Source organism: Nocardia sp. FBN12 (assembly GCF_050320175.1).
Lineage (GTDB): Bacteria > Actinomycetota > Actinomycetes > Mycobacteriales > Mycobacteriaceae > Nocardia.
This window is the reverse complement of the sequence record NZ_CP190048.1, coordinates 6097654-6559026: the sequence shown is the minus strand read 5'-3', so window position 1 is coordinate 6559026 and position 461373 is coordinate 6097654. Positions and strand designations below refer to the sequence as shown.

General features: G+C 67.3%; 423 protein-coding genes, 8 tRNA genes, 1 other RNA gene and 1 riboswitch (2 of these 433 cut by a window edge). Of the genes, 199 read left to right on the top strand and 233 right to left on the bottom strand.

What is annotated here, in order from left to right; genetic code table 11:
• Window positions 1-841 carry the 5' portion of a 3-oxoacyl-ACP reductase gene (locus ACQHI0_RS30940; protein WP_427905265.1) on the bottom strand. The gene continues 62 nt to the left of window position 1, outside the view, so the window shows 841 of its 903 coding nt (coding positions 1-841); it begins with the start codon at window positions 839-841; its stop codon lies off the left edge, out of view.
• A gap of 43 nt (window positions 842-884) precedes the next feature.
• Window positions 885-1073: a ferredoxin gene (locus ACQHI0_RS30935; RefSeq protein WP_266297314.1), complete on the bottom strand. Its 189-nt coding sequence runs from the start codon at window positions 1071-1073 to the stop codon at window positions 885-887.
• Between the two features lie 186 nt (window positions 1074-1259).
• Here ACQHI0_RS30935 and ACQHI0_RS30930 point away from each other — a divergent pair, with 186 nt between their 5' ends.
• The 5 genes from ACQHI0_RS30930 to ACQHI0_RS30910 all read left to right on the top strand — a co-directional run bounded on the left by ACQHI0_RS30930 (window position 1260) and on the right by ACQHI0_RS30910 (window position 5534).
• Entirely contained in the window at window positions 1260-2453 is a 1194-nt protein-coding gene (locus ACQHI0_RS30930; protein ID WP_427905264.1) for an acyl-CoA dehydrogenase family protein, read from the top strand.
• A gap of 21 nt (window positions 2454-2474) precedes the next feature.
• A complete protein-coding gene (locus ACQHI0_RS30925; RefSeq protein WP_427905263.1) occupies window positions 2475-3572 on the top strand; it encodes an acyl-CoA dehydrogenase family protein in 1098 nt (365 codons plus the stop codon).
• Window positions 3573-3626: 54 nt separating this feature from the next.
• Entirely contained in the window at window positions 3627-3866 is a 240-nt protein-coding gene (locus ACQHI0_RS30920; RefSeq protein WP_427905262.1) for a type II toxin-antitoxin system Phd/YefM family antitoxin, read from the top strand.
• A complete protein-coding gene (locus ACQHI0_RS30915; RefSeq protein ID WP_427905261.1) occupies window positions 3863-4252 on the top strand; it encodes a type II toxin-antitoxin system death-on-curing family toxin in 390 nt (129 codons plus the stop codon). Before ACQHI0_RS30920 ends, ACQHI0_RS30915 begins: the two co-directional genes overlap by 4 nt.
• A gap of 103 nt (window positions 4253-4355) precedes the next feature.
• Window positions 4356-5534, top strand: a complete 1179-nt coding sequence (locus tag ACQHI0_RS30910; RefSeq protein ID WP_427905260.1) for an FAD-dependent monooxygenase — start codon at window positions 4356-4358, stop codon at window positions 5532-5534.
• Between the two features lie 88 nt (window positions 5535-5622).
• Here ACQHI0_RS30910 and ACQHI0_RS30905 read toward each other — a convergent pair whose 3' ends face one another.
• The gene (locus ACQHI0_RS30905) at window positions 5623-7266 is read right to left on the bottom strand and encodes an acyl-CoA synthetase (RefSeq protein ID WP_427905259.1); all 1644 of its coding nucleotides are present in this window, start codon (window positions 7264-7266) and stop codon (window positions 5623-5625) included.
• 60 nt (window positions 7267-7326) lie between these two features.
• Between ACQHI0_RS30905 and ACQHI0_RS30900 the strand changes: the two genes are divergently transcribed.
• Window positions 7327-8109, top strand: a complete 783-nt coding sequence (locus ACQHI0_RS30900; protein ID WP_427905258.1) for a crotonase/enoyl-CoA hydratase family protein — start codon at window positions 7327-7329, stop codon at window positions 8107-8109.
• Window positions 8110-8506: 397 nt separating this feature from the next.
• Here the strand turns inward: ACQHI0_RS30900 and ACQHI0_RS30895 are convergent, their stop codons facing one another.
• Window positions 8507-8923 carry a VOC family protein gene (locus ACQHI0_RS30895; protein WP_427905257.1) on the bottom strand — a complete coding sequence of 139 codons (417 nt, stop codon included), beginning with the start codon at window positions 8921-8923 and terminating at the stop codon, window positions 8507-8509.
• A 148-nt stretch (window positions 8924-9071) separates the two neighbouring features.
• Between ACQHI0_RS30895 and ACQHI0_RS30890 the strand changes: the two genes are divergently transcribed.
• Window positions 9072-10070 carry a sigma-70 family RNA polymerase sigma factor gene (locus ACQHI0_RS30890; protein WP_427905256.1) on the top strand — a complete coding sequence of 333 codons (999 nt, stop codon included), beginning with the start codon at window positions 9072-9074 and terminating at the stop codon, window positions 10068-10070.
• A gap of 13 nt (window positions 10071-10083) precedes the next feature.
• Here ACQHI0_RS30890 and ACQHI0_RS30885 read toward each other — a convergent pair whose 3' ends face one another.
• Both ACQHI0_RS30885 and ACQHI0_RS30880 read right to left on the bottom strand, forming a co-directional pair.
• The gene (locus ACQHI0_RS30885) at window positions 10084-11613 is read right to left on the bottom strand and encodes an acyl-CoA synthetase (protein ID WP_427905255.1); all 1530 of its coding nucleotides are present in this window, start codon (window positions 11611-11613) and stop codon (window positions 10084-10086) included.
• A gap of 21 nt (window positions 11614-11634) precedes the next feature.
• Window positions 11635-12672, bottom strand: a complete 1038-nt coding sequence (locus tag ACQHI0_RS30880; protein WP_427905254.1) for an LLM class F420-dependent oxidoreductase — start codon at window positions 12670-12672, stop codon at window positions 11635-11637.
• 60 nt (window positions 12673-12732) lie between these two features.
• Between ACQHI0_RS30880 and ACQHI0_RS30875 the strand changes: the two genes are divergently transcribed.
• Genes ACQHI0_RS30875 through ACQHI0_RS30855 form a run of 5 tightly spaced genes read left to right on the top strand, consistent with a single transcriptional unit; the run spans window position 12733 to window position 17197 of the window.
• The gene (locus tag ACQHI0_RS30875; RefSeq protein WP_427905253.1) at window positions 12733-13704 is read left to right on the top strand and encodes a Zn-ribbon domain-containing OB-fold protein; all 972 of its coding nucleotides are present in this window, start codon (window positions 12733-12735) and stop codon (window positions 13702-13704) included.
• 10 nt (window positions 13705-13714) lie between these two features.
• On the top strand, window positions 13715-14734 hold the full coding sequence (locus ACQHI0_RS30870) for a thiolase domain-containing protein (protein ID WP_427905252.1): 1020 nt from the start codon (window positions 13715-13717) through the stop codon (window positions 14732-14734).
• Window positions 14731-15900, top strand: a complete 1170-nt coding sequence (locus ACQHI0_RS30865) for a thiolase domain-containing protein (RefSeq protein ID WP_427905251.1) — start codon at window positions 14731-14733, stop codon at window positions 15898-15900. Before ACQHI0_RS30870 ends, ACQHI0_RS30865 begins: the two co-directional genes overlap by 4 nt.
• Window positions 15897-16787 (top strand): TIGR03619 family F420-dependent LLM class oxidoreductase, encoded by an 891-nt coding sequence (locus tag ACQHI0_RS30860; RefSeq protein WP_427905250.1) that lies wholly within the window; start codon window positions 15897-15899, stop codon window positions 16785-16787. Before ACQHI0_RS30865 ends, ACQHI0_RS30860 begins: the two co-directional genes overlap by 4 nt.
• Complete coding sequence (locus ACQHI0_RS30855) at window positions 16784-17197, top strand: nuclear transport factor 2 family protein (protein ID WP_427905249.1); 414 nt, start codon at window positions 16784-16786, stop codon at window positions 17195-17197. Before ACQHI0_RS30860 ends, ACQHI0_RS30855 begins: the two co-directional genes overlap by 4 nt.
• 61 nt (window positions 17198-17258) lie before the next feature.
• On the opposite strand, the gene ACQHI0_RS30850 is transcribed toward ACQHI0_RS30855, so the two are convergent.
• Window positions 17259-18554 carry a cytochrome P450 gene (locus ACQHI0_RS30850; RefSeq protein WP_427905248.1) on the bottom strand — a complete coding sequence of 432 codons (1296 nt, stop codon included), beginning with the start codon at window positions 18552-18554 and terminating at the stop codon, window positions 17259-17261.
• Window positions 18555-18686: 132 nt separating this feature from the next.
• On the opposite strand from ACQHI0_RS30850, the gene ACQHI0_RS30845 reads away from it, so the two are divergent.
• A complete protein-coding gene (locus tag ACQHI0_RS30845) occupies window positions 18687-19850 on the top strand; it encodes a steroid 3-ketoacyl-CoA thiolase (protein WP_427905247.1) in 1164 nt (387 codons plus the stop codon).
• A gap of 365 nt (window positions 19851-20215) precedes the next feature.
• Window positions 20216-20632: a helix-turn-helix domain-containing protein gene (locus ACQHI0_RS30840; protein WP_033244044.1), complete on the top strand. Its 417-nt coding sequence runs from the start codon at window positions 20216-20218 to the stop codon at window positions 20630-20632.
• Between the two features lie 128 nt (window positions 20633-20760).
• Here ACQHI0_RS30840 and ACQHI0_RS30835 read toward each other — a convergent pair whose 3' ends face one another.
• From ACQHI0_RS30835 to ACQHI0_RS30815, 5 genes are all read right to left on the bottom strand, one after another.
• Entirely contained in the window at window positions 20761-21795 is a 1035-nt protein-coding gene (locus ACQHI0_RS30835; protein WP_427905246.1) for a hypothetical protein, read from the bottom strand.
• Window positions 21792-22307 carry an ImmA/IrrE family metallo-endopeptidase gene (locus ACQHI0_RS30830; RefSeq protein ID WP_378631659.1) on the bottom strand — a complete coding sequence of 172 codons (516 nt, stop codon included), beginning with the start codon at window positions 22305-22307 and terminating at the stop codon, window positions 21792-21794. Before ACQHI0_RS30830 ends, ACQHI0_RS30835 begins: the two co-directional genes overlap by 4 nt.
• An 11-nt stretch (window positions 22308-22318) precedes the next feature.
• On the bottom strand, window positions 22319-23578 hold the full coding sequence (locus tag ACQHI0_RS30825; protein WP_427905245.1) for a hypothetical protein: 1260 nt from the start codon (window positions 23576-23578) through the stop codon (window positions 22319-22321).
• 202 nt (window positions 23579-23780) lie between these two features.
• Window positions 23781-24692 (bottom strand): SDR family oxidoreductase, encoded by a 912-nt coding sequence (locus ACQHI0_RS30820; protein ID WP_427905244.1) that lies wholly within the window; start codon window positions 24690-24692, stop codon window positions 23781-23783.
• Window positions 24693-24754: 62 nt separating this feature from the next.
• A complete protein-coding gene (locus tag ACQHI0_RS30815; protein ID WP_427905243.1) occupies window positions 24755-25531 on the bottom strand; it encodes an SDR family oxidoreductase in 777 nt (258 codons plus the stop codon).
• Between the two features lie 70 nt (window positions 25532-25601).
• Between ACQHI0_RS30815 and ACQHI0_RS30810 the strand changes: the two genes are divergently transcribed.
• The 4 genes from ACQHI0_RS30810 to ACQHI0_RS30795 are packed head-to-tail and all read left to right on the top strand — an operon-like array spanning window position 25602 to window position 29099.
• Entirely contained in the window at window positions 25602-26366 is a 765-nt protein-coding gene (locus tag ACQHI0_RS30810) for an enoyl-CoA hydratase family protein (protein WP_427905242.1), read from the top strand.
• The gene (locus ACQHI0_RS30805) at window positions 26363-27253 is read left to right on the top strand and encodes a CoA transferase subunit A (RefSeq protein WP_427909360.1); all 891 of its coding nucleotides are present in this window, start codon (window positions 26363-26365) and stop codon (window positions 27251-27253) included. The genes ACQHI0_RS30810 and ACQHI0_RS30805 overlap by 4 nt, the downstream gene beginning before the upstream one ends.
• The gene (locus ACQHI0_RS30800; protein ID WP_427905241.1) at window positions 27250-28017 is read left to right on the top strand and encodes a CoA-transferase subunit beta; all 768 of its coding nucleotides are present in this window, start codon (window positions 27250-27252) and stop codon (window positions 28015-28017) included. Before ACQHI0_RS30805 ends, ACQHI0_RS30800 begins: the two co-directional genes overlap by 4 nt.
• Entirely contained in the window at window positions 28014-29099 is a 1086-nt protein-coding gene (locus ACQHI0_RS30795; RefSeq protein WP_427905240.1) for an NAD(P)H-dependent flavin oxidoreductase, read from the top strand. Before ACQHI0_RS30800 ends, ACQHI0_RS30795 begins: the two co-directional genes overlap by 4 nt.
• Window positions 29100-29259: 160 nt before the next feature.
• Here ACQHI0_RS30795 and ACQHI0_RS30790 read toward each other — a convergent pair whose 3' ends face one another.
• Window positions 29260-31221, bottom strand: coding sequence for a molybdopterin-containing oxidoreductase family protein (locus ACQHI0_RS30790; protein ID WP_427905239.1), 1962 nt, complete (start codon window positions 31219-31221; stop codon window positions 29260-29262).
• A gap of 215 nt (window positions 31222-31436) precedes the next feature.
• Here ACQHI0_RS30790 and ACQHI0_RS30785 point away from each other — a divergent pair, with 215 nt between their 5' ends.
• On the top strand, window positions 31437-31772 hold the full coding sequence (locus ACQHI0_RS30785; protein ID WP_427905238.1) for a hypothetical protein: 336 nt from the start codon (window positions 31437-31439) through the stop codon (window positions 31770-31772).
• Between the two features lie 66 nt (window positions 31773-31838).
• Here the strand turns inward: ACQHI0_RS30785 and ACQHI0_RS30780 are convergent, their stop codons facing one another.
• From ACQHI0_RS30780 to ACQHI0_RS30765, 4 genes are read right to left on the bottom strand one after another with little or no spacing between them, the layout of a single operon-like run.
• A complete protein-coding gene (locus ACQHI0_RS30780) occupies window positions 31839-32999 on the bottom strand; it encodes an acetyl-CoA C-acetyltransferase (RefSeq protein WP_427909359.1) in 1161 nt (386 codons plus the stop codon).
• A 46-nt stretch (window positions 33000-33045) separates the two neighbouring features.
• Window positions 33046-33666 (bottom strand): TetR/AcrR family transcriptional regulator, encoded by a 621-nt coding sequence (locus ACQHI0_RS30775; protein WP_427905237.1) that lies wholly within the window; start codon window positions 33664-33666, stop codon window positions 33046-33048.
• A 46-nt stretch (window positions 33667-33712) separates the two neighbouring features.
• On the bottom strand, window positions 33713-34534 hold the full coding sequence (locus ACQHI0_RS30770) for an SDR family oxidoreductase (protein WP_427905236.1): 822 nt from the start codon (window positions 34532-34534) through the stop codon (window positions 33713-33715).
• Entirely contained in the window at window positions 34531-35718 is a 1188-nt protein-coding gene (locus tag ACQHI0_RS30765; protein WP_427905235.1) for an acyl-CoA dehydrogenase family protein, read from the bottom strand. Before ACQHI0_RS30765 ends, ACQHI0_RS30770 begins: the two co-directional genes overlap by 4 nt.
• A 79-nt stretch (window positions 35719-35797) precedes the next feature.
• On the opposite strand from ACQHI0_RS30765, the gene ACQHI0_RS30760 reads away from it, so the two are divergent.
• The 9 genes from ACQHI0_RS30760 to ACQHI0_RS30720 all read left to right on the top strand — a co-directional run bounded on the left by ACQHI0_RS30760 (window position 35798) and on the right by ACQHI0_RS30720 (window position 44430).
• A complete protein-coding gene (locus ACQHI0_RS30760) occupies window positions 35798-37372 on the top strand; it encodes a FadD3 family acyl-CoA ligase (RefSeq protein WP_427905234.1) in 1575 nt (524 codons plus the stop codon).
• A complete protein-coding gene (locus tag ACQHI0_RS30755) occupies window positions 37369-38241 on the top strand; it encodes an enoyl-CoA hydratase (RefSeq protein ID WP_427905233.1) in 873 nt (290 codons plus the stop codon). The genes ACQHI0_RS30760 and ACQHI0_RS30755 overlap by 4 nt, the downstream gene beginning before the upstream one ends.
• Entirely contained in the window at window positions 38242-39384 is a 1143-nt protein-coding gene (locus tag ACQHI0_RS30750) for an acyl-CoA dehydrogenase family protein (RefSeq protein WP_427905232.1), read from the top strand.
• On the top strand, window positions 39381-39569 hold the full coding sequence (locus ACQHI0_RS30745) for a hypothetical protein (RefSeq protein ID WP_427905231.1): 189 nt from the start codon (window positions 39381-39383) through the stop codon (window positions 39567-39569). The genes ACQHI0_RS30750 and ACQHI0_RS30745 overlap by 4 nt, the downstream gene beginning before the upstream one ends.
• Window positions 39566-40582: an acyl-CoA dehydrogenase family protein gene (locus tag ACQHI0_RS30740; protein ID WP_427905230.1), complete on the top strand. Its 1017-nt coding sequence runs from the start codon at window positions 39566-39568 to the stop codon at window positions 40580-40582. Before ACQHI0_RS30745 ends, ACQHI0_RS30740 begins: the two co-directional genes overlap by 4 nt.
• A 126-nt stretch (window positions 40583-40708) precedes the next feature.
• Window positions 40709-41758 carry an acyl-CoA dehydrogenase family protein gene (locus tag ACQHI0_RS30735; protein ID WP_427905229.1) on the top strand — a complete coding sequence of 350 codons (1050 nt, stop codon included), beginning with the start codon at window positions 40709-40711 and terminating at the stop codon, window positions 41756-41758.
• Between the two features lie 128 nt (window positions 41759-41886).
• Complete coding sequence (locus tag ACQHI0_RS30730) at window positions 41887-42339, top strand: MarR family winged helix-turn-helix transcriptional regulator (protein ID WP_427905228.1); 453 nt, start codon at window positions 41887-41889, stop codon at window positions 42337-42339.
• A gap of 17 nt (window positions 42340-42356) precedes the next feature.
• Complete coding sequence (locus ACQHI0_RS30725; RefSeq protein ID WP_427905227.1) at window positions 42357-43580, top strand: MFS transporter; 1224 nt, start codon at window positions 42357-42359, stop codon at window positions 43578-43580.
• 106 nt (window positions 43581-43686) lie between these two features.
• A complete protein-coding gene (locus ACQHI0_RS30720) occupies window positions 43687-44430 on the top strand; it encodes a DUF427 domain-containing protein (RefSeq protein ID WP_427905226.1) in 744 nt (247 codons plus the stop codon).
• On the opposite strand, the gene ACQHI0_RS30715 is transcribed toward ACQHI0_RS30720, so the two are convergent.
• Both ACQHI0_RS30715 and ACQHI0_RS30710 read right to left on the bottom strand, forming a co-directional pair.
• On the bottom strand, window positions 44431-44853 hold the full coding sequence (locus ACQHI0_RS30715) for a hypothetical protein (RefSeq protein ID WP_427905225.1): 423 nt from the start codon (window positions 44851-44853) through the stop codon (window positions 44431-44433). It lies immediately after the preceding gene.
• Between the two features lies 1 nt (window position 44854).
• Complete coding sequence (locus ACQHI0_RS30710; protein WP_427905224.1) at window positions 44855-46030, bottom strand: Rieske 2Fe-2S domain-containing protein; 1176 nt, start codon at window positions 46028-46030, stop codon at window positions 44855-44857.
• A 207-nt stretch (window positions 46031-46237) separates the two neighbouring features.
• Between ACQHI0_RS30710 and hsaA the strand changes: the two genes are divergently transcribed.
• Genes hsaA through hsaB form a run of 4 tightly spaced genes read left to right on the top strand, consistent with a single transcriptional unit; the run spans window position 46238 to window position 49773 of the window.
• Window positions 46238-47401 (top strand): 3-hydroxy-9,10-secoandrosta-1,3,5(10)-triene-9,17-dione monooxygenase oxygenase subunit, encoded by a 1164-nt coding sequence (hsaA, locus tag ACQHI0_RS30705; RefSeq protein WP_427905223.1) that lies wholly within the window; start codon window positions 46238-46240, stop codon window positions 47399-47401.
• 3 nt (window positions 47402-47404) lie between these two features.
• Window positions 47405-48274 (top strand): 4,5:9,10-diseco-3-hydroxy-5,9,17-trioxoandrosta-1(10),2-diene-4-oate hydrolase, encoded by an 870-nt coding sequence (gene hsaD / locus ACQHI0_RS30700; RefSeq protein ID WP_427905222.1) that lies wholly within the window; start codon window positions 47405-47407, stop codon window positions 48272-48274.
• Window positions 48275-49180, top strand: a complete 906-nt coding sequence (gene hsaC, locus ACQHI0_RS30695; protein WP_427905221.1) for an iron-dependent extradiol dioxygenase HsaC — start codon at window positions 48275-48277, stop codon at window positions 49178-49180.
• A 17-nt stretch (window positions 49181-49197) separates the two neighbouring features.
• The gene (gene hsaB / locus ACQHI0_RS30690; protein WP_427905220.1) at window positions 49198-49773 is read left to right on the top strand and encodes a 3-hydroxy-9,10-secoandrosta-1,3,5(10)-triene-9,17-dione monooxygenase reductase subunit; all 576 of its coding nucleotides are present in this window, start codon (window positions 49198-49200) and stop codon (window positions 49771-49773) included.
• 107 nt (window positions 49774-49880) lie between these two features.
• On the opposite strand, the gene ACQHI0_RS30685 is transcribed toward hsaB, so the two are convergent.
• Window positions 49881-51077: a saccharopine dehydrogenase family protein gene (locus ACQHI0_RS30685; protein WP_427905219.1), complete on the bottom strand. Its 1197-nt coding sequence runs from the start codon at window positions 51075-51077 to the stop codon at window positions 49881-49883.
• 31 nt (window positions 51078-51108) lie between these two features.
• Between ACQHI0_RS30685 and ACQHI0_RS30680 the strand changes: the two genes are divergently transcribed.
• Window positions 51109-51705 (top strand): TetR/AcrR family transcriptional regulator, encoded by a 597-nt coding sequence (locus ACQHI0_RS30680; protein WP_427905218.1) that lies wholly within the window; start codon window positions 51109-51111, stop codon window positions 51703-51705.
• Window positions 51706-51753: 48 nt separating this feature from the next.
• The gene (locus ACQHI0_RS30675; RefSeq protein WP_427905217.1) at window positions 51754-52116 is read left to right on the top strand and encodes a YdeI/OmpD-associated family protein; all 363 of its coding nucleotides are present in this window, start codon (window positions 51754-51756) and stop codon (window positions 52114-52116) included.
• Between the two features lie 83 nt (window positions 52117-52199).
• Here the strand turns inward: ACQHI0_RS30675 and ACQHI0_RS30670 are convergent, their stop codons facing one another.
• Together ACQHI0_RS30670 and kstD are read right to left on the bottom strand one after the other, a co-directional pair.
• Complete coding sequence (locus tag ACQHI0_RS30670; RefSeq protein ID WP_427905216.1) at window positions 52200-53060, bottom strand: MaoC/PaaZ C-terminal domain-containing protein; 861 nt, start codon at window positions 53058-53060, stop codon at window positions 52200-52202.
• 179 nt (window positions 53061-53239) lie between these two features.
• Window positions 53240-54934 carry a 3-oxosteroid 1-dehydrogenase gene (gene kstD / locus ACQHI0_RS30665; RefSeq protein ID WP_427905215.1) on the bottom strand — a complete coding sequence of 565 codons (1695 nt, stop codon included), beginning with the start codon at window positions 54932-54934 and terminating at the stop codon, window positions 53240-53242.
• A gap of 224 nt (window positions 54935-55158) precedes the next feature.
• Here kstD and ACQHI0_RS30660 point away from each other — a divergent pair, with 224 nt between their 5' ends.
• Genes ACQHI0_RS30660 through dmpG form a run of 3 tightly spaced genes read left to right on the top strand, consistent with a single transcriptional unit; the run spans window position 55159 to window position 57937 of the window.
• Complete coding sequence (locus ACQHI0_RS30660) at window positions 55159-55944, top strand: 2-keto-4-pentenoate hydratase (protein ID WP_427905214.1); 786 nt, start codon at window positions 55159-55161, stop codon at window positions 55942-55944.
• 19 nt (window positions 55945-55963) lie between these two features.
• On the top strand, window positions 55964-56869 hold the full coding sequence (locus ACQHI0_RS30655) for an acetaldehyde dehydrogenase (acetylating) (RefSeq protein ID WP_427905213.1): 906 nt from the start codon (window positions 55964-55966) through the stop codon (window positions 56867-56869).
• Between the two features lie 12 nt (window positions 56870-56881).
• Window positions 56882-57937 carry a 4-hydroxy-2-oxovalerate aldolase gene (dmpG, locus tag ACQHI0_RS30650; RefSeq protein ID WP_427905212.1) on the top strand — a complete coding sequence of 352 codons (1056 nt, stop codon included), beginning with the start codon at window positions 56882-56884 and terminating at the stop codon, window positions 57935-57937.
• Between the two features lie 70 nt (window positions 57938-58007).
• Here the strand turns inward: dmpG and ACQHI0_RS30645 are convergent, their stop codons facing one another.
• On the bottom strand, window positions 58008-58766 hold the full coding sequence (locus tag ACQHI0_RS30645; protein ID WP_427905211.1) for an SDR family oxidoreductase: 759 nt from the start codon (window positions 58764-58766) through the stop codon (window positions 58008-58010).
• 71 nt (window positions 58767-58837) lie between these two features.
• On the opposite strand from ACQHI0_RS30645, the gene ACQHI0_RS30640 reads away from it, so the two are divergent.
• Together ACQHI0_RS30640 and ACQHI0_RS30635 are read left to right on the top strand one after the other, a co-directional pair.
• Window positions 58838-59185: a winged helix-turn-helix transcriptional regulator gene (locus ACQHI0_RS30640; RefSeq protein ID WP_427905210.1), complete on the top strand. Its 348-nt coding sequence runs from the start codon at window positions 58838-58840 to the stop codon at window positions 59183-59185.
• 62 nt (window positions 59186-59247) lie between these two features.
• On the top strand, window positions 59248-60075 hold the full coding sequence (locus ACQHI0_RS30635) for a GNAT family N-acetyltransferase (protein WP_427909358.1): 828 nt from the start codon (window positions 59248-59250) through the stop codon (window positions 60073-60075).
• A gap of 8 nt (window positions 60076-60083) precedes the next feature.
• Here the strand turns inward: ACQHI0_RS30635 and ACQHI0_RS30630 are convergent, their stop codons facing one another.
• The 6 genes from ACQHI0_RS30630 to zapE all read right to left on the bottom strand — a co-directional run bounded on the left by ACQHI0_RS30630 (window position 60084) and on the right by zapE (window position 65442).
• Window positions 60084-60533 (bottom strand): hypothetical protein, encoded by a 450-nt coding sequence (locus ACQHI0_RS30630; protein WP_427905209.1) that lies wholly within the window; start codon window positions 60531-60533, stop codon window positions 60084-60086.
• Window positions 60530-61804 (bottom strand): DUF58 domain-containing protein, encoded by a 1275-nt coding sequence (locus tag ACQHI0_RS30625; RefSeq protein WP_427905208.1) that lies wholly within the window; start codon window positions 61802-61804, stop codon window positions 60530-60532. The genes ACQHI0_RS30630 and ACQHI0_RS30625 overlap by 4 nt, the downstream gene beginning before the upstream one ends.
• Window positions 61801-62763, bottom strand: a complete 963-nt coding sequence (locus tag ACQHI0_RS30620) for an AAA family ATPase (protein WP_427905207.1) — start codon at window positions 62761-62763, stop codon at window positions 61801-61803. The genes ACQHI0_RS30625 and ACQHI0_RS30620 overlap by 4 nt, the downstream gene beginning before the upstream one ends.
• 17 nt (window positions 62764-62780) lie before the next feature.
• Window positions 62781-63275 carry a hypothetical protein gene (locus ACQHI0_RS30615; RefSeq protein ID WP_427905206.1) on the bottom strand — a complete coding sequence of 165 codons (495 nt, stop codon included), beginning with the start codon at window positions 63273-63275 and terminating at the stop codon, window positions 62781-62783.
• A gap of 70 nt (window positions 63276-63345) precedes the next feature.
• Entirely contained in the window at window positions 63346-64275 is a 930-nt protein-coding gene (locus ACQHI0_RS30610; protein WP_427905205.1) for a DUF4129 domain-containing protein, read from the bottom strand.
• A gap of 138 nt (window positions 64276-64413) precedes the next feature.
• Window positions 64414-65442, bottom strand: a complete 1029-nt coding sequence (zapE, locus tag ACQHI0_RS30605) for a cell division protein ZapE (RefSeq protein ID WP_427905204.1) — start codon at window positions 65440-65442, stop codon at window positions 64414-64416.
• A 66-nt stretch (window positions 65443-65508) separates the two neighbouring features.
• Here zapE and ACQHI0_RS30600 point away from each other — a divergent pair, with 66 nt between their 5' ends.
• Window positions 65509-66111: a TetR/AcrR family transcriptional regulator gene (locus tag ACQHI0_RS30600; RefSeq protein ID WP_427905203.1), complete on the top strand. Its 603-nt coding sequence runs from the start codon at window positions 65509-65511 to the stop codon at window positions 66109-66111.
• Here ACQHI0_RS30600 and ACQHI0_RS30595 read toward each other — a convergent pair.
• The 7 genes from ACQHI0_RS30595 to ACQHI0_RS30565 all read right to left on the bottom strand — a co-directional run bounded on the left by ACQHI0_RS30595 (window position 66084) and on the right by ACQHI0_RS30565 (window position 73585).
• Window positions 66084-66521: an NUDIX hydrolase gene (locus tag ACQHI0_RS30595; RefSeq protein WP_427905202.1), complete on the bottom strand. Its 438-nt coding sequence runs from the start codon at window positions 66519-66521 to the stop codon at window positions 66084-66086. The two genes, ACQHI0_RS30600 and ACQHI0_RS30595, sit on opposite strands and share 28 nt — an antisense overlap.
• A gap of 95 nt (window positions 66522-66616) precedes the next feature.
• A complete protein-coding gene (locus ACQHI0_RS30590; RefSeq protein WP_427905201.1) occupies window positions 66617-67816 on the bottom strand; it encodes a lipid-transfer protein in 1200 nt (399 codons plus the stop codon).
• On the bottom strand, window positions 67813-68235 hold the full coding sequence (locus tag ACQHI0_RS30585; RefSeq protein WP_427905200.1) for a MaoC family dehydratase: 423 nt from the start codon (window positions 68233-68235) through the stop codon (window positions 67813-67815). The genes ACQHI0_RS30590 and ACQHI0_RS30585 overlap by 4 nt, the downstream gene beginning before the upstream one ends.
• Before the next feature lie 20 nt (window positions 68236-68255).
• Window positions 68256-69215: a bifunctional MaoC family dehydratase N-terminal/OB-fold nucleic acid binding domain-containing protein gene (locus ACQHI0_RS30580; RefSeq protein ID WP_427905199.1), complete on the bottom strand. Its 960-nt coding sequence runs from the start codon at window positions 69213-69215 to the stop codon at window positions 68256-68258.
• A gap of 14 nt (window positions 69216-69229) precedes the next feature.
• Entirely contained in the window at window positions 69230-70393 is a 1164-nt protein-coding gene (locus ACQHI0_RS30575; protein ID WP_427905198.1) for an acyl-CoA dehydrogenase family protein, read from the bottom strand.
• The gene (locus ACQHI0_RS30570; protein ID WP_427905197.1) at window positions 70378-71457 is read right to left on the bottom strand and encodes an acyl-CoA dehydrogenase family protein; all 1080 of its coding nucleotides are present in this window, start codon (window positions 71455-71457) and stop codon (window positions 70378-70380) included. The genes ACQHI0_RS30575 and ACQHI0_RS30570 overlap by 16 nt, the downstream gene beginning before the upstream one ends.
• Window positions 71458-71461: 4 nt before the next feature.
• Window positions 71462-73585, bottom strand: a complete 2124-nt coding sequence (locus ACQHI0_RS30565) for an acyl-CoA dehydrogenase (RefSeq protein WP_427905196.1) — start codon at window positions 73583-73585, stop codon at window positions 71462-71464.
• 148 nt (window positions 73586-73733) lie between these two features.
• Here ACQHI0_RS30565 and kstR point away from each other — a divergent pair, with 148 nt between their 5' ends.
• From kstR to ACQHI0_RS30530, 7 genes are all read left to right on the top strand, one after another.
• Window positions 73734-74351, top strand: coding sequence for a cholesterol catabolism transcriptional regulator KstR (kstR, locus tag ACQHI0_RS30560; RefSeq protein WP_379220016.1), 618 nt, complete (start codon window positions 73734-73736; stop codon window positions 74349-74351).
• A gap of 344 nt (window positions 74352-74695) precedes the next feature.
• Window positions 74696-77266: a trehalose-phosphatase gene (gene otsB / locus ACQHI0_RS30555; protein ID WP_427905195.1), complete on the top strand. Its 2571-nt coding sequence runs from the start codon at window positions 74696-74698 to the stop codon at window positions 77264-77266.
• Between the two features lie 134 nt (window positions 77267-77400).
• Complete coding sequence (locus ACQHI0_RS30550; protein WP_427905194.1) at window positions 77401-78285, top strand: metal ABC transporter solute-binding protein, Zn/Mn family; 885 nt, start codon at window positions 77401-77403, stop codon at window positions 78283-78285.
• 8 nt (window positions 78286-78293) lie between these two features.
• Window positions 78294-79142, top strand: coding sequence for a metal ABC transporter ATP-binding protein (locus ACQHI0_RS30545; RefSeq protein WP_427905193.1), 849 nt, complete (start codon window positions 78294-78296; stop codon window positions 79140-79142).
• Complete coding sequence (locus tag ACQHI0_RS30540) at window positions 79142-80008, top strand: metal ABC transporter permease (protein WP_427905192.1); 867 nt, start codon at window positions 79142-79144, stop codon at window positions 80006-80008. The genes ACQHI0_RS30545 and ACQHI0_RS30540 overlap by 1 nt, the downstream gene beginning before the upstream one ends.
• A 22-nt stretch (window positions 80009-80030) precedes the next feature.
• Window positions 80031-81206 carry an acyl-CoA dehydrogenase family protein gene (locus ACQHI0_RS30535; protein ID WP_427905191.1) on the top strand — a complete coding sequence of 392 codons (1176 nt, stop codon included), beginning with the start codon at window positions 80031-80033 and terminating at the stop codon, window positions 81204-81206.
• A gap of 14 nt (window positions 81207-81220) precedes the next feature.
• A complete protein-coding gene (locus tag ACQHI0_RS30530) occupies window positions 81221-82012 on the top strand; it encodes an enoyl-CoA hydratase/isomerase family protein (protein ID WP_427905190.1) in 792 nt (263 codons plus the stop codon).
• A 2-nt stretch (window positions 82013-82014) separates the two neighbouring features.
• Here ACQHI0_RS30530 and ACQHI0_RS30525 read toward each other — a convergent pair whose 3' ends face one another.
• From ACQHI0_RS30525 to carD, 6 genes are all read right to left on the bottom strand, one after another.
• Window positions 82015-82293 carry a DUF4190 domain-containing protein gene (locus ACQHI0_RS30525; RefSeq protein ID WP_427905189.1) on the bottom strand — a complete coding sequence of 93 codons (279 nt, stop codon included), beginning with the start codon at window positions 82291-82293 and terminating at the stop codon, window positions 82015-82017.
• A 718-nt stretch (window positions 82294-83011) separates the two neighbouring features.
• Window positions 83012-84001, bottom strand: coding sequence for a 23S rRNA (guanosine(2251)-2'-O)-methyltransferase RlmB (gene rlmB / locus ACQHI0_RS30520; RefSeq protein WP_427905188.1), 990 nt, complete (start codon window positions 83999-84001; stop codon window positions 83012-83014).
• A 91-nt stretch (window positions 84002-84092) separates the two neighbouring features.
• Window positions 84093-85478 carry a cysteine--tRNA ligase gene (gene cysS, locus ACQHI0_RS30515; protein ID WP_427905187.1) on the bottom strand — a complete coding sequence of 462 codons (1386 nt, stop codon included), beginning with the start codon at window positions 85476-85478 and terminating at the stop codon, window positions 84093-84095.
• A 133-nt stretch (window positions 85479-85611) separates the two neighbouring features.
• On the bottom strand, window positions 85612-86079 hold the full coding sequence (gene ispF, locus ACQHI0_RS30510) for a 2-C-methyl-D-erythritol 2,4-cyclodiphosphate synthase (RefSeq protein ID WP_427905186.1): 468 nt from the start codon (window positions 86077-86079) through the stop codon (window positions 85612-85614).
• A complete protein-coding gene (gene ispD / locus ACQHI0_RS30505; protein WP_427905185.1) occupies window positions 86076-86801 on the bottom strand; it encodes a 2-C-methyl-D-erythritol 4-phosphate cytidylyltransferase in 726 nt (241 codons plus the stop codon). Before ispD ends, ispF begins: the two co-directional genes overlap by 4 nt.
• 13 nt (window positions 86802-86814) lie before the next feature.
• Window positions 86815-87303, bottom strand: a complete 489-nt coding sequence (gene carD, locus ACQHI0_RS30500; RefSeq protein ID WP_019044685.1) for an RNA polymerase-binding transcription factor CarD — start codon at window positions 87301-87303, stop codon at window positions 86815-86817.
• Window positions 87304-87656: 353 nt separating this feature from the next.
• Between carD and ACQHI0_RS30495 the strand changes: the two genes are divergently transcribed.
• On the top strand, window positions 87657-88364 hold the full coding sequence (locus ACQHI0_RS30495; protein ID WP_427905184.1) for a hypothetical protein: 708 nt from the start codon (window positions 87657-87659) through the stop codon (window positions 88362-88364).
• Between the two features lie 79 nt (window positions 88365-88443).
• Entirely contained in the window at window positions 88444-89844 is a 1401-nt protein-coding gene (gene radA / locus ACQHI0_RS30490) for a DNA repair protein RadA (protein ID WP_427905183.1), read from the top strand.
• 154 nt (window positions 89845-89998) lie between these two features.
• On the opposite strand, the gene ACQHI0_RS30485 is transcribed toward radA, so the two are convergent.
• The gene (locus tag ACQHI0_RS30485) at window positions 89999-90664 is read right to left on the bottom strand and encodes a hypothetical protein (RefSeq protein WP_427905182.1); all 666 of its coding nucleotides are present in this window, start codon (window positions 90662-90664) and stop codon (window positions 89999-90001) included.
• 80 nt (window positions 90665-90744) lie between these two features.
• Entirely contained in the window at window positions 90745-91368 is a 624-nt protein-coding gene (locus ACQHI0_RS30480) for a carbonic anhydrase (RefSeq protein WP_427905181.1), read from the bottom strand.
• 90 nt (window positions 91369-91458) lie between these two features.
• Between ACQHI0_RS30480 and ACQHI0_RS30475 the strand changes: the two genes are divergently transcribed.
• Window positions 91459-92337 carry an A/G-specific adenine glycosylase gene (locus ACQHI0_RS30475; protein ID WP_427905180.1) on the top strand — a complete coding sequence of 293 codons (879 nt, stop codon included), beginning with the start codon at window positions 91459-91461 and terminating at the stop codon, window positions 92335-92337.
• Window positions 92338-92458: 121 nt separating this feature from the next.
• Here ACQHI0_RS30475 and ACQHI0_RS30470 read toward each other — a convergent pair whose 3' ends face one another.
• The gene (locus tag ACQHI0_RS30470) at window positions 92459-93202 is read right to left on the bottom strand and encodes an alpha/beta fold hydrolase (RefSeq protein WP_427905179.1); all 744 of its coding nucleotides are present in this window, start codon (window positions 93200-93202) and stop codon (window positions 92459-92461) included.
• Window positions 93203-93396: 194 nt separating this feature from the next.
• Between ACQHI0_RS30470 and ACQHI0_RS30465 the strand changes: the two genes are divergently transcribed.
• From ACQHI0_RS30465 to ACQHI0_RS30450, 4 genes are all read left to right on the top strand, one after another.
• Entirely contained in the window at window positions 93397-93720 is a 324-nt protein-coding gene (locus tag ACQHI0_RS30465) for an antibiotic biosynthesis monooxygenase family protein (RefSeq protein ID WP_101464713.1), read from the top strand.
• A 227-nt stretch (window positions 93721-93947) separates the two neighbouring features.
• Window positions 93948-94148, top strand: coding sequence for a CbtB domain-containing protein (locus ACQHI0_RS30460; protein WP_019044677.1), 201 nt, complete (start codon window positions 93948-93950; stop codon window positions 94146-94148).
• Window positions 94139-94912 (top strand): CbtA family protein, encoded by a 774-nt coding sequence (locus ACQHI0_RS30455; protein ID WP_427905178.1) that lies wholly within the window; start codon window positions 94139-94141, stop codon window positions 94910-94912. Before ACQHI0_RS30460 ends, ACQHI0_RS30455 begins: the two co-directional genes overlap by 10 nt.
• Window positions 94913-94949: 37 nt before the next feature.
• Complete coding sequence (locus ACQHI0_RS30450; RefSeq protein WP_427905177.1) at window positions 94950-95402, top strand: hypothetical protein; 453 nt, start codon at window positions 94950-94952, stop codon at window positions 95400-95402.
• 97 nt (window positions 95403-95499) lie between these two features.
• Here the strand turns inward: ACQHI0_RS30450 and ACQHI0_RS30445 are convergent, their stop codons facing one another.
• The 4 genes from ACQHI0_RS30445 to ACQHI0_RS30430 form a co-directional block, all read right to left on the bottom strand.
• Complete coding sequence (locus ACQHI0_RS30445) at window positions 95500-95937, bottom strand: OsmC family peroxiredoxin (RefSeq protein WP_427905176.1); 438 nt, start codon at window positions 95935-95937, stop codon at window positions 95500-95502.
• A gap of 49 nt (window positions 95938-95986) precedes the next feature.
• A complete protein-coding gene (locus ACQHI0_RS30440; protein WP_427905175.1) occupies window positions 95987-96433 on the bottom strand; it encodes an SRPBCC family protein in 447 nt (148 codons plus the stop codon).
• A 97-nt stretch (window positions 96434-96530) separates the two neighbouring features.
• Entirely contained in the window at window positions 96531-96851 is a 321-nt protein-coding gene (locus ACQHI0_RS30435; RefSeq protein WP_427905174.1) for a DMT family transporter, read from the bottom strand.
• Window positions 96848-97501 carry an FMN-dependent NADH-azoreductase gene (locus ACQHI0_RS30430; RefSeq protein ID WP_427905173.1) on the bottom strand — a complete coding sequence of 218 codons (654 nt, stop codon included), beginning with the start codon at window positions 97499-97501 and terminating at the stop codon, window positions 96848-96850. The genes ACQHI0_RS30435 and ACQHI0_RS30430 overlap by 4 nt, the downstream gene beginning before the upstream one ends.
• Before the next feature lie 101 nt (window positions 97502-97602).
• On the opposite strand from ACQHI0_RS30430, the gene ACQHI0_RS30425 reads away from it, so the two are divergent.
• The gene (locus tag ACQHI0_RS30425; RefSeq protein WP_427905172.1) at window positions 97603-98226 is read left to right on the top strand and encodes a TetR/AcrR family transcriptional regulator; all 624 of its coding nucleotides are present in this window, start codon (window positions 97603-97605) and stop codon (window positions 98224-98226) included.
• Window positions 98227-98290: 64 nt separating this feature from the next.
• On the opposite strand, the gene ACQHI0_RS30420 is transcribed toward ACQHI0_RS30425, so the two are convergent.
• Together ACQHI0_RS30420 and ACQHI0_RS30415 are read right to left on the bottom strand one after the other, a co-directional pair.
• Window positions 98291-99151 (bottom strand): ABC transporter permease, encoded by an 861-nt coding sequence (locus ACQHI0_RS30420; protein ID WP_427905171.1) that lies wholly within the window; start codon window positions 99149-99151, stop codon window positions 98291-98293.
• Window positions 99148-100047, bottom strand: a complete 900-nt coding sequence (locus tag ACQHI0_RS30415) for an ABC transporter ATP-binding protein (RefSeq protein WP_427905170.1) — start codon at window positions 100045-100047, stop codon at window positions 99148-99150. Before ACQHI0_RS30415 ends, ACQHI0_RS30420 begins: the two co-directional genes overlap by 4 nt.
• Here ACQHI0_RS30415 and ACQHI0_RS30410 point away from each other — a divergent pair.
• The 3 genes from ACQHI0_RS30410 to ACQHI0_RS30400 are packed head-to-tail and all read left to right on the top strand — an operon-like array spanning window position 100046 to window position 102169.
• Window positions 100046-100183: a hypothetical protein gene (locus tag ACQHI0_RS30410; protein WP_427905169.1), complete on the top strand. Its 138-nt coding sequence runs from the start codon at window positions 100046-100048 to the stop codon at window positions 100181-100183. The two genes, ACQHI0_RS30415 and ACQHI0_RS30410, sit on opposite strands and share 2 nt — an antisense overlap.
• 10 nt (window positions 100184-100193) lie before the next feature.
• Complete coding sequence (locus tag ACQHI0_RS30405; RefSeq protein ID WP_427905168.1) at window positions 100194-101468, top strand: sensor histidine kinase; 1275 nt, start codon at window positions 100194-100196, stop codon at window positions 101466-101468.
• The gene (locus ACQHI0_RS30400) at window positions 101465-102169 is read left to right on the top strand and encodes a response regulator (protein ID WP_427905167.1); all 705 of its coding nucleotides are present in this window, start codon (window positions 101465-101467) and stop codon (window positions 102167-102169) included. Before ACQHI0_RS30405 ends, ACQHI0_RS30400 begins: the two co-directional genes overlap by 4 nt.
• Before the next feature lie 4 nt (window positions 102170-102173).
• Here ACQHI0_RS30400 and ACQHI0_RS30395 read toward each other — a convergent pair whose 3' ends face one another.
• Window positions 102174-102821, bottom strand: coding sequence for a vWA domain-containing protein (locus ACQHI0_RS30395; RefSeq protein ID WP_427905166.1), 648 nt, complete (start codon window positions 102819-102821; stop codon window positions 102174-102176).
• A gap of 125 nt (window positions 102822-102946) precedes the next feature.
• On the opposite strand from ACQHI0_RS30395, the gene ACQHI0_RS30390 reads away from it, so the two are divergent.
• Genes ACQHI0_RS30390 through ACQHI0_RS30380 form a run of 3 tightly spaced genes read left to right on the top strand, consistent with a single transcriptional unit; the run spans window position 102947 to window position 103915 of the window.
• Window positions 102947-103405 (top strand): DUF1877 family protein, encoded by a 459-nt coding sequence (locus tag ACQHI0_RS30390; protein WP_427905165.1) that lies wholly within the window; start codon window positions 102947-102949, stop codon window positions 103403-103405.
• Between the two features lie 37 nt (window positions 103406-103442).
• Window positions 103443-103655, top strand: a complete 213-nt coding sequence (locus ACQHI0_RS30385) for a hypothetical protein (protein ID WP_427905164.1) — start codon at window positions 103443-103445, stop codon at window positions 103653-103655.
• The gene (locus tag ACQHI0_RS30380; RefSeq protein WP_427905163.1) at window positions 103652-103915 is read left to right on the top strand and encodes a hypothetical protein; all 264 of its coding nucleotides are present in this window, start codon (window positions 103652-103654) and stop codon (window positions 103913-103915) included. The genes ACQHI0_RS30385 and ACQHI0_RS30380 overlap by 4 nt, the downstream gene beginning before the upstream one ends.
• Window positions 103916-103983: 68 nt before the next feature.
• Here the strand turns inward: ACQHI0_RS30380 and ACQHI0_RS30375 are convergent, their stop codons facing one another.
• From ACQHI0_RS30375 to ftsH, 19 genes are all read right to left on the bottom strand, one after another.
• Window positions 103984-106551 carry an ATP-dependent Clp protease ATP-binding subunit gene (locus ACQHI0_RS30375; RefSeq protein ID WP_427909357.1) on the bottom strand — a complete coding sequence of 856 codons (2568 nt, stop codon included), beginning with the start codon at window positions 106549-106551 and terminating at the stop codon, window positions 103984-103986.
• A gap of 275 nt (window positions 106552-106826) precedes the next feature.
• Entirely contained in the window at window positions 106827-107759 is a 933-nt protein-coding gene (locus tag ACQHI0_RS30370; RefSeq protein WP_427905162.1) for an esterase/lipase family protein, read from the bottom strand.
• A 63-nt stretch (window positions 107760-107822) separates the two neighbouring features.
• Window positions 107823-108380: a DUF1772 domain-containing protein gene (locus ACQHI0_RS30365; protein WP_427905161.1), complete on the bottom strand. Its 558-nt coding sequence runs from the start codon at window positions 108378-108380 to the stop codon at window positions 107823-107825.
• Between the two features lie 124 nt (window positions 108381-108504).
• Complete coding sequence (locus ACQHI0_RS30360) at window positions 108505-109116, bottom strand: FHA domain-containing protein (protein WP_427905160.1); 612 nt, start codon at window positions 109114-109116, stop codon at window positions 108505-108507.
• A gap of 274 nt (window positions 109117-109390) precedes the next feature.
• On the bottom strand, window positions 109391-109753 hold the full coding sequence (locus ACQHI0_RS30355) for a histone-like nucleoid-structuring protein Lsr2 (RefSeq protein ID WP_266297504.1): 363 nt from the start codon (window positions 109751-109753) through the stop codon (window positions 109391-109393).
• Between the two features lie 115 nt (window positions 109754-109868).
• Window positions 109869-111335 carry a lysine--tRNA ligase gene (gene lysS / locus ACQHI0_RS30350; RefSeq protein ID WP_427909356.1) on the bottom strand — a complete coding sequence of 489 codons (1467 nt, stop codon included), beginning with the start codon at window positions 111333-111335 and terminating at the stop codon, window positions 109869-109871.
• Between the two features lie 285 nt (window positions 111336-111620).
• Window positions 111621-112052 (bottom strand): rhodanese-like domain-containing protein, encoded by a 432-nt coding sequence (locus tag ACQHI0_RS30345; protein ID WP_427905159.1) that lies wholly within the window; start codon window positions 112050-112052, stop codon window positions 111621-111623.
• Entirely contained in the window at window positions 112052-112648 is a 597-nt protein-coding gene (locus tag ACQHI0_RS30340; protein ID WP_427905158.1) for a cysteine dioxygenase, read from the bottom strand. The genes ACQHI0_RS30345 and ACQHI0_RS30340 overlap by 1 nt, the downstream gene beginning before the upstream one ends.
• A 128-nt stretch (window positions 112649-112776) precedes the next feature.
• Window positions 112777-113559 carry a type III pantothenate kinase gene (locus ACQHI0_RS30335; protein WP_427905157.1) on the bottom strand — a complete coding sequence of 261 codons (783 nt, stop codon included), beginning with the start codon at window positions 113557-113559 and terminating at the stop codon, window positions 112777-112779.
• Between the two features lie 21 nt (window positions 113560-113580).
• On the bottom strand, window positions 113581-114000 hold the full coding sequence (panD, locus tag ACQHI0_RS30330; protein WP_056819033.1) for an aspartate 1-decarboxylase: 420 nt from the start codon (window positions 113998-114000) through the stop codon (window positions 113581-113583).
• Between the two features lie 12 nt (window positions 114001-114012).
• A complete protein-coding gene (gene panC / locus ACQHI0_RS30325) occupies window positions 114013-114969 on the bottom strand; it encodes a pantoate--beta-alanine ligase (RefSeq protein WP_427905156.1) in 957 nt (318 codons plus the stop codon).
• Window positions 114969-115919: a Rossmann-like and DUF2520 domain-containing protein gene (locus ACQHI0_RS30320; RefSeq protein ID WP_427905155.1), complete on the bottom strand. Its 951-nt coding sequence runs from the start codon at window positions 115917-115919 to the stop codon at window positions 114969-114971. Before ACQHI0_RS30320 ends, panC begins: the two co-directional genes overlap by 1 nt.
• Before the next feature lie 141 nt (window positions 115920-116060).
• Window positions 116061-117134, bottom strand: coding sequence for a DUF6779 domain-containing protein (locus tag ACQHI0_RS30315; protein WP_427905154.1), 1074 nt, complete (start codon window positions 117132-117134; stop codon window positions 116061-116063).
• A gap of 68 nt (window positions 117135-117202) precedes the next feature.
• Window positions 117203-117676, bottom strand: a complete 474-nt coding sequence (locus tag ACQHI0_RS30310) for a DUF3180 domain-containing protein (RefSeq protein WP_410874437.1) — start codon at window positions 117674-117676, stop codon at window positions 117203-117205.
• Window positions 117670-118209: a 2-amino-4-hydroxy-6-hydroxymethyldihydropteridine diphosphokinase gene (gene folK, locus ACQHI0_RS30305; protein ID WP_427905153.1), complete on the bottom strand. Its 540-nt coding sequence runs from the start codon at window positions 118207-118209 to the stop codon at window positions 117670-117672. Before folK ends, ACQHI0_RS30310 begins: the two co-directional genes overlap by 7 nt.
• Window positions 118206-118628, bottom strand: a complete 423-nt coding sequence (gene folB / locus ACQHI0_RS30300) for a dihydroneopterin aldolase (RefSeq protein WP_427905152.1) — start codon at window positions 118626-118628, stop codon at window positions 118206-118208. The genes folK and folB overlap by 4 nt, the downstream gene beginning before the upstream one ends.
• A 130-nt stretch (window positions 118629-118758) precedes the next feature.
• A complete protein-coding gene (folP, locus tag ACQHI0_RS30295) occupies window positions 118759-119643 on the bottom strand; it encodes a dihydropteroate synthase (RefSeq protein ID WP_427905151.1) in 885 nt (294 codons plus the stop codon).
• Window positions 119640-120254 (bottom strand): GTP cyclohydrolase I FolE, encoded by a 615-nt coding sequence (gene folE, locus ACQHI0_RS30290; protein ID WP_427909355.1) that lies wholly within the window; start codon window positions 120252-120254, stop codon window positions 119640-119642. The genes folP and folE overlap by 4 nt, the downstream gene beginning before the upstream one ends.
• Window positions 120255-120539: 285 nt before the next feature.
• On the bottom strand, window positions 120540-122915 hold the full coding sequence (gene ftsH / locus ACQHI0_RS30285) for an ATP-dependent zinc metalloprotease FtsH (RefSeq protein ID WP_427905150.1): 2376 nt from the start codon (window positions 122913-122915) through the stop codon (window positions 120540-120542).
• A 224-nt stretch (window positions 122916-123139) separates the two neighbouring features.
• On the opposite strand from ftsH, the gene ACQHI0_RS30280 reads away from it, so the two are divergent.
• On the top strand, window positions 123140-124126 hold the full coding sequence (locus ACQHI0_RS30280; RefSeq protein WP_427905149.1) for a hypothetical protein: 987 nt from the start codon (window positions 123140-123142) through the stop codon (window positions 124124-124126).
• 25 nt (window positions 124127-124151) lie between these two features.
• Here ACQHI0_RS30280 and ACQHI0_RS30275 read toward each other — a convergent pair whose 3' ends face one another.
• Entirely contained in the window at window positions 124152-125009 is an 858-nt protein-coding gene (locus ACQHI0_RS30275) for a DUF1266 domain-containing protein (protein WP_427905148.1), read from the bottom strand.
• Between the two features lie 125 nt (window positions 125010-125134).
• Here ACQHI0_RS30275 and ACQHI0_RS30270 point away from each other — a divergent pair, with 125 nt between their 5' ends.
• The 3 genes from ACQHI0_RS30270 to ACQHI0_RS30260 all read left to right on the top strand — a co-directional run bounded on the left by ACQHI0_RS30270 (window position 125135) and on the right by ACQHI0_RS30260 (window position 128356).
• Complete coding sequence (locus ACQHI0_RS30270) at window positions 125135-125407, top strand: DUF2277 domain-containing protein (RefSeq protein ID WP_427905147.1); 273 nt, start codon at window positions 125135-125137, stop codon at window positions 125405-125407.
• 119 nt (window positions 125408-125526) lie between these two features.
• Window positions 125527-127071 (top strand): aldehyde dehydrogenase family protein, encoded by a 1545-nt coding sequence (locus ACQHI0_RS30265; RefSeq protein ID WP_427905146.1) that lies wholly within the window; start codon window positions 125527-125529, stop codon window positions 127069-127071.
• Window positions 127072-127459: 388 nt separating this feature from the next.
• The gene (locus ACQHI0_RS30260; RefSeq protein WP_379333041.1) at window positions 127460-128356 is read left to right on the top strand and encodes a LysR family transcriptional regulator; all 897 of its coding nucleotides are present in this window, start codon (window positions 127460-127462) and stop codon (window positions 128354-128356) included.
• A gap of 62 nt (window positions 128357-128418) precedes the next feature.
• Here the strand turns inward: ACQHI0_RS30260 and ACQHI0_RS30255 are convergent, their stop codons facing one another.
• The gene (locus tag ACQHI0_RS30255; protein WP_427909354.1) at window positions 128419-129768 is read right to left on the bottom strand and encodes an amidase; all 1350 of its coding nucleotides are present in this window, start codon (window positions 129766-129768) and stop codon (window positions 128419-128421) included.
• A gap of 223 nt (window positions 129769-129991) precedes the next feature.
• On the opposite strand from ACQHI0_RS30255, the gene ACQHI0_RS30250 reads away from it, so the two are divergent.
• Together ACQHI0_RS30250 and ACQHI0_RS30245 are read left to right on the top strand one after the other, a co-directional pair.
• Entirely contained in the window at window positions 129992-132397 is a 2406-nt protein-coding gene (locus ACQHI0_RS30250; RefSeq protein WP_427905145.1) for a protein kinase domain-containing protein, read from the top strand.
• Window positions 132398-132448: 51 nt separating this feature from the next.
• Window positions 132449-134368, top strand: coding sequence for a serine/threonine-protein kinase (locus ACQHI0_RS30245; protein WP_427905144.1), 1920 nt, complete (start codon window positions 132449-132451; stop codon window positions 134366-134368).
• On the opposite strand, the gene hpt is transcribed toward ACQHI0_RS30245, so the two are convergent.
• The 4 genes from hpt to dacB are packed head-to-tail and all read right to left on the bottom strand — an operon-like array spanning window position 134359 to window position 138488.
• Window positions 134359-134910: a hypoxanthine phosphoribosyltransferase gene (gene hpt / locus ACQHI0_RS30240; protein WP_101464749.1), complete on the bottom strand. Its 552-nt coding sequence runs from the start codon at window positions 134908-134910 to the stop codon at window positions 134359-134361. The two genes, ACQHI0_RS30245 and hpt, sit on opposite strands and share 10 nt — an antisense overlap.
• Before the next feature lie 24 nt (window positions 134911-134934).
• On the bottom strand, window positions 134935-135954 hold the full coding sequence (gene tilS, locus ACQHI0_RS30235; RefSeq protein WP_427905143.1) for a tRNA lysidine(34) synthetase TilS: 1020 nt from the start codon (window positions 135952-135954) through the stop codon (window positions 134935-134937).
• Window positions 135955-137016: a zinc-dependent metalloprotease gene (locus ACQHI0_RS30230; protein WP_427905142.1), complete on the bottom strand. Its 1062-nt coding sequence runs from the start codon at window positions 137014-137016 to the stop codon at window positions 135955-135957.
• A 14-nt stretch (window positions 137017-137030) separates the two neighbouring features.
• On the bottom strand, window positions 137031-138488 hold the full coding sequence (gene dacB / locus ACQHI0_RS30225) for a D-alanyl-D-alanine carboxypeptidase/D-alanyl-D-alanine endopeptidase (RefSeq protein ID WP_427905141.1): 1458 nt from the start codon (window positions 138486-138488) through the stop codon (window positions 137031-137033).
• Between the two features lie 164 nt (window positions 138489-138652).
• Here dacB and ACQHI0_RS30220 point away from each other — a divergent pair, with 164 nt between their 5' ends.
• A complete protein-coding gene (locus tag ACQHI0_RS30220) occupies window positions 138653-139141 on the top strand; it encodes an inorganic diphosphatase (RefSeq protein ID WP_266297542.1) in 489 nt (162 codons plus the stop codon).
• 56 nt (window positions 139142-139197) lie between these two features.
• Here ACQHI0_RS30220 and ACQHI0_RS30215 read toward each other — a convergent pair whose 3' ends face one another.
• Window positions 139198-139425 carry a hypothetical protein gene (locus ACQHI0_RS30215; RefSeq protein ID WP_378918509.1) on the bottom strand — a complete coding sequence of 76 codons (228 nt, stop codon included), beginning with the start codon at window positions 139423-139425 and terminating at the stop codon, window positions 139198-139200.
• A gap of 200 nt (window positions 139426-139625) precedes the next feature.
• Between ACQHI0_RS30215 and ACQHI0_RS30210 the strand changes: the two genes are divergently transcribed.
• On the top strand, window positions 139626-140813 hold the full coding sequence (locus ACQHI0_RS30210; RefSeq protein ID WP_427905140.1) for a serine hydrolase domain-containing protein: 1188 nt from the start codon (window positions 139626-139628) through the stop codon (window positions 140811-140813).
• Window positions 140814-140827: 14 nt separating this feature from the next.
• Here ACQHI0_RS30210 and ACQHI0_RS30205 read toward each other — a convergent pair whose 3' ends face one another.
• The 5 genes from ACQHI0_RS30205 to ACQHI0_RS30185 all read right to left on the bottom strand — a co-directional run bounded on the left by ACQHI0_RS30205 (window position 140828) and on the right by ACQHI0_RS30185 (window position 145914).
• On the bottom strand, window positions 140828-141490 hold the full coding sequence (locus ACQHI0_RS30205) for a response regulator (protein WP_427905139.1): 663 nt from the start codon (window positions 141488-141490) through the stop codon (window positions 140828-140830).
• Window positions 141478-142728, bottom strand: a complete 1251-nt coding sequence (locus ACQHI0_RS30200; protein ID WP_427905138.1) for a sensor histidine kinase — start codon at window positions 142726-142728, stop codon at window positions 141478-141480. The genes ACQHI0_RS30205 and ACQHI0_RS30200 overlap by 13 nt, the downstream gene beginning before the upstream one ends.
• 7 nt (window positions 142729-142735) lie before the next feature.
• On the bottom strand, window positions 142736-144511 hold the full coding sequence (locus ACQHI0_RS30195) for a DHA2 family efflux MFS transporter permease subunit (RefSeq protein WP_427905137.1): 1776 nt from the start codon (window positions 144509-144511) through the stop codon (window positions 142736-142738).
• Window positions 144508-145005: a MarR family winged helix-turn-helix transcriptional regulator gene (locus ACQHI0_RS30190; RefSeq protein WP_427905136.1), complete on the bottom strand. Its 498-nt coding sequence runs from the start codon at window positions 145003-145005 to the stop codon at window positions 144508-144510. The genes ACQHI0_RS30195 and ACQHI0_RS30190 overlap by 4 nt, the downstream gene beginning before the upstream one ends.
• Before the next feature lie 87 nt (window positions 145006-145092).
• The gene (locus tag ACQHI0_RS30185) at window positions 145093-145914 is read right to left on the bottom strand and encodes a crotonase/enoyl-CoA hydratase family protein (RefSeq protein ID WP_427905135.1); all 822 of its coding nucleotides are present in this window, start codon (window positions 145912-145914) and stop codon (window positions 145093-145095) included.
• A 378-nt stretch (window positions 145915-146292) separates the two neighbouring features.
• Between ACQHI0_RS30185 and ACQHI0_RS30180 the strand changes: the two genes are divergently transcribed.
• Window positions 146293-146769, top strand: coding sequence for a YbaK/EbsC family protein (locus tag ACQHI0_RS30180; protein ID WP_427905134.1), 477 nt, complete (start codon window positions 146293-146295; stop codon window positions 146767-146769).
• 2 nt (window positions 146770-146771) lie between these two features.
• Here the strand turns inward: ACQHI0_RS30180 and ACQHI0_RS30175 are convergent, their stop codons facing one another.
• Window positions 146772-147914, bottom strand: coding sequence for a Fic family protein (locus tag ACQHI0_RS30175; RefSeq protein WP_427905133.1), 1143 nt, complete (start codon window positions 147912-147914; stop codon window positions 146772-146774).
• A 196-nt stretch (window positions 147915-148110) separates the two neighbouring features.
• On the opposite strand from ACQHI0_RS30175, the gene ACQHI0_RS30170 reads away from it, so the two are divergent.
• Both ACQHI0_RS30170 and ACQHI0_RS30165 read left to right on the top strand, forming a co-directional pair.
• Entirely contained in the window at window positions 148111-148578 is a 468-nt protein-coding gene (locus ACQHI0_RS30170; protein ID WP_427909353.1) for a flavin reductase family protein, read from the top strand.
• A gap of 16 nt (window positions 148579-148594) precedes the next feature.
• Window positions 148595-148900: a hypothetical protein gene (locus tag ACQHI0_RS30165; RefSeq protein WP_427905132.1), complete on the top strand. Its 306-nt coding sequence runs from the start codon at window positions 148595-148597 to the stop codon at window positions 148898-148900.
• 37 nt (window positions 148901-148937) lie between these two features.
• On the opposite strand, the gene ACQHI0_RS30160 is transcribed toward ACQHI0_RS30165, so the two are convergent.
• Together ACQHI0_RS30160 and ACQHI0_RS30155 are read right to left on the bottom strand one after the other, a co-directional pair.
• A complete protein-coding gene (locus ACQHI0_RS30160; RefSeq protein ID WP_427905131.1) occupies window positions 148938-149255 on the bottom strand; it encodes an excalibur calcium-binding domain-containing protein in 318 nt (105 codons plus the stop codon).
• A gap of 472 nt (window positions 149256-149727) precedes the next feature.
• Window positions 149728-151044, bottom strand: coding sequence for an aminotransferase class V-fold PLP-dependent enzyme (locus ACQHI0_RS30155; protein ID WP_427905130.1), 1317 nt, complete (start codon window positions 151042-151044; stop codon window positions 149728-149730).
• Window positions 151045-151085: 41 nt separating this feature from the next.
• Window positions 151086-151200, bottom strand: a riboswitch (SAM riboswitch).
• Between the two features lie 318 nt (window positions 151201-151518).
• Between ACQHI0_RS30155 and ACQHI0_RS30150 the strand changes: the two genes are divergently transcribed.
• The 6 genes from ACQHI0_RS30150 (at window position 151519) to ACQHI0_RS30125 (ending at window position 162214) form a co-directional block, all read left to right on the top strand.
• Window positions 151519-152649 carry an AAA family ATPase gene (locus tag ACQHI0_RS30150; RefSeq protein ID WP_427905129.1) on the top strand — a complete coding sequence of 377 codons (1131 nt, stop codon included), beginning with the start codon at window positions 151519-151521 and terminating at the stop codon, window positions 152647-152649.
• 23 nt (window positions 152650-152672) lie between these two features.
• Window positions 152673-154868, top strand: a complete 2196-nt coding sequence (locus ACQHI0_RS30145) for a S8 family peptidase (RefSeq protein ID WP_427905128.1) — start codon at window positions 152673-152675, stop codon at window positions 154866-154868.
• Window positions 154861-156246 carry a hypothetical protein gene (locus ACQHI0_RS30140; protein ID WP_427905127.1) on the top strand — a complete coding sequence of 462 codons (1386 nt, stop codon included), beginning with the start codon at window positions 154861-154863 and terminating at the stop codon, window positions 156244-156246. The genes ACQHI0_RS30145 and ACQHI0_RS30140 overlap by 8 nt, the downstream gene beginning before the upstream one ends.
• A gap of 110 nt (window positions 156247-156356) precedes the next feature.
• Window positions 156357-156791 (top strand): MarR family winged helix-turn-helix transcriptional regulator, encoded by a 435-nt coding sequence (locus ACQHI0_RS30135; RefSeq protein WP_427905126.1) that lies wholly within the window; start codon window positions 156357-156359, stop codon window positions 156789-156791.
• A 156-nt stretch (window positions 156792-156947) separates the two neighbouring features.
• A complete protein-coding gene (locus ACQHI0_RS30130; RefSeq protein ID WP_427905125.1) occupies window positions 156948-160859 on the top strand; it encodes a Pls/PosA family non-ribosomal peptide synthetase in 3912 nt (1303 codons plus the stop codon).
• Entirely contained in the window at window positions 160859-162214 is a 1356-nt protein-coding gene (locus ACQHI0_RS30125; RefSeq protein ID WP_427905124.1) for a M1 family metallopeptidase, read from the top strand. The genes ACQHI0_RS30130 and ACQHI0_RS30125 overlap by 1 nt, the downstream gene beginning before the upstream one ends.
• Here the strand turns inward: ACQHI0_RS30125 and ACQHI0_RS30120 are convergent.
• A complete protein-coding gene (locus ACQHI0_RS30120) occupies window positions 162199-162384 on the bottom strand; it encodes a hypothetical protein (RefSeq protein ID WP_427905123.1) in 186 nt (61 codons plus the stop codon). The two genes, ACQHI0_RS30125 and ACQHI0_RS30120, sit on opposite strands and share 16 nt — an antisense overlap.
• 38 nt (window positions 162385-162422) lie before the next feature.
• Window positions 162423-162899: a DUF2752 domain-containing protein gene (locus ACQHI0_RS30115; RefSeq protein ID WP_427905122.1), complete on the bottom strand. Its 477-nt coding sequence runs from the start codon at window positions 162897-162899 to the stop codon at window positions 162423-162425.
• A gap of 227 nt (window positions 162900-163126) precedes the next feature.
• On the opposite strand from ACQHI0_RS30115, the gene ACQHI0_RS30110 reads away from it, so the two are divergent.
• A complete protein-coding gene (locus tag ACQHI0_RS30110) occupies window positions 163127-164215 on the top strand; it encodes an alpha/beta fold hydrolase (RefSeq protein WP_427905121.1) in 1089 nt (362 codons plus the stop codon).
• A 116-nt stretch (window positions 164216-164331) separates the two neighbouring features.
• Here ACQHI0_RS30110 and ACQHI0_RS30105 read toward each other — a convergent pair whose 3' ends face one another.
• From ACQHI0_RS30105 to ACQHI0_RS30070, 8 genes are all read right to left on the bottom strand, one after another.
• The gene (locus ACQHI0_RS30105; protein ID WP_427905120.1) at window positions 164332-165684 is read right to left on the bottom strand and encodes an alpha/beta hydrolase family protein; all 1353 of its coding nucleotides are present in this window, start codon (window positions 165682-165684) and stop codon (window positions 164332-164334) included.
• 4 nt (window positions 165685-165688) lie between these two features.
• Entirely contained in the window at window positions 165689-166270 is a 582-nt protein-coding gene (locus tag ACQHI0_RS30100) for an ArsR/SmtB family transcription factor (RefSeq protein ID WP_427905119.1), read from the bottom strand.
• 322 nt (window positions 166271-166592) lie between these two features.
• On the bottom strand, window positions 166593-167243 hold the full coding sequence (locus ACQHI0_RS30095) for an HIT family protein (protein WP_427905118.1): 651 nt from the start codon (window positions 167241-167243) through the stop codon (window positions 166593-166595).
• A gap of 142 nt (window positions 167244-167385) precedes the next feature.
• Window positions 167386-167461 (bottom strand) — tRNA-Thr (locus tag ACQHI0_RS30090).
• A 110-nt stretch (window positions 167462-167571) separates the two neighbouring features.
• Complete coding sequence (locus tag ACQHI0_RS30085; protein ID WP_427905117.1) at window positions 167572-167883, bottom strand: hypothetical protein; 312 nt, start codon at window positions 167881-167883, stop codon at window positions 167572-167574.
• Between the two features lie 180 nt (window positions 167884-168063).
• Window positions 168064-169263 carry a DNA polymerase III subunit delta' gene (locus tag ACQHI0_RS30080; protein WP_427905116.1) on the bottom strand — a complete coding sequence of 400 codons (1200 nt, stop codon included), beginning with the start codon at window positions 169261-169263 and terminating at the stop codon, window positions 168064-168066.
• A gap of 65 nt (window positions 169264-169328) precedes the next feature.
• The gene (gene topA, locus ACQHI0_RS30075; protein ID WP_427905115.1) at window positions 169329-172253 is read right to left on the bottom strand and encodes a type I DNA topoisomerase; all 2925 of its coding nucleotides are present in this window, start codon (window positions 172251-172253) and stop codon (window positions 169329-169331) included.
• A gap of 237 nt (window positions 172254-172490) precedes the next feature.
• Entirely contained in the window at window positions 172491-172697 is a 207-nt protein-coding gene (locus ACQHI0_RS30070; protein ID WP_019044597.1) for a cold-shock protein, read from the bottom strand.
• Window positions 172698-173132: 435 nt separating this feature from the next.
• Here ACQHI0_RS30070 and ACQHI0_RS30065 point away from each other — a divergent pair, with 435 nt between their 5' ends.
• Window positions 173133-175523 carry a DEAD/DEAH box helicase gene (locus ACQHI0_RS30065; protein WP_427905114.1) on the top strand — a complete coding sequence of 797 codons (2391 nt, stop codon included), beginning with the start codon at window positions 173133-173135 and terminating at the stop codon, window positions 175521-175523.
• Between the two features lie 289 nt (window positions 175524-175812).
• Here the strand turns inward: ACQHI0_RS30065 and ACQHI0_RS30060 are convergent, their stop codons facing one another.
• The 7 genes from ACQHI0_RS30060 to ssd form a co-directional block, all read right to left on the bottom strand.
• Window positions 175813-176211, bottom strand: coding sequence for an Rv3654c family TadE-like protein (locus ACQHI0_RS30060; protein ID WP_427905113.1), 399 nt, complete (start codon window positions 176209-176211; stop codon window positions 175813-175815).
• Window positions 176208-176522 (bottom strand): TadE family type IV pilus minor pilin, encoded by a 315-nt coding sequence (locus ACQHI0_RS30055; protein ID WP_427905112.1) that lies wholly within the window; start codon window positions 176520-176522, stop codon window positions 176208-176210. Before ACQHI0_RS30055 ends, ACQHI0_RS30060 begins: the two co-directional genes overlap by 4 nt.
• A 41-nt stretch (window positions 176523-176563) precedes the next feature.
• A complete protein-coding gene (locus ACQHI0_RS30050; protein WP_427905111.1) occupies window positions 176564-176773 on the bottom strand; it encodes a DUF4244 domain-containing protein in 210 nt (69 codons plus the stop codon).
• Between the two features lie 72 nt (window positions 176774-176845).
• Window positions 176846-177466 carry a type II secretion system F family protein gene (locus ACQHI0_RS30045; protein ID WP_427905110.1) on the bottom strand — a complete coding sequence of 207 codons (621 nt, stop codon included), beginning with the start codon at window positions 177464-177466 and terminating at the stop codon, window positions 176846-176848.
• Window positions 177467-177634: 168 nt separating this feature from the next.
• Entirely contained in the window at window positions 177635-178213 is a 579-nt protein-coding gene (locus ACQHI0_RS30040) for a type II secretion system F family protein (RefSeq protein WP_427905109.1), read from the bottom strand.
• A gap of 427 nt (window positions 178214-178640) precedes the next feature.
• Window positions 178641-179822, bottom strand: coding sequence for a TadA family conjugal transfer-associated ATPase (locus tag ACQHI0_RS30035; RefSeq protein WP_427905108.1), 1182 nt, complete (start codon window positions 179820-179822; stop codon window positions 178641-178643).
• Complete coding sequence (ssd, locus tag ACQHI0_RS30030; RefSeq protein ID WP_427905107.1) at window positions 179819-181162, bottom strand: septum site-determining protein Ssd; 1344 nt, start codon at window positions 181160-181162, stop codon at window positions 179819-179821. The genes ACQHI0_RS30035 and ssd overlap by 4 nt, the downstream gene beginning before the upstream one ends.
• Window positions 181163-181576: 414 nt before the next feature.
• Here ssd and ACQHI0_RS30025 point away from each other — a divergent pair, with 414 nt between their 5' ends.
• A complete protein-coding gene (locus ACQHI0_RS30025; RefSeq protein ID WP_427909352.1) occupies window positions 181577-182371 on the top strand; it encodes an HAD-IB family hydrolase in 795 nt (264 codons plus the stop codon).
• A 424-nt stretch (window positions 182372-182795) separates the two neighbouring features.
• Here ACQHI0_RS30025 and ACQHI0_RS30020 read toward each other — a convergent pair whose 3' ends face one another.
• From ACQHI0_RS30020 to ACQHI0_RS29995, 6 genes are all read right to left on the bottom strand, one after another.
• Entirely contained in the window at window positions 182796-183542 is a 747-nt protein-coding gene (locus ACQHI0_RS30020) for an oxidoreductase (protein ID WP_427905106.1), read from the bottom strand.
• Between the two features lie 9 nt (window positions 183543-183551).
• On the bottom strand, window positions 183552-183743 hold the full coding sequence (locus ACQHI0_RS30015) for a hypothetical protein (RefSeq protein WP_427905105.1): 192 nt from the start codon (window positions 183741-183743) through the stop codon (window positions 183552-183554).
• A gap of 837 nt (window positions 183744-184580) precedes the next feature.
• Window positions 184581-186269 (bottom strand): dipeptide ABC transporter ATP-binding protein, encoded by a 1689-nt coding sequence (locus ACQHI0_RS30010; RefSeq protein ID WP_427905104.1) that lies wholly within the window; start codon window positions 186267-186269, stop codon window positions 184581-184583.
• Entirely contained in the window at window positions 186266-187195 is a 930-nt protein-coding gene (locus tag ACQHI0_RS30005) for an ABC transporter permease (protein WP_427905103.1), read from the bottom strand. Before ACQHI0_RS30005 ends, ACQHI0_RS30010 begins: the two co-directional genes overlap by 4 nt.
• A complete protein-coding gene (locus tag ACQHI0_RS30000; RefSeq protein ID WP_427905102.1) occupies window positions 187188-188114 on the bottom strand; it encodes an ABC transporter permease in 927 nt (308 codons plus the stop codon). Before ACQHI0_RS30000 ends, ACQHI0_RS30005 begins: the two co-directional genes overlap by 8 nt.
• 63 nt (window positions 188115-188177) lie before the next feature.
• Window positions 188178-189776, bottom strand: coding sequence for a peptide ABC transporter substrate-binding protein (locus ACQHI0_RS29995; RefSeq protein ID WP_427905101.1), 1599 nt, complete (start codon window positions 189774-189776; stop codon window positions 188178-188180).
• 387 nt (window positions 189777-190163) lie between these two features.
• On the opposite strand from ACQHI0_RS29995, the gene acs reads away from it, so the two are divergent.
• The 4 genes from acs to ACQHI0_RS29975 all read left to right on the top strand — a co-directional run bounded on the left by acs (window position 190164) and on the right by ACQHI0_RS29975 (window position 195020).
• The gene (acs, locus tag ACQHI0_RS29990; RefSeq protein WP_427905100.1) at window positions 190164-192116 is read left to right on the top strand and encodes an acetate--CoA ligase; all 1953 of its coding nucleotides are present in this window, start codon (window positions 190164-190166) and stop codon (window positions 192114-192116) included.
• A 147-nt stretch (window positions 192117-192263) separates the two neighbouring features.
• The gene (nhaA, locus tag ACQHI0_RS29985) at window positions 192264-193493 is read left to right on the top strand and encodes a Na+/H+ antiporter NhaA (RefSeq protein ID WP_427905099.1); all 1230 of its coding nucleotides are present in this window, start codon (window positions 192264-192266) and stop codon (window positions 193491-193493) included.
• The gene (locus ACQHI0_RS29980; protein ID WP_427905098.1) at window positions 193490-193978 is read left to right on the top strand and encodes a phage holin family protein; all 489 of its coding nucleotides are present in this window, start codon (window positions 193490-193492) and stop codon (window positions 193976-193978) included. Before nhaA ends, ACQHI0_RS29980 begins: the two co-directional genes overlap by 4 nt.
• A 55-nt stretch (window positions 193979-194033) precedes the next feature.
• Window positions 194034-195020 carry an alpha/beta fold hydrolase gene (locus tag ACQHI0_RS29975; protein WP_427905097.1) on the top strand — a complete coding sequence of 329 codons (987 nt, stop codon included), beginning with the start codon at window positions 194034-194036 and terminating at the stop codon, window positions 195018-195020.
• Between the two features lie 73 nt (window positions 195021-195093).
• On the opposite strand, the gene ACQHI0_RS29970 is transcribed toward ACQHI0_RS29975, so the two are convergent.
• The 4 genes from ACQHI0_RS29970 to nth all read right to left on the bottom strand — a co-directional run bounded on the left by ACQHI0_RS29970 (window position 195094) and on the right by nth (window position 198481).
• Entirely contained in the window at window positions 195094-196287 is a 1194-nt protein-coding gene (locus ACQHI0_RS29970; RefSeq protein ID WP_427905096.1) for a MarP family serine protease, read from the bottom strand.
• A 64-nt stretch (window positions 196288-196351) separates the two neighbouring features.
• Window positions 196352-197080, bottom strand: a complete 729-nt coding sequence (locus ACQHI0_RS29965; RefSeq protein ID WP_427905095.1) for an NUDIX hydrolase — start codon at window positions 197078-197080, stop codon at window positions 196352-196354.
• A 40-nt stretch (window positions 197081-197120) separates the two neighbouring features.
• Window positions 197121-197804, bottom strand: a complete 684-nt coding sequence (locus ACQHI0_RS29960) for a TlpA family protein disulfide reductase (RefSeq protein ID WP_427905094.1) — start codon at window positions 197802-197804, stop codon at window positions 197121-197123.
• Window positions 197801-198481, bottom strand: coding sequence for an endonuclease III (nth, locus tag ACQHI0_RS29955; protein WP_427909351.1), 681 nt, complete (start codon window positions 198479-198481; stop codon window positions 197801-197803). Before nth ends, ACQHI0_RS29960 begins: the two co-directional genes overlap by 4 nt.
• Window positions 198482-198726: 245 nt before the next feature.
• Here nth and ACQHI0_RS29950 point away from each other — a divergent pair, with 245 nt between their 5' ends.
• The gene (locus tag ACQHI0_RS29950; protein ID WP_056821920.1) at window positions 198727-198969 is read left to right on the top strand and encodes a hypothetical protein; all 243 of its coding nucleotides are present in this window, start codon (window positions 198727-198729) and stop codon (window positions 198967-198969) included.
• Window positions 198970-199114: 145 nt separating this feature from the next.
• On the top strand, window positions 199115-199789 hold the full coding sequence (locus ACQHI0_RS29945; RefSeq protein WP_040703546.1) for a Crp/Fnr family transcriptional regulator: 675 nt from the start codon (window positions 199115-199117) through the stop codon (window positions 199787-199789).
• Between the two features lie 171 nt (window positions 199790-199960).
• On the opposite strand, the gene ACQHI0_RS29940 is transcribed toward ACQHI0_RS29945, so the two are convergent.
• From ACQHI0_RS29940 to ACQHI0_RS29930, 3 genes are read right to left on the bottom strand one after another with little or no spacing between them, the layout of a single operon-like run.
• Window positions 199961-200755, bottom strand: a complete 795-nt coding sequence (locus ACQHI0_RS29940; protein ID WP_427905093.1) for an MBL fold metallo-hydrolase — start codon at window positions 200753-200755, stop codon at window positions 199961-199963.
• Between the two features lie 9 nt (window positions 200756-200764).
• Window positions 200765-201226: a RidA family protein gene (locus tag ACQHI0_RS29935; protein WP_266297638.1), complete on the bottom strand. Its 462-nt coding sequence runs from the start codon at window positions 201224-201226 to the stop codon at window positions 200765-200767.
• A gap of 2 nt (window positions 201227-201228) precedes the next feature.
• The gene (locus ACQHI0_RS29930; RefSeq protein ID WP_266297640.1) at window positions 201229-201390 is read right to left on the bottom strand and encodes a DUF4177 domain-containing protein; all 162 of its coding nucleotides are present in this window, start codon (window positions 201388-201390) and stop codon (window positions 201229-201231) included.
• Window positions 201391-201449: 59 nt separating this feature from the next.
• Here ACQHI0_RS29930 and ACQHI0_RS29925 point away from each other — a divergent pair, with 59 nt between their 5' ends.
• Window positions 201450-202487 carry an ArsA family ATPase gene (locus ACQHI0_RS29925; protein ID WP_427905092.1) on the top strand — a complete coding sequence of 346 codons (1038 nt, stop codon included), beginning with the start codon at window positions 201450-201452 and terminating at the stop codon, window positions 202485-202487.
• Window positions 202484-203617: an ArsA family ATPase gene (locus ACQHI0_RS29920; RefSeq protein WP_427905091.1), complete on the top strand. Its 1134-nt coding sequence runs from the start codon at window positions 202484-202486 to the stop codon at window positions 203615-203617. Before ACQHI0_RS29925 ends, ACQHI0_RS29920 begins: the two co-directional genes overlap by 4 nt.
• A gap of 114 nt (window positions 203618-203731) precedes the next feature.
• Here the strand turns inward: ACQHI0_RS29920 and ACQHI0_RS29915 are convergent, their stop codons facing one another.
• Window positions 203732-204055, bottom strand: a complete 324-nt coding sequence (locus ACQHI0_RS29915; protein WP_056821932.1) for a WhiB family transcriptional regulator — start codon at window positions 204053-204055, stop codon at window positions 203732-203734.
• A gap of 373 nt (window positions 204056-204428) precedes the next feature.
• On the opposite strand from ACQHI0_RS29915, the gene ACQHI0_RS29910 reads away from it, so the two are divergent.
• Window positions 204429-206807, top strand: coding sequence for a penicillin-binding protein (locus ACQHI0_RS29910; RefSeq protein ID WP_427905090.1), 2379 nt, complete (start codon window positions 204429-204431; stop codon window positions 206805-206807).
• 50 nt (window positions 206808-206857) lie between these two features.
• Here the strand turns inward: ACQHI0_RS29910 and ACQHI0_RS29905 are convergent, their stop codons facing one another.
• Window positions 206858-207322, bottom strand: a complete 465-nt coding sequence (locus tag ACQHI0_RS29905) for a GatB/YqeY domain-containing protein (RefSeq protein ID WP_427905089.1) — start codon at window positions 207320-207322, stop codon at window positions 206858-206860.
• A gap of 145 nt (window positions 207323-207467) precedes the next feature.
• Here ACQHI0_RS29905 and ACQHI0_RS29900 point away from each other — a divergent pair, with 145 nt between their 5' ends.
• The 5 genes from ACQHI0_RS29900 to atzF all read left to right on the top strand — a co-directional run bounded on the left by ACQHI0_RS29900 (window position 207468) and on the right by atzF (window position 213024).
• On the top strand, window positions 207468-208430 hold the full coding sequence (locus ACQHI0_RS29900) for a metallophosphoesterase (protein WP_101464816.1): 963 nt from the start codon (window positions 207468-207470) through the stop codon (window positions 208428-208430).
• A 49-nt stretch (window positions 208431-208479) separates the two neighbouring features.
• Complete coding sequence (locus tag ACQHI0_RS29895) at window positions 208480-210048, top strand: hypothetical protein (RefSeq protein ID WP_427905088.1); 1569 nt, start codon at window positions 208480-208482, stop codon at window positions 210046-210048.
• Between the two features lie 67 nt (window positions 210049-210115).
• A tRNA-Pro gene (locus ACQHI0_RS29890) sits at window positions 210116-210189 on the top strand.
• Between the two features lie 422 nt (window positions 210190-210611).
• Complete coding sequence (locus ACQHI0_RS29885) at window positions 210612-211316, top strand: GntR family transcriptional regulator (protein WP_427905087.1); 705 nt, start codon at window positions 210612-210614, stop codon at window positions 211314-211316.
• Between the two features lie 10 nt (window positions 211317-211326).
• Window positions 211327-213024 carry an allophanate hydrolase gene (atzF, locus tag ACQHI0_RS29880; RefSeq protein WP_427905086.1) on the top strand — a complete coding sequence of 566 codons (1698 nt, stop codon included), beginning with the start codon at window positions 211327-211329 and terminating at the stop codon, window positions 213022-213024.
• Here atzF and ACQHI0_RS29875 read toward each other — a convergent pair.
• Window positions 212981-213649, bottom strand: coding sequence for an arsenate reductase ArsC (locus ACQHI0_RS29875; protein WP_427905085.1), 669 nt, complete (start codon window positions 213647-213649; stop codon window positions 212981-212983). The two genes, atzF and ACQHI0_RS29875, sit on opposite strands and share 44 nt — an antisense overlap.
• A gap of 724 nt (window positions 213650-214373) precedes the next feature.
• On the opposite strand from ACQHI0_RS29875, the gene ACQHI0_RS29870 reads away from it, so the two are divergent.
• Window positions 214374-215621: an APC family permease gene (locus ACQHI0_RS29870; protein WP_427905084.1), complete on the top strand. Its 1248-nt coding sequence runs from the start codon at window positions 214374-214376 to the stop codon at window positions 215619-215621.
• Window positions 215622-215697: 76 nt separating this feature from the next.
• The gene (locus tag ACQHI0_RS29865; protein ID WP_427905083.1) at window positions 215698-217050 is read left to right on the top strand and encodes a serine hydrolase domain-containing protein; all 1353 of its coding nucleotides are present in this window, start codon (window positions 215698-215700) and stop codon (window positions 217048-217050) included.
• A gap of 51 nt (window positions 217051-217101) precedes the next feature.
• Here ACQHI0_RS29865 and ACQHI0_RS29860 read toward each other — a convergent pair whose 3' ends face one another.
• The 3 genes from ACQHI0_RS29860 to ACQHI0_RS29850 form a co-directional block, all read right to left on the bottom strand.
• Window positions 217102-218136, bottom strand: a complete 1035-nt coding sequence (locus ACQHI0_RS29860) for an aspartate-semialdehyde dehydrogenase (protein ID WP_427905082.1) — start codon at window positions 218134-218136, stop codon at window positions 217102-217104.
• Between the two features lie 3 nt (window positions 218137-218139).
• Window positions 218140-219405 (bottom strand): aspartate kinase, encoded by a 1266-nt coding sequence (locus ACQHI0_RS29855; protein ID WP_427905081.1) that lies wholly within the window; start codon window positions 219403-219405, stop codon window positions 218140-218142.
• Between the two features lie 135 nt (window positions 219406-219540).
• Window positions 219541-220113, bottom strand: coding sequence for a dihydrofolate reductase family protein (locus tag ACQHI0_RS29850; protein WP_427905080.1), 573 nt, complete (start codon window positions 220111-220113; stop codon window positions 219541-219543).
• 71 nt (window positions 220114-220184) lie between these two features.
• On the opposite strand from ACQHI0_RS29850, the gene ACQHI0_RS29845 reads away from it, so the two are divergent.
• The 3 genes from ACQHI0_RS29845 to ACQHI0_RS29835 all read left to right on the top strand — a co-directional run bounded on the left by ACQHI0_RS29845 (window position 220185) and on the right by ACQHI0_RS29835 (window position 222583).
• Window positions 220185-220757 (top strand): TetR/AcrR family transcriptional regulator, encoded by a 573-nt coding sequence (locus tag ACQHI0_RS29845; RefSeq protein WP_427905079.1) that lies wholly within the window; start codon window positions 220185-220187, stop codon window positions 220755-220757.
• A 98-nt stretch (window positions 220758-220855) separates the two neighbouring features.
• Window positions 220856-221314, top strand: coding sequence for an SRPBCC family protein (locus ACQHI0_RS29840; protein ID WP_427905078.1), 459 nt, complete (start codon window positions 220856-220858; stop codon window positions 221312-221314).
• 66 nt (window positions 221315-221380) lie between these two features.
• Window positions 221381-222583 carry a low temperature requirement protein A gene (locus tag ACQHI0_RS29835; RefSeq protein ID WP_427905077.1) on the top strand — a complete coding sequence of 401 codons (1203 nt, stop codon included), beginning with the start codon at window positions 221381-221383 and terminating at the stop codon, window positions 222581-222583.
• Here ACQHI0_RS29835 and ACQHI0_RS29830 read toward each other — a convergent pair.
• From ACQHI0_RS29830 to ACQHI0_RS29820, 3 genes are all read right to left on the bottom strand, one after another.
• Complete coding sequence (locus ACQHI0_RS29830) at window positions 222570-223403, bottom strand: ion transporter (protein WP_427905076.1); 834 nt, start codon at window positions 223401-223403, stop codon at window positions 222570-222572. The two genes, ACQHI0_RS29835 and ACQHI0_RS29830, sit on opposite strands and share 14 nt — an antisense overlap.
• 230 nt (window positions 223404-223633) lie before the next feature.
• Window positions 223634-225244 carry a GMC oxidoreductase gene (locus ACQHI0_RS29825; RefSeq protein ID WP_427905075.1) on the bottom strand — a complete coding sequence of 537 codons (1611 nt, stop codon included), beginning with the start codon at window positions 225242-225244 and terminating at the stop codon, window positions 223634-223636.
• A gap of 120 nt (window positions 225245-225364) precedes the next feature.
• Window positions 225365-226132, bottom strand: coding sequence for a sulfite exporter TauE/SafE family protein (locus ACQHI0_RS29820; protein ID WP_427905074.1), 768 nt, complete (start codon window positions 226130-226132; stop codon window positions 225365-225367).
• Window positions 226133-226420: 288 nt separating this feature from the next.
• Between ACQHI0_RS29820 and leuA the strand changes: the two genes are divergently transcribed.
• Entirely contained in the window at window positions 226421-228217 is a 1797-nt protein-coding gene (gene leuA, locus ACQHI0_RS29815) for a 2-isopropylmalate synthase (protein WP_427905073.1), read from the top strand.
• Window positions 228218-229334: 1117 nt separating this feature from the next.
• On the top strand, window positions 229335-230837 hold the full coding sequence (locus ACQHI0_RS29810; protein ID WP_427909350.1) for an AAA family ATPase: 1503 nt from the start codon (window positions 229335-229337) through the stop codon (window positions 230835-230837).
• Window positions 230838-230889: 52 nt separating this feature from the next.
• Here ACQHI0_RS29810 and ACQHI0_RS29805 read toward each other — a convergent pair whose 3' ends face one another.
• On the bottom strand, window positions 230890-231792 hold the full coding sequence (locus tag ACQHI0_RS29805) for a LysR family transcriptional regulator (protein WP_427905072.1): 903 nt from the start codon (window positions 231790-231792) through the stop codon (window positions 230890-230892).
• A 71-nt stretch (window positions 231793-231863) separates the two neighbouring features.
• Between ACQHI0_RS29805 and ACQHI0_RS29800 the strand changes: the two genes are divergently transcribed.
• The 4 genes from ACQHI0_RS29800 (at window position 231864) to ACQHI0_RS29785 (ending at window position 236875) form a co-directional block, all read left to right on the top strand.
• A complete protein-coding gene (locus ACQHI0_RS29800; protein WP_427905071.1) occupies window positions 231864-232790 on the top strand; it encodes an EamA family transporter in 927 nt (308 codons plus the stop codon).
• A gap of 188 nt (window positions 232791-232978) precedes the next feature.
• On the top strand, window positions 232979-234733 hold the full coding sequence (locus ACQHI0_RS29795; RefSeq protein WP_427905070.1) for a hydroxysqualene dehydroxylase: 1755 nt from the start codon (window positions 232979-232981) through the stop codon (window positions 234731-234733).
• 119 nt (window positions 234734-234852) lie between these two features.
• Window positions 234853-236088 (top strand): MurT ligase domain-containing protein, encoded by a 1236-nt coding sequence (locus ACQHI0_RS29790; RefSeq protein ID WP_427905069.1) that lies wholly within the window; start codon window positions 234853-234855, stop codon window positions 236086-236088.
• Between the two features lie 70 nt (window positions 236089-236158).
• The gene (locus tag ACQHI0_RS29785; protein ID WP_427905068.1) at window positions 236159-236875 is read left to right on the top strand and encodes a type 1 glutamine amidotransferase; all 717 of its coding nucleotides are present in this window, start codon (window positions 236159-236161) and stop codon (window positions 236873-236875) included.
• A gap of 1 nt (window position 236876) precedes the next feature.
• Here ACQHI0_RS29785 and ACQHI0_RS29780 read toward each other — a convergent pair whose 3' ends face one another.
• The 7 genes from ACQHI0_RS29780 to ACQHI0_RS29750 form a co-directional block, all read right to left on the bottom strand.
• Complete coding sequence (locus tag ACQHI0_RS29780; RefSeq protein WP_427905067.1) at window positions 236877-237251, bottom strand: type II toxin-antitoxin system VapC family toxin; 375 nt, start codon at window positions 237249-237251, stop codon at window positions 236877-236879.
• Complete coding sequence (locus ACQHI0_RS29775) at window positions 237248-237499, bottom strand: type II toxin-antitoxin system Phd/YefM family antitoxin (RefSeq protein ID WP_427905066.1); 252 nt, start codon at window positions 237497-237499, stop codon at window positions 237248-237250. The genes ACQHI0_RS29780 and ACQHI0_RS29775 overlap by 4 nt, the downstream gene beginning before the upstream one ends.
• 129 nt (window positions 237500-237628) lie before the next feature.
• On the bottom strand, window positions 237629-238510 hold the full coding sequence (locus tag ACQHI0_RS29770; protein ID WP_427905065.1) for a bile acid:sodium symporter family protein: 882 nt from the start codon (window positions 238508-238510) through the stop codon (window positions 237629-237631).
• 118 nt (window positions 238511-238628) lie between these two features.
• Window positions 238629-239693 carry a zinc-binding metallopeptidase family protein gene (locus ACQHI0_RS29765; RefSeq protein WP_427905064.1) on the bottom strand — a complete coding sequence of 355 codons (1065 nt, stop codon included), beginning with the start codon at window positions 239691-239693 and terminating at the stop codon, window positions 238629-238631.
• Window positions 239694-239696: 3 nt separating this feature from the next.
• A complete protein-coding gene (locus tag ACQHI0_RS29760; protein ID WP_427905063.1) occupies window positions 239697-240593 on the bottom strand; it encodes a transglutaminase family protein in 897 nt (298 codons plus the stop codon).
• Window positions 240590-243910 carry a circularly permuted type 2 ATP-grasp protein gene (locus tag ACQHI0_RS29755; protein WP_427905062.1) on the bottom strand — a complete coding sequence of 1107 codons (3321 nt, stop codon included), beginning with the start codon at window positions 243908-243910 and terminating at the stop codon, window positions 240590-240592. Before ACQHI0_RS29755 ends, ACQHI0_RS29760 begins: the two co-directional genes overlap by 4 nt.
• A gap of 212 nt (window positions 243911-244122) precedes the next feature.
• Window positions 244123-248229 carry a transglutaminase family protein gene (locus tag ACQHI0_RS29750; RefSeq protein ID WP_427905061.1) on the bottom strand — a complete coding sequence of 1369 codons (4107 nt, stop codon included), beginning with the start codon at window positions 248227-248229 and terminating at the stop codon, window positions 244123-244125.
• Window positions 248230-248380: 151 nt separating this feature from the next.
• Here ACQHI0_RS29750 and ACQHI0_RS29745 point away from each other — a divergent pair, with 151 nt between their 5' ends.
• A complete protein-coding gene (locus ACQHI0_RS29745; RefSeq protein ID WP_427905060.1) occupies window positions 248381-249022 on the top strand; it encodes a hypothetical protein in 642 nt (213 codons plus the stop codon).
• Between the two features lie 44 nt (window positions 249023-249066).
• Here ACQHI0_RS29745 and recR read toward each other — a convergent pair whose 3' ends face one another.
• Both recR and ACQHI0_RS29735 read right to left on the bottom strand, forming a co-directional pair.
• Window positions 249067-249675 (bottom strand): recombination mediator RecR, encoded by a 609-nt coding sequence (recR, locus tag ACQHI0_RS29740; RefSeq protein WP_067454499.1) that lies wholly within the window; start codon window positions 249673-249675, stop codon window positions 249067-249069.
• Window positions 249675-249992, bottom strand: coding sequence for a YbaB/EbfC family nucleoid-associated protein (locus ACQHI0_RS29735; protein ID WP_427909349.1), 318 nt, complete (start codon window positions 249990-249992; stop codon window positions 249675-249677). The genes recR and ACQHI0_RS29735 overlap by 1 nt, the downstream gene beginning before the upstream one ends.
• Window positions 249993-250294: 302 nt before the next feature.
• Between ACQHI0_RS29735 and ACQHI0_RS29730 the strand changes: the two genes are divergently transcribed.
• The 3 genes from ACQHI0_RS29730 to ACQHI0_RS29720 are packed head-to-tail and all read left to right on the top strand — an operon-like array spanning window position 250295 to window position 252093.
• Window positions 250295-250870 carry a hypothetical protein gene (locus tag ACQHI0_RS29730; protein ID WP_427905059.1) on the top strand — a complete coding sequence of 192 codons (576 nt, stop codon included), beginning with the start codon at window positions 250295-250297 and terminating at the stop codon, window positions 250868-250870.
• A 45-nt stretch (window positions 250871-250915) separates the two neighbouring features.
• Entirely contained in the window at window positions 250916-251743 is an 828-nt protein-coding gene (locus ACQHI0_RS29725; RefSeq protein ID WP_427905058.1) for a MerR family transcriptional regulator, read from the top strand.
• Window positions 251743-252093 carry a VOC family protein gene (locus tag ACQHI0_RS29720; protein WP_427905057.1) on the top strand — a complete coding sequence of 117 codons (351 nt, stop codon included), beginning with the start codon at window positions 251743-251745 and terminating at the stop codon, window positions 252091-252093. The genes ACQHI0_RS29725 and ACQHI0_RS29720 overlap by 1 nt, the downstream gene beginning before the upstream one ends.
• A gap of 18 nt (window positions 252094-252111) precedes the next feature.
• Here the strand turns inward: ACQHI0_RS29720 and ACQHI0_RS29715 are convergent, their stop codons facing one another.
• Window positions 252112-252546 (bottom strand): SRPBCC family protein, encoded by a 435-nt coding sequence (locus tag ACQHI0_RS29715; protein ID WP_427905056.1) that lies wholly within the window; start codon window positions 252544-252546, stop codon window positions 252112-252114.
• Between the two features lie 168 nt (window positions 252547-252714).
• On the opposite strand from ACQHI0_RS29715, the gene ACQHI0_RS29710 reads away from it, so the two are divergent.
• Together ACQHI0_RS29710 and ACQHI0_RS29705 are read left to right on the top strand one after the other, a co-directional pair.
• A complete protein-coding gene (locus tag ACQHI0_RS29710) occupies window positions 252715-254157 on the top strand; it encodes an FAD-binding oxidoreductase (RefSeq protein WP_427905055.1) in 1443 nt (480 codons plus the stop codon).
• Window positions 254154-255470 carry a class I SAM-dependent methyltransferase gene (locus ACQHI0_RS29705; protein ID WP_427905054.1) on the top strand — a complete coding sequence of 439 codons (1317 nt, stop codon included), beginning with the start codon at window positions 254154-254156 and terminating at the stop codon, window positions 255468-255470. Before ACQHI0_RS29710 ends, ACQHI0_RS29705 begins: the two co-directional genes overlap by 4 nt.
• 10 nt (window positions 255471-255480) lie before the next feature.
• Here the strand turns inward: ACQHI0_RS29705 and ACQHI0_RS29700 are convergent, their stop codons facing one another.
• Window positions 255481-259020: a protein kinase domain-containing protein gene (locus ACQHI0_RS29700; RefSeq protein ID WP_427905053.1), complete on the bottom strand. Its 3540-nt coding sequence runs from the start codon at window positions 259018-259020 to the stop codon at window positions 255481-255483.
• A gap of 146 nt (window positions 259021-259166) precedes the next feature.
• Window positions 259167-260249 carry an esterase-like activity of phytase family protein gene (locus ACQHI0_RS29695; RefSeq protein ID WP_427905052.1) on the bottom strand — a complete coding sequence of 361 codons (1083 nt, stop codon included), beginning with the start codon at window positions 260247-260249 and terminating at the stop codon, window positions 259167-259169.
• A 171-nt stretch (window positions 260250-260420) separates the two neighbouring features.
• On the opposite strand from ACQHI0_RS29695, the gene ACQHI0_RS29690 reads away from it, so the two are divergent.
• Window positions 260421-261158, top strand: a complete 738-nt coding sequence (locus tag ACQHI0_RS29690) for a hypothetical protein (RefSeq protein ID WP_427905051.1) — start codon at window positions 260421-260423, stop codon at window positions 261156-261158.
• An 86-nt stretch (window positions 261159-261244) separates the two neighbouring features.
• On the opposite strand, the gene ACQHI0_RS29685 is transcribed toward ACQHI0_RS29690, so the two are convergent.
• The 3 genes from ACQHI0_RS29685 to ACQHI0_RS29675 form a co-directional block, all read right to left on the bottom strand.
• The gene (locus ACQHI0_RS29685) at window positions 261245-263401 is read right to left on the bottom strand and encodes a 3-hydroxyacyl-CoA dehydrogenase NAD-binding domain-containing protein (RefSeq protein WP_427905050.1); all 2157 of its coding nucleotides are present in this window, start codon (window positions 263399-263401) and stop codon (window positions 261245-261247) included.
• Window positions 263402-263440: 39 nt separating this feature from the next.
• Window positions 263441-264655: an acetyl-CoA C-acetyltransferase gene (locus tag ACQHI0_RS29680; protein ID WP_427905049.1), complete on the bottom strand. Its 1215-nt coding sequence runs from the start codon at window positions 264653-264655 to the stop codon at window positions 263441-263443.
• 189 nt (window positions 264656-264844) lie between these two features.
• Window positions 264845-267412 (bottom strand): DNA polymerase III subunit gamma and tau, encoded by a 2568-nt coding sequence (locus ACQHI0_RS29675; RefSeq protein WP_427905048.1) that lies wholly within the window; start codon window positions 267410-267412, stop codon window positions 264845-264847.
• A 445-nt stretch (window positions 267413-267857) separates the two neighbouring features.
• Between ACQHI0_RS29675 and ACQHI0_RS29670 the strand changes: the two genes are divergently transcribed.
• Both ACQHI0_RS29670 and ACQHI0_RS29665 read left to right on the top strand, forming a co-directional pair.
• A complete protein-coding gene (locus ACQHI0_RS29670; protein ID WP_427905047.1) occupies window positions 267858-268682 on the top strand; it encodes a hypothetical protein in 825 nt (274 codons plus the stop codon).
• A 66-nt stretch (window positions 268683-268748) separates the two neighbouring features.
• Window positions 268749-270026, top strand: a complete 1278-nt coding sequence (locus ACQHI0_RS29665) for an ammonium transporter (RefSeq protein WP_427905046.1) — start codon at window positions 268749-268751, stop codon at window positions 270024-270026.
• Here the strand turns inward: ACQHI0_RS29665 and ACQHI0_RS29660 are convergent.
• On the bottom strand, window positions 270023-271075 hold the full coding sequence (locus ACQHI0_RS29660) for a neutral zinc metallopeptidase (RefSeq protein ID WP_427905045.1): 1053 nt from the start codon (window positions 271073-271075) through the stop codon (window positions 270023-270025). The two genes, ACQHI0_RS29665 and ACQHI0_RS29660, sit on opposite strands and share 4 nt — an antisense overlap.
• A 232-nt stretch (window positions 271076-271307) precedes the next feature.
• A complete protein-coding gene (locus ACQHI0_RS29655) occupies window positions 271308-272219 on the bottom strand; it encodes a neutral zinc metallopeptidase (protein WP_427905044.1) in 912 nt (303 codons plus the stop codon).
• Between the two features lie 296 nt (window positions 272220-272515).
• Between ACQHI0_RS29655 and ACQHI0_RS29650 the strand changes: the two genes are divergently transcribed.
• On the top strand, window positions 272516-274138 hold the full coding sequence (locus ACQHI0_RS29650) for a DUF2207 family protein (protein WP_427905043.1): 1623 nt from the start codon (window positions 272516-272518) through the stop codon (window positions 274136-274138).
• Between the two features lie 423 nt (window positions 274139-274561).
• Here ACQHI0_RS29650 and ACQHI0_RS29645 read toward each other — a convergent pair whose 3' ends face one another.
• The 3 genes from ACQHI0_RS29645 to ACQHI0_RS29635 all read right to left on the bottom strand — a co-directional run bounded on the left by ACQHI0_RS29645 (window position 274562) and on the right by ACQHI0_RS29635 (window position 277580).
• Window positions 274562-275839: an ROK family protein gene (locus tag ACQHI0_RS29645; RefSeq protein ID WP_427905042.1), complete on the bottom strand. Its 1278-nt coding sequence runs from the start codon at window positions 275837-275839 to the stop codon at window positions 274562-274564.
• Window positions 275840-276183: 344 nt separating this feature from the next.
• Window positions 276184-276897, bottom strand: a complete 714-nt coding sequence (locus ACQHI0_RS29640) for a hypothetical protein (protein ID WP_427905041.1) — start codon at window positions 276895-276897, stop codon at window positions 276184-276186.
• Between the two features lie 104 nt (window positions 276898-277001).
• On the bottom strand, window positions 277002-277580 hold the full coding sequence (locus ACQHI0_RS29635; protein ID WP_427905040.1) for an HhH-GPD-type base excision DNA repair protein: 579 nt from the start codon (window positions 277578-277580) through the stop codon (window positions 277002-277004).
• Window positions 277581-277620: 40 nt separating this feature from the next.
• Between ACQHI0_RS29635 and ACQHI0_RS29630 the strand changes: the two genes are divergently transcribed.
• On the top strand, window positions 277621-278463 hold the full coding sequence (locus tag ACQHI0_RS29630; protein WP_427905039.1) for a methyltransferase domain-containing protein: 843 nt from the start codon (window positions 277621-277623) through the stop codon (window positions 278461-278463).
• A gap of 39 nt (window positions 278464-278502) precedes the next feature.
• Here the strand turns inward: ACQHI0_RS29630 and ACQHI0_RS29625 are convergent, their stop codons facing one another.
• The 3 genes from ACQHI0_RS29625 to ACQHI0_RS29615 all read right to left on the bottom strand — a co-directional run bounded on the left by ACQHI0_RS29625 (window position 278503) and on the right by ACQHI0_RS29615 (window position 280638).
• Window positions 278503-279795 carry an aminotransferase class I/II-fold pyridoxal phosphate-dependent enzyme gene (locus tag ACQHI0_RS29625; RefSeq protein WP_427905038.1) on the bottom strand — a complete coding sequence of 431 codons (1293 nt, stop codon included), beginning with the start codon at window positions 279793-279795 and terminating at the stop codon, window positions 278503-278505.
• A gap of 167 nt (window positions 279796-279962) precedes the next feature.
• An RNA gene (ffs, locus tag ACQHI0_RS29620) (signal recognition particle sRNA small type) lies at window positions 279963-280057 on the bottom strand.
• 23 nt (window positions 280058-280080) lie between these two features.
• Window positions 280081-280638, bottom strand: coding sequence for a TetR/AcrR family transcriptional regulator (locus ACQHI0_RS29615; RefSeq protein WP_427905037.1), 558 nt, complete (start codon window positions 280636-280638; stop codon window positions 280081-280083).
• A 164-nt stretch (window positions 280639-280802) separates the two neighbouring features.
• Here ACQHI0_RS29615 and ACQHI0_RS29610 point away from each other — a divergent pair, with 164 nt between their 5' ends.
• From ACQHI0_RS29610 to ACQHI0_RS29600, 3 genes are all read left to right on the top strand, one after another.
• Window positions 280803-281795: a hypothetical protein gene (locus ACQHI0_RS29610; protein ID WP_427905036.1), complete on the top strand. Its 993-nt coding sequence runs from the start codon at window positions 280803-280805 to the stop codon at window positions 281793-281795.
• Between the two features lie 67 nt (window positions 281796-281862).
• Window positions 281863-281947: transfer RNA gene (locus ACQHI0_RS29605), tRNA-Ser, on the top strand.
• Window positions 281948-282207: 260 nt separating this feature from the next.
• Window positions 282208-282636 carry a DUF5994 family protein gene (locus ACQHI0_RS29600; RefSeq protein ID WP_427905035.1) on the top strand — a complete coding sequence of 143 codons (429 nt, stop codon included), beginning with the start codon at window positions 282208-282210 and terminating at the stop codon, window positions 282634-282636.
• Window positions 282637-282645: 9 nt separating this feature from the next.
• On the opposite strand, the gene ACQHI0_RS29595 is transcribed toward ACQHI0_RS29600, so the two are convergent.
• Window positions 282646-284094, bottom strand: a complete 1449-nt coding sequence (locus ACQHI0_RS29595) for a threonine/serine ThrE exporter family protein (protein WP_427905034.1) — start codon at window positions 284092-284094, stop codon at window positions 282646-282648.
• 115 nt (window positions 284095-284209) lie between these two features.
• The gene (locus ACQHI0_RS29590) at window positions 284210-284341 is read right to left on the bottom strand and encodes a hypothetical protein (protein ID WP_427905033.1); all 132 of its coding nucleotides are present in this window, start codon (window positions 284339-284341) and stop codon (window positions 284210-284212) included.
• Window positions 284342-284470: 129 nt separating this feature from the next.
• On the opposite strand from ACQHI0_RS29590, the gene ACQHI0_RS29585 reads away from it, so the two are divergent.
• Both ACQHI0_RS29585 and ACQHI0_RS29580 read left to right on the top strand, forming a co-directional pair.
• Complete coding sequence (locus ACQHI0_RS29585; RefSeq protein WP_427905032.1) at window positions 284471-285115, top strand: helix-turn-helix domain-containing protein; 645 nt, start codon at window positions 284471-284473, stop codon at window positions 285113-285115.
• A 267-nt stretch (window positions 285116-285382) separates the two neighbouring features.
• The gene (locus tag ACQHI0_RS29580) at window positions 285383-285865 is read left to right on the top strand and encodes a helix-turn-helix domain-containing protein (protein WP_427905031.1); all 483 of its coding nucleotides are present in this window, start codon (window positions 285383-285385) and stop codon (window positions 285863-285865) included.
• Window positions 285866-285906: 41 nt separating this feature from the next.
• Here the strand turns inward: ACQHI0_RS29580 and ACQHI0_RS29575 are convergent, their stop codons facing one another.
• Window positions 285907-287331: a wax ester/triacylglycerol synthase domain-containing protein gene (locus ACQHI0_RS29575; protein ID WP_427905030.1), complete on the bottom strand. Its 1425-nt coding sequence runs from the start codon at window positions 287329-287331 to the stop codon at window positions 285907-285909.
• 94 nt (window positions 287332-287425) lie between these two features.
• Window positions 287426-287635, bottom strand: a complete 210-nt coding sequence (locus ACQHI0_RS29570) for a DUF397 domain-containing protein (protein ID WP_378638552.1) — start codon at window positions 287633-287635, stop codon at window positions 287426-287428.
• 420 nt (window positions 287636-288055) lie between these two features.
• On the opposite strand from ACQHI0_RS29570, the gene ACQHI0_RS29565 reads away from it, so the two are divergent.
• The 3 genes from ACQHI0_RS29565 to ACQHI0_RS29555 are packed head-to-tail and all read left to right on the top strand — an operon-like array spanning window position 288056 to window position 290275.
• Window positions 288056-288541, top strand: a complete 486-nt coding sequence (locus ACQHI0_RS29565; RefSeq protein WP_427905029.1) for a DUF309 domain-containing protein — start codon at window positions 288056-288058, stop codon at window positions 288539-288541.
• A gap of 9 nt (window positions 288542-288550) precedes the next feature.
• Window positions 288551-289528, top strand: coding sequence for a tRNA glutamyl-Q(34) synthetase GluQRS (gluQRS, locus tag ACQHI0_RS29560; protein ID WP_427905028.1), 978 nt, complete (start codon window positions 288551-288553; stop codon window positions 289526-289528).
• Between the two features lie 45 nt (window positions 289529-289573).
• Window positions 289574-290275, top strand: coding sequence for an RDD family protein (locus ACQHI0_RS29555; protein WP_427905027.1), 702 nt, complete (start codon window positions 289574-289576; stop codon window positions 290273-290275).
• A 68-nt stretch (window positions 290276-290343) separates the two neighbouring features.
• Here ACQHI0_RS29555 and ACQHI0_RS29550 read toward each other — a convergent pair whose 3' ends face one another.
• Window positions 290344-290928: a DUF4190 domain-containing protein gene (locus ACQHI0_RS29550; RefSeq protein ID WP_427905026.1), complete on the bottom strand. Its 585-nt coding sequence runs from the start codon at window positions 290926-290928 to the stop codon at window positions 290344-290346.
• 62 nt (window positions 290929-290990) lie between these two features.
• Between ACQHI0_RS29550 and ACQHI0_RS29545 the strand changes: the two genes are divergently transcribed.
• Window positions 290991-291764, top strand: coding sequence for a queuosine precursor transporter (locus tag ACQHI0_RS29545; RefSeq protein WP_427905025.1), 774 nt, complete (start codon window positions 290991-290993; stop codon window positions 291762-291764).
• A gap of 37 nt (window positions 291765-291801) precedes the next feature.
• Here the strand turns inward: ACQHI0_RS29545 and tgt are convergent, their stop codons facing one another.
• The 5 genes from tgt to ACQHI0_RS29520 all read right to left on the bottom strand — a co-directional run bounded on the left by tgt (window position 291802) and on the right by ACQHI0_RS29520 (window position 297904).
• On the bottom strand, window positions 291802-293055 hold the full coding sequence (tgt, locus tag ACQHI0_RS29540; protein WP_427905024.1) for a tRNA guanosine(34) transglycosylase Tgt: 1254 nt from the start codon (window positions 293053-293055) through the stop codon (window positions 291802-291804).
• Window positions 293056-293104: 49 nt separating this feature from the next.
• A complete protein-coding gene (locus tag ACQHI0_RS29535) occupies window positions 293105-295009 on the bottom strand; it encodes an ABC transporter ATP-binding protein (RefSeq protein ID WP_427905023.1) in 1905 nt (634 codons plus the stop codon).
• Window positions 295006-296739, bottom strand: coding sequence for an ABC transporter ATP-binding protein (locus tag ACQHI0_RS29530; protein ID WP_427905022.1), 1734 nt, complete (start codon window positions 296737-296739; stop codon window positions 295006-295008). The genes ACQHI0_RS29535 and ACQHI0_RS29530 overlap by 4 nt, the downstream gene beginning before the upstream one ends.
• A gap of 85 nt (window positions 296740-296824) precedes the next feature.
• Entirely contained in the window at window positions 296825-297301 is a 477-nt protein-coding gene (locus ACQHI0_RS29525; RefSeq protein WP_427905021.1) for an RrF2 family transcriptional regulator, read from the bottom strand.
• Window positions 297302-297310: 9 nt separating this feature from the next.
• On the bottom strand, window positions 297311-297904 hold the full coding sequence (locus tag ACQHI0_RS29520; protein ID WP_427905020.1) for a TetR/AcrR family transcriptional regulator: 594 nt from the start codon (window positions 297902-297904) through the stop codon (window positions 297311-297313).
• A gap of 200 nt (window positions 297905-298104) precedes the next feature.
• Here ACQHI0_RS29520 and ACQHI0_RS29515 point away from each other — a divergent pair, with 200 nt between their 5' ends.
• Together ACQHI0_RS29515 and ACQHI0_RS29510 are read left to right on the top strand one after the other, a co-directional pair.
• Window positions 298105-300399, top strand: coding sequence for an MMPL family transporter (locus ACQHI0_RS29515; protein ID WP_427905019.1), 2295 nt, complete (start codon window positions 298105-298107; stop codon window positions 300397-300399).
• Window positions 300400-300574: 175 nt separating this feature from the next.
• Complete coding sequence (locus ACQHI0_RS29510; protein ID WP_427905018.1) at window positions 300575-302869, top strand: MMPL family transporter; 2295 nt, start codon at window positions 300575-300577, stop codon at window positions 302867-302869.
• Window positions 302870-302909: 40 nt separating this feature from the next.
• Here the strand turns inward: ACQHI0_RS29510 and ACQHI0_RS29505 are convergent, their stop codons facing one another.
• Window positions 302910-303101 (bottom strand): hypothetical protein, encoded by a 192-nt coding sequence (locus ACQHI0_RS29505; protein WP_427905017.1) that lies wholly within the window; start codon window positions 303099-303101, stop codon window positions 302910-302912.
• A 360-nt stretch (window positions 303102-303461) separates the two neighbouring features.
• Here ACQHI0_RS29505 and ACQHI0_RS29500 point away from each other — a divergent pair, with 360 nt between their 5' ends.
• Window positions 303462-304430, top strand: a complete 969-nt coding sequence (locus ACQHI0_RS29500; RefSeq protein WP_427905016.1) for a helix-turn-helix domain-containing protein — start codon at window positions 303462-303464, stop codon at window positions 304428-304430.
• A 16-nt stretch (window positions 304431-304446) separates the two neighbouring features.
• On the opposite strand, the gene ACQHI0_RS29495 is transcribed toward ACQHI0_RS29500, so the two are convergent.
• From ACQHI0_RS29495 to ACQHI0_RS29485, 3 genes are all read right to left on the bottom strand, one after another.
• Window positions 304447-304537, bottom strand: a tRNA-Ser gene (locus tag ACQHI0_RS29495).
• Between the two features lie 46 nt (window positions 304538-304583).
• Window positions 304584-305018: a nucleoside deaminase gene (locus tag ACQHI0_RS29490; RefSeq protein ID WP_427909348.1), complete on the bottom strand. Its 435-nt coding sequence runs from the start codon at window positions 305016-305018 to the stop codon at window positions 304584-304586.
• 26 nt (window positions 305019-305044) lie between these two features.
• Window positions 305045-305584 (bottom strand): tRNA adenosine deaminase-associated protein, encoded by a 540-nt coding sequence (locus ACQHI0_RS29485; RefSeq protein WP_427905015.1) that lies wholly within the window; start codon window positions 305582-305584, stop codon window positions 305045-305047.
• Between the two features lie 58 nt (window positions 305585-305642).
• Between ACQHI0_RS29485 and ACQHI0_RS29480 the strand changes: the two genes are divergently transcribed.
• Window positions 305643-306590, top strand: a complete 948-nt coding sequence (locus tag ACQHI0_RS29480; protein ID WP_427905014.1) for a prephenate dehydrogenase — start codon at window positions 305643-305645, stop codon at window positions 306588-306590.
• A 128-nt stretch (window positions 306591-306718) separates the two neighbouring features.
• Here the strand turns inward: ACQHI0_RS29480 and ACQHI0_RS29475 are convergent, their stop codons facing one another.
• The 3 genes from ACQHI0_RS29475 to ACQHI0_RS29465 are packed head-to-tail and all read right to left on the bottom strand — an operon-like array spanning window position 306719 to window position 311071.
• On the bottom strand, window positions 306719-307336 hold the full coding sequence (locus tag ACQHI0_RS29475; RefSeq protein WP_427905013.1) for a putative glycolipid-binding domain-containing protein: 618 nt from the start codon (window positions 307334-307336) through the stop codon (window positions 306719-306721).
• Window positions 307337-307385: 49 nt separating this feature from the next.
• Complete coding sequence (locus ACQHI0_RS29470; RefSeq protein WP_427905012.1) at window positions 307386-309245, bottom strand: ABC transporter ATP-binding protein; 1860 nt, start codon at window positions 309243-309245, stop codon at window positions 307386-307388.
• Window positions 309242-311071 (bottom strand): ABC transporter ATP-binding protein, encoded by a 1830-nt coding sequence (locus ACQHI0_RS29465; RefSeq protein WP_427905011.1) that lies wholly within the window; start codon window positions 311069-311071, stop codon window positions 309242-309244. The genes ACQHI0_RS29470 and ACQHI0_RS29465 overlap by 4 nt, the downstream gene beginning before the upstream one ends.
• A 390-nt stretch (window positions 311072-311461) precedes the next feature.
• Between ACQHI0_RS29465 and ACQHI0_RS29460 the strand changes: the two genes are divergently transcribed.
• Both ACQHI0_RS29460 and ACQHI0_RS29455 read left to right on the top strand, forming a co-directional pair.
• The gene (locus ACQHI0_RS29460) at window positions 311462-312595 is read left to right on the top strand and encodes a DNA cytosine methyltransferase (protein ID WP_427909347.1); all 1134 of its coding nucleotides are present in this window, start codon (window positions 311462-311464) and stop codon (window positions 312593-312595) included.
• On the top strand, window positions 312592-313020 hold the full coding sequence (locus tag ACQHI0_RS29455; RefSeq protein ID WP_427905010.1) for a very short patch repair endonuclease: 429 nt from the start codon (window positions 312592-312594) through the stop codon (window positions 313018-313020). Before ACQHI0_RS29460 ends, ACQHI0_RS29455 begins: the two co-directional genes overlap by 4 nt.
• Window positions 313021-313048: 28 nt before the next feature.
• Here the strand turns inward: ACQHI0_RS29455 and ACQHI0_RS29450 are convergent, their stop codons facing one another.
• Window positions 313049-313177, bottom strand: a complete 129-nt coding sequence (locus tag ACQHI0_RS29450) for a hypothetical protein (RefSeq protein ID WP_427905009.1) — start codon at window positions 313175-313177, stop codon at window positions 313049-313051.
• Window positions 313178-313326: 149 nt separating this feature from the next.
• Between ACQHI0_RS29450 and ACQHI0_RS29445 the strand changes: the two genes are divergently transcribed.
• Window positions 313327-314001 carry a DUF998 domain-containing protein gene (locus ACQHI0_RS29445; protein WP_427905008.1) on the top strand — a complete coding sequence of 225 codons (675 nt, stop codon included), beginning with the start codon at window positions 313327-313329 and terminating at the stop codon, window positions 313999-314001.
• Here ACQHI0_RS29445 and ACQHI0_RS29440 read toward each other — a convergent pair.
• Complete coding sequence (locus ACQHI0_RS29440) at window positions 313994-315571, bottom strand: esterase-like activity of phytase family protein (protein ID WP_427905007.1); 1578 nt, start codon at window positions 315569-315571, stop codon at window positions 313994-313996. The genes ACQHI0_RS29445 and ACQHI0_RS29440 overlap by 8 nt on opposite strands.
• An 85-nt stretch (window positions 315572-315656) precedes the next feature.
• Here ACQHI0_RS29440 and ACQHI0_RS29435 point away from each other — a divergent pair, with 85 nt between their 5' ends.
• Both ACQHI0_RS29435 and ACQHI0_RS29430 read left to right on the top strand, forming a co-directional pair.
• The gene (locus ACQHI0_RS29435) at window positions 315657-316052 is read left to right on the top strand and encodes a Rid family hydrolase (protein WP_427905006.1); all 396 of its coding nucleotides are present in this window, start codon (window positions 315657-315659) and stop codon (window positions 316050-316052) included.
• Window positions 316053-316196: 144 nt separating this feature from the next.
• Window positions 316197-316922, top strand: coding sequence for a maleylpyruvate isomerase family mycothiol-dependent enzyme (locus ACQHI0_RS29430; RefSeq protein ID WP_427905005.1), 726 nt, complete (start codon window positions 316197-316199; stop codon window positions 316920-316922).
• A gap of 53 nt (window positions 316923-316975) precedes the next feature.
• Here ACQHI0_RS29430 and ACQHI0_RS29425 read toward each other — a convergent pair whose 3' ends face one another.
• A complete protein-coding gene (locus ACQHI0_RS29425) occupies window positions 316976-318154 on the bottom strand; it encodes a nitrate ABC transporter substrate-binding protein (RefSeq protein WP_427905004.1) in 1179 nt (392 codons plus the stop codon).
• A gap of 145 nt (window positions 318155-318299) precedes the next feature.
• On the opposite strand from ACQHI0_RS29425, the gene ACQHI0_RS29420 reads away from it, so the two are divergent.
• Window positions 318300-319349 carry an isopenicillin N synthase family dioxygenase gene (locus ACQHI0_RS29420; RefSeq protein ID WP_427905003.1) on the top strand — a complete coding sequence of 350 codons (1050 nt, stop codon included), beginning with the start codon at window positions 318300-318302 and terminating at the stop codon, window positions 319347-319349.
• Window positions 319350-319405: 56 nt separating this feature from the next.
• On the opposite strand, the gene ACQHI0_RS29415 is transcribed toward ACQHI0_RS29420, so the two are convergent.
• From ACQHI0_RS29415 to ACQHI0_RS29405, 3 genes are all read right to left on the bottom strand, one after another.
• Window positions 319406-319478, bottom strand: a tRNA-Arg gene (locus ACQHI0_RS29415).
• Window positions 319479-319517: 39 nt separating this feature from the next.
• Window positions 319518-319607, bottom strand: a tRNA-Ser gene (locus tag ACQHI0_RS29410).
• A gap of 93 nt (window positions 319608-319700) precedes the next feature.
• Complete coding sequence (locus ACQHI0_RS29405) at window positions 319701-320417, bottom strand: dienelactone hydrolase family protein (RefSeq protein WP_427905002.1); 717 nt, start codon at window positions 320415-320417, stop codon at window positions 319701-319703.
• A gap of 89 nt (window positions 320418-320506) precedes the next feature.
• Here ACQHI0_RS29405 and hisC point away from each other — a divergent pair, with 89 nt between their 5' ends.
• The 4 genes from hisC (at window position 320507) to ACQHI0_RS29385 (ending at window position 324460) form a co-directional block, all read left to right on the top strand.
• On the top strand, window positions 320507-321583 hold the full coding sequence (gene hisC, locus ACQHI0_RS29400) for a histidinol-phosphate transaminase (protein WP_427905001.1): 1077 nt from the start codon (window positions 320507-320509) through the stop codon (window positions 321581-321583).
• 327 nt (window positions 321584-321910) lie between these two features.
• Window positions 321911-322975 (top strand): nitric oxide synthase oxygenase, encoded by a 1065-nt coding sequence (locus tag ACQHI0_RS29395; RefSeq protein WP_427909346.1) that lies wholly within the window; start codon window positions 321911-321913, stop codon window positions 322973-322975.
• A gap of 173 nt (window positions 322976-323148) precedes the next feature.
• The gene (locus ACQHI0_RS29390; RefSeq protein WP_427905000.1) at window positions 323149-323934 is read left to right on the top strand and encodes a DUF2382 domain-containing protein; all 786 of its coding nucleotides are present in this window, start codon (window positions 323149-323151) and stop codon (window positions 323932-323934) included.
• Window positions 323935-324091: 157 nt separating this feature from the next.
• Complete coding sequence (locus ACQHI0_RS29385; RefSeq protein ID WP_427904999.1) at window positions 324092-324460, top strand: nuclear transport factor 2 family protein; 369 nt, start codon at window positions 324092-324094, stop codon at window positions 324458-324460.
• Here ACQHI0_RS29385 and ACQHI0_RS29380 read toward each other — a convergent pair whose 3' ends face one another.
• Window positions 324461-325315, bottom strand: a complete 855-nt coding sequence (locus ACQHI0_RS29380) for an NAD(P)H-binding protein (protein ID WP_427904998.1) — start codon at window positions 325313-325315, stop codon at window positions 324461-324463.
• 62 nt (window positions 325316-325377) lie between these two features.
• Between ACQHI0_RS29380 and ACQHI0_RS29375 the strand changes: the two genes are divergently transcribed.
• Complete coding sequence (locus ACQHI0_RS29375) at window positions 325378-325779, top strand: winged helix-turn-helix transcriptional regulator (protein ID WP_427904997.1); 402 nt, start codon at window positions 325378-325380, stop codon at window positions 325777-325779.
• A gap of 384 nt (window positions 325780-326163) precedes the next feature.
• Entirely contained in the window at window positions 326164-326319 is a 156-nt protein-coding gene (locus tag ACQHI0_RS29370; RefSeq protein WP_427904996.1) for a hypothetical protein, read from the top strand.
• Between the two features lie 170 nt (window positions 326320-326489).
• Here the strand turns inward: ACQHI0_RS29370 and ACQHI0_RS29365 are convergent, their stop codons facing one another.
• Window positions 326490-326765, bottom strand: coding sequence for a DUF6301 family protein (locus ACQHI0_RS29365; RefSeq protein WP_427904995.1), 276 nt, complete (start codon window positions 326763-326765; stop codon window positions 326490-326492).
• Between the two features lie 126 nt (window positions 326766-326891).
• A tRNA-Ser gene (locus tag ACQHI0_RS29360) sits at window positions 326892-326976 on the bottom strand.
• Window positions 326977-327129: 153 nt separating this feature from the next.
• Here ACQHI0_RS29360 and ACQHI0_RS29355 point away from each other — a divergent pair.
• Window positions 327130-328113 carry an NAD(P)H-quinone oxidoreductase gene (locus ACQHI0_RS29355; protein WP_427904994.1) on the top strand — a complete coding sequence of 328 codons (984 nt, stop codon included), beginning with the start codon at window positions 327130-327132 and terminating at the stop codon, window positions 328111-328113.
• 12 nt (window positions 328114-328125) lie between these two features.
• On the opposite strand, the gene ACQHI0_RS29350 is transcribed toward ACQHI0_RS29355, so the two are convergent.
• Entirely contained in the window at window positions 328126-329328 is a 1203-nt protein-coding gene (locus ACQHI0_RS29350) for a cysteine desulfurase-like protein (RefSeq protein ID WP_358185869.1), read from the bottom strand.
• A gap of 86 nt (window positions 329329-329414) precedes the next feature.
• Here ACQHI0_RS29350 and ACQHI0_RS29345 point away from each other — a divergent pair, with 86 nt between their 5' ends.
• The 6 genes from ACQHI0_RS29345 (at window position 329415) to rsgA (ending at window position 335127) form a co-directional block, all read left to right on the top strand.
• Window positions 329415-329978 carry a bacterial proteasome activator family protein gene (locus ACQHI0_RS29345; protein ID WP_427904993.1) on the top strand — a complete coding sequence of 188 codons (564 nt, stop codon included), beginning with the start codon at window positions 329415-329417 and terminating at the stop codon, window positions 329976-329978.
• 303 nt (window positions 329979-330281) lie between these two features.
• Entirely contained in the window at window positions 330282-331109 is an 828-nt protein-coding gene (locus tag ACQHI0_RS29340; protein WP_427909345.1) for an ABC transporter permease, read from the top strand.
• A 12-nt stretch (window positions 331110-331121) separates the two neighbouring features.
• Window positions 331122-331964 carry an ABC transporter ATP-binding protein gene (locus ACQHI0_RS29335; RefSeq protein WP_427904992.1) on the top strand — a complete coding sequence of 281 codons (843 nt, stop codon included), beginning with the start codon at window positions 331122-331124 and terminating at the stop codon, window positions 331962-331964.
• 310 nt (window positions 331965-332274) lie between these two features.
• Window positions 332275-333183 (top strand): galactofuranosyltransferase GlfT1, encoded by a 909-nt coding sequence (locus ACQHI0_RS29330; RefSeq protein ID WP_067456035.1) that lies wholly within the window; start codon window positions 332275-332277, stop codon window positions 333181-333183.
• A gap of 64 nt (window positions 333184-333247) precedes the next feature.
• A complete protein-coding gene (locus ACQHI0_RS29325; protein ID WP_427904991.1) occupies window positions 333248-333784 on the top strand; it encodes a hypothetical protein in 537 nt (178 codons plus the stop codon).
• A gap of 311 nt (window positions 333785-334095) precedes the next feature.
• Window positions 334096-335127 (top strand): ribosome small subunit-dependent GTPase A, encoded by a 1032-nt coding sequence (gene rsgA / locus ACQHI0_RS29320; protein ID WP_427904990.1) that lies wholly within the window; start codon window positions 334096-334098, stop codon window positions 335125-335127.
• 77 nt (window positions 335128-335204) lie between these two features.
• On the opposite strand, the gene ACQHI0_RS29315 is transcribed toward rsgA, so the two are convergent.
• Both ACQHI0_RS29315 and ACQHI0_RS29310 read right to left on the bottom strand, forming a co-directional pair.
• Window positions 335205-337103, bottom strand: coding sequence for a glycosyltransferase (locus ACQHI0_RS29315; protein ID WP_427904989.1), 1899 nt, complete (start codon window positions 337101-337103; stop codon window positions 335205-335207).
• A gap of 106 nt (window positions 337104-337209) precedes the next feature.
• Window positions 337210-337758: a GtrA family protein gene (locus tag ACQHI0_RS29310; protein ID WP_427904988.1), complete on the bottom strand. Its 549-nt coding sequence runs from the start codon at window positions 337756-337758 to the stop codon at window positions 337210-337212.
• A gap of 205 nt (window positions 337759-337963) precedes the next feature.
• Here ACQHI0_RS29310 and ACQHI0_RS29305 point away from each other — a divergent pair, with 205 nt between their 5' ends.
• Window positions 337964-338932 (top strand): glycosyltransferase family 2 protein, encoded by a 969-nt coding sequence (locus ACQHI0_RS29305; protein WP_427904987.1) that lies wholly within the window; start codon window positions 337964-337966, stop codon window positions 338930-338932.
• Entirely contained in the window at window positions 338929-340440 is a 1512-nt protein-coding gene (locus ACQHI0_RS29300; RefSeq protein WP_427904986.1) for a DUF2142 domain-containing protein, read from the top strand. Before ACQHI0_RS29305 ends, ACQHI0_RS29300 begins: the two co-directional genes overlap by 4 nt.
• 21 nt (window positions 340441-340461) lie before the next feature.
• Here the strand turns inward: ACQHI0_RS29300 and rfbB are convergent, their stop codons facing one another.
• On the bottom strand, window positions 340462-341463 hold the full coding sequence (rfbB, locus tag ACQHI0_RS29295) for a dTDP-glucose 4,6-dehydratase (protein WP_427904985.1): 1002 nt from the start codon (window positions 341461-341463) through the stop codon (window positions 340462-340464).
• A 325-nt stretch (window positions 341464-341788) separates the two neighbouring features.
• On the opposite strand from rfbB, the gene ACQHI0_RS29290 reads away from it, so the two are divergent.
• The gene (locus tag ACQHI0_RS29290; protein WP_427904984.1) at window positions 341789-342487 is read left to right on the top strand and encodes a hypothetical protein; all 699 of its coding nucleotides are present in this window, start codon (window positions 341789-341791) and stop codon (window positions 342485-342487) included.
• Window positions 342488-342657: 170 nt separating this feature from the next.
• Here ACQHI0_RS29290 and ACQHI0_RS29285 read toward each other — a convergent pair whose 3' ends face one another.
• Window positions 342658-343701 (bottom strand): alpha/beta hydrolase, encoded by a 1044-nt coding sequence (locus tag ACQHI0_RS29285; RefSeq protein WP_427904983.1) that lies wholly within the window; start codon window positions 343699-343701, stop codon window positions 342658-342660.
• Window positions 343702-343945: 244 nt separating this feature from the next.
• On the opposite strand from ACQHI0_RS29285, the gene rfbA reads away from it, so the two are divergent.
• Both rfbA and ACQHI0_RS29275 read left to right on the top strand, forming a co-directional pair.
• A complete protein-coding gene (gene rfbA, locus ACQHI0_RS29280) occupies window positions 343946-344818 on the top strand; it encodes a glucose-1-phosphate thymidylyltransferase RfbA (protein WP_427904982.1) in 873 nt (290 codons plus the stop codon).
• A gap of 6 nt (window positions 344819-344824) precedes the next feature.
• Entirely contained in the window at window positions 344825-345376 is a 552-nt protein-coding gene (locus ACQHI0_RS29275; protein ID WP_427904981.1) for a dTDP-4-dehydrorhamnose 3,5-epimerase family protein, read from the top strand.
• Window positions 345377-345436: 60 nt separating this feature from the next.
• On the opposite strand, the gene ACQHI0_RS29270 is transcribed toward ACQHI0_RS29275, so the two are convergent.
• Window positions 345437-346912: an MFS transporter gene (locus ACQHI0_RS29270; protein ID WP_427904980.1), complete on the bottom strand. Its 1476-nt coding sequence runs from the start codon at window positions 346910-346912 to the stop codon at window positions 345437-345439.
• A 147-nt stretch (window positions 346913-347059) separates the two neighbouring features.
• On the opposite strand from ACQHI0_RS29270, the gene ACQHI0_RS29265 reads away from it, so the two are divergent.
• Window positions 347060-347479: a MarR family winged helix-turn-helix transcriptional regulator gene (locus ACQHI0_RS29265; RefSeq protein ID WP_427904979.1), complete on the top strand. Its 420-nt coding sequence runs from the start codon at window positions 347060-347062 to the stop codon at window positions 347477-347479.
• Here the strand turns inward: ACQHI0_RS29265 and ACQHI0_RS29260 are convergent.
• Window positions 347463-348308 carry a helix-turn-helix domain-containing protein gene (locus ACQHI0_RS29260; RefSeq protein WP_427904978.1) on the bottom strand — a complete coding sequence of 282 codons (846 nt, stop codon included), beginning with the start codon at window positions 348306-348308 and terminating at the stop codon, window positions 347463-347465. The two genes, ACQHI0_RS29265 and ACQHI0_RS29260, sit on opposite strands and share 17 nt — an antisense overlap.
• Window positions 348309-348431: 123 nt before the next feature.
• The gene (locus ACQHI0_RS29255) at window positions 348432-349007 is read right to left on the bottom strand and encodes a DUF4282 domain-containing protein (RefSeq protein WP_427904977.1); all 576 of its coding nucleotides are present in this window, start codon (window positions 349005-349007) and stop codon (window positions 348432-348434) included.
• 246 nt (window positions 349008-349253) lie between these two features.
• Here ACQHI0_RS29255 and ACQHI0_RS29250 point away from each other — a divergent pair, with 246 nt between their 5' ends.
• From ACQHI0_RS29250 to ACQHI0_RS29240, 3 genes are all read left to right on the top strand, one after another.
• Window positions 349254-349742: a hypothetical protein gene (locus ACQHI0_RS29250; RefSeq protein WP_427904976.1), complete on the top strand. Its 489-nt coding sequence runs from the start codon at window positions 349254-349256 to the stop codon at window positions 349740-349742.
• A gap of 106 nt (window positions 349743-349848) precedes the next feature.
• Window positions 349849-352008 (top strand): molybdopterin-dependent oxidoreductase, encoded by a 2160-nt coding sequence (locus tag ACQHI0_RS29245; protein WP_427904975.1) that lies wholly within the window; start codon window positions 349849-349851, stop codon window positions 352006-352008.
• A 169-nt stretch (window positions 352009-352177) separates the two neighbouring features.
• Complete coding sequence (locus tag ACQHI0_RS29240; RefSeq protein WP_427904974.1) at window positions 352178-352804, top strand: pyridoxamine 5'-phosphate oxidase family protein; 627 nt, start codon at window positions 352178-352180, stop codon at window positions 352802-352804.
• A gap of 1 nt (window position 352805) precedes the next feature.
• On the opposite strand, the gene ACQHI0_RS29235 is transcribed toward ACQHI0_RS29240, so the two are convergent.
• Window positions 352806-353261 carry a GtrA family protein gene (locus ACQHI0_RS29235; RefSeq protein ID WP_427904973.1) on the bottom strand — a complete coding sequence of 152 codons (456 nt, stop codon included), beginning with the start codon at window positions 353259-353261 and terminating at the stop codon, window positions 352806-352808.
• Window positions 353262-353329: 68 nt separating this feature from the next.
• On the opposite strand from ACQHI0_RS29235, the gene ACQHI0_RS29230 reads away from it, so the two are divergent.
• From ACQHI0_RS29230 to ACQHI0_RS29220, 3 genes are all read left to right on the top strand, one after another.
• Window positions 353330-354745, top strand: a complete 1416-nt coding sequence (locus ACQHI0_RS29230) for an FAD-binding protein (RefSeq protein WP_427909344.1) — start codon at window positions 353330-353332, stop codon at window positions 354743-354745.
• Complete coding sequence (locus ACQHI0_RS29225; protein WP_427904972.1) at window positions 354742-355521, top strand: decaprenylphospho-beta-D-erythro-pentofuranosid-2-ulose 2-reductase; 780 nt, start codon at window positions 354742-354744, stop codon at window positions 355519-355521. Before ACQHI0_RS29230 ends, ACQHI0_RS29225 begins: the two co-directional genes overlap by 4 nt.
• Before the next feature lie 115 nt (window positions 355522-355636).
• On the top strand, window positions 355637-357646 hold the full coding sequence (locus ACQHI0_RS29220; protein ID WP_427904971.1) for an arabinofuranosyltransferase: 2010 nt from the start codon (window positions 355637-355639) through the stop codon (window positions 357644-357646).
• Window positions 357647-357661: 15 nt separating this feature from the next.
• Here the strand turns inward: ACQHI0_RS29220 and ACQHI0_RS29215 are convergent, their stop codons facing one another.
• Window positions 357662-358096, bottom strand: coding sequence for a PIN domain-containing protein (locus ACQHI0_RS29215; RefSeq protein ID WP_427904970.1), 435 nt, complete (start codon window positions 358094-358096; stop codon window positions 357662-357664).
• On the bottom strand, window positions 358096-358347 hold the full coding sequence (locus ACQHI0_RS29210) for an AbrB/MazE/SpoVT family DNA-binding domain-containing protein (RefSeq protein ID WP_427904969.1): 252 nt from the start codon (window positions 358345-358347) through the stop codon (window positions 358096-358098). The genes ACQHI0_RS29215 and ACQHI0_RS29210 overlap by 1 nt, the downstream gene beginning before the upstream one ends.
• 348 nt (window positions 358348-358695) lie before the next feature.
• On the opposite strand from ACQHI0_RS29210, the gene ACQHI0_RS29205 reads away from it, so the two are divergent.
• The 4 genes from ACQHI0_RS29205 to ACQHI0_RS29190 all read left to right on the top strand — a co-directional run bounded on the left by ACQHI0_RS29205 (window position 358696) and on the right by ACQHI0_RS29190 (window position 363615).
• Entirely contained in the window at window positions 358696-359229 is a 534-nt protein-coding gene (locus tag ACQHI0_RS29205; protein ID WP_427904968.1) for a hypothetical protein, read from the top strand.
• A gap of 191 nt (window positions 359230-359420) precedes the next feature.
• On the top strand, window positions 359421-359933 hold the full coding sequence (locus ACQHI0_RS29200) for a hypothetical protein (RefSeq protein WP_427904967.1): 513 nt from the start codon (window positions 359421-359423) through the stop codon (window positions 359931-359933).
• A gap of 40 nt (window positions 359934-359973) precedes the next feature.
• Complete coding sequence (locus ACQHI0_RS29195) at window positions 359974-363291, top strand: arabinosyltransferase domain-containing protein (RefSeq protein ID WP_427904966.1); 3318 nt, start codon at window positions 359974-359976, stop codon at window positions 363289-363291.
• Window positions 363292-363453: 162 nt separating this feature from the next.
• On the top strand, window positions 363454-363615 hold the full coding sequence (locus tag ACQHI0_RS29190; protein ID WP_427904965.1) for a hypothetical protein: 162 nt from the start codon (window positions 363454-363456) through the stop codon (window positions 363613-363615).
• A gap of 203 nt (window positions 363616-363818) precedes the next feature.
• Here ACQHI0_RS29190 and ACQHI0_RS29185 read toward each other — a convergent pair whose 3' ends face one another.
• On the bottom strand, window positions 363819-367151 hold the full coding sequence (locus tag ACQHI0_RS29185; protein ID WP_427904964.1) for an arabinosyltransferase domain-containing protein: 3333 nt from the start codon (window positions 367149-367151) through the stop codon (window positions 363819-363821).
• Between the two features lie 254 nt (window positions 367152-367405).
• On the opposite strand from ACQHI0_RS29185, the gene ACQHI0_RS29180 reads away from it, so the two are divergent.
• Together ACQHI0_RS29180 and ACQHI0_RS29175 are read left to right on the top strand one after the other, a co-directional pair.
• On the top strand, window positions 367406-367918 hold the full coding sequence (locus ACQHI0_RS29180) for a hypothetical protein (protein WP_427904963.1): 513 nt from the start codon (window positions 367406-367408) through the stop codon (window positions 367916-367918).
• A gap of 89 nt (window positions 367919-368007) precedes the next feature.
• Window positions 368008-368505, top strand: coding sequence for a peptidylprolyl isomerase (locus ACQHI0_RS29175; protein ID WP_427904962.1), 498 nt, complete (start codon window positions 368008-368010; stop codon window positions 368503-368505).
• 54 nt (window positions 368506-368559) lie between these two features.
• Here the strand turns inward: ACQHI0_RS29175 and ACQHI0_RS29170 are convergent, their stop codons facing one another.
• Complete coding sequence (locus ACQHI0_RS29170) at window positions 368560-369828, bottom strand: ATP-binding protein (protein ID WP_427904961.1); 1269 nt, start codon at window positions 369826-369828, stop codon at window positions 368560-368562.
• Between the two features lie 286 nt (window positions 369829-370114).
• A complete protein-coding gene (locus ACQHI0_RS29165; RefSeq protein WP_427904960.1) occupies window positions 370115-370987 on the bottom strand; it encodes a hypothetical protein in 873 nt (290 codons plus the stop codon).
• 379 nt (window positions 370988-371366) lie between these two features.
• Between ACQHI0_RS29165 and ACQHI0_RS29160 the strand changes: the two genes are divergently transcribed.
• Complete coding sequence (locus ACQHI0_RS29160) at window positions 371367-371861, top strand: hypothetical protein (RefSeq protein WP_427904959.1); 495 nt, start codon at window positions 371367-371369, stop codon at window positions 371859-371861.
• 295 nt (window positions 371862-372156) lie between these two features.
• Here ACQHI0_RS29160 and ACQHI0_RS29155 read toward each other — a convergent pair whose 3' ends face one another.
• The 21 genes from ACQHI0_RS29155 to ACQHI0_RS29055 all read right to left on the bottom strand — a co-directional run bounded on the left by ACQHI0_RS29155 (window position 372157) and on the right by ACQHI0_RS29055 (window position 401088).
• Window positions 372157-372729 carry a Uma2 family endonuclease gene (locus ACQHI0_RS29155; RefSeq protein ID WP_427904958.1) on the bottom strand — a complete coding sequence of 191 codons (573 nt, stop codon included), beginning with the start codon at window positions 372727-372729 and terminating at the stop codon, window positions 372157-372159.
• A gap of 124 nt (window positions 372730-372853) precedes the next feature.
• Window positions 372854-374398, bottom strand: a complete 1545-nt coding sequence (locus ACQHI0_RS29150) for an acyl-CoA carboxylase subunit beta (RefSeq protein WP_427904957.1) — start codon at window positions 374396-374398, stop codon at window positions 372854-372856.
• A 4-nt stretch (window positions 374399-374402) separates the two neighbouring features.
• Window positions 374403-379652 (bottom strand): polyketide synthase Pks13, encoded by a 5250-nt coding sequence (gene pks13 / locus ACQHI0_RS29145; RefSeq protein ID WP_427904956.1) that lies wholly within the window; start codon window positions 379650-379652, stop codon window positions 374403-374405.
• Window positions 379653-379748: 96 nt separating this feature from the next.
• The gene (gene fadD32 / locus ACQHI0_RS29140) at window positions 379749-381659 is read right to left on the bottom strand and encodes a long-chain-fatty-acid--AMP ligase FadD32 (protein WP_427904955.1); all 1911 of its coding nucleotides are present in this window, start codon (window positions 381657-381659) and stop codon (window positions 379749-379751) included.
• Window positions 381660-381840: 181 nt separating this feature from the next.
• Complete coding sequence (locus ACQHI0_RS29135) at window positions 381841-382860, bottom strand: LLM class F420-dependent oxidoreductase (protein WP_427904954.1); 1020 nt, start codon at window positions 382858-382860, stop codon at window positions 381841-381843.
• Between the two features lie 140 nt (window positions 382861-383000).
• Entirely contained in the window at window positions 383001-383993 is a 993-nt protein-coding gene (locus tag ACQHI0_RS29130) for a cutinase family protein (RefSeq protein WP_427909343.1), read from the bottom strand.
• Window positions 383987-384484, bottom strand: a complete 498-nt coding sequence (locus ACQHI0_RS29125; protein WP_427904953.1) for a DUF732 domain-containing protein — start codon at window positions 384482-384484, stop codon at window positions 383987-383989. Before ACQHI0_RS29125 ends, ACQHI0_RS29130 begins: the two co-directional genes overlap by 7 nt.
• A 110-nt stretch (window positions 384485-384594) precedes the next feature.
• Window positions 384595-386427 (bottom strand): alpha/beta hydrolase-fold protein, encoded by a 1833-nt coding sequence (locus tag ACQHI0_RS29120; protein ID WP_427904952.1) that lies wholly within the window; start codon window positions 386425-386427, stop codon window positions 384595-384597.
• A 164-nt stretch (window positions 386428-386591) separates the two neighbouring features.
• Window positions 386592-387596: an alpha/beta hydrolase gene (locus tag ACQHI0_RS29115; protein ID WP_427904951.1), complete on the bottom strand. Its 1005-nt coding sequence runs from the start codon at window positions 387594-387596 to the stop codon at window positions 386592-386594.
• Window positions 387597-387990: 394 nt separating this feature from the next.
• The gene (locus ACQHI0_RS29110) at window positions 387991-389052 is read right to left on the bottom strand and encodes an alpha/beta hydrolase (RefSeq protein ID WP_427904950.1); all 1062 of its coding nucleotides are present in this window, start codon (window positions 389050-389052) and stop codon (window positions 387991-387993) included.
• 303 nt (window positions 389053-389355) lie between these two features.
• Window positions 389356-390426: an alpha/beta hydrolase gene (locus ACQHI0_RS29105; protein WP_427904949.1), complete on the bottom strand. Its 1071-nt coding sequence runs from the start codon at window positions 390424-390426 to the stop codon at window positions 389356-389358.
• Window positions 390427-390647: 221 nt separating this feature from the next.
• A complete protein-coding gene (zomB, locus tag ACQHI0_RS29100) occupies window positions 390648-392543 on the bottom strand; it encodes a flagellar motor control protein ZomB (protein WP_427909342.1) in 1896 nt (631 codons plus the stop codon).
• A 4-nt stretch (window positions 392544-392547) separates the two neighbouring features.
• Complete coding sequence (locus ACQHI0_RS29095) at window positions 392548-393480, bottom strand: decaprenyl-phosphate phosphoribosyltransferase (protein WP_427904948.1); 933 nt, start codon at window positions 393478-393480, stop codon at window positions 392548-392550.
• A gap of 26 nt (window positions 393481-393506) precedes the next feature.
• Window positions 393507-394067, bottom strand: a complete 561-nt coding sequence (locus ACQHI0_RS29090; protein ID WP_427909341.1) for a phosphatase PAP2 family protein — start codon at window positions 394065-394067, stop codon at window positions 393507-393509.
• A gap of 26 nt (window positions 394068-394093) precedes the next feature.
• Complete coding sequence (locus ACQHI0_RS29085) at window positions 394094-396016, bottom strand: glycosyltransferase (protein WP_427904947.1); 1923 nt, start codon at window positions 396014-396016, stop codon at window positions 394094-394096.
• Window positions 396013-397251: a UDP-galactopyranose mutase gene (glf, locus tag ACQHI0_RS29080; protein ID WP_427904946.1), complete on the bottom strand. Its 1239-nt coding sequence runs from the start codon at window positions 397249-397251 to the stop codon at window positions 396013-396015. The genes ACQHI0_RS29085 and glf overlap by 4 nt, the downstream gene beginning before the upstream one ends.
• A gap of 178 nt (window positions 397252-397429) precedes the next feature.
• Window positions 397430-398068 (bottom strand): hypothetical protein, encoded by a 639-nt coding sequence (locus ACQHI0_RS29075; protein ID WP_427904945.1) that lies wholly within the window; start codon window positions 398066-398068, stop codon window positions 397430-397432.
• An 85-nt stretch (window positions 398069-398153) separates the two neighbouring features.
• Window positions 398154-398699 carry a hypothetical protein gene (locus tag ACQHI0_RS29070; protein ID WP_427904944.1) on the bottom strand — a complete coding sequence of 182 codons (546 nt, stop codon included), beginning with the start codon at window positions 398697-398699 and terminating at the stop codon, window positions 398154-398156.
• Window positions 398700-398768: 69 nt separating this feature from the next.
• Window positions 398769-399173 (bottom strand): hypothetical protein, encoded by a 405-nt coding sequence (locus ACQHI0_RS29065; protein WP_427904943.1) that lies wholly within the window; start codon window positions 399171-399173, stop codon window positions 398769-398771.
• A 164-nt stretch (window positions 399174-399337) separates the two neighbouring features.
• Window positions 399338-400096, bottom strand: coding sequence for a MerR family transcriptional regulator (locus tag ACQHI0_RS29060; RefSeq protein ID WP_427904942.1), 759 nt, complete (start codon window positions 400094-400096; stop codon window positions 399338-399340).
• A 56-nt stretch (window positions 400097-400152) separates the two neighbouring features.
• Window positions 400153-401088, bottom strand: coding sequence for an EamA family transporter (locus tag ACQHI0_RS29055; RefSeq protein ID WP_427904941.1), 936 nt, complete (start codon window positions 401086-401088; stop codon window positions 400153-400155).
• Window positions 401089-401191: 103 nt separating this feature from the next.
• Here ACQHI0_RS29055 and ACQHI0_RS29050 point away from each other — a divergent pair, with 103 nt between their 5' ends.
• Complete coding sequence (locus ACQHI0_RS29050; RefSeq protein WP_427904940.1) at window positions 401192-401692, top strand: MarR family winged helix-turn-helix transcriptional regulator; 501 nt, start codon at window positions 401192-401194, stop codon at window positions 401690-401692.
• Window positions 401693-401730: 38 nt separating this feature from the next.
• On the opposite strand, the gene ACQHI0_RS29045 is transcribed toward ACQHI0_RS29050, so the two are convergent.
• Window positions 401731-403257, bottom strand: coding sequence for a SpoIID/LytB domain-containing protein (locus ACQHI0_RS29045; protein ID WP_427904939.1), 1527 nt, complete (start codon window positions 403255-403257; stop codon window positions 401731-401733).
• Window positions 403258-403473: 216 nt separating this feature from the next.
• Here ACQHI0_RS29045 and ACQHI0_RS29040 point away from each other — a divergent pair, with 216 nt between their 5' ends.
• Complete coding sequence (locus ACQHI0_RS29040; RefSeq protein ID WP_427904938.1) at window positions 403474-406005, top strand: N-acetylmuramoyl-L-alanine amidase; 2532 nt, start codon at window positions 403474-403476, stop codon at window positions 406003-406005.
• A 74-nt stretch (window positions 406006-406079) separates the two neighbouring features.
• Here ACQHI0_RS29040 and ACQHI0_RS29035 read toward each other — a convergent pair whose 3' ends face one another.
• Window positions 406080-406907 (bottom strand): HAD family hydrolase, encoded by an 828-nt coding sequence (locus ACQHI0_RS29035; RefSeq protein WP_427904937.1) that lies wholly within the window; start codon window positions 406905-406907, stop codon window positions 406080-406082.
• An 86-nt stretch (window positions 406908-406993) separates the two neighbouring features.
• Here ACQHI0_RS29035 and ACQHI0_RS29030 point away from each other — a divergent pair, with 86 nt between their 5' ends.
• The 6 genes from ACQHI0_RS29030 to ACQHI0_RS29005 are packed head-to-tail and all read left to right on the top strand — an operon-like array spanning window position 406994 to window position 414829.
• Window positions 406994-407971, top strand: a complete 978-nt coding sequence (locus ACQHI0_RS29030) for an ABC transporter permease (protein ID WP_427904936.1) — start codon at window positions 406994-406996, stop codon at window positions 407969-407971.
• Window positions 407968-408936 (top strand): ABC transporter permease, encoded by a 969-nt coding sequence (locus ACQHI0_RS29025; RefSeq protein WP_427904935.1) that lies wholly within the window; start codon window positions 407968-407970, stop codon window positions 408934-408936. The genes ACQHI0_RS29030 and ACQHI0_RS29025 overlap by 4 nt, the downstream gene beginning before the upstream one ends.
• On the top strand, window positions 408933-410777 hold the full coding sequence (locus ACQHI0_RS29020) for a dipeptide ABC transporter ATP-binding protein (protein ID WP_427904934.1): 1845 nt from the start codon (window positions 408933-408935) through the stop codon (window positions 410775-410777). The genes ACQHI0_RS29025 and ACQHI0_RS29020 overlap by 4 nt, the downstream gene beginning before the upstream one ends.
• Window positions 410778-410811: 34 nt before the next feature.
• Window positions 410812-412488: an ABC transporter family substrate-binding protein gene (locus ACQHI0_RS29015; RefSeq protein WP_427909340.1), complete on the top strand. Its 1677-nt coding sequence runs from the start codon at window positions 410812-410814 to the stop codon at window positions 412486-412488.
• Window positions 412489-412520: 32 nt separating this feature from the next.
• Window positions 412521-414191 carry an ABC transporter family substrate-binding protein gene (locus tag ACQHI0_RS29010; protein WP_427904933.1) on the top strand — a complete coding sequence of 557 codons (1671 nt, stop codon included), beginning with the start codon at window positions 412521-412523 and terminating at the stop codon, window positions 414189-414191.
• Complete coding sequence (locus ACQHI0_RS29005; RefSeq protein WP_427904932.1) at window positions 414188-414829, top strand: hypothetical protein; 642 nt, start codon at window positions 414188-414190, stop codon at window positions 414827-414829. The genes ACQHI0_RS29010 and ACQHI0_RS29005 overlap by 4 nt, the downstream gene beginning before the upstream one ends.
• Before the next feature lie 75 nt (window positions 414830-414904).
• Here ACQHI0_RS29005 and ACQHI0_RS29000 read toward each other — a convergent pair whose 3' ends face one another.
• Both ACQHI0_RS29000 and ACQHI0_RS28995 read right to left on the bottom strand, forming a co-directional pair.
• A complete protein-coding gene (locus ACQHI0_RS29000) occupies window positions 414905-415744 on the bottom strand; it encodes a hypothetical protein (RefSeq protein ID WP_427904931.1) in 840 nt (279 codons plus the stop codon).
• Window positions 415710-416816, bottom strand: a complete 1107-nt coding sequence (locus ACQHI0_RS28995; protein WP_427904930.1) for a type IV toxin-antitoxin system AbiEi family antitoxin — start codon at window positions 416814-416816, stop codon at window positions 415710-415712. The genes ACQHI0_RS29000 and ACQHI0_RS28995 overlap by 35 nt, the downstream gene beginning before the upstream one ends.
• A 35-nt stretch (window positions 416817-416851) precedes the next feature.
• Here ACQHI0_RS28995 and ACQHI0_RS28990 point away from each other — a divergent pair, with 35 nt between their 5' ends.
• The 6 genes from ACQHI0_RS28990 to ACQHI0_RS28965 all read left to right on the top strand — a co-directional run bounded on the left by ACQHI0_RS28990 (window position 416852) and on the right by ACQHI0_RS28965 (window position 423364).
• Window positions 416852-417589: a FadR/GntR family transcriptional regulator gene (locus ACQHI0_RS28990; protein WP_427904929.1), complete on the top strand. Its 738-nt coding sequence runs from the start codon at window positions 416852-416854 to the stop codon at window positions 417587-417589.
• An 18-nt stretch (window positions 417590-417607) separates the two neighbouring features.
• On the top strand, window positions 417608-418291 hold the full coding sequence (locus ACQHI0_RS28985) for a sterol desaturase family protein (RefSeq protein ID WP_427904928.1): 684 nt from the start codon (window positions 417608-417610) through the stop codon (window positions 418289-418291).
• A 126-nt stretch (window positions 418292-418417) separates the two neighbouring features.
• Window positions 418418-419833 carry an MFS transporter gene (locus tag ACQHI0_RS28980; RefSeq protein WP_427904927.1) on the top strand — a complete coding sequence of 472 codons (1416 nt, stop codon included), beginning with the start codon at window positions 418418-418420 and terminating at the stop codon, window positions 419831-419833.
• Window positions 419834-419887: 54 nt separating this feature from the next.
• Window positions 419888-420091 carry a heavy-metal-associated domain-containing protein gene (locus ACQHI0_RS28975; protein ID WP_427904926.1) on the top strand — a complete coding sequence of 68 codons (204 nt, stop codon included), beginning with the start codon at window positions 419888-419890 and terminating at the stop codon, window positions 420089-420091.
• Window positions 420092-420106: 15 nt separating this feature from the next.
• A complete protein-coding gene (locus ACQHI0_RS28970) occupies window positions 420107-421045 on the top strand; it encodes a hypothetical protein (protein ID WP_427904925.1) in 939 nt (312 codons plus the stop codon).
• A 63-nt stretch (window positions 421046-421108) separates the two neighbouring features.
• Window positions 421109-423364, top strand: coding sequence for a heavy metal translocating P-type ATPase (locus ACQHI0_RS28965; protein ID WP_427904924.1), 2256 nt, complete (start codon window positions 421109-421111; stop codon window positions 423362-423364).
• Between the two features lie 70 nt (window positions 423365-423434).
• Here ACQHI0_RS28965 and ACQHI0_RS28960 read toward each other — a convergent pair whose 3' ends face one another.
• Window positions 423435-424040, bottom strand: coding sequence for a DUF6636 domain-containing protein (locus ACQHI0_RS28960; RefSeq protein WP_427904923.1), 606 nt, complete (start codon window positions 424038-424040; stop codon window positions 423435-423437).
• A gap of 108 nt (window positions 424041-424148) precedes the next feature.
• Between ACQHI0_RS28960 and ACQHI0_RS28955 the strand changes: the two genes are divergently transcribed.
• Window positions 424149-424805 carry a histone deacetylase gene (locus ACQHI0_RS28955; RefSeq protein WP_427904922.1) on the top strand — a complete coding sequence of 219 codons (657 nt, stop codon included), beginning with the start codon at window positions 424149-424151 and terminating at the stop codon, window positions 424803-424805.
• A gap of 54 nt (window positions 424806-424859) precedes the next feature.
• A complete protein-coding gene (locus ACQHI0_RS28950) occupies window positions 424860-426290 on the top strand; it encodes a lipase maturation factor family protein (protein ID WP_427904921.1) in 1431 nt (476 codons plus the stop codon).
• Window positions 426291-426324: 34 nt separating this feature from the next.
• Here the strand turns inward: ACQHI0_RS28950 and ACQHI0_RS28945 are convergent.
• Window positions 426325-426396, bottom strand: a tRNA-Gly gene (locus ACQHI0_RS28945).
• Between the two features lie 228 nt (window positions 426397-426624).
• Between ACQHI0_RS28945 and ACQHI0_RS28940 the strand changes: the two genes are divergently transcribed.
• Window positions 426625-427047 (top strand): hypothetical protein, encoded by a 423-nt coding sequence (locus ACQHI0_RS28940; protein WP_427904920.1) that lies wholly within the window; start codon window positions 426625-426627, stop codon window positions 427045-427047.
• Between the two features lie 70 nt (window positions 427048-427117).
• Here ACQHI0_RS28940 and ACQHI0_RS28935 read toward each other — a convergent pair whose 3' ends face one another.
• Complete coding sequence (locus ACQHI0_RS28935; protein ID WP_427904919.1) at window positions 427118-427987, bottom strand: NAD(P)H-binding protein; 870 nt, start codon at window positions 427985-427987, stop codon at window positions 427118-427120.
• A gap of 85 nt (window positions 427988-428072) precedes the next feature.
• Here ACQHI0_RS28935 and ACQHI0_RS28930 point away from each other — a divergent pair, with 85 nt between their 5' ends.
• Entirely contained in the window at window positions 428073-428864 is a 792-nt protein-coding gene (locus ACQHI0_RS28930) for a helix-turn-helix domain-containing protein (protein WP_427904918.1), read from the top strand.
• 1 nt (window position 428865) lies between these two features.
• On the opposite strand, the gene ACQHI0_RS28925 is transcribed toward ACQHI0_RS28930, so the two are convergent.
• Window positions 428866-429627 carry a lysophospholipid acyltransferase family protein gene (locus tag ACQHI0_RS28925; RefSeq protein WP_427909339.1) on the bottom strand — a complete coding sequence of 254 codons (762 nt, stop codon included), beginning with the start codon at window positions 429625-429627 and terminating at the stop codon, window positions 428866-428868.
• Window positions 429628-429826: 199 nt separating this feature from the next.
• Here ACQHI0_RS28925 and ACQHI0_RS28920 point away from each other — a divergent pair, with 199 nt between their 5' ends.
• Window positions 429827-430717 carry a hypothetical protein gene (locus ACQHI0_RS28920; protein WP_427904917.1) on the top strand — a complete coding sequence of 297 codons (891 nt, stop codon included), beginning with the start codon at window positions 429827-429829 and terminating at the stop codon, window positions 430715-430717.
• Window positions 430718-430819: 102 nt separating this feature from the next.
• Window positions 430820-432355 carry a Rieske 2Fe-2S domain-containing protein gene (locus ACQHI0_RS28915; protein ID WP_427904916.1) on the top strand — a complete coding sequence of 512 codons (1536 nt, stop codon included), beginning with the start codon at window positions 430820-430822 and terminating at the stop codon, window positions 432353-432355.
• Between the two features lie 63 nt (window positions 432356-432418).
• Here the strand turns inward: ACQHI0_RS28915 and ACQHI0_RS28910 are convergent, their stop codons facing one another.
• From ACQHI0_RS28910 to serS, 9 genes are all read right to left on the bottom strand, one after another.
• Window positions 432419-433468 (bottom strand): Gfo/Idh/MocA family protein, encoded by a 1050-nt coding sequence (locus ACQHI0_RS28910; RefSeq protein ID WP_427904915.1) that lies wholly within the window; start codon window positions 433466-433468, stop codon window positions 432419-432421.
• A gap of 96 nt (window positions 433469-433564) precedes the next feature.
• Window positions 433565-434512, bottom strand: coding sequence for a DMT family transporter (locus tag ACQHI0_RS28905; protein ID WP_427904914.1), 948 nt, complete (start codon window positions 434510-434512; stop codon window positions 433565-433567).
• A 49-nt stretch (window positions 434513-434561) separates the two neighbouring features.
• Window positions 434562-436460, bottom strand: coding sequence for a protein kinase domain-containing protein (locus ACQHI0_RS28900; protein ID WP_427904913.1), 1899 nt, complete (start codon window positions 436458-436460; stop codon window positions 434562-434564).
• On the bottom strand, window positions 436457-438322 hold the full coding sequence (locus tag ACQHI0_RS28895) for a serine/threonine-protein kinase (protein ID WP_427904912.1): 1866 nt from the start codon (window positions 438320-438322) through the stop codon (window positions 436457-436459). Before ACQHI0_RS28895 ends, ACQHI0_RS28900 begins: the two co-directional genes overlap by 4 nt.
• Window positions 438323-438327: 5 nt before the next feature.
• Window positions 438328-439509, bottom strand: a complete 1182-nt coding sequence (locus tag ACQHI0_RS28890) for a DUF7373 family lipoprotein (RefSeq protein ID WP_427904911.1) — start codon at window positions 439507-439509, stop codon at window positions 438328-438330.
• An 83-nt stretch (window positions 439510-439592) separates the two neighbouring features.
• Window positions 439593-441482, bottom strand: coding sequence for a serine/threonine-protein kinase (locus ACQHI0_RS28885; protein WP_427904910.1), 1890 nt, complete (start codon window positions 441480-441482; stop codon window positions 439593-439595).
• 82 nt (window positions 441483-441564) lie between these two features.
• On the bottom strand, window positions 441565-442869 hold the full coding sequence (locus ACQHI0_RS28880; RefSeq protein ID WP_427904909.1) for an MFS transporter: 1305 nt from the start codon (window positions 442867-442869) through the stop codon (window positions 441565-441567).
• A gap of 97 nt (window positions 442870-442966) precedes the next feature.
• Window positions 442967-444799, bottom strand: coding sequence for a putative bifunctional diguanylate cyclase/phosphodiesterase (locus ACQHI0_RS28875; protein WP_427904908.1), 1833 nt, complete (start codon window positions 444797-444799; stop codon window positions 442967-442969).
• Window positions 444800-444872: 73 nt separating this feature from the next.
• Window positions 444873-446129 carry a serine--tRNA ligase gene (serS, locus tag ACQHI0_RS28870; RefSeq protein ID WP_427904907.1) on the bottom strand — a complete coding sequence of 419 codons (1257 nt, stop codon included), beginning with the start codon at window positions 446127-446129 and terminating at the stop codon, window positions 444873-444875.
• A gap of 80 nt (window positions 446130-446209) precedes the next feature.
• Here serS and ACQHI0_RS28865 point away from each other — a divergent pair, with 80 nt between their 5' ends.
• The 6 genes from ACQHI0_RS28865 (at window position 446210) to ACQHI0_RS28840 (ending at window position 451776) form a co-directional block, all read left to right on the top strand.
• A complete protein-coding gene (locus tag ACQHI0_RS28865) occupies window positions 446210-447892 on the top strand; it encodes an aldehyde dehydrogenase family protein (protein WP_427904906.1) in 1683 nt (560 codons plus the stop codon).
• 36 nt (window positions 447893-447928) lie between these two features.
• Window positions 447929-449011: a septum formation family protein gene (locus ACQHI0_RS28860; RefSeq protein ID WP_427904905.1), complete on the top strand. Its 1083-nt coding sequence runs from the start codon at window positions 447929-447931 to the stop codon at window positions 449009-449011.
• A 14-nt stretch (window positions 449012-449025) separates the two neighbouring features.
• The gene (locus tag ACQHI0_RS28855; RefSeq protein WP_427909338.1) at window positions 449026-449364 is read left to right on the top strand and encodes a metallopeptidase family protein; all 339 of its coding nucleotides are present in this window, start codon (window positions 449026-449028) and stop codon (window positions 449362-449364) included.
• Window positions 449365-449473: 109 nt separating this feature from the next.
• Window positions 449474-449785 carry a PE family protein gene (locus ACQHI0_RS28850; RefSeq protein WP_427904904.1) on the top strand — a complete coding sequence of 104 codons (312 nt, stop codon included), beginning with the start codon at window positions 449474-449476 and terminating at the stop codon, window positions 449783-449785.
• Window positions 449786-449830: 45 nt separating this feature from the next.
• Complete coding sequence (locus ACQHI0_RS28845; RefSeq protein WP_427904903.1) at window positions 449831-450946, top strand: PPE family protein; 1116 nt, start codon at window positions 449831-449833, stop codon at window positions 450944-450946.
• Complete coding sequence (locus ACQHI0_RS28840; protein WP_427904902.1) at window positions 450943-451776, top strand: ESX secretion-associated protein EspG; 834 nt, start codon at window positions 450943-450945, stop codon at window positions 451774-451776. The genes ACQHI0_RS28845 and ACQHI0_RS28840 overlap by 4 nt, the downstream gene beginning before the upstream one ends.
• Before the next feature lie 74 nt (window positions 451777-451850).
• Here the strand turns inward: ACQHI0_RS28840 and ACQHI0_RS28835 are convergent, their stop codons facing one another.
• The 3 genes from ACQHI0_RS28835 to ACQHI0_RS28825 all read right to left on the bottom strand — a co-directional run bounded on the left by ACQHI0_RS28835 (window position 451851) and on the right by ACQHI0_RS28825 (window position 454001).
• The gene (locus ACQHI0_RS28835; RefSeq protein ID WP_427904901.1) at window positions 451851-452519 is read right to left on the bottom strand and encodes a histidine phosphatase family protein; all 669 of its coding nucleotides are present in this window, start codon (window positions 452517-452519) and stop codon (window positions 451851-451853) included.
• On the bottom strand, window positions 452516-453430 hold the full coding sequence (pheA, locus tag ACQHI0_RS28830) for a prephenate dehydratase (protein WP_427904900.1): 915 nt from the start codon (window positions 453428-453430) through the stop codon (window positions 452516-452518). The genes ACQHI0_RS28835 and pheA overlap by 4 nt, the downstream gene beginning before the upstream one ends.
• A 145-nt stretch (window positions 453431-453575) precedes the next feature.
• The gene (locus ACQHI0_RS28825; RefSeq protein ID WP_427904899.1) at window positions 453576-454001 is read right to left on the bottom strand and encodes a hypothetical protein; all 426 of its coding nucleotides are present in this window, start codon (window positions 453999-454001) and stop codon (window positions 453576-453578) included.
• A 101-nt stretch (window positions 454002-454102) separates the two neighbouring features.
• Between ACQHI0_RS28825 and ACQHI0_RS28820 the strand changes: the two genes are divergently transcribed.
• The 5 genes from ACQHI0_RS28820 (at window position 454103) to ACQHI0_RS28800 (ending at window position 458647) form a co-directional block, all read left to right on the top strand.
• Entirely contained in the window at window positions 454103-454864 is a 762-nt protein-coding gene (locus ACQHI0_RS28820) for a DUF2470 domain-containing protein (protein ID WP_266294944.1), read from the top strand.
• Between the two features lie 190 nt (window positions 454865-455054).
• On the top strand, window positions 455055-455831 hold the full coding sequence (locus tag ACQHI0_RS28815; protein ID WP_427904898.1) for a CPBP family intramembrane glutamic endopeptidase: 777 nt from the start codon (window positions 455055-455057) through the stop codon (window positions 455829-455831).
• A 224-nt stretch (window positions 455832-456055) separates the two neighbouring features.
• A complete protein-coding gene (locus tag ACQHI0_RS28810; RefSeq protein ID WP_427909337.1) occupies window positions 456056-457474 on the top strand; it encodes an LCP family protein in 1419 nt (472 codons plus the stop codon).
• A 10-nt stretch (window positions 457475-457484) separates the two neighbouring features.
• Entirely contained in the window at window positions 457485-458015 is a 531-nt protein-coding gene (locus tag ACQHI0_RS28805) for a ferritin (RefSeq protein ID WP_427904897.1), read from the top strand.
• 83 nt (window positions 458016-458098) lie between these two features.
• The gene (locus ACQHI0_RS28800; protein ID WP_427904896.1) at window positions 458099-458647 is read left to right on the top strand and encodes a ferritin; all 549 of its coding nucleotides are present in this window, start codon (window positions 458099-458101) and stop codon (window positions 458645-458647) included.
• A 239-nt stretch (window positions 458648-458886) separates the two neighbouring features.
• On the opposite strand, the gene ACQHI0_RS28795 is transcribed toward ACQHI0_RS28800, so the two are convergent.
• The 3 genes from ACQHI0_RS28795 to ACQHI0_RS28785 form a co-directional block, all read right to left on the bottom strand.
• Window positions 458887-459807 carry a DUF5926 family protein gene (locus ACQHI0_RS28795; protein ID WP_427904895.1) on the bottom strand — a complete coding sequence of 307 codons (921 nt, stop codon included), beginning with the start codon at window positions 459805-459807 and terminating at the stop codon, window positions 458887-458889.
• 63 nt (window positions 459808-459870) lie between these two features.
• On the bottom strand, window positions 459871-460638 hold the full coding sequence (locus ACQHI0_RS28790) for a glycerophosphodiester phosphodiesterase (protein WP_427904894.1): 768 nt from the start codon (window positions 460636-460638) through the stop codon (window positions 459871-459873).
• Window positions 460635-461373, bottom strand: partial view of a DUF4328 domain-containing protein gene (locus ACQHI0_RS28785; RefSeq protein WP_427904893.1) — the 3' portion only. 302 nt of this gene lie beyond the right edge of the window; 739 of the gene's 1041 nt are visible here — the last part of the coding sequence; the start codon falls outside the window, past its right edge — the gene reads right to left on this strand; the stop codon is at window positions 460635-460637. Before ACQHI0_RS28785 ends, ACQHI0_RS28790 begins: the two co-directional genes overlap by 4 nt.

Sequence of the window (461373 nt, the reverse complement as noted above, 5' to 3'; positions counted from 1 at the left end):
AGCTGCCGAGCGTGGCGGCGAGGTCGGCCTCGGACCATTCGGCACCCGCGGCATCGAAGCGCTGCTCGACCGTCGGCGCCGCCATCAGCGCCACCATCGGGCCGTAGACGACGAAAACCTGACCGTTCACCGCGTCCGCGGCGGGCGAGGCGAGGTAGGCGACCAGCTTGGCGACGTGCTCGGGTGCCAGCGGGTCGACCGCTCCCGCTGGCGCGTCCGCGAAGACCGCCTCGGTCATCGCGGTCCTGGCCCGGGGGCAGATCGCGTTGGCGCGCACGCCGTACCTGGACAGCACGCGCGACGCGGTCAGCGTGAGGGCGGTGATGCCCGCCTTGGCCGCACCGTAGTTCGCCTGGCCCTCCGGTCCGAGCAGACCCGCCTCCGAGGAGGTGTTGACCAGCCGGCCGTAGACCGGCGCGCCCGCCGCCTTCGACGCCGCGCGCCAGTAGGCGGCCGCGTTGCGGGTGAGCAGGAAGTGCCCACGCAGGTGGACCGCGATCACCGCGTCCCAGTCCTCGTCGGACATGTTGAACAGCATGCGGTCGCGGGTGATGCCCGCGTTGTTGACGACGATGTCGAGCCCGCCGAGCGATTCCTGCGCGGTCGAGACGAGCGCGTCGGCGGTCGAGCGCTCGGCGATGGAGCCGCCGACGAATTCCGCCTTGCCACCGAGTTCGCGGATCGCGGCGATGGTCTCGGCCGCCGCGTCCTCGGTCAGGTCATTGACGACCACCGCCGCACCGGCCGACGCCAGCGCGAGAGCTTCGGCCCTGCCGAGCCCGGCGCCCGCACCGGTCACGATCGCGACCCGGCCCTCCAATGAAATCTGCGTCACACTCATTCGGCCGACTCTAGAACGTGTTCCACCATCCGACAAGAGGCGATCACGCCAACCTCAGCGCGGCCTTGGGGCATTGCGCCACAGCTTCCTCGGCATCGGCGAGGCGATCGGGCGCGACATCGCCCTCGGCGGCGGTCAACATGTCGTCGTCGTCAAGTTCGAACATGTCAGGGGCAATTCCGACACAGACGCCGTTCGCTTCACACCGGTCGAAATCGACGATGATCTTCATGAGAACTTCCTTCCACACGGTCTTCGCGACACTAACCCAGACAGCCCGGACCGCGGAGCGGAACAGGCGACTGATCACCATCAATACTGGAACATGTTCCAGTTCGTATGCAATGATCGGTTTCGGCGGGGCTCACCCCCTGCGCCCCGCCACCCGCCCTTTCAGCTCGACACCGAGGTAGGAAGCATGCGCGTCGCGTATACGCCGCAGCAGGAAGAATTGCGCGCCGAGCTGCGCGAATATTTCGCGAAGCTGATGACGCCCGAGCGGCGCGCGGCACTGAGCCTGCAGACCGGCGAGTACGGCGAAGGCGATGTCTACCGCGAGGTCGTGCGTCAGATGGGCCGCGACGGCTGGCTCACGCTGAGCTGGCCCAAGGAGTACGGCGGCCAGGACCGCACCACGATGGATCAGCTGATCTTCGTCGAGGAAGCGGCCATCGCGGGCGCGCCGGTCCCGTTCCTGACGCTCAACTCCGTGGCCCCGACAATCATGCAGTACGGCACCGAGGAGCAGAAGAAGTTCTTCCTGCCCAAGATCGCCTCCGGTGAGCTGCACTTCGCCATCGGCTACTCCGAGCCGGGCGCGGGCACCGACCTGGCCTCGCTGCGGACCACCGCGGTGCGCGACGGCGACGACTTCGTGATCAACGGCCAGAAGATGTGGACCAGCCTCATCGCCTACGCCGACTACATCTGGTTGGCCGTGCGCACCGACCCGACGGCCAAGAAGCACAAGGGCATCACGATGCTCATCGTGCCGACCGACGCCGAGGGATTCTCCTGGACACCGGTACACACGATGGCCGGGCCCGACACCAGCGCCACCTACTACCAGGACGTTCGGGTACCGGCTTCCTCGGTGGTCGGTCCGGAGAACGGTGGCTGGTCGCTGATCACCAACCAGCTCAACCACGAGCGCGTCGCCCTCACCTCGGCGGGTCCGCTGTCGCTGGCGGTCGCGCAGACCGTGGCGTGGGCACGCGAGACCGTCGCTTCCGACGGCAAGCGGGTGATCGACCAGGAATGGGCCCGGCTCAATCTGGCCCGCGTGCACGCCAAGGTCGAGTACCTCAAGCTGCTGAACTGGGAGATCGCCAGCCGCGCCGACCTGGGCGGCGAGGCAGCGCCGAAGCCGTGGGACGCCTCCGCCTGCAAGGTCTACGGCACCGAACTCGCCACCGAGGCCTATCGCCTGCTGATGGAAGTCGTCGGCCCGCACGCCTACCTGCGCCAGGACTCCCCCGGCGCCGCTCTGCTCGGCCGGCTCGAGCGGATGCACCGCGCCGCACTGATTCTCACCTTCGGCGGCGGCACCAACGAGGTGCAGCGCGACATCATCGCCATGACCGCCCTGCGCCAGCCCGCTTCCGCCCGCTGATCCCGAAAGCCGGTATCTCCCATGGATTTCACCCCTACCGAAGCCCAGACCGATCTCGCCCGGCTGACCGGCGAGATCTGCGCGAAGCTCGTCACCGCCGACCGTCTGCGCGAACTGGACACCGCGGGCCGCTTCGACGAGCAGCTCTGGAAGTCGCTCGCCGAGACCGGCGTGCTGGCCGCCGCGCTGCCGGAAGCCCTGGGCGGCAGCGATTTCGGCATGCTCGAGCAGACCGCGATCCTGCGTGAACTCGGCCGCGTCGTCGCGGCGGTGCCTTATCTGTCGTCGATCGTCCTCGGTGCGGGCGCGCTGGCGAAGTTCGGCGACGCCGATCAGCAGGCGCTGGCCGCGCGAGCAGGCGCGGGCGAGGTCGTGCTCACCGCCGCGCTCGCCGAGGAACTGCGCGCCACCACCGACGCTCCCGGCATCGTCGCCGAGACCGCCGGTGCCGCGTGGACGCTCACCGGTACCGCGACCACCGTTCCCTACGCGGACCGGGCCGAGCGAATCCTGGTGCCCGCCATCACTTCCCATGGTGTCGGCGTCTTCGTGATCGATCCGGAGCACACCTCGGTGACCCGTACCGCCCAGCAGGTCGTCGACCTGAGCCCCGAATTCGTCGTCGAGCTGGCCGCCACGCCGGCCCACCTGCTCGGCACCATCGAGGCGGGCGCCGACATCCTCACCTGGCTGCGTGAACACGCCTGGCTGGGCCTGTCCGCCTTGCAACTCGGCACCCTGGAACGCGCACTCGAACTGACCGCCGAGCACACCCGCACCCGCGAACAGTTCGGCAAGCCGATCGGCTCCTTCCAGTCCGTCGCCCAGCGCCTTTCCGACGCCTACATCGACATCGGCGGCCTGCGCCTCACGGTCACCCAGGGCGCCTGGCGTCTCTCGGAGGACCTCCCCGCCGCCGAGGCCATCCACATCGCCAAGTTCTGGGCCGCCGAGGCAGGCCACAAGGTCGCCCACACCGTCGTCCACGTGCACGGCGGCCTCGGCATCGACCGCGACCACATCACCCACAACTACTTCACCGCCGCCAAGCACAACGAATTCGCCCTCGGCGGCGCGACTCCCCATCTCCTCGCCCTCGGCACGGAACTGGCGAGCTAGCCCCCTTCGCCGACAGTTCGTACGAACTGTCGGCGAAGATGTACAATTCTAGGCATGACTGCAGCCCCCTCGCCTGAGAACTGGGAGCTCCCGGTAAGTGAAGCCAGGGAGCGCCTCGCTGAAGTGATCGCGGCCGCCGAGGGCGGCACCGTCGTGCACTTGACCCGCCATGGCCGCCGCGTAGCGGCGGTGGTGCCGGACTCGATGGCCGAGACCGCAGACAGCCAAGTCCGCGCACTATCGCGACAATTCGCCAAGCGTCACAGGAGCCTGCTCGACAGGCTCGCCGAGTGAGCGAAGCGGAGATCTACTACCTCACGGTCGCCGACCTGCGAGCAATCGCCGAGGATGTGGCAGGGCTGTACGTCGTACGCGACGCGGGACTGCTCGCGTCGGCGGCTGCACGCCCGGCAACTACGGTGTTCGGCACCGACGCCTATCCGGGCATCTGGCAGAAGTCCGCAGCGCTCCTGCATTCGATCGCAGGTAACCCTCCACTCGTCGACGGCAACAAACGCCTTGCCATCGCAGGCGCGATCGTATTCCTGGCCCACAACGGCATCGACACGAGCTCTCTCGACGAAGACCTCGCCTACGACCTCATGATCGACGTCGCCAGTGGCACAGTTGTCGATGTTCCCGAGATCGCATCCCGCCTCGCCACCGCCTTGAAGCACTGACCACTGGCCTGGCTGAATCCCGAACGATTCCGGTCGACCCTCATCCGGGGCACGTTACCGTTGCGCCTACAAGCGTTGGCAAAAGCGTTGACCAGGAGTCGAAATGGCCGCCACCTCAGTGCCCGAAACCACCTCCGTCGTCATCGTGGGCGCGGGTCCCGCCGGGCTCACCGCCGCGATCGTGCTCGCCGAAGCCGGCATCGACCACGTGCTCATCGATCGACTCGGCGAGGGCGCCAACACTTCTCGGGCCGCGGTAGTGCATGCCAGGACGCTCGAGGTGCTCGATGACCTCGGCATCGCGAGTGAACTCGTCGAACGCGGGATCAAGGTGCCGATGTTCAGGCTGCACGACGGGGCGAAGACGTTGGCCACCATCGGATTCGGCGATCTGCCCACCGCGTTCCCGTACACGCTGATGGTGCCGCAGGACGTCACCGAGCAGGTGCTGCTCGATCGACTGCACAAGCTGGGCGGCACCGTGCGCCGGCCGCTCACCGTCACCCGCGTCACCGGCGAAAACGGCAGCGTGACGGTCGAATACACCGATGAGCACGACCGGCAAGGCGCGATCAGGGCCAACTACGTCATCGGCGCCGACGGCATGCACAGCGTCGTGCGCGAGTATGCAGGCATCGGCTTCACCGGCGACACCTACCCCGCGTCGTTCATCCTGGCCGACGTCCGCATGAGCTGGCCGACCCCACGCACCGAGGTCTCACTGCACCTCTCCCCCGAAGGCGTCACCGTCGTCGCCCCCCTCCCCGACGACGAGGCCAACCGCTACCGCGTCGTGGCCACCGTCGACGAGGCCCCCGAACACCCCACCCTCGACGACGTCCAGACCCTCATGAACGCGCGCGGCCCCGCAGGCGACATCCGAGTCGACGAGATCCTGTGGAGCTCCCGCTTCCGCGTCCACCACCGCGTAGCCGACCACTACCGCGCCGGCCGCATCTTCCTGGCAGGCGACGCCGCCCACGTGCACAGCCCAGCAGGCGGCCAGGGCATGAACACCGGCGTCCAGGACGCCGCCCTACTCGCCACCCTGCTGACGAAAGTCACCGCAGGCGAACCTGATTCGATCCTCGATACCTATGAAACCGTCCGCAGGCCGATCGCCCTCGACGTCGTGGCGTTCACCGATCGCATGACCACGATGGCCACTCTCCAGTCCGCGCCGATCCGCTTCGCGCGCAACACCGCCCTGCGTTTTCTCAGCCGCATCCCCGTGGTGCGTGGCCGATTGGCCTACCAACTCTCAGAACTCGGCAATCGCTGACCGGAACCCGGTTGACCACAACGTTTCGAACACGACGAAAGCCCGCCCGGCGACGCTGCCGGGCGGGCTTGTTCGTGTGGAGCCGGTACTACGCCGAGCCTGCCTCCGCGTGCTCATCCGCAGGACGCTCGTCGGTCTGGGACTTGGCCCAGCGGTAGTCCGGCTTGCCCGCGGGCGAGCGCTTGATCTCGTCGACGAACCACAGGCTGCGTGGCTGCTTGTACGACGCGATCTCCTGGGTGAGGATCGGTTTCAGGTCGGCCAGGGTGGGGCGGTTCTCGCCGCGACACTGGACGACCGCGCAGACCCGCTGACCCCAGCGCTCGTCCTCGACACCGACCACCAGCGCGTCGAAGATCTCGGGGTGGGCCTTGAGGGCGCCCTCCACCTCTTCGGGGTAGATCTTCTCGCCACCGCTGTTGATGCTCACCGAACCGCGGCCGAGCATGGTGACCGAGCCGTCCTCCTCGACGCGCGCGTAGTCACCGGGGATCGCGAAGCGAACGCCGTTGATCTCCTTGAACGTCGCGGCTGACTTGACCTCGTCGTTGTAGTAGCCGAGCGGGATGTGGCCGCTGCGGGCCAGCAGGCCGACGACGCCGGAACCCGCTTCGACCGGGTTGCCGTCCTCGTCGAGCACCTGGGTGGCCGCGTCGATCTTCACCCGGGGACCACCGGTGTGGGTGGCACCCTTGGCGACCAGCGAGAGGCCGCCGAATCCGGTCTCCGAGGAGCCGATGGAGTCGGAAATCATCCGGTTGGGCAGCACCTCGAGGAACTTGTCCTTGAGCGAGGGCGAGAACAGTGCCGCACTGCTGGCCAGCACGTACAGGGTCGAAAGGTCGTAGGGCTCACCGGTTTCCGGGTTGCCTTCGGCGAGGGCGTCGAGCATCGGGCGCGCCATCGCGTCACCGGTGATGAAGATCAGGTTGATGCCGTGCTTGTCGACGGCCTGCCACACCCCGTGCCCGCTGAACTCGGGAATCATCACGGCTTTGCCACCGCCGAACAGGCTGTGGAAGGTGGCCCACTGCGAGCCGCCGTGGATCATCGGCGGGATCGGGAAGCGCACCATCTGCGGGTTGGCCGCGCCGACCTTGGCCAGCTCCCACTCGTCCTTGACGTACTCGCCGGTGACGAAGTTGATGCCGGCGCCGAGGACGCGCCAGACGTCCTCGTGCCGCCACATCACGCCCTTGGGCAGGCCGGTGGTGCCGCCGGTGTAGAGCATGTAGATGTCGTCAGGCGAGCGTTCCTCGAAGTCGCGTTCACCCGACGAACCGGCCAGCGCCGCTTCGTACTCCACGGTGTCCGCGCCGGTGGGGCCATCGGTGCCGTCCTCGACGACGATCACCGTCTTCAGGGCGGGCACCTTGTCCCGCACCGCCGCCACCTTGTCGGTGTAGCGGCGCTCGTGGATCAGCGCCACCATGTCGGAGTTGTCGAAGATGTGCAGTAGCTCGTTCTCGACATAGCGGAAATTGACATTGATCATCACCGCCCGCGCCTTGAAGACGGCCACCATCGCTTCGACGGCCTCGACGGTGTTCCTGGAATAGATTCCGACTTTGTCGCCGGGACGCACACCCTGTTCCAGCAGGTAGTGGGCCAGTTTGTTGGCCCGCTCCTCTAGTTCGGCGTAGGTCGACTCTCGATGCTCGCCGACCAGCACGATCCGGTCGGGCATCAAGTCGACGGCATGTTCGACGAGATCGGCTATGTTGTAGCTCACAAGGACAAAAATAGAACGTGTTACTGTTTCTGACAAGACCAGATCGTCAGGAGAATTCAGATGGCCCACTGCTTGGTCGAGAAACGCGACCATGTCCTCATCGTCACCATGAATCGGCCGGAGGCGCGCAACGCCCTGTCCAGCGAGATGATGGCGATCATGCTCGACGCCTGGGACCAGGTGGACAGCGATCCCGACATCCGCGTCGCGATCCTCACCGGCGCGGGCGGGGCCTTCTGCGCGGGGATGGATCTGAAGGCGATGAGCTCGCAGCATCCAGGAGACACCGCGTCCTCCGGCAGCTGGGACCCGGCCTACCTGCCCGCGCTACTGAAGGGGCGGCGACTGGCCAAGCCGCTGATCGCGGCGGTCGAGGGCCCGGCCATCGCCGGTGGCACCGAGATCCTGCAGGGCACCGACCTGCGCGTGGCCGGGGAGAGCGCCAAGTTCGGTGTCTCCGAGGCCCGCTGGGGCCTGTTCCCGCTCGGTGGTTCCGCGGTGCGGCTGGCCCGGCAGATCCCGTACACGGTGGCCACTGATCTGCTGCTGACCGGTCGGCATATCACCGCCGCCGAGGCCAAGGAGATCGGCCTGATCGGACACGTCGTCCCCGACGGAACCGCCCTCGACAAGGCCTTGGCGCTGGCAGGCCAGATCGCCGACAACGGCCCGCTCGCCGTCCAGGCGATGCTGCGCACCCTGCGCGAAACCGAGGCCATGCCGGAGAACGAGGCGTTCCCCATCGAGGCGAAGATCGGCATCGAGGTCTTCAGATCGGCCGACGCCAAGGAAGGCCCCCGAGCCTTCGCCGAGAAGCGCAAACCGAACTTCACCGGCACCTAAAACGCCACCACACCCCAGGTCCGCGACCGACCGCACTACCAGCGCACGACCACACCCAGGTCCGCGACCTACCGCACTACCAGCCACACTCGTAAACCCCAGGTCCGCGACCTTCCGCACTACCAGCCACACTCGTAAACCCCAGGTCCGCCATGACCGCACTCCCAGCCCCGCACGACCCGACCTCGAGGAGGGTCCGCCGCGAAGCGGCGTAGCGGCCCGGCCGCGAGTTAGCCGCCGTTGCGTCCGCGGCGCAGCCGCCAGCAACGGTGGCTAACTCGCGGCCCCCCAGGGGCCGCGCTCGAGCGCGCCAGCGCTCCAAAAACACAGCCAGTGCCTCCAGGACTACCCAAACCCCGAAGCCCTGCCAGACAACCCGCCCCGGGACCACCAACCCCTACGCCCCCGGGTAATCCATGTAAAACGGCTCCCACTGGTGCCCATCAGGATCGATGAACGTACGCCCGTGCATACCGACCTGGGCCTCCTGAGCCTTCTTGTCATCGTTGGTCTCCTCGGTCCCGCCCGCCGCCACGGCCGCGTCGGTAAGCGAATCAACCTCCGCCGCGCTGCCGAGCGACAACGCGTAAGCAGCACCGATGGCACCACTGGTATCAGCGATCGGGCGCTTGCTGAACGTAGTGAAGAAGTCCTTGGTCAGCAGCATCAAGCAGATGTTGTCGTCGACGACGATGCAGGCCGCGTTCTGATCGGTGAAGTCCTCGTTCACCTTCCAGCCCAGCGCCTCGTAGAAGCTCTTCGAGCGGTCGAGGTCGGCGACGGGGAGGTTGATGAAGATCATCTTGTTGCTCATGGGATCAGCCTTTCGTGGCGTCGTTGCGGTCTCGAACATGTAGACGCGACGGCGAACCCGGATTCATCGCAACCACGCAAACTTCGCGAATCGAGATAGTTCGTTTTCACCCCTGTCAGCTGTCGGACCCCTGTGGCATCGTGAAACTATGAGCGACGCCACAACCGCCACCACCGGCCCCGATCCCGCTGTACTCGCCGAATTCGAGACGCATCGGCGCGAGTTGTGCGCGTATGCCTATCGCATGCTCGGCTCCTCGTTCGAGGCCGAGGACGCGGTGCAGGAAACCTTCACCCGAGCCTGGCGCTCCTACGATTCCTTCGAGGGTCGCGCGAGTCTGCGCTCGTGGCTGTACAAGATCGCCACCAATATCTGTCTCGACATGCTCGACCGTCCACAGAGCCGCGCCAGACCGATGGATCTCAACGGGCCGGGCCGCCCGGATTCACCGCTGCCCATGCCCCAGCCCGATTACGTATGGATCGAGCCGATCCCGAACGGGCTCGCCTTCGGCGCCGACCCGGCCGAACACGCCTCCACCAGAGACACGCTGCGCCTCGCCTTCGTCGCGGCCTGCCAGCATCTGCCCGCCACCCAGCGCGCGATCCTGATCATGCGCGAGGTGCTTCGGTTCTCCGCGGGCGAGACCGCCGAGGCGCTGATGATGTCGCCCGCGTCGGTGAACAGCGCGCTGCAGCGAGCAAGGGCCACCATGTCGAAGGTGCAGCCGAAGGTGGCCGACAGCTTCGACGAGACCGATCCCGATCAGCGCAAGCTGATCGACGATTTCGTCACCGCATTCGAGGCCTACGACATGGATGCCTTGACCACCCTGCTCAAAGCCGATGTGGCGCTGTCGATGCCGCCGTTCGATCTCTGGATCTCGGGCCCGGAGAACGTGGCCGCGTTCATGCTCAGCACGGGCGCCGCGTGCCGCAATTCGCGGATGGTGCCGCTGGTCGGTGCCAACGGTTCGCCCGCCTTCGGCCACTACAAGCCGAGCGAGGAGCCGGGCGTCTGGGTGCCGTGGTCGATCACGGTGCTCGAACTCGAGGGCGACACCATCGCCGGCCTCAACTTCTTCCTCGACACCCAGCGCCTGTTCCCGCTCTTCGGGCTCGAGCCGGAGTGGCGCGAGCCCGTCTGAGCGGGAAGAGAATTCAGAGCAGACGGCGCTTGTACAGCTTTCCGTTGGGATCACGGGGCAGCTCCGCACGGTATTCCACCGTGCGGGGCAGCTTGTACTTCGCGAGCTGACCGGCGGCGAATTCCAGGAGTTCGGCGGTGAAGTCTTCCTCGGCCAGCCCTTCGACCGGCTGCACGAACGCCTTCACCTGCTGGCCCCAATCCGGGTCCGGTACACCGAGAACCGCGACGTCGGCCACCTTCGGGTGGCTCATCAGCACGCCCTCGATCTCGGCCGGGTAGATGTTCACGCCACCGGACAGGATCAGATCCGAGCGCCGGTCGCACAGGAACAGATAGCCGTCCTCGTCGAGGTAGCCGATGTCGCCGACGGTGAACAGGTCACCGACACGCGACTCCTCGGTCTTCTCCTTGGCGTGGTGGTACTCGAAGCTCGAGGCGCCCATCCGCATGTAGACCATGCCCTCTTTGCCCGCGGGCAGTTCGGTGCCGTCGGTCTCGTCGAGGATCTTGATGACCGACCACGGCCAGGCCTTGCCGACCGAGCCCGGCTTGGACAGCCACTCGGTGCCGTTGATCACCGTGCCGCCGCCCTCGGTGGCCGCGTAGTACTCGGTGACGACCGGTCCCCACCAGTCGAGCATCCGGCGCTTGGTCTGCTGCGGGCACGGCGCCGCGCCGTGCACCATGCTGCGCAGCGAGGACACGTCGTAGCGGGCGCGCACGTCATCGGGCAGGGCGAGCAGGCGGTGGAACTGGGTGGGCACCATGTGACTGTGAGTCACCTTGTGGCGCTCGATCAGCCCGAGCATGTCCTCGGCATCCCACCGATCCATCAGCACCAGCTTGTGCCCCAACTGGATCGAGATGGTCGAGAAGTTCAGCACGGCCGTGTGATAGAGCGGCGAGCCGCAGATGTGCACGTGGTCGTCGTAGGGGGCCAGCTCGAACAGGCTGAAGAACGCCTTGTTCGGCGCGGGAACCTCATCGGGATCGGCGCCGGTGAGCGGGCGGCGAACACCCTTGGGTCGCCCCGTGGTTCCCGAGGTGTAGAGCATCGGCGCACCGACCGAACGGTCCGAGGGCCTGCCGGTATCGGCGGCGCCGAGCCACGACACCGGCCGGAAGCCCGGCACCGTACCGACCGCGAACCGGGCGTTCTCTGGTAGTTCGGCGAGGTCGGCGGCCTCGGCGGCGGTGGCCGCGAACCGCTCGCTGGCGAGGAACGCCGCGGCGTCACTGTCACCGAGGATGTAGGCGATCTCCGGCGCGGTCAGATGCCAGTTCACCGCGACGATGTACAGCCCCGCCTGATAGGCGGCGAAATACGCGGCGATCGCCTCGACGCCATTGTGCAGCATGCTGACAACGACGTCGCCGGTCTGTAATCCGATGCCGCGTAGCCCGTTGGCGTAGCGGTTGGCCAGGGTGGCCAATTCTCGGTAGGTGATCTCCCTGCCGTCCGGGTCGACGACGGCGATCCGCTCGGGATCCGTCGCGGCGATATTCCACAGTCCGAGGACTTCCGTTGTCTGCTGGCTCACCCCTCGAATTTAGAACGTGTTCTACATAGTGACAAGGGGTTGGAGCCGACGCATTTGTTCGGGATCCGACACCGAGATCAGCATCATCGTCACGCCCGCGTCCTCCCATTCCTTCAACCGGGAGCGGACGTGGGCCTCGTCGCCGAAGATCGCGGTGTCGGTGATCAGCTCGTCGGGCACCGCCGCCGCGGCCTCGGCCTTGCGCCCCGCCTGGAACAGCGCGGAGATCTCGTCCACCTCGGCGCCGTAGCCCATCCGCTTGTAGACCTGGGCGTGGAAATTCAGCTCGGGCGCTCCCATCCCGCCGATGTAGAGCGCGCTCACCCAGCGCATCCGCTCGATCTCGCCCGCCGGATCATCGGTGATCACCACCTGCGCGCTCGCCGCGATCTCGAAATCCGCGCGCGAACGGCGGGCGCCCGCCCGGGCGAAGCCCTCGTCGAGCCATTCGTTGTACATGCCTGCCAGGCGCGGTGCGTAGTAGATCGCGAGCCAGCCGTCGGCGATCTCGGCGGTCTGCGCGACATTCTTCGGACCCTCCGCACCCAGCCAGATCGGCAGATCAGCGCGCAGCGGATGCACGATCGGCTTGAGCGGTTTACCGAGACCGGTCGCTCCGGGGCCGGTGTACGGCAGGCCGTAGTGCTTGCCGTCCGACGTCACCGGCGCCTGCCGTGCCAGCACCTTGCGCACGATGTCGACGTACTCGCGCGTGCGCCGCAGCGGCTGCGCGAAGGGCTGTCCGTACCAGCCCTCCACCACCTGCGGACCGGAGACACCGAGTCCGAGAATGGCCCGGCCGCCACTGAGGTGATCCAGCGTGAGCGCGTGCATCGCGGCCGCCGCGGGTGTGCGGGCCGACATCTGCGCGACCGAGGTGCCGAGCCGCACGCGCTCGGTGGACGAACCCCACCAGGCCAGCGGCGTGAACGCGTCCGAGCCCCAGGACTCCGCCGCGAACACGGCGTCGAAGCCCGATTCCTCGGCCGCGATCACCAGCTCACCCGCGTTGGCGGGGGGCTGCGCGCCCCAGTATCCGAGTTGCAATCCGAATTTCATGATCGGCGCCCTTTCGGCGAATCCTTGCGAGCAGAATAAGAACCTGTTCTACTCGATATCGTGACCCAGGGGAATACCGCAGTGGAAGTATTGAGTGCACCCCTACGGGTGCAGTTCGACTACACCAGATCCGTCGGACCTGTCATCGGCGCCTTTCTGACCGGACTGCGCGAACGCCGGATACTCGGCGTCCGCGGCAGCGACGGCCGGATTCTGGTGCCGGCGCAGGAATACGACCCGATCACCTCGGCCCCGCTGGCCGAGCTGGTCCAGGTCGAGACGACCGGCACGGTGAAGTCGTGGACATGGGTGGCCGACACGCTGCCAGGGCAGCCGTTCGACCGGCCGTTCGCGTGGGCCCTAGTCCAGCTGGACGGGGCCGACACGGCGATGTTGCACGCGCTGGACGTGACCGACCCGAGCCAGGTGAGCACCGGGATGCGGGTACGCGTGCGGTGGGCGCAAGAGCGCACCGGCACGATTCACGACATCGCCTGCTTCGAGCCGGGCGAGGCCACCGTGGCCGCCGCACCACCCGAGGACACCGCCGAGCCGGTGACCGTGCTGACCACACCCGTCGACATGAGCTACAAGCACACCGCCTCGCCGCAGGAGAGCGTCTACCTGCGCGGCCTCGCCGAGGGCAAGTTGATCGGCGGCCGCTCCGAAGCGGGCGGCCGGGTGTACTTCCCGCCGCGTGGCGCCAACCCGACCGACGGCACGCCGACCAACGATCTGGTCGAACTGCCGGACAAGGGCACGGTGACCACCTTCTGCATCGTCAATGTGCCGTTCCTCGGCCAGCGGATCAAGCCGCCGTATGTGGCCGCCTACGTGCTCCTCGACGGCGCCGACATCCCGTTCCTGCACCTGGTTCTCGGCTGCGACGCAGCCGAGGTGCGGATGGGCATGCGGGTCGAGGCCGTGTGGAAGCCCCGCGAGGAGTGGGGCCACGCGCTGGCCAATATCGACCACTTCCGGCCGACCGGCGAGCCCGATGCCTCGTACGAGTCCTATCAGCACCACCTGTAGAGAGGCGACGTTGAGTACACCAGAAATCGCGGTGGTCGGGTTCGCCCACGCACCGCATGTGCCGGAGACCTTCGGCACCACCAACGGCGTCGAGATGCTCGTGCCGTGCTTCCAGCAGCTCTACGCCGATCTCGGCATCACCAAGACCGACATCGACTTCTGGTGTTCCGGATCCTCGGATTACCTTGCGGGGCGGGCCTTCTCGTTCATTTCCGCGGTCGACGCGATCGGCGCGGTGCCGCCGATCAACGAGTCGCACGTGGAGATGGACGCCGCGTGGGCGCTCTACGAGGCGTGGGTGAAGCTGGTTTCCGGCCAGGCGCAGACCGCGCTCGTGTACGGCTTCGGCAAGTCGTCGGCGGGCACGCTGCGTCAGGTGCTGACCAGGCAGCTCGACCCGTATCTGGTCGGCCCGCTGTGGCCCGACGCTGTCTCGGTCGCGGGCCTGCAGGCACGCGCGGGGCTGGACGCGGGCCGCTGGACCGAGCAGGAGATGGCCGCCGTCACCGGCGGTGACATCGAATCCCTGCTCGCCGCACCGTATGTCGCCGACCCACTGCGCGCGCACGACATCGCCCCGATCACCGACGGTGCCGCCGCGATCGTGCTCGCGGTCGGCGATCGCGCCAGGGAGCTGAGTGCGCGCCCGGCGTGGATCACCGGCATCGCGCACAATATCGACGCACAGGCGCTCGGTGGCCGCGACCTGACCCGCTCGCCATCCACCACCAGGGCCGCCGCGGCCGCGACCGGTGGTGACACCACCTTCGACCTGGCCGAGCTGCACGCGCCGTTCAGCCATCAGCAGCTGATTCTGGCCGAGGCGATCGGCCTGTCCCCCGATACCACGGTCAACCCGTCCGGCGGTGCGCTCGCGGGCAACCCGATGTTCGCGGCGGGCTTGGAGCGAATCGGCAACGCCGCCAAGGCCATCTTCTCCGGCACCGCCAACCGGACCCTCGCTCATGCGACCAGCGGCCCCGCGCTGCAGCAGAACCTGGTCGCCGTTCTGGAATCGGAGGCACGATGAGCTTCCCCGCCGCGGTGCTCGGCACCGGCCAAACTCATCACGTGACGAAGCGCACGGACGTGTCCATGGCGGGCATGTGCCGTGAAGCGATTGACCGAGCGCTCGAAGACTCGGGCCTGACCATCGACGAGATCGACGCCGTCGTGGTCGGCAAGGCCCCCGACTTCTTCGAGGGCGTGATGATGCCCGAGCTGTACCTCGCCGAAGCCCTCGGCGCGATCGGCAAGCCGCTGCTGCGCGTGCACACCGCGGGCTCGGTCGGTGGGTCGACCGGCGTTGTCGCCGCCAACCTGGTGCAGGCGGGCGTGCACGGCAAGGTCCTGGCCATCGCATGGGAGAAGCAGTCGGAGTCGAACGCCATGTGGGCGTTGTCGATTCCGGTGCCGTTCACCATGCCGGTCGGCGCGGGCGCCGGTGGCTACTTCGCTCCGCACGTGCGCTCCTACATCCGCCGCTCCAACGCCCCGATGCACATCGGCGCCATGGTCGCGGTGAAGGATCGGCGCAACGGCGCGAAGAACCCGCTCGCGCACCTGCACCAGCCCGACATCACCCTGGAATCGGTGCTGGCCTCCCAAATGCTGTGGGACCCGATCCGTTTCGACGAGACCTGCCCGTCGTCGGACGGCGCCTGCGCCCTGGTGATCGGCAATGCCGAGGCCGCCGCGGCGGTCGAGGCGCAGGGCAAGAAGGTCGCCTGGGTGCACGGCACCGCGATGCGCACCGAGCCGACCACCTTCTCCGGCCGCGACCAGGTGAACCCGCAGGCGGGTCGCGACGCGGCCGCCGCGCTGTGGACGGCCGCGGGGATCACCGACCCGCTCGAGGAGATCGACGTCGCCGAGATCTACGTGCCGTTCTCCTGGTTCGAGCCGATGTGGCTGGAGAATCTCGGCTTCGCGGCCGAGGGCGACGGCTGGAAGCTCACCGACAAGGGCGAGACGGAGATCGGCGGGCGCATCCCGGTGAATCCGTCGGGCGGCGTGCTCTCGTCCAACCCGATCGGCGCCTCTGGCCTGATCCGGTTCGCCGAGGCGGCCAAGCAGGTGATGGGCCGGGCGGGCGCGTACCAGGTCGAGAACGCGCGCAAGGCGCTCGGCCACGCGTATGGCGGTGGCTCCCAGTACTTCTCGATGTGGGTTGTCGGAAGCGAGCGTCCGGAATGAAGTTCACCCTCGGGATCGCACTGAGTCCGCTGGATCAGCTCACCGAGCTGGCCAAGACGGCCGAGGAATGCGGATTCACCTCGATCGGACTGCCCGACTCGCTGTTCTACATGAAGTCGCAGGCCGCCGACTACCCGTACACCCCGGACGGCAGCCGCTTCTGGGGCCCGGAAACTCCGTGGGTGGATCCGCTGATCGCCGCCGCGTCCATGGCGGCGGTCACCACCAAGCTGCGGTTCTACACCAATGTCCTCAAGCTCGGCTCGCGCAATCCGCTGCTGCTGGCCCGCCAGGTCGGCTCGATCGCCAACATGTCGGGCAACCGGTTCGGCTTCGGCATCGGAATCGGCTGGGCACCTGAGGAATTCGAATGGTGCGGAGTTCCCTACGCGCGCCGTGGCGCTCGGGTCGACGAGATGATCGAGGTCATCCGGCTCGTCCTCGACGGCGGCATGGTCGAATTCCACGGCGAGTTCTTCGATTTCGACCAGCTGCAGATGAGTCCGGCACCGAGCGAGCCGGTGCCGTTCTACATCGGCGGGCACACCGGTCCGGCGCTGCGCCGGGCCGCCCGCATCGGTGACGGCTGGACCTCGGCGATGATGAAATTCGACGACCTCGTCACCACCATCGGCACGCTGCGCGATCTCCGCGCCGAATACGGCCGGTCGGAGGTGCCGTTCGAGATCCAGTCGGTCTGCATCGACAAGTTCGGTCGCGACGGCTATCAGGACCTGGCCGATGCGGGCGTCACCGACAACATCGTGGTGCCATGGCTGTCCGACGGTATCGGGTTCGACGGCGAGCTGGCGGCCAAGCAGGACTCGCTGCGCAAGTTCGCCGAGAAGTACATCGCCGACCCCATCATCGCGAAGGTGCACCAATGACCACCATCGAACGCACTGCCCGCGCCGCGGGCCTTGCCTCCCAGGCCGCGGTCAAAGCCAAGGACCGGGCGGCCTGGGTCGCCTTGTTCGCCGCGGACGGCATCGTCGAAGATCCGGTCGGCCCTTCGGGTTTCGATCCGGAGGGCGTCGGCCACCGCGGTCACGAGGCCATCGGCGCCTTCTGGGACAAGGCCATCGCCCTGACCGAGTCCATCGAATTCCGCTTCGAGGACTCCTTCGCCTGCGGCAATGAAATCGCCTTCACCGGGCTGATCCGCACCACGATGGCCGGCCACGTCATCGACGCCGAGGGTGTGTTCACCTACAAGGTCGACGCGGAGGGCAAGATCGCCGCCCTGCGTGCCTTCTGGGAAGTCGACCGCGCGGTCGCGACCACGCGCCCCGTCTAGCGATAAACGCCAGAACAGCCCGGGACCTTTCGGTCTCGGGCTGTTCTCGTCGAATCGCTACTCAGTGCGCGACAGGGCAACCGGCGGTCTTGTAGTCGACCGGGAGTTCCTTGATGCCATTGAGCCAGCCCGAGTGCAGCCGCCTCGGCTTGCCGATCTTGGTGATGTCGGGCAGGTGGTCGGCGATCGCGTTGAAGATCAAGTCGATCTCGAGCCGGGCCAGGTTCGCGCCGACGCAGAAGTGCGCGCCGGTGCCACCGAAGGCGAGATGCTGGTTGTCCTCGCGCATGATGTTGAACGTGTCCGGGTCCTCGAAGACGTCCTCATCGAAATTGGCCGACCGGTACAGCATCACCAGACGCTGCCCCTTCTTGATCTGCACACCATTGAGCTCGGTGTCCTCGAGCGCGGTGCGCTGGAAGGAGGTGACCGGGGTGGCCCAGCGAATGATCTCGTCCACCGCGCTGGCCGGGCGTTCCTTCTTGAACAGCTCCCACTGGTCGGGGTTCTCCATGAAGGCGATCATGCCGTGGCTGATGGCGTTGCGCGTGGTCTCGTTGCCCGCGACGGCGAGCACGATCACGAAGAAGCCGAACTCCTCCGGCGTGAGCGCCTCACCGTCGACGTCGGCCTCGATCAGCGTGGTCACCAGATCGTCTGCCGGACAGGCCTTTCTGGCCTCGGCCATCTGGTAGGCGTAGCCGAGCAGACCCATCGACGCGGCGACCGGGTCGACGTCCACATTGTCGGGATCGTCGTAGCCGGTCATGTCGTTGGACCACTCGAAGACCTTCATCCGGTCCTCCTGCGGCACACCGATCAGTTCGGCGATGGCCTGCAGCGGCAACTCACAGGCGACCTGGGTGACGAAGTCACCCGAACCCGACTCGGCGGCGGCCTTCACGATCTTCTCCGCGCGCGCCGACAGTTCGGCGCGCAGGCCGTTGACCGCGCGCGGGGTGAAACCCTTGGCGATCAGCTTGCGGAGCTTGGTGTGCTCCGGGGCGTCCTTGTTGAGGATGACGAAGCGCTGCAGTTCGATCTGCTCGCGCTGGATGTCGTCGTTGAAGCGCGGGATCGCGGTGTTCTCATACGTCGAGAAGACGTCGCTGCGACGCGATACCTCTTTCACGTCGGCGTGCTTGCTCAACACCCAGAAGCCGTCGTCGTGGAAGCCACCGACGTCGGGCGACTTCGGGTTCCACCAGATCGGCGCCGAACGCCGCAGCTCGGCGAACTCCTCCGTCGGAACGCGCTCGGCGTAGATAGCGGGGTCGGTAACGTCGAACCCGTCCGGCAGGTTCGGCCGACCCGCGGTGTGGGCGTGGTCGGCTTGTTCGGTGCTCGGATCTACCACCAGATGTCTCCTTCGACAAACTGAAACACGTTCTATAATCATTCAAGCATAGCGGTCGCCGCGACGGAAGAACCTCGCGGTTTTACCCTGAGCTCAATATCAGAACCTGTTGCAGTTACGAGGGAGAATCAGATGGGCACACCCGTGATCGTCGAGGCCGTGCGGACCCCGATCGGCAAACGCCGAGGGCAACTCGCGGGCTTACACGCCGCCGAACTGCTCGGTCTGGCCCAGCGCGGACTGCTCGACCGGGCGGGACTCGACCCGGCCGAGGTCGAGCAGGTGATCGGCGGCTGCGTCACCCAGGCGGGCGAGCAGTCCAACAACGTCACCCGCGTGGCCTGGCTGCACGCGGGTCTGCCGTGGCAGACCGGCGCGACCACGATCGACGCCCAGTGCGGTTCGGCCCAGCAGGCCAACCACCTCGTCGCCGGCCTCATCGCCACGGGCGCGATCGACGTCGGCATCGCGTGTGGCGTCGAGGCGATGAGCCGGGTACCGCTGGGCGCCAATGTCGGCACCGAGGCGGGGCCGCGCCGGCCCGCGTCGTGGTCGATCGACCTGCCCGATCAGTTCGGCGCCGCAGAGCGCATCGCCCGCAGGCGCGGGATCACCCGGTCCGATATCGATGAATTCGGCTTGCGCTCACAGCAATTGGCCGCCAAGGCCTGGGCCGAGGGCCGCTACGACCGCGAGGTGCTTCCGGTCTCGGCGCCGGTGCTCGACAGCGAGGGCGTGGCCACCGGGGAGAAGCTGGAGGTCACCCGCGACCAGGGCCTGCGCGCGACCACCATCGAAGGGCTGTCCGCGCTGAAGCCTGTCATGGCGGATGGCATCCATACCGCGGGCACTTCGTCGCAGATCTCCGACGGTGCCGCCGCGGTCCTGCTGATGGACGAAAATGTCGCGCGCCGAAAGGGTTTGCGCCCGCGCGCGCGGATTCACACCCAGGTACTCGTGGGCTCCGAGCCGGAGTTCCATCTGGATGGCCCGGTACAGGCGTGCACCCGGCTGCTCGAGCGCTCCGGAATGTCGATTGGCGATATCGATGTTTTCGAGATCAACGAAGCATTCGCGTCCGTCGCACTTTCGTGGGCTTCCGTACATCAACCTGACATGGAACGGGTAAATGTCAACGGCGGTGCGATTGCAATCGGGCATCCTGTCGGTTCTACCGGCTCGCGATTGATCACGACCGCGCTACACGAACTCGAACGCACAGGTCAGGGCACCGCCATGGTGCTGATGTGCGCAGGTGGCGCACTCGCGACCGGCACCATCATCGAACGCCTGTAGACTGAGACAGACCGAAACCGGGCGCCCAGGTTGAACATTCATCCCAGGGCGCCCGGAACGTGTCGTACGCCACAAAGTTACGGGGGCCAGGGGGAAGATGAGATGTCAGCTATCTTTGGGCTATCATGCCTGCATGGCGGAAGAACCCTGCGACGGGCACGAACCCGGGTACCCCCACGCTCCACAAGAGTCGTTGGCGCGACCCGCAAACGCGACCACCGCAGCCCCTGCACGCAGGTGAGCGACGGAAATCGTAGAGAAATCCCCAATCAGGCGTAGGTTTTCAGTTACTGAGCCGCTAATATCAATGATACGTATCCGAGATAACGACTGTTAGTACAGTGAAGGGAATTGGGCGGCTCACAATGGCTGATTTCGCGGCGCGGCTGAACAAGCTGTTCGAAACCGTGCATCCCCCGGGGCGCAAGCCGCACACCAACGCAGAGGTTGCGGCTGCGCTGACTGCCTCCGGGCATCCGATCTCGAAGCCGTATCTCTCGCAGTTGCGGTCGGGACAACGAACGAATCCGTCCGATGAGACGGTGGCCGCCCTGGCGAAGTTCTTCAAGGTCAAGCCTGACTACTTCTTCAACGATATCTACGCGGCCAAGATCGATCATGACCTGGAGCTGCTCGCGCAGCTGCAGGGTTACGGACTTCGTCGACTGTCGAGTAGGGCATTCGACCTGTCCGAAGAATCTCAGAATCTACTCACCTCGATGGCGGAGAAGTTGCGGGCCAGCGAAGGCTTGCCCGAAGTTCCTCCGGACGGAACGGAATAGGATCCACGCATCGGCCGGCCTGACGCACCTGATGGTGTCCTGGGTACGGCCGTAAAACATCGGATACGCAGACAACGGGCCTGAGACGGTGGAAACCACCAGCTCAGGCCCGTTTTCTGCGCTTCGTGTCAGCTCGACGTAGCGGCGTTCTGCGGTGTCGTCTTCGCGGCGGCCACCGCGTTCTCGTACTGGCTCGCCAGCGCCAGCACCCAGCCCCTGGGGCTCACAGTGGGTGGCGGCGCGATCCAGCGCGCGTCAACGAACAAGTCCCCCAACGGATTTCGCGCCCATTCGGCCACCACCGCGGCCCGCCGCGGTACCGAGTTCGGCGGCTCTCCGGCCGCCGGGATGACGATGCCGCTGCCCGAGAGCAGATACAGCGCGTCCATCACCTGAGCTATGTGATCGGAGGCCTTGAGCTGTGCCGAGGTGGCGTTCTGCTCGGGCGCGACCACCTCGGGGAACCGGCCGACCATCAACTGGTGCAGCGGCCTGATCTTGCGCAGCAGGACCTTGGCCCGCCACCACAGCTCGATCACGATCGACACGGCGCCGAGCGCGATCAGCAGCGCCGCGATCTCCCAGGCGACCCAGCCCCACAGCGGTTCGTTGGGGGGTGTCGGCTCGGCGTGCTGGAAGGCGCGGCCCACGTTGGCGACGGCGAGCACCGCGACCAGAGCGGTGCCGGTGATGTAGATGGCGATGCCGCGGCCGAGGATGGTCCAGTCCAGGTTGCGCAGACCGGTGGTCACGATGAAGACCGCGCCGAGCGCGACGGTGATCCAGCCGAAGGTGAACGACCACGCCAGGGTGATCGCGATCGCGACCGCGCCGATGCCGTACACGACCATCGCGACCTGGCGCAGGTTGCGCCGCGAGACCACCGGCCAGGCGGCCGAGGCCACCACCGAGGTGGCCGTGGTGAACAGGATCCAGGCGGAGATCACGATGCCGGTGGACAGCCAGCCGCTGTGCACACCGCCCTTCATCAGGTTGTCGATGGCCACCGCCATCTCGGGGATGGCGACGGTGACCGCGAGTGCCACGGCGGCGACCGCGACGACGATGGCCACGCGGGCGGTCGTCGCGGGCTTCACCAGCACGCGACCCACTCGCGCACCCGCGGCAACCCAGACCAGCAGGGCTGTCAACCAGAGTGTCATCCGAGTGCCTCATCGAATCGAAGGACCGAGACGCCTGCGCCCCGGTTGCTGAATACGCGCAGGCGCGTCATGAGCATGGCCGCGAAGGTCTCGGCTTCCCATTCGGCGAGGTCGTCGGCGCCGTCGTCGACGATCTGCGCGTGGGCGCGCTGGCTGAGCATGTAGGCGATCAGGTCGTCGCTCACCTCGAGGGTCGTCTCGACCGCGGGCGCACCTTCGTGGTCGAAGACGATATGACCCAATTCGTGCGCGAGGGTGTGATCGCGACTCGGCAGGGCATCGGCGAGCACGATGATGTCGCGTTCGGGATAGAACCGGCGCTGACCGCACACGCCGGGGCCGAGGTTCGCGCTGGTGATCTCGATCTCGCGCTTGCGTTCCAGCGAGATGGCGTGCACCACCTCGTCGAGGCTGGTGGCGTCGGAGTCGGCGGCCACCGCGCACACCGCGTCGACGGCGGCGGCGACTCGGCGATAGGACCGGGAGGTGCTCTGGGTCTTGCTCTTACTCATCGAAGATCCCCTCACGACCTCGGTCCGAAGAACTCGGCACGCGCCGCGTTCACCCGCGCTTGGGCTGCCGCGGCACCTTGGAAACTCACTGCGCCCGAACCGGTTCCGGCCAGGGTCAGCGCGATCAGGCCGCCGATCACCGACAGGAGTTCGGGTTCCGGGAGGCCACTGTTGTCACTGGTCGGCTTGAACTCGTGGTTCGGCTTGGCCGCCGGTGCGGGTGCTGCCGCGGCGGGCGGAGGTGCGGCCGGGGCGGGCGCCTCCGCCGCGGGCGGCGCGGCAGCCGGAATAGGTACTGCCACAGCGATATTCGGAACGCCGGGGACAGCGGGCGTGGGCGGGATCGCGATCGAGGGAAGGGCCGGTGCGGCCGGGACCGAGGGGATCGGGATCAACAGCAACAGCAGGGGCGAGGCCGATCCGACTGCCGCCGAACCCACAGCGGCCGAACCCACAGCGGCCGAACCCGCGCCCGCGGAACCCACCGCCGCGGAACCGGCAGCGGCGGAACCGACTGCGGCGGAACCTGTTCCGAGGACAACCGAGCCCGCGCCGAGGGCGGCCGAGCCGGTGCCCGCAGCGGCCGAGCCGACCGCGGCCGAGCCGGTACCGAGTACCGCGGCGGCGCCGGCCGAACCCGTACCGAGCACGGCGGCGGCACCTGCGGAGCCGGTACCGAGCACAGCGGCCGCGCCAGCCGAGCCGGTACCGAGGATGGCGGCCGCGCCTGCCGAACCGGTACCGAGCACTACTCCGAGGCCCGCCGAACCGGTGCCGAGTAGCACGCCGAGGCCCGCCGAGCCGGTACCGAGGACCACGCCCGCGGCTGCCGAGCCCGCGCCAGCCGCGGCGGAGCCTGCGGCTGCCGAACCGGAGAGGGGGCCTGCCACTTCCTGCTTGGGAACGTCTTCGCTGGACTGGCCGGGGATGGTGAGCGGCGTCCATTCGCTGTCGCCGGCGACCGGGGCGCCCGACTGCGGGTTACCGGCGACAGCCGGGTCGGGAGCGGTCGCTTGGCCGTTGCCCTGGTTCTGGCCTTGACCATTGCCCTGGCCGGGCAGGCTCAGCTCACTGGGCTTGGGAGTGGGGGTGCTCTGACCACCATTGCCCCCGCTGCCGTTCCCCTGCCCGCTGCTCCCGCTACCGGGCGCCTGCGCGGCAGGTGTTGGTGGCTTTTCCGGGGCGGCCATGGCGACCGCGGGCCCTAACAGCGCACAGCCGGCCAGCACACTCGCAGCGGCAAATACGCGCAACATGCGACCAATGGCCATGCGCTAGATCATCCCCTTAGTTTTTCAGCGCAGAATTACCCCCGGTCGCGACACATTCCGGGATCGACGAACAGTAGCCCATAGTAAACCCACGCCCCCCACCCCGCAGAGGAGAGCAAGAGTCGTCCAGCCCCCTGGACGTGTGTGACATGCCATAAGCGCAGGCCGGGGACATTTCCCCGGCCGCACGCCTCAAAGTTTGCTATGCGCCGTAAACCGGCTCCGGCGGAGTGCTCTTCTCGATCAGTTCCTTGACGACCGGACCCAGCTCGGCAGGGTTCCAGCGAGCGCCGCGATCGACCGGGGTGCCGTGCATCCAGCCCTGCGCCAGCGCGACCTTTCCGCCTTCTACCTCGAACATCCGGCCGGTCACCCCGGCGGATCCGGTGCTGCCGAGCCAGACGACCAGCGGCGAGATGTTCTCCGGGGCCATCGCGTCGAAGCCCGCGTCGGGGGCGGTCATGGTGTCGGCGAAGACCGTCTCGGTCATCCTGGTGCGGGCGGCGGGGGCGATGGCGTTCACGGTCACGCCGTACCGGCCGAACTCGGCCGACGCGGTCAGTGTGAGACCAGCGATACCCGCCTTGGCCGCACCGTAATTACCCTGACCGACACTGCCCTGCAGGCCGGCGCCGGAGCTGGTGTTGATCACGCGGGCGTCGACCGGGCGGCCCGCCTTCGACTCGCCTCGCCAGTACTCGGCCGCGTGCCGCATGGTGGCGAAGTGGCCCTTGAGATGCACGCGGACTACGGCGTCCCACTCGTCTTCGCCGAGGTTCACCAGCATGCGGTCGCGGACGAAGCCGGCGTTGTTGACCAGGACGTCCAGGCCGCCGAAGGTGTCGACGGCCTGACGGATCAGCCGGCGCGCGCCCTCCCAGTCGGCGACATCGTCGTAGTTGGCGACGGCCTCGCCACCGGCTGCTTCGATCTCGTCCACGACCTGCTGGGCGGGGGTTTCCGTGGTCGCCGCGCCGTCGAGGGCGGTGCCTACATCGTTGACCACCACGCGGGCGCCCGCTGCGGCGAAGGCGAGGGCGTGGGCGCGGCCGATGCCACGGCCGGCGCCGGTCACGATCACGGTGCGTCCGGCACAAATCAACTGGTCATCCATCTCGAGCTCCTGTAGTTATCGGCAGCTGACGCCGCGAGGTCTGGGGTTGGGCAGGTCATGAGTCAGTTGTTGGCGTTGGCGGCATCGAGGAAAGCCGGGCGTTCGCCGCCACCGTGGACCAGCAGGGCGGCGCCGCTGATGTGGGTGGCCAGGGGGGAGGCCAGGAAGAGGGCGGCGTTGCCGACGTCGGCGGGGCGCGCCATTCTGCCCATCGGCACGGTCGCGCCGACGGCGGCGATCCCGTCCGCGTCGCCGTAGTGCAGGTGGCTGAGTTCGGTCTCGACCGGGCCGACCACTACCGAGTTGAGCCGGACCTTGGGGGCCCATTCGACGGCGAGTGAGGAGACCAGGTTGTCCAGGCCCGCCTTGGCGGCACCGTAGGCGGCGGTACCCGGCGACGGCCGGTGGCCGCTGACGCTGGTGATCATCACGATCGAGCCGCCCGTGTCCTGCTTCTGCATCAGGGCGTTGGCCTGCTGGGAAATCAGCAGCGGCGCAAGCAGATTCAGTTCCACGATCTTGGTGTGAAACTTCGGGCTCGCGGCGTCGGCCATCGCGAACGGGGCGCCACCGGCGTTGTTCACCACGTGGTCGATCCGGCCGTGCCTGGCGACGATCTCGGCGAACATGGCCGACACCGCGTCGACGTCGCGTACATCGCAGGTGAGATGTTCGGCGCTGCGGTCGCCGACCGTGATCGGCTCGTCGGCCGGTCTGCGCGCGCAGGTCAGCACCGTCGCGCCGGCGGCGAGGAAGGCCCGGCTTATTCCGGCGCCGACACCTCGGACGCCGCCTGTCACCAGAACGATCTGCTCGGAAAGGTCGATTTCTACAGCCACCGTGTTAACCTACCAAGCAATTGCTTGCTTTGTCTCGGGTTCGCCGGGGCGTGCACGAGGAGACATCGCGATGGGGATAAACCGTCACACCGAAGCCGACGGAGTAGAGGTCGTCACAGTCGACTATCCGCCGGTCAACGCCCTACCCTCGGACGGCTGGTTCGCGCTGGCCGATGCCGTCAGGGCAGCGGGCCGCAACCAGGAGACCCGGGTGGTCGTCCTGCGCGCGGAAGGACGCGGGTTCAACGCCGGCGTCGACATCAAGGAGATGAACGCCGACTCCGGCCATACCGCGCTGATCCGCGCCAACCACGGCTGCTTCGACGCCTTCGCCGCGGTCTACGACTGCGAGGTGCCGGTGGTCACCGCCGTGAACGGCTTCTGCCTCGGCGGCGGCATCGGCCTGGTCGGTAACTCCGACGTCATCGTGGCCTCCGACGACGCCACCTTCGGGCTGCCCGAAGTGGACCGTGGCGCGCTCGGCGCCGCCACCCACCTGTCGCGGCTGGTCCCGCAGCACCTGATGCGCACCATGTTCTACACCGCGGGCAAGCTCACCGCCCAGCAGTTGCACCACTTCGGTTCGGTGTACAAGGTGGTGCCGCGCGCCGAACTCGACGCTGCCGCGATGGAAGTCGCGAAGAACATCGCCAACAAGGACGGCCGCGTGATCCGGGCCGCGAAGCGCGCGCTCAACGGTATCGACGTGCAGGACGTGCACCGTTCCTACCGCTACGAACAGGGCTTCACGATGGAGCTCAACCTCGCCGGTGTCGCCGACGAGATCAGGGCGCGCTTCGACGACGATCTCGCCGCGCAGAAGAAGGAGAGCTGACAGCCATGCGCGACAAGAGAATGACCCTCGACGAGGTGGTCGGCGAGCTGCGCAGCGGCATGACCATCGGGATCGGCGGCTGGGGTTCACGGCGCAAGCCGATGGCGCTGGTGCGCGCGCTGCTGCGCTCGGACGTCACCGACCTGACCGTGGTCACCTACGGCGGCCCCGACCTCGGCTTGCTGTGCTCGGCGGGCAAGGTCCGCAAGGCCTACTACGGCTTCGTGTCGCTGGATTCGGCGCCGTTCTACGATCCGTGGTTCGCGAAGGCGCGCACCGAGGGCGCGATCACCGTGCGCGAGATGGACGAGGGCATGGTGAAGTGCGGGCTGCAGGCAGCCGCGGCACGACTGCCGTTCCTGCCGATTCGGGCCGGGCTGGGGTCGGCGGTGCTCGACTTCTGGGAGGGCGAGCTGAAGACCGTCGCGTCGCCGTATCCGGCCGCCGACGGGCGAACCGAGACCCTGGTCGCGATGCCCGCGCTGAATCTGGACGCGTCGTTCGTGCATCTGGATCTGGCCGACAAGCACGGCAACGCCGCCTACACGGGCGTCGATCCGTACTTCGACGATCTGTACTGCCTCGCCGCTGAGCGTCGGTATGTCTCCGTGGATCGCATCGTCGAGACCGAGGAGCTGGTGAAAGCCGTTCCGCAGCAGGCGATCATCCTCAACCGCATGCTGGTCGACGGTGTGGTCGAGTCGCCCGGCGGCGCGCACTTCACCTTCTCCGGCAGCTACGGGCGCGACGAGAAGTTCCAGAAGCACTATGTGGCGGCCGCGAAGACGCCGGAGTCGTGGGCCGAGTTCAAGGCTCGCTATCTCGACGTCTCCGAAGACGAATACCAGTCCGCCGTAGCCACTTTCGCCGAGGAGCAGAAGCTATGAATTCCGCAGTACAGAGCGGACCCATCACGCGCGCCGAGGTCTGTGTCGTCGCCGCGGCGGAGATCTTCCGCGGGGCGGGCGAGATCATGGCCAGCCCGATGTCGACCATCACCACGATCGGTGCGCGACTGGCCCGGCTCACCTTCGAACCCGACCTGCTGCTCTCCGACGGTGAGGCGCTGTTCTTCGCCGAGGTACCGGCGATCGGCGCGAAAGCTCCGGTCGAGGGCTGGATTCCGTTCTCGCGGGTGTTCGATGTGGTCGCCTCCGGCCGTCGTCATGTGGTGATGGGCGCCAACCAGATCGACCGGTTCGGCAACCAGAACCTGTCGGCCTTCGGTCCGCTGCAACAGCCGACGCGCCAGATGTTCGGTGTGCGTGGCGCGCCCGGCAACACCATCAACCACGCGACGAGCTACTTCGTGCCCCGGCACAACAATCGGGTGTTCGTCGACAAAGTCGACATCATCTCCGGAATCGGCTACGACAGAATCGATCCCGAGAACCCGGCCTACCGCTTCCATCACCTGCACCGGGTGGTGACCAACCTGGGCGTGTTCGACTTCAACGGCCCCGACCACACCCTGCGCGCACTGTCGCTGCACCCCGGCGTGAACCCGGAAGAGGTCGCGGAGAACACCTCCTTCGAGATCGCGGAGCTCGGCATGGCAGGCGAGACCAGGCTGCCGACCGAGGAGGAGCTGCAGATCATCCGAACTGTGCTCGATCCCAAGGGTTTCCGCGAGAAGGAAGTAGCGGCATGAGCCCGCGCTTGCGCACGCCCTTGACCGAGCTGGTCGGCATCGAGCACCCGATCGTGCAGACCGGCATGGGCTGGGTCGCCGGTCCCCGGCTGGTCGCCGCCACCGCGAACGCTGGCGGACTCGGCATCCTCGCCTCGGCGACCATGACTTTCGAGGAGCTGGAGGCGGCGGTCGCCAAGACCAAGTCGCTCACCGACAAGCCCTTCGGCGTGAACATCCGCGCCGACGCCACCGACGCGGGCGAGCGCATCGAACTGCTCATCCGCGAACAGGTACGGGTCGCGTCGTTCGCGCTGGCGCCGAAGAAGGAACTCATCGCCCGGCTCAAAGATGCCGGTGTGGTGGTTGTTCCGTCGATCGGTGCGGCCAAGCACGCGGTGAAGGTGGCGTCCTGGGGCGCCGACGCGGTGATCGTGCAGGGCGGTGAGGGCGGTGGCCACACCGGCCCGGTCGCCACCACGCTGCTGCTGCCGTCGGTGCTCGACGCGGTCGATATCCCGGTGATCGCGGCGGGTGGCTTCTTCGACGGTCGCGGCCTGGCCGCCGCCCTGTCCTATGGTGCGGCCGGTGTCGCGATGGGTACCCGTTTCCTGCTCACCCAGGAGAGCACCGTCCCGGAAGCCGTGAAGCAGGAGTACCTGGCCCGCGGACTGCAGGACACCGTGGTGTCGGTGAAGGTCGACGGTATGCCGCATCGGATGCTCAACACCGAACTGGTGACCAAGCTCGAGCACTCCGGCGGCTGGCGCGGTCTGTCGGCGGCGGTGTCGAACGCGGCCAAGTTCAAGTCGATGACCGGCATGAAGTGGTCGACGCTCGCCCGCGACGGCCTGGCGATGCGAAAGACCAAGGACCTCAGCTGGTCTCAGGTCGTGATGGCCGCGAACTCGGCGATGCTGACCAAGGCCGGCCTGGTCGAGGGCCGCACCGACGCGGGCGTGCTGCCCGCGGGCCAGGTCACCGGCATCATCGACAGCCTGCCGACGGTGGCCGAACTGATCGACCAGATCGTCACCGACGCGGTGGTGCGGATCGCGGCGGTCGGCGCGCTGACCAGCGAGCCCGCTGCCGAAACTCGCTGACCGATCTCCAGCTCGCCCCCGACTCGACTGCCTGGAGCGTCAGTCGAGTTCGCCGGGGTGACGAGGGCGCCGGACCAGGCGCGACGCCGACACGGCGCGCCCGGGTCCGGCGCTTTTCGCTGTCGGCAGCGCATCGCGTGCGGAGCTGTCCGACAACAAATCAGCGCGGCGCGACCTCGACGCGGTTGTCGTGGAAGACCGCGCCACCGCCGTAGTCCGAATCACGTTCGGCGATGGTGGCATTCACGGTGGCACCGCCGGTGAACTTGGCCCAGCGGCCCTTGGTGGTGCCCGCGACGCCGGGCCGCACCCGGTCCGACACCTCGGCGACTGCCTCGAAGGAGCCGCGACCGTTGGAGACGACCACCGCGGCACCGTCGGCGATCCCGCGGGCGGCAGCATCCTCGGGGTGCAGCGTGATGCTGGATTCACCTGAGCGCCGCCGCAATTCGGGGTTGGCGCCGAACGAGGTGTTCAGGAAGTAGTGCGAGGCGGCGGAGATCAGCACCAGGCCGTCACCGGAATCGGCGGGAGGCGTGTAGTCCGGCAGTGGATCGTGACCCGCCGATTCCGCTCTGGCGGAAACGAACTGGAGTTTGCCTGCCGGTACCGGTCCCGCCTGGACCTTCAGGAACCCGTCCGCGCGGAGGCGTTCGAGGTCGAAACCTTTGAGCAGCTGCTTGGCCAGCTCTTCGTCGGAGTCGTAGAGCGCGGGCTCGGTGAGACCGAAGCGCCGCGAGAGCCGGCGGAAAGTCTCTGTGGTGGAAAGGCATTCACCGGGCGGCTCGACGGCTGGCTCGTTCCAGATGAGGTAGAGGTGCCCGTAACCCGCGAGCACGTCGAGGTGTTCGGGCTGCATCGTGGCGGGCAGGACGATGTCGGCGTAATCGACGGTGTCGGTGCCGAAGTGCTCGAGGACCACGGTGAACAGGTCCTCGCGAGACAGTCCCTCGATCACGCGACGCTGGTCGGGATTCGAGCCGACCGGATTGGCCCCGATCACGAACAGCGCCTTCACGGGCGGCCCATCGGTCTCGAGCAGAGCCTCGCCGAGCCTGGTCATCGAGAGCGTGCGAACCGGGTTCGGCAGCAGGTCGTCGCGGCGCAGGGCCGCATCGTCGACACGGAAGTGCCCACTCGTCGAATAGTGCAGTCCCCCACCGGGTATCGCCCAGTCACCGGTGACACCGGGCAGGCAGCCGAGCACCCGCAGCGCCATCCCACCGCCCGCGTGCCGCTGCATGCCTTGCGACGCGCGGATGGCGGTCGGCCGGGTTCGCGCGATTCGCTCACCGAGCGCGACGATCCGCTCCTGCGGCACGCCCGTGATCGCCGCGGTGCGTTCCGGCGTGAATTCGGTGATGCGGTCCCGGAATTCGGGCCAGCCCTCGGTGTGTTCGGCGATGAACTTTTCGTCCTGCGCGCCGAGCGAGACGATGACGTGCAGCAGCCCGAGCGCCAGCGCCGCGTCGGTGCCGGGCAGCGGGGCGATGTGCTCGTCGCAGCGTTCGGAGGTCTTGGTGCGCACCGGGTCGATCGACACCAGGTAGGCCCCGCTGTCCTGCACGAACTTCCACAGATGATGACCGGACGTGAGCGGATTGGTGCCCCACAGCAGGATCAGCTTCGACTTCGCGAAGTCCTCGGGGTCCATGCCGCCGGAGGTGCCGAGGGTATAGCGCAGGCCGGCGCCACCGGCGACCGAGCAGATGGTCGGCGCGTGGTGCGACGCCCCGAGCAGATTGAACATCCTGCGGCCCGGAAAGCCCTCCAGCCCTTGGATATAGCCAAGGCTGCCGGTGCCGTGGAAGGGCCAGACCGCCTCGCCGCCGAATTCGTCGATGATGCCGGTGACCCGCGTGGCGATCTCGTCGAGCGCGGAGTCCCAGCTGATCCGCTCGAACTGCCCGGACCCTTTCGGCCCGACCCGGCGCATCGGATACCTGAGCCGGTCCGGCGCACCGACCTGCTCTAGATACCGGTTCACCTTCACGCACAGCGCACCGCGCGTGACCGGATGTTCCTTGTTCCCCCGCAGCCCGGTGGCAACACCGTCCTCGACGGTCACCACCCACGAGCACGCGTCGGGGCAGTCGAGCGGGCATGCACCGAGCACCTTCACCAAGCCATCGTAGGCCGGAAGAACAAACCTGCCGGAAGGTTGCACCGCTGCCCGAACACGCAGCTAGAGGCACTGCTGCCAGTAACACAAGGCGCCTTTTATGTGATGTAAGTCACGTAAGGGTGGTTTCGTGGAAACGCGAGCCACCGAACTTCGACGGCGCGGAGGCCTGTCAGGAGTCGGGGCATCGTCCCCCACGCTGATGGGAGGTTGTGATGAGTTCGCTTCTCAAGAAAATGATGGTGAGTACATCGGCGGCGGCGCTGCTCGGCGCCGGGGTGGTCATGGGTGCGGCGCCGGTTCAGGCACAGTATTTCCAGCCTGGCTGCTCCGCACATCCGGTCAACAACAGTGCGGCGTACTCGCAGTGCTATTGGCCGGTCCGGCATCAGGTGCGGATCGAGTGCAGACAATGGTGGGGCTGGTTCGGCAGCAGCTGGGCCACCTACGAACGCCGCGGCAACATGGCGTGGAACGGCCAGCAATCCTGGGCGCACTGCGATACCCCCGGCACCCTGCAGCGATGGGATGTGGTGACCTACCACTGGTGAACGAAAGGCGGGTCGGCCCGGTGCCGGATACCCGAGCACCGGGCCGTCAGTTGTGTCCGCCTGGAACTACTCCGGCGCGCCGAGGCGCTCGATGATGGTGACGTTGGCCGTGCCGCCACCCTCGCAGATGGTGAGCAGACCGTAGCGGCCGTTGACCCGCTCCAGCTCGTTGAGCAGGGTCGCGAACAACTTGGCCCCGGTGGCACCCAGCGGATGACCGAGCGCGATCGCACCACCGTTGACATTGACCTTCGCCGGATCGGCGCCGATCTCCTTGATCCAGGCCAGCACCACCGGCGCGAAGGCCTCGTTGATCTCGATGACGTCGATGTCGTCGATGGTCAGGCCGGTCTTCTCCAGCGCCCACTGGGTCGCCGGGATCGGCGCGCTGAGCATCATGAGGGGGTCCGCGCCGCGCGCGCTGACGTGATGGATGCGAGCACGCGGGGTCAGACCGTATTCCTTGACCGCCCACTCCGAAGCGAGCAGCGTGGCGCTGGCGCCGTCGGAGATCTGGCTGGCGACCGCCGCGGTGAGCGGGCTGCCCTCCGACAGCGGCTGCAGCGTCGCCATCTTCTCCAGGCTGGTCTCGCGCGGGCCCTGATCGACGGTGAAGTCGCCGACCGGCACGATCTCGTTGTCGAAGCGACCCTCGGCGATAGCGGACTTGGCGCGCTCGTGGCTCTGCAGCGCCCAGCGCTCCATGTCCTCGCGGCTGATGCCCCACTTCTCGGCGATCATCTCGGCGCCCTTGAACTGGGAGACCTCGCCGGTGCCGTAACGCGAGTCCCAGCCCTTGGCACCGATGAACGAGGATTCGAAGCCGTACGGCTTGGCCGCGAGCATGGCGGCGCCGATCGGGATGGCGCTCATGTTCTGCACGCCACCGGCCACGATGACCTCGGCGGTGCCGCTCATGATGGCCTGCGCGCCGAAGTTGATCGCCTGCTGGCTGGAACCACACTGCCGGTCGACGGTGACGCCGGGAACTTCCTCGGGGTACCCCGCCACCAGCCACATGGTGCGGCCGATATTGCCCGCCTGCGGTCCGAGGTTGTCGACACAGCCGACGATCACGTCGTCGACGACGCTCGGGTCGATGCCGGTGCGCTCGACGAGCCCACGCACCGCGGCGGCGCCGATATCGGCGGGGTGCACCTCGGCCAGCGCGCCACCGCGCTTGCCGACCGCGGTACGCACCGCATCGATCACATAGGCCTCCCGCAGCGGGGCATAGGGGCGGCGCTCGGCGGATGCGGTCATGATGGAACTCCTATTTCGCGGTGCCCTCGGGCAGGGTCAGCCCGTCGAGCACGATGGTGAGATATTGCTGGGCAAGGCTTTTCACGGTGATCGGGCCACCGGGGGTGTACCAGCGGACCGCGACCCACACGGTGTCGCGCAGGAAGCGGAACGCGAGTTCCACGTCGAGTTCGGGCCGGAAGCTGCCATCGGCGACACCGGCGGCGAGCACCCGCCGCCACAGATCGCGGAACTCGGTGTTGAAGTCGCGGATATAGGCGAAACGTTCTACGTCGCGCAGGCTCTTGGCCTCGGCCTGGTAGATCGCGACCGCGGCATGGTGCCGGTCGAACGCCTCGTAGGAGGCGATTACCAAGGCCTCCAGGGTGTCTCGCGAACTCAGCGCAGCGGCCGCGATCTCGCGGTAGCGGCCGAACAGGTCGTCGAGGAAGCCGCGCAGGATCTCGTCGACCATCGACTCCTTGGAGTCGAAGTGGTGGTAGAGACTGCCCGACAGGATGCCCGCCGAGTCGGCGATATCGCGCACCGTGGTGGCACGCATGCCGCGTTCGGCGAACAGGCCGGCGGCGAGGTCGAGCAGCTCGGCGCGGCGGGTGCGTTTGACGGTGTCGGGTGCGGTCACACCCGTCATCGTACAACCAAGCACTTGCTTGGTTCAGGTGAACCCGCCGCGGCGATCATGCGCGCTGACTACTCACCGAGACAACCTCGCCGGTCAGATACGAGGTGTAATCACTGGCCAGCATGGCGATCGTTGCCGCTACTTCCCACGGTTCGGCGGCGCGACCGAAGGCCTCGCGCTCGCTGAGCGAGTCGAGCAGTTCCGACGAGCTCACCTTGTCCAGGAACGGGTGGCGGGCGATGCTCGGCGCGACGGCGTTGATCCGCACACCGAATTCGGCGGCTTCGACCGCACTGCACCTGGTCAGCGCCATCACACCGGCCTTCGCGGCGGCGTAGTGCGCCTGGCCGTGCTGGGCGCGCCAACCGAGGACCGAGGCGTTGTTGACGATCACGCCGCCGTGGCCAGCGCCGCGGAAGTAGCCGAGTGCCGCGCGGGTGCAGCGGAAGGTGCCCGTCAGGGTGATGTCGAGAACCTGGTCCCACTGCTCGTCGGTCATGTCGACCACCGGGGTCTCGCCGCCGAGGCCCGCGTTGTTGACCATGATGTCGATCCGGCCGAGTTCGGCGGCGGCGTCGGTGAGCAGCTGATTCACCTGCGCGGTGTCGCGGACATCGCAGACCACGGCACCGACCCGGCGCTCCGGGAATTCCTTCGCCAGCAGTTCGGCGGTCTCGGTCAAACGACGCTCGTGCCAATCGGAGACGACCACATCGGCACCCTCTTCGAGGAGCCTGCGCGCGGTGGCCGAACCGATGCCGGTGCCCGCGGCGGCGGTGATCACGGCCGTCCGGCCCGCGAGCAGGCCGTGTCCGGGGATCGAGGGCGGCGCGATCGACAGCGATTTGTTCGCGCCGGAATAGGTCTGCTCACTCACGGGCGTGCCTCTCGCGGGAGACCGAGCACACGCTCGGCGATGATGTTGCGCTGCACTTCGTTCGAACCTCCATAGATCGTGTCGGCGCGGCTGAACAGGTACAGCCGCTGCCATGCGGTCATGTCGTCGGGGCCGAGGACCAGGCCGGTCGCGCCCTGGACGGCCATGGCGAGTTCACCGAGGTCGCGATGCCAGTTGGCCCACAACAGCTTCGACACCGAGGCGCCGCCCGCGTCGTCGTGGTCCTCGCTCATGGTGCGCAGCGCGTGCGCGCGCAACACCCGGAGTCCGACCCAGGCACGATCGAGGCGATCGGCGATCAGCGGGTCGTCGGCGGCGCCGGTGCGCCGGGCCAGGTCTTCGATGTCGGAGAGTTCGCGCGCGAAGCGGATCTGCTGGCCGAGGGTCGAGATCCCGCGTTCGAAGGTCAAGGTGCCCATGGCGATTCGCCAGCCGTCACCGGGTTCACCCACGACGAGGTCCGCGTCGGTGACGGCGTTGTCGAAGAACACTTCGTTGAACTCGGAGGTGCCGGTGAGCTGCTCGATCGGCCGCACTTCGATGCCCGGCTGGTTCATCGGGACCAGCAGGTAGGACAGGCCCTTGTGCCGGCTCGACCCGCGCTCGGTGCGGGCGATGACGAAGCACCAGTCGGCGACGTGCGCCAGCGACGTCCAGATCTTCTGGCCGTTGATCACCCACTTGTCGCCGTCGAGGCGAGCCGTTGTGCTCACCGCGGCGAGGTCGGAGCCCGCGCCCGGTTCGGAATAGCCCTGGCACCACAGCTCGCCGACCGAACGCACGCCCGGCAGGAAGCGCTTCTTCTGCTCCTCGGTGCCGAAGGCGAGCACGGTCGGGCCCAGCAGTTCCTCGCCCACGTGCGAGACCCGCGCCGGCGCGTCGGCCTTCGCGTATTCCTCGTGGAAGATCACCTGCTGGCGCACACTGGCACCGCGACCGCCGTGTTCGACCGGCCAGCCGAGGCAGGTCCAGCCCGCCGCGGCGAGGTGGCGGTCCCACGCCAATCGCTGTTCGAAGAATTCATGTTCGCGGCCTGGTCCGCCGGTTCCACGCAGGTCAGCGAACTCGCCCGAAAGATTTTCGGCAAGCCAATCGCGTATTTCCGCGCGAAACTCCTCGTCGGAAGTCGCGGTATCGGAATCTGAGGTCTGGATCACGCCCACCTCGGTAGGATAACCTACCAAGCACTTGCTTTGTTGGCTGCTTCGTCAAGAACAGCGACCGCACTACGGTGAGGACCCCGTGACCACCCCTGCACACACCACCCCGCAGGCGCTGCGACAGATCGCCGCGGCGCACCCGGACGAGCCCGCCCTGCTCGACGGCCCGACCCGCCTGACCTGGGCCGAGCTACTCGACCAGGTCCGCATCGCCGCCCGCGCCCTGATCGCCCGTGGCATCGCCCCCGGCGACCGGGTCGCGATGTGGGCGCCCAATACCCACCACTGGGTGATCGCCGCGCTGGCCGCGCATTCCGTCGGGGCCGCGCTGGTTCCGTTGAACACCCGGTACGTGGCGGCCGAGGCCGTCGATGTGCTGGCCCGCGTCGACGCGAAGGCGTTGTTCGTCGCGGGTCTGTTCCTCGGACGTGATCGGGCCGCCGAACTCGCGGCGGCGGCGCCGGAACTGGGTATCGGGACGGTCGTTGTCATCCCGATCGAAGGCGACGCGAGTACCGCCACCGCTTCGGCTGACACCGCCGCGCACACCACGGTGACGTGGGACGAGTTGCTCGCGCAGGCCGCGACCGTCTCGGCGGCGGCCGGCGAGGAGCGGGCCGAGCAGGTCTCCCCCGACGACATCTCCGACATCCTGTTCACCTCCGGCACCACCGGTCGCAGCAAGGGCACCCTCGTCGCGCACCGGCAGGCGCTGGGCGTGGTGCGCGGCTGGGTCGAGTGCTCGACCCTGCGCGCGGGCGACCGCTACCTGATGATCCCCCCGTTCTTCCACAACTTCGGCTACAAGGCGGGCATTCTCGCGTGCCTGGTCACCGGGGCCACGATCGTGCCGCAGGCCACCTTCGACGTGCCCGCCACGCTGGCGCTCATCGAGTCCGAGCAGATCACCGTGCTCACCGGCCCGCCGACGATCTACCAGACCATCCTCGAGCATCCACAGCGCGCCGAGCGTGACCTGAGCTCGCTGCGAGTGGCGGTGACCGGCGCGGCGACCGTGCCGGTGGTGCTGATCGAGCGGATGCGTGACGATCTCGCCTTCGAGGTGGTCATTACCGCCTACGGCCTGTCCGAGACGGCCGGTTTCGGCACCATGTGCCGCGCCTCCGACGACGCGGCCACGATCGCCAACACCTGCGGCGGGCCGATCGCCGACTTCGAACTGCGCCTGTCCGATGCCGGTGAGGTCCTGCTGCGCGGCCCGAACGTGATGCTCGGCTACCTCGACGATCCCGAGGCCACCGCCGAAGCCATCGACGCCGACGGCTGGCTGCACACCGGCGATATCGGCATCGTCGACGAGCGCGGCTACCTCAAGATCACCGACCGGCTCAAGGACATGTACATCACCGGCGGGTTCAACGTGTATCCCGCCGAGATCGAACAGACCCTGGCCAGGCTCGACGGCATCGCCGAGTCGGCGGTGATCGGCGTACCCGACGAGCGGATGGGCGAGGTCGGCAAGGCCGTCGTCGTCCGCAAGGCCGGATCGACGCTGACCGCCGACGAGGTAATCGCCTTCGCCGCGAGCAAACTGGCGAATTTCAAGGTGCCGAGGCTTGTCGAGTTCCGCGACCAGCTGCCCTACAGCGCCGCGGGCAAAGTGCTCAAGCGTGAGCTACGTGAGGAGAAGTCGTGAGTTCCGAAACCGAGACCGAGGTCGTCACCTATGAGGTGCGCGGCTCGGTCGCCGTCGTCACCATGAATCGGCCCGATTTCCGCAACGCGCAGAACTCGAAGATGACCTACGCCCTCGACGCCGCCTTCGTGCGGGCCGTCGAGGATCCGGAGGTCAAGGTGATCGTGCTGGCGGGCAACGGGAAACACTTCAGCGCCGGACACGACATCGGTACACCGGGGCGCGACCACGACGTGCACTACGAGAACAAAGCCGCGCTGTGGTGGGACCACCTCGATCGCCCCGGCGGCGATCAGCGGTTCGCACGCGAGTCCGAGGTGTATCTCGGCATGTGCAGGCGCTGGCGCGAGATCCCGAAGCCGATGGTGGCGATGGTGCAGGGCGCGTGTATCGCGGGCGGGCTGATGCTGGCCTGGGTGTGCGATCTGATCGTCTGCTCCGACGACGCGTTCTTCTCCGATCCTGTTGTGCGGATGGGCATTCCGGGTGTGGAGTACTTCGCGCATCCGTGGGTGATGGGTCCGCGCGCGGCCAAGGAGTTCCTGTTCACCGGCGACCGGTTCGGTGCGGCCCAAGCCAAGGAGTGGGGCATGGTCAACCGGGTCGTGCCGCGCGCGGAACTCGAGACCGAGGTGATGGGGCTCGCCGACAAGATCTCCGCCATGCCGCAATTCGGGCTCGCGCTCACCAAGAAGGCCGTCAACCAGGCCGAGGATCTGATGGGCATGCGCAGTGGCATGGACTCGGTCTTCGGGCTGCATCATTTCGCGCACGCGCACAACGCCGAGGTCGGCGCCGATTCCCTGGGTGGGATGAACGCTCGCTCGATGAAGAGCGCCGCCACAACCGAACAGAACGGGACGAAGTAAGTGGATCTCGAGATCGACCCGGCTGCCCGGGAATTCCAGCTGGAGGTGCGCGAGTTCCTCGCCGCCAATGTTCCTGCCGAGCCGTTGCCCTCGATGGATACGGCGGAAGGCTTTGCCGCGCATCGAGAATGGGAAGCGAAGCTGGCCGAAGCCAGGTTGTCCGCGGTGTCGTGGCCGCGCGAGTTCGGCGGCCGTGACGCGTCGATTCTCGAATGGGTGCTGTTCGAGCAGGAGTACTACGCCGCGGGCGCACCGGGCCGGGTCGCGCAGAACGGCATCTTCCTGCTCGCGCCGACCCTGTTCGAGCACGGCACCCCCGAGCAGCTCGCGCGGATCCTGCCGCGCATGGCGCGCGGTGACGACATCTGGGCGCAGGCCTGGTCGGAACCCGAGGCGGGCAGCGACCTCGCGGGCCTGCGGTCCACCGCGCGGCGCACCGAGGGCGGCTGGCTGCTCAACGGGCAGAAGACCTGGAGTTCCCGTGCGTCCTTCGCCGATTGGGCGTTCGGCTTGTTCCGTAGCGACCCCGACGCACAGCGTCACCACGGGCTGACCTACGTGATGTTCCCACTCACCGCCGAGGGCGTGAGCGTGCGGCCGATCCCCCAGCTCGACGGCGAACCCGGCTTCGCGGAGATCTTCCTCGACGACGTCTTCGTACCGGATCACGATGTGATCGGCGGGGTGAACGAAGGCTGGCGGGTCGCGATGGCCACCTCGTCCAACGAGCGCGGGCTCTCGCTGCGCAGCCCCGGCCGTTTCAGCGCCACCGCGCAGCGGCTCATCGACCTGTGGACCGAGACCACCGAACCGGCCGATACCGCCGCCCGGAACGCGGTGGTCGATGCCTGGATCGGTGCCGAGGCCTATCGGCTGCACACCTTCGGCACCGTCACCCGCCTCCAAGACGGCGGACAACTCGGCGCGGAATCGTCGATCACCAAGGTGTACTGGTCCGAGCTCGACATCGCGATGCACGAGACCGCACTCGACCTGCTCGGCTCGTCCGCCGAACAGCGCAGCAACTGGACCGACGGCTATCTGTTCTCGCTCTCCGGCCCGATCTACGCGGGCACCAACGAGATCCAGCGCAACATCATCGCCGAACGCATCCTCGGCCTGCCTCGCGAGAGCAAGCGATGAACGTCCACTTCATGGTCCACCTGGAGCACCGCACCGCACAGCTCAGGAGCGAACGCGCCGCGACCACCATCCCGTCGACCGGCGCCATCGACCGGCACACGATCGCGCTGCCCGCCGGATCGATCGGCATGGCCAGCACTCACTTGGGCCGAATCGCCCTTCCGAACATAGGAGGTATGCGATGAGATTCGCGCTCAGTACCGAACAACTCGACTTCGCCGCCGAGCTGCGCAAGATTCTCGACGCGGGACAGGTGCCCACCGCCGTGCGCGCCTGGGCCGCGGGCGATCCCGCCAAGGCGCGCGCGCTGCTGCGGCAGATCGCCGACATGGGCGTCTTCGGCCTGATCGTCGACGAGAAGTACGACGGGGCGGACGCCACCACTGTCGATCTCGTCGTCGCCCTGATCGAACTGGGTCGCGCCGCCGCGCCCGGCCCGGTGATCGAGTCCGCCGCCGTGATTCCGGCGCTGCTGCAACGTCTTCCGGATGACGCGCCCGCGCAACGTTGGTTGCCCGCGCTGTCGAGCGGCGAGTCGCTCGGCACCGTCACCTTCGCGGCCCAGCGTGGCATCGCCCTCGACGCCGATATCGCCGAGCCGGTTCTCGTCGCCACCGAGGGTCGGCTGACACTCGGCGTTCCGGCAACGGATTCGGTGACCTCGATCGACCCCGCCCGCAAGCTGTTGCGCGTGACGTCCGGCGAGCTGGTCGCCGAAGGTGCCGAGGTCGCGGCGGCTATCGACTACGCCTTCGACGCCGGCGTTCTCGCCTGTGCCGCGCAGCTCCTCGGCGCGGGCCGGTCGATACTCGAGCAGACCACCTCTTATGCGAAGCAGCGCAAGCAGTTCGGTCGCGCGATCGGCGAATTCCAGGCGGTGAAGCAGCAGCTCGCCGATGTGCTGATCGCGTTGGATCTGGCCGAGCCGCTGGTGTACCGCGCGGCGCTCACGCTTGACTCGAACGACCGCGCCCGCGACGTTTCCGCGGCGCTCGTGGCCTGCGGCGATGCCGCCCACCGCGCCGCGCGTGCCGGCCTTCAGGTCCACGGCGCGATCGGTTACACCGCGGAATTCGATCTGTCGCTGTGGCTGACCAAGGTCGCCGTCCTGCGAACCGCCTGGGGCACAGCCGATTTCCATCGCGCCAGGATCGCCGACGCGCTACGCGCCGCCGAACCCACCGCCGCACCGAGCTGAGACCCGCGATGCCACCGACGACAGCGACCGCTTGCCGCACAGGCCCGTGTCATGGTGGTAGCCGGACCCCGCCGAACCGCCGCCGACGCTCTCCCGCCTGCATCACCGAGCCCTACGAGGAAACCCATGTCATCGAATGAACTACTCGAATTCCGGACCTCCGTGCGGGCCCTGCTCGGCAAGCACGCCACGTCGGCCGCGCTGCGTACCGCCATGGACACCGACCTCGGCTATGACCCGAAGTTGTGGCGGATGCTGTGCGAGCAGGTCGGGGTAGCCGCGCTCGCGGTGCCGGAGGAGTGGGGTGGCGCGGGCGCCGGACTCGTCGAATCGCTCATGGTCGTCGGCGAATTGGGGCGGACGCTGAGTGGGGTGCCGATGCTCGGGTCGGCGGTGCTCGGGGTGCAGGCGATCTTGCTGGCCGGCGACGAGCAGTCCTGCGCCCGGCTGTTGCCCGATCTGGCAGAGGGGTCACGCACGGCGGCCCTGTGCTGGGCCGACGCCGACGGCTGGGATTCGGCCGGGGTCAGCGCGGCGGCTGGCAAGCTCAGTGGCGCAGCACATTACGTGCTGCACGGAGCGCAGGCGGACCTGCTTCTGGTGCTGACCGATGACGGGCTGTTCGAGACAACCGCCGACGCACCCGGCGTGATCATCACCGAGACGCCCGCACTCGATCCCACTCGAAAACTCGCCACCATCACCTTCACCGATGCCCCCGCCACCAGGATCGGCACCGGCGACCCCGCGGTGCTGCGCCGCCGACTGCGCGAAATCGCCTGGGCGGCACTGGCTGCCGAGCAGGTAGGTGCGGCCCGGCACTGCCTCGAGATGACGGTCGAATACACCGCGTCGCGCGTGCAGTTCGGTCGTCCGATCGGCAGCTTCCAGGCGCTCAAGCACCGGATGGCCGACATGTACGTGCTGGTCGAGTCGGCCGAATCGACGGCCTTGGCCGCAGCACTGGCGGTAGCCGAGGACAGCCCGTCGGTCGCGGAGGACGCCTGGGTCGCGCGTAAGCACTGCACCGAGACCTTCTCCACGGTGACCGCCGAGACCATCCAGCTGCACGGCGGCATCGCCATCACCTGGGAACACGACGCCCACCTCTACTTCAAGCGGGCCCACGCCACCGCCGAGCTGTTCGGCACCGGCCGACGCCCGGTCGCGGCCTAGCCGAATTCACCGAAAGCCCTGGTCGCAGCCCTGCGGCCAGGGCTTTCGGCATGCTGTGCGCCATTTCACCGAGCCTACGGGCGGACGGGTCTGGATTTAAATAGTTAGCTTATGTAATATAATTTCCCGTGAAGCAGACAGCGCAGCCATCGCCGGACGACATCGTGGTCGACCTGCTGGTCACAGCTGGTCGGCTCACCCGACTGGCCGGGGCGATCAGCAACGACGATCTGCCCCGCGCGGTCCTGCGGGCTCTTGCCGTGCTCGACGAGCACGGTGGTCTGCGGGTCAGCGACTTCGCCCGGATCGACAGATGTTCCCAACCGGCGGCAACGGCGCTGATCGGTCGACTCGTCACCGACGGCTTCGCCACCCGCACCAAGGACCCGCACGATTCCCGGGCAGCGCTCATCGAGCTCACCCCGGCCGGCCGGTCCCGCCTCACCGAGGCCAGGCGCGCGTTCGCCGCCGCCATGGCACCCGGACTCGCCGATTTCGATCGCGATCGGCTGGTCCGCCTCGATACCGACATGAACGACCTGCTGGCAGCCCTTCGCCCGGTTGCCCGCGGTCATCAGTGACGCAACCAGGAGCGCCCATGAACGTGCGCGACGACAACGCCGCAACCTCCCAGCCCAAGGCCGTGTGGGCCGTCGCCTTCGCGAGCGTCATCGCGTTCATGGGCATCGGCCTCGTCGACCCCATCCTCAAGCCGATCGGCGAACAACTGAACGCGACGCCCTCGCAGGTGTCGCTGCTGTTCACCAGCTACATGGCCGTCACCGGCGTCGCCATGCTGGTCACCGGCGTGATCTCGAGCCGCTTCGGCGCCAAGAAGACGCTGCTGTCCGGGCTGGCGATCATCATCGTGTTCGCCGCGCTGGCAGGCATGTCCGGCAGCATCGGCGAGATCATCGGCTTCCGCGCGGGCTGGGGTCTCGGCAACGCCCTGTTCATCGCGACGGCGCTGGCCACCATCGTCGGCGCGGCCACCGGTGGGGTCGCCAAGGCGATCATTCTCTACGAGGCCGCGCTCGGCATCGGCATCGCGACCGGTCCGCTGCTCGGCGGTGTGCTCGGTGGAATCAGCTGGCGTGGACCGTTCTTCGGCGTTTCGGTGCTGATGGCCGTGGCCTTCATCGCGATCGTCGTGCTGCTGCCGGAGACACCGAAGTCCGCGCACCCGACCTCGATCACCGCGCCGTTCAAAGCCTTGCGGCACAAGGGATTGCTGACCGTCAGCATCACCGCGCTGCTCTACAACTTCGGCTTCTTCACCCTGCTCGCGTTCACCCCGTTCCCGCTGGACATGGGCACCTACGCGATCGGCTTCATCTTCTGCGGCTGGGGCATCCTGCTCGCCGTGTCCTCGGTGTTCCTTGCGCCGAAACTGCAGGCGCGCTTCGGATCTCTGCCGATGATGGCCCTGTCGCTCGGCCTGTTCGCGATCGACCTGGCCGTGATGGGCATGTTCACCGAGCACAAGATCGTGCTGATCGTCGGCGTCGTGATCGCCGGTGCGTTCCTCGGCGTGAACAACACGCTGATCACCGAGGCCGTGATGATCTCGGCGCCGGTCGAGCGGTCGACCGCGTCGGCGGCGTACAGCTTCGTCCGCTTCGGTGGCGGTGCGGCGGCGCCGTGGGTGGCGGGCAAGCTCGGTGAGCACAATATGTCGCTGCCGTTCTGGCTCGGCGCGCTCTGCACGGCCGCCGCGGTCGCGGTCCTGTACATCGGCCGCGGCGCGCTGGCCCACATCGACGACCACGACCCGGCTCCACACAGCATCGAGGAAGCACAGGCCATCACCGTCGGCGATTGAGCTGTATTTCTGGAGCGCTGGCGCGCTCGAATTCGCGGCCGCTGCGCGTCCGGCCCCTCCCTAGAGGTCGGGGTTCGGGGTTTGCGGTTCGGGTAACGTCGGCGTCATGACCGAGCGTGGGCGTGTCAGGGTGGAGACCGGGCAGAAGCGGGTGCGGGTATATCTGCGCGGGAAGGTGGTGGCCGACACGCTTCGGCCGCTGCTGGTCTGGGAAATTCCGTACTACCCGACCTACTACGTGCCGCTCCCCGACGTGCGCGCCGACCTGGACCCGAACGGGACCACCGAGCACTCCCCCAGTCGTGGTGAGGCGACGGGTTACGACGTGGAGGTCGAGGGCCTGCGGGCCGACGGTGCCGCGCTGCGCTATCTCGACTCTCCACTGCCGGAGCTGAAAGACGCTGTGCGACTCGACATCGCCGCGTTCGACTGGTTCGAGGAAGACGAGCAGATCTTCGTCCATCCACGCGACCCGTACTCGCGCGTGGATATCCTCGGCAGTTCCCGGCACGTGCGGGTGGAGATCGACGGAGTCACCGTCGCGGACTCGCGTTCGCCCCGCATTCTGTTCGAAACCGGCTTGCCCGCAAGGTATTACCTGCCGCTGACCGATGTTCGGATGGATCTGCTCGCGCCGTCGGACACGCACACCAGCTGCCCGTACAAGGGCACCGCCGACTACTGGAATGTGCGGATCGACGACACCGAACACCCCGACATCGTCTGGATCTATCGCACGCCACTGCCGGAGAGCCAGAAGGTCGCGGGCCTGGCGTGCTTCTACAACGAGAAGGTCGACATCTACCTCGACGGGGTGCGCCAGGATCGCCCGCACACACCGTTCGGCTGACTACTCGGGGATCTCGAGCACACCCTCGTCGACCGCCCACTTGATCGACTTCTCCAGTGACGGACAGGATTCCGGCCGACCCGGGCGCGCACCGTGTGCGGCCATCTGCGCGAAAACCGGGCAGTGCGCCTCGGGTCGTTCGGTCCACTGCACCGAGGTCTGGTGCGCGCTCGACTTTCGCACCAGGACCTGCGCCGAGCACGCCTGACACCGCAGTGGCGTCAGACCCGTGTCGAGATAGTGCTGCTTGTCGACCACGGTTTGCGCCCGCACCGCCGCCTGCCGCACGGGCTGATCAGCGAAATCTGGCGCCTTGGCCCAGGTCGGGCGATTCCCCGCACGTGGTGAGGTATCGCCCGACCCCGGCTCAGCCGAAGCGAGCCGCGACGGATCGCCGGACCTTTGCGGCTCGCTCGAACTCATATCAGACGCCCGCTTCCTCGGATTCGGCCTTGCGGCGCAGGTTCTCGGCCACCTCGGCCTCCCATGCCTGATTCGCCTTGGTCGTGTCGACCTCGAACTCGAAGCGCTGGGTCATCTTCTCGGTGACGTCGGCGACGTCGACGTAGAACTGGTCGTACCAGCGACGCAGCTGGTAGACCGGGCCGTCCTCCTCGCAGAGCAGCGGATTCTCGACCTTGGACTTGTGCTTCCAGATCTCCACGTCCTGGAGGAACCCGTCGCCGAAGAACTTGGCCATCGTGTCGGCCAGCTTCTTCGCGGCCTCGTCGGGGATGCCCTTGGGCTTCTCGACGCTCAGGCCCCACTGCAGCACGAACGAATCCTGGCTGACCGGGTAGTGGCAATTGATCAGCTGGACCTTGATCTCGTACCCGCTGTAGATGTTCACCAGCGGATTGATCATGTAGGACGGCCCGAAGTAGGACGCTTCCGATTTCAGCAGCGTGTCGCCGCCGTGCTTGGCGGCCATGCCGACGTCGGGGCGGCCCTTGGTCTCCAGGAACTGCGTCGCCACATGCCCTTCGAAGACGTTCTTGAAGAACGTCGGGAAGGCGTAGTGGATGTAGAAGAAGTGCGCCATGTCCACGACGTTGTCGATGATCTCGCGGCAGTTGGCGCCCTCGATCAGCAACGTGTCCCAGGTCCAGTCGGTCCAGCCGCTGTTGTGGGTCTCGGTCGGGTTGCCCTGTTCGTCGGTGTACGGGCCCTCGATATGCGGGATCGTGACCTCGGGGGGCGGTTCGTTGCCCTCGTGGTCGTGCCAGATGAACAGCTGACCGTTGCGCTCGAGCGTGGTCCACTTCCTGGTGCGGGCCAGCGGCGGAACGCGGCGCGCGTACGGAATCGCGGTGCACTTTCCGCTCGCGCCCCAGCGCCAGTCGTGGAACGGGCAGGCGATGTCGTCGCCCTTCACCGTGCCCATGCTCAGATCGCCGCCCATATGCCTGCAGTAGGCGTCGAGCACGCGGATCTCGTCGTCGGTATCGGTCCACACGACGAGCTTGGTACCGAAGATCTCTACCGCGTGCGGCTTGCCGTCGCGGTACGTCGACGCGAGGCCGACACAGTGCCAGCCGCGCGCGAACCTCGTCGGCGGTGCACCGACATCGAGTTCCCTCACCTTGGGGTTGATCGCCATCCCGAACCCTCCTCGTTCACTAGAACACGTTACAAAACTGAGCCACTTCACGCCAGTTGTCCAGCGAACTTCCTTGTTGACTCCTGTTATATCCGAGGTAGGGCGATCTTCTCGACAGAAACGAGAACCTGTTCTAATCTCAGAGTCGAACCAAGCAGACGAATAGAACCGGTTGTCGATCCGACACAGGCAGGAGCGGGCTCCGAAATGACGCAAGAAGTGACCGAACGGGTCGAGGCACTGCTGCCGACGCTGCGTGAGCGTGCGCAGGAGGCCGAGGACCTGCGCCGCATCCCCGAAGAATCCATGAAGGCGCTGCAGGAGACCGGTTTCTTCCGGCTGCTCCAGCCAAAGCAGTGGGGCGGCCACGCCGCCGATCCGGTGGTCTTCTACGACAGCGTGCGCAGGATCGCCAGCGCGTGTGGTTCCACCGGCTGGGTGGCGGGCATCATCGGGGTGCACAACTGGCACCTCGCGCTGTTCGATCAGCAGGCCCAGCAGGACGTGTGGGACGAGGACACCGATGTGCGCATCTCGTCCTCGTACGCACCGATGGGTGCGGGACAGGCCGTCGACGGTGGGTACATCGTGCGCGGTTCGTGGGCTTGGTCCTCGGGTTCCGATCACGCGACCTGGGCGGTATTGGGCGGTCCGGTGATCAAGAACGGCAAGCCGGTCGACTTCGGCAGCTTCCTGATCCCGCGCTCGGACTACCGCATCGATGACGTCTGGAACGTCGTCGGCCTGCGTGGCACCGGCTCGAACACCGTCGTCGTCGAGGATGTTTTCGTCCCGACGCACCGGTTCCTGAGCTTCCGCGCGATGAGCGAGGGCCGCGCGCCTGGCATCGAGCAGAATCCCGACCCCGTGTACAAGATGCCGTGGGGCACCATCCACCCCACCACCATCTCCACGCCGATCGTCGGCATGGGCTACGGCGCCTACGAGGCGCACGTCGAGCACCAGGGCAAGCGCGTGCGCGCGGCTTACGCCGGCGAGAACGCCAAGGACGATCCGTTCGCCAAGGTGCGCGTGGCCGAGGCGGCCAGCGATATCGACGCCGCGTGGCGTCAGCTCTCGGGCAATGTCGCCGACGAGTACGCGCTGCTGCTGGCCGGCGAGGAGGTGCCGTTCGATCTGCGCGTGCGCGCCCGTCGCGACCAGGTGCGCGCGACCGGTCGGGTGATCGCCTCGATCGACAAGCTCTTCGAGTCCTCCGGTGCGACCGCGCTGGCCAACGGCACTCCGCTGCAGCGCTTCTGGCGTGACGCGCACGCCGGGCGGGTGCACGCGGCCAACGATCCCGAGCGCGCCTACGTGATGTACGGCACGCACGAGTTCGGGCTGCCCGTCACCGACGCCATGGTGTAGCCGATGACCCAGACCGCGGAACTCACGTACGAATCGACCTCACGCTTCGCGCAGGTCACTCCCGATCTGAAGCTGCACTACCACGAAGCCGGGGTGGGCAACCCGACCACGATCGTGCTGCTGCACGGTGGTGGGCCCGGCGCCTCGGCGTGGTCGAACTTCGCCCGCAACATCCCGGTGCTGGCCGAGCACTATCACGTGATCGCGCCCGATCAGCCGGGATACGGCAAGTCCGACAAGCCGATCGACCACCCGCAGTACTTCGTGCACAGCTCGAACGCACTGCTCGCGCTGCTCGATCACCTGGAGATCACCGACCGGGTGCACCTGCTCGGCAACTCCCTCGGCGGCGGCGCCTCGGTGCGGTTCGCGCTCGATCACCCCACCCGCGCGGGCAAACTCGTGCTGATGGGCCCGGGCGGGCTGAGCACCAACCTGTTCGCGCCCGACCCCACCGAGGGCGTGAAGCTGCTCTCGAAGTTCACCTACGAACCGACCAGGGACAACCTGGAGAAGTTCCTGCGGATCATGGTCTTCGACCAGTCCCTGGTGACCGAGGAGCTCATCGATGAGCGGTTCGCGCTCGCCAGTACCCCTGAGTCGCTGGCCGCGATGAAGGCGATGGGCAAGTCCTTCGCCAGCGCCGACTTCGAGAAGGGCATGCTGTGGCGTGACGCGTACAAGCTGCGTCAGCCGGTGCTGTTGATCTGGGGTCGCGAAGATCGGGTGAACCCGCTCGACGGTGCGCTCATCGCCACCAAGGTGATCCCGCGCGTGCAGCTGCACGTGTTCGGTGGCTGCGGGCACTGGGCACAGCTGGAGAAGTTCGACGAGTTCAACCGGCTCACGGTCGATTTCCTCGGGGAGAAATAAATGAGTATTCGTGCCCTGGGCTACATGCGCATCGAGGCCACCGACATGGCGGCCTGGCGCGAGTACGGCCTCAAGGTGCTCGGCATGATGGAGGGCACCGGGCTCGACCCCGATGCGCTCTACCTGCGCATGGACGATTTCGCCGCACGACTGGTGATCGTTCCCGGCGAGCAGGACCGGCTGCTGGTCTCGGGCTGGGAAGTCACCGACGGACCGGGCCTGCAGCAGCTGCGCGAGACCCTGAGCAAGGCCGGGGTCGCCTTCACCGAAGGCACAAAGGAAGAGCTGGGCGAGCGCCGCGTCGAAGGGATGATCCGGTTCCAGGATCCGTCCGGGAACACCCTCGAGGCGTTCTACGGCGCGCAGTACCTGGGCCGCCGCTTCGTGAGCCCCTACGGCCACAAGTTCGTCACCGCCGAGCAGGGTCTGGGCCACGTGGTTCTCACCTGCACCGACGATGCCGCGGCGCAGGCGTTCTACCAGGACATCCTTGGCTTCCGGCTGCGGGACTCCATGCGGCTGCCACCGCAGATGGTGGGCCGTCCCGCCGACGGCGACCCGGCCTGGCTGCGCTTCTACGGCTGCAACCCGCGCCATCACGCGCTGGCGTTCCTGCCGCTGCCGAACCCCACCGGCATCGTGCACCTGATGGTCGAGGTGGAGAACTCCGACGACGTCGGCCTCTGCCTCGACCGCGCCTACCGCAAGAAGGTGAAGATGTCGGCCACCCTCGGCCGCCACATCAACGACAAGATGCTGTCCTTCTACATGAAGACTCCCGGCGGATTCGACATCGAATTCGGCTGTGAAGGACTCGAAGTCGACGACCACGAATGGATCGCTCGCGAATCGACCGCGGTCAGCCTGTGGGGTCACGACTTCACTGTCGGATTCAAGCAGCAATAGGAACGGCGGCGAAGGACATGACTGAACAGACCCCGGCGATCGACGGTCGCCAGTTCCGCACCGTGCTGGGACAGTTCTGCACCGGCATCACCGTGATCACCGCGCTCGATCCGGCCGGTGAGCCCATCGGGTTCGCCTGCCAGTCCTTCGCCGCGCTCTCCCTCGACCCACCCCTTGTGCTGTTCTGCCCCACCAAGGGGTCGCGGTCGTGGGCGGCGATCGAGGCGGCGGGCAGGTTCTGCGTGAACGTGCTCTCCGAGGAGCAGCAGCCGACGTGCGCGCGTTTCGGCTCCCGCGAGACCGACAAGTTCGCCGGAGTCGGCTGGCATACCTCCGAACTGGGCGTTCCGGTGCTCGACGATTCACTGGCCACCATCGAGTGCACGGTCGACTCCGTCATCGACGGCGGCGACCATTACATCGTCATCGGCCGAGTCCACGCACTCGCGGAATCGGCCACCACCGGCGGTCGCCCACTGCTGTTCTACCGTGGCCAATACACCGGCATCGAGCCGGACAAGACGACCCCCGCCCCCTGGCGCGCGGACCTGGACCACTTCCTCACCACCACCAGCCTCGACACCTGGCTGTGAATCGGCCTGCCTGAGCAGGCGATCACGGCATGGGCCCGCGCTGCCGACGCGAACTCGTTCGGGTCGGCAGCGCGGGCCGACACCGTCGGGATCGCCTGGGCGTCAGCTTATTTCGCGGTGAGCAGCGCGGTCAGCAGCGCGGACGACAGGGCTGCCGCGTTGTCCTCCTCGGTCGACCAACTGCGGGTGGTGACCGTCATCGCGGCCGGGCGCGGTGCGCCGAGACAGTGCGGGGCGAACGCGGCGAAGAATTCGCGCGGATCGAGGAGCGTCTCCGGCGTGTGGACGCCGGGGTTTCTCGACCACGAGAGTGCCGCGACCGCCAACGGCACGCCGGTGTTGTCGGCCATGGTGAGGCCGGGAACCTGGCACAGTGCCGTGGCGGCGGTCCCAGCGACGCCCGCACGCAGGCCCGTCGCGATAGCGAACAGCGGTGGTAGGCCACCGGCCGTGATCAGTTTCGCCGGATCGGCGGGGACGAGTCGCTCGACGCGAGCCGCCACTCCGGCCGCCTGATCGAGCGTCAGCAGGCGAGCGCCCATCGCCCAGCGCAGTGCCAGCAGCGCGCCCGAAGTCGAGCGGTCACCGACGACAACGGTTGTCGCGTCGCGGAGTTCGGGAAACGCTCGCGCCACGGTGACCGCTTCCGGATGCCCGAAGCTGCGGCCTACGCCGGTGCCGAGTCCTGGGTAGTCGATGCGCATCCGTTCCAGCGCCGGACGCTGCGTGCGCACACCGTCGCGGATGACCGGGATGTCACCGGCGATCTGACGCATGCCGTGCACCACCGCAGCGGTCGCCCCCGGACCGGCTGGTTCGGTGTGCGCGGAGTGAATGTTCCAGCCGGTGACCACGGAGTCGACCCGGTCCAGCTCCGAGCCCGCCAGCACGGCGAGCAGATTGGCGATGCCAGGGCTGGCGCCCATGCCGACCAGCGCTGTCACCCCCGCCGCCCGCGCCTGCGCGTCCAGTTCCAGCATGTCCACAGTCGGCTGCGGATCGTCGCAGATGTCGATGTAGTCGCAACGCGCGGCGATCGCCGCCGCCAGGATCGGCGGGCCGAAGCGGAAGTACGGGCCGACGGTGTTCACCACCAGATCGGCCTCGCCCATCGCGGCAGCCAGCGCGGGGCCGTCGGTGACATCGAGGCGACACGCGGTGGCGCCCAGTTCGTCGGCGAGCTCGCGCGCCGCCACCTCGTCCCGGTCGGCGATCGTCAGTGCCGTCACCCTGTCGTCACCGTGCATGATGCGGGCGGCGACCCGGCCCATCTCCCCTGCTCCACCCAGCGCGAGAACTCGCATGACTGCCTCCCCGTCGAATATATTGACTATCATGACAGTAAATAAAGTCGGCCGTCCGAGCAAGGCCAAGGAGCGGATCGGTCAGATTCTGCGGGCCGCGCGTTCTGTGGTGGCGACCGACGGTTTCGCCGATACGACGCTGTCGCGGGTGGCCGCGGCGGCCGGGGTGCAGCGCACGCTGGTTCTGCACTATTTCGGCAGTAGAGACGGGCTGATGCGAGCGTTCGTCACCGAGTCCGTCGCCGCGTACGGTGACGCGCAAGTGCGGCTGGGCGCCGAGGGGCCGATCGAGGATCGGGTGGCACGGATGTTCGCACCGGGCGCCTACGGGAACCGCGACGACCTGGTGGTGTGGAGCGAACTGGTGAATCTCGCGGCACGCGATGAGGTTGTCCACCAAGGCCTGCGGGAGTTGTGGACCGAGCGCTGGCTACCCGATCTGGAACGCCAACTCGCCACCGCCTACCCGGCCGCCCCGGCGGATCGCGTCGCCACCGCCGCCTACGGGCTCGCGTGCCTGTTCGAGGCGCACTGGGCATTTCACCTGCAGGGAGTCGTCGATTCCGTGCGCACCGACCAGGCCACCCGAGCGGCCGAGGACCTCTTGGCAACGCTCGAGCCGAGGTGAATTCAAAGTGCTCATTCGGTGAGCGCTTTGCGGCGGAGGATCGATGCCATGGACCTCGAATTCATCACCTGCGCCGACGCCGACGAATGGGAAACCTGGCTGGCGACGAATCACGCCGACGCGCCAGAAGTGTGGGTCCTGATCGCCAAGAAGAACGCGCCGAACAAATCGGTGACGATCACCGAAACCCTTGACGGCGCCCTCTGCTACGGCTGGATCGACAGCCACCGCCGCAGCTTCGACACCCACCACTACTTGCAGCGCTACTCCCCGCGCCGAGCTCGCAGCCCCTGGTCGCGAATCAACGTCGCCAAGGCCGAAGCCCTCATCGCCGCGGGGCGTATGCGGCCCGCCGGGTACGCGGCCATCGAATCGGCCGTCGCCGACGGCCGCTGGGCAGGCGGCGCGTAGGACGCCAGCAAAATCACCAGGCCACCAGGGACTTTCGCGGTCGGGCGAGAGTACCGTGGCGGCCTGGTGATCAGTGGTCCGGATCAGGCGATACGCAGGGCGACGTCGCTGAGCACGGGGGCGTCGTCGCGTTCGACGACCGTGACGACCGCGATCAGCTCGTCACCTTCGCGCCAGACCTTGGTGCGCAGGGTCTCGCCCGGGTAGAGGACGCCGGCGAACTTGGCTCGGAAGCCGCCGACCCGGGTGGCGTCACTGTCGAGCAGGGCGTCGGTCATGGCCTTGCAGACCGTGCCGTAGGTGGAAAGGCCGTGCAGGATTGGCGCGGGAAAGCCTGCGCCACGGGCGAATTCGGGGTCCGAGTGCAGTGGGTTGCGGTCGCCCGAGAGCCGGTACAGCAGGGCCTGCTGCGGCATGGTCGGAGTGAGCAGCTCGGCGTCGGGGGCGCGGTCGGGCAGTTCGGTGCGGGCGCTCGGGCCGCGTTCGCCGCCGAAGCCGCCTTCACCCTTGGCGAAGATGGAGGACCGCACGGTCCACAGCGGTTCACCGTCGGACCCGGTGACGGTGTGCTCCTGCACGATCACCGCGTTGGCGCCCTTGTCCCAGATCTCGGCGATCCGGCCGACCGAGACCGCCTTGCCGGTGGCGGGAATCGGCTTGTGCACCAACACTTCCTGGTGCCCGTGCACGACCTTGGCCAGGTCGATCTCGATGCCGGGAAAACTCACCCGCGGCGGCTCGGTCTCGCCGAGAGTCGGAGCCACCGTCGCGAAGGTCGGCAGCACCTGGGGTGCGCGATCGTCGAGGTAGGCCAGCTCGGCGGGGTCGGTCGGTCGGGCGCCCGCGCCCAGGCCCAGGTGGTAGAGCTGCACGTCGGTGGGCGTCCAACTGAACTCGCGGGCGGGCAGTGTCGCGCCGAGCGCGGTCGCAAGATCAATGGGCATGGGTTACTCCTGCGGGTGTGGTGAGCGGTCTGAGTTCATGCGGTGCACTGCGGAGGTGGCACGACCGTGCACTCGATCGCACGACAATGCCACCTCCGATCATGCGTCGGCCTCGTCCGCCGACCCAGTCGAGACGTCGATGACCGCCAGGTAGCCGATCGTGATCGTCGGGCTGACGCTCATGCGCTGGTCTTCGTCGAGTCGGTCGACTTCTTGGCGACGATGTCGAGAATGGCCAGGTAGGCGAAGGTGATCGCGGGGCCGATGGTGGCGCCGGGCCCCGCGTAGGTGTGGCCCATCACCGGCGCGCTGGTGTTGCCCGCGGCGTAGAGGCCGTCGATGACGGAATCGTCTTCGCGCAGCACGCGTCCGGCGGTGTCGGTGACGAGGCCACCCTTGGTGCCGAGGTCGCCGGGCACCATCTTCGCCGCGTAGAACGGGCCCTGCGACAGTTCGGCCAGGCACGGATTCGGCTTCACGGTCGGGTCGCCGTAGTAGCGGTCGTAGTGGCTGTTGCCGCGGCCGAAGTCCTCGTCCTTGCCCGCGGCGGCGAAGCCGTTGAAGCGCTCGACCGTCGAGGTCAGGTTGTCGGCGGGCACGCCGATGCGCTCGGCCAGCTCCTGGATCGTGTCGGCCTTGACGATGTTGTCGTTCTCCATCCAGCGCGACGGGAAGCGCTGTCCTGGTTGCAGTCCCGCGAAGATGTAGCGGTTGCGGTAGCGCTGGTCGAACACCAGCCAGGACGGCACGTTCTCGCCGGGGCCTGCGCCCTGACCGTACTCACCGCCGTACATGGTGTGCACCGCCTCGACGTACGGAGCCGATTCGTTGCCGAACCGCTCGCCGCGATCGTTGACCATGATGGTGCCGGGCAGGTTGCGCTCGGCCAGCGCGAACCAGGGCTTGCCGCCCTTGAAGATCGTCGGACCCCACCAGGCGTCCTCCATGAATCCGACCGTCGCACCCGCTGCCATACCCGCGACGATGCCATCGCCGGTGTTGGCCGCGGCCCCTGTTGTCCACTCAGTGGTTATCGGCTGCCGCTGATACTTGGCCCGCATGTCGGCATTGTGCTCGAACCCGCCCGCGCCGAGGACCACTCCGAAGCGCGCGGTGAAGACGACCGGCTTGCCGTCGACGGTGGCTTCGACCCCGGTGACCTTGCCGTCGGTGACCACCAGGTCGGTGAGCGGGGTGTTGAGCAGCACCGGCACGCCGGCGTCGAGCAGGCCCTTGCGCATGGCGGCGATGATGGCCTGGCCCATGCCGAGCAGATGCTTACCGGTCCACTTGGCCAGGTAGGTGCGCGCGCCGACGCGCAGCGCCCGCATCGCGCCCTTGGGATGACGGCGGATCAGGTTGAGCCGCACGAAGTCGGCCTGCATGACGACCACGTTCAGCGGCGCCTTGGCGTAGGGCGGTTCCAGATTGGCCAGTTCCGCACCGAGCACCTTGCCGTTGAACGGCGTCGGTTCGCACGAACGCCCCTGGCCGAGCCCGCCCGGCGCCTCGGGGTAGTAGTCGGAGTAACCGGGAACCCACTTCATCTTCAGCGGGGTGTGGTCGAGGACGAAGTCGAACGCCTCGGCGCCACGATCGAGATAGGTGTCGATCTTCTCGGCGGGCACCACGTCGCCGATGATGCTGTGCAGATAGGTGCGCGCGGCCTCGCGGTCGTCGGGGCGGCCGGAGGCGAGCAACGCCTTGTTGCCCGGAATCCAGACGCCACCGCCGGATCGGGCCGTCGACCCGCCGTAGTGCGCGGCCTTCTCCAGCACCACCACGCTCAGTCCCTTGTGGGCCGCGGCGAGAGCCGCGGTCATCCCGGCGGCGCCGCTCCCGACGACCACGACATCGTATTCCCGATCACTCATATAGAACACGTTATAGAAGCGCTTCGAAGTTTGACAGCCGAAAGTAGAACTTGTTCCAGCGGGCTTCATCGTTTGCCCTAGACAAAGTGGAACGTGTTATAGAAATCACCTGTAGTCGCGTTGTATGGTCAGGTGAACCGGTGACGTCGTCAGGCGAAACCAGTTACAGTTTTGAGGTCTGGAACGTCCTGTCCGACCCATGCCGTGCTGCCAAGGAGGTCCGCGTGCTGCCTGACGCGGTACGAACTCAACTCGCCGACGAACTCGCCCGCGCCGAAGACGACCGGGTCGCCGTGGCGCCCCTCGTCGACCGGTTCCCCGACATCGATGTGGTCGATGCCTACGAGATCCAGCTGCTCAATATCCAGCGCAGGCTGCGCACCGGTGCTCGGGTCGTCGGACACAAGGTGGGACTGTCGTCGAAGGCGATGCAGGAGATGATGGGCGTCGACGAGCCCGACTACGGTCACCTGCTCGCCGATATGGAGGTCTTCGAAGATGTCCCCGTCGACACCTCGAAGTTCCTGCTGCCGCGCGTGGAGGTCGAGGTCGGATTCGTGCTCGGCGCCGATCTGCCCGGCGAGGACTGCACCGAAGCCGATGTGCTGGCCGCGACCGTCGCGTACGCGCCCTCGATCGAACTCATCGACTCACGCATCAAGGACTGGAAGATCGGCCTGACCGACACCATCTCCGACAACGCCTCCTCGGCCGGGTGGGTGCTCGGCAAGGAGCGCGTCGCACCCGGCGACATCGACATCACCGCGATCGACGCCGTACTCACCCGCAACGGCGAGGTCATCGCCGAGGGCCGCAGCGACGCGGTGCTCGGCGATCCGGTGATCGCCGTGGCGTGGCTGGCGCGCAAGGTCGCGACCTTCGGGGTGCGGTTGAAGAAGGGCGACATCGTGCTGCCCGGTTCCTGCACCCGCGCCATCGACGCCCGTCCCGGTGACGACTTCCATGCCGAGTTCTCCGGGCTCGGTTCTGTCCGTCTGCGTTTCAGCTGAACTTCCCAAGGAGTACACCGTGACCAGCAAAGTCACCGCCGCGATCGTGGGGTCCGGCAACATCAGCACCGACCTGCTCTACAAGCTGCTTCGCTCGGACAAGATCGAGCCGCGCTGGATGATCGGCATCGACCCGGATTCGGAGGGGCTGAAGCGGGCACGCGGACTGGGTCTGGAAACCTCCGCCGAAGGCGCGGACTGGCTGCTCGCCCTCGACGAGAAGCCGGATCTGCTGTTCGAGGCCACCTCCGCCTACGTGCACCGCGCGTACGCGCCGAAATACGAGGCCGCGGGCATCCGCGCCGTCGACCTCACCCCGGCCGCGGTCGGCCCGGCCGTGATCCCCGCGGTGAACCTGGATTCGCTGCGGGACGCGCGCAACGTCAACATGATCACCTGCGGTGGCCAGGCCACCATTCCCATGGTGGCGGCGGTGTCGCGTGTCGTGCCGGTGGCCTACGCCGAGATCGTGGCGTCGGTGGCCTCGGTATCGGCCGGTCCGGGCACTCGCGCGAACATCGACGAGTTCACCAAGACCACCTCCAAGGGTGTCGAGACCATCGGCGGAGCGCAACGCGGTAAGGCCATCATCATCATGAACCCGGCGGAGCCGCCGATGATCATGCGCGACACCATTTTCTGTGCCATTCCCGAGGACGCTGATCGAGACGCCATCGCCGAGAGCATCTTCGCCATGGAGAAGTCGATCCAGCAGTACGTTCCCGGCTACCGGCTACTCAACGATCCGCAGTTCGACGACCCGTCGGTGATCTCCGGTGGCATGGCGAAGGTGTCGATCTTCGTCGAGGTCGAAGGCGCGGGCGATTTCCTGCCGCCGTACGCGGGCAACCTCGACATCATGACCGCCGCCGCCACCCGCGTGGGTGACGTGCTGGCCGACCAGATCACTTCGGCTCGGGTGTAAGGAGTTTCGACCATGAGCAATATCCTCAAGCCCTTCTCGGGCGAACTCGATGTGCGGGTCACCGACACCTCGCTGCGCGACGGCTCGCATCACAAGCGTCACCAGTTCACCGTGGCCGAGGTGCGCGATATCGTTGCCGCCCTTGATGGTTCGGGCGTCCCGGTGATCGAGGTGACACACGGTGACGGTCTCGGTGGTTCCTCGTTCAACTACGGTTTCTCGAAAACCCCTGAGCAGGAGCTGATCAAGGCCGCCGCCGAGTCCGCCAAGCAGGCCAAGATCGCCTTCCTCATGCTGCCGGGCGTCGGCGTGAAGGAAGACATCAAGGTCTCCCAGGACAACGGCGCGTCCATCTGCCGTATCGCCACCCACTGCACCGAGGCGGATGTCTCGATCCAGCACTTCGGTCTCGCGCGCGAACTCGGCCTCGAGACCGTCGGCTTCCTCATGATGGCCCACTCCACCACCCCGGAGAACCTGGCCAAGCAGGCCCGCATCATGGCCGACGCGGGCTGCCAGTGCGTCTACGTCGTCGATTCCGCGGGCGCGCTCGTTCTCGAGCAGGTCTCCGACCGTGTCTCCGCCCTGGTCTCCGAACTCGGCGACGACGCCCAGGTCGGCTTCCATGGCCACGAGAACCTCGGCCTCGCCGTGGCGAACTCGGTCTACGCCGTGCGCGCGGGCGCCACCCAGATCGACGGCTCGGCTCGCCGTTTCGGCGCGGGCGCGGGCAATCTGCCGGTCGAAGCCTTCATCGGCGTCTGCGACAAGCTCGGTATCAAGACCGGCGTCGACTTCTTCGCCGTCACCGACGCCGCCGAGGACGTCGTCCGCCCGGCCATGCCGTCGGAATGCCTGCTCGACCGCCAAGCCCTGATGATGGGCTACGCGGGCGTCTACTCCAGCTTCCTGCGCCATGCCGAACGCCAGGCCGAACGCTACGGCGTCTCCGCCGCCGAAATGCTCGTCCGCGCAGGCAAGCGCAAGCTCGTCGGCGGCCAGGAAGACCAGCTCATCGACATCGCCCTGGAACTCCAGCGCGAAGCTTCGGTCACCGCCTCGGCCTGAAGCGGACCCTCCTGACGGCGTGACCCGGCACCCGGGTCACGCCGTTCGGCGTGCCGGGCCCACATCGTGGTCACCTCGTGAGCGCACCGGCGGCGAGGTAGTCGTCGCCGCCGACGTAGTACGTGTGGCCGTCGGCGCCCGATTCGGTGCCTGCCCGAACGATCACCCGCGCGAAATCCTCGACCGTCGGCAGAGGGCCCGCCGCGCGGCGGGACTCGACGCTGCCGGGGTCGCGCCGTTCCAGCAGGCGGACGATGATCGTCCCGTCGATCATGTCGCCGGACACCACCGTGAAACCGATTCCGCGCTCCCGGAATTCGGGCATCAGCGCTCGTAGCGCGTCCTCGCCGGCCCGCTTGCTCCGCGCTATCGGCGTGTAACCCGCTGGCACGTCGCCGTTCTCGTGGATGAAGTGCGCCTGATGGCTGGTCACGAACACGATCCGGCCACCCTGGGCGATCAGCGGCAGCAGCGCCGTCGCCAGGTTCACCTGCGCGTCCCGGTTGAGCCGGAGCGCGTACCCGGGATCGGCATCCCGTTCGAGCCCGCCGGAAGCGTTGAGCACCAAGGTATCCAGCCGACCGAATGTCCGGCCGATCTCCTCGACCATCGACTCGACAGCCGCCGGATCGCAGACATCGGCACCGAGCACCGAGGCACTCCCACCCGCCGCCACGATCGCGCCGGCGACATCCTCTGCCCGCTTGCGCTTCTCCCGGAAGTTCACGACGACATGCGCTCCCGCCGCCCCGAACTGCGCGGCCGCCTCCGCCCCGATCCCCCGCGAGGCGCCGGTCACCAGCACGATCCGCCGCGTTGTCGAATCCATCGTCGATCTCCTCGTCACATCCCCGACCGGTCATAACGCTTCTCATTCAGAAGCAACTATCGTGCTTCTGAATGAGAAGCGCAACCGGCGACGAGCCACCACCAGCGATCCTGGCCGCGATCGACCTACTCGGCCAACGCTGGATGCTGCGCGTCATCTGGGAACTCGAGCCCGGCCCGCTCGGCTTCCTCGACCTGCGCCGACGCATGGGCAACTGCTCGTCGAGCATGCTCTCGGACCGGCTCCAGCAACTCCAGTCCGCGGCACTGATCCGCAAGAACGGCCAACGCGGGGCCTACGAACTCACCACCGAGGGCGCCCTGCTCGCCGAATCCCTCCAGCCCCTGTGGGACTGGTCCGAGAACCGGTCACCCACCGGCGACGGCAACGGCCGGATCCCCTGGCGGCCGGAGCGCTGAGGTCTCCGAAACTCGCTGGACAGTGGCGATATAACTGACGCATGAGCGAAGATTCCGCAGCGTTGTTCTGTGATTCCGAGATGGCCGCGCGGATCGAGCGGATGGAGACCGGCGTCATCGTCAGCGGCGTGCGCGCGGGACTCGATCGAGCCGGCGGGCCTGGGTTCGCGCGAGAGATCGCCGGTGGCGCAGCGTGTTTCGCGGGGCCGAACTCGCCCATGAACAAGGTGGCGGGAGTGGGGTTCGGCGCAGTGCCTTCGACCGCGCAGTGGGCGGCGGTCGAAGCGGCCTATGCCGAGGTGGGAGCGCCCGTTCAGGTGGAGTTGGCACATCTCGCCGACCCGCGGATCGGGGCAGACCTGACCGCGCGCGGGTACCGATTGATGTCGTTCGAGAACGTGCTCGGCCTGCGTCCGCGGGGACGTACCTGGCCGATTCCGACGTCGGTCGACGTACGCCGCGACGACGAGGGCGGGTTCGACACCTGGCTCGATATCGTCGTCGAGGGCTTCGCCCACCCTGACGGTGACGGTCTCCCCGCTCACGAAGATTTCCCGCGCGACATCCTCGCCATTGCGATCCGGGACCTGACCCCGACCGGCAGCTCCCACCGCTACGTGGCCTACCGCGCAGGCGAGCCCGCGGGCGGTGCCACCCTCCGGGTGATCGACGGCATCGCCGTGCTCGGCGGGGCGGCTACCCGGCCGCAACACCGCCGAAAGGGTGTCCAGACAGCGCTCCTCGCCGCCCGCCTCAGCGCGGCATCCGCGACCGACTGCGACCTCGCGGTCATCACCACCGAGCCAGGCTCGAAGTCCCAGCGCAACGCCCAGTCCCAGGGCTTCACCCTGCTCTACACCCGCGCGGTGCTGGTCAAGGATCCCGCCTGAGGCGAGTCCTACTCGATGCGGATCTCTTCGACGGTGGGGCCTTTGGCCGAGAGGCCGCTGACCAGGAGCGCGTAGATCGCGACGATGAGAATGGGGGCGGCCAGCGGCGCCCAGATCAGCTGGACGGGGACCATCGCGGCGGTGGCGGCGGCGATGGTGAACAGGACCGCGCCGCCGACCGAGGGGATGGTGGTGGGCACTACGCCTTCGGGGGCGTGCAGGACGGCGGCGTTCAGCAAGTAGGTGGTGGCCACCAAACCTGTTGCCGCTGAGGCTATGACGCCGACATCGGCGAGTGCCAGGGCGGCGATGGCGATCAGGACGGCGCCGACCGAGGCGGGGCGCCACCACCAGCTCGCGATGACAAGGGCCAGCGACGCCACCCCGGCGATGGGGTTGATCAGTGCGACCGCGGCAACCAGGAGCAGACCGGCCAGCAGGGCGAGGAATCTGGTCATCGGCGCACCCGGACGGCTCGGCGGTGTTCGGGCAGCAGGCGCATGGCCTGGTCGAGGCGGGTGCCTTCGGGCCAGGCGATGATGTCGACGCCGACGGTGCCCATGTCGCGGTACATCGAGGCGCGTTCGAGCTGCCACATCTTGGCCATGGTCGGGTCGAGGCCGTCCTCGAAGGGTGTGCCGCGCAAGACGTCGACCGCGACCACCACGTGGCCGCGTTTGCGCAGGTCGATCAGGGACAGCGCGAACTGGGTGTCGAGCAGAGTGGAGAAGGCGACCACGATCGCGCCGATCGGGACGGCGGCGTGCGGTGCGAGGGTGCCGGTGGTCTCGACGTGTTCGTCACCGACGCCGAGGACGGTGTCGACGATGCGATAGAACTGCCTGCGGCCGATATCGGGGCGCAGCCAGCGGGGCGATTCGCCGAGGCAGACCACAGCGGTGCGGTCGCCGGATTGCAGGGTCGACTGCACCACCTGGGCCGCGCCGCGCACCGAGAGTTCCAGTGACGCGCTGGCCGGGCCGGGCGCCTGCTGGGAGGTGTCGACCATGACGACCACGTCGGCGGAGCGGTTGGTGAAGCGCTGGGTGACGTAGAGCCTGCCGCGCCGTGCGCTCACCGGCCAGTTGACGGTGCGCAACTGGTCGCCCGGCGCGTAGGCGCGGATATCGGCGTATTCGACGCCGGGGCCGTGCCTGCGGGTCAGGTGGGTGCCGATGCGATCGGGAAGTTCGGTGCGCGGCAAGCGCATTCGCTGTGGGTCGGCGATGGGATAGACGTAGAGCTTGGCGGCGGGCAGCTCGGTGGTCGCGACCGCGAGACCGGCCGGGCTCAGCGCCGAGACCTTGACCTGCACCGGATAACGTCCCCAGCGGGTGGCCGAGAGCCCGAGCCGCATGCCAGCGGGGGCACCGCCGGAATCATGGGATTCCTCGACCTCGATCTCCAGGCCCGGCATCGGCATGGCCGTCATCCGCAGCAGCGCGTGCCCGCTCTCCACGAAAGCGACAGCGCTGCAACCGATCACCTCGTTCTCGAAACAGCGAACGGTGCCGCTGCCGTCGACCTGCACTCTGGTCGGCGCCTGCTGCCACGGCGCGGTGGCGAGCACACCGAGCATCGGGGCGGCGAAGACGACCAGCTGCCACTGTCCGAGCAGCACCGCGACGACCAGCGCCGCTGCCGCGCAGCCGGCCAGGATGAACACCAGCGGCGCGGGCCGCCACCGGAGGTCGACCTCGACCGTTCTGGATTCGTCGCGATGCTTCATGTGCTTGTGGCGCGGGGCACCGGTAGCCGGCGGAGTAGTTCGGTGATGACGTCTTCGCCGCGGATCCGGCGCACCCACATCTCGGGGCGCAGGGTGATGCGATGCGACATCGCCGCTACCGCGAGCGCTTTCACGTCTTCGGGGATCACGTAGTCGCGGCCGAGCAGCAGCGCCCTCGCCCGCGACATCTGCACGAGGTCGAGTTCGGCACGCGGGCTGGCACCGACTTCCACCTGCGGATGACTGCGGGTGGCCGAGGCCAGGGCGACGACGTAACTCACCACATCGGGATGCACGGTGACGAATTCGACCGACTGACGCATTTCCAACAGCCCCTGCGCGTCGACCACCTGGCCGACCTGCGGTGCGGTGGAACCACGTTCGAGCCTGCGCCGGATCATCTGCGTCTCGTCGGCCTCGGAGAGGTAGCCGAGGCGCAGCTGAATGGCGAAGCGGTCGAGTTGCGCCTCCGGCAGCGGGTAGGTGCCCTCGTACTCGATCGGGTTGTCGGTGGCCAGCACCACGAACGGCTGTGGGAGCAGGAAGGTTTCACCGTCGATGCTCACCTGACCCTCGGCCATCGCCTCCAGCAGCGCGGCCTGGGTCTTGGGCGGAGTGCGGTTGATCTCGTCGGCGAGCAGCACATTGGTGAACACCGGACCGCGCCGGAAGTTGAACCGGCCCGACGCCATGTCATAGATCGTCGACCCGAGCAGGTCGGCGGGCAGTAGATCGGGCGTGAACTGCACGCGGGTGAAGTCGAGTCCGAGCGCGGCCGCGAAAGACCGTGCGATCAGGGTCTTTCCGAGACCTGGCAGGTCCTCGATGAGGACGTGCCCGCCGGCCAGCACGGCAATCATGATGAGCTGCATCTCATCTCGCTTGCCGACCACGACCCGGCCCAGTTCGCGCAGCACGGCATCGGAGCGCTGGACGGTCACGTTCAACGGCATTGTCATCGGTGGCCTCTAACCCCTCACATCGTCTGCAAACGGCGCAGGATCTCATCCAGCGCCTCTCTACCCGGTGCGCGACCGATCTGATCGCGCAGCGCGGAGTTCGCCGGATCCACCCAGCGCCACAGTTCGGGACCGAACTGCAGCTGACCGGCGGCCTCGGTGGCCCGGCGATTCTTGGAAACCCTCAACCCGGTGGACAATTCGAACTCTTTGGCGAGCAAGGGACGCAGGTGGCGGTCCCAGTCGGCGCGGGTGCCGTCGGCGCGGGCGGTGAGCATCTCGGCGCGCGCGTGCCAGCGACCGAGCATCTCCGCCGGTCCGTTGTCGATGTATTCGGTGAGCGGTTCCTCGCGAATCACCCGGTGGCGCAGCGACCAGACCAGCATCGCGAGCGCCACGGCCACCGGAACGGCGACCGCGAGCAGCACCGAGTCACGATCCAGCCGCACCAACGCCACTTCGATCACAGCGACCGCGAGCACGGCCGTGACAATCACCGAAGTCCGACTCACGCTGCGCCCTCCTGGCATGCTCGGGCGCCCTGCGTGGTGACGCGAGCTGCCGCCTCCGGGCGCTGACCGCTCATGCCGTCACCAACCGATGCTGCAGATCGGTGAGCACGATGCGGAGCAGTTGTTCGGCGCGCATGCGCTGCCATTCGAGCATCGAGTGCGGGCTGAACCGCGCCTCCTCGAACAGCGCGACCAGCTCGCGGGCCGAAGCATCGTGCAGCACACCACTTTCGAACGCTCGCGCGAGTACTTCCATCGGGGTGTCCGAGGCGAGCGGGCGGGCGGCGCGGTCGCTGGACAGGCCGCGCTCCATCGCCACATAGCAGGCGATGATGGCGGTGCGCGGGTCCTGGCCAGGGGCGTTCATCGCGGCGAGGCCCATTTCGGCTGCGCGCGTGAGGGAATCGACTTCGCTGGGAGACGGCTCGTCCTCGACGGGCACGGCGGAGGCCGGTTCGCGGCGCGCGGCCACCGCGACGACGATCAGGCCGAGCAGCGCGACCACGATCAGCACGATGGCCAGGACCGCGGCGATCACCAGGGCGGTACCGGTGAGTTCCGTCGGCCCGGTCGTCGGGTCGGCGGCATGGGTATCGGTGGTGGGGACCGGGCCCGAACCCTCGGTCAGTGTCTCGGAGGCGGGACTCATCGGGCGGGCGCCGGGCAGCAGGAACAGCGCGGTGACGCCACCGGCGAAGATCAGCGCGACCGCGGCGACGGCGATCGGAACCAGCAGTGCGAGCCGGCGCCACTGGATGCGCGGCAGCGCGTCGCGCTCGGCCTCCGGCATCGCAAGGGGCAGCCGATGCTGGCTGGCGATCACGCCCGCGACCAGGATGACGATCGAGACCAGCAGCAATACCGGCATCACGGCGATGAGCAGTGGGGAAGGGGCTCCGGTCGAAGTCTCGCCGGAGCCGGGCAGCGTGCCCTGCAACGCGATCGTCGAAGCGACGACCAGTGCGATCACGACAATCGCCCGCGTTATGGGCTGATTCACCCCGATCACAGCTGTACCACCAAACCCCAGAGACTGCACAAAACAGCCACATAGTTACATGCCGAGTGGTCCGCTCGAGAGGAAATCGATGCTTTTGGACCTCTCCCCTCTTATTGTCCCCCCGGGATCAAGGGCTTGCTAAGCAGTGCGAACGTTCACCGCGCCAGTTAATGGCAACTCACCGAGGCGGCTGGCGGTGCGAGCCAGATCGGGGATCGCCGGGACGCCCGCTGTCAGGTCGTGTGCGGGCTCGGTGGCGTGGATGGTGAACGGGAGATCGGCGTCGTAGAGGACGTCCACGAGGTTCACCAGACGCATGGACCAGTCGGGTGGGACCTCGCGCAGTGGCGGGACCTGGCGCAGGGTCAAGTGGCGGTAGCGCTCGGTGAGTCGGAGGTAGTCGGAGGCACTGGTGGGGGCGGCGCAGATGTCGTGGAAGTCGACGGTGATGGTGTCGTCGGCGATGTGGGCGCGGAGGGTGCGGCCGTTGCCGAGAGGCACGTCGACAGCGGGCCGCCCGACGTCGCCGAATCCGGCAGGCTCGCCGCCGATGCGAGGGCGGGGAAACGCCGCTGTGAGCACGTAACAGCCTGCGAGGAAGCCGCTGTCACGGCGTGTGGTGCGGGTGCGGTAGTCGAGCGGCCCGTCGAGCGTGACGACGTTCTGGTTGGCCAGGATCTGCTCGATGGAGGGCAGGAAGTGGTCGTGGAACAGGGGGTTGGGCAGGAGGTCCTCGGGGCGGTAGTTCGAGGTGACGACGAGGGTGCGGTGGTCGGCGAAGAGGGCGTCGAGCAGGCGGGCGATCAGCATGGCGTCGCCGATGTCGGTGACGTGGAATTCGTCGAAGCAGATCAGGTCGGCGTCGCCGAGGAGCTCGTCGATGGCGCGTTCGATCGAGCCGAGGGTGTGGGCGTTGGTGTGCAGGGCCGCGAAGAAGCTGTGGAAGTGGAAGCGGCGCTTGCGGTTTGTGTCGACCGTGGCGAAGAAGCGATCCATCACCATGGTCTTGCCGCGACCTGGGCGTCCGTGCAGATAGATACCGGAGCGACCCGCCCGCTTGCCGCCGCGCCGCCCGCGTCCGACGTGCCGGTCGACCGGGACAAGTGCTGCGAGCGCGTTCAGAGCCGCCTGTTGTGCGGGGTCGAGCACCACGGTGCCGGGTTTCATGCGAACCTTCTTTCGTCCTCTACAGTTGTAGAGGACCGGCGGAGCTGACGGCCAGGAGAGGTGACGATGTCCACAGACCGGCGAGCGCAGATCGTGACGGGCGCAGTCGACCTCATCGCGACCCGCGGGATCCGCGCGCTCACGCACCGCGCGCTGGACGCCCAGCTGGCATTGCCACCGGGTTCGACCTCGTATTACTTCCGTACGCGGCAAGCTTTGATCGAGGCGGTGGCGGACGGGATCACCGCTCGATCGCGCGCGGATTTCATTGCCGCGCAAGATGAACCGGACAGCCGACCGCCAGACCCTGTGCAGGTCGCTCACGATATCGCCGGTTGGCTCGAGCACCTGCTCACCCATCGCCGCAACGAGCTGATCGCCCGGCACGCGCTGATCATCGAGGTCCTGTCCGACCCGGAGCCACACGCCCGCCTGGCAGGCAGCCTGTTCTCCCTCGACCGCGCCACCGAACTATTCGACGCCCTCGGCGCCGCCGATCCCCGCGAGTCGGCGCACGACTTGCTCGCGCTGCTGGAAGGACTCGTCTTCGATCGGTTCGCCGGGCTACGGGCCGGATCGGCGGGCGATGCCGACCAGCTCGCCAGACCGTTGGCCGAGTTCCTGACGAGCGGGCGTAACTATCAACCCGGCCAACCCAATTCGGAATAGGGTGCGGATGAATTCAGGGCAGCCAATCCCAGGGCGGTGTATTCGATCAGGTCGGCGGGCAACGCGGTCAGCGGAAACCACTGCAGTGCATAGCATTTGTCGGGTTCACGATTGAAAGGTTCACCGCGCCAGTCCTCGACGCGGAAGAACAGACCGAGCCGGGAGTCACGACCCGGGGCGGTTACATGAGCGACGTGGAACAGACGCAAGGCGGCCGGATCGATGTCGACCCCGACCTCCTCCGCGGCTTCGCGAACCGCGGCCCCCGCCACCGACTCCCCGCCTTCGAGCTTCCCCGACGGCAGGTGCCAACGGTGATCGAACTCGTCACCGCTGCGACGCAGGCTCAGCAGGACCTGGTCACCGCGGATCAGCAAGATGTGCACGTCGACCAGATGGCGGGGAGTCACCCGGTAAAGCGTACGAGAGGCGCGCCGAGCGGTTCGACTCCTCAACCCGGCAAGCGCCGCACTACTCGCGAACGTGCTGCCCTACAAGCGAGAGGTTACGACGTCAGGACTAGTCCGGAGGTGGGGACGCCGGTGCCTGCGGTGACCAGGATGCGTTCCAGGGCGTCGACCTGGTTGACCGAGGTGCCGCGGATCTGGCGGACCGCTTCGGCGATGCCGTTCATGCCGTGGATGTAGGCCTCGCCCAGCTGGCCGCCGTGGGTGTTGAGCGGGAGACGGCCGCCGAGCTCGATGGCGCCGTCGGCGATGAACTCCTTCGCCTCGCCGCGAGCGCAGAAGCCGAGCTCCTCGAGCTGCATCAGGACGAACGGGGTGAAGTGGTCGTAGAGGATGGCGGCCTGCATGTCGGCGGCGGTCAGGCCGCTCTGCGCCCAGAGCTGGTCGCCGACCAGACCCATTTCCGGCAGGCCCGTCATGGCATCGCGGTAGTAGCTGGTCATCACATACTGGTCGGCGCCGCTGCCCTGGGCCGCGGCCGCGATGATCGCCGGACGCTGCGGGAGATCGCGGGCGCGCTCGGCGCTCGTGACCACGATGGCGACGCCGCCGTCGGACTCCTGGCAGCAGTCGAGCAGATGTAGCGGTTCGGCGATCCAGCGCGAATCCTGGTGCTGTTCCAGGGTGATCGGCTTGCCGTAGAAGAAGGCGTTGGGGTTCACCGCGGCGTGCTTGCGATCGGCCACCGCCACCGCGCCGAAATCGGCACTGGTCGCGCCGGTGACGTGCATGTAGCGGCGGGCCACCATCGCGACCTGCGCGGCGGGCGTGCCGAGACCCTGCGGGTAGGCCCAGCCCGCGTCGATCCCCGAGGAGGTGGGGGCGGCGGCCAGCGCCGGCGAGAACTGACCGAATCGGGCACCGGAACGTTCGTTGAACGCGCGGTAGGCGACCACGACATCGGCCACCCCGGTGGCCACGGCCATCGCGGCCTGCTGCACCGTCGCGCAGGCAGCACCACCGCCATAACCGATGTGGCTGAAGAACTTCAGGCTCGGAATGCCGACCGCCCTTGCCACCGCGGCCTGGGTGTTGGTGTCCATGGTGAAGGTGGTGAGGCCGTCGACATCGGCGGGCGTGAGACCCGCGTCGGCCAGCGCCGCGCTGACAGCCTCTGCCGCCAAACGCAATTCGCTGCGCCCGGAGTCCTTGGAGAAGTCGGTGGCACCGATGCCGACGATGGCGGCGCGACCGGAAAGGCCGGTGCGGTCAGCGGATTCGGCTGAGGTGGTGCTCATTTCGGCTCCAGATCGGGAAGGACGACGACGGCCGTGGCGGTGATGTGTTCGCCGAGACTGTCCATGCCGTGCACGTCGATGGTGACCTGGTCACCGTCGATCTCGGTGACGGTGCCCGACAGAGTCAGGGTGTCACCGGAATACAGCGGGACGCCGAGGCGAAGGGCGATCCGCTTGACCAGCGCGCGTGGACCCGCCCAGTCGGTGACGAAGCGCTGCACCAGACCCGTGTCGGTGAGGATGTTGACGAAGATGTCGCTCGACCCGCGCTCGACAGCCTTGTCGCGGTCGTGGTGCACGTCCTGGAAGTCCCTGGTGGCCAGGGCCGTGCTGATCACGAACGTGGGGTCGGCGTGGATCACCAACGGCGGCAAGGTGGTTCCCACCGCGAGGGTGGCGAGTTCGACGGTGGGAGTCATCGGTGCGTCCTTTGTGGTCATCACACGGCCTGCCAGTACGGCAGCACGGTGCCGTCGGGGAGCTTTTCGAAGGCGACGCGGACAGGCTGGTCGACAGCGACATCGGCGGAGTCGATGCCACGCAGTTCACCGAGCATGCGCACACCCTCGTCGAGTTCGACCAGGGCGACCACGAAGGGCAGATCGCGACCGGGCACCTTGGGCGCGTGGTGCACGACGAAGCTGAACACCGTGCCGGTGCCCGCGGCGACCACGTAGTCGGAGGTCTCCGATTTGTCCTGCCACAGCGCGGGAACGGGCGGGTGGCGCAGCGTGCCGTCGGGCAGACGCTGAATGCGCAGTTCACCGACTTCGGTTCCCGCCCAGAAGAACTCGGTATCGCGGGAGATGACGGGGCTGACGCGACCGGCGGGCGCGACACTGGGCGATGCCGAAGCCTGCTCATCCGTCGCAGCGGCGGTAGCCGGCGCGAATTTCAGGATGCGGAACAGCATTTCGGTGACGACCTCGTCGCCGACCGACCAGGTGGTGGTGAAGGTCAGGAACCAGCCGTCGCCGAGTCCGGTGCGCTTGGGGCCCTTGAACTCCGACAGCCTGCTGGAAACCGTCACCTCCTCCCCTGGCACCAGGTAGCGGTGGTAGGTCTGCTCACAGTTGGTCCCGACAACGGAGGTGTAACCGGCGTCGTCGAGCAACTGGGTCGCCAGGCCGAGTGGGTCGTCGGCGGTGCGCACTCCGCGCAGACCGTTCATCGTCCACACCTGCGCCATGGCGGGCGGAGCGACGATGCCGGGATGGCCTGCCGCCCTCGCGGCTTCGGCGTCGACGTAGATCGGGTTGGTGTCACCCAGCGCCTCGACCCAGTTGTGGATCATCGGCTGGTTCACCGGGTCACGACCGACACGCGGCGCGGACTGGCCCGCCGCCGACAATTTCGCCAGTGCTTCCGGAATATCTTCGGGGGTGATGCTGTCCGGCACGCGCCGCTCCTTGTTCATCGGGGGACGCGCGGCAGATCGAGGCCCGCGGTGGCGACCAGTTCGCGCATGATCTCGTTGACGCCGCCGCCGAAGGTGACGACGAGGTTCTGCTTGGTGCGCCGATCCAGCCAGCCGAGCAACTCGGCGGTGCCGGGCTCGGCCGCGTCGCCGTAGCGGCCGATGATCTCCTCGACCACGCGGCCCGCTTCCTGCAGCGACTCGGTGGAGAAGATCTTGGTGGCCGAGGCATCGGCGATCACCGCGTTCTGCGCGGCGGCGGTGTCGGCGGCGGCAACCTGCCAGTTCAGCAACTCGTTGAGCCGCACCATGGTTCGCACCCGGCCGAGCGCGCGACGAACTTCCGGCTCGCCGAGCAGGCCGTGCTCCGCCGACCAGTCGCGCAGCCGGTCGTAGAGCTGTTCGATCTTGCCCGAAGGGCCGAGGCTGACACGCTCGTGGTTGAGCTGGGTGGTGATCAACCGCCAGCCGCGGTTCTCCTCGCCGACGAGCATGTCCGCGGGCACCCGCACATCGTCGAAGTACGTGGCGTTGGTGTGGTGGGCGCCGTCGCAGGTGATGATCGGGGTCCAGGAGTAGCCGGGATCCTTGGTGTCCACGATCAGGATCGTGATGCCACGGTGGCGGGACTCGACCGTGCCAGTGCGGCAGGCCGTCCAGACGTAGTCGGCCTCGTGGGCGCCGGTGGTGAAGATCTTCTGCCCGTTGACAACCCAGTCACCGTCGCTGTCGCGTACCGCGGTGGTACGCAGCGCGGCGAGGTCGGTGCCCGCCGACGGCTCGGAGTAGCCGATGGCGAAATGGATGTCGCCGGAGAGGATGCCGGGCAGGAACTTCTTCTTCTGCGCGTCGGTGCCGTACTTCTGCAAGGTCGGCCCCACGGTGAGCAGGGTGACCAGCGGCAGCGGAACATCCGCGCGGACCGCCTCGTTGAAGAAGATCTGCTGTTCCATCGGGCCGAAACCCTGGCCGCCGAATTCCTTGGGCCAGCCGACACCGAGCCAGCCGTCGCGGCCCATCCGGCGCACCACCTCGCGGTAGGTGTCGCCGTGCCGGTCCACCGCCATCGCCGCGGCTTCGGCCGGGCTGATGAGATCGGCGAAATAGGAACGCAATTCTTCGCGCAACCGCCGCTGTTCGGCGGTCAGATCGATGAACATCTTGCCCCCAGAAGGTCGAGCCGCAGCCCCGCACCGCCGAGTAGCCGGGCGAGGTCTTTGGCCTGCGAGTAGTAGCGGTGCATCGGGTGGGTGATATCCACACCGAGTCCACCGTGCAAGTGATGACATTTCTGCATGGCGCGCGGGACTTCGGCGGCGGCCCAGTAGGCGAGCACCTCGAGATCCTCGTCGACCCGGTGCTGGTGCTCGGGCGACGAATCGGTCTGCGCCAGCGCCCAGCACGCCGACTCCGCGGCCACGTGCAGGGTGCGCGAGACGACGTACAGATCGGCGATCTGCTGAGCCACGGCCTGGAATTCGGCCAGCGGCCTGCCGAACTGTTCTCTGGTACGCACGTGCTCGGCGGTGAGCGTGATCGCGCCCTTGAGCAGACCGTCGGCGACCGCGCCGATGCTCGCCAGGGCGTGGCGGTGCAGCACGGGCAGCGCGTCGGGCAGCAGCTGGTCGGCCGGGATCTCGACGTCGTCGAGGACCAGCGTCGCCTCCGGGATGCCCGCCGAACCGGCCACCGGAATGATCTCCAGCCCCGGCGCGACCGAATCCACCAGTGCCACACCGGCATCGGTGGGTACCAGAATCCACCGCGCCTCCGACGCGTAGATCACGCCGGTCTTGCGGCCGGTGATCCGCACCGTGTCGCCGTCGCGCACCGCCTTGGTGGTCGGCGCGGTGGTGAACGGCGCGCCCTGCTCGTTGAGCGCGGCGGTGAGCACGGTGCCCTTGCCGACCTCGGCGAGTACGCGCTCGGCCACCTCGTCGGACAGCACGCCCAGCAGTGGCAACACACCGAACCCGAAGGTCGGTAGTGCGGGCACCGCGGCGGCATCGGTGGCCAGCTCCATGAGCATGGCCGACACCTCGAGCAGTCCCATTCCGTCGCCACCGAATCGCTCCGGTACCGGTACCGCCAGCAGACCGGAGTCGACCAGGCTCGGCCACAGGGCCATGTCCCTGGCCGGCTCACGTTCGAGCAGGCTTACCACCACCTCGGCTACGGCGTCGGCGCTTTCGTCGCGGGTGAAATCCACGGCGTCCTCCCTCATCGAGCTAACTGTCCGCATCGCGCGGCAGGCCGAGAATCCGTTCGGCGGCCACGGTCAACAGGATCTGCTCGGTACCGCCCGCAATCGAGAGACACCGGGTAAGCAGGAATTCTTTCAGAGCATCGCTGTCCAGAGAGCCTTCTTGGCCGACAAGTTCCAGCGCGTATTCCGCCAGCTCCTGCCGATGCCGGACCCCGACCAGTTTACGGACGCCGGCTTGGGCGCCCGCGTCGACGCCTGCCATCGTCGCCACCGCGATTCGCTGTTCCAGCAATGATCCAGCAACCGAAGAAGTGATCAGCGCGCCGAAACGGTCCTCACGCAGTTCTGTTCCCCATCCACCGACCGGGAAACGGTCGAGCAGGGCCTCGAGCGCGCCACCGATGCCGCCGCCGCCCATCGCGACCCGCTCGGCCGACAACGTGGTGCGCGCGATCTTCCAGCCGTTGTTCAGCGCGCCGACCAGGCAATCGTCGGCCACGAACACGTCATCGAGGAAGACCTCGCTGAACTTCTCCTCGCCGGTGATCTGCACGAGCGGGCGCACCTGCACGCCCGCGGCGCGCATATCGACGAGGAAGTAGCTGATCCCGCGATGCTTGGCCGCCGACGGATCGGTGCGGGCCAGGCAGATACCCCAGTTCGCGGTTGACCCGAGCGAGGTCCACACCTTCTGGCCACGCAGCACCCAGCCGCCGTCGACCTTCTCGGCGGTGGTGCGCAGCGCGGCGAGATCGGAGCCGGCGCCGGGCTCGCTGAACAACTGGCACCAGATGACCTCACCGTGCAGGGTCGGCCAGACGAAGCGTTCGATCTGCTCCTCGGTGCCGAAACGCAGCAGCGTCGGCACGGCCCAGCCCGCGACGGCGAGGTCGGGGGTCGCCAGCTCGGCGCGGCGCAGTTGTTCGGCGATCTGCAGGCAGGTCATCGGGTCGGCGGCGCGGCCGTAGGGGCGCGGCCAGTGCGGCATCACCATGCCCGCCTCCACCAGCGCACGTGCCTGGTCAGCGGGTTCGAGGGCGGCGATTCCGGCGATCTCGTCGGCCAGTGCGGTATCGACGGCAGCGTCACCGAGCACCCGTTCGGCGCCGGTGGTGCGACGCTGACCGTCCCTGGTGAGCTCGGCGACCCTGGCCCGCCAGCGCGCCGAACCGCCGAGGAGCTGGCGCAGCGAGCTCGCCCGGCGCAGGTAGAAGTGCGCGTCGTGTTCCCAGGTGAAGCCGATGCCGCCGAGGACCTGGATGGCATCCTTGGCATTGTCGACCGCCGCGTCGAGCGCCACCGATGCGGCGACGGCGGCGGCGATGGGCAGCTCGTCGCCGCCCTCGTCGATCGCGGCGGCCGCGTCGGCGGCGACCGCCCGGATGAGTTCGGTGCGGCACAGCATCCAGGCGCACAGGTGCTTGATCGCCTGGAAGCTGCCGATCGGTTTGCCGAATTGCTCACGGACACGGGCGTATTCGACGGCCGTGCGCAGCGTCCAGCCGGCCACACCGGCCAGTTCGGCGACGGCGAGCGCCACGAAGAGATCGGTGACATCGGCCGCTGGCGCGAAGCCGTGCTCAGCGGGGACAGCCACGTCGGTGGCGTTCACCCGCGCCAGCGGCACGGTGTGATCACCGTGCGCCAACGGCGTGATCTCCACTGCCGCAGCGGGAATCAGCAGCCAGCGGACCCCCTCGATGGTGTTCGCCGGCACCAGGACCTGCGTCTGCGCATCGGCGCCGTAGACGAAATCCCAAGTGCCGGTGACACTCCAGCCCGCATCGGTGGCGACAGCCTTGGCCGCCTGCTCGTCGCCGGGCATCGCGAGCGCACACGGCGCGCCCTCGCCGAGCGCGCCCTCGGCGATCAGCCCGGCCAGCGCGGTGGCCAGTACCGGACCACCGACCAGGTCGTCGCCGGTTTGCTCGAGCATCACGGCGAGGTCGGTGACCGTACCGCCGAGCCCGCCATTGTCCTCGGGCAGCGCGACCTCGAACAGCCCGAACTCGCTCAGCCCGGTCCAGTACTCGCGCCAAGCGGCCGAGCCGCCGGCGCGCATTGTTTCAATCGGCGCGACCGTGCTCGCCCAGCCTCGCAGCGATGCCGCGACGGCTTTGTGCTCGTCAGTGGTGGCGATGGTCACAAGAAGATCCGCCCTTCCGGCGTGGTTCCCACTCCTAGAACATGTTCTAATATCTGAGCCGGGTATAAGTCAAGACACCTACACTCGCAGTAGGCTCCGGGCTTCGGCTCGGCCGATGAATTGCCACTGACGCGAAAGGGTTTCCACGATGGACAGTCCCGCACCAACGCCCACCGTGACGACGCTGTCCGAGGACGAGCTCAGCTCCAGCGCGCAACGCGACCGGCGCAAGCGCATCCTCGACGCCACCCTCGCGCTGGCCTCCAAGGGCGGCTACGACGCCGTGCAGATGCGGGCGGTCGCCGAGCGCGCCGATGTGGCAGTCGGCACCCTGTATCGCTATTTCCCGTCCAAGGTGCACCTGCTCGTTTCGGCGCTGGCCAGGGAATTCGAGATGTTCGAGGGCAAGCGCAAGCCACTACCCGACGGCGACGGTCCGTCCGAGCGCATGCACGTGCTGCTCACCCAGATCACCCGGATGATGCAGCGCGACCCCCTGCTCACCGAGGCGATGACGCGCGCGTTCATGTTCGCCGACGCCTCGGCCGCCGCGGAGGTGGATCGAGTCGGCAAGGTGATGGACCGGGTCTTCGCCCGCGCGATGAGCGACGGCGAGCCCGACGATCGCCAGCTCGCCATCGCCCGCGTCATCTCCGATGTGTGGCTGTCGAACCTGGTGGCGTGGCTCACCCGGCGCGCCTCGGCGACCGATGTCACGGAACGACTCGAGCTCACCGTCGACCTGTTGCTGGGCGATCGCGGATAACGTAGCAACCCGGCAAATCTCACCACCGCAACATCACAAATCGCCCATCGCGGTAGACACCCGTCGGCTGTGCGTCTTCCAGTAGGAAGATGCATAGCCGACGTCGCATATGCGAAACAGTGCATCTACCGGCCCCGCGCGCCTCGCCGACCCGCGCATCCTCCCGGTGAGCTCGACGGATCCGGGGTGCGGTGGTGGACCAACGGTCCGTAATTTGCCGTAAAGTCGCGAGCAAACGACCGGGGGTCGTGCGCACAACCCGCCGCGCCGCTCGCGCGGCAAAATTGACGCAGTATTGTTTTTCGCGCCCCCTGATCAACTCCTCCCATCACTAGGTTGGATGCGTGAGCGCACAGGAACTGCCCTTGGATGTCCGCCGTGCACTGGCGTCGGTTGCGCGCGTGCCGCGGCTACTGGTTGCCTCGGACTACGACGGGACTATCGCCCCGATCGTGTCCGACCCGGCGAAAGCCTTTCCCCAGCGGGAATCGGTGAGCGCGTTACGCGCGCTGGCGGGGCTGGCGAACACTACGGCCGCGGTGATTTCCGGTCGGGCACTACGCGATCTGGCCGCGCTCTCGCGCCTGCCGGTCGAGGTGCAACTGATCGGCAGCCACGGCTCCGAGTTCGACGTCGGCTTCGTGCACGCGATCGACAACGACGCCAAACAGCTACTGACAGAGATCAATTCCGCGTTCTCGAAGATCGCCGCCGAGAACCCGGGCGTGACCGTCGAGATGAAGCCGGCCAGCGCCGCACTGCACGTGCGCAATGCCAGCCCCGAGATCGGCAGGCGCGCACTGACTTCCGCGCGTCAAGGCCCGGCGTGCTGGGTGGGCGTGCAGGTGACCGAAGGCAAGGCGGTGATCGAGCTCGCGGTGATCCCGACCGACAAGGGCACCGCGCTCGACACCATCCGTCATCAGGAAAGCGCTTCTGCCGCAGTATTCTTCGGCGACGACGTGACCGACGAGAAGGCGTTCCGGGTGCTCTCCGGACCCGACGTCGGCATCAAGGTCGGCGAGGGCGAGAGCATCGCCAAGCTGCACGTGGACTCCACCGAGGACGTGGCGCGCGCGCTGGCGTTCCTGGTCGAGGAGCGGCGCACCTGGCTGGCCGGGGCGAGCGCGCCACGGATCGAGCGGTTGAGCATGCTGGCCAGCCCGCGCTCGGTCGCGCTGCTCACCCCTGACGCGACCGTCACCTGGTTCTGCCATCCCGAGCCCGATTCGGCGGCGGTGTTCGCGCACCTGCTCGGCGGCGCGGCGGCCGGGCATTTCACGGTGGCACCGGAGCGACCGAGCCTGCCGCTGTCGCAGCGCTATGTCGACGGCACGATGACGGTCGAAACACGGTGGGCCAGTTTGCAAGTGGCCGACTACCTGCCCCACGACGTGGCGCCCAACCGGACCGACCTGACCAGGGTGATCTCCGGCGCGGCGAAAGCCGTTGTCACCTTCGCGCCGCAGCCGGAGTTCGGGCAGGTGCCGGTGCGGATGGAAGCCGTGCGCAACGGAATCGTCGTCAGCGGCACCAACGATCCGATGGTGCTGCGCTCCCCCGGTGTCGAATGGGAGATCCTGTCCGACGGAACCAATCAGCAGGCGCGCGCGGTGGTCGATCCGTCGACCGCGCCCGTGATCCTCGAATTGCGGTGCGGTACGGCTGATCTCGCGCCGTCGATGACACCGGAACCGCAGCGCCGCCAGCTCGCCGAGCAGTACTGGGCGCAGTGGGCGGCCGGGTTGCTGTTGCCGCCGCTCAAGCCGGATCTGATGAAGCGTTCCGCGCTGACGCTGCGCGGGCTGGTGCACCGGCCGTCGGGGTCGATCCTGGCCGCGGCGACCACCTCGCTGCCCGAGGACATCGGCGGCGTGCGCAACTGGGACTACCGCTACTGCTGGCTGCGTGACGCGTCGCTCACCGCGCAGGCGCTGGTGACCCTCGGCTCACTGACCGAGGCCGAGGAGTTCCTCGGCTGGGTGCACAAGGTGCTCGACACCCTGCCGGGGCCCGAGCGGCTGCACCCCCTGTACACGATCTACGGCGAGACGCTGCCGCCCGAAGCCGTGATCGACGTGCTGCCCGGTTATGCCGGGTCGCGGCCGGTGCGGGTGGGCAACGCGGCCAATATGCAGGTCCAGCTCGACGTGTTCGGGCCGATCGTCGACCTGATCACCTCGATGGCGCACGAGCGCGAGCGTCAGGGCATCATCTCGCCCGCCAAGGCCCTGCCGGATGCCGACTGGGAATTGGTGCACGCGATGGTGTCGGCGGTGCAGCGTCGCTGGACCGAGCCCGATCACGGCATCTGGGAGATCCGCGGCAATCCGCGCCACCACGTGTACTCGAAGGTGATGGGCTGGCTCACCATCGACCGCGCCCTGACCCTGGCGCAACGTTTCGATCGCGCCGCCGATCCCGACTGGGTGATCCTGCGCGACACGATCGCCGACGAGGTGAAGGCGAAGGGCTGGAACGACGAGGTCCAGTCCTACACCGCCGCCTACGACGGCACCGATCTGGACGCGGCCACCCTGCACATCGGCCTCAGCGGCCTGATCGACCCCGCCGACCCGCGCTTCGCCGCGACGGTGGTGGCCACCGAGGCCGAACTGCGCAGTGGTGCGACGGTGTACCGCTACCACCACGACGACGGCCTGCCCGGCGGCGAAGGTGGCTTCCACCTGTGTGCCGCCTGGCTGGTCGAGGCGTACCTGCTGATCGGCAGGCGCTCGGATGCCGAGGCCCTGTTCGCTCAGCTCGTCGCGGCGGCCGGGCCCACCGGTCTGCTCAGCGAGGAATACGACCCGGTCGCGGAGCGTTCTCTGGGTAATCATCCCCAGGCTTACAGCCACCTCGGTTTGCTGCGTTGTGCCCAACTACTGAGCCAGCCGGTCAACGCGATGGTGTGACAACGCTCGACAAAGCCGGGTTCGATTTTCGAGCCCGGCTTTTCGATGCGGTTCGTCCTGGGTATTCGATGCTGCTAATCTAAAACGGTAACGATTTCCATTACGATCTAGAGCTTGCTTGCCAGGAGTGCCGCGTGAACCCTCGATTCGCCCGCTTGTTTGCCGGTATCACGGCAGGAGTGACGGCCGCGGTCGTCCTCAGCGCCTGCGGCACCAGCGACACCGATTCCGATACCCCGCAGATCGTCGCCTCCACCAACGTGTGGGGGTCCATCGCGACCGCCGTCGCCGGGCCGGACGCGCAGGTCAGCTCGATCATCAGCGATCCCGCCGCCGACCCGCACTCGTTCGAGACCTCGGCCACCGACACCGCCAAGATCAGCGACGCGGATCTGGTGGTGTTCAACGGTGGGCACTACGACGAGTTCATCGAGAAGGCCATCGCGGGCAAGGACAAGCGGACTGTCGAGGCTTTCGAGCAGCGCGCGGACAAGAGCGACGAGAACGAGCACGTCTGGTACGACGTGACCACCGTCGCGGCCGTCGCTGACCAGATCGCCGCCGAGCTCGGCCAGGTCGACGCCGCGCACGCGAGCGCCTACACCGAGCGCGCGGTCGCCTTCAAGAATCAGCTGATCGGCGTCAGCACCATCACCGGCACCATCGCCACCCAGACGCCGAACGCGCCGGTCGCCCAGTCCGAGCCGCTCGCGCACTACCTGCTCGTCGCCGCGACCGCGCAGGACAAGACCCCGCACGAATTCCAGGAAGCGATCGAGCAGGAGACCGACCCTGCCCCGGCCGCCGTCGCCGCCACCCGCGACCTGATCACCGGCAAGCAGGTGAAGGCGCTGATCTACAACACCCAGACCGAGGACAAGATCACCCAGGACCTGCGGGCCGCCGCGCAGTCGGCCGGCATCGCCGTGGTCGAGGTCACCGAAACGCTGCCCGCCGGTGTGGATTACATCCAGTGGCAGACCGCCAACGCCAAGGCACTCGCCGCGGCCCTGCGCTGAGGACGTCCATGACCGAGGCAACCGCACTGTCGGAAACCACCGCCGCGCCGAAGGCTGATGCCGTCGACGCGGCGATCCGCCTGCGCGGGGCCACCATGTCTTTCGGTGACCGCACCCTCTGGAGTGGCCTCGACCTCGACGTGCGGCCGGGCGAATTCATCGCCGTCCTCGGGCCCAACGGCTCGGGCAAGACCTCCCTGCTGCGCGCTCTGCTCGGCACCCTCGACCTGAACTCGGGTAGCGCGGAGATCGCCGGGCGGCGGGCCGGGGTCGGCAATCCGGGCATCGGCTACATCCCGCAGCAGAAGACCATCGACGCCGGTGTGCAACTGCGCGGGGTCGATCTGGTCGGGCTCGGCGTGGACGGACATCGGTGGGGGCTCGGGTGGCGTGGTCGGCGCAGCCGGGCCGAGAAGGTCGAGCGGGCCATCGCCGCGGTGGGTGCCGGGTCGTTCGCGCACGCGTCGCTGGAGACGATGTCCGGCGGTGAGCAGCAGCGGTTGCGGGTCGCGCAGGCCCTGGTCGGCGATCCGTCGGTACTGCTGTGTGACGAACCGCTGCTCAGCCTGGACATGGCGAATCAGCGGCTGGTCGCCGAGCTGGTCGACAAGCGTCGACGCGAGCACGACACGGCGGTGCTGTTCGTGACCCACGAGATCAATCCGATTCTGCCGCTGGTGGATCGGGTGCTGTATCTCGTCGACGGTGGCTTCCGGATCGGGACGCCCGATGAGGTGATGACCTCGGAAACGCTGTCGGAGTTGTACGGCACCGAGGTCGAGGTGCTGCGGGTTCGCGGGCGGCTGGTGGTCGTCGGCACCGGTGACGACATGGACGCGCTGGGCGGTACCGCCTGATGGACAAGCTCACCAAGGTGTTCCAGCAGATGTTCGACTTCGGTACCACCGCGAACCTGCTCAGTTATGACTTCGTGCAGCAGGCGCTGTTGGCGAGTGCGCTGCTTGGTTTGCTGGCCGGGTTGATCGGGCCGCTGATCGTCGCCAGGCAGATGTCGTTCGCGGTGCACGGGACAAGTGAGCTGTCGCTGACCGGAGCGTCGGCGGCGCTACTCGTCGGGGTCGGGGTCGGATTCGGGGCGATCGCCGGTTCGGTGGTCGCGGCCGTGCTGTTCGGCTGGCTGGGTTCTCGTGCGCGCGAACGCGATTCGGTGATCGCGGTGGTGTTGTCGTTCGGGCTCGGGTTGTCGGTGTTGTTCCTGTGGCTCGCGCCGGAGCGGGCCGGGTCGAAGTTCTCACTGCTCACCGGGCAGGTCGCCGGGGTCGGTTACGACGGGCTCGCGCTGCTGGTCACCTGTACCGCTGCCGTGCTGGCCGTGCTGGCGGTGGTGTATCGGCCGCTGCTGTTCGCCAGTTCCGATCCCGAGGTCGCGATCGCGCGCGGGGTGCCGGTGCGGGCATTGTCGGTGGTGTTCGCGGTGCTGCTCGGGATCACCGCCGCGTTCGGCGTGCAGATCGTCGGCGCGCTGCTGGTGCTCGCGTTGCTGATCACGCCTGCCGCGGCGGCCGCGCAGGTGACCTCGAGTCCGATGCGGGCGACCGTGCTGTCGGTGATCTTCGCCGAGGTCGCCGCGGTGGGTGGGCTGCTGCTGTCGCTGGCGCCCGGCGTGCCGGTGTCGACCTTCGTCACCACGATCTCGTTCAGCATCTACCTGGTCTGCCGGGTCGTCGGCCATCGCAATCGGCAACTCGCCCACGCGCGCTGAACCGATAGAACACAATCGGTTCATGATCGATTTCTCTGTGCCGGACGATCTCGCTGCCCTTCGTGACCGTGTCCGGAACTTCGTCGTCGAGCAGATCGTGCCGTTCGAGCGTGATCCCCGGCTCACCGCGCACGGCCCGACCGACGATTTGCGGGGCGAGCTCGTGGAGCTGGCCCGCGCCGAGAAGCTACTGACCGTGCAGGCGCCGGTGGAATACGGCGGGCTCGGCCTCAGCCATGTCGAGCAGGCGCTGGTGTACGAGGCGGCGGGGTGGTCGACGCTCGGGCCCGTCGCGATGAACTGCGCCGCGCCCGACGAGGGGAACATGTTCCTGCTCAACAAGGTCGCCGATCCGGAGCAGATCGACCAGTACCTGATGCCGGTGATCCGGGGCGAGCAGCGCTCGGTCTTCGCGATGACCGAACCCGGTGGGGCCGGTTCGGATCCCGGACAGCTCAGCACCGAGGCGGTGTTCGACGGCGAGAACTTCGTGATCAACGGTCTCAAATGGCTGATCACCGGCGCCGACGGCGCCAAGACCTGGATCATCATAGCCCTGCTCGCCGAGAACCCCCATCTACCGGCGGGACCGACCCTGTTTCTCACCGAGGGTGACGCGCCGGGCATCGTGATCGAACGGATCATGAACACGATGGACCGCAACTACGTCGGCGGGCACGCGGTGGTGCGGTTCGAGAATCTCACGCTGCCGCCGACGGCCGTACTCGGCCGCACCGGACAAGCCCTGCGGTACGCGCAATTGCGGCTCGCGCCCGCGCGGCTCACGCACTGCATGCGCTGGCTCGGCGCGGCGGCCCGCGCGCAGTCCATCGCCCTGGACTACGCGCGCACCCGCACCGCCTTCGGCAAGCCGATCGGCGAACACGAGGGCGTGTCGTTCATGCTCGCCGACAACGAGGTGGCGCTGCACCAGTGCAGGCTGACGATCTGGCACGCCTGCTGGCTGATGGATCAGGGGCAGCAGGCCAGGCACGAGTCGTCGATGGCGAAGTCGTATGTGTCCGAGGAACTGTTCAAGGTCACCGATCGGTGCGTGCAGGTGCTCGGCGGAATCGGGATCAGCGACGAGACGGTCGTGGAGATGTTGTTCCGGGATATGCGCGCGTTCCGTCTTTACGACGGGCCGACAGAAGTGCACAAGTACGCGATCGGCAGACACTTGCTGGCCGGTCGCTAGTACGATTCGATCCCATGAGTTCGGAATTGCTCGTCGATGTCGAAGGTGGCGTCGCCGTGCTGACGTTGCACCGACCTGCCAAGCAGAACGCCGTCACCCCGACCATGGCGGCCGAGCTGAGCGCGGCACTACGCCGCTGCGATACCGAGGACGCGATTCGCGCCGTCGTCATCACCGGCACCCCACCGGCCTTCTGCGCGGGCGCGGACCTGGCCGCGCGCGGTGGCGACGTGAGCGCGACCCTCGATCCGCCGCCCTGGCAGGTCCGTAAGCCCGTCATCGCCGCGGTGAACGGGCACGCCGTCGGTATCGGGCTGGCGCTGGCGCTGCAGTGTGACCTGCGGTATTTCGCTCGCGACGCGGTCTACGGGCTGAACCAGGTGCGTCGCGGGGTGCTCGCCGACGGGTTCGCGCACTGGACGGTGCCGCGATTGGCCGGGCTCGCCAACGCCGCCGACATCATGCTCACCGGACGCACCTTCGACGGTGACGAAGCCAAATCACTCGGGCTTGCCAATGCCGCGCTGCCCGCCGACGAGGTGCTGATGACCGCGATGGCGGTGGCCGACGACATCGCCACCGGGACCGCTCCCCTGCCGGTCGCGCTGACCAAGCGGCTGATCTGGGAGAGCCTCGGCATGACGCCCGCCGTGGTCGGGCAGCTCGAATCCGAGCTCAACGCACAGGTAGCCAAGAGCGTCGACGGTGGCGAGGCCATGGTGGCGTTCAAAGAACGTCGCCCGCCGAACTGGACCGGCAGCGTCAGCGGCGAGTGGCCGGCCTGGGACCGCCCGAGCCTGGACTGAACTCAGAAGTTCCCGTTGCAGGAACCGGCCAGATACAGCAGCGCGAACAACAGCATGCAGATGGTGCCGAAGATGCCGGCGATGTACCCGATCATCACCTGTGAGCGGCCGCTGAGCGCACCGTAGGACGCATCGATGTCGTTGAGCGCGCGCTTGCCGAGCACCCACGCGACCGGCCCGAAGATCCCACAGCAGAACGGGCTGAGCAGCCCGAGCACAAGGATCAGGTTGGCCTGCGGGTGCTCGACCGTCTCACCGATCGGCTGATTCGGAATCGCCACCCGACGAATCCTACTGTGCCGGAGCGCCGCTGACCCGAACTACGCATCCACCCGCCTGCCCCAATCCACCACTTCCCCCGAAGCCCGCACCACTACCGCCCTCCCAACCACATCGCGCACCCCCGCCTGTCCCCGTCTTCCACAACCCTCCCCAACCCACCCACCACACTCCCGACCACACCGCGCACCCCAACCCGTCCCCGTCCTGCACAACCCTCCCACCAAACTCCAACCCCACCGCGCACACAGCCAGTCCCCGTCTTCCACCCCACCAAACCCACCCACCGCACTCCAAACCACACAGTGCACCCCAGCCCGTCCCCGTCTTCCACAACCCACAAAACCCAACCACCGCACTCCCGACCCTTAGGGAGGGACGGCCACGAAGTGGCCGGTCGCGGCCGGGTCGCCGGTTAGGCGCCGGTGCGTAGGCGACGAAGGAGCAAGCACCGGTGCCTAACCGGCGGCCCCTCGGGGCCGCGACTCGAGCGCGCCAGCGCTCCAATAAACACAGCCAGCGCCTCTAGGACTACTCAAACCCCGAAGCTCTGCCATACCCAACCCAACCAGGCGCTACCAAACCCCGAAGCCTTACCTCACCACCCAACCAGGCGCTACCAAACCCCGAAGCCTTACCTCACCACCCAACCAGGCACTCCCAAACCCCGAAGCCTCACCTCACCACCCAACCAGGCACTACCAAACCCAGACCACCAACTCACCCCAACCGACGCTGCCGAGCAATATCAGCCAAAACAACCCCAGCCGCAACCGACGCATTCAACGACTCAACCGGCCCCGCCATCGGGATACTCAAAATCGAGTCGCAATTCTCACGAACAAGCCGCGACAACCCCTTACCCTCCGAACCCACAACCACAACCGTAGGCACACTGCCATCGAATTCATCCAGAGTCGTGTCACCGTCGGCATCGAGACCAACGATCTGAATACCGTTCGAAGCCCAATCCTTCAGTGTGCGAGTCAGATTGGTCGCCCGCGCGACGGGCAGCCGGGCAGCCGCACCAGCACTGGTGCGCCAGGCCACCGCGGTGACGCTCGCGCTACGTCGCTGCGGGATCACCACGCCCTGACCGCCGAACGCGGACACCGAGCGGATGACGGCGCCGAGGTTGCGCGGGTCGGTGATGTTGTCCAGCGCGACCAGCAGGGCGGGCTCGGCGGTGGACTTCACCCGGTCCATCAGGTCGTCGGGGTGGGCGTAGCGGTACGGCGGCACCTGCAGGGCGACGCCCTGGTGCATTCCGTTGGCACTCAGCCGATCCAGATCGGTGCGCGGCACCTCGAGGATGGAGATGCCCATGTCGGCCGCGCGCTGCACGCTCTCCGAGAGGCGGTCGTCGTTCTCGGTGCCGACCGCCACGTACAGGGCGGTCGCGGGCACGTCGGCGCGCAGACACTCGAGCACGGGGTTGCGGCCGAGCACCAACTCGGGACCCTCGTCGGACTTGCGGCCTGCGCGCGGCACACCGGACTTGCCGGTCGGACGGCCCTGTGCCGCATTGGCTTTGGCCTTCTCGGCCGCTCTGGCCCGCTTGGCGGCGGGATGCTTGGTGCGCGCGACGGCGGGCGGCGTCGCGCCCCGGCCCTCGAGACCACGGCGATGCTTACCACCGGAACCGGCGACGGCACCCTTCTTGGTGCCGCCCTTACGTACTGCTCCGCGTCGCTGTGAATTGCCTGCCATCAGTTCGCCTTTCCGCTCATGCCTACGCCGCGCTGGCGCTCGGCTGCGGCATGCGCGCCGCGCGCTGACACATCGATCTCGCTACGCTCGCTCATGCGCCCAACGACCACTCCGGCCCCTGCGGGGTATCGGTTACCTCGATACCCGCGGCGATGAGCCGATCTCGTGCGGCATCGGCTTCTGCCCAGTTCTTGTCTGCCCGCGCGTTCGCCCGGCGATCGAGCTCCGTGCGGACGAGCACGTCGAGCGCGGCGATCGCCGCCGAATTGTCGGCGGGGGTGTACCACTGTTCGTCGAGCGGGTCGACGCCGAGAATTCCCAGCATCGCCCGCACCTGACCGGCCAGCTCGACCGCGGTCTCCACCGCGCCCGATTCCAGCGCTCGATTGCCCTCGTGCACCACGTGGTGGATTTCGGCGAGCGCCTTCGGGATCGCCAGATCGTCGTCGATCGCGGCGGCGAATCCGTCGGTCCATTTACCGATCGGCACCTCGCCCGCCCGATCGAGCACACGCCCCACGAAGGCTTCTATGCGTTGATACGAGGCGACCGCGTCGTCGAGTGCCTTGTCGGAGTATTCGAGCATCGAGCGGTAATGCGCGCTGCCCAAGTAGAAACGCAATTCTACCGGGCGCACCCGGGTGAGTACATTCGGGACCGAGAGGACGTTGCCGAGCGACTTCGACATTTTCTCCCCGCCCATCGTCACCCAGCCGTTGTGCAGCCAGTAACGCGCGAAACCGTCGCCTGCCGCTTTGGACTGGGCGATCTCGTTCTCGTGGTGCGGGAAAATCAAATCCATTCCACCGCAATGGATATCGAATTCCGCGCCGAGATAGAACTCGGCCATCGCGGAGCATTCCAGATGCCAGCCGGGGCGACCGGGCCCCCACGGGGACGGCCAGCTCGGCTCGCCCGGCTTGGCGGCTTTCCACAGCGTGAAGTCGCGAGAATCACGTTTGCCGCGGGTCGGGGTCTCGCCCTGGTGCACGTCGTCGAGGCGGTGGCCGGAGAGCTCGCCGTAATTCGGCCAGCTCAGCACGTCGAAATACACATCGCCGTCGGCGGCATAGGCGTGGCCGCGCTCGATCAGGCGCCGCATGAGGTCGACCATCTGGGTGACGTGACCGGTGGCACGCGGTCCGGCCGAGGGCGGCAGGACGCCGAGGGTTTCGTAGGCGGCGTCGAACGCGCGCTCATGGGTCGCGGCCCATTCCCACCACGGCCTGCCCGCTTCGGCGGCCTTGTTCAGGATCTTGTCGTCGATATCGGTGACATTGCGGATGAACCGCACGTCGTAGTCGTGCGCGAGCAACCAGCGGCGCAGCACGTCGAAGGCGACGCCGCTACGCACGTGACCGATATGGGGTTGCCCCTGCACGGTGGCCCCACACAGATACACCGAGGCACGGCCGGGGACCAGCGGAGTGAATTCCCGCATGGTCCGCGTGTCGGTGTCAAAAAGGCGCAAGGTCACGGCATTCGATCCTAGTCGGTGGGATTGCGGTGGGGTTGACCGGCCGGTTCGTAACTCGGGGTGTTTCTGCGGCAGTGTCAGGAATCGGCGAAACGGCGCTGCGGCGCGAGCTGGATTCAGGGGCCCGTGCGGGCTACGAACACGACGCGATAAGACAGGTGGCGATCGCCGCGACGCCCTCACCACGGCCGGTCAGACCGAGCCCGTCGGTGGTCGTGCCGGACACCGAGATCGGGGCATCGAGCAGTTCGCCGAGCACATTCTGCGCTTCGGCGCGGCGGGGGCCGATCTTCGGGCGATTGCCGATGACCTGCACCGCGGCGTTCACGACTGCGAAGCCCTCGTCGGCGAGCAGCCTGCGGACCTCGGTGAGCATGGCGGCGCCGGTGACACCGGCCCATTCGGGGCGGCCGACACCGAAGACAGCACCCACGTCGCCGAGGCCTGCGGCGGAGAGCAGGGCGTCGCAGAGGGCGTGGGCGGCGACGTCACCGTCGGAGTGGCCCGCGCAGCCGTCGGCATCGGGGAACAGCAAGCCGGCCATCCAGCAGGGGCGTCCCGGCTCGATGGGGTGCACATCGCTGCCGATACCGACTCTCATCGTGCGACCGCCTCGGGGGCGTGATCAGCGGAGTCGGCACGCAGCGCTTCGGCCAGGCGGAGGTCGAGCGGGGTGGTGATCTTGAAGGCGAGGGGGTCGCCCGCGACGGTCTGCACGGCGACGCCGAGGCGTTCGACCAGACCGGCGTCATCGGTGGCGCCGACCTCGGTGGCGTACGCGCGGCGCAGGAGATCCGCGTCGAAGCCCTGGGGAGTTTGGATGGCGCGCAGGTGGGCGCGATCGGGGGTGCCGGTGACGATGCCCGCGGCGTCGACCGATTTCACGGTGTCGACGACGGGCAACGCGGGGACGACAGCCTGGCTGCCCGCCCGGAGCTCGGCGGCGACCCGCGCGATCAGCTCCGGTGGTGTGAGCGCGCGAGCGGCATCGTGCACGAGGTAGAACGCGGCGTCGGGCGCGGCCGCGATACCCGCGCGCACCGAATCGGTGCGCTCGGCGCCGCCCACGACCACCTGCACCGGCACAGGGGGCATCGAACCGCCGGTCAGCGAGGTGGTCATGGACAGCAGAGAAGTCGCGGCCTCGACCAGTTCGGCGGGCACGACCACGACAACCCGGTGCACCGCACCGGACGCGATCAAGCCGTCGACGGCCAACCGGACCATAGGTGTGCCGCCGACCGAGACGAACGCCTTCGGGGTGGGTTCACCCAGGCGCACACCTCGACCGGCGGCAGGGACCAGTGCTACGACAGGTCGCACTTGTTGGTTATTTCTAGGAAGCCGCGGCAAGAACCTCGTCGAGCAGCGATTCGGCCTTGCCGTCGTCGGTGCCCTCGGCGAGCGCGAGCTCACCGACGAGGATCTGACGAGCCTTGGCAAGCATCCGCTTCTCACCCGCGGACAGGCCGCGGTCCTGCTCACGACGCCACAGGTCACGTACCACTTCGGCCACCTTGTTCACATCGCCGGAGGCGAGTTTCTCGAGGTTGGCCTTGTAACGGCGGGACCAGTTGGTCGGCTCCTCCGTGTGTGGCGCGCGCAGCACCTGGAAGACGCGGTCAAGACCTTCCTGGCCGACGACGTCACGGACGCCGACGTATTCAGCGTTCTCTGCGGGAACCCGAACGGTCAGGTCGCCTTGCGCGACCTTCAGGACCAGATACTCTTTCTGCACACCCTTGATGGTGCGGGTCTCGATAGCTTCGATCAGCGCCGCTCCGTGGTGGGGGTAAACGACGGTGTCTCCGACCTTAAAAATCATGTGTCCCGTGCCCCTTTCGATGTTCACAGTTTAACATGCGACTCGATAACGGCGCGATCAACTGTGCAGGTCAGGGCCACAACGAGGCCAGCGCAGGGGTTGACAACGCAGAACTGGTGTGCATTGTGTTGTGCCGTAACGGGTTAACCGCCAGCACAGCGACCGGTTATCGCACAGCGCGAACCCGGCATCGATCCGGCAAACCCACTCGAGACACCGAACTGTTACTTCCGCACCCGCGCGTCGCGAGCCCGAACGTCACCCGCGCGAAGTGAACTACTACGCTGCCTAGTTACTACCCTCCGATCCCCATGGGGACGGAGTGAGCCCGGTCGACATGGAGGACACAAACCGTGACTGCCCTGAAAGCTGTGACCGCCCTGTCGGCGCGACGTCGCATGGTGACGGTTGCCGCGCTCGCCGCTGCCGCGGGCATCGCCCTGACCGGCTGCAGTGCCGGCCAGCACACCCAGACTTCGTCGCAGGCTGCCGCCATCAACGGCAACCACGCCAACGTCGGCGATATCGCGCTGCGCAACGTGCACATCGTGTACCCGGAGGCCACCGCCGAGCACGACAAGGGTGGCAAAGCGATGATCGCGCTGTCGATCGTCAACACCAGCGAGATCGTCACCGACGAGCTGACCAGCGTGAGCACCGACCTGGGCCAGATCAAGATCACCGGCCCTGGTGGCGACGCCAAGTTCGTGCTGAAGCCGCAGCAGACCGTGGTCGTCGGCCCGGCCACGGCCGCGCCCGCCGCTGCGGGCGATCACCACGCCGCTCCGTCGGCGGCGCCGGCCACCACGGCGGCCCCCACCACCACCTCGGCCGCGCCGACCGGCAACGACACCCCGTCGATCGATCCGGCGAAGAACCCGGCCACGATCGAGATCACGGCACTGGCCACCGACATCGTCCCCGGCCTGACCTACAACGTCACCTTCAACTTCAAGGACGCGGGCACCGTGCAGGTGGCGGTCCCGGTCGACGCCGCCGCTGTCGAGCGTGTCGAGAACGAGAAGTCCGGCCCGGCGCCTGCCGGTGCGGGCGGTCACTGACACCAGCACTTCCGAGAAGAGCCGTCGCGAACTTCGCGGCGGCTCTTTTTCTGTCGGTACAGGTCCGTAGGGTGCGCGTGTGGCCAAGACCAAAGCAGTCTTCCGGTGCTCCGCGTGCACGCACGAGGTGTCCAAGTGGGTGGGTAAGTGCCCTGACTGTGGGGCGTGGGGAACAGTGAACGAGGTGGCCGTTTCGGCGGCCGCCGCCGCGCCAGGGCGCCGGGCGATGCTGCCGAGCACGGCCGCGGCGCCGTTGTCGCAGATCGACTCCAAGGTCACGCAGGCACGGTCGACGGGGGTGAGCGAACTCGATCGGGTCCTCGGGGGCGGTGTGGTGCCCGGCTCGGTGGTGCTGCTGTCGGGTGAGCCGGGGGTCGGCAAGTCGACGCTGTTGCTCGAGGTCGCGTACCGCTGGGCAGCGGCGCGCGCGGAGACCGCGCTGTATGTGACCGCGGAGGAGTCCGCCGGGCAGGTGCGGCTGCGGGCCGATCGGACCGGTGCGGTGCACGACCGGGTGTATCTGGCGGCCGAATCGGATCTGTCGATCGTGCTCGGCCACGTGGAGCAGGTGCGGCCGACGCTGCTGGTGGTGGACTCGGTGCAGACCATGCTCGCCCCCGAGGTGGACGGTGTGATCGGCGGTGTCACCCAGGTGCGCGCGGTCACCGCGGCGCTGACCTCGCTGGCCAAGGCGACCGGGATCGCGGTGCTGCTGGTCGGGCACGTCACCAAGGACGGGAACGTGGCGGGCCCGCGCACGCTCGAGCACCTGGTGGACGTGGTGTTGCAGTTCGAGGGCGACAAGAACTCGTCGCTGCGGATGGTTCGCGGCATCAAGAACCGGTTCGGTAGCGCCGATGAGGTGGGCTGTTTCGAACTGCACGAGGACGGCATCGCCTGCGTCGACGATCCGTCCGGGCTGTTCCTGCACCATCGCACCGACACCGTCTCCGGCACCGCGGTGACCGTCGCGATGGACGGCAAACGACCGCTGGTGGCCGAGGTGCAGGGGCTCACCGTGAAGACCGAGATCCCGCAGCCGCGCCGCGCCGTGAGCGGGCTCGACTACAACCGCGTTTCGATGGTGCTCGCGGTGCTGCAGAGCCGCGGGCGGGTCTTTCTCGGCAAGCACGATGTGTACGCGGCGACGGTCGGCGGGATGCGTTTGCTCGAGCCGACCGCAGACCTTGCCATCGCCCTGGCGATCGCGTCCGCCGAGGCGGATGTCGCGCTTCCGGCGGGCTGGGTGATCCTGGGCGAAGTCGGCCTGGCCGGCGAGGTTCGCAAAGTCACCGGGCTTGGCAGGAGGCTGGCCGAAGCCGAGCGGTTGGGGTTCACGACCGCGCTCGTTCCGCCCGGTTCGGAGAAAACCAAGACCGGGACGATGCGGATTCACGAGGTCGGGGATCTGCGCTCAGCGTTGCGTTTGGCCGAACTCCGCAAATCCCGCGCACCCCGCGAGGTGGTGACCGTGGAATAACTCCGGCAACCGGCCGGATCAGCGCCCTTCACTCATTTCCGCGCCAATTCCCATTGACGGGTTCGCCTATCCTGCGAACACTGCAAATCGACCCATCTTGAACATGTGACCTACGGCGCACCCGCACAATGCCCCCGGCAGGCGGTACGCGGAATCAAGAGGCGAGGTTGAAAGGCTCCGCGGCGCTGCGGACAGCACCGAGTTGGGCCACGACCATGTACGCGCCCGCGGGCACCTGCAGTCGGTCGCCCGCGCACTGCGGCTGCGAGGTGGTGCCGAACCAGGTGCCCTTGTACGAGAGTTGTTCACCGGCTTTGAGCGTCTTCACCTCCGCCGGGTCGTCCTGGTTGCAGTCGTTGCTCGCCCAGAGCCTGCGCTGCCCGTCCAGGGTGTAGACGAGGAACTGGGGGCCCGCCCCGAGATCGCGCGAACAGGCCGCGGACGAGATGTTGGTGATGACGGTGCCGAAGGCGGGTTGGTCGCCGACCTTGTAGGTCGGCTGGCCGACGGTCACCTTCAGCGCCAGCGACTGGTCCTGGCACGGCTGTGCCGCGGGCTGGGCGGCGGCGCTGGTTGTGGTCGGCGCTGCGCTGCTCGGCGCGCTGGACGCGATACTGGACGTCGAGCTCGTCGCGGACGCACTCGACTCCGCCGACGTGGTAGTCGCGGCGGCGGAGCCCGCACCGGCCGAGTCACCACCGCGCGCGACCATGGTGACGAGCCAGATCACGATCGCGAGCGCGACGATGATGACGCCGATCGCGAGTGCACGGCGGCGCCAGTAGATCTCCGGTGACAGCGGTCCATTCGGTTCCAGCACACCTCAAAGGTAAGCGCAGCGCGCGGGGGCGCGCTCGATGACCTCGGCGTGTCGGGGGTCGAACCGGCCGGGCGACCCCCTCAGACCACCTCGCCGATATTGCCGACGGTGCGCCGCAGCTGTGCTCGACCGTCCTCCAGCTGGTAGGTGACGCAGGCGATAGCGCACTGACCAGTGGCAACACGCTGGGAGATGATCATCGACCGCTGCATCAGCAGCTTGCTCGTCTCCACCACGTGCCGAGCCTCGAGTTCGTCGACCGTGCTGAGGCCCTCTCGTCGGCCCACCAGGATCGACGGCGTCACCCGCTCGACCACGCTGCGGATGAACCCACCGGGCACCTCGCCACCGTCGAGCGCGTCGATGGTGGCCTTCACGGCGCCACAGCTGTCGTGCCCGAGGACGACGATCAGCGGCACATTGAGGACCTCGACGCCGTATTCGATCGAGCCGAGCACCGAACTGTCCACGACGTGGCCGGCTGTGCGCACCACGAACATGTCGCCGAGACCCTGGTCGAAGATCAGTTCGGCGGCGACGCGGGAATCACCGCAGCCGAACAGGATCGCGTGCGGGTTTTGGCCCTTGACGAGTTTGGCTCGGTCCGCGGCACCCTGGCTAGGATGCTGCAGGGTGTCGTTGACGAAGCGCTCATTGCCTTCGCGCAGTGACTTCCAGGCGCTTATCGGATTGGAACCAGGCATACCGACCATTGTGCACAGAGCCTTGGTTACCAGCGAGTCCGCCACGTTAAGCGTCGGCAAAGAGAGCCTGGCTCAGAGGGAACGGGAACGGTGAGCATCGACGCGCAAGCCCTGCTGGACTGGTTCGACGAGACGGCACGGGAACTGCCGTGGCGCGAGCCTGCGGCAACCGCATGGCACATCCTGATGAGCGAGATCATGCTGCAGCAGACGCCCGTGGTGCGGGTGGAGCCGATCTGGCGCGAGTGGGTGGCGCGCTGGCCGGTGCCGTCGGCGATGGCGGCGTCGTCGCAAGCGGAGGTGCTGCGGGCGTGGGGGAAGTTGGGGTATCCGCGGCGGGCGTTGCGGCTGCACGAGTGCGCGCGAGCGCTGGCGGCCGAGCACGGTGACGTGGTCCCCACCGACGTCGACGTGTTGCTGAGCCTGCCGGGAATCGGCGCGTATACCGCTCGCGCGGTGGCCTGCTTCGCCTACGGGCAGCGCGTTCCGGTGGTGGACACGAACGTTCGGCGCGTGGTGGCTCGCGCGGTACACGGGCGCGAGGCGGGCAATCCGTCCTCGCGTGATCTCGCGGAAACCGAAGCGCTGCTTCCTGTTCCGGTGCCGCGAGCCGCGAGATTCTCGGCGGCGCTGATGGAACTGGGCGCCCTGGTCTGCACGGCCCGCAACCCCGACTGCGCCCGTTGCCCGCTGCCTCGTTGCGCCTGGGTGGAGGCCGGGAAACCCGCTGCCGAGGTCGCGCGCAAGGTACAGAAGTACGAGGGCACCGACCGTCAGGCCCGCGGGCGGCTGCTCGATGTACTGCGCGACGCGTCAGGGCCGGTCGAACGAATTCGCCTCGACTTGGCCTGGACCCGCGATCCGGGTCAGCGCGCGCGGGCGCTGGATTCGCTACTCGTCGACGGGTTGATCGAACAGACCGACGACGGATTGTTCGCTCTCGCGGGCGAAGGAAGTGCTGCGCGTTGACCCGAACCGTCGGCGCGGCCAGGCATCGGGTCGACCCGCGGTTGTCGCGAGCAACGGCCGTGGTGATCCCGCTGACGGGTTGACCGAGCAGACCGGTGATGTCCGGATCGGGGCGAGGCGTTCAGCTCATCACTCGACGTAGGAACCTGCCGACATGTTCGCGGTAGGCGTCCGGCTGTTCATCGTGCACCAGATGGCCCGCCCCTTCGATGCGCACGTACTCCGTGCCGGGAACGACCTCGGCCATCGTGCGCATCTGCCCCGGTGGGGTGATGGTGTGCTCGCCTTCGATCAGCAGCGCGGGCACCCGCACCGACTTCCATTCGGCCCAGAAATCGCGCGTGCCCCACTCCTCGGAGATCGCACGGAAGGTGTCCACCTCGCCGTGTAGCCGGTAGCCGTCGGGTGCCGCGGTGAACGCGCGCAGGAAATAAGTGCCCGCGACCGGGCCGAAATAGTCGAGCACCGCTTGCTCGCCGGCGAACGGTTGCGGCCAGGAGTGGATCAACTCGGCCCAGTGGGCGGCGGTGCGGCCGGTGAAATCCGGGGCGATGTCCTCGACGACGATCGCGCGGACCCGCTCGGGACAGGTCGCCGCGAACACCCACCCGTGGATCGCGCCCATCGAATGCCCGACGATCACCATCGGCTCGGTGATCGCGGCGGTGCGCTCGGCCAGATCGGCCACGAACGCCTCCGTCGTGAGCTCGGCGGGCGTCGGCCGCCCGTGCCCAGCGGCGTCCACCGCGTAGACATGCCCGTACTCCCGCAACCACGGCACCTGATCGGCCCAGGTCCGCGCACTGCCCATCAGCCCGTGCAACAGCAGGATCGGGACACCGGACCCACCTTCGTCGTACAACACCGTTCCGATACTGCCGCACGCCGGCCTGGGCGAGTTCGCCACATGCCCCGCACGTCGCCGCAGGCGAGTTCTCGGCCCGCCTCGATCTGGACTGAGTGGAGGGTGCGACGAAGGAGTACCCGGAGGGAGGGAAGATCGAGGCACCCCGGGGCCGAGAACCCCCGGCGCCAGCCGGCAAAGATACTGTCAGCCCTATGGCTGTTGTGAAGATCAATGCGATCGAAGTTCCCGAGGGCGCGGGCCCCGAGCTGGAGAAGCGGTTCGCCGCGCGGGCGGGTGCGGTGGAGAATTCGCCCGGGTTCCTCGGGTTCCAGTTGCTGCGCCCCGTCGCCGGCGACAACCGGTATTTCGTGGTGACGCAATGGGATTCGGAGGAGTCGTTCGCCGCGTGGCGCGACGGTCCGGCCCGTGCGGCGCACGCAGGCAACGGTGGCGACGGCGAGCGTCCCAAGCCGGTGTCGACCGGTGCCTCGCTGCTCGAGTTCGAGGTCGTCCTCGACGTGCCCGCGAAGGCCTGACAGCGGCGTTTCCGCTGGACATGCGCGTACACGTATTGACGTGGACGGCTCGCGCTGTCACAGTTCGAGGCAACATCCGCGAGGGTGCGCGGTAATTCCGGTGTGAGTCCGGAGCGGTCGCGCCACTGTTATCCATGTACCGGGTCCCCCGGTGCCGGAGAGCCAGACACCGGCACCTTCGCACCACACTTCAACCGTGGGACGCGTATCCCTACAGGAGGACCCGAATGGCTATCGCGCATTCACCCAGCCGGTCTACCGGCCTCGACACCCTCGCAACCGTGCTGGTCACGGTCGGTGTCGTCCTGCTTGCACTGCTCGCCCTGTACCTGGTCGGATTCGACCAGGGGGCCGTCTCGCGTAGCGGGATGTTCCTGCACGAGCTGATGCACGACGGACGTCACCTGCTGGGTGTTCCGTGCCACTGATCGGATCACTCAAGACCCTGCTGTTGCGCGGCCTGCTGGCCGGCCTGATCGCCGGCCTGCTGGCCGCGACAGTGGGCTACTTCGTCGGCGAGCCCCAGGTGGACGCCGCGATCGCCATCGAGGAAGCCGGTTCCGCCGGACATTCACACGCACCCGAAGCTACCGAGGGTCACTCCCACGGCGAGGAAGAACCGCTGGTCAGCCGGTCGGGCCAGAAGGCGGGCCAGTTCCTCGCGCTCGGCTTGGCGGGCATGGCGTTCGGCGCGTTGTTCGCCTCAGCGGTGAATGTGGCACGCCGGTTCACGACACTGTCCGGGCCCCGATTGTCGTTGACCGCGGCGGTTCTCGCATGGGCGGCGATCGTCGCGGTGCCGTTCTTCAAGTATCCGGCCAATCCGCCCGCGGTAGGCGATCCGGAAACCATCAACGAGCGCACCTGGCTGTGGGTCGCGGCCGTCGTACTCGGCCTGCTGGCCGTCGCGGCAGCTGTCGCTGCCTACCGCGCGCTCGCCGCGCCGGACACGCTCCGGCTCGTCGCCGGGGTCGCGGCGTTCGTCGTGGTCACCACGGTCGGCTACGTGCTGCTGCCCGGCGTGAACGAGGTGGCCGACGACTTCCCCGCCACCCTGCTGTGGAACTTCCGGGTGGCCTCGCTGGCCGAAACCACCACGTTGTGGGTGGCTTTGGGGCTGGCGTTCGCCGCGCTCACGGAATTCGCTTCGCGTAGCACTCCGGTAGTGGACCAGGTTCCTACCGCAGGGTGATCCTCGCGAGCAGCTGAGAACGGCAGTGTCTGTTGTCATGACCGGCACTGCCTTTCTTGTTTCCAGCACTCGCCCCCGCGCCGTGCATGTCGCTTTCGGCGGACTCATCACCGCCCTGGCCGCGGGTGTCGCGGAAGGACTGTTGCGCGCGGTGCGTGGCGGCGGCGAATTCGGTGCCACCGCAACGGGTTTGCTACCTCGGCTCGCCATCTATCTGGCAGTCGCCGGGGTCGCGCTGTACATGCTGAACGGCAGCCGCGTGGCCCGCGCGGTGCTCACCGTCGGCATCGGCGTGGTGGGGCTGGTCTCGCTGATCATCGAGCCGCTGGCGGTGGTGTTGTCCATCGACGACTACACGACCCTGTTCGACGGCATGTCCGAGAGCTCGATCGTGCTGGCCGGCTGCCGCACCGTGCACATCGTGGCTGTCGTCATCGCGATTCCGGCCATGTACACCCCCGCCGCGCATCGCTGGTTCACCCAGCGCTGAGGTGGCTCGCGCTCGACTGGCGTGATCGCCCACAACGGCCGTCCACAATCAGTTTCCTGATTGTGGACGGCCGTTTGGACGATCACGCCGGTGCTGATCAGGCCAGTGCCGCGTCCAGCTCGATCTCGCCGACACCCGTGAGTGCCTTGCTGACCGGGCAGCCGTTCTTGGCCGCGAGGGCGGCGGCGGCGAACCCGTCGGCATCGATGCCCGACGCGCGCCCGCGCACGGTGAGCTTGATCTTGCTGATCTGGAAACCACCGGCCGGGTCGGGCCCCAGGGTCACATCGGCGCTCACATCCAGGCTTTCCGGCGTCCCACCCGCATTGGCGATCTCCGCCGAGAGCGCCATCGAGTAGCACGACGAATGCGCCGCCGCGATCAGTTCCTCCGGACTGGTGCCCTCGGCCGTGTCGGCCGCGCGGCGCGGAAAGCTCACATCGAACTTGCCCACACCCGAGCTGGCCAGTTCGACCTGCCCGGATCCGTCCTGCAGTCCGCCTGACCAGAGTGTGCGTGCGCTACGAGTCGGCATTGCGATCCCTTCGATTCGGAGGTTGTCGTTCGGTACCGAACCTACGCGGTCAGACGGAGGCGCTGGTGATTTCGTCGAGACGCTCGAGCTTGTCCGGCCAGACCTGCTGATGTAGGTCCCGGATGGCCGCGGTGGGGAAGCCGGAGTGGCGTAGACGCAGGCGGATACCACGTGGTTGTTTGAGGAATTCGGCCGCGACCACGGTTTCGACTCCGTCGGTGGCGGCGGTGACCCAGGTGAATTCGATGCGCCGGTTCGGCTCGAGCAGCAGGATGCGGCCGTAGTGGGGGTTGCGTTTCTCGGGCGAGCCGGTGTCGAAGTACAGGGGCTCGTTGAGCGCGGGTCGCATCAGCACCGATCCGGGGACGGCCAGCCACAGGTCCATGCCTTGGGTCCAGGCCGCGTAGAGCAGGCTGGGCGAGGCTTTCATCACGCGCTCGACCGTGAGCTCATGTGGCCGCGTGGACAGGTCCGGGGGGCGAACTGGCTGGTCCATCAGCCGACTCTACCGGTGCTGACCGGCCGAATGCCGCATCGGGTGTGCGACAGCGTCTCTCGACCGGCTCCGCGGTGGCGCACCAGCGCGGTCGACGTCATTCGGTCGCGGTGGCCCGCGCCAGCACGATGCCCCCGACGATCATGGACAGCGCCAGCACGCGTCCCGCGCTCAGCGGGTCCTTGTGCACCAGCACACCGAGCACGATGGCGCCGACGGCGCCGATTCCGGTGAACACCGCGTAGGCGGTGCCCACCGGAAGGGTCTGCATGGCGCGCGAGAGCAGGTACACCGCCAGCGAGCCGAGCGCGATGCAGAGCAGCGTCGGACCGATCTTGGTGAAGTTCTCGGTCGGTTTGATGGTCTGCGACCAGACGATTTCGACGAGCCCGGCCAGGCCGAGCACTATCCAGCTCATCGCGCGTATTCCTGTGCGAGCGAGCGCACTTGTTCCTGCGCGGCGGCGAGCGAGGCCTCGTGGGCGTCGCGCAGGTGGGCGAGGTTCGGATCCTGCACGGCGTTGGCGAGTTCCGCGTTGACGAAAACCGTGTCGGTGACGGCGAAATGGCCGGCGAAGAAGTCGCGCAGGAAGCGTTGCTGGTAGTCGAACGCGGCTTTCGGCGCACCAGGCGAGTAGGCACCGCCGCGAGCGGTGACAACGACGAACCTGCGCTCCCCCAGCGACATTCGCGGGAAGGTGACCTGGTCGAGCCAGGCCTTGAGCGAGGCGGGGATGGAGTAGTTGTACATCGGAGTGCCGATCAGGATCACGTCAGCGGCCATGACCTGCGCCAGCAGCGGTTCGACCACCTGCCATGCGGCCTTCGCCGCGGGGGTGACGGCGAGTTTCGCGAGCCGGTCGAGGTCGGTGGCGCCTGCGGCGAGGACCGCGTCGCACAGTTCGGTCCAGCCCTCGTCGATGAACGGCGTCGGCTCGGCGGCGAGGTCGCGGTAGGTGTAGGTGCCGCCGGGTTCCGCGGCGCGCCAGGCCTGGACGAATTCGGCACCGAGCCGGCGGCTGAGCGAGTTGGTGCGGGCGCTGGCGTCGAGATGCAGCAGGTGTGTCATGGCGTTTCCTAACTGGACATGATGTCCGCTTGCCGATTTTCCGACGATAGACCACAAGTGGACACCTTGTCCAGATATTCGTTGCTGGTTACAGTCGAACCATGGAGCCCCGATCCGACCTGCTCACCGGCGCAGCGCTGGATGCGCCGCCACCCACCGAGCGCACCGACGCGGCCCGCAATCGCGCGAAGGTGCTGGCGGCCGCGGCCGAACTCTTCGCCACTCGCGACCCACGCACGGTCACCATGGACGACATCGCCAAGGCGGCGGGTGTCGGGCGCGGCACCCTCTACCGCCGCTACCCCGACCGCAACGCGATCGCCGTCGCCCTCCTCGACGAACACGAACGCGCCCTCCAGGAGCAGCTCCTGCGCGGCGCGCCGCCACTCGGCCCCGGCGCTCCCCCGGCCGACCGCCTTGCCGCCTTCTACACGGCGATGATCGAATTGCTCGCCGCCCACGCACATCTCGTGCTCGGTGCGGAAACCGGCGGCGCCCGCTTCGCCACCGGCGCCTATGGGTTCTGGTCGGTGCACGTGCGTTCCCTGCTCGTCGAATCGGGTGTGCCGCAACCGGATTCGCTGGTGGATACCGTCCTCGCACCACTCGCGGCCGAGGTTTACCTCCATCAGCGTGATCGCGGACTGTCGCCCGAACAGATCATCGCCGGCCTGTCGACGCTCGCTCATCGAATAGTCGGCTCGCCTCAGCTTCTCGAGACCTGACCCGCACTGTCGCAAACAAGGAAGAAGCGGCAGACCGTCGTGGTCTGCCGCTTCGCGGGGTGCGTCAGGTGAGATCGCGGCGGGTCATGAGCCAGATCGTCCCGCCCGCGAAGGCCAGCACATAGACGGCCAGGAGGGCGAAAGATTCACCGCGGGTGAGGATATCGAGAACGCCAGGGTTGGCCGGGCCCTCCACGGTGCGCATCGCACCGGCCAGCGAGCCCGCGGCGGTACCGGGGAGCAGGTTGGTGACGGCTTCGATCGGGCCGAAGATGCCCGCCACGCCACGAAGCAGATTCTCCACCACCAGGACCCACACCAGGCCGAGACCGACAGCCAAGGCGGGGCCGCGGGCGATGGCGCCGATGAGGGCGCCCGCGAGGGTCCACATGCCGAGAATGGCTGTGCCGGTGATGATTCCGATCAGTGAGGCGTCGAGTGCGGGCAGGGTGATCGGCTGGGATTCACTGGCCGCGATCACCGTGGCGATGCCGATGTCGACGGCGAAGGCAACCAGGACGAGCGCGAGGACCACTGCCAGCAGCGACAACAGGAGTCCCGCTACCGCCGCGGCCCGGCTAGGCCCCTGGGTGAACACGGTTTTCCAAGTGCCCCAGCCATATCCGCTGCCGACCGCGAGGGCGCCGAGGATCAGCACGAGCGCGCCGCCGAACATCGACATGCCCTGGGTGAACACCTCGGGGACCGCGGCGGGCATGAGTTGACCGAGGAGGACCTCGCGGGGCAGGCCGTCCGACATCGCGCCGTTTTCGCCGGAGGTGTAGGCGAGGTAGTTGAAGAGGTAGGCGAAGGTCAGGTTGAGCAGGATCCAGGTACCCAGGACGATCCAGAACGCAGGCCAGCGGCCGAGGCGCAGCGCTTCCGCCCGGACGCTGGCCGTGAGATCCCTTGTCATGGTGGTCATTTCGCTACCTCTACTGTCGTCATCTCGAAAAACACTTCTTCCAGGGATTTCTCGTCTACCCGCAGTTCGAGCAGGTCCGCGCCGGCCGCGACGACGGCTCGCACCACATCCGGCGCCATCGCGGCGCTCGTTTCGACTCTGATTCCGTCCGTGCCCGCCCGAGTGGGCGCATCGGTGACCGCGCGCACGGCGTCGAGAGCCACGTCTACCGGCTCGGCGCGAACCAGAAGTGTCGCGGTGCCGCGCAATTCGGCGACCGTCGACTCGGCGAGCAGGCGACCGCCGGAGATCACGCCGACGCGATGGCAGATTTCCTGCACCTCGGTGAGCTGGTGACTCGACAGCAGCACGGTATGTCCGTCGGCCGCGAGATCGGTGATGAGCGTGCGCATTTCGGCCAAGCCCGCCGGGTCGAGGCCGTTGGTCGGTTCGTCGAGGATCAGCAGGTCCGGGTCGCCGAGCATGGCCGCGCCGACGCCGAGACGCTGTTTCATGCCGAGCGAGTAGGTGCGGAATCGGTCGCCTGCCCGGTCGGCCAGGCCAACGCGTTCCAGTGCCGTCTCGACCTCGGCATCGCCGTGGCCGCGATAACGGGCGAGTACCCGCAGGTTGTCACGGCCGGAGAGGTAGGGATAGAAGCCGGGCCCTTCGATGAGGACGCCGATCCGGCGCAACACCTCCGGGTCACCCGGCGCGAGGCCTTGGACGGTCGCGGTGCCCGCGCTGGGCCGGATCAGGCCGGCCAGCATGCGCAACGTGGTGGTTTTGCCCGCGCCGTTGGGTCCGAGGAATCCGTAGATCTCCCCGGCCGCGACCCGCATGCTCACCGCGTCCACCGCGAGGTGCTCGCCATAGCGTTTGGTCAACTCGGTGGTGACCACGATCGATTCGTTCATGGGAATCAGAATCGGCGCCCAGGGGGTGCTCGGGCATCCGTCGCGCGGCGTTCTCGGCGCTACGCCGCGCGGACTACGCGGCCACCCGCACGAAATACGCGTGCGGGCCGACGCGGGCGCCGCGCGCACACAATAGGGTTGGACACGTGGGAACGTCTGCGAAGTGGGAGCGTGGCTCAGTCGTTCAGGACTGGGGCCCGGCGGCAGTGGTCGCGGTGATCCAGCTGGTCGGTAGTTCCGGTGCGAATTCGCATCTAACCGGAGTGCGGTCGCTGGACGCGTTCGCGTATCTGCTGCTACTCGCGGGGCCGATCGCGCTCGGTTTCCGGCGGGTGATGCCCGAACCGGCGCTGCTGGTCGCGTTCGTCGCCACGGTGGCCTACGTACTGGGCGACTACGGGTACGGTCCGATCTTCCTTTCGCTGATCATCGCGTTCCTCTCCGCGGCGATCTACGGATCACGGTGGCGCACATACCCGGTGGTCGCCCTCGGCTATCTGCTGATGGTGTGGCCACTGCCCGCCCTGCTCGGTCGGCATTCCGATGCGTGGCAGATATTCGGGCTGCTGGCCTGGGTCGGAGTGCTGGTCGGGATCGCCGAAGGCGTGCGGCAGCGGCGTGCGGTGGTGCTCGCGCGCAGGCAGCGGGCCGAGGCGGCGCAGCGCGACGAACAGGCTCAGCAGGCCAGGGCCGCGTCCGAGGAGCGGCTGGCGATCGCCCGCGAGCTGCACGATGTTCTCGCGCACAGCCTCTCGCTGATCAATGTGCAGTCGTCGGTGGCGCTCGAGTTGTTCGATCGCAAGCCACAGCAGGCGGCCGCGGCGTTGGCGACCATCAAGACAACGTCGAAAGAGGCACTGACCGAGGTACACACGCTGCTCCACGCGATTCGCAGCGGTGCGGCCGTGGTGCCCGAATACCCGGAACAGGTCGAGGCCAAGGCTGACGCGCCCGCCCCCGCGCGCCCGGCGCCACGCGCTCCCGCACCGACTCTCGACGACCTCGACACACTGCTCGAGCGCACAAGGGCGACCGGACTCGACGTCGACACCAAGATCATCGGCACCCCCAAGAAGCTGCCGAGCGTGATCGATGTGGCGGCGGCCAGGATCGTGCAGGAATCGCTGACCAACGTGGTGCGGCACGCGCCCGGCGCGACGGCGCTGATCACTCTTCGCTACACCCCCGAATCGGTGGACATCACCGTCGACAACACCCGCCCCACCGCAACCGCGGTGCGCACCGGGATCGGCGGCAACGGGATCATCGGGATGCGGGAACGAGCACACGCACTCGGCGGGGCGCTCACCGCCGGACCCCGACCGTCCGGCGGGTTCCGGGTGGCGGCCCGACTGCCCGCTCGACCCGCGACTTCGGCGACAGCTGTCGCGCCGAGCAATGGCACGGAGGCCAGCGCGTGAGTGACCACACCGAACTGCCGCCGATCGGGGCGGGACCCGCGAAGATCCGTCTCCTCGTCGCCGACGATCAGGCGCTCGTGCGCGGCGGATTCGTCGCCCTGCTCGACGCCCAGGACGACATCGAGGTGATCGGCGAGGCCGAGAACGGCGAGCAGGCCGTCCGGATGACCCGGGCGCTGGTCCCCGACGTGGTACTGATGGACATCCGCATGCCGATCCTCGACGGCCTCGCCGCCACCCGCATGATCGCCGACGACACCCAACTCGCGCCGGTCCGCGTCGTCGTCCTCACCACCTTCGAACTCGACGAATACGTCTTCGAGGCGATCCGCGCCGGCGCCGCGGGCTTCCTGGTCAAACACACCGAACCCGCCGACCTGCTCCGCGCCGTCCGCGTCGTGGCCGCGGGCGACGCCCTCCTCTCCCCCGGCGTCACCCGGCGCCTGCTCGCCGAGTTCTCCTCCCACGCCAAACAACCGCCCCCCGCGGCCTTCGCCGAACTCACCGATCGCGAACGCGAGGTGATGACCCTGGTAGCCGAAGGCCTCACCAACGCCGAGATCGGCGCCCGCCTCTACATGTCCCCCGCCACCGCCCGCACCCACGTCAGCCGAATCCTGACCAAACTCTCGGCCCGCGACCGCACCCAACTCGTAGTCATCGCCTACGAATCAGGCCTGGTCCGCCCGGGTTGGCAATAGTCGACTACTTGCCCTGGTCTGCTTGCTTGCGTTCGGAGGCGGAGAAGCGGGCGCGGCGGGCGGCGCCCGCGGGGGCGGCTTGGGCTCGGGCGGAGTAGGCGGAGAGGGCGTCGAAGGCTCCGCGGACGCCGCCTGCGACCGGGGCGTAGGTGATGGCCGAGCCGGGATCGAAGCCGAGGTTGGAGCCGACTTCGACGGCGTCCATGTTCGCGCCGAGGAAGACGAAGGTCCAGTTGTAGACGTCCTGCTGCTGGGTGATCAGTGATTTCACGGCGGCGTGGGTCCATTCGCGGCTGGAATTCTCGTGGCCGTCGGTGAGGACGACGATGATCACGGTGCCGGGACGTTCGTGCTCGGGGCGCTCGGCCAGTTCGCTGCCCACGCTGGTGACGAGCTTGCCGAGCGCGTCGTAGAGCGCGGTCCCACCCCTCGGATGCAAACTCGGCGCCGGCACCTGGGCCAGCGGCACGTTGGAGTAGACAACGTCGTAGGTGGTGTCGAACTGAGCGAGCGTGACCTCGATCTGCTTCGGCACCGCCCGCTGCTGCTCGAAATAGGCGGCCAACCCACCTTCGGTATCGGCCTTGATCGTCTGCATCGACCCGGAACGATCGAGCAGAACGGCAATCAGTGTGCGGTCGGAATCAGTCATGTGCGTGAACACCCCCGTGTCGGTTGGCTAAGCAATTTCCACCGTACGCCGCGAAAACGGCCGGTCGGACCGGCACAAAGAAGTCGCCAAGGAATCGCCAAGGCCGGATTTCTACCTTTCCCACCATGGGACCAGTCCTCGCATTCCACCGCATCTCCAACGCCGATGCAGCGCGCATCACCGCCGACGCCGAAGCCGCGTTCGAACTGCTCGAAGCCGTCGACCGCACCGGCGAACCGATCGGCGACATCGACAAGTCCTGGGATGGACTGCGCTACCTGCTGGCGGCCGCGAAAGTCGACCTCGACCTGCTTGGCGACCTCGACCCGTGGGCGGGCGACGGCGAGCCGCGGGTCTGGACTGCCGACGAGGTGTCCGCCGCGGCCCGCACCCTGGCCTCGACACCGTTCACCGTCCTCGCCGAACACTTCGACCCTGACGACATGGACGACAACGACGTGTACCCGGATATCTGGGACGCCGACTTCTGCCGCGAATTCCTGCGCGAGCACTACGAAGGGCTGTCGACATTCCTGGCCTTCGCCAGTGCGAAGAACTCGCCCGTGCTGAGCAGATTCGAATAGCCACGGCCGGCCTTTCCGCCGAAACCGGTAGCTCCCCATGTTCCTCGGCAGCTTCACGCTGGTGACCGCGGAGTTCCTGCCGCCGGGCGTGCTCACCGCGCTCGCGACCGACCTCGGTGTACCCAAAGGGGTTGTCGGACTGTCGGTGAGTGCCATACCGGCCGGCGGCTCGTACGCGCGGGGACGTACCCCGGATCGGGTCTCGCGGCCGATGTCGCGGCGCGCGCGAAAGACCAGGCTCGAGACATGAACATTTCCGGCACCACGACAACACTGACTCTGCTGGCCGACCACTACGACGGCGGCTGGCACCCATGGCCCTTCTTCTGGATCTTCCCCGTACTCTTCTGGATCGCCGTGATCGCACTGGTCTTCTTCGCCCGCCGACGGTGCGCGGGCCGCGGCGGCGCGGTGGGCGCCCTACGCGAAGGCTTCGCCCGCGGCGAGATCACCGAGACCGACTACCGCACCAGACTCGCGATCCTGAACGAACCGATCCGGAAGAAGTAGCGATGCGGTTCGGCAACGAAGAAGCCCGCCCCCTGATTGCCAGGGGGCGGGCTTTGTCGTTCTGCTGGCTACTCGCCGGAGGCGGCAGCATCAGGGGCGGTGCCCTCTGCTGCTCCGGTGAGGACCACCTCGGGCTTGTCGTCGGTGGCAGAGGCCTTGGTCAGCTTCGTCTTGCCGGTGAAGGTGAACTTGGCATCCTCGCCGAGACCCTCGCCGTTCCAGCCTTCGACGTCGACCATGATGGTCTGGCCTGCGCCGATTTCGCCGAAGAGGATCTTCTCCGACAGCTGATCCTCGATCTCGCGCTGGATCGTGCGACGCAGCGGACGAGCGCCGAGGACCGGGTCGAAACCGCGCTTGGCGAGCAGGCTCTTGGCCTGATCGGTCAGCTCCATGGCCATGTCCTTGTTCTTCAGCTGCTTCGAGACGCGGGCGATCATCAGGTCGACCATCATCACGATCTGTTCGCTCGTGAGCTGGTGGAAGACGATCACGTCGTCGATGCGGTTGAGGAACTCGGGGCGGAAGTGCTTCTTCAGCTCGTCGTTGACCTTGAGCTTCATCCGCTCGTAGTTCGAGCCCTCGGCGTTGGACTGGGTGAAGCCAAGGCCGACCGCCTTGGAGATGTCGGAGGTGCCCAGGTTCGAGGTGAAGATCAGCACGGTGTTCTTGAAGTCGACCGTACGACCCTGACCGTCGGTGAGACGGCCGTCCTCGAGCACCTGCAGGAGGGTGTTGTAGATCTCCTGGTGCGCCTTCTCGATCTCGTCGAACAGCACCACCGAGAACGGCTTGCGCCGCACCTTCTCGGTGAGCTGGCCGCCCTCCTCGTAGCCCACGTACCCGGGAGGGGCACCGAACAGACGAGAAGCGGTGAAGCGGTCGTGGAACTCGCCCATGTCGATCTGGATGAGCGCGTCGTCGTCGCCGAACAGGAAGTTCGCCAGCGACTTGGCGAGCTCGGTCTTACCGACACCAGAGGGGCCGGCGAAGATGAACGAGCCCGACGGACGCTTGGGGTCCTTCAGACCGGCGCGAGTGCGGCGGATCGCCTTGGAGACGGCCTTGACGGCATCCTCCTGGCCGATGATCCGCTTGTGCAGTTCGTCTTCCATGCGGAGCAGACGGGTGGTCTCCTCCTCGGTGAGCTTGAAGACGGGGATGCCGGTCCAGTTGGCCAGCACCTCCGCGATCTGCTCGTCGTCGACCTCGGCCACGACGTCCAGATCACCGGAACGCCACTGCTTTTCGCGCTCGGCACGCTTGGCGACGAGCTGCTTCTCCTTGTCGCGCAGCCGCGCGGCCTTCTCGAAGTCCTGCGCGTCGATAGCGCTTTCCTTCTCCCGGCGCGCATCGGCGATCTTGTCGTCGAAGTCGCGCAGGTCCGGCGGAGCGGTCATCCGGCGGATGCGCATGCGCGCGCCCGCTTCGTCGATCAGGTCGATCGCCTTGTCCGGCAGGAACCGGTCGTTGATGTAGCGGTCGGCCAGGGTGGCGGCGGCCACGAGCGCGCTGTCGGTGATGGAGACCCGGTGGTGCGCCTCGTAGCGGTCGCGCAGACCCTTGAGGATGTCGATCGTGTGCTCGACGGTCGGCTCGCCCACCTGCACCGGCTGGAAACGGCGTTCCAGCGCGGCATCCTTCTCGATGTACTTGCGGTACTCGTCGAGGGTGGTGGCACCGATGGTCTGCAGCTCGCCACGGGCCAGCTTCGGCTTCAGGATCGAGGCCGCGTCGATGGCGCCTTCGGCAGCACCCGCGCCGACGAGCGTGTGCAGCTCGTCGATGAACAGGATGATGTCGCCGCGGGTGTTGATCTCCTTGAGCACCTTCTTGAGGCGCTCTTCGAAGTCACCGCGGTAGCGACTGCCCGCGACCAGGGAGCCCAGGTCGAGGGTGTAGAGCTGCTTGTCCTTGAGGGTTTCGGGGACCTCGCCGTTGACGATGGCCTGCGCGAGACCTTCGACGACCGCGGTCTTACCGACACCGGGCTCGCCGATCAGCACCGGGTTGTTCTTGGTGCGGCGGCTCAGCACCTGCATGACGCGCTCGATTTCCTTCGAGCGGCCGATGACCGGGTCGAGCTTGCCCTCGAGCGCGGCCTGAGTGAGGTTGCGGCCGAACTGGTCGAGCACGAGCGACGTGGACGGGGTACCCGCCTCGCCGCGCGGACCGGCGCCCTCGACGGGCTCCTTGCCCTGGTACCCGGACAGCAGCTGGATGACCTGCTGACGGACACGGTTGAGGTCGGCGCCGAGCTTGACCAGCACCTGGGCCGCGACGCCCTCGCCCTCGCGGATGAGGCCGAGCAGAATGTGCTCGGTACCGATGTAGTTGTGGCCGAGCTGCAGCGCTTCGCGCAAGCTCAGCTCCAGCACCTTTTTGGCACGCGGGGTGAAGGGGATGTGACCGGACGGCGCCTGCTGGCCCTGCCCGATGATCTCCTCGACCTGGCTACGCACACCCTCCAGCGAGATACCAAGCGACTCCAGCGACTTCGCCGCCACGCCCTCGCCCTCGTGGATCAACCCAAGCAGGATGTGCTCGGTGCCGATGTAGTTGTGGTTGAGCATCCGGGCCTCTTCTTGGGCCAGGACAACGACACGCCTCGCGCGGTCGGTGAACCTCTCGAACATCGCTCCCTCACTCTCCTGCTCCGACATTCTGGCAACAGACGCCGCAGTATGCTCGATACAACCTAGGGCGTCGGACCGACAAGTTTCGTCGTCAGCCTGCCATGAAGCCCGGGGGTTGCGGCCCCCGCCATCCACTCTAGTTGGCAGGGGATTCCGCCGCCGCCGGTCCACCCTATTGGGAACCGGCGACAACATGGTCACTCACTGACAACGCGCACGTCGCGGCATTCGTTTCCGCTCGAGTTTTGCCTACAGCGAAATCGCGCCGAGGGAGCTCATCCGGTGAATGGTGGGACGAATTCGCATGGCACCGCGGCCTGCCTGGCGGGATCGAGGGCGTTGAGGACGTAGCCGGCCGCGCGCGGACTACCCGCGATGGCCAGGTGTTCGGAGTAGTCCTGCGCGCAACCGTCCTGCACGACGATCGAGGTGGCGGTCAGCCCGGGGACCAGGCCGGAGGTGTGCGGGACGACCAGCTCGTCGATGGCGGAGACGATGTTGGTGTAGCTGACGCGCGGGTCGTACACACCGTCGGCGTTGAGCGCGGTCATGAACGGCGAGCCGGTGAACATCTGCCCGCAGGCCTGACACAGCGACGAGCTGACCGCGTCGAAGGCGGGTCCCGCGCCGAGGGCCCGGCTGAAGGTGGCGATATCGCCCGCCCCGAACGCGTTGGTGCCGAGCCAAGGCGGCGCGATCCCGACCAGCTTGCCGACCTTGTCCGCGCCACCGAGCCGCTTGATGTAGTAGTTGCCGACGATATTGCCCTGCGAATGGGCGATCAGGTCGACGCGCGCGGCACCGGTACGGGCGAGCACACCGTCGACGAAAGCGGAAACCTCGGCGGCGCTCTGCTCGATGGGCCGCATGCCGCCGATCGCCGAGACGGGCCACGGGAGGGCGTAGGCCCCGTAGGTGAGGCTGAAGACGCAATAGCCCTCGTTGGCCAGCAGCGGAGCGTATACGCCCCAGTTCGTCTGCGCCCCGCCGCCGGTGCCGTGCAGCAGGACCACCGGGTCGGGATGCTCGGGCGAGGGGACGCAGGCCGGGTCGTTCGCGCCGGGGAGCGAGCCGCCCGGGTTCGTGAGTTCCGGGGGAATTCCGGCGAAGAAGTTGTAGTCGACCGGGAGGGGCTGGGCCGACGCGGTGGCGGGCAGGCAGGCGAGCATGGCCGCCGCGGCCAGCACCAGAAGCGAACTACGTCGCATGAACGACTCCTCACTAGAACGTGTTCCACTTATCATGGAACACGTTCTAGTGATCGCGTGGCACTACCGGCCGGAAATCATCGACATCGGCGCCGCGACCGCGTCGGTGGTCGAACTCGACTTGCCCTGCTGCACGCCCGCCGCGAACAGCGCACCACACAGCACCAGGAACGCGGCCGTGTGCAGCACCGCGCGGACGATGTTCCAGCGAACCCAGGTCGCCTCGAAATCCGCACGGACAGCGGCGGTGTCGACGATCGACGCCGGGTCGCCCGCGGCGGCGAGCGCATCGTTGAGCGGCACGTTCAGCCCCACGGTGACGCCGAACCCGATCACGTTGAGCACCAACGCGATTCCGATCCAGATCAGTGTCGCGCGCTGGTCGCTACCCAGGTGCAGCACCGCCGCGAGCGCGGTGAAGCCGACCGTGCCCATGAAGCCGAACATGAACCAGGGGTTGATGATCACGACGTTGATCTTCTGCATCACGTCGATCAGCGTGCGGTCGTCGGTGCGGGCCAGCGCGGGCATCACCGAGATCGCGTAGGCGTAGAACACCCCCGCGATGAGCCCCGTACTGAGCACGGCGAGCACCATGGTGGCCATCCGGACTGCGAACATGCGATGTCTCCTGACTCGTGGCCCGGAGCTTGAATCCCGCGCTCCGGTGATACGAGTAAGTCAACCGCCCAGCGCCCGTCCGCGACATAGTTCAGGCGCTCACCGACCTACGCGAGCGTCGCGCTCACAAATCGTGGTCGGATATCATGCCGCTCTGCATGGCCAAGGCAGCCAGTCGGGTTCGCTTCTGGTTCTGCGGCAGATTCTCGACGCCGAACTTCGCGAACAGGGCCCGCAGATGAGTTTTGATCGCGTCGATGGAGAGGAACAATTCCTCGGCGATCTGCTGATTCGACGCGGGCGTCGCGAAACCGGTGCCGTGTTTGTACGGACGGCACAGCGCGATCAGCACCGCCCGCTGGGTATCGGTGAGTGAGCGCATCGTGGGGATGGACCCGGAGGCGGTATGGGTCGCGTCGTCCACGACACCGCCGAAATCGAAGAAATGCACGAGCGTTGTCCCGACCCGAATCCGGTCACCGGGACTCAGCCGGCGCCGCCCGACCAGGCGCTCGCCGTTGACGAAGGTGCCGTTGCGTGACAGTCCGTCGTCGATGATGGTCCAGTGCGCACCGAGATGCTCGACGGCAGCGTGCAGACGCGAAACCTCGGCGTCCCAGCCCAGCACCAGATCGGCCTGCACATTGCGCCCGATCGTGACGCGCTGCTGCCCGGCCTCCAAGGCCAATTCATGCTGCTTACCGGTGTCATCGGTGTACCGCAGGAAAGAGCTCACTGCGCAACACCGCCGGATACTCGAAACGCCTTGTGCACGGCCATCAGTCTACGTCCCGACACCCCACACCCGGCACAACACCGGCCCCTTGTTCCCCTACCGAACGCAACCCCCACGCCCCGACCCTGAGGAGGGGCAGGCAGGCGAAGCCTGCCGTTCGCGGCCGTCCCGTCGTTGAGGTGCCGTTGCGTAGGCGACGAAGGAGCAAGCAACGGTGCCTCAACGACGGGACCGGCGGGGCCGCGAACCACGCGGCGCCCGCGCCGCCAAAGAATCAGCTCTTGCCGACCTCTTTGTTGTACGCATCGGTGATTTCCGCCGAGATACGACCGCGGGCCGAGACCTTGTGGCCCTTACGCCGAGCCCATTCGCGAATTGCGGCGCTCTGTTCACGGTCCATGGAAACGCGGCTCTTGCCCTGCGGCGCGGGTGCACCGGCAGCCTTCACCCGGCGACGGCCACTCACCCGGCGGGCGTTGGCGACCCACTCGTCCAGGCCTTCGCGCAAGCGCGCCGCATTTGCGTCCGACAGATCGATCTCGTACGACACCCCATCGATAGCGAACTCGATGGTCTCGTCCGCGATGGACTCACCGTCGACATCGTCGATCAGGCTAACGGTGACCTTCTTTGCCATGAGATGAACGTCCTCTCGAAATCGTCAAGCCTGCCTCCAGGCCGAATACCCGAGGCAAGAATACCCCGAAATGCTAAATTTCCAACATGGGGACTTCACCCCATGAATTCACTGGTCAGCGACTACTCGGCCGGACAATGGGGAACAGGATCGTTTCCCGGATTCCCGAACCCGTGAGAGCCATCAACAAGCGGTCGATTCCCATACCGGTTCCGGTGGTCGGCGGCATGCCGTGTTCCATCGCGGCGAGGAAGTCTTCATCGAGCACCATAGCCTCGTCATCGCCTGCCGCGGCCAACCGCGCCTGGTCGACGAAGCGTTCCCGCTGGATCACCGGATCCACCAGTTCCGAATAGCCCGTTGCCAACTCGAAGCCGCGAACATAGAGGTCCCACTTCTCGGTGACACCGGGCTTGCTGCGATGCTGACGGGTCAGCGGTGAAGTCTCGACCGGGAAGTCGCGAACGAAAGTCGGTGCGTAGAGCTTGTCGCCATACGCGTGCTCCCACAGTTCTTCGACCAGTTTCCCGTGACCGTAGCCCTTGCCGGAAGGAATTTCCAGACCTACCCGATCGGCGAGTGCGAGCAATTCCTCGACCGTGGTTTCCGGAGTCACCTCGACACCGATCGACTCCGACAGCGAGGGATACATCTCGACGGTCGTCCACTCGCCACCGAGATCATATTCAGTGCCGTCGGCGAGTGTCACCAGAAGGGTGCCGAATGCCTCTTGCGCGACCTCCTGGATCAATTCCCGGGTCATCGTCGCGGAATCGTCATACGTGCCGTAGGCCTCGTAGGTTTCCAGCATCGCGAACTCGGGCGAATGCGTCGAGTCGGCGCCTTCGTTGCGGAAGTTCCGGTTGATCTCGAAGACCTTCTCCAGGCCACCGACCACGCAACGCTTGAGGAACAGCTCCGGCGCGATCCGCAGGAATAGGTCCATGTCGAGCGCATTGGAATGGGTGACGAACGGGCGCGCGGCGGCGCCACCGTGGATCGTCTGCAGCATCGGCGTCTCGACCTCGAGGAAACCGCGGCGCTCGAGCGCGTTGCGCAGCGCGCGGACCACATTCACGCGGGTCCGGGCCATTTCCCTGGCCTCCGGACGCACGATCAGGTCGACATAGCGCGCACGGACGCGCGACTCCTCGTTCATCTCCTTGTGCGCTACCGGCAGCGGGCGCAGCGACTTGGCCGCCATCGACCAGGAATCGGCCATCACGCTCAATTCACCGGTGCGCGAGGAGATGACCTCGCCGTGCACGAACACGAAGTCGCCGAGGTCGACATCGGCCTTCCAGGCCGCCAGCGCGTCGGCGCCGACACCGTTGAGGCTGATCATCGCCTGCAGCTTGGTGCCGTCACCTTCCTGCAGCGTGGCGAAGCACAGCTTGCCGGTATTCCGGACGAAAATGACGCGGCCCGCGATACCGGCCTGCAGACCGGTCTGGGTGTCGGCTTCCAGATCCGGGTAGGCGGCACGGATTTCGGCCAGCGTGTGGGTGCGCGGCACCACCACGGGATAGGCCTCACCACCGGCGGTGAGCAGCCGCTCGCGCTTGTCCCGGCGAATCCGCATCTGCTCGGGAACATCGATGTCCACAGCGGATGTGGCGGCGCGGCCGGGTGCGGCGGGGTTAGGAGTGCTCACATCCGACAACATTAGCGGTCGCCGGAAAGGGTTTTGCCGCTCCCCCGCCTCACCGCCTCCCCCGTCCATGAATTGTGAAGTGCCTCACCGATTTCGTCAGGACATGGGTAACTCCCCAACCACCTCGGAGTCGTCGGGCGCATGACGTGAGACCAAGGGCGAACCCCGCGAATTCGCGAACGGCACGCTGAATTCGCGGAGCGGCGAGGGAGCTTACAGGGAGGCCAGTGCGTCGACCTCGCGGGCGAAATGCGGGACGCCGACGCCGACGGTCAACAGCCCGGCCGACTTCAGTGCCTGGTAACCGCCGATCACATCGCTGGCCCGGTGCAGTCCCAACTCCTGCAACGCGGCAGCAGCCAAACTCGACGTGTACCCCTCCGAGCAGAAGATGATCCATTCCACATCGTGGTCGACGGCGAGCGACAACCGTGCCGACGAGGTGGGATCCAGCCGCCATTCCAGGACATTCCGCTCGATCACCAGCGCACCGGGCAGCGATCCTTCGCGGACTCGCTGGGCGGCCGGTCGGATGTCGACCAGAATCGCGCCACGCTCCAGCGCGGCGGCCACGTCGTACACATACACCCGGTGCAATCGCGCGCGAGCGTTCTCGAGCATCTGATCAATCGTCAAACGGCTCATCACAGATCACCTTCGGGCTGGTCGGTGAGGACGGTTTTGGTGCGGCGCAGCGTGCCGTGACCCGTCACTTCGTAATACGACATCGCCGACAACGGCGGGGAATAGGCGTGCACGCTCAAGGTGGGATCCAGCGGGCCGACGGATTCGGCGGCGGCGGGCGCCCGCACCACGTCGTGCACCCAGCCGATCGGGAACGACGCCTGATCACCCGCGGCGAGCGTGCGCCTGCGTAACTCGGTGCCATTCCAGCGGTATTCCGAAAGCGCGCCGCTGAGCACGGTGAGGGCGCCGAGCGAGCCGGCGTGATCGTGTAAATCGGTGAATTTGCCCGGCGTCCAACTGATCAGCCAGACATCGACCTCGTCGTCGTGCGAAAGGCGGGCCGCCCAGCGCTCTTCGGTCGGCCAGATGCCGTCGGCCGGAAGGAGATGGTCATAGCGTCCGGAAAGGACGTCTTCGGCGGCTTCGTCGGTGAGTCGCAGCAGGTCAGCGGGACGCAGCCGGGTCGGAAGGGCCGAGGCGATCGCCCGGTCGAGCGGGGGCGTCGCGGAGTATTCGTCCCGTGCGGACGGAAGGGAAAGGACAGAAGAACGCATGAGCGCATCTCCAGGAGGTGAGAAATCGGTCGAGGGAAAACGTCAGCCTCGAACGGTCGAGGCAGATTAGCCTCGACAACACTCCTGGGTGCTCACACGGAAGATCACGAGCAATAGCTTAGCAGACGCTATTTCTTGTTGCGCTCGTAGACATGGCGCAGGCCGGTCAGCGTGAGGTGCGGGACGTGGGAATCGATGGTCTCCGACTCCGGCACGATCAGCGGTGCGCCCGCCCCCGTGGCCACGACGGTGACATCGGTACCGGCGAACGCGTCGAATTCGTCGCGGATGCGATCGACCAGCCCGTCGACCAGGCCGGCGAAGCCGAAGATCGCACCGGACTGGATGCACTCCATGCTGTTCTTGCCCACCACCGAACGCGGCCGCGCCAGCTCGACGCGGCGCATCGCGCTGCGTTCCACCAGCGCTTCGGCGGAGATCTCCACCCCGGGCGCGATCACGCCACCGAGGAATTCCCCTTTGGCCGAGACCAGGTCGACGCAGATCGCGGTGCCGAAATCGACGACGATCGCGGGCCCACCGAAGCTACGGAAAGCCGCGAGGCAGTTGACGATGCGGTCGGCGCCGACTTCCTTCGGATTGTCGACCAGCAGCGGAATACCTGTTCGCACACCGGGTTCCACCAGTACGTGCGGCACATGCGACCAGTACCGCGCCAGCATGGCGCGTAGTTCGCGCAGTACCGGCGGCACGGTGGACAGCGCCGAGACGCCGACGACCTGGTCGATGTCCGCGCCGACCAGGCCGCGCACCTGCATCGCGAACTCGTCGGCGGTGATCAGCGGATTGGTGTGAATTCGCCAGTGCCGCACCAGTTTCGCGTGTTCGCCGCTGCCGGAGAACAGGCCGAGTTCGATCCCGGTGTTGCGGACATCGATCGTCAGCAGCATCGCGCTAGCCCCCCGCCCCGCTCAGACGAACGACAGTGAGCGCGGCGAGGTGAGGCCGGAGCCCTCCGGTGCGTGCGCGGGGTCGCTGCCCAGCTCCACCGGACGGTTGTGGTCGTCGACGAAGACGACCTTGGGGTCGTAGTCGCGGACCTCGGCCTCGTCCATCTGGCCGTAGGCGATGAGGATGACCAGGTCACCGGGGTGCACGAGGTGGGCGGCGGCGCCGTTGATGCCGATCACGCCCGAACCGCGCTCGCCGGCGATCACGTAGGTCTCGAGGCGGGCGCCGTTGTCGATGTCGACGATGCAGACCTGCTCACCCTCGAGCAGGTCGGCGGCGTCGAGGAGGTCCTGGTCGACGGTCACCGAGCCGACATAGTGCAGATCGGCGTGGGTCACGGTGGCACGGTGGATCTTCGACTTCATCATGGTGCGCAACATCGTCGTCGCCTTTCAGTGCGCCTGCGAGGCAGGCAGGGAGTTCGCGTCGGGGTGCCCGTCGATCTGGGCGCCGAGCACTACGGGGGCATTGTCGATCAGGCGGGTGTCGCCGACTCTGGCGGCGACCAGCAGGCGGGCATTGCCCGCGGTGGGCGCGGGACCCAGGTTCGAGTCGCGCAGTTCGAGGTAGTCGACATCGAGGCCGTCGACCGCGTCGAGGACCGAACGGGCGGTCTGGACAACCGCGTCCGCGCCGAGGCCCGCGGCGTGGCGACCCGCGGCGAGCGCGGCCGACAGGGCAAGTGCCGACTCGCGCTGGGTGGCGTCGAGGAAGCGGTTGCGCGAGGAGAGGGCGAGGCCGTCGGGCTCGCGGACCGTCGGGTAGGCGACGATCCTCGCGTCCATGTTCAGGTCGCGCACCATCTGCCGGATCAGCGTGAGCTGCTGGTAGTCCTTCTCACCGAAGTACGCCTCCGAGGCATGGGTGATGTTGAGCAGCTTCGCGACCACGGTGAGCATGCCCGCGAAATGCGTTGGCCTGCTGCCACCTTCGAGCTCGGCGCCGAGCGGGCCTGGCTGGATGGTGGTCCGCATCCCGTCCGGGTACATGTCGGACACGCTCGGGGCGAAGACCAGGTCGACACCCTCGGTGCGGAGCAGTTCGAGGTCGGCGTCGAGGGTGCGCGGATAGGCGTCGAGGTCCTCGTTCGCGCCGAACTGCAGCGGATTGACGAAGACCGAGACGATCACGACCTGATTGTTGAGCTTGGCCTGCCGGACCAGCGCGAGGTGGCCTTCGTGCAGCGCGCCCATGGTCGGCACGAAACCGACGGTGCGACCGGCGCCGCGCAGTGCCTTGGCGACCGTGTCGAGCACCTCGGGGTTGTGATGCACGGTCAGCACGCCTGCCTTGAAGGCGCCGGTGGCGCGCGCGCCGCCCTGGTGGTGGTGCACTTCTCGGGGTTCCATCAGTGGCCTTTCTTGGCGAGGAGCTCCAGCAGTGCCGGATCGGTTTGTGCGAGTTCGGCGGTGCGCAGCGAGTTCGCGCGGTAGGCCTGCGCCAAGCGGTCGTCGACCTGCTCGAGCGCGGCGAGGTGGGCGGCGACGGCGTCGACATCGCCGCGGGCGACCGGGCCGGTCAGTGCGGCCTGGCCGCGGCGCAGCGCGTTGTCGAGGGCGGCCGAGGCCAGCGGGGCGAGCAAGCGTTCGGCGAGGCCGCCGGGCTGGTCGTCGACCAGCGGCTGGCCGAGCAGACCGGGGCCGGACAGCGATTCACGCAGGGCCGCGACGGCGTCGACGATGACCGTGACCAGGTGATTGCTGCCGTGGGCGAGGGCCGCGTGATAGAGGGAGCGCTGGTCTTCCTCGACCCGGACCGGTTCGCCACCCATCTCGATCACCAGCGCCTGCGCGATGGCGTAACCGACCTCGTCGGCGGCGGTGACGCCGAAACAGGCATTGGCCAGGCGGGCGATGTCCTCGTCGTGGCCGGTGAAGGTCATGGCGGGGTGGATAGCGAGACCGAGCGCGCCCTGTTTCGTCAGCGGTTCGAGAATCGCGACGCCGTTCGCGCCGGAGGTGTGCACGACGATGGTGCCGGGGCGGACCACGTTCGCACCGGCGAGCCCGCGGACCAAGCCGGCCAGCTCGGCATCGGGGACCGCGAGCAAGAGCAGTTCACTGCGCTGGGCGATCTGCTCGATCGGCAGGATCTGGGCTTCGGGCAGCCGGGTGTGGGCACGATGCACCGAGACATCGGAGATCGCGGCGGCACCGAAGACCACATGGCCGGCTCGCTCGAGCGCGACGCCGAGTGCGGAACCCACCCGTCCCGCCGAGACGATTCCTACCGTCAGTCGTGCGGGCGCTGGGTCGACACTCGTTTTCGCGCCATCAGGGTTGACACTTCTCGAGGTCAACGTTGTCCTCTCGATTTGCGTTCCAGTCCCGCGGTGCGGGTACCAGACGTTCGCTTCGAGGATAGAGGAGGCGCCACATGGTCGGCCATAGCCCCGCCCGTGATCTGCGGCTCAGTTCCGCCGGCGAAACCAGGTGTTGCGTCAGCGGGTGGACTCGGATTCGAGGTTGGCCATGATGTCGGCCACCGAGAGGCGGGTGGTGCCTTCGGTTTCCGCGCGGCGGCGTCGGCGGGAGCTGGTGCCGACCGAGGGGGCCTTGTCGGGGCGGGTCGCCGGGGGCTGGGCGGGCTCCGCCGCGGCAGCGGGTGCCGGCGCCGGTTCGGGCGTGACGGCCGGCGCCGGGGTCGGCTCGGCCGGGGCGGGCTCAGGGGTAGCCGGGGTGGGCTCGGGGGCAGCGGCCGCGTCGCCGTTCGTGGTGGACTCGGCCGGGAGGACGGTGTCCGAGACCTTGCGGGTATTCGGTGAGGACAGGCGAGGCGGCGGGGTCTTGCCCGACGACTTCGGCGCGGGCTGGGGAGCGGCCGCGGCCTGGGTTTCGGCGTATTCGTCGAGCTGGACGGCCGAGGTCTCGGCGGTGACCGGATCGTCGTAGGGGTCGGCGAAGTTGGCCGAAACCGGTTGCATGAAGACGGGTTTCAGTGCGCTGGGGGGTTGCTGCCACGGGCCGAACCAGGCAGCGGTGGCATCCTCGGGGCTATCGTCGAAATCGTGGTCGGGCTCGTCGAAGGCGTTGAAGCCACCGGCGGGCAACGCGTCGATCCGCACGGCGTCGGCCTGCAACGCGACCTGCTCGTCGGGCAGAGCGCCGTCGAAGAGGACCTGCAGGTTCTGGCGAAGCAGGGTCAGCTCGGCGCGCAGTGCCGCGATTTCGGAGGAGTCGGCGCCGACTTCGGCGCGGACCCGCGCCTCGACGCCCATCTCGTACTCACGCCGGGCGTTGATCTCACGCTCGAGCTGCAACTCGTACACCGTCTGGAGATCGCGCACCTTCGCCTTGTCGACAGCCGCGTCCTTGCGGTAACGCGTTGCCGCGAGCGCACCGATGACCGCCGCCCACAGGGCCGCTACCAGGCCGATCCTGACGTACTGGACGTTTTCGCTGAAGATCAGGAAAACGCTGGCCGTCAGGCCGAGGAGGATGAGGAAACCGACGAAGAATTTTCCCGCGTCGTCCCGCCGTCGTCGGGGCGCCGTGCTGCGGGAGGGTGAAACCATGAGGGCCAGGGTAGCCGGAATCGGCTGGTCGGCCCACCAAAGGTCGCGGTGATTCCATTCGCAAGTTGCTATGTAGTAGCGGGATCGTCGGTCGGGTCCTCGGGCGCCCGGCAGCAATACTCCAGCCACAAAGCCGCAGCAACCAGGGCCGAACCGGCCAGCAGGCCGACCACCGCTCCCGGCGAATCGGCGGCAGCCGCCGTCACGGTCCCGCGCTGTGGGAAAACCCACAGCAGGAAACCCAGCCACACACCGGCGGCCAGCGAACCCACCTGCAGCGACGCCTTCGCCAGCGCCACACCTCTGGCGACGTTGATCGGATGCATCTGGCCCGAGCCGTCGCCGATCTGCTCATCGGCGATCTTGGCCTTGATCGCGAATCCCAGCGCCGCCTCGATCGCGGCGACCGGCAGCAGCGAAGCGCCCGCGGCCACCGAGATCGACGGGAAGCTGGAATAGGCGAACCGGGTGGCGATCCAGGCGACCGCGGCGGCCACGACCACGTTCAGCGCGAGGTCGAGTACCCGGGTGGGTTTCAGCACGGGCGGGCGCTTTCGTCGCGTAGCACCAGATCGGTGCGGACCACGCCGTCCTTTTCGGAACGGTCGAGTTCGGCGAGCAACTCCGCGATCGGGCGGTCGGTGCCGTCGACGAGAAGGCGTGCGGACGGGTCGACAGCCAGCCACGGGATCAGCACGAAGGCCCGGTTGTGGGCTTGCGGGTGCGGGAGGATCAGCGCGGGGTCGGTGTCGCGGGCGATGGCGGTGCCGGTGTTGTCGACGCACTGGACCACGTCGACGTCGAGCGTGCGCGCGCCCCAGCGGACCTCACGGACACGGTGCGCGGATTGCTCGAGTTCCTGACCGAATCGCAGCCACGCGTAGTCATCGAACGCCGAATCTTGCGCTACGACAACGGCATTGAGGTAGTCGTCCTGGTCGACCCCACCCCACGGCGCGGTGGTGTACACGGGCGACACCGCAATGACCCGGTCCCCCAGCGCAGCCAGCACGCTGCGCAGATGCGCGAGCCGATCGCCCAGATTCGAGCCGATCGAGAGCACCGCGCGAGTCATCGCCGCGACTCCGGAACCACCGTGCGATACCGCGTCGCCACTACGCGCACGTCCTCGAAGGTGTGCGGGATCGGCGCCGAAGGCTTGTGCACAACCACCTCCACCGCCTCGACCCGCGGGTCGGCCATCACGTCGTCGGCGATCTCGGAGACCACCGTTTCGATCAGATCGCGCGGCGGACCGGTGACGATGCGCACCGCGCGCTCGGCGAGCGCGCCGTAGTCGACGGTGTCGGCGAGGTCGTCGGAGGCAGCGGCCGAGGCGAAATCCGTCCAGACTGTCAGGTCGACAACGAACTCCTGGCCGTCACGGCGCTCGAAATCGAACACACCGTGCCTGCCGAACGCACGCAGCCCACGCAGCTCGATCCGCGAGGAAGCGGGCCTGCCTGCGGGTGGCGGCAGAAGGGGTGAGTTCATCGGATGGCTCCTCGGACGGTGACCGCACTCGATGGGCGGGCTTCACAGGCAGTTCGGACGGAGCGGACGCCGCCACCGGCACTCGGCGAGGGGCCGGCCGCCGGGCGCGGTGTGTGGTCAGCGGTGGCGGTCACCGTGCTGCTCCGCGCGCGGCCGCGGTGCGAAGTTCGGCGGCACCGTGCCAGGCGTCGACGACAGCGATGGCGTCGAGGGAGGCTCGGACGTCGTGAACTCGCACGCCCCAGGCGCCGTTGGTGGCGGCGAGGGCGGAGAGGGTGGCGGTGGCGGTTTCGCGGCCGTCGGGGGGCCGGGGGCCGGAATCGTCGGCAAGGAGGGCGCCGAGGAAGCGTTTGCGAGAGGCGCCGATCAGGATGGGGAAGCCATCCGCGCGCAGTTCGGGAAGGGCGGCCAGGAGTGCCCAGTTGTGGTCGGCGTTCTTGGCGAAGCCAAGTCCTGGGTCGAGGATCAGGCGGTCCGGGGTCACGCCTGCGGCGACGGCCAGGTCGACCTGGGTGGCGAGTTCGGCGCGGACCTCGGCGACCACGTCGTCGTAGTGGTCGGCGGGGCCGGTGTGGCGGTAGTCGGCTGCGGCACGCCAGTGCATGAGGATCCACGGCACGCCCGCTTCGGCGACGACCTTCACCATGTTCGGGTCGGCGCGACCACCGGAGACGTCGTTGACGATCGAGACACCCGCCGCCAGCGCGGCCTCGGCGACCTCGGCGCGCATCGTGTCGACACTGGTCGGCACACCGGCGGCGACCAGTCCGCGGATCACCGGAGCGACCCGGGCGGCTTCGGCGGCGGGGTCGACCCGGTCGGCACCCGGCCTTGTCGATTCACCACCGACGTCGACGATGTCGGCGCCCGCCTCGTACAGCTCGACCCCGTGCGCGATCGCGAGTTCGGGATCGAGATAGCGACCGCCGTCGGAGAAGGAATCAGCAGTCACATTGACGACGCCCATGACCACGCAGGAGCGGTGGTCACGGGCAGTCACCAGTGGCTCGCTCATTTGCGCAGGATCAGGTCCAGCGCCTCGGATCGCGAGGCGGAGTCGGTTTGCAGCTGGCCGCGCACCGCCGAGGTGGTGGTGCTGGCGCCGGGCTTGCGGATTCCCCTCATGGCCATGCACAGGTGCTCGGCCTCGATCACCACGATCGCGCCGCGCGGATCCAGTCTGCGCATCACGGCGTCGGCGATCTGGCTGGTCAGCCGCTCCTGCACCTGCGGGCGCTTGGCGTAGAGATCGACGACGCGGGCCAGCTTCGACAGGCCCGTCACGCGGCCGTGCGGGCCGGGGATGTAGCCGACGTGCGCGACGCCGTGAAACGAGACCAGGTGGTGCTCGCAGGTGGAGAACATCGGGATGTCGCGAACCAGCACGAGTTCCTGGTGACCCTCGTCGAAGGTGGTCGCCAGCACCGCGTCGGGCTCGGTATAGAGCCCCGCGAACATCTCCCGGTAGGCACGTGCCACCCGCGCCGGCGTATCGAGCAGACCGGGGCGGTCGGGGTCCTCACCGACCGCGATCAGCAGCTCGCGAACCGCGTTCTCGGCACGCGGCTGATCGAACGGCAAACCGGTCGCCAGCGCCGTCAGCACCGACGGGCTCGTCGCACCCAGCTCACCTGCCGGATCGAGATCCTGCTTGTTGGCCGACAACTTCTCCGCACCTCCGTGATATTGGCGGCTGGCGCCGCAGGTTCTCGGCCCTGTACCCCGCCTCTTCGCTCCCTCCGGGTACTCCTTCGTCGCACCCTCCGGTCAGTCCAGAGGCGGGCGGGTGCGAGAACCAGAGCCGAAAAAGCCGGCGACCACCCGACAATCGATGGCCGAGCGTAATCCGAGAACCACTGCCGAACGCCGAAGTTATCCGGCGTTCGACGTTCGAGCGTAGTTGGCCACCGGTCACTGACGGCCGTTCGGCCCTTCCCATTCCTTGTTCTCCGGATCGGCGTCACGCACCGGGGGCTGCGGCTGGGCGCCCCACGGCTGGAAACCGTCGTTGGCGTGCCGCGGCTGCTGCTGCTCGGGTCGACCCCAGGCACTGCCCTGGTCTGGCTGCTGAGGCGGCTGCTGCTGCTGAGGCGGCTGCTGCTGCTGAGGTGCCTGCTGCTCCTCGCGCGGCGGCCAACCCGGAGCCGACCATCCGGCCGGCGCGCCGTAGTCGGGCCGCGAACCGTGCGTCCCCGACTGCCGCGGGAACGCCTGGGTCGGCGCGGCGGGCAACGGGTAACCGGCGGCGGGCGGCGCGGGCTGGCCGTACGGCTGACCCGGGTACCCGTTGGGATCGACCGGCGGTGCGCCGTTGGGCACCGGCACCGGCGCGGGCGGCACCGGCGGCCACGGCTCGCCGCGCTCGACGGCCAGCTCGCCCGGGGTCTTCACCGGCGGCTTGTCCGACGGGTGCCGATCACCGAAATCGTTGAACGCGGTGATCCGCGGACGCTTCTCGACACCGGCCAGGATCTTCTCGAGATCCTTGCGGTGCAGCGTTTCGCGCTCGAGCAGCGCGGTCGCCAAGGTGTCGAGCTGTTCGCGGTATTCGCTGAGGATGGACCAGGCCTCGGTGTGCGCGGCCTCGATGAGGTTGCGCACCTCCTCGTCGATCTCGCGGGCGACCTCGTGCGAGTAGTCGGGCTGCACGCCCATCGAACGGCCGAGGAATGGGTCGCCCTGCTCCTGGCCGTAGCGCACGGCGCCGAGGCGGGCACTCATGCCGTACTCGGTGACCATGCCGCGGGCGATCTTGGTGGCCTGGTCGATATCGGAGGACGCGCCGGTGGTCGGCTCGTGGAACACCAGCTCCTCGGCGGCCCGGCCACCCATCGCGAAGACCAGCCGGGAGATCATCTCCGAGCGGGTCATCAGGCCCTTGTCGTCCTCGGGCACCGTCATGGCGTGACCACCGGTGCGGCCGCGGGCCAGGATGGTGACCTTGTAGACGGGCTCGATATCGGGCATCGCCCAGGCCGCCAGGGTGTGGCCGCCCTCGTGGTAGGCGGTGATCTTCTTCTCGTGCTCGCTGATGATGCGGCTCTTGCGGCGCGGGCCGCCGATCACCCGGTCGACCGATTCCTCGAGCGATTCGCCGGTGATGACCGAACCGTTCTCGCGGGCGGTGAGCAGCGCGGCCTCGTTGATGACATTGGCCAGATCGGCGCCGGACATGCCGACGGTGCGCTTGGCCAGACCCTCGAGATCGGCGTCCTGCGAGATCGGCTTACCCGCCGAGTGCACCCGCAGGATCGCGCGGCGACCGGCCAGGTCGGGGTTGCCGACCGGGATCTGCCGGTCGAACCGGCCGGGGCGAAGCAGCGCGGGGTCGAGGATGTCGGGCCGGTTGGTGGCCGCGATCAGGATGATGTTGGAGCGATCGCCGAAGCCGTCCATCTCGACGAGCAGCTGGTTCAGCGTCTGCTCACGCTCGTCGTGACCGCCGCCGAGGCCCGCACCGCGCTGGCGGCCGACCGCGTCGATCTCGTCGACGAAGATGATGCAGGGGCTGTTCTGCTTGGCCTGCTCGAACAGGTCGCGCACCCGGGAGGCGCCGACACCGACGAACATCTCGACGAAGTCCGAGCCGGAGATGGTGAAGAACGGCACCCCCGCCTCGCCCGCGACCGCGCGGGCCAGCAGCGTCTTACCGGTTCCGGGCGGCCCGTAGAGCAGTACGCCCTTGGGGATCTTCGCGCCGAGTGCCTGGTAGCGGGCTGGATTCTGCAGGAAATCCTTGATCTCGTACAGCTCTTCGACGGCCTCGTCGGCACCGGCCACGTCGGAGAACGTGGTCTTGGGCATGTCCTTGGTCAGCAGCTTGGCCTTGGACTTTCCGAAGCCCATCATGCCGCCGCGACCACCGCCCTGCATGCGCGACATCACGAAGATGAACAGGCCGACCAGCAGCACCATCGGCACGATGAACAGCAGCAGCTGGGAAAGCCAGCTCTCCTGCTTGACCACGGTGTCGTAGGGCGCGCCGGACTTCTGCACGGCGTCGAGGACCTGGGCGGAGTTCTCCCCGCCGCTGGGATACTTGGCGACGATCTTGGCGTTGTTGCTCGTGGCTTCGTTGCCGTTGTTCAGTTCGATGCGGAGCTGCTGCTCCTTGTCATCGATCTGCACGTTCTTGACGTTCGCTTTGTCCTCGAGCTGGGCCAGCGCAACGGAAGTGTCGACACTCTCCCAACCGCGCGTGTCATCGCTGAGAAAGCTGAACAGCCAGATCATGAGCATGATGCCCGAGATGATCGCCAAGGTGCGAAACACTGTCTTGCGGTTCATAGAGCGTCGGCCGGACGGCCCAGTCCTTTCCGGTTATTACTCCGGGTGTGCTTGCGAAGCGTCGAGATCGGCGGGTTTCGGATGCGGACATGCCACGTTACCGCGTACGGTCTAGTTCGATACATCGCGCTGTTCGGCTGCTGGTGCAGTTGCACTGGTAAACGGCCGGAGAACGCAAGTGGTTCCCGAACGCTCCGACCGGGTTGTGGCAAGTGGCCACAATCATGTCATGCCCGCCTTATCGTGGGCGACGACACAACTACAGCGCAGGGGGTATAGAGATCGTCGAGCTACGAACACCCACAGCGATTCTGCGCCACGGCGGTGGACGGCTCGTCGTCCTCCGGCCGGGTACCGACGGCGAACGTGTTCTCGACGTTCCCATTGCCGACCTGCTCAAGGTGCGCCTCAATCGGCGCGCCGACGAAGCGGTCGTGATCGAGATCTATCTGCGTTATCCCACGGCAGTGCTCACCGGCGTCCCCGCCGACCGCACTCCCCTTCCGGTGCTCATCGCCGAGCACGACGTGCCTGCCGCCCTCGGCATCGTCGACCGGATCAACGATCAGATCATGACGACCCAGCGCATCGACGTGGCCGCGCCCGACCTCACCCCGCCCGCGCCCGAGTGGGGCAAATCGGGGCCGACCCGCGCCGATGTCGAGCGCGCCGTGCGGCGGATGGCACCGCGCAAGGACGCCCGTCCGGCGATCACCGCGCTGAACCGGTATGTCACCCCCGACGAATACGTGCTGGAAACGGCCGTCGCCGTTGCCGCGCCGCCCGCGGGATCAGGCACCGGCCTGCTCGCGGCGACCACCACCCGGGTGCTGTTCATCTCCCTCGGGAGCGGTGAACGCTATGCCTTCGAATTGGCGGTGGCCGCGATTCTCGGCGCCCGCACGGTCGAGGGTGCGCGCTCGGCGCCCGGTGAGGTCGATACGCGCCACGGCGGCTCCGGCATCGATATCAACGACGGCAATCGCACGCTGCATTTCGCTGGCGTTGATCGCGCCGACACCGAACGCGTCACCTGCGCGGTGAATTTCGCCGTGCGCAGGCAGGCCGCCGACGGTGCCGCCGGGCCTGCCGATCCCGGTGTCAACCAGCTCTACGCGGAGTGGGAATTACTGGTCGAGCGGCATTCACTCGGCATGGTCGACGATACCCAATTCCAGCGCTACGGCCGCGGGATCCTGCGCAGCCTGTAAATCCGGCGGTGGCCGGACCGAATGCTCAATTCGGTTCGGCCGCTTCGGTTTCCGCCTTCTGCTCCGGCTCGTTGAGTTCGATCCGGCGCCACGGGCTGGTGGGCCGGGTCCACAGGCGCACCAATTCCATCCGCCGGTCGACGCCGCCGTTCTTCAGTTCGGCGAGGTCCTCGGTGGCCTGCCAGTAGGTCCAGCCGGTGAGGTAGGCGTCGCCGAACTGGCGCCAGTTGCGGTAGCGGCGCTGCGCGGGGACGAGTGCGCGCATGCAGTATTCCCACGCCACATCGGCGTCGATATAGCCCGCGGTGAACGCCATCCGGGCCACCGCGACGACGCGGGCGAGGTCCCAGGCGTGGATGTCGTTGGGTAGGGGGCGTGACAGATGGTCGGTGAAGCCGATCTTGATGGCCTGGGCCCAGATGTCGTAATCGCGGACCAGCGCCTCCGGGTTGTCCATCCCCCGAAACGAACCGACCTGACGCAGGAAAGCGCGCTGTTTGTCGGCACGCTCGCCGAAACGGTCGCGCTCGCTGGCATTGACCGAGGCCATCACCAGCGGATGCACGAGCGCGTACAACGGCCCGTGCATCCCTTCGAGCAACTGCTCCATCGAGGCGCGGGCCTCGGTCCCGTCGGTGATGCCCCAGGCGCCGGTGAGGGTGTCGATGGCGAGTTCACGGCGGTCACCGAGCGGGTGCTCACGTTCGGGACCGAGCAGCATGGCGTCGTGGAAGGCGTCCCAACGCGTGGAGTAGAAGGCTCCGAGCGCGAGGGCGCGCAGTTCGTCGTCACTCACGCCCGCGCCCGACCAGTGATCTTCTTCGCGCTCATCTAGTTCCGGGTAGGGAAAAGTGGTCAGCGCTGGTACTCCCCTGGCAGGCATGCGGCCGAGTCTAGTGCGGTGACCGCGATCACGGGCGGCCTGCGAATCTCGCGTGGGTCACGAGAATTTCAGATCACCTGTTTCTTCGCCTGTCACGTCATGGCAACCAGGTCTATGGTTCTGACATGTGTAGAAATATCACCGTCTTGCGTGGTCTGGAGCCTGCCGCCACCGAGCAGGAGATCTACGCTGCCGCCTTGCAATATGTGCGCAAAGTCGGCGGCATCTCCGGCCTGAGCAGCGCCACCAAACCCGCCGTCGACAAGGCTGTCGCGGCCATCGCCGCGGCGACCACCACGTTGCTGGCGGAACTGCCCGATCGGCGGGTTCCGCCGCCTACCGAGCCGCCGCTGCGGCGGATCGCGGCCCGCGAGAGCGAGGTCAGCGAGACCCCGTAGGAATCCGGTTCCCGCCAGAACTGCAACGTGTTCTAATTGAGCAGGCACGCCACATCCTCCTGGTCGCGCCGCGATAGCCGGTGAACTCCAATTCCGCAGATGTACGAGGAGAACGACCAGTGAGCGAAATCGACCAGACCGCCGCGGTGATCGAAGTACACAATCCGGCGACGGGCGAACTCGCCGGGACGGTGCCGGACACGGCACCGGACGAGGTGGCGGCCGCGGTTCGGGAACTGCGCCTCTACCAGCCCGAGTGGGAGGCGATCGGGCCCGCCGGTCGCAAGCAGTGGCTGCTGAAGATGCAGGACTGGCTGATCGACAATACCGAGCACCTGGCCGCGGTATTGCAGTCCGAGACCGCCAAGCCCCGGGTCGACGCGATCATCGACCCGGCGTTCGCGGTCGACATCCTCGGCTACTACGCGCGCCGGGCGGGCAAGTTCCTCGCCGACGAGCACCCGTCCCCGCACAGCCCGCTCGCGCGGGTGAAGTCGCTGACCGTCGCCTACCGCCCGTATCCGGTGGTCGGAGTCATCACGCCCTGGAACTTCCCGCTCGCGATGCCCGCGATCGACGTGTTCCCCGCACTGGCCGCCGGCGCCGCGGTGATCCTCAAGCCGTCGGAGGTGACGCCGCTGTCCGCGGTGGAGCTGGCCCGCGGCTGGGCCGAGATCGGGGCGCCGCCGGTATTCAAGGTCGTCACGGGCGCGGGCGCGACCGGCGCGGCCGTGGTCGAGAACGCCGATTACATCCAGTTCACCGGTTCCACCGCGACCGGCCGCAAGATCGCCGCCACCTGCGCCGAGCGGATGGTGCCTTACAGCCTCGAACTCGGCGGTAAGGATCCGGCGATCGTGCTGGCCGACGCCGACATCGACCGCGCCGCGCACGGCATCGCCTTCGGCGGCATGTTCAACGCGGGCCAGGTGTGTATCTCGGTCGAGCGGGTCTACGTCGAGGCACCGGTCTACGACGAGTTCGTCACCAAGCTGACCGCCGCCGTCGCCGCCTTGCGCCAGGGCGCCGACGGGCGCGAATCGAAGCACGACGTGGGCGCGCTGGCCAACGAGAACCAGGTGCTGATCGTGCAGCGCCACGTCGACGACGCGGTGGCGGCGGGCGCCCGGGTGACCACCGGCGGCAAACGCACCGGCGTCGGCACCTTCTTCGAGCCGACCGTGCTGGTGGATGTGGACCATTCGATGTCGTGCGTCGCCGAGGAGACCTTCGGCCCGACGCTGCCGGTGATGAAGGTGGCCGACGAGGCCGAGGCGATCCGGCTGGCCAACGATTCGATCTACGGCCTGTCGGCGTCGGTATGGACGGGCGACAAGGCGCGCGGCGAACGCGTGGCCAGGCAGTTGAACACCGGCGCGGTGAACATCAACGACGTGTTCTCGAACCTGTTCAACCCGGCGATGCCGATGGGCGGTTGGGGCCTTTCCGGCGTCGGCGCGCGCTGGGGCGGTGCGTCGGGCCTGCGGAAATACTGCCGCGCGCAGGCGATGACGAAGCCGAAGCTGCCGACCATGGGCAAGGAATTGTTCTGGTATCCGTACGACATGAACAAGCTCGTCGTCGCGGTCGCCGCGATGCGGGCCGCCGGTGCGCGCGGGATGCGCCGGATCGATCTTCCGGCGGTGCTGCGCCTCAAGAAATAGCCCGGTTTCGGCTGCGGCGGAGCACTTGTGTCGCAGCCGAATTCGTCACTTCGAAACATGTTTGTGATGAAGATCACTCGCTAGTACCTCTGGATGACGAGCGCCGTGGTCAGCGGCACGTTTCGACGCGCTCGACAGCATGGCGGCACGGCCCACATCCGCGCACCGAGTGTGAACGGTGACGCATTTACCCTGGTCAGACGCCCAGGTCAGGCGAAGACCCAGCAACCCCCGGTCGGCGTGAACAAAACGCAATCCGATGGTGCAGCTCACCATGTCAGGCCATATGCTGTGCGATACCAACCTGGTGACTGTTTTGATCCACTTACGCGAACTTCCTTGCCCGTTTTGGCTGGATTTTCCCGACCGATTCTGATAGCAAGGTGCTATGGACCCGCATTTGCGCGATCTGCGGTATTTCGTCGCCGTCGCTGAGGAACTGCATTTCACCAACGCCGCCCAGCGGCTGCACATCGCTCAGCCGACGTTGTCGCGCCAGATCCGCCAGCTCGAACGCCAGCTCGACGTGGTCCTGTTCGACCGCAACCAGCGCAGTGTCGCCCTGACCGTCGCCGGTAAGGAACTGCTCGAAGGCGCCCGCAAGATCCTCGAGCTGTGGGAGGTGACCAACGTGTCCCTCCAGGAAGCAGGCGAGGTGCTGCGCGTCGGGATCCAGTCCGCCCTCGGCCGTGGTCTGCTCAACGACCTCGAGAGCGCGAGCGGTCACCGCCTCGCCCTGCACGCCGCGTCGTGGAACGACCCGTCCAGTGGCCTTGCCGGCCGCCAGGCGGACCTGTCGCTGGTGTGGCTGCCGTTGCCCGACCCCAACCGTTACCGCTGGCAGGTGCTGCGCACCGAGCCGCGCTGGGTGCTGCTGCCCGAGACGCACCCGCTGGCCGAGCAGGACAGCATCGACTTCGCCGATCTGCTCGACGAGCCCTTCGTCGCTCTGCCCACCGAGGCGGGCGCGGTGCGCGACTTCTGGCTCGGCAACGATGCCCGCGGCGGCAAGGCGGCCAAGATCGGCGCCGAGGCGGCTACCCCCGAGGACAAGCTCGAGGCCGTGAGCCTCGGTCTCGGTGTGTGCCTGCTGGCCGAGAACAATGTGCCGATGTACCGCTGGCCCGGGCTCACCGCGCGTCCGGTCGCCGGCCTCACCCCGTGTGAGCTGGCAGTGGCATGGCGGGCCGACGACACCCGCCCGACCATTCTGGAATTCGCCGGTCGCGCTGTCGACGGCGGTTTCTCCGAGCCGACACCGCAGCCGCAGCCGATCGCGGTCTGAGAGGCGCAGCCGCGTCAGCGCTCCGCGGCCGCATCTGGCCGGAGCGAAGGCGGAGGTCGCGCCTAGTTCGACATTTCCAGTTGGGCGGCGAGGCCGAGCAAGGTGGCTTCGCTCCCCGGCGGGCCGATCAGCTGCGCGGCCAGTGGCGTGTGCGCCTCGGGATGGGTGCCCATCGGCAGTGATGCCGCGGGCCAGCCGAGCAGATTCCACAGTCCGGTGAACGGCGCGTACCGCGCCGAGGACACGACATTCGCGGCCCAACCGCGGCCGCTCCACTGCCGCGCTCTTGGTGGCGGCGCGGCGAGCGTCGGGGTGATCACCACGTCGAAGTCCTCGAAGAATTCGAGCAGTCTGGCTTCGGTCCGGTCGATCTGGCCGGGACGGACCAGGCCGAGTCGCCGGATCACCCTGCCGATCGCCAGATGCCGTCGGGTGCGTTGCTGGAGCAGTTCGGGGTTCGGGAGCGCGTCGGCGTCGGCCAGACCCGCGCTCGGCCAGCGCAACAGCATCAACAGCGCCGCGTCGCCATAGGGCAGTTCGACCGGTTGCACCTCGTGCCCGGCCACCGCCGCGCGCGCACCCGCGGTGCGCGCCGCCGCCGTCCAATGCCGATCCATTCGGACCAGCCGCGACGGCGGAGCCACGGCCAGCCCGATGCGTAGTCGCTGCGGCTTGCGTAGTTCGGCCAGGTCGGACCGGCCCGCCAGCACCGACAGCGCCAGGGCCGCGTCCGAGACAGTGGTCGCGAGGACGCCGTTCTCGCCGAGTCCGGCCCAGGAATCGGCGCCGATCTGCGCGGGCACCACGTGTCTCCCCGGCTTGATACCGAACACTCCGCAGGCGGCGGCGGGCACCCGGATCGAGCCGAGTCCGTCGTTGCCGTGGGCGATCGGGACCAGTCCGGCGGCCACCGCCGCTGCCGCGCCACCGGAGGATCCGCCCGTCGACCGGCCGACATCGCGCGGATTACGGGTGACGCAACCGAGCGAGTCGGTGCTCGCCCACAGACCCAGTTCGGGCATGGCCGTCAGGCCGACAACGATCGCGCCCGCGGCCCGCAACCTGGCCACCACGGGGTGATCGACCGTCGCCGCTTCCGCGGAGGTGGCCGCCGAGCCCGCTCGGGTCTGTTCCCCCGCGACCGCGATGTTCTGCTTCACCGCCACCGGCACACCGGCCAGCGGCAACTCGTCGAGGTCTTGCCGGGCGGCCAGTTCCCGCGCTTCGGCCCTGGCTTTCTCGGCGCGCACCACCGTGAACGCGTTGATCTTGCGATTCTCCGAGGCGATGCGGGCCAGCGCGTCGGCGGTGACGTCGGAGGGCGTGATGGTGCCCGCGCGGACCCGGGCGGCGAGTGCCGCCGCGGGGCCGCCGATGGGGTATTCGGGGCCGGGTGGGTGGGACGAATTCATCGTCACCTCGTCCGTCACGCCGTCGTCATCGACGGACTCCCATGCTACCGCCGTGAGGTCTTCGTTCATCTGCGGATTCGCCCCCGTCGCATGGTCGTCGAAATTCGGGTGATCAGCTCTAGAGGCGCAAGTTATCATTTCAAGTACGGCTCTCCGGCGATGGCGGCGGGTGTGGCGGAATGAATTTCGCACCGATCCGCGCGAACCTTATTTAGGTCGGTTGATGAGCGATAACACCGGAAGCGATGAACGCCCCGACACAACCCCCGGTCGGGCCACGAATGTGCGCGTCGACATGGTCGAGGCCTTCGCGGCCGCGTGGGGCACCGCAGCAGAGCGCCCACCCGAAATCGCCGAGTTCCTGCCCGACGCGGCGACCCTGCGCGCGCAGGCGCTGCACGAACTGATCCGGGTCGACCTGCGTCATCGCTGGCTGCATCACGCGGGCGCCGACATCACGCGCAAGCGGCTGATCCACTACTGCGCCGAGTTCCCCGAACTCGACCGCGCGACGTTGCCCGCTGGACTGGTGTTCGAGGAATTCGTCATCCGCAGGCACAGCGGCGAGCGCGTCGATCCGCGCGATTGTCTGCGCGAGTATCCGGAGCAGGCGGCCAGTCTGCGCGGTCTGCTCAACACCGACGAACTCGACCAGAGCACCCACCGCGAGGCCGATCTCGACGCGACGATGAACCACACACCGGACTCGGTTCGTAGTACGGACATGACCAGTCCGCAGCTCGACCTCACCGCGACCGCCACGGCGGCCGCGACCGAGTCGACGGCCGCGGACTCCTCGCCCGGCTCGTTCGCCCCACTCGATCGCATCGAAATCGGCCAGACCATCGGTGATTTCGAGCTGCTCACCGGACTCGGATCCGGTGCTTTCGCGCGCGTCTTCCTGGCTCGGCAAACGTCGATGCAACGCCTGGTCGCGGTGAAGATCTCCGCCGACCGCGGCACCGAACCGCAGACACTGGCCCAACTCGACCACGACTACATCGTGCGCGTGTTCGACCAGCAACTGATGGACACCGACTCGGCACCCGCTGGTTCGCGCCGCCTGCGTCTGCTCTACATGCAGTTCCTGCCCGGCGGCACCCTGCTCGGCCTGCTGCGCTGGGTCCGCGCGACCCCGTCCGCCGAACGCAGCGGCAAACTGCTGCTCGACGCGGTGGACGCCGCGATGGAGGAGAAGGGCGAGATCCGCCCGACCGATTCGAGCGTGCGCTCCGAGATCGCCGCGCTGAGCTGGCCGGAAACGGTGGCGTGGCTGGGTAGACGGCTGGCGGAGGCGCTCGATTACGCGTCCTCACACGGCGTCCTGCATCGCGATGTGAAGCCGGCGAATGTGCTGCTCACCGCCGAAGGCGTGCCCAAGCTGGCCGACTTCAACATCAGCTTCAGCCGCACTGTGGCGGGGACGAGCCCGGTCGCCTACTTCGGCGGGTCGCTGGCCTACATGTCGCCCGAACAGCTGGAGGCCTGTCACCCCGGCCTCGGCCGCACCGCCGCCGACCTCGACACCCGCAGCGATATCTACTCCCTTGGCGTGGTCCTGTGGGAACTGCTGACCGGTGCGAAGCCGTTCGACGACAACACCGCCGCGGCCGAGGGTCGCGGCGACGAGACCACCCTCGAGTCGATGCTCGAGCGACGAACCGATGGCGTCGACCCAGCGGCGCTGGACCGGGTCCCGGCGAACTGTCCCGCTGCCCTGCGCCGCGTCCTGCTGACCTGCCTCGACCCGGACCGGTCGGGTCGCTGGGCCGACGGTGCGGTGCTGGCCAAGCAGTTCGACCTGTGTCTGGATGCTCGCGCTCGCGACCTCGTCGACCCGCCGCCGAACAGCTGGCGGATGCAATGGCGCAAGTGGCCGTTGCTGGTGATGATCTTGGCGATCGGTGTCCCCAACGCACTGGCGTCCTGGTACAACATCCTGCACAACCAGCACCTGGTGGTGAGCCGGCTCAGTGAGAACGCCCAGCAAACCTTCGTGGTGATCACGGCGGGCGTGAACCTGGTCTTCTTCCCGCTGGGTGCCGCGGTGCTCATCTACCTCGCCCGTTTCGTGCTCTCCGTGCCGCGAGGCCTTCGCCACGGCCGCCGCTACGAACCGCAGATCCTGCGCCGCACCAGACACGACACCCTGCGACTCGGCGACCGGGTCGTGGTCGTCGTGTTCTCGCTCTGGGCGATCTCCGGGGTCACCTTTCCGATCATTCTGCAATTGGCCGCGGGTAACGTCCCGGGCCGCGCCGTCGTCCACTTCCTCGCGTCCCTACTGGTCTGCGGCGCGATCGCGGTCGCATACCCGTTCTTCCTCGTGACGTTCTACCTGGTCCGCTGCATCTACCCGGTCTTTCTCCGCCACGGCGAAATCAGCACCGACGACAGCACCTGGCTCCGCGCACTGAGCCGCCGCTGCACCTGGTACCTCGCGGTCGCCGCCTCGATCCCGCTGCTCGCCGTAGCGGGTGTCACCTTCCTCCCGCCCGGTGATATCCCGGCCGTGATCGTTGCCGTTCGAGTCCTGTGCGTCGGCGGCATCGTCGCCTTCGTCGGCTCCTACCTGCTCTTCCGAGCGCTCGAAGCCGACTTGAAAGCTCTGGAACGCGTCGTCAACTGAGACTGCCCGGCGCGGCTGAACTTCCGTGCGGGTCCGCCCGTATCCCCCGTCGTGAGCTCGACAGTGATCACCGAGGCGACCCGCCCCTCGCTCGACCGCACCGCCACCGCGCACCCCACCGATCGACGCGGGCTCGACCGGTTCGAGGCGGGCGCTCAGATCGGCGACTTCGAGCTGTTGACCGAGCTCGGTGCCGGCGCGTTCGCCCGGGTCTTCCTGGCCCGGCAACGCTCGATGCAGCGGCTGGTCGCGGTGAAGATCTCCGCCGACAGCGGCACCGAGCCGCAAACCCTGGCCCAGCTCGACCATGCCTACATCGTGCGCGTCTTCGATCAGCTGGTGCTGGACCCGCCAGCCGACGGCTCACCCCGGCTGCGGCTGCTCTACATGCAGTTCCTGCCCGGCGGCACCCTGCTCGGCCTGCTGCGCTGGGTCCGCGCGACGCCACCCGACGACCGCAGCGGCCGGCTCCTGCTCGACGCGATCGACGCGGCGATGGCGGAGAAGGGCGAAATCCGCCCGGCCGATTCGAGCGTGCGTTCCGAGATCGCCGAACTCAGCTGGCCCGACACGGTGGCCTGGCTGGGCCGGCGCCTGGCGTCAGCGCTGGATCACGCGGCGGATCGCGGTGTCCTGCACCGTGATGTGAAACCGGCGAACGTGCTGCTGACCGCCGAGGGCGTGCCGAAGCTCGCCGATTTCAACATCAGTTTCAGCGAAACCGCGGGCACCAGCCCACTGTCGTATTTCGGCGGGTCGCTCGCGTACATGTCGCCCGAGCAACTCGAGGCCAGCCACCCCGGCCATGACCGCAGCGCCGCCGACCTCGAAGCACGCTCCGATCTCTTCTCACTGGGTGTGCTGCTGTGGGAATTGCTCACCGGCGCAAAGCCGTTCGATGACACCGGCGCCGACGATCCCGCCCTGACCGATCGCGCGAGGCTGGACGCCATGCTCGTCTCCCGGAGTGCCGGAGTGAGTAGCGCTGCTCTGCACCAACTTCCGCCGGACTGCCCGCCCACGCTGCGCCGGGTGTTGCTGCGCTGCTTGGCACCTGATCGAACAGACCGCTGGCCCGACGGCACCGTGCTCGCCGAGCAGTTCGATCTCTGCCTCGACCCGCGCAGCAGAAACCTGGTCGACCCACCGGCCGGTTCCTACCGAATCCGCCTGCGGCCCTTCATGGTTCCCTTGATGACGCTGGCGATCGCCGTACCCAACGCACTCGCCATCCGGTACAAGACGTGGCAGAACTCCGGCCTACTCGTGCAGCGGCTCGAACCGGTCGCTCGCGAAGCGCTGCACATCGTCTCGGTGGTCACCAACGTGATTTCTTTCGCGCTCGGCACGGTGATCCTGATCTTCCTGTCCCGCCACGCGATCCTGGTTCCGCGCGCCTTGCGAGCCGGCAGGCACGTGCGACCCGGCGATCTGGGGTCAGCCGGACGGCAGTCGCTGTACCTGGGTGACCGCGCGGTTGTTGTCGCCACACTGTTCTGGGCCACCGCGGCCGCGATCCTGCCCGCCGTGGTGAAAGTCAGCACCGGCCACCTGGAGACCCGCACCACCGCGCAGTTTCTACTGTCGAACGCCATCGGCTGCGCGGTCGCGGTGACCTACGCGTTCTTTCTGATCACCTTCTACATGGTCCGCTGCGTCTACCCGATCGTCGTGCAGCGAGGCCACCTGTTCCACACCGATGCCGCGGCGCTGCGCGGACTCCGGCAGCGCTGCGGGTGGTACCTGGCGGTCGCCGCGTCCATTCCACTGATCGCGATGCTCGCCATCACCTTGCTGCCGACCGAAGACCTGCTGCCGACCATGGTCTCGCTGCGCGTGGTCTACCTCGGCAGCGTCGTGGCCTTCATCGGCTCGTACGTGCTGTTCCGCGCGATCGACACGGACATCCGGGCCCTGCTCAGGGTCGTTGATCCCCAGCCCCGCACGCCCCGCTCCAGGATCTACGAGTAGACCGCCGGGTTGAGGGTGCCGATGTAGGGCAGGTCGCGGTAGCGCTCGGCGTAGTCGAGGCCGTAGCCGACGACGAATTCGTTGGGGATGTCGAAGCCCACGTGGGCGACGTCGACGGGGGTGCGCAGGGCGTCGGGCTTGCGGAGCAGGGTGACTACTTCCAGCGAGGCCGGGTTGCGGGTGGACAGGTTGCGCTTGAGCCAGGACAGGGTCAGGCCCGAGTCGATGATGTCCTCGACGATCAGGACATTGCGGCCCGCGATGTCCTTGTCCAGGTCCTTCATGATCCGCACCACGCCCGAGGACGAGGTGGACGAACCGTAGGACGACACGGCCATGAATTCGAGCTGGGTGGGAATCGGCAGCGCCCTGGCGAAGTCGGTCATGAAGAAGATCGCGCCCTTGAGGACACAGATCAGCAGGAGGTCACCTTCGGGGGAATCGGGCGGGTACCGCTTGGCGACGAGTTCGGCCAGTTCCTCGATCTTGGCTTTGATCTCGTCTTCGGTGATCAGCACCGATGCGATGTCGTCTCCGTACACGGAAGTGGGTGTCCCTTCGTGGCATCAAATGCGCGGCTGTGCTCGCACCGCCAGCGTGCCATGTTCGCGCGTCACGACCAACCTGTGGTCCCTCGAGCCACCCGCCACCGCCACCCCGCCCTGGCCACGCCAGTTGCTCACCAGCTCGTCGATCGCCTGTAAATGGGCGTTCATGAGCCCGGTCACGCCCTGATCCGCGAGCCAGGCCCGCACAGCTCTGCGCCGCAACGCGGGCGGCGCAGTGGTCAGGATCTCGATCGAGAGGGTCGGTCGATCGCTGTCGGGGGTGCCGGTGTCCGGCACAGCACGTGCCGCCCGCAGCAACTCGTCGGCGTAGGCGTCGAGGACGGTCCCGTCCGCGCGGAGCTGGTCGGCGGTGCGGGCCAGCGCCTGTGCCACGCCACCACCGAGTACCTCTTCGAGCAGCGGCAACACCTCGTTGCGCACGCGAACCCGGGTGTAGCTGGGGTCGGTGTTGTGTGGGTCGTCCCAGGGCGCGATCCCCAGATCCGCACACACCTGCACCGTCTCAGCGCGCCGTACACCCAGCAGCGGCCGCCCCCACGGCGAATTCCACGCCACCATCCCCTGAATCGATCGCCCGCCCGACCCCCGCGCCAATCCGAGCAGCACAGTCTCGGCCTGATCATCGAGGGTGTGCCCGAGCAGCACCGGCCGCCCGTCCCGCACCGACTCCAACGCCGCGTACCGAGCCACCCGCGCGGCCGCCTCCACACCCCCCGCACGCCCCACATCGACAGGCACCACCATCGCCCCCACGCACCCGAGCGCCCTCGCCTGCTCGACCGCCCGATCGGCCACCTCGGCCGAGCCCTCCTGCAATCGATGATCGACCACCACCGCGGTCACCGCACCCGCCTCGACAACAGCAGCGGCCACCAGGGCCAGCGAATCAGCCCCACCGGACAACCCGACGACCACCGGCCCACGCCCGCCCCGCGCGGCGACCCATTCCCGCACACCACGGCGCACGGCGAGCACCGCCGCGGTCTCCGGCAGGCGCACGCCACTCGGTCCGGTCATCTACCCCAGCACCCGGCGAATCCACCGCTCCGGATCGTCGACCTCATCCAGCAACGGCAGCGTGTCCGCGTTCGTCCACACCGTGTTGAACTCCGCGACCCCCACCCGCTCGACCACCGCGTCCACGAACTTCTTTCCCCGGACGTACTGCGCGACCTTCGCGTCCACCCCGAGCAAGGCCCGCAGCAACCGCTGAATCGGATTCGAGGGCCGCTGCCTGCGTCGATCGAAGGCCGCCCGGATATCGGCGACGGTCGGCACCACAGCGGGCCCGACAGCGTCCATCACATGATCGGCGTGCCCCTCGAGCAGCGTGCCGAGCATCAGCAGCCGATCCAGCGCCTCCCGCTGCGGCGGTGCCTGGGCGGCACGCAACAGCCCGACCACTCCCCGAGCGTTCGGATCATCGGCGGTGTCCCCATTGCGTCGGGAGCGCACCTCACCGAGCAACCGGGTGAGCATCTCGCTCATCGGTTCCTCGCCGACCTCACTCAAGATGTCCACGTTGGAGCGCATGTAGTCGCCCAGCCAGGGCGCCGACGAGAACTGCACCCGATGGGTCACCTCGTGCAGGCACACCCATAACCGGAAGTCGCTTGGATCGACACCGAGCGCCCGCTCGACACCGAGAATATTGGGCGCGACCAGCAACAAGGTGCCGTCCTCGCCGGTGAACGGGTCGTACTGGCCGAGAATCGCGGTGGACAGGAACGCCAGCATCGTCCCGGCCTGCACACCCGCGGGCTTCCCGACGAACTTGCCCCCGTCGGTGGACTCGGTGCCGGTGAGCACAGCCATCGATTCGGCGGCCGCCGAGATCCACCCCGGCCGGTCGACGATCCGCGCCTCGGGCACCGGCCGATCGTCGAGCAATCCGCTGACCTCGCGTACCGGCAGTTCGGCCAGCACCGAGGCCGACGCCAATTCGGCGACGACCTGCTCAGCCGTCTGCCGCGACACGCGCGGCCCGGCGGGAGCCAGCACGGCCCCCGTCCGCGCGGCCAGCCGCCAATCCACCGCTCCGCTGAACCCGGAACTCTTGCGCTCGGTCTTGTCGGTCATCAATCACCCGTTCTCTACGAGCATCCGCAGTTGCGCAGGGCACCCGCCACCGCGTCGAGCGCCGGCCTGCTCTGTTCCGGCAATCGGTCGTTCGACATGAGTGCGAAGGTGAGCACCCGCCCGTCACGGTCGAGTACATATCCGACCAACGCGCTGGCCACGCTCAGAGTTCCGGTCTTGGCGCGCACCCACCCCGCACCCTGCCGGTTCTGGGTGACGAAACGCGGCGCGAGCGTGCCGGTGCCGCCCGCGACGGGCAGATCGTCGAGCATCGGCGCGAGAGCGGCTGCGCGCGGGTCGTTTTCGGGCCTGGCCTGCGTCCCGGCGGGCACCACAGCCGCGGCGCCGGTCGGCTTCGCGGCGGTCGCGATGATCGAGTCGAGCAGCTTCGGCGATACGCGGTCGTCGACGGAAAGCCCACTGTTGTCGGCCAAATGCATGCCGGCGACATCGAACCCGGCCGCTGACAGCGCCGCGGAGGTAGCCGCGACCGCACCGGCGAACGACGCGGGCTGGCCCGACGCCACCGCCAGCTCACGTCCGATGGTTTCGGCCAGCACATTGTCGGAATGAATCATCATGTCGTGCAGGCGAACTCGCAGCGGAGCGGATTCGACCTTCGCGATCTGTGCCCCGTTCTGCGTAGCCGGACCGACCCGCACCGCACCCGGATCGATCCCGAGCGCGGCAGCCAGCGCCCGGCCCGCGTCGAGGGCGGGATTCGAGGTGCGCGGGGAGTAGTCGGCCGCGTAGTCGAGTCGGCCACCATCGATCATGATCGGTTCGATCGGCGTGATCGACCCTTCCGGAACATCGATCGGATCCCAGCCAGACGCCATCGTCGGCCCCGAATAAGCGGAAGTGTCGACCACGATCGCGTTCGCCTGCCTGCCAGCGGCCCGCACCTGCGCGGCCAGATCCGAGATCCGCGCACCGTCGGTGTAGTAACCACCGGCAGCCTGCGTGGTCAGCGTCGGGTCCCCACCGGCGACCAGCACCAGTTCGCCCGGTGCGCCGGCGAGCACTTTCGTGGCCACCCGCTGATCATCGGGCAGGGTGAGCAGCGCGGCCGCGACCAGCATGATCTTCGCCGTCGAGGACGGAATCATCGCCTTCACCGGCTCCTGACTCCACAGCACCGTCCCGCTGGCCGGATCGGTCACCTGACCGGCGAACGTCCCGAGGTCGGGGTTGCCGACCACCGGCGCGAGCGCCGCGGCGATCCCGGCCACCGTGGGCGCGGGCGCGTCCGAGCGGGCAGGCGCCACCTCGGGAAACACCTGACCGGTGTCCGGCGGCGGCGCCACGGTGAGCCCGCCGTGCCGGAATTCCGGCGTCCACGGCTTCGCGATCGCCGCGAAACCGCCCGCGATCACCAGCAGCGCGACGACCACCGCTGACAACCAGATCCAGCGGGACCTGCGGCGCCCCTGCACCTGCGATCCCGGATTTCTGCCGTCTGCACCGACCACGACCGTGTCTCCCTAAAACGCCGCCCGACACGCCTCGACTGCGCGACTGAGCCGCCTGCCGCACCGGTGTACCAGCACACCACACTATCCTCGTTGCGCAACGGTTCCCCAGAACGATCTGGCGATTCGGCACAGACCAGCACTCGAACGAGCAAGGAGATGGCGTGGAGTTCGACGTCACCATCGAGATTCCCAAGGGTTCTCGGAACAAGTACGAGGTCGATCACGAGAGCGGCCGGGTCAAGCTCGACCGGTACCTGTACACCTCCATGGGCTACCCGGCCGACTACGGCTTCATCGAGAACACCCTCGGCGAGGACGGCGACCCGCTCGACGCGCTGGTGCTGCTGCCCGAGTCGGTGTTCCCCGGCGTGATCGTCGAGGCCCGCCCGGTGGGCGTGTACCGCATGACCGACGAAGCCGGCGGCGACGACAAGGTGCTGTGCGTCCCCGCGGGCGACCCGCGCTGGGATCACATCCAGGACCTGGGCGACGTCTCGGAGTTCGAACTGTCGGCGATCAAGCACTTCTTCGAGCGCTACAAGGATCTCGAGCCCGGCAAGTACGTCGAAGGTTCGGAGTGGCTGGGCCGCGCCGAGGCCGAGAAGATCATCGACGAGTCCTTCGCCCGGCTGAAGGAATCCGGCCACTGAGCCGATAGACCTAACGAAACGGGAAGTCCGAAGAGCTTTCGGACTTCCCGCTTTTGTCAGTACCAGATGTAGAGGTCCCAGCCGTCCCAGGTCTCCGTGCACTCCCAGTAGTACCCACCGGTGTACGGATCCTCGCCTGCCGCGCGGCACTGGTAGAGCTCGTAGTACGTGCCGTAATACGTTCCGTACGGGGCCGCGGCGGCACTGCCCGCACCGACCGCCGACACCCCGGCGACGGTCGCGACGGCCAGTGCGGCGGCGGCGATAGTGGATTTGATGCGCATGTTGTCTCTCCTGATGCGTGCGATGACGACATCTCGAAGTTATTGCGACACAGAGGTTTGAACAGCCACCCCAAGGGGTATTTTCGCTCTCCCCTTGGTCGCTTCACCTACCCCACCCTTCGTTTGGTAGTGCTGGCACCACCTCCGATTCGGGCGCGAGCGGCATAGGCACGGCACCCACCCGTTCCTAGGCTCGAATCATGCAGCTCACCACCACTTTTTCGAGCAAGTCACTGCGCGCCTTCGCGGCCGGAACGGGTCTGCTCGCGCTACTCACCGTCACGGCGTGCGGCCCCGAGCACAGCGCCACCGCGGCGCAACCGGATCGGCCCGAGATCCGGCAGGCGCTCGAATCGGTGGTGCGGGCAGGATTTCCCGGCGCCCAAGCCGTGATCACCACCCCTGCCGGCGAGCAGACCATCACGGCCGGGGTCGGTGATATCGGCACCGGTGCACAGTTCCCCGACAAGGCGCACGTCCGAATCGGCAGCAACACCAAGAGTTTCGTCGCCACCGTGGTCATGCAGCTGGTCGCCGAGGGCAAGGTCGAACTCGATGGCCCCGTCGAGCGGTACCTACCCGGTGTCGTGCAGGGCAGCGGCAACGACGGCAACCGCATCACGGTGCGCCAACTGCTCCAGCACACCAGCGGCCTACCGGACTACGTGGCCGGTGGCGATCCCAGCATGCGCGCCGAAGCCGGCACGCAGCAGATCGCACCCGACCCGGAACTCATTCGCCTGCACCACTATTCGCCTGCCGAACTGGTCCGCATCGCGATGACGATGCCGCCGCGGCACGAACCCGGCGCCCGCTCGGTCTACACCAACACCAACTACATCCTGCTCGGCATGCTGATCGAGCAGGTCACCGGCCGCTCCGCCGCCAGTGCGATCAGCACCAGGATCATCGAGCCACTCGGCCTGCGCGACACCTATTTTCCCGCTCCCGGCGACACCGGCCTGCGCGCCCCACATCCGCGCGGCTACCAGGAAATCGACGGCACCCGTATCGATTTCACCGACTTCGATCCCTCATGGGGTGATACCGCGGGCGCGATGATCGCCACCGGCTCTGATCTGAACCGCTTCTTCATCGCCCTGCTCGGCGGCGAACTGCTGCCCGCAGCGCAGCTGGACCAGATGCGCCAGACGGTGCCGTTCGACCGAATGCCCTCGGCTGGTTACGGTCTGGGCCTGGTCGAGCAGACCAGCTCGTGTGGCAAGAAGACCGTCGCCCACGGCGGCAGCATCCCCGGTTTCGACACCCGCACCGGTGTCACAGCCGACGGCGTCGCGATCACCATCACCGTGAACGAACTGCCGAACAGCAAGGATCAGGCAGCGGTTGTCGAGAAGGCCTTCGACACCGTGGTGTGCGCGTCGTGAGAAGCGTGATCCACCTACGCGGTGCGCCCCGGACGGGCATCGAGGTAGGCCAGTACGGCCAGGACCCGGCGGTGACCCGATACGTCGGCCGAAAGTCCGAGCTTGGCGAAAATGCTCCGAATGTGTTTCAGCACAGCGCCTTCGGTGACCACCAGGCGTCCGGCGATGGCGGAGTTGTCCTGTCCTTCGGCCATCAGTGCGAGCACTTCCCGTTCGCGGATCGTCAGCGTGGACAGCGGATCGTCGACCTTGCGGCGCACCAGCAGCTGTGCGATCACTTCCGGGTCCATCGCGGTGCCACCGGCGGCGACACGGTGCAGGGATTCGAGGAACAGGTCGACCTTGCCGACCCGTTCCTTGAGCAGGTACCCGACGCCACCGGCACCGTCGCCGAGCAGTTCGGAGGCGTAACTGTCCTCCACATAGGACGACAGCACGAGCACCGGCAGCCCGGGATGGACGGTCCTGGCATGCACCGCGGCGCGCAGGCCGTCGTCGGTGAAGGTGGGCGGGAGTCGCACGTCGACCACCACGACGTCCGGTCGGTCGGCGGTGACGACAGCGAGGAAATCGTCAGCATTGTCGACGGCGGCGACCACGTCGATTCCGGCCGTCTTCAACAGCAGGGCGAGGCCTTCCCGCAGGAGGGCGTCGTCCTCGGCGATCACGACCCGCACGGCAACTCCACGCGCACCACAGTAGGCCCACCGGCGGGGCTGCTCAGCGTCATCTGCCCGTCGAGCGCCTCGGCCCTGCGCCGGATGCCGGCCAGGCCACCGCCGTCGGTCACCATCGCACCACCAGCGCCGTCGTCGCGGATCTCGACGGTGAGCAGATCGGGCGGCCCGCCGAGTTCGATCGAGAGTGTGTCGGCGCCGGAGTGTTTGGTCGCGTTGGCGATGGCTTCGGCGATCACGAAATAGGCGGCGGCCTCGACCGCCATCGGCCGCCGGGTGATGCCGTTCGTCTCGAGCACACACGGGATCGGGCTCCGCGCCGCCAGCGCGGAAACGGCACTGTTCAGGCCCCGGTCCGAGAGCACCGGCGGGTAGACACTGCGCACCACATCGCGTAGCTCGGCCAGTGCCGCCGACGCGGTGTCCTGCGCGGTTCGCACCATCCGGTCGGCGGCAGCGGAATCACGGTCGCGCAATTGCTCGGCGAGCCCGAGTTGCATGATCACCGCCGCGATTCTGGCTTGGGCACCATCGTGCAGATCGCGTTCGATGCGGCGCAGTTCGGCACCGTGCGCGTCCAACGCGGCGGCCCTGGTCGCGGTCAGTTCGACGACCCGGTCCGCCAGCAGGGCGTTCTCATCCGGTGCGAGCAATCCCGCCGCCACCCGGGCCTGCGCGTCAGCCGCCTCGGGCGCACGCAGGGCGAGCGCGCCGTAGACGATGCCGATCACCGCGCTCACCACGGCGGCGGTCCATGAATCGACCACGATGCCGCCGCTCGACACCGTGGTATCGGCCCGCGCGCCCCAGTAGATCGGAATCGCGAGATGCTGCACCGCGCTCAGCGGCAACGCCACCGCGAGCGCGGCCAGCGGCAATCCGATGATCGCGTGCAGCACCAGCCAGGCGAGATCCCGCCGATTCGCCGGATCGGCGGCCAGCGCCGCGAGCTGATGACGCAGGTCGCCGGTCAACGGCTGGTACGCGGGCACGATCGGCGTGCCGAGCCGTTGGGCCGCCCTGCGTCGCTCGAGTCCCAGCAGTGGCCTGATCAACTTGACCGCCTCCGGCAGCGCGGGAATCCCGATCCCGATCAGGCTCGCGGCCGCGACAATCGCCAGCGCGACTACCGCGAACAACGACGCGATCCCGGTCAGCCCGCCGACCAGCAGATAGCCGACGGCGGCGGGCAGACGACGTAACCGACGCCGTGCACCGCCACCATCGAATCGACTCACCTGATGATCATGCCGGGGGCGCGCTCGTCCCCGGTCGGCCACCCGCCTGAGCACCACCCCGACCTTCGGCGGCGCCACTGGACTGCGCGGCGGTGTCGGCCAGCGCACCAACCGCTTCGGCGGCCTTGGCATCACCGGCAGCCTGGATCCCACTCGACATCCGCAGCGGAACCTCCTTCCAGAACAACACCAGCAGCAGTGCGATCAGGGCCACCGCGGACGCGACGAGGAAAACCGTCGACATCGAGTCGGCGAAGCCCACCTGGAAGGGCTTGGCGAGTTCGGGGTCGAGTTGCTGGATGATCGAGCTGTCCTGCAGCACGGTGCCCGCGGCCGAAGTATCGTGCGCGAGCAGCCCCTTGGCGAGTGCGGCGTCGACCGGGTTGGTGCTGCGCGCGCCCTCGATCACGGCCTGCTGGTAGGCCGGGTCCGCGGCCGACTGCCGCATTTCGGCGGTGATGTTCGGCGTGAGCAGTGAGAACAAGATCGAGAGGAACACCGCTGCGCCGAGAGTGCCACCGATCTGGCGGAAGAAGGTCGCCGACGCGGTCGAGACGCCCATGTCCTTGGGTGGCAACGCGTTCTGCAACGCCAGGGTCAGCGGCTGCATGAGATTGCCGAGGCCGAAGCCGGTGGCCATCATGAACAGCATCGCCAGCCACAGCGGGCTGTCGGCGTCGAGCAGATGCAGCAGGAACAACCCGAGCGTCAGCATGACCGCGCCGATCACCGGGAAGGCCCGGTAGCGACCGGTTTTCGAGATCAGCCGACCCGACAGGATCGAACCGATCATCATCCCGAGCACCATCGGCAGCATCTGCAGACCGGCCTCGGTCGGCCCCGCGCCACGCACCACCTGCAGGTACTGCGGAAGCAACAACATGCCGCCGAACATCGCCGCACCGACGACGAACGAGATCACCACACCGAGCGTGAAAGTCACATTGTCGAAGATCCGCAGCGGGATCAGCGCCGCATCGCCCATGAACTTCTCGATCGCGACGAACCCGACCAGACCGACCGAGCCGATCACATAACAGATCACCGAAGAGGTACTGCCCCAGCCCCATTCGCGCCCCTGTTCGGCCACGATCAGTAGCGGAACCAAGCCGACCGCGAGCACCATCGCCCCCGCGAAGTCGATGCGGTGGGTGGCGTGCGGCTTGCGCGGCAGTTGCAGCACCCGGGTCACCACCACCAGGGCAAGCAGCCCCAGCGGCACGTTCACCAGGAACACCCAACGCCAGCCGGTGATGCCGAGGATGGTGTCCTGCCCGGCCAGCAGACCGCCGAGCACCGGTCCGAGCACACTCGAAATACCGAATACCGCAAGGAAATAGCTCTGGTAGCGAGCGCGTTCACGGGGCGCGATGATGTCGCCCATGATGGCCAGCGCCAGCGACATCAGCCCGCCCGCGCCCAGACCCTGGAAGGCACGGAACGCAGCCAGCTGATACATCGAGGTGGCCAGCGTGCACAGCAGCGAACCGACGATGAACAGCCCGATCGCCGCCAGGAAGAACGGCTTGCGGCCGAACATGTCCGACAGCTTGCCGTAGAGCGGGGTACTGATCGTCGCGGTGATCAGGTAGGCCGTGGTCGCCCAGGCTTGCAGCGAGTAGCCGTCGAGGTCGTCGGCGATGGTGCGGATGGAGGTCGACACGATCGTCTGGTCGAGCGAGGCCAGCAGCATGCCGAGCATCAGCCCGGACAGGATGGTCAGGATCTGGCGGTGGGTGAAGCCGGCGGGGGAATCCACCGGGGGCGCCGCTGTGGTTGTCACGAATCGTTCTCCGTCGAGGTGGTGCTCAGAGCATGCGGCCGGGCGAGCAGGGCCGGGCGAGCGTGGTCGTAGTCGTTCACGAAGCGGGTGAGCAGACCGGCGAAACTCGCACGGTCGTCGGGCGACCACTGCTCGGTGATGATCGCGATGGCGTCCTGGCGGCGCGCGCGGATCCGGGCGGCGACGTCGCGGCCCTCGTCGGTGGCCTGGAGCACGGTCGCGCGCCCGTCGTCCGGGTCGGCGGTTCGGACCACCAGGCCACGTCCGACCAGCTGGGCGACCTGCCTGCTCACCGTCGACGCGTCCGAGTGCACCGCCTCGGCGAGCGCGCCCGAACGCATCGCGCCGTCGCAGACCAGCCGGAACAGCACGATGAACCCGGCCGGGTCGATTCCCGAGGCGTCGTTCATCTGGGCCAGCGAGCGGTCACGCAGGCGGTGCAGCCGGACGAGCTGGGAGGCGATCGTGTCGATCGCCTGCTCGATCTCGCTCATCTTTCACCTTTACTTGCATCATACAATTAGTTGTGAAATGCAAGTATGTAGGCAGAACGGTCGCCGGGGCAACCGTTTGAACTGCCTTTACTCGCCCTTGAACTCCGGCGCGCGCTTCTGGAACACCGCCGTCATCGCCTCGGTGAGGTCCTTCGACGGCAGGAACGCCGCGTTCCACGTCGACACATAACGCAGGCCGTCGGCCACCGCCGGGCTGGTCCGCTGCTCGAGCACGTCCTTGATGCCCTGCACCACCAGCGGCGGGTTGCCCGCGATCTCGCGCGCCATCGCGTGCGCGGCGGCCAGCACGGCCTCCTGATCGTCGAACACCTCGTTCACCAGACCCATCCGCTCGGCCCGCGCCGCGTCGATGTCCTTGGCGGTGAACGCCAGCTCACGCAGGTTGCCCTCGCCGATGATGCCCGGCAGCCGCTGCAGCGAACCGATGTCGGCGACGATCGCGACCTTCGCCTCACGCAGACTGAACTTGGCATCCGCGCTGGCCAGGCGGATATCAGCAGCCGCGATCAGGTCGAGCCCACCACCGATGCACCAGCCCGACACCGCCGCGATCACCGGCTTGGTGCACTCGGCCAGCGCCGTCACCGAGGCCTGCATCCGGCGGACCTCCTCGAGGAACGCCGTGCGCGGTGCCGCCTTCGCGTCGTCGGCCAGCACCGGCGCCAGCATCCCCCCGGTCGCGGCCAGGTCGAGACCGTACGAGAAGTGCTTGCCCGACCCCGTGATCACCACGGCCCGGACCCGCGGATCCGCGTCGAGCTCGGCGAAGACCTCCGGCAGCTCACGCCAGAAATCAGGTCCCATCGCATTGCCCTTACCCGGCCCCGTCAACGTCACCTGAGCAACGTTGTCAGCGATATCGACGGTAAAAGCCTTCCATTCACTCATACCCTGATTATTGCCTGCCGCCCCACCATGCAACCCCCCGCGTCCACACCCCCGCAAACCTGAGATCCGCCATGACCGCACTCCCAGCCCCGCACGACCCGACCTCGAGGAGGGTCCGCCGCGAAGCGGCGTAGCGGCCCGGCCGCGAGTTAGCCGCCGTTGCGTCCGCGGCGCAGCCGCCAGCAACGGCGGCTAACTCGCGGCCCCCCAGGGGCCGCGCTCGAGCGCGCCAGCGCTCCAACAAACACAGCGTCAAACCTCTGGGACTACCGAACACCTGGTCCCGACCACAACCCCCGACACACAACCCACCACGGACTCGTCCTCAGACCCCCAGTAACACAGCACATTTCCCGCAATCCCTCTACTCTGGATGACATGCGCAGGTCGTCATTGCCGCCGGTCGCATGCCGGGTCGCGGAAACTCTCATCGCTCGCGGGCACCACGGCGTCATCGTCTGCCCCGAGACGCCTGCCCCCACCGCCGCCGATGCCGCCCGCGCCATGGGCGCCCAACCCACCGCGATCCTCACCGCCCAGGTCTTCCTCCTCGACGACGACCCCGTCCTGCTCCTGGTCGCCGACCACCACCGCGTCGACCTCGCCCGCACCGGCAAACGCCTCGAAGGCACCCTCACCCCCGCCCCCACCGCCCTGGTCGAACGCATCACCGGTCAACCCATCGACGGCACAGCCCCCTTGGGCCACCCCACCAACCTCCCCACCTGGGTAGACACCGCCCTCGCCGCCCACCCCGAAGTCTGGGCCGCGGGCGGCCACCCGAACACGGTGTTCCGCACCAACTTCCGCGAACTGGTCCGCATCACCGCGGGCCTACCGATCGAGATCGACTGAAGCTAGCGGCGATCGGCGTAGGGGTCGACCAGAGTCTTCGGGGTATGGGCGGTCTCGAGTACACCCTCCGGAAAACGGGGACCTGCTGCGTAATATCTGGCACGAGTGCGGCCCACTGGGACAAGCACCTCGCGGCGCACCATCTCGCGTAGATCACGCTGTGCCTGTTGGGTATTGAGCCCTTCCGCCTGCTCGTACCTGGTCCGACGCACGCGACCCGACATGGCCACATCGTGCAGTGCGGACACGATGCGTTCGTCGGAACCGGCCGCCCGCAAGTAGTCCGAGGACCCTTCCCACACCCGCCGCGAACGCTCGACTCGCGCGTGTACGGTCTGCGCCTGCTGGTGATAGGCAGTCAGACTGAACCGGATCCATTCGGACACATCCTGATCAGGCCGGTACACACTGCCCCGCCGCCCGAGTACCTGGTAGTACTCCCAGGTATTACCAGGCCTCCCGAGCCACGCCTCGATGGAGGAGAACTCCGGCGCGATGACACCTTCGCGCGCGATCATCAATGTCTGCAGCGACCGCGCCATCCGGCCGTTGCCGTCAGCCCAGGGATGAATCGACACCAGATGCAGATGCGCCATCGCGGCGGAAATCAGTGAATGTGTCGCCGTCGGCGTGTTCAGCCAATCGACCAGCTCACCCATTAGCGCAGGAACCTGCTCGACATCAGGCGCGGTGTAGGCAGCGATGCTCGGATCGCGGGCGTCGGTGACAAAGACCGGGCCACGTCGCCACTGCCCCGCGGGCTTGCGGGGCGAGTGCCGGTGCCCCTGGAGCATCCAGTGCAGGGAGTTGATAAATCCTGCGCTGTATTCGAAGTCCTCGACATCGTGCAGTGTCTGGATATAGGTCATCATCCGCGCATACGCCGAGGTCTCGGCACGATTCTCGTCCGAGACCTCGACGTCACGCTCGCCGGCCAGCAGGTCCTCCACGTCGACCGTCGAGACCTTGAACCCCTCGATCGAGTTGGACGCCGACACCGCGTCGGCGGTCAAAAACTTCCGCAACCCGCCTACCCAGACGGCCGGCACACTCTGTAGCTCGTACCGAAGGGACTCGCGCATCTGGTCGACCTCGGCGAGCACCACTTCGTCGTCCGACGACAGCTTCGGTGTGGGAAACAGCATCCCTAATGATGTATTGACGCAATCATTACGTCAACAGTTGCTCCGGGTGAGTTGGATCAAACGGACACAGCGGGCGCCGGAGTGGTTGGGTGGCGAGCGTAAGTTGGGGGCGGTGGGCGATGTGCAACCTTCTGAGACCGGACTGGTGGTTCCCGACGATCTGAGCGGGATCACGGCTGAGCAGTATCGGGCTTCGATGCGGCACTATCCGGCCGGCGTCACGGTAGTGACTCTCGGAGCGGAGAGTGGGCCGGTCGGATTCACCGCGACATCCTTCGCGTCGCTCTCGTTGGAGCCGCCACTGGTGTCGTTCAATATCGCCCACACCTCATCGAGCATCGACGCGTTGCGAGCCGCGGACTCGGTGGTGATCCACTTCCTGGGTGAACACCAACACCACTTGGCCCACCGCTTCTCCCGCACCGCGGCCGACCGCTTCACCGACCGCTCCCTCTGGACCACCCTCGACACCGGTGAACCAGTCCTGCACGGCACCCCCATCTGGCTGCGCACCACCGTCCACAAACTCATCGACCTCGGCGACCACACCCTCGCCGTAGGCCTGGTCACCCGAGTCCACGACCAAACCGAAGAGTCCCCCTCCGCGGCCCCGCTGCTGTACTACAACGGCAAATACCACCGCCCGACAGCACTCGACACCTGATCGAAAACCTCTGTTGATGAGCGAGTTCCGCGTGACCGGCGTCTTCCCTGTGAGCGTGAGACCGAACCCGTCCGTAGTCGGCGATGCCATCGGCGAGTTCGAAGTAGGCGGCCGTGTCGAACTCCGACGAGCAGATCAGGTCGTCGCCCACGGAGTCCTGGAAGCGATCGAGTTCCTCTGCTCCCCGAGAGCCAGATTCGCCCTCATCTTCTCGGACACGATCTCCCAGTACATCCGCACCGACGACGTCATTCATTCGTTGGACGCGACCGACCACGTGATCGCCACCAACGGCAGTGCGTCGAGACTGGCAGCCGATTGAGCAGGGTGCCGCACCTTCGGGCAACTCCGTCGATCGCCTATTTTTCGCAGGCGATGCCGTCCCCGTCTCGGTCCAAGTTGGAGCTGTAGCCGGGGTCGCCCCGGTGAAGCGGGGCGGCGCCAGCCGCTTTGGCAGCCTTGCAATTCGGGTAATAGGCGCTTGCCGGCGCGGGCGCTTCTGGCTCCGGGACTGGCGCAACACGTGGGGCAGGCACTTCGACCGTCGTGGTCGGCACAGGGATAACGACGGGTGGCGCAAGCGTCGTGGTCGGCGCAACGGGAGCCACAGGTACATCGATTGTCGTGGTCGGCGCGAGCGTCGACACGGTCGATGAGGTGGTCGTGGGCTGCGTCATCGAAGTTGTTGTAGTAGTGCTGGATTCGACAATGCGAGTTGTCGAAGTGGGCGATATCCGTGCGGCGGGAGCTGGTTCGTCGTCGCCGAGACCGGCGACCACCGATAGACCGAGCACGCCGGCGACTCCGATCCCGGCAATCAGCGGCCATCGCCGCTTCTTCCCGGGTTCCCTGGGTGGACGAGCCCACGGATCGGACGGCGGAATCGGCTGGGCCACTCTGTCCCCTTTGGATTTACGGGCAATCTCGGGGGCTTCATCGCGACAGGTCCGATACGCGTTACCCAATCTGACGGAGTGTCAAACCAGCAGATTTCTCGACTTCGGCTCGCTGGATTTCCCGGTACGGGCGAGATGCCGCTATCCGACAACCGGACGGCCGACGGGACCGGCGTAATCGTGCGATCTCCCCTCGTGCCAATCAGAATTCCGACTGGGAAGGCCCGGTTGCACGATTACGCCGGGTCGGTGTTCAGGCGAGCAGGCAGGGGGCCGCGCCTTCGGGGGAAGCGGCGGTGAGGGGGCGGGTTTCGGGGGTGGGGTTCCAGTGGCCGTCGGTGGCGGCGTAATTCCAGGTGGGGCCGTTGGTGACCAGGGTGGCTACCGCTTCGATCAGGCGGTCTACGTCAGCAGCGGTGGTGCCGAGGCCGATGCTGGCTCGCAGGGCCGCGTCGAGGCCGAGGCTCGCGAGGAGAGGGTGGGCGCAGAAGCGGCCGTCGCGGACGCCGATGGCGTGTTCGGCGGAGAGGTACGCGGCGACTTTGCCGGGGGCGAAATCGGCGACCGTGAAGGCGACGATGCCCACACAGTCAGGGCTGTCGGACCAGATGCTGACCAGGTCGACACCGGAGATCGCGCAGAGTCCGTCGCGCAGGCGATCGGCAAGGAAGCGTTCGTGGGCAACGAGTTCGGTGGGGTCGATGGCGGCGAGTGCGTCGCACGCGGCGGCAATAGCGGCCGCGCCGAGAACATTCGGCGATCCGGCCTCGTGCCGCTGGGGCGCGCACGCCCACTCGACCTCTGTCACGCCGACATCGCGCACCGCACCACCACCGGCAAGGTAGGGCTCGCCCTGGTCCAGCCAGTCCCGCCGGCCGACGAGCACGCCCGAACCGAACGGCGCGTACAGCTTGTGCCCGGAGAACGCGAGGTAGTCGATCCCCGTCTCGCGCAGGGAGATCCGGCGATGCGGAGCCAGCTGAGCGGCGTCGACGAGGATGCGCGCACCACACAGGTGAGCGACGCGTGCGAGCCGTTCCAGCGGCAGCACCTCACCGGTGACGTTGGACGCTCCGGTCACCGCGAGCAGCGCGGCAGGCTTGCTGCACAGCTCGGCGACCACACGCTGAATCGTCTCCTCGACCGTGGCGGCGGCCCGCACGACGCGACGGCCGTGCTCGGTCCACGGCAGAAAGTTCGCGTGATGCTCGATATCGAGCACCACGGTCTCCCCCGGCACGCACCCGGCCAGCAGGTTCAGCGAATCGGTGGTGTTGCGCGTGAACACCACCACCTGGTCGTCATCGGCATCGAGGAACCGGGCGACCGATCCCCGCGAAGCCTCGTAGCACTCGGTGGAGATCCGCGAGGCGTACCCCGCGCCCCGATGCACGCTGGCGTAGAACGGCAGCAACTGCGAAATCCGGTCGGTGACCTGCTTCAACGCAGGCGCGCTTGCCGCGTAGTCGAAGTTGGCGTAGGAGCTGGTACCGCCTTGAACGAGCGGAACCTGCAGGTCAGCGCCGGTGACAGCGGCGATGGCACAGGTGGGGTCGATTACAGCAGTCATGACGAAATCCCGTCGGCTCAGGGACCCGCTCCACAAGAGTTGGCCCGCGCTTGCCGCGCCCAATCCGGACGTCAGCCAGGTCGTCACCCGGAGCACCCCACCGCGGAGGAGGGTTGCCGACCAGCAAGCCGGGGCTGAACGCTGGTACTCGTGACCTGCAACGAGAGTGACAGACGACCGCGGGCGATGTCAACCACCGCGCCGAAAGTGCCAGCACTGCGCACCAGCGCCTCGAACACTGCACACCAGCGCCCGCTGGGCACGCCCGAAGCGAAAAGAATCGCCCATGACCCGGCGTGGCGGAACTAGCATCCGACGAAGGGAATTGCTGCGCTGAGGGCTCGGCAGATCAATGTGGCGCTGCGGGTGGGGTCCGATGTCAAACCGGTACACAAGGGGTGAACTTTGCCCATGATGGACGCCGTACGATCGAGTGAAGCGAAAACAGTCCACGCATACGATCGGAAGAAGACCATGTCACACGCCTTGAGCTCCACTTCGGCGGACGTGAGCGCCGATCTGCCCGATGAATTCGTCCACCTGGCCAGATTGGCGTTGGCCGGGCGTGAACAGGATGTCGCGATGTTCGTGCGGCGTGCCGCGCGGCGACACCGCCATGCCAGCCCTCAGCTCGCCGATGCGCTCATCGCGCTGCTGCGACAGAACCCCACGCGCGCCAATCCCCTACGCGCGGAAGTGGATACGCCGATTCCGGTCGACGGCGACAGCCGGCTGCCGCTGCTGCGGGTGATCGCGCCCGGCTCCACCGCCGAAGTGCCGATCCTGGCCGCCGAAACCTACGCCGTGCTCACCCAGATCGTCGACGAACGCAAGCAGGCCGACCGGCTGGCCGCCGCCGATCTCACCCCGGCGAGCAGCCTGCTGTTCGTCGGTCCGCCCGGCGTCGGCAAGACGATGGCCGCGGCCTGGCTGGCTCACCAACTGTCGCTGCCGCTGGTGGTGCTCGACCTGGCGACCATCATGAGCAGCCTGCTCGGCAAGACCGGCACCAACCTGCGCCACGCCATCGATTACGCCAAACAGCGGCCGTGCGTGCTGCTGCTCGACGAGCTCGACGCCATCGCCAAACGCCGCGACGACGACCGCGACGTGGGCGAACTGAAACGCCTGGTGACGGTGCTACTGCAACAGATCGACGACTGGCCGACCGGCGGTGGCCTCGTCATCGGCGCGACCAACCACGCCGACCTGCTCGACCCGGCCGTGTGGCGACGCTTCGACGTGAGCGTGGAGTTCGCACTGCCCGAGGCCGAGCAACGCTGCGAGGCGATCCGCCGGTTCGCCGGGCAACCACTGCCCGACGGCGCGGTGGACGCGGTGGCGCTCGCGTCGAAAGGCTTGTCGTTCAACGACATAGAACGGACCATGCTGCGGTTGCGCAGGCGTTGCGTGCTCGAGGACCAGCTACTGCCCGGCTTGATGGCCGAGCATTCCGCACGACTAGTAGCTGAACTTCCCAAAACGGATCGGTTACGGCTCGCCCAGACGCTGACCGGCGTGTCAGGCTTGTCTCAGAGACAGATCAGTGCGCTCACGGGGGTCTCGCGTGACACCATCCGTGGCTTCACACATCGACGGGAATAACGTGGCAGCTGGGGGGATTACGGGTGGCGGGACCGCGATTTCTGATCGGCTTCGGTGAGCGACTGACCACGCCCATCTCCCCCAGCAGATCCGGTGGTTCGCCGCAGCCGCCGTACACGGTGCAGCAGGCGCGGGCCCGCCTCGCGCCGATGCTGAGCGCGGCGACCGCGAGTGCCGACTCGTTGCCGAAAACGGCCTGCCCGGAGGACGAGACGGTCACCGCCGTCACCCTGCATCCGCAGTATCTGTCCAAAAGTGGTTATCCCACAAGGCTTCTCACCTCGATGCAGCTCGACCCGCTCGGCAGCAGGCCGGTGGCGATCGCACCCCTGCACGGCAAACCACGGGCTAGCACCCTGCTGTTCTTGGCTACGACCCGGGTGAATCTGCAGTTGCTCGCCGCGCGGCTTCGCGCGGACGCACCGCTCGGCGGCGCCGAGAACGGCATCGTCAGCCTCGAGGAATTCCGCCTCAACAACCCCGACGACAGGCTGAGACTCGCGGCAGCGCCCCGCGATTCGGAGACAGTCGCCGAATTGGTCCTGCACTCCGACCGCGATATCACCCTCCAGGGTCTGCTCGATTTCTCCCGTGATCTCGACCTCGACGTCGCCATCGATCGCAGGCTCGACAACGGCGGCCTTGCCTTCGTACCCGTCACCGGCACCAACGCCGCCATCGCCGCGCTCGCCGGCTACTCGTTCACGCGGGTGATCCGCCGCATGCCGCGCATGCGTACCCAACTCGGACGCGAAACAGCGACCAGAACCACGCTTTCCACGTTCCGCCCGGCACTGCCGGCAGCCGAACCGACCGATCGCGAACTCACCATCGCGGTCTTCGACGGCGGCCTGCCCACCGAAACCCCGCTGGCCCGCTGGGTCGACGCCCACACTTTCGCCGACAGCGCAGCGCCGCACCGCAACTACCTCGACCACGGCCACCGTGTCACCTCCGCCCTGCTGTTCGGCAGCGTCGACCCAGTGCACCCGGTCCCGGTCCCGTACGGCTTCGTCGACCACTATCAGGTACTCGACGAGGACACCGACGACGACCAGTGCGAGCTGTACACGGCGATCGAACGCATCGATACCGTGCTGCGCCAACGCAAGTACGAGTTCGTCAATGTCAGCATCGGCCCCGAACTCCCGATCGAGGACGACGAAGTGCACGCCTGGACCGCGTTCTGGGACGACTACCTCAGCGACGGCACGACCCTGGCGACCATCGCCGTCGGCAACAACGGCGAAGCCGACAAGCCCAGTGGCAATGCGCGCGTGCAGGTTCCGGCCGACAGCGTCAACGCGCTGGCGGTCGGTTCATCGGATCGTGTCGGCGCGCAGTGGAACAGGGCGCCGTACTCCGCGATCGGACCCGGTCGCTCCCCCGGCACCGTGAAGCCTGACCTGCTGGCCTTCGGCGGCAGCGATCACGAACCGTTCCACGTCGTCGGCCCCGACGGCACCGCCGTCCCCGACTCCGGCACCAGCTTCGCCGCCCCGATGGCATTGCGCGCGGCGCTGGGCGCCCGCACCCTCTTCGGCCCGAAACTCGGTGCGCTCGATCTGAAAGCCCTGCTCGTCCACACCGCCGAAAGACGCACCAGCTCTCCGGATTCCGATTCCGGACACGGCCGCATCGCCGCCACCCTGGCCGACATGGTCCTGTGCGGCGACGGCGAAGCCCGGGTCCTCTACCAGGGTGAACTCACCCCGGCGAAGTATCTGCGCGCCCAGATCCCGCTCCCCGCGGCACTGCCCGCCGGCATGGTCAGAATTCGCGCCACGCTCGTCTACGCCACCCCGGTCGACCCCGCCGACCCCGGCAGCTACACCCGCAGCGGCCTCGACGTCACCTTCCGCCCGCACGACGAGAAGTTCGCCGAATCGACCAGAATCCACCCGGATTCGGCCCCGTTCTTCCGCGCCACCGAGCTCGACCCCGAGGCGGTGCTGCGCCGCGACTCGTACAAGTGGGACACCGTTCTGCATGCCGAGCGGAGCAAGCGCGTCAACAGCCTGCGCAACCCGGTCTTCGACATCCACCACAACGCGCGTGAGGCGGGCCATCCCACCGCGACCGCACAGCCGATCCGCTACGCGATGGTGATCACCGTGCGCCACGCCAAGGTCGACGACCTGTACGAGCGGGTGCTCAGCGCGTATGTCACCCAGCTGGAGGCGTTGCGCCCGACGATCGAGATCCCGCTCGATGTCTGAGTTCCCGGCGGAGATCTTCGTCGATCCGATCGCGGCGCGGCGGCTGAGCTGTCAGAGCGTGTACCGGCTGCAACACCTCGGCGCGCGGCTGTTTCCGTGGCAGGAGGAGACGTTCACCGAACTCCTGCTCGGCCATCTGACCGGCGTCGACTATCGCATCGACGCGCCGTGCCCCGATTGTGTGCCGCCGCGCCGATGCACGTCGTGGGGATCGGCCGCACAGACAACAGGATCCGGCGGGCTCAGGCTGCTGACCCGGCCCGAGGAAGGTGGCAATCGGGCTCGCGGAAGGCGCGGCGTCGGCGCGGATTTCATCTACAGCGTGCAGGAACCCTCGGGTGCGCGCGAGGTGCGATTGCTCGTCCAGGCCAAGCGGGCCAGACGCGGTGAACCGATCAAATCGGCTGCCCTCCCTTCCGCGCAACGATCCGACTTGCAGGACGCCGCAGCGCATTTCGGTGCGACCGCGTACTACCTGTTCTACGCCGAATCCGAGTCGGCCCACGTCGGCCACCTCACCCGCTGCGCCGAGCACACCAGCCCCTCGGACACCTCGATCGTGATCGTCCCCGCGCAGGTCCTCACCCGCGCGTTCGACGAGGAAAAGCGGGGTTCGATCGCGGCCGACCTCGTCTTCGCACTCGGCCGCACCCTGCTGTGCCTCGACGGCTGCGTTCCCGCGCCGGGCCTCTCCGCCTTCGACCGTGTCCTCGGCTTCGTCCGCGAGGACAACCCCGGCTACCAGCCGGTCGACCCCGCGACGCGGCTGCCCGGCACCGCTGTCGTCACCGTCATCGGCACCCGCGCCAAACCACCACGTCGCCCACCTTCGCGCCGCGTGACCCGCGCGGGCCAGCACGTCGGCGACGGCGAAATCCTGTGGGTCGACCTGAGCGCCGCCGACCGCTGGGCACAGCAATCCGCGCCCGCCGCAAAAAACGCGACACCGCCGACGCACTCGAAGGAACCCGCCGACAGCCTCGCACCGACGGCTCCCGACGGACCTGCGTCGGCATCTGCGGGCGACGCCTCGCTCGGGTCCACTCCGGGCGAGACCACACCAGGGCGGGAGCCCAGCTGGTACGACGGCGTCAGCGCAGGCAGATTGCGCGAGCGAACGAGTAAGTACTGGCGACTCGCACTGCACCGGGCGGTTGCGGTCCGATACGTAGCGGCCTGGGCCGACGGCGACGTGCGGGCGGTCTATCGCGTCGTCGACGACTCCCTGATCATTCACCACGATCACGGCGGCAAGATCTCCTTCGATCTCACCGACGTCGACCCGGAATCGACCCTGCACGCCCAGATCGTCCGCCGTGCCGAGGCTTATCAGTCCGCGCGCTCGCCACGCGCACGCAACGTGGTCGGTTACCCGTAACCGATTGCCCCCGAGTTGCCTGATCACACCCAGTTTCCAACCATCTACGCACCCCATGATGGACACCCGAGATGATTGGGCTCCTCCACTATTTGCTAGAGTTCCCTCTCATGTCCACGAACACGAACTCCGTCCGCGGCCTGCCGCGCTACCCGGTGTACGCGCTCGGACGGCTCACCAAGGCCCTGCACGCCGAGATCGACGTCCCCTTGCGCGATCACTGGGTACTCACCTTCATCTCGGAGAACGCCGACCTGACGCAGAAGAAAGTGGGCGACGCGCTCGGTATCGACCGCAGTGAAGTCGTCCGCCTGATCGACGCGCTGGAACGGGCCGACCTGGTAGAGCGCACCCGCGACGGCAAGGATCGCCGCAAATACCGGCTGCGGATCACCGAAGCAGGGCGCAAGCAGTGCAAACGCACCGACAAGCTGATCGCCGAGGCCACCGCGCGCGTGCTGAGCAGCCTCACCGAAGACGAACAGCGAACGCTGCACCGGCTCGCGGTCACGGCGCTGGGCGAACTGCCGGAATCGCCGTCGTGAACAGCGCGGACGGCACGCCGTTCGCTGCCGCCCGGCAACACCCGCACCGAGTACCGTTGGCATCTGGTGACCATCCTGTTTGCCCTCCGGTAACCCGCTCATGAAACAACAGACACCACCGATGGGGGTCAACCGATGAGAGGTGGACTGAGCACGATGCTCGAGCCACACACTGAGGTACCGGCGGTCCTGCGCGATCCGTTGCTGCGCGCGGATCTCGCCGCGCCGCCGCGCACCCTGGTCGACATCCTGACCAGCACCGCCCTCGCCCACCCCGACGCACCGGCCATCGACGACGGCACCGTCGTGCTCAGCTACCTGGAACTGATCGCCACGATCGAGGCCAGGATGGCCGAACTCACCGAGGCGGGCGTGCGGCCGGGCGACCGGGTAGGCGTGCGGATGCCGTCGGGCTCCGCCGCGCTGTACGTGACGATTCTGGCCGTGCTCTACTGCGGCGCCGCCTACGTCCCCGTCGACGCCGACGACCCAGAGGAACGCGCCAAGCTCGTCTTCGGCGAGGCCAGGGTGAGCGCGATCGCCACCGCCGACGGCATCGAGTCGGCCACCACTGCCGAAGGCGAACACGACTGGAACACCCTGCCCACCCCCGCCGACGACGCCTGGATCATCTTCACCTCCGGCTCCACCGGCACTCCCAAAGGTGTTGCGGTCTCGCATCGCAACGCCGCCGCCTTCGTCGACGCCGAGGCACGCCTGTTCCTCCAGAAGGCGCCCATCGGCCCCGGCGACCGCGTACTGGCCGGCCTGTCGGTGGCCTTCGACGCCTCCTGCGAGGAAATGTGGCTGGCCTGGCGCAACGGCGCCTGCCTGGTCCCCGCCCCGCGCGACCTGGTGCGCACCGGCGCCGACCTCGGCCCCTGGCTGATGCGCCGCGAGATCAGCATCGTCTCCACGGTGCCGACGCTGGCCGCGACCTGGCCCGCCGAAGCGCTGGAATCGGTGCGGCTGTTGATCTTCGGCGGCGAAGCGGTACCGCCGGAGCTGGCCGAACGATTAGCGGGCGCCGACCGCGAAGTGTGGAACACCTACGGCCCCACCGAGGCGACGGTCGTCGCGTGCGCGGCCCTGCTCACCGGCGAGATGCCCGTGCGCATCGGCCTGCCGCTCGACGGCTGGGACCTCACCGTCGTCGACCCGCAGGGCAACCCGGTGGGCACAGGCGAAACCGGCGAACTCGTGATCGGTGGCGTCGGCCTGGCACGCTACCTCGATCCCGCAAAGGACGCGGAGAAGTACGCACCGCTGCCCTCGCTCGGGTGGGAACGCGCTTATCGCAGTGGCGATTTGGTGCGCAACGACCGCGATGGCCTGATCTTCCTCGGCCGCGCCGACGACCAGATCAAGATCGGCGGCCGGCGCATCGAGCTCGGCGAGCTCGACAACGCGCTCCAGCACCTGCCGGGCGTCAGCGGTGCGGCTGCCGCGATTCGAACCACCAAGGCGGGCAACAAGATTCTCGTCGGCTACCTCACCGGCGCCGGTCCCGACTTCGACGTGAAGAAGGCCAGAGAGATCCTGGCCGAACAACTTCCGGCTCCGCTGGTACCGCGCCTTGCGGTGGTCGCGGACCTGCCGACCCGCACCTCCGGCAAGGTCGACCGCGACGCGCTGCCATGGCCACTGCCCTCGACCGACGAACCGGCCGAGACAGGACTGTCGGGCACCGCGGCATGGGTGGCGAGCCTGTGGGACGCGATCCTCGGCGCCCAACCCACCGATCTCGACGCGGAATTCTTCGATCTGGGCGGCGGCTCGCTGTCGGCGGCACAGCTGGTCGGCGCGTTGCGTGAGCGGTACCCGCACGTCACCGTCGCCGATCTCTACGAGCACCCGCGTCTCGGCTCGCTGGTCGAACTCCTCGACGGCAGCGCACCGGTCGCGGCCGTCGACGTGCGGGTAGTGCGGCCGACGCCGTTACGCGCGCAGATCACTCAGGTACTCGCCACGATTCCGCTGACCACCCTCACCGGATTGCAGTGGGTCACCTGGCTGACCGTGGTCTCCGGCATCGCGGGCTGGTCGGGCTCGCTACCGTGGCTGCCGCGCCTGTCGTGGTGGTGGATTCTGCTGGCGTTCGTGCTGTTCATCTCGCCGATCGGCCGGATGACGACCTGCGTGGTCGGCGCCAGAATCCTGCTCGCCGGACTTCGCCCCGGTTCCTATCCGCGCGGCTCGGCGGTGCACCTGAGGCTGTGGGCAGCCGTCCGGCTGTCCGAGGCCAGCGGCGCCGAAAGCCTGTCCGGCGCACCACTGATGGTCCCGTTCGCCCGCGCGCTCGGCGCCAAGATCGGCAAGGGCGTCGACCTGCACAGCCTGCCCCCGGTCACCGGCATGCTCGAACTCGGCGACGGCGCCAGCGTGGAACCCGAAGTCGACCTGTCCGGCTACTGGGTCGACGGCGACATCGTGCACATCGGCGGCATCACCATCGGTGACGGCGCGGTGATCGGCGCCCGCTCGATCCTGTTGCCCGGCAGCAAGATCGGTAAGAAGGCCGAGATCGCCCCCGGTTCGGCCGTGTCGGGCAAGGTCAAGGGCGAACAGGAATGGGCGGGCTCGCCTGCCGCCAAGACCGGCAAGTCGCAGCACCGCTGGCCCGACCACGCTCCCGAACGCGCGCGGCACTGGCTGATCGTGTTCGGTCTGTCCTCGATGGTGCTGGCCGCGATGCCCGTGTTCGGCCTGGCCGTCGGCGGCACCTTCATCGCCTGGTGGGTCCGCGAGGAGACCACCATCGGCGCCGCCGCCGTGCGCGGTTTCGCCATCCTGCCGCTGGCCACCCTGCTCAGTCTCGGCGTGTACGCCGTGGCCACCGTGCTCGCGGTGCGCCTGCTGAGTATCGGCCTGCGCGAGGGCTATCACCCTGTGCGCAGCCGGACCGGCTGGCAGGTGTGGGCCACCGAACGCCTGCTCGACTCCGCGCGCACCTTCCTGTTCCCGCTCTACGCCAGTCTGCTCACGCCGGTGTGGCTACGGCTGCTCGGCGCGAAGATCGGCAAGAACGTCGAGGCGTCGACCGTGCTGATGCTGCCCAAGTTCACCGTGATCTCCGACGGCGCGTTCCTGGCCGACGACACCATGATCGGCAGCTACGAACTCGGCGGCGGCTGGCTGCGGATCGGCGAATCCAAGGTCGGCAAGCGCGCCTTCCTCGGCAATTCGGGCATGACCGCGCCCGGCCGGCGTGTCCCCAAGAACGGTCTGGTCGCGGTGCTCTCGGCCGCGCCGAACAAGGCCAAGGCGGGTTCGTCCTGGCTGGGCAGCCCGCCGGTGCGGCTGCGTCGCGCGACCGAATCCAGCGACACCTCACGCACATTCGATCCACCGCTGCGGTTGAAGCTGGCGCGCGCGTTCGTGGAGACCTGCCGATTGATCCCGGTGATGGTCACCTTCGCCATCGGCCTCGGTGTGCTGCTCGTGCTGGCGCTGATCGCCCGGCACACCGATTACCTTGTCGCAGCGCTTGTTTCGGGTCTGGTACTGATGGTCGCCGGTGCGCTCGCCGGCATCATCGCGGTGGCCGCCAAGTGGTTGATCGTCGGGCGCATTCGCGCGGTGGAGTACCCGCTGTGGAGCTCGTTCGTGTGGCGCAACGAGGTCTCCGACGCCTTCGTCGAAACCGTCGCGGCGCCATGGTTCGCGCGTGCCGCGACGGGTACTCCGGTGATGAATCTGTGGCTACGTGGACTCGGGGCCAAGATCGGTCGCGGGGTATGGTGCGAGTCCTATTGGCTACCGGAGGCGGACCTGGTGACACTCGGTGACGGCGCGACCGTGGAGCGCGGCTGCGTGGTGCAAACGCACCTGTTCCACGACCGCATCATGTCCATGGACACGGTGACACTCGACGCGGGCGCCACCCTCGGCCCGCACTGCGTCGCCCTGCCCGCCGCGCACATCGGCGCGGGCGCCACCATCGGACCGGCCTCGCTCGTGATGCGCGGTGACGTGGTTCCCCCGTCGACTCGCTGGTGGGGCAACCCCATCTCGCCCTGGACCGGTCCCGCCTCGACGCGGGAGTCGAGGCAGCGCGGAGCCGCCTGATGCGGAGCAAGTTCTACGAGGACCCCATCGATAACTACCTGCCGCAGAACGGCAATCGCGGCTACCGCGTGTCGCGCTACGAGCTGGAGCTGAGCTACAAACCGGCCAGCAACCGGCTCGCCGGACGCGTGGTGGTCATCGCGGTCACCACCACGGTGCGCGCGTGGTTCACCCTCGATCTTTCGCAGGCGCTGACGGTGTCGAAGGTGCTCGTCAACGGGTCGAAGGCGGCGAAGTTCGTCCATCAGCAGGGCAAGCTCGCGGTCACACCGCAGCAGAAGATCCCCGCGGGTGGCGTCCTCGAGATCACCGTCCACTACGCGGGCACTCCGAAACCGGTGCGCGGACCGTGGGGCGAGGTCGGCTGGGAAGAGCTCACCGAGGGCGCGCTGGTGGCGAGTCAGCCCAACGGCGCCGCCTCCTGGTTCCCGTGCGACGACCACCCGAGTTCCAAAGCGTCCTACCGGATTTCGATCACCACCGACAGCCCGTTCTACGCGGTGGCCAATGGCGCCCTGGTCGGCAAGCAGGCCAAGGCCAGCCAGACCACCTGGGTGTACGAGATGGCCGAACCGATGGCGAGCTATCTGGCGACGGTCCAGATCGGCAACTACCGCAAGTACCGGGTCGGCGCCGTCGGCGAACCGGTGCCGATGCACGCCGTCATCCCGCCGCGATTGCGGGTGAACTTCGACCACGACTTCGCGCGTCAGCCGGAGATGATGGCGCTGTTCACCGAGAAGTTCGGGCCGTACCCGTTCGACGACTACACCGTGGTCGTCACCGACGACGAACTCGACATCCCGATCGAGGCGCAGGGCATCTCGATCTTCGGTGCCAACCATTGCGACGGCAAGCGCGGCTCGGAACGCCTTGTCGCCCACGAACTCGCGCATCAGTGGTTCGGCAACAGCCTGACGCTGAAGCAGTGGCGCGATATCTGGCTGCACGAAGGCTTCGCCTGTTACGCGGAATGGATCTGGTCGGAGGCGTCCGGCGGGGCGACCGCGGATCAGCTGGCGCGGGCCGCGCGCGCGAACCTGGCGCGTCAGCCGCAGGACATCGTCGTCGGCGATCCCGGACCACGGGACATGTTCGACGACCGGGTCTACAAACGTGGGGCGCTCACCTTGCACGCGCTGCGGCTGGAACTACGCGATCACCTGTTCTTCGAACTGATCAGGGAATGGACCGAGCGGTATCGGCAGTCCTCTGTCACCACCGAGGAATTCGTCGATCTGGCCGGTCACTACAGCGTGGCGCCGCTGCGTGGACTGTTCGCGATCTGGCTGGGCACCAAGCCGCTGCCGCAACTTCCGCCGCTGGGCGGACAGGCGCATCAGAACACCAGGTAGCGCTGGGCCAATTCCTCGATGAGCGGATCGTCGGCAGGCACCATCTCGAGCGCCTCGAGGTCGTCGGCCACCGAGATGGTCCTGGCGTCGTCGCGCTCGGGGTCGGGGCCGTCCTCGGCGAGCTGGCGTTGCAATTTCTGCCGGACCCGGTCTTTCAGTGAATCGCCCATATCTCCAGGTTGCCCGGTAATCGGCCCGCGAACCAGCGTCAGACGGGGGTGAGCCACGTTCCCCACGGCGTGTTGCGGAGCACGGTATAGACGGCGAGCAGGCCGAAGAACGACCACACGATCACCGGGCTGATGCTGGGCATCCGCCAGCGTTGTCCGCGGCGGGCACGCCGGAGCCAGTCGATCACGAAGACGGCGAAGGCGAGGGTCAGTGGCACGGCGAGCAGATTGCTGTGCAGTGAGTCGACGATGTTGCCGTCGGTGAGGTTGTGCATCGCGCGCATCCCACCGCAGCCGGGGCAGTACACCCCGAACAGCGCGTAGACCGGGCACAGGCCGTAGGAACCCTCGACGTGCGGATCGCGGAAATGCAGCAGGGCCAGCGTGCCGATGCCGAGACCGGCGGCGATCAGCGGGGGCGTGAGCCGCCGCCAGGTCGGACGCGCGACATCGGGTGCGGGCTGCTGATTCGGGCCTGCGGCGATAATTCCGGCCGTGACGTGCGCGTTGTCCACTCCCCTACGGTAGCGGCGCCCGATCGCCACCGCCAGCACGCGCCTGGTGGGGATCGAAGCCGAATCGTGTCCGGTGGGTGTAATTTTTCGTCGAATTCTGGCGATTTCACAATGTCAGCGCGTCCGGTGACCCAGTTCACAACAAGTGGGACACTGTGACCCGCTAACACTAGCTAGCACCCCGGCTTGCACTGTACGGTGGCCTACGACACAAAGGAGTGCCGACAATGCTTGCGAAGTCGATGATGACGTTCGCGGCAGCGCGATCCATGGTCTCTCACCTCGAGACCGGCGCACTGACCGCACAGTTCCGTGCCGGGCTGCGGAGCCGCAGTTTCGCGACCGCGAAACTCAACGCCCCCACCGCCGAGCGCCGGGTCGTCCCGGTGACCACCGCGGACGGCGCACAGCTCCGGGTCCACGTCTACGGCCCGGATACCGCCCCCACCCTGGTCCTGATCCATGGCTGGGCCTGCAGTATCGAATACTGGAACCCGCAGATCAACGCCTTCGCCGGCGAGTACCGCGTGGTCAGCTACGACCAGCGCGGCCACGGCGAATCGACCCTCGGCACCGCCGCCCCCAGCGAACACACGCTGGCCGACGACCTGTCCGCCGTGCTCGACGCGACGCTGCGTGGGGATGAGAAGGCCGTCCTGGCCGGGCACAGCATGGGCGGGCTCACCATTCAGGCCTGGGCCAAGCACCATCCCGAGCAGGTGTCGCGGCGCGCGTCCGCGGTGCTGCTCGCCAACACCGCCAATGCCGCGATCCGCTCGGAAACCGACATGCTGCCGATGCTGAACAAGCAGCTCATCGTCGCGCAGTACCCGGTCACCCTGCTCGGCGCGCCGGTGCGGATGCCGCAGCCGGTCAGCGAGTCGCTGCTGTTCGCGCCGCTGCCGATCCCCGGCGGCTGGCTCACCCAGCAGGTGCTCCGCAGCCGCATTCTCACCCCCGAGGCCACCGCCGACGAGGTCGACTTCGCGATGGGCATCATCCGCTCCTGCCGTCCGGTCGCACGGGGGCGCCACGCCGCCGCCATGGCCGACATGGATCTGTCGGCGGGCACCGCCAACCTGAACGTGCCGACCACCGTGATCGCCGGTGCCCGAGACCGACTGCTTCCGCAGCGTCTTTCGCGCCCGATCGTCGACACCCTGCGCCGCACCGGGCATCTGGCCGATTTCCACGTGCTGCCGCACGGCCACCTCGGCAATATCGAAGACACCGAGGCCTTCGATGCGGTGCTGCACCAGGTGCTGCGTAACTCCTTGAACTCTCGGGCCACCCGCCGCAACGTCGCTGCCCGCTGACCCGAGTCAGTTCTCCTGAGACCGATCAACGGCGATCGGCTCAGGGGTAACTCGAGCCGAGGCCCCCGATCTCCCGATCGGGGGCCTTACTCGTTGTCCGGGTCTGAGTCTCGTAGTCAGGGTCTGAGCAGGCCCCAGTACAGCGCCCACAGCGTGAATCCGATTCCGGCACAAACGATCATGGCCCATCGGATACGCGCACCCACGCCTTCCCGAGGACGGCGGACGATGACGAAGACCAGCGCGACCACCGCACCAGCGGCGATCACCTGCAACGCCGCCCATGGCAGGGTGCGACCGAAGACCAGCGGACCGAACTCCGTAGCCCGCGAGGACGCGACGTAAAGCAGCTGGGCGATCGCGCCGACAATACTGATTCCCGCCGCCGCCAACAGGATTCGCGCGGGTGCCACGGTGGGGAGGCGCCATGCCCGGACGAAGCCGGTCAGTGCGTAGCCGAGCAGCGCCAGCACGGTCGCCGAGAGCAGGGCGAGCTGCGCCGTCGGGGATTCCCACCACTTCAGCGGCGTCAGCGGCGTCACGGAATGTCCTTGTGCGGCCGGTAGATCCGCGTCTGCGGTGGCTGTTCCTGGCAGACCCTTCACCCAGTCGCCCATGAGCTGGGCATAACCGGGTGCCAACTCCTCGCCCTTATCGAAACCGTCGGTCGTGGTGAAGCCACCGTGCTGAGCGTTCGGCAGGGTCCGCAGCGTGTAGTTCGTCTTTCCCGCGCGGTCGAAGACTTCCTGGAAGCCGCGCAGGCTGTCGCCCGGTGGGGTCAGCCGGTCCTGCTCACCCCAGATACCGAGCACCGGCTGCTCGATCCCGGCCAGGACGGGCAGTGGATCGTAGTCAGCCTGGGCAAACAGGCCCGCACCCGCCATCACACGGATTCCGTTGCGCCCCAGCACATCGACCATCGAGCCACGCACGCCCGCGGCCTCGAACCTGGTTTCGTTGGCCCAGGTCTGCTGCGCGGCCGGTGCGCCGGAGTTGGCGCCGATCGTGATCAGGAACGCGACATCGGCCGACCGCGACACAGCCAGCGGCGCGACCCAGCCGCCCTCCGACAGTCCCCAGATCCCGACCTTCGCGGGGTCGACCTCCGGCCGATTCCGCAGTGCCGCAACCCCGGCGAGTGCGTCGTCGGCGAGCAGGGAGAAGTCGCGGTGGGCGGGGGTATAGCCCTCGGTGCGCTTGTCGTAACGCAGCGCGACGATGCCTTGGCGCGCCAAAGCTGTTGCCACTTGGGCGTATTGCGGGCTCTTGGCCGTGCCCGATCCGTGCACGAGCACTACGCCGGGTCGACCGGTCGCACCCGCCGGGGCGTGGATCGTCCCGTTGGTTGTCGTCGCGTCGGAGCGGGTGACGGTGATGTCGGTGGTGGCGATGTCGTCCGCCTGTGCGAGCGGAGCGCCCGCTACCGTGGCGGCGAGCACGCCGGCGAACAAGGCAATTCGAAGAAGCATCGATCTACTCGCTGTCGTTCATTCCTGGTGCCGGGAAGGCGATGAACCGGGTCAGCACGCGGCGCGCACCCGGCCTGTCCTCGGCGTGGGTGGCTTGGAATCGTTTGAGGAGCGTGAGGTAGTCCTCGCAGAAGGCCTCGAGCTCCTCCCGTGTCGCGTAGATCGCCCCCCGGGAGAACGGCATCACATCGCCCCATTCGCCGAGCTGATCGCGTTCGTCCCGAAACCGCTGGAACATGTCGATATCGTCGGTGATGTGCTGCGCAACAAGCCCTTCCAGCAGCTCCCGCATCTCCGGCGACTGACCCTTGTCCAGCCGATAGCGCAGATCCTTCGGCGGCGAACGCCACCACCGCTCCTTACCCTTGGCCAGCTCGGGCGCCTCCTCGATGAACCCGTGCTCGGCGAGCTGACGCAGGTGATAACTGGTCGCCCCCGTGTTCTCCCCCAGCCTGGCGCCCAACGCCGTCGCCGTCGCAGGCCCGTTCTCGGCGAGCACCCGCAGGATGCGCTGACGCAGGGGATGCGCCAGCGCCCGCAGCGCCGCGGGATCAGTGATCTCTCTGGGCGGTACCTCGTCTGCCATAGTTGCACGCTACCTTTTGCACAGACATCTGTGCAAAGAACTTTATGCAACATGGTGACGTGACATCATCGACGGCACCCCATCGACCTCGCCCACGAACACGCAACGGTCTGGAATCTCCTCTACGGCCGCTGACGCCGCCAACGCACTGCGAGCACCAAGAAGATCCAAACGGATCGTTAGGCCGCAGCGGCCGCCCGGTCGAATGAATTCACAAGTAAGACAACTAGTCGACTGATGACAGTCGGTGCCAGGACAAGTTCGTAGATACAGCCAGGGCGCCTACCAGAAACATGCCATGACGCTGTCGACGGACACTCGATCAGTCGCGTTCTTGTTCTGCGAGAGCGGTCATTCCGGCTCCGACCTTCTCTGCCAGTTCATCGAGTTCGGCCTTTGCCATGACGAGGTACTCGAGCTTGCCGACTGCGGCGAGTTGCTGTTCGCGAAAGGGCGTCCCCGGCGGGAGCGGCGCTAGATGCCAGTGAACATGCGCGACGCCCTGCATGCTGCCAAAGCTGAATACATACAAGCGTTCGGTGGGCGTGATCTCGGCGAGGACCCGACCGAGGCGATGGACGCGCAGTTGCAATGCGAGGTAGTCGTCCTCGGTGAAGTCCGACACTACGTTCGTCGCGTGGCGTCGAGGTGCAAGCAGACAGTAAGCGTAGAGGCGAGGCCAGGGCGGAAAGAATACGACGCAATGTTCGTCACGATAGACGACGGTTTCGCGCTCACGAGTCGAGTGCTCGTCGGCCAGTTCACAGATGAAGCACCGACCGGCGGCGTTGTCCGCCTGGAGTTGGTCCATGTAGGCGTTGGCATCGATCGTCCCGGTCTGCCTGCCGAATGAGGTGTTGGCACTGCGTTTTCCAGAGTCCTGTGCCGATGCGCTCTGTGGCTCCACAGCTACCGCCCCCATCCGATACGATCGCGCGCCGAATGGCCTCGTCGGAGCTTCGATCGACAACATTCCCCACTATGCGGCCATCCTATGCACGCTCGCGTCTTCCCGCTGACCGGCATCGGTCCTGCGCTGGGTGGGAAGCTGTCACATCGTCAGCACGCTGAACGAACAGAGGCCCTCCCCGGCGAACCGGGAAGGACCTCTGAGCTGGAGCCGCCTGGGGGAATCGAACCCCCGACCTTTTCATTACGAGTGAAGCGCTCTACCGACTGAGCTAAGGCGGCGTACCTTTCGGCGGTGCGAGTCTATCGCCTCCGGGTCAGAACGCGAAAACAGCAGGTCATCGCGGGGCGCTCGGAGCAGGCTGTTGTCTCAATGCCTGCCCGGTCAGCGGTCAGCAGGCGGATTGGAACGGGTAGCACGGTTGCGCTGGGGGCGGCGCGGGCGGCGGTGGGGGCGGCGCGGGTGGCGATGACACCGCAGCGGGTGCGGTGGCGGACGGCTGCGGCTGCATCACGGTGGTGCCGGTCGGCGTATCGGCATGGTCGGCGGACGCCACATTGGCGATGGTCAGCACTATCAGCAGGAGTAATACCCCGCCCACCAGTGCAGCGAAGACCCACATGATCGGCATGTGTGACGCGCTGCGATAGCCCGCGACGTGCAGCGACCGGTAGCGCCCCGGCCTGGCCTTGCGTCTGCTCACCAGCTCGGCCCGCCTACGTAGTCCCCACCCGGGAAGCGTTCCCCGCGACCGATCCCCCGCACCGCCCCATTTCCCATGCCAAAAGTATGACCTGAAGGTCCGACAGAATCGGCAGCCGTCTGTCAAATGAGTTGGAGCAGCATAGTTTTGGTAGTGCGGCGAGCCGCCCGCAACGGGTGGTCAGGTGGTGCGGGCGGTGATGAGGGTGGCGACCATGGCGGCGATGGCGAAGCGGGGTTTGACGTTGAGGTCGAGGGCTTCGCGGCAGGCCAGGACGGCGTCGATGCTGCGGAGGAGGCCTTCGGGGCGGACGCTGGTGGCGAGGTCGGTGATCTCGCCGGCCATGTCGGGGTGGGTGAGGGTGATGGGGGCGCCCCGGCCCGCGAAGCGCATGGCAAGGGCGTCTCGGTACATGCCCGCGATGTCGATGAGGGCGCGGTCGAGTGCGTCGCGGCCGGTGCGGGTGGCGCGGGATTTCTGGCGGCGTTCGAGGTCTTTGAGGACACCTGCCGAACCGCGGGTGGCGGAGGCGGCTCCCTTGCCGGTGCCACCCGCGCCGAGGGCGGTGGCGAGCTCATCGCGTTCGCGGTCGTCGCGGTCGGCACTCATCAGTTTGGCTTCGTCGTCGGCGGACTTCACCAGTTCGTCGGCGGCTGCGTAGGCGGCGCCGGGGCGTTCGGTCGCGGTGACCAGGGCGAGGGCACGCCGGCGTCGTTGGCGGGCGTCTTCGTCGGTGGCGAGGCGGCGGGCCCGGCCGACGTGGCCGCCACTCACCGAAGCCGCCCAGTCGGCGGTTTTCGCGTCGAGTTGGTCGCGGTCGCGCAGCACCTGGGCGATGGCGGGGACGGTCGGAGTCACCAGGTGGACGTGTCTGCAGCGGGAGCGCAGGGTGACGGAGATGTCCTCGGGGTCGACGGTGGGCGCGCACAGCAGGAAGACGGTGCGGTCCGGCGGCTCTTCGACCACTTTGAGCAAAGCATTGGCCGCGCCCTCGGTGAGGCGATCGGCGTCTTCGACGACCACGACCTGCCAGCGGCCGGTACTCGGGCGACGAGCCGCGATCTGCACGATCGCCCGCATCTCCTTGGTGCTGATGCTCAGACCTTCGGGGATGATGCGCCGCACGTCACCGTGGGTGCCCGCCATCGTGGTGGTGCAGGCGTGGCACGTACCGCAGCCGACCGTATCGGGATCGGTGCATTGCAGCGCCGCGGCGAAACACAGCGCGGCTACCGATCGCCCGGAACCGGGCGGCCCCGTGAACAACCACGAATGCGTCATCGCCCCGGTGACCACACCCGCCCGCGCCGCCTTCGCGGCAGCGGCCAGTTCGGTCTCGACCACGTCCTGGCCGACCAGTCGGTCGAAGACACCTGCCACGCGCTACACCCTAGCCGCGTGGTCCGACAGGGTCGCCGGACGCCAGCCCGTCGCGGCCACTCCGATCAGTCCTCCGCTGAGCCGGCGGCCTTCTTGGCCGGAGCCTTCTTGGCAGCCGTCTTCTTCGCGGTCGACTTCTTGGCCGCGGTCTTCGTGGCCGTCTTGGTCGCGGTCGACTTCGCCGCGGCCTTCTTGGCAAGCGCCTTCTTGGCCGCCTTCTTCGCGGTCGTCTTCTTGGCAGCCTTCTTCACCGGCCCACGCGCCCGGCGATCAGCCAGCAGTTCGGAAGCGCGCTCGTCGGTGATCGACTCGACCTCGTCGCCCTTGCGCAGGCTCGCGTTGGTCTCGCCATCAGTGACGTAGGGACCGAAACGACCGTCCTTGATCACCATCGGCTTGTCGGTGGCGGAGTCGTTGCCCAGCTCACGCAGCGGTGCCGCGGCCGAGGCCTGACGCCCGCGCCGCTTCGGCTCGGCGTAGAGCTTCAGCGCCTCCTCGAGGGTGACCGAGAACAGCTGATCCTCGGTCGCCAGCGAACGAGAGTCGGTGCCCTTCTTCAGGTATGGGCCGTAGCGACCGTTCTGCGCCGTGATCTCCTCACCCGAGGTGGGATCGTTGCCGACCACGCGGGGCAGCGAGAGCAGCATCAACGCATCGTCGAGGGTGATCTCGGCCAAGTCCATCGACTTGAACAGCGAACCGGTGCGCGGCTTGACCTCCGCGGCCTTCTTCGTCTTCTTCGCGGGCGCCGCGTCCGGGTCGGGCGCGGGCGGTTCCGGCAGCACCTCGGTGACGTACGGGCCGAAACGTCCTTCCTTGGCGACGATTTCGTGCCCCGATACCGGGTCGACGCCGAGCGAACGGCCTTCCTGCGGCGTCGAGAACAGCTTCTCGGCGACCTCGGGTGTCAGCTCGTCGGGGGGCAGATCGTCGGGCAGGTTGGCCCGCTGCGAGATCCGATCCCCTTCGGGGTCATCGGGATTGATGACCATCCGCTCGAGATACGGGCCGAAGCGGCCGACGCGGACCACGACATCGCGGCCCTCTTCGTCGACGAACATCTTGATCGAGTTCACTTCGCGCGCGTCGATATCGTCGAGCTGCACGGAGACCATCTTCTTGAGGCCACCCGAACGCGCGACCGAACCCTCGGCACCGGCCTCGCCACCGAAGTAGAAGCTGGACAACCAGTTTCCGCGCTGCTCGCGGCCACCGGCGATCGCGTCGAGGTCGTCCTCCATCGCGGCGGTGAAGTCGAAGTCGACGAGCCGGCCGAAGTAGGCCTCGAGCAGACCGACCACCGCGAACGCCACCCAGGCCGGGGCCAGCGCGCTGCCGCGCTTGTAGACGTACCCGCGATCGAGGATCGTCTTGATGATCGAGGAGTAGGTCGACGGTCGGCCGATGCCGAGGTCTTCCAGCGTCTTGATCAGCGAGGCTTCGGTGTAGCGGGCGGGCGGGTTGGTGCTGTGGCCGTCAGGGTTCAGCTCGACGGCGGTGACGCTCTGGCCCTCTTCCAGTGCGGGCAAACGGGATTCGGCGTCGTCGGACTGGCCGCCCGCCTCTTCGTCCACGCTCTCGACGTAGGCCTTGAGGAACCCGGCGAAGGTGATGGTGCGGCCCGAGGCCGAGAACACGCACTCCTCGCCGGTGCGCGCGGTGCCGGTGATGCGCAGGGTCAGCGTGGTTCCGCGCGCGTCGACCATCTGCGAGGCGACCGTGCGCTGCCAGATCATCTCGTAGAGCTTGAACTCGTCGTTGTCGACCTTCGAGGCCAGCTGACCTGGCGTCATGAAGGTGTCACCCGAGGGACGGATCGCCTCGTGTGCCTCCTGCGCGTTCTTCACCTTGCGGGTGTACTGGCGCGGCGAAGGCGAGACGTACTCCGCGCCGTAGAGCTGGGTCGCCTGCGAGCGAGCCGCCGCGATCGCCGACTCCGACAGCGTCGTCGAGTCGGTACGCATGTAGGTGATGTAGCCGTTTTCGTACAGCCGCTGCGCGACCCGCATCGTGCGCTCGGAGGTGAACCGCAGCTTGCGGCCCGCTTCCTGCTGCAACGTGGAGGTCATGAACGGCGGATACGGCTTGCGCGTGTACGGCTTGGCCTCGGCCGAGCTGACCTCGAGCGCGGCACCGTCGAGCGCCTCGGCCAGCCTGCGGGCGTAGGCCTCGTCGAGGACGACGACACCGGTGGTCGACTTGAGCTGACCGTCGGAACCGAAGTCGCGACCGGAGGCGACGCGGTCGCCCTGCACCTGGACCAGGCGTGCGCCGAACGTGCGCGGGTTGGTCGAATCGGACTTCTCGTCGGGCCCGGCGTCGAGCTTGGCGGCGATATCCCAGTACCCGGCGGAGCGGAACGCGATGCGCTCGCGCTCGCGCTGCACGATCACGCGGGTGGCGACGGACTGCACGCGACCGGCGGACAGCCGCGGCATGACCTTCTTCCACAGCACCGGAGACACTTCGTAGCCGTAGAGGCGGTCCAGGATGCGGCGGGTTTCCTGCGCGTCGACCAAATCGTTGTCGAGTTCGCGCGTGTCGGCGGCGGCCGCGAGGATGGCGGGCTCGGTGATCTCGTGGAAGACCATCCGGCGAACCGGGACCTTCGGCTTGAGCGTTTCGAGCAGGTGCCAGGCGATGGCCTCGCCCTCACGGTCGGGGTCGGTGGCGAGGTAGAGCTCGTCGGCGTCGGCCAGCAAGCTCTTGAGCTCGGCGACCTTGGCCTTCTTATCCGGGTTCACCACGTAGATCGGCTCGAAGTCGTGATCGACGTCGACACCGAGGCGCGCCCACGGCTGCCCCTTGTATTTGGCGGGCACGTCGGCGGCGCCGCGCGGCAAGTCGCGGATGTGGCCCACCGAGGCCTCGACCGTGTAGTTGCGCCCCAGGTAGGGCGCGATCTTGCGGGCCTTGGTCGGTGACTCGACGATCACGAGACGACGCAGGGGTCGGCCCTGGTCGGCTGAACTGCGGTCTCGTGTTGCCACCGGCGAACACCTTCCTTCTAGATCCGCGCGTCGGGAGGTCCGCTCGGTGCGCGGCTGGGGCAGATGACGACGTTCGGACATCGCCACCAGTGACGTTTATACCCTGCGCACGTGGGGTAGAGGCATTTGCGGCGTTTCACGTCGCGGGCGCTGTCCTGGGCGATGCTACCCGGAAATGGCTCGTCCCCCTCCTCCGCATGCGGAGGAGGGGGACGAGACGTTGTTGTGTTTCGCAGCTCAGGAGAGCGCGCGAACGCCGGTGGCCTGCGGGCCCTTGGTGCCCTGGCCGACCTCGAACTCGACCTTCTGGTTTTCCTCGAGGGTACGGAAGCCCGTGCCCTGGATCTCCGAGTAGTGGACGAAGACGTCAGCGGAGCCGTCCTCGGGCGCGATGAAGCCGAACCCCTTCTCCGCGTTGAACCACTTCACAGTTCCCTGTGCCATTCTGTTTCCTTCTCTTTCTACCGGAAACGGCGGACAACTGGGTTCGTCCACCGGGCCCGTTCCGACCGCTGTACTGTTGGTCCCCCTGCAAGGAAATCCTGAGCACGGCGTTCGCAACAACGATCCTGCTGATGGTTTGGACCTTGGATCCGTCCCTCGAACACAGAAGCTTGCGACCGAGACCCAGTGAACCATGTCTCTGCGCAATTCGACAGTCGAGTTACCGACTATTTGCAAAATTCATGATCTTGCGAATGTGCAGGTAAGGGACAGATTGGGTGTATCCGTACTTTCGGTCTGTTTGCTTCTGGATAACCGAGTGAGCTTCCAGCAAACTTGCTGTGACCCAGATCGCTACTGGGTTACGAAATCCCAGGTAGTGGTTGTCGCACACACACGTTTCACACTTCGCGTGTCGCATGAGAGGAGGACTGGATGAATCCGGCAGACCGGACCGAGCTCCGAGAGCGCAATTCGAGCGAGAGCTACGGGCGATCGTTGCTGAATCGTGTCCTGATCGAGGCGGCCGCAGGCGGCAACCCACTGACCCATGTCGCGGAGCTGCCCGCACAGCGCGCCGACACCACCGCGTGGCCGGATTGGGTGCCATCAGCGCTGGTCACAGCCCTGGACGCACAGGGGATCGAGCTGCCGTGGGCACACCAGACCCGCACGGCCGAGCTGGCGGCGGGCGGAAACCACGTCGTCGTGAGCACGGGAACGGCGTCCGGGAAGTCGCTCGGCTACCAACTGCCGGTGCTCACCGCCCTGCACGACGACCCGCGCGCGACCGCGCTGTACCTCTCCCCCACCAAGGCGCTCGGCGCCGATCAGCTCCGCGCGGTCGGCAGCCTGATCCACCACAATCCCCTGCGTGAGGCCCATCCGGCGAGTTATGACGGCGACACTCCTGCCGAGATCAGGCAGTGGGTGCGGGCCAACGCACGCTGGATCTTCACCAACCCCGACATGCTGCACGTCGGGATTCTGCGCTCGCATCAACGCTGGGCGCGGGTGCTGCGCCACCTGCGGTACGTGGTGGTCGACGAATGCCACGCATATAGAGGAGTGTTCGGTTCGCATGTCGCACTGGTGCTGCGCAGGCTGCGGCGGCTCGCCCAGTTCTACGGCGCCGACCCGGTGTTCGTCCTGTGCTCGGCCACCAGTGCCGATCCGGCCGCGTCGGCCGGCAGGCTGATCGGGGCGCCGGTTGTCGCGGTCACCGACGACGGGTCGCCGCGGGGCGCCAGGACCGTCGCGCTGTGGGAACCGCCGCTCAGCGCGGCGGTGACCGGAGAGAACGGGGCACCGGTACGGCGGACCGCGACCAGCGAAGCGGCCAAGATCATGGCCGCGCTGGTGGCCGAGGGCGCGCGAACTCTCACCTTTGTTCGTTCGCGGCGCGGTGCCGAACTGATCGCGCTCGATGCCCGGCGCGTTCTTGCCGAAACCGCTCCTGAACTGCAGGAACGTGTTGCGGCTTATCGAGCGGGCTATCTGGCTGAGGACCGGCGTGAGCTCGAGCAGTCGCTGTCGCAGGGGACATTGCTCGGCGCGGCCAGTACCAACGCGCTCGAACTCGGCGTCGATATCGCGGGCCTGGACGCGGTGGTCATCGCCGGTTTTCCCGGGACGGTCGCGTCGTTCTGGCAGCAGGCAGGGCGGGCAGGCAGGAGGTTGCAGGGTTCGCTGGTGGTGCTCGTGGCTACCGACGATCCGCTGGACACCTACCTGGTGCATCACCCGGAAGCGCTGCTGGATCGGCCGATCGAGGCCACCATCACCGACCCTTACAACCCTTATATCCTCGGCCCCCAGCTGCTGTGCGCCGCGATGGAGCTGCCGCTCACCGAGGAGGAGGTGAGCGAGTTCAGGGCCGACGAAGTACTGGCCGACCTGGCCGAACAGGGCTTGATCCGGCGCAGGCCGAGTAGCCGTGGAGTGGGCGCTCGCTGGCACATCACCGCCCATACCCACCCGCACGACGACGTCGACGTCCGCGGCGGGCTCGGCTCGCCGGTCGCGATCGTCGACGCCGAAACCGGGCGCCTGCTCGGCACCGCCGACGCGGGGCGTGCCCCGGCCACGCTGCACACGGGGGCGGTACACCTGCACCAGGGCGAGACCTATCTCGTCGACGAACTCGACCTCGATGGCGGTGTCGCGTTCGTCAACGAGGTGGATCCCGGCTTCACCACCAGCTCCCGGCAGATCACCTCGATCACCGTCGAGGGCGTGATCGAGGAGCACGTGTTCGGTGCGGTCATCGCGGCATCCGCGCAGGTCGCGGTCACCAACCAGGTTGTCGGCTACCTACGGACCCTGGTGACCGGTGAGGTGCTCGACCAGGTCGAGCTCGATCTGCCCGCACACACGCTGCACACCAAGGCTGTCCTCTATACCGTCGCGCCCCGGCTGCTCACCGCCGCGGACATTTCCGACGAACAACTCCCCGGCGCCTTGCACGCGGCCGAACATGCCGCGATCGGCATGTTGCCGCTGGTCGCGGGTTGCGACCGGTGGGACATCGGCGGTGTCTCCATCGCCGAACATCCCGATACGGGGGCGCCGACGGTGTTCGTCTACGACGGCCAGCCCGGCGGGGCCGGTTTCGCCGAGCGAGGATTCGCCCAGCTCACGGGCTGGTTGGCCGCGACGTTGAGCGTGATCCGCAGCTGTGGGTGCCAGGACGGGTGTCCCTCGTGCGTGCAGTCGCCCAAGTGCGGCAACGGCAACAATCCGCTGGACAAGAATGCCGCCGCCCGCCTGCTGACTGCCGTTCTCGGCGAACTGCGCGCCCATGGCGACCGGCGTGGGGATTCGTGATGTGGGTGCGCCCACCACGTGACCGGCGATACACCACCCGCCAAGAATGCTGGTCACTCGTCCGGATTAGCGTTGACCAGCAGATATATGCTGGCGGACGATTAAAAAGGAGTACTTTTCTGTTAACTGGCTCATAGCCAACCGGAACCGCCGGTACCGGCTCGTCATACTTTTCATATTTTTCCGGGCCGGATCAAAGAATGCGCATGAAATAACGCAAACGCGCTTGTGCTTAATTCTGAATTGGTTCGGTCCGGAACAACCACCGACCAGTGATAACACTTCCGGGTCACCCATTCTCTTCCACCGGACCGGCCCGCGCCGAAGCGCGCACCGTGCGCACGCCGAACACTCCCGCCGATACATTCGCCTCGACATCGACGACGACGTCCCATTGCGCGACCAAGCACCGGCGCACCCGAACCCCCATCCGCCGAGCAACTTCGCCGGCTTCCGCACACCCCGCCTCCGCACCCTCCACTAACACCACCGCCGCGCCCAAAGCCCCGAGATCCGCGGCACCCTGCGCCCGATGCCGAGCGACCACCACGGCACCCACCTGCGCGACCACCAAGGTGAAACAGATCAACGCCGCCAACACCACACATACGAACACCGTCGCCCCTCCCCCGTCCCCAGCCAGCGCACGCCGCGTCGACCCACGGCTCGTCTCGCGCCGTGCCCTCACGGGTTCACTCCTGGCTCGGTGACGGCGACGGCCTCGGCGCGCAGGCGCAGACCTGGGAGGAGTGGGGTGGTGGCGACGACGGTGGCTACTACTCGGCCTCCTTCGGCGCGAAGCTCGACGGCTGCGCCCGGCGGGGCGACGGACTTGCCCGCGGTGATCGCGCGTGCGGTGTCACCGCGGGCGGCAAGGCGGGCGGTTTCGCGGGCCGCGTCCACACAGCGAACCTGGGTGGACCCGGCGAGGAGGGCGCCGATGCAGAGAGCTACAGCGCAGACCAAGGCGGCCAGGGCGATGGCGGCCTCGACCGTCACCGCGCCCGTATCGCCGCCGAGAGTGCTTGTGCTGGCGCGGTTTACACGCTCGTGTTGAGCGCCTTGTCGATGATGCCGGTCAGCGCGGTGACGATGCTGTCCCCGGTCACCACCCCGTAGAGCACCGCTCCGAAGGCCGCCGCGGCAATCGTCCCGATCGCGTATTCCGCCGTGGACATGCCGTCGTCGTCGAGCAGCAGACGAGTGAGTCGAGTGCGGGCCCCCATGTATACGGTGTGGACGAACGTCATCGTGATCCCCTCTCTGATCGCACCGCGCGGCTGGTCCGCGCGGTGAAGTTCTGGTGGCCTCGCCGGGGCCGGTCACAGCAGCCCACCGCCGCCGAGCACGCGGTCCGCGAGGCCGATAACGACGGGGACGATGCCGAGACAGACGAAAGCCGGCAGGAAGCACAGGCCGAGCGGTCCGCCGATCAGCACGCCCGCGCGTTCGGCGCGTGCGACGGCGGCGTCCTCCACGGCTTCGCGACGGTGCGTGGCCAGTTCGCCGACCGCGGCTGCCAGCGAGGCGCCGGAGCGGGCGGAGCGGCGTGCCATCCTGGCCAGTGACTCCACATCATCGGCGCCCGCCGATCCGACCGCATCCGCCGCCGCGCGCTCCCATGCCGTCGCCGCGTCGGCGCCTAGCGCGAGAAGGTCCGCGGCCCTGAGCAATGCGGCCCGAAGGACCGGCGGCGCCGTCGGCGCACTCGCGCGCGCGGCCGCGGCCATCGGCAGTCCCGCTCGTAGACAAGCGGCCAGCAGATCGAAAGCGGACGCTGACCCGAGCGGGTCAATCTTCGTGGCCCCACCTGTCGCCCCGGCGGCCCCGGCCGGCGCCGGGCCGAGCGCACGAACTCGCCGGCTGACCGCAACCCGCCCAGGCAACACCGCAATCGCCACCGCCGCGATCAACAACACCGCTGGCGAGGCAGCTCCTACCATCTCCTGCACAGCACTCCCCTGCTCGAAGTTTTATCCACACGTGTCCACATCGGGTCGGCCCGCTGCGGGTAATGACCTCTCCCCCGCAGACATTCGCGCCAGCTCTGCTGCTCACGAACCAATCGGCTTCGCTGCTGGAGGAACCGTTCGGCACCGAGGCGATGCGGGTCAAGCGGTGCTCTTGCGGGTGATGACATCTGTCCACAGCAATCCACAGCAGGCGAGGGCCGCGCCTAGTGGGAGGAGAAGTTCACCGGCTGGGGATGCGAACAGAATTGTCAGCGGGGCGGCGCCCATCAGTTGGCCCAGGCCGATGCCTACCAGCGGGAGTCCTGCCAGAACGGTGGCGGAGGCTCGGGCGCCGGCCAGGGCGGCTTCGGTGCGGTCTCGGAAGCGGATGCGGCCGAGCAGGTCGATTCTGGCGGCGGCGAGCAGTTCTGCCAGGGCGAGGCCGTGTTCTTCAGCCACTCGCCAGGCCGCGGCGATCCTCGACAGTTCCTCGGCGACAATCGAATCCGGTTGCGACCAGCCGTCGGCGCCCGACCCGCCGAGGCGGCTGCGGCCCGCGCTGATCGCCAGCACACGTGCGGCTTCGCCACGCGACTCGCCTGCGGCGGATTCGGCCGCCGCGCTCGGATGGGCGCCGACGCGCAGCTCGCCGACGACGGCTTCGAGTCCTGCCAGAAGGTATCCACATTCGCGGCGGCGATCGCGGTCACCTCGTCCGCGCCGCTTCCGCACTGCCACAGTGGCTCCCAGCATGAGGGCCGCCAGCCCGACGCCGGGACCGAACGCGAACGCGGTGCACCCCAGACCGATTCCTGCACACCACTCCACAGGCAACCGTCTCGGCGCGCTGCGTCTGCCCGCGCCGAACAACCGAACGAATCGCCGCTGCCCGCCCGCTGCCGGAAGCACCAGCACCGCGACCGCACAACAGAGCAGAGCACTTCCCACGAACCCACCTTCTTCGAGACGAAACCTGCCACTCGGTCAACACTCATCAACAGGTGAGAACCGGCTCGATGGCGATGGCCTCGCGCCGGCCGGTCGGCGCCGTGCCGAGCTTCGAGCGCCGAGCCGATTCCACGAATCCAACGGCCCACCAGCAGAATTCGGTCCCGCAGCCGGCGTTGATCAGGCGATGAGACCGATGTCGCCGCGATGAGGTCGCTCATCCGAGTCGCACCTCGAGCAGTCGTCGGAGTTCGTCGGCCGCAGGCACGGGGTGATCATCCGATCGCCAGGCTGGACTGATGTGCACACCGTCGGGATCACGTTGCAGGACACCGATTTCGCGAAGTGCGCGGGTTCCGTCGGATCGGCGGTGAACATGGAGGACCACCTGAACGGCCGCGGCTAGTTGGCTGTGTAGGGCAGCACGGTCCATGCCGCCGAGCGCCGCCAGCGCTTCCAGCCGGGCGGGAACTTCCTGAGGGGAGTTTGCGTGGACGGTGCCCGCACCGCCGTCGTGGCCGGTATTGAGGGCGGTCAAGAGATCGACCACTTCGGCGCCGCGTACCTCGCCGACGACGATCCGGTCGGGTCGCATTCGCAATGCCTGGCGAACGAGATCGCGAACCGTAACCGCGCCGACGCCTTCGACATTGGCGGTCCGGGCAACCAACCGCACGACGTGGGGATGGACCGGAGCCAGTTCGGCGGCGTCTTCGACGCAGATGATTCGTTCGGCGGGGTCGACGGCGGCGAGCAGGGCCGAGAGCAAGGTAGTTTTCCCCGCCCCGGTGCCTCCGACTACGAGGAAGGCGAGGCGGGCGCGGACGATGTCGCCGAGCAGTCGGCGGGCGGGCGGAGCAATCGAGCCGGCGGCCGCCAGCGCGTCGAGTCCCTGGGTCGCGGGGCGCAGGATGCGAAGGGACAGACACGTGCCGTCATGGGCGACCGGGGCGAGGACGGCATGGAGCCGAACGCCGAACGCGTCGCCAAGAGCGGCTTCGGTTCCGGCGAGTTTGCCGTCCACCCAGGGCTGAGCGTCGTCGAGTCGACGGCCCGCTGCCAGGGCGAGGCGCTGGGCGAGGCGGCGAACAGCAGCTTCGTCGGCGAAGCGGACATCGGTCAGCTCCAGCCCACGTCCACGGTCCACCCACACCGAATCCGGGCTGGTGACGAGCACATCGGCGACCTGTGGATCGTGCAGCAGCGGCTCGAGCAGCCCCGCTCCGGTCATCTCGGTTTGGAGCAGTCGCAGAGCCCGCAGAAGGTCGGTGTCGGCAAGGACACCGCCCGCTTCGGTACGAATCGCAGCGGCCAGCTGCGCGGCATCAGGGACACCCGGATGCTCGGCGAGCCGTTCGCGGACCCGCTCCAGCAGGTCGACGGTGACGAAAGTGGTCATGCGGGGTCAGCTCCGACCATGGCGAGGACGGCGTCGGCGGCGTCGCGGAGGGGGCCGCGGCGGCGGACGCTCAAGCCACCGCGTTCGAGGCGGGCAGCCAGTCCGGCTTGTCCACGGACTGCGGCGAGCAATGGCAATCCGAGCAGGTCCGCCACCTCCGCGCCCCGCAGACCACCGGGCGCGGGCCCTCGAACAATCAAGCCGCGATTGGGATTTCGTTCACCCAGGTAGGCCGAGACGCTTTCGGCGGCGGCGATGGCACGCAAACGGGCCGGGACTACGAGAACGACCAAGTCGGCGGCGTCGAGCATCGTGTCGGCCGCGGGGCCGCGTTCACACGAAACGTCGCAGACGACGAGATCCCCTGCATCCCTGCCCGATTCGATCACCGCACGCATCGCCGCCGGTGACAGTTCGGTGAGTGCGCAGCCGTTCCGAGCCTGCTCGGCCACTGGTCCTGGCGCAGAATATGCAGCCCGCCCTGTCCCCGGCCCGGGCGCAAAGTATCCGGGCGCCGCGAGCGCTGCGTGCCCGATGACCGAACGCTCGGTGAGCTGCCCGGCCTCCGCGCGCAGTGTCGGCGGCTCCGACCCGAGCACCGTACGAGGAGCCGAATCTCCCGGCGGATGCCCGGGGACCGCATGATTCGCGGAAACCGTCTCGCTCCGCGCCCCAAGCCGCACCCGCCCGCAGGACAGCACCGCCAAACCCGCAGACGCGGTAGGCAACGCATTGTGTAGCGCGGCGGCAGACACCCGCCCGTCCTCGATGACCAGGTCCGGCCACCGGAGTCCGGGCACATTCTCCATCCCCAGCACCAGGTCGATCCCGCCGTCCAGCGGGGCGCCGTCGATCAGCACCGTGTCGCGCCGGACCCGGCGCGCGGCCCCGCGCAGTGCGATGGCGGCGGCGAGGGTGGACGCACCTGCCCCACCACCCGCGCCGGCCACCGCGACGACTATCCCTTCGCCCGTCCGGGATTCGGCGTGTTCGGCGAACTGTTCGACCAGCGCGACAGCACCCGAAGGCAACGCGAGCACGCGTTCGGCGCCCACTGCCGTCGCCGCCTGCCAGTCGGGGACCGTGGGTTCCCCTTCGGTGACCAGGACCACCCCCGACCGGCGCGGACAGCCGGCCACCGTGGCGGCGACAGCGGCGGCGGTATCGAGGATCACCATCCTGGCCCCTGCCCACGCATGCCTGCCGACGGGCATCACCCGTTCATCGGTGACGCGTTCAGCGGCCGCCGCGACCCGGCGGACCTCCGCGCGCAACCGTTCGTCACGCACGAGAACCAGAGCGGGAGCGAGCTGCGGGAGCGCCGCGGGGGTGAGGTTCATGCGACTCAGCGTTGCCGAGTGGGGAAGTTGTCAACACCCCGAAAACACCGATTGTGGATAACTCGGGGGTGTGGAGAACTTTTTCGATCGTCCCCGGAATAGAGGACGGCCCCAGCCGGGGGGGAGGAGGCTGGGGCCGTCGGGTTCAGCCCCGGGGGGTCGGGCTGAACGCGCCTGGACTAAGTCCAGGTGCCAGCAATACTACACCCACCCCCTGCCGCGGGCGCAAGTAGCATTCGCCGACATTCTTCGGCGATTCGCGCCTCCCGGCGTCCCCAGGGCAAACCCTTTTGCACGGTGCGGACAGCCGATCCTGCGGGGCGCGCAGGTCGTGCCTATTCTGTTGACGTGACGCCAGAACGCGACCAGACCTCGCCTACGGACACAAGTCTCGGCAAAACGGGCCGCGACCCGGTGCCAGGCGGGCGGGTCGCCGCGTTCTTCGATCTTGACAAAACGGTGATCGCGAAGTCGAGCGCGTTCGTGTTCAGCAAACCGTTCTACGCACAGGGTCTGCTCAACCGCAGAGCCGTGCTGGAGAGCAGCTACGCGCACTTTTTGTTCCTGCTTTCCGGTGCCGATCACGACCAGATGGAACGGATGCGGGCAAACCTGGCGAACATGTGCGCGGGCTGGGACGTGGAACAAGTGAAAACCATTGTGGCCGAGACACTTCATGATTTGGTCGACCCGCTGATCTACGCCGAGGCCGCCGATCTGATCGCCGATCACAAGATCCGCGGGCACGACGTGGTGATCGTGTCGGCCTCCGGTGAGGAGATCGTCGGCCCGATCGCGGAGGTGCTCGGCGCCTCGCACACCGAGGCCACCCGGATGGTTGTCGAGGACGGCAAGTACACCGGCGACATCGAGTTCTATTGCTACGGCGAGGGCAAGGTCGCGGCTATCGAAAAACTCGCCGCCGAGCAGGGCTACGACCTGTCGCGGTGCTACGCCTACTCCGACTCCGTGACCGATGTGCCGATGCTGAGCGCCGTCGGCCATCCGACCGCGGTCAACCCCGACCGCGGGTTGCGCAAGGAGGCCGCCGCGCAGGGCTGGCCGATGCTCACCTTCTCCAATCCGGTGTCGCTGTGGTCGCGATTCCAGGCGCCCTCGACCACCACCGTCGCCGCGACAGCCGCCGTGGGACTGAGCGCGATCATCGCGGGCGCGATCAGCTACCGACTGCTGCGCAAACGACGCTGAACCGCCCAGCTCGAGCACGAATCTCCGAGCGACACGCCGAATTCGCGGGTATTCGGTAATGCCTTAGAAACCCTTGATGTGAGTGCCATCACAGTGTAAGAATGGAGGCACGGAAGGACGGAAGGCCAAGACGGAGCCGGAAGAGAAGGTTTCGCCTCCCATCCCACCCTTCCCAGCACGGACACCAGGCACCCACGCGGAGCGCGCCGCGACAAGGCCGAAAGAGTTGTGGGCCTGCGAAATTCGAGCCGACGTCGGCGAACGCCTCGCACAGGTTGCGGGGATGAACCGGCGGGGTTGGGATGATCGCCGAGGCCACCGAACACAACCCACCCTGCACGCTTGGTAACCGGGTGTTCCGTGCTAGCGGGCGGTGAGGTCGAGCAATCGACAACGCCGCCCGTTTCGACGTGTGGGGCCGGTCTCAGCCGGCGGCCGCGTCGGCGATCGAGTTCGCTTCGCGGGCGCCGTCTTCCAGCGCGCCGGCGCAGAACAGTACCCAGCCACCCACACCCTCCGCAGTGCCGAGACCGAATCCGGCGGCCGCGTCGAGGTAGGCCTGACGGCGGCGCAACCAGAACACCTCCGGCACGCCGAGGCTGTGCGGATCGAGTCCACTGGCCACCGCGACCAGGCGCGAAGCAGCGCGCGCGACTACCCCGTCGCCGGTGCCGAACGGACGCAACGTCAGCAGCTCGCCGTGCACGATCGCCGCGACCACCGGGGCGGGCGCCTTGCTGGTCTGGATGGTTTGCGCGAGCATGTCGAGCCGTTCGGCGACGCCGGGAGTCGAGCGCGGACGACCGAGCTCCTGATCGTCGGCGACCAGGTCGGCGGCCGCGAGTAGGTGCAGCCGAGCCAGCGCCTGCAGGGGCGCACGCCGCCAGGTACCGACGAGATTGGTGAGCGCGTCACCGTCGAGCGCCTGACCCACCCGCAACGCGCCGGCCAGCACCGGGTCGCTGACCTGACCGTCGGCGGGCAGGTCGGTGCTCGCACCTTCGATGGCCGCCGAGGAACGCGCGGCCCGCACGGCGGCTTCAGCGGCAGTGGTCGCCCAGCCACGCCGGTTCGACTTGTGCCGGTGCACGGCCGCGAGCGCGTCGCGCGCCTTGTCGGCGGCCTCGCGCACGCCGGGCAGGTCGACCAGGGGCTGCAGCGGATCAGTCACGCATGGAGGTTACCGCCCGCACAGTGACGCCCCCACGATCACATACAACCCACGCACCGTCGGCCAGCTGCGATCCGGCCACGGCACCTCGGCAAGCCGCTTCGCCGCCGGCGTCACCGCCCTGCGCCGCCGCGCTTCCCGCTCGGCCAGCCGTTCAGCATCGATTCGATCCACCGGCGTCTCCAACCCTGCGATCCGCACCGCACCACCTCGGACAAATCCACGCTACGCCGATGAGCTGCACGCCAGAAGGATTTCGAGAACCCAACCACCCCAACCCCAACCACGACACTAACCACCACACCGTTCACCCCGTCCAGTCCCCAACTTCCACACCCCACCCCCGTACTCCCAGCCACACAATTCACCCGGCCTGTCCCCGTCTTCCACAACCCACCGAATCCCCACCACCACACTCCCGCCACACCACTCACCCCGAAGACGCAGCCCAACCGCACCCCCGACCACACCGCGCACTCCCAAACCCGTCCCCGTCTTCCACAACCTGCCAACCCAGCCACCGCACCCCGACCACACCGTGCACACCGGCCTGTCCCCGTCTTCCACAACCCTCCCCAACCCAGCCACCGCACCCCGACCACACCGCGCACACCGGCCTGCCCCCGTCTTCCACAACCCTCCCCAACCCAGCCACCGCACTCCCGACCACACCGCGCACACCGGCCCGTCCCCGTCTTCCACAACCCACCCAACCCAACCACCGCACTCCCGACCCCTAGGGAGGGACGGCCACGAAGTGGCCGGTCGCGGCCGGGTCGCCGGTTAGGCGCCGGTGCGTAGGCGACGAAGGAGCAAGCACCGGTGCCTAACCGGCGGCCCCTCGGGGCCGCGACTCGAGCGCGCCAGCGCTCCAACAAACACAGCCAGCGCCTCCAGGACTACTCAAACCCCGGAGCTCTGCCATACCAACACGTCCCAGGACTACTCAAACCCCAGAGCACTGCCATACCAACACGTCCCAGGACTACTCAAACCCCGGAGCTCTGCCACACACATCACCAAGCCCCGGAAGCACCCCTACCCAGTAAGCAACTCCCGCCCAGGAATCGCCTCGAGCAACGTCCGCGTGTACTCCTCACGCGGCGACGCGAACACCTCATCGGTAGTAGCCGCCTCCACCACCTTCCCCTCACGCATAACCAGCACATTGTCCGCGATCTGCCGAACAACAGCCAGATCATGCGTGATGAACAAATACGTCAACCCCAGCTCAGCCTGAAGGTCGTTGAGCAGAGTGAGAATCTGAGCCTGGACCAGCACATCCAGCGCCGACACCGCCTCATCACAGACCACCATCTCCGGCGAGAGCGCCAGCGCACGAGCGATCGCCACCCGCTGACGTTGCCCACCCGACAACTCGTTGGGATAACGCCGCAGCACCGACGTCGGCAGCGACACCTTGTCGAGCAGATCGCGCACCACCGCTTCGCGCTCGGCGGGCGTGCCGATCTTGTGCACCCGCAACGGTTCCTCGACCGTCCGGTAGATCGAGTACATCGGGTCGAGCGAGCCGTAGGGATTCTGGAAGATCGGTTGCACGCGGCGCCGGAAAGCGAACGCGCCCTTCCGGTCCAGCTTCGCGACGTCCTTGCCGTCGAAAGCCACAGTGCCCGAAGTCGGTTCGAGCAGGCCGAGCACCATCTGCGCGATGGTCGATTTACCCGAGCCCGACTCGCCGACGATCGCGGTGGTGGTCCCGCGACAGACCGTGAAGCTCACCTCGTCGACGGCCACGAAATCCGCGGACTGCCACGGTCGCTTGCCACGAATCTTGAACGCCTTGGACAGGTTTCGCACATCGAGCACGGTGTCCGGCAACGCATCGGATGCCTTCTCGGCGACCGCCACTTCGACAGCTTGCGCCCGCACCTCGGCCCGCTGCCGCGACGACGACATCCGCGATGCCGCCAGCGATGGCGCCGAGTTCACCAGCTTCTTCGTATACGCGTGCTGCGGATCACGCAGAATCTGCAGCGCCGGACCGGATTCCACCACCTTGCCGCGGTACATCACCACCAGGTGCTCGGCCCGTTCCGCGGCGAGGCCGAGGTCGTGGGTGATCAGCAGCACCGCGGTCCCCAGCTCGGTAGTGAGCTGTTCGAGATGGCCGAGGATCTGGCGCTGAACCGTGACGTCGAGCGCCGAGGTCGGCTCGTCGGCGATCAGCAGTTTCGGCCTGCACGACAGGCCGATCGCGATGAGCGCGCGCTGGCGCATACCGCCGGAGAACTCGTGCGGGTACTGGTTCACGCGGCGTTCGGCATCGGTCATGCCCGCCTCGGCGAGCAGTTCCACCGAGCGTTCGCGAGCGGCGGCACCGGTCGCTATGCCGTTGGCCACCAGGGTTTCCCGGATCTGGAAGCCGATCTTCCACACCGGGTTCAGGTTCGACATCGGGTCCTGCGGGACCAGGCCGATGCCGTTGCCGCGGATCGCGACGATCTCCTTCGCCGACGCCTTGGTCAGGTCCTTGCCGTCGAACAGGATCGAGCCGCCCGTCACCTTGCCGGTGCCCGGCAGCAGGTCGATGATCGCGTGCGCGGTCGTCGACTTGCCCGAACCGGATTCGCCGACGATGGCGACGGTCTGCCCGGGATAGACGGTGAGGTTCACCCCGCGAACGGCAGGGATCTCCTTCCCGTCGGAGGTGAAACCGACGTCCAGGTCGCGGATTTCGAGCAGTGGCTTGGTTTTGTCGAAGCTCATCGGGTGCGCTCCTTCGGATCGAGCGCGTCGCGCACCGCGTCGCCGAGCATGATGAAGCTCAGCACCGTGATGGCCAGCGCGGTCGCCGGGTAGAACAGGATCGGCGAGGTACGGATCTCGGTCTTGGCGCGGTCGATATCGGCGCCCCACGACACGATGCTCGGCGGCAGGCCGACGCCGAGATAGGACAGCGTCGCCTCGGTGACGATGAAGACACCGAGCCAGATCGTGGCGACCACGATCAGCGGACTGGCAGAGTTCGGCAGCACGTGCTTCATGAGCGTGCCGAGCCGCGAGACACCCAAAGCCTTCGCCGCAGTGACGTATTCGCTGTTCTTGGCTTCGATCACCGCACCACGCGTGATGCGCGCGGCCTGCGGCCAGGTGAAGGCCACCAGAATCGCGACTACCGTCATGACCCCCGCGGGCCGCAACAGCTGCAGCAGCACGATCGCGGCAAGCACCATCGGAATGGCGTAGAAGATCTCGGCGATGCGCGAGACGATCGTGTCGAGCAAACCACCGTAGAAGCCGGAGATCGCGCCGAGGATGCCGCCTACCAACAGGAACATCGCCGCCGATGCGATGCCGACGGTCACCGACGCACGCGCGCCATAGATGGTGCGCGCGAAGACATCACAGCCCTGCTTGTCGAATCCGAACGGATGACCCTCGCGCGGGCCGTCCATCCCGAACTCACCCAGGCACTGCCGCGGGTCCTGGCTGGTGAACAGCGAGGGCCACACCACCACGAGCATGACGAACACGATCAGGACAACGGAGACCAGGAACACCGGATTGCGGCGCAGGCGGCGCCACGCATCGCCCCAGATGCTGGTCGGGGTGCCCTTGTCCAGGACACGGTCGGTGGCGAGCACCTCCACCTCGTCGGCGGGGGCCACGAAATGCTGTTGCTTGTCATGCATAGCGGATCCTCGGGTCCAGTGCGGCATAGAGCAGGTCGATCACGAGGTTGACGAGCAGGAACAACACCACCAGCACCGTCACGAACGACACCACGGTTGGCGGCTCGCCGCGGATGATCGCCTGGTACATGGTGCCGCCGACGCCGGGGATGTTGAAGATGCCCTCGGTGACGATCGCGCCCGCCATCAGCGCTCCGAAATCGGCGCCGAGAAAGGTGACGACCGGGATCATCGAATTGCGCAGAATATGCACGCCCACCACGCGCCTGCGCCCGAGCCCCTTCGCCGTAGCTGTGCGAACGAAATCCGCGGATTTGTTCTCCGCCACCGAGTTTCGGGTCAGTCGGAGCACATAGGCGAACGACAGCGACCCGAGCACGAACGCGGGCACGATCAATTCGCCCAGACTCGCCTTACCCGTGACGGTGACCGGGGCGATCCCCCACTTCACACCGAGCAGGAATTGCGCGAGATAACCCACGACGAACACCGGCAGCGCGATGATGACCAGGCTCGCGATGAGCATGGTCGAGTCGAACAGCTTGCCCTTGCGCAACCCGGCGATCAAACCGAACACGATGCCGAAGACGCCTTCGATCAGCACCGCGAGAAATGCCAGTTTGATGGTGATCGGGAATGCGCGTTCGAGTTCCTCGCGCACCGGCCTGCCCGAGAACGAAGTACCGAAGTCCAGCGTGAGGATCCCTTTCAGATAATGCAGATACTGCATGATGAAAGGCTGATCGAGGTGATATCGAGCGCGCAGTACCGCCTCGGCGGCGGGCGTCAGCTGTTTCTCGCCTGCCAATGCCTTGATCGGGTCACCCGGAATCAGAAAAACCATCGCATAGATGAGCAGCGTCGCGCCCAGGAATACCGGGATCATCTGGAGCAGACGCCGAAGTACGTACCAAGCCATCATTTCCTCCGAAAACGACGGGGGCCGAGTCACTCACGAGTGACTCGGCCCCACTGTCGAGTTCTACTTCTCGATGTTCTCGAAGTCGAACAGGCCGTTCCAGGTGAGGTCGGCCTTGGTGACGTTTTCCGAACGGCCCGCGTTGGCGACATAGTCGAACACCGGGATGTCGGCCATATCCTTGATCATGATCGCCTGCGCTTGGGCGATCAGTTTGTAGGACTCCGCCTGTGTCGGGGCCGCAAGCGCGGCATCGAACAGCCGGTCGACCTCGGGGTTGTTGTAGTTGACGTTGTTGGTCTCGGAGAAGCTGTAGTACTGCGAACTCAGGAACTGCATCATCGTCGGGTAGTCGCCCTGCCAGCCGTAGCGGAACGCCGTGCCGATGGTCTTGGCGTTCACGGCGTCACGGATGTTCTTGAACGTCGGCATCGGGTTGGCGACAGCGTCGATACCCAGGGTGTTCTTCACGCTGTTGGCCACGGCCTCGATCCAGGCCTGGTGACCGCCGTCGCTGTTGTAGGTGATCTGGTACTGACCCGACCACGGCGAGATGGCGTCGGCCTGGGCCCACAACTTCTTGGCCTGATCAGGGTTGTAATCGAACACTTCCGCGCCCGGCAGGTTGGCATCGTAGCCGGGCAGGGTGGCCGCGGTGAAGTCGCGCGACGGCGTGCGGGTGCCGTTGAAGATCTTGTCGATGATCTGCGGGCGATTGATGGCCATCGAGATGGCCTTGCGGCGCAGCACGCCTTCCTCACCGGCGAAATGCGGCACCGAGGACTGGATACCGATGTGCTGGTTCTGCGCGGTCGGCTTGGTGATCGCGCGGTCGCCGAGGTCACTTCGGTAGGTCGTGATCGCGCTGTCGGGAATGGTGTCGAGCGCGTCGAGGTTTCCCGCCTGCAGATCCGCGTACGCGGTGTCGTAGGACTGGTACATCACGAATCGGAGGCCCTTGTTCTTGGCGGGCCTGCCACCGGGGTAGTCCGGGTTGGGCGTCAAATCGATCTTGACGTTGTGTTCCCACGATCCGAAAGCGTAGGGACCGTTGCCGATCGGCTTCTCACCGAAAGCCTTCATATCCTTGAACGCGGCCTCGGGCAGCGGATAGAACGGCGCGTACCCGAGCGCGCTCTCGAAGTCGATCGACGGCGACTTCAGGTCGACGGTGAAGGTGCGGTCGTCGACGACCTTCAAGCCCGACATGGTCTTGACGGCCGGCTTCTCCGCACTGACCTCGTCGAACCCGGCGATGGGGCTGTACACATAGCTTTGCAGCTGCGCGTTGTCGGCGAGAGCGCCGTAGTTCCACGCGTCGACGAACGACTTCGCGGTCACGGTGGTGCCGTCGGTGAACTTCCAGTTCGGCTTGATGGTGATCTTGTACGACTTACGATCGGTCGTCTCGATCTTCTCGGCCATCTCGTCATGGGCCACGCCGTTGGCGTCGTAGTACTTCAGCCCGGCGAACAAACGGTCGACAACGCGGCCGCCCATGTTCTCGTTGGTATTGCTTGGCACCAACGGATTCTGCGGCTCACCCGCGTTGGTGGTGACGATGCTCGAATCAGCACTGTCATCGGACGAGCACGCGGTGAGACTGAGGCTTGTGGCCGCCAGTCCCGCCGCGACCAGCGCGGTCGCTCTGATGAATCTCAACGCTCTCTCCCGGTTCGATTCCGTGGCTAACGGTCGGAGGTTAGCGGCTCCGGCTGGATTTTTCAGCGATCCGAGCCATTTTCACTTCACATGTATCAATACGGTTACTCGCCGGAAACGCAGGAAAAATTGCCGAGCCCCTCTCTCTCGGCAGAAAAATATGAACAAATATCGGGCGCCCTCGGCTGAGCCATTGAGTAAAAACGATAGCCCGCGACCGTCCGGTCTGTCCGGGAAAGTCATCGGATGAACTAGCCCTATTGACCGCGCCGAAACCTCGCCGAGGACAACGGGCCACGGGTGCGGGTCTGTTGACTACTGTCGAGGCAGCCGGGCCGCACCCCGGCGACCGACCCGACCGCACCAGGCATGTGAGGCTGAATCGACGTGACCGAAACCGCTGCAGGACACCAGGACTCGTTTCCGCCGAGTGCGGAATTCGCCGCCGTCGCCAACGCGGACGCCACGCTCTACACCCGTGGCGAGGCCGACCGCGACGGCTTCTGGGCCGAACAGGCCAACCGGCTGCACTGGCACAAACCCTTCACCGAGGTGCTCGACTGGTCCGACGCGCCGGTCGCGCGCTGGTTCGGCGACGGCGAACTCAACGTCGCCTACAACTGCGTCGACCGGCACGTGCTCGACGGGCACGGCGACCAGGTGGCCATCCACTGGGAGGGCGAACCCGGCGACTCGCGCGACATCACCTACCGCGAACTGCTGGAAGAAGTTTCGCGGGCGGCGAACTACCTGACCGAACTCGGGCTGGTGGCGGGCGATCGCGTCGCCATCTACATGCCGATGGTGCCCGAGGCAATCGTGTCGATGCTCGCGTGCGCGCGACTCGGGCTCACACACTCGGTGGTGTTCGCGGGATTCTCCCCCACCGCCTTGCGTCAGCGGGTCGACGACGCCGAAGCCCGGCTGATCATCACCACCGACGGCCAGTGGCGTCGTGGCAAGCCCGCACCGCTCAAGGAGGCCGTCGACGAGGCACTCGCCGCCAAGGGCAACGTGCCGTCTTCGGTGGAGCATGTGCTCGTTGTGCGCAGGGTCGGCACGGAGGTGCCGTGGACCGACGGGCGCGATCTGTGGTGGCACGAAACTGTCTCCGGCGCTTCACCTTCCCATGAAGCGCAGGCCTTTCCCGCCGAGCATCCGCTGTTCATCCTCTACACCTCCGGCACCACCGGAAAGCCCAAGGGCATCCTGCACACCACCGGCGGCTACCTCACCCAGACCGCCTACACCCACCACAACGTCTTCGATCACAAAGCGGGACAGGACGTGTACTGGTGCACCGCCGACATCGGCTGGGTCACCGGACACAGCTACATCGTCTACGGGCCGCTCGCCAACCGCGCCACCCAGGTCGTCTACGAGGGCACCCCCAACTCCCCCGACGAACACCGGCACTTCCAGATCATCGAGAAGTACGGCGTCACCATCTACTACACCGCGCCCACGCTGATCCGCACGTTCATGAAATGGGGCCGCGAGATCCCCGACGCCCACGACCTGAGCACCCTGCGCCTGCTCGGCTCCGTCGGCGAACCGATCAACCCCGAAGCCTGGCGCTGGTACCGAGAAGTGTTCGGCGCCGACAAGACTCCCATCGTCGACACCTGGTGGCAGACCGAGACCGGCGCCATCATGATCGCGCCGCTGCCGGGCGTCACCGTCACCAAGCCGGGCGCCGCGATGGGCCCGCTGCCCGGTATCTCCGCGACGGTCGTCGACGAAGAGGGCAAGCCGGTACAGCTCGGCGAGACCGAGGCCAACGGGTACCTTGTGCTGGACAAGCCGTGGCCGTCGATGCTGCGCGGCATCTGGGGCGATATGGATCGCTACCGGTCCACCTACTGGGAGCGCTACGCCGAGCAGGGGTGGTACTTCGCGGGCGACGGCGCCAAGCTCGACGCCGACGGCGATCTGTGGGTACTCGGCCGGGTCGACGACGTCATGAACGTCTCCGGCCATCGCATCTCCACCGCCGAGGTCGAATCCGCGTTGGTCGGGCATCCGGCCGTCGCCGAGGCGGCGGTGGTCGGCGCCACCGACGCGACCACCGGGCAGGGGATCGTCGCGTTCGTCATCCTCACCGGTTCGGCTACCGCGGCCGAGGGGCTCGTCGCCGAGCTGAAGGCGGAGGTGTCCAAGGAGATCAGCCCGATCGCCCGGCCGCGTGAGATCCACATCGTGCCCGAGCTGCCGAAGACACGCAGCGGCAAGATCATGCGCAGGCTGCTGCGCGATGTGGCCGAAGGGCGCGAGCTCGGCGACACCTCCACGCTGGTCGATCCGGGCGTTTTCGAGGCCATTCGCACCGGGAGCAACTGACGGATACCGGCCGGTGACGTCCGAGGTCACCGGCCGGGTCCGTTAAGATCGCGTAGAGGTGTGCCGGGAAGTCTGGTCGGCATGCGGTCGTGAATCCGAGTCGATGAGCGCCCGCAGCTCAGTCGACCCCTGCCGGAAGGCTTGCCCTTGATCACGCGCGTCCGCTCCGAGCTCACCCGCTATCTCCGCACCGAAACCGTCGGCGGTGCGCTGCTCCTGGTGGCCGCCGCGGTGGCCCTGATCTGGGTGAACTCGCCGTGGGGCGCGAGCTATCAGACGATGATCGACACGCACCTCGATATTCCCGCGCTGCACCTCGACCTCACCCTGGCCGACTGGTCCAAGGACGGGCTGCTCGCGATCTTCTTCTTCGTCGCCGGGCTCGAGCTCAAACGTGAGTTCGCCGTCGGCGAGCTCCGCGATCCGAAACGGGCAGCGCTGCCGATCATCGCCGCGGTCGGCGGTGTGATCACCCCGGCCGTGATCGCGCTGGTGGTCGGCCACGGCGTGCCCGGCATGGACAACGGCTGGGCTATTCCCGTCGCCACCGATATCGCCTTCGCGCTGGCGATCCTCGCGATGACCGGCTCGCGGATCCCCACCAGCGCGCGGGTGTTCCTGCTGAGCCTGGCCGTCGTGGACGATCTGCTCGCCATCGTGCTCATCGCGGTGCTGTTCACGGCCTCGCTGTCGCTGCTGTGGCTGGTCGCCGCACTCGCGTGCTGCGGCGCGTGGGCGCTGGCTCAGAAATTCCGGCTGCACACGCCGCTGTTCTACCTTCCGGTCGCGCTGGTGTGCTGGTACGCCCTGCATGAGGCGGGGATCCACCCGACGCTGGCCGGCGTCGCACTCGGGCTGCTCACCAGGGTGCGCAAGGATCCCGGCGAGCGGACCGCGCCCGCGACACACCTCGAGCATGTGGTGCAACCGATCTCGGCCGGATTCTGCGTACCGCTGTTCGCGCTGTTCGCCTCCGGCGTTCCGCTCAACAGCGCGGTGTTCGGATCGCTGTTCACCGACCGGCTCGCGCTGGCAATCATCCTCGGGCTCCTCCTCGGCAAGACGATCGGGATCTTCGGTGTGAGCTGGGTCGTCATCAAGCTCGGCTGGGCCAAACGCCCAGCCGGACTGGAGTATCGGGACATGTTCGCCCTGTCGGTACTCGGTGCGATCGGGTTCACCGTTAGCCTTCTCGTGGCGGAACTCGCACTCGCCGACGTCGGCGACGACGCCATCGATCTTGCCAAGGCCGCCGTTCTGGTGACCTCGATGGCAGCATCGCTGCTGGGATCGGCGCTACTGTTGCGCCGAGGACGTGTGCACCAGGCGCGCCGCGATGTAGACCAGTTACCACAGGGAGAAGGGTCGACGAAGTGAGTTACACCCAAGGCGGAAATGACGGTCGGACGGTCACTTCGATCCCGTTGACCGATGCCAATCCGCCCGGATCGGCGAGCATCGGCAGCCTCGTGCGCGATGCCACCGAGCAGATGTCGACTCTCGTGCGCGCCGAGGTGGCGCTCGCCAAGGCCGAGGTCACCGGCGAGATCAAGAAGGGGCTCACCGGCAGCGTCTTCTTCATCCTCGCGCTGGTGGTGCTGCTGTTCAGCTCGTTCTTCTTTTTCTTCTTCGTCGCCGAGCTGCTCGACATGTGGCTGTGGCGCTGGGCCGCGTTCCTGATCGTGTTCCTGCTGATGGTGCTCACCACCGTGACGCTCGCGTTGCTCGGCTGGCTCAAGGTACGGAAGGTGCGCGCGCCGGAGAAGACGATCGGCTCGCTCAAGCAGTCCGCCGAGGTGCTGCCCGCGGCGTTCACCCACCGTGAGGCCACTCCGTCGCTGGAGAAGTCGAGCAACCGATGACGCGCCGGGCGGGCCCGGTCGCCACCGCCGTACCCGCCCACTAGGCTCGATCGGCGTGTCGTCCAATTCATTCCCGGATCCCTCCAGCGTCCGTTTCGACGGACCGTGGACCCACCGGGACGTGCACGCCAACGGAATCCGTTTCCATGTCGTCGAGGCCGACGGTACGGATCGCGCCGACGCACCCCTGGTGCTGTTGCTGCACGGCTTCGCCGACTTCTGGTGGTCGTGGCGGCATCAGCTGACCGCGCTCGCCGGCCACGGGTATCGCACCGTCGCCGTCGACCTGCGCGGATACGGCGATTCCGACAAACCGCCACGTGGCTACGACGGCTGGACCCTCGCCGGTGACATCGCCGGCCTGATCCGGGCGCTCGGACACACCGAGGCCACGCTCGTCGGGCACGCCGAGGGTGGCCTGGTGTGCTGGGCCACCGCGGTGCTGCATCCGCGGCTGGTCCGCTCGATCGCGCTGGTCAGCTCGCCGCATCCGGCCGCGCTGAAGAGCGCCGTTCTGCGCGATCCGGCGCAGCGCGCGACCTGGCTGCCCGGCTTCCTGCGGTATCAGCTGCCGCGCTATCCCGAGAATCTGCTCACGCGGCGCGGCGGCGCCGAAGTGGAGCGGCTGCTGCACGACCGGGTCGGCGAATCCTGGTCGGGCAGTGCGGAATTCGTCGAGACGGCGGCGCGGATGCGGCATGCCATCCGGATTCCTGGAGCCGCGCACAGTGCGCTGGAGTACCAGCGCTGGGCGTTTCGTAGTCAGTGGCGGCCCGACGGTAAGCGGTTCATGGCCACGATGCGCACGCCGATCGATATCCCGGTGTTGATGCTGCGTGGGGAACAGGATTCGTATCTGCTGGACGCCACGTACCAGCGGGGGGCGGCGTTATCACCGAATCGGACGTTGGTGACGATTCCGCGGGCTGGGCATTACGCGCATCAGGAGAATCCGGGCGAGGTCAATGCGGTGCTCACGTCGCACTGGCGTGAGCAGAACGGGGTCAACGGATCGCCGCACGATGACCTGGTGTCTCCGTAGTTCGGAGCGCTGACAAGCTCGAACGGTCGGTCCCCTGGGACATACCCAGGGGGCCGACTCGCGAGGGGCCTGATCAGCTCAGTACGCAGGCGCCGGTGTCTACCGGGGTGCTGCTGGGGGCGGCCGCCGCCAGTTCGGAGGCGACCTCGTTCAGGGTCAGGACGTAGCCGGTGTCGTCGTCGGTGACCGCGGCGCCGAAGACCACGCCGAGCAGTTGGCCCTCGGCGTCTACGAGGGGGCCGCCGGAGTTGCCCGCGCGGACCTGGCCTCGGACGGTGTAGACCTCACGTTCGACGGTGCCGTCGCGGTGGATGGTGGGGCCGGTGAGGTCGAGGGTCTCGCGGACTCGGGCGGCGCTGGCGGTGTACGGGCCGCCGCCGGGGTAGCCGAGCACGATCGCGCTCTCCCCGGAACTCGCGGGCTCGGGTGCCTGGTTCAGGACCGGCGCGGTGAGCCCAGGAACGGCCAGCACCGCGATGTCCTTGGACGGGTCGAACAGGACCACGGTGGCGTCGAGCGCACCGCGCGCGGTATCGACCGACACGGTATTGGTGCCCGCGACGACGTGCGCGTTGGTCATTACACGTTCCGGCGCGACAATGAAGCCCGAACCTTCGAGCGCCCGCTGGCAGCTGGGTGCGGTGCCGCGGATGCGCAGCACGCTCTGCTGCAGCGACGCCGCGACCGGGCTCGCCAGCACCGACGGATCCGGCGGTTCGACGGCCGCGATCGGTGCTCGGCCGAACGGGCCGATCACATCGGGCAAGCCGGATGTGTCGAGCAGCTTGGAGAATTCGTTGGGTACCTTGCGCAACCAGTCGGGCGCGACCGAGTTGACGTCGGCGAGCACCTTCGACCCGTTGATCGCGGCGGCGACCGCGGGCTGCGACGCCGTGGCCAGCGGCAACGCGAGCAGCCAGGCCGCGACCAGCACGGTCACCGCCTGCAGCACCGCACCCACCACGCTGTCCACACTGCGGGCGACCGGCGCACGGATGCCGGTCCGCGCGGCCCGGCCGAGCACCATGCCCGCGACCTCGCCGACGATCACCAGCAGCACGATCAGCAGGATGCCGCCGAGTACCCGGCTGCGGCCCTCGCTGAGGTGTTTGAGGATGTGCGGTGCGATCAGAATGCCCGCGACCGCGCCGAGCGCGACACCGAAGAACGCCAGCGCCGACGCCACCGCGCCTTGCCGCCAGCCGGTGGACGCCGCGACCAGCGCGATCAGTACCACCGCGATATCGAGCCATACCGAGGCGCTCATGCTCGCGCCTCGCCGACGCTCGGGCCAAGCATGACCACGGTGGCGGCAGCGCCGATGTGCCCGCTCACAGGGTCATTCCGACCGCAGCCAGCGAGCTCTCCAGGTCACGCACGTCGCCCCGATCCCAATCTCGTTCCCACCCAGCGGATTTGATGATGCCGGCGAGGATACCGCCGGTGAGTCCCCACACCAGCATGCCGTCGACTCCGAACGCGGGGCTCTGGTAGCCGAGACTGCCACGCACCATGAATCTGTGTGCCGGATCGAGCAATTCGGTGAGCGGCACACGCACGACACGCTCGGTTTCGCCCTGATCGACGACGCGGACTTCGCTGGGTGCTCGCCAATAGCCGAGCACCGGAGTCACGTCGAATTTCGAGGGCGGGACGAACAGTTTCGGCAGCAGCGCGAACGGCTGGACACCCGCGGGGTCGAGCCCGGTCTCCTCGGCGGCTTCGCGCAGTGCGGTGCCTACCGGGCCGCCGTCGCCTGGGTCGGCGGCGCCGCCGGGGAACGCGATCTGGCCGCGGTGCTGGCGCATGGTCGAGGCGCGCTGGGTGAGCAGGACGTCGGCGTCGGCGGGCAGGCCGCCCGGGGTGTTCTCGTCGGCCTCCGGCGATCCGCCGAACAGTACGAGGACCGCGGCCTGGCGTGGTTTTCCGGTGATCGACATGGCCCGGCGTAGGGCGCGGGAGGTAGCGAGGGTGTCGTCGGCGTCGGGGCCGCCGGTTCTGATCGCCGTGCGCAACCAGGAGGGAACGCCGGAATCGTCGAGCCTCGCTACATCGTTCACGCCATCGCCTTCGATCCGCACGCCACCATTACGTTCTCTGTCATACCGTGACCCCCAGCTTCGCGGATACCGTATCCGCGATGTCGGCCACGTCGGCAAAGGTACGCACCTCCACACTCGCGATGGTGCCATCGGCCCGCACGAGCACCGAGACGGGCAGCACCGCGGGCGCACCGACCGCACTGCGCACGGCGGCCTGCGGGTCCTCGACACCGGGCAGGGTGACGCCGAGCCCGCTCAGTCGCGACAGCGCCTTCGCCTCGTCGGGATCGCTGTGCACGGTCATGACGGTGAGCGCCGAGCCCGCCCGCTGCGCGAATTCCTGCAGATGGGGCAGTTCGACGGCACAGGGGCCACACCAGTAGGCCCACAGATTCAGCAAGGCCGGCTTTCCCGCCAGCGCGGCGGCCAGGTCGATCGGTGTGCCATCGGCCAGACAGGTCACCGCAAGCCCTGCCAACGGTCCCGACCCCACCGCTCGCGGTCCCGATGCGTTCGATGGTGGCTGCGACACCGATGCCTGCGTGGCCGGGCATGGGGTGAGGCCCGCGGCTGCCCGTTCCTCGGCCGACACGCCCGAAGGCTGTCGCGATGTCTGCGAAACGATGCCGGTGGTCTCGGAACCCCCACGCGGCCACAGCGCCACCGTGGCCGCGGCGAGCAAGATCACCGCGGCGAGCACCCAGCGCAACGCGGGCCGCCGCAGCGGCGAGGGTTGGCTCACAGGCCGACCATGTTCAACAGGTGATCGCGCTCGGGACCCTTCACCAGCGCGGCCGCGACCGCGGGATCGGTCGGACCGAGACCGAACGAGGGGCAATCGCCGGCCAGCGCGCACGCGCCGCACGCCGGTTTGCGTGCGTGGCAGACGCGCCGGCCGAGGAAGATCACCCGGTGGGAGAGCATCGTCCAGTCCCTGCGCTCGAACAGCGCACCGACCGCGTGCTCGACCTTCACCGGATCTTCCTCGTCGGTCCACTTCCAGCGGCGCACCAGCCGACCGAAGTGGGTGTCGACGGTGATGCCCGGCACATCGAACGCGTTGCCGAGGATGACGTTGGCGGTCTTGCGCCCGATGCCCGGCAATTTCACCAATTCGTCCAGAGTGTGAGGCAATTCACCGTCGAATTTTTCGACCAGCGCCTGGCCGAGCCCGATCAGTGAACTGGTCTTGTTCCGGTAGAAGCCGGTTGGCCTGATGTATTCCTCCAGCTCCACCCGGTTGGCCTGGGCGTAGTCCTGCGCGTCGCGGTACTTCGCGAACAGGGCGGGCGTGGTGAGGTTCACTCGGACGTCGGTGCACTGGGCCGACAGGATCGTCGCGACGGCCAGTTCCAGCGGGGTGGTGAAGTCGAGCTCGCAGTGCGCGTCGGGGAACGCGTCGGCGAGCGTGCGGTTCATCCGGCGCGCGCGGCGGACGAGTCCGATCCGCGTTTCCGCAGCTATCGCACGGTTCTTGCGCTTGCGCGCGGCGGTGATGCCGGTGGGCGCGGCAGCCGTTTCCGCGGCCGAATCGACATCGCCTGCGGCGGCTGGGACTGGGGAAACGGGCACCGCTTCACCATACGGAACCACTACGACAACATTGCCCGGCCAGATTGCCCGCTGTGTTCCATCTGAGACCTGGACCGTGTTTACTGCCAGTCATGCAAGGACTCGCTGTGGTGCTCTTCCCAGTGCTGTTGATGCTGTTCGCGCTGGGGATGGAGCGGGTCGAGAATCGGCTCCGAAAGCTTCTCGAACCCGACGAAGAGGTTCAGCAGTACCTGGACAACGCCAGCAACGCCGAAGTGAAAGAGCTGACGAAGCTCGGCCTGCCCGCCGCCGTGGCGCGCGTGCGCAAGCGCCGTTCCCGGACCTCCGAATTGGACGTTGCCAGGGCCAGCTAAACGATCGATTCACAGTGTGCGCACATCGCGCAATCCACTCTTTACGTGGTGTCTGTCACTGCGGTGCCGGAATGCCGCGTAGACTGCGCGGTTGGTCGATTCGCTCGACCAGGTTCGCAAGCCATATCCCATAAGGAGCACATTCGTGGACGAGGCCCTCGCCAGAGCAGGCATCTTCCAAGGCGTCGAGCCCACCGCGGTGGCCGCGCTCGCCAAGCAGCTGCAGCCCGTAGATTTTCCGCGCGGCCACGTCATCTTCAACGAGGGCGAACCCGGCGATCGGCTGTACATCATCACGACGGGCAAGGTGAAGATCGGCCGACGGTCCCCGGACGGCAGGGAAAACCTGCTGACCATCATGGGTCCGTCCGACATGTTCGGTGAACTGTCGATCTTCGACCCTGGCCCGCGTACCTCGACCGCAACCACGGTCACCGAGGTCCGCGCCGTGACGATGGATCGCGATGCACTCAAGTCGTGGATCGATCAGCGCCCTGAGATCGCTGAGCAGCTGCTGCGCGTGCTGGCACGACGCCTTCGCCGCACCAACAACAACCTCGCCGACCTGATCTTCACCGACGTGCCAGGTCGCGTCGCCAAGGCGCTGCTGCAGCTCGCACAGCGCTTCGGCACCCAGGAAGCGGGCGCGCTGCGCGTGACCCACGACCTGACCCAGGAAGAGATCGCCCAGCTGGTCGGCGCTTCCCGGGAAACCGTCAACAAGGCGCTCGCCGACTTCGCTCATCGCGGGTGGCTGCGTCTCGAGGGCAAGAGCGTGCTGATCTCGGATTCCGAGCGTCTGGCACGTCGCGCTCGCTGACGTTCGAACACTGCCGTCCCGGCGCTGACGGGACCGTTGATGCGTGTGGGCTCACGAGGAGAGGGCCTCGTCCACACCACCGCGGTTTCGTCGTGCCGGGATGTCGGCCGTTGTAGCCCGGATACGACTCGATCGCCGACACTCCCCAGCATGTCGGCGATCGAGGCGTGTTCAGTTCTGTTCGGCTCGCAGGTATTCCAGCTGCGCCTGCACCGAACTACGCGCGGCGGGCCACAGCCGTTTGTCCACATCGGCATACACCTTGCGGACGACCGCGAAGGCGCCCGCGCCGGAACCCAGTTCGACGAGCGCCGCCCGCACCTGATCGAGCCGCTCCCGCCGATGATCCAGGTAGTACTGCGCGACCGGCGCCGCATCCGGATGGTCGGGCCCGTGCGCGGGCAGTAACGCCTTGCCCGCGCCCAGCTCGCGCAGCTTTTCCAGCGACGCGAGGAAGTTCGCCAGCGCGCCCGGTGCGGATTCGAGCACGGTGGTGCCGCGGCCGAGCACCGTGTCACCGGTGAGCACCGCGTCGGGGAGCAGCAAGCTCACCGAATCGGTCGTGTGTCCCGGGGTGCCGAGCACGGTGATCCGCAAGCCGGCGGCCTCGATCACCTCGCCGTCGGCCAACGGCACGACCGCGCCGCGCAGATACGCCGGATCCACCGAACGCACCGGCGTCCCGGTGGCCTTCACCAGGTGATCGATACCGCCGGTGTGATCGTGATGGTGGTGGGTGATCAGGGTCAGTGCGATCCGGCCGCCGGTGGCTTCGACGATGTCGGCGGTGTGTTTCTTGTCCTTCGGTCCGGGATCGACGACCACGTAGGAGTCGCTGTCCGGGCCGCGCAGCAGCCAGGTGTTGGTGCCGTCGAGCGTCATCTGACCGGGATTGTCGGCCAGTAGTACCGATGCCGTCGGGGTAACCTGTCTGACCTGGCTGTACGCGGGATGTTCCAGTGCCATGGCGGCTGCCTAACTAACCTCGACGATCAATTCCACCTCGACGGGCGTGTTCTTCGGCAGTTCCGAGACGCCGACGGCCGAGCGCGCGTGCACGCCCGCCTCGCCGAACACCTCACCGAGGAACTCCGACGCACCGTTGATCACGATCGGCTGATCGCTGAATCCGGGCGCCGAGGCGACGAATCCGACGACCTTCACGATCCGCACCACCTGGTCGAGCCCGACCAGATCGTGCACGGCCGCGAGCGCGTTCAGCGCGCACAGCCGGGCGGCCTCCTTGGCCTGCTCCACATCCACCTCGGCCCCGACCTTGCCGACCGACGACAGTTCACCGTCGACGAAGGGCAGCTGGCCGGAGGTGTACACCAGCGAACCGGTGCGCACGGCGGGGATGTAGGCCGCGACGGGGGCGGCGACCGGCGGTAGCGTGACGCCGAGCCGGTCGAGCGCGTCCTTCCACGCGGTGGCCACGGCTACTTCTGCCGCTTCAGGTAGGCGACATGCTGTTCGCCGGTCGGTCCTGGCAGCACCGAGACCAGCTCCCAGCCGTCGGAACCCCACTGATCGAGGATCTGCTTTGTCGCGTGCGTCAACAGCGGCACGGTCGCGTACTCCCAACGGGTGACTTCACTCATGGTGTGAGTTTAGGGCTCACCCCGAACGCCTTGGCGAAACGGGTTATAGGCTCGGCGACGTGGGAGCACCAACAGCAGAGCCGGTTTCGTCGGTTCCCGAACCGTCGACCGGGTGGCCGAAGCGCGCGGCCAAGGCCCGCTTGCACTACGTCACCGGCAAGGGGGGCACCGGCAAGTCGACCGTTTCGGCCGCACTCGCACTCGCGCTCGCCGCCGGGGGACGCAAAGTGCTGCTGGTCGAGGTCGAGAGTCGCCAGTCCATCGCGCAATTGTTCGACCGGCCACCGCTGCCACCCACCGAGACCCATATCGCCAGCGCCGACGGCGGCGGCGAGGTGACGGCGCTGGCACTGGACATCGAGTACGCGTTCCTCGAGTACCTCGACATGTTCTACAACCTCGGCTTCGCGGGCCGGGCGATGCGCCGGATGGGCGCCATCGAGTTCGTCACCACCATCGCGCCTGGTCTGCGCGATGTGATCCTCACCGGCAAGATCAAAGAATGTGTGGTCCGCACCGGCAAGGACGGCAGGCCCGCCTACGACGACATCGTCGTCGACGCGCCGCCGACCGGGCGGATCGCCAGCTTCCTCGACGTCACCACGGCCATGGCCGAGATCGCCAAGGGCGGGCCGATCGCCTCGCAGGCCGAGGGCGTGTCCAGCCTGCTGCACTCCGATCAGACGATGATCCACCTGGTGACACTGCTCGAGGCATTGCCGGTGCAGGAGACCGCCGACGCGATCGCCGAACTCACCGCCGACGATCTGCGGATCGGCACGGTGATCGTCAACCGGGCGGCCACCGCCGAGCTCACCCCGGCCCAGCGTGACACGAGCGTGGCGGGCGAACTCGACACCGCCGCCGTCGCCGCGGGTCTGGCGAAGGCCGGAATCACCCTGTCCGAATCGGACTTCGACGGCCTGATCGCCGAAACGGTCGACCACGCGACTGTGCTCACCGCGCAGAACGCGAGCGCGGCCGAACTGGCGCAGATCGATGTCCCCCAGCTGTCCCTGCCCGCCCTGGGCGACGGCATCGACCTCGGTGGCCTCTACGAACTGGCCGAACAGCTATCCGCGCAGGGAGTCCGATGAGCGAGCACGTTTCCACCCCGCCCTTATTGGACGTTTCGAAGATCATCGCCGATCCGAACGCCAAGGTGATCGTGTGCTGCGGGTCCGGCGGAGTCGGCAAGACCACCACCGCGGCCTCGATCGCCCTGCGCGCGGCCGAATCGGGTCGCAAGGTGGTGGTGCTGACCATCGATCCGGCGCGCAGACTGGCGCAGTCGCTCGGCGTGGCCGAGCTGGACAACACCCCGCAGCGCGTGGAACTCGGCCCCGAGGTGCCCGGCGAGCTGCACGCGATGATGCTGAACATGCGCCGCACCTTCGACGACATGGTGCTCGAGCACACCAGCGCCGACAAGGCCGAGCAGATCTTCGCCAATCCGATCTATCAGACGGTGGCGTCGTCGTTCGGTGGCACGCAGGAGTACATGGCGATGGAGAAGCTCGGCCAGCTGGCCGCGCGCAAGGAGTGGGACCTGATCGTGGTCGACACTCCGCCCTCACGCAACGCGCTGGACTTCCTCGACGCGCCGAAGCGGCTCGGCACCTTCCTCAACGGCAAGATGATCCGGTTGATCATGGCGCCGGGGCGCGGTGTCGGCCGGTTCGTCACCGGGGCGATGAGCCTGGCGATGCGCGGGGTGTCGACGATCGTCGGCGGGCAGATGCTCAAGGACGCCTCGACGTTCCTGCAGTCGCTGGAATCGCTGTTCGGTGGATTCCAGGACCGGGCCGAGCGCACCTTCGCGATGCTGTCCAAGCCGGGGACCCACTTCCTCGTGGTCGCCGCGCCCGAGCCCGACGCGCTGCGCGAGGCGTCGTTCTTCGTCGACCGGCTCTCCACCGAGCAGATGCCGCTGGCCGGGCTGGTGCTGAACCGGACGCATCCCGCGCTGTCGGAGCTGTCCGGTGATCACGCGCTGACCGCGGCCGACCAGCTGACCGATTCGGACCCGCTGACCGCCGCGGTGCTGCGCATCCACGCCGATCGGGTGTCGACGGCGACGCGAGAGCGGCGGCTGCTGCATCGCTTCACCGGAGCACATCCGCGGGTGAAGATCGTGTCGGTGACGGCGCTGCCCTTCGAGGTCTCCGACCTGGAAGCACTGCGCGCGGTCGGCGATCAGCTGACCGGTACTCCGGCCTCGGCCTGATCGATTCAGACAAATCCGCTATAGCTGACAATCCCGTAACACCCGCCAACGGCGCCGATTCCGCAAACCAAGCGGTCTCGGCGCCGTTTGTGATAACGGTCCGGTCTCGACCTGCTAGATCGCCACCTGGTGCTGGCGCTGAGCGTTGAAGAATTCAGCCCACGACGTCACGTCGGGATGCTGTTTCAGCAGCGCACGCCGCTGCCGCTCGGTCATCCCACCCCACACGCCGAACTCCACCCGGTTGTCGAGCGCATCGGCACCACACTGCATCAGCACCGGGCAGTGACGGCAGATGGTTGCCGCCTTGCGCTGTGCCGCGCCGCGAACGAACAGCTGATCGGGGTCCACTTCCTTGCATCGCGCCTGGGCAACCCAAGCGATCCTTGCCTCGGCCTGCTCTACATCCAGTCGAGCGATGGGGGTTGTGATGTGCATTTGATGTGCCCCTTTGCAGTCCGAACACCGTTGTGCGGCGCTCCAGAATCGCGAGCGCGGATCACAGCAACCCAACTACCGCTGCGTCCCGCACCACATTCCACTTTGAGTGTTAGCTCTATCACACTGGGTTCTCAATCTAGGTAAAGGTATGGCGGTTGCGCAAGACCGCCCCCCGATTTTTTGGTACGGGCGTCCATTCAAATGGGGTCAGAACCACGCAGTAGTGCTGATCACCGGCGTGGCCGGTCGCGACACGCCGATGTGATCATTTTGTTGACACGCCCGAGCAACCCCCCTGGCACCGGCCGGACATTCCCCGTCGAGCAGCACAGCCGTGAACCTCACCACCCCACCCCTTAGGCTGGGTCTCGTGCCGATCACTCAAACGCTCGCGAGGCTGGCCGGCAGCTGCGCGCTGGCCGCCGTGCTTGTCGCTGGGCTGTTGTTCCCTTTGGCAGGTGGGTTCGGGTTCATCTCCAACCGCGCCGCCGACGCCGTCGACAATGTCTCCGCCGAACTGGTGGAGGGCACGGTCCCCGCCGTGTCGACCATGGTCGACGCGAACGGGTCGCCGCTGGCGTGGCTCTACGAGCAACGCCGCTTCGAAGTGCCGAGCGACAAGATCTCCAACAACATGAAGCTGGCGATCGTGTCCATCGAGGACAAGCGCTTCGCCGACCACAAGGGCGTGGACTGGCAGGGCACGCTGCGCGCGTTCCTCACCAACACCTCCTCCGGTGCGGTGCAGCAGGGCGCGTCGACCCTGGACCAGCAGTACGTGAAGAACTTCAACCTGCTCGTGGTCGCCAAGACCGACGCCGAGCGCCGCGCCGCGATCGAGACGACACCGGCGCGCAAGCTGCGCGAGATCCGGATGGCGCTCACGCTGGACCGCGAGCTGAGCAAGGACGAGATCCTCACCCGCTACCTGAACCTGGTGCCCTTCGGCAACGGCTCCTACGGCATCCAGGACGCCGCGCAGACCTACTTCGGCATCGACGCGTCCCAGCTCACCATGACCCAGTCGGCGATGCTGGCGGGCATGGTGCAGTCCAGCTCCAAGCTGAACCCCTACACGAACGTGCAGGGCGTGACCGACCGCCGCAACACCGTGCTCGACACGCTGATCCAGAACATCCCGCATCGCGCCGAGGAGTTCCGCAAGGCCAAGGCCGAGCCGCTGGGTGTGCTGCCAGAGCCCAAGGGATTGCCGCGCGGGTGTATCTCCGCCAACGACAAGGGCTTCTTCTGCGACTACGCGCTGCAGTACCTGGCCGACGCCGGGATCAGTCGCGAGCAGATCGACAAGGGCGGCTACCTGATCAAGACCACTCTCGATCCGGTGCTGCAGGAATCGGTGAAGCGTTCGGTGAACGAGCAGGCCGACCCCAACCTCGACAACATCGCCGAGGTCATGTCGGTGGTCGCACCCGGTCAGGATTCGCACCCCGTCCTCGCGATGGCGTCGAGCCGCACCTACGGCCTCAACCGCGATGCCAACGAGACGCTGCTCGGCCAGCCGTATTCGATGGCCGGTGACGGCGCGGGCTCGATCTTCAAGCTGTTCACCACCGCCGCCGCGATGGAGAAGGGCCTCGGTATCGCCGCGCAGGTGGACGTGCCTGGCACCTACGCCGCCAGGGGTATGGGCTACTCGAACTCGCCGGGCTGCCCGGCCGACTCGTGGTGTGTCAAGAACGCGGGCAACTACCCGGGGTCGATGTCGGTGACTGATGCCCTGGCCACCTCACCCAACACCACCTTCGTGAAGATGATCCAGGACGTGGGCGTCGAGGCCGCGGTGGACATGGCCGTGCGCCTCGGCATGCGGTCCTACACCGAGCCGGGCACCTCCGGGCGGGGCAACACGAGCCTCGCCGACCACATCAAAGACAACAACATGGGTTCGTTCACGCTCGGCCCGTTCTCGATCAACCCGCTCGAGCTGACGAATGTGGCCGCCACGCTGGGTTCGGGCGGCAAGTGGTGCCCGCCCTCGCCCATCAAGGAAGTCGTCGACCGCAGCGGCAAGGCCGTCCCGCTCACCCAGCAGGCCTGCGAACAGGTCGTCGACCCCGGTCTGGCCAATACCCTCGCCAACGCGATGAGCAAGGACGACATCAGCGGTACCGCCGCGGGCGCGGCACGTGCCGCGGGGTGGTCGGCGCCGATGTCGGGCAAGACGGGTACCACCGAGAGCCACCGGTCCTCGGCGTTCCTCGGCTTCACCAACTCGCTGGCGTCGTCGGTCTACGTCTACGGCGACAGCCCGACCCCCGGCGAGATCTGCTCGTTCCCGCTGCGCAACTGTGGCGCCAGTGATGCCTCCGGCCTGTTCGGTGGTAATGAACCGGCCCGCACCTGGTTCAACGCCATCAAGCCGTTGATGGATCGATATCCGCCTGCCGCGCTGCCCCCGCTGGACGACAAGTACGTCCGTGGCGCGAACAACTCCCAGGTCCCCGATGTCGCGGGCAAGTCGCAGGGCGAGGCCACCTCGATCCTGTCCGGTGCGGGCTTCCAGGTCTCCGCGGTGACGGGGGCCGGTTCACAGGCCAAGGGCACGGTGATGGGCAGTTCACCGAACGGCTCGGCTATTCCGGGCTCGGTGGTCACGATCTACATCAGTGACGGGACGGTCCGGGTGCCCGCGCCGACGACGCCCCCGCCCGCCGCGCCCGCACCGGTGATTCCGGGGCTACCGCAGATTCCGCGCCTGCCACCGATCCCCATCCCGGTGCCGCGCTAGTCACCCGACAAAGGCCGCCGTCCAGTCCGGACGGCGGCCTTCGCTGGTTTCTACAGCCGGGCTTTGACCGCCGCGGAAATGCGCGAACCGTCTGCCTTGCCATCGGCCAGCGCGGTGGCGGCCTTCATGACCTGGCCCATCTGCTTCATCCCCGGGCGCTCCCCGAGCTGCTCGGCGACCTGGGCGATCGCGGTATCGGCGACTTGGGCCACCTCGGCGTCGTCGAGCTGAGTCGGCAGGTACTCCTCGATGATCTGTTCCTCGGCGCGCTCGTTCGCGGCCAGTTCACCGCGACCGTTCTGCTCGTAGATCACGGCCGCCTCGTTGCGCTTCTTCGCTTCCTTCTGCAGCAGCGACACGACATCGGTATCGGAGAGTTCGTGCGCCTGCGTACCGGAGACCTCGGAAGTCTGGATAGCGGCGAGCAGCATCCGCAGGGTCGCGAGACGCAGTTTGTCCTTGGCTTTCATCGCGGTGGTCATATCCGCGCGCAGCTTGGCTTTCAGTTCCGACATGGGCCTTACCGTAGTCGGCCACCCTGGGAAGTCCCATCACATTTTCATCGCGACGGATAGCGAACTGGGCGCAGGCGAGAAAATTCCGACCGTTTGTGCGGAAACACACGCGCCGATCCGGGAGGGGGTCACCTATGCTGGGCAAATGCCCGTTATCTCGACGTCCGCTGTCCGCCGAACCGCGTTGGGAGCCGCCGGGGCCGCCGTCGCAGGCATCGGCTACGCCACGCTGATCGAACGGAACGCGTTCGTCCTGCGCGAAGCCACGATGCCGGTGCTGGCACCCGGGTCGCCCACGTTGCGCATTCTGCACGTCAGCGACCTGCATATGATGCCGGGACAGCAGCTCAAACAGCAGTGGCTGCGCGAACTCGACCGGCTCGAACCCGACCTGGTCGTGAATACCGGCGACAATCTTTCCCACCCCAAGGCCGTGCCCGCCGTTGTGCAATCCCTCGGTGCGCTACTGGCTCGCCCCGGCTTGTTCGTGTTCGGTTCGAATGATTATTTCGCACCGGTTCCGAAGAATCCGCTGAAGTATTTCAAGAAAGATCATCGTCGCGTCTACGGCGATCCGCTGCCGTGGAAGGACCTGCGCGCGGCATTCACCGAACGCGGCTGGCTCGACCTGACCCACACCCGGCGCGACCTCGAGGTGGCGGGCATTCGCATCGCCAGCGCCGGCGTCGATGACCCGCACCTGCAGCGCGACCGCTACGACACGGTGGCCGGTGCCCCGAACCAGCTGGCGCAGCTGAGCATCGGTGTCACGCATTCGCCCGAGCCGCGCGTGCTCGATCGCTTCGCCGAAGACGGCTACGACCTGGTGCTGGCCGGTCACACGCACGGTGGGCAGCTGGTGGTTCCCGGCTATGGCGCGCTTGTCACCAACTGCGGCATCGACAAGTCCCGCGTGAAGGGCGCCTCCCAGTGGGGCGAGCACACCCAGCTGCACGTCTCGGCGGGCATCGGCACCTCCCCGTGGGCGCCCTACCGCTTCTGCTGCCGCCCCGAGGCCACGCTGCTCACGTTGGTCGGCGCCCAGCCCAAGCGGCCGTCGGCCGACACCGGCTTCGGCATTTCGACCTCGGAGGCCGTCGCCCGCTAGGGTCTGCCTCCGAACGGCATTGTCATTGAGGTGTCATCAGGAGACGACCGTGAGCAGTGGACCCGACGACCCGACCGTATTCGGCGGGTCAGGCGCACCGAACCAGCCCGGCCAGCGGCCGGGTTCGCCGGATCCCTCGGCGGGACAAGCGGATCCGGGCACTCCTGATCCCACCGCGGTGTGGACGCCGGGCAGCACCGGACTCCCTCCCACGCTGCGCTGGGACGGTTCCGGGCCGCCGCCAGGTCTCCCCGAGCCGACCCAATGGGCTCCCGCTGGTCCACAGGATTGGGAGGACTCCGGCAATCCTGCTGCGGGACAACAGGCTCCGCTACCCGGGCAGGCCGACCCGACCCAGGTAGGTCAGCCGGCTCCGCCCTGGCCGGGAGCGAATCCGTCTGTAGGTCAACCCGGTTCGACTCCGCAATGGCAGCCCGGCATGAACCCGCCGGTGGGACAACAGCCCTCTGCCCAGCAGTGGTACCCCGGTGGCTCGCAGGGCGGAACCGCTCCCGGGACCGGTGTTGCCGCCGGACAACAACCTCCGGGTCAGTGGGGCGGGCCGCCGCCCGGTCAGCACTGGGGCGGGCCGCCGCCTGGCCAGCAGTGGGGCGCGCCGGTGCCGCCTGGCCAGCAGTGGGGCGCGCCCGCTGCGGCCGGTCAGCCTTGGGGTGCGCCGGGTCCGGTGAATTCGCCACCGCCTGGTCAGCAGCATTGGGGCTCGCCGGCAGCCCATGCCGATCCGGCCCGGGTCGACGCAGCAGGTCGGCAGCATCCGCCGCAGCAATACGGCGAAGTGCCCCCGCTCGAGCACCACGGCGTTCAGTCCTACGGCCAGCCCTTCCCGCCCCAGAAATCCGGCAACAAGGCGGCGATCTGGGCTGCCGCGGGTGTCGCGGCGCTGCTCGTGGTCGGCGGCACGGTCACCGCGGTCGCGCTGACCCGCGGCGACGACGCACCGACCACCAGCGCCGACGCCACCCCGTCGATGGTCAGCGCCCTGTCCACCACGCCCGCGCCGACGTCATCGAGCAAGCCCAAGCCCAGTACGACCACTCCCACGGGCGCCGCGTCGAACCGCAAACCTCTCATCGACGGCTACCAGGTAGTCGCCGCCCCCGACCGTGGCGCCGCCTACGATGTCCCAGCAGGTTGGAACGTCGCCTCCGAAACCACCATCGGCGGCGTCGGCGAACCTCCCGGCGACGCCGTGTTCGGCAAGGGCTACGCCTCCGACGGTCGCGACTACTGCCCCGACTCCACCCGCACCATGTCGCTGCTCACCGGCTCCAAGAACGCCGACAACGCCGCGGCCGGCGCCGAACTCGGGGCCAAAGCCGCGCCCCTCGCCTACCAGGGCTCCAAGGGCACTCCCGGCCCCGCCCAGCCCCTGAAGTCGATGGACGGCAAGACCGAGGGCATGTTCACCGAGACCACGGGCACCGTCCCCGCCCCCGAACCCGGCTGCGCCGCCACCTACTCCGTCTACACCTACGCCTTCAAAGGCGCCAAGGACGGCAGCTTCGTCATGGTGATGATCGCCGACACCGGCGTCGCGGGCGCCATCGACGCCACCGAGGCCAAACGCATCTTCAGCACCATCAGATCCCTCAACTAACCCGCATCTGACCAGCCAATTTAACGTTTCACGACCCCACGTTGTAAGCTACTTCAGGTTCGCCTCACGGGGTGTGGCGCAGCTTGGTAGCGCGCTTCGTTCGGGACGAAGAGGTCGCAGGTTCAAATCCTGTCACCCCGACGTGTTGGTTGAGACACCGAAAAGCCTCTGACCGGGTTTCCTGGTCAGAGGCTTTTTGCATGCCCGGGCTCCGCAGCGCTCGCGCTCGGTGTCTCACAGATCCGAGGGCGGCTTGCGATCGCCAGGGTTGGGCCAGTAGATGGTGATGGCCGTGATGGCGAGCAGGCCGAGGATGAGGACCAGGATCGTCGGGGTCATGGGGTCGCCCTTCCGGGGTGAGCGGAGTGGGAGCGCGGCGGTGGGCTCGTGGTTCGAGTGTGGGCGGTCGCCTGGCGAGTGGGGTTGCCTGCGTGTTCGGGGTTGGTTGAGAAGTGCTCCCTTCGCGAGACTCGATGCGGTGAGGTTCCGGTGTGAGCAACCGATAACCTGGCGCTTACTTTCTGTCACTTGATAGAAATTAGCGATCGATAGCGTATACACCCATGTCGACAAGGGTGGATGCACCGAGCGATGGCTCGGCGAGGCCGTTGCGCGAGGTCGTGTATTCGACGTTGCGGGGTGAGTTGATGAACGGGGACATCCGGTTCGGGGAGCGGCTCACCGAACCGAAACTGTCGACCAGGTTCGGGATCTCGCGCACGCCGGTCCGGGAGGCGCTCACGATGCTGTGCTCGGATGGACTGTTGCAGCGTGAGGAGTTCGGGTTCAGCCCGGTGCGGCCGAGTGTGGCGCGGATTCGCGATCTCTACGAGCTGCGGCTGACCTTGGAACTGGGCGGGATGACGCGGGTCAGGACGGATCCGCACATCACCCATGATCAGGCCCTCTTGCGCGCCGAGCAGCAGAAATGGTTGACCCTGCAGGCCGACCCGCCCGCCCAGGAGCCGGGTTTCGTCGTCGTCGACGAGGAGTTCCACGTCGCACTGCTGACCGCGGCGGGTAATGCCGAGATGGTGCGCGCGCTGATCGCGGTGAACACCCGGATCCGGCATGTGCGCATGTACGACTTCATGATCAACAACCGCATCGAGACCACGATCAGCGAGCACCTCGGCATTCTCGCCGCCGTCCTCGCCGGTGACCTCGCGCTGGCTCAGCAACTTCTGCACACCCACATCGGCGACTCGCTGGACGTAGTGCTCGAGCGCATCTCGCGTGCCGTCGCAGCCATGTCGTTGAGCGAATAGAGGAGCGTCAATGTCTGTCACCCCGACCGCGCGGGTCGCCGCGGCCTACGCACGGATCGCCGAAGTGGATCGGCCGGAGGTCTGGATCACGCTGCGCTCACAGGAGGCACTGGCGCGAGAAGCTGTCGAGCTGGAAAGCCGTGTCGCTGCGGGCGAAGACCTCCCGCTGGCAGGTCTGCTTCTCGCGGTCAAAGACAACGTCGACGTGGCGAGCTTGCCCACCACCGCGGCCTGTCCCGAATTCGCTTACGAGGCCACCGAAACCGCTGCGGCGGTACAGCGCCTGGTCACGGCGGGCGCGCTGGTACTCGGCAAGACGAACCTCGACCAGTTCGCCACCGGGCTGGTCGGCACTCGCAGCCCGTACGGTGCCGTCCGCAATGCGCTCCATCCCGAATTGGTTTCGGGCGGTTCGAGTTCCGGCTCGGCGGCAGCGGTCGCGCTTGGCATCGCCGACCTCGCCATCGGCACCGACACGGCAGGCTCGGGCCGCGTGCCTGCCGCATTTCACGGAATCGTCGGCATCAAAGCCACTCTCGGCGTGATCCCCACCCATGGCGTCGTCCCCGCCTGCGCCGATTATGACGCGGTGACCATTTTCGCCGCGGACCTGGATCTGGCGGTGAAGGCCGCGAAGATCATGTCAGGCAATGATTCTCGAGACCCTCGCAGCCGGCAATGGCCCGCGGACGTCCGCCTCGCGATCTCCACCGAGCCCAAGATCGCGATTCCCCGGCCCGCGGATCTCGAGCCGCTGAGCCCGGCCTACCGCACAGCATTCACTGAAACTGTTGCAGCCCTTCGTGATCAAGGGCTGAGCGTCACCGAAATCGACATCTCGCCACTACTCGACGCCGCCCGGCTCCTCTACGACGGCGCGATTGTCGCCGAGCGATACGCCGCAGTCGGCGAGTTCGTCGACAAGGGCGCCCCTGGCCTCGACCGCACCGTCGCCGGAATAATCAGCGCCGCAAAAGAACTCGACGCACCTGCGTTCGTGCGAGATCTCGACACGCTGGCCCTGGCCGGCACCGCCGCGACCACACTGCTCGCCGACTTCGACGGCCTCCTGCTCCCCACCACCACCGAACACCCCTCGATCGCCGAAGTCGACGCCGACCCACTCGCGATCAACCGCCGACTCGGCACCTACACAAACTTCTGCAACCTCCTCGACCTCGCCGCAGTGGCAGTCCCCGGCAAACCCACCACCGGCGGCCTCCCGTTCGGCGTGACAGTCGTAGTCCCCGCCTTCGCCGACCAACTGGCCGTCGACCTCGCCGCCCGAATCACCGGCACCCAGGCACCGCTACTCGTCGAAACCGGTGTGCCCCTCGCGGTTTTCGGCGCCCACCTGCGCGGCCAACCCCTGCACTGGCAACTCGAACAACTGGGCGCCCGCTTCGCAGGCGAGATCACCACCACCGACGCCTACCGCCTCACCGCCCTCGACACCACCCCGCCGAAACCCGGACTCGTCCGGCACGGCGACGGACAAGGCGCGCCGATCCTCGGCGAACTGTTCCTGGTCTCCCCCGCCGGCCTCGGCCGATTCCTCGCCGAACTACCGCCGCCGATGGCGCTGACCAGCATCGATCTGTCCGACGGACGCGCCGTCGTAGGTTTCGCGTGTAGCTACGACGCGGCGGTCGCGGCCACCGACATCACCCGGTACGGGAGCTGGGTGGCGTATCTACGGGCTCGTTGACGTCGATGCCGAGCTCGGCGAGCAGGCCCGTCACGCGATGACCGATGTCGTCGCGGATGGGCCGCACCTGCTCGACCTCCAGCCCCGCCGGATCCTCGATGATCCACTCCTCGTAGCGCACCCCCGGCACCAGCGGACAGGTATCGCCGCAGCCCATCGTGATGATCACGTCGGCGGCGCGGATGATCTCATCGGTCCACGGCTTCGGATATTCGCGCGAGATGTCCACGCCGACCTCCGCCATCACCCCCACCGCGGCCGGATTGAGCTGCCCACTCGGCACCGACCCGCCCGACCAGGCCACCGCCCGCCCCAGCGCCAGCTCCTCGAAGAAACCGAGTGCCATCTGCGACCGGCCCGCATTGTGCGTACACAGGAAAAGCACCGTCGGACGCGGCTGGGGCTCCTTGCCCTCGATCTTTGCCAGCGCCTGCAACCGCTGCCGCGCGAATCGCTCGGCCAGCAGCGGTAAGTACAGGGTCACCGTCGCCCTTGCGGCGAAGTCTTCATAGGAGGAGTGCAGGAAACGATGGATCGTCGCCAGCTCGAACATTGTCGCGAATTCTTCGCGCAGCCGCACCTCAGCACGGTCGAGCGCGTCGGAGTGCTCCGCAATATCGACCACCCCTCAACCCTTACCCGAATCCTGGCCATTCGCAAACGCCCGGGCCGATCACCCCTCGATCAGACCGGCCCGGCACGCGTACTCACCGACACAACGTGGAACATTTCCCGGCCCAGCCCGTCGGTGTGGTTACCGTCGGCAGTGCGTCTTCAGCGTCTGGAAGAGCCACCTTCTGGTCTGCACCGCCGGGCCCGACCGATCACCCCTCGAGACCGATCGGACCCGGTTGTTCCGGTGTCTGAAGCAACAATGCGGTGTCGGTCTCTAGAGCTTCTTAAGAACAACTTGTCGGCAAACCCGGGTCTTCGGCGATGATGGAAGTACCGACGCAAGGAGATCGACCATGGAGACCGCGATTGTCTGGTTGCTGGCCAGCATCCTGTACTGGTTCAGCAACTTCTGACCCCCGACACCGACCACGAGAGCCCGGGACCCAGGCCCTTCGCCCACCCATGACACGAGGCAGGTACGCGTATCGGTGTCCCTGCCTCGTGCGTTGTGCGCGTCACATCGAGCGGTCGGAATAGTTCACCGGGGGGCGCGGTTGAACACACTGTCGACGTCCGAACAGCCCCGGGCCTCACCCCATAGTCGCTACGAGCGACCACCCGCCGAGAGGCGCTTGTGGGGCGTCGGCCCCAGCGAACGCCGCCAGGTCACCCTCATCGACCTGGCGGCGTTTCTTTATGTCCCGGAGTCGCGCGAGCGAGGCGAATGCTCGAGGATGGGCAACATGGCTTCAGGCGGGCAGTTGCGGCGGGGGTTGGGGTTGGGGGATTCGGTGGTGGTGGGGTTGGGGGCGATGGTGGGGGCCGGGGTTTTCGCGGCGTTGGGGCCCGCGGCGGGGGTGGCGGGGTCGTGGTTGCTGGTCGCGTTGGGGGTGGCGGCGGTGGTGGCCTATTGCAATGCGATGTCTTCGGCGCGATTGGCCGCGTTGTATCCGGTGTCCGGGGGGACGTATGTGTACGGGCGGGAGCGGTTGGGGGCGTTGTGGGGGTACCTGGCCGGGTGGGGGTTCGTTGTCGGGAAGACGGCATCGTGTGCGGCGATGGCGTTGACGGTGGGGAGTTACGCGTGGCCGGAGCAGGCGCACGCGGTGGCGGTGGGGGCTGTGGTGGTGGTGACGGGGATCAACTATGTGGGGGTGCAGAAGTCGGCGCTGGCTTCGCGGGTGATCGTGGGAGTGGTGCTGGCGGTGCTGGCGGTGGTTGTTGTCGTGGGAGTCGGTGGGAGTCATTCGGGGGCAACGGTTCTGGTCGAGGAGATCGGGCCGTATGGGGTATTGCAGGCGGCGGGCTTGTTGTTCTTCGCGTTCGCCGGGTACGCGCGCATCGCCACGCTCGGCGAGGAAGTGCGTGCGCCGGAGCGGACTATTCCACGGGCGATCATGGTCGCGTTGGCGGTGGCGTTGGCGGTGTACGCGCTGGTGGCGGTGGCCGCGTTGGTGACGTTGGGGTCGGGCGGGCTGGCGGCGGCGCGGGATCCGCTCGCGCAGGTTGTCGAGGCCGCGGGGGCGGGGTGGTTGGCGCCGGTGGTGCGGGTGGGTGCGGTGCTGGCGGCGGCGGGGTCGCTGATGGCGTTGATTCTCGGGGTCTCGCGGACCTCGCTGGCGATGGCGCGCGATGGTCATCTGCCGAGGTCCCTGGCCGCGATTCACCCGAAGTACGACGTTCCGCATCGGGCCGAGCTGGCGGTGGGGGTGGTGGTCGCGGTGCTCGCGGCCACGATGGATCTGCGGGCGGCGATCGGGTTCTCGTCGTTCGCGGTGCTCGCGTACTACCTCATCGCCAATCTGTCGGCGGCCACGCTGACGGCCGCCGAGGGTAGGCCGCGGCGCTGGGTTCCGGTGGTCGGCGCGGTGGGTTGTGTGGTGGTCGGGTTCGCACTGCCGATCGGATCGGTGCTGAGCGGACTCGGCGTGCTCGCGATCGGTGCGGGGGTCTACGGCATTCGCCGTGTTGCGACCAGGTGAACATGCGCCTTGTCCGTGAAGTTCAGCGGCCACGCTATACGGGTTACGGTGCGTGACAAGGGCTACTCTCGCCCGCATGCGGCACATCACGGGCGTTTTCGCAGGAACGATCGCGGCGCTGCTGGCTTCGGCGAGCTTGGTCGCCGTCCCGGCTCAGGCCGCGCCGAGCACGACCTGCGAGGTGACTTCCGGTCGCGACCTAGAACGCGCGGAGCCCGAACAGGTCGGGCTCGATTCGGCGAAACTCGAAGCGGCACTGCAGTTCGCCGCCACTCGTAACCGGCTCAACGTTCAGATCTTCCGGCACAACTGCCTCGTCGGCGAAGGGCTGCGCAACGACGAGACCGGCAATACCCCGTGGAACATCTGGAGCGTCACCAAATCGGTGGTGTCGATGCTGGCCGGAATCGCTTCCGACCAAGGCAAAATCGATATCGCCGCCCCTATCGATCGCTACCTGCCGCCCGGGCTCGGCGACGCGGTGCACCGCTCGATCACCGTCGAGAACCTGCTCACCGAGACCTCGGGCATGCAGGTCGGAGTGCTGTCGGAGGGCATCACCGCGGTGATCCCGATCGACCCGCACTCGGCGGTGCAGGCGCTGTCGGTGCAGTTGACCAACCCGCCCGGCACCACGTTCAGCTACAGCCAGCGCAATGTCGACCTGCTGTCGTACGTGATCGAACTGGCCGTCGGCGAACCGCTGCAGCAGTTCGCGCAGCGCGAATTGTTCGATCCTCTCGGCATCCCGCGCAGCGACTACTACTGGGCCAGCGACCGATCCGGCCACACCTACGGCTACGCGCATCTGCTGCTGCCGCCCAACGACCTGGCCAAGATCGGGCTGCTCGTCTCGAACGACGGCCGCTGGGGCGCGGAACGGGTGCTCTCCTCGGAGTATCTGCGCAAGGCCCGCACCCCGTCGAAGGCGAACAGCTGCTACGGCTACCTGTTCTGGCTGGGCGCCGATTGCAGCGAATCCCCCGACTTCCTGCCCGACGACACATATTTCATGTCCGGACTCGGCCTGCAGAACGTCTTCGTCCTGCCCAGCTTGGACCTGACGGTGATGTGGACCGGCCCCTTCGGCAACCAAACCGCCTACGGCCCCAGCGGTATCCTCGCCCACGCCGAAGAACTCCCCCACGAATTCTTCCGCCGCCTGTTCGACGCGATCACCGACGCCCCGGTACCAACCGCCGAACCCTACGTGGAACCTCCACTCGAATTCGACGCGGGCAAACTCATCGACGCCAACATCCTGCTGGCCGTCTTCGGCATCGGCCCCGGCGCCTACCCCGGCTGCACCGTCTTCGACTGCCTCAACCAACCCCTGGCCGCCCCCTTCGCCAGCATCCCCCCTGGCTGCGCCATCCTGGCCTGCGTCGGCAACGATCCCCGCACCCCCGGCATCCGCCCGATCAAGTGAAACAGCGAGGCCGAGCCATCGTGAACGATGACCCGGCCTCGACTACGAGCTTCAGCGGTTCTCGAGCAGAACTTCCGCGATCTGAATCGTGTTGAGCGCGGCGCCCTTTCGCAGGTTGTCGCCCGAGATGAACAGCGCGAGACCGCGACCGCTCGGCACGCCCGGATCCTGGCGGATGCGCCCGACGAGGGAGTCGTCCTGGCCTGCGGCGGCCAGCGGGGTCGGCACGTCGACCAGCCGCACGCCCGACGCCTTGGCCAGCAGTTCCTTGGCCTGCAGCACCGAAATCGGTTCGGCGAACTCGGCATTGATCGACAGCGAGTGCCCGGTGAAGACCGGAACCCGCACGCAGGTGCCGCTCACCAGCAGATCGGGCAGCCCGAGGATCTTGCGACTCTCATTGCGCAGCTTCTGATCCTCGTCGGTCTCGAACGAACCGTCGTCGACCAGCGCGCCGGCCAGCGGGATCACGTTGAACGCGATCGGCGCGACATAGTTGTTCGGCGCGGGGAACTCAGCGGCCGAACCGTCGTGCACCAGCTGCTCCGCATCGGCGGACACCGCGCGGATCTGCGAGGCGAGCTCCTCCACACCGGCGAGCCCGGACCCGGAAACAGCCTGGTACGACGACACGATCAGACGCTGCAAACCGGCCACATCATGCAGCGGCTTGAGCACCGGCATCGCGGCCATCGTGGTGCAGTTCGGGTTCGCGATGATGCCCTTGGGCAGGTTGCGGGTGGCCTCGGGGTTGACCTCCGAGACGACCAGCGGCACATCGGGATCCTTGCGCCAGGCCGAGGAATTGTCGATCACAGTGACGCCGGCCGCGGCGAAACGCGGGGCCTGCACGCGAGACATGGTGGCACCGGCCGAGAACAGCGCGATGTCGAGACCCGAGGGATCGGCGGTCTCGGTGTCCTCGACAACGATCTCGCCCCCGCGCCACGGCAGCGTCTTGCCCGCGGACCGCGCGGACGCGAAGAACCGCACCTCGTCGGCCGGGAAGTTGCGCTCTTCGAGCAGTTTGCGCATGACGGTGCCGACCTGACCGGTCGCACCGACGACACCTACACGTACACCCATTGCCTAACGCCCCGTTCCGCCGTGGACGACGGCGGCCTCTTCGCCGCCGAGATCGAATGCCTTGTGCAACACCTGGACCGCCTCATCCAGTTCCGTATCCCGGACCAGCACCGAAATGCGGATCTCCGAGGTGGAGATGAGGTCGATGTTCACGCCCGCGTTGGCCAGCGCCTCACAGAAGGTGGCGGTGACGCCCGGATGCGACTTCATGCCGGCACCGACCAGCGAGACCTTACCGATGTGGTCGTCGGAGAGGATCTCGGCGAAGCCGATCTCGGCCTGCCGCTCGGTGAGCTTCTGCACCGCGCGGACCAGGTCGGTCTTGGGGCAGGTGAAGGTGATGTCGGTCTTGCCCGTGTCGACCTTGGAGATGTTCTGCAGCACCATGTCGATGTTGATCTCGGCGTCGGCGACCGCGCGGAACACCTTGGCCGCGTAGCCCGGCTCGTCGGGCAGCGCCACGACGGTCACCTTGGCTTCGCTGCGGTCGTGTGCGACGCCGGTCAGGATTGCCTGCTCCACGGGAATGTCCTCCATCGATCCGAAAACAGTGGTGCCGATCTTGTCGGTGTAGGACGACCGAACATGAACGGGAACGTTGTAGCGGCGCGCGTACTCGACGCAGCGCAGCATGAGCACCTTCGACCCGCAGGCCGCCATCTCGAGCATCTCCTCGTAGGAGATCTTGTCGAGCTTCTGGGCGTCCGCGACGATGCGCGGGTCGGCGGAGAAGATGCCGTCGACGTCGGTGTAGATCTCGCAGACGTCGGCTTTCAACGCCGCGGCCAGCGCGACGGCGGTGGTGTCGGACCCGCCGCGGCCCAGCGTGGTGACGTCCTTGCTGTCCTGGCTCACGCCCTGGAAGCCGGCCACCAGCACGATCTGGCCCTCGTCGAGAGCCTCCTGCAACCGGCCCGGGGTCACGTCGATGATCTTGGCGTTGCCGTGCGCGCCGGTGGTGATCACGCCGGCCTGCGAACCGGTGAACGAGCGGGCCTCGGCGCCGAGCGTATGAATAGCCATGGCCACCAAGGCATTCGAGATGCGCTCGCCCGAGGTGAGCAGCATGTCCATCTCGCGAGCAGGCGGCGCGGGGGCCACCTGCTCCGCGAGATCGAGCAACTCGTCGGTCGTGTCACCCATGGCCGAGCACACGACTACTACGTCGTGCCCCTGCTTCTTGGTCTCCACGATCCGTTCAGCGACGCGCCGGATCCGCTCGGCGGTAGCCACCGAGGATCCTCCGTACTTCTGAACTACGAGAGCCACAGCAGGTCCTTCACGATCGAGTGTCAGGTTGGTATCAGCGACCAAGAGTACCGGGCGCGGGCCACCGGTTTTGCTGCTACCTGCCCTGGCTGTGGAAAACGACACAGGCTTGTCACCTGTGGATGACCACGGGATTCACACTCGATCGAACCAGGTGACCTGCGTGCCGTTGTCGAATTCCTTGCGCCGCACCGGAGCGAACTGTGTCGGTTTGAAGACGCCGGTGAAAACGGGGACACCGTCGCCCGCGACGATCGGATAGCTCTTGATGATCATCGCGTCGATCTCGTCGAGCAGCTGCCCGGCCAGCTGCCCGCCGCCACACAGCCAGATGTCGCCACCCTCGCGCTGCTTGAGCTCGCGGACCAGCTCGCGGGGATCACCGGCGACGATCTCGACCGCGGGATGGTCGGCCTGGTCGAGCGTGGACGAGACGACGTACTGCTTCAGGTGCGAGAACGGGCTCTCGACGTGCTCATCCGGCAGCACGTAGGTGCCGCGGCCCATCAGCACGGTGTCCCAGTTCTTGGCGGGCAGATCAGGGTCCATCCCGAAGTGCGCACGCAGGTGGGTCGGGATGGCGTCGGGAAACTCGGCCATCATCCACTCCACATAGTTCTGCGGTGTCGGATAGAAGTCGACCTCGCCGCCGGAGCCCGCGATGTAGCCGTCGAGGGAGACGCCGATGTAGTAGACAAGCTTTCGCATGGGTACCGCCTCAGTTGTTGTACTCTGCTTGAAGTGGTTTCAACGTAGTACTACAGATGGAGTGGTGTCAAGTGCGAACCAACCCCGAACGACGGCAGGCCCTGCTCGACGCGGCCATCGACGTCCTCGCCGACGAGGGCGCCCGCGGCCTCACCTTCCGCGCGGTGGACAAACAGGCGGGCGTCCCCGCGGGCACGGCGTCGAACTACTTCGCCAATCGCGACGAACTGCTCACCCAGGCCGGCGTCCGCTTCTACGAGGTGGTCCAGCCGAGCGAGGAGACGATGGCCCTGGTCAGCGATGGCCCGAAGGACATCGCGAACATCACCGCGCTGATGAAGGAGGTGGTCGGGCGCATCGAATCGCATCGCAAGGCCTATCTCGCGCTGCTGGAACTCCGCCTCGAGGCCACCCGCCGTCCCGAACTGCGCAAGGTGCTCACCGACCGCGTCCGCGCCGACATCGATTTCAACGTGCGCAACCATCTGGCATCCGGCCTGCCGGGCGACGCGGAGTCGGTACTACTGCTCTATCTGGCGCTCAACTGGCTCATCGTCGAACACCTCACGCTGCCCGAGATCTTCACCGAGCAACAGCGCGTGGCACTGATCGAAACGGCCGTAGAGCGTGTGATATGCAGCTGACCCGGTCATATGTCCAGACCATAGACGTGTTGACGATCACTAGTACGACTGTGCACAATCGGGCGCGAAAGCTGCGGGGGTTCGGAGGATAGACAAAGATGCGCTCGAAGATCGACATCCGATTCACCGTTGACGCCGAGATCGACCAAGTGATGGACGCACTACTGGCCGTCGACCTGATGTCGGAGTGGTCGACCTCGCTCAGTGATGTCCGGGTCGGGCCGCGCGATGCCGACGGCAGGCCGCGCCGAGTCTTCGCCACCGCCCACTTCATGGGCAACTCCGACGCCCAGGTGCTCGAATACTCCTGGGAGCAGTACCGCTCGGAGTGGCGGGTCGTCGACAGCAGCCGCGGTTCCAAGGGCGGCGGCTGGATCGAGCTGCTCGCCACGCCAGAGGGCACCGAGGTCGACTACCACGTGGAGCTCTCCCTACCACTGCCCATTCCGGGCATCCTGTTCAACCGAAGCCTGCGCAAGCTGCACGACGAGACGGTCGCGAATTTCATCGACTTCGCCGAGCGGTACCCCGAGATCGGGGGCTACGCGGTCGGCTAGTCGCGCCGTCCGCGAAAACGTCGTCGCCGCGCGCGAATCGCGGCTGGCAGTGCGACGATTGACCGCATGATCGGAAATCGACGGGTCCGGTTCCAGCCCGTCACCGAGGAGAACTCGGTGACCCAGCTCGAATTGTTCTTCGACCTGGTGATCGTCTTCGCGTTCACGATGGTCACCGCACTGGCCGCCGACCAGACGACCGCGGCGAACATGCTGCGGGCGACCCTGGTCCTTGCCCTGATGTGGTGGCTCTGGATCGCGTATTCGTGGCTGGGCAATGTGGTGCGGGCCGACGAGGGCATCACGCGGGTCGCGATGTTCGTCGCGATGGGCGGTGCGTTCCTGGCCGCGCTCACCATTCCGGAAGCGTTCGACGATCTGGCCGGCGGGTGGTTCGGTCCGCTGGTCTTCGCGGTGGCCTACCTGATCGTGCGACTGGTTCATGTCACGGTGTTCTGGACGATCAGCGCCGGCGACGCGCAGCTGCGCGGGCAGCTGCTGCGCTGGGCGCTCGGCTCGATCACTGTCGGCACCGCGCTGCTGGTCGTCGCCGCGATGACGACCGGTCTCACCCAGATCCTGTTGTGGCTCGCCGCCATTGTCGGCGACATGGTGTGGACCTGGGCGGCGGGCACGGACTGGCGGCTCAACTCGGCCAAGCACTACGCCGAACGCTACGGGCTCATCATCATCGTGGCGCTGGGCGAATCCATCGTCTCGATCGGCATCGGGGTGGCCGGGCTGCCCATCTCCTGGCCGATCGCGCTCGGTTCGATGCTGGGCTTGGCCATCTCGGGCCTGCTGTGGTGGCTGTACTTCGATGTCGCCGCGATCTCGATCGAGCACGCCTTCGCCCGTGCCAAAGACGCACGGCAGATCAAGATCGCCCAGAACACCTATATGTACGGGCATTTCCCGATGATCGTCGGCATCATCGGGCTCTCGCTCGGGTTGAAGAAGGTGCTGTACTACGTCGGCGATTCGTCGCATCACACGCTCACCGACCCGCTGTACGGGATCCCGCTCGGCGCGCTCTACGGCGGCCCGGCGCTGTTCCTGCTCGGCATCACGTTCGCGAAATACTATGCGACCAAGTCACTGTCGGCCGAGCGCCTGGTGATGGCCGCGCTGCTGTTCGCGCTCATCCCGTTCGCCGCGCACCTGCCCGCGCTCGCCTCACTCACCGTGCTGTGCGCGCTACTTGCCGTGCTGGTGATCTTCGAGACCGTGCGATTCGCCCAGCCGCGCGACCAGATCAGGCACGCTTGATCTGACCGAGGTGGTGGCGCACGCCGTGCTCGGCGGGCGTCGCCCCACGGTGTGAGGGCGGAACCTTGACCCCGGCGCGCACGGCGTCGTTGATCTGGTCGAGGTTCTCGCGCAGCATGTCGGCGACGAGTTCGTCGGTGCGCGGATCGTCGAGCAACTGGCGCAGCATGCGGTAGACCGTGTCGGCGACGAGCCGGATGATGTCGTCGTGGAACGGGACGTAGCGCAGTTTGCCGGTCTGCGGATCGTTCTTGATCAGGTCCATGATCAGCTGGTCGACCTCGGCGTGGTTCTCCTCGAGCGCGGCGGCGATGTTCTGGGTGTAGTGGCCGGCGCGCAGCACTTTGGAGACCTCGTCGAGGATGGCGATCGTCATCGGGCGCTTGATGACGTCGACGATCGTGCCGACGAACCGGTTGACGATCGTCGCGGTGACCCGCTCCCCCAGCGCCCGGTCGGCGACCCGGCCGAGCCGGATCAAGATCACCACGATCCGCAGCAACCGGAACCCGCGGAACAGCGGGCTGGTCACCGGGATCATGCCGAGGACCTCGTACCAGTAGATGAACGGGAACGACCACGGCCAGCCCGCCCGACGCCACCGCCACAGGAATTCGACGGCGAAGATCGCGCAGATCGAGGTGTCGACGATGACGATCGCGTGATAAGTCGGCTCGCTGACCTGGAAGAACGTGATCCACACGACCAGCACCACCGAGATGATGGCGAGGATCAGCATGAAGATGTCGGTGCGCAGCGTGGGCGTTTTCGAGCGCACGTCCGGCAGGGCCTCGACCCGTTCGATCCCCGGTGAAGCCACTGATTGCTCCTGTATCTTCGGCGGCTGGCGCCGCGTGTTCGGGGCCTCGTCACCCCTCGATTCAGCACTCGAGACTCGCGCCTGCGGCGCATGCGCTTCGAGTGCTGAATCGAGGGGCGGCCCCGAACGGCCTCCGCGAGGTCGGCTGTGGGGTCGGCCTTCAATCTTTCCCACGCTAATTGGTCGACCGGTGCCGCGAGTGGAGTTGCGGACGCCGGTCGAGGGCGTGTTCAGCCGCGCAGGACGGCTTCGATATTGCGTTCCGCGAGTGCGGTGATGGTCAGCGACGGATTGACCGTCGCGGTGCTGCCGGGGATCGCGGCACCGTCCATCACGTAGAGGCCGGGGTGTCCGTGGACACGGCCGAAGGCATCGGTGGCCTTGCCGAGCACCGCGCCACCGAGCGGGTGCGCGGTGAACTGGGCGTTGGCGTCGTAGCCGAGCGCACCGTATTCGGCCACCGCGCCCGCGCGTTCGGCGATCCGGTGGTCGACCGCGCGGGCCGCACCGGCGACCGCGTGCTGTGTGCCCGCCGACCAGTTGAGGCCGACACCGCCCGTCGCCGCGTGATAGCCGAAGCGGGCGCGGGTCGGGTCGAGGACCATGCCGAGCGAGGCGAGCGCGCCGGTCTCGAACGGGATGCCGGGGATGTACCAGTTCTCCAGGGTCAGCGGGACGCTGGATTCGTCGTAGATCCGGCTGGCACTCGGCACGCCTTGGCCGTGTCCTGCGATATTGCTCGCGCCGCGGGCCAGGACCACATCGCCGTTGGTGCCGAAGCCGTCGCCGATGTGCTCGTTGAGGTTGGGCAGCGTGCCGGTGGCCTGCGCGCGGACCAGCAGCTCCGAGGTACCGACGGAACCGGCGCCGAGGAACAGCTTGTCGCAGGTCAGGTTGCGGGTGCTCAGTACCTGGCCGGTCGGTGCCAGCTTCGACACGGCGACCACGAACTTGCCGCTCGCGTCCTGGGCGATGGCGTCGACCCGGTGGCCTGGGTAGACCTGGGACTTGCCGGTCTCGCGGGCGTAGCGCAGGTAGTTCTGGTTGAGGTCGAACTTGGCGCCGTTGGAGTTGCCGAGGTTCGAGCGGGCCGTGGTGGCCGAGGCGCGCGAGGTTCCGGCGAGCTCGCTGCGCAGTACGTCCCAGGTGAAGATCGAGTCGTTGGGCAGCGGCTGGTAGCCGGCCGCGCGCACCTGGTCGTCCCAGGCGCGCGAGTGCGCGAACGGGGAGGACTGGTAGATATCGGCGGGCATCGTGTCGAGGCGCAGCATCTGGCGCACCCGCGGGTAGTAGACGCGTTCCAGCTCGCCGAAGTCGACGACACCGCCGAAGACCTGGTCGAACAGTCTGCGTTCCGGCGCCACCATCGCGCCGGTGAAGATCACCGAGCCGCCACCGACCGCGGCGGCCCGCCACACATCGATACCGGAATACTCGGTCACATCCAGCACCCCGCCGAACGCGCTGAAGCTCATCGGCACCTTGGTGACACCGGTGAAGCTCGTGCGGTGCCAGAATCCGCGGCCGTCGGGCAGATCGTCGCCGGTGAAGATCTCCCGCCACGGATCGTTCGGCCAGCGCGAACCCCGCTCGAGCACGGTATTGGTGATGCCGGCCTCGGCCAGGCGCAGCGCGGTCACCGCGGCGCCGAAGCCGGATCCGATGACGATGGCCTGCGTGTGCGCGGGCGCGTCCGGGATCGGCGCGAAGATCTCCGGCACCCAGGACTGGAACATCGCCTCGCGCGGGTCCGCCCAAGCGGGCGCGCTCGCCAACGTCGTTCCCACGGCACCGGCAACAGCCGCCAGCCCCGCCGCCTTGAAAAAGGCACGTCTGTGCACCAGGCCACCTCCCTCATCACGCATGGCCGACGCGAAGAATACCCCGCAAACACGACGAATCGCCCGGTAGTACCCACATTTGTCGCAAGTCACGACGCACGGGTGGTGCTGGGCGGGAACTCAGCTGGTGAGCAGGTTGACCACCGCGATCGTGCCGACCACGACGATCACCGCGCGCAGCACATTCGGTGGCAACTTCCGGCCCACCTTCGCGCCAAGCTGCCCACCGATGATCGAGCCGACCGCGATCAACGCGACCACCTGCCAGTCCACCTCGGCGATCGCGATGAAGATCGCCGCCGACACCCCGTTCACGATCAGGGCGAGGACGTTCTTCACACCGTTGAGGCGCTGGATGTCCTCGTGCACGAACACCCCGAGCAGACCGATCAGCAGCACACCCTGCGCCGCCCCGAAGTAGCCGCCGTAGATGCCGGTCCCGAACACGGCGACCAGCAGGATCGGGCCGCCGTGTTCGGGAGCCGCGGAGTCACCGTCGGCCCTGCGCTGCTTCACCCACGCGGCCAGTCGCGGCTGCACGACGACGAGGATCAGCGCCACGATGATGAGGACGGGCACGATCGCCTTGAACGCCGCCGCCGGCATCGTCAGCAGCAGGATGGCGCCAGTTATGCCGCCGAGCAGCGACGCGGTGCCAAGCTGCAGCAGTCGCGACCGCTGCCCTCGCAGTTCCCGCCGATACCCGATCACCCCGCTCACCGAGCCGGGGACGAGCCCGATCGTGTTCGACACATTCGCTGTCACCGGTGGCAACCCGAACGCGAGCAGCGTGGGAAAGGTGATCAGCGTGCCCGATCCGACGATCGTATTGATGCCACCCGCCGCGATACCCGCGGCGAAGATGGCCACCTGTTGTAACCAAGTCATTCGAATTCCTTTGGTACGTCTCGTCGGACGCGCAGGTCCGTACAAGCGTGCGTTATGGGAGAAACCGTACTGGTCAACCGGTGAGCGAATTCGGCGAGGTTGATTCTCCAGGCCGCTTACAAGCAAGGGTGGGCACGCGGTAAGCTCGGAGGATCATGCTGCAGCGGGTTCTTCTTCTCGGCCGCCGCGACGGGTCCTGATACGGACCGGCTCCCGTCGCGGGGTTCCAACGCGCCGGTCGACCCGCTCCCATTCACGGGAATCCATCACACCCACGGAGAAACTTGCATGTCCTCGGCTGACGCATTCGTATCCGCTTCGCGCACCATTTCGGCCCCCGGCAAACCCGCACCGGCCGACCAGCCCGCCTGGAACACCCAGAAGAACTCCTCGATGCCGTCGTTCCGGTATCGCCCCTTCGCCGAAGAGGTCGAGCCCGTCACGGTGCCCGACCGCACCTGGCCGGACAAGATCATCGATCGCGCCCCCGCGTGGTGTGCCGTCGACCTGCGCGACGGCAACCAGGCCCTCATCGACCCGATGAGCCCGGCCCGCAAGCGCCGCATGTTCGACCTGCTGGTGCGAATGGGCTACAAGGAGATCGAGGTCGGTTTCCCGGCCGCGAGCCAGACCGACTTCGATTTCGTTCGCGAGATCATCGAAGACGGCGCCGTCCCCGCCGACGTCACCATCCAGGTGCTCACCCAGTGCCGCCCCGAGCTGATCGAGCGCACCTTCGAAGCCTGCGCGGGCGCACCGAACGTGATCGTGCACTTCTACAACTCCACCTCGATCCTGCAGCGCCGCGTGGTCTTCCGCGCCGATCGCGACGCGGTGAAGAAGATCGCCACCGACGCTGCGTCGCTGTGCCTGGAGATCGAGAAGCGCTACCCCGATACCGAGTGGCGCTACGAGTACAGCCCGGAGTCCTACACCGGCACCGAACTCGACTACGCCCGTGAGGTCTGCGACGCGGTCTCGGCGATCATCGCGCCGACCCCGGCCAAGCCGCTGATCATCAACCTGCCCGCGACCGTCGAGATGGCCACGCCGAACGTGTACGCCGACTCGATCGAGTGGATGCACCGCAACCTGGCCCGCCGCGACTCCATCGTGCTGTCGCTGCACCCGCACAACGACCGTGGCACCGCCGTAGCGGCCGCCGAACTGGGCTACCAGGCAGGCGCCGACCGCATCGAAGGCTGCCTGTTCGGCAACGGTGAGCGCACCGGCAACGTCTGCCTGGTGACCCTCGGCATGAACATGTTCTCGCGCGGCATCGACCCGCAGATCAACTTCTCCGATATCGACGAGGTCCGTCGCACGGTGGAGTACTGCAACCAGCTGGCCGTCGCCGAGCGTCACCCCTACGGCGGCGACCTGGTCTACACCGCGTTCTCCGGCAGCCACCAGGACGCCATCAACAAGGGCCTCGACGCGATGAAGGCCACCGCCGACGCGCAGGACGCCGACGTGTCCGACATCGTCTGGGAGGTCCCGTACCTGCCGATCGACCCGAAGGACGTCGGCCGCACCTACGAGGCCGTGATCCGGGTGAACTCGCAGTCCGGCAAGGGCGGCGTGGCCTACATCATGAAGACCGATCACGGCCTGGTGCTCCCGCGCCGCCTGCAGATCGAGTTCTCCCAGGCCATCCAGTCGATCACCGACGGTGAAGGCGGCGAGGTGACCCCCAAGGAGATGTGGGACGTCTTCGCCACCGAGTACCTGAACCCGATCCTGCCGCTCGAGCGCATCAAGCAGAAGGTCACCGCCGCCGAGACCGACGGCGGCGTCGACTCGATCGTCGCGACCGTGAAGGTCGAGGGCGCCGAGCAGGAGATCAGCGGCTCCGGCAACGGCCCGCTGGCCGCGTTCGTAGACGCGATCGCGACGGTCGGCTTCGACGTACGAGTCCTCGACTACAGCGAGCACGCCATGTCCGCGGGCGACGACGCCCAGGCCGCGGCCTACGTCGAGGTAGCCATCGGCGACAAGGTCGTCTGGGGCGTAGGCATCGCCACCTCGATCACCACCGCCTCCCTGCGCGCAGTCGTCTCGGCGGTAAACCGCGCCGCGCAGTAGATCCACCCGCCGGTAGGCCGGGTCCGCGCCCCCGCGAACCCGGCCCCCGGTACCCCCAGCTCCGCAGCCCTCCCGCACCACCAGCCACACCGCACCCCCTGGGCCCGCCATGATCGCACCACCAGCCACACCGCACACCCAGGGCTCCGCAGCCCTCCCGCACCACCAGCCACACCGCACACCCTGCGCCCACCATGACCACACGACCGGTCACACCGCCGCACCCAGGGCTCCGCAGCCCTCCCGCACCACCAGCCATACCGCACACCCTGCGCCCACCATGACCGCACAACCGGTCACACCGCCGCACACCCAGCCTGTCCCCGTCTTCCACAACCCACCCAACCCAACCACCGCACTCCCGACCCCTAGGGAGGGACGGCCACGAAGTGGCCGGTCGCGGCCGGGTCGCCGGTTAGCCGCCGGGGCGTAGGCGACGAAGGAGCAAGCCCCGGTGGCTAACCGGCGGCCCCTAGGGGCCGCGACTCGAGCGCGCCAGCGCTCCAACAAACACAGCCAGCGCCTCCAGGACCACTCAAACCCCGAGCTCTGCCACCACTCTCCTGAGCCCATAAAACCCCCAGCCCTGATCTGTGGATAGTTTCCCAACCCTGTGGATAACTACGTCTCCACCCGCCGACGCGACACCGGATATGCCGGTTGAGCTGCACGCATTCAGCTCGCGCCCGCATCAGTGAGCCACCCGCCCCCGACGCGCGAATTTCGGCCCCGTGTTAGCGTTTTAGGGCATATTCAGCGCCGAGCTTTCCTGCTCGTTCAGCGAGCAAGTGGGGGAACTGTGACCAACAACGACCATAATCCGACCTCGCCGCCGTGGCTGCAGAGTCCGTCGGCTGACGCGTCCGAAGCTGCGTCCGGTCCCTCCGGTGTGCAGACCGCGACCGAAGACGACATCGAGCCCGCCGACGCCGGCGCCGAGCCGACCGGCGAAGCCGTCGATCCGTCGACCGGTGAGCAGCCCGTCGCCGAGCCAGGCCAGGCCGGACTCGCCGACCAGACCGTGTACCAGCCCGCCGGTTTCGCGCCGCCGGGACAGTTCGCGCAGGGCGCCCCGTACTCGGTGCCTGATCCGTACCAGAGCAATGGCGGCCAGCCGATGGTGAACGGCCCCGAGCAGCAGCCGTGGCCGGGTCAGCCGGGCGAGCAGCCGTGGCTGCCGGGTCAGCCGGGCGCCGAACAGCCCTACCCCGGCCCGCACGCGACCGGCGAGCAGCCGCATCCCGGCATTCCACCGCAGTATCCCGGTGCCGAGGGGCAGTATCCGGGCGCCGACGGTCAGCCGTACCCCGGTCCCGAACAGCAGCAGTTCCCCGCGCAGGAGCAGGGCCCGCAGTCCGAGCCCATCTACAGCTGGGCACCGCCCCCTCCGCCGATGTACCAGCAGCCGATGCCGGGCGGGATGCCCGGCCAGCAGCCTGAACAGCCGAGCCAGTTCACCGGCCAGCAGCCCGACCAGGGTCAGTTCCCCGGTCAGCCGGGGCAGTTCCCCGGCCAGCTCGGCCAGCCGGGTCCGGCGGGTCCGCCACCTGGTCAGCAGTGGGGAGGCGGCCCGGCCCCACAGCAGCAGCAACCATTCCAGCCGCAGCACATGCAGGTTCCGGGCCAGCCCGGTCATTCGGTGAACGATCTGAACCTGCTCAAGCGCGCGCGGAAGTCGCCGCGCAGCGGGTGGCGCAAGGCTGTGCACAAGGTGTCCGGCGGTGTGATCAACCCGGGTGAGTCCGCGGCCGATGTCGTCTACCGCGATCTCGGCGAGCGGGTCAACCAGCCTGTGCGCGGCGATTACCGGATCGCGATCCTCTCGCTCAAGGGCGGCGTCGGCAAGACCACCACCACGGTCGGCCTCGGTTCCACGTTCGCTTCCCAGCGCGGTGACCGCGTCATCGCCATCGACGCCAACCCCGACCTGGGCACACTCGCCCACCGGGTGCCGCGCCAGACCCGCTCGACGGTGCGCAACCTGCTCGAAGACCAGCAGATCACCCGCTACTCGGACGTCCGCGCACACACCTCGCAGGCCCCGAGCCGTCTGGAAGTGCTTGCCTCCGAACAGGATCCGGCCGTGTCGGAGGCCTTCAGCGAGGCCGACTACCGCAAGGCCATCGGCATCCTGCAGTCGTTCTACAACATCATCCTCACCGACTGCGGCACCGGACTGATGCACTCGGCGATGTCGGGCGTGCTGGATATGGCGAGCTCGCTGGTGCTGGTCACCTCTCCCGCGATCGACGGCGCGCGCAGTGCCTCGGCGACGCTGGACTGGCTCGACCACCACGGCTACAGCAAGCTGGTCGAACGCACCGTGGTCGTCGTGAACGCTTCTCGCCGTGGCGCGTCCACGGTCGACCTGGACCAGCTGCGCAAGTTGTTCCTCGACCGCACCCGCGCCGTGCAGATCGTCCCGTTCGACGATCACCTGGCCGAGGGCGCCGAGATCGACCTCGAACTGGTCAGCAAGCCGACCAGGCGGGCGCTGCTCGAACTGGCCGCCATGGTCGCCGACGACTTCAGCTACCACGGTCAGCAGCCACAGCAGCAGCAGTACCAGCCCGGCCAGCCCTACCCGGGGCAGCAGTACCAGCAGCCGGGCCAGTTCTGACGTAGGCCGAATGCGGTTGTCACCGCACTGATCTCACACCGGAGTGCCGAGATCAGTGCGGGTCAGTCACCGCCCGCGCCGCGGCCTCGAAGGCATCGAGCACCGTGGCGATGGCGGGGCTGCGGTGCGCCTGAGGTCGGGTGATGATCTCGTAGACCCGCGCCGCGCGGACCCCGGCCAGCGGTAGGACCGACAGGTCGGGGTGGGCGACGGCGTAGCGCGGCATCAACGCCACGCCGTAGCCGGACACCACCAGCGTTTCGATCACCCGGAACTCGTTGAGCCGCTGCGCGATCCGTGGCCGCACCCCGGTGACGGTGGCGATGGACTCGAGCACATCGTCGACCGGGAACCCACCGCGCACACTCACCCAGCTCTCCTCGGCGAGTTCCTCCGGCCGCACCGAAGGACGCCCCGCCAGTGGATGATCCGGCGCGACAACAACATCGATCGGCTCCCGCATCAGCACCCGCGCCGACAACCGCGGCCCGGACAGCGACGGTGCGCGTTCGTCGCGATGGGTGAGCACGATGTCGTAGTCGGCCAGCAGTTTCGACGCCTCACTCGGCGGCAGATCCTCATCACCGGCGACCAGCTCGACCCCACTACCCGCCAATCTGGCCAGCACCGGCGGCAGCAGCAGCGCGGCACCGGACGGGAACGACGCCACCCGCACCTGCCCGCGCGGTGAACCGCGATAGTGGGCCATCTCGGCTGTGGCCCGTTCCATCGCGGCGAGCACATCGTCGGCCCGCAGCACCAGCGCCTGCCCCGCGTCGGTGAGCCGCACCCGTCGCCCGTCCGGTTCCAGCAGTGCGACCCCGGCCTCCCTGGCCAGCACCTTCAACTGCTGCGAGACCGCAGACGGCGTCATCGACAGGACCTCGGCCACGGCGGCGACCGTGCCGCGGTCGGCCAGCTCGCGCAGAATCCGCAATCGCTCGATCGAGAACATGAAGTAAAACTACGTTATCCATCAATATTTATTCGATTGTCCTGATCTTTAGCGACCCGCACGATAAGGGCGTGACCTCCCGTGACCGCCTGCTCGGCCTGACCGTCGTCGTGCTCTGGGGCCTGAACTTCCTGGCCATTCGCATCGGCCTCGACCACTTCCCGCCCTTCTTCTTCGTCGCACTGCGCTTCGCCGTCATCGCGATCCCGGTGCTGCTTTTCATCCCGCGCCCCGCCGTGAAAACCCGCTGGCTGTTGCTCTACGGCACCGGCTTCGGCATCCTGCAGTTCGCGTTCCTGTTCACGGCGATGCGCACCGGCATGCCGACCGGCCTCGCCTCGCTGGTGCTGCAGTCGTCCGCCCCGTTCACGGTGGTGCTCGGCGCGGTGCTGCTGCGCGAGCGGTTGCGGCCGGTGCAGATCGCCGGCCTCGCGGTCGCGGTGCTCGGGATGGTGATCATCGGCGCCGACCGGCTGGCGCACGCCACCCTGCTCCCGGTCCTGCTGACGCTGGCGGGCGGCCTCGGCTGGGCGTTCGGCAATATCGGCGCCCGGCAGGCGGGCACCGACTCCCCCGGCTACAACCCGATGCATCTGACGCTGTGGATGTCGGTAGTGCCCGTAGTGCCGATGCTGGTGCTGTCGATGGCTGTCGAGGGGCCTGGAACAGGCTTCCGCGCGATCGGCACCGCCTTCTCCGCCGACGGACTGCCCGCACTCGCCGCCCTGGCCTACATCGCGATCCTCGCGACAGTCTGTGGATCCGGGTTGTGGACCTATCTGATGAGCCGGTACCCCGCGGGCACGGTGGCGCCGTTGTCGCTGCTCGTGCCGGTGGTCGGCATCGCCGCGGCCTGGGCGGTCCTCGACGAACAACCCTCGCCTGCCGCGCTGATCGGCGGGGCGATCGTGATCGCGGGCGCTTTCGCGGCGACCACCGCCCGTGGCATCGGGAAGACCCCCTCGGCCGCCCCCACTCCCGAATTGGCCAGAGCCTGAGGCCGAATTCAGCCCACGATCGCCCGGGCTCTCGTTAGCATGTGAAACCGGTCGCCCGATGCGTTTCCGTGCGACCGGTTGGTTTCGAGCTCGCGAACGACACACAGGTCGATATAGCCAGGTCTTCGCCGCGCTCTAGAGTGATAGCAAATCTCAGGCAATAGTCGAGCAAGGCAGCTGAACAGCGTATGGCGGAACAGCGGTGGCCCGTTTCGCGAAGGAACCTTCTTCGCGGCACGGTCGCAGCGGGGGTGATATCGGCGGGGGCCGTAGCGGGCGCGCCGGGATTCGCCGCGCCACCCGGTCGCCGGGTGGCGGTACTCGGCGGCGGTGTCGCCGGGCTCACCGCCGCGCACGAATTGGCCGAGCGCGGGTTCGAGGTCACCGTGTACGAGGCACGGGCGCTCGGCGGCAAGGCACGTAGCGTCGGCGTGCCGGGCACCGGTCGCGGCGGCAGGCCCGATCTGCCCGGTGAGCACGGGTTCCGATTCTTCCCCGGCTTCTATCAGAACGTGCCGGACACGATGCGCCGAATTCCCTTCGGGGGCAATTTCGGCGGCGTGTGGGACAACCTCGTCGCGGTACCGGAGGCCAGATTCTCCCGCCGCGACGCCGACGACATCACCCTCGCCCTGCCCGACAGCATCACCGCCGCGCAGGCCACCCCGGCGGCGATCAGGGAAACCCTCGCCGCCACCATCACCACGCTGTCCAAGATGCCCCCCACGGAGGCGATGTACTTCGCGAACCGGCTGATGGTGTTCAACACCAGCTGCGATGCCCGCCGATTCGGTCAGTGGGAGCACACCTCCTGGCACGACTTCGTCCGCGGGCACGAGCGCTCGCACGAGTTCCGCGCGCTGGTATCCAGGTCGCTGACGTCGATCATGGTCGCCGCGAAGGCGAGCCTGGCCAGCACCCGCACCATCGGCAGCATGGGCGAACAATTCCTCGGCAACCCGCTCGGCCTCGGCAACGACGGCGGTCTCGACCGCGTGCTCAACAACACGACCAATGCCGCCTGGATCGACCCGTGGGTCGAGCACCTGCGTGGCCTCGGCGTTCGTTTCGAACTCGGCGCCAGAGTCAGCGAACTCGACGTGCGCGACCGACGTATCCGAGCCGCCCGAATCACCGATGCCACGGGCGCACGCACCGTCGACGCCGACTATTTCGTCGTGGCGCTTGCCGTCGAGCAGGCCAGGAAATTGTGGTCGTCGCAGGTGCTCGCCGTGGCCCCGGAACTCGCCGCGACGGATCGGCTCTTCGTCGATTGGATGAACGGAATTCAGATCTATTTCCGTGCGCCGCTGCATATTTCGCGCGGGCACACCGCCTATGTCGATTCACCGTGGTCACTCACGTCGATCAGCCAGAATCAATGGTGGACCGATAAACTGCCGTCCTTCGGCGACGGTTCGGTGGCCGATTGCCTCTCGATCGACATCTCCGACTGGAATTCGCCCGGCATGCTCTACGGCAAGCCCGCCACCGCATGCACCCACGAGGAGATCTTCCGCGAAGTCTGGGCGCAGCTGAGCAGCCATCTCAACGATCGCGAACAACTGCTCCGCCCCGCCGACGTGCATTCCTGGTTCCTCGATCCGGGAATCACCTGGCAGGGCAGCCGCAACGAGAACGCCGACCCGCTGCTCATCAATACCGCGGGCTCGTGGGACGCCAGACCGGAGCCGCACGGTTCGATCGAGAACCTTTTCCTCGCCGGTGATTACGTGCGCACCGATATCGACCTGGCGACCATGGAGGGCGCGAACGAGTCGGCCCGCGCCGCGGTGAACGCGCTACTCGATGTGGCGGGCTCCTCGGCGCCGCGCTGCCGCGTTTTCCGGCTGCGCCGCACCCCCGAACTCGAGCCGCTGCGCGCCCTCGACACCGACCGCTACGCCCGCGGCCTGCCCAACCTGTTCGACGACCACACCTGACCCCGCGACCACCGAACCGCGCGTCACCCCGTCCCGCACCGGGCGCGTAACACCCGTGCGAAACCCGCCCGCACGCGGCGCGTAACACCGCGCAACACCGCGCAACATAGACTCGCGGCGTGGCAGACATCTCGGTGCGTGGGCGCTTGGCCTTGCGAGCAGCGGCGGCAGCGTCGTGGGCTTCGCAGAAGGCGGGTCGCGGCAAGGGTTCGATGATCGGCGGCCTGATCGCGTTGAAGATCGATCCGTCGATCATGACGCAGCTCGGGCGCGGTCGACGGACAGTGCTGATCACCGGCACCAACGGCAAATCGACCACCACCCGGATGACGACCGCCGCGCTCGGCACGCTCGGCGATGTCGCCACCCAGGCCGACGGCGCCAATATGGACGCGGGCATCGTGGCCGCGCTCAGCCTGCACCAGGATGTGACGCTGGCCGCGATCGAGGTCGACGAGCTGCACCTGCCGCACGTGAGCGACGCGCTCGACCCCGCCGCGGTGGTGCTGCTCAATCTCAGCCGCGACCAGCTCGACCGGGTCGGCGAGATCAACATGATCGAACGCAAGCTGCGGGCCGGGCTCGCGCGTCATCCCGATACCGTCGTCATCGCCAACTGTGACGACGTGCTGGTGGCCTCCATCGCCTACGACCACCCGAATGTGGTGTGGGTGTCGGCGGGCAGCGGCTGGGCCGTCGACGCGACGAGTTGTCCGCGCAGCGGCGAGCCGATCGTCTGGGAGGGCGAGAACTGGCGCTCGACCGGCGCCGATTTCCATCGCCCGCAACCCGTTTGGTGGCTCGAAGGCGAAGACCTGTGCGGCCCTGATGGTTTCCGCGCCCCGCTGCACCTCGCACTGCCTGGTCGCGCGAATCGCGGCAATGCGGCGCAGGCTGTGGCCGCCGCGGTCGCGATGGGGGCCGAGCCCGCGAAGGCGACCGATGCCACCGGCACCGTGCGCGAGATCGCGGGCCGCTACCGCACCGTCACCGTCGGCGAGCACGACGCGCGCCTGCTGCTGGCCAAGAACCCCGCGGGCTGGCAGGAGGCGCTGTCGATGATCGAGCCGTCCTCGGCCGGTCTGGTGATCGCGGTGAACGGTCAGGTGCCCGACGGCGAGGACCTGTCCTGGCTGTGGGACGTGCGCTTCGAGCACTTCGAGGGCGTGCAGGTGGTCGCCTCGGGCGAGCGCGCCACCGACCTCGCCGTGCGCCTCACCTACGCGGGCGTCGAACACACACTCGTCCCGGATCCGGTGCGCGCCATCGCCTCCTGCCCCGCCGGACACGTCGAGGTGCTGGCCAACTACACCGCGTTCCGCGATCTCAACCGTGATCTGGAGGCCATGGCATGATCGGTCAGCGCCCGGAGGAGGCAGCCCGCGTAACCACGGAGGGCGCCCGAGCATGCCGAGAGGACACAGTGTGAGCGAGTCGACCATTCGTATCGGCCTCGTCCTGCCCGACGTGATGGGCACCTACGGCGACGGCGGCAACGCCCTGGTCCTGCGGCAACGCCTGCAGATGCGCGGTTACGACGCCGAGATCATCGACATCACCCTCGCCGATCCCGTCCCGGATTCCTTCGACATCTACACCCTCGGTGGCGCCGAGGACTCCGCGCAGCGGCTGGCCACCCGCCATCTCCAGAAGTACCCCGGTCTCCAGCAGGCCGCCGCCAAAGGCACACCCGTGCTCGCCATCTGCGCCGCCATTCAGGTGCTTGGCAACTGGTACGAGACCTCGGCGGGCGAAAAGGTCGACGGCGTAAGCCTTTTCGACGTCACCACCTCGCCCCAAAAGCTGCGCGCCATCGGCGAGGTGACCACCACGCCCCTGGTCACTGGGCTGAAAGCACCCCTCACCGGCTTCGAAAACCACCGGGGCGGAACAACTCTGGGATCCGACGCCGCCCCGCTCGCCCGCGTGACCCGCGGTGTCGGAAACGGCGTCGGCGACGGCACCGAGGGCGTAGTCCAGGGCTCGGTGTTCGGCACCTACCTGCACGGCCCCGCACTGGCCCGCAACCCCGAACTGGCCGACCTGCTCATCGCCATGGCCCTCGGCATCCCCGCCGCCGACCTCGCACCGCTCGACCTCCCCGAGGTCGAGCAGCTGCGCAAGGAACGCCTACGCGCTTGAGTCAGCAGCGCAGCGAATCGACCTCGTACTGGAGGCAATACGGGTCGCGGGTGACAAACGTCAGGTCCTCACATCGAGCCTGCGCGATCAGAATTCGGCCGAAGGGGTCACGATGGATCATCGGCAGACGCGCCGCCTCGATCGTATGACGTGCATCGATAGCCAGCGGCAGGAACCCGCCGCCCACCACCCGCTCGGGTAGGTCGGCAGGACCTGCCAGCTTGCCTGACGCCTGCTTGATCGCGATCTCCCATACCGACGCCGCGCTGACGTAGACATCAGGATCGTGGTCGAGCCGCTCTCGAAGTTCGGGATCGAGCGTCAAGTCGTCGGTCAGCCACCACAAGATCACATAGGTATCCAGCAGTAGGCTCATGCGTCGAAGTCGCGGGCGATTTCGGCGTTCGTCTCCGGCGAATCCCACTCGGGCGACAATTCCACCCGACCACGCAGCGAACCACGCCCCGTGCGATTGACCCGACGGCTCAACGGCACCACCTTGGCGACCGGAGTTCCGGCACGACTGATCACGACTTCCTCCCCCTGCTCCACCCGCTCGATGATGCGCGACAGGTTCGTCTTCGCGTCGTGAATGTTGAACTGTTCCGCCGCGCTACCTGCCATGACGCCTCCTTAGCTAAGAAGTTAGCCCCACTGGCGGAGCGTGTCCATAGCAACCAGACATCACCTGGCGATACGGCGGCCTCCAAGAGCAGTGACGTGACTTCCGGTGCACAGGTCGCGCAGAAATGCCTACGCGCGTGATTCCGCGGCGACCGCCTGCCGGCGGGTGATGAGCCAGCCGACGAGTGCGGCGAGCGGGAACATCAGCACGCCGTACACCGCGGCGGGGATGGCCATCTCGGTGCTGTCGAGGACGCTGATCGCGATGGTGATGGCGATCGTGCTGTTGTGGATGCCGACCTCGAACGAGCAGGCGATGGCCTGGCGGTCGGCGACGCCGAGCAGGCGCGGCAGGTAGTAGCCGGCCGACAGGCTGATCAGGCAGAACACGACGGTGATGGCGCCGACGTCGGCGAGTGAGTCGGCCAGCGTGTCGCGCTCGCTGACGATGGTGCCGACGATCACCAGCAGCAGCGTGATCGCCGAGCCGATCCGCACCGGCTTGTCCATCCGGTCCGCGAACGCGGCCGACCAGCGGCGCACCAGCATGCCGAGACCGACCGGAACCAGCACGATCGCGAACACCTGGATCACCTTGCTCAGCTGCAAGCCGACGGAGCCGTCCTCGCCGGCCGGCTCGAAGTAGCCGATGGCGAAGTTCGTCACCAGCGGCACGGTGACGACGGCGATGATCGAATTGACCGCGGTGAGTGACACATTCAGCGCCACGTCACCCCGGAACAGGTGGCTGAACAGGTTCGCGGTGGTCCCACCCGGCGAGGCGGCGAGCAGCATCATGCCGACCGCCAGGATCGGCGACAGATCGAACAGCAGCACCAGCCCGAACGCGACCACTGGTAGCACCAGCAATTGACAGGCCAGCGCGATGGCGACGATGCGTGGGGTCTTCGCGATGCGGGCGAAGTCGGCGCCGGTGAGCGAGAGCCCGAGGCCGAACATGATCACCGCCAGCGCCAACGGCAGACCGACTGATACCAGTGGAGAGTTCATAGCCACACACTTCTCGTCGAACATTCCGAGCCGAGGTCTCGACTCCGTTGAGACGCGCTGGTCTCAATCTCGAAGAATAGCCAGCTGTAACGCGCGTCGCAGCGGAATCGGCAAAGGATTACCGCACCGTCGCGGCGGCCTCCGGGGTGGCGTGACTGCCGGTGCACAGCTCGTGGACGAAGCGCATCTTCTCCAGCACCCGCTCGGGCAGCACGAAGGGGTACAGATCGTCATGGCCCATTGAGCGGTTGACCATGTTCAGCGACCAGGTCAGCGGCAGCCAGAGTTCGATGATCTTGTCGAACCCGGCGCGACCGATCTGCGGGCGGTCGAGGGTCGCGCCCGCGGGGGCGAGGCCGAAGGCGGCCGCGGTGTCGAGGGTGTCGCGGATGTGCAGGTAGTGGGCGAAGGTCTCGGCCCAGTCCTCCGCGGCGTGCATGGTGGCGTAGGAGGAGACGTAGTCGCGTTTCCAGCCACTGGGCGCGCCCTGGGAGTAGTGGCGGTCCAGTGCTGCCTGGTAGTCGGCGAACGGATCACCGAACAGATCGCGGAAACGTTGCAGCGCAGCGTCATCGGCGACCAGGACGGGGAAGTAGTAGTGCCCGGTCTCGTGCCGGAAATGGCCGAGCAGCGTGCGATAGGGCTCGGCCATCTCCTTGCGTAATTGCTCACGATGCGGGTCGTCGGCTTCGGCCAGGTCGAGGGTGACCACGCCGTCCATATGACCGGTGAGCACGCCCTTCGTGCGGCTGGACAGCAGGTCGAAGGCCAGGCCGTGCTCGGGATCTTCGTCGCGGCCCACGATCGGCAGGCCGAGTTCGACGAGTTCGAAGATCAATCGGCGTTTGGCTGCCTCCGCCTCGGCGAACGCGGCGAGGCCGTCGGTATCGGAATCGTTGGGCCTGGTCCGGGTCAGCTTGCACGACACACACAGCGCAGGACCGGAAGCATCACCGTCGACGAGCCAATTACATTGCGCCACATGGAGGTTGTCGCACAGGCGGAAGCGGTCACCGTCGACGACGCCGGCCGCGTGATCGACCGCCGCGTCGCCCGGTGGATCGCCGATGACCACCAGCGCGCGCTCGGTGAGGCTGAAACCCAGTGCGCTGCGGCACGATAGGCAGACCGAGTTCTCGAACGCCAGCTGCTGGCCGCAATTCGGACAGACGAAATCACGCACGGACTACACCTCCACCGGGGCTACGTCGACCGACACCTTGATCGTGGACTGCTTCGCATCGGTGTAAATGATGCCACGGAGCGGCGGAACATCCTGGTAATCGCGGCCCCACGCCACTGTCACGTAGCGCTCGTCGGCGAACTGGTCGTTGGTGGGGTCGAAGGCGATCCAGCGGCCGGTGCGGTCGGTGTCGTCGGTGCCGGGCAGCCACACCGCGGCCCAGGCGTGGGTGGCGTCGACGCCGACCATGCGCTCCTTGCCCGGGGGCGGGTCGGTGGCGAGGTAGCCCGAGACGTAGCGCGCGGCCAGGCCCTGGGAACGCAGGCAGGCCGCGCCGATCCGGGCGAAGTCCTGGCAGACGCCTTCCCGGGCGGCGAACACATCGGCCACGCTGGTGCTCACGGTGGTGGAGCCCGAACGGTACTGGAAGTCGTTGTGAATGCGGGTGTTCAGCTCGGTGACGGCTTCGAGTAGCGGCCGGTTCGGCGGGAAACTCGCTGCGGCATAGTCGATGACATCAGCGGTGATCTCGGGTGGGAGCAGGTCGAGCGTGAACTCGACGGCGAGCGGGCCGGTGCCGATGGTGGGACGCGCTGCCTCCCAGGCCAGGTCGGCGCCCGGCATCGCTTCCGGGTGTTCGCCGTCGACGTCGACCAGGGATTCGCCGGTGACCTCCAGGTTGCGGTGTTCGGCGGTCACGTGGAAGTACGTCGTGGTGTTGCCGTAGACGTCGGTGCCCACCGAGCGGTCCGAGGGCACCGGGTCGATGTAGATCTCGTGCTCGAGCAGGCGCTGACCTGGGAATTCGCGCGGGGTGAGGTATGCGCGACCGTAGGAGCTGGTCACCTCGTCGGAGTAGCTGTAGGTGGTGCGGTGCACCACCATGTATCGCCGTGTCATCCGACCAGCCTGGTGTTGCCCCAGAGCGGCTGAATGCCCAGCGGGACAGTGAGTTTGGTGGCTTCGAACGATTCGGCCAGCTTGCGCAGTCGCAAGTGCACCCCCTCCAGCAGTTCCACCAGTTCGGTCCGTACGCCGTCGTCGTCGGTGTGTTCCAGGTCGGCCGGGTCGACGCGGCGCAGCATGCGCTGGGCATCGGCGAGCAGACGCTCCGAACGCGAGGCACCCGCTCCACCCGGCAGTGCCTGGAAGTCGGCCTCGAGACGGTCGAGCTGATAGACCAGCGACCGCGGATTGCCCGGGTCGAACAGCAGCAGTCCCGCCAACGCGGCCACGTGCGCCGAACCACGGTGGCGGCGACGGTAACTCACCGCCGACTCGGTCGCGGCGAGCACGGCGTCAGCGACAACTCCCTGTACCTCGGCCGAACTCCGCCGTCCCAGCGCGGCATTGATCAGCGACGTGACGGCGAGCCCACGCTCGATCCGTTTGCCGATATCCATCACGTACCAGCCGGTGTCGCGTACCAGCGACTCGGCGCCGATCCCCGACAGCGACAGCAACGCCGCCAGCGTCAGCGAATGCACCGCCGACAGCGCCGTCTCCTGTTCGCTTCGCGCACTGCGGAATTCGGCCAGCGCGCGATCGACAGCACCCACGATCATCCAGGTGTCACCGGACAGCTGATCACGCACCGCCCGCGCGGCGGACCCGTAATGATCCACCGCGTACGACAACGACCCGGCCAACTCCCGATCCCCGGTCAACGCGGCGAGATAGTGGAACCCCTCGGCCGAAGCGCCCGCCACCGCCCGCCGCGGGGCGACCCCGTCCTGCCCACTGGAATCCATTGCGCGATGGGTGAACTGGCCCTGTGCCTGCCGCGACCGCGCGAGCACCGGCTCGGATTCCGGCTCGGGCACCGGCTCCGACCCGCGGTCAGGCGTGACACCGGTGGTGCGCAGCGCCCGAGCCAGCGCACTGGTCCCCGCCCGTTCCCAAGGCGCCTCCGCCTCATCCTCGGAGTCGACTTCTACCTCATCGGCACCGGACCGATCCGGCCCCGCCGAGCGCCCCTGCCCTGCAGACTCACCCTGCCCTGCAGACTCACCCTGCCCTGCAGACTCACCCTGCCCTGCAGACTCACCCTGCCCTGCAGACTGGGCCTGCCCGGCCGACTGGCCCGGCCCCACGGACCGCCCCTGACCTGCAGACTGGGTCTGCCCGACAGACTGACCCGCTGACTGACTCTGCCCCGCCAGCTGTGCCGTCGTTGGATCGGCTGGCGAGTCCTGATGCACTGCGCCCGTTGATGCTTCGTCGCCCGACGAGGAGCGCGAGGGCTGGTCGAGCTCCGCATCGCGCGTTCGGCCGTCGGAATGGGTCGTCGAATCATCGTGCTCCGCAGCGGGATTCGAATGTCCGGTGGCAGCGGCACCGCCTGGTCGCACGGCCACCAGCTGACCGGTTCCATTGGGCAGCACCGATTGTGGCGCGACCGTGCCCGTGGTGATCGACAGGGCGCGCATGAGGATCGGCAATGCCTCGGCGCCGTCGAGCCAGGGTCGGTAGCGGTAGTCCTGGTAGACGTCGTGGGTGGCGGCGAGCAGGCGGACCACCGACTCGGCGCGTTCGCTGTAGCGGCCCATCCAGAACAGGTCGTTGAGCACGCGCGGGGAGCTGATCGCCTCGACGACCGGCACCGCCCTGCGCAAGCGTTCCTCGTGCGGCGCTTCGGAACTCGCCGCGGGCACGGTGGCCGGGGCGGCGCGGACCCACACGTCCTTGGCGGCCACCTTGATCACGCTGCGGGTCGGTTCCAGGCGCATGCGCTGCTGGCCGAGTCCGCCCGACATCGCCGTGTAGCCGCCCCGCCTGGCCAGCGAGAACAACCGCATGCCGACCGGGGCCGGCGCCAGCCCCGCCGGACCGTCGACCGCGGGCGCGACCGAGAACTCGGCCGGCTCCTGGCCGACCCACTTCCACCGCTCGACCTCGATGCGGGCGGCGAGGTCGGCGCGTTCAGCCGCCGACAGGCTGGGTCCGAAGATCGTCGAGCCGTCGACGGCGGAGCGAATCACCAGGTCACCGACGTGCGACACCAGATGCGCGCGCTCGGTGCCGTCGCCGCCCCAGTAGGTGGGGGTGGCGTCGAGCAGCAGGTCCTCGCCGAGCACCGAGCGGGCGATGCGCGGCAGGAACGGACTCAGCGCGGGCGATTCCAGCAGCCCGCTGCCGAGGGTGTTGACCACTGTCACCGCCCCGCGACGCAGCACCTCGACCAGCCCCACCACCCCGAGCCGCGAATCGGGTCGCAGATCCAGTGGGTCGGAGAACTCGGCGTCGACGCGGCGCAACACCACATCCACCCGCTCCAAACTGCCGAGCGAGCGCATCCACAGCGCACCGTCGCGCACCACCAGATCGGAGCTCTCCACCAGCGGAAAGCCGAGCATCTGCGCGAGATAAGCCTGGTCGAAGGCAGTTTCGGAATGCGAGCCCGGGCTGAGCACGACAACGACCGGCTCTTCCCCATCGGCCAGCTCGGGGGCGGCCTCCTCGAGCATCAACCGCATGGCCCGCGCGAACGGGCTCAGCGGTCGCGGCCCCGCGTGCTCGAAAGCTTCGGGAATGGCGGCGGCGACAACGCGACGATCGGCCAGGGCGTACCCGGCGCCCGAGGGAGCCTGCGCCCAGTCGGCCAGCACCCGGAACTGCCCGTCGCTCCACCGGCTGATATCGCAGGCATGCAGGAACAGCTGATGGGTGCCGGGGATCGTGATGCCGTGCGCGGCCCGCACATACCCGGTATTGCCGAACACCACCTCCGGCGGCAGCAGGCCCGAGCTCAGCAGCCTGCGTGGGCCGTACACATCGGTGAGCACCTCGTCGAGTACCAGCGAGCGCTGCACCAGCCCGGATTCCAGCCGGGTCCAGTCCTCGGCGGACACCAGCAGCGGAATCGGGTCGAGGCGCCAAGGTTGCGGGATCGCGGTGTCGTCATCGCCGCCGAGACCGACCTCGGTGTAGGTGACACCGTCATCCTCGATCTGCCTGCGCACCCGGTGATCGATCCGGTCGATCCCGCCGACCCCCTGATCGATGAAGTCGGCCGAGAGCTCCGACCACATCGACCGCACCCGCCCGCGCCCGTCGACCAACTCGTCGTAGTACCCCGTGGTCGGCCTACCGCACTCGTCGAAGCGCGCACCCGCCACACTGTCAGCCCGATACCGCGCGAACTGCTCGGCAACCTGAGCGCGCACGCCCGACCCCTGCCGATTCCCGTCCCTGAGCGCTTCATCGCGCTGAGCCACCGAGCCTCCTGTTATTTTTGCGGCTGGCGCCGCGGGGTTTTGTGGCCCCGTTTGTCCCGATTCTTCCCTCCTCCGGTCAGTCGCTTCGCTCCCTCCCTCCGTCAGTCCAGAATCGGGACGGCCGCAAAACCCAGAGCAACCGACTTCCTGCGACTACCGCACCTGGTCGGCTCGCGCGCGGCCGGCCGACAGCGATCGCGCCCGGTGACTGTTCAATGGCCCCACACTGTTCGCGCGCGGCGTAGGTCCAGGATGCCTGGTGCTCCGACATCGGTCGACTGTGCCGCGATCTTCGCACGGAGTTCGGCGGGATCCATCGGGTTCACCGTATGGCCGGCGGCCTCGAAACGGCGATTGCGGCGCGACTGGGCGGCGACGGCGTTGACGGGGGCGTCGTCGTAGGCGCGGCCGCCGGGGTGCACGACGTGATAGGTGCAGCCGCCACGGGAGATGCCGGTCGCGACGTCTACCAGGTCGAATACCAAGGGGGCATCGACGGTGATCGAGGGGTGCAGGGAGTTCGGTGGCTGCCAGGCGCGGTAGCGCACGCCTGCCACCTGCACGTCGGATTTGTCGGTGGCCAGTAGCGGGACGGGCATGCCGTTGCAGGTCAGGGCGTAGCGGCCGCGGTCGGCGCCGACCAGGCGCACCTGCAGGCGTTCCACCGAGGAGTCGACGTAGCGGGCGGTGCCCTGCCCGGTGGTTTGTTCGCCGAGGGTGAGCCACGGTTCGATCGCGCCGCGCAGTTCCAGCTCCGCCTCACCGATCATCGCGGTACCGATACGGGGGAAACGGAATTCGGTGAAGGGATCGAGCCAGGCGGTGTCGAAGTCGACGCCCGCCGCGCGCAGATCGGCGGCGACTTCGGCGATGTCGTTCATCAGGAAGTGCGGCAGCAGATAGCGGCCGTGCAGGTTGGCCCCGTGGCGGATCAGCGGCGCCCGCAGCGGCTTGTCCCAGAACATCGCGACCAGGCCGCGCACCAGCAACGACTGCACCATCGCCATCTGGAAATGCGGTGGCATCTCGAACCCGCGCAGCTCGAGCAGTCCGAGCCGGCCACGCGCGGAGTCGGGGCTGTACAGCTTGTCGATGCAGAACTCGGCGCGGTGGGTGTTGCCGGTGAGGTCGGTGAGCAGATGCCGCAGCGCGCGGTCGATATGCCAAGGGGCCGAACGGATTTCGTACGGCGTTGGCCCGGCGGCTTGTTCGGCGGTGAGCCTGGCGACCTCGGCGAAGGCGATCTCGAGTTCGTAGAGCGCGCCTTCGCGACCCTCGTCCGCGCGCGGGGCCTGCGAGGTCGGACCCACGAAACGACCCGCGAACAGGTACGACAGCGCGGGATGGCGCTGCCAGTAGGTGAGCATGGAGACCAGCAGATCGGGGCGGCGCAGCATCGGCGAACGCGCCGGGGTCACCCCGCCGAGGGTGATGTGGTTACCGCCGCCGGTGCCGCCGTGCGTGCCGTCCACGTCGAAGGACTCGGTGCTCAGCCGGGCGAGTCTGGCCTGTTCGTAGAGGGTGTTGAGCACCTCCGCCTGCTCGGCGAACGAGCTGGTCGGCATGATGTTCACCTCGATCACGCCGGGGTCGGGCGTCACCGAAAAGGTTTGCAGCCGTGCGTCACTCGGCGGCGCGTAACCCTCGAGCACCACCGGCTGCCCGATCGCCACCGCCGCGGCCTCGACCTTGGCGATCAGGTCGAGGAAGTCGTCGAGCTCGGCGACCGGCGGCAGGAACACATGCAGCCGCCCCTGCCTGACCTCGGCGACCAAGGCGGTAGTCGGCGTGAAATCGGCCGCCTCGACCGCGGCGGGCGGCTCGGCCCGGTCCGCGCGCAACGGTTGCTGGTAGAGCGGGTCGCTGTCGGGCAGGATCGGCGGCGCGTGCCAGGACACCGAGCCGATCGGAAGGCGAAGTCCCGCAGGCGAATCGCCATCGGCCAGCACAATCCGGCCACGACCGTCCGCACCGCGCCCGCGCCGCAGCTGCCAATCGGCGCTGGCCCACCCCGCGCCATCGGCGCGCCGGTGAATCGGCAACACGTACGCCGACGGCTGATCGACCGACTCCTCCAGACTCTCGAGCAATACCCGCCGCACCTCGGGCGAGTCCTCGGCCGGGTCGATATCGGCGGGCGGCGGATCGCCGTACGGCGCACTGACTGTCGCCGCCAACCGCGCCAACGGATCCTCGAACGCGGGCCGCACCTGCCCATCCGGCAGTCCGAGGGTGCCCGCGATCTCCGCGATCAATGCCTTGGCCGCCCCGATGCCCGCGGCGGGTGGCCGGTCGGTGACGACCCCGGCAGCCGAGTTGGTCGGCTGCGAGCGAGTCAGCTGAATGGGCGGGAACGCCGACCGCGGGGCATTCCCGTCCTCCTTCTTTCCTCGAAGCTTCTTCTTACCCAGGACTTTTCGTAGTTCTTCCTTTGCCTTCTCGGCGGCCTTGGCAGTCTTCTTCGCTTCCTTCTTCGACTCGTCGGCCTTCTTCGGCTCCTCGGCCTTCTTCGCCGGGCGAACATCGCCACCCGCATCGGCGCAGGCCTGCTGAATCTCCGCGGCGCGGCGATGTTCGGCGGCGACCAACTCGACCGGCTCGTCGATCAGCACCGGCCCGTCGTCGAACTCCACGACCTCGACAGCAGGCGCTGCCGCTTCGGCGAGATCGTCGGCGCCGTCGACTTTCTCGAGCAGATCGACACCGCCCGTTTCGCGGTTCCCACGAACATCGTCATCCTCGGCGAGCCCCAGCGCGATAACCACGGCAGCGACATCGTCACCGCCGATTCGACGACGCGCGTCGAAGACGGCCACCATGCCGACCGGGTCGGCGACGACCTTGGCGGCGGGGATGCGCGCACCGAGCACCGCCTCGGCCGATCCGGGCACGTCGTCGGCAGCCTCTTCACTGGGCTCGTCCGCCGGCCCCAACGCGACCACCGTGGTCGCGACCTCGGCACCGGCGGGCGCGTATCCGTTCGGGTGACCGGTCCCCGCCGCTTCGGCGACAACCGGTTTCACCGGCGTGTGCCGCGCAACCGGCGTCCACGGATCGGTGAGCAGATCCTGACGCTGCCAGATCGGCTCACCATCGGCCCGCCACGCGATCGCGATCTCCCAGCGGGGCAGGGGTTCACCGGGATACCACTTGCCCTGGCGATACTGCACGATGCCGGTCGGCGCGTAGATCGCGCGGAGGCGGTCGGCGAGGTCGACGGCGCGCTCACGTTTGTGCCGACCGTCGGCGTCGGTGGTCCATTGCGCGCTGATCTGGTCGTCGATGGAGACGAACGTCGGCTCGCCGCCCATGGTGAGGCCCACCTCGGCGGCGGCCATCCGCGCGTCGATCGCCGCACCGGAAGCGACGATGCGTTCCCACTGAGAATCGGTGTAGGGCAGCGTGACTCGCGGGTCCTCGTGGATGCGCCGAACCACATTGCTGAAATCCAGGGTGGCCTCGGTGATCCCGGTCGCCCCGGTGATCGGCGCGGCGGCGCCGGGATGCGGGGTGGCGGCGAGCGGAATGTGGCCTTCGCCGGCGAACAGCCCGGACGTCGGGTCCATGCCAACCCAGCCCGCACCGGGCAGATATACCTCGGTCCAGGCGTGCAGATCGGTGAAATCGGCGGTCGGACCCGACGGGCCGTCCAGCGACGGCACGTCCGAGGTGAGCTGGACCAGGTAGCCGGAGACGAAACGCGCGGCCAACCCCAGCTCACGCAGCACGCCGACCAGCAACCACGCCGAGTCGCGGCAGGATCCGAGCGCGGTACGCAGCGTGTGATCGGGCGTCTGCACACCCGCCTCCATGCGCACGGTGTAGTCGACCGCGTTGCGCAGCGCGTAATTGAGTTCGACGAGATAGTCGATGGCCCGGATGCGGCTCTGCGGCCGGTGCGCCCGCGCCCAGTCGCGCAGCAGCTCGCCCGGCCCGCTGCCCGGCTCCGCCTCGTCGACACGCCGCAGATACGGCGCGAGATCCTCGGCCAGCGCGGTCTCGTACTCGAACGGGAAGAACTCGGCGTAATCCTCGATGAAGAAGTCGAACGGGTTGACCACCTCGAGGTCGGCGATCAACCCCACGGTGATCGACAATTCCTTGGTCGGATTCGGAAACACCAGGCGCGCAACGAAATTGCCGAACGCGTCCTGCTGCCAGTTGACGAAGTGGTCGGCCGGGGACACCTCGAGGGAATACGCCTCGATCGGAGTCCGCGAATGCGGCGCCGGACGTAACCGCACCTCATGCGGATGCACCTCGACGAGCCGATCGAAGGAGTATGCCGTGCGGTGCTCGAGTGACACCTTGATGCCCATTCACCAAGTGGACCACACACCACCGACACCGCGCGGGCCGACGAAAGCGGAGTTTCCCGACCGGCCGCCCTTTCGAAACACCGCGGTAATAGCTCGACACCGACGACCCGCATCGATGGCCGCCTGCGCCGCTCCCCGTAGGGTTGACCCCGTGAGCTACGACCACATCCTCTTGCCGTCCGGCGTCGCCAGCTCCGTCGACGAGATCGACGCGTATCTGGCCGCCCAGGAGGGCGTCACCGAGTCCGAACCGATCGCCGAGATCGCGGCCGAGCTGAACGCGCGCAACGCCGAACTGCCGGTGGACGACTCGTTCCTCAGCGTCGAATCCGTCGGCGGTCCCAGCGGCGACACGCTCTACATCCCCTCGCCGTACGACGCCATCGGCTTCGTCCGCAACCTGCTCTTCGACCTCGCCACCCCCCGCGGCTATGCCGTCTACGATCCGCAGCTGAGCTGGCTGATCGACCCGGCAGGCCACATCCCGGTCAACGTCACCCACGGCGGCGCGGGCGAATTCCCTTATATCACCGAGGAATTGGCGCACCAGTGGGTCACCGGACTCGCCGCTCCCAACCCGTACCTGATCGTCGAGCAGGGCGAACAGCAGTACATCCAGACCTACCGCGACCCGAGCGGCCCGTACACCCTCGAATACCGCGACGGCGCCCCCGACCGGCACTTCGGCACCACCCTCGACGACCCGGCGCAGGTCGCCCGGATCATCTGGGACTGGGCCAACGGCAAGCCCGCCGCCGGCGACGGCGTCACCTGGACCCGCGTCGAACTCTGATTCCGAGGTGGCCGGCGGCGACCGACGCCACCGGCCTGCCAGTGCTACAACGTCCGCCGACCGGACAGCGCGCGCCCGAGGGTCAGTTCGTCGGCGAATTCCAGGTCGCCACCCATCGGCAGCCCTGAGGCCAACCGCGTGACGGTGAGCCCGGGGAAATCGCGCAGCATCCGCACCAGGTAGGTGGCCGTCGCCTCGCCCTCGGTATTCGGGTCGGTCGCGATGATCACCTCGCTCACATCGATGCCGTCCTCTTGATTGCCGATGCGGGTGAGCAGCTCCCTGATCCGCAACTGATCGGGCCCGACGCCGCTGAGCGGATCGAGCGCACCGCCGAGCACGTGGTAGCGACCACGGAACTCGCGGGTGCGCTCGATCGCCTGCACATCCTTTGGTTCCTCGACTACACAGATCATCGTGCGGTCGCGGCGTGGGTCGGCGCAGATCCGGCACAGCTCACCATCGGCGACGGTGCCGCACGACACGCAGAACTGCACGCCGTCGCGCACCTTCTGCAGGGCGGCCTGCAGCCGGTCGATATCCGGCGGCTCCACCGCCAGCAGATGAAAAGCGATGCGCTGTGCGCTCTTCGGACCGACGCCGGGCAGTTTGCCCAGCTCGTCGATCAGATCCTGAACCGGCCCCTCATACATCAGAAGTCGGGCAGACCGGGCATCGAGCCGCCGCCGAGACCCTGCGACAGCGGGCCGAGGCGCTCGGCCGCGAGCTGCTGCGCGTTGGCCATCGCGTCGTTGATCGCACCGATGACCAGGTCCTGCAGACCGTCGACATCGGCCGGATCGACCACCTTCGGGTCGATCGTCAGCGCGATCACCTCGCCGCTGACCTTGATCGTCGCCTGCACCAGACCGCCGCCGGCTTGCCCGGCCACCTCGGTCTCGGCGAGCTCGGCCTGCGCCTGCATCACTGCCTGCTGCATCTGCTGTGCCTGGGCAAGCAGTGCCTGCATATCGAACTGACCATCACCGGGTTGCACTGAACACTCCTGTGTTTGTCTGCGGCCGGGGCCGCTGGGTTTTCGGCCATGGAGGCCTCGCACCCGAGGGACGATACTGCGCCTTCGGCGTTCCGTCTCGCCCCTCGGGTGCGAGGCGGCCGAAAACCGTCGGGGTGCGTTGGGTGCGGGGATCGGGCGCGTGAGATTGTCAGTTTAGTCGTGGGATTCGGTCGCCTCCGGTATGGCTCCGCTACGCGTTCGGGCATACGATCAAGACCGATCGGGCAATGATTCAGCAATCTCCAGGAGATCCCATGAATGCATCCCGTGCGCGGCTGATGTCCACGTCAGCCCTGTGCGCCGCTGTCGCCAGCCTGCTTCTTCACTCACCCGCCGTCGTATCGGCCGACCCCGTGGCCGGAATCGCCGACTACGGCAACGGCTGCCTTGTCGATCCGGGCAATCGGGCGGCGACCGTCGATTCGCTGCGCTTCCGGTGCGGTGTCGCCCAGCAGGACCAGATCTACCGCGACGCGCAGGCGGGCGCGATCGCGACGGGCCTCACCAACGGCTGGGTGACCCGTCCGCCGCAACTCGAAGCGACCGCACCGGCGCTGTGGATCGGCAAGGTGTTCCGTACCGGGCCCGACGGCGGCTCGCTGACCAACCGGGTCACCGGCGCCGGGATCGAGGCGTTCCCGGCCGATGTCTATCGAGCACCGTCGGTTCTCGACGGCGCGCCTGCCTGGGCGCTGAACTACGCGCCGTCACCCACCCCGCAGGTCTACGACGAGATCCGCGAGATCACCCCCGGCGTCTGGTTCGGTTACTCGTGGTGGCGCGAGGGCTCGTGGCCGCTACTCGCCGCGTTCGTGCTGACGCCCGCGTAATCGATTGTTGACTCTCCACCTGCTGGAGGGTGTTCTCTGGACGTCATGACAGCAACCGTGGCGATCGGCGAGTTCGCCCGCCTCACCCATCTGAGCGTCAAGACGCTGCGGTATTACCACGAGATCGAGCTCCTCGAACCGGCCGCGATAGACGCGGGCACCGGCTACCGCCGATATTCCACCGACCAGGCGGAACGGGCGCATCTGATCCGGCGCCTGCGAGATCTGGACATGCCGCTCCCGGAGATCCGCACCGTGCTCGCCGCCGCCGACCCCGCCGAGCGCGACACCGCGCTGCGGACGCATCTGACCAGGATGGAGGCGGCGCTGGATCGCACCCGCGAGGTGGTGGTCTCGCTGCGCGCCCTGCTCACCGCGCCGCCACCACCGATCGAGGTCGACTACCGGATCGAGCCCGCGTTCACCGCGCTCACGGTCACCGACCAGGTCGAGCACAACGCCATCGCCGATTGGTGCGGCACGGCGTTCGAGCAGCTGTACATGATCCTGCTCGAAGCCGGTGTCGACCCGGGAGGTGTTGCGGGCGCGACCTATTCCAACGAGTTCTTCACCGAAGACAACGGCGCGGTCACCGCGTACGTGCCGTTGCCGCCCGGGGCCGAATTCATCCCCACCCGCGGCTTCACCGTCGTCGACTTCCCTGCCCGCCACTTCGCCGTGGCCGTGCACGAGGGCCCGTTCGAAGACTTCGACCGCACCTACGGCGCCCTCGGCAGCCACGTCGCCGAGCGCGGCGCCGCACTGCCCGACGAGCCGGTCCGCGAGCGCTACCTCGTCGGCCCGGAAATCACCGATAACCCGGCCGCCTACCGCACCGAAGTGTGCTGGCCGATCACCGAAGGAGACATCTGATGACCATCGCCCTGGCGAATGTGACGATCGACTGCGACAACGCCGCCAGCCTGGCCGCGTTCTACGCCGAACTGATGGACACGACCGTCGATCCGGAAGCATCGGAGTTCTTCGCGACCGTCGGCAAATCCGCAGGCACAACCCCGCTGCTGATGTTCATCAAGGTCCCGGACAAGACCCCCGGTAAAAACGTCGTTCACCTGGATTTCGCCTCGGCACAGTCCCCGGACTACATCGAGCGCGCAATCAGCTTGGGCGCCAAGCACATCGCCGACTTCGACGAGTACGGCGGCCAGTGGACAACCCTCGCCGATCCCGAAGGAAACCTCTTCGACATCGGCAAGGCCTGACCTGCACGGACCGGGATTTCAGACCAGTTCGCGCGAGAGGTTGCCCAGCACCTCGGCCTGGATCTTCTTCAGGCCGAGCGGGGCGAAGATGCCCTCGAAGATGCCCGAGATGCCACCCGCACCCTTCCAGGTGGTCTCGACGGTGACCTTCGAGCCGGCGCCGTCCGGGGTGACGGTCCAGGTGTTGACCATGGTGGAGTTGGCGTCGCGCTCGGTGAGGACCGAATCCGCCACCGTCACCGTCGCGCGCACGTTGCGGGTGCGCTTCTCGGTGGCCTGCAGCGTCCACTCCACCACAGTGCCCGCGCCCTGACCGCCCTCGACAACCTTGTAGTCGCGGTAATGCGCGGAAAGAATGCGCGGCCGGATCGTTTCGTAGTCGCCGATCGCCGCGAGTGTGCGCTGCGGATCCGCGGCGACGACGATCGAACTGCTGGCACTGACCTGTCCCACTGTTGACTCCTTGCTAGAGGTTCGACCGGGTTACATCCTGCCCTGTGCCCGACCGGATCTCCCGACCAGGTTGGGGCGAGCGGGAAACATGTGCGTGACATTTTTCCGCGGCGCGCAAGTATCCAGTGGCTCGGCGGTCGGGGTCGTACTAGCGTCAAAGGGGTGGCAGTGAGTCTTTTGGGTAGGGCTGGTCACGAACCGGCCGCACGTGAGTCCGGATATGCCGCGCATCGAGCGGGCGTGGAGCGACTGCTGGAAAGCTATCGCGCCATCCCACCCGGTGCCGTCGTCCGACTGGCGAAGAAGACATCGAACTTGTTCCGGGCCAGGGCGGCAACCACCGCGCCCGGCCTCGACGTGTCCGGCCTCGGGCAGGTGATCGCGGTAGACCCGCAGGCCCGCACGGCCGACGTCGCGGGCATGACCACCTATGAGGACCTCGTCGCGGCAACCCTCCCCTACGGGCTGGCGCCGCTGGTGGTTCCCCAGCTCAAGACCATCACCCTGGGCGGCGCGGTGACCGGCCTCGGCATCGAATCGACCTCGTTCCGCAATGGTCTACCCCACGAATCCGTGCTGGAAATGGACATTTTGACCGGTTCGGGCGAGATCGTCACCGCGAGGCCGACGGGCGAGCACGCCGACCTGTTCCACGGGTTCCCCAACTCCTACGGCACGCTCGGGTACTCCGTCCGGCTCAAGATCGAGCTCGAACCCGTGCTGCCGTTCGTGGAACTGCGGCACGTGCGCTTCCACGACCTGCGCGAACTGGAAGCCGAACTCGATCGGATCGTCGTGGAACGCCGCTACGAAGACGAAGTGGTCGACTACATCGACGGCGTGGTGTTCACCGCAGACGAGAGCTACCTGACCCTGGGCCGCAAGACCGACGAGCCGGGCCAGGTCAGCGACTACACCGGCATGGATATCTTCTACCGCTCCCTGCAGCACGCCGACGGCGTGAAACGAGACCGGCTGACCATCCACGACTACCTGTGGCGCTGGGATACCGACTGGTTCTGGTGCTCGCGCGCGTTCGGCGCCCAGAACCCGAAGATCCGCAGGCTCTGGCCGAAATCGCGGCGCCGCAGCAGTTTCTACTGGAAATTGGTCGCGCTCGACCGCAAGTACCACTTCGACGACCGCAGGCAGGCCCGCAAGGGCAACCCGCCGCAGGAACGCGTCGTACAGGACATCGAAGTACCGGTGCAACACACCGCCGACTTCGTCGAATGGTTCCTGCGGGAAATACCGATCGAGCCGATCTGGTTATGCCCATTGCGCTTGCGTGCGACCGATGACGCGCCGGCGGCGGACGGTGCGCGTCCGTGGCCGCTGTACCCGCTCGAACCACAGCGCACCTACGTCAATGTCGGATTCTGGTCGGCGGTGCCGACCAAGCGAGGTCAACCGGAAGGGGCGGCCAACCGCGCCATCGAGAAGATCGTGTCCGCGTTCGACGGGCACAAGTCGCTCTACTCGGACTCCTACTACGACGAGGCCGAGTTCGCCGAGCTCTACGGCGGCGACACCTATACCGAACTGAAGACCCGTTACGACCCGGGCCAACGACTGCTGAATCTGTATTCGAAGGCGGTGCAACGCAAGTGACGACATTCAAGGACCGATCCGAGGTATTGGCCGAGCTGGGGACCAGGCTCAACATTGCCGAGGTCGTCGAAAGCCTCGTAGACGGCGAGATCCCCGTCCGCGTGACCGCTTACGACGGCAGCGCGACCGGCCCCGAGGACGCGCCCTACACCCTCGACATCAAGACCCCACGCGGCATCAACTACCTCGCAGGCGCCCCGGGTGACCTCGGCATGGCACGCGCCTACATCGCGGGCGACATGGCCGCCGGTGGGGTGCACCCCGGCGACCCGTACGACATCTTGAAAGCCATGCAGGACATGCAGTTCCATCGTCCTTCGGCACTGTCACTGGTCACCATCGCCCGCTCGCTCGGCTGGGAGCGGCTCAAGCCGATCGCACCCCCGCCACAGGAGACGCTGCCGCGGTGGCGCCGGATCGCGCTGGAAGGCTTGCGCCACTCCAAGACTCGCGATGCCGAGGCGATCCATCACCACTACGACGTCTCCAACAAGTTCTACGAGTACGTCCTCGGCTCGTCGATGACCTACACCTGCGCGGTGTACGGCGACGAGGACTGGACGCTCGAACAGGCACAGGAGAACAAGTACCGCCTGATCTTCGAGAAGCTGCGGCTGAAGGAAGGCGACCGGCTGCTCGACATCGGCTGCGGCTGGGGCGGCATGGTCCGCTACGCCGCGAGCCGCGGCGTGCAGGTGATCGGCGCGACGTTATCGGCCGAACAGGCCGCCTGGGCCCAGCAGAAGATCGCCGAGGAAGGCCTCGGTGCACTGGCCGAGGTCAGGCACAGCGACTACCGCGACATCCCCGAGGGCGAGTTCGACGCGGTCTCCTCGATCGGCCTCACCGAGCACATCGGTGTGCACAACTACCCGTTCTACTTCGGCTACATCAAAGACAAGCTGCGGGTGGGCGGCCTGTTCCTCAATCACTGCATCACCCGCCACGACAACACCCGCACCACCAAGGCGGGCGACTTCATCGACCGCTACGTCTTCCCTGATGGTGAGCTGATCGGCTCCGGCCGCATCATCTCCGATATCCAGAACGTCGGCCTCGAAGTGCTGCACGAGGAGAACCTGCGCGAGCACTACGCGCTCACGCTGCACGAATGGTGCAAGAACCTGGTCTCCAACTGGGACGAGGCCGTCGCCGAGGTCGGCGAGGGCACTGCGAAGGTGTGGGGCCTGTACATGGCGGGCTGCCGACTCGGCTTCCAGCGCAACGTGATCCAGCTGCACCACGTCCTCGGCGTGAAGCTGGATTCGAACGGCGCCTGGGATGTCCCGCTGCGCCCGTGGTGGCAGCCCTAGACTGCGCTGCTCAGGCCAGTAACTCGTCGAGGAAGTGACCGGGTAGATCCTGCAGGATGGGATGCTCCTGCCCGTCATGGGATTGCGTGCGCAGCACGTGCAGCAGGCCGACCACACCCGGCCCCGCGTCCAGCAGCGGCCGGGTCCAGCCGAGTTCGGCGCAGGTGCGCAGAACCGGCAGCACCAGCCCGGTCGCTTCCCCGACCCACCCGGCCGACGCCAGGCACTCCGCGAGCAGCAGGGTCGCGTCCAATTCGGCACGGGGACGGGACTGTTCGAGCATTTTCGCGTAGATCACCCTGGCATGGCGGGCGGCGCGGTCATCGGCGCGCAGCCGCTGTTCGGCCAGCAGAATTCGGATATCGGCGATGGCGCGCGCCTCGGTGATCAGCGCGGCGGCGCCCTTCTTGCGCCGTGCGCCGTTACCCGAGGCATCGGGGATGAATTTGTCGTCGCCCGTGGGCAATCCGAGCCTGGACCGTTCGGCCCGCACATGGGCATCCAGGCGCGCCAGCCCGTTCTCCGCGGCCACTCGCGCGCCTTCGTCGAGGCGGGCCGAGGCCGTGTACTGGTCGCCGAGCGCGGCCTTCACCCTGGCGCCGACCACGAAGGTCGCGATCAGGAAGTCGACGGGGCCGACCCGGGTGACCAGCTCGTGGCTCTCGTCGAGCAGCCGATCGGCCAACGCCAGATCACCTCGGCGATAAGCCACTTCCCCGAGCAGAGCGGCGGCGATGCGGGCGGCGTCCGAACGCGGCCCCGCCCGGTCCCGTGCCGTCTCGTAGGCCTGCTCGAAACAGGTGGTGGCGGTGCCGATATCGAGTTGCTCGTAGGCGGCATCGCCCTGCGCGCAGAGACCGAACACCGGACCGAGCGGGTCCTTCGACTGTGCGTGATAGTCCGCGGCCCAGTCCTGGAGCTCGGTCACCGCGTCGAAGTCGAACTCACAGAGCCGAACGAACGACATCAAGTTGGCGGCGGTCGACACGGTCCAAGCGGGCAGGTCGCCGGGTTCTTCCAGGAGGGCGGTCAGGCTGTCGGCCACCTCGGCGGTGTCATCATGGGCTATCCGGTCAGCCGCATCCAGAACGGTTGCCACACATCGCTGTTCGGTCAGTTCGGGCGCGCCGGGCGCGCTGCGGGCCAGCAGGTTCGAGAGCCTGCCGAGCGCACTGCGGGCGGTCCCGGTCTGCTGCATGTTCATATTCGCCCTGGCTACCGCCATCAACAGCTTCGAGCGTGAAGTCACCTGCTGCACAGGAAGTTTCGACACACTGCCGAGCAGCGTGGCGAGCCGGGAACCGTCGATCAGGTCCATGCCGCCGCTTTCGAGCAGATCGGCGGCGAGCTTGAGATCGGTCGCGGCCAGCGCGTGGTCCACCGACTTGCGGAGCAGCTGATGCTCGGCGTACCAGCGAGCTGCCCTGCGGTGCAGCAGTTTCGAGCGTCCGGGATGCTCGCGGTCGAGCCGGGCGCGCAGATGCTCGGCGAACAGTGGTTGCATCCGGTACCACTCCGGATCGTGCTGGATCCGGTGCAGGAAGAGCTCACGCTGTTCGGCCTGTTCCAGCATCGCGGCACCGTCGGTGACGTCGGCGAGCAGCCCGGCCAGGGAGCCGTTCACCCGCTCGACCACCGAGATCGCCATCAGGAACTCCAGTTGCTCCGGCGCCAGCGCGTCGAGCACGTTCTCGGCCAGGTACTCCCGCATTCCGTGCCCACCCTCGGCGAGCGAACTCAGCAGCTGGGCCGGATCGGCCTTCCCGCGCAGTGTCAGGCTCACCAGCTGGATCGCGGCGGGCCAGCCGTCGGTCGCCGTGTGGATCTGCTCGACCTGCTCATCGGTGAGCGCGAAACCGTTGCGCTCCACCAGGATCTGCCGGGTCTCCGATTCGGTGAGCCGCAGCGCGGCGGCATCCAGCTCCACCAGTTCGTCGCGCACCCGCAACCGGCTGATCGGCAGGCCGGACTGATCGCGACTGGTGATAACGAACCGCACGTGGTGGCAGCCGTTGTCGAGCAGAGTCGCCATCGCGCGCTGCACGCCGGGGTCGCGCACCCGGTGCCAGTCGTCCACCACCACGACCACCGGTCGCCCGCTGGCGTGGATCTCATCGATCAGGGTGGCGATCACGTAGGCGACCGCGTCGGCGGCACGCTCCTCCAGCACCTGTTCGAGGCCTGCGCCGACGTCGGGGCGCACCCGGCGGATGGCCTCGATGAGGTGGGCGAGGAACCAGATCTCGCTGTCGTCGGCCTGGTCGACGCCGAGCCAGGCGACCGGAATATCGCGGGTGGCCAGGTCCGCGCGCCACTGGGTGGCGACGGTGCTCTTGCCGAATCCGGCGGGCGCGTGGATCAGGGCGAGCCGGCGCTCGCCACCCGCGCGCAGCACGTCGAGCAGGCGCTGGCGGGGGAAGGGTTCGCGGGCGGGCGTCGGCGGGCGGAATTTGGTGGCCGCGGTCGGCGGCAGGGTGCCGGTGCTCGTGCTCGGCATGGGCACCGAGGCGCCCGCGGGCTGCAGGGTCAGCGGCCAACTGCGGCGGCCGGTGACCGATTTCAGGACCTCCGGTGCGGCGTCGGTGGTCTCCGCGGAGTCGAGCAACGCCATTTCGTCGGGCATCTGGCCGTGGGCGCGCTGGACATCGCGCAGCTGTTCGCCGAATTCGTAGGCCGAGGACGGACGGTCGGGCGGGTCCGGCGCCATAGCCCGCTCGATCACCCCGGCCACGTCGCCGGGGATGTCCTGGGCGCGCAGGTCGGGGACGTGCTGGGTGGTGATCCGCAGGAACTGGGCGACCACCTTCTCCCCGGCGTGGCGTTCGAAGGCGGCATGCCCGGTGAGCAGCGCGAACAGGGTCGCGCCGAGACCATAGATATCAGACCGCACGGTCGGTTCTTCGCCCTTGAGCACTTCCGGCGCGGTGAACGCGGGCGACCCGGTGATCAGGCTGCTCGACGTCTGAAAACCGCCGGGGATGCGGGCGATGCCGAAGTCGGTGAGTTGCGGTTCGCCATAGCCGCTGATCAGCACGTTCGCCGGTTTCACATCCCGGTGCAGGATCCCCGCCCGATGCGCCGACTCGATCGCCGCCGCCAGCTTCACCCCCGCCCGCAAGGTATCCGACCAGGTCAGCGGGCCGCGATCGTGAATGAGCCGTTCGAGTGAGCCGCGCGAACAGTACGGCATCACGATCAGCGGCAGCCCGGTCTCGGTCACGTCGACCTGCAGGATGTCGACGATATTCGGGTGCCCCGACAGCCTGCCCATCGCCTGTTCCTCGCGCAGGAACCGTTCGCGGCTCTCCACGTCGATCTCCGAGGACAGCACCTTCACCGCGACCACCCGATCCAGCGCCGGCTGCAAAGCTCGATACACGACACCGAACCCGCCGCGCCCGATCTCCTTGGCCCCCGTGAGCCCCATGACGTCCAGCTCCGCGATCACAGCCTCGTCGGGCTCCCCCGGCGCCTTCGTCCGCTGTGTATCCAGACCCACCGGTGCCGCTTCGGCTAGCCCGCGCTGCAATCGCGTCGGCTCCGGATCCATGTGACCACCTCTCACAAACTCGGCGTCACCGGCATTTCGGTCGGTATGCGGAATCGACATCACCGCACATATCCAAGCTAGCGCGATCCGGCATCTATCGGGTGGAGATTCGACGCTGTGGCGGCATCGGTTGTCCGAACCGTGGTTCAGCGCACCGCGAGCGCGATCAGCTGAGTGCGTTGTTCGGCGGCGAAGTTGTTGTCCGCGACCAGCACCAATGTGCGCTCACCCGACGGCAGACGCGGGCCCCACGTCATCGCTTCGATATTGTCGACGGCCTCGATCCCGAGATCGGTGAGGTCGGCGACGAGCCGCTTCGCCACCGGACGCGCACCCGCGATCGGCGCGTCGAGCACATTGCTCGCGGCGGCGGTGTCGATCTCGAAGATTCGCACCCGGTTCCCCACGCCCTTGGCGAAAGCGCGTTCCACCACGAGGAATCGCGTCGGGTCGAGCGCGTCGTCGGCCAGGATCGCGGTCACGCCATTGCTCGCCTGCCCCGCCTCGGGTCGCGACTCGGCGAACACCGGTTCCAGCGGATACGCGTACTGCGCCAGCACCGGCCCGAACCTGGCCTGCACGGTGATCCGCGTCGTCGCCCCCGCTGTCGTGGTAGCTCCCGGTCCGTCCTGGATCAGCGGTCCCTCCATCGCGGTCACGAACAACGCCCCACCGGCGGCGAACGTCGCCCCTTCGAGCGCCTGATTCTGCCGCGGCCCCGAATCAGCCCGCATCCGTTCGTTTTCCGGGATCGGCAGCTCGGCGGCAAAACCGCCGTCGGCTCGCGTGACCCGCACCGACGGATCCGCGAGCACCCCACCGGCCCGCTCGCCTTCCTGCGTCCAGAAGTAGTCGCCAGTCCACGGATCCACCCGGATGTCCTCCGGATCCACCGACTTCGGCGAGTACACCGCGCCGTCGGCACGCCGCAGCGGAGCCGTCCCCGTGAAACTCACCTCGCCGATCCCCGTTTCCCCCACCGGAATCCGGGCCGTATAGAACCGAGCAGGTCCCTTCTCCGACCGATCGTCGCTGATCAGCACGTATTCCCCGGTGCCCGCCAGATAGTCGATCCCCGACAGCCCGCCGACCACAGTTCCCCGATAGTCCACGTCGTGCGCGACAACCTGCTCCCCCAACACCCGAACCCCGGGATCGGCCACCGCCCCCGGCGCACTCACCCCGACCACCATCGCACCGAAAAGTACCGCGGCTACCCGACGTCCCATGGGCCGCAACGCTATCCACCGGAGCACACGCCCGGGTTAACACCATCCGAACTGTCGGTCGCCCCGCTACGACAATGTCAGCGTCATCCTCGGCGCCCGCACAAAGTAGGGTCGATGGCAAGAACTCGGGCGGGCTCGGGGCGCCGTCGGGGATGACAAGGGGGGTTGGTCATGACGTATCCATCGGGGCAACAGGATCCCGGGGCGTGGGGGCAGCCGCCTGCCCCGTACGCACAGGAGATTCCGCCGCTCGGTCCGCCCCCACCGAAGTCGAATGCGGGGTGGATCGTCATCGCCCTGGTCGTGGTCGCCGGGTTGATCGTCGGCGCCGGGCTGCTCATATCGGCTGGTCGCGACGTTGCGGGTACGGCAGTGGCCGCGTCGGCGACCGGGAAGCCGTCTGATTCCACCACTTCGAGGAAGCCCACGACCACCACCAGCCCGAAGCCCAAGGCGCCGGCGCGGTTGAGTTATGTCGACTACGAAGGTCCGTGGAACTTCAAACTCGGCGACGTCGAGATGAAGGCCGACTGGGTGGAGGGGCGCGATCACAAGGATTGCGCGCCGATCGCGAAGGGCAGCAAGCTCACCGGACTCGGCTGCGAGTACGCCACCGAGATGCTGCTGACCGCCGAGGGTGGTGCCGTGAAGTTCACCCAGTTCGTGCTGGCGATGAAGGACGCGGCCGCCGCCGAAACCGCGGCCGAACAGGTCGAGGAAAAGGATCTGAACGTGCGCGCCGCGGGGATGATCGACGACTTCGAGACCGGCAAATGGAAGGCGGGCGCCTCGAAGGAATTCGTGGTGATCACCCTCGTGACCGCAACCGCAGCAGTCGAGGAGGCGCTCGTCGAGAAGTACCTGCGATACCGCCACGGCGACATCGTCGGCGCGATCGGCTTCCGCTAGCCCTGCTCTCGCGCCGCTCCGCGAACGCCCGCCACCTCGATGAGGTGACGGGCGTCCGGATCCGGCGCGAACCGGGAACTACCGACTTACTTGCGCAGCGAGGCCGGGACCTCGAAGCGCGGGCCGAACTTCGCGGCCAGCTCGTCGGCACGGGCCACGAAGGCCTCCTGGCCACCGGGGTAGCCCACGATGAACTGGTGCGAGCCACCCGACCAGGCCGGGAAGCCGATGCCGAAGATCGAGCCGATGTTCGCGTCGGCGGTGCTGGTGAGCACGCCTTCGTCGAAGCACTTCTGGGTCTCGATGGACTCGGCGAACATCATCCGGTCCTTGAGATCCTGGAAGGTGACGCCCTCCGGGAGCTCACGGCTCGAGCTGAAGATCTCGCGCAGGTCGTCCCACAGGCCGGTGGCCTTGCCGTCGACGTACTCGTAGAAGCCCGCGCCGCCCAGCTTGCCCTTGCGGTCGTACTTGTCGATCAGGGTGTTGAGGACCTCGGCGGTCTTCGCGGACGCGGCATTGAGCTCGCCACCGGCCGCGAGGATGGCCTCGGAGGTCTCCTTGTAGATCTTCTGCATGGTGGTGAAGTTCAGCTCGTCGCTGAGCTTCAGCGGCGCGGCCGGGTAGCCCGCCTGCAGACCGGCCTGCTCGACAGTGGCCGGGTCGATGCCCTCGGCGACCATGGAGATGGCCTCGTTGATGAAGGTACCGATCACGCGCGAGGTGAAGAAGCCACGGCTGTCGTTGACGACGATCGGGGTCTTCTTGATGGCGAGGGTGTAGTCGTACACCCGGGCCAGCGCCTCGTCGGAGGTCTTCTCGCCCTTGATGATCTCCACCAGCGGCATCTTGTCCACGGGGGAGAAGAAGTGGATACCGATGAAGTCCTCGGAGCGCTTCACACCGTCGGCCAGCAGGGTGATCGGCAGGGTCGAGGTGTTCGAGCCGAGCAGGGCATCGGCGTCGACGATGTCCTCGATCTCCTGGAAGACCTTGTTCTTGAGCTCCGGGTTCTCGAACACGGCCTCGATGACGAAGTCGACACCCTTGAAGTCGGCCGCGTCGGCCGAGGGGGTGATGCGAGCCAGCAGCGCGTCGGACTTCTCCTGGGTGGTCTTGCCACGCGAGAGTGCCTTGGCCTCGATGGCCTCGGCGTAGCCCTTGCCCTTGACGGCGTTGGCGAGCTCGACGTCCTTGAGCACGACCTCGTAGCCGGCCTTGGCCGAGACGTAGGCGATGCCCGCGCCCATCATGCCCGCGCCGATGACACCGATCTTCTTGATCTCACGCTTGGGCACATCGGCGACCGACGGACGCGAGCCACCACCGTTGATGTGGTTGAGGTCGAAGAAGAACGCCTGGATCATGTTCTTCGCGACCGGACCGGTCAGCAGGCTCGTGAAGTAACGGCCCTCGATGGTCAGCGCGTTGTCGATGTCGACCTGCGAACCCTCGACCGCCGCGGCCATGATGGCGCGCGGGGCGGGCATGTTGGTGCCCTTGATCTGCTTGCGCAGGTTGGCCGGGAACGCGGGCAGGTTCGCCGCGAAGGCCGGGGTGGACGGGGTGCCGCCGGGGATCCGGTAGCCCTTCTTGTCCCACGGCTGCGCCGCTTCGGGGTTGGCCGCGATCCACACCTTTGCGGCGGGGATCAGTTCCTCGACCGTGGCGACGACCTCGTCGATCAGGCCGATTTCCTTGGCCTTGGTGACGCGGTGACGCTGGCCCTGCAGCAGCACCTGCATCAGCGCGTTCTGCAGGCCGAGCATGCGCACGGTGCGGGTCACGCCGCCGCCACCGGGCAGCAGGCCGAGGGAGACCTCGGGCAGGCCGATGGCCGAACCCTTGACGTCGGCCGCGATGCGGTAGTGGGTGGCCAGCGCGATCTCCAGGCCGCCACCGAGGGCAGCGCCGTTGATGGCCGCGACGACCGGCTTGCCGAGCTGCTCGAGGCGACGCAGCGGGGCCTTGACGTCGGTGACCATCTTGACGACCTCGGCCGCGTTGTCCGGGCCGACCTTCATCATGTTCTTCAGGTCGCCGCCGGCGAAGAAGGTCTTCTTGCCGGAGGTGATGACGACACCGGTGATGTCGTCCTTCTCCGCCTCGAGGCGGTCGACGGTGGCGTTCATCGACGCGAGGTACGCGTCGTTCATGGTGTTGGCGCCCTGGCTGGGGTCGTCGATGGTGAGGACGACCACGCCGTCGGCGTCCTTCTCCCAGCCGATGATGTTGTCAGTCATAAGTTTTCGTTCTCTCCTGTGAGAAGTTGGGCCGGAAGGTCAGACGCGCTCGATGATGGTGGCAACACCCATGCCGCCACCGATGCACAGCGTGATCAGGCCGTAGCGCGCGTTGCGACGCTCCAGCTCGTCGAGCACGGTGCCGGTGATCATCGCGCCGGTGGCACCCAGCGGGTGGCCCATCGCGATCGCGCCGCCGTTGACGTTCAGCTTCTCGTCCGGGACGTTCAGGTCCTTCTGGAACTTCAGCACCACGGAGGCGAAGGCCTCGTTGATCTCGACGAGGTCCATGTCCTCGATCGTCAGACCGGCCTTGGCCAGCGCCTTCTTGGCTGCCGGGGTGGGGCCGGTCAGCATGATGGTGGAGTCCGCGCCGGAGGTGGCGGTCGCGACGACGCGGGCACGCGGGGTCAGACCCGAGTTCTTGCCCGCCTCTTCGGAACCGATCAGCAGCAGGGCGGCGCCGTCGACGATGCCCGAGCTGTTGCCACCGTGGTGGACGTGGTTGATCTTCTCGATGTAGGTGTACTTCTGCAGCGCGACGGCGTCGAAGCCACCCATCTCACCGACACCGGCGAAGGACGGGTTCAGCTTGCCCAGGTCGGCGGCGGTGGTGCCGGGACGCATGTGCTCGTCGTTGTCGAGCACGACGAGGCCGTTCTGGTCCTTGACCGGGACGATCGACTTGGCGAAGTAGCCGCCGGTGGTGGCCTTGGCCGCCAGGTCCTGCGAGCGCACGGCGTAGGCGTCGACATCGTCGCGGGAGAAGCCCTCGATGGTGGCGATCAGGTCGGCCGAGACACCCTGCGGCACGAAGTAGCCGTCGTAGTTGGTGGCCGGGTCGAGCGCCCAGGCGCCGCCGTCGGAGCCCATCGGCACGCGCGACATCGACTCGACGCCACCAGCGATGACGAGATCGTCGAAACCGGAGCGAACCTTCTGCGCAGCCAGGTTCACGGCCTCGAGGCCGGAAGCACAGAAGCGGTTGAGCTGGAAGCCACCGACGGTGTCGGGCAGACCCGCGATGGTGACCGCGACGCGGGCGATGTCCATGCCCTGGTCACCGACGGGGGTGACAACGCCGAGGATGAGGTCCGAGATCTGGTCCTCGTCGAGGTTCGGGAAGCGGACACGCAGCTCCTGGATCAGACCAACAGTCAGATCGATCGGCTTGACCGAGTGCAGCGAGCCGTTCTTCTTGCCGCGGCCGCGCGGAGTGCGGATGGCCTCGTAGATGTAGGCCTCTGTGGTCATATCGGAGTGTTTCCTTCCTTGGGGTGCGGTGGCCGCACGAACGCCACGACCGATCGGCTCAGCGTCGTACAAATCCCGGCAAGCACCAGCGGAGCATAGAAGCATGCTCCACCGGCGATCCCGGCCACCCGTTCATACTACCGTGGTGTGCGAACTCCGGTTAACTTAACGCGCTCCGGACGGTGGCTGTCAACCATCCAGACTCTTTGCCCCGAACTGTTCACGTAGCAACGCCAGAGCGACCTCGTCCGGGTCTTGACGGTCGCCCGGAGCCACCGGCACCGCGGCGGCGGCCAGCATCTCCCGTTCCTCCTCCGGCGTCGGCGGGGCGAGAACCGCGGCATTGCGCGCGGAATCGCCGCCGGACCGGGACTCCGGCCCGTCCTCCGGGCCCGGGTCATCGGGTAAGTCGGGGAAATCCGGCGGCGGAATGTCATCGTCGGACGAGCGGTTCGCGCGGTTCGGCGACTGGTTGCCCCCGGCTTGACTCGGCCGCGAGAACTTCGGCCGTCCCGCCGGCTTGCTCTCCGGACTGCCCGTCCCCCGCGCGGCCCCGGCCTTGGCGGCGGGCGCGGGTCGCGGCGGCGGTGCTCCGGTCTCCCAGCGCACATCCAGTTCACGCCCGAGCACGGCCCGCACCGCCGACCGCACCGCGTCGATATTGCGCGGATCGGACAACCGCTGCGCCAACGGCGGACTCTGATGCGCGAAAACGATCACATCACCCTCGACCCGCGACACCGCCGCCCCCGACAACAACGCCTGCAGCGTGGCACCGAACTCGCGGACCCGACCCTTGATCTCGGGCCACGCGGCATCGACGATCCCGACCAGATCCTCGGCGGGCTCGGCCGCCTGCGCCGCGCCGACCGGCGGCTCTGCCGGTGTGGCGTCGACCTGCGGTGCTTCGGCGGGATCCGGCTCGGGTTCCGGCCGCACCGGCGAATCCGCCTGCGGCGCTACTACTTCCGGCGCCGGGACCGGGGTCACGTCCGCGCGGGATGCGTCGATGTCGGTCGACGGCTCGGCGGACTGCTCGGGGCCTACGCCTTCCGATCGAATGCTGGAACGCGCCGGGCCTCTCGCTTCGACCGGCGGACCGTCGGCCGCAAGTCGCTGGGGGGCAATCACTTCCGCGGGAGCGCTGGTGGCAGATTGCCCGGCATCGATCGGCGCCGCGGCAGGGTCAGGCGTTGCCGAATCCACTGCGGGTGCCGGTTGGGTGGCGGGCGCCGCAGACTGCACGACAGGCGCGGACGGTGCGGACTGCGCAGCAGGCGCCGACGGTCCAGCAGGCGCGGACGGTGCAGCAGGCGCGGACGGTGCGGGCTGCACAGCAGGCGCCGACGGTGCGGACTCGGCGATCAGCGCAGCCTCAGCAGGCGGCGGCGCGGGAGTTCTCGGGGCGGCGGCCTTCTGTTCCGCGACAACAGGGTTCGCAACACCAGGTGCTGACGACCCACCGGTCGCCGCTTCCTTCTCGGCGCGAGCGGCGGCGAGAAGCTCCGCACCTCGCCGGCCGCTGGACGACGGGACAGCGGGGCGCTCGGCGGGCGACTCGCCCGCAGCTGGACCAGGACGCGCGGGAGCGGGGACCGATCCGCTCGCGAATCCGCGTTCCAGGCGTTCGAGGCGCTGCAGGGTCGCCGACTCGGCGTCGGAGACCGAGGGCAGGAGCATGCGGGCGCAGATCACTTCGAGCAGGAGGCGGGGCGCGGTGGCGCCGCGCATTTCGCCAAGGCCCTCGTGGAGGAGTTCGGCGTAGCGGGTGAGGGTGGCGGGGCCGAGGCGTTCGGCCTGGTCGCGCATCCGCTCCATGACGTCGCCGGGGCCGGAGACCAGGCCGCGGTCGGCGGCGTCGGGGACCGCGCGCAGCAGGATCAGGTCGCGCAGTCGTTCGAGCAGGTCGACGGCGAATCGGCGCGGATCGTGGCCCGCCTCCATCACCGAATCAACCGTGTTGAACAGGGCGGCACCATCATTGGCGGCCAACGCGTCGACGGCGTCGTCGATCAACGCCACATCGGTGACGCCGAGCAGCGAGACCGCGCGCGGATAGGTGACACCGTCGGGCCCGGCACCGGCCAACAGCTGGTCGAGCACGCTCAGGCTGTCGCGCGGCGAACCACCACCGGCCCGGATGACCAGCGGATACACCGCTTCCTCGACCGGCACATGCTCCTGCTCGCAGATCTTGCCGAGCAGCCCGCGCATGGTGGCAGGCGGCAGCAGACGGAACGGATAGTGGTGCGTGCGTGAGCGAATCGTCGGCAGCACCTTGTCGGGCTCGGTGGTGGCGAAGATGAAGATCAGGTGGGCTGGCGGTTCCTCGACGATCTTGAGCAACGCGTTGAAACCGGCCGTGGTGACCATGTGCGCCTCGTCGACGATGAACACCCGATAGCGCGACTCGGCGGGCGCGTAGAAGGCGCGATCGCGCAGCTCACGGGTGTCGTCGACACCACCGTGACTGGCCGCGTCGAGCTCGGTGACGTCGAGATTGCCCGACCCGCCCGGCCCGAGCGCCACACACGACGAGCACGTACCGCACGGCGTGGACGTTGGCCCCTCCACACAGTTCAGCGAGCGCGCGAGGATCCGAGCCGACGAGGTCTTACCGCAACCACGTGGCCCGGAGAACAGATACGCGTGACTGATCCGCCCGGTATCCAGCGCTGTACTCAGCGGGTCGGTGACGTGCTCCTGACCCACTACTTCTGCGAATGTCGCCGGTCGATACTTCCGGTACAGAGCCACGACCCACAGGCTACCGAGAGTGTCCGACAGGGTTTATCGGCGGCTGGCACTGTACCCACGCGCGGTGACGAACCCTTGATAATGATGTGACCCAAATCACATTGAATTTCGCGGTATGGAGCGTAGGTGTAAAGCGTGCCACCAGGCGCAACGGTCGAGCTATCGACTGCTTTACACGCGGCGAATCTACTGTCGAGCAGTCGGTTGATACTGGTTGCTGCGGTAATGCATACCAATTCCCCGGTTGACGGCTCCTTACTGGATGTAACGAAATCATGAACGGTCGTGACAGCGGCGCAAGTGCCTGGCTACCGTGGATCTCGGCAACTTCGGTGGCCAAACCTTCATCAGGTTGGTGACCCCGGCCGGTCCCTCATCCCGACCGGGGCACAACCTTCGCGCACCGATCGCTCCCCCACCGCATCGACCGGAGGAACGTTTCACCGTGCTGTCGTGTGATGACATCGCAACCGCCTGGCTCGCCCACACCGACTTCGCCGGCGACAACGCCGCCGTCGGGCTACTGAGCCGGGCGATCAGCCCACAAGACTTCGACATCAAACGCGACTCGTTACCCGTCGCGGCCGCGGCCGACCCGGCGACCGCCGACGCCATCCTGCAACTGCTCGAACGCGGGCAGGTGCCGACGATGGCGGCCATTCGCACGCTCACCGCGCAGAACGAGATGCGCCGCGAGGCCGAGCGAATCGAGCGGCTCGGCCGCCGCGCCCAGCGCAGTATCGACGAGTTCGGTCGCATTCTCGCCCGCCTCGCCGCCGCCCACTGGACCGACCACAATATCGGTCCGACCAGGCGCGATATCCTCGCCGACGCCGAGGTCTGCGAGCTCATCACCGAACGGGTCGGTGAGATCGCGCCGTCGGCGGTGAAGCATCTGTGGCTCATCGAACGGGCGCAGCGGGCCGGCTGGATCGCCTCGAACGCGACGCCGGGTTCACTGTGTCCGGCTCGGCGCTGGCACACCACCAAATACGGCAATCGGGTCTCCCAGAAGCCGGTCAACATGGTCGGCAAGCTGGTCGCGGGCTTCGTCTCCGAGCACACCGCCGACCGGGGCAAGCCGCCGAGCTGGGCGGTGCTCGCCCGCGACGCGCGCGACGATCGCGGCCGCCGCCTGTTCTTCGACGTGGCCGACGCGCATGCCCAGCGGCGCTGGCTCACCACCGCCGAATGGCTGGCCGACAGCGATGACCTGCCCATTCCCGGTAAGCGCGGCGCGCGGGCACTGGCCAAGGAAAACCGGGGCTAGCACCGCCACTCGAGGTGCGCGTTCGGTAACTTTCTCGCAACGCACTCACGCGTGAAAGGAGTTACCGTGCCCGCAACGATCGACCCAGCGGCCACTGCTTGGCTACTCGCGGCTACCGCCATGGTGCTGTTGATGACGCCCGCACTGGCCGTCTTCTACGGCGGGATGGTGCGCTCGACCGGCGTGCTGAACATGCTGATGATGAGCTTCATCGCGATCCCGCTGGTCACCGTGGTCTGGCTGGTCGCCGGCTACAGCCTCGCGTTCGGCGACGACGCGGGTGGCGGGTTGATCGGCAATCTGGAACACCTCGGGCTGGCCGGGATCGATCCCGGCTCCGTCCGCGGCACGATTCCGGAACTGCTGTTCGTCACCTTCCAGCTGACGTTCGCGATCCTCACCGCGGCCCTGGTCTCGGGTGCCATCGCCGACCGCGCCAAGTTCGCGGGCTGGATGGTGTTCGTTCCGCTGTGGACGCTGGCGGTGTACGCGCCGATCGCGCACTGGGTGTGGGGACCCGACGGCTGGCTGCTGAACTTCGGCGCGCTCGACTACGCGGGCGGCCTCGTGGTCGAGATCGCCTCCGGCGCTTCGGCCCTGGCCTTGGCGCTGGTCCTCGGGCCGCGCATCGGGTTCAACATCGACGCGATGCGTCCGCACAACCTGCCCTTCGTGCTGCTCGGTGCGGGTCTGCTGTGGTTCGGCTGGTTCGGTTTCAACGCGGGCTCCGCGCTCGGCGCCACCGGGACCGCGGCGGCGGTCTTCCTGAACACGCTGGTCGCGGGCAGCCTCGGCATGCTCGGCTGGCTCATCGTCGAACAGCTCCGCGACGGGCGGCCAACCACCTTCGGCGCGGCCTCCGGTGCGGTGGCCGGTCTGGTCGCGATCACCCCGTCCTGCGGCGTGGTGAACACCCTCGGTGCCGTGGTGGTCGGCCTGGCCGCCGGTGTGCTGTGTTCCTTCGCGGTCGGCTGGAAACACAAAGCGGGCTATGACGATTCACTCGACGTGGTCGGCGTGCACTTCGTCGGCGGCATCGTCGGCACGATCCTGATCGGCCTGCTGGCCACCCAGGTGATGACCGGCGGCGTGAACGGCCTGCTCTACGGCGGCGGGTTCGCCCAGCTCGGCAAGCAGCTCGTCGCGGTGCTGGTGGTGGCGGCCTACGCGTTCGCCGTCTCGTGGGTGCTCGGCAAGGGCATCGACAAGATCATCGGCTTCCGCGTGAGCAAGGAAGACGAGACCGCGGGCATCGACTTCGCCCTGCACGCCGAAACCGCCTATGCCGAAGGGGTACACGGCTCCTCGCCGCGCCGCTTCGGCGAAGGCCACTACGGGACCTAACTCACTTCGTCGGCTGGGGACAACCACGTGTTGCACTCGAAGTTGCGATTCTTCAGATAGCCGTGGTTGTACCAATTGCCGTTGTGATCGGGGGTGCCGTGATCGCGGTGGCGGCCGTTGCCGTCACCGCGGTTGTAGTTGTGCTTCACCGCGGCGTAGCCCTCCTGCGAGGTCCACGATCCGCCCGCTTCCGACGAACCGATGTACATGCCGCCGAAACAGCTGGCCTGCAGCTCCATTCGACGTGATGTCTCCAGCCCGCCCGCCGACATCGTGCCCTGCTCGCGGCGCTGATTCGACGAGGCCTGCAGCAGGCCGGTGAGCCCCTGGACGTGATGGCCGTACTCGTGCGCGTAGACCGACAGTGCTTCCATCGGCGGATAGGGGGTGTTGTGCAGGACCAGGCCCTCGGTCGACATGTAGATGGTGCTCGACGCGCTGCAGTAGAACGCGTCACTGGTGGCGCCGCCACACGGCGATGACAACTGCGAAGGTTGTTCCGCGACAACCAGGCCCGGGCTTTTGAACGGCAGATTCGCGGCGGCCAGATTCGACCGCCACATCTGATCGAGGCAGACCTGCGCCGCCGCGAAGAACGCCTTGGCCACCGCCGCGGCGGTCGACCAGCGCGGCAGATCACAGTCCATATTCGACAGGCCCGCATCGTCGTTCTTGAACAGCGGGTGCTGGCCGAGCGCGATAACAGGTTGCGGCCCCGCCGGTTTCGTCGTGGTCGGCGCCGTGCTGCGCGCGGTGGTGGTGGCACGCGCGGTCGTCGTCGGATTCGTGGTCGGCGCAGGCGAATTCGAGCTGTAGGTGAAACTCGGTGGCGTCGTCTGCGCGCCCCTGTCCGGCGAGGTCTGATCGGACAGCGTCACCGCCGCCACCAGCCCTGCGACGACGCCGAACACGATCAATACCGTCAGCACCGCACCGGCCACACCCGAACTACCCCGACGCGGCGGCGGATATCCCTGCGGCGCATAGCCGTACGGCGGCGGCAATGGCCTGCCGTACGGCGGCATCGCGGGCCGACCAGACGGTGGCATCTGCCCGCCATAAGGCGACGGCATCCGCCCGCCGTAGGGCGGCGGCACGGGCCGGCCATAGGGCGGCTGCGGAGGAGGCGGGGGATACATCAATCACCTGACAACTGATCACGCACGGACATGGGTAACTCACCGGGCACGAGCCAACTCACCCCGCACCACACCGTCGGCCGCCAACGCTACCTATGCGGCACACAAGTCTGGCTAGAAGGCCCGGAGTGGCGGTACAGCCTCAGCTCACTTCGCTCGCAGCGACTATGAAGGTGTTGCACTGGGCGGTGAGGTTGCGGTTGAGGCCGGCTTCGAACCATTGGCCGCCGTGCTCGGCGGTGCCGTGGTCGCGCATGTCGCCTACGCCGTCACCGCGGCCGTAGGAATCCTTGGTGGCGACCGTGACCTGCGAGGAGGACAGCGAGCCGCCGCCCTTCGAGGAGGCGATGAACATGCCGTCGAAGCAGTTGGCCTGCAACTCGACTCGGCGCGAGAGCTCGAGGCCCTTGGCCGAGCGGGCGCCCGCGTCGACGCGCTCGCTGTTGGCCTTGCGCAGGATGCCCGACTGGGCCTGCACGTGGTGGCCGTACTCGTGCGCGAACACCGATAGGTACACGACCCAGTTGTCGCGGAACTGCTCGGTCTGCAGCTGGCTGATCGGCATGTAGATGGTCTTGTTCGCCGGGCAGTAGAAAGCGGCGAAGTTACTCGTCGATCCGGTGCACGGGGTGGTGATGCCGTCGGTGGTCGCGGTGATGCTGAGGGTCGGCGACTCGAAGGGCAGATTGTTCGCCGCCAGCAGCGGCTTCCATGCCGATTCGAGGCACGTCGCGGCCGATTCGAAGAAGGCGCGTGCCTTGTCGACCGAGGTGCCCCACGGCGCGTAGTCGCACGAGGCCGGGACCAGGGTGCCGTCGGAGTCGGTGAGCAGCGGGTTGTCGCCGGTCGCGGCGGGCGCGGTGCCGGGCTGAGGCTCGTAGGTGGTGGTCGGTTTCGGGCCGATCGCGCCGATCCCGAGGTCGACGCCGGTGTTGACGGCATACTTCACCAGGCCGCCGACCAGCAGGAAGATGAGGACGAGGATCAGCGAGGTGAAACCACCGCCGCGCTTACGTGGCGGCGGAGTCGGCCTGCCCGGCGGACCGTAGGGCATCGGGGGCGGGCGGTATCCCGGCGGCGGACCGTACGCCGGACGCTGCTGCCCGTAACCCTGTGGCTGGGAATATCCGGGATGGCCCTGCGGCTGTGGATAACCTTGCGGCCCATAACCCGGTTGTGGCCGGTATCCCGGGGGCGGCCCATAGCCAGGGGGTGGTGGAACCGGACGTCCACCTGGGCCGTTCGGCCCATAACCGTACGGTGGTTGAGTCACTCCCCCGTACCCCCCTCGTCTCATGAGTCGTCGACAGCCGCTGACGCAGAATAGCAAGCTGTCTAGAGTAAGCACCCATGCTGACTTTTCGGGGGGGCGCCGCGGGCGCGCTGCTACTCGCTGCGGCGGGTCTGCTCGTGGCCGCGCCGGTAGCCCACACGGAGCCCTCGACCTCCGGTGTTTCGATTACCGCCGACCTCACGCTGACCGAAACCGGTGTGCTCGAGGTCATCGAAACTGTCGCGGTACCCGCCGACGGAAATTTCACCATGTCGCTGCCGCTGCGCCTCAAGGTCGGTGACGATGTCGAACGCGTCTTCAAGGTCACCGATGTGACCGCGACCGGTAGCGGCACCGCCACCACCGCCAACGACCAGTTCGTCGTCGAAGCCAAGCCCGGCGAATCGAAGTTCACGTATACGGTGCACAACACCGTCTCCGACATGCCGGGCACGCAGGTGTTCCACTGGCTGGGCGTACTCAACGCCGATATCGCCGTGCTCGACGTCTCGGTGATCAGCCCGAGCTTCCAAATGGGCATCGTGGACTGCAAACTCGGCTCCGCGGGCAATGCCAAGCCGTGCGCCGACGTCCACACCGAACCCGACGGCGTGCTCTACCTGCACCAGACCGACCTGCGCAAGGGCGATGCCATCGACCTCACCTTGCAGATGCCCCCCGGCACCGTGCCCGCGAATGCCGATGTGCGCGGCGGAGATACGGGCCCCTTCGCCTTCACCACGCCAGTGCTCGTCGCCTTCGGCGCCTTCCTGCTCGCCCTGGCGGGCATGATCGCCTACGTGCTGCTGGCGCGGAAGCGGGCCGCCGCCGCGGTGGCGGGCAGCGACGCGTTCGATCCGCTGATCCAGCAGGGCGGCCGCGTCGAGTTCACCTCGCCCGACGGCGTGCTCCCCGGCGAGGCGGGCCTGATCATCGACGAACACGCCGACCCGGTCGACATCGCCGCCACCGTCGTCGATCTCGCGGTCCGGCGCTACCTGTGGATCACGCCGGTGAACGCGCGCGGTGAGGACGATTGGCGCATCAGCCGCGTCAACGCCCCCGACGACCAGTTGCGCGAATACGAACGCACCGTCTACGACATGCTGCTCCCCGAGGGCACCGACACCGTCGCCGTCCGCGAACTACGCGCCCCCGGCCGCCTGCAACTCGACCCGATCCGCGCCGCCATGCGCAACGACGCCGTAGCCACCGGCGCCTTCGCCGACCCCAAACAGCGCGCCCTCCCCCGCTGGATCGGCGCCGCCCTGATCGCCCTCGGCCTGATCATCACGGTCACCCTCGCCCTGACCACGGGCCACGCCCTGGTCGGCGTAGCCATCGCGCTGGCCGGCGGCGCAGCAATGCTCCTCCCGAACTACCTCCCCACCCGAACCCCCCTCGGCGACACCGTCGCAGGCCGAATCCGCGCCATGCACCGCGGCCTCGACACCGTCACCCGCGACCGCATCCCCCCCATCGACCAGGAAACAATCTTCTCCCGCGCCCTCCCCTACACGGTGATCAGCGGCCGAGCAGACAACTGGATCCGCACCTTCCGAGACATGAACCCCGCCGCCGATTCCCAACCAGGCCTCTACTGGTTCGCCGGCTACGACCGAGACCCCAACCTCCACCGCTTCGCCGCCCAATTCCCCTTCTTCATAACGGCACTAGAAGGCGCCTTCAACCCACACTGAGCCCCGCCCGTCTCCGCCTCCGTCTCCGTCTTCAACAACCCACACTGAGCCCCGACCGTCTCGGTCTCCGTCTCCGTCCTCAACAACCCACCCAACCCAGCCACCGCACTCCCGACCCTTAGGGAGGGACGGCCACGCAGTGGCCGGTCGCGGCCGGGTCGCCGGTTAGCCGCCGGGGCGTACGCGACGAAGGAGCAAGCCCCGGTGGCTAACCGGCGGCCCCTCGGGGCCGCGACTCGAGCGCGCCAGCGCTCCAATAAACACAGCCAGCGCCTCTAGGACTACCAAACCCCGCGCCCTGCCACACAAACCCGCCCCGGGACTACCAAACCCCACGCCCTGCCACACAAACCCGCCCCGGGACTACCAAACCCCGCACTCCGCCACACAAACCCGCCCCGGGACCACCAAACCCCAGCCCACCTAAACCCGCCGAACAGCCGCCAGCGGATCCGCGTACAACGCACTCAACGAAGTAACCACCGCCGCGAACTCCTGCACCTTCCCCCCGAACCCACTGATCCGAACATCCGTCGCAGCCAACTGCGTACTCTGCGAAAACGCCCGAGCCACATGCCCCAGCGCAGGCCGATACCCCGTAAAAGCCTGCCCACCCAACACAACTCGATCCGGGTTGAGCATGTCCCGCACCAGCGCGACAGTCTGCCCGAGCATCGTCGCCCGCTCGGCAAGCAATTCCCGCGCCGACTCCGACCCCGACTCCGCCGCCCGATACAGATCGTTGATCGTCCCGGCAGTCCCGTTGTGCGCCGGGATAATTCCCCGTCCCACCGCCCGAGCCTGCAACGCCCGATCGCCGACCGTCACTTCCAAGCACCCACGCCGCCCGCACGTGCACTGCACATCGGACCCCGTCGGCAGATGGGCGATCGACCCCGGCCCGTTGCTCGGAGTGTGCACCCGACCGTCGAGAGTCACTGCGATACCAGCGGTCTCACGAACGTAGAAGTAGAGGCTGCTGCCGTGCTGAGCGGCGGGGAGTTCGGTATCGGGCTCGGGACGACGAGCGTCGAAGGTCGGCAGCAGCAGCTCCGAAGCCGCCATCGCCTCGACGTGCGGCGCGACGGAAACCGGCAGCTCGAGCACATCACCGAGCACCTGCCCGATCGGCGCGCCCTTCCATTCCAGCTTCGGATGGTCGACCACCCCGCTCTGCGGATCCACCCGCCCACCGATGGCGACACCCGCCCACAGCGGCGTGCGCCGATGCCACCGCTGCAGAAACGCCTTGGCGCTGCGAGCGACGGTGGTGACCGCGAATTCCTGCCCGGTCTGCGGCGTCGCGATGGCGAGCCCACCGAGAATCCGTCCACGCAGATCCGCGGCAACGATCTTCGTCGCCTCGGCACCGATGTGGATGCCAAGGGTCAGATACGCGTCGTGATCGATCTCGAACGGCACTCGCGGCCTGCCGACTGCACCCGCGGCGGTGAGATCGGGTCGCTCACGCAGTAGTCCCGCCGAAAGCAACGACGCCACTTGCCGATTCACGGTGGCGATACTCAAACCCGTTGCCCGTGCGGCATTGTCGCGCGAGACAGGGCCCGAGGCCGCGGTACGCAGCACAGCGGCAGCGGGGTTGTCGCTACGCCGCAGCTCCGGCGGTACGACGGGTCGGGAAACTCGAGGACGACCGGCGCCCGCCCGGGAGACGGGGCGATCGATGATAGGAGCAGACATATGAAGTTCCTTGCTGAAATCCCGTTGTCCCAACGGGATTGCCTACACGTATAACGTGGCGGCGAGGGAGCCGAAGACGACTCAGCCGCAGTGGCAGGAACGACACAGTTCACGCGTCAACGGCAACCGCAGACCCAGCGCGGCGGTCACATAGGTGACCCGCTCAGCGGTGAGATGGTTGCCGGACATAACAATCAAGTTAACACCGAATCCGGACCCATCCAAGCCGAACCGGCGAATTGTGCGATGCGGCACACCATCACCGCAGGTCAGCGTCGTGCCAAAGCAGCAGCACCCCTGCGGGAACCGAAGTTCCCGCAGGGGATTCGAATGCAGAACTGCTCTTACTTGGCCGGAGCAGGCGCGTTGAAGGGCTGGTTGATCGTGGTGAAGTACTGGATCGCCGCACCGATCGCGACCGGAGCAGTGACCAGGATCTGCCCCGCGATGACGCCGAGCGCACCGAACGTGGTGGCGCCGACGAGGCAGCCGCCGATGCCGCCGGGGACCGAGCCGACCAGGAAGCCGAGAAGACCACCGGCGACCGCACCGGAGGCAGCACCCGCGACGCAACCGACGGCCGCGCCACCGAGTCCACCGACCAAGGTGCCGATGGAGGCACCGAGCGAGATGGTGGAGGTCAAACGGCTCCAGGCAGCCTGCTCACGCTCGTATTCCGTCTTCCATGGGGCCTTGTCCTCATACGGCAGCGCGACCGGTTTGTACACGGCCCTGGCCGGATCCAGCTGCGGCGTCAGCGTCGCGGTGTTGCCCGAGATCTCCGCCGCGATCGGCAGTTCGAACTCGTCGAGGCGGAACGCCAGCGGGGTGCCCGCGACGACGGTGCCGTTGGCGGCCTTGATCTTGAAGACGCCGTCCTCTTCGACCAGCGAGCCCGCGTCGGTGGTGATGACGGCCTTCGACTCGTCGACGACCTCGGCGGTGTAGTTGATCGGGGCGGCGGTCTCGTCGGCCGGCGCGGCGTTCACCGTCCCCGCCGTGACACCGGTAGCCACGGTCAACAGCGCCGCGACCACGGCGAATTTCCTAATCTTCATAAACTGCCAATCCCTCATCTGTCGTGGAGCTGTTCGAGTTGCCAGCTTCGAGCAGATCCACCCCCGTGACGAGGGAAAAAAGCAGCTAGATCTTAACTAAGAATTCATTTCTCGGCCTTCGCGGCCGCCTTGGCCTGCTTCTTGAATTCCCTTACTTCCGACAGCGTTTCGGCATCGACCACATCGGCGACCGAGCGTCGCGATCCGTCATCGCCATAGGATCCGGCCGCTTTTCGCCACCCTTCGGGCTGCACGCCGCGCTGCTTGCCGAGCAGCGCGAGAAAGATCTTCGCCTTCTGCGCCCCGAACCCCGGCAGGTCCTGCAACCGGCGCAGCACCTCCTTCCCATCGGGATCACCCGAGGTCCAGATCTGCGCGGGTACCCCGTCGTAGTGCTCGATCACGTACTGGGCCAGCGCCTGCGCCCGGCGCGCCATCGACCGCCCGTATCGATGAATAGCGGGCGGTGTCGCCGCGAGTTCCTCGAATTCGGCCGGATCGGCTTCGGCGATCTGCCGCAGCGAGAAACCCCCCATGCGCTCGGCGAGTTTGCGCGGCCCACGAAACGCGTGCTCCATCGGGTACTGCTGATCGAGCAGCATCCCCAGCAGCAGCGCGAAATCGTCGGTGCTGAGCAGTTCGTCGGCCTCGGATTCCTGCGCGAGGCACAGCGTGCGAGTCATACATTCATCGTGACACATTTCACCAGTAGCCTCTGAGTCCATGCTCACGAGGACTGCTCCCACTCTGGCGGTGCGAATGACCGACTACACCCCACGACCGGCCCGCTTCGACCAAGCGGCCCGGGACCAATTGATCGACGCCCATGATCTGGAAGTCACCCGACCCGGCATGCGCGCGCTCGGCGCCTGGAGTCACACCGCGCTGGCGCTGCGGCCCGGCGAGAGCGCCCTCGATATCGGGTCCGGCACCGGATCGGAGGTGGTCACCTTCGCCGCGGAAGTCGGGCCCGACGGCACCGCGGTCGGCGTCGAGCCGGATCCGAACCTGCTGGCCTCGGCCCAGCGCCGCGCGGTCGAGTCCGGGTCGAGCGCGACGTTCGTCTCCGGCGACGCCTACGGCCTGCCGTTCGGTGCCGACACCTTCGACGCGGTGCTGTGCGAGCGGGTGTTCCAGCACCTCACCGCCCCCGCGCGGGCGGCGGCCGAGATCGCCAGGGTGCTGCGGCCCGGTGGGCGCGCGGTCGTCGTGGACTGCGATTGGGCGACCGCGATCGTGCATCCCGGCAACCCGAGGGTGGTGCGCGCGGTGATCGACACGCTGATCTCCTCGACCACCAACCCGCACTCGGGCCGTCGCCTCGCCGGACTGCTCACCGGCGCCGGCCTGGTAGTCGACGAGATCGGCTCGCACGCACTGGTCCAGGACCGCACGGTCGGCACCGGCGCCCTGGTCCGCCGGATCGCGGACCTGGCCGCCCTGCGCGGCGTGATCACCGCGACCGAACGCGACCAACTACTCGCCGACCTACAGGCAGGCGCCGACCGAGGCGACATCCACATCTCGGTAACCCTGTTCGGCGCACTGGTGCACAAACCGGACTGACACCGGTGCCGGGCGCTCGCCGCGCCCGGCACCCACGGCTCAGTGCTCTTCGATCAGCTTCTCGGTGGCCGCGAGCAGCACACAGGTCGCCAGCCCGTCCATCGCCTTCTCCAGCTCCGGCAGCTGCGGGAAGCTGGGCGCGATGCGGATGTTCTTGTCCTCGGGATCCTTGCTGTACGGGAACGCCGAGCCCGCGGCGGTGAGCGCGATGCCGGCCTCCTTGGCCAAGGCGATCACCCGGGCGGCGGTGCCGTCGAGCACATCGAGGCTGATGAAGTAGCCGCCCTTCGGTTCGGTCCACGACGCCACCTTCGACGCGCCGAGCCGGTCTTCCAGGATGCGGCGCACCAGCGCGAACTTGGGTTCGAGCAGCGCGCGGTGCTTCTGCATGTGCTCGCGCACGCCCTCGGCGTCGGTGAAGAAGCGCAGGTGGCGCAGCTGGTTGAGCTTGTCGGGGCCGATGCTCTTCTTCGAGGCGTGCGACAGGTACCAGTCGATATTGGCCTGGGACGCACCGAAGAAGCTCACGCCCGCGCCGGCGAAAGTGATCTTGGAGGTCGACGCGAACACCAGCGGGCGGTTCGGGTTGCCCGCGGCCGCGGCCATCCCGAGTACGTCGATGACCGGGGCCGCGGTATCGGTGAGCGGGTGCACCGCGTAGGCGTTGTCCCAGAACAGCCGGAAGTCCGGCGCCGCGGCGGGCATCGAAACCAGTTCGCGGACAATCTCTTCGGAGAAGGTGACGCCGGTGGGGTTGGAGTAGTTCGGCACCGCCCACAGACCCTTGATCTGCGGATCGTTCGCCAGCAGCGCCGCGATGGCGTGGGTGTCGGGGCCGTCGTGGCGCATCGGGATGGTGATCATCTCGATGCCGAGCGCCTCGGTGATGGCGAAGTGCCGGTCGTAGCCGGGGGCCGGACACAGCCACTTGATCGGCTCGTCGTCGACCCAGCGGCGCGGGGAATCGGGGGTGCCGTAGAGCATCGAGAACACGATGATGTCGTGCATGATCTCGAGGCTGGCGTTGTTGCCCGCCAGCAGCTGGGCGACCGGAACGCCGAGCAGTTCACCGAAGATCGCGCGCAGTTCGGACAGGCCGGTGAGGCCGCCGTAGTTGCGGCAGTCGGTGCCCGAGCTGTCGCGGAAGTCGCCGTCGCCCGGCAGGGACAGCAGCGACGCGGACAGATCGAGTTGTTCCGGCGAGGGCTTACCTCGGGTGAGGTCCAGCGTGAGCTTCTCGGTTTTGAGCGTCGCGTAATTCGCGGTCTGGGACTCGTGCTCGGACACGAGTTCCTCGTGGCTCATCAAACCGATCTGCGTTTGCCGGGGCATCCTGGGCAGCCTTTCGAAGCAGCAAGGTGGGGTGCACGCTCTAGCGTGCCAACACCCGCAACGTTACCCGGCGGTTGCCCGGAATCGGCGGGGTATCAGGGCCAGGATCCGGCTCGCACGCTGCGAAGGTGCGTAGGCCGATCGGTCGAGGACGGGACCCCTGAAATTAAAGGGGACCCCGCGCACCCGGCAGAGCCCGTTGACCCTTGCTGCCTTCCGGCCCTGGGGGAGTTCACAGGATGCTCGCCGCGCGGGATCCGTCGGCCAGTGTAGCGGTAGTTCCGGCTACGAGCGATTCCGGTCTTCGAACAGCAGGTCGGCGGCTCGCGTGAGGACCTCCACACGCGAGCGACCCGCGTGGTCGGCGGCCAGGAAGTGACTGCCGATGGTGGCGCAGAAGGCGAGCAGACTTCGCGCTTCGACCTCGTCTGGATCTTCGCAGAACACGCCGATTGTCTCGCGCAGCAACGCCATTCGCGCATTGTCGACCCGGCGCAGCCGTTCGGCGACGTCGTCGTCGCGGCGGGCCCAGTCGCGGATCGCGAGGTCGATGGGTAGCAGCCGATCGCTGGAGAAAGTGAGCAGCCCGGCCACCCGCGCCTTGGTTTTCGGGTCGAGGGTCGCGACGCGCTCGAGCACCTGATCGGTCGCCTCGTTCTCCCACACGTCGAGCATGGCGGTGAGCAGGGCGTCGCGGTCGGCGAAGTAGCCGTAGAACCCGCCCTTGGTCACGCCGATGCGCTTGGCCAGCGCCTCGATCCGCACCGCGTCGACGCCCGAGGACGCCAGCACGGACAGACCTTCCTCGATCCATCTGGCCCGGGGAGTTCGCGCGGTGCCCACGACGTGTTCCTCCTCATATTCCTCGGCTGCCGCCGCATCGGGTGGCCGGTCCCCGAGTGTACGCAGCCGTATAGTCACCACGCTGACGGCGACGCTGGCTACGATCTATCCGATATCGGCAGCGGGGGGTTCCGGTTCCCCATGACACAGAGGGGGGCCCGATCGTGACCGGCCCGAATCAGCAACCACCCGGCGACGGCGTGCCGCCGTCCGACCCTACCGTCGCATGGTGGGAACGCCCCGGCGAAGGCGCGGGTCAAAGCCCCGCGCAAGCCGACCCGACGGTGCTGCGCGGCAATATCGGCGCGCCGGGTCCGTACACGGCACCGCCCGCGGCCACGCCGTACCAGAGCGGCGCCAACCCCTACACCGCGCCGCCGACGTATCAGAGCGGCGCGAACCAGCAGCCGTTCGCCCAGCAGCAGTTCCCACCGCCCCAGCAGTTCGCGCAGCCGCAAGCGGGCGGATATCAGGCTCCGCAGCCGCAGTGGGGCGCACCGCCGCGGCCGCCCTCCTCGGGCAACAAGACCCTGTGGTGGGTGCTCGGTTCGATCGCGATCGTCGCCGTCCTGGTGATCAGCGGCATCGTCTTCGCGGTGAACAAGGCCACCGACTCACTCGGCCCCGACTCCGACAAGTGGGCGGGCGACTACGAGTTCCAGAAGGGGAAGAACGCCTGCGATCTGGTCGACCTGTCCGTGCTGAACCAGTGGTCGACCACCCGTGAGACGACCACCCACACCGAGCGCGAACCCTACGAGTACATCGGCGGCGGCTCCTACAACTGCGACGCCAAGAACAAGGACTCCGGCCGCAACGCCGACGAGGCCAGTCTGTCGCTGCGGGTCGAGTTCAAATCCGATACCGGCACCGAGTCCGACTACGCCCGCTGGAAGAGCTCCGACACCAGCACCACCGGCAAGGGACACGAGAACGGCCCGGTGAGCGGCCTCGGCACCGAGGCCTACTACGCCAGCGAGCAACAGATCTACGGCTCGATCCCCAACGACTACACCTACATCGTCGCGGCGATCGACAGCAACGTGTCGGTGAAGGTGGAGATCGAGGTGTCCACGATGGGCAGCTACGACCGTGCCGAGATGTCGGCCGCCGCCGAAGCCCAGGTCCGCAAGGCCATGGCCGCTCTGAAGAAGTAGCAGGTCAGACCGGGTCGCCGGGGGCCGGTTTGGCATCGCACCCCTGCGACCCGCTATGCTGCTCCACGGAGGATTCGCCTAGTGGCCTATGGCGCTCGCCTGGAACGCGGGTTGGGTTAACGCCCTCAGGGGTTCAAATCCCCTATCCTCCGCAACAGCAGGGCCCTGATCGGTTCGCCGGTCGGGGCCCTGTTCGTTTAATCGGTGGATCTGTCAGTGGGCTTCCGTAGAGTGAGCCCCGATGGTGCGGGAGACCCCCACCACACCCACATACCGTCGTCGCCGCACCCAATACGAATGTGCGTGCCGACACAGTCAAGTGGGTACCCAGCCTTCGCGCCGGTCCGCAGTTCGGATCGCGCCGGTCGATGCCCGAAGGCGTCGATCGCAAGAAATCAGAAAGTAAAACGAAGTGAATACAGCACCTGAAACGAGCATCGGGCGCGACGCGTCCGGGCCGATCCGGCTGATGCTGCGTGACCACAAAGCCACCACCGGGCCGATCGACGGCGCCTGGTGGCCACGAACCGACCAGCCGATGACCGAGCTGCACCAGTTGGTGACCGCGGTCGGACCGCGGATCGGCAAGCTGGCCAGGCTCGGATTCGACTGGACCGCCAGTGAATCCGATACCGGCACAGCCCACAACGACCAGGCCGCGCGCATCATGCACGTGGTCGGCAGCAACGGCGCCGCGCTCGCGCTGCTGGTCATCCCGGCCGCCACCGAGGCGCCGGCGGCCCGCAGCCAGATGCGGTGGGCAGCGGGCAAACCGCGCATCCAGGACCCAGCGCCCGCCGACACGGCGGCCGACGGGCCTCGCACCCTCGTGCAGATCTGAGCCTCTAGTTCATCGGTCGCTGGTGTAGGTCGGATCGAAGTCACGCGGCGCACCGCGGCGACTCAGCAAGCGGTCGAACCATTCACCCAGGATGACGCCCGCCGCCAGCGCGCAGCCGACACCGAACGCACCGAGGATCTGCCCGAACCCGAGCAGCGTTTCGTCCTCGAGCAGGGCATACAGCCCGCGATACACCTTCAGACCCGGCAGCAGCGGCGTGATTCCCGCCGCCGCGACGACCAGGGGCGGCGTGAGCGCGCGACGTGCCATCAGACCACCGGCGAGACCGATCACGGTGGCCGCTAAGCCCGCGGACACCACCGGCCCGAAGCCGATGTCCTGCGCGCCGAGGTAAGCCATGGTGCCGCCCGCACCACTGAGCCCCGCCGCGAACAGCGCGCGCCGCTCGGCGTAACAGGCCATCGCGAAGGCGATCGCGGCGACGGCACCGGCGATCAGTTTGATCCACAGATACTCGGTGTCGCGGCCCGCGCCGGCCGCGATCTCCGGTACCGCGATGCCCATCATCGTCGAAATTCGCAGTGCCAGACCGATACCGGCGACGATGCCGCCGGTCATCATCACCACTTCGAGCATGCGGGCGGCCGCGGTGATCGGCGCGCCGGTGATGGCGTCCTGCACCGAACCCACCAGCTGCTGACCAGACAGCAGCACCGTGATGCCCGCGGCAACGATCAGCGCGGCATCCGAACGCCAGTGGTCGCTGACCGAGGCGAGTGCGATGGCCGGGACGGTGGCGATGACACCACCGATCATGTGCTGAAAGAACAGCGGCAGACCGAGCTGATGCAGGAATCGGTTCACCACATCGATCACGGCGGTGGTCGCGAAGCTGATCGCGGCCAGCACGAACCCACCACCGAGCAGCACCGCGATGGCCGCCGCCAGCAGCGACCAGCCCGCCGTCGACACCCAGCGCGGATAGGGGTGCCGCGATGAGATCAGCTCGTCGAGGGCGGCGTGCGCCTGGTCGACGGGGACGATCTGGCTGCGGATGCGCCGGGTCAACCGGTCGACCGCGGCCAACCGGGTGAAGTCGAGCGAGCGGTACTTCACCACGCGCATATCGCTGGCCGGTGGCAGCCGTGGCCCGCGGTCGGCCGTGATACGGATGGCGTCGAAGGTGACGTCGATATCGCAGCTGTTCAGGCCGTAGGTCGAGGCGATGAAGCGAACCTGCGCGGAGGTGTCACCGACACCGGTACCGGCCGAGAGCACGACCTCACCCACCCGCACCGCCAGGTCGAGTACCTGAGATACCTCGGCGTCGTCGGCGAGGTCGATCGGTTGCAGCGGGGTGGGCGCGGCGACGATGTTGTCGGCCGTGGCCCGCTGCGACGGCAGCAGGAACGGTCTGCGCAATCGCCACCACCGGCGCAGACCTGGGCGCTCGAGGATCGTGGCGCCGTCGCCTTCCGCCAGGGGGTCCGCACTCATACCTCGACGGTAATGGGGATCGCAGCGCCTTCGCCGACTCGCAATCAGTTCGTCAACGTGTCGGTGGCGGATGCGGCGAGGAGCGCGTGGCGAGGCTCACAGGTGCGCCGTAGGCTCAGATGTCGTCGATCAATCCGGTGCTGTAGGCCGTCGCCGCCAGGTGCTGTAAGCAGCGTGGACCGCATCCGTTGTGCTGAGTCAGCACGAAACGGGCCTGCTGGAGCGAAGAAATGGAAGAATCGGCCACACAGTCGGCATGCGCGGCGCGCCAGTGCTCTTCGTGCAGGCGGATCGCGGCGCGCGATGTCGGCGGGTCTGGTGCGGATGTGTCCAGCAGGGTGTGACGGGAGGGGCAGGCAATGGAGGCGATGACTGTATGAACACCGGGACGGGGAAGGTGATCCAGGAGCGGCGCAGGCTGCTCGGGCTCTCGCAGCCCGCGCTGGCCACCGCGATCGGGGTGAGCTCGCGCCAGATCACCAGGTACGAGTCCGAAGAGCAGTCGCCGACGCTGCCTGTCGCGGTGCGGTTGGCCGACGCGTTGCAGGTCTCGCTGGCGGAGCTGGCCGGCATCGTGGACAACCGCGTCGACCTGGCCGGACGCTGGTGGGCAGCCTGGCAGAAACCGGCGAATCACCCGGACGAGGTCGAGGTAGCGGCGGTGACCATCCGGCACGAGGGCGACCATCTGATGCTCGACTCGGCCGCCGAACCGGCTGTGCCCGTTGCCGATCCGGTCAACCAGGTGCGTGGTGAGATGCGCGTATGGGAGGGCGAGGCGCTCACCGGCTGGATGCGTGGCATGGATATCGCGTTCCCGGTCGGCACGATCTACTACTCGCTGCATCCCCAAGGTGCTCATGCGGTCGGCTCGTGGACGACGAAGTCGGGCCCCGACGGTCTGGTGCGCGGTTGGAGCGTCCTGGCGCGGGAGAAGTCCGACGCCGAGAAGCTGCTGGCGGAGATGTTGCGCACCGACGGCAGCGTCGAGTCGTGGCCGGGTCCTTCGCGCTCGGCCTGAAGCCGCCGCCGGATCTCGGCGACGCTCGGGCGCCCGCGTTCGGCGGGCGGGGTGAGTAGTAGGTAGCGGCTCAGCCCCCCGAACACGAACAGCCCCAGAGCAATCCACAGATACATCTCCATCGGTTCCCCTCCGAACGAGTCAGTGCCTGCACGAGTGGCGCGGTATGGTGGTGGCTGAGCCGCCACGAAAAAGTATGGTCGCCGCCAAGACCTTTTGGACAGCAAAAAGCGTCTACAAACGTCTACAGTTCTCTACGATGGGTCCATGTCCAGTCGGGGCGAGCAGGGGAACGGCGTTGTCGGAGCTCGGTTGCGGCGACTGCGAGAAGAGGCGGGGTTGTCGCTGGCCGCGCTGGCCACTCGCGTTCCGTACAGCCGGGCCGCGCTGGGCCATTACGAAACTGGCACGCGTGCGGCATCTTTCGAGGTAATCGCCTGGTACGAGCGAGTGCACGCACAGTCGGCGCCCGCGCTTCCGGTCACTCGCCGACGAGATCCGCGGGCGGCCGATGCCGCTCTCGTGACGGCGATCGCCGCCGCGCAGCCCGCCGGTCCGCTCATCGAGATCGGGCGACCGCACCAGGGAGACAGCGGAACCGGGTACTTCTGCCCGTTCCGGATCGACGGCGTGATCGAAGGCGAAGCCACCGGAACCGATCCGGCGACAGCTCTGCGGTCGGCACTACTCGCGGTGGGAGCCGAGCTGAATCGACCGGGAAACGAACTCGGCCCCACCCGGATTCGGTGAAATCGGCGGCGCGCGGTGCGATATCCGCCTGCGGATAACGATCAGCGGTGCGCCGCCACAACGGCAGCGAGCGACTCGGTGAGCAGCACCAGGTAACGGTCGGGATCCGCTACGACCAGCGCATCGGAATGCACTGAGAGCGTGATGGTTTCACCGATTCCGTGCACCCCATGGGTCAGATGCATGACGGTGCCGAGAGCCGGAAAGCCGCCGGTGAACAGGACCGGCGCGCCGGCGAAGGCGAGATCGGCCGGGCCTCGGTAGACGCTGGAGACGACGGTGTTGCCGTCGAGCGCGGCGGGAACGGTGTCCAGGTCGGCACGTTCGACATCGCGGATCGCGAGGAAGGACGGCACCACCTCGCCGACTCGACCCTGCGCGGAAAGCAGCGGATTCAGCGCTCGCGTCCGGCGGGCCGCGAGTTCGTCGGCGATGAGATTCGCGCGGATGCGCAGGTCGGGTTCGTTGATATGCAGGTCGATGGACAGCCCGCGGTAGTTGTTGCGGGCGGCGCTCGGCGCGGGAAGTGCCATCGGGAGTGCCGTTCCCAGCCGGTCCGGTCGCTCTCCGCGCTCGGCGAGGTAGTCGGACAGTGCTGACGAGATCGCCGTCAGCGCAACAACAGTGACGGTTATGCCCGGTACGCGCAGGCTGCCTGCATCGACGACCAGCATGCGTACGTGGTGGCCGTCGACACTGGTCGCGGGGTTCAGCACACAGGGCGCGAATCCGGTTGCGGCCGCGGGCACCTCACCCGCGGCGGTCCGGTCCGCCAGTTCACGCTGCGCCAGGTACGCGGCCCGCCCGCGCCATACCGTCGTGGCGAGCTGCCAGGGAAGACGCAGTACTCCAAGCACTCTCGGATCTACCCATCGAGCAATCCATCCACAGGGTTGTCCACAGGAATCCACAGGCTGTGTGAAGATCTGTGCAGGTCCGACCGGGTGATATGCCGAGTTATCCACAGGCACAACAAGTGTGCTGTGGACAACAGCGTCATCGGCACCGAAGAGCGCTCGCGCGATGGCGGCGGCGCGGGTGCCGTCGGCCAGCGCGTGTGACAGTTGCAGCACCACTACGACAACGGGATCCACGGACCGCGGTGCGGCGCGGACGGCCCGGAAAACGTGAACGCGCCAGGGGAACTCGGTCGCGACGACACCGGTTCCCAGGAGTTCGCCCAGATCCGCGAGCAGTTCCCGCCAGGACATGCCGTCCGGCTGGTGGTGCACGAATTGCTGGGACGCGAATTCGGCCGGAACCCACCGCGGATAGCCGAGATTGCCCGGTATGTCCTGTAACCGGATCCGCAGATCCGGAATGCGCGCGGCACGCGCGGCGACGAAAGCGCGGAGGTCGTCTGTCGCGGTATCGGTTTCAGCGAAAGAGTAGAGCAGGAACACATCATTGGCGGTGCGTCGTGACAGCCAGTACATCGTCGCGTCACGCGCGGCCATCGTGGTCATCCGGTCACGATAGCCAAGCCGCCGAGGTCCTGAGAAGGCCCCGAGTCCGCTCGACTCGGGGCCGGTATTGCCCATTCGAGATGCATCTCGCGGCTCAGCCGCGCGCGAACTCTCCCGCGGTGACATCGGCGAGGAACGCTCGCCACTGCCCTGGACCGAAGGCCAGCACGGGTCCGCGGCCGCGGTCCTTGGTGTCGCGAACGGCGATATCGCCGCCGGCGAGAAAGGCCACTTCGACGCAGTTCCCATCGGGTCCGCTGTAGGTGCTCTTCCGCCACACAGCGTCGGTCACATCAACTTCCACGGCACTTGTCTCCTTTGGTTCATCGAGAAGGGGGATAACTCCTGGAATCGTTGAACATTGTCGAAATCCGGCGCGACCGATGAGTTACTTCGTGGCACACAAGGCACTGCCACACGGCGCGCGCAACCGACCGGCACGAACCAGCGCATCGAGGCGTTTCTGCCTCCGGGGGCTGCCCCCGCGGAAGAAACACTAGCAGGTCTTCCGCAATGTTGCGGAAGAGAATTTGCTTTCCCATATCGTTTTGCCAAGCTTGCGAAGCTTCACGTTTGCGGGGGCATTGCCAGCCCGCTTACCCATTCCCGATCCGGTTGACACATCTTGATTTACCTCCATGTGATTAGTCCGTGATACGTCAATTTCTCAAGTGCCACATCTGCCACATGAGCACCATCGGGGGTAGGCGTGGATCATGGGGGAATGATCTCCCGTGACCGTGACACCGCAGGTCGTGCCCGTAACGACCGCCCCCGCGACCGACTCGGCCGACCGCTGCCGCCCGGCAGTGCCGGAGTCGCCCGAATTCCCGACGACCTCGAGCTCGGACCCCAGCAAACTCTCACCTTCGCTCAGCAACTGCTGGACGACGGATTGGCATTCAATGCCCACGAGGTATTGGAGGCAGCATGGAAGAACGGACCGGTTGCCGAACGGATGCTCTGGCAGGGGTTGGCCCAATACGCCGTCGGCCTCACCCACATCCAGCGTGGCAACGCCAAGGGCGCAGGTACGCTGCTGCGCCGCGCGAGTGAGCGGCTCGGGTCCTATCCGGCGAATGCCCAGCACCACGATGTGGACCTGGCCGGGCTGATCGCGCACGCACAGGAGCTGCTCGACGCGCTCGATACCGGTGAGCCCGTCACCGAGGAGCGGCTGCGCACGCGACTGTGCCGGACACCCGCCTAGAATCCAGGGGTGCCGACGAGTCCGCCGACCAGCCACGGCGCGCCTGCGAGCTCCGGCGCGACCGGTGACGGCTCGCGCGGCGGAGCGGGGCGGTACGCCCCCAGCCCGTCGGGCGAACTGCATGTGGGGAATCTGCGTACGGCAGTGCTGGCCTGGCTGTTCGCGCGAACTTCGGGCCGGAAGTTCCTGCTTCGCGTCGACGACCTCGACCGCGTCCGCCCCGGTGCCGCGCAACGACAGCTCGACGACCTCGCCGCGATCGGCATCGACTGGGACGGCCCCGTGGTCTACCAATCCGAACGGCTGTCGCGCTACGCGGCCGCGGTCGCGCAATTGACCGCCGCTGGGCGCACCTATGAATGTTTCTGCACCAGAAGAGAAATCCAGCAGGCTGCCACCGCCCCACACGGGCCGATGGGCGCCTACCCCGGCACCTGTCGTGACCTGAGCGAGGCCGACCGCGCCGCCCGGCGAGCCGAAGGTCGCGTCGGCGCAGTGCGTTTGCGTGCCGACGTGACCGAATACGAGTTCACCGATCTACTGCACGGCCGATATCGGGGCGCCGTCGACGATTTGGTGCTGCGCCGCGGCGACGGTATTCCCGCCTATAACCTCACCGTCGTGGTCGACGATGCCGCACAAGGCGTTGACCAGGTAGTTCGCGGTGACGATCTGCTGGCGTCCACCCCACGCCAGGCCTATCTGGCGCACCTGCTCGGACTCGCCGTGCCGACCTACGCCCATGTACCGCTCGTGCTCAATCAGGAGGGCAAGCGGCTGGCAAAACGTGATGGGGCCGTGAGCCTTTCGGATCAGCGCGCCTTGGGGAACACGCCCGAGGACGTGGTGGCGGCGATCGCGGATTCACTCGGGTATTCCGCACGGACGACTGCCGAGCTACGCGAAGTTTTCGACCCCGCCCGCATCCCTGAGAAACCGTGGATACTCGAGCCTATCGGGTTGTTCCGACCAGAGGGATGTCCGTAACGTACGCATCGACCGATCTAGAAGATCAAAACGAGGACTGAGAATATGACCAGCGGTGGTTACGACCCCAACCAGTACCCGCAGGGCGGTCAGCCCGGCGGCTACGGCCAGGACCCCTACGGCCAGCAGCAGCCGCAGCCGGGCTACGGACAGCAGCAGCCGTACGGCCAGCCCGGACACGGTGGCGCACCCCAGCCCGGTTACGGCCAGCCGGATCCCTACGGCCAGCAGCAGCCGGCCTACGGGCAGGACCCGTACGGTCAGCAGCAGGGCTACCCGCAGCAGGGCCAGTACGGTCAGCAGCAGCCCTTCGGCGGCGTGCAGCCTGCCGATCTGGGGATCCGGATCGGTGCGCGAATCATCGATCAGCTGATCGTCGGCATCCCGCTCTCGATCGTGGTCGCGCTCATTCTCGGCAGCGGCAACGGCTTCCAGATCGTCGGCGGAGCGCTCATCTCGCTGGCTGCCTACGGCTACTTCGTGGCCATGGAGGTCACGCAGCAGGGCCAGACGCTGGGCAAGAAGATCCTCGGCCTGCGGGTGCTCGCGCCCGGCGGCGCACCGGCGCTGACGCCGGAGCAGTCGCTCAAGCGCAACCTGTTCGTGGTGGTCGGCGCGATCCCGTGCCTCGGCTCGCTGATCACGCTCGGCCTGACCATCTACATCATGGTCACCATCTCGCAGGACCCGAACAAGCAGGGCTGGCACGACAAGTTCGCCGGCGGCACGCAGGTCGTCAAGGGCTGATTCCCGTACCTGACGAAAACAACAGGGGCGCTTCCGGATTCCGGAAGCGCCCCTGTTCGTTGTTCAGGTCAGTAGGTCGATGAGTCGGCGCTGATGCCGACTATGACGATGAAGACGACGTAGAGAACCCAGCCCACGATCGCGAGGACGCCGATCCAGATGCCGGCCTGGGCCATGCCCTTGCCCTCGCCTCCGCGTTCCTTGATCTGATTCAGCGCCATCACCCCGAGGATGATGCCGACGATCGAGCCGACGCAGGTGCACAGCCCGACCAGCGAGGCGACGAGCGCGCCGATCGCGAGACCGTTGGTGCCCTGCGGCTGCGGGTACTGCTGCCCGTACGGCTGGTAGGCACCCGCGGCCGGATACGCGCCGTAGGCGGGCGGCTGCCCGTAAACCGGCGGCTGCTGCGGATACTGCGGCTGGCTCGGCTGCTGGTACTGCGGCTGCGACGGTGGCTGCTGCGGGTACTGCGGCTGCGAGGGAGGCGGCGCCGGTTGCTGGGGATACTGCGGCGACGACGGGTAATTGGAAGGCTGCGACGGCTGGGCGGTGGGATGCTGCGGCACCGAACCCGGCGCGCCGGACTCCGGCGACACGCCAGAGCCGCCGTATTGCTTCCACCACTCGTCGGAATCGCCGGGATTCGTCATAACGACAGCGTATTCCACAACCGCCCACTGTGAGGCATCGCTTCCTTGGGAGAATAGTGGCTGTGACTGATACGAACTCGCTCGACAAACCTGCCCAATCTGGGCACCCCGCGCCGGAACATGCGGCATTCGCCCAGGTTGCGCGGGGGTTCTATCCGGTAATCGTCGCTCTCTTCACCGCGACGCTGATCATCTCCAATATCTGCGCCACCAAGGGTGTGGAGTTCTTCACCGACAGCTCGGTGATGCTCGGCCCGATCCAGATCCTGCCGATCGCGACCGACGGCGCCTTCTTCCTGTTCCCGCTGGCCTACATCCTCGGCGACGTGCTCAGCGAGGTCTACGGCTTCCGCGCCACCCGCCACGCCATCTACACCGGTTTCGCCGCGCTGCTGTTGACCGTCGGTTGCTTCTACGTGGCCATCCAGCTCCCGCCCGCCGGCTTCTACGAAAACCAGGAAGCCTTCCGCACCGTCCTCGGCACCACCCCCCAACTGGTGCTCGCAGGCCTCGCAGGCTACTTCGTCGGCCAGCTCCTGAACTCGGCCACCCTGGTGCTGATCAAGGAACGCACCAAGGAAAAGCACCTGTGGGCCCGCTTGATCGGCTCCACCGTCGTAGGCGAGTTCGCCGACACCCTCATCTTCTGCTCGATCGCCGCCACCGCCATCGGCATCAACACCTGGCAATCGTTCATCAACTACGTCATCGTCGGCTTCCTGTGGAAGACCCTCTGCGAGGTGCTCGTCATGCCGATCACCTACCGCGTAATCGCCATCCTCAAGAAAACCGAACCCACCTACGCCCCGGCCAAGGCCGACGCACTCCACGATTAGTTCGCGGCGAGGCGGCGGATCGGGCGAGATCCGCCGCCTACTCCCCCGGCACCTTGATCCGGCCCCGCCACTGGCCGAGAAATTCCTTCTTGAACTCGTCGAAGTACCCACCCTCGATGCTGGCCCTGATCCGGTCGACGAGCCGAATCGTGAAGCGCTCGTTGTGAATCGTGCACAACGTCGCCGACAACATCTCCTTGGCCTTGAACAGGTGATGCAGGTAGGCACGGGTGTAGTGGGCGCAGGTGTAGCAGTCGCACGTCTCATCGATCGGCGTGAAGTCCCGCCGAAACCGAGCGGTGTTGATGTTGAACCGCCCCTCGTCGACATAGATCGCCGCATTCCGCGCCACCCGAGACGGATTCACACAGTCGAACGTGTCCGCCCCGTTCTCGATCGCCGTGAACATGTCCTCCGGCTCACTGATCCCCAGCATGTGGCGCGGCTTCGCCTCGGGCAGCTCATCACAACACCACCCCACGATCGTCCCGAGATTGTGCTTCTCGAGCGCCCCGCCGATCCCGTACCCGTCGAATTCCGTACCACCACTCCCCCGGATCGACTCCAGCTCACGACAAGCCTTGCGCCGCAGATCTTCGTACTGCGCACCCTGGATCACCGCGAACAACGCCTGATACGGCCGATGACTGCGCACCGCGGTGAGTCGTTCGTGTTCGTCGATGCACCGCTGCGCCCACTCGTGCGTACGCTGCAGTGACTTCTCTTGATAGCCACGGGTATTCATCAACGTGGTCAACTCGTCGAAGGCGAACATGATGTCGGCGCCGAGTTCGTGCTGGATCCCCATCGACACCTCGGGCGTGAAACGGTGCTTCGAACCATCCAGGTGCGAACGGAAGGTGACCCCGTCGTCGTCTACGGTGGCCAGCCGCTCCTTGCCCGCCGCGATCACCTGATCGGACCGGATATCCACGGCCTCCATGGCAAGGACCTTCTTGAACCCGACCCCCAGCGACATCACCTGGAACCCGCCACTGTCGGTGAAGGTGGGCCCCGGCCAGTTCATGAACTTCCCGAGCCCGCCCGCCTCGTCGACCACGTCGGCGCCGGGCTGCAAGTACAGGTGGTAGGCGTTGGCCAGCAGCGCCTGTGCCCCGATCTCTGCCATCGTCTCTGGCAGCACTGCCTTCACCGAAGCCTTGGTCCCCACCGGAATGAAAGCGGGCGTGGCGATCTCGCCGTGCGGGGTCGAGATCACCCCGGTCCGGCCATGCCGACCCCCGTCGAGACGGGTGCCTACTTCGAAGGAGAACTCGCTACTATCGGCCACCGCACCATCGTGCCAGGGCCACGATGGTGCGTCTGAACTGGGCGTTGTATTACTGAGCCGCCGCGAACTGGGCGTTGTACAGGTCGTAGTACGGTCCGCGCTCGGCGAGCAGCCGCTCGTGCGTGCCGTGTTCGACGATGCGTCCCTTGTCCATCACCACGATCAGGTCCGCGTCCCGAATCGTCGAAAGCCGATGGGCGATCACGAAACTGGTGCGATCGCGACGCAGCGCTGCGGTGGCGTGCTGGACCAGCGACTCGGTCCGGGTGTCGACCGAGCTGGTCGCCTCGTCCAGGATCAGGATCGACGGCTTGGCCAGGAACGCGCGGGCGATCGTGATCAGCTGCTTCTCACCCGCGCTCACCCCGCCACCCTCTTCGTCGATGATCGTGTCGTAGCCGTTGGGCAGCGAGTGCACGAACCGGTCGACGTAGGCCGCCCTGGCCGCGGCCTGGATATCGGCTTCCGATGCCGTCGGGTTGCCGTAGGCGATGTTCTCGCGGATGGTGCCCTTGAACAGCCAGGTGTCCTGCAGCACCATGCCGATCCGCGAGCGCAGGTGGTCGCGGGTGATCGTGGTGATGTCGACGTCGTCGATCGCGATGGTGCCCGCGTCGAGTTCGTAGAAGCGCATCAGCAGATTCACCAGTGTGGTCTTACCCGCGCCGGTCGGGCCGACGATCGCGACCACATGACCGGGGTCGGCGACCAGCGAGAGCCGCTCGATGACCGGGGTTTCCGGGTCGTAGCCGAAGGACACCGCCTCGAACTCCACCCGCCCGCGATCCACCGGACGCGCGATCTCCACGATCGGATCGGGGCTCTGTTCCTCGGCGTCGAGGATCTCGAAGATCCGCTCCGCCGAGGCGACACCGGACTGCAGCAGATTCGCCATCGCGCCGATCTGGGTGAGCGGCTGACTGAACTGACGCGAGTACTGGATGAACGCCTGCACCTCGCCGAGCGACAGGTTGCCGGTGGCCACCCGCAGCCCGCCGACCAACGCGATGAACACGAAGTTCACGTTCCCGAGGAACATGATGGCCGGCATGATCAGGCCGGAGATGAACTGCGCCTTGAAGCTCGCGTCGTAGAGCTTGTGGTTGCGCTTGTCGAACTCCTCGCCGACCTCGCGGCCGCGACCGAACGCAGTGATGATCTCGTGACCGGTGTAGGCCTCTTCCACCGAGGAGTTCACCTCGCCGGTGAACTTCCACTGGTTGACGAAGTGCGGCTTGGATCGCTTGGCGATCTGCGCGGTGACCACGATCGCGGCGGGCACGGTGAGCAGCGCGATCAGCGCCAGCAGCGGCGAGATCCAGAACATCATGATCAGGATGCCGACCACGGTGAACAGCGAGACCAGCAGCTGGCTCATCGTCTGCTGCAGGCTCTGCGAGACATTGTCGACGTCGTTGGTGACGCGGCTGAGCACGTCGCCACGGGGCGCGGTGTCGAAGTAGCGCAGCGGCAAGCGGTGCAGCTTCTGCTCCACCTCGTCGCGCAGTCGCTTCACGGTCCGGTTGATGGCGATATTGAGCAGGTAACCCTGCAGCCAGCCGAAAACCGAGGCGGCCACGTACAGGGCGAGCACGAGCATCAGCACGCGGCCGACGGCGTCGAAGTCGATGCCGGTACCGGGGATCACATCCATCGCCGAGAGCATGTCGGCGCGGGTGGTCTCGCCCTGCCTGCGCAGCAGCTCGACGGTCTCGTCCTTGGTGAGACCGGGCGCGAGCTGTTTACCGACGAAGCCGTCGAACACCAGGTTCGTCGCCTTGCCGAGCAGGTACGGGCCCAGCGTATTGAGCACGACGGAGGTGATCACCAACGCGACGATCACACCGACCGTGAACTTCTCGGGAGCCAGCCTGCTCACCAGTCGCTTCAGCGACGGCTTGAACGACTTGGCCTTCGTGCCCGGTGCTCCGGGAACGGGTGCGCCTGGCCTCATCGGGCTTCCTCCACGCTCAGCTGGGACTCGACGATCTCGCGATACTCCGAGCAGCGCTGCATCAAGTGGTCATGGGTGCCGATGCCCGCCATCGCACCGTCTTCGAGGACGACGATCTGGTCGGCGTCGCGAATGGTCTGAATCCGCTGGGCCACGATGATCACCGACGCGTCGGCGGTCTCGGGCTTCAGCGCGGCGCGCAGCCGGGCGTCGGTGGCGACATCGAGTGCGGAGAACGAATCGTCGAACAGGAAGATGCGTGGCTTGCGCACCAGCGCGCGGGCGATACACAGCCGCTGCCGCTGACCACCCGACACCGTGGTGCCGCCCTGGGCCACCGGAGTGTCGAGACCCTGCGGCATCTCACGCACGAAATCGGCCGCCTGGGCGACCTCGAGCGCGTGCCAGAGTTCGTCGTCGGTGGCATCGGGCTTGCCGTAGCGCAGATTGGTCGCGATGGTGCCGGAGAACAGGTACGCCTTCTGCGGCACCAATCCGATTCCACCGCGCAGCAACTCGAGGTCGAGGTGACGCACGTCGGTGCCGCCGACGTAGACCGCGCCGTCGGTGACGTCGATCAGGCGTGGGATCAGGTTGATCAGCGTGGTCTTGCCCGAACCTGTCGAACCGACGATGGCAGTGGTGGTGCCCGGCGTTGCCTCGAAGCGAATGCCGCGCAGCACCGGCTTCTCCGCACCGGGGAACGCGAACTCCGCGAACTGCATATCGACGGTGGCCGGGTCGCCCTTGAACGACTGCGGCAGCCGCGGCGGACGGACCGACGACTCGGTCTCGAGCACCGCCCCGATCCGATCGGCGGAGACGGCCGCACGCGGGGCCATCATCGCCAGGAACGAGGCCATCATGACTGCCATCAGGATCTGCATGACGTAGGACAGCATGGCGGTGAGCGAGCCGATCTGCATCGTGCCGTTGTCCACGTGGTGCCCGCCGAACCAGATCACCCCGACCGCGGTCAGATTGCTGATCAACATCACCGTCGGGAACATCAACGCCATGAGCTTGCCGACCCGCAGCGAGGCGTCGGTGAGTGCGGTGTTGGCCATCCCGAAACGCCAGATCTCCTGACGCTCACGAACGAACGCGCGCACCACCCTGATGCCGGTGATCTGCTCACGCAGCACCCGGTTGACCCCGTCGATGCGTTCCTGCATCTGCCGGAAGCCCGGCACCATCCTGGCCACGATCGTGCCCATCGCAATGGCCAGCGCGGGCACCGCGATCAACAGCAACCACGACAGCCCGAGGTCTTCGCGCAGCGCCATGATGACGCCACCGATACACATGATCGGGGCCATCACCAGGATCGTCACCGACATCACGATGAGCAGCTGGACCTGCTGGATGTCGTTGGTGGAGCGGGTGATCAGCGAGGGCGCGCCGAACATCCCGACCTCCCTGGCCGAGAACGTCTCCACCCGGTGCAGCACGCCACCGCGCATATCCCGACCCGCGCCCATCGCCGCCTGCGCGCCGAAGTACACCGAGGCCGCCGAGGCCACGATCTGCACGCAGCTCACGGCGAGCATCCACAGACCGGTGGTCCAGATGAATCCGATGTCGCCCTTGGTGACACCGTCGTCGATCAGGTCGGCATTGAGGCTGGGCAGGTACAGCATCGCGATGACCGAGATCAGCTGTAGGACGAGCACCGCCGCCAATTGGGGCCGGTAGGGGGCGAGGTATGTCCTCAGCAGGGTGATCAACATGATGGATCGAAGGCTACCCCGCGCTGGTCACCGACGCCCCGCACTTTTACCCACCCTGTGGATAACTCCGCGCCTGTGGATAACTCTAGGTTCCGGCAGGTGTGCGCGGTTCGCGCCGTGCCCATGCGCCCGGGTCAGCGACCAATTCGCCGATGAAACCGGGCAGTCGGTCGGCAGCGATGTCGGCGATCGAGACGTTCTCCAGCACCGCGCGGATATTGACCCGCAGCGCGATCCACACCTGCTGCAACGGTTCCGCCGCACCGGGATAACGCACGTCCTCCGGCCGCTGCCCGCGCACCGACGCCAGCGGCGATTCCACCGCGCGGATCACATCGGCCACCGAGATCTCCGTCGCGGGCCGACCGAGGCGATACCCGCCGTCGGGCCCGCGCCTGCTCAGGACGAGCTCGGCGCGACGCAGCTCGGCCAGTACCGTCTCGAGCACCTTCGGCGGGATCTGCGCGGCGGCGGCGATGGCCTCGGACTTGACGACTCCGTCGGCCGCGGCGAGCTCGAGCAGCGTTCGCACCGCGAAATCGACTCTGGCGGTGATATGCACGGTTCGAACTTACGCGGTGCCGCATGCGGTGAGCACACAGGTGGCCGCGTCCAGAAGGGTCTTCTCGACGAGCTCGTCGGTGGCGCCCGGTGCCAGTTCCGACGACAACAGCGCCACCCCGAGCACCTCGATGGCCGCGGAGGCACGCAGCATCGAAGCCTGGGACGGGTCGGGCCCGGCCAGCCACAGCCGCAGCTCACGGGTGGGTTCCATCAGATCGGGGTAGCGGTCGGCGATCGCGTTGACGATGGCCGCCGTATCGCGCACGCAGAGCGCGCCCGCGTCGCGGTGGCGGATCATGCCGCGCAGATAGGTGCGCAGGACCGCACGGATACCCTCGTCGTCGTAGGGGACGGCCTCGATGTCCTCGACGATGTCGCGCATGTGATCGATGATCGGGTCGATGATCGCGAGGAGCAGATCGAGCTTCGAGGCGTAGTGGTAGTAGAGCGAAGCCTTCGTGATTCCCACCACATCCGCCACCTCGCGCAGGCTCGTCTGCTCGAAACCTTTGGCGGCGAAAAGCTGAACCGCGGCGTCGCGGATCGCCTGTTTAGTGCCTCCACCTGCGGTGACGGCGTCGGCGATGTCTCGGGCGGGCATGGCGGCAATCCTCCCATGATTCGGTGTGACGGATCCGGCGCCCCCAAAATTGAGGTTGCTCCTCCACTTATCCACTAGGTAGTCTACCTACCGCACGGTAGGCAGAAAACGATGTTGTGGAGGCGGGTCCCGCAGGGGTGGCCCGCGAGTGCTGTCTACGAGCCATGCCCCCACCCGTTCTTCGCGCTAGGAGCACCCGCGTGTCCGTATACCTGTACCGATGGGGAAAGTTCGCTTTCCGCCGTAAATGGATCGTGTTGCCGGTCTGGCTACTGCTGTTCGTGCTGCTCGGCGGCCTCGGCGCCACACTGGCCAAGCCGATGAGCAACGACTTCAGCATGCCCTCGCTCCCGTCGGCCCGCGCCAACGAGATCCTCGACAAGCACTTCCCCGGCATGTCCGAACAGTTCAAGTTCGACGCCGTGTCCGGCACCTACGTGATCGGCGCGCCGGCGGGTCAGAAGCTGACCGACCCGGCCAACCGCGCCGCGATCGACGCGTTCATCGCCAAGCTCGGCGAACTCGACATCGTCGATCACGAGAAGCCGCTGATGAGCCCGATCGAGCTCACCGACAAGATGGGCTGCCTCGACAACGCCGATCCGTCGAAGTGCTCGTCGGCCCCGCTCAATGTGCTGAGCGAGACCGCACCCGGCACCGTCGGCGTGCTCAGCGTCCCGTTCACCATCAAGGCCGTCACCGACGTGACCGACGCCGAGCGCGACGCCGCCTTCGAGGTCGGCGCCGAAGCCCGCAACGCGGGTCTCACCGTCGAGCTCAGCGGCTCGATCGCGATGAAGCAGGAACAGCCGAGCGGCAAGTCCGAACTGATCGGCATGGCGGTCGCGCTGATCGTGATGGTGGTGGCCTTCGGCGCCATCGTCGCCGCGGTCGTGCCGATCGTCACCGCGATCGTCGGCCTCGGTGCCGCGACCTCGGTGATCATGCTGGGTACCTCGGTGATGGAAGTGCCGAGCTTCACCACCTTCCTGGCCTCGATGATCGGTATCGCGCTCTCGATCGACTACGCGCTGTTCATCGTCTCCCGGTACAAACACGAACTGGCCGTGCGTGATTCGGCCGAGGAAGCCGCCGGTACCGCGCTCGGCACCGCCGGTTCGGCCGTGGTGTTCGCCGGTCTCACCGTCATCATCGCGCTCGGCGCGCTCGGCATCGTCGGCGTGGAGTTCCTGACCTTCATGGGTCTCGGTGGCGCCATCGCCGCCGCGTTCGCCGTGCTCACCGCGGTCACCCTGATGCCCGCGCTGATGGGCGCCTTCGGCAAGTACCTGTTCAAGCCGAAGCTCCCGCTCGTGGCACAGCACGACCCCGAGGACGAAACCTCGGTCACCAACGGCCAGCGCTTCGCCAAGCTGATCGCCAAGGCGCCGTGGGTCGCGTTGGTCCTGTCGGTGGTCGTGCTGGGCGCGCTCGCCGCACCCGCCGCCGGCCTGAACCTCGGCCTGCCCGGTGACGACAGCATGCCGAAGACCTCCACCATCCGTAAGGCCTACGACCTGCGGACCGAAGGTTTCGGTGAAGGCAGCAACGGCGTGCTGATGGTCGTCGCCGACCTGAGTGCGACGCCGGAGGGCCAGCGTGAGGCCGCGGTCACCGCACTGCGCGACAAGCTCGACTCCTACGACGGCATGGATTACGTCACCGAGCCGCAGTGGAGCGAGGACAAGCAGGGCGCCATGCTCAACGGTGTCCCGAAGTCGGGCCCGAACAACCAGGACACCAAGGATCTGGTCGCCGAAGCGCGTGGCGCGGAAGCGGATCTGAACGCGCAGTACGGTATGGCATACGGCATCACCGGCACCACCGCCATCTACGCCGATGTCGACCACGTCCTGCTCAGCAAGATCGTGCCGTACCTGGCGATCGTGGCCGGTGCCGCGTTCATCCTGCTGATCCTGGTGTTCCGCTCGATTCTGGTTCCGCTCACCGCGGCGCTGGGCTTCCTGTTGTCGATGGCGGCCACCTTCGGTGCGACGGTGCTGATCTTCCAGGAGGGCGCGTTCGGCCTGATCTCGGATCCGCAACCGCTGGTCAGCTTCCTGCCGATCATGTTGATCGGCTTGGTGTTCGGCCTGGCGATGGACTATCAGGTGTTCCTGGTGACCCGCATGCGCGAGGAATTCGTGCACGGTAAATCACCCAAGGACGCGATGGTCTCCGGGTACCACCACGGTGCCCGCGTGGTGACCTCGGCCGCGATCATCATGATCTCGGTGTTCGGTTCCTTCATCATGGAAACCGACGTCACCGCGAAGTCGTTCGGTTTCGCGCTGGCCGCCGGTGTGGCGATCGACGCGTTCATCGTCCGCATGGTCGTGGTCCCCGCGCTGCTGGTGATCATGGGCAAGTGGGCGTGGTGGATGCCGAAGTGGCTCGAGCGCATCGTGCCCGATATCGACGTCGAAGGTGCCAAGCTCGAGGAGCTGCGCGCCGAGAGCGCCGTCACGGTGAAGCACCCGGTTTCGGTCGGCTGACCCTGACAAAACCGCACGGCCCCGCAATCCGCTACCGGATTGCGGGGCCGTGTTGTTTCGGCATCCGCGCTGGAACGGTGCTTGATATCGAGGTTGCTGGGCAGCAGACTCAGGGCTAGTTCGACCGGCTACACCTCCGATCCGCGCTCTGCACCGATCCACGAGGAGAAGAACCGTGTCCATCTATCTCTACCGGTGGGGCAAGCTGGCCTTTCGCCGCAAATGGATTGTGCTGCCCGTCTGGTTGCTGTTCTTCATGGTGCTCGCGGGACTGGGTTCCTCGCTGCAGAAGCCGATGACCGACGACTTCTCCATGCCGAACCTGCCGTCGGAACGGGCCACCGAAATCCTCGACAAGCACTTCCCCGGCATGTCGGAGGCCTTCGCTTTCGACGCGGTGACCGGCACCTACGTCGTCGGGGCGCCCGCGGGCCAGAAGCTCACCGACCCGGCCAACCGGGCCGCGCTCGACGGGCTGATCGCCAACCTGGAGCAACTCGACATCGTCGACCACGCGAAGCCGATCGAGAATCCGATCACCGCCACCGAGGAAATGGGCTGCCTCACCGGGCAACCCGATCCGTCCACCTGCAGTGGCGCACCACTGAACGTGCTGAACAAGACCGAACCCGACACCGTCGCGTTCTTCAGCGTCCCGTTCACGATCACCGACTTCGCCGACATCACCGCCACCGAACGCGAGGCCGCCTACAACGCGGGCGATTCCGCGCGCGCGGCCGGGCTGACGGTCGAGATCAGCGGCACCATCGCGATGGAACAGGAGATGCCGAGCGGCAAATCCGAAATGATCGGTATGGCCGTGGCACTGGTGGTGATGATCGTGGCGTTCGGCGCGATCGTGGCCGCGTTCGTGCCGATCATCACCGCGATCGTCGGGCTCGGCGCGGCGACTTCGCTGATTTTCCTGTCGACCTCGGTGCTGTCGGTGCCGAGCTTCACCACCTTCCTGGCCTCGATGATCGGCATCGCGCTCTCGATCGACTACGCGCTGTTCATCGTCTCGCGGTACAAACACGAACTGGCGGTACAGGATTCCGCCGAGGAAGCGGCCGGTACCGCGCTGGGCACGGCGGGTTCGGCGGTGGTGTTCGCCGGGCTCACCGTCATCATCGCGCTGGTCGGGCTGAGCATCGTCGGGGTCAGGTTCCTGACGTTCATGGGTCTGGGTGGCGCCATCGCGGCCGCGTTCGCCGTGCTCACCGCCATCACGCTGATGCCGGCGCTGCTCGGTGCATTCGGCAAGGCACTGTTCAAGCCGAAGCTGCCGCTGATCGCCCAGCACGATCCCGAGGACGACAGTGTCGTCACCAACGGCACCCGCGTGGCCAGGGTGATCGCCAAGTTCCCCGCGATCACGATGCTCCTGGCCATCGTGGTGCTCGGCCTGCTCGCCGCACCGGCGCTGAACCTGAACCTCGGGCTGCCCGGCGAGGACAGCCTGCCCAAGTCGACGACCGTTCGTAAGGCCTATGACCTGCGCACCGAGGGTTTCGGCGAGGGCAGCAACGGCGTGCTCCAGGTGGCCGTAGACCTCAGCGAAACCCCGGCCGACCAGCGTCCGGCGGCGCTCGACGCCTTGCGCGCGAAGCTGCAGTCCTATCCCGACATGGAGCTGGTCACCGATCCGCAGATGAGCGAGGACGGTGCGGGCGCGCTGATCAACGGCATCCCCAAGACCGGCCCCAACGCCCAGTCGACCAAGGACCTGGTCGAGTCGGCGCGCGATGCCGAATCCGATCTGAACGAGCAGTACAAGATGTCCTACGGCATCACCGGAACCACCGCGATCTACGCCGATATCGACCACGTGCTGCTCAGCAAGATCGTCCCGTACATGGCTATCGTGGCCGGTGCGGCATTCATCCTGCTGATCCTGGTGTTCCGCTCGATTCTGGTTCCGCTCACCGCGGCGCTGGGCTTCCTGTTGTCGATGGCCGCGACCTTCGGTGCGACCGTGCTGATCTTCCAGGAGGGCAAGTTCGGGCTGATCCAGGATCCCCATCCGCTGGTCAGCTTCCTGCCGATCATGTTGATCGGCTTGGTGTTCGGCCTGGCGATGGACTATCAGGTGTTCCTGGTGACCCGCATGCGCGAGGAGTACGTGCACGGCGCCGATCCCACCGAGGCGGTGATCAAGGGCTATCACCACGGTGCGCGCGTGGTGACCTCGGCGGCGATCATCATGATCTCGGTGTTCGGTTCGTTCCTGCTGGAATCCGATGTCACAGCCAAGTCGATGGGCTTCGCGCTGGCGGCAGGCGTGGCCTTGGACGCGTTCGTCGTCCGGATGGTGCTCATTCCCGCTTTGCTTGTGCTGCTGGGCAAATGGGCGTGGTGGATGCCGAAGTGGCTCGAGCGCATCGTCCCCGATATCGACATCGAGGGCTCGCGGCTGCGCGAGGTCCAGGCCGAACAACGGAAGGTCGACGCGCCACTACCGCAAGGCTGAGCAGCGATGGCCGGGGAGCTCTGGTTCCCCGGCCATTTCGCTACTGACTCGGCTGCGGCACTTGACATTCGGTGACGCGCGGATTGAGCCCGATGTAGTTCGCGGGCCCCGCCGCGGCGGTGACCGCGATGGTCGCCCATTCCGCGCATTGTTTGGGCAGGTGAGCGAAGTGGTGCCGCTGACCAGCAGCGAGCAACCCGACGGCGATCCAGCCGAGCACGACCAGAACCATAAGTTTTCCCCCGAGCCCGATCCCGGACTTCGCGGGTGGCGGCTGTCGCCCGCGCATAATCATCGTTCCTTCCCGGATTCGGTGTAACCCAGTCTATTACGCGAGGAATACACCGCAGGTCGGACGAGGTGAATACCCGACGACAGATCGTGCCGCTACCGGGTGGTCCGCGCTCTCCCGCACTGTGGCTTCCGGCTTTCCGGCCGAGCCGCGGCAGGCGGGCGGATGCCGTGCCTGATCGCGTTGGCGGTGTGGATTCCGATGGCGAAGTCCTTCAGCTGCTTCAACATATCTCCATGGTCTGACTTCCGCGTCACCGGGAGAAGTGGCATAGATGACGACTATCGCTAAGATTTAGACATGAGTTCTGTCTCCGTGCTGGCATACGACGGGATGACGGCGTTCGAAACCGGCATCGTGATCGAAGTCTTCGGCCTGACCTGGCCCGATATCGACGAGCCGTGGTACGAGCTGAAGATCTGCACCGAAACGCCCGACCCGATCCGGGTGATCGGTGGCGCCACCATGACCAGCCCGTACGGTCTCGCGGAATTCGCCGCCGCCGATACGGTCGTCGTCCCGAGCGTCGCCGACCCGCGCGCGCAGACCTCGCCGGAGCTGATCGACGCGCTTCGCTCGGCACACCGCAACGGCTCCCGGATCGTGTCGATCTGCTCGGGCGCCTTCGCGCTCGCCGCCGCGGGTCTACTCGACGGCCGCCGAGCCACCACCCACTGGCGCTACGCCGACCTGCTGCGCGAGCGCTACCCCTTGGTCGAGGTCGACCCCGAACCCCTCTACACCGACGAGGGCGACATCCTGACCAGCGCCGGCTGCGCCGCCGGCCTCGACCTCGCACTTCACCTGGTCCGCAACGACCTCGGCTCCGCCGTCGCCAACGCGGTCGCCCGCCGCCTCGTCATCCAGCCCCATCGCGCCGGCGGCCAAGCCCAATACATCGAATCCCCCATGCCACCCGAGCCCCTAGACGCCCCCATCGCCCGCAGTCTCTCCTGGGCCCTCGAACACCTCGCCGACCCGATCGGCATCCCCGACCTGGCCAGAGTCGCGGGCCTGTCACCGCGCACCTACCTACGCCATTTCGTCCGCGAAACCGGCGTGACGCCGAGCAAATGGCTGATCGCCCAACGCATCCAAGCCGCCCTGGCCATGCTCGAAACCGGCGACGCCCCGATCGAGGAGATCGCCACCGCATCAGGTTTCGCCACCCCGGTCACCTTCCGCCACCACTTCACCCGGGCAGTCCGCACCTCACCGTCGTCCTACCGCCGCTCTTTCCAGACAAGAAAAAGCCCCCCACCTGCGTGAACAAGTGAGGGGCTCGTGGCGGTGGCGGAGGGATTTGAACCCTCGGAGGGGGGTTACCCCTCACACGCTTTCGAGGCGTGCTCCTTAGGCCGCTCGGACACGCCACCGCCGACTACGGTACCGGAATGGGTGGGGGATTGTTAAATCGGCTGGTCAGCGTTGGTTTTTGAAGAAGGTGTCGAGCAGTGCCGCGCAGTCCTGTTCGAGAATGCCGCCGCGGACTTCGGGACGGTGGTTGAGGCGGCGGTCGCGGACCACGTCCCAGAGGGAGCCGACGGCACCGGTTTTGGGTTCCCAAGCACCGAAGACGACCTTGCCGACGCGAGCCAGCACCAGCGCGCCCGCGCACATGGTGCACGGTTCGAGGGTGACAGCCAGGGTCGCGCCTTCGAGACGCCAGCCGTCACCGCGCACTGCCGCGGCTGCGCGCAGGGCGAGCACTTCGGCGTGGGCGGTGGGGTCGCCGAGGGCTTCCCTGGCATTGGTGGCGCGGGCCAGTTCGCGGCCCTGCGCGTCGAAGACGACGGCGCCGACCGGCACATCGCGCGGGTCGGCGTCGGCTGCGGCCGCTATCGCGGCGCGCATCATGTCCTGATCGGACACCGCTTCGACGGTCACCTGGGCAATTTGTCCAGCACCGCGGCGAATTCGTCGGCGAAACCGAGGCGCTGGGCGATCATGCCCAGCTGCTCGTCGGGGTAGAGGTCGGTTTCGGCGATGATCACGCTGAGGACCGGTTCGGGGAGGCCGAGGTCGGCCAGGACGCCGAGGTCGCCCTCTTCCCACGGTTCGACGTCGTCGAGGTCGTCGGGGTCGATGTCGGGGATCTCGACATTGAGCGCGTCGAGCACGTCGGCGGCGATGTCGTAGTCGATCGCCGCGGTGGCGTCGGAGACGAGCAGGCGGGTGCCGCTCGGCGCCGGCCGCAAGACGATGAAGAACTCGTCGTCGACGTCGATCAGGCCGAACACCGCACCTGAGCTGCGCAAAGCCTTCAGTTCGGTCTCGGCGGCCGAGAGATCGTGCAACGCATCCGAGCTCAGCGGGCTGACCCGCCACGTGCCTTCTTCGCGGACCACGGCCACTGCGAACCCTTCGACGTCGAAGTCGTCATCCGACGTCGCCCTGTTCGTGCCCGAGCGCTGTGCTGCCATGGACCAAACGGTAGTCTGTCCCACCCCTAATGATGAACTCGTGTGCCAATCTGTTCGGATGAATATCGACCAGCGTGGGGCTGTTTGCGTCCTCGGGACCGGCCTGATCGGCGGTTCATTGCTGCGCGCCGCCGTCGCGTCGGGGTACGCGGCGTTCGGGTACAACCGCTCCGAATCCGGAGTTTCCGCGGCGCGTCTGGACGGATTCGATGTGTCGGGCGACCTGTCCGCGGTGTTGCGCCGGGCCGCCGAGGTGGACGCGCTGCTGGTGATCGCGGTGCCGATGCCCGCGGTCGAACACCTGCTCGCCGACATCGCCGCGATAGCGCCCGGCTGCCCGCTGACCGATGTGGTGAGCGTGAAGGGGCCGGTGCTCGACGCGGTGCGCAAGCATGGACTCGAGGCCTTGTACGTGGGTGGGCATCCGATGACCGGGACGGCCGAATCTGGTTGGGCTGCAACAGATTCCACACTTTTCCGTAATGCGGTGTGGGCCGTGGGCGTCGACGAGGGCACCGGAGTGCGACCGTGGTCGCGGGTGGTGCGACTCGCGTTGGATTGCGGGTCGGTGGTGGTTCCGGTGCTCGCCGGCGAACACGATCAGGCCGTCGCGCGGATCTCGCATCTGCCGCATGTGCTGGCCGAAGCGCTGGCAGCCTCGGGTGCCGCGGGCGGAAAGCTGGCGCTCGGCCTGGCAGCGGGTTCGTTCCGCGACGGAACCCGCGTCGCGGGCACCGCGCCCGATCTCGTTCGCGCCATCTGCGAACCGAACGCGAGCGCGCTGGAACGGGTGCTCGACGAGGCGATCGAGACCCTCGTCACTGCCCGCGATTGCCTGCGTTCGGACGGCGATCTCGGCCAACTCGTCGAGGCGGGTTACCGCGGCCGTACCGCCTACGACAACCGCGCGACCTGGGACATCACCGGCATCACGCCCGGTACCGACGGCTGGCTCGGCGAACTACATCGCGCGGGTCGCGACGGTGGAGTACTCCGCGCACTCTGAGTGCCGGCGTCTTGCGTTTTCATCCCACCAGCCTCGTCGCTTGGCACGGCCATGTCATCCCTCTCAGGCGTGAGGTGGCAGGCAACGATGGCTCCGCGACTCCGCAGCGATGCGGGCGAGCACGCAGGTCAGGCGCGTTCGGCCAATCCCGGATAGTCGAGGACGAAACCTTCCGGGTCGACCGTCAGAGTGGCGCTCGAGACCGGGGACAAAACATTGATGCCGTCGGCCGCGCTCGAGTAGGTGAGCTCGGCTTCCTGCACCAGCAGGTCGGGTAGTCGCACGTAGACGACCGGAACCTGGACGTCACCGACGGCGTGCTGGAGGCTGAAGCGGCGAATCGGCAGGGTGTTGAAGAACGGGCTCAGCACCACGTCGACGTCGAGGGCGCCGCCGAAGGTGGAGCGCACGTGGGTACCGCCCGCGTCGACGAGCCAGTAGTTCTCCTCGTCGCGCGAGATCGAGGCATGGCGTTCACCGGCCGCGGTGGTGGTGCGCAGCGACAGCCGCCTGGTAGCGCCCGCTTCGTCGGTGACCAGGTCGTACGACGCGCTGAATGCCGGGTGCTCGTCGCCGGCACAGCCGATCATCCGGCCGGCGGCCCTGATCCGATTGCCGTTCACCGTCACCCGCACCGACTCCATCCGGCTGTTGTCGTGGGCACGCCAGGTGAGCACCGCAGGCCACCGGGAGGCCGGTCTGATCTCGGTGGGGCCGTCGGCCGGGCCCGGGGCTGGGGTCGTCACCTCTCTACGGTAAGCGACACCAGCCCCAGCGCTGTACAACACCGCTGCATCACACCAGCGAATCCCGCCAGGCGGCGTGCAATCCGGCGAAGCGCCCCTGGCCCGCGATCAGCTCGGCCGGTGCGCCGTCTTCCACGATCCGGCCACCGTCGAGCACCAGCACCCGGTCGGCAATGGCCACGGTGGACAGCCGGTGCGCGATGATCACGGCCGTGCGGTCGCGCAGCAGCGTTTCCAGCGCGTGCTGAACCAGCCGCTCACCGGGGATATCCAGGCTGGAGGTGGCCTCGTCGAGGACGATCACCGCCGGATCGGCCAGGAACACCCGCGCGAACGCCACCAGCTGACGCTGCCCCGCCGACAGCCTGCCACCGCGAGTCCGCACGTCGGTGGCATACCCGTCGGGGAGTCCGCCGACGAACGCGTCCAAACCCACCGCACGCGCGGCCGCGGCGACCTCGGCGTCGGTCGCGTCGGGCCTGCCGAGCCGGATGTTGTCGGCGATGGTGCCGGAGAACAGGTAGGCCTCCTGCGTGATCATCACGACATGCCTGCGCAGCTCGGCATCGACCAGGTCGCGCAGGTCCACCTTGTCGAGCGTGATGACGCCACCGCTCGGGTCGTAGAACCGGGTGAGCAGTTTCGCCAAGGTCGACTTGCCCGCGCCGGTGGCACCGACCAGCGCCACCACCTGTCCGGCAGGGATCTCAAGATCGAATTCCGGCAGCACCGAGGTGTCGTTGTAGCCGAACCAGACCTTGTCCATCCGCACCGCACCGGTCGCCCGCTCGAGGGCGACCGGGTGTTCGGGTTCGGCGACGGCCGGTTCCTCCTCGAGCACACCGGAGATCTTCTCCAGCGCCGCCGCCGCGGACTGGTAGGAGTTGAACACCTGCGCGAGTTCGTCGAGCGGACCGTAGAACTGGTCGAGGTAGAGCAGGTACGCGGCGAGCACACCGATCGCGAGGTTGCCCTCCATCACCTGCCAGGCGCCGACCAGCAGCACGATCACCGTGGTGAGCTTGCCGATGAAATTGGACAGCCCGACGTAGTCGCCCATGCCACGGACCGCGGTGGTCGTCGCCTGCTGGTACGTCGAGTCCTCGACGCCGAGCACCTCCTGGTTGCGGTGTTCGCGACGGAACGCCTGCACCGCGCGCATGCCGCTCATCGATTCGACGAACTGCACGACCACCCGCGAGATCGCACCGCGCGTACGCCGGTACCCGGCCCGCTGACGCCGCTGCGCCCACCGGGTGACCAGCACCAGCGGCACGAACCCGATCAGCACGATCGAGGCGAGCAGCGGATCCAGCCAGATCAGCAGCGCCGCGATGGTCACGACCGAGATCACCGCGCTCAGTGCCTGATTCAGCGCCCCTTCGAGCAGCTCCTGCAGGGCTTCGATATCGCTGGTGAGTCGTGTGACGACCTTGCCCGAGGTGTACTTCTCGTGAAACGACACGCTCAACCGCTGTGTGTGCCGGAACGCACGCACCCGCAAGTCGAACAGCACGCGCTGACTCAGCGACCCGGACGCGCGGAGGAAGGCGAACGTGGTGAGTCCCGACAACAACGTCACCGCGACGAAACCGGCTACCGTCGCGATCATCGGCGTCCAATTACCTTGGCGGCCTTCGTTTATGCCGTGGTCGAGCCCATAGGCGATGAACAGCGGCAGCGAGACCTTGGCGGCGTTGTCTACCAGGATCAGGATGAAGGTGAGGATCGCCTGTTTGCGGTATGGCCGCACCAGGTCGATGAGCAATCGCCGAGATCGCCCGGCAAGCACCAGATTTCCGGTGCCGGTGACGGTGTCGTCCTCTTTGGCGATGCCGCGCCAGTCGGCCGCCAGATCGGACTTCTCCTCCGGTACCGCCTTTGCCGGCGTCACAGTCTCGGTGCTCATGCTTCACCTCCCATCAGTTCGCGGTAGTGGCTGCTCGTCCGCAGCAATTTCTCGTGAGTGCCCTCGGCGACGATGCGCCCGTCGGCGAGCAGGGCGACACGATCGGCCAGCGCCGCGGTGGACGGCCGGTGCGCGACCAACAGTGTGGTCGCCCCGGACAGGACAGCGCGCAGCCGATCCTGCACGCGCTCTTCGGTTTCCACATCCAGCGCGGAGAGCGGATCGTCGAGGACCATGATCCGGCCGCGCGCTTCGGTGTCGCCGGTGAGCACGGCCCTGGCCAGGGCCAGACGCTGACGCTGTCCGCCGGACAGACTCATGCCCTGCTCGCCGATGCGGGTGTCGAGCCCCCACGGCAGCGCGTCGACGAATTCGCCCGCCTGAGCGATATCGAGCGCCTGCCGCACATCGGCGTCGGTGGCGCGCGCGTCGCCCAGTGCGACGTTCTCCCGCACGCTCGCGGAGAACAGCACCGGTTCCTCGAAGGCCACCGTCACCACCCGGCGCAACTCGGCCAGCCGCAGGGTGGCGATATCGACACCGTCGATGGTGATGGTGCCGCCGCTGACGTCGTAGAGCCGGGGAATCAGCTCGAGTAGCGCGGTCTTGCCGCTGCCCGTCGCCCCGACGAGCGCGACCGTCTCCCCCGGTCGGATCCGCAGCGAGATCTCTTCCAGCACGGTGTTTTCCGGACCGTCATCGGATCGCGGATAGGCGAAGCGGACCCGGTCGATGACCAGCTCCCCGTGCAGCGCGGCCGGGAGTTCGGCCGGGTGCGGTGGGTCGGTGATGTCGAGTGGAGTGTCGATGATCTCCCAGAAGCGATCGGCCGCGGTGCGCGCCTCGAACAACTCCGACAACAGGAACCCGAGCCAGATGATCGGCCACTGCAGAAACGTGGCCAGCGTGATGCTCGCGACGAGCGTGCCCATCGTCATCGACCCGTGCACCACCGAGTAACCACCCACGCCGAGCGACACCGCGATCGACACGGTCGGCAAGGTGACCAACGCCGCCCACAGCGTGGCGTCGAGGCGCACCTTCACCATTTCGGTGCGCTGCAGTTCCCGGGACAGGGCAGTGAATCGCGCACCGAAGAACCGGCCACGGCCCAGCGCCTTGAGCACCCGCACGCCCTGCGCGGACTCCTGGGCGATGGTGGCCAGGTCGCCGGACTGGTCCTGTGAGCGCCGCGAGGCCACCTCGAATCTGCGGACGAAGCGGGCGCAGAACAGCGTCAACGGCAGCGATGTCACCGTGAACATCAGTCCCACTTGCCAATTCATCGCGAACAACACGATCAGCCCGGTGGGCATGATCACGCTGTTGACGATCAGGAACGGGCCGGCGAACGCGACGAACCGCCGCATCACCGACAGATCATCGATGGCGCGCGAGAGCAGCTGACCCGACTGCCAGCCATCGTGGCGGCCGATCGAGAGTGCCTGCAGTCGCGTGAAGAGCTTGGCGCGCATCGTGATTTCGAACATCGTCGACGGCTTGGACACCAGCCAGCGCCTGCCCCACATCCCGAAGGACTCGAGCGAGCCGAGCAGAAAGATCAGCGCGACCGGCGCCAGCAGACCGACGAAATCCCGCCGCGCGATCGGCCCGTCCACCACCCGCGCGATGACCAGCGGGATCGCGATCGCTGTGCTCGAGGTGACGATCGCCAGCACGTTCGCCAGCAGCAGCGGCACTCGGTACGGCCGGAGAAAGGGCAGGAATCGCCGCAGCGACCGCATTCCCCCACTCGGCCGCGGCGCGGGCCGCGCCGATCTGTCGGCCTCCGATTCGGCGGCCGCCAGCTCTGATGTGACAGACAAAACTCCCCCTTGATGCCCGGTCGGCTGGTTGGTTTTCCGGAAACGGACGCACGGTGATGTTCGCACCAGGGTCCGACAAGTTCGGCCCATCAAGAGTCCCAGAGCACCCCCACCCCCGGCCACCGATTTTCCGGCCACGAAGCCGCCCGGCCACCATCGGCTCGGACAGGCAGGTCCGCTCGATCGGCCTTGCGCCGCGCCCTGTCGCACCCGCGCGCCCCACCACCGGAGCGGCCCCGATATCGGCCGGACTCGCGGCCTGGCCGCGGTTCGACCGCCCGATACAATGCGGCGCAGGCGTGAGCTATCGACAGCGCTGAGCAGCGGGCCGATCAGGGCCGCGAACTCGAGCGCGTCGGCGCTCCAAAGACACAGGGGTCCTTCATGCGGATGGTCGGGTTGTTCGCCGGGATCGGCGGGCTCGAACTCGGTCTGAGCAGGCATGGTTGGTCTTCGGAGTTGCTGTGCGAGATCGACCCCGGCGCTCAGGGCGTGCTCGCGGCCCGATTCCCCGACACCGACCTGCACGGCGACATCACCCGCTTGCGGTCGCTCCCCTCGGGCACCGAGCTGGTCGCGGCCGGTTTTCCCTGCCAGGACCTCTCACAGGCCGGGCGCACCGCGGGCATCACCGGCCGTCGATCGGGCCTGGTGGACGAGGTGTTCCGGCTGGTTCGCAGGCAGCGTGGGCCGCGATGGTTGTTGATCGAGAACGTTCCGTTCATGCTGCAGCTCGGCCGCGGTGCGGCCATGCGCCACATCACCGCCGCGCTGGAGGAACTCGGCTACAGCTGGGCGTACCGCGTGGTCGACGGGCGCGCCTTCGGCTTGCCGCAGCGGCGGCAGCGCGTGCTGATGCTGGCTTCGCGCACGGAGGACCCCCGCCCGGTGCTGTTCGGCGACGACGCCGGTCCCCTCGACTACGGCGACCCGGACCGCGACCCCTGCGGCTTCTACTGGACCGAGGGCGTGCGCGGGCTCGGCTGGGCGGTGAACGCGGTGCCGACCCTCAAGGGTGGTTCCGGTCTCGGCATCGCCAGTCCGCCCGCGGTGCGGCTGCCCGCAGGCGAGATCGTGACGCCGGGCATCGTCGACGGTGAGCGATTACAGGGGTTTGACGCCGACTGGACCGCCCCCGCCCTCGATGTCGCGGGCGTGCGCCACGGTCATCGATGGAAACTGGTGGGCAACGCGGTGAGTGTCCGGATGGCGAACTGGGTCGGCGAACGCTTGGCCGCGCCCTCGGACCCGCTCACCCTGGGCGAGCCGATCGCCGCAGGCCAACCGTGGCCGAGCGCCGCGTGGGGTCACGCCGGCGTGGTGCACCGCGTTCCCCTGTCGACCTGGCCGGTCCACGAACCCTACGAGGACCTGAAGAACTTCCTCACCGAACCTCGCCTGCTCTCCCCGCGCGCGACGGCCGGGTTCCTGCGTCGCACCGAGATGGGAAACCTGCGCTTCCCGCCCGGATTCCTCGACGACGTGCGCGACCACCTCGACCGAATGGGCGGCTGGGCGGCATGAGCGCGGCGGGCAGGCTCGTGACCGACTCGGCGACGAGCGCGCGGATGTCCAAACAGCGACGCGTGAACACCAATCCCGAGCTGGCCCTTCGCCGCGAACTACACCGCGCGGGCCTGCGCTATTTCGTCGATCGACCGCCCATCAAAGGCCAGCGCCGACGCGCGGATGTGGTGTTTCCGCGGCTGCGCATCGCCGTCTACGTCGACGGTTGTTTCTGGCATCGATGCCCTGATCACGCGACCGATCCGAAGAACAACGCGCAGTGGTGGGCCGAGAAGCTGGCAGCCAATGTGGCCCGCGATCGGGCTACCGACGCGGCGTTGACGGCGGCGGGCTGGCAGGTAGTTCGGGTGTGGGAGCACGAGGATCCGCACGCGGCGGCCGAGCAGATCACGGCGCTGGTGGCGCGCGCCAAACCCAGTTGATCTGTGGTTGTTCAGCTACGGCGCTTGTTCAGCGACGGCGCGGAGCGTGCTCGGCGCGAACCCGCACCCGTGCGCGCGACGCATCCGCCGCGACGAAGCCGGACACGGCCAGCGCGAGGATCGTGGCGAAACTTGCCAGCGCGATCACGTAGCTCATCGAGGACCTCTCCGTTGATTACCAACCACCCTGCACGGCGAACCTGACAGCAACCTGTGTGTGCCTGTGCGTCTGATGTGATGAAACCACGTCCGCGCTCTCGACGCGCCTGATCCGGCCGGTCGTGACCGACACGCACAATGGTCGGTGTGACCGAATTCGCACGGCACACCCGGGGCTACTCGGTGCTGATCGCCCTCGCGATCGCCATCGCCGGCCTGTGTTATTCGTCCTGGCTGCTGGAATTCGCGCTGCCGGTCGACACCGACCCGGTCAACGATTTCCTCAGCGAACTCGACGCCGAGGGCAAGCCCTACCGCGCGGTGTTCGGCACCGCCGACAAGCTCGTCGGCCTGTTGCTGATTCCGGCGGCCCTGGGCGGACTGGTGGTTTTCCGGCGCCGTCGGCTGACCACGATCGGCTGGATCGCCCTGCTGTGCTTCGGCGCGGCCACGATCGCCGACACGCTCTTCCCACTGAGCGATTGCGCCCCTGGCTCCGACGCGTGCGGCGGCGGACTGTTCCCCCAGCTACACCAACCACACGCGCTGACGAGCACACTGGCCGTCACCTCGATCGCGGTGGCGGCATTCGCCTTCAGTGCCGCCGCCTTCCGCTACCACCGCTGGCGGATCCTGCGCGAGTTCGGCGTCGCCGTTCTTGTCGTCGGGTCGGCGGCGACCATCTGGATGATGGTCGCCGACAACCTCTCCGGCTCCTACGCACTCGGCGTCGCCCAGCGCATCCAGGTCGGCGCCATGTCGCTGTGGATGCTCGCCCTGGCCACCGCGGTGCTCATCGAGGGACGCGAGTGGACTACTTGACGGTGATCTTCACCGTGTAGCCGTCGAGCTTCGCGGGCAGCTTGGTGGTGTCGACCGCGAGCACCTCACCGGTGTCTTGCACGCCGTTGGGCAGCGTCTTGGGCTTCAGGCCGAACGGCGGCTGCTCGCCCTGACTGGCGGCCAGACCGAAGTCGCTGTCGTTGGCGATGTAGATGGTCTTGCCGCCATCGAGGGTGGCGATGCCTTCGATCTTGTCGTGGCCGAAGAAGCGGCCCTTCTCGTCGAGCGCGGCGACCAGCGCGGACAGGTCGAGATTGCTCTTCTTCGCAACCGGGGTGACGCCCGCCTTGGTCAGCGTGGCGACAGCGTCGGCGGTCGGGGTGACCCCGATCAGCGTCTCCAGCGGCTTACCGTCGATCAGCAGGCCGCCCTTCTCGGCGTCATAGGTCGCGCCGGGCACCGCTGACTGCGGGCCGACATCGGTCGCGCCCGCGATGTCGATGGTCCAGATCTTCTTGTCCGACTTGGGCGCGAGGTTGCCGTCTCGCTCGTCGACCAGGAAGGTCGTGGCGCTCAGCGCGGTGATCTCCGAGACCGCGACTTTGGATTGCTTCGGGTTCTCCAGCGGGTACAGGAATTCCTTCTGAGCCTTGGTCTTCAGGTCGACGGTCACGATGCGCGCGAACGGCACCTCCTTGGCCGAGCCGCTCAGGCCGGGGGTGTTGAGCGCGCTCTGGACCATGCCGACCAGGGTGCTGCCGTCCGGGGTGATGGTCAGCCCCTCCATGCCCTGGTTGGGGGTGCGCAGCGCGATCTCCTTCGGCAGGCCGCTGCCGGGCGCGAGCCGCTCGATCTCGGTGCCGTTGGCGTCGAAATGCACCAGGAACGGGCCGTATTCGTCGGAGACCCAGAAGGTGCCGTCGGGCAGTGCCACCAGGCCCTCGGGATCGAGGCCGTGATCGGTGGGCGGGAGGACATTGCCCTGCAGGTCCTTGATGGTCTCGCCGGTGCTGGCCGAGATGTCGACCTGGCCGTTGAACGGTGCGCCCGACTTACTGCGCAGCTCGATGCTCGACTGCAGCACGGCCTGGTTGTCGACCAACTTGAACCGGCCGATTTTGGGCACGAAACTCGGTGTCGGCGAGAGCTTTTCATTCTTGGCCGGCCCGTCGACGTTCGGGCCGCGGTCGGTGAGTCCGTAGAACTCGTCGGTGCTGCCGGGCACCGAGGTCCAGGCCGAGCCGAATCCACTGCCCTGCACCGTGGTGCCACCGAACTCGCCGAGCACCGGAATGTCGGTGGTGTAGAGGCGAACCGCGTCGGTGGTGGTCACGGTGAACTGGTCGAGACCGGTGTACCCGGCGCTCGGGGTGTAGACGTAGGCACCGTCGGCGCGCCGGGTGACATTGCCGTGCTCGGGCTCGAGGCTGACCCCGAGCACCGCGCTGGTACCCGCCTTGGCGACCAGATCGTCGAGCGAGATCACCAGCGGCGTGTCCTTGCCCGCGGCGAAGCCGGCATCGGGATCCGGCGAGCAGCCCGCCACAACGGCGGCAGCGCACAGCGCGGCGGTGAGCGGAAAGAGGCGTAGACCTGGACGTGCGTTCACCTGCCATGCATACCGCCGCGACCCGACTACGAGACGACCGGCAAATGAATTGTCCTCCATCGCTCGGTGGACCATTCTGGCAATCATGACCACAACTCGGGTGAACATTTCCTCAGCCTCCGATTTCGAAGATGTCGTCGGGTATTCGCGGGCGGTGCGGGTCGGCAACCAGGTCGTCGTCAGTGGCACCACCGCGGCTGTCACCGGCGGCGGTGCTGTCGGCGGCGACGACATCGGCGCCCAGACCAGGGAGGTCTTGGCTCGCATCGCCACTGCGCTCGAACAAGCCGGTGCGAGCCTGCGCGATGTGGTTCGCACGCGCATGTTCGTCACCGATATCGCCCGCTGGCCCGAGGTCGCGGCTGCTCACGCCGAGGTATTCGGCACGATCCGCCCCGCGGCCTCGATGTACGAGGTCACCGCGTTGATCGCCGCTGATCTGCTGGTGGAGATCGAGGCAGACGCGATCATCGCCGACTGAATCGTCACACGGCCAGACGGAGGCGCGCCGGCGTCGACAGTCGATTTATGCCCAGTTATCCACAGGCTCAGAGTTATCCACAGGGCAATGTCGACGCCGTCGTTCTCGCCTGTGCGCCGGCGGCGGAGCACTACTCTCGAATCCGTGACCAGCGAAACGGCAACCCCCACCGACCTGCTCGATCAGGTCGCCGCCTCCACCGCGCGCGTCGATACCGCGATCGGCACGCTCACCGACGCTGCCTTGACCGAACCATCCCTGTTACCGGGATGGACCCGCGGTCACGTGCTGGCCCACCTGTCGCGCAACGCCGACAGCCTGCTGAACCTGCTGCTGTGGGCACGCACCGGCATCGAGATGCCGCAGTATCCGAGCGTCGAAGTCCGCGATGCCGATATCGAGGCCGGCGCGCCCCGCCCGCTCACCGTGCAGCACGCCGACTTCACCGCCACGGCACACCGCTGGCAGGCCGTCGCCACCACCATGCCCGCCGCCGACTGGCAGGCCGAGGTCCGCAACCGCCAGGGCGGCACCGTCACCGCCGATCACATCCCCTGGATGCGCCTGCGCGAGACCGAAATCCACCACGTGGACCTCGGCATCGGCTACACCCCCGCCGACTGGCCCGCGCCCTTCGTCGCCCGGCTGCTCCCCGAAACCATCACCGACCTCTCCGCCAAACTCCGCCCCGAAGCCACCCCCACCTTCGACATCCAGTCCACCGACACCGATTTCATCGCCACCGTCGGCCCTGGCCGCCCCCACCACACCATCCTCGGCCCCGCCTGGGCCCTGTTGGGATGGCTCGTCGGCCGCACCTCCGGTAGCGACCTCACCGGCCCTCTCCCGCCGCTACCGGCCTGGAAGTAGCCCACTGCGACGAAAGAACCTCCGACCCAGCACAGTTCGGAGGCTCCAGACGGTCAGCGAATGCTGATTTTCGGATCGGTGAAGCGGTTGGTGAAGATATCGCCCGCGGTCAGCGCGGGCGGGATCGCCGCACCGCCCGCGACCAGGATCGGCCTCAGGTCGTCCAGGTTGCGCTGGGCGCGAGCCTGCTCGTAGGTGCCGAAGGAGCCGTCGGCCTCATTGGCCAACAGGCCGAGCTCGACGAGCTGCTTCGAGGCGAACTCCGCCTCACCCGCGGGGTAGGGGGTGAATGCCGGTGTGCGGGAAACGATGTCGACGACCTTGGCATTGGTGTCGGCCGGTGCTGCGGCGAAGTCAGCGCCGGACTGCTGCACGATCGGCACCAACTTGGCCAGGCACGACGCCAGTCCGTCGAGCTTGTCGGCGCGCGCGGTGAGATTCGAGGCGTAGGTGTCGAAGCCGGCGTTCTTGATCAGGTCGTAGGCGACCGGCTTGTTCCAGGCGCGGGCCTCGTGCTCGTAGACATACGGTTCCGCGCTGGCGAAGCCCTGCTGGGCGATTGTGGGGTCGGCGACGAAACGAGCTGGGGCGCCGTCGTATCCGGTATCGATCTGCGACTGCTTCAACAGCCCCTTGGCCACCAGCCACTGCGGGAAGATCTGCTCCTTCGACACCACAACGGGCGAATTGGAGCGGCCGATATCGGCGATCGAACGCCAGTCCGGATGGCTCACCGGATCCCACATCAGAATGGAGGGACTGTATTTCAGCAACGGCGTGACCGCGACGACCGACTTGGCGGCACTCGCCGCGATCACCTGTTCACCGTGCACCACGCCGAGAGTGACCGTGTCGTCGACATACATGCGCGACGGGACGGACTGGAACCCGATCGCGGGCCCACCCGCTCGCAGCTGCAGCCGCACACCGGTGTCCTTACCGCCCGCGACCAGCGGCCCCTCGACCGACTTGGTCTCCTCGTCCACGCGGTAGCCGGGCCCGAGCAGCTGGAACAACCCACCCTGGTCGGACTGCGGCTGCCATTGCAGCTGGATGGTGACCGTATCCGGGCACACGCCGCGCAAGGTCTGTGCGGGAGCCGCGGGTTCGAGCGCGACGGCCGCGCCACCCTGGTCCGCGGTATCGGAGCCGCAACCCGCCACGGCGAGTAGTGCCGCCAACAGCACTGCTCCCGAAGTAGCGGCGCGCCTGCGGTGTCGGTGGTTGTGCATGTCGATCTCCTCGCCGTCGCGGCGTTCTGCGCGACGTCTACATGCAACGTCCCACCGGTTTCGTGGCCGTTACGTGTTCACTACATGTCTGTTCTTACTTCGATTCCGTGATGCGGGGGCAATACATGCAATGGACCGTGAAGAGATGACGCCCACGTTCACCGTCCCCACCATCGACATCACGCCGTTCCTGACCGACTCCGACGAGGCCGCGCGCACCGCCGTCGCCGCCGAGATCGACACCGCCTGCCGCGAGGTCGGCTTCATGCAGATCGTCGGCCACGCCATCCCCGGCGAGGTGATCACCGGACTCACCGCCGCGCTCGACGAGTTCTTCGCGCTGCCGCTGGTGATCAAGAAGCGCTACCGCCGATCGACCTCGGAGAACCGTGGCTACTCGCCGCCACGTTCGGAATCGCTGAGTCTGAGTCTCGGCCTCCCCGCGGCCAATCAGATGAACGACTTCTACGAGGCCTTCATCGTCGGCACCCAGTCCGCCGACTTTCCCGGCCTCGACCTGCCCGCCTCGTCCTATGCCGCGAACAACTGGCCCGATGCCGCCGTGCGCTTCCGTCCGGCGATCGAGACCTACTTCGCCCACGCACAGCGGCTGTCCCGAATCCTGCTGCGCGCCTTCACCACAGCCCTGCACCTGCCCGCCGACTACTTCGACTCGCTCACCGACCATTCCATCGACGCGCTGAAGATGAACAACTACGCCCTACCCGAGGGCGAACTGCGCCTCGACGGCGACATGACCGGCATGGGCGCGCACACCGACTTCGGCATCCTGACCATCCTGTGGGCCGACCGCGTCCCCGGCTTGCAAGTGCTCGACAAAGACGGCCACTGGCACGATGTGCAGCCCGCCGAAGGCGCCCTGCTCATCAACCTCGGCGACGCGATGGCCCGCTGGACCAACGACCGCTGGATGTCCACCCTCCACCGCGTCGACCCACCGATCGTCGACGGCCACATCCGCCGCCGCCGCTCAGCCGCCTTCTTCTTCGACGGCAACCACGACGCCGTGATACAACCCCTCCCCGGCACCCTCGCCCCCGGCGAACAGGGCTACCCCCCGATCACCGTCGCCGACAACATCAACGCGAAGGTCGCCGGCCTCAAAGGCATAGCCACCCCACCCCCGACCGCCCGCGAAACCGCCAGAGTCCTGGCATCGACCAACCCGGAATGACCCGACCCGACACACAAAAATCGACCCCGTATCACCTGATACGGGGTCGATCTCGGTGCGCCCGAAGGGATTCGAACCCCTAACCTCTTGATCCGTAGTCAAGTGCTCTATCCGTTGAGCTACGGGCGCATGGTCGTGCATCTTCAGTTGTACCCAGCGAACTGGGTGTGGCGGAGGCGAGAGGATTTGAACCTCCGGTCCCCGTGAAGGGACAACTCATTAGCAGTGAGTCCCATTCGGCCGCTCTGGCACGCCTCCTGGAGCCTTCTCTTTCGAGGGCACCGGTCCTTGTCGAACCGCCGGGAATGAAGATTACACGAGCGTGGGTAGTAGTCCAAAACGCCTGGTCAATCAGCGTAAGTTGCTGTCGAACCAGTCGTAGATACGGGTCTGGGAGTCGATGCGAATAGCCGCTGCCGCATCGTCGTCGGGGTCGGGGCGGTCGGCGCGGTGGCTCAGGCCGGGATAGGTGATGGTGAGACTGGCCACATTCGCCTTCGCCGTGGCCTCGCGCAGGCGCTCGACCGCCTCGGGCGGGGTGGCCGGGTCGTCGGCGCCGAAGAGGCCGAGCCAGGGAGCTTGGAGGTCGGCGGCGACGTCGACCAGGGCGGCGTTCTGGTCGGGCAGTGGGTCGGTGATGCCGGGGGCGGACACGCTCACCGCGGCGCCGATCGGGCGGGTAGCCGCGACGAGGAAGGCGGCGGTGCCGGCGCTGTCGAAGCCGAGGACGCCGATGGTGTCGGGGAAGACGCCGCGGGCGGTGAGCCAGTCGAAACCGGCGTCGAAGTCGTCGAAGAGTTCGTCGCCGAACACCTCGTGGACCTGCGCGTCGGCGATGCGGTCGAACAGGTGCGGCGCGATCACGATCCAGCCCTCGAGCGACAGCGCCCGCATCAGGTCGAGCAGCTGGGGCGAGAAATCGCGGGATTCGTGCAGGACAACGATGCCGCCGCGAGCCACCCGTTCGGGCTCGACCACCGTGATGGGCACGGCAGTGCGTCGCACGGCTACGTCCGTGTCGGCATCCGTCGAACGCAAGGGGGCGACATCATCATAAGTGCCCGACATAAACCCAGCGTAGGCGGCAGAACTGGACTTGGGTAGGCCTAGCAGGCCGCGCCGCATGTCACGACGGCCGATCATCGTAGGGTGGAGGCGTGACCGCGCATATCCGCCCCGACCTCGCCAGCATCCCGGCCTACGTTCCCGGCCGTAACCACCCCGGTGCGGTGAAGCTCGCGTCCAACGAGACAACCTTCGGTCCGTTGCCGAGCGCGGCCAAGGCGATCGCGGAATCCGCGGAGCAGGCCAACCGCTATCCGGACAATCAGGTCAGCGAGCTGCGGACCGCGCTGGCCGAGTTCCTCGGCGTCACCGTCGCGAATGTCGCGGTCGGCTGCGGCAGCGTGGCGCTGTGCCAGGAACTCGTGCAGATCACCTGCGACGCTCCCACCGACGAAGTGGTGTTCGCCTGGCGCTCGTTCGAGGCGTATCCGATCGTCACCCAGGTCGGCAATGCCACCGCGGTGACAGTGCCGCTGACCGCGGATCACCTGCACGATCTGGAGGCGATGGCCGACGCGGTCACCGAGCGCACCAAGCTGATCTTCGTCTGCAACCCCAACAACCCGAGCAGCACCGCGCACGGGCGCGCCGAGCTGGAACGGTTCCTCGATCGCGTGCCCGCGCGGGTACTCGTCGTGCTCGACGAGGCCTACTACGAGTACATGCGGCTGACTCCCGAGACTTGCCCCGACGGCGTCGAGCTCGGGCGCACGAGGCCGAATGTGGTTGTGCTGCGCACCTTCTCGAAGGCGTATGGCCTGGCCGGATTGCGCGTCGGCTACGCGGTGGGCGATCCCGACGTGATCGCCGCACTGCTGAAGGTGCACATCCCGTTCAGCGTGAACCGGGTCGCCCAAGCCGCCGCCATCGCCTCGCTGCAGGCGCGCGGCGAACTGCTCGATCGCACCGATGTGCTGGTGGCGCAACGGGATCGGATGCGCGACGCACTGCTGGCCGCGGGCTACGAGGTGCCGTCGAGCGAGGCCAATTTCGTGTGGTTGCCGTTGGGCGAGCGCAGTATCGAGTTCGCCGAGGCGAGTGCCGTTGCTGGCGTGCTGGTTCGGCCGTTCGCGGGCGACGGCGTGCGGGTGACGGTCGGTGATCCGCACGAGAACGAGCAGTTCCTCGGCTTCGCCACGGCACCCGAAACGGCGGCCCGATTCCGTTAGCTGGGCGCACCGTCAGCCTCCCTTGACGTGGGGTTGCCATGGGATTACCGCGAATTCGAGCACACTGCCAGCACACCGGTCGTAGGCTGGCTCGAAGCTGATGTCGGGTCGACCGATTACCCGGTCGGCGCGCGTCACCGGTCGAGTGAGTGCGTTCTCGGCGGGCAATCGTCCCGCATCCCGGGTGCGCCCGCACGGCCCCGCACCCCGCTGCCCGACCGGAGATGTATCGTGAACCAAGGCTCTCGCCCCGCCGTCTGCGAAAAATCCACCCCCGCAATCACTTCGGCGGCTGACATCGAGGTAGCCCGGCCGTCCGCACTCGATCTGGACCGACGTTTACGCGAGTGCGACGAGTTCTTCCGCTACCCCGAACTCGGGCACCTGCCGGTGCAGCGTCGCCTCGGCGCGCTCGCCGAATTGCGCGATACCGGCACCTATCGCCAGACCGCCGAGGAGATTCTGATCGGCGCGAAACTGGCGTGGCGCAACCATGCTCGCTGCGTCGGCCGCAAACATTGGCGATCGCTGAAGCTGCTCGACGCCCGCCGAGTTACTTCTGCGCGGGAACTTTCCGAGGTGTGCTGGCAGCATCTGCGCCTGGCCACCAACGGCGGCGCGATTCAGTCGATGATCACGGTCGGCCCGGCGCGCGGACCCGGTGGCGGCGAGTACCGGATCGAGAGTTCGCAGCTGATCCGCTACGCCGGCTACCGCAACGGCGACGGCACCGTCACCGGCGATCCGGCCAATATCGCGGCCACCGAGCAGGCGCTGGAGCTGGGCTGGCGCGGGGCGCGAACACCGTTCGACGTGCTCCCGGTGCTGATCAGCACGCCCACCGAGGACGTGCAGTTCTTCGACGTGCCGCGCGAGCTGGTCCGCGAGGTCGACCTGATCCATCCCGACTACCCGTGGTTCGCCGCGCTCGGCCTGAAATGGCATGCGCTGCCCGCTGTTTCGAACATGGATCTGGACGTGGGCGGGGTTTGCTACCCCTTCGCGCCCTTCAACGGCTGGTACGTCGGCACCGAGATCGGCGCGCGCAATCTCAGCGACACCGATCGCTACAACATGCTGCCGCTGATCGCCGACATGATGGGACTCGACACGTCATCGGTGCGGACACTGTGGCGGGACAAGGCCCTGATCGAGCTCAATCACGCTGTGCTACACAGCTTTCGAACGGCGGGTGTGCACATGGTCGACCATCACACCGTGGCCAAGCAGTTCTGCGATCACGTCCAGCGCGAGGAGGCCGCCGGACGGGCCTGCCCGACCGATTGGAGCTGGGTCAATCCACCCATCTCGTCCGGGCTGACACCGACCTTCCACCGCTACTACGATGCGCCCGACCTGGATATTCGACCCAATTTCGTCCGTCGCGACTGATCGACGGCGGGCTGTTTGACTTGTTTCGGACCGGGTATTTGCTGTCATGTAGCTACGCCGGGCTGTGCCGGGCGCTACGGACCGACGACTGATCACCCAACAACCCAGCGGAGCCGACGACGGGCCGCACATCTCGCTCGATCGGCCTCCGCACCAGGTAGGAGGGAATCATCATGACCAAATCAACCCTGGAATCGCTGATCGGCGCCACCGCCTATGACGAGCGCGGCGACAAGATCGGCAAGATCAAGCAGATCTACCTCGACAACCAGACCGGTTCGCCGACCTGGGCCGCCGTGTCGACCGGCTTCTTCAGCCACGACTCGCTGGTTCCGCTGGCCGGCGCCCAGCAACAGGCCGGCGACGACTCGTTGCAACTGCACGTGGACAAGGAACTGGTGAAGACGGCGCCGTACCACGACGGCTCCCGGATCAGCGCGGAATCCGAGCAGGAACTGTTCCGGCACTATCACGTCGATCCCCGGTCGCCCGGCTGGAATGCCCAGGGGCGCCCGAACATTCGACCCGGAACCGACACTCCGATGACGCCGGGCTACGCCGCCCCGCAGGCGGCACCCGCGCGCCATAGCGACGACTCGATGGTGCGCTCGGAGGAGCAGTTGCGCGTCGACACCGAGAGCGAGGAAGTCGGCACCGCACGGCTGCACAAGTCCGTGGTCAGCGAGGAGCAGACGATCAAGGTGCCCGTGACGCACGAGGAAGTGCACGTCGAACGCGAGCCGATCACCGACCGCAGCGGGCGCACGACCATCGGCGAGGAGGACCGCGAGGTCACCCTGCACGCCGACCAGGTGCACGTCCAGAAGGAAACCGTCCCGGTGGAACGGGTCCGGCTGGCGGTCGATGAGGTCGCCGACGAGAAGACAGTCTCCGAGACCGTCCGCAAGGAACGCGTGGAAACCGAGGGCGTCGACGACCGCCGCCCCAAGGCGCCATAACCGCGCGCGACATTCGATCAGTCGAACCAGCCGCCCACCAGCCCGGTGGGCGGCTGGAGGTCCGACGGGTTACGCACGCCCATCGGCGAGCGTAGGGTTCTCGATACGGGCCGAATCGCCCTGGTCCGGCTCGTTTCGACGAGCGAGGGAGCCCCCGATGAGCACCGCATCCAGTTCGGGATTCGATGCCGACGCACTGCGCCGTGGCATCGAAAGCCGCGATGCCGCAACACTGCTGTCGCTCTACAACGACGATGCCGAGATACGCATGGTCGATCACCGCGACCAACCGAGTCATCCCCGGGTGATGCACGGCCGCTCGGCGATCAGTGCCATGTTCGACGATGTCTGCGCCAGGGAGATGACCCACTCCCTCGACAGTGTCCTGATCGACGGCGACCACATCGCCTTCGTGGAATCCTGCCGCTACCCCGACGGCACCCGGGTCCTTTCCCACTCGATGGCCGATCTGCGCGACGGCCGCATCGTCGACCAGACGTCGATCCAGGCGTGGGACGAAGGGTAGTCAGGCGAAGTCGGCGACGTGGTCGGCGGCCCATCGGCGATAGTCGCGGGCCGGTGACCCGGTGACCTCGTGCACTGTCGAGGTCACGGTGCCGGGTGCGTCGACGAGGCCGGCCAACCCGCTCAGCACCACCCGGGCCATGTCGGGTGGGAGCCAATCCATGTGCTCCACAGCGGCTTCGGGGCTGATCTCCGCCCAGACCAGGCGGCGCCCGAGCGCGGCGCCGATGGCTTCGACCTGTTCGACGCGGCTCAGCGGCGCGGGCCCGGTGAGGATATAACGCGCCCCCGCGTGCCCGTCGGTGGTCAGCGCGCGCACGGCGACCGCGGCGATATCCGCCTCGTGCAGCAGGGCCATCGAGGCGGATCCGTACGCGCCGCGCACCACGTCGCCTGCGCGGATCTGCGGTGCCCATTCGACCGTGTTCGTGGCGAAACCACCGGGTCGGAGGAAGGTCCATTCCAGCGCGGACTCGGTGATCGGCTGTTCGATGACGGCATGTGCCCGGCCGATCGGGTGGTCTTGTTCGCCCAGGTCATCGCGGACCGCGGCGGACGAGAGCAGGACGATCCGGTGCGCGTGTTCGGCGACGCGGGCAACGACCGACTCCGCGATCTGCGCCGACAGCATCGGCCAGGTCAGATAGACCGCGTCGACACCGTCCAGTGCCCGCTCCAATGTCTCGGGGACGGTCAGATCTCCCTGCACCACTTCGACATCCGGCGGTAGCGATGCCGCCCGCGGATCGCGAGCCAACGCCCGCACCTGCCTACCGCCCGCCGCGAGCTGCGTCACGACCTGACCACCGACATGACCGGTCGCCCCGATCACCAGAACCCTGCTGATATCCACCATGGGCCAACCGTACGAAGGGGACTTACTTCTAGAAAGGCCATACCGATCGGTAAGCTCATGGCATGGCGGTAGGAGTCCCGGACAGCGCCCGGCCGACACCCGAGGTACGTGACGTATTCGACAAGAACTGCCCGGCCCACACGATTCTCGGCAAGGTCACCAGCCGCTGGGGCGTGCTGATCCTGGCCGCGCTCCTCGACGGCCCGATGCGATACCACGTCCTGCGCGACCGAATCGGCAGCATCAGCGAGAAGATGCTGTCGCAGAACCTGCGCACCTTCACCGAATACGGCCTGGCCGAGCGCACCGTCGAACCCACTGTGCCGCCACAGGTTTCCTACGCACTGACGCCGACGGGGCACGAGGCGGCCGAAGTACTGCACGGCCTCTTGGAGTGGGTGAACACCCGAGCCGAGGAGATCGAGACCTTCCGAACCCGGCCACGGGGTATGCCCGCCGACTGACCAGCGGGCCCTTTGCGGAGACGGAGGGATTTGAACCCCCGATGGTTACCCATGCTCGCTTGCAAGTCGACTGGTGGCCGTCCTTCCGGCGTCTACTGACGTCCGTACCCCTACAGATGCTTCCGTGGGGTTTCGTCGTGTCCGGGGTCGTATGCGCGAGTTGTGACAACTGCGTGACACCCCCGGCCTCGGAAGCCAGTCACTGCCGCGATGTGGGAACAGCATCTAGCCGCGCTGGACACGGTCAACGACGCCGAGGGTCAATAGCCGGCGGATTGGTGTCAAATTCGGTGATCTTGACCAGGTCAGGGGCCCGCCGATACCCTCACGAGTGATGGGCTTCACACAACATGTGCACCACTACTAGTGGCAGGAGCTGCTGATATGTCGAGTGGCAACGAGTGGGACCCGAACAGCAGAAAGTTCCAGATCACCCCTCCTAGTGATGACTTCAACGACCTGGATTACCACGAGGTCGAGGACGACAACAACGAGCCTGATCTCGCTATCGAGGAGGAGTTGAAGCGCGGGCGGTCTTGATCAGGTAGCCGCTGATCGACTGAACTGACAAGCACGGCCCCGCCATCCTTCGGTTGCAGGCGGGGCCGTTGTCGTGCAGGACACTCACACGCCGGCGCAGGGCGGCTTCGTTCAGCAATTCATCGGGCGCGGTTTTGCCGCGCCTTGGGTCGTGTAGTCACTCGTGACTGTCACCAATGACCCGCATCGTGTTTCGCCGCGCCGTCGCCGGTTGCCTGCCACTCCTCGCTGACGAGATGGAGACGAATGTCGCGCCAACCGACGTTGAGCCTGATCCAGACGCGGTGGCGGTCCCATAGCAGGGCTCCGGCCTCGCCCGGTTCGCGTCGGGTCGGCGCGCCCAGAGCGTCGGTCAAACGATCACCGAACTCTGCGCTTCCGGAACCCGACTTCTGCTGATCGCGATTGGATACGTAGCGCCATTTGATGGACCCGGTGTCGACCATCCGGCGGCATCGCAGAACCGCTGCAGATCCTTGTCGATGTACCAGGTCCAATCGAATCCGGCTGCCAGCGTTGCGATTCGAACTCGGCCACGCCGCAAGTCGACCGGCTGACCTGCTGGTCCTTTGCGGAGACGGAGGGATTTGAACCCCCGATGGTGTTACCCATGCTCGCTTTCAAGGCGAGTGCATTCGGCCGCTCTGCCACGTCTCCCTAGGAGGAGATCGTAACCGATCCGGTCGGCGCGCCTCTCCTGGATTCTGATCAGGCCTCGGATCGGGGGGCGGATCCTCGTGCGCGCCGGATCGCGGCGACATGGCCGGTCGGTTCTGGTGGCGGGCGGCGTGCGGGTGCAGGATTGGCCCCATGGATGCGATTGCGCTGAACGGGTTCGGTGGGCCGGAGGTCATGGAGTGGACCGTGGCGGTCGATCCGGAGCCGGGGCCGGGTGAGGTGTTGGTGGAAGTTGTTGCGGCGGGGGTCAATCGGGCTGATGTGATGCAGCGGATGGGGTTCTATCCGCCGCCTGCCGATGCCAGTTCGATTCTCGGGTTGGAGTGTTCGGGGACGATTGTGCAGTTGGGGGCGGGGGTGACGGACTGGCAGGTCGGCGATCGAGTGTGCGCGCTGCTGGCCGGGGGTGGGTACGCGCAGTTGGTGGCGGTGCCTGCCACGCAGCTGTTGCCGATTCCGGCGGGGATGGACGATGTCGCCGCCGCGGGGTTGCCGGAGGTCGCGGCCACGGTGTGGTCGAACCTGGTGATGACGGCGGGTTTGCGGTCGGGACAGCTGGTGTTGATTCATGGTGGGGGCGGTGGGATCGGGACGCACGCGATCCAGGTGGCACGGGCGCTCGGGGCGCGCGTGGCGGTGACGGCCGGGTCGGACGAGAAGCTGGCCAAGTGCGCCGAGCTGGGGGCGGAGATTCTGATCAACTACCGGACCGAGGACTTCGTCGCGGTGGTCGCGGACCAGGGTGGAGCCGACGTGATTCTCGACAATATGGGCGCGAAGTACCTGGAACGGAATGTGGAAGGGCTCGCACCGTTCGGGCAGCTGGTGGTGATCGGGATGCAAGGCGGTGTCAGCGGGACACTGAATATCGCTGCGCTGCTGCGTAAATGGGGCACAGTCCAGGCGACCAACGTGCGCAGCCGACCACGGTCGGGGACGGGGAGCAAGGCCGAGATCATCGCGGCGGTCCGCGCACACCTGTGGCCGCGGATAGTCGCGGGCGAGATCGTGCCGGTGATCTCCGCGGAGTTGCCGATCACCGAGGCGGCCCGCGCGCACGAGATGCTCGACGAATCGCAGACCTTCGGCAAGGTGATCCTGCGGGTCCGGGAGTAGAGCAGGCGCGGTTTACTCCAGGGCGCTGAGGGCGCGGCCGAGCTGGTCGATCTCGTAGCGGGTCGTATAGGGCGCCAGACCGATCGTGACGGCCCCACCCTCGTCGTTCACACCGAGCGCGTCGAGCAGTCGGCTACCACCGTGCACCCCGCTGACCGTGCCGATCCTGGCATCGGCCAGCTTGGCCGCCACCTTCTCCGCCTGCATCCCGGCCATCGTGAAACTGACCGTGGGGATGCGGGTGGAGGCGCGGCCGATCACGGTGAGGTTGTCGACCTTCTCCAGCACCTGCATGAGGTGATCGAAGAGCTGGTCGTGGTAGTCCTGCAGCGAGGTGATCGACATCTCGAGCCGCTCGCGGCGGGTGCCGGTGGCGCGTTCGTCGAGGCCGGCGAGGAAGTCGATGGATTCGGTGAGCCCGGCCAGCAGCGCGTACTGATGCCCGCCCACTTCGAGGCGTTCAGCACCCTTGGCATAGGGGTTCAACGACATCGACGGGATGCGGTCGAGGAACGCGGGGTCGCGGAAGACGAGCGCGCCCACCTGCGGGCCACCCCACGACGGTGCGCTCAGCGCGACCACGTCGGCGTTGAGTTCGTCGATGTCGATCAGCGCGTACGGTGCCGCGCCGAACGCGTCGGCCACCAGCAGTCCACCCACGTCGTGCACACGATCGGCGGCCACCCGGACGCCGGGCGCCGACCCCACGATCGGGGATGCCGCGGTGAGCGCGACCAGGCGCGCGGTAGGGCCGATCAGCTCCTCGAACTGCCATGACGGCATCTCGCAGGTCTCGATCTCCACCTCGGCCCAGCGCACGTGCGCGCCGTAGCGGTTGGCGATGCGTAGCCACGGGGCGACGTTGGCCTCGTCGTCAAGGCGGGAGAGCACGATGCCGGTACCGAGACCGAGGCGTGAGCTCAGCGATTCGGCCAACCAGGCCAGCAGCACCGCGCGATCGGGCCCGAGCACGACGCCGGCCGGATCTCCGCCGACCAGATCGGCGACCGCTTCCCTGGCGGCATCGAGGATCGCGCCGCTGCGCGATGCCGCACCGTGGCGGCCGATATGGGAGAACGAGGAGGTACGGAAACCCGTTGAGACGGCGCGCGATACCGAATCGGGAACCAGCATCCCCGCCTGCGGGTCCAGATGGATCCAGCCGTCGCCCAGGGACGGTATCAGGCCCCGAACCCTCGCGACGTCATAAGTCATGGTGGCCACTTTAAGGGCAGGGGGCCTGTCGGTGTAACCGCGTGGGGGTTTTAGCGCGAAGCCGACACACACGCAATGATGGGGACATGACGCACTCGGAGGATGTCCCCGAATCCATCGTCGTGATCGGTCCCGACGGCCGTCCACTGACCGTGCCCGCCGACGCCGTAACCGGTCAGGTCGTGCCCGACGATGAGAAGCAGGCGAGCGAGTCAGGCGAGTCGCTGACCGACATGGTCGAGCAGCCTGCCAAGGTGATGCGGATCGGCACCATGATCAAGCAGCTGCTCGAAGAGGTGCGCGCCGCTCCCCTCGACGATGCCAGCCGCTCGCGGCTCAAGGAGATCCACAAGTCCTCGGTCCGCGAGCTCGAACAGGGCCTTGCGCCGGAACTGCGCGAGGAACTCGAACGCCTCACCCTGCCCTTCACCGACGACTCGGTGCCCTCGGACGCGGAACTGCGCATCGCCCAGGCTCAGCTCGTCGGCTGGTTGGAGGGCCTGTTCCACGGTATCCAGACCGCGCTGTTCGCCCAGCAGATGGCCGCGCGCGCCCAGCTCGAGCAGATGCGCCAGGGTGCGCTCCCGCCCGGGATCCATGCCGCCGAGACGAAGGCCGGTGGGCATGTGGGCGGCGGTCAGTACCTCTGAGGGCCGTTCGGACTGGCGTGATCGCGCAATCGGCCCGCTGCCAGTCAGTTTTCTGACTGCGCGGGCTCGAATCGCACGCTTACGCCGGTGTCGCGCCGCTCGAACACCCGGCGCCTGCCGGGAGACGACACTGTAAGGTCGGGGACCGTGCCCAGCGCTGCCGCCCGTCCCGACTCTGAACTGAGTGACGCGCGTACTGAAGAGAGCCCCGTGCAATCCGAAGACACTCCTACCGACGCCGAACTGGCCGAAGTCGCCGAGGCCGAGGACACCACCGACGCGCCTCTGCTCGTGAAGACACCGATGGTGTCGGATTCGCAGACGTTCGGGCGGGCGTTCAAGGACATGCGCGACGGCCTGCACCAGCGCGAGCTATGGCTATCGCTGGGCTGGCAGGACATCAAGCAGCGCTACCGCCGGTCGGTGCTCGGTCCGTTCTGGATCACCATCGCGACCGGTTTGCAGGCGCTGGCGATGGGGCTGCTGTATTCGACGCTGCTCGACCAGCCGATCAGTGAATACCTGCCGTATGTGACCGTCGGTTTGATCGTGTGGAACGTCATCCAAGCCTCGATTCTCGAGGGCTCCGATGTGTTCATCGCGAACGAGGGACTGATCAAGCAGTTGCCCTCGGCGCTGAGCGTGCACGTGTATCGCCTGGTCTGGCGTCAGTTCTTGTTCTTCATCCACAATGCCGCGATCTACGCGGTGCTGGTGGTGGCGTTCTCGATCTGGCGTGATCTGAACTTCTCGATTCTGCTGGTGATACCCGCGATTCTGCTGCTGTTCCTCAATGCCATGTGGGTGACCATCGTCTTCGGCATCTTCGCCACCCGCTACCGCGACATCGCCCCGATCCTCGGCTCGATGACGCTGATGCTGTTCGTCCTGACCCCGGTGATGTGGTCGACGAAGGCGCTGGAGAACTCGGTCGGCGGCGCAGGCGATCGGGCCAAGCTGCTCGAGATCATCCCCACCTACCACTACCTGGAGATCGTGCGCGCTCCGCTGCTCGGTGAACCCTCGGAATGGCATCACTGGGCGGTCGTCGTCGCGATCACCGTGGTCGGATGGGCCGTGGCGATCCTGGCGCTCAAGCAGTACCGTGCCCGCGTCCCGTACTGGGTTTAGGAGCAGTTCTCGATGAGCCGTGTGAGTATCGAAACCCATGAGGCATGGGTCGAGTTCCCCATCTTCGACGCCAAATCGCGGTCGCTGAAGAAGGCGTTCCTCGGCAAGGCGGGCGGCGCGATCGGGCGTAACAGCTCCGACGTGGTGGTGGTCGAGGCGCTGCGCGACATCAACCTGTCGCTCAAGGAAGGCGACCGGGTGGGCCTGGTCGGCCACAACGGCGCGGGTAAGTCGACGTTGCTGCGCCTGCTCTCGGGCATCTACGAACCCTCGCGCGGCAGTGCCCGCATCCGCGGCCGGGTGGCACCGGTGTTCGACCTCGGCGTCGGCATGGATCCGGAGATCTCCGGTTACGAGAACATCATCATCCGCGGCCTGTTCCTCGGACAGACCCGCAAGCAGATGATGGCCAAGATCGACGAGATCGCCGACTTCACCGAGCTCGGCGAATACCTGTCGATGCCGCTGCGCACCTATTCCACCGGCATGCGGGTGCGGCTGGCGATGGGCGTGGTCACCTCGATCGACCCCGAGATCCTGCTGCTCGACGAGGGCATCGGCGCGGTCGACGCGGAGTTCATGAAGAAGGCGCGCACGCGGCTGCAGTCGCTGGTGGCGCGCTCGGGCATCCTGGTGTTCGCCAGTCACTCCAACGAATTCCTCGCCCAGCTCTGCGATACCGCAATGTGGATCGACCACGGTCAGATCCGCGAACAAGGCGGAATCGAGGACGTTGTGCGAGCGTATGAAGGGCCCGAGGCGGGTAATCACGTGGCACAGGTGCTGCGTGAGCTGGAAACCGAGGGCGCCGACGGCGCGACGGGCGAGAAGAAGCTGGAGCAGAACAACGCATGAGCGGTCAACGGCCGGAGGCGGCAGCGCAGCGTTACCACGTAGGCCGTCCGAGCATGCGCGGTGTGGCAGCATGAGCGGTCAACGTGACGAGGCTGCCCCGGCTGCCGTGCCGGGTGGGTTCAGCATGACCGACCGCCTCGAGGCGACCACCCCCGCGCGCGTCGAACCCGCCGCCGTGCTGCCCGTGGCAGGCGCGGTGACCGGCCGCTCCGCGTCCGAAGGCGCTGCGGATTCGACGGTGCCCGGTGACGTAGATGTCGTTGCGCTGCCCGATGACGCGGAACTGCCCGCGGGCGCCGAACCTGCCGACATCACGACCGAGACCGGCCCGACCGCGCGGATCATCGCGGTGGTCGTCACGCACAAGCGCCGTGAGCTGCTCGCCGAGTCGCTGAAAGTACTTGCCTCGCAGACGCGTCCGGTCGACCATCTGATCGTCGTCGACAACGCCAACGAGGACGCGGTGGCCGAGCTGGTCGCCCAGCAGCCGATCGAGGCCACTTACCTGGGCTCGCGTCACAATCTCGGCGGCGCGGGCGGTTTCGCGCTCGGCATGTTGCACGCGCTCACCCAGGGTGCCGATTGGGTGTGGCTGGCCGATGACGACGGCCGCCCCGACGGGCCCGAAGTGCTCGCGACACTGATCGATTGCGCGCGCAGGCACAACCTGGTCGAGGTATCGCCGGTGGTCTGCGATATCGACGAACCGGATCGCCTCGCCTTCCCGCTGCGCCGTGGTGTGGTGTGGCGGCGGCTGCGGTCGGAACTCGGTGACGAGGACTTCCTGCCCGGTATCGCGTCGCTGTTCAACGGTGCGCTGATCTCGGCGAAGGCCGTCGATCTGATCGGCGTGCCCGACCTGCGACTGTTCGTGCGTGGCGACGAGGTGGAGGTGCATCGCCGCCTGGTCCGCTCCGGCCTGCCGTTCGGTACCTGCCTGCAGACCGCGTACCTGCATCCCAACGGCGCCGAGGAATTCAAGCCGATCCTGGGCGGGCGGATGCACACCCAGTACCCGGACGACCCGGTGAAGCGCTACTTCACCTACCGCAACCGCGGCTACCTGATGTCGCAGCCCGGTATGCGGAAGCTGTTGCCGCAGGAGTGGATTCGCTTCTCCTGGTTCTTCCTGGTGACCCGCCGCGACCCGGCCGGGCTCAAGGAATGGTTCCGGCTGCGCTCCCTGGGCCGCAACGAGCACTTCGGCAAACCGGACTAGCCCCCGAAAATAGGGGGTAGTTCCCTCTGGCAGCAATCGGCCGTTCGGTCTTACGATGCGAAACGTGACCTTCGCAAAGAGTTTCGCATCCGCCGCGGCGACCGTGCTCGCCGGCGCCGCGCTCTGTCTCGCCGCACCCGGCACCGCCACGGCGGACGACACCTGCCAGCTCGGCTGGTCCAACGTGGGCCCGCGCTCCTGCGTGATGAACGAAGTCAGGACCGCGCCGGTGGCGACGCTGGGCAACGGCGTCTGCGTCGGCATCCTGAACGTGGCGGGCACCGCGTTCGACGGACCGCTCAATTCCCCGAGCGTCGCGCCCGGCGCCACCCACAGCATCGCCCTGCGCGTCTCGCAGGGCTTCTCCCCCCTCGGCAACTGGGCACCCACCGTGCTGGCGTGCGATGTGAACGTTGTCGTCGACTGGAAGAACCTGGACAGCGGCGCCACCGGGTCGGTGACCCGCTTCATCCCGGCCACCAGCACCAGCACCTACCCGGTCCAGGACATGATCGCCAACACCGGCCCCGGGCGGGTCCAGGTCACGGTCCGCACGGATCGTCCCAACATCCCCCAGTCCACCGAGGTCTTCGTGCCGTAGTCGCCACCTCGCACCGAGCGCCGCGCTCTCATCGGCGCGGCATACGCGAAACCCGCAGGCCCACGACGGCGCGAATTCGACTGTGGGATGACAGGTCGAGTGGCGTGCGGAAAATAGGTTGCCGGGTGCTGCCTGGGTGGGGCAGAGTTGGTGTTCGAACGTTGGAGAGGAGGTGGATGTCCGTGAGTACACACGTGTGGATTGCCGTGGCCGGGCGGCGCGATTGTGCGTCTGCCCAGGTTGCTCCGGACATCACCTCTACTCGCTGAACCCGTCGTTCGGGTTCGGCACCCGACGAAGGATTCCCCATCATGGTCGACTACGACCTGCTCGTCCCTTACGGCTGGACCGAAGCCGTAGCTGCTGAATATCTGCCGCTCCTCGGCGATCTCACGCCTGCTCGCATCGTTCGAATGGATCGCAGCGAATGCGATGTGGTCACGCCGCGTGGCCCTGCCAGAGCCGCCTGCCCGCGCGACATCACCGGACTGTGTACCGGCGACTGGGTCGGGCTCGATGCCGAAGGCACTGTGCGGCAACTGCTCCCACGACGCTCGGCGATCATGCGATCGTCGGTATCCGGGCGCTCGGTGGCCCAGGTGCTGGCCACCAATGTGGATACCGTGCTCATCTGCAGTGCCGCCGACGGCGACGTGGATCTGGGGCGGATCGAGCGAATGCTCGCGCTGGCTTGGGAGAGCAATGCCCAGCCGGTGGTCGTGCTCACCAAAGCCGATGCGGCGGACTATCTTCCGCTCGACGAGGTCCGTGCCGTCGCACCCGGTGCGACGGTGGTGGCGGTGAGCGCTGCCGCCGGTGTCGGTCTGGATGTCCTCACCGCCGTCCTCAGCGGCACCGTGGCTTTGATCGGCCCCTCCGGTGCGGGGAAGTCCACCCTGGCCAACGCACTGCTCGGCGCGGAAGTGTTCGCCACCAACGCGGTTCGCGCGGTGGACGGCAAGGGACGGCACACCACCGTGCATCGCGAACTGCGCCCGCTCCCCGGCGGCGGCACCCTCATCGACACCCCCGGCCTGCGCGGCATCGGCCTCTACGACGCCGCCGACGGCATCGGCAAGACCTTCAGCGACATCGAATCCCTCGCCGCTGATTGCCGTTTCGCCGACTGCGCGCACGAGTCCGAACCCGGCTGCGCGGTCCGGTCCGCCCTGGCCGACGGCACCATCACCGAACGCAGGCTGACCAGCTACCGCAAGCTGGCCAGAGAGAACGAGTGGATGGCTGCCCGCACCGACAAGCGCCTGGCCGCCGAACGCGAACGTGTCTGGCGCGACATCACGAAACAACACCGCAAGCAGTACCGCGAACGCGGCCGCCGCTGATCCCGGACAACCGCCCTGGCTGAGCCGATGGCCAATCGCCGCGTCGGAGAGGTCCGGCGCGGCGATCGGCGTGGGGATCAGCTGGGGTCGATGCCGTAGAGGCGGGCCCAGTTCTCGCGGCTGGTGAGTTCGGGGACCGCGGCGCGGTACTCGGCCTGCAGCGCGGGCAGTTCCTTGCGGAGCTTGCGCAGGGTGCGGTAGGCGCGGATCAGCAGGGCGCGGGCGCGGGCCTTGTCCCGGCGACGCACACGTACGCCGGACTGGGAGGCATCGGTGACCACCACATGGTCGAACAGGCCGACGTGCCACCAGTGGGCGTCTTCGCGGGTGACGCCGATGAGGCCGGGCTGGGTGCGGCCGGTCCACTGAGTGATCGCGCGCTTGATCAGGACCAGGGTGACGCGGCTCGGCTCGCCGCTGGCCCGGCGCACCGAGATGTCGGCGGAGTTGACCGGCGGGGTGGCCGCGGGGTGCTTGATGGTTTCGGGGTAGTCGTTGCGCGACGAGCGGGCGGCGGCGAGGGCGTCGATACCGCCGTCGCGCAACGCCTTCGGGCCCTTCATGAAGTCCTCGATGCCCTGCAGCGTGGTGTGCACGAGGCCGTACTGCATGCCGACGAGGTGCTCGGCGATGTAGCGGAAGAACTCGCGCGTGATCGCCTTGCCGTCGAGATCGGTGTGCAGGGCGCCGACGATGAGCGAGTTACGGGTGGAGAAGTAGCGCGCCCAGTCGTCGTAGTCCTTCCAGTAGAAGTCGGCATGCCACACGGCCGCGTTGGGGAGCGTGACGGTGACGAAACCGTGCTCGCGCGCGCGGATGCCGTACTCGACATCGTCCCACTGGAAGAAGATCGGGACCGGAAGGCCGATCTTCTTCACGACCTCCGCCGGGATCAGGCAGGTCCACCAGGCGTTGTAGCCGGCGTCGACCCGGCGCTCCTGGTTCTTCTTGAGCATGGAGGTGTTGCGCAGCGCCTTGGGCACCTTCTGGCCGTGCTTGAGCTCGTGCAGGTGCACCTCCTCCGCACCGACATTGAGGAAGTCGGGGTTGAGCAGGAACAGCATCTGCGCGCCGACCAGGGTCGGTTCGACCGTGAGGTTGGCGAAGGCCTGCAGGCGCAGGACGGTCTCGGGCTCGCAGAGGATGTCATCGTCCATCAGGATGACGTCGGCGTGCTCGTTGGCCGCCGACACCTCGTACAGGCCACGCGTGAAGCCGCCGGCGCCACCGAGGTTGGGCTGGCGGATGTAGCGCAGCTTGTCGCCGAAATCGGGCCGGACCTGCTGGAACAGCGGCCGGTCCTCGACCAGGTCGGTGCCCTGGTCGACCACGTACACCGCGTCGATCGCGGCCAGCACGGTCGCGTCCGAGGCCAGCGCGGCGACGGTGTGCGCGCAGTCCTCGGCCCGGTTGAAGGTGCAGATCGCGATCGCGACCGGGCGCACCGTCTCCGGCGCGGCGGCCGTCCACGCCAGCTCGGTGATCTCGAGTTCGCCCCCGACGGCATCGAACTCGAGCCACAGCGCGCCACCGTCGACGTACTGATCCAGCGGCGCGCTCAGCGAGACACGCCCGCTGCTCGTGGCCACCAGCGACGCGATGATCCGGCGATGCCCGGCGATATCGGACGCGACCAGGCGCACGTTCGCCTTGCCGCCGATCGTCAGCAGTGCGCCGACCGATACCTCGGTGACGGTCGTCCAGCGCTGCCAGTAGCTGGCGGCGAGGCGGCCGAAGTAGGTGTTGGTGTGCGCGGTCGCGCCCTTGGGCAGGCGCAGCGAGTGCCGCTCACGGACCGCGGCACCCCCCTTGACGACCGCGTAGAGGTCATCGCTCACCCGCGCCGACGGCCCGGTGAAGATGCCTCGTGCCAGCACGAGCCGCTCGGGCGCTGAGTGTTCACCCCGCAGCGATGCGGGCGCGGCCTCGCGCCGATCGTTCGATTCGGTCACGGCTTTGGTAGCCGACTGCTCCATGAAGTCCTCGAAATTCTCGGTATCGACTGCGCCGGCGCAGACAGGCACGTAAAGAAAGGCGCGGCGGGCGGGGCGAGGATATCAATCGCGCGGCACCCTCGCGTCGTCAGTGAGGTGATGCCGCACCCCGCGCGTGTTGCTCATCGCTTGCCGATGAGCCGGTGAAAACGAATTTTCCGTAGGCCCAATAGCGGAATACGACCGCCATGGTCTGGCCGATAACGGTGGCGGCGATGTTGTCGGCCAGCGGCGATGACAGATCCAGCACATAGCGGGAAAAGCCGAGGCAGCCGAGTTGCAGGAGGATCGCCACCACATTGACGATCGCGTACAAAAGGTATTCCCGGCCCGGGCTGTCGGATTTCTTGTGGGCGTAGGTCCACCACTTGTTTCCGAAGTAGGTGACCACCGTCGCCACCACGATCGCGATGATCTTGGCGAGCAACGGAGAGTGATAGAGCACACCTTCGGAGAAGCCGATGCCGCCGCCCCAGAACACCAGCAGGTTGTAGGTCCCGGCATCGACGAGAAAACCGATCGCGCCGACCACGAGGAACGCCGCACCTTGCCGCAAGCCCGCCGCTACCCTGGACACGAAGGGAACAGCAGGCGGTTCAGCTGATTGCGACACGCCCTGACGGTAGCCAACCACCACCCCGACCCCTAGGGAGGGTCGGCCACGCAGTGGCCGGTCCGCGGCCGGGTCGCCGGTTAGCCGCCGTTGCGTAGGCGACGAAGGAGCAAGCAACGGTGGCTAACCGGCGGCCCCTCAGGGCCGCAGACACCCGGGCGCCAGCCCGGCAACAATCCTGTAGCCTCCCGGTGTCCCACTTGCTGCCTAACACCGAGGATTGACCCAGGTGGACTCCACCGAGCTTCGCATTGCCGCCGTGGTCCCCTGCCACAATGAAGAGGCCGCGGTCGCCAAGGTCGTCGCCGACCTCAAGGCCGCCGTGCCGGGGATCGTCGTCTACGTCTACGACAACCTGAGCACCGACCGCACCGCCGAACGCGCCCGCGAGGCCGGGGCGATCGTGCGCTACGAGAACACCAAGGGCAAGGGCAACGTGGTGCGCCGCGCCTTCGCCGATATCGACGCCGACGTCTATCTGATGATCGACGGCGACGACACCTACGAGGCGTCGGCCGCCCCGCTGATGATCAAGACGCTGCTCGAGGGCCCCTACGACCACATTCTCGGCGTGCGCAAGCAGGACGACGCCGACGCCAGCGCCTACCGCAGCGGCCACGAGACCGGCAACAAGGTGCTCAACGGCGTGGTCGGCAAGGTGTTCGGCGAGAACGTCGAAGACATGCTGAGCGGCTTCCGGGTGTTCTCGCGCCGGTTCGTGAAGAGCTTCCCGGCCGTGTCGCGCGAATTCGAGATCGAGACCGAGCTGACCGTGCATTCGCTGCACCTGCGCGTGCCGCAGACCTCGGTGTCGGTCGGTTTCCGTGACCGCCCCGCGGGCAGCGAGTCCAAGCTGCGCACCTACCGCGACGGCACCAAGATCCTCGCGCTGATCCTCGGCCTGGCCCGCCACGAACGCCCCGTCGCGTTCTACGGCCTGTTCGGCACCATCGCCTGGCTGGTCTCGGTCATCCTGACCGTGCCGATCGTGATCGATTTCTACAACACCCACCAGGTGGCGCGGTTCCCGACGCTGTTCCTGGCCTTCACGCTGCTGCTGCTCGGCAGCCTGGCCTGGACCGCGGGCCTGATCCTGGACGGCATCCGCCGCTCGCGCCACGAGACGGCACGGCTTGTCTACCTGCGTTATGCGGCCGCCGGGGTGAGCGAGGACGTCGCGGCCGGAGAGCGTCGGTGACCACTTCCGTCGAGCCCGAGAAGACTGTCGAGATCGAGAAGACCCCCGCGCGCAAGAACCCGGTTCGTGGGCTGACCCAGCGTTTCGGTGCGGCGACGGTGGCTTTCGCGCTGGTCGCGACCGTGTTCGGTGCCGTGTTCGCGGTGCTCACGCCTGCTTTCTGGGGTCATGACGAGATCACCCAGTTCGGCCGCGCCTACCAGGTCGCGCACGGTGGCGTGTTCCCGCAGCGCATCGTCGACGATCGCGGGGTGGCCTACGGCGGGCAGATCCCGGTCAGTGTCGACGCGCTGATGGGCTACGCGTTCAAGGACTACAACGACAACCCCGAAGAGCCCGACGCGATGGTGGCCGACCCCGGCGCCTACGACCGGCTCGGCGCGGCCGAGATCTCCTCGGCGACGCGGCAGATGTGGTTCACCAACACCGCCGCGTACTCGCCGGTGCCGTATGTGCCAGCGGCCATCGGCATCCGGCTGGGTGAAGCGCTCGGACTCAATGTGGGCGGCATGTATCTGCTGACCCGTTTCGCCGGGCTGGTCGCCTATCTGGCGGTCGTCGGATTCGGGCTCTACGCGCTGCGCGAGCGGCGTTCGCAGTGGCTGGTGTTCACCGTCGCGGTGCTGCCGATCGCGCTGTTCCAGGCGGGCACCGTCACCGCGGACACGCTCACCAACGCGCTCGCCATCATGGTGTCGGCGCTGCTGCTGAAGGCGCTGTTCGTCGGTGATCGATTGCATCGCATGGAAACCGCCGCGCTGCTCGCCGCGACGATCGCGCTGCCGCTGAGTAAACCGACCTATGTACTGCTGGCGATGCTCGTTGTGGTTGTCCCCGCCGACCGGCTCGGATTCACCGGGAAACTGAAATTCGTCCCGTGGGCATTCGCGGTGACGGGCGGTGCGCTTTTCCTCGCCTGGACGAAGATCGCCGCACCCACCGGCGACGGCATGGGTCTGATGCGCCCGCCGCACCAGTGGGGTCAGGTGCGTCCCGGCGATCAGCTGAAGGGAATCCTCACCGACCCGGTGCAATTCGTGCACACCTTCGGCGAGAGTATCGCGCTGCGCGACCATCGCTGGTTCAACCAGTTCTTCGGTGAACTCGGATTCGCGTATGTGGATGTGCCCGCGATTTCGATGCTGGCGTGCCTGCTCGCCTTCGCGGTGAGTTTCGGCATCATCGATCGAATGAGTACTGCCACAGCCACTTTCCGTCGCACGCTGATCGTGGCGCTCACGGTGCTCGCGAGTGTGGCGATGATCTATGTGACGCTGTACATGTCGTTCACGCCGGTCGATTTCTATCTCATCGACGGTGTGCAGGGCCGGTATTTCGTGCCGCTGGCAATCATGGGGCTGGCCGTGCTGGCTCGCGTGGTGCCGCTGCGACTCACGAATTCCGCGGGCGTGATTCCGACCCGTGGCACCGCGATCACCGTGGCCTGTGCGTCGACTTTCGCGCTTGTCGCTACTGCCGCAACGTATTACACCGTCGTCTGGGGATAATTCCCCAGACGACGGTGGGGATTACAGCGTCTTTTCACCCGCGGCCGCGTAGGCGCGTTCGGTATCGGCCTTTTTCGGCCGCCACCAATCCTCGTTGTCGCGGTACCAGGCGACGGTGTCGGCCAGGCCGGCGCGGAAGTCGGCGTAGCGCGGCGACCAGCCCAGCTCCTCGCGCAGCAGGCTCGCGTCGATGGCGTAGCGCTGGTCGTGGCCGGGGCGGTCGGTCACATGATCGAAGTCCGTCGGCTCGCGATCGAAGGCTCGCAGAATGAGCCGGACCACGCTGAGGTTGTCGAGTTCGCCCTGCGCGCCGATGAGATAGGTCTGGCCGGTGCGGCCGCGCTCGAGGATGTCCCAGACCGCGCGGTTGTGGTCCTCGACGTGGATCCAGTCGCGCACCTGATGACCGGCGCCGTACAGGCGCGGGCGCACACCGTCGATCAGATTGGTGATCTGGCGGGGGATGAACTTCTCCACGTGCTGGTACGGGCCGTAATTGTTGGAGCAGTTCGACAGGGTCGCGCGGACACCGAACGACCTGGTCCAGGCGCGAACCAGCATGTCGCTACCCGCTTTGGTCGCCGAATAGGGGCTCGACGGGTTGTAGGCGGTGGACTCGGTGAAACCCGGCTCGTCCGGGGTGAGATCGCCGTACACCTCGTCGGTGGAGACGTGGTGGTAGCGCACATCGTGGCGGCGTACCGCCTGCAGCAGCGAGTAGGTGCCGACGATATTGGTCTGCACGAACGGCCACGGCTCGGCCAGGGAGTTGTCGTTGTGGGATTCGGCCGCGAAATGCACGACGGCGTCCACGCCGCTGACCAGATTGTCGACCAGATCGAGATCGGCGATATCGCCGTGCACGAATTCGATCCGATCCGCTACCGGATCCAGCGACGCTCGGTTGCCCGCGTAAGTGAGTGCGTCGAGCACGGTCACTTGGACATCCGGGCGCGTGGCCACGGTCTGCTGGACGAAATTTGCACCGATGAACCCGGCCCCGCCGGTTACGAGCACTCGCACTCGGTCAACGATACGGGTATTCCGGCGGCCTTCGGGACGGAAGTGTCACCGTTATGCGTTGCTGGAACGTCTCTTACCTGTGACCCGACGGCTATTTACACTGTGATCTCCGTCACGATACCCGTGCGTAGGTTAAGACTCAGGGTCTGTTTTCCTGAGAAAAACCCCGGTCAACGCTCAGGTTTCTATCAGCGCACCGGCATCGGAGTATCAATGGTGAACAAAACTTGAACTAACAGTCACAGCAGGTTCACCTCTGGTTAGCTGCGGGAGCTTTTGATCTACCAGTCCCCTCCGCACGCTCCAACTTTGAGGTTCAACAAAAATGCTGATGAGGAAATTCGCCGCCACTTCGGCGCTGCTGATCGCCGCTATGGGCGTCACCGCCGGCACCGTCAACGCTGAGGCGCCCGCTGCCGACGTGATCAACGCGACCGGTGAGGTCGTCAACGGTTCCGCCATCGTCACGACGGACGCCGGTTCGCTGGTCGAAGAAGACGGTGTCTTCAAGATCAAGGCCGCCAACGGCACCACCGTCGCCGGCGTTCCGACGACCGTGCGCATCGACGAGTTCGAGTTCCCCGTCGCGGTGAACATCGCGGGCAACACCGCCACCCTGACCCCGGAATTGGCGATCGACAAGGCGACCTACAAGCCTGTCGCGCTGCCGTACGAGGACAAGGCTCCCTGGAAGACCGAGTACGAGCGTGAGCAGGCCGCCTGGTCGCGTATGACCTCCACCATCTCGATGGGCGCCACCATCGGCACCCTCGTCGGTGGCCTCGGCGGCGCGGCTGTCGGTTGCATCGTCGGCGGCGCCACCCTCGCCGTGCCCACCGGCCTCCTCGTTCCGCTCCTCGGTGCCGTCCCCGGCTTCGTCGCCGGCTGCGTCGTCGGTGCCACCGCCTTCAGTGCTCTCGGTGCCATCGCCGCTCAGATCTTCGTGACCGCTCCGTTCGCGATCGGTGCTGCGATCCAGTACTTCACCACGATCAACCAGCCCTTCACCCCTCCGGCCAAGTAATTTCGCCGTAGGACAGAAGGAAAGCGGCCCCTGCCCGGAGAAATCCGAGCGGGGGCCGCTTCTGCGTTTCCACCACCAAGGGCCAGGGGCCTACGGCACCGCAGGCCCCCCGACCCGAGTCGGCTCGTCCGGCCGATCGCGATCAGGACCGTCCGAGCCGGTTCAGTGGTCTAGGCCGTCCGAGCACGCTGGGCCGGTTCCACCGCGCCCCGAACGAACTTCGCCACCCGCCCCAGCGCCGAACGGCTCTCCGGCATGCTCGGCAGGATGCTCATGAACGCGTGCACCTGCCCGCGCCACAGTTCGAGGGTGTTGGGCACGCCCGCGGCGGTGAGCCGGTGTGCCATCAGTTCACAGTCGTAGCGCAGCAGCTCGTCCTCGGCGGCGATGAGCAGCACCGGTGGCATCCCGGCCAGATCGGCGTTGACCGGCGACAGCGCCGGGTCGAGCGGACCCGCGTGTTCGGCGCCGAGGTGGACGACCGCCTCGAGGCCCTTCAGCGGAATGTAGGCGTCCCGGTTGACGTTGACGTACCCCTCTTTGGCCCGGTAGTCCAGATCGAGCAGCGGACTGAGGCCGACGAGTGCGGCAGGCAGCGGCAGGCCGATCTCGCGAGCGCGGATCGCGGTCGCGAAGGTCAGGAACCCACCGGCCGAGTCACCGGCGAACACGATGCGCGCCGGATCGGCACCGTGGCGCAACAGCCAGCGGTAGGCGAGCACACAGTCGTCGATCGAGGCATCGATCGAGCCGGGCAGCTGCCGATATTCGACATTGAGGACGGGCAGTCCGGTGCGCCTGGCCAGTCCGGCCACGATCGCGCGGTGCGTCTGCAACCCGCACACCGCGAATCCGCCACCGTGCATATAGAGCACCGCACCGTGGCGCAGCGCGCGTGAGCCGCCCGCGGGCCGCACCATTTCCATCTTGAAGTCCGCGAGCTGGATCTGCTCGCGCTCGATGCCGTGCGGTTCGGGCCGCAGCCGCGAGAGCAGGTCGATCGCGACGGCGCCGACCGGAATGGTGGCCCGATTGATGGGCACAGTGCGCAGCAGCGGTCCGATCAGGCCGAGGCAGGCGCCCATCAGCACGCGCGAGGAGGTGCTGGTCCGGCCGGAGTTGACGATGATGCCCGGCTCCGGCGTACTCACGGTGCCGATCGGGGCCACGGGCGCGAGCCCACCCATCACGCCGGTGATCTTTGTGGCTACCATCGCGCACCTACCTTTACAGCTGGCGCGTCGACCCCTGACCAGGCGTGAACCCCCGGAGCGGATGTCGGCGCTGACATCTAACACAGTGATGTTTCACACATCGACGCTCACATAATCAGATGAACGCCGCGTCTGTCTCAGTTATCGCCCGACACACCCGGTCACGAAACGTTCGTGACCAATTCGTCGACGTGTCGGAACCTCCCCGACTCCGGGGCGGACGGAACTGGCAGACTTGCCACCTATGCGCGGAATCATCTTGGCGGGCGGCACCGGTTCACGGTTGCACCCGATCACGCGCGGGGTGAGCAAGCAGCTCGTCCCGGTCTACGACAAACCCATGGTCTACTACCCGCTGTCCACTCTCATGCTGGCAGGGATCGACGACATTCTGGTGATCACCACGCCGGAGGACGCCGATGCGTTTTCGCGCCTGCTCGGCGACGGCAGCCAGTTCGGCGTCGCGATCAGCTATGTGGTGCAGCCCGAACCCGACGGTCTCGCGAGCGCCTTCGTCCTCGGGGCCGCTCACATCGGCACCGAACCGGCGGCGCTGGTCCTCGGCGACAACATCTTCCACGGGCCCGGCCTCGGCGCCAGCCTGGAACGCTTCCACGACATCGACGGCGGCGCGGTGTTCGCCTACTGGGTGAAGGACCCGACCGCCTACGGCGTGGTGGAGTTCGATCAGGGCCGCGCGGTCTCCATCGAGGAGAAGCCGAAGGTCCCGCGCTCCAACTACGCCATCCCCGGCCTCTACTTCTACGACAACGACGTGGTGGAGATCGCCCGCGAGCTGAAGCCGTCGGCGCGCGGGGAGTACGAGATCACCGACATCAACCGCGCCTACCTCGAACAGGGCAGGCTCAGCGTCGACGTGCTGGCCCGCGGCACCGCCTGGCTCGACACCGGCACCTTCGACTCCCTGCTCGACGCCGCCAACTACGTGCGCACGATCGAAGAACGGCAGGGCCTCAAGATCGGCGTGCCGGAGGAAGTGGCGTGGCGGCGCGGCCTGATCTCCGACGAGCAGCTGTGCAAGCTCGCCGAACCGATGGTGCGTTCGGGCTACGGCCGCTACCTACTCGACCTGATCGACCGCGGAAAAGACTGGTAGAAGCGCATGGAGTTTCGTGAACTGGCGATCCCCGGCGCCTGGGTGGTGACGCCACGACTACTCGGCGACGACCGCGGCATGTTCTGCGAGTCGTTCAAGGCCTCGGAGTTCGAGAAGGCCACCGGGCGCCCGTTCGAACTGCACCAGGTGAACACCTCGGTCTCGGCGGCCGGGGTCCTGCGCGGGATCCACTACACCGACGATCCGCCCGGTCAGGCCAAGTATGTGACCTGTGTGCGCGGCGCGTTCCTGGACGTGGTGGTCGACCTGCGGCCCGCCTCACCGACCTTCGGGCGGTGGGACAGCGTGCTGCTCGATGACGTCACCCGCCGCTCGGTGTTCCTGTCCGAAGGCCTCGGCCACGCCATCCTCTCGCTGGAGAACCGCTCGACGGTGACCTATCTGTGCTCGCTCGAGTACTCCCCTGAATTCGACAGGGACCTGGACGCTTTCGATCCGCGCCTCGCCATCGAATGGCCGGCCGAGGGCCGCGACGGCCGCCCGCTCACCTACGTCCGCTCGGCGAAAGACGAAGCGGCACCGAAGTTCTCCGACTGATTCACGTGAAACGCCGAACGGCACCACCCGCGAAAGGTGGTGCCGTTCGGTGTTCGACGATCAGGCTGGTTCGAGCACCTTGTCTTCGACGACCGGTGCGTCGACGACCTGCTTGCGGAACCGGGGCAGGAAGACCGTCAGCGCGAGCAGCGCACCCACGATCGTGACGCCCGCCGCGAACTCCAGACCCGGCCGGTAGGTATCGAGCATCTCCTGCGGAGTGGCGGTGGTCCCGTGTCCACCGGAGGTGACGATGGCGGTGGTCACCGCGAGCACGATGGCCGCGCCGACCTGCATGGAGGTCTGCAGCACGCCGGCCGCGAGACCCTGCTCGTCGTCTTCGATGCCGCTGGTGGCCTGCACATTGATGGCCGGGAAACCGACCCAGCCGATGCCGATCAGCAGGATGGCGGGCAGCAGCATGGTCCAGTAGTCGGGCGCGGTGTCCAGGCGCAGGAACAACAGGTAGCCGATGGCCATCACACTCAGGGTGACCGCGATGACCGGTCCGGTGCCGAAACGGTCGATCAGCTTCTCGGAGAAGAACGCCGACCCGACGACCATGATGCCGACCGGCAGCAGGGCCATCGCCAGCTTCAGCGCCGACCATTCCAGGGTGTCCTGCATGTACAGGGTCACGATGAACTGCCAGGAGAAGTACGAACCGGCGACCGCGACGATGGCCAGGCTGGCCCGCAGCAGCGTGGGCTTGCGCAGGATGCCCAGGCGTACCAGCGGGTGCTTCACCCGCTTCTCGGTGATCACGAACGCGGCGAACAGGGCGATCACGGCGAGGAACGAACCGATGGTGCGTGCCGAGGCCCAGCCGACTTCCGGTGCGGTGACCACGGTGTAGACCAGCAGCAACATGCCCGCGGTGGACAGCAGCGCACCAAGTAGATCGTGTCCGCCTTCTTCGGCCTTACCGTCCTTGGGAATCAGCGCGAACGCGGCGATCAGGGCGGCGATGGCGATCGGGACGGGCAGCAGGAAGGTCCAGCGCCAGCCGACGCCGGTCATCAGGCCGCCGAACAGCAGGCCCATGGAGTAGCCGCCCGCACCGAAGACGGTGTAGATCGACAACGCCTTGTTGCGCGCCTTTCCTTCGGCGAAGGTGGTGGTGATGATCGACAGACCGGTCGGCGCGGTGAACGCGGCGGCCAGGCCCTTGATGAAGCGGGTGGCGATCAGCAGGGCGGGGTCGCTCACCAGGCCCCCGATGAGCGAGGCGACGGCGAATACCGCCAGGGCGATGAGGAAGACCTTGCGGCGGCCGAGCAGGTCGGCGGTGCGTCCGCCAAGCAGCAGCAGGCCGCCGTAGCCGAGGATGTAGCCGCTGACAAGCCACTGCAGGGTGGAGGTCTCGAGGTCGAGTTCGGCGCCGATGGACGGCAGGGCGACACCGATCATCGAGACGTCGAGGCCGTCGAGGAACAGGACGATGCACAGGGTGATCAGCAAGCCCCAGAGCCGGGCGGGCCACCGGGTGGGATCGGTCGCCTGATCTGCGGCCGATAGCGAAGCTGTCGAAGTCATGCGGGGGACATTACATGCGCACGCATTAATTGCCAACACATAAAATGCCATTGCATGAACATGCTCGGACCTCTAAGATGGGCCCATGTTGAACCCACCGGCCTATCAGCTGGGCGATGCGAAGCACGCCCCGAGCTCTCTCCGGCCATGAATCCGGCCATCACCTCAGCTCGGCGCAATGAGGCGCCCCCCGAGCTGGTTGGTCAGTGGCGCGAACTGCTCGGTAGGCATGCCGCCGTGAGTTGCGCGCTGGAGAAGGCGCTCCAAAAGGACCACGAGATCGGCCTCAGCGAATTCGAGACGCTGGACCGGCTGGTCGACGCGGACTGTCAGAAGTACCGCATGACGGAGCTGGCCAACGACATCTACCTGAGCCAGAGCGCGCTGTCGCGCGCTGTGGCCAGGCTGGAACGCGACGGCCTTGTCGAACGCAGCATGTGCGATCTCGACCGCCGCGCCATCTTCGTCCGGCTCACCGACAAGGGCAGGCAGGTCTACGACCGGGCCCTGCCCACCCACCGCTCGGTGCTCGCCGGTTCGTGGGACAGCCCTACAGCGTGTCCGTAGCCGCCACCGCGATATCGGTGAACGCGCGACGATAACGGTCGTATTCGGCCGGCTTGTCGAGATAGGTACTGCCCGCGAAGGTTTCGACGTAGACCACCGGCGGCTCCGGTCGATCCACCGAATCGTCGACCCCGAAGTCGAGGATCACGAAACGTCCCGACTCGAGCCCGGCGTGATAGCCCGAATCGGCCGGAACCACCTGGACGCGCACCGTTTCACGCTCGGCCAGCTCCCGTAATCGCGCGAGCTGGCCTGCCCGCACGCGGTCGTCACCGATGCGGCGGGTGAGCACCGGCTCGGCCAGCACCACGTCCAACCGCAACGGCGCGTCGGCCCTGGTGATCAGGGCCTGCCGTGCGGCGAGTACCCGCAGCCTGCGTTCCAGCTCCGGCTCGGTCAGCTCCGGAATCGTCTGCTCGAGCAGCGCTTTCGCGTAGTCCGCGGTCTGCAACAGCGGCGGGATCAGGCCGTCTTCGTAGACGGAAAGGCCCGAGGCGGCTTCCTCGAGGCCGATGTAGACCTCGAATCCCTCCGCGATCACGTCGCCGTAGCTCGTCCACCAACCCCTGGCTTTGGTTTCGCGAGCCAAGGCGGCCAGCGGTTCGACCAGATCGGCCGGCGCGCCGTACACCTTGCACATGGCTTCGACGTCGAGGCTGCGCAACGACGTCTGCCCCGTTTCGATCCGCCAGATCTTCGCTTCCGACCACTCCAGTTGCGCCGCCGCGGTTCTCGTTGTCATCCGCGCACGATTGCGCAGGTCACGTAAGTGCCTGCCCAACTGCCTGCGCGGCATGGTCGAACCGGTGACGCCCTGCGGTGAAGCCATACTTCCCCCCTGTATCCGAACTCCGGTCTCCGGACAGAACTTTCGGAGACCGCCCTACGCAGCCGACATATCGTCGGATCTGCGTACGGATTGTTTCACAATGAATCGGACACCGCGCAAGACCTATTTTTTCTTCCGGAACCGCCAGAACTGCACCGCGCGAACGTCTTCGGAGAGCTGACTCACCGGCTCGGCGACATCGGACAGCGCCTGGAACAGGCCATCGGCCAGGTGACTGATGTGTTCGACCCGGCCGGCCAACCGCGCGGCGTTGTCGGCGAATTCGAGCATCAACCGCACCGAAGCCGCGATGGTAAGCCCCAGCGGAACCGCCACCAGCGCCGCGAACACCCCGAGCACAGCGGAGGTTTTCCACATCAGCACCGTGAAGGCGATCGGTAGGCCGATGCCGAAGGACGCGACGCCCAAAACGTAGGCCAGCGGCAGCAATGTCCTGGTCGCGGGCCTGCGAAACTGCACGTCCAGCAGCGAACGGGCGGCTTCGGCGGCCCACTCCTTGGCGGAACCGGTACTGCGGAACGGCTCTTCGAACCCGGCGTCGCGTGCCAGGTCGGGGTGCGGGGAGACCGCACCGGGCTGCTTGCCGTCGGCCTCTTTCCAAGAGAGCCACCGTGATTCGGCGTCGAATTCCTCGCCATCCTCATCGTGGGGCTCAGCGGGGCCAGGCGCTTCGGTCATAGCCCGAATCCTGCCCGTTTTCAGCCCTGCCGCCAACCTGGGCGACTCCTTACTTGCGATAGCGAAGGTTACCGGACTGAGACGAAGGAAACACTCTCGAACATTTTTCGGTAACGGCGTAACGAGTCGGCCACCTCCAGCCGATACGCCCATGAACGCAGCAGCGACAGCACTTCGGGGCCCATGAGGACAGATCATCGGGCCCATGAACGCAGGAACAGAGCTCTTCGGGGAATGGAGAACACAGTGCGCACGACGTTTCCGACCACCACTACGGCCGCCGACAAAGGTGCCGCCGCGCAGGAGTACGCCGCGCGTGGATGGACGGTTGCCGAAACCACCAACGGCCTCTGCTTGATCACCGACGACGAGGTCTCGGCCATCGAGATCACCGGTGAGATCGCCGGCGAGGTCCGTCGTTTCCTGCGCGCCAACAACCTGTCCGGCCCCGTGATCGAGATCCCGGGCGCCGAGCGTCGCGAGATCCACCTGGTCACCGGTGTCCGCAAGGCGGCCATGGCGATCGAGGCCATGCGCGAGGCCGGCGTCATCGTGCACACCGACGGTGCCGGCATCCCGCTGCCGCCGACCCAGCTGGCCGCGGGCTCGGCGTCCTGGGGCGTCGCTCCCACCGAGGCTCGCTGGATCCCGCCGGTCGTCGCCCTCGGTGCGGCCGTGCGCTCGGCCATGGCCCGCAAGCAGACCCGCACGCGCAAGCTGACGCTCGCCAGCTGAGCTGAACCTTCCGCGAACCCGCGGCCGCGACGCCTCCCCGACGTCGCAGCTCGCGGGTTTTCGGCGTTTGGCGCCATCGCCTGCCCACCTGCGCTAAGCATGAGAGATGGCTCCGCGTTCGTTGCTCCGAACCTGTCCGCTGTGTGAGGCCGTCTGCGGTCTCACCGTCACCCTCGACGACGCCGATCGGGTGTTGTCGGTGCGCGGTGATCGCGACGACCCGTTCAGCAAGGGCTTCCTGTGCCCGAAGGGCGCCAGCTTCGGCAAGCTCGACGAGGACCCCGACCTGGTCACCACGCCGCTGGTCCGCGAGGGCGACGGGTTCCGCGCGGCGAGCTGGGACGAGGCGTTCGACCTGATCGCGGCCGCGTTCGCCGAGATTCCCCGTGGCTCGTCGGCCGTCTATCTCGGCAATCCCAACGCACACACCGTCGCGGGCGCGCTCTACCTGCCGGTCTTGATCCGCGCGTTGAGCACCCGGCACGTCTACACCGCGAGTTCGGCCGATCAGATGCCCAAGCAGGTCGCCGCCGGGCTCATGTTCGGCGACCCGCTGACCGTGCCGGTCCCCGACCTCGACCGCACCGACTACCTGCTGATGCTCGGCGCCAACCCACTCGAGTCGAACGGGTCGCTGTGTACGGCGCCCGATTTTCCCGGCCGGTTGAAGGCGTTGCGGGCGCGCGGGGGCAAGCTGGTCGTCGTCGATCCGCGCGAGACCAGAACGGCCGCGCTCGCCGACCAGCATCTCTACATCCGGCCGGGTTCGGACGCGTATCTGCTGTTCGGGGTCGTGCACACGCTGTTCGACGAGGGTTTGACGGACGTGCGCGTCGACGTCGCCGGGCTCGACGAACTGCGCGCGGCCGCCCTCGATTTCCCGCCCGAGATCGTGGCCGAGCGCACCGGCATCCCCGCCGACACCATCCGCACTCTCGCTCGTGAACTCGCCGCTGCGCCCACGTCTGCGGTGTACGCGCGGATCGGTACCTGCACCGCCGAGTTCGGCACGCTCACCCAGTGGCTGGTCGACGCCGTGAACACCCTCACCGGCAACCTCGACTCCCCCGGCGGCGCCATGTTCGCCGCCGCCGCGGCGGGCGTGGTGCAGCGCAGCAGGCCGTTCCGGCTCGGCCGATGGACCAGTCGGGTCCGTGAACTGCCAGAGGCGATGGGCGAACTGCCTGTCGCCACCCTCGCCGACGAGATCGAAACGCCGGGTGAGGGGCAGATCAGGGCACTGGTGACGGTCGCGGGCAATCCCGTGCTCTCGGCGCCGAGCGGCGCACGGCTTGACCAGGGTCTGGCGGGGCTGGACTTCATGGTCAGTGTGGATCGGTACGTCAACGAGACCACCCGGCACGCGAACGTGATCCTGCCGCCACCGCGCTCGGTGCAGTCACCGCACTTCGATTTCGCCCTGCTGCAGTTCGCGGTGCGCAACTACGCGCGCTACTCGCCGCCGCTGGTCGAGCTGGGCGAGCGGCCGTCGGAATCGGCCGTGGTGGCCCGGCTGGCGGCCGCGGTGAGCGGTCAGCCGCACGCCGGGACGGGCGCGGCGAGCCCGCTCGAGATGGTCGACGAACTGGTCATCGCGGGCACCCTCCACAAAGCGGACATGAGCGAGCGGCGCGACGAGCTGACCGGCGCGAACACCACCGAGCAGCGCCTCGATCTGATGCTCAAGCTCGGCCCGTACGGCGCGTGGAACGGCGGCGAACTGAGCCTGAAGACGCTCCTGGACAACCCGCACGGCCTCGACCTCGGCCCGCTGCGGCCTCGGCTGCCCGGCGTTTTGCGCACCGCGTCGAAGCGGGTCGAACTGGCACCGCCGCAACTGCTCGCGGATGTGACACGCCTGCGCGCCGGTCTGGGCAGTACCGCACCCGCGATGGTGCTGATCGGGCGACGTCAGCTGCGCTCCAACAACAGCTGGATGCACAACATCGCGGGCCTTGTCGGCGGCTCCAATCGCTGCACGCTGCAGGTCCACCCCGACGACGCGACCCGCCTCGGCCTCGGCGAACAGGCCGAGATCACCTCGGCGGCAGGGTCGTTGACAGTGCCGGTCGAGCTGACGCCGACGATCATGCCCGGCGTGGTGAGCCTGCCGCACGGCTGGGGCCACAGCGCGAGCACCACCCAGTCGGTCGCGCTGGCGCATGCCGGGGTGAATGCCAATGTGCTGACCGATCATTCGGTGGTCGACGCGGTCTCGGGGACGGCTGTCTTCAACGGAGTGCCGGTGACGGTAGTTCCAGCCTGATCAGTCCTGACCTGGAAACCGTTGCGCAAACTCGCCTTTCATCCCATTCGCAACAATGGACACGCCCCACTGCTGGTGAGAGTCCCCTAGACTGAGCTGAGATTGCGGTCACAGCGGGGGTTTCAGCTAGAAGCCCGCATCAACCGGTACGGCTAGCAGAGGGGGCCCGATGCCCGAAAAATTCGTCGGCAGCGACGGAGAACACGAGCTACAGGACACGTTGGGCACCTCAGAAAGGGCCGAGCGCTTCTACGACGACCAGGTGATCGACTATCTGAACCCCACGATGGTGGATTTCGTCGCCAGGATGGACATGGCCTTCATCGCCACCTCCGATTCCCACGGCGAATGTGACTCCAGCTTCCGGGCGGGGACCCCCGGGTTCCTGCACGTGATCGACGATCGCACGATTGCGTACCCCGAATATCGAGGTAACGGGGTGATGGCCAGTCTGGGCAATCTGCTCGAGAACCCGCACGTGGGAATCCTGATGATCGACTTCGTTCGCGACCTCATCGGCCTGCACATCAACGGGAAAGCCCGGATGGTCGCCGACAGCGAGCTGCGCGAGACCGTCACCGACCTGCCCGCGGCCGAGCGGGGAAAGACCTCGCAGGTGTGGGTGGTCGTCGATGTCGAAGAGGCCTATATCCACTGCCGCAAGCACATTCCGCAGATGGTGCCCGTCGCGCGTGACCAGCGCGAATGGGGCACCGACAACGTGCGGGCCAAGGGCGGCGACTACTTCGGGGTCAAAGCGGGCAAACGGGCTCCGGCCATCGCCGAGGCAAGCTGACCTACTTGATCTTGAAGATCACCACTCGCTGCACGATGAAGTTGATGACGGTTGCGGTGCCCTGGGCGATCACGAACGCCAGGGGCTGCCGCCACCATTCCTCGGGCAGCGAGAAGAACAGCGCCTGATTGATACCCCACTGCACCGCGAAGGTCACCGCGTAGAGCGCGACCACCGCGAAGAACCTGGCCCTGCTCGGTGCGGCCTTGAACGTCCAGCGCCGGTTGATCAGGTACGCCGTCGTCGTGCCCGCGACGAAGCCGATCGCCTTCGCCACACCGACCGGCCACCCGATCAGGTTCAGTAGCAGGCTGTAGAGCCCATAGTCGACGATCGCCGACAAACCACCGGTCAGGGTGAACCGCACGATCTGCGTCTTGAGGTCGACATCGGTCCCGCCGGGCTCGTCGACCAGGGGAATTTCGGCGGGCAGCGGCAGATGCGGTTGGGCTTGCACGTGAGAAGAGTACGAGACCAGCGCCGTGTCGTGCCATGCATGTAGCCTCTAAGCCGATGTCTGAGAAGATTTCGACCACCGCCGACGCTGCGTTCGCGCTCCCCACGCGCACCCGCAAGCTCACCGGCTGGGGTCGCACCGCACCCACCTCCGCCGAAGTGCTCTCGACCAGCGATCCCGAGTTGATCGCCAAGGCCGTGGGCATGGTCGCGCAGGACAACGACTCCAAGCCGGCGCATCTGCGACGCGGCGTGATCGCGCGTGGCCTCGGCCGCTCGTACGGTGATCACGCTCAGAACGCGGGCGGGCTCGTCATCGATATGCCGGCGCTCAACCGCATCCACCGCATCGACCGCGATTCGCGCATGGTCGAGGTGGACGGCGGCGTGAGCCTGGACCAGCTGATGAAGGCCGCGCTGCCGTTCGGCCTCTGGGTTCCGGTCCTACCCGGCACCCGCCAGGTGACGATCGGCGGCGCCATCGCCTCCGATATCCACGGCAAGAACCATCACAGCGAAGGCAGCTTCGGCAATCACGTCCGCTCGATCGACCTGCTCACCGCCGACGGTTCGGTGCGCACGATCTCGCCGACCGCCGATGCCGAGCTGTTCTGGGCGACTGTCGGTGGCAACGGGCTGACCGGCATCATCCTGCGCGCGACCATCGAGATGGCGCCCACGGAGACCGCGTACTTCCTCAACGACGGGGTCAAGACCTCGACGCTGGACGAGACGATCGCCGCGCACAGCGACGGCAGCGAAGCGAACTACACCTACTCGAGCGCGTGGTTCGACGTGATCAGCCCGCTGCCCAAGCTCGGCCGCAGCACGATCACCCGAGGCCGCCTCGCCAAGCTCGACGAACTGCCGAAGAAGCTGCAGAAGAAGCCGCTCGCGTTCGACGCGCCCCACCTGATGACGGTGCCGGATATCTTCCCGAACTTCACCATGAACAAGCTGACGCTGTCGGCCGTCGGTGAGGCGTACTACGCGATGGGCGGGAACTACACCGGCAAGGTGCAGAACCTGACGCAGTTCTACCACCCGCTCGACATGATCTCGGAGTGGAACCGTGGCTACGGCTCCAACGGCTTCCTGCAGTACCAGTTCGTGGTGCCGACCGAGGCCGTCGAGGAGTTCAAGCGGATCATCATCGACATTCAGGCTTCCGGGCACTACTCGGCGCTGAATGTGTTCAAGCTGTTCGGTCCCGGTAACCAGGCGCCGCTGAGCTTCCCGATGCCGGGTTGGAACATCTGCGTGGACTTCCCGATCAAGCAGGGCCTCAACGAGCTCGTCACCGACCTCGACCGGCGCGTGATGGAGTTCGGCGGACGGCTCTACACCGCGAAGGACTCGCGCACCTCCGCCGAGGCCTTCCACAAGATGTACCCACGGATCGACGAGTGGATCAAGGTCCGCCGCAGCGTCGACCCGAATGGCGTGTTCATGTCCGATATGGCCAGGAGGCTGGAGCTCCAGTGATCAACGCAGTTGGCAACCCGCAGACCATCCTGCTCTTCGGTGGCACCTCCGAGATCGGTCTCGCGATCGTCGCCGAGTACCTGGCCAAGAGCCCGGCACGAGTGATCCTGGCGAACCTGCCCGGCGATCCCCTGCTCGAGAACGCCGTCACCCAGGTGAAGGCCGCCGGTGCGACCCAGGTCGACGTCATCGACTTCGACGCGCTCGACACCGAGTCGCACCCGAAGGTCGTCGACTCCGCGTTCGCCGCCGGTGATGTGGACGTCGCGATCGTGGCGTTCGGCGTGCTCGGCGATGCCGAGGAGCTGTGGCAGAACCAGCGCAAGGCGGTCATGACCGTCGGCATCAACTACACCGCCGGTGTGTCGGTGGGCGTGCTGGTGGGCGACAAGTTCAAGGCACAGGGCCACGGCCGGTTCATCGTGATGTCCTCGGTGGCCGGTGAGCGTGTTCGCCGCTCCAACTTCGTCTACGGCTCCACCAAGGCCGGCCTCGACGGCTTCTTCCTCGGCCTCGGCGAGGCGCTGCGCCCCTACGGCCCGCGCGTCACCGTGATCCGGCCGATGCAGGTCCGTACCTCGGCGACCAAGGCGCACTGGGAAGCCACCGGCTCCAAGGAAGCCCCGCTCACCGTCGACCCGGAAGACGTCGCCAAGCTCGCCGTCACCGCGTCGGAGAAGGGCACCGAGATCGTCTGGGCGCCGGGCGAGGCCCGCTTCCTGATGTCGGCCCTGCGCCACGTGCCGCGCCCGATCTTCCGCAAGCTCCCGATCTGATCGACTGCGTTCCGGACTGCCGCATCATCCCCGGATGGTGCGGCAGTTCTGCTTTGTGGCTCCACTAGGCTGGCCCGGACCGTGGAGCACAGTGGAGCCGGAGGATTGCGCGCCGATGACGACCAATGACGAGGTGCGGGTGGGGCGCCGGGTTCGGGCAGGAATCGGTGAAGGGGCGGCCGCCGCGGGGGTGGCGCTGGTCGTCGCCGTGGTTGGGCTGTTCGCGTTCTCGGCGGTGCAGTGGCCTGCGTTCAACTCCTCCAATGTGACTCGCGCGTTGACCACGGTCGGGCAGGTCGTCTCGCTCGCGCTGCTGGTGGTCGCGGTGCTGCTGATTCGGCTGCGGAAGCGGCCGGTGGTGGCGAAACTGCTTTCCTGGGTGGGGATTTCGAGTTTTGTCACGGTCACGCTCGGCATGCCACTGGCAGCGACGAAGCTGTATCTGTTCGGTGTCTCGGTGGATCAGGAATTCCGGACCGAGTATCTGACGCGCCTCACCGACAGCGCCGCGCTGCGCGACATGACCTATGTGGATCTGCCGCCGTTCTACCCGGCCGGGTGGTTCTGGATCGGCGGGCGCGTGGGGAACGTGCTCGGGATGGACGGCTGGGAAGTGTTCAAGCCGTACGCGATCGGGCTGCTCGCCATTGCCGCCGCGGTGGCGTTGGTGTTGTGGATGCAGTTGGTGCGGGCCGATATGGCTGTCGGGGCTGCCGCCGCGGTGACGGCGATGACGGTGGCTTATGCCTCGCCCGAGGCCTACGGCGCGGTGCTCGTGGTGTTCATTCCGCCGGTGCTGGTGCTGGCTTGGGGCGCGTTGCATCGGCGTAGCGGTGGTTGGGGCGCGGCGCTCGGGACCGGCGTGTTCCTCGGTGTCGCGGCATGTTTCTACACGTTGTATCTCGCGATCGCGGCGTTCACCGTCGTGATCATGGGGATCGTGGCAGCCGGTCTCGCTGTTTCCGCACAGCGGGCCGCGGGACGACGGGCAGACCGCAGCGCCCGCGCGGTAGCGCGCCGATCAGCCACCGGATCGACCGATGCAGCCGAGGGATCGGCCGGCGCGGCCGCATTGCCCGCGAGTCGGCCTGCGTGGCGTGCGGCGGTTGTGCCGCTCACGAAGCTCGCGGCGATCGGCGCAATCGCGATCGTGCTCGCACTTGTGGTGTGGACGCCGTATCTGCTGAAGCAGCTGTCCGGCGCGACGCTGCCCTCCGGCAGCGCCTTCCACTATCTACCGGAATCCGGTGCGCAACTGGCGTTTCCGATGCTGGAATTCTCGCTGCGCGGCGCCCTGTGCCTGATCGGCGTGCTGTGGCTCGTGGTGCGGGCCGGGTCATCAAGGCGCGCACAGGCATTGGGGATCGGTGTCGTGTCGATCTATCTGTGGACGCTGCTGTCGATGCTGGCGACCGCCGCGGGCACCACTCTGCTGTCCTTCCGCCTGGAGCCGGTCCTGCTCGCTTTGCTCGCTGCCGCAGGCGTTTTCGGCTTCGTCGAGGGCGCCACCGCCATCTACCAGGCCTTGAACGAACCAGCCCCGCTGCGAACCGCGGCCGCCGCGATCGCCGTCCTCGGCGCGATGGCTTTCGCCCAGACGATCCCCACCGTGCTCACCCACGAAATCGACACCGCCTACACCGACACCGACGGCAACGGCGAACGCGCCGACCAGCGCAAACCCTCCGCCGTCTCCTACTACCGCGAGATCGACGCGGCCCTGCTGGCCCAAACCGGCCGTCCCCGAGACGAATCCGTGGTCCTCACCGCCGACACCACCTTCCTGGCCTTCTACCCCTACTGGGGCTTCCAGGCACTCACCTCGCACTACGCGAACCCCCTGTCCGACTTCAAGGCCCGCGCCGCCACCATCGCCGACTGGAGCGAACTCCCCGACTCCCCCGCCCTCGTCGAAGCCCTCGCGAAGTCCCCATGGCGCGCCCCCGACGCCTTCCTGTTCCGCAACGACGGCGACAACTACACCCTCCGCCTGGCCGAGGACGTCTACCCCAACGACCCCAACGTCAAGCGCTACACAGTCGCTTTCCCGAAGTCCCTCTTCACAGACCCCGCCTTCACCGCCACAGAATTCGGCCCCTTCACCCTGATCACCGTCCGCCGCTGACAGCTGACGCGTCGATCAGGAGCCACCCCCGGTAGCTGAAGGAAAGGTCCCGTCTTCGCCTGGCTCGACGCGTCGTACAGTCCCCACCTTGCCGATCCCCTTGTCGAACGACCCGATCGATGAACCGGGGTCAGCCTCAGCGAGAGCGACAAGGTAAGCATCAGCGAACGACAGCCGGTGATGCTCGTATACATCGACGGCCCTGATCAGTACGGCGGGGTCGTCGGTAAAGATGTTGCGGGAGCCGATGATCGCCCGCGTCAATGCGGCCACCTCGGGCCTCGGCACTCGGTAGACGCTCTGCAGCACGTATACCGTTTCGGCCACGATCAAGTCCGGCAGATAGAAGTCCTCGGACTGCCCGAGCATGGCGGTCGCGCGCCTTCCCATCTCCGGCGGATCCTGCGTGAAGTGCCGAACCAGGATGTTGGTATCCAGGTAGACAGTCACTACTCCTGATCCTCCCGCCACTGCTGCGTCCAGGCGGCTTCTTGGATTTCCTCCCAGGAGCGACCACGCACCTGCGGCGGAACCGGCACGCTACCGGCCAGGTCGAGCAAGTCGGGTGTTTTGGCGAGCACAACGACGTTGCCCTCGACTCGGAAATGAACGTTGTCGCCGGTATGCAATTCCAACGCTTCGCGTACTGCCTTGGGGACTGTGAGCTGCCCCTTGGATGTCAGACGAGCCAGCGCGTCCATCTGCTCTCCTTACCTAGTCGTCCAAGTAAGGATAGCGCGGTCAAGCCGTGGTCCGGCCGAGGTAATGGCGGCTATCGCCTAGGCCGCGACGCGACCATGCCGCAGAGATCGGCCCCGCCACGACCGGCTCACGCGAACCGGACGCGCATCTGCGCACCCGGCCCGCCGCTACACCGAATCGGCCGGGCGAATCGTGTCCCGGAACCGGGTGTTCATCCCACTCGACAGCACTACACTGACGGGTGCGGCATGGTCTCCGCCTGCGGTTGAAAACCCGCACGGCGGCTGGCGTTGGAAGCAGATCCTGCACGTCACGGGTCCCGGCGACCCGCTACCGGAGGAGGACGTATGTCCGATCCGTTGCACACGAGGGTGTGCCTCACCGGCCTGAACTGTTCCTGCCCGAGCATCAGTGTTTTCCTGGTGCCCGAACCGCTGGTCCTCGGCGGGCAGATGATGCATCTGCTCGAACAGGCGCCGGTCGCCGGACGAATACCCGCGCCGACCCCCGACACCGAGCTGATCGACCTGATCCAAGCCGTGCGCACACCGCTGGACACCCGTGGGCTCGCACGCGCCCAGCAGGTCGCGTTCTCGGGGCCACGCCACGATCCGCACGCGCGGGAGGTGCTGCACGACCACCTCATCGACGAACCGTGGGGGCTCGACGTGGACGATCCGGCCGAGCTGACCCGGCTGGAGATGCTGCCCGAACGACGCATCGGCGTGCGTCGCATCGATGATTTCCAGGCGCATTCGGTCCGCCAGGCGATGGAGGCCGTCTACCGGCATTTCGGGATCGACCAGCGCATTCCGCTCGTTTATCACGGCTTCGCCGACCCGCGTGACGGCTGGTTCGCCCTGCGCGCGGCCGCGGCGTAACCAGAACCTGTGTCGATCGACACCCGGTAGCCACTGGTGTGCGGACGAGCGATAGACCACAATATGTCGGTCAGAGTCACCAAACCGCGCGGTCGGTGTCGCGGGGCGGGTACGCTGCGAAATGTTGAAATTTCGGCCGACCGAAATCAGTTTTTGGTAGTGCTGATCGGTACGGATGCAGAGGTATAGCTATGACGCTCAGCCGACCGGAGCGGATCGACCTTTTATTGGCACGACAGCAAATCCTGGGTCGTGAACCGGAACCGCGAGAACAGCTCGAGTCGCTCGGCGCGATCGAGCGGTTCGTCATCGACACCACCATCGCCATGCTCTCGCCCGGGCAGAAATTCGCCCTGCTGTGGTCGCTGCAGGTCGGCGAGCAGGTCGTCGCCGGGGTGCAGATCAAAGAGCGTGATGGCACGGTCACCAACCTGATGCCGCCCATCGAGGTGCTCGAATACCTCACCGATCACAAGCGGATGTCCTACAACCCGGACGTCGGCGCCTGGCTCAGCGCGGAGATCTTCATCGCGGGCCCCACCCGCTACAAGACCAACTACTCCACCGTCGCCGTCGCGGACTGGATGCCGGAGATCACGGCCGACGATCTCGCCGCCGAATTCGCGGCGTTCCCGCGACCCGACGCCGAGATCCCCGACTGGGCCCGATCCCAGCTCGAATGGGCCGCGCGCAAAACCGGCTAGGCACACTCGCGCACAGGTTCGATGGATAGCATCAACCCCCGTGCCGGACCGATCTGAACGTGCGTTCACCCGATACCGCCTGATCGCCCTCGTCTGCGGGCTGCTCGGGTTCGTGCTCGCCCTGCTCACACCGCTGTTGCCGGTGCGCCAGGACCGCGCGAGCCTGGACTGGCCGCAAGCGGGCGCGACCAGCGTCGAAGCGCCGCTGGTGTCCTATGTGCCGCAGCGGCTCGACGCGCAGCTGCCGTGCACGATGCTGAGTGGGCTGCCCGGTCCTGGCGCGGAGAACCCGGCCACGACCACCCTGTTGACGACGATTCCGGCCGCCTCCGGCAAAACCGACCGCGGGCTGAGCGTCACCGTGCGCGACGGCGTGGTGGGGGTGCAGGCCCGTGATGTGCCGATGCTGTCGGCGCCGATCGCGGAGATCGGCGGGTGCGAGCGGATCAGCATCGTCTCGACCATCGAGGCGACGACGGTCGAGTTCGTCGGCGCGGCGCGACAGGACGGCACCCCGTTCCGCAACACCGTCACCGTCGACAAGCGCCCGCAGATCGTGGGCGTCTACACCGACCTAGACGCGGCGGCCCTCACCGGCGCCCGGCTGCACGCCGATATCGACTCCCGCTTCACCTCCACGCCGACCACGCTGAAACTGGCCGCGATGATCGGCGCCGGGGTGTTCACCCTCCTCGCGCTGATCGCCCTGCACCTGCTCGACACCGCCGACGGCCGCCGGGCCCGCCGCTTCCTGCCCCGGCACTGGTGGCGGATCACCCCGGCCGACGTGGTGGTGGTCGGGACGCTGCTCGGCTGGCACGTGATCGGCGCCAACACCTCCGACGACGGCTACATCCTCAATATGGCGCGCGCGTCGGGCCCGTCGGGCTACATGGCGAACTACTACCGCTGGTTCGGCGTGCCCGAGGCACCGTTCGGCTGGTCCTACGAAGTGCTCGCCTGGATGACGAAGATCTCCGACGCCAGCCCGTGGATGCGCCTGCCCGCGCTCGCCGCCGGCTTGGTCTGCTGGGCGGTGATCAGCCGAGAAGTGCTGCCCCGCCTGGGTGCTCGCGTGCGCCGCGACAAGGTGGCGCTGTGGACGGCGGGCCTGGTGTTCCTCGCCTTCTGGCTCCCCTACGACAACGGCCTTCGCCCCGAACCGCTGATCGCGGCGGGCGCTCTGCTCACCTGGTGCCTGATCGAACGCGCCATCGCCACCGCACGCCTGCTGCCGGCCGCCTTGGCGATCCTCGTGGCCGCGTTCTCGCTGGCGGCAGGGCCGACCGGCCTGATCTGCATCGCCGCCCTGATCGCGGGCACGCGACCGGTCATGCAGGTCATCATCAAACGCGCACAGGGTCTGCGACCGCGCCCGATCGCCGCCGACGAGCGCGTCACAGCCGACGATCCCGGCAAGCGACTTTCGCTGGGCACCAAGATCTTCCGCTACGTCGCCCTGCTGGCCCCCGGCATCGCGGCGGGCACGCTGGTGCTCATCATCGTCTTCGCCGACCAGACACTGGCCACCGTCATGGAGGCCACCCGGGTCCGCACGCTGGTCGGCCCGAACGTCGCCTGGTTCGACGAACGCACCCGCTGGGACTCGCTGTTCATGCTCTCCCCCGACGGCTCACTGGCCCGCCGTTTCGGCGTTCTGGTAATGCTGCTGTGCCTGCTCGTCTGCATCCTGCAGGTGCTGCGCAAGGGCCGCATCCCCGGCACCTCACGCGGCCCGTCCGTGCGCATCCTCGGCATCGTCTTCGCCGCGCTCCTGCTGATGATGTGGACGCCGACCAAGTGGACCCACCACTTCGGCGTCTACGCGGGCTTGGCGGGTTCGCTGGCGGCGCTGGCCGCGGTCGCGGTGGGCACCAACGGAATCAAGGCACCGCGCAATCGAGCGCTGTTCGCCTCGGCCGTCCTGTTCCTGCTCGCGATGACCTTCACCGGCTCGAACGGCTGGTGGTACGTCTCCAGCTTCGGCGTCCCGTTCTGGGACAAGGCGCCGATGGTGGCGGGCAAGGGCGTGTCGACGCTGTTCCTCGGACTCAGCATCCTCGCCTTGCTCGTCGCGCTGTATTTCCACCTGCGTGCCCCCTACCGAACGCCAAGGGACACAGGTCGTTTCGATCGATTCGCCACCATGCCGCTCACCATCGCGGCGGCCTTGCTCGTGCTGTTCGAGGTGGCGTCGATGGCCAAGGGCGCGATCACCCAGTACCCCGCGTACTCCATCGCGAAATCGAATTTCAATTCGCTGCAAGGCAATACGTGCGGCATGGCCAATGACGTGCTGGTGGAATCGAATACGGCCGACTCCCTGCTCACCCCCTACACCGGCACCCCCGCCGACGGCTTGAACGCCGAATCCACCGGCTTCACCCCGGACGGCGTGGCCGACGACCTCACCGCCGACGCCGACGAAACCGTGGTCGGCGGCGCCAACTCGGTCGACAAGGATTCCGCCAACAAGACCACCAAGACCACCGGCGCGGGCACGGGCGGCGGCACCAGCGCCGAACCCGGCATCAACGGCAGCACCGTGGCCCTCCCGTTCGGCCTCGACCCCGCCCGCACGCCGGTCCTCGGCTCGTTCCAGGACGGCGTGCAGCAGCAGGCGAAGCTGACCTCGCAGTGGTATCGCGTCGACCTCAGCGACAGCGTGCGCGCCGATTCCGCCTATCAGGCTCTCGTTGTCACCGCGGCCGGGCGGATCCGCTACGTCGACACCGACGGCGTCGTGCACTACGGCCAGGAACTGCGCCTGGAATACGGCACCCGCGCCGCCGACGGTTCCGTCGAGGTGACCGGCTCGGTCGCACCGATGGATATCGGGCCGTCGCCGTCGTGGCGCAACCTGCGCGTGCCGATCGATCAGCTGCCCGCCGGTGTGAACGCGGTGCGCCTGGTCGCCGCCGACAACGACATCACCGGCAAGCAGTGGCTCGCGGTCACGCCGCCGCGGCTGCCGAAACTGGCCACCCTCGACTCGGTCGTCGGCCGGGAAGACCCGGTGCTGCTCGACTGGCACGTCGGCCTCGCGTTTCCCTGCCAGCGCCCGTTCGAGCACCACGACGGCGTCGCGGAGGCCCCGCGGTGGCGGATCCTGCCCGATCGGGTCGGCTCCGACGCGTCCAACGCCTGGCAGGACGACATCGGCGGCGGCCCGCTCGGGTGGACAAATCTGCTACTGAAGGCAGAGACTGTGCCCACCTATCTCGATCATGATCTCGGTCGCGACTGGGGCTCGCTGGAGCGGTTCACGCCGTACCAGCCCGCACCGCCCGCGAAGATCGGGGTGACTGTGATCGATCAGTCAGGACGCGCCAAGGAACCGGCAATTCGGGCGCAGTGATGCGAGTGGCAGACACTGGCAGCGTAAGGGCAGTGACCAGGCACTGGCGCGTGTCTCTCACGAAACACTCAGTGCCCGTTAGGGTTTCGATTAGATGAAACAGCTGTAAATGACAGCGTAAAGGTCCTGTGCCTGCACGTTTGAACACGTACGCTGGTGGGTATGACAGGAGCCTTCGATGACATGGATCTACGAGATCTCGTCGAGTTGCTCAGCAACGACGAGATGCAAGAACTACGACCGGCCGTAATGCGGGTACTGGAAAGACTGCCTTCACAAGAGGTATTACGCCGCGACCTGAACCGTCGCATGCTCAACGTCTGACTCCTGCCACATACGGCCAAAAAGGCGCGGACCACACTAAGTGGTCCGCGCCTTTTATTTTGGCGGCTGGCGCCGCGAATTCTCGGCCCTGTGGGCCTCGATCTTCCCTCCCTACGGGTACTCCTTCGTCGCACCCTTCGGTCAGTCCAGATCGAGGCGGCCGAGAACTACAGACTTACAGGGCTAGAAGAAGACTTCCAGGGCTAGAAGACTCGCAGGGGCCCCGGGGTCCAGAAGCCGTTACGCGGTGCGGTGCCGGTCTCGAGCTTGGCCGGCGTCGCGTCCATGTACTGGTCGTAGCGTTCCAGCGAACCCCAGTCGCGGGCCCAGTCGTCCTTCAGGTAGGTCGGGATGGTGACCCGGGCCGCCAGCATCTGCGTCATGCCGAGCGGACCACCGAACTCCTGCGCCTGCCAGGTGTCGGTCGACGAGATCGCCAGCGGACGGTCCGGCAGGATCCGGTAGTTCGGCACCTCGGCCACGCCGTTCTTGTGCGCGAACGGACGCTGGCACGGGAACTGCAGGCCGACGGCCCAGTCCAGCAGCACCGGCTGGTCACGGCCGATGAAGGTGTCGAGGGTCTGCAGCTTGGGCACGCGCGGCGGGGTGAACGCCAGCCACTGGTCGCCGATCAGGATCGGGTCGTTGACCATCACCCGCACCGCGTTCACCTCGGCCGGGAGGTCGGCCAGCGGTACGCGCAGGTTGCGCCACGACGGGGCAGGGCCGATATCGCGCGGCTGGTAGGCGCCGAGCGTGGTGACGCTGCCATCGGGGTTGCGGGTGCCGTACTCGACGAACAGCGCCTGGCCGTACTTGTCGGAGCCGGAGTCGTCCTTGGAGGCGATGCGACCGGCCGCGCTGATCACCACCAGCGGCGAGTCGTCCGAGCGGGCGGGCAGCCCGTACCAGGCCGATTCCAGGTGGGCGGGCTGCTGCATGCCCTCCTGGTAGGAGCCGAGAATCGGGGTCTGGGCGGGATCGAGGCCGAACGGCAACGCCACGGTGGAGCCGTTGACGCCGAGTGCGCCCTCGCCACCGCCGGTGCCCGCGCTCTCGCCTTCGGCGAAGGCCGCGCCGACCGACTGGTTGCTGGTGTTACCGGTGCCCGGCTTCACCTCGACCGCGTCGGCCGACAGGTCGCCCGGCACGCCGTTGGGCGTGAAGCCCACCGAGCCGGTGCCCGCCAGCGGGTCATCCGGGTTGGTGAACGGACGCGCCGGGTCGACGATCGGGTCGAGCCTGCCGCCGTTCGGGTCGGGTTCGACCAGCACGTCGTTGGCCAGGCCACAGGAGTTGTTGCTCAGCGCGTCGATGTTGGAGCGGCCGAGCGAGTAGCCGGGGTACTGCTGGGTCGCGCCCTTGACCAGCGAGAGCACTTCGAACAACACCATCAGACCGACCACGATGGTCAGCGGGATGGCGGCGAACTTGCGAATCCGGTTGCCGCGCTTGGTCTTCGCCGACGGCACCGGCTTCACGTAATCCTCGCGCAGCGCGTACCAGCCGACCATGGCCAAGGCCACGCCGAACAGGATCAGCATCACGGTGTTGGAGTTGATGCCGCTCACCGAGATGGTCTTGTCGAACCACGGAACGCCGTAGCTGGACACGTACCAGTAGCCGTTGATGCCCGAGAACGACAGCGCCAGCACGAACAGCAGTCCGGCCAGGAAGATCGCCCGGTTCTTGCGTGAACGCAGCGCGCTCTGCGAGACCGCCACCGCCGTCACCGCCGCGAGCCCACCCGCGATGCCCGCGTACGCACCGAAGTGGTGGGTCCACTTGGTGGGGTTGAACATCATGAAGAAGATCGTGCCGAAGACGATCCCCATCAGCCGCCAGGTCGGACCCGACGCGATCCCCGGCACCTGACGGCGGCGCAGCAGCACCAGCAGCGTGGTGAACAGGCACAGCAGCATCACCAGGAAGGCGAAACGGCGAGCCAGCGAGCCGTCGACGGTCTCGACGAACATGTAGTAGTAGCGCAGGTAGTCCTCGTACCAGGCCAGGTTCGGGCCGGTGGCCTGCCGCACCCGGTTGGCTTCCTGGATACCCGCGAAGGTCTGGTCGCCGTAGACGACCGTGAGCACGAGCATGCCCGCCGAGGCGATCGGTGCCAGCAGCGCGACCGTGCCGAACTCGCGATGGCGGCGCACGATGATCCGCACCAGCGGCCGGATTCCGGCCAGCAGCGCGGCGATGCACATCAAGCCGGTGGGCGCGGCGGCGAGGGTGAAGGCCGCGATCAGCACCGCGATACCCGCGGGCAGCAGGCGGCCGGTGGCGATGGCGCGTTCGATGGAAACCCAGGTGAGCAGCGCGCCGAGGGCGACGATCGGCTCAGAGCGCAGGCCGTTGTCGAACGGCAGCCAGAACGCCAGGAACACCAGTCCGCCGGTCCACAGCGCCACCTGCGAGCGCTTCACCGCGTTGCCCAGGCGTGGGACCACCTCGCGGCTGATCACCATCCAGCACAGGATCGCGCAGATCAGCGCCGGGACACGCACCCACGGGCTGGCCGTCGAGATCTCGGCGAACACCTGGATCACGTAGTAGTACCAGCCGAACGGGGCCTCGGGGACGCCGTACCAGCGGAAGTAGTTGGCCATATAACCCGCGTCGGGGGCCACCCGCACCATCGACAGGATGTAGCCGTCATCGGAGGTGTTGGCGCCGACGAAATGCCAGACCAGCAGCGTGCCGATCACCGCACCGTCGGCCCAGGTCGGCTCGAGCCAGTTGCGCGGCAGGAAGCGGCGGTGCCCGCGGCCGTCACTGCCGTCGAGGCGGGCCAGCGCGCCGAGCGCAAGCAGGGTGCACAGCACGGCCGCGATGATCGCGACCAGCTTGATCAGCGACGGACTCGACGAGAAACGGGTGTCGATCGTCGAAGTCAGCGAAAGTCCCTGCGGCACCTCACCTTTGAGATCGGTGAACACGCCCACGATCTGCGGGCGCAGGTCACCGGCGAGCTGCCCCTGCACAGGCACCTGCACGGTTTCCATCGCACCCGGCTGACCGGCGATCGGCCGCTCGATCTGCTTGGTCAGCCCCACGAACTCCGCGCTCGTGCGGTTCTGATCGGAGGAGATCACGATCGCCGAACAGCCGTCCATCGCCGACCGCTCCGCCGACGCGACCACCGCATTGCGGTCGACCACATCGACCGCGGTATCGGAGACGCGCACGAACAGCGCCTCCAAGGCCGCGCGATCGCCCTGCGCGGGCGCGGTGGCCAGCAGCATGCCGCCCTGCTCGGGCAGCGTCGACACGGCGCTACACGGGATCGTCACGTTCAGATCGATCGGCACCTGCGACATCAGCGGCGCCTGCAAGTTTCCGAGCGAGCCGTTCTGCGGCCAGTTCAGTTGCGCGGTCGTCTGGGTGACCGGCAAAAACGGCGTCGCGACCGCGAACAGGGCACCGAGAATCCCGGCGACGATCGCGATCCATCGCGCGATCCGGAAATCCTTCGCGGAGGCCACCGGTTCGGCAGGAGGCTTGGTGAGAACAGCTGTTGCGGCGTCTGGCACGGTTCGACATGCTATCGGTCCCTCGGTACTTGTGAGGGGTCGCACGCCGAGCCGAATACTATCGCTGGTGTGACTATGCAACACTGGTGCATAGTCACACCACATGGTCAGTAGGGGGCGGCATCCGAAAAGGCGATCAACACAGCTCTCTCAGAGCTCACGATTGCCATCTGGTCGACCCCTCGCGTGCCCGAGGACAACGCAGACGCCATCCGCCGGTTCGCACGTGGGCACACCGATTGAAAGGAGTCGCCATGAGTCGCCATGAATTCACGCTCGTGCTCGATCACACCCCCACCGAAAACGAACTCGACGCGCTCTTCGACGCGGGACTCGACGACTCGACTCCCGAATTCGGCCCGCGCATCTCCCCCGTACTGCACATGCACCGCGATGACGACTCCCTGGCATCGGCGATCATCAGCGCTGTCGGCCAGGCCGAGGCCAGCGGTTTCGCCGTGGTCGGCATACGGACCGAGAACCTGGTAACACTCAAAACGATCGCGGCGAGAACCACGCGAACCTATGAGAGCGTTCGCCGTCTCGCAAATGGAGACCGCGGCCCCGGCGGCTTTCCCGCGCCGATGAGCGGCGACGGGTACGCGCTGTACTCGTGGACAGAAGTCGCACGCTGGTTCGCCGAGCACTATGGAATCCCCGACACCACTACTCGCTACGACCGAATCATCGCAGCCGCAGATCACTTGGTGCGCGCTCGACGTTTGCTCGGCGGTGAGACGGGACAACTTTCGGCCCTTGCGAGCTGAGCCCTATCACCAGTAGTTCAGCGGTTGATGCCACTCCGAGCGTCGAGCAGCTGTAGGGATGCTCAGCAGTTCGCCCTAGACTCGACTCCATGACCAAGGTGAATCTCGAAACCAATTACGGACCGATCGTGCTCGAGTTGGACGACCAGGCCGCGCCGAACACGGTCGCCAACTTCGTCAACTACGTGAACTCGGGCCATTACGCCGGCACCGTGTTCCATCGCGTCATCCCCGGTTTCATGGTGCAGGGCGGCGGCTTCGAGCCCGGCCTCAAGCAGAAGCCGACCCAGGCGCCGATCCAGAACGAGGCCACCAACGGCCTGAAGAACGACAAGTACACCGTCGCGATGGCCCGCACCAACGACCCGCACTCGGCCACCGCCCAGTTCTTCATCAACATCTCCGACAACGCCTTCCTCAACCACACCGCCCCCCAGGGCCAGGGTTGGGGCTACGCCGTCTTCGGCAAGGTCACCGACGGCACCGAGGTTGTCGACAAGATCGCCGCCGTCTCCACCGGCAGCGCGGGCCCCCACCAGGACGTCCCCGTCGACGACGTCATCATCGAATCCGCCTCTGTCGCTTAATCTTTTCGACGCAGCACTCCGGGCCGTCACCGTATTCATCGGTGACGGCCCGATTCAGATCTCCCAGAGTGCGGCGATCGGCATTGCGCGAAACTTCGGGCCGAAGGGCAGCGTCTGTGTCCCCGTGTAGAGGACGACGCCTGCGAGCAGGTCGTCACCGAGTCGGTCTTGGAGATAACGCAGCCCACGGAAATCGTCGCCCGAGACCGTATCGGCCGCCTTCACCTCGATTGCGACGACCTGGCCGCGTCGGTTCTCGAGGACTAAGTCGACCTCGACCTGATCTCGGGTTCGGAGATGGAACATTTCGACATCTTCCTCAGACCAGCTGAGCTGGCGGGCAATCTCTGAAACAACGAAATTCTCGAGTAAACCGCCCGCGTGAGGACCAGGCTTGCTCAGCGTTTGGATGGACATTCCGCACTGATAGGCTGCGATACCCGAGTCCACCATCATTACTTTCGGCGTCGCGACAGCACGAGTCGTCAGATTGCGCGACCACGGCGGAATCCGCTTGACGACAAAGACTTCCTCTAGCAGGCCTACATACCGTTGAACGGTCTGATGTGACAACCCGAGTTCGGTGCCGATCGTGCGCAGCTGCAGCAGCTGACCTGAACGGGCCGCAAGCAGCTTGACCAGCGCTCGCATCTCCGGCGCACGCTGTACCTCGGCGAGCTGCATGACATCGCGGTTGATCAAGTCACCGATATAGGAAGAGAAGAACCGTGCTCGCCGCTTCCCGGTCCGCGCTACGGCTTCTGGAAACCCGCCGCGCGACAGCCTCTCCATATAGTCGGCACGCGACTCACTTGATTGATGGTAAACGCCAAGAAGACCTTCTTCACTGAATGCGCGGTCAACGAATGAGTCTGTGCCACCATCGATCTCGCCTTGCGATAACGGCCACAGCTCGATCGTTTCCATCCGGCCCGGAAGTGCGTCGGGGACCGAACGAAGTCCCATGACCCGCGCCGATCCAGTCAGGAGGAAGTGGCCCGGTCGCCCATCCTCATCGACAGCCGCCTTGATGGACAACAGCAGATCAGGGACACGCTGCACCTCGTCGATGATCAGCGGGCGAGCCTGCCGCACAAAGCCCGACAGATCGAACTCGGCCGCCTGACGCGTCTGTGGATCGTCGAGGCTGAGCCACCTGGCGCCGAGTGATCGACCGAGTTCGGCAACCAACGTGGACTTGCCGCTCTGCCGAGCGCCGTTGACCAGAACAACACGTGTGTCAGACAATGCCTCCTCGATTGCCCGCCCGGCTCGACGGGCAACGATGCGACCGAGAGGCGAGTGCGGAATGCGTGATGTCATCTGGACATGAACCCATCTCGTAGGCCGTTTTTCTGCGGATACACAACTACAAGGTCGCGTTCAATTTACCATCTGCCGCCACGGTGGCTAACCATCTGCCGAAGGCTTGGCTAACCACCTGCCGCAGAGTGGCAGACCATCTGACGCACTACCAGTGGACCACTTGCCGCTGGACATGTTGACCACCTGCCGGAAGCTACGTGCACGCACTTGTTGCCCCGCTAGGGCCAATGCGGCCTCCTTCGGTGGTGCCCAGGCCGCCGACAGGCGTCAGCCGGCTCCTCGATCAGTCGAACAGAATGCCGATTCCATACATGACCGCCGCGGCGGCAAGCGCGATACCCGCCGCCGCGAGGGGGTAATACCAGGTCGGCGCGTCCGATTGGGAGGCCAACCAGACGGCGCCGACTTCAGCCACGATCCCGGCGAAGCCGATACCGGCGGCGACCGGGAACAGAGCCCGACCGCGCAGCATCGCGTTGCTGTCTGCCGCGTTGAGGATGACCCCGAACGCTTGTACGACCAGGCCCGCGATCAGCGGCGGGGCGGTCAGCGCGAACAACATCACGGTCAGCGCGGTGTCCCCGACCCCGGCCGCCCAGGCGATGAACGCCGCGACTCCGGCAAGTATCGCCACTGCCACTCTTCGCCACGCTGTGTAGCCGGAAACTATGCGCCGCAACGGCTGACCAGACGGGCTGTCGTACGATTTCGCCACCTGCCGGGGGCTCACCTGAAGGATGTGCGACAACGCCTTCGGATGCTGAGCGCCGGAGGCGTGAGGGTGGTAGCGCATAACACCTGCAGGATCTACCAGCTTCCGGTCCGAATCCTCTGTCCAGCCCTTGGCTAGACGCGGAAACTCGATTGCCCGGCAGTCGAGTCGCTGGAACCGGAACTCCTCCCCGATCAGGTAGTACAACACCCGTTCCAGATCATCCCCCGCGGCGACCTCGAACCACACAGTCACCTCGTCCGCACGGTTGAGGTGACCAACCTGCGTCATTCCGCCAGCTCCCGGCCGGACCTCCCACGTGCCATACCGAGGACGCGCGACATAAGCGTCGCCGGACCCCGCTGATCCGTCGTGGACCTTCAGGTCATGAAGTGCACACCAGGATCGAAACCGTTCCGAGAACCGAATCTCCTTCTGCCCCACAGCCACCCCCACTACTCGCCATAAGCGCCCAGTGTATTACGACCGATCGAAATCGCGGTCCGATGGCCGGTTCCGAGGACAACAAAGGGCGGCAAATCAGAAAGCCGGCATGCGTCTATGCCGAGTTCCGCGAGCTCCGACCACTATTCGATGGTCCAGGCACCGTCCACACGATAGGTTACCTACGTCCGGAGCAGCAGCGTCAAAACCGTCACTCTCGTCCGCGACAAAGTCGAAGCAGCGTAGGGCCAATTGTGTTGGCCGAGGACGCATATCGGGGTTCGGTGCGGGCAACCACGTCACGCTGGGATACGTCGATTTGCCTGCCACGGGGCACGCGGTACGGTGTCTTGACTCATCAAAGTTCTTGGGGGAATACGTGAAAGACCTTCTCTACTCGGCCTTCGGCGTGGTGCTCGGCGCCGTTCTCGTTTTCGGCGGAATCGCCACACTCAACAGCGGTGCCGAATGCGGTGGCAAGAGTATGTCCGCGGGCGAGACCTGCGTGACGACCAGCAAGGGCTCATCGGTGGAGCGCGACGCCGCCGGTCAAGAAGCTCAGAACAAGCGCACCGGGTGGATGCTGATCGGCGGCGGCGCGATCATGAGCGTCGGCTCCGCGTTCTGGCTGCGGAGCAATATCCGATCCCGCCGGGCCCGTCGCACACCCGCCGCACCGCAGGGTTTCCCGCCCGTTGGTGGACCGATCCCCGCACCCAATGGCCAGTGGCCGGCCGGCGCACCATATGGATCGCCGCAAGCCCAAGGCCAGTGGCCGCAGGGAGCTCCCGGATACGGTGCACCCGCTTATCCGCCGCACGCCCAGAATCAACCGCAGGCCGGATACAACGCGCCCCCGAACTACCGGCGGTAACAGGAGTACGCGAAGGCAGGCATTGCCTTCTATTGGCGGGTAGAGCAAACGGCTAGCGGCGCCCCGCTGATCTACACCTCCATCCTCGACCCTGCGACCGGGTCCTACCGAACTGGCGAGAGGTTCACAGGTGTGGTCAACGTAGCCGCACCCTTCCCGTTGGAGATCGATCTCGGAAAGATCTGAATCCCGAACACGCAAAATGGGCTGCATCGGAAGGGATTCCGGTGTTCAGGGCGCAACGAGTTCGACCGATCCGCTGAGGAGCCAGGTGACAGCCATGATGCTGCTGACCTCAGGACACCCAGGCCTTCAGGGGCTCGGTGTCGAGGGTGATACCTACGGGGTCAGGAATGGAGACTTCGGCGCCGAAAGGCTGGATCAGGATTCGCTCGTATTCGCCGTTGACCGGATTGCTGCGCACCACGACGGAGCCTTTTTCGCGGTCGATCAAGAGGTAGACCGGGATACCAGTTCGGGCGTAAGCGCGGGACTTTTCGCGACGGCCGGTGTCGTGGTCGCGGGAAGTCACCTCGACCACCATCAGAACTGGAGTCGGGTCGGCCCATTCCGACTCCCCCGCAAAGACACCGGTGGGTGCCAACGCTGCGTCTGGACGCGCCCTGCCGGTGCGATAGGAGTCAACCTGCAATCCGCGGTTCGGGAACAGCCACAATTCGGGCCGAAGCACAATTAGGTCGCGCATCAGCCACTCGATCACGCAGCCATGGTCCCCGTCTGGCACTGTTTTCGCCCCCAGATTCCCCTCGACGTACTCCAGTCGAACACCCTCCGAGACGCGACCGGCAACCCGAGCGAGTTCTTCGAACTCCCCGGTCGTCATGAGCGGCTCAGGCGCTGCGGTCATGGCACAACGATACCCAGGTGGGATGCAGTTTGTAACTACCACTGGGGCAATGAGGCATGCACCGACACAGATGCCGAACGGGCCGCCTCGGAGGGATTCCGTGGCGGCCCGTTCGGGGTTTCGATTACAGCGGCAAGACGTGGTGCTTGCGCGGGTTGCGCTGGATCTTCTTGTCCTGCAGCAACTTCAGGGCTCGGCGGAGTTCGAGGCGGGTGGTGGCCGGTTCGATGATGGCGTCGATGAAGCCTCGTTCGGCGGCGATCCAGGGGGTTGCCACGTTCTCGTTGTAGAAGTTGATCAGGTTCTGGCGGATGGCGGCGCGCTGGTCTTCGGGGGCGGCGGCGATCTGGGCGGCGCCCAGCAGGCTGACCGCGCCTTCGGCGCCCATGACGGCGATGCGGGCGGTGGGCCAGGCGAGGTTGATGTCGGCGCCGAGTTGCTTGGAGCCCATCACCGCGTAGCCGCCGCCGTAGGACTTACGGACCACCAGGGTGATCTTGGGGACCGAGGCCTCGACGTAGGAGAAGAGGAAGCGGCCGCCGCGCTTGATGACGCCGACCTTTTCCTGTTCGACGCCGGGGAGGAAGCCGGGGGTGTCGACGACGAAGACCAGCGGGATCTCGAAGGCGTCGCACAGGCGCACGAAGTGCGAGGCCTTGTCGGAGGCGCGGGCATCGAGGGCGCCCGCCGCGGCCAATGGCTGGTTGGCGACGACGCCGACGGTGCGGCCGTCGATGCGGGCGTAACCGGTGATGATGTTCTGGCCGGTGTCGGCGCTGATCTCCTTGAACTCACCGTCGTCGAAGATGCGCAGCAGGATGTCGTACATGTCGTAGCCGGCATTGTCGGAGTCGGGCATGAACGTGTTCAGCTCGCGGTCGGAGTCGGTGATCTCCGGCTCGAGACCGGGGTTCACCACCGGCGGCAGTTCCTGGCAGCTGCTCGGCATGTAGCCCAGGTACTCGCGCACCCAGGTGAAGGCCGCCTCCTCATCCTTGGCGACGTGGTGGATGTTGCCGTACTGGGCCTGCGTGCGCGCGCCACCGAGCTCCTCGAGGCTCACGTCCTCGCCGGTGACCTCTTTGATGATCTTCGGGCCGGTGACGAACATGTGCGCGGACTCGGTCGCGACCACCACATCGGTGCAGATCGGCTCGTACACGGCGCCACCGGCGCAGTTACCGAGGATCACCGACACCAGCGGAACCATGCCCGACAGCGGCTCGAGGTTGGTGGCCATCCAGGCGTACCAGGCGAGCGAGCTGATCGCCTCCTGCACGCGCGCGCCACCGGAATCGTTGATGCCGACCAGCGGAATGCCGACCTTCGACGCGTACTGCATCAAGCCGCACAGCTTGCGCCCGAACGCCTCACCGACCGAACCGCCGTAGACGGTCTGATCATGGGAGAACACCGCCACCGGACGGCCTTCGACCTTGCCGTGGCCGATGACGACACCGTCACCGTAGAGGGCGTTCGCGTCGCCGGGCTTGCGCACCAGGGCGCCGATCTCGACGAAGGTACCGGGATCGAGCAGCTGGTTGATCCGGTCGCGGGCGCTGGGGATGCCCTTCTGCGCCCGCTTGGCGATACCTTTCTCGCCCGCGGGTTCCTTGGCGAGCTCGAGCCGCTCGTGTAGATCGGCAAGCTTTTCGGCGGTCGTGCTCACTTACTTATTCTCCCTTTGCGGAAATCGCGGCCAGTTTGGCGGCGAGGTCGGCACCGATCTGGCCGATCCGCGGTTCGTCGACAATCTGCAGGTGGTCGCCGGGGATGCGGACCACTTCGAGGTTCGGAATGTACTCGTCCCAACCACCGTTGGGCTTGCGATCCGCGAAACGCGGCTCGAGCTGGATCATGCCGTCGTGGTAGCGATCGGCCAGGTAGAGCACCGCGTCGCCGTCGTATTGGGTCGGCTTCGCCTTCGCCAGGTGACGGCTCTCGATCCACGAGGTGCGCTGGTGTTCGAGCACACCGCCGGGGATCTTCGCGCCGGTCAGCTTCACCAGGCTGGCGACGATGTCGTACTGCTCCTCGTCGTTTGCCTGGGCGAGTTCCTGCAGCTGCTCGTCAGGCAATTCGCCCTCGACGCCGTAGGTGGTCTTGGCGAACTGCTGGTAGCGCTGAATGCGGCGCACCCGCTCCTCGGGGCTGTTGTCCTCGCCGTTGACCGGAAGCGCCAGGTCGATCAGACCGACCACGCGCACGTCGGCGCCTTCTTCGCGAAGGAGCTGAGCGACCTGCAGCGACAGCACCGCGCCGAGCGACCAGCCGTACAGCACGTACGGACCGTTGCCCTGGAGCTTGCGCAGTTCGGGCAGGTACTGGCGAGCACGTTCCTCGATATCGCCCTCGACCCGCTCGAATCCGTACATCGGAGTGTCCGCACCGAGACGCTTCAGCAGCGGCTCGTACACGAGGGTGTTGCCACCCGAGGGATGGAACACGAAGACCGGCACGGCGTCCGAGCCCTCGGCACGCGCCCGCAGCGGACGGACGAAGCCATCGACGTCGGCGCCACTGTCCTGCAGATTGCGCACGATCTCGGCGAGCTGTTCGATCGACTCGCAATCGAGCACGTCGTCGACGGTGACCTCGGCCTTGACCCGCTCGGTGAGGCGGGCCGCCATCTTCTCTGCGACGTCCTCCTCGAGGATCGGCAAGGTGTTGTAGACACCGCCGGGCGAAGTTCCGGTGACAACGGCCCAGGTGGCGTAGGCCAGGCGTTCGGCCGCGTCACGTGGCGGAACGTTGTCCTCGTCACCGGCGGCATCGGCGAAGTAGTCGATGTCGACAGCCGGCTCCGAAACCGCTTCGGCGGCAGGCGTAGCCACCTCGGCGGCAGCTGCGGCTTCGGCGACCGCAGCGGTCGGAGCACTCGCATCAGTCGGCACCGCATCCGAAACCTGTTCGGCAACAGCAGCTTCCGACGACAGCTCGGCTTCTGCCTTCTTCGCCACCGCCAGCGGATCCTCCCCCGCGGCGATCGCGGCCCGAGCCGCCTCGACGAAGTTGGCGTCGACACCCAGCTCGACATCTTCACCCGCGGCCTTGGCGGCAGCCTGCTTCTCCGCCATCGCCGCGACCTCGTCGCGATGTTCGATCGCGTAGCGCAGCACCTTCGAGACCTCGTTGAGGCTGGCGTCGCGCACCGCGGAGATCTGCAGCTGCGGGATGTCGAATTCGTATTCGACGCGGTTCTTGATGCGCATGGCCATCAGCGAATCGAGGCCGAGCTCCATCAGCGGGATCTCCATCGGGAGGTCCTCGACGGCGTAGCCCATGGATTCGGCGACGATGACGCACAGCCGCTGCTCGATGGTCTCGCCGCTGTCGGGGCTCCAGCGGTCACCGGTGGCGATGGCGATCTCGGCGGCGGTCGGCTCGGCTTCGGCGGCTGGAACCGCAAGGGCGGCAACCGGTTCGGGGAGGGCGGCACCGGAGGTGACGACCGCGTCGAACAGCAGGGTGAACCCGGCGCCGGACTTCGCGTGCACCTGGACCGACGCACCACCGAGGTGCGGGGTCAACGTGGTGGTCAACGTGCCTGAGGTAGGCAGGGCTGCATGTGGATGTGAAACAGAAACCGCGACGTCCGAAAGAACCTGTGCTGCAGCGGCTTTCACCAACGCGGCCAGGTCGCTCACCGAGGAGGCCTGAACCTCCCAGGCGTGGCGGCCGTCCGGCATGGCGACGTGCGCGCCGGGCACGCGAGTGTTCCCGCCGCCCGAGGACATCGAGACCTTGGGCCAGTACTCCTTGCGCACGAACGCGGTTCGCGGCACATCGGCGTAATCACCTTCGGGCAGCAGCGAACTCAGGTTCACGGCGTGGCCGTGCACGTAGAGCTGAGCGAGCGCGCCGATCACACCGGCGGACTCGTCTTCCTTGCGCTTGAGCGTCGGGATGAGCTGCGCGTCGTGCACACCCGCGGCGAACGTGGTGCCCAGAACCTGCATCAGCGCAACGGAATTGGGCGCCAGCTCCAGGAACGTGGTGTGGCCGGAGTCGACGGCGGCCTTGATGGCGTTGGTGAACCACACGCTGTGGCGCATGTTCTTCACCCAGTAGGGCTCGTCGTGGATCGGCTCGGAACCGGGCTTGAAGAACAGGCCCTCGTGCACCGTGGAGTACAGGCCGGTCTTCAGCGAGGTCGGCTCGATGCCCGCCAGTTCGGCGGCGAGTTCGCCGAGCAGCGGGTCCATCTGGGAGGTGTGGCCCGCGCCGCGGGTGGGGAGGATGCGGGCGAACTTGCCCATCGCCTCGACCTCGGCGACGATCTGCTCCACCTGCTCACGGGGGCCGCCGATCACGGTGTTGGTCGGCGCGGCGTACACCGCGCACTCCACGTCGGGGTACTTCGGCAGCAGTAGCGCCACATCGTGGGCGCTGAGTTCGACCAGTGCCATATTGCGCACTTCGTCGTCGGTGAGCATCTGCTCGCCCTCGCCCATCAGGCGCGAACGGGCGCAGATCACGCGCACCGCGTCTTCGATCGACAGGCCACCGGCGATGTAGGAGCCGGCCACCTCACCCATCGAATGACCAACTACCGCAGTGGGTTCCGCGCCGTGGGCGCGCAGCACGGCGGCAAGGCCGAGCTGGATGGTGAAGATGCCGACCTGGCAGGTGCCGACGTCGTAGTCCTGCTCGTCGTCGAGGATCATCTCGCGGATCGAGTACCCGGCCTCGTCCTGCACCAGCTCGTCGACCTCGTCGACGGTCGTGCGGAAGATCGAGTTCTCGCCGTAGAGCTGCTTGGCCATCTTGCGGTGCTGCGAACCGAAACCGGCGAACACCCAGACCGGGCCGTTGGACGCGGGCGAATCAGCGGTGAACACACCGGCGCCGGGCTTACCCTCGGCGATGGCGCGCAGACCGGTGACAGCCTCTTCGTGCGTCTTGGCCAGCACCACACCGCGCGAACGCTGGTGGCTGCGCTTGGCCAGCGAGCGGGCGACATCGGCCAGCGGCACGTCCTTGCCCGCGCCTTCGAGCCAGTCGGCCAGGTCGGCGGCGGCGCGCTTGCGACGCGAGGGCAGGTAGGCCGACACGGCGAGGATCACGGGCAGCGGTTCCTCGCGCTCGCCGTCCCATTCGACGACCGGTTCCACCGGCTCGACAGCGGCCTCGGTGATCGCGATGGCCTCGGCGACCACATCGGTGGTCTCCTCGCCCTCGATCTCCTCGGCGGCGACCTGCTCAGCGGTCACGTTCTCGACAACCGTGGCCGTGGGCACGTACTCCTGCAGCACCATGTGCGCGTTGGTGCCACCGAAGCCGAAGCCGGAGATGCCGACGGTCGCGACGCCGCTGTAGCGCGGGTACTCCGTGGCCTCGTCGACAACCTTGAGGTTGGCCTGCTCGAACGGGATGTACGGGCTCGGGCCCGCGTAGTTGATGCTCGGCGGAATCACGTTGTGCTGGAACGACATCAGCACCTTCGCGAGAGCTGGCACGCCCGCGCCGGACTCGAGGTGGCCGAAGTTGGTCTTGGCCGAACCGAGCAGGGCGGGCTTGTCCGCATCGCGGCCACGGCCGATCACGCGGGCCAGCGCCTCGGCTTCGATCGGGTCGCCGATCGGGGTGCCGGTGCCGTGGGCCTCGATGTAGTCGACGGTGTTGGGAACGATGCCCGCGTCGCGATAGGCGGCGCGCAGGACGTCGGCCTGTGCGTCGGGGTTGGGCGCGAACAGGCCGTTGGAGCGGCCGTCGGAGTTCACCGCGGAACCCTTGATGACGCCCATGATGTTGTCGCCGTCACGCTCGGCGTCGGCCAGGCGCTTGAGCACGATCATGCCCGCGCCTTCGGAGCGAACCATGCCGTCGGCATCAGACGAGAACGCCTTGATGTGCCCGTCCTTGGCGACGGCGCCGTTCTGGTCGAAACCGAGAGTGATCACGGGGGCCAGGATCATGTTCACGCCACCGGCCAGCGCCACCTCGGCCTCGCCGCTACGGAGCGCGCGCACGGCCTGGTGCACGGCCACGATGGTCGACGAGCAGGCGGTGTCGACGGTGATCGACGGGCCACGGAAGTCGTAGAAGTAGGAGACGCGGTTGGCGATGATGCCGGTCGAGCCGCCGAGCAGCGCGTATCCGCGCGACGAAGCAGGCGCGTCGGGGTCGGTGTCGCCGAGACCGAGGGAGGCGATCATCTGGAAATCGTTGGTGGACGAGCCGACGAACACGCCGACCTGGCCGCCCTTGAGGTCGCTGGCCGGGATGCGCGCGTGCTCGAGCGCCTCCCAGGTGAGCTCCATCATCAGCCGCTGCTGCGGGTCGACCTGCTCGACCTCGATCGGCGACATCGCGAAGAATTCGGCGTCGAAACCCTTGATGACGTCCTGGTCCAGGTAGCCGCCGAGGGTGTTGGCCCGGTCGATGGTCTCGGACACGGACGGATCGGTCAGGAACTCCGACCAGCGACCTTCGGGCAGCTCACGGATCGCGTCACCGCGGCCGATGATGAACTCCCAGGTCGACTCGGGAGTGCTACCCGCACCCGGCAGACGCGTGGACAGGCCGACCACCGCGACGTCATGCGCCTCGGACGGCGCGAACGCGGCGGTGTACTCCGAGGAGTCCTCGGGCTCGGGCTCCGGCTCACCGTGCACGATGACCTCGGCCAGCGAGGCGATCGTCGGATGCTGGTAGACCACCGTCGGCGTGAGCACCACACCGGTGAGGTCCTCGATGTCACCACCCAGCGCGAGCGCATCGCGCGAAGCGAGCCCGAACTCCTCCATCGGCCGGTCGACAGTGATCGCATCGACAGACTGCCCGGTCGCGTCAGCGACCCAGCGGCGCAACCATTCGCGCAGCTCGGCTACCGAAAGCTCACCGCTCGTCGGAGGGGTCGCGTTGTCACCGGAAGGGTTCATCGCACGGTCATCATTCTGGGCGCCATCGTTGTCAGCCATCAGTCCTCAAGCTACCTGTAGGTGTGCAGGGCGCGCCGTGGAACTCCACGCCCGGCATGCGGGCGCATGCCGGGCGTCGTCTCCGTGTCGAGCCAATTACTCTTCCGGTGCATCGGGGAAAGCCTGCTGGGTGTAACCACCGCGCAGCGTTCCCTCGAGGTAGGCGGCCTTGCAGGCACGCCGGGCGATCTTGCCGCTGGACGTACGCGGGATGGAACCCGCCGGCACCAGCAGGATGTCACGAGCGGTCACGCCGTGGCGCATCGAGACCGCGGCACGCACCGCGTCGGCGATCGGCCCTGGATCGGCCTTACCGGCGCCGGGACCGCGTTCGGCCACGACCACCAGTTGCTCGGACGCGTCGTCGACGTCGAACTTCAGGCCGGAGTGGCTGTCGGCGGCGAAGACCTCGGCGGGCAGCTGGTTGGCAGGCACCGCGAAGGCCGCGACGAAACCGGGGCGCAGCGCCTTGGAGGCCTCCTGTGCGGAGTACTCCAGGTCCTGCGGGTAGTGGTTGCGGCCATCGACGATCACCAGGTCCTTGACCCGACCGGTGATGTAGAGCTCACCTTCGAAGTACACGCCGAAGTCGCCGGTGCGCATCCAGTCGGCGTCGGGATCGGTGCCGTCGGCGTGCCCACCTTCGACCGGCTCGGTGACCTTGTTGCGGAACGCCTTGGCCGACTCGGCGGGGCGACCCCAGTAACCGATGCCCATGTTGTTGCCGTGCAGCCAGATCTCGCCGACCTGACCGTCTGGCAGCTCGCGCCCCTCAGCGGTGTCAGCGGACTCCGGATCGACGATCACGGCCCACTGCGAGAGCCCGACATAACCACACGACACCTGCGCGATGGCGGTGTCGTCGGACTGCTCCACGCGCACCATGCGGCCGGCGTTGAGCTCGTTGCGGTCGACGTAGACGTACTTGGCCTCGTCCTCGGCGCGGGTGGCCGAGACGAACAGCGTGGCCTCGGCCATGCCGTAGCAGGGCTTGATCGCGGTCTTGGGCAGGCCGAACGGCGCGAACGCCTCGTTGAACTTCTTCATCGAGGAGACCGTCACCGGCTCTGACCCGTTGATCAGGCCGATCACGTTCGACAGATCCAGCGACTCGCCCGCCTTGGGCACACCACGCGCGGCGGCGTGCTCGAACGCGAAGTTCGGCGCGGCCGCGAACGTACCGGCACCGTCGGAGACGGCGGCCAGCTCGTTGATCCAGCGCGAGGGTCGACGCACGAACGCACTCGGCGACATGATCGTGATGAACTTGCCGCCGACCGCGGGCAGGATCACCGTGAGCAGGCCCATGTCGTGGAACAGCGGGAGCCAGGTGACACCGCGCGAGTTCTCGTTCATGTTCAGCGACTTGATCATCTGCAGCAGGTTGGTGCCGACCGCGCGGTGGGTGATCTCCACGCCCGCGGGTACCCGGGTGGAACCCGAGGTGTACTGCAGGTAGGCGATGTCGTCGATCGCGGTGTCGGGGCGCACCCAGGAATCACCGAGAGTGTCCGGGATGGCGTCGACGGCGATGATGCGCGGGCGCTGCGCGGCGGGCAGCGAGCGGAAGAACTGACGCACACCGGCGGCCGAGGAGGTCGCGGTGAGGATCGCCGACGGCTCGCAGTCGCCTAGCACGGCGTGCAGGCGGTCGGTGTGGCCCGGCTCGTCGGGATCGAACAGCGGCACCGAGATGGTGCCCGCGTAGATCGCCGCGAAGAAGGAGATCACGTAATCCAGGCCCTGCGGCGCGAGGATCGCGACCCGGTCGCCCGGGTTGGTCACCTGTTGCAGGCGAGCGGCCACCGCGCGCAGCCGTACGCCGAACTCCTGCCAGGTCAGCTCGTGCACCTCGCCGTCGCGTTCCCGCGAGTAGTCGATGTAGCGGTACGCGAGCGTATTCGCATCGTTACGGGTGTGCTTCTCGACGTGATCGACCAGGGTCCGACCCTCGGGAATGACAATATTCCCGGTTTCGTCCAGGTAGTCGTCGAAAGTCTCTTCCATTCCTTCTTCTCCTTGCGAGGACGCGATGACAAGCTCTGCGGCCTCGACTCGCTATATCGCCACCGGACATCGAGCTCACACGAACGTGCGTCGACAGCCTGCGGATTTTCGAGCGGTCTGCGCGGTGACCGCTATCGGCTAGATGTTCTCAAACCAGAGTCATGTTACAGAGAACCCCCGCTCAGTCCTCCCGCAGCAGCGGAATGACAGGCGCGAAAGCGTCCATCTGGGTGGGGAAGATGCCCACATACGACATCGAAGTGAGTTGCCGCACACGCTTGACCTGTTCGGCGATCTCCTCGAACGTGCCGATCGCGATGTAAGGCGAGCTCAGGATCTCCTCGACGGTCAGTTCGACGTCGACTTCGAGGTCGGGATGCAGGCCCCGTTTGATCGCGTTGAGCGCCATCTCGGCGGTCTTCTCGCGGTCGTCGGTAATGACGATGGCGGTGATGGCCCAGTTCAGTTCGATGTCGGCGAACCGGTCACCGGCAGCGGCCTTGACGATGTTGACCTTCTCGATCGTCTTCTCGAGCGTGATGCCCGAGAGCAGGCCCTTGCCGTTCTTGGTGGTCTGCGGCACGACCGAGACGATGTCGGCGTGCTTGGCCGCCAGCGCAAGCATCTTCGGACCGCCGCCACCGGTACACAGCGGCGGGCGCGGGCCCTGCCGCGGACGCGGGGTGCCCTTGATGCCACGCACCTGATAGTGCTTGCCCTCGAAATTGCACTCCTGGCCGCGCAGCAGCGTGTCCAGGATGGTCAGCGACTCGTCGAGCTTCTCCAGCCGGATGCCGGGACGTTCGAACGCGATACCCGCGTTGTCGAACTCTTCCTTGATCCAGCCCGCACCGACGCCGACCTCGAGCCGTCCCTTGGACAGGACATCGAGGGTGGCCAGCTCCTTGGCGACCACGACGGGGTGACGTAACCCGTTGGCCAGCACCGAAGTGCCGAGACGGATCTTGGAGGTGGCTTGGGTGAGTGCGCCCAGCGCGGCGATCGGGCCGACCTGATCGCCCAGGTGATCAGGCACGAAGAAGGTGTCGTACCCCATCTCTTCGGCTTCCTGCGCCGTCTGAACGAACTTGCGCGCGCCACCCTCTTGCTTGTTGCCCTCTCCGGCCGCTCCGAAGCGGAACGGACGCAGCGGCGTACCCAGCGCGGTCAATTCACCGACGGGTGCGGCAGCTTCGGTCATGAACTCTTCGCTCCTGGCTGGTGTGTACTCGGGCGCAATTCCCAGCGCACTTTACAGCGTGCGAGCGATCCGGCGTGCGGATGTCACAGCGAGGCATGATCAGCGCCAATCACGCCCCCACTGTGACTGTGACAACTCCGTCAGGAATGCGGCGGATGCGGTGCGTTCTCGATGAGCTCCGCGGCCCAGTTGACCGTCCACTGGGTGGCCGTTGTGCCGTTGCCGTCCACCGTGTTCGAGGCGTACAGCGCGTGCACGGGATTGCCCGCGGAGCGGATCAGCGCGGCCAGACTGCCCAGCGCGTTGACCGGATTGAGGGCCTGGCGCGGCGCGTCACAGATCATGTCGCCGGGCGCGCAGATGGAGTTCACCTTCGGCGCCAGCGTGCCGAAGCCGCCGGGGCGCGGGCCGGTCATGCTGATGCCAGGCACATTGACACCCTTGAGCGCCACCTCCGCGCCCTCGCCCGTCGGCGGCGGATCGCCGATCTCGGTGGGCTGACCAGGGCCGGTGGCAGTGCGGCGGCCGTCGGCGATCACCGTCACGCCGAGCACATTGGCCTCCGGGATCGGGCCGTTGCCCGCGCCGATCTGGGCGGCGACGTCACCGGCGATCACGGCACCCTGCGAGAAGCCCGCGATGACGAAGTTCGTCAACGGGCATTCCTTGTGGCGCTGGGCCAGCACGTCGGTCGCGCGCGCGGTGCCCTCGGTGCGGCTGTTGTTGTAGGAAGCCTGGCCGTCCGGCGGGATCGCGATCGGGTTCGAGAACTGGGCCACATACGGGACCGTGTACACCTCGAGCCGGCTGTCCGGGAACTGCGCGCGCAAGGGCCCGGACACGCTGAGCATCAACGAGATCGGGTTCGCCTGCGGGTTGTACGGATCGTCGGTGCTCGACGACTCCCAGGTGCCCGGGATCGAGAGCAGCATCACATCGGGACACTCCGCCGACTGCGACGTGGGCGGCGGCGGGCCGGGCGGTGTTGGCCCCGGCTCCTTCAACCGGCCCGCGAGCAGGTACCAGAGCAGCACGATGACGATGATCGCCAGCACGAGCAGCGCCAGCACGGTGAAACACCCCGCAGGCCAGAACCTGCGGGAACGTCGCGTCGGTCGGGGCGTCACTAGCAGTAGGTCGAGTTCGCGGCAGCGATGTAGATCTGTGCTGCCTTGTTGACATCCATCTTCGACGCGTCGAAGGCCGGGTCGGTGCCCGCCATCGCGGCGACGAAGGTGGCCACATCGGCGTCACTGGCGCCGGAGCCCTTCGTGGAGCAGATGTAGGTGGCGGTGGTCAGCGCGGTCGTCTGGTCGCCCGGGGTGATGCCGTTCTTGGACAGTTCATCCAGGAACGCCTTGTCCTTGCCGGTCGCGGGGGCAGCCGTGCTGGTCTCCGGGATGGGCGTCGGCGCCTCGCTCGGCGCGCTGGTCTCGGTGCTCGACGGGGCCTCGGCCGGCGGCTCGATGACCACCGGCGGCGTCGTCGTCGACTTCGCGGCGGCGCTGGTCGACAATGTGGGCGTCTGCGACGCGGTCGAGTCGTTGCCACCACAGGCGGACAACAGCGCGACGGCAGCGAGCGCCGCGACCGATCCGGCTACCTTGCCAGGGATCCGATGCATGAAGATGTTCCTCGATCGTTCGTCAGGGAAGCGGTCGCAGACCAGGCTAGCCGGACAATCGGCGCTGCCGGGCACCGCGCGGCGAAGCTCAGAGAGTTCTCAGCCCGGGCTCACACCCCGTGAACTTCGGATTTGCCGTCTCGCACCACGATGAACCCGGTCTGAAAGTTCTGCTGGATTCCGCCGGGAACCGTGAACTCGTCGCTCACCGGGTAGCCGAGCCTGCCGTTCTCGAACCCCTGCGCGCCCCAGGCATCGGCGAGCGCGCCGTTGCGCACCGACCAGGCACCCGAGAGCGGACTCCAGTAGATGTTGCCGCCCTCGAACCGGCTGTAGCGCCCGAGATCCTTCAGCGGCGCCTCCTCGGCGACCGGGAACCCGAGCGGGCTGTTCTCGAAGCCGAGCTGGCTGTACTTGTCCAGGACGAAGCCCTGTACCCGATGCGCGCCGGTGGCCGGGCTGTAGAACATCGGGCCGTGTTCGAAGGCCTGCACCGAGCCGTCACGGCTGGGTGTCGGCGCTTCGGCCGCCACCGGGTAGCCGGCGGGCCCGCCCTCGTAACCCTGCTTGCCCCACTCCTCGAGGAACGCGCCGCGCATCACCTGCGCGCCGGTCTGCGGCGTCCAGTAGATCGAGCCGCCTTCGAAGGTCTGCATGCGGCCGCGCCCGTCGGGCAGGCCGTGATCGTCACCGTTGGGCAGGCCGAGCGGCGACGACGCGCCGCCGATTCCGGCGTAGGTGCCACCGATCCGCCCGCCCACCGGGTGCGTGCCCGTCGCGGCCGAATGGAACACCCGGCCGTTCAGGAAGTCCTGCACCGTTCCGGTGCCAGCGGGGTACTCCGCGGTCACGCAGTTGCCCAGCCAGTTCGCCGCCTGCGCGACGCCGGCGATCGCCCCGCCGAGGGCGCAGGTAGCCCCGCCGGGATCGGTGCCGAGCGCCGCGGCCGCCTGCGACCACGACTGACGCATCTCGAAATCCCAGTACGGCCACGTGTGGGTGCCCGCCGGGCGGTAGTTCGCCTGTACCGGGATCGCCAGCTTCTCCAGCTTGGCGACGAAATTCTGGGTCGACAGCCGCGACAGGATCTCCAGGCCGGTGCCCGCCCAGTTCTCGCTCATCAGCGGCACTTCACCGAGCTGATCGTGCGAACCGGCCAGGCCGCTGCCGCTGGAGACGTACATGCTGACGCCTTCGAGCTTGTCGGCCAGCAGATAGGGATCGTGCGCCTCCCACTCGGGGCTGCCGGGCGGACCCCACATCGCGCCCGCGTCGAAACCGCCGGCGTCCTTGTTGGCGAAGGTGATCGCCTGCGGCATCCCGAGTGTCGTGGTGGTGAGCAGGCCCGAGTAGGAGGCCACGTATCTCATCAGGCCCGGATTGCGGCCCGCGAGATTCATCGCCGCCGTGCCGCCCATCGAAAGTCCTTGTACGCCACGCACATCCGTGGTTCGCCAGTCACGCTCTAGGATCGGCGGGAGCTCCTTGGTCAGGAACGTCTCCCACTTGTAGTTGATGCCGTTGTCGGGCGCGAGCCAATCCGAGTACCAGCTCGACTGGCCGCCGACGGGCAGCACCACGTTGACGTTCTTGTCGGCGTAGAAGCCCTCGGCGTCAGCGTCTTTGGTCCAGCCGTTCTCGTCGTCCTGCGCGCGCAGGCCGTCGAGCATGAGCATCATCGGGAACTTCGCGTCGGGGCGCGCGTTCCAGTCCCGCGCCAACAGCATCTGCACCTGGATCGGGGTCTTCATGGCGGCCGAGTACACCCACAGCGCCACCCGCCGATCCGAGAGCCAGTCCACCCGCTGCACGGCCGACACACCGGGCTGCGCCTGCGCGGGAACGGTGACAGCCGGTGCGAGCAGGGCCGCCGCCATGACCGCGATTCCGAGGATCCGCCGCATCGTGGCCGAAGCACGATGTACCGAGACACGATGTTTCATCACACGCGACCCTCCTCATCCCGGAATTGGGACACAGCATCACCGTCGGTTGTACCGCAGTAACCAGCGATAACTGGGGATGACACGCGATGGTCGAGTGCAGCAAAAAGACCGGCCCACCCTGGGGGTGAGCCGGTCTTCAGGTTGTTGCTGAGCGGAAACTACTAGGCGCCCAGTGCATTCAGGATGTGCGGACGCGCCTTCCACAGCTCGTCTTCCCAGTACTTCCACGAGTGGGTACCGGAGGCACCGACGTCGTAGACGGCATTGATGCCGAGGGAGTTGAGGCGACGCTGGAACGCCAGCGTGCTCACGAACGAGATGGCCTCGATGGCCATCGCGTTACCGGTGTTGTAGACGCCGCCGAGACCAGCCGGCTTGTCGTGCTGGGCAGGCAGGCCGTTGGCCGAGGAGATGAACATCGGCAGGCCGCGCAGCTCGGGCGCGAACACCATCGGGTCCATCCGCAGCCACGCCGAGCTCCACGGAGCGGCCATGGCGTCGACGTTGAAACGGCCGGCGTCGAGCATCATCACGCGGATGGCCTCACGCATGCCGGGGGCGCCCCAGTTCAGCGGACCCGAGAGCGAGGACGCGTGCTTGAACTGATCGCGGTTCAGCGCGGCGAGACGCAGCGCGGCCGGACCCGACATCGACAGGCCGAGCACCGCGTTGTTCTTGCGGGACACGCCGTAGCCCTCGAGGAAGGCCGGGAGCTCTTCGGTCAGGAAGGACTCCCACTTGTAGGTGGTCTTCTGGCCGTTGGTGTTGCTGGCGGCGGTCCAGTCGGCGTACCAGCTGGACTGGCCACCGACGGGCATCACCAGGGTGACGTTGTCGTTGCTGAACTGCTGCATCGCGTTGGTCTCGAACGACCAGGCGTTGCGGTCGTCACGGGCCCGCAGGCCGTCGAGCAGGTAGAGCGCGGCGTTGCCACCGTTCTTCGCCCACTGCACCTGGACCTTCACCGGGCCCATCTTCGACGGCACCATGAGTTCTTCATAGCCACCGGCCGGCGCGCGCAACACGGGTGCCGACACCGACGGTGCGGCGAACGCGGTCGGGGCCGCTCCCGCGGCGATCGGCAGCACGAGGGCTGCAGCGCCGACAGCTAGAATTCGATTACGCCAACCACGAGATGCCGGCGCGACGGCCTTGCCGAAACGCATGTGAATTCCGCTCTCTTTCTGCTGTTATGGCATGCCAGACGCGTCGGCCGCCCACTCGACACGGCCCCGACAGCCCGGTCGATCAGACGGATGAAACAACGATCTGGTCACACTTACGCTCGCTGGAGGATATTCGACCCACGAATTAACCGCAAGGGCAGGGATATTGGCGGCTGGCGCCGCGGGATTTTCGGCCCTGTGGGCCTCGAATCCGAGGGGCGATACTGCGCCTGCGGCGTTCCGTCTCGCCCCTCGGATCCGAGGCGGCCGAAAATCCGTGGTCGCTGGGTTATGCAGGTGGCGTAGTCGGCTCGGGCGCGAATTGTCCAGTCGCTTCGGTTGTCTGGACAGACAGAACCGGCACCGCAAATGTTGCGGTGCCGGTTAGTGATGTTCACCCGATGTTGTTGGACAAATCCGGGATCATCCGCAGTGCTTCGTCATTCCAGTTGTTCCAGGCGTGGATGCCGAAGGCCGGGAAAGAGTAGGTGACGTTACGGGCGCCGAGAGTCGCCATCCTGACTTCGAATGCCTTGGTGTTGGCCAGTGCCAAGGCTTCCAGTGCCATCCCGTTGACGGTGCCCATGTTCGGGCCGTCGGTACTGGTCGGCAAGCCTGAGCCCGCCGCTATCCACAGCCGGGTGTTGTTGCCTACCAGATTGGGGGCGAACACGAATGGATCCATCCGCAGCCACTGTGGGCCCCACGGCGGTGCCATGGAGTCCACGTTGTAGCCGCCCGCGTCGAGCATCGCGAGCCGGATGGCCTCGCGCATGCCGGGTGCCGAGATGTTCAGGTAACCCGAATACGCACCGGCGAAGGAGAACTGGTCCGGATGGTAGGCGGCCAGCGTCAGCGCGGCCGAGCCGCCCATCGACAGGCCGAACACGCCGTTGCGGAAGCGATTGAAGCCGAGACGGTCGGCCAGCGCGTTGCGCAGGTCGCCGGTGAGGAACGATTCCCACTGGTAGCGGTAGCTCTTGCCAGGCCCGCCGGACAGCGCGTTGCCCGCGCCGGAACCGGAGGCGGGCACACCGTTGCCGGGAATGCCGAAGAATTCACTCGGCGAGTTCCAGTCGGCGTAGAAGCTGGACATACCGCCGACCGGCATGACCACGTTGATATTGGCCGCGGCGAGCGCGTTGGGGACATCGGTTTCGATCTCCCAGCCGTTCAGGTTCTCCGGCGCGCGCATGCCGTCGAGAACGTAGACGACGCGGTTGGTGTTGCCGTCGGCGGCGCGTAGCACGCGCGATTTGATCGGGCCCATCCCGGAGTCGACCCAGAAGTCGAAGGCATTGCCGTTGAATCCGGCCGAGGCGGGAGCGACACCGCCGGAAACGGCCGTGGCGATCGGAAGCAGTAGAGCCATCGATACGCCCGCGGCCCATCGCCGAGCCCACGAACCAGGGGCTGCGGTCTTCACGGGCCCACGCTTGCGGCGCAGTGTTCGCATTCGACTAGACCTTTCTCGCAGACCGAACGCGCAAATCCCGAGCTACGCAGTCGGATCCCTCATCGGACGTCGCGCGGAACCAATCCAGGGCAAAACGGACGATTCAACCTCGACGCATGCTCACTGTGTATAAATCGGTGACGAATGGTCTACATGTTGCTGGAAAGTGACCCGAAGCACAACTCCGGGTGATCTGTCGCCCATGATTCGTCACCGTGTGTCGCTCGGATCGTGACAAGAACGAGAAAAACCGCCCGGTGCTGACGAGGCACCGGACGGTTTTTCGGGGTCTAGCGGGTGTGACTAACCGATGTTCGCGGACAGGTCCGGGATCATGCGGTTGACTTCGGTTTCCCAGTTGCGCCAGTTGTGCACGCCGGTGATCGGGAAGTCGAAGTGGGCGTTGCCGCCGCCGAGAGTGGCCATGCGGACCTGGAACGCGCGGCTGTTCACCATCGCGAGCAGTTCCAGCGGGACACCCTGGACGATCTCCATCGGGTTGGACACATCGCCCGCACCGGGGATACCACTGGCCGCGGAGACCCAGATACGGGTGCCGTTGGCGACCAGGCGCGGGGCGAACACGAACGGATCCATGTGGAACCACTGCTGGCCCCACGGCGGCGCCATCGCGTCGATGTTGAACGCGCCGGCCGAGACCATCGCGACACGCATCGCCTCACGCATACCGGGCGCCGAGATGTTCAGGTACCCGGAGAACGAGCCCGCGAAGCTGAACTGATCGGGGTGGTAGGCGGCCAGCGTCAGGGCGGCGGAGCCACCCATCGACAGGCCGAACACGCCGTTGTTGTTGGGGTTGAAACCCAGCCGTGCCGACAGCGCGTTGCGCAGGTGGCTCGTGAGGAAGGTTTCCCACTTGTAGGTGTTCTTCTTGCCTGCCACCTGGGTGGGCGCGACCGACGAACCGGTCATCGACGAACCGGTGGCGGCCGAACCGGTGGAGCTACCACCCGAACCGGCGTCGAGGCCGAAGAAGCTGCTCGGCGCGTTCCAGTCGGCGTAGAAGCTGGACTGGCCGCCGACCGGCATCACGACGTTGATGTTGGCGTCCATCAGGGCGCGGGCGACATTGGTGTCTTTCTCCCAGCCGCTGAGGTCGTCGCCGGCGCGCATGCCGTCGAGCGCGTACACGACCCGATTGGTGTTGCCATCGGCCGCGCGGAAGATCCGCGACTTGATCGGGCCCATCTCCGAGTCGACCCAGAAGTCGAAAGCTGTGGGATCGAAGGCCGCCGTCGCGGTACCGGTGGGACCAGCCACCGCCGCGCCGATCGGCAGCACTACAGCCAGGGAGAGAAGCACCGATCGTTTGAGCCAGCCGGCTCCCCGGGCTCTGAGACGTCCGCCACGCATTCTGTTATGGGCCTTTCCTCGTGCGGTTCGCGCGGAACCGCGGTTGCAATGACCGCCGACTGATTACCGGCACACCAGTGCGCCGACGGGCCGTTCCTCCAGTGACCATATCGCTACATCCATAGCTTGGCGTTACCGAAAAGTGATTTAGCGGCGAACACCACTAAATAAACCCTGGCCAGCCGGTGTAGGTCATAGGTCGATGGGTACCAGCACCGGCCTTATCGGGGCGGCTCGGGGAACGGATCGACGAGGCCGCAGCGCTGGATTTCGTACTTGGGGATCCGGTCGATCCGGTACTTCGAGAACGCCAGGGCGTTGCGGAAGTTGTGCTTGAACCGATCGAAGGTCAGCGGATCGCGGACGGAGACCATCAGCGCCTGGGTCTGCGGGCACGACATGGCCGTGCGCGCCTGGGTGACCCATTGCTCGTCCATGTACCAGGGCATCCAGGGGTGGATGTCGACCATGCCCGAGTCGGCTACCACCCAGTCGGGCAGCAGGCTCTTGTCGTGGCCGATGCGGCCGTCGGCGAGCCGGTCCGAATGCGCGGCCAGCGGGTAGGCCAGGCCCATCGGGTCGATCACACGCACGTCCAGTGGCACGTTCATGCTCGTCATGCCCAGGTTCAGGAAGTAGACCGTGTGCCCCGAGCCCTCAGCGGGGATCGGCTCCGGCGGCGGGTCGAGGTACCAGAACGTGAACGCGGGCGAGTTCAGCAGCAGGCCGCCCTTGGGGTTGGCGGCGATGTCGCTGACCATGGCCCGCATGCGCGGGTAGTCGAGGTAGTCCTCGGCCAGGATCGGGTGGTCCTTGCCGGTGTTGAGCACGTAGTAGATGCGCTCGTCGACGATGCCGGAGGAGCGGATCTTGGTGCCGGTGGTGATCGCGGTCGTGTTCGACGCGTACAGCGACCAGCCCGCGGTGCCGAGCAGCGCGATCAGCAGCGCCGCGACCGACCAGTCGGACTTGCGCCACCGTGTCGGGATCGGGACGACAGCCACCGGCAACAGCAGCAGGAACAGCTGCGTGAGCAGCATGCGCCCGTGCATGAAGTCACCGCCGACGCGCACGGCGTACACGGTGAGCAGCAGACCGCTGCCGAGCACCATCACAACCACCGCGCTCGGCGAACGCAGCCACGCGCGCAGACCGGCCACGGTCAACTTCGGCAGCGCGAACCCACGCGCGACACCGGCGATCACACCGGCGATCAGCAGCACGAGCAGCGGAATCCACAGGTAGTACGGCCCGACCAGGTCCCACAGGTAGATGGCGCCCTGCCCCCACTTGGCACCGCCCGCGTCCTTGGCGACCGCGGTGTTCGGGTACGGCAGGCCGTAGTAGCCCATCCGCCAGATCTGGTACCCCACCGGCACGATCCCGGCGACGAACACGATCAGCGCACGCAGCACGATCGGCCCGAACCGGAACTGCGGCATCGGGGCCAGGAAGATCATCCCGAGCGCGAGCACGCCGATCAGCGTGGCCTCGGGACGGACCAGCGGCGCGAGACCGGCCAGGAAAACGAGCCCCAACAGCGAGGGCACGCGCACGACGGCGGCCTGACTCCAGCGGATCATCAGCCACCACAGCAGCCCGACCCAGCAGATCACCAGGCCGCTCTCCAGGCCGGAGGTGGCGTAATCGCGCGCGGGCGGCAGTGCGATGTAGACCAGCACACCGGCCGGAATCAGCAGCTGACCGCTGGTTCCACCCCACAGCCGCGCGGTGCCGAGCATCGCGAACACCACCGCGAGCACCGAGACCACCAGCGCTACCCCGAGCACCACGTACTCGAGGCGGGCCTGCGTGAGCCAGGAGAAGAACCAGACCACATAGGTCCACGCGGTACTGGTGTTGGCCTCGACGCGCTCGTCGACGTTGAAGACCGGGCCGTTGCCCGCGAGCAGGTTGCGGATCGTGCGCAGCACGATCAGGCCGTCGTCGGCGATCCAGCGCCGCTGCCACGCACCGAACGTGAACAGCGCGGCGGTAATGACCACCCCACCGACGAAGATGGCGCGGGACAGCACCGAGGAACGCGCGTCGCTACGCGGCGACTCGTCGTCGCGTAGCTGCTCGTCTTCGGTTGAATCCTGCTCCGCTACCAACATCTCGTCAGGTGAGATAGACAGCGACACCTACCGCTCCGATCCAGGCAATAGCGAGGAACTGCAGGATGCGGTCCCCCAACGCGATCTCTTCGGGTTCACCGGCCGCGCCACCATCGACGTCGACCGCGTAACGCAGGATTGCGATGGTAAGCGGGACCATCGAGATCGAGTACCACTGGGTGTCGCGTAGCTCGGCCTGCTCGAACGCCCACAGGCCGTAGAAGATCACGACGGCGGTGGCCGCGAGGGTCCAGATGAAGCGCAGGTAGGTCGGCGTGTAGTACTCGAGGGACTTGCGGATCTTCGCGCCGGTCTCCAGCGCGATCGCCAGTTCCGCGTAGCGCTTGCCCGCCGCCATGAACAGCGAACCGAACGCCATGACCAGCAGGAACCACTGCGACAGCGCGATGTCGGCCGCCGCGCCACCCGCGACGGCGCGCAGCAGGAAGCCGGAGGACACGATGCAGATATCGAGCACGGCCTGGTGCTTGAGGCCGAGGCAGTAGGCGAGCTGGATGCCGATGTAGATCGCCATCACCACGGCCAGATGCCAGGACGCGAGGAACGACGCGGAGATCGAGCCGACCAGCAGCACGGCTGCCAGCGCGTAAGCCAGGTTGACAGGAACGACGCCCGCCGCGATCGGCCGGAAGCGCTTGGTCGGATGGGCCCGGTCGGCGTCGACATCGAGTGAGTCGTTGACCAGGTAGATGCCGGAGGCCGCCATGCAGAACACGATGAAGGCGATCGCGACGTTCACGAGAACGCCCGCGTCACCGACCGCTTCCGGTCCGACCGCGAGCGGTGCGGCGAGCACGAGGACGTTCTTGACCCACTGACGTGGGCGCATGGCCTTGATGACGCCACCGAGCAGCGTCTTCGGCGGGCCCTTCACAGCACCCTCGTCGAGGACGGCGGCGGACGGTTCTTCGCTCATCTGGGCCAAAGTTCTTTCAGTTGCGGTCACTGTCGGAGTCTCTTCTCAGCGGCTAGCACGGCAGCAGCCGACGCGGCCCCCAAAGCGGAACCGGCGATCACGTCAGAAGGGTAATGCACACCGAGGACAACCCGGGAAAGGAGCATCGGTGGGACGATCACCGCTGGCAAGGGTAGCCCGGTGAGGCGTCCGAGCAACACCGCCGCCGCCGTGGTGGAGGTGGCGTGCGAGGACGGGAAGCTCAACTTGCTCGGTGTCGACACGTTGACCTGCACCGACGGATCGTTGGGGCGCGGGCGCCGGACGATCCGCTTGATCACGATCGACGCGGCGTGCGCACCGACGGCACCGACCGCGACACCGGCCCACTGACGGCGGCGCGGCTTGTCGACCAGCCAGCCCGCGGCGGCGATGCCGACCCAGCCGAGCGCGTGCTCGCCGAAGTGCGACATGCCGCGCGCGGCGGAGACGACGGCCGGGTTGGTGCCGATGGTGCCCTGCACGGCGTTGAGGATGGCGACCTCGACCGGGACCTCTACGTAGTCGCCGCTGCAATCGCAGCCGCCGCAGCAGCCTTCCTCGGCCATTTCCACTTCGGGCACTTCGGTGTTGGTCACTTCTCTGTTCCGTTCAGGCCGAAGGTCTTCTCCCACGCCGCCGTGCTGGTGAGCTCGGCGTGCGCGGCCCGGTAGCGCTGCTGCAGCTCCGGGAAGCGGGCGGTGAGTTCCTTGCGCAGGCGCATCGCTTCCTTGAGCAGGTCGCGGGCCTGGCGCGGGTCGCGCTTGCGGTAGACGACGCCGCGGCCGTCGGCGGTGGTAACGGTGACACCGTCGACCTGCGAGAGCAAGTACCAGCGCGCGTCGAGGGTCGGCACGTTGAGCTGCGGCGTCTCGTAGGCGGCCGGGTCGGCCTTGCGGAAGTTGTGCACCACACCCTTGGCCAGGCGGGCCACCTTCGCGATCGGGTTGGCTGGTTCGCCGACCGCGCCGACGCCGTGGCGGTTGGCCAGCGGCAGTTCGGTGGACGAGGGCACGACGACCGCGTCCGGGAACTCCTTGCGCATGCCGTGGATCTTGCCAAGTGCGGTGGGGAGCAGGTCGAACAGGCCTTCCGGACCTGCCAGGAAGTCGCGGATCGCCTCGTTCTGGATGGCGACCGTCGAGTATTCAAGGCAGAGCAGGTGTTTCAGCGTGGCCTTGATCGTGTTGACGATCATCGGCTTGCCGTCGCCGGGCAGGTGCAGGGAGGCGACCACCAGGCGGTTGCGGAGGTGGAAGTACGCCTGCCAGTCGATGGCGTCGTCCTTGTCGGACCAGGCCATGTGCCAGACGGCCGCACCCGGCAGTGTGACGGTCGGGTAGCCGGCATCGCGGGCGCGCAGGCCGTACTCGACGTCGTCCCACTTGAGGAACAGCGGCAGCGGCTGCCCGATCTGCTCGGCGACCTGACGCGGGATCACGCAGGTCCACCAGCCGTTGAAATCGACGTCGATGCGCCGGTGCAGCAGCTTGGAGTTGTCGCGATCCTTGAGCGGGTACTTCGAGAAGTCGTGGTCGTATTCGACATTCGGCGCCGAGGACCACATGAAGATCGAGCGGTCGACCACCTCGCCCATGCTGTGCAGGTGCGAACGCTCCTGCAGGTTCAGCATCTGCCCGCCGACCAGCAGCGGCGACTTCGCGAACCGGGAGAACGCGAGGGCGCGCAGGATCGAGTCGGGCTCGATCTCGATGTCGTCGTCCATGTAGACGATGTACTCGGCGTCGGTCTTCAGCGCCTCGTACATGACCCGGCTGTATCCGCCGGAACCACCGAGGTTGGGCTGATCGCAGATCGTGAGCCGATCGCCGAGGGTCGCGGCGGCTTCGGTGAAACCGGGCTCGTCGACGACCTTGCGGTTGCCCTGGTCCGCGACGATCACGGCGGCGATGTTGTCGAGCACCAACGGATCCGAGCCCAGCGCGCCGAGCGTCTTGACCAGGTCGGTGGGCCGGTTGAACGTCGGCATGCCGACCGCGATCGAGCCCGTGCCGGACGCCTGCTGCGGTGCGTACCAACCGCCTGCCAGCAGCGTGACGGCGGTGTCGGTGGTGATGTCGAACCAGATCCAGCCACCGTCCTCGAACGGGCCCAGATCGGTCTCGAACTCCACGACCACCGATTCCGCGCCCTGTTCGACGGCGAATTCCTTGCCCTGCACGTGAATTCGCGAACCGTCGGCCTTGGACCGGTAGACGTCGGCGCGACCGTGCCCGGCCAGTTCCAGGCGAAGCACCACCGACTTCAGCACGCTCCACCGACGCCAGTAGCTGGCGGGCAGCGCGTTGAAGTAGGTGCAGAACGACACCTCCGACTCCGCGCCGATCGACAGCGCGGTGCGGCTGGTGGCGTGCGCGCGACGGGCGTTGGTGGTGGACTCCTCCAGGTAGAGGGTCCGCACGTCGAGGGGCTCACCCGGCCGCGGCAGGATGACCCGCTGCAGCAGCGAGATGGCGCGAGTTTCGGTGGTCACGTCTTCGAGCATGGCTTTGGTCATGCCTCATCCACCAGCGGCGCACCGGATTCCAGATGCGGACGCAGCACGTTCTCGAACATGGTCAGTGCCGAACCGATCGCCATGTGCATGTCCAGGTACTGGTAGGTGCCGAGACGACCGCCGAACAGGACCTTCTTCTCGGCGGTTTCCTTCTTCGCCCGCTCGCGATAGGCCAGCAGCTTGGCGCGGTCGTCGGGGGTGTTGATCGGGTAATACGGCTCGTCGCCGGTCTTCGCGGCGCGGGAGAACTCGCGCATGATGACCGTCTTGTCGGTCGGGTAGTCGCGCTCGGGGTGGAAGTGGCGCGGCTCGATGATGCGGGTGAAGGGGACGTCGGCGTCGTTGTAGTTCATGACGCTGGTGCCCTGGTAGTCACCCTGTTCGAGCACCTCGGTCTCGAAATCGATGGTGCGCCAGCCCAATTCGCCTTCGGCGTAGTCGAAGTAGTGGTCCAGCGGGCCGGTGTAGACGACCGGGGCGTCCGGGTTGGCGGCGACGATCTCGTCGCGCACGTCGAACCAGTCGGTGTTCACCCGCACCTCGATGAGGTCGGACGCGGCCATATTCTCCAGCCACTTCGTGTAGCCCTGCTTGGGAAGGCCTTCGTAGGTGTCGTTGAAGTAGCGGTTGTCGAAGGTGTAGCGCACGGGCAGGCGAGTGATGTTGCCCGCGGGCAGTTCCTTCGGGTCGGTCTGCCACTGCTTTGCGGTGTAGTCGCGGATGAACGCCTCGTAGAGCGGGCGGCCGATCAGCGAGATCGCCTTCTCCTCGAGGTTCTGCGCGTCGGCCGATTCGACCTCCGCGGCCTGCTCGGCGATGAGCTGGCGGGCCTCTTCCGGCGTGAAGTAGCGGCCGAAGAACTGCGAGATCATGCCGAGACCCATCGGCAGCGGGTACGCCTGGCCCTTGTGCAGGCCGAACACCCGGTGCTGGTACCCGGTGAACTCGGTGAACTGGGTGACGTAGTCCCAGACCTTCTTGTTCGACGTGTGGAACAGGTGCGCGCCGTACTTGTGGATCTCGATACCGGTCTCCGGTTCGGGCTCCGAGTAGGCGTTGCCACCCAGGTGATAGCGGCGGTCGAGCACCAGCACCCGCTTGCCCAGCACGTTCGCCGCCCGCTCGGCGACGGTCAGCCCGAAGAAACCGGAGCCGACCACGATCAGGTCGTACTGGTTTGCCGGTGCATTGGAATCTGCGTTGACGGAGTTACCCTCAGGCGATGCGGCGGTCACGGGTGCCCAGCGTATCGGAAGACCGCAAATTGTCCCGGTGGAGTCACCAACCAGCCCGCGACCTGGGCCGATTGCGACCCGCCCTAGCGGTAGGCAAGTTCAGCGCTATATCCCGAGGCGAGCGCTCGGTACCCCTTCCATCGCGCCATTCGGGCGAGGCCCGTGTGGATGACTCATCTCAGTACTGCGGGTACGGCTGATGGGCGCCCGGGCGGCCGGCGCGAATCCAGCGGCCGGTCGATGGCGCGGCTGCCATGACGAGGATCAGGAGGGGGATCGCGCCGACCATGGCCAGACCGACAAGTGTCGCCGGAGTGGTCTCGAAGCCGGTTTCCGCGCGGTTCTCCACGATCGCCGCTGCCGCCGACAGGCCGAGGCCGATCAGGCTGATCGTAGTGAGGAGGATGAGGAGCACCCGGCCCGCGGCCTTGCGCCGGAACAACATGATGGAGCCGAGCAGCAACAGCAGGGCCGGTGCCGAGCCGATCGCGAGAGCGATCAGTACTTCCTCGCGGCCCGCTTCGTCACTCGCACTCGTGGCGTCGGTGCCCAGCAGAAACGCCAAGCCGAGGCCGAGACCGCCGAGGGAGATCAACGACAGCAGCAGTGCGGCCAGCGCGGCGGTGATGGCGGTTCCGCCGCCGGGTCGGGGCTGACCGTAGCCCGGGTACGGTGCGGCACCGTAAGCCGGTGCGCCGTAGCCGTATTGAGGCGCGCCGTACGGCTGGGCGTAGGGATCGGCTCCGTAGCCGGGCTGCGCGTACCCCTGCCCCGCGTACGGGTCTTGCCCCTGCTGTGGGCCGTACGGATACCCCATGTGTGTTCCCCCTCGTGGCGAGCTGAGTCTGTAGCCGCTATCTCGTGTCCGGCCTCGTCTACGCGACGATGCTGACCTGCTGAAACTATACGGTCGGTCCGACAACGTCGTCCGGGCGAGCGAGCGTGTAGGCCGAGGTCCACGGCAGCGCGGTGGGCACCAACACGAGCCCACCGAGTACCGCGCCCGAAAGTGCCGCTGCCCAACTGTGATTCACGATCGCCGTCACGGCACCGGGTACCCCACCGAGGCCGATCAGAATCGAACGAACAACGGGTTCGTCGGCGAACCAGTGGATCCCGTACCCGGAGTCGTAGTTCACGAGCGTGGCGAGCAAGCCGACTATCCCGAGCACGAGCTGTGCGGCCGCGGCGACCGCGATCACCCATCGCCCGGTCTCGTCCCGGCGCGCCAAAAGCACGCCACCGTAAGCGAACGCGAACACCGACACCAGCGCGCCGAGTGTGGTGAACAGCGTCAGCGAGTCGTCCAGCTTACCCGGATCGCGCAGAAACGACCGCACGAGAACCACGGCCCCCACCAGGTTCGCCAGCGCGGCGATCCCCGCGAGGCACACCGCGACGATCGCCGCCACCTCACCGCTCTTCGACTTCGTCTCCAGCACGACCATCCCCCGACCGTAGCGTCATCGACCGCGGCGTACCGAGTTCGAGCACCTGCGCGTCGAGCCGACGGTGACCTACCGCGTAAGGGTCCAGCGCCGTGTCGGCTCACTCAAACTGAGCGCGAGGATCACGGCGTTGAGCACCAACCACGCATCCAGTGGCCCGAACCGCCATCCGTGACTTGCCCCGTTCAGCACGATGACCAGCAAAGTCGCCACCGCCATCACCGACGTCATGGTGATCAGCACCCGCCTGCCGAGCATCCGCCGCCGCAAGAGCAGCACCGCCCCGAGCAGATACATCACCCCCAGCCCGCCGACGATCCCCGCACCCACGTAATCGAGGTCGATCTCGCGTCCGGCCGCCCGCAATACAGCGGTCGCCGTGCCGACGAAGACCCCCGCCGCGCCGACCAGCACCCCGAGCCAGCCCGCGATCAGCGCGCGCGAAGGCCGCTCCGGCCGCACCTGTTCCACCACTGTCCCCGCTACTTGTCGACGTCGCCGTCAGTTATACGGCGGAACCGGCGGATGCGGGGTGTTCGACGGTGCGACCTGGGCGTTCTTCCCGGAATCGAACCAGCGGTGACTCGATGGCCACACCGCCGACAACCTCATCACCCGGCCGCGCGCACACCAACCGTTCAGGCGGGATGAGCCGCGGCGTAAGCCCGGAAGGCTTCGAGGATGTACTCGGCGACGCCTTCGCCGTGCACGTCGTAGTTCTTCCGGAAGCGCGGGTCGGCGACGTACATCTCGCCGAGTCCGAGCAAGTATTCGTTCGACACTGGCTTGCCCTGCGTGCCGACACCGAGCCAGGCGCGGTGCCGGGCGACGATCGCCTGGACAACATCGCCTTCCACGGGAAGCCCTGCGGTGAACGCCTTTCCGAAGTCGGTGGCGATGTCGAGCTGGGTCTGCTGGAAGCCCTTCTTCTCGTCGTCGGACAGCGATCGCCACCAGCGATCACCACTCTCGTACGCGTCCTTGCCCCAGCGCTCGGTGACTTCGTCCTTGTACTGGGTGTGGTCGAAACCGTCGAAAACCTCTGCGGCCATGAGCGGTTCACCTCTTTCCGTCTTGCGCAATGTGGTCGACACCGATTCGATCTGCCGTGCCACCCGATCCTGAAGCTGTCGAAGCAGTTCCAGGTGGGTGCGCAGCGCACCGGCGGTGTCCTGTTCACCGGCGAGGACCTCGGCGATCACGGGGAGTCCGAGGCCGAGTTCGCGCAGCAGCAGAATTCGCTGCAGTCGAACAAGAGAGGTCTGGTCGTAGTAGCGGTAGCCGTTGGCGCCGATCCGGCTCGGCTCCAACAGCCCGAGCTGGCCGTAGTGGCGCAACGTACGACTGGTGGTTCCCGCGGCCTTCGCGAGGTCCTGGATGGACCATTCACCCACCATGACCTGCTCCCCTTCTCGTCGGTATCTCCACTCTGCAAGTTGACGCTACGTCAAGGTCAAGCGTGCACGGTAAGTCGTGCCGGAGCGGCGGAGATCGGACCGTTCACCGGCGCGGCCTGCGCCCGCGCCGGGATCTGGCCGAGCACGGTGCCTGCGAGCGCGACGCCGAGGCCGACGATCTGCAGCGCGGTGAGCGCCTGGCCCAGCGCGATCCAGCCGATCACCGCGGCCGACACCGGACTCAGCAGGCCGAGGAAGGACACCGAAGTCGCCGGTACACGCGAGATCCCGCGAACCCACAGCCAGTAGGCCAGCGCGGTGCCGATGATGCCGAGGTACAGGTAGCCGCCGATGGCTTCGCCGTCGAGCGCGGGCGGCGCGCCTTCGATCACCAGGGCGAGCGGTGCGATGAACAGCCCGCCCGCGGTGAGCTGCCAACCGGTCATCGCCAGCGGGCCGACACCCTCGGGGCGTCCCCATTTCTTCGTGAGCACCGTTCCCACCCCCATCGACGCCGCACCGGCGAGCCCGGCGATCACCCCGATCAGGTCGAGTTCGACGGTGCCACGGAGCACGACCAGCGAGACCCCGACGACGCCGACGACGCCCGCGATCACCTTTCGCCTCGTCGGCGTCTCGGCCAGCAGCACGGCGGCGAATCCGAGCGCGAACATCGGCGCGACCGCGCCGAGCACCCCGGCGACACCTCCCGGCAACCGATACGCGGCAAGGAACAGGAGCGGGAAGAACGCACCGATATTGAGCACGCCGAGCACCGCGGCTCGACCCAGCCACTGCCCGTGCGGCAGCACCCTGGTGAACGCGAGCAGCAGCAATCCAGCGGGGAGCGCGCGCATGAGCGCGGTGAACAGCGGCCGGTCGGGCGGCAGGAACTCGGTGGTGACGGCGTAGGTGGAACCCCACACGATCGGGGTGAGTGCGGTGAGCGCGAGGGTGCCCGCGTAGCCGGCCGGGCGGGTTGCGGTCGTCATGTTCACTCCTGATTGATAATCTCAACATTGAAATATCTACCGGATGCGGTATCTTCGCGTCAAGTAGATGAACATTAAGACTTTTAACCGAGAGGGAAATGCGATGCGCGATGCCGTCGACCTGATCACCGAGCACTGGAACATCGAGCGCCCGGATGTCGACGTGTCACCGATGGCGATCGTCGGCCGGATCACCCGCCTCGCGCGCGTCCTCGAACAGGACCTGAAACGCTTCTTCGCTGGTCACGGCCTGGAATTCTGGGAGTTCGACGTGCTCGCCACGCTGCGTCGCTCCGGCGGCGAGACCGGCCTCACCGCAGGCGCGCTCAACCGCGCGGCCATGGTCACCTCGGGCGCCATCACCAACCGGATCGACCGGCTGGCCGCGAAGAACCTGGTCCGGCGCGTTCCCTCCGCCGACGATCGCCGCTCGGTCTTCGTCCAGCTCACCGCCGAGGGCCGCGAACTGGTCGACCGGCTGCTCCCGCTGCACGTGGACAACGAGCAGCGCCTGCTCGCCTCGCTCGGCGCCACGGACCGCGAGCAGCTCGCCGACCTGCTGCGTACGCTGGCCATCGGCCTGGATGACACGAAGCTCGACTGAAGGATCCGTTCCGGAGGCGTTGTGGGCGATTTCGCCAGTCACTCGCCGTCGTACACGCCAGGTGCCGCACCGGGGGGCACCGGCCCGTACTCGGCGTGCGCCCCCGGCGTCGTCGCGGCGGGGTTCGCCGGGCCGTACTCGGCGTGCGCCCCCGGCGTCGCGGCGGGGTTCGCCGGGCCATGGACGGGTTCGCCCCTGATCTCGGCATCAGAGGGAATCTGCAGACCCTGTGGATCACCCGGCGAAACGACCTGGGGCACATCACCTTCTGGCGCCTTCAGTTTGGGACGGCCGGAGGCGGACGAGGGCAACTGATCGCCCGCGTCCGGAACGAGCTGGAGCAGCGTGGAGAAGTCGACGACCTGCGCGCCGAGTGTCTTGGTCGCCACGATCACACCGTTGGTGTACATCCGATACGTACCCGCCCGTTGCGGCAGCAGCATTTCCGGACCGATCGGCTCACCCACGGAACTGTTCGGTCCGCCGATGCGCCGGTATTCGGTGTCGATCACCGACTCACCCGCGAGCGCCTCGATGGTCAGATCCGGCTCTGCTGGAATGGCGGGAACCACTGGGGCAGGCGCGGTTTCGACGAGTTCGCTCGGTGCCGGTCCGACCTCGAAGGTCTGGATGTCGGCGGGCCGACCACCATCCGGAGCCGCCGAGTACTCCGAGCGCAGGATCTGCCCGTCGCGCAGCAGCACGGTGCCGGTGGTGGCGGCGACGGCTTCCGTGGAGCGTGAATCCTCTTTCACCGTGCCGGGATAGGCCTGGCAGTCGGTGGTGTCGCAGGTCTGCGCGTAGGCGTATCTGTTCTCGGCCAGCGCGTAGGAGCGGGCCGCGATCGCTTGGGCGCGTAGCGCTTCGAAGGCACCCTGGTCGGCCCAGTTGGCCTGCATTTCCGCGGGGAGCACGCCGGCGAGATAGTCGTCGAGATCCACCTCGTTGACGGTGCGATAGGACTCGCCCTCGAGTGCCACACCGAGCGCGCCGCGATAGGCGGTGCCACCACAGAGGGTCAGGTGTTCGTCGGCCGGCCTGCCCGCGCCCGCGCCGACCGGGTAGACGAAGGGATCGTCGGTCGCGGCCTGCCACAGCACTTCGCCGTCACAGCCCGCGGTCACCACCACATTCGCGCCACCGTCGGGCAGGGGCGTGAGGTGGGCCGCGTCGCCGGGGCCGATCGTGCGACCGGCGACCTGAGCACCGGCGGCGGCGAAGGTGTCGAGAGTGGCGTCGTCCTGCGCCTGCAGGCGGACACCGATCGTTGTCGGCCCGATTTGCCCGAGTTCAGCTCCCGGGTAGTAGTGCCCGAGAATCTCCTCGGCCGACCAGCCCGCTCGCGCGTTGTCGAAGGCGCCTACCTGGCTCATGCCGCGACCGTGTCCCGCGCCGACGGTGGGGGTGATCTGGCCCGGCAGGATCTGCCACAGCCCGATCGCCCCGGTCAACGCCAGCACAGTGCCGCTGACCAGCACCGGCAGCGGCGCTGTCCGGATGATCGGCACGGCTCGGCGACGGGTACCGCGGCGGGTACTGCGGTTGATCAAGGTGTCCGCTCTCATACTGCGCTCCCACGGTTTCGCGGTTCGACCGGCGGAGCTCGCGTCGGCATGTCGTCGTCGCCGAGCGGGATCCGAGGGCTACATTCGAGCAATCACTTAAGCCTCGAGTTGAGGTTGAGATGTGTGACGTATGTTAACTAGTGTGATGCGTGAGGTTAGAGGAAGCAAGCATCACATGCGCGGAAAACACGAGCTCGACCCTGATAGGAGTCGCACGTGCGATACCGAAAGCCGAAACGTTCCTACGTGCTCCCGGTGGTCACGACCCTCGTTGTCGCCGCACCGGTCGGTGCGTTCGCCCTCAGCGACTCGACCGATTACCGCAGCGCGAACGATTCCCAGGTCGCGGCCGTGCCTGCGCAGATGGCCGAAGTGGCGCTGAACGGGGTTCCCGACATCACGGTCCCGCTGCGTGAGCTGACCGGCCTCGATCTGCCCGACCTGCATCTCTCGGATCTGCGCATGCTGCAGCTGCCGAGCTCGATCCCGGTCCCCCCTGGACTGCCGGTTCCGCCGGGCGTGGCGCTGCCCACCGAGATCCCGCTGCCGCAACTGCCGACGAAACCGCAGCCGACACCGACTCAGCAGGCGACGCCGGGCGCCGCGACTCCCGCCCCCGGAGCCGCCGCACCACCGGCGCGTCCCCCGGTCCCGAGCACAGCGGTCCCGACCGCGCCCCCCGCCGTGCCCCGAGCGCAAACCACTGCTCCGGCCGCTCCGGCCCCCGCGCAGGCAGCTCCGGCCCCCGCTCCGGCCCCAGCTCAAGCAACTCCCGCCCCGGGTGCACCCGCCCCAGCTCAAGCAGCTCCCGCCCCGGGAGCACCTGCCCCAGCGCACGCAGCTCCGGCCCAGGGCGCACCTGCCCCAGGAGAGCAGGCGCCAGCGGCTCCCGCCGCTCCTTCTCCCGCTCAGGTGGCCCCAGCTCCAGCTCCGGCCGCGCCGACATCAGCCGCACCAGCACCGGCCGCCCCGCCGCCCGCAGCGGCCGCACCTGCCGGTGCTCCGGTCTCCCGAAGTAGTTCTGCCGGTGCGAAATTCATCGCTGACCCGGAGAACCTCGAACCCGGCACCACGCCCGACACGCCCGCCCTCTCCCCGGGCGCGGTCGGCGCCGACGTCATCGACCAGGTGGGCGCGCAGGTCAAGGAACTCACCCAGGAAACCCCGTTCAGCATGGTCGCCGTCACCGCGCGCGATCTGGCGAACACCACCACCAAGCTCCGGGCCCGCCAGCAGGACGGCAACTGGGGTCCCTGGTACGACGCCGATCCGATCGACACCAGGGCCACCGATCAGACCCCGGCCGACGCACCCACCGGCACCGAGCCGATCTACGTCGGCGAGACCACCGCGGTGCAGATGCTGGTCACCCGCAAGCCCGCCGCGGGCCCCGACCACGACCCGGCACACCTCACCGAGGCCGCGCTCAAGGCTGTGTTGATCAATCCGGGCCGCGCCGCGATCGATGCCGCGCTCAACGACGTCGCCGCGGCACTACCCGGCGGCGGACCCAAGGTCATCACCCGCGCGCAGTGGGGTGCCGACGAGTCGATCCGTTGCGAGGAACCCACCTACGACGACGGCGTCGGCGGCATCACCGTGCACCACACGGCCGGTCGCAACGACTACAGCCGCTCCGAATCGGCGGGCATCGTCCGCGCGATCTACGCCTATCACGCCGAGACGCTCGGCTGGTGCGACGTCGGCTACAACGCGATGGTCGACCAGTACGGCCAGATTTTCGAGGGCCGCTACGGTGGCCTCGATCGCGCGGTCCAGGGCGCGCACGCGGGCGGTTTCAACGAGAACACCGCTGGTGTGGCGCTGATGGGCAACTACGAGACCGAGGAGCCGAGCAACGAGGCGATCAACGCGATCGGCAAGTTCATCGGCTGGCGGGCCAAGCTCGCCGGGCTCGATCCCCAGGGCGAGACCACGATGTACTCCGAGGGCACCGAGTTCACCCCGTACGCACAGGACGAGGCGGTCGACCTGCCGGTGGTGTTCGCGCACCGCGACGTCGGCAACACCGACTGCCCCGGCGACGCCGCCTACGCGCTGATGGACCGCATCCGCGGGATCGCGGCGGGCAATTCCGGCACCTATACCTCACCGCCGACGGTGAATCGTCCGCCGAGTCAGCAGGCCCGTGCCCCGCAGGGCAATATGGCCGAGCTGGGCGCGATGGTCGACAAGTTCCTCGGCCTTTCCGGTGACAACGCGATCGCCAAGTACTGGGTGGCCAAGGGTGGCGTCGACGGTCCGCTCGGCGCGCCGCAGTCGGACCTGATCTCGGGTGCGCAGGGGCGGCAGTACGCGAAGTTCGCCAATGGATTCGTCTACTCGGGCGAGGGCGGTGAGGTGTTCGAGGTGGTCGGCGCGATTCTCGACCGGTACCTGAGCCTTGGCGCCGACTCGGGTGTGCTCGGCTTGCCGACCGGCAGTTCCTACTCGGTGCCGAATGGTCTTCGCACTGATTTCCAGCACGGTTCGCTGGTGCTCAACGAGCTCACGGGCATCGTCACGACGTTCTGGAAGACCTACGACGAGACCTACAAGCAGGAAATGAACGGTCAGCCGAAGCCGGACCAGGCACCGACCCTCGGACTCGCGGTTCCGGCCCCTGCCGAACCGCGTGCACCCGCTGATCCGCAGGCAACGCCCGCCGAACCCGCACCGATCGAACAGGCTCCCGTCGAACAGATCCCGGCTGACCCGCCGGGCACCGAACCCGCCCCGATCGGCTGACCCCCGGTCACGGCGAAGAACGGCCGGTGCACCCTCCGAGCGAGGGGCACCGGCCGTTTTAATTCTGGCGAGGACTAACGCCACCAGCGCTCGAGGACCATCGCCACTCCGTCGTCGATATTGCTGCCCGTCACCTCGTCGGCCGCCGCCCGAGCCTCGGGGTGCGCATTGCCCATCGCGACGCCGTGCCCGGCCATCGCCAGCATCGGCACATCGTTGGGCATGTCGCCGAAGGCCACGATCGACGAGTTCTCGACGCCGATACGGCGGGCCACCTCGGCCAGGCCGGATGCCTTTGTCACCTGGGGGACCGCCAATTCGATCAAGCCGCTCTCGGTGGAGTAGGTGATCTCGGCGCGGTCGCCGATGAGCGGGGCAAGGGCGGCGCGCATGTCGGAGCTGCGGGCCGAGCTGAGGCGGACAAGCATCTTGATCGCGGGCGAGTCGATCACCTCGGCGTGCGAGACGACGGTGTCGTCGGGGTTGAGCCAGGCGTGTTCGTAGGTGGGCGAGCTGACGAACTGCTGGGTCACGGCGTCGTGTGCGCTGGCGCCGACTCGCTCGGTGGCCAGCCCACAGCCGGGTAACGCGCGTTCGGCGACCTCGGCCAACCAGCTCAGTGTCTCGACGTCGAGCGTGTGGCTCGACAGCACCCGATCGGTGGCGCTGTCGTAGACGACCGCGCCGTTTCCGCAGATCGCGAGCGGTGCGTACCCGAGTTCGCTGACGACCGGTTCGATCCAGCGCGGCGGGCGGCCGGTGGCGAGCACGAAGGTGGCGCCGTCGGCGACGAGGGCCCCGACGGCGGCCTTGGTGCGGGCCGAGATCTTGTCGGAGTCGTCGATCAGCGTGCCGTCGACGTCGCTGGCCACCAGCCGCGGTTTCGGGTGCAGGTGCGTCATCCCATCTATCCTGCCGCACGTCGCCACGCGGGGACGCCGGAGTGTCCCTATGATCAGGGCCTGATTACCCGATCCAGAGGGGACTGATGACCGGCTTCCTGTTGCGACGCACACTCAACTACGTTGTGCTCCTTCTGCTGGCATCGTTTCTGACGTTCAGCCTCGCCTCGCTCACGTTCAACCCGCTCGAGAGCCTCGAGCAGCGAAATCCGCGCCCGCCGCAGTCGGTGATCGACGCCAAGGCCGAACAGTTGCATCTCGACGAGCCGATCCCACAGCGCTATCTCACCTGGCTCGGCGGCGTCGTGCAAGGGGATTTCGGGACCACCCTGGCGGGGCAGCCGGTGAGCGAGGAACTGGGCAGGCGGGTGGCGGTGAGTCTGCGGCTGCTGATTCTCGGGTCGATCATCGGGACGGTGCTCGGCGTGCTGATCGGTGCCGCGGGCGCGATCAGGCAGTACAGGTTCAGTGACTATTTCTCGACGGTGCTGTCGCTGCTGATCATTTCGACACCGATCTTCTTGCTGGCGACGCTGCTGAAATACGGTGCGCTGCAGATCAATACGATGACCGGTTCGCAGATCTTCCTCTACACCGGTGAGACCTCGGCCACCCAGATCACCGGATTCTGGAACCAAATGGTCGACCGTGCACAACATTTGGTGCTGCCCACCTTGGCGCTGGCACTCGGCGCCATGGCGGGATACAGCCGCTACCAGCGCAACGCCATGCTCGACGTGCTGCACAGCGATTTCATCCGAACCGCCAGAGCCAAAGGCCTGACCCGTAATCGGGCGCTCTACAAACACGGCCTGCGCACCGCGCTGATCCCGATGGCCACCCTGTTCGCCTACAGCCTCGGCGGGCTGATCACCGGCGCCACCTTCGTGGAGAAGATCTTCGGCTGGCACGGCGTGGGTGAATGGCTCATCGATTCGATCAATGCCCAGGACCTCTACGTGGTGGTGACGGTGACCGCGTTCGCCGGACTGGTGGTGCTGGTGTCGGGGCTGCTCTCCGATGTCGTGCTCGCCCTGCTCGACCCGAGGGTGCGCGTCTCATGACCGAAACCGAACTCATCGTCGTCGGCGCCCCCGAGGCGGCCGCCGCCGGGCGGCGCAAACTGGTGTGGCGCCGGTTCCTGCGCAACAAGCCCGCCGTGGTCGGCGCGGCGATCCTGTTGCTGCTGCTCGTGGCCAGCTTCGCGTTGCCGCCGCTGCTGCCGTGGGACTACCAGCAGATGGACTACAAGGCGCTGATGAAACCGCCGAGTCCCGAGCACCCCTTCGGCACCACCCAGATCGGCCAGGACGTCCTCGCCCAGACCATGCGCGGACTGCAGAAGTCGCTGATCATCGGCTTCTGCGTGGCGTTCTTCTCCAGCATCATCGCCGCGACAGCGGGTGCGGTGGCCGGGCTGCTCGGCGGCTGGACCGACCGCGCCATCATGTGGCTGGTCGACCTGCTGCTCGTGGTCCCCGCCTTCATGATCATCGCGCTGTTCGCTCCGCGCACCAAGGGTTCCGGTTCGATCGTGATCCTGATCGTGCTGCTGAGCGTGTTCGGGTGGATGATCGCCGCCCGCATCATCCGCGGCCTCACGCTGAGCCTGCGTGAGCGCGAATTCGTCCGCGCCGCACGGTATATGGGCGCGCCTACCCGCACGGTCATCATCAGCCACATCATCCCGAACATCGCCTCGATCCTGATCATCGACACCACCCTCGCGGTCGGCGCGGCGATCAGCGCCGAAACCGGTTTGAGCTTCCTGGGTTTCGGCGTGCAGCCGCCGGATGTGTCGCTGGGTTCGCTGATCGCGGCCGGCACCAAATCGGCGCTCACCTACCCGTGGTTGTTCCTGTTCGCCGGTGGCCTGCTGATCACGATCGTGTTGTGCGCCAACCTGGTCGGCGACGGCCTGCGCGACGCCTTCGACCCCGGTGCCCGTGGCGCGCGCAGAGCCCGCAAGGAGGTCGCCGAGCACAAGGACCAGGCGAAGGTGGAGTTGAAGAAAGCCGAGAAGCGATGACCGCGTCGACCGCGCCCCTGCTCGAAGTCACCGACCTGCGGGTTTCGTTCCCCGGCGAGGAAGGCCGCGTCGAGGCCGTGCGCGGGGTGAACTACACCGTCGCCGACGGCGAGGTGCTGGCCATCGTCGGCGAGTCCGGTTCCGGCAAGTCGGTGTCCTCGCTCGCGGTGATCGGCCTGCTGCCCGACCAGGCGCGGGTGCAGGGATCGGTGCGCCTGCGCGGTCGCGAACTGCTCGGACTCGGCGACAAACAGCTGTCGAAGCTGCGTGGTTCCTCGATCAGCATGGTCTTCCAGGATCCGCTCTCCGCGCTGACGCCGGTGTATCGGGTCGGTGATCAGATCGCGGAAGCCCTGCTCGCACACGGCAAGATGAGCCGAAAGGACGCGGGCGACCGGGCGATCGAGCTGCTCGAACTCGTCGGCATCACCGATGCCATGGCCCGTTCCAGGGCGTTCCCGCACGAGTTCTCCGGCGGCATGCGCCAGCGCGTGGTGATCGCCATGGCCATCGCCAACGATCCCGCCCTGATCATCTGCGACGAACCGACCACCGCGCTCGACGTGACGGTGCAGGCCCAGATCCTCGACCTGCTGCGGAAAGCCAGGGATATCACCGGCGCCGGCGTCATCATGATCACCCACGACATGGGGATCGCGGCGACCGTCGCCGACCGCGTCGCAGTGATGTACGCGGGCAGAATTGTCGAAACAGCGCCTGTCACCGAGCTTTTCGCGGCGCCACGGATGCCGTACACCGTCGGCCTGCTCGGTTCGATTCCGCGCATGGACGGCCCACCGCGCACGCCGCTGATCCCGATCCTCGGTGCGCCACCGGCCATGCACGCCCTGCCGCCGGGTTGCTCGTTCGCGCCACGCTGCCCGGTCTCGATCGGCGACTGCACCGCCGCCGAACCTCCGCTGGAGAAGGTGAGCCCCGGTCACGCGGTGGCCTGCATTCGCACCGCCGAGGTCGGCACGCACCAGCTCTTCGAGGCCTACCGCGAGGAGATCCCCGCCCCGGCGCGCCCCGACCGCACCGACGACGACGTGGTCCTGCGCGTCACCGACCTGGTGAAGACCTTCCCGCTCACCTCCGGTGTGCTGCTGCGGCGGCGCACCGGCGAGGTCCGCGCGGTCGACGGCATCAGCTTCTCGGTGCGCGCGGGCCGCACCCTCGCGCTGGTCGGCGAATCCGGTTCGGGCAAGTCGACCACGCTGTCGCAGATCATGGACCTGGCGCGGCCGCAGTCGGGCAGCATCGAGGTGCTCGGCAACGATGTCGCCACCCTCACCAAGGCGCGCACCCGCGAGATCCGGCGCAAGATGCAGATCGTCTTCCAGGACCCCAGCTCCTCCCTCGACCCGCGCCTGCCGATCTTCGACGTCCTCGCCGAGCCACTGCGCATCGACGGCCGGTCTCGCGAAGAGGTCAATCGGCGCGTACCGGAGTTGTTGCGGCAGGTCGGATTGCGGCCCGAGCACGCCGATCGCTACCCGTCGGATTTCTCCGGTGGACAGAAGCAGCGCATCAGCATCGCCCGCGCGCTGGCCCTCGACACCCAGCTGCTTGTCCTCGACGAGCCCGTTTCGTCGTTGGACGTGTCGATCCAGGCCGGCGTGCTCAACCTGTTGCGTGATCTGCAGGCCGAGCGGGGACTGTCCTATCTGTTCGTCTCCCACGACCTGTCGGTGGTGCGCAATCTCGCCCACGACATCGCGGTGATGCTGCAGGGCAAGATCGTCGAATCCGGTCCGGCCGAGCGGATTTTCGCCGATCCTCAGCACGAATACACACGTTCGCTCATCGCGGCCGTACCGGAACCCGTTGTCAGCGGGTAGGAGCCGAGCAGGAGGTGCCATGAGAACCCGACGCATGCACGCACGCGGAGCCCGATTGCGCTGTGCCGCTGTGGTAGTGGCAGCGGGGATGATCGTGGCCGGTTGTGGGGGCGGCGGGGAGTCGGCCAGCGGTCTCAGCGATGCGATCGGCAGCACCAGTGATGTGAACCCCACCCCACGCGAGCAGCTTCGCGAGGGTGGCAACCTGCGCCTGGCCACCACCGACTACCCCGCCAACTGGAACATCCTGTCCAACGACGGCAACAACGGTGAGATCGGCGAGATCGTGTGGACGATGATGCCGCGTTCCTTCGACATCGACGCGGCGGGCCAGCTCAGCATCAACACCGATTTCTTCACCGATATCCAGCTGACCGGCACCGACCCGATGCAGGTGACGTATTCGATCAACCCGAAAGCGGTCTGGTCGGATGGTTCGCCGATCACCTGGGAGGACCTCGCCGCGCAAGCGCACGCGCTGAGCGGGCGCGACAAGAGCTACCTGATCGCGATCACCAACGGTTTCGAATTCGTCGACAAGGTGGAGCGCGGCGTCGACGACCAGCAGGCCGTCCTCACCTTCAGCAAGCCCTACGCCGACTGGCGCGGCCAGTTCTCCGGCAACTCCGCCCTCTACCCGAAGTCGGTGACCAGCACGCCGGAGGCTTTCAACACCAGCCTCACCGATGCGATCACGCTCACCGCCGGGCCGTTCATCGTCAGCGACACCGACCGCGGTCAGGGTCGAATCACCCTGGGCCGCAACCCTAAATGGTGGGGCGACAAACCAGTACTCGACACCATCACATACAGCGTGCTCGGCCACGAGTCATGGGTTCAGGCACTACAGAACAACGAAATCGACCTCATTCGCCTGACCACCATCGACGACGTGAAAACCGTGCGCGGCACCGAAGGTCTCGTCGTGCGGCGCGCTCCCGGTAATCGCTGGCGCCACATCACCTTCAACGGCGCGCCCGGCTCGATTCTGGCCGAAGAAGGGGTGCGCGTGGCGATTTCGAAGGCGATCGACCGCGTCGGCATCGTGAACGCCTTGCAGAACGGGCTGGTCGAAGACCCGAAGCCGCTGAACAACCACGTCTTCCTCCAGGGCCAAAAGGGCTACCAGGACAACAGTCTCGGCTTCGACCCCACCGCCGCCGCCGCGCAACTCGACGCGCTCGGCTGGAAACTCAACGGCGCGGTGCGCGAGAAGGACGGCCGCAAGCTGGTGATCCGCGACGTCATGTACAACGACCCCACCTGGGTCCAGGTAGCCCAGATCATCCAGCAGAACCTGGCTGCCATCGGCGTCCAGCTGAACATCGACACCAAGCCCGCCGCGGGCCTTTTCACCGACGTCATCCAGCCCGGCGACTTCGACGCCGCCCAGTACATCTACCAGGGCGACCCCTTCCCCCTGAGCAGCATCCGCCAGATCTACTACTACGACCCCAACGACCTCCAGGGCAACTACGGCCGCATCGGCTCCCCCGAACTCAACGCCCTCATCGAACAAACCCTCACCGAACTGGACCCCGCGAAGTCCATCGAGCTCGCGAACCAGGTCGACCGCAAGGTCTTCGAGGAGGGCCACTCCCTGCCCCTGATGCAGTCCGACGGCAGCGTCGGCGCCCGCACCACGCTCGCCAACATCGGCTCGCCTGGATTGGCAACCTACGACTACACCAAGATCGGCTTCGTGAAGTAGACCTCCGCCACGCGCGGAAAGGAAGGACCACTGTGCGAATTCGCGCGCTAGGTACCAAGTTCGCAGTTCCGTGCGTGGCAGTCGGCCTGATTCTGTCGGGCTGCTCCTCTGATAACGGCGTCACACCAGGCACCGCGACCATCGGCAGCACCAATGACATCAACGCTCATGATGTGGCGGATCTGCGCGATGGCGGCAATCTGCGGCTGGTGTTGAGTTCGTTCCCGGAATCGTTCAACTATCTGCACGTCGACGGCGGTACTGACAGCACCGGCGATGTGATCGAGCCGATGCTGCCGGTGGCGTACACCAGCAATGCCGCCGGTGAGCTGTCGATCAACCACGACTATTACACCGATATCCAGCTCACCGGCGACAACCCGCAGCAGGTGACCTACACGATCAATCCGAAGGCTGTGTGGACCGACGGGACGCCGATCACCTGGGAGGACATGCGATCGCAGGCGGCGGCGCTGAGCGGGCGCGACACCGCTTATCTGATGTCGTCGACCAGCGGTTTCGAGCGGGTGGAGAAGGTCGAGCGTGGTGTCGACGACCGGCAGGCGATCGTCACCTTCTCCCAGCCCTATGCCGAATGGCAGGGGCAGTTCAGCCCGCTCTATCCGAAGGCCGCCACCGAGTCCGCCGCTGCGTTCAACGACCGTGATCGCAATGGGCTCGCCGTGAGCGCGGGCCCGTTCCAGATCGGCACGCTCGATCGTGGACAGAACCGAATCACGCTGACCCGCAATCCGGCCTGGTGGGGTGCGACGCCCAAACTCGACACCATCACTTTCAGCGTGCTCGACAGTTCGGCGTGGCTGCCCGCGATCCAGAACAACGAACTCGACATCGCCTACATGTCGGGCATCGAAAATGTCACCGGCGCGAAGCAGGCAGCGGGCGTAGAGCTGCGGCGCACGCCGGAACCAAGCTGGTCACACATCACGTTCAACGGCGCGCCGGGTTCGCTGCTCGAAGATCCGCAGGTGCGGATCGCGATCTCCAAGGCGATCGACCGGCAGGGCATTGTCAACGCCGCCCAGAATGGCGTCGTCGAGGATCCGAAGCCCCTCAACAACCACATCTTCATGCAGGGGCAAAAGGGGTACCAGGACAATTCGGGACCCATCTCCTTCGACCCAACCGCCGCGGCGAAGATGCTCGACGACCTCGGATGGAAGCTCAACGGCGACGTGCGCGAGAAGGACGGCCGCCGTCTCGAACTCCGCGACGTGATGTACCAGCAGGACGGTTGGGTCCAGACCGCGCAGATCGTGCAGCAGAATCTGGCCCAGATCGGGGTGAAGCTGAACATCCAGACCATCCCGGGCAGTGGCCTTTTCAAAGATGTGATCGATCCGGGCAACTTCGAACTCGCACAATTCACGTGGGGCGGTAGCTATCTCCCCTTGGGCGCGTTGCCGCAGATCTACGCCTATGACCCGAACAACCTGCAGTCCAACAAGGCTCGGATCGGCTCACCGGAACTCAACGCCCTGATCGAGCGCACCATCGCCGAACTCGACCCGGACAAGGCGCGCGAGCTGGCGAATCAATGCGACCAGATGATCTTCGCCGAAGGCTATTCGATTCCGCTGCAACAGGCTTCGGGTACGTACGCGGCGCGGGCAGACCTCGCCAACTACGGCGCCTTCGGCCTCGCCTCGGCCGACTACACCAAGGTCGGCTTCCTGAAGTGAGTTCCGGCCCGGCGCGCGCACTCGTCTATCCGCTGCTCGTCACGAGCGGCACCCTCGCGGTCATCGCCGGGTGGGTGCCGTTTGCGGATCTCGATCAGGTGAGTGCGCTCGCGGTGGTCGGTCTCGCTGTACTCGCTTACACCGCTTATCAATTGGGGCTTGCGTTCGGGGTGTTTCCGTCAGGGTTGGTTGCGACGGGGACAGTGCGTGGTAGGCGGGTTCGGCAGCAGTATCGGCTGGTCAGTCGGTCGTGGCTGGAGATAAGCAGTGGGGATCGGATGGTGTGGCAGCCGGTTTTCTATGAGCCGGTGCTGTCGGCGCTCACTCCAACCGACCTGGAATTGACCGGGCGAGCTATCCATCATGGGGATGCGCGCTTTTATCCCTCGGGTCGTGTCCGCACCACCGAGCCGACGGGCAAGCTCGTCGACAATCCCTCGCGGCCCACCGATCCACCCGTGTTCGGGATCGCCCGCAGGCTGATCCTCGACGTCCAGCCGGCGATCGGCGCTCCGCTCGTCGGCCTGCTCTGGGTCTATGTCATGAGCGGTGGACTCGGCGCGTTCGTCGCCGCCACCACGGTCGCCGCCGCGGCCTTCACCTGGCTTTCCGCCATCCGCGGGTCCGACCCCAGCTGACCTCGTCTTTCTACCTCGTGACTATTCCTGTGATGCGTTCATTCCGAATGAACAGCGAACTAGAATGAACTCGAGTCATCGGTCCGACGTGCCGGAGTCCGTCGACAACCGCGGTTCGCGCTCGCCGATCCCTCTGGTCAGCGCGATGAGTCGCTCGTGCGACCGATCGAAGACTCCACGCATGTCCCGAGCAAGACGGACCTGCAGCGGAGGATCCTGAACCATCGCTCTGACCTGGGCTAGTTCAGGTACACCGAGGAGGGCCGCGATAGCGTTGCCAATCCTGTGGGCGCCTGCTAGCGCAGTGTCGTAGTCATACATCTCGACTAAGCCGAAATGGCTCTCGTACAACTCCTCGAGGAGCTGCGCCGTGTCACTCCATTCGAGCATCGTCCGCAGGTCGACCGCATCCTTCGTACTGGTCCAGTGCCGGTCGAACCACGCGACCAGTTTCAAAAGCACCTGCGCGGCGATCGAAGGGATTCGGACCACGAGTTGACCAGGGAGCAAGACTGTCTCCGCAGAGCCGAAAGCTTCACGGAATCCCAGCGTGTTCATCGTGAAATCACCCGGCCAAGCGACAGTCCGGTCAGCGGCTTCGATCGCACCACAGGGGATGATATCGACGGGAATGCCACCGATGGCGATCCGATGCGAATGCCGATCTTGGGCGCCGAACATCGAACCGAGTTGCCACACTTCGTCCCAGTCTGCAACGCCGACGGCGATATCCACGTCATGGGTTGCTCGTTCGGGAGTCGCACCGGTAATGCTGTGCGCCAACATGTTCCGTGCAGTAGCGCCGACAACCAGGAAGTCGACTCCGGTCCGGCTTGCGACAGCGTCCAATTCTCGAAGGACTGTTGCAGCCAGGTTGATCTCAAGATCTGTCGATCTCGACAAGTCGAGGGTCACCTTTTCTGATCCTTTCAGCATGAGCGCGTTGACGCGAATCGCCAGATGCCCACATGTCGGCAAAGATCAACGTGCTCGGCACCAGCGGATCAAGTGGCTCAGTCGGCCTCCAAAACCGCTGTCGAATAATCACATTCGGTTCGTCACCGGCACGATGCCACCGACGCTCGGCGGCGAGCGCTCGGGGCAGGACGTCCACATAGAGGATGCCTGTCGTCGAGCGGAGCTCGGAATCCAGTTGCGAGCCCGCCGCTTCACCTCCTAATTGCGCCCTCTCGACAAGAAGGGCAGACATCGCTTCCAACCACCAGGCATTGGAGTTGTCGGCGAAATCCGCCATGCTGATCCGTGGCACGACAGCAGTGGAAAATGCCTCTGTCCAGCGGTCAAGTAGCTCGCGCCCATTTAGAAGCTGCCGTCGTTCACCGACCGACGCCACATAGCCACTGCGTTCCAGCTCGCTCATGACGATCTGTGCGGTTCCGAGAGACGTCCCACTGCGCTCGGCAATATAGCGCAAGGGCATGTTGATCGCATCGCTCCAGCTGAGCAGCGTGAACAGCACCTTCGCACCTGCTGGGCTGAATGCTCGTGGAGCGCGTGCGGACGCTGGTCTCGCCGTGGAGCGTCCCGAATTGCCTACGACGCACACATACAGCGATGGCCAGGCAAGGGTCATGTTGCCGACCGTGTCTACAAAGTCGATTTCGCGGCGCTGCAGAACTTCTGCCGCCTCACGCGAAATATGTGGTGCTACCAGGAGCAGTGGTAGCTCGGTCGACGGCAGCGCACGAGCGACCGAGCTGGTGATTCGTCCGCGGATTTCAACGGCATACGTTCGATCACCGCGCGAGCCCGCATCGAGGCGCGCGATCAGATCGGAACCGGAGCCAGGCCGCTCAGTGGTCTCCAATGTCTCGAAGGAAATTCCACGGGCATCGAGATGGCTCATCGCCGCGTCAAGGATGTTCATCATTCCTTGACGTTCATTCAAGGTGAACATGAGTAGATAATGAACGTTCGAGACGGGATGCGCAAGCATACGATAGCCCTCGGCGACTGGTATGACCACTTGACCTCCTGACCTATTCGCGGCACGATGGGGGTATGGCGTGGACTCCTGTGGTGAAGCGGTCGGTTTCCGGTGATGTGTTCGAGCAGATCGCCGCCGAGGTGCTGGGTGGGGAGTTGGCGGTGGGCAGCACGTTGCCGAGTGAGCGGCAGTTGGCCGAGGCGTTGGGGGTATCACGGCCCGCGGTACGGGAGGCGTTGCAGCGGTTGGCGGCGGCGGGGCTGGTTGCCGTGCGGCAAGGCGAGGCGACGACTGTGCTCGATTATCGGCGCAGCGCTGGGCTGGAGGTGCTGCCGCGACTGTTGCTCCGGGGGGATTCCATCGATCCGGCGGTGGCTCGCAGCATTCTCGAGGCGCGGTTGCACAACGGGCCGAAGATCGCCGAGCTCGCCGCCGCGCGGGTTCGATCGCGGGGGGCCGTCGAGCCGCGGATCGAGGGCGAATTGGCGCTGCTGGGCGAATCCGCCGATTCGCTTGCCGCCGAATCGGATCCACTGCTCCAGCAGCGGATAGCGCTCGAATTCTGGGACCACATCCTCGATCTCGCCGATTCGATCGCCTTTCGGCTGATGTATTCCATGCTGCGCGCCGCCTATGAACCCGCATTGGCCGCGCTGGCGCCGATCATGTCCGCCGAGGTGGGCAACGCCGACGCCTATCGAGACCTGGCCGCCGCGATCGCCGCGGGCGAGCCGGAACGGGCCGCCGACACCGCCCGAGCACTGCTCGAGCCGGCGACCACCGCCCTCATCTCCGCCCTCGACGGGGCATGATCCACCCGAGGAAACACCATGATGAATGACCGTCCGACAACGACGTCGCACTCCGCCCGCACGGTCCGCCGCAGCTTGACGTTGCGCGCGGCGGCGCACGAATTCCTTCGGCATCCGTCTCCGTGGATGATCGCCACGGTATTCGTCGCCACGCTGGCAGCCCGATTCGCGGTCGGTGATTGGCAGCTCACCGACGCCATGGTCCCGGTGGTGATCGCGGCCATGTTCCCGCTCATCGAGTGGATCATCCACGTCACCGTGTTGCACTGGCGACCAAGGCATCTCGGACCCCTGACCATCGACAGCGAGCTGGCCCGCAAACACCGCGAGCACCACGTCGACCCCCGTGACATCCCACTGATCTTCATTCCGCCGAAGTCGCTGTTGCTCACCATCGTCGCCCTGGTCGCGATCGCCCTACTTGCCTTCCCTCGCACAGGCCTCGGACTCACCTTCCTGCTGACCATCACCACACTCGGCCTGCTCTACGAGTGGACCCACTACCTGATTCACACCGACTACAAGCCCCAACATGCGCTGTACCGGGCTATTTGGCGCAACCACCGCCATCACCACTACAAGAACGAGCACTACTGGTTCACCGTGACCACCTCCGGCACCGCCGACCGCGTACTCGGCACCGCCCCGGACCCCGCCACGACTCCGACCTCCCCCACGGCGCGCAACCTTCACGCCGACTAGTTCCGGGCAGCACTCCGACCCGGCTCGCATCGTCACGCGAGCCGGGTTTTTGCTTGACAAGTTAATACCCTAGGGGGGTATGGTACCGAGCACACGAGATGCATTCCGCTCGAAAGGACGAAAGTCGTGACTACGCAATCGCAATCCACCCGGAAGTGGTGGGCGCTGGCGGTGATCGCCGCCGCGCAGTTCATGGTCATCATGGACACTTCGATCATCGGGATCGCGCTGCCGAAGATGCAGGCCGAGCTCGGGTTCACGCCGGGGAATCTGACGTGGGTGTTCAACGCCTACGTGGTTGCCTTCGGCGGCCTGCTGCTGCTCGGTGGCAGGCTCTCCGACCTGCTCGGCGCTCGCCGGGTATTCGCCGCGGGGTGGGTGGTACTGGGCATCGGCTCCGTCATCGCCGGTGCCGCGGGCAATGTCGGCGTCGAGCTGGCGGGGCGGGCGATCCAAGGCGGTGGCGCGGCGCTGATCGCACCTTCCGCGCTCACCCTGCTGATGATGCTGTTCGGCGGCTCACCGAAGGAACTCACCAAGGCGCTCGCCGTATATGGCGCGGCCGCACCCGCGGGTGGTACCGCAGGCGTGTTCCTCGGTGGCGTGATCACCGAATACATCAGCTGGCCCTGGGTCTTCTACATCAACATTCCGATCGCGGTGCTCGCGCTGATCGCCGTGCCACTGCTGATGCCCGCCGCACCGGCCAGGAAGGGATCCATCGATATCGCCGGATCCGTCACTGTGACAGCCGGTTTGGCGGCCGCGGTGTACGCGATCGTGCAGGCACCGGAGGTCGGTTGGGCGTCGGGTGAGACCTTGGGTGTGCTGGCCCTGGCCGCCGCACTGCTGGCCGGCTTCGTCGCCATCCAGTCCCGGCGCAACGAGCCGCTCATGCGGCTGAGCATCTTCCGCGCACCGAACCTCGCCGCTGCCAACTTCGCGCAGTTCGCGCTGGCCGCCGCGTGGGTGCCGATGTGGTTCTTCCTCAACCTGCATCTGCAGCAGGTGCTCGGGTACAGCGCGTTCCCCTCGGGTGCGGCACTGCTGCCGATGACCACGCTGATCATGCTCGGCATGGTGGTGCTCGCCCCGAAGGCGATGCAGCGGTTCGGTGCCAAGCCGATGATCGTCACCGGCCTGATCGTGCTCGGCCTCGGGCTCGGGGTCATGTCGCTGGTGCGGCCGACCGGCAACTTCTGGGTCGACGTGCTGCCCGCCTCGCTGATAGCCGCGGGGGGTATGTCGCTGGCGTTCATCCCCTCGCTCGGCACCGCCATCTCGGCGGCGCGACCCGAGGAAGGCGGGCTCGCCTCGGGCATCGTCAACGTGAGCTACCAGGTGGGTTCCGCGCTCGGCCTTGCCGCGATGACGGCGGTGGCTGCCGCGTTCGGCGCGGGGAAGCTCGGCGACGCCTCGGCGCTGACCGACGGCTACTCCGCGGCCTTCCTCGGGGCCGGGGTACTGGCACTGGCCGGTGCGGGTATCACCGCCGCGGTCATGCGCACCCCGGCGGCGGACAAAGCCGACGCGACTGTTTGACAAAGTACCCTAGGGGGGTATGGTAATAATCAAGAGCGAAACGAGGAGAGTTCCATGAGCACCACCACCGTCACCGTCAACGGCATGACCTGCGGTTGCTGTGTCAACAAGGTCCGCGACAAGGTCGGCGCCCTGCCCGGCGTCACCGGTGTCGACGTCGACCTGGCCGACGGTTCGGTGACCATCGAAGGCACCGAACCCGAACGCACCGCCCTCGCCGACGCCGTCACCGCGGCCGGCTTCCAACTCGCAGACTGAAAGCGGAGCATCCCGATGAACGCAACAGGCAAGTTCGCCGGATTCACCCTCGGCCTCGCGGCGGTCTTCGGGATCGCTCTGGCGGCCGGCGCCCTGGTCGGTCCGGAACCCTCCGAACCGGCCGGGCACGGCGAACACTCGACCACGGCGGCACCGTCCGCCGATCTACCCGGCGGGCTGCTCGCCACGGATCAGGGCTACACGCTCGCCCTGGACAAGCCGAACACCACCACCAGCCCACAATCGCCGACCAGCTTTCGCATCCTCGACGCGAACGGCGCACCGGTCACGAAGTACGTGAACAGCCACGACAAGGACCTGCACCTGATCGTGGTCCGCCGCGACATGGCGGGCTTCCAGCACGTCCACCCGGTGCTCGATCCGGCCGGGACCTGGACCGTTCCGCTGAACCTCAGCCGGGGCGGTGACTACCGGGTCTATGCCGACTTCACCCCCGAGGGCGGGTCGAACCTGACACTCGGCGCCGATCTGCGGGTCGCGGGCAACTACGACGTGCAGGCGCTCCCTGCCCCCGCCACCACCGCCCAGGTCGGCGAGTACACGGTCGCGCTGAACGGCACGGTCACCCCGGGCACGGCATCGCAGGTGACGCTCTCGGTCAGCCGCAACGGCGCACCGGTCACCGACCTCCAGCCCTACCTCGGCGCCTATGGTCACCTGGTCGCACTCCGTGCCGCCGACCTCGCCTACCTGCATGTTCACCCGGAGGGGACACCGGGCGACGGGGTCACCCCCGCCGGCCCCGGCATCGACTTCGTGGTGAACGCACCGAGCACCGGCGACTACCGCCTGTTCCTGGACTTCCAGCACCAGGGCGTGGTCCGCACCGCCGAGTTCACCGTGAACGTCGCCACGCCGAACGCCACCGGCGCAGGCAACCCCGCCCCAACCAGCACACCCGCCGACCACGGCACCCCCGGCCACGGCCACTGACCCCACCCTTTTCACCCGCTATCTCTGGCGCAAGAATTGCTATCAGGAACGAAGGAGCACCCCATGACCACCGTGACACACCCACCGGGCACCGGCCAGGTAGAACTGGTGATCGGTGGCATGACGTGCGCTTCCTGCGCGAACCGGATCGAGAAGAAGCTCAACAAGCTCGACGGGGTCACCGCCACGGTCAACTACGCGACCGAGAAGGCACGCGTCGACTTCACCGGTGACGTCTCCCCCGAGGAACTGATCTCCACCGTCGAGCAAGCCGGCTACACCGCGGCACTCCCCGCGCCGAAGAAGCCGGAGACCACCGACGAGCCCGCCGCCGAAGCTGACCCCACCGCGACGCTGCGCACCCGCCTGCTGGTCTCGCTGGTCCTCACCGTCCCGGTGATCGCCATGGCGATGATCCCCGCACTGCAGTTCACCAACTGGCAGTGGCTCTCGCTCACGTTGGCCGCGCCGGTCGTGGTCTGGGGCGCGCTGCCCTTCCACAAGGCAGCGTGGACCAACCTCAAGCACGGCACCGCCACCATGGACACGCTGGTGTCGATGGGCACGCTCGCCGCGCTCGGCTGGTCGCTGTATGCCCTGTTCTGGGGCACGGCGGGCACGCCGGGGATGACGCACCCGTTCGAATTCACCGTCGCCAGGATGGACGGCTCCGGCAACATCTACCTCGAAGCCGCGGCGGGTGTGACCACGTTCATCCTGGCCGGACGCTACTTCGAAGCACGGTCCAAGCGCCGCGCGGGCGCGGCGCTGAAGGCGTTGCTCGAGATGGGCGCCAAGGATGTCGCCGTGCTGCGCGGTGGGGTCGAGACGCGAATTCCGGTGGAGCAGTTGGTCGTCGGTGATGAGTTCATCGTGCGGCCGGGCGAGAAGATCGCCACCGACGGTGTGATCACCGAGGGCACGTCGGCGGTCGACGCGTCCATGCTGACCGGCGAGTCCGTGCCGGTGGAGGTCGGCGTCGACGACGGCGTCACCGGCGCCACCGTGAATGTCGGCGGCCGACTCGTCGTGCGTGCCACCAGAATCGGCGCCGACACCCAACTCGCCCAGATGGCACAGCTCGTCGAGGACGCGCAGACCGGTAAGGCGCAGGCACAGCGGCTGGCCGACAAGATCTCCGGCATCTTCGTCCCGATCGTCATCGCGCTCGCCGTCGCCACGCTCGGATTCTGGCTCGGCACAGGCGGTTCCATCGCGGCGGCCTTCACCGCAGGCGTGGCGGTGCTGATCATCGCCTGCCCCTGCGCCCTCGGCCTTGCCACCCCGACCGCGCTGATGGTCGGCACCGGACGCGGCGCACAGCTCGGCATCCTGATCAAGGGACCCGAGGTGCTGGAATCGACCCGCAAGGTCGACACCATCGTGCTGGACAAGACCGGCACCGTCACCACCGGCAAGATGACGCTGCTCGACGTGATCCCCGCCGACGGCGAACTGAGTGACAAGGTGCTGGAACTCGCTGGTGCGCTGGAGGATTCGTCGGAGCACCCGATCGCACAGGCGATCGCCAAGGGCGCACGCGACGAGTTCGGCACACTGGCCTCGGTGGAGGGCTTCGCCAATGTCGAGGGCCTCGGCGTGCAGGGCGTGGTCGACGGGCACGCGGTGATCGTCGGCCGGGCACGACTGCTGGCCGACTGGTCGCAGCCGCTCGACGAGAAGCTGGAAACCGCACTGGCGGAAGCGGAATCGGCAGGTAAGACCGGGGTCGCGATCGGCTGGGACGGTAAGGCGCGCGGCGTGCTGGTTGTCGCCGATGCCGTGAAACCGACGTCGGCGCAGGCCATCGCGCAGTTCCGCGAGCTCGGCCTGACACCGATCCTGCTCACCGGTGACAATGCCCGCGCGGCCCGCACCATCGGCGACGAGGTCGGCATCGACGAGGTCATCGCCGAGGTGCTGCCGCAGGACAAGGTCGAGACCGTCAAGCGGCTGCAGGCCGAGGGCAAGGTCGTCGCCATGGTCGGTGACGGCGTCAACGACGCGGCCGCCCTGGCCCAGGCCGACCTCGGCCTGTCGATGGGCACCGGCACCGACGTCGCCATCGAGGCCAGCGACCTCACCCTCGTCCGCGGTGACTTGCGCGCCGCCGCCGACGCGATCCGCCTGTCGCGGCGCACCCTGGCCACGATCAAGGGCAACCTGTTCTGGGCGTTCGCCTACAACGTGGCCGCGATCCCGCTGGCCATGGCGGGCCTGCTCAACCCGATGCTGGCCGGTGCCGCGATGGCGTTCAGCTCGGTCTTCGTGGTGAGCAACAGCCTGCGCCTGCGCCGGTTCAAGTCGACCGCGCAGTAGGCCGACACCAAGAGGCGAGGTCCGTAGCGATCCGGACCTCGCCTCTTTCCGGTCGCCCAGGTGATCGGAATCAGAACAGGTACTGCTGGTCGGCCGCGATGAAGAAGCCGTGGCCCGCGGCGTCGCAGCGGACGCCCTGCTCGGTGGAGGTGCAGGCGACACCGCGGGCGACGAGCGTGTCGCCGTAGTGCAGGGTCGCGCCGCCGCCCTTGTTGGTGCCGTCGACCGGTTCGCCGATGAAGATGCCCTGGCTGGTGCAGAGGAACTCCGACTTGCCGCCTGCGGCGTGCACGGCGACCTTCCGGTCGGGGGCGTCGGAACAGTTGGGAAGTTGTGGCGGAATGACATCGGCGTGCGAGAGCTGGCAACCGACGCCGAACGGGGCGTCGACCAGAATGCCGCACATGATGTTGCCGGTGGGTGATTGGAAGTAGAAGTTGTCGCGCTGCTGGTAGTCGCGGGCGTCGACGGTGGCGTCGTCGCGGGAGGGCAGGCCGGTCGGGCCGGGGGCTACCGTGACGTCGGGGCCGACAGTCGGTTCGGCCTCGGCCGTGGGTGCGGACGAGCCCGCGGGTTGGGTCACGGCGGGTTGCGCGGCCGATCCCTGGTCACTGTCACAGGCGGCGAGTCCCCCCGCCAGCGCCACCAGCGCGGCCACCACGATCGCTGATCTCATGATCTTTTCTCCCCTCGAAATCCTCCCGACCCGTTCGAAGGAAGAATCGAAAGCAGGCGTGAATCCGTTTCCCGCACGCACCGACTGTGACCGACCCGAGGTGAGGCCGTGACCCCCGCTCAGCACGTCTGGTACGCCGCGTACGGCTCCAACCTGCACGCCGAGCGGTTCGACTACTACCGCGAGGGCGGCACTCCACCCGGGACCGACCACACCTACCCGGGGTTCCGTGATCGGTCCGCACCGGCCGCGGTGACGGCGATCGACCTGCCTGGGAGCCTGTATTTCGCCTGGCAGAGCCCGGTCTGGACGGGTGGGGTCGGGTTCTATGCCCCACGTCCGCCCGCAGATTGGCCGATCGGTGTGGCGGCGCGGGGGTATCTGCTGACCGTCGGTCAATTCGGTGATCTGCTGGCGCAGGAGATGTATCGAACACCGACCGCGGACTTCGATCCCGCGCCGGTCCTCGCTGAAGGTTCGGTGCGGCTCGGGCCGGGGCGGTACGAAACGGTGGTGCACGCGGGTACGCGCGACGGGATCCCCGTTCTCACCTTCACTTCGCCCTGGGATCCGGAAACTGTCGCGCTGCAACGTCCTTCGGCGCGATATCTGACGATGATCGGCACCGGCCTGCGCGAATCCCACGGCTGGAGCATGGATCGCGTCGTCGAGTACCTGCGCGTGCGGCCGGGGATCGCCGAGCATTGGCACGAAGCCGATCTGCGGGGCGCACTGCTCGGTGGCACCGGACTCGCGCCACCCTAGATTTTCGCCGGACCGATCGCGGGTACCCCTTCGTTGCGGGACGGGAGCACACGGATGGAGTGGTTCACGGCACCGGAGTACTGGCAGGGCAGGCTGATCTTCCAGCGTGGCCTGGCGGTGATCTACGCCCTCGCGTTCCTGGCGGCGGCGCTGCAGTTCCGCGCACTGCTCGGTGCGCGCGGGATGCTGCCCATCCCGCGATACCTGGCCCGGGCCCCGTTCCGCCGGTCACCGAGCCTGTTCCACCTGCACTATTCCGATCGGTTCTACGCCGGTATCGCCTGGTTCGGCGTGGTGCTCGCGGTGGCTGTCGCGCTGGGCGCCGCCGATCTGGTGCCGCTGTGGGCGGCGATGGCGCTGTGGTTCGCGCTGTGGGTGCTGTACCTGTCGATCGTCAATGTCGGGCAGGCCTGGTACTCGTTCGGCTGGGAATCGTTGCTGCTCGAGGCCGGCTTCCTGGCGATCTTCCTCGGCAACGACACGGTCGAGCCGCCGCTGCTCGTGCTGCTGGCCGCGCGCTGGCTGCTGTTCCGGGTGGAATTCGGGGCCGGGCTGATCAAGATGCGGGGCGATCGATGCTGGCGCGACCTGACCTGCCTGTATTACCACCACGAGACCCAGCCCATGCCCGGTCCGCTGAGCTGGTTCTTCCACCATCTGCCAAGGCCGCTGCACCGGGTGGAGGTCGCCGCCAATCATGTCGCCCAGCTGATCGTGCCGTTCGGGCTGTTCGCGCCGCAGCCGGTGGCGAGCGTGGCGGCGGGCATCATCATCGTCACGCAGTTGTGGCTGGTGCTCTCGGGCAATTTCGCCTGGCTGAACTGGGTGACCCTGCTCCTGGCGACGACCGCCGTCAGCGCGTATCCGGTGCTGCCGGACGCGCCGCAGGTCGCCGAGCCGCCCTCGTGGTTCCTCGGGGCGGTCATCGCCTTCGTCGCGATGGTGGTTGTCCTGAGCTACTGGCCGGTGCGCAACCTGCTGTCCGCGCGGCAGGCGATGAATGCCTCGTTCGACCCGTTGCACCTGGTCAACACCTATGGCGCGTTCGGCAGTATCACGCGGGTCCGCGAGGAGATCGTCCTCGAGGGCACCGACGCCACACACCTCGGGCCGGAGACCGTGTGGCGCGAATACGAGTTCAAGGGCAAGCCGGGTGACCCGCGGTATCGCCCCCGCCAGTGGGCGCCGTATCACCTGCGGCTGGACTGGCTGATGTGGTTCGCCGCGCTCTCCCCCGCCTACGCGCGATCATGGGCATTGCCGCTGGTCATCCGGCTGCTCGACAATGACCCCGACACCCTGCGCCTGCTGCGGCACTGCCCCTTCCCCGACGCACCGCCGCACTACCTACGCGCCCGGCTGTACGAATACCACTTCAGTACGCCCGCCGAGCTGTTCCGCGAGCGGATCTGGTGGCGCCGGACCCTGATCGGCGAGTTCCTGCCGCCGCTGAGTCACGAACGCCTCGAACGGCGCAGGCAATGAGAAAAGCCCGGCACGATGGCCGGGCTTTTCGTTGAGCGGATGACGAGATTCGAACTCGCGACCCTCACCTTGGCAAGGTGATGCGCTACCACTGCGCCACATCCGCGTGCCTTCCGAAGCCGAACCGGCGACCGCCGGTGACTTCGTCGTGCGAGAAGGAACTCTAGCGCGAAACCCCCCGAACTACGAAATCCGGGCTCACCCGCGACCGGCGGCGGCGGTGAGATCCGGCGCGAGCCGGCACCGTTAAGCAGGTCACAAGGATGCGGAAAAGGCTGCGGGGGAGGGTTTTTCGCAGGGCGGCTGAAGCCGCGGGAATCATGGGAGAGACGGTATGAAGACTCTGGGGATGATCGCGGCGGGCGTTGCGTTGACGGCGATGACCGTGCTGGGGGCCGGGCCCGCGCAGGCCGACTTCGCCGATCAGGTGGAGGCCACCGACAACGGGGAGAACGTGGAGGACGAGGGGTTCGGGGAGTACGCGGTCAGCCGTACCGATCCGGGGTCGTGCCTGGTGGTGCAGAACCACACCGGCGGGCGGGTGACGTTGCGGTTGAACTACCCCGCCAGTGGTGGGAAGTGGCAGTTCAACCACGATCAGATCGGTGTGCTGGTGCACAAGGGCAAGCTGGTGACCTCCCCGTCCGGGAACTGGAATGTGCGGACGAACCCGCCGATCAGGTTCGACTGGGTCTACGACCGCAGTATGAACAGGCAAAAGGGTTGCAATGGATCGTGGCTGCTGACGATGAACTGAGCCGGCGGGGTCCGGTTCGCCGCCACGCGCCGGACCCACCCCGCCGACCGGTCATGCGGTCGAGCCCCGGTCAGGCGGGCAGCGCGCCGACGGGGCCGAAGGCGTCGCGATGGTCGGCGGCCCAGGTGGCGTAGCCGCGGGGTGGGCGGCCGAGGACGCGGGCGATGTCGTCGGTGATCAGCTCGTTGTGACCGCCGCGGATGAAGGCCTGACCGATCAGTGAGCCCTCGACGAAGGCGGGCGGCAGGCCCGCGGCGACTATGAAGGCGCGGGCGTCGGCTTCGGCGATATCGGTGACAGCGATCGGGCGGCCGAGGATCTCGGCGAGGACGGCCGCCTGGTCACGGCTGGTTTGGAGCTCGGGGCCGGTCAGCGTGAAGGTGTGACCGTGGTGGTCGCTCGAGCGCAGCGCCACCGCGGCGACCGCCGAGACATCGCGCGGATCGACCACGGCCTGCTTGCCGTCGCCGGTGAGGTTCGGGACAGGGTGACCGTTACCGAGCGGCTCGATCCAGCTGAAGGTGTTCGACGCGAAAGTGTTGGGGCGCAGGATCGTCCACTCCAGGCCGGAGTCGCGGACGGCCTGTTCACCGGGCACGTGCCAGGAACCCGGCACGCCGAGAAGTGGGTCGCCGGTGCCGACGGCGGACAGCTTCACCACCCGCCGCACGCCGGCCGCACGCGCCGCGGCGACCAATTCGGCATCGGTGCCGGTGCCGTCGGGGCCGGGTATCCCGACGAGGAACGCGGCCTCGACATCCGTCATGGCGGGCGCGAAGGTCGCCGGGTCGCGGTAGTCGACCCGAACCACCTCGACCCCGGCGGGGAACTCGGCCCGCTCCGGGTGGCGGGTCGCGGCCCGGACGGCGACGCCCTCGGCTACCAGTTGTCGAACGATGTCGCTTCCGATGGTGCCTGTCGCACCGGTGATCAGGATCATGTGCTGAGCCTGGCCGCTGGGCTGCCTGCGAAGATAGGAGAAATCGGCACGGACATCCCGGCCCGCGACGCCTACTGTCGAGTGGGTGCGGTATCTGACCTCGGCGCAGATCGAGACCCTGGTGACGACACCGGATTCGTTGCGCCCCTGGCTCACCGAACTCACCAGCACGCCCGTGTTCGACGACCTCGCTCAGCCGTTCGCGCATCCACCCGTCGCGACGACCACGGTCGTGCTGCGCACGGAGAAGTCCGGTCGCGGTGACGCCTTCGTGGTCGGCGCGCAGACGAAGGCGTCGTACTCGAGGCCGGCGGAACCGGCCGGATGCGTGCGGCTGCGGCTGGAACCGGGCGTGACCCGGCAGCTGCTCGGCGTCACCGCGGGCGAACTCACCGACCGGGTCGTTCGCCTCGACGAATTACCCGGCCCCCTCGGCAGTTTCGCGACAGAACTGACGAGCCTGCCAACCGGCATGGCGATCGCCCACCTGGAAGAGCTGCTGCCGCACAATGTCTCGGAGTCGGAGACCGCTCGGGCGCACCGGATCGTGCTGCGCGAGGCGATCTCGGCGCTCACCGCCGACAACGCGCCCGCGCTCCCCGAGCTCACCGCGCGCCTCGCTGTCAGCGAGCGCCAGCTTCGCAATCTGTTCGCCGACGGAATAGGCCTGTCCCCCAAGCACTTCGCCCGCATCCAGCGCCTGCGCCGCGTGCTCGCCTATGCGGGCGACACCCCGTGGTCGCACCTCGCGGCGAGCACCGGCTACTACGACCAGTCCCACCTCACCGCCGACTTCCGCACCCTCATGGGCGTGCCGCCCGCCGCCTACCTTCGCGGCAAGCTCCCGGCACCGACCCGCTGCCGGATCCCGCGCTGAATCAGCTCTCGGTCTCCTGCGTTTTCTCGGCCTTACGGGCGAAACGTTCGGCCGCTTCGGCTTCGTCGAGCGCGGTTGCCTCCTCCAGGGACGGGGCACTGCCACCGAGCCGTTTCGGGACCCAGTACGCGCCGGGCTCGTGTTCGTAGGATTTTTGCAGGTCGGCGAGCATTTCCTGCATGGTGGAGCGGAGCTGCGCGGTGAGGTCGGCGACGGGCTCGTAGGGCTGGATGGGGGTGCCGACGGCGATCGAGATGGGGGTGTTGGTGCGGCCGAGGCGCTTGGGGAAGCCCTTGGTCCAGACGCGCTGGGCGCCCCAGATGGTGATCGGGATGATCGGGACACCGGCTTCCAGCGCCATCCGGGCGGCGCCGGACTTGAATTCCTTGATCTCGAAGCTGCGGCTGATCGTGGCCTCGGGGTACACGCCGACGAGTTCGCCGTCGCGCAGGTATTTCACCGCTGATTTGTACGAGTCGGCGCCCGCGGTGCGGTCGACCGGGATGTGCTTGAGACCGCGCATGATCGGGCCGGAGATGTTGTTGTCGAACACCTCCTGCTTGGCCATGAACCTGATGTAGCGACGAGGGGTGCGCACCGGCAGTCCCGCGTAGGTGAAGTCCATGTAGCCGGTGTGGTTGACCGCCAGCACGGCGCCACCGGTGGCGGGGATGTTCTCCGCCCCCTTGACGGTGAACTTCAGACCTTCGAGGAAGAACAGGGTTCGGGCCACGCCGATGATCGAGAAGTAGAGGGGTTCCACAATTACGCAAGCGTAGTCGTAGATCTCCTCGTCGGCAGGGGTGCATTCGGTGGGGGCGGTCACCGTAGAATCGCGGCGTTCACCCGCGCAGCCAATCCGCTTCGCGCACACCGGTCTACACCCGGCGAGTCCGCTCGCCCCGACAGTCACCGCCCGCATCGCACGCGGGGCCACGACCTAGGAATTGAGGAACGTCGAAGTGGAACGCGCTCAGTTGCCCCCGATCACCACTACTCGCCGCGCCTACGCGCTGGTCGCCGGACTCGCCGTCGCGGCCCTCGTCACCGGGTGTGACTCGGTGTCGGGTATCCCGGGCGATCCGGTCGAGGCAACCACTACCGCGTCGACCACGGCGGCCGCGCCGTCGACCACGGCGACCCAGGCCATCGCCCCCGGCGAACCGGCGCCGAACAGCCCACTGCCCGCCGACGCACCGCAGGTCGGCGCGGTCGCCGGCCATGCCGACGCCGTCACCGCCGTTCGCCGCTGGGCCGCCGACCTGCAGACCGGCACGGTGAAAGAACTCCAGGACAAGTGCTGGACCATCCCGCCTGCCACCGTCGCCGAGATGTACGCCGACCCGCAGTCGGTACTGGCCGCCCTCACCGCACCGGGCACCGCGACCGCCGACACCGTGACCTGGCGTAACCGAACCGTGACCGTCACCGTCGACCGCGAATCCGTCGCGTCCGGTTACGCGTGTGGACGGGTGTCCGCGGCGGGTGTCGAGCCCGGTTACGACGACGCCGATGCGCGCCATACGGTGCGTCGATACCTCGCCCGCGCCACCGGCAAACCCCTCGACGCGGCAGACATCGAAGCAGACCATCCACTGACCTGCAAGGCCTCGCCCGCCACCTGGGACCCGGAGGGCACCGGCAACCCTGTAGCAGCCCCCTTGACAGGCGACTCGGGCAAAGTAGGCAATGTCACCTCCTACGCCGAAGACGAGCTACGATCCGAGCAGGTTCGTGGCGACTACCTGGCAGTTCACGTCCCCGTGACCACCTCTGCGGGGGGCACGCGGACGCGCACTTTCACGGTTGTCGCGACCGCTGAGGGCTATTGCATCGGTGACGTAACGATTTAGCCACTACCCTGGTTGGCTGGTACGCCGAAGCAGTCAGGGGGCCCTTTGGCGGTCACTCGCCATTGATCCGGCGAATCAGATCCTGGTAGGAGGAAACAGCTCGTGCAGATCACCAGCGTCGGACATGCCGGCTTCCACATCCGAACCGAGGCCGGCACGATCCTGTGCGATCCCTGGGTGAACCCCGCGTACTTCGCGTCGTGGTTCCCGTTCCCGGACAACTCCCAGCTCGACTGGGAGTCCCTCGGCGATGTCGACTACCTCTACGTCTCGCACCTGCACCGCGATCACTTCGACGCCGCGCACCTGGCGAAGTACGTGAACAAGGACGCGACCGTCCTGCTGCCCGACTACCCGGTGCTCGACCTGCGCCGTGAGCTCGAGGCGCTGGGCTTCACCAAGTTCTTCGAGTCCGAGGACTCGGTCAAGCACACGATCACCGGGCCAAAGGGTTCGTTCGACTTCATGATCGTGGCGCTGCGCGCGCCCGCCGACGGCCCGATCGGTGACTCCGGCATTCTCGTCTCCGACGGTGGGACCACCTGTTTCAACATGAACGACGCCCGGCCGGTGGACATGGACGTCATCCACGACGCGTTCGGCGATATCGACATCCACCTGCTGCAGTACTCGGGCGCGATCTGGTACCCGGCGGTGTACGACATCCCGGCGCGGACCAAGGCCAACTTCGGCAAGCAGAAGCGTCAGCGTGGCATGGATCGCGCGCGCTCCTACATCGAGCAGGTCGGCGCGACCTGGGTGGTGCCCTCGGCCGGTCCGCCGGTGTTCCTCGACGCCGAGCTGCGCTACCTCAACGACGATCGCGGCGACGAAGGCAACATCTTCCCTGATCAGATCGTGTTCCTCGAGCAGATGAACATCCACGGCAACGAGGGCGGGATCCTGATGATCCCCGGCTCGGTCGCCGATGTGCGCGGCAAGGAGCTCGACCTCGCGCACCCGTTCGACCCGGATCGCATCTACGGCGACAAGGCCGCCTACATCGCGGAGATGGCGCAGCGTTTCGCGCCGGTGCTGGCCGCGGAGAAGGCGACGTGGGAGACCGGCGAGGGTTCGCTGCTCGAGCCGCTGCGTGAGCTGTTCGAACCGATCATGAAGCAGAGCGCGCTGATCAGCGACGGCATCGGCTACCCCGTCGGCCTGGTGATCGGCGAGGAGACCATCGTCCTGGACTTCCCGCACCGCACCGTGCGCGCACCACTCGAAGGCGAAGGCCGCTACCGCTACGGCTTCCGCATCGCCCCGGAGCTGGTGCGCACCGTGCTGCGCGACAACGAGCCCGACTGGGTGAACACGATCTTCCTGTCCACCCGCTTCCAGGCGTGGCGCATCGGCGGCTACAACGAATTCCTCTACACCTTCTTCAAGTGCCTCACCGACGAGCGGATCGCCTACGCCGACGGCTGGTTCTCCGAGGCGCACGACGACTCCGCCGTCACCGAACTCGACGGCTGGGAAGTCCAGCGCCGCTGCCCCCACCTCAAGGCCGATCTCTCCAAATTCGGTGTGGTGGAAGGCAACAACCTCACCTGCAACCTGCACGGCTGGCAGTGGGACCTGGAATCGGGCCGCTGCAAGACCTCCAAGGGCCACGAGCTGCGCTCCCGCAAGCTCTGAACCAGAACATCGCACCGGGGCAGTAGTCGACCGGGCCGAACGTGCAACGGGCGGTGCCGGTCGTCAGGAAGTGAGATCCGCGGGTTCTGCTACGTGGCGGGCGTATTCGAGGATGCGCAGGGTTTCCACGGCGTCGCGGGGGTCGACGGGGACCGGGGCTCCGTCGAGGAGGGCGGCGGCCATTCCGGCGTAGAAGGCAGGGTAGTCGCCGGGGAGGGTGGGGATCGTGCGGAGGTCCTCGCCTGCGCCGAAGGTGCCCCATTTGTCGGGTGAGACTGTGCCCCATGGCTTTCCGTCGCCGGGGCGGCGGCCCGCGCGTAGTTCGTCTTCCTGGGGGTCGAGGCCGGAGACGGTGTAGCCGTTGGTGGCGCCGAGGACGCGCAGCCGCGGACCCAGTTGCGGCGCGACAGCACTCATCCACAGTTGGGACCGGGTGCCGTTGGCGTGGGTGAGGGCGATGAAGGCGTCGTCGTCGGCTTTGACCTCGGGGCGGCGGCGGTCGAGTTCGGCGTAGACCTCGGTGACCGGGCCGAACAGGGTCAGCGCCTGGTCCACGAGGTGACTGCCGAGATCGAACAGAATGCCCGCGCCGTCCTCGGCATCGCCGACTTCGCGCCAACCACCCTTCGGGACCGGCCGCCACCGCTCGAACCTGGACTCGAACCGGCGGACCTCGCCCAGCTCACCGGCCTCCATCAGCGCACGCACGGTCAGAAAGTCGTTGTCCCAGCGTCGATTCTGGAAAACACTCAGCGGGAGGTCGGCCCGCGCGGCCGCCTCGACCACTTCCTCGGCATCGGCTGCCGTCACCGCGAACGGCTTGTCGACCACCACGGGCAACCCGGCGGCCAGCGCCTGCAATGCCAGCGGCGCGTGCGAGCGATTGGGTGTCGCGATCACCGCGAGATCGACATCCTCGTCCTCGACGAACATCTCCTGCGCGGACGCCCACACCCGCACCCCGGGATGCTCGGCTCGCGCCTGCGCGGCCCGCTCCTCGGATGACGTCACCACGGCGGCGACCCGCATCCGCGGATCAGCGGCGATGAGCGGCGCGTGGAACACCGACCCGGCCAGGCCGTATCCGACTACCGCAACTGCGAGTTCGTCCATGGCTGGCCTCCCGCGTAACCGAGCTCGTCCGATGCGATTCACAGCGTACCGGCAGCCGAATCAGCCGGGCGGGTCCATGGACGCGCTGCGCGAGATCTAATGCCCGGACCGGCTCGCCACAACCACCGCACAGAGCACGATCACACAGCTGAACACCGCAGTGGCCGAGAGCCTTCCGTCCACGGTATCGAGCAGCACGGCGGCGACCAGTTGGCCCGCGACCGAGGTGAGGCCGAGCAGGAGAACGCCGGTCATACCGACCGTGACGGCGGCCAGGGCGATGAAAGCTACGCCGATCAGGCCGCCGGTGTAGAGCCAGAGGTCGGTGGGAAATTCGGTGGGGAGCCCGGTGGTGGACAGGGTGTAGAGGTCGAGCAGGAGCAGGGCGGTCAGGCCTACGGCGAAGTTGATCAGGGTGGCGGTGAAGGGGCCACCGGTGGCGCCTACCCGGCCGTTGACCGCTTGTTGCCAGGCCAGGCCGATGCCCGCGAGGGCGGGCAGGACGATGAGTAGCGCATCGGGCACCCCGGTTGTCACGGTGGTCGGTGCTGAACTGCCGCCGGCCGAGAGGACGACCCCGGTGATGCCGAGGGCGGCGGCGCCGATACGCAAGGCAGTGATCGGGGTTCGGCCGTTCGGGGCGAGGCCGAGGCGATCGACCATGAGGCTGCTGAGAAGTTGGCCCGCCACCACCGCGACGGTGAAAGCGGTGACGCCGATCGCGGCGATGGTGAGGCCCTGCGCGGCGACGAAGAACGCGCCGCACAAGCCGCCGAGCAATTGCCACGCCGGCAACCTGCCCTCCGACATCGCGGTGCGCACCTTGGTGACACCCGCTCGAAGCGCTGAGCTGAAGGCGAAGGCGATCAGCAGTGCGATGAGTCCCGTACCGAAACTGATGGTCGCCGCCGCGATCCCATCCGCCAACCGCGCCCCGAGCGCGCCGTTGATCCGCCCCTGCACCGCGACACCCGCTCCGATGCAGAACCCGAATACCAGCCCGAGACCACGACGCCCGATCGCCCGCTCCTCACCCCGATCCATGTCCCGCATGCCGATACGAGCATGCCAGCTACCGCGGCCCGGTTGTGTGTCACGCCTCGGGCAGTCGCCGCACCGCCTTCACAATCAGCGATTCCACTGTCCGGCAGATCGAGTCACGGTCGACATGTGGGCCCTGGATCACCAGCTCCATTGCTTCATAGGTCTTTTCGTCGATCGTTCGGTGTCGATAGATCCGCGAACACCCCAGCGCGGAACCAGACGATTCCTTTCCAGTGAGCAGCGTCAGGCCGTCGACCGTGACCGAACCCACCGGCACGAAGGACGTCCGCACCACTTGCAATGTCACCCGCGCACTGCCGTACCACTCGCAGATGTGCATGTCTTCCGGGGTGGACGGTTCCGGGGTCAATCGAGGGACCGCCGCCGACGTCTCGGCACGGTCCAAGATCGCGCACGGGTCGACCGACGCGAGCGAGATCGCGGCGTCCGGCCTGCGCGGTGCGGTATGGAGAGTCCGAGCGAGCTGCGCGACCACGTGATCCGCGACGGCGCACCCTTGCTTCTCGGCGAGCCCGATGTCGAACTCGATCAGAATTCCGGTTCTGCCGCCGCTGTCGGAACTCGCGATGGCACGCCGACAGTATTCGGCATCTCCTTCGCGCACCGTGATTCCCTCGATCAGCTTGTGGTTGGGTGGAACCTCGGTCAGGGCGACCCCGAGGCTCAGCCGAATTCCGTCGCCGTAGACCTGTTGTTGCTCATCCGCGTAGCAACTCCAGTTCTTCTGGACCTCGAACCGCCACGATTCGGTGCGACTCGGCCCTTCTCGCCATGCGACGCTGTCGCCCAGCGCCGACCGCAGCCAGGCACAGGAATCGACTTGGCGCAGCTGCGCCGCCGAGAGGGCGGTCGGTTGCGCCGCGCCGACCGGGTCGGCCGTCCTCGACAACCACAATGTTGCCGACACGACCACGGCGGTGACGATCGCCACCGCGACCACCCGACGAGTCCGTACCGAGGAACCACCGACTCGACCGCGCAGGCTCGCCCACCGATCGCGACCGAACCCGGCCACCGCTTCGAACACGGAACCGGCCTGAGCCGAACTCACGGGTTCGGCGAACGCGGGGGCGGCAGCTGCGAGCAATGCGGCCGCCGCCCGTTCGGCCCGGTCGATCTCGTCCACGATGGCCGACGGCCAGGCCTGGCGGCGCGCGCCGACGTAAGCGATGATCTGCGCGGGCGAGGGCCGGGCGCGCGGGTCTCTGCGCAGACACGCGGCGATCAGTTCGCGCAGTGGTTCGGGGACCGCGGACAGATCGGGGTCGCGTTGCGCGATATTGAACAGCGTGTACGGGATCGACGGGGCCGCGAACGGCGCGACACCGCCCGCGGCGTAAGCGAGCACCGATCCGAGCGAGAAGATGTCCGACGCGGCAGTCAGCGCACCGTGCACGGACTGTTCGGGCGACAGATAGTCCGGCGGTGCCAGCAGGGTGGTGGGATCGCCTGCGAGGACATCGATTCCGGCCAGCTCGATGCCGTCCTCGGTCAGCCCCACGGTGTCGGGTCGCACCCGCTGATGAACGAGCCCGGCCGCGTGCACCCCTCGCAGCGCGAAGGCGAGTGCCGCCGCCAGCGCACGCACGGCTTCGACCGGGAGCGGTCCGAATTCTCCGACCGCACGATCCAGTCGTACAGACGGCACGAATGTGCGTGCCAACCAAGGCAATTCATCGTCGGCGTCGACGTCGAGCACGGTCGCGTTGCCCTGACCGCTGACGCGCATCGCCGCCACGGCGCCGTGCCGCAGCCGCGGCCGCAGCTCGGGCAACTCGAGCAAGCGCGGCAACGACTGCTCGACCACCCGCAGCGAATCGTCCGGCGCGGCGGCCAGCAGCAGCCGGAAGTTCGGCTGCGGATCGAGCGGGCCGAGCACTCGGTAGCGGCCCAACTGGGTCGGATCGGTCGGCGACGGCTCGGTCATGGTTTCGGCAACTTCGCGAGGATGGGGGTTAGGAGAGTTCGTAGACGGTCACAGCCGCCGGTAGCTGTTTTGTCGTAAGGGATGTAAGTGCCGCGGACCATCTCGGCCAGTTCGTCACGTGTCGGCCGGATCGTGAGCGTGTACTCGCACCAACCGTCACGGTCGGAGATGGTGCCTGCCCAGCCGTCGAGGGTGGTCAGCTCGCGGAAGCTGGTGAACGGCGTCGTGTTGTCATTTCGAGTATCTTCGCGGAAGTCGAGATGGAATTCTCCGTTGGCTCCGGTGACCCAGCAACTACTGCTTCCGGTGGGGTATTTCTTCGCGGGATCACCGACAATCCGGAGGTTCAGGTCATGGTCCATGATCCGGCAGGCGTTCAACAGCTGAATGGATCCGTCAGCGACCTTTCGCAATGGCGGGTTGATCGAGAGTCGGCGGATGACCGCCGCCAGCGCGCGCTCCGCCAGCGGACAACTGTCGGTAAGGCCCGACGCCTGCATGTTCAGCGGCATCCGCAGCCCGATCTGCGTCTCGACGAAGCGGTCGCACGACGCGCCCTCCCTACGGTTTCCTTGGACCGGCAGCCACGCGATCGTGCTCCCCATCGGTGACGCGGTGTCGTACGCCCAGCCGTACCCGATGGACAGTTCGAGACTCAGCCGCTGTCCGGCGGGATCGGTTATCCCCACCGAGCAATAGCTCTCGTTGATCACTTTCGGGGCCGACCGGTAGGTTCCGAGGTCGCCAAGCACGTCGGGGCCCAACAGCGCGCACATGTCGAGCAGCATCGACTCCCGCTCAGTGAGCGCGAGTGGCGGATCCGCCATCGCCACCGCGTTCCCCCGCACACCGATGCCGACCAGCATCGAACCGATCAATATCGCCACCGACACCATCGCGGCGGCCGCAACGGCCCGAATCCCCCTCGAGCGGTGGTCGCCCTGAGGTTTCCGCGGCGCCTCGGGCGACGGCACGGTACTGCCCGAAGCCCAGGCAATCGCATCCCGCTCGTACTCGGCCACCCGTCGGCGCACTCGCACCGGCCACACCGGCTCGACCTCGAGCTGTTGCGCTGCCGCCAGCAACTCGTCCGGGGTCGGGCGGCCTGCCGGATCCTTGGCCAGACAGGCATCGACGATGCCGCGAATCGGCTGTGGCACCGCGCTGGTATCAGGCTCGACGTAGAGCACGTTGTACAGCGTCTGTGGGGTCGACCCCGCCGCGAACGGACTGACCCCGGTCGCGGCCATCGCGAGGACCGCACCCGCCGAGAACACGTCGGATGCCGGCGTCAGCGTGCGACATTCGGCCTGCTCCGGTGACATGTAGGCCGGTGACCCGATCACCGCGCCGGTGGCGGTCAAGCTGATGTCGTCATCGAGGGCACGCGCGATGCCGAAGTCGATGAGTCGTGGGCCCTCGTTGGTGAGCAACACGTTGCTCGGTTTCAGGTCACGGTGTACCAAACCTGTGCGATGGATCTCGAGCAGAGCCATCGCCAGCCCGATAGCCAGCAGTTTGAGTCCGCTCGGGGTGAGTCGCCCGAAGTCGTTCACCACCTCCTGCAGCGACGGACCAGGGATGTATTCCGAAGCCAGCCAAGGCTTTTCGGTGGTGACGTCATGACCAACGACGCCGGCGGTGTATGCGCCCGTCACTTTGCCGGTGGCGAGGACTTCTCTTTCGAACCTGGCCCGGAACTCCGCGTCGTCGGTCGCATCGGCGTTGACCTGCTTCACCGCGACGAGTCGGCCGTCGGGTGCCTGACCGAGGAACACCCGCCCCATCCCGCCGCTGCCGATCACCGCGAGGATGCGATACCGACCGAGTACCTCGGGGTCTTTCCGATCACGTGGTTGCACGGGCGTCACCGATCCTGAGCGAGGAGCGCGTATTGAGCCGCGGCCAGGTGCCGGACGTCAGCTTCCAAGTAGCTGAGCACGACGACCACATCAACGCCGCGAGAGACAATGCATCTGAACCGGTTCACTCCGACATTGCGCTCGTCCGGTAGTTTCGCCTGCCAACAGGAAATTGTCGGCAGGGAGGCGATACCGGGTATCGCGGCGTAGTCGCCTTCACCTTCCCTGGCCAGTCGGCCTGCTTCCGCTGCCGCGGCCTCGGCACTGGCCGTGCGACGCAGATATTTGTTGTGTGCCACCGCGATCTGCGACACCGAGGCGGCGCGCAGGGACGCCAGGATTGCGGACGGGCGGTCCGACAGCAACGCGAACGCGCGCGGACTATAGACCGCGAAAGTGTCGGCTCCGGTTTGACCATCGAGTTGTGGTTCGCCGGTCTGCACAATTCGGGTGAGCAGCTTGTCCGGGTCGATGCGCAGATTCGGCAGATCCGCCTCGGCGGTCGGCACGAATCCTTCGAGGTCGGCGAGTTGGGTCCGGTAGGCCTTGGTCAAGATGTCGACCAGGAGCTCGGCGCGTGGTTCGAGAACTTGGGCATAAACGCGGACAACCAGGTTCTGCCACGTCAGCCAGCTGCCGACGGTCGGCACCGACGGCCGCCAATGGCTCAGCGCCGCAGGGTAATCCGGAAGGATGATCGGGACGTTGTCGGTGCCCTGCTCGAAGTCCGCGCGGGCCATGTCCGCTGCGGCTGTTCGTGCGACATCCGCACTCGAAAAGGCCAGCAGTGAAATCGAGAGGTGCTTCTCGCCCGCACCGCCCGATTGACCGTTGCCTGCGATCGCGCCGAACGAGGCAAGTACGCCGTGATTGCCCGCTGCATCGCTCTGTGCACCGGAGAGAATGTTCATTCCGGGGACCAGGCCTCGGTGATCGCCCAGCACCCCACCACCACGCGTCCAGGTGAGGTCGGGGTCGATCCGGTCGGCGAAGCTCACCCGCTCACCCAGTCGCAGCGACTCCACCAGGATTCCGCGGCCTCTGCTCGGCCTTGCGTCATAGTCGGCCGCAACAGGGTCCGTCGAGTAACTGCCGTGATCCGGCCGGGTGGGTGCATCACCACACCCGACAAGCACGGTGACCACGATGAGTGACAGCACCACGATGCGGTGCGACCTGAACCGCACGATATTCCCCCTCGAACCAGCCATCGAACCTGACCGTTCGTGTCAAACCTATTGCGAAAGTTAGCATCCCGCGCTGGAGACTGCTACCGCTGCGGCAGCCTGGTTACCAACCCCGCAACGATCGCCTCGCCTGCCGGACACCGACGGACAGCGAGTGAGGAACCGACTACCCGCACAGTGACCGTCTCGTGGCGACTCGCGTCGACTGCGCGGAACCGGTAGGTGCTGGAACAGCCTCTATCATCACGGCCCAGGTTGAAGTCCGCGTTGTAGACCAGTGTGCCTTCGCCGATGTCGACGGCGTTGATGGCCAAAATCGTGCCGGAGTCGAGATCATCCGGCCGACCGACATCCACCCGGACTCGGCCATCCCCGCCCCACGAACAGCTGTGCGCCGTCGGCACACCCGGCCCCGATGAACCAGCAGCCCTGATCTCCTCTTCGGTGACGAGGTCACACGGGTCGATCGACGCCAGCGAGCGTGCGATCGCGGGATCGACAACAAGCGATGGCAACGCCGCGACCAGGCGATCGATGGCGTACTCGGCCAGCGCGCAGTCGACCGCCAGACCGATATCGACACTGATCCCCCACGATGCCTGCTCGCTGCCCGCGACGGCGAACGCACAGTCACGACCGCGTCGGAGAAGATCGAGTTGTCCGACCTCGCGCTGCGTCGACGCGAAGCCCATGAGAGCACCGCCTATCTCGACGATCATCCGACCGGTCCCCGAGCTGCCGTCACACCCCCATGACGATGTCGTCGTCCATCTCCACGAATCGGTTTCGCGGCGAACACCTGTCGCGACCGATTGCGGCAGAGTCGGTCCGAGCGCTTGGCGCAACCACGCACAGGCGTCGACTCCACGCAGTTGCGCCAGTGTGGGCATGACCGCTGCGGGGCCTGCCGCATTCGGTGGTGCGGGTGTGTTGCCGCGCAGCAGTGCCACGGCCGCAGTGGCAGCGACTATCACGATCACCACCGCACAGGCCACGCCGAGCAAGCGTCCGCGGCGGCGTTTCGGCTGGTCGGGCGGCACCAGACGATGTGGCGGTGCGCCCAGAATGATCTGGGTGCGCTCGGGATCGGCCGTCAGCTCCCGCATCCGTGCGGTCTGTGCCGCGATGTCCTGGTGTATCGGCGCGGGCCATGGGTTGCCCTGGATGGCGAGAATGCCCAGGTAGTCCAAGATCTGAGCGGCGGTCGGACGCTCGCGTGGGTCTTTGCGCAGACAGCCTGCGATGAGTTCGCGGAGTTGCTCGGGAACCGGTGCGAGGTCGGGCTCGGTGTGGACGATATTGAACAGGGTGACCGGCGCCGAAGCCGCGGCGAAGGGGCTCATACCGGTCGCCGCCATGTAGAGCAGCGAACCGAGGGAGAAGATATCGCTGGCGGCAGTGATGGCGCCGGCGCCCGCTTGCTCGGGCGACATATACGCCGGAGAACCCAGAACGCTGCCCACCTCGGTGAGTGACTCCTCCGATTCCGTGCCACGAGCGATGCCGAAATCGATCACCCGAGGACCGTCTTTCGCGAGAATGACGTTGGCGGGCTTGAGGTCTCGGTGTATGAGGCCAGTCGTGTGAATCGAATGCAACGCCGAAGCGAGCCCAGAGGCCAGGGTTCGGACGCTCGCGACAGGAAGCGCGCCGTACTGCCCAACCGCGGTATCGAGGGGCACGCCGGCAATGAATACCGAGGCCAGCCAGGGGATTTCGCCCGTGGTGTCGAAATCCACCACGGCGGCGGTGAATGCTCCGGAGACACGCGTCGAGATGGCGACCTCGCGATGAAAACGGGACCGGTAGTCGCCGTCGTCGAGCAGTCTCGAATGGATCTGCTTGATCGCGACGAAGCGACCGTCCGGGCCGAGGCCGAGCAGCACTCGCCCCATTCCGCCCGCACCAAGCAATCCGAGAATTCGATAGCGCGACACCGTATTCGGGTCATCGCTGGATAGCGCTGTGATCACTGTCGTCCAACTCCCCCGATAACGCTCGACGCGGCAGGGGTACCGCTCACCCACCGTGCGTCCAGAATCTAACACCGGACCGCTACCGGCGGGACCTCGGCGGCATCCAGGTCGGGGTCAGCAGGGCGGCCGCGAGTAGGACCGTACCGAGCAGCGCGATGGTGGTGGAGATCGACAGGTATCGGGTCGCGGCGGGTACGAACGCGAAGACACCGAGGGCGACGATCTCGGAGAGCAAGCCGGAGACCGAGGTCACGGTGGCCCGAGCCGGTCCTTCGATGGCGTCCTGGAGGCGTGCCCCCGCGACTACTTCGACGTTGAAGTCGATGCCGTAAGCGACGCCGATGCCGACGAATCCGATCCAGATCCAGGCCTGGCCCGCGGCGGCCCCTACGGCCGACGCGCCTGTGATGAAAAGGATTCCGGCCAGGAACAGGGCTACGGCGAGAACGCGGGATGAGAGGGATTCGGTGCGGCCCGCCAGCAGCGAGCCGATCAGCGAGCCCGCGACGGTGACGCCGACCAGCAGTGCCGAGGTGCTGGTCGAAGCGCCGCCGGAGACCGCGAGTAGGCCGAAGTACTCGTCGAAGGCGGTGACGCCGTAGAGGAGGGCGCCGAGTAGAACGCCCCGGCGGACCCTGCGGACGCGAAATGCTTCGGAGAGCCCGGTCTTGAGCATCGAGAGGTATCGCGACGAGGTCGTGGCGTTCGAATTGGACTGTGCCACAACGACTGATGCCGACCCCGGGTTGATGTGTGGACCGAGTGGTTCGGGTGGAGATTCGTCTTCGAGATCGTCGACGGCGGTGGCGGAGATGGCGACCGGCGCACTGGGCAGAGCCAGGGCGGTCAGGGTGTGCAGGAGACCGACACCGACGCTGACCCAGCCGACCAGCGCGTAGCCACCGATGGCGAACAGTGGTGCGGCGGCGAGGATCGCCACGAGTACGGTGCTCTCCTGGGCGGCGCGTGCCCATCCCATGATGCGCGCGTAGGCGGACGGCTCACGCTGCGCGACCAGCTCGTCGTAGATCAACGCCTCGAAAGTCCCCGATTCCAGCGCGCCCGCGATACCCCAGACGAGGAAGCCGAGCGCGAACCCGGTAAACGAGGGCGCCAGCATCCAGAGGGCGAAACACGCGGTCTGCAACAGCGAGCTCAGCACGAGCAGGCGGCGACGGGACACCGTGTCGGCCCACGCGCCCGATGGCACCTCGAGCAGGAACGCGGTCACCGACCAGATCGCCAGCAACAGCGAGATCTGCGCCGTACTCAGCCCGTGATCGGCGAACAGCACCCCGTAGAGCGCGTAGATCGGCAGCAGGTCGCGCGTGCCCTTGAACAGGACCGCACGCGCGGTGAGGTCGCGAACCCGATCACGTCGCACCCAGGCCACCGCCTGTCGGAGCGGGGAAGGTCAACAGCCGTAGAAGAGCATTCGCATGGGGTCTATCGTTCGCGCCGCGACCGGGCGGGTCAAGCGATTATCCGAGCGGGATCCAGCCGTTGGCGGCGAGGGAATCGTCCTCGTCGGTGGTGCTCACCAGCGGACGGCCGTCGTTGAGGTCGTTGATGAGTTCCGAGACCGGATGCGAGTCGCTGTAGTGGTAGCCCTGGGCCAGGGCGAAGCCGAGTTCGGTGAGGACGGCGGCCTGGTATTCGGTTTCCACACCCTCGGCGATGACCTGCAGGTCGAGGGACTTACTCAGCGCGGCGATGACGCTGAGCAGCGGCGGGGCGGGGGAATCGGAGCGGATGGCGGCGACGAAGGACTGGTCGACCTTGAGGATGTCGCTGGGGATGGTGGCCAGGCGGCTCAGCGAGGAGTAGCCGGTGCCGAAGTCGTCGATGGCGATGCGCACGCCACGGTCGCGCAGGGTGTGCAGGTTGGTGATCGCGGTCTGGGATTCGGCGGCGAGTTCGCTCTCGGTCACCTCGAGGACGAGCTGGTCTGCGGGCCAGCCGGTATCGGACAGGATGGTCGCGACCCGCTCGGCGTACTCGGTCTCGGCCAGCTCGAGGCCGGAGACGTTCACATTGAGGGTGAGGTTCAGCGACGCGAAGCTCTCCTGCAGGCGAGCCGCGTCGGCGCAGGCGCGGCGCAGGACCAGCTCGTCGAGGTCGGAGATGAGGTCGTATTCCTCGGCGACTCGGATCAGGCCCTCGGTGGTGACCTCGGGTTGCGCGCTCGACGACCAGCGCAGCAGCGCCTCGACGCCGACCGCCTGGCCGCCGTCCTCGGTGAGGCTGACGATCGGCTGGTAGTGCACGTCGAGCGCACCGCGGTCGATGGCCTCGCGCAGTTCCACGGCTAAGGGGAGCTGACGCGAGGATTCGAGCACCGTGCGATTGCGGCCCGCCTGCTTGGCCCGGTAGAGGCCCACATCGGCGCGGCTGACCAGCAGCGAACCGGATTCGCCCGGCTGCCAGGAGGTGACACCGGCCGAACAGCCCATGGTCACCGCGGCACGCAGTTGTTCGGTGAGCAGGATCGCGGCCTGCTCGGTGGTCCCGGGCAACAGCAGCGCGAACACGTCGCCGCCGAACCGGGCCAGCACCTGGCCGGGGGCGAGCAGGTCCAGCCAGGTATCGGCGACGCGCTGCAGGACGGCGTCGCCCGCGCGGTGACCGAGGTGGTCGTTGATCTTCTGGAAGCGGTCGAGGTCGACGAGGACCAGGGCCATGCCCTGCCCGCCGCGACCGGCCGCATCGATCGCGGGATTGAGCTGCTTCTCGAAACCGCGGCGGTTGAGCAGGCCGGTGAGCACGTCGATATCGGCTTCCGACGCCATCCGGGTGAGGATGCCGACCACCACGCCCGCGCCGAAGGTGACACCGGCCGGGATCAGCCCGGACCACCACGGCAACCCGCGAGCGGGCAACACCAGCAGGCACAGCACCATCGCGAAACCGATGTGCGCGGCGGCTTGGGACCACGCGAAGAACAGGGCCGCGTCGCAGGCGACGAACACGAAGAACGAGGCAAGGGTGATGGCGCCGACCAGGTTGGGGAAGTCGTAGACCGCGATCGCGACGAGCACCGCCGCGGTGGCGAGGTAGGCGTGATGCAGGGCGTGCGGCATACGCGGACCCCACGCGAGCAGCGTGAGCCCGAGCAGCACCGAGATCGCCGCCGCGGTACCGACAACGACGCGATTGCCGTCGTCGCCCGGTGCGACGGCAGTGATCATCAGGCCGAGGACACCGCCGAGGACGTAGAACGCCCCCGTTGTCCTGGCCATAACCTTCGCCGTCGCCAACGCCGATGCCGCCCGCACCCGGGTTCGGGTATCGCCGCGCGCCCCGATTCCTCGCACGAGCACCAGCCTAGATGTTGATCGGTCAGGTTGTTTGCCACATCCACAAATGGACCGCTGGCAAACTCCTAGCTTACGGCTTCAAGATATCGGTGCCCACGAACGGGACCAGCGCCGCGGGCACGCGCACCGAACCGTCGGCCTGCTGATGGTTCTCCAGGATCGCCACGATCCAGCGCGTGGTGGCCAGCGTGCCGTTCAGCGTGGCCGCGACCTGCGCCTTGCCGTTCTCGTCGCGATAGCGCACCGACAGCCTGCGCGCCTGGAAGGTGGTGCAGTTCGAGGTGGAGGAGAGTTCGCGGTAGGTCTGCTGGGTGGGCACCCACGCCTCGCAGTCGAACTTGCGCGCCGCCGAGCTACCCAGATCGCCACCGGCCACGTCGATCACCCGGTAGGGCACCTCGATCGCGGCGAGCATCTCGCGCTCCCACGCCAGCAGCCGCTGATGCTCGGCATCGGCCTGCTCAGGGGTGGTGTAGACGAACATCTCGACCTTGTCGAACTGGTGCACGCGGATGATGCCGCGGGTGTCCTTGCCGTAGCTACCGGCCTCGCGGCGGAAGCACGACGACCAGCCCGCGTACCGCTTCGGGCCCGCGCTCAGGTCGAGGATCTCGTCGGAGTGGTAGCCGGCCAGCGGCACCTCCGAGGTACCGACGAGGTAGAGGTCGTCGTCTTCGAGGTGGTAGACCTCGGCCGCGTGCTGGCCGAGGAAGCCCGTGCCCGCCATGATCTCCGGGCGCACGAGCACCGGCGGGATCATCATGGTGAAGCCGTTGGCGACGGCCTTCTGTGCCGCCAGCTGCAGCAGACCCAGCTGCAGCAGCGCGCCGTAGCCGGTCATGAAGTAGAACCGCGAGCCCGACACCTTCGCGCCGCGCTCCATGTCGATCAGCTGCAGCGACTCACCGAGCTCGAGGTGATCCTTCGGCTCGAAGTCGAAAACCGGTGGGGTGCCGACGGTTTCGAGCACGATGTAGTCGTCCTCGCCGCCCGCGGGCGCGCCGTCCTGCACGACGTTGGAGATCGCGCGCTGCGCGGCGTCCAAGTCGGCATCGGCGGCGTGCTGAGCGAGCTCGGCCTCTTTGACCTTGGCGGACATGTCGGTGGCGGCGGCCAGCAGCGCGGGGCGCTCCTCTTTGCTCGCCTTACCGATCACCTTGCCCATGGCCTTGTGCTCGGCGCGCAGGTTGTCGGCGGTGGCCACAGCGGCCCGGCGCGCGGCGTCGGCCTCGAGCAGGGCGTCGACGAGTGCGGGGTCCTCACCGCGGGTCCGCTGCGAGGCGCGGACGGCTTCCGGGTTCTCGCGCAGGAATCGGAGGTCGATCATGGGAATCAAGCCTAGTTGTTTACGCAACTCTCAATCTTTCGGCCTATGCCAATCGGGCAGCACAGGGGCATAGTTGCGGTGTGAGTACCTCTTTCGACACCGCTGTCATCGATACCGCGCTCGCCGATCTCACCCAAGGGGAAAAGACCTGGGCCGCGACAGACCTGCGTCGCCGCCGCGAACTGCTCGACGAACTGCACGCGCTGACCGCCCGCGACGCCGAGGCTTGGGTCGCCGCTGCCCGCACCATCAAGAAGCTCGACGTCGACAGCCCGCTGCTCGGCGAGGAGTGGATGTCGGGCCCGATGACGATGCTCGCGGGCGCGGCGGCGCTGAGCGAGTCGATGGCCGCGCTCGAGCAGGGCACCAGCCCGCTCGACGGTGTCGAACTCACCACCGCGCCCGGCGGCCGGGTGGCCGTGCCCGCGCTGCCGCACGGCTTCTACGACAAGCTGTTGCTGAGCGGGTTCAGTGCCGATGTGTGGCTCAAGCCCGGTGTCGACGCCGCGACCGCGCGGCGCAAAGCGGGGCTCGCCCAGCTCGAACCCGCCGCGACCAACGGGGTCGGCGCGGTGCTCGGCGCGGGCAACATCATGTCGATCGCGCCGCTGGACACCCTCTACGAGCTCTACGCCAACAACCGCGTCGTCGCGCTCAAGCTCAATCCGATCACCGATCCGCTGCTGCCGGTGTTCCAGGCGATCTTCGCGCCGTTCATCGAGCTCGGTGTGGTACGCATCCTCACCGGTGGGGCCCCCGAGGGCGGCTACCTGGTGAACCATCCGCTGGTCGCGCACGTGCACATGACCGGCGGCGCGCCCACCCACGACGCGATCGTCTGGGGTCCGGGTGCCGACAAGACCGGCGAGCCCATCCTGGACAAGCCGATCACCAGCGAACTCGGCGGTGTGGCGCCGTGCATCGTGATTCCCGGTGACTGGTCGGCCGCCGATCTGAAGTTCCAGGCCGAGCACGTGGCCACCCAGCGCCTGCACAACGGTGGCTACAACTGCGTCGCCGCGCAGACGGTGGTGCTCGCCGCCGACTGGCCGCTCAAGGCGCAGTTCCTCACCGAACTGCGCGCCGCGATCGACACCGCGCCAGCGCGCACCGCCTACTACCCGGGCAGCGACAACCGGGTCGCCGGCGCGCTGGAGAGCTACCCCGACGCCGCTCGCGCCAACGGCCGGTTGCTCGTCGAGAACCTGCCGGCGACGGACACTCCCCTGCTGCGCACCGAGTACTTCTCCCCCGTCCTCGGTGTGGTCGAACTGCCGGGCGCCGGGGCCGAATTCCTCAGCAACGCGGTCGATTTCGCCAATGACGAACTGATGGGCACCCTGGGCGCCAACATCATCGCCGACCCGGCGACCATCACCGAGCTCGGCGCGAAACTCGACACCGCGATCGAGGACCTGCGCTACGGCACCGTCGCCCTCAATGCCTGGACCGGGCTCGCGTTCCTCACGCCGCGCGCCAGCTGGGGTGCCTACCCCGGCCACACCCTCGACGACATCCAGAGCGGCGTCGGCGTCGTACACAACGCCTTCCTCCTCGACGACGTCGAACGCACGGTGGTCCGCGGTCCGTTCCGGCCCGCGCCGCGCTCGATCCTGCGCGGAGAGTTCGCCCTCACCCCGAAGCCGCCGTGGTTCGTCTCGAACAAGACCGGCACCGCCACCGGCCGCAAGCTGACCGATTTCTACGGCGACGGCAAGCTGCGCCGCGTACCCGGCATCTTCGTGTCAGCTCTGCGGGGCTGACCCGAGAGTCCGCAACGGCAAATACACTCGTCGTCGATGTCGAAGAAGCAGAGCAACCAAGCCGAGGGCAATCGAGCCGAAGACCGTGCCGCGCCCAGCCGTGGCGGCGCCCTGCACCTGTCCGCGACGAAACTGCGTTGGGGGCTGCTGATAGGCGCCTTCGGGGCGATCATCGCGGCCATGGTCACCATGGCCGTGACCGGCTTCGACACCGACAAGGTGGAAGCGCATCAGCCCGGTGCCGAACCGGTGGTGCGGGACAAGGAGTTCAGCAGCGCCGCGCAGGGCGACTGCCTGACCTGGTCCAAGCCCGACCGCAGCGACCTGGTGAAGGTGGGCTGCGGCGACAAGCACCTGTTCGAGGTGGCGGGTGTCATCGACCTCAGCGCCTATCCGGGGCGCGAGTTCGCCGAGGGCACCCGCCACCCCGATTCGCTGCGGATGACCGAGTTGCGCGACGAGCACTGCGTCACCGCCGTGCAGAAGTACCTGGGCGGGCGGTTCGATCCGCGCGGCAAGTTCATGGTGAATGTGATGTCGCCGAGCCCGGCCGGTTGGCAGCACGGCGACCGGACCCTGCGCTGCGGTGTCCAGGTGGCGGCCACCACCGCCAGCCCGGCCACCACCGGCTCGCTGGCCGAGAGCGATCAGTCGAAGGTGCACGCCACCGGCACCTGCCTCGGCATCAATCAGAACCTGCCCACCGACCCGGTCGACTGCGCCCAGCCGCACTCGGTGGAGATCGTCGGCACCGTCGACCTCGCCACCAACTTCAGCGGTGGACCGCCGTCGGAAGCCGAGCAGGACAAGTTCGTCGAAGCCGAATGCAACCGGCTCTCCGGCGACTACCTCGGCAGCCCGGACGCGATCCGCAACAAGACGCTGACCCTGTTCTTCGACTATCTGGAGCCCGCCAGCTGGCTCGCGGGCAGCCACAAACTGGACTGCTGGCTCGGAAAAGGCGCCGACCGTGAGGGTTTCGCGCCCATCGTCGGCTCGGCCCGCGGCGAGATCCTGATCGACGGACAGGCTCCGGTGCCCCCGCCGAACTCCGGACGCTCCACGCCGGCCCCGCTGCCGGGCGCCGCGCCGCTGCCGCCGCAGCCCCAGCCGAGGTGACGTTGTCCGAGCGGATGCCGGAGCGGCGTTTCGAAGAGCTGGTGAGCGATGCCCTCGACCAGATTCCGGCGGAACTGTCGGGTGCCATAGACAATGTTGTGGTGCTGGTAGAGCCCCGGAACGACGAGGAACCGTCGCTGCTGGGGCTGTACCACGGGATCGCCCTGACCGAGCGCGACAGCTACTACGCTGGATCGTTGCCGGATACCATCACGATCTACCGAGACGCTATTCTCGACATCTGCAACACCGACGACGAGGTGGTCGAGGAAGTCGCGATCACCGTGATCCATGAAATAGCACACCATTTCGGGATTGACGACGACCGGTTGCATGAGCTGGGATGGGGATAGCGAAACTGGGTGGGGAATCGATGGAACCGAATGACCCGCTCTCGCGTCCTAGTACTCGTAGGGGGAATTCTCGTGGTTCCCGATAGCCGCCACCAGAAGGAGTCGGGTCATGGTTGGACACGTTCTCATCGCACCTGAAATCGTCCTCGCCGCATCCGCGGAGCTGGATCTGCTCGCCGAGCGCCTCGCCATCGCGGCCGGGCTCGCCGGGCCGACCACGCATGTGCTGCCCTCCGGCGCCGAAGAGGTGTCGCTGCTCGCGGCGACCCACTTCAACACCGCGGCGGGCAAGCACGACGGATCGGTCGCCCAGGCGATCCTCGAGCTGCATCACGCCGCCGCGACGCTGCGCTCACAGCTGGCCACGAACATCGGGGAAGACGTGGTCCGGGCGGCGACGATCAACGCCATCCAGGTGTAGTCGCCCGATCCTGTCGACGATCATTTACTCAGGGGAGAAACAAGCATGACCGCAGGGATCACCGGGGTTTTCTGGCTGCCTCGTATGGCCGAAATGAACTCCACCACGCTCAACGCGGGCGCACACGCGATCCCGATCAGCGCCGCCGCCACGTCGTGGGGCACGCTGGCCGCCGCGTGGGGCGACGCCGCCTTCACCATCACGCGCGTGATCGCGGAGGTCGGTGTCGGCCTCCAGGGCGTCAACGGTATCGCCGCGCTCGCCCGTCTTGCCCCGTTCGCGGGCTGGGCCAGCCAGCAGGGCATCGCGGCCGCGGCGATCAGCGGCAAGTGCGCGGCCAACGCCACCGCCTACACCGTCGCCTCGATCGCGATGCCGAGCCTGCCCGAGATCATCGGCACCAACGCCGCGGTGGCCGCTTCGGCCAACCCGCCCGGTGTCGTCTCCGGCGCCTTCGAGGTCGCCGAAGTCGCGCGCCACGCCATGGACATCCGCGCCGCCCTGGTGATGGAGACCTACGAGGCCGCCACTTCGGCCACCGTCGCCGTCCCCAGCGAGTTCACCATGCCGCCGCCGATCGCCAGCGGCGCGGGTTCGGCGTCGGGCGACTTCGGTGGTGGCGATCCGCTGCAGACCGCGGTCGCAGCGGCGCAGGCCTTCGTGTCCAACCCCGGCGTGATCAGCGCGGCCACCCAAGCGGCCAACACCGCCGGTGGCGTGCTCACCAGCGGTGTCAGCACGGTCGGTCAGATCGGCGCGTCCGCGATCTCGGCGGCCACCGCACCCGCGAGTACCGCTGCCGTCGCCCCCGCTATGGCGGGTATCGGTGTCGCCGGTGCCGCTGTCGGTGGCATGGCCACAACCTCGGCCAGTCTCGGTGGCGTCAGCGCGGGTTCGCTGAAGCTGCCAGAGGGCTGGGGCGCGCCCGCCGCGAACGCGGCGGCGAGCGCGCCGGTGTCGGAGGCGGTCGTCAACCGCGCCGATACCGCACCCGTGCGCAACACCGGCACCGGCGCCAACCCGCTGATGGGCAACCGGCAGAAGGGCGAGGAAGACGACGAGCACGATGGCATCGACTACGTGCGCTCCGACGAGTTCACCGACGGTCGTTACGCGGCCGAAGGTGTGATCGGCGCCGACCTCACCGGATCGGCCAAGTGACGGTTCTCGGCTCGGGCAGCGGAGGTTCGCTGCTCGGCGCCGTCGTGCTCTCGCTCGACGACATGCAGTTCCTCCTGGAGAAACTGGAATTCGACGAGATGCCCGTGGTGCTCGACGCCATGGGCCGCTATGACAACGTCACCGCGCACGACGCCGCCATGAACGTGGCAGAGGCCGCCCTGGCCGAACGCGAACTGCTGTTCGGCCAGGTGGTGGCACCCGAGCTCGCCGAACGGCTGCGGGTGCTCTACCGGCCGCAGTGGATCATCGCGCTGCGCTGGGTGGTGGCAGGCCAGGTCAACCGATTCTGTCTGGCGCAGGGCGACGACCGCGCGGTCGTCGCCCTGCGCGGGCCGGAGTCCTACGTCATCGACGACGCGGGTCTCGACCTGCCCGGTGCGGTGCTGCAGGCACTCGGGCCGGTCGAAGCGCTCGAGCTGTACGGAATGAACGCTCCCACCGAACAATTGGCGCCGATCTTCGGCGACACCGGTGACGCGGCCGCTACCGCGAAGCGCCTGAGCAAGGTGGGCAATCCGGCCACCGACGCACAGGCACTGGCCTCGGCGCTGGTGGAGATCCACTCCTACGCCGAGATCGTCGGCGTGGCCTACGGTGACGGCACCCGCGACATCCAGGACAACCACATCGCCGTATTCAACACGCGCGCAGGTCGATTCATCATCACCGCCAGCGTCGCCGACGACGGGGTGAAGTGGTCGTCCATCGCCAGCGGCACCAACGCCCGCCTACGCACCGCGGTAGCCGACCTCATCGAGTCCCTACCAATCCGCACCGAATTCCCTACCGAGGCAGCCACTAAGGCGTAAGCCCGGCCCACCCGCAACCGCCCCAACCAAACGCCCCCACCACCAGCCGCGAACCGTAGGCGCAGCCGAAGCGTTCAGCCCATCGGGTCGTCTGCGGATGGGTCTGCCTTGATGGTGAAGGGTGGGGTGAATTTGCCCCAGCGTAGGCATTCCCAGCCGCCGTCCTCGGTCGGGAGCAGTTCGATGGTTTCGGTGTTGTCGAGGTGGTTGTTCGTGGTGAACGGGGGCGCCACCCCGGCCAGCGCCTTGCCGATGAGTCGCATTGCCGCACCGTGGTTGACGACCACCACGTCACCGTCGGCGTCGTCGGTCAGGAACTCCTCGCGCAGGCCTTCGAGGACGGGCAGGATGCGGGCAAGTACCTCGTGGCCGGATTCGCCGCCGGGGGCGTGGACGTCGAGTTCGCCGAGATGCCAGCCGCGGTAGATCTGCTGGAAGAGGTCGTGTGCTTCCTTGTCGGAGCGGCCGTGCAGGTCGCCGACCTGCACCTCGTAGAGGCCATCGAGCACGTATGCCTTTGTGCCGGTGGCCTCTTCGATGTGGCTCGCAGTCTGGCGGGCGCGTAGCGCGTCCGACGAGACCAGCACCTGGGGTGCGCGCTCCAGGCCGGCGCCGAATGTTTTCGCCTGTGCCACACCACGTTCGGTCAGTGGCAGGCCGGGCAGCGCGGTGTCGAGGATCTTCGCGACATTGCCCTCGGTCTCGCCGTGTCGCACCAGAATCAGTTTCGCGCGGGTAGTCATAGGTCCGCGACCCCCTTTCGCAATTGCGTCAACCATTCTGCCGCAGGTTCGTCCGACGGCGGTGGCGAGCCGAGAGCCGCTGTCGCGGGCCATGATCCGAGGAATCGGATCTGGACGGTGCGGTGCAAGGCTTTCAATGTTTCGGCGACGGCCGGGTCATCGATGTGACCGACACAGTCGAGGTAGAACCGATAGGTGCCCATGCCCGTTCGGGTCGGGCGCGACTCGATGCGGGTGAGATCGACCCCGCGCGTGGCGAATTCGGCGAACGCGCGCATCAGCGATCCGGGCTCGTTGGGCAGTTCGAGCACGACGGAGGTGCGGTCGGCACCGGTGACATGCGGGGCGACGCCCGGCCGGGTGACCAGGACGAAGCGGGTGATGGCCTGGTCGTGGTCGGCCACGCCGTCGGCCAGGGTGGCCAGGCCGAGTCGTTCGCCTGCCAGGGTGGTCGAGACAGCGGCGTCGGCTGTCCCGGCGGCCACGTCTTCGGCGGCGGCGGCGTTGGACGCCGAGGTGAAGGGACGCGCATCGGGCATGTTTCGTGCCACCCACTCCCTGACCTGCGCCGCCGCCACCGGATACGCGGCCAGCGTGCGGACCTCGGCCAGCGAGGTGCCGGGTCGCGCCACGATCGTGAAGGTCACCTCGAGCTCGGTTTCGGCCATGATCTGCAGGCGGGGGCCGATGGCGAGGGAGTCTAGGGTTGCCGGGATCGAGCCCTCCACCGAGCTCTCGATCGGCACGACCGCGCCGTCGACGTGGCCGGTGCGAATCAGGTCCAGCGCCGCGCCTTGGCTCGGCGCGGCGACGCGCTCCACCGGGGCGTCGAAGGCACCCGAGTTCTCGAACTTCGCCAGAGCCATCTCGGTGAAGGTTCCGGATGGTCCGAAATACGCAATAGACGGCACATTGCAACTTTAGCGGCTGGCGTCGGCTGGGTTTCGGACTCGAAGGTTCGGTATGTGACGCGGTGGCGGGATGTGTGGCAGGGACATATCGGGGTTTGGTGGTTCGGGGTTGCGTACAGGGGGTTACCCGGCCCAGGCTGTGGGGTTAGCGATCCAGTACGCGTAGGGCTTCGGTGATTGCCTGTTCGTTGGGGGTTTCTATGGCCAGCAGGACGGTGCGGGTGGCCTCGATGGCGGCGGGCTTCAGTGATTTCAGGAAGGCGAGGTCGGGGGTGGTGAGGGCGGTGGGGATGTCTTCGCCGCAGAGGGCCGCCACGGTGCCTGCGACTACTGCGAGGGCGCGGGGGCCGCTGGTAGTGCTGGCGGTGAAGCCGTGGTCGGCGTGGGCTATGCCGGCCAGGAAGGCGGTCAGGTCGGGGTCGGGGATGTCGACATCGACGGGGGTGGGGGAACTGCCCGCGGGGCGGACCAGGTCGGCTACCAGGCTGCGGCGGGCGGGGGCCGACAGGTTCAGCAGGACGGGTTCGGCGGCGGGGGCGGAATGGTCGTCGCCGTGGTCGTCGTGCGTCATCGGTCCACCGTATCGGCTCGATTCTTCGGGGTGTCCTCTTGCGTGGCGAGCGTTTGTAACTTAGCTTAGGTTTACCTAATCAAACGTTCGCGGAGGTTGTCATGTCGAGCCCCACCACGATCCTCGCGCCGACCACCGCCGAGCGGGTACGCAGTGCGTGCGCTCATGCCGAGACGGCGGTGCTCGCGCTCCCCGGGATCGATCCGGTTCCCACCACGCTGCATCACCTGCGCCGTTGCGGCGATGCGGTGATCGCGGTGCCCGGATCCTCGCTCGCGGCCGCGCTGGCCGCCACGGCCAACGAGACCTCGGCGGTGCTGGAGCTCACCGATCACGCGCCGCTGCCGCTGCGCGAGCCGGTGCGGGCGCTGGTGTGGTTGCGCGGATGGGTGCGACAGGTACCGGAGCAGGCACAGCGCGCGCTCGCCGTCGAAATCGCCAAGGAGTACCCGCATCCGGGGCTGCTCGATGTCGGCCACGGGGTGACGCTGCTGCGGATCGTGGTGAATTCGGCGGTGCTGGCCGACACCGCGGGTGCCGAGTCCGTCGATCACGCCGATCTGCGCGCCGCCACGGCCGACCCGTTCTGCGAGCTGGAAAGCGCCTGGCTGCAACACATGTCCGAGGATCACGCCGATGTCGTCGCCCAGCTGGCGCGCCACCTGCCGACTCGGTTGCGCGGCGGGCTGGTGCATCCGCTCGCCATCGACCGCTATGGGCTCACGCTGCGGGTCGAGAGCAACGACGGCGATCACGACGTCCGGCTACCCTTCCCCACCCCTGCCGATGACATCGAATCGCTGAGCCGGGCGGTTCGTGTCCTGGCCGGTTGCCCGTTCTTGAACGGTTTGCGTCGCATTTGATCTGCGCTCTTGGAGCATGGATCGGGACTGACAGTGCGGTACTGGTAGCTGTGTGCTTGGAGCGCTGGCGCGCTCGAGCGGGGCCCTGGCGGCCCTTTGGGTAGGGACATCCCAGGGTTACCCGGCCCAGGCTGGGTGCACGGGTGTCGACAGGGCGGGCTGACACGATCGAGTGCTTACACTGCGCGGCATGCGTGTCGATTCTCCGGAGGCCCCGCTGAGTGAGCGGGACAGGTTCGGGCTGCGGGTCGAGATCGCGGTCGTGCTGCTCGTGACCTTCGGGTTGAGTGGGATCAGCGCCGGTCTGTCGCTGCTCGACTCGGCGTTGTCGCCGGGTGGGGTCGGGGGACGGACGGTGGCGTTGAACGCGTCGCGGTCGAACAACTCGTTCCTGGATCTGCTGTTCCAGCTCGTCGGGGTGACGCGGCTGATGGCGTGGGCGGCGCTGGGGCTCTATCTGTTGTGGCGCAGTGGAATCGGGCCGCGCCTGATCGGGCTGGCGCGGATCAGGCGCGGCGATATCGTGGCGGGGCTGGTGCTGGCGGCGGTGATCGGGTTGCCGGGACTCGCGCTGTATCTGGTGGCGCACGCGATGGGCGTGAGCGTGACGATTGTGCCGAGTTCGCTGTCGGAGCACTGGTGGCGGCTGCCGGTGCTGATCCTGTCGGCGTGTGCGAATTCCGTCGCCGAGGAAGTGCTGGTGGTCGGCTATCTGCTCACCCGGCTGCGCAGGCTCGGCTGGTCGGAGAACTCGTCGCTGGCCGCGTCGGCGCTGTTGCGCGGCAGTTACCACCTGTACCAGGGGATCGGCGGCGGGCTGGGCAATCTGGTGATGGGTCTGATCTTCGGGCGCTATTGGCAGCGCACCAACCGGCTGTGGCCGCTGATCCTGGCCCACGCGACGATCGACGCGGTCGCCTACCTCGGCTACAACGTGCTGCGGGGGCGCGTCGGCTGGTTGCCGTGATCGCTACTCCGGACATGGTCAGCGGCGTGGGCAGGCCGCCGGTCAACCGGGGTTTCCAGCGTCGTACCGGCGCGCCCGGTCACTGATGTGGACGGCGTGTCGCGGCGAGTTTCACCACATCACCGCGTTTCGCGATAACAGTGACCCTCGCGCGGGGTATCCCAGTAGTGACCGCGCGCGCAGAACCCGCCCGCGCCCCCGACGATCAGTAGAGTTTGACGGTGATGAACGGCGACGACCCCCGCGAGGACCCCCGTAGACGCCGGGTGCCGCCGACCTCCGGCCGCCCAGGCGGTCCCGCCGTGCCCCCACAAGGTCGTCCTGTGCCGCCGCAGGGTCGCGCGATGCCCCCGGATCCGCGCTATGGCCGGCCGCCTGGCCACGATCGGCGCCAGAATCCCGAGGACGGGCCGACTGTCCGCTACAACCCGGCGCCTCGGCGCGGTGCCTCGCACGTCGAACCCACCCAGGTGCTGCACCGCGGCAACTCCGGCGACCAGCCGCTGGCGTATTCGCAGATGCCACACGAGCGGGTCGAACCCCGGCGCCAACAACCCCCACGCCGTGAACAGCCGGTTCCCCGTCGCGACCAGGTCCGGCACGCCCCGACGCAACGTCCGGTCCCCCATCACGACGGTCTCCCGCCGCGCCGCACGCCCCCGCCGCCCGGCGGCAGACAGGCGCAGCCACCGAAACGCAGGCGCAGACGTCATCCGTTCCGGTGGTTCATGGTGATCGTCGTGCTGTTGATCGCCGGTCTGATCGCCGCGGTCGTGCACCTGGACAACTCGTTGACCCGCATCACCGCGCTCCCGTCCTACAGCGACCGCGTGAGCAATACCCCCGGCACCAACTGGCTGCTGGTCGGCTCCGACGGTCGCGGTGACCTCTCGACCGAGCAGGAACAGGAACTCGCGACCGGCGGCGACACCGGACCCGAGCGCACCGACACGATCATGATGGTGCACATCCCGTCCTCCGGCCCGACCACGATGGTCAGCCTGCCGCGCGACTCCTACGTGAGCATTCCCGGCCATGGCAAGGACAAGCTCAACGCGTCGTTCGCGCTGGGCGGCGCGCCGTTGCTGGTCCAGACGGTGGAGGTCGCAACGGGCGTGCGGATCGATCATTACGCCCAGATCGGGTTCGGTGGTTTCGCGAGCGTGGTCGACGCGATCGGCGGGATCGAGATGTGCCTGGACGAGCCGATCGTCGACCCGCTGGCCGGGCTCGACCTGGCCGCGGGCTGTCAGAAACTGTCCGGCCCGCAGGCCCTCGGATTCGTGCGCACCCGCGCGACCCCGACCGCCGATGTCGACCGGATGAACCGCCAGCGGATGTTCATGGCCGCGCTGCTGAAGAAGGCGACGGGCGCGGGCACCCTCGCGAATCCGTTCGCCCTGTGGCCCATGGCAACCGGGGTCGCGGGGTCGCTGAAGGTCGACGACGGTGACCACATCTGGAACCTGGCCGCACTCGGCTGGGCGATGCGCGGTGACACCGTCACCACCAGCGTGCCGATCGGCGGATTCGACGACACCGACGTGGGCAACGTGTTGCTCTGGGACAAGGCGAAGGCCTCTGGTTTCTTCGAGGCGCTCGCGACCGATCAGCAGATTCCGGAGGAGCTGCTCACGCGGTAACGTCGATGGCATGTCCGAGAACCTGTCGTTCGCCGAAATGCTTCGTGACCAGGTCAGAGCGGGTCTGACCGCGGCCCATCAATATCTTGCCGCCGCCGTCTATTTCGACGCGCAGGACTTACCCGAGCTGGCCGCGCAGACCTACGCGCGCTCGACGGCCAATCATGGACACGCCATGCGCATGGTGCAGTACCTGCTCGACCGCGATGTGCCGATCTCGATCGGCCGGCTCGACGAAGTGCGCTCGGAATTCGATTCCCCACGCGCCGCGATCGCCTTTCTGCTCGACCGGGAACGGGTCACCACCGGGCAGATCAGTGGTCTCGCCGCGGCCGCGCGTGAGACAAATGATTTCCTCGGCGAACAATTCATGCAATGGTTCCTCGGCGAACAGGTCGACGATGTCGCGGGAATGACCACCCTGCTGACCGTGCTCGATCGTCAGGACAACCTGTTCGACGTCGAGGAATTCATCCGTCGTGAACTGCGCGGCACGGTGCGCGTCGATACCACCGCACCCCGAATGGCAGGCGCGAGTTAGGAAATACTTGGTTAGGGAATACTGTCCTCAATAAGGCTGCACTTGGATGACAACCCCCTATGACCAGCATTAATGTTGCCGTCATGTCGATTCATCCGGAAGCCCCGCGTAGCAAGTTCCACACTCTGCTCCAAGACCAGATCCGGCATGAGTTCAACGCCGAGCACCAGTACATCGCGATCGCGGTGTGGTTCGACAACAACGACTTGCCGCAGCTCGCCAAGCGCTTCTACGCCCAGTCGGTGGAAGAGCGAAATCACGCGATGATGATCGTGCAGTATTTCGTCGACCGCGACATCTCCGTGGAGATCTCGGGCATCGATGCGGCGAAGTCGAAGTTCGAGACCGCCCGTGAGCCGATCGAACTGGCGCTGGCCCAGGAGAAGACGGTCACCGATCAGATCGTCCAGCTGGCCAGCACCGCCCGTGAAGAGGGCGATTACCTCGGCGAGCAGTTCATGCAGTGGTTCCTGAAGGAGCAGGTCGAGGAAGTGGCGCACATGACCACGCTGCTCAATATCGCCGATCGCGCCGGGTCGAACCTGTTCGACCTGGAGGCGTTCATGTGGCGTGAGCTGAGCACCCCGAAGGACGCCTCCGGCGCACCCTCGGTCGCCGGCGGCAGCGTCTAGTTCGAACGCGGAAGGATTCGGCTCGCGGCAGCGAGCCGAATCCTTTCTGCGCGTTTACCAGCCGGAGCCGGAGCCACCCGAGCCGGTGTTGGCCAGCACGGTGCCGATCAAGATCTGGGCGAGACCGGCGATAGATCCTAGAAATTCCACGATGCCTCTTACTTTCGTCATCACCGATTGGTCGGCTGAGCTGTGAACCTAGCCGACCAGATCTGTGAAAGAGACATGTTTCATTAAGTTCAGCGCAGGGTGACCTGACGCGAACGCAGACCATCGCGCGAACGGCGCTCTTCGGTGGTCATCGGCGCGTCCGACGCCAGCGCTTCGGCCAGGCGGGCACCGAACTCCCGTGCGGGAGCTTCCCATTCGGCCGGATGCCGCTCGGGATCGAGATCGAACACCGGCACCAGCAGGCCGTGCGTGCGGAACGAACCAGCGAACCGCGAACCCTCGCCCAGGTGCAGGCCACCGGTGGCGTGCACGCGAGCCAGCGCCAGCATCAGCGCGTCCTCGTCCTCGGGACGCACCCAGCGCACGTGCGCCTTCTCGCCCGCGTCGACCCACCAGGCCGCGCCGACGGAATCCGGGCCGAGGTCCAGCCGCGCCGACGGCATGATGGCCTGCTTGGCCTGCTCGATCGTCGCCGCCACCTGCGGATCCGGCGTGACACCCTCGGGCACCCACCAGTCGAAGTCCTGGTGCACGGTGAGCTCGAGGTCGGCACCGGGATCGATCACGTCGGCCAGGCGCGGACCACCGTCGACGGCGTCGGCGGAGTTCAGCGACTCGCCTGCCTCGGCCGACTGGGTCCACAGGATCGCCGCCGCGATATCGGCCGACGGGTCCTCGCCGCGGAACTGCATCTGCGTGCCGACGAAGCCGACCGGCTCGTCGCCCGCGCGCACCAGCGCGGCCACCGCACCGGGTAGCACCGTCGCCAGGGTGACCTCACGCTGCGCGGCCACACCGGACGCGAGCTTCAAGGTCGCGGTCGCCGACGGCACGAACTCCCGCAGCGCCACCAGATCACATTCGGCGGCAAGCCCCTCGAACGGCCGTGACACGGCCGCGGATGCCTGCTCCTGCGCCGCACGCCGCTGCGCGAGACGCTGAGCCCGATTACTGTCGGGCTTCGGACTGTTCCGCTTGCTTTTACCCACGGGTGGAGTTTATGGCCGAGCAGCGGATTCGCTCACCGCGCCCCCTGCCCAGGCCGCGTCCGGTCAGACTCCGGCGAGTAGAGCTTTGGTGCGACCGGGGTGGTTGGTCGCGACCCAGCTGACGCCGAGGTCGGCGCACAACGTCACGTCTTCGGGATCGTCAACGGTCCAGCAGTAGGTGGCCCGGCCCGCCGCGGCGGCCTTGTCGACCAGTTCGGGATGCTCGCGCAGGGTTTTCACCGACGGGCCCACCGCCGTCGCGCCGACCGTGGTGGCCGCGCCCCCGCCGAGGAATCGCGACGATTCGCCCAGCAGCACCGTCGGCAGCAGCGGCGCGGCACGGCGGATCCGCCAGACCGCGGTCGCGGCGAACGACATCACCACCGCACGGGAATGGTCGGCCGACGCGGGCGTGGCGATGCCGAAACGCTGGAGTTCGGCGAGCACCTTGTTCTCCACCAGGGCGCCGTAGCGCACCGGGTGCTTGGTCTCGATGAACAGCTTGGTCGGGCGGGTGCGCCAGTCGAGGACCAGGCCGATCAGATCACTGAGCGCGAGCACGCCCTGTGGCTGTTCCTCGGTGCCGAAGTTCATGTCGCGCAACTCGTCCAGCGTGAGTTCGCTGACCAGCCCGGTGGCATCGGCGGTGCGGTCGACGGTGCGATCGTGCACGCAGACCAGGTGACCGTCGCGGGTGAGCCGGACGTCGCATTCGACACCGTCGGCGCCCTCCTGCAGGGCTAGCTCGTACGCGGCGAGGGTGTGCTCGGGCTTCGCCGCGGACGCGCCGCGATGCGCCACCACGAAGGGTGGGCGATTGCTCTGGCTCACTTGGCCACGACCTCCTCCTGCGTATTCTCGCCTGTCCGGACAGAATCCGCGCGTTCGACCTCATCGTGCCCGGCGTTGTCGCGCACCGCGACGGCGCCCGGCTCGACCGGCGCGATAACGACCTCGGCGGGATCGGCCGCCATCACCCAGCGATGCGCCGACCTGACCTCGCCACGCAGGTCACGGCCTTCCAGCGTGCGCACCATCCACAGCGTGAGCACCGCGAAGCCGGCCGCGCACAGGTTGGTGAAACCGGTGAACGAGACGCCGTCGGCCTCGGCCTGCAGGGTCGACGCGTCGCGCCACAGCGTCGCCGCGAGCAACAGCAGTCCGCTGAACACCCAAGCGGCCCACCAGATCCGCACCGCCCGCCGCGAACGCGGATCAGGGTCGCCGCCGAGTAGTTCGATGAGGAAAACGCCCGGCCAGATCAGATTCACGCCCGGCACAAGGCAGCCCGCGATCAGCGACCACCGCCTGCGCGGATCGCGCTTGCCGTAGGCCGTGAACACGATCGTGCGCGCTTCGATCAGCCAGGCGACCAGCGATACGGCCGCCACCAGCGCACAGATCGGCGCGATGACGCCGAACACCAGCACCGTCGCGTCGGAGATCGACAGCAGCCAGCCGGGGATGAGCCGGGCGCGGTTCTGCAACAGGATCAGGTAGCGGCCGTATTCGGCGAGGCCGGCGAGCAGGAACGCGATCGTGGTGGCGACCAGCAGCCGGTCGCGG

Bases quoted from the DNA above. Each gene is read 5' to 3' on its own strand.
- ACQHI0_RS28820 (WP_266294944.1), top strand. From the start codon at position 454,103: ATGTCGAGCCCCACCACGATCCTCGCGCCGACCACCGCCGAGCGGGTA.
- ACQHI0_RS29240 (WP_427904974.1), top strand. From the start codon at position 352,178: ATGCCCGAAAAATTCGTCGGCAGCGACGGAGAACACGAGCTACAGGAC.
- ACQHI0_RS29205 (WP_427904968.1), top strand. From the start codon at position 358,696: ATGTCCGATCCGTTGCACACGAGGGTGTGCCTCACCGGCCTGAACTGT.
- ACQHI0_RS29835 (WP_427905077.1), top strand. From the start codon at position 221,381: ATGATCGGAAATCGACGGGTCCGGTTCCAGCCCGTCACCGAGGAGAAC.
- folB (WP_427905152.1), bottom strand. From the start codon at position 118,628: ATGAACTCACCCCTTCTGCCGCCACCCGCAGGCAGGCCCGCTTCCTCG.
- ACQHI0_RS30355 (WP_266297504.1), bottom strand. From the start codon at position 109,753: ATGGCAAAGAAGGTCACCGTTAGCCTGATCGACGATGTCGACGGTGAG.
- ACQHI0_RS29485 (WP_427905015.1), bottom strand. From the start codon at position 305,584: ATGGCAGCACAGCGCTCGGGCACGAACAGGGCGACGTCGGATGACGAC.
- ACQHI0_RS28845 (WP_427904903.1), top strand. From the start codon at position 449,831: ATGACCGCAGGGATCACCGGGGTTTTCTGGCTGCCTCGTATGGCCGAA.
- ACQHI0_RS29500 (WP_427905016.1), top strand. From the start codon at position 303,462: ATGAGTTCTGTCTCCGTGCTGGCATACGACGGGATGACGGCGTTCGAA.
- ACQHI0_RS30825 (WP_427905245.1), bottom strand. From the start codon at position 23,578: ATGGCCATTGGTCGCATGTTGCGCGTATTTGCCGCTGCGAGTGTGCTG.
- ACQHI0_RS29595 (WP_427905034.1), bottom strand. From the start codon at position 284,094: ATGAGTGCGGACCCCCTGGCGGAAGGCGACGGCGCCACGATCCTCGAG.
- ACQHI0_RS29725 (WP_427905058.1), top strand. From the start codon at position 250,916: ATGACAGCAACCGTGGCGATCGGCGAGTTCGCCCGCCTCACCCATCTG.
- ACQHI0_RS30450 (WP_427905177.1), top strand. From the start codon at position 94,950: ATGACCGGCACTGCCTTTCTTGTTTCCAGCACTCGCCCCCGCGCCGTG.
- ACQHI0_RS30640 (WP_427905210.1), top strand. From the start codon at position 58,838: ATGAGAAGCGCAACCGGCGACGAGCCACCACCAGCGATCCTGGCCGCG.
- ACQHI0_RS30270 (WP_427905147.1), top strand. From the start codon at position 125,135: ATGTGTAGAAATATCACCGTCTTGCGTGGTCTGGAGCCTGCCGCCACC.
- ACQHI0_RS29915 (WP_056821932.1), bottom strand. From the start codon at position 204,055: ATGCACATCACAACCCCCATCGCTCGACTGGATGTAGAGCAGGCCGAG.
- ACQHI0_RS30010 (WP_427905104.1), bottom strand. From the start codon at position 186,269: ATGAGCTTCGACAAAACCAAGCCACTGCTCGAAATCCGCGACCTGGAC.
- ACQHI0_RS30835 (WP_427905246.1), bottom strand. From the start codon at position 21,795: ATGACACTCTGGTTGACAGCCCTGCTGGTCTGGGTTGCCGCGGGTGCG.
- ACQHI0_RS28970 (WP_427904925.1), top strand. From the start codon at position 420,107: ATGAACGCAACAGGCAAGTTCGCCGGATTCACCCTCGGCCTCGCGGCG.
- ACQHI0_RS29200 (WP_427904967.1), top strand. From the start codon at position 359,421: ATGACGCTCAGCCGACCGGAGCGGATCGACCTTTTATTGGCACGACAG.
- ACQHI0_RS28855 (WP_427909338.1), top strand. From the start codon at position 449,026: ATGCCGGAGCGGCGTTTCGAAGAGCTGGTGAGCGATGCCCTCGACCAG.
- ACQHI0_RS30190 (WP_427905136.1), bottom strand. From the start codon at position 145,005: ATGAGCGAGATCGAGCAGGCGATCGACACGATCGCCTCCCAGCTCGTC.
- ACQHI0_RS29015 (WP_427909340.1), top strand. From the start codon at position 410,812: ATGCACGCACGCGGAGCCCGATTGCGCTGTGCCGCTGTGGTAGTGGCA.
- ACQHI0_RS30465 (WP_101464713.1), top strand. From the start codon at position 93,397: ATGGCTGTTGTGAAGATCAATGCGATCGAAGTTCCCGAGGGCGCGGGC.
- ACQHI0_RS30420 (WP_427905171.1), bottom strand. From the start codon at position 99,151: ATGACCACCATGACAAGGGATCTCACGGCCAGCGTCCGGGCGGAAGCG.
- ACQHI0_RS30275 (WP_427905148.1), bottom strand. From the start codon at position 125,009: ATGCCTGCCAGGGGAGTACCAGCGCTGACCACTTTTCCCTACCCGGAA.
- ACQHI0_RS30135 (WP_427905126.1), top strand. From the start codon at position 156,357: ATGTCCACGAACACGAACTCCGTCCGCGGCCTGCCGCGCTACCCGGTG.
- ACQHI0_RS29820 (WP_427905074.1), bottom strand. From the start codon at position 226,132: ATGACTTGGTTACAACAGGTGGCCATCTTCGCCGCGGGTATCGCGGCG.
- ACQHI0_RS30045 (WP_427905110.1), bottom strand. From the start codon at position 177,466: ATGGTAGGAGCTGCCTCGCCAGCGGTGTTGTTGATCGCGGCGGTGGCG.
- ACQHI0_RS29810 (WP_427909350.1), top strand. From the start codon at position 229,335: ATGGTGAACGGCCCCGAGCAGCAGCCGTGGCCGGGTCAGCCGGGCGAG.
- carD (WP_019044685.1), bottom strand. From the start codon at position 87,303: ATGATTTTTAAGGTCGGAGACACCGTCGTTTACCCCCACCACGGAGCG.
- ACQHI0_RS30715 (WP_427905225.1), bottom strand. From the start codon at position 44,853: ATGAGTTCGAGCGAGCCGCAAAGGTCCGGCGATCCGTCGCGGCTCGCT.
- ACQHI0_RS28850 (WP_427904904.1), top strand. From the start codon at position 449,474: ATGGTTGGACACGTTCTCATCGCACCTGAAATCGTCCTCGCCGCATCC.
- ACQHI0_RS29340 (WP_427909345.1), top strand. From the start codon at position 330,282: ATGGTGTCGGATTCGCAGACGTTCGGGCGGGCGTTCAAGGACATGCGC.
- ACQHI0_RS29125 (WP_427904953.1), bottom strand. From the start codon at position 384,484: ATGCATCGGATCCCTGGCAAGGTAGCCGGATCGGTCGCGGCGCTCGCT.
- ACQHI0_RS29920 (WP_427905091.1), top strand. From the start codon at position 202,484: ATGAGCGAGCACGTTTCCACCCCGCCCTTATTGGACGTTTCGAAGATC.
- ACQHI0_RS30480 (WP_427905181.1), bottom strand. From the start codon at position 91,368: ATGCCTGGTTCCAATCCGATAAGCGCCTGGAAGTCACTGCGCGAAGGC.
- ACQHI0_RS29355 (WP_427904994.1), top strand. From the start codon at position 327,130: ATGGATGCGATTGCGCTGAACGGGTTCGGTGGGCCGGAGGTCATGGAG.
- ACQHI0_RS30180 (WP_427905134.1), top strand. From the start codon at position 146,293: ATGCGCAGGTCGTCATTGCCGCCGGTCGCATGCCGGGTCGCGGAAACT.
- ACQHI0_RS30575 (WP_427905198.1), bottom strand. From the start codon at position 70,393: ATGTTCATCGATCTGACCGCCGAACAGCGGCGGTTGCGCGAAGAATTG.
- ACQHI0_RS29120 (WP_427904952.1), bottom strand. From the start codon at position 386,427: ATGAAACATCGTGTCTCGGTACATCGTGCTTCGGCCACGATGCGGCGG.
- zomB (WP_427909342.1), bottom strand. From the start codon at position 392,543: ATGTTGGTAGCGGAGCAGGATTCAACCGAAGACGAGCAGCTACGCGAC.
- ACQHI0_RS29380 (WP_427904998.1), bottom strand. From the start codon at position 325,315: ATGGTGGATATCAGCAGGGTTCTGGTGATCGGGGCGACCGGTCATGTC.
- ACQHI0_RS30600 (WP_427905203.1), top strand. From the start codon at position 65,509: ATGTCCACAGACCGGCGAGCGCAGATCGTGACGGGCGCAGTCGACCTC.
- ACQHI0_RS28940 (WP_427904920.1), top strand. From the start codon at position 426,625: ATGAAGACTCTGGGGATGATCGCGGCGGGCGTTGCGTTGACGGCGATG.
- panC (WP_427905156.1), bottom strand. From the start codon at position 114,969: ATGGAACCCCGAGAAGTGCACCACCACCAGGGCGGCGCGCGCGCCACC.
- ACQHI0_RS30860 (WP_427905250.1), top strand. From the start codon at position 15,897: ATGAAGTTCACCCTCGGGATCGCACTGAGTCCGCTGGATCAGCTCACC.
- ACQHI0_RS30445 (WP_427905176.1), bottom strand. From the start codon at position 95,937: ATGCCGACTCGTAGCGCACGCACACTCTGGTCAGGCGGACTGCAGGAC.
- ACQHI0_RS30855 (WP_427905249.1), top strand. From the start codon at position 16,784: ATGACCACCATCGAACGCACTGCCCGCGCCGCGGGCCTTGCCTCCCAG.
- ACQHI0_RS29690 (WP_427905051.1), top strand. From the start codon at position 260,421: ATGACGTATCCATCGGGGCAACAGGATCCCGGGGCGTGGGGGCAGCCG.
- ACQHI0_RS30570 (WP_427905197.1), bottom strand. From the start codon at position 71,457: ATGAGGGAGGACGCCGTGGATTTCACCCGCGACGAAAGCGCCGACGCC.
- ACQHI0_RS30160 (WP_427905131.1), bottom strand. From the start codon at position 149,255: ATGACGCAGCCCACGACCACCTCATCGACCGTGTCGACGCTCGCGCCG.
- ACQHI0_RS30130 (WP_427905125.1), top strand. From the start codon at position 156,948: ATGCTCGAGCCACACACTGAGGTACCGGCGGTCCTGCGCGATCCGTTG.
- ACQHI0_RS29760 (WP_427905063.1), bottom strand. From the start codon at position 240,593: ATGACACGGCGATACATGGTGGTGCACCGCACCACCTACAGCTACTCC.
- hsaA (WP_427905223.1), top strand. From the start codon at position 46,238: ATGACGCAAGAAGTGACCGAACGGGTCGAGGCACTGCTGCCGACGCTG.
- ACQHI0_RS29720 (WP_427905057.1), top strand. From the start codon at position 251,743: ATGACCATCGCCCTGGCGAATGTGACGATCGACTGCGACAACGCCGCC.
- ACQHI0_RS30675 (WP_427905217.1), top strand. From the start codon at position 51,754: ATGGACCTCGAATTCATCACCTGCGCCGACGCCGACGAATGGGAAACC.
- ACQHI0_RS29350 (WP_358185869.1), bottom strand. From the start codon at position 329,328: ATGACTTATGACGTCGCGAGGGTTCGGGGCCTGATACCGTCCCTGGGC.
- ACQHI0_RS30140 (WP_427905127.1), top strand. From the start codon at position 154,861: ATGTCTGAGTTCCCGGCGGAGATCTTCGTCGATCCGATCGCGGCGCGG.
- ACQHI0_RS30865 (WP_427905251.1), top strand. From the start codon at position 14,731: ATGAGCTTCCCCGCCGCGGTGCTCGGCACCGGCCAAACTCATCACGTG.
- ACQHI0_RS29115 (WP_427904951.1), bottom strand. From the start codon at position 387,596: ATGCGTTTCGGCAAGGCCGTCGCGCCGGCATCTCGTGGTTGGCGTAAT.
- ACQHI0_RS30110 (WP_427905121.1), top strand. From the start codon at position 163,127: ATGCTTGCGAAGTCGATGATGACGTTCGCGGCAGCGCGATCCATGGTC.
- ACQHI0_RS29210 (WP_427904969.1), bottom strand. From the start codon at position 358,347: ATGGACGCGCTGGCTCGTCTGACATCCAAGGGGCAGCTCACAGTCCCC.
- atzF (WP_427905086.1), top strand. From the start codon at position 211,327: ATGTCTGTCACCCCGACCGCGCGGGTCGCCGCGGCCTACGCACGGATC.
- ACQHI0_RS30710 (WP_427905224.1), bottom strand. From the start codon at position 46,030: ATGGCGATCAACCCCAAGGTGAGGGAACTCGATGTCGGTGCACCGCCG.
- ACQHI0_RS29805 (WP_427905072.1), bottom strand. From the start codon at position 231,792: ATGTTCTCGATCGAGCGATTGCGGATTCTGCGCGAGCTGGCCGACCGC.
- ACQHI0_RS30845 (WP_427905247.1), top strand. From the start codon at position 18,687: ATGGGCACACCCGTGATCGTCGAGGCCGTGCGGACCCCGATCGGCAAA.
- ACQHI0_RS29190 (WP_427904965.1), top strand. From the start codon at position 363,454: ATGACAGGAGCCTTCGATGACATGGATCTACGAGATCTCGTCGAGTTG.
- ACQHI0_RS29050 (WP_427904940.1), top strand. From the start codon at position 401,192: ATGCGCGATGCCGTCGACCTGATCACCGAGCACTGGAACATCGAGCGC.
- ACQHI0_RS29045 (WP_427904939.1), bottom strand. From the start codon at position 403,257: ATGAGAGCGGACACCTTGATCAACCGCAGTACCCGCCGCGGTACCCGT.
- ACQHI0_RS29635 (WP_427905040.1), bottom strand. From the start codon at position 277,580: ATGACTCGCACGCTGTGCCTCGCGCAGGAATCCGAGGCCGACGAACTG.
- ACQHI0_RS30385 (WP_427905164.1), top strand. From the start codon at position 103,443: ATGTTCCTCGGCAGCTTCACGCTGGTGACCGCGGAGTTCCTGCCGCCG.
- ACQHI0_RS29090 (WP_427909341.1), bottom strand. From the start codon at position 394,067: ATGGCCGAGGAAGGCTGCTGCGGCGGCTGCGATTGCAGCGGCGACTAC.
- ACQHI0_RS29260 (WP_427904978.1), bottom strand. From the start codon at position 348,308: ATGGCTTCACCGCAGGGCGTCACCGGTTCGACCATGCCGCGCAGGCAG.
- ACQHI0_RS29025 (WP_427904935.1), top strand. From the start codon at position 407,968: ATGACCGAAACCGAACTCATCGTCGTCGGCGCCCCCGAGGCGGCCGCC.
- ACQHI0_RS29735 (WP_427909349.1), bottom strand. From the start codon at position 249,992: ATGCAGGCACTGCTTGCCCAGGCACAGCAGATGCAGCAGGCAGTGATG.
- ACQHI0_RS30910 (WP_427905260.1), top strand. From the start codon at position 4,356: ATGGCCGCCACCTCAGTGCCCGAAACCACCTCCGTCGTCATCGTGGGC.
- ACQHI0_RS28975 (WP_427904926.1), top strand. From the start codon at position 419,888: ATGAGCACCACCACCGTCACCGTCAACGGCATGACCTGCGGTTGCTGT.
- ACQHI0_RS29220 (WP_427904971.1), top strand. From the start codon at position 355,637: ATGACGACCAATGACGAGGTGCGGGTGGGGCGCCGGGTTCGGGCAGGA.
- ACQHI0_RS29175 (WP_427904962.1), top strand. From the start codon at position 368,008: ATGACCAAGGTGAATCTCGAAACCAATTACGGACCGATCGTGCTCGAG.
- ACQHI0_RS29335 (WP_427904992.1), top strand. From the start codon at position 331,122: ATGAGCCGTGTGAGTATCGAAACCCATGAGGCATGGGTCGAGTTCCCC.
- ACQHI0_RS29750 (WP_427905061.1), bottom strand. From the start codon at position 248,229: ATGGGCATCAAGGTGTCACTCGAGCACCGCACGGCATACTCCTTCGAT.
- ACQHI0_RS29270 (WP_427904980.1), bottom strand. From the start codon at position 346,912: ATGACTTCGACAGCTTCGCTATCGGCCGCAGATCAGGCGACCGATCCC.
- ACQHI0_RS30380 (WP_427905163.1), top strand. From the start codon at position 103,652: ATGAACATTTCCGGCACCACGACAACACTGACTCTGCTGGCCGACCAC.
- ACQHI0_RS29885 (WP_427905087.1), top strand. From the start codon at position 210,612: ATGTCGACAAGGGTGGATGCACCGAGCGATGGCTCGGCGAGGCCGTTG.
- ACQHI0_RS29645 (WP_427905042.1), bottom strand. From the start codon at position 275,839: ATGTCTGCTCCTATCATCGATCGCCCCGTCTCCCGGGCGGGCGCCGGT.
- ACQHI0_RS30150 (WP_427905129.1), top strand. From the start codon at position 151,519: ATGTCACACGCCTTGAGCTCCACTTCGGCGGACGTGAGCGCCGATCTG.
- ACQHI0_RS29580 (WP_427905031.1), top strand. From the start codon at position 285,383: ATGTCCAGTCGGGGCGAGCAGGGGAACGGCGTTGTCGGAGCTCGGTTG.
- ACQHI0_RS30335 (WP_427905157.1), bottom strand. From the start codon at position 113,559: ATGCTGCTGACGATCGATGTCCGCAACACCGGGATCGAACTCGGCCTG.
- zapE (WP_427905204.1), bottom strand. From the start codon at position 65,442: ATGAAACCCGGCACCGTGGTGCTCGACCCCGCACAACAGGCGGCTCTG.
- ACQHI0_RS30625 (WP_427905208.1), bottom strand. From the start codon at position 61,804: ATGAAGCATCGCGACGAATCCAGAACGGTCGAGGTCGACCTCCGGTGG.
- ACQHI0_RS30890 (WP_427905256.1), top strand. From the start codon at position 9,072: ATGAGCGACGCCACAACCGCCACCACCGGCCCCGATCCCGCTGTACTC.
- ACQHI0_RS29530 (WP_427905022.1), bottom strand. From the start codon at position 296,739: ATGTTGATCACCCTGCTGAGGACATACCTCGCCCCCTACCGGCCCCAA.
- ACQHI0_RS29075 (WP_427904945.1), bottom strand. From the start codon at position 398,068: ATGGGGTATCCGTACGGCCCACAGCAGGGGCAAGACCCGTACGCGGGG.
- ACQHI0_RS30170 (WP_427909353.1), top strand. From the start codon at position 148,111: ATGCGGCACTATCCGGCCGGCGTCACGGTAGTGACTCTCGGAGCGGAG.
- ACQHI0_RS29070 (WP_427904944.1), bottom strand. From the start codon at position 398,699: ATGGTCGTGCTGGAGACGAAGTCGAAGAGCGGTGAGGTGGCGGCGATC.
- ACQHI0_RS29375 (WP_427904997.1), top strand. From the start codon at position 325,378: ATGGCGGTAGGAGTCCCGGACAGCGCCCGGCCGACACCCGAGGTACGT.
- ACQHI0_RS29685 (WP_427905050.1), bottom strand. From the start codon at position 263,401: ATGACTGACAACATCATCGGCTGGGAGAAGGACGCCGACGGCGTGGTC.
- ACQHI0_RS29345 (WP_427904993.1), top strand. From the start codon at position 329,415: ATGACGCACTCGGAGGATGTCCCCGAATCCATCGTCGTGATCGGTCCC.
- kstR (WP_379220016.1), top strand. From the start codon at position 73,734: ATGGACAGTCCCGCACCAACGCCCACCGTGACGACGCTGTCCGAGGAC.
- ACQHI0_RS30620 (WP_427905207.1), bottom strand. From the start codon at position 62,763: ATGACAATGCCGTTGAACGTGACCGTCCAGCGCTCCGATGCCGTGCTG.
- leuA (WP_427905073.1), top strand. From the start codon at position 226,421: ATGTCCTCGGCTGACGCATTCGTATCCGCTTCGCGCACCATTTCGGCC.
- ACQHI0_RS29505 (WP_427905017.1), bottom strand. From the start codon at position 303,101: ATGGTTCTGGTCGTGCTCGGCTGGATCGCCGTCGGGTTGCTCGCTGCT.
- ACQHI0_RS29315 (WP_427904989.1), bottom strand. From the start codon at position 337,103: ATGGAGCAGTCGGCTACCAAAGCCGTGACCGAATCGAACGATCGGCGC.
- ACQHI0_RS28905 (WP_427904914.1), bottom strand. From the start codon at position 434,512: ATGGATCGGGGTGAGGAGCGGGCGATCGGGCGTCGTGGTCTCGGGCTG.
- ACQHI0_RS30530 (WP_427905190.1), top strand. From the start codon at position 81,221: ATGAGTTCGGAATTGCTCGTCGATGTCGAAGGTGGCGTCGCCGTGCTG.
- ACQHI0_RS30105 (WP_427905120.1), bottom strand. From the start codon at position 165,684: ATGCTTCTTCGAATTGCCTTGTTCGCCGGCGTGCTCGCCGCCACGGTA.
- ACQHI0_RS29425 (WP_427905004.1), bottom strand. From the start codon at position 318,154: ATGCACAACCACCGACACCGCAGGCGCGCCGCTACTTCGGGAGCAGTG.
- ACQHI0_RS30005 (WP_427905103.1), bottom strand. From the start codon at position 187,195: ATGCATGACAAGCAACAGCATTTCGTGGCCCCCGCCGACGAGGTGGAG.
- ACQHI0_RS30900 (WP_427905258.1), top strand. From the start codon at position 7,327: ATGGCCCACTGCTTGGTCGAGAAACGCGACCATGTCCTCATCGTCACC.
- ACQHI0_RS28965 (WP_427904924.1), top strand. From the start codon at position 421,109: ATGACCACCGTGACACACCCACCGGGCACCGGCCAGGTAGAACTGGTG.
- ACQHI0_RS29470 (WP_427905012.1), bottom strand. From the start codon at position 309,245: ATGAGCACCGAGACTGTGACGCCGGCAAAGGCGGTACCGGAGGAGAAG.
- ACQHI0_RS28805 (WP_427904897.1), top strand. From the start codon at position 457,485: ATGTCCGAGAACCTGTCGTTCGCCGAAATGCTTCGTGACCAGGTCAGA.
- ACQHI0_RS29055 (WP_427904941.1), bottom strand. From the start codon at position 401,088: ATGACGACCGCAACCCGCCCGGCCGGCTACGCGGGCACCCTCGCGCTC.
- ACQHI0_RS30155 (WP_427905130.1), bottom strand. From the start codon at position 151,044: ATGACTGCTGTAATCGACCCCACCTGTGCCATCGCCGCTGTCACCGGC.
- ACQHI0_RS29085 (WP_427904947.1), bottom strand. From the start codon at position 396,016: ATGACCAAAGCCATGCTCGAAGACGTGACCACCGAAACTCGCGCCATC.
- ACQHI0_RS30165 (WP_427905132.1), top strand. From the start codon at position 148,595: ATGAGCGAGTTCCGCGTGACCGGCGTCTTCCCTGTGAGCGTGAGACCG.
- ACQHI0_RS30000 (WP_427905102.1), bottom strand. From the start codon at position 188,114: ATGGCTTGGTACGTACTTCGGCGTCTGCTCCAGATGATCCCGGTATTC.
- lysS (WP_427909356.1), bottom strand. From the start codon at position 111,335: ATGCGGATTCGCCGGGACAAGCGCGAGCGGCTGCTCACCGCCGGTGGT.
- ACQHI0_RS29420 (WP_427905003.1), top strand. From the start codon at position 318,300: ATGACGCCCACGTTCACCGTCCCCACCATCGACATCACGCCGTTCCTG.
- ACQHI0_RS30775 (WP_427905237.1), bottom strand. From the start codon at position 33,666: ATGACGGGTGTGACCGCACCCGACACCGTCAAACGCACCCGCCGCGCC.
- ACQHI0_RS30795 (WP_427905240.1), top strand. From the start codon at position 28,014: ATGAGCCCGCGCTTGCGCACGCCCTTGACCGAGCTGGTCGGCATCGAG.
- ACQHI0_RS29775 (WP_427905066.1), bottom strand. From the start codon at position 237,499: ATGGCAGGTAGCGCGGCGGAACAGTTCAACATTCACGACGCGAAGACG.
- panD (WP_056819033.1), bottom strand. From the start codon at position 114,000: ATGTTGCGCACCATGATGAAGTCGAAGATCCACCGTGCCACCGTGACC.
- ACQHI0_RS30255 (WP_427909354.1), bottom strand. From the start codon at position 129,768: ATGAATTCGTCCCACCCACCCGGCCCCGAATACCCCATCGGCGGCCCC.
- ACQHI0_RS30435 (WP_427905174.1), bottom strand. From the start codon at position 96,851: ATGAGCTGGATAGTGCTCGGCCTGGCCGGGCTCGTCGAAATCGTCTGG.
- ACQHI0_RS30095 (WP_427905118.1), bottom strand. From the start codon at position 167,243: ATGTTGTCGATCGAAGCTCCGACGAGGCCATTCGGCGCGCGATCGTAT.
- ACQHI0_RS30370 (WP_427905162.1), bottom strand. From the start codon at position 107,759: ATGCGACGTAGTTCGCTTCTGGTGCTGGCCGCGGCGGCCATGCTCGCC.
- ACQHI0_RS28825 (WP_427904899.1), bottom strand. From the start codon at position 454,001: ATGACGCACGACGACCACGGCGACGACCATTCCGCCCCCGCCGCCGAA.
- ACQHI0_RS29950 (WP_056821920.1), top strand. From the start codon at position 198,727: ATGCAAGGACTCGCTGTGGTGCTCTTCCCAGTGCTGTTGATGCTGTTC.
- dmpG (WP_427905212.1), top strand. From the start codon at position 56,882: ATGAGCAATATCCTCAAGCCCTTCTCGGGCGAACTCGATGTGCGGGTC.
- ACQHI0_RS28990 (WP_427904929.1), top strand. From the start codon at position 416,852: ATGGCGTGGACTCCTGTGGTGAAGCGGTCGGTTTCCGGTGATGTGTTC.
- ACQHI0_RS30315 (WP_427905154.1), bottom strand. From the start codon at position 117,134: ATGGTTTCACCCTCCCGCAGCACGGCGCCCCGACGACGGCGGGACGAC.
- ACQHI0_RS30065 (WP_427905114.1), top strand. From the start codon at position 173,133: ATGAATCCGGCAGACCGGACCGAGCTCCGAGAGCGCAATTCGAGCGAG.
- ACQHI0_RS30535 (WP_427905191.1), top strand. From the start codon at position 80,031: ATGATCGATTTCTCTGTGCCGGACGATCTCGCTGCCCTTCGTGACCGT.
- ACQHI0_RS28835 (WP_427904901.1), bottom strand. From the start codon at position 452,519: ATGACTACCCGCGCGAAACTGATTCTGGTGCGACACGGCGAGACCGAG.
- ACQHI0_RS30830 (WP_378631659.1), bottom strand. From the start codon at position 22,307: ATGAGTAAGAGCAAGACCCAGAGCACCTCCCGGTCCTATCGCCGAGTC.
- ACQHI0_RS30215 (WP_378918509.1), bottom strand. From the start codon at position 139,425: ATGCGCATCAAATCCACTATCGCCGCCGCCGCACTGGCCGTCGCGACC.
- ACQHI0_RS30820 (WP_427905244.1), bottom strand. From the start codon at position 24,692: ATGGATGACCAGTTGATTTGTGCCGGACGCACCGTGATCGTGACCGGC.
- pks13 (WP_427904956.1), bottom strand. From the start codon at position 379,652: ATGGCTGACAACGATGGCGCCCAGAATGATGACCGTGCGATGAACCCT.
- tilS (WP_427905143.1), bottom strand. From the start codon at position 135,954: ATGACCGGACCGAGTGGCGTGCGCCTGCCGGAGACCGCGGCGGTGCTC.
- ACQHI0_RS30460 (WP_019044677.1), top strand. From the start codon at position 93,948: ATGGCTATCGCGCATTCACCCAGCCGGTCTACCGGCCTCGACACCCTC.
- ACQHI0_RS29020 (WP_427904934.1), top strand. From the start codon at position 408,933: ATGACCGCGTCGACCGCGCCCCTGCTCGAAGTCACCGACCTGCGGGTT.
- ACQHI0_RS30670 (WP_427905216.1), bottom strand. From the start codon at position 53,060: ATGCCCATTGATCTTGCGACCGCGCTCGGCGCGACACTGCCCGCCCGC.
- ftsH (WP_427905150.1), bottom strand. From the start codon at position 122,915: ATGAACCGCAAGACAGTGTTTCGCACCTTGGCGATCATCTCGGGCATC.
- ACQHI0_RS29255 (WP_427904977.1), bottom strand. From the start codon at position 349,007: ATGACCGAAGCGCCTGGCCCCGCTGAGCCCCACGATGAGGATGGCGAG.
- ACQHI0_RS29630 (WP_427905039.1), top strand. From the start codon at position 277,621: ATGCTCACGAGGACTGCTCCCACTCTGGCGGTGCGAATGACCGACTAC.
- ACQHI0_RS30260 (WP_379333041.1), top strand. From the start codon at position 127,460: ATGGACCCGCATTTGCGCGATCTGCGGTATTTCGTCGCCGTCGCTGAG.
- ACQHI0_RS30365 (WP_427905161.1), bottom strand. From the start codon at position 108,380: ATGTTCGCAGTCCGGATGGCCACCATGGTGCTCGCCGTGCTCAGTACG.
- ACQHI0_RS30590 (WP_427905201.1), bottom strand. From the start codon at position 67,816: ATGAGCACCACCTCAGCCGAATCCGCTGACCGCACCGGCCTTTCCGGT.
- ACQHI0_RS30375 (WP_427909357.1), bottom strand. From the start codon at position 106,551: ATGTTCGAGAGGTTCACCGACCGCGCGAGGCGTGTCGTTGTCCTGGCC.
- rfbA (WP_427904982.1), top strand. From the start codon at position 343,946: ATGCGCGGAATCATCTTGGCGGGCGGCACCGGTTCACGGTTGCACCCG.
- ACQHI0_RS30935 (WP_266297314.1), bottom strand. From the start codon at position 1,073: ATGAAGATCATCGTCGATTTCGACCGGTGTGAAGCGAACGGCGTCTGT.
- ACQHI0_RS29795 (WP_427905070.1), top strand. From the start codon at position 232,979: ATGGCGGAACAGCGGTGGCCCGTTTCGCGAAGGAACCTTCTTCGCGGC.
- ACQHI0_RS29780 (WP_427905067.1), bottom strand. From the start codon at position 237,251: ATGAGCCTACTGCTGGATACCTATGTGATCTTGTGGTGGCTGACCGAC.
- ACQHI0_RS29450 (WP_427905009.1), bottom strand. From the start codon at position 313,177: ATGAGCTACGTGATCGCGCTGGCAAGTTTCGCCACGATCCTCGCGCTG.
- ACQHI0_RS30720 (WP_427905226.1), top strand. From the start codon at position 43,687: ATGACCGAGCGTGGGCGTGTCAGGGTGGAGACCGGGCAGAAGCGGGTG.
- ACQHI0_RS29870 (WP_427905084.1), top strand. From the start codon at position 214,374: ATGGGCAACATGGCTTCAGGCGGGCAGTTGCGGCGGGGGTTGGGGTTG.
- recR (WP_067454499.1), bottom strand. From the start codon at position 249,675: ATGTATGAGGGGCCGGTTCAGGATCTGATCGACGAGCTGGGCAAACTG.
- ACQHI0_RS29155 (WP_427904958.1), bottom strand. From the start codon at position 372,729: ATGACCGCAGCGCCTGAGCCGCTCATGACGACCGGGGAGTTCGAAGAA.
- ACQHI0_RS29905 (WP_427905089.1), bottom strand. From the start codon at position 207,322: ATGTCGGAACTGAAAGCCAAGCTGCGCGCGGATATGACCACCGCGATG.
- ACQHI0_RS29550 (WP_427905026.1), bottom strand. From the start codon at position 290,928: ATGACGAATCCCGGCGATTCCGACGAGTGGTGGAAGCAATACGGCGGC.
- ACQHI0_RS30540 (WP_427905192.1), top strand. From the start codon at position 79,142: ATGGACAAGCTCACCAAGGTGTTCCAGCAGATGTTCGACTTCGGTACC.
- ssd (WP_427905107.1), bottom strand. From the start codon at position 181,162: ATGAACCTCACCCCCGCGGCGCTCCCGCAGCTCGCTCCCGCTCTGGTT.
- ACQHI0_RS29865 (WP_427905083.1), top strand. From the start codon at position 215,698: ATGCGGCACATCACGGGCGTTTTCGCAGGAACGATCGCGGCGCTGCTG.
- ACQHI0_RS30785 (WP_427905238.1), top strand. From the start codon at position 31,437: ATGAGTTCGCTTCTCAAGAAAATGATGGTGAGTACATCGGCGGCGGCG.
- ACQHI0_RS30390 (WP_427905165.1), top strand. From the start codon at position 102,947: ATGGGACCAGTCCTCGCATTCCACCGCATCTCCAACGCCGATGCAGCG.
- ACQHI0_RS29625 (WP_427905038.1), bottom strand. From the start codon at position 279,795: ATGCCCCGGCAAACGCAGATCGGTTTGATGAGCCACGAGGAACTCGTG.
- nth (WP_427909351.1), bottom strand. From the start codon at position 198,481: ATGAACCGCACGCTCGCCGACGCGTTCCCCGACGCGCACTGCGAGCTC.
- ACQHI0_RS30740 (WP_427905230.1), top strand. From the start codon at position 39,566: ATGAGATTCGCGCTCAGTACCGAACAACTCGACTTCGCCGCCGAGCTG.
- ACQHI0_RS30050 (WP_427905111.1), bottom strand. From the start codon at position 176,773: ATGACGTTCGTCCACACCGTATACATGGGGGCCCGCACTCGACTCACT.
- ACQHI0_RS29840 (WP_427905078.1), top strand. From the start codon at position 220,856: ATGCGCTCGAAGATCGACATCCGATTCACCGTTGACGCCGAGATCGAC.
- ACQHI0_RS28815 (WP_427904898.1), top strand. From the start codon at position 455,055: ATGCGTGTCGATTCTCCGGAGGCCCCGCTGAGTGAGCGGGACAGGTTC.
- ispF (WP_427905186.1), bottom strand. From the start codon at position 86,079: ATGAGAGTCGGTATCGGCAGCGATGTGCACCCCATCGAGCCGGGACGC.
- ACQHI0_RS29695 (WP_427905052.1), bottom strand. From the start codon at position 260,249: ATGGGACGTCGGGTAGCCGCGGTACTTTTCGGTGCGATGGTGGTCGGG.
- serS (WP_427904907.1), bottom strand. From the start codon at position 446,129: ATGATCGACCTCCGATTCCTGCGCGAGAACCCGGAAGCCGTCCGCGCC.
- ACQHI0_RS29035 (WP_427904937.1), bottom strand. From the start codon at position 406,907: ATGACGCACCTGCACCCGAAACCGCGGCTGGTGGCCAGCGACGTCGAC.
- ACQHI0_RS29970 (WP_427905096.1), bottom strand. From the start codon at position 196,287: ATGAGCGCCTCGGTATGGCTCGATATCGCGGTGGTACTGATCGCGCTG.
- ACQHI0_RS30280 (WP_427905149.1), top strand. From the start codon at position 123,140: ATGTCATGCCCGCCTTATCGTGGGCGACGACACAACTACAGCGCAGGG.
- ACQHI0_RS30645 (WP_427905211.1), bottom strand. From the start codon at position 58,766: ATGGATTCGACAACGCGGCGGATCGTGCTGGTGACCGGCGCCTCGCGG.
- ACQHI0_RS29385 (WP_427904999.1), top strand. From the start codon at position 324,092: ATGAGCACCGCATCCAGTTCGGGATTCGATGCCGACGCACTGCGCCGT.
- hsaB (WP_427905220.1), top strand. From the start codon at position 49,198: ATGACTGAACAGACCCCGGCGATCGACGGTCGCCAGTTCCGCACCGTG.
- ACQHI0_RS30680 (WP_427905218.1), top strand. From the start codon at position 51,109: ATGACAGTAAATAAAGTCGGCCGTCCGAGCAAGGCCAAGGAGCGGATC.
- ACQHI0_RS30930 (WP_427905264.1), top strand. From the start codon at position 1,260: ATGCGCGTCGCGTATACGCCGCAGCAGGAAGAATTGCGCGCCGAGCTG.
- ACQHI0_RS28900 (WP_427904913.1), bottom strand. From the start codon at position 436,460: ATGACCGAGCCGTCGCCGACCGATCCGACCCAGTTGGGCCGCTACCGA.
- ACQHI0_RS30545 (WP_427905193.1), top strand. From the start codon at position 78,294: ATGACCGAGGCAACCGCACTGTCGGAAACCACCGCCGCGCCGAAGGCT.
- ACQHI0_RS29170 (WP_427904961.1), bottom strand. From the start codon at position 369,828: ATGACATCACGCATTCCGCACTCGCCTCTCGGTCGCATCGTTGCCCGT.
- ACQHI0_RS29365 (WP_427904995.1), bottom strand. From the start codon at position 326,765: ATGGTCGACACCGGGTCCATCAAATGGCGCTACGTATCCAATCGCGAT.
- ACQHI0_RS30210 (WP_427905140.1), top strand. From the start codon at position 139,626: ATGCAGCTCACCACCACTTTTTCGAGCAAGTCACTGCGCGCCTTCGCG.
- ACQHI0_RS29940 (WP_427905093.1), bottom strand. From the start codon at position 200,755: ATGGCACTGGAACATCCCGCGTACAGCCAGGTCAGACAGGTTACCCCG.
- ACQHI0_RS30100 (WP_427905119.1), bottom strand. From the start codon at position 166,270: ATGGCAGACGAGGTACCGCCCAGAGAGATCACTGATCCCGCGGCGCTG.
- ACQHI0_RS30880 (WP_427905254.1), bottom strand. From the start codon at position 12,672: ATGAAATTCGGATTGCAACTCGGATACTGGGGCGCGCAGCCCCCCGCC.
- ACQHI0_RS29275 (WP_427904981.1), top strand. From the start codon at position 344,825: ATGGAGTTTCGTGAACTGGCGATCCCCGGCGCCTGGGTGGTGACGCCA.
- ACQHI0_RS29770 (WP_427905065.1), bottom strand. From the start codon at position 238,510: ATGAACTCTCCACTGGTATCAGTCGGTCTGCCGTTGGCGCTGGCGGTG.
- ACQHI0_RS30415 (WP_427905170.1), bottom strand. From the start codon at position 100,047: ATGAACGAATCGATCGTGGTCACCACCGAGTTGACCAAACGCTATGGC.
- ACQHI0_RS29860 (WP_427905082.1), bottom strand. From the start codon at position 218,136: ATGGGTGTACGTGTAGGTGTCGTCGGTGCGACCGGTCAGGTCGGCACC.
- ACQHI0_RS29575 (WP_427905030.1), bottom strand. From the start codon at position 287,331: ATGACCACGATGGCCGCGCGTGACGCGACGATGTACTGGCTGTCACGA.
- ACQHI0_RS29390 (WP_427905000.1), top strand. From the start codon at position 323,149: ATGACCAAATCAACCCTGGAATCGCTGATCGGCGCCACCGCCTATGAC.
- ACQHI0_RS29660 (WP_427905045.1), bottom strand. From the start codon at position 271,075: ATGCCACCGTCTGGTCGGCCCGCGATGCCGCCGTACGGCAGGCCATTG.
- ACQHI0_RS28860 (WP_427904905.1), top strand. From the start codon at position 447,929: ATGTCGAAGAAGCAGAGCAACCAAGCCGAGGGCAATCGAGCCGAAGAC.
- ACQHI0_RS30810 (WP_427905242.1), top strand. From the start codon at position 25,602: ATGGGGATAAACCGTCACACCGAAGCCGACGGAGTAGAGGTCGTCACA.
- ACQHI0_RS30920 (WP_427905262.1), top strand. From the start codon at position 3,627: ATGACTGCAGCCCCCTCGCCTGAGAACTGGGAGCTCCCGGTAAGTGAA.
- ACQHI0_RS29900 (WP_101464816.1), top strand. From the start codon at position 207,468: ATGCCCGTTATCTCGACGTCCGCTGTCCGCCGAACCGCGTTGGGAGCC.
- ACQHI0_RS29555 (WP_427905027.1), top strand. From the start codon at position 289,574: ATGACCAGCGGTGGTTACGACCCCAACCAGTACCCGCAGGGCGGTCAG.
- ACQHI0_RS29535 (WP_427905023.1), bottom strand. From the start codon at position 295,009: ATGAGGCCAGGCGCACCCGTTCCCGGAGCACCGGGCACGAAGGCCAAG.
- ACQHI0_RS29480 (WP_427905014.1), top strand. From the start codon at position 305,643: ATGAATATCGACCAGCGTGGGGCTGTTTGCGTCCTCGGGACCGGCCTG.
- ACQHI0_RS30745 (WP_427905231.1), top strand. From the start codon at position 39,381: ATGAACGTCCACTTCATGGTCCACCTGGAGCACCGCACCGCACAGCTC.
- ACQHI0_RS29565 (WP_427905029.1), top strand. From the start codon at position 288,056: ATGATCTCCCGTGACCGTGACACCGCAGGTCGTGCCCGTAACGACCGC.
- ACQHI0_RS30230 (WP_427905142.1), bottom strand. From the start codon at position 137,016: ATGACCGACAAGACCGAGCGCAAGAGTTCCGGGTTCAGCGGAGCGGTG.
- ACQHI0_RS30035 (WP_427905108.1), bottom strand. From the start codon at position 179,822: ATGACCACTTTCGTCACCGTCGACCTGCTGGAGCGGGTCCGCGAACGG.
- ACQHI0_RS28800 (WP_427904896.1), top strand. From the start codon at position 458,099: ATGTCGATTCATCCGGAAGCCCCGCGTAGCAAGTTCCACACTCTGCTC.
- ACQHI0_RS30425 (WP_427905172.1), top strand. From the start codon at position 97,603: ATGGAGCCCCGATCCGACCTGCTCACCGGCGCAGCGCTGGATGCGCCG.
- ACQHI0_RS29490 (WP_427909348.1), bottom strand. From the start codon at position 305,018: ATGATGCGCGCCGCGATAGCGGCCGCAGCCGACGCCGACCCGCGCGAT.
- ACQHI0_RS29265 (WP_427904979.1), top strand. From the start codon at position 347,060: ATGAATCCGGCCATCACCTCAGCTCGGCGCAATGAGGCGCCCCCCGAG.
- ACQHI0_RS30430 (WP_427905173.1), bottom strand. From the start codon at position 97,501: ATGACACACCTGCTGCATCTCGACGCCAGCGCCCGCACCAACTCGCTC.
- ACQHI0_RS30070 (WP_019044597.1), bottom strand. From the start codon at position 172,697: ATGGCACAGGGAACTGTGAAGTGGTTCAACGCGGAGAAGGGGTTCGGC.
- ACQHI0_RS30250 (WP_427905145.1), top strand. From the start codon at position 129,992: ATGAGCGATAACACCGGAAGCGATGAACGCCCCGACACAACCCCCGGT.
- ACQHI0_RS28985 (WP_427904928.1), top strand. From the start codon at position 417,608: ATGATGAATGACCGTCCGACAACGACGTCGCACTCCGCCCGCACGGTC.
- ACQHI0_RS30340 (WP_427905158.1), bottom strand. From the start codon at position 112,648: ATGCGTTCTTCTGTCCTTTCCCTTCCGTCCGCACGGGACGAATACTCC.
- folP (WP_427905151.1), bottom strand. From the start codon at position 119,643: ATGAGCGAGCCACTGGTGACTGCCCGTGACCACCGCTCCTGCGTGGTC.
- ACQHI0_RS30345 (WP_427905159.1), bottom strand. From the start codon at position 112,052: ATGAGCCGTTTGACGATTGATCAGATGCTCGAGAACGCTCGCGCGCGA.
- ACQHI0_RS29370 (WP_427904996.1), top strand. From the start codon at position 326,164: ATGTCGAGTGGCAACGAGTGGGACCCGAACAGCAGAAAGTTCCAGATC.
- ACQHI0_RS29180 (WP_427904963.1), top strand. From the start codon at position 367,406: ATGAGTCGCCATGAATTCACGCTCGTGCTCGATCACACCCCCACCGAA.
- ACQHI0_RS29290 (WP_427904984.1), top strand. From the start codon at position 341,789: ATGCTGATGAGGAAATTCGCCGCCACTTCGGCGCTGCTGATCGCCGCT.
- ACQHI0_RS30685 (WP_427905219.1), bottom strand. From the start codon at position 51,077: ATGCGAGTTCTCGCGCTGGGTGGAGCAGGGGAGATGGGCCGGGTCGCC.
- ACQHI0_RS29030 (WP_427904936.1), top strand. From the start codon at position 406,994: ATGACCGGCTTCCTGTTGCGACGCACACTCAACTACGTTGTGCTCCTT.
- ACQHI0_RS29435 (WP_427905006.1), top strand. From the start codon at position 315,657: ATGACCACAACTCGGGTGAACATTTCCTCAGCCTCCGATTTCGAAGAT.
- ACQHI0_RS29930 (WP_266297640.1), bottom strand. From the start codon at position 201,390: ATGAGTGAAGTCACCCGTTGGGAGTACGCGACCGTGCCGCTGTTGACG.
- ACQHI0_RS30175 (WP_427905133.1), bottom strand. From the start codon at position 147,914: ATGCTGTTTCCCACACCGAAGCTGTCGTCGGACGACGAAGTGGTGCTC.
- ACQHI0_RS30410 (WP_427905169.1), top strand. From the start codon at position 100,046: ATGGGAATCAGAATCGGCGCCCAGGGGGTGCTCGGGCATCCGTCGCGC.
- ACQHI0_RS30125 (WP_427905124.1), top strand. From the start codon at position 160,859: ATGCGGAGCAAGTTCTACGAGGACCCCATCGATAACTACCTGCCGCAG.
- ACQHI0_RS29850 (WP_427905080.1), bottom strand. From the start codon at position 220,113: ATGCGAAAGCTTGTCTACTACATCGGCGTCTCCCTCGACGGCTACATC.
- kstD (WP_427905215.1), bottom strand. From the start codon at position 54,934: ATGAGTGATCGGGAATACGATGTCGTGGTCGTCGGGAGCGGCGCCGCC.
- ACQHI0_RS29095 (WP_427904948.1), bottom strand. From the start codon at position 393,480: ATGAGCGAAGAACCGTCCGCCGCCGTCCTCGACGAGGGTGCTGTGAAG.
- ACQHI0_RS30895 (WP_427905257.1), bottom strand. From the start codon at position 8,923: ATGAGCAACAAGATGATCTTCATCAACCTCCCCGTCGCCGACCTCGAC.
- ACQHI0_RS30840 (WP_033244044.1), top strand. From the start codon at position 20,216: ATGGCTGATTTCGCGGCGCGGCTGAACAAGCTGTTCGAAACCGTGCAT.
- ACQHI0_RS30725 (WP_427905227.1), top strand. From the start codon at position 42,357: ATGAACGTGCGCGACGACAACGCCGCAACCTCCCAGCCCAAGGCCGTG.
- ACQHI0_RS30585 (WP_427905200.1), bottom strand. From the start codon at position 68,235: ATGACTCCCACCGTCGAACTCGCCACCCTCGCGGTGGGAACCACCTTG.
- ACQHI0_RS29135 (WP_427904954.1), bottom strand. From the start codon at position 382,860: ATGACCGAAGCTGCCGCACCCGTCGGTGAATTGACCGCGCTGGGTACG.
- hsaC (WP_427905221.1), top strand. From the start codon at position 48,275: ATGAGTATTCGTGCCCTGGGCTACATGCGCATCGAGGCCACCGACATG.
- ACQHI0_RS29650 (WP_427905043.1), top strand. From the start codon at position 272,516: ATGCTGACTTTTCGGGGGGGCGCCGCGGGCGCGCTGCTACTCGCTGCG.
- ACQHI0_RS30630 (WP_427905209.1), bottom strand. From the start codon at position 60,533: ATGACCAGATTCCTCGCCCTGCTGGCCGGTCTGCTCCTGGTTGCCGCG.
- hsaD (WP_427905222.1), top strand. From the start codon at position 47,405: ATGACCCAGACCGCGGAACTCACGTACGAATCGACCTCACGCTTCGCG.
- ACQHI0_RS29640 (WP_427905041.1), bottom strand. From the start codon at position 276,897: ATGAAGATTAGGAAATTCGCCGTGGTCGCGGCGCTGTTGACCGTGGCT.
- ACQHI0_RS30120 (WP_427905123.1), bottom strand. From the start codon at position 162,384: ATGGGCGATTCACTGAAAGACCGGGTCCGGCAGAAATTGCAACGCCAG.
- ACQHI0_RS29405 (WP_427905002.1), bottom strand. From the start codon at position 320,417: ATGTCGGGCACTTATGATGATGTCGCCCCCTTGCGTTCGACGGATGCC.
- ACQHI0_RS28950 (WP_427904921.1), top strand. From the start codon at position 424,860: ATGGAGTGGTTCACGGCACCGGAGTACTGGCAGGGCAGGCTGATCTTC.
- ACQHI0_RS29455 (WP_427905010.1), top strand. From the start codon at position 312,592: ATGAGCGCGGCGGGCAGGCTCGTGACCGACTCGGCGACGAGCGCGCGG.
- ACQHI0_RS30395 (WP_427905166.1), bottom strand. From the start codon at position 102,821: ATGACTGATTCCGACCGCACACTGATTGCCGTTCTGCTCGATCGTTCC.
- ACQHI0_RS29460 (WP_427909347.1), top strand. From the start codon at position 311,462: ATGGTCGGGTTGTTCGCCGGGATCGGCGGGCTCGAACTCGGTCTGAGC.
- ACQHI0_RS29730 (WP_427905059.1), top strand. From the start codon at position 250,295: ATGAATGCATCCCGTGCGCGGCTGATGTCCACGTCAGCCCTGTGCGCC.
- ACQHI0_RS29520 (WP_427905020.1), bottom strand. From the start codon at position 297,904: ATGCCCGCCCGAGACATCGCCGACGCCGTCACCGCAGGTGGAGGCACT.
- ACQHI0_RS30185 (WP_427905135.1), bottom strand. From the start codon at position 145,914: ATGAGTGAATGGAAGGCTTTTACCGTCGATATCGCTGACAACGTTGCT.
- ACQHI0_RS30800 (WP_427905241.1), top strand. From the start codon at position 27,250: ATGAATTCCGCAGTACAGAGCGGACCCATCACGCGCGCCGAGGTCTGT.
- ACQHI0_RS29285 (WP_427904983.1), bottom strand. From the start codon at position 343,701: ATGGTAGCCACAAAGATCACCGGCGTGATGGGTGGGCTCGCGCCCGTG.
- ACQHI0_RS30925 (WP_427905263.1), top strand. From the start codon at position 2,475: ATGGATTTCACCCCTACCGAAGCCCAGACCGATCTCGCCCGGCTGACC.
- ACQHI0_RS29655 (WP_427905044.1), bottom strand. From the start codon at position 272,219: ATGCCCTACGGTCCGCCGGGCAGGCCGACTCCGCCGCCACGTAAGCGC.
- ACQHI0_RS28935 (WP_427904919.1), bottom strand. From the start codon at position 427,987: ATGATCCTGATCACCGGTGCGACAGGCACCATCGGAAGCGACATCGTT.
- fadD32 (WP_427904955.1), bottom strand. From the start codon at position 381,659: ATGGAAGAGACTTTCGACGACTACCTGGACGAAACCGGGAATATTGTC.
- rsgA (WP_427904990.1), top strand. From the start codon at position 334,096: ATGGTCGACTACGACCTGCTCGTCCCTTACGGCTGGACCGAAGCCGTA.
- ACQHI0_RS28910 (WP_427904915.1), bottom strand. From the start codon at position 433,468: ATGGACGAACTCGCAGTTGCGGTAGTCGGATACGGCCTGGCCGGGTCG.
- rlmB (WP_427905188.1), bottom strand. From the start codon at position 84,001: ATGGCAGGCAATTCACAGCGACGCGGAGCAGTACGTAAGGGCGGCACC.
- ACQHI0_RS30440 (WP_427905175.1), bottom strand. From the start codon at position 96,433: ATGGACCAGCCAGTTCGCCCCCCGGACCTGTCCACGCGGCCACATGAG.
- folK (WP_427905153.1), bottom strand. From the start codon at position 118,209: ATGACTCGCGCGGTGCTCTCGATCGGCTCGAATCTGGGCGATCGGCTC.
- ACQHI0_RS29700 (WP_427905053.1), bottom strand. From the start codon at position 259,020: ATGGATCCGGAGCCGACGCGATTGCAGCGCGGGCTAGCCGAAGCGGCA.
- ACQHI0_RS29110 (WP_427904950.1), bottom strand. From the start codon at position 389,052: ATGCGAACACTGCGCCGCAAGCGTGGGCCCGTGAAGACCGCAGCCCCT.
- ACQHI0_RS29585 (WP_427905032.1), top strand. From the start codon at position 284,471: ATGAACACCGGGACGGGGAAGGTGATCCAGGAGCGGCGCAGGCTGCTC.
- ACQHI0_RS29680 (WP_427905049.1), bottom strand. From the start codon at position 264,655: ATGACCACAGAGGCCTACATCTACGAGGCCATCCGCACTCCGCGCGGC.
- ACQHI0_RS30735 (WP_427905229.1), top strand. From the start codon at position 40,709: ATGTCATCGAATGAACTACTCGAATTCCGGACCTCCGTGCGGGCCCTG.
- ACQHI0_RS28960 (WP_427904923.1), bottom strand. From the start codon at position 424,040: ATGAGATCAGCGATCGTGGTGGCCGCGCTGGTGGCGCTGGCGGGGGGA.
- ACQHI0_RS29245 (WP_427904975.1), top strand. From the start codon at position 349,849: ATGGCTCCGCGTTCGTTGCTCCGAACCTGTCCGCTGTGTGAGGCCGTC.
- ACQHI0_RS29060 (WP_427904942.1), bottom strand. From the start codon at position 400,096: ATGGTGGGTGAATGGTCCATCCAGGACCTCGCGAAGGCCGCGGGAACC.
- ACQHI0_RS29105 (WP_427904949.1), bottom strand. From the start codon at position 390,426: ATGCGTGGCGGACGTCTCAGAGCCCGGGGAGCCGGCTGGCTCAAACGA.
- ACQHI0_RS28810 (WP_427909337.1), top strand. From the start codon at position 456,056: ATGAACGGCGACGACCCCCGCGAGGACCCCCGTAGACGCCGGGTGCCG.